The following is a 354,307-nucleotide window of genomic DNA, read 5'->3' as shown; positions in this document are numbered from 1 at the left end:
GGCTCCGGCCAGGTGAAAGTAGGTAATCGCCATCTTATTCAAATATCAAAGACTTATCGTGATAAGCAATACAAAAAGCCTCATAAATATATGGGGCTTTGTGTTTTTATAACTAACAAATTTAAATACTTATGTCACCTATATTAAACAGCAACTTTCATCTATAATCTCCTGACATTTATATTTATAACTTATGTACTATGATTCTGTCAAAAATATTTGAGCAACAAAGAATTCCTACTATGGAATTATCTAAAGAAATAAGAAAGAAAATTTGGTTAAATAAATTTATTAAATCATATTTAGTCGTATTTATAGGCTATCTTAGTATGTATATGATTCGTAAGAATTTTAATATAGCTCAGAATGATATGATTCAAGATTATGGTCTTTCTTTTACTGATTTAGGACTGATTGGTTTGGGTTTTTCAATTACTTATGGTCTTGGTAAGACTGTGACAACTTATTACTTTGATGGTAAAAATACTAAGCAAGTATTGCCTTTTATGCTTATATTATCTGCAATATGTATGATAGGCTTTGGCCTAAGCCTAGGCAGTAGTACATATAGTATATTTCTTATGATTGCCTTTTATGCTATGAGTGGTTTTTTTCAAAGTCCGGGAGGCTCTTGTAGTTATTCTACTATCACTAAATGGACGCCTAGAAATAGAAGAGGATTTTTTTTGGGACTGTGGAATATGTCTCATAATATTGGTGGAGCATTAGCTGCGGCTGTAGCACTTTTTGGGGCACATGTAGTCTTTGATGGTAATGTGGTTGGTATGTTTATATTTCCATCAGTTCTTTGCTTGATTATTGGTTTTATTGGATTGAGGGTTGGTAATGACTCTCCTGAATCATATGGTCTTGGACCTGTTGAAGAAATATTTGATGAACCTATTAGTGAAGAAGATGCTTATGTTAAAAAAGTACAAATTTCAAAGTGGGAAATTTTTAAGAAATATGTGGTTTTTAATAAGATAATCTGGGTTTTGTGTTTTGCAAATGTCTTTCTATATGTAGTTAGAATTGGTGTGGATCAATGGTCACCTGTTTACGCTCATGAAGTTTTGGGTTTTACAAAAGAAACTTCGGCATGGAGTTACGCATTATTTGAATCAGGAGCTTTAACTGGGACATTATTATGGGGATTACTATCAGATCTTATTAATGGTAGACGTGGATTGACAGCCATTATATGTCTTATAGCTACTATCATCTTAATTTTCTTATATCAGTCCGCTACTAATCAGTATGTATATTTAACGGTTATGTTTCTTTTAGGATTTTGTGTGTTTGGGCCACAGCTTCTTATAGGTGTAGCTGCTGTGGGATTTGTTCCAAAACAGGGGATTGCAGTAGCAGATGGTATAAAAGGTACTTTTGCTTACTTGCTAGGCGATAGTTTTGCTAAACTTGGCTTGGGTATGATTGCCGATAAAAAAATTAGTCTATTTGGATTTGATGGTTGGTATGGAACTTTTATAGCATTATATTTAGCTGCGATTGTATGTTTCGTGCTAATGATGTTTGTAGCTATTGCAGAAGAGAAAAAAATTAAAAGAAATAAAGAGTATTATTCTAAGGCATAACTAAATAGAGATCTAGAATATACCATTATTATTTTTAGCTTCTTTTGGAATAGGTTCCATAAGCTCCCAATGTTCGATAATCTTTCCATCTTTTACTCTAAATGTGTTAATTGCAGCTGTTCCTAAATCTTTTTTTGATGAGTAAAAAATATTTTCTAATATTACATAATCATTACAGGAAAATACTTTTCTTGTCTCAACCCGTGTAAATACTTTTTTATCACCAAGTCCTTTAAGATAGGTAATTAAACCATCTGGTCCATCCTCTGCTGAAGGGTAATGTTGAATATATGTTTTTCCTAAATATTTAGAGACCTCATCTACACTACCTTTATTAAATATTACATTTAATACAGCATTCTCAAAATCAATTACAGTGTTAACATTTTTTTCATTATATTTACATTTGATAATATTAGATTTAGGTATTATTTCTGGTACGGGATTATCTTGTTTATTTGCTAATAATATTGTAGGTATTAGAGTGGCTAATATTCCTAATGATATATACTTCCTCATACAACTCTCTATATTTATTAAAGGGTTAAACCTTTTATTTGTTGCTCAACTTGTTTTAAAGATTTTTCTCGTGTTTCAGCATTTAAATCAACTCCTTCAGCACAGATCACAGTTATATCATTTATACCAATAAAATTAAGAATTGTTTTTAAATAGTTTTCTTGAAAATCTAAAGGTTTTGCAGCTCCTTCACTATAGATATTTCCTTTACTAAGAACAAGGATAGCTTTTTTATTTTTTACTAAGCCTTCAGGTCCATTCTGTGTATATAAGAATGTTTTTCTTGCAATCATTATATTATCAATCCAAGATTTTAGTGTTGAAGGGATACTAAAGTTATACATAGGCGATTCAATAACAATAATATCATTTTCAAAAAGCTCTTCTATAAGCTTGTTTGAGGTAGCAAGTCTATCCTGATTATTATTTGCCATGGCATTAATAAAGTCTGGATTTATATGTTCTACAGAATTATCTACAAGATCTCTCTCTGAAACTTTCACCTTGTCACTGCTTTTCAAATGGCTAATTAAATCATCACCAATTTTTCTTGAAACTGAATTTTCTTCTTTAATACTTGATCTAATATGTAGTACTTTTTTCATTTTATTTCCATGCCTGAGGTTAAAAAAATATACACTTATAATTATCACTGTATTTACCAAATAAAACAAGAATGCACAACTATGATAGCTACTAACAAAAATGTAACTGAAGATGGATATTCTAAAGATTCTTGTAAACCTTTTAGAGAAATCTTAGGTTTAATAGGTGATAAATGGAGTATTATATTAATATCAATACTTGAAGATGGCACTAAAAGATATAGTCAGATTCAGAGAGACCTTAGAGAAATATCCCCAAGAATATTATCGCTAAAGCTTAGAGAACTAGAAAGATGTGGATTAGTATTTCGCGAGGTTGAACCTACCGTTCCACCTAGTGTCTTTTATTCTCTTACAGATCTTGGAAAATCTTTACTAATTCATACGAAAAACATAATACGTTGGGTAGAAGAAAATCAAAATAAGATTGAACAAGCTAATGTGGACTTTAACAAATTAAATTCAAAGTAATTGTAAGCAAGTAACTAATTTTTATAAAATTTTTATACCTTTGCTAAAGTTCATAATAGAATCTTTATATCACTTGAAATTATAATCTATCTCCTAAAAAATATATGTTTAAAGAGGTTGATATGATTATTGTTTCAGCAATTACAATGATAAGTTTGGCGATATATATGACAGCTACGCTTATATATCCAGAGAAATTTTAGCTTATAGGAGAGTATAGCTATGAGTTATAATTTTATTTTGTTTGTGGTTTTTATATTTACATTAGTGATTATTACTAAACCACTAGGAACTTATATATTTAAAGTATTTAATAATGAGAGAACATGGCTTGATTGGTTTGCAAAGCCTTTCCAAAGAGTATATCTATTAATACTTGGCGAGAGCTCAAAAAAAGAACAATCAGCGAAAAGTTATTTTTTTAGTTTACTAAGCTTTTCGATTATGGCGTTTATCTTTGTTTTTATGGTATTACTTTTGCAGGGTCTACTACCTTTTAATCCGCAAGGAATTAAGGGAATGGGATTTTCTCAAGCATTTAATACCGCTGTAAGTTGTGTTACGAACACTAATTGGCAAAGCTATAGTGGTGAGACAGGTGTTAGCTATTTCTCACAGATGCTTGCCCTTGCTGTCCAGAACTTTGTTTCAGCAGCAGTTGGGTTATGCGTTGCAATAGTCTTGATAAGGTCTGTAGCAAGGCATGAGGCTAATAAAGTTGGTAACTTTTGGAATGATTTGGGTAAAGCTATATTTTGGATTTTACTGCCAATATCTATCATAATCGCTATTGTATATATATTCCAAGGCGTGCCACAAAACATTATGGCATATTTACATGTACATACTTTAGCTGGTAGTGATCAAATCATTGCTCAGGGACCTATAGCATCACAAGAAGCTATTAAGTCTTTAGGTACAAATGGTGGAGGTTTCTTTAATGCAAACTCTGCTCATCCTTATGAGAATCCAACTATAATTACAAACTATATTCAGATGGTTTCAATATTTGCTATAGCTGCGGCATTAACTTATACCTTTGGTAAGTGGGTTGGCAACACCAAGCAAGGTTGGATGATATTTGCAGTAATGTTAGTACTATTTGTGATATCTCTAATGGTTATGACAATATCAGAGCTTCATGGCTTAGATTTTTTACATAGCAAAAATATCCAAGATATCTATGGTCAGGTTGGTCATTTATCAAATATGGAAGGTAAAGAGACTCGCTTTGGGATATTTAACTCAACTTTATATAACACTGTTTCAACATCTGCTTCAGATGGCGGTGTAAATAGTGTCATGGATAGTTACTCTGCTATAGGTGGCATGATGGCGATGCTGAATATGGCTATTGGAGAAGTTATCTTTGGTGGTATTGGTGCTGGATTTTATGGTTTCTTTATGTTCTTGATGTTAGCTGTATTTATCGGATCACTGATGATAGGTAGAGCACCAAGCTTTTTGGGTAAGCGTATCGAAGCTAATGATATGAAATGGACAATGTTTGCTCTACTTATATCACCATGTTGTGTATTAGTATTTACAGGTTTGGCAGCAGTTATTCCAAGTGTGCATCAGGCATTAACTAATAGTGGTGCGCATGGTTTTTCAGAGATACTTTATGCTTATATCTCAGTATCTAATAATAATGGTAGTGCTTTTGCAGGTTTAGCAGCAAATACTAGCTATCTGAATATTACAATAGCATTGAGTATGCTTATTGGACGTTTTGGGGTAATATTTGCTGTAATGATGCTAGCAGGATCATTAGTTAAGAAAAAACGTAGTTCACAAATGAGTGAAATAAGCTCACTTGATACAACTAGTTTTATTTTCTCGGTCTTAGTGTTTTTCACAATAGTGCTAATAGGTGGCCTAACTATATTCCCAGCTTTAAGCTTAGGACCAATATTAGATCAACTAAATTTAAATTTCTAATCGGTGATAGTTATGAGTACAAAAAAATCTCCTAATTTATTGTCAAAAGAACTTGTAGTTCCGGCTATAAAGAAGTCTTTTACAAAATGTGATCCTCGTCAGATGATCAAAAATCCAGTAATGTTCTGTGTCGAAGTTGTGACTATTTTGTGTACACTCTATCTAGTTTCAGAAATTGTGCATAAACAAGATATTGGCTTTACATTACAGGTTGTAATATGGTTATGGTTTACAATATTATTTGCAAACTTTGCTGAAGGTATTGCTGAAGGAAGAGGTAAAGCTCAGGCTGATACTCTAAAAGCTGCAAAATCTAAGCTTTTTGCATTAAGAGTTGAAAGTGATGGTAATGTCACAAAAGTAGATGCAGAGAGTTTAAAGATTGGTGATACTGTCATTGTTGAAGCAAATACTCTAATTCCTTGTGATGGTGATGTTATTGAAGGAATGGCAACAATTGATGAATCTGCTATTACTGGTGAATCTGAACCTGTTGTTAAAGAAGCCGGCTCTGATAATTCTGCTGTGACTACAGGCACAAAAGTTCTTTCAGATGCTATCAAAGTTAGAGTTACATCTAATCCAGGTGAGAGCTTCTTGGATAAAATGATAGAACTTGTTGAGGGAGCAAAGCGTCTTAAATCTCCAAATGAGATTGCCTTAACTATTTTATTGTCAGGATTAACACTAATCTTTATATTTGCTATTTGCTCTTTATATGGCATGGCAATGTATAGTAATACAGTTTTATCAGCTGTTGTTTTGATTGCACTTTTTGTGACATTGATACCAACTACAATAGCCGGCCTACTGTCAGCTATTGGTATATCTGGTATGGATAGACTTCTAAAGTTTAATGTTGTGGCATTATCTGGGCGAGCTGTTGAGTCTTCTGGGAATATTGATTTATTACTTTTGGATAAAACAGGTACGATAACTCTAGGCAATCGCTTTGCTACGGATTTTATTGCTTTAGGAGCAACATCTCCAGATGAGTTAGCGCATGCTGCTTGGTTAAGTTCACTTGTTGATGAAACACCAGAAGGTAAATCTATAGTTAAGTTAGCAGAACAGCGTTTTGGGTTTAAACAATCCTCTGTAGATATATCTGAAGCTGAAATCATACCTTTCTCAGCATATACAAGAATGAGTGGTATAAATTACCAAAGTCTTGAAGTAAGAAAAGGGGCGATTTCATCAATAGAAAATTATCTTAAAGATAAGCTTGATAAAGGCCTTCTAAAAATGTTTAGAAAAGTAACAGAGCAGATATCAGAGCAAGGAGGGACTCCTCTAGCAGTGGCTCATAAAGATAAGCTTTTGGGTGTAATTCATCTTAAAGATGTTATAAAGCCACATATTAAAGAGCGCTTCGAAGAGCTACGTAAAATGGGTGTGCAAACTGTTATGATAACAGGAGATAACCCACTAACAGCCGCTGCGATAGCTGCAGAGGCGGGTGTTGATGATTTCGTTGCTCAAGCATCTCCTCAGGATAAACTAGATTTTATAATCAAAGCACAAAAAGACGGCAAAACAGTTGCAATGTGTGGAGATGGTACCAATGATGCCCCAGCTCTTGCGCAGGCGGACGTTGGTATCGCTATGGCAACAGGGACGTCTGCAGCTAGAGAAGCTGGTAATATGGTTGATCTAGATTCAGATCCTAAGAAGATAATTGAAATAGTTAAAATTGGTAAACAAATACTTGTAACTAGAGGAGCATTGACAACATTTAGTATAACTAATGATATTGCTAAGTATTTTGTGGTGATTCCAGCACTATTTGTGACAGCATTTCCTAGTCTTGGTGCGCTTAATTTTATGGGGTTACATTCTTCAACAAGTGCAATACTTTCAGCAGTTATATTTAATGCTCTAATCATTATCTTTCTGATACCTATGGCATTGGTGGGCGTGAAGAATGTTGTAGCATCATCACAAACCTTATTACGAAGAAATCTTCTATATTATGGTTTAGGTGGTGTGATAGTACCTTTTATAGCTATTAAGCTGATAGATATGCTTATAACAGCTATGCATATAGTTTAAGCAAGGAGTTAATCTTATGAAAAACTTATTTAAATCTTTTATGGCGATGTTTTTCCTTACCATTGTGCTTGGTTTAGTTTATCCATTTTTTATAATGGCAATTGGATATGGTGTCGCACATAATCAAGCTACAGGATCACAAGTTTATTATAATGGTAATGTAGTCGGTTCAGAGCTGATTGGGCAAACTATGCCAGATAATTTGTTCCAGTCTAGACCATCAGCATCAGGATATAATCCGTTAGCTACGGGTGGTACTAATTATGCAGTTAATAATCAGACACAGTTACAAGATGTTAAAAATAGAATTAAAGACTTACAAGCTAAGTATGGTGTTAAGCCTATTCCAGAAGATTTAGTTTTTGCATCTGGTAGTGGAGTTGATCCAGAGATAAGTCTGCAAGCTGCGATATATCAATCAGCATATATAGCTCAAAAGAATAACCTTTCTATAGATCAGGTTAATAAACTTATCAAAGAGAATACTAAAGAGCATCTATTTAATGTGGCTACTGTAAATGTTTTACCATTAAATATAGCTCTTTTACAACTGATAGGTAAAAATTCTCAAGGTATATCTAGTCTGATATAATTATATTCTGTGAATATTCTCAACAACTTTAATAGCATTGCTTAAGGCCTCTATGGATAATCAGCAAAAAGTAGATGCACTACTAAATCTAGCAAATAAAAGCCAAGAATCTAAGAAAGGTAAGCTAAAGATTTTTTTAGGTTATGCCCCTGGTGTTGGTAAAAGCTATGCGATGCTTAATAATGCTAGAGCTCTACAAAAAGATAATAAAGATGTGGTAGTTGGGCTTCTTGTTAGTCATGGTAGAGCTGATACGCAAGCGCTATTAGAGGGATTAGAGGTAATGCCACTTAAAAAAGTGACATATAGGGGTAAGGTGTTTGAAGAGCTTGATATAGATGCAATAAAAGCAAGAAAGCCAGATATAGTAATAATCGATGAATTACCACATTCAAATTTGCCGATATCGCGAAATAAAAAAAGATATATTGATATTGAAGAGCTTCTTGACGAAGGCATTTCTGTTTATACTGCGATAAATATTCAGCATATTGCTAGCTTATCTTATGAAGTTACTCAATTAACACAGGCTAATGTGAATGAAATTGTTCCTAATGATTTTATGCAGTCTGCAGATGAGCTTGTTGTTGTAGATGTTAGCCCAGAAGAGCTTATCAAGAGATTAAAACAAGGTAAAGTTTATAAAAGTGATGCAATAAATAGAGCGTTAGAAAGATACTTTCAATATACGAACTTAACTATATTGAGAGACTATACATTTAGGATGGCAGCAAACCATGTTGGTCAAGATATTCAACAATATAGAAAGTTGTATCAAAATGGCAGTGCGATACCTACATCACCATATGTATTAGTTTGTTGTGGTTATGATGAAGCAACCCCTAGTTTACTGCGTAAAGGTAAACTTTTAGCTACAACATTAAATGCTCGATTAATAGCTATATTTGTCCAAAAACCAAATAAAGTTACAAAGACTAGATTAAATTTTGCTGTTATTAGACGCTATAAGATGTTAGCAAATAGTTTAGGTTATAATATTGAGCATATTCTTGGGGATAGGATTTCTGATACGATACTAGAATATGCAAAGTCTATAGGCGCTACTGATTTAGTTATAGCCAAGTCAATACGCCCTAAGTGGAAAGATAGGTTTTTTGGATCTCTTGTCTATGATGTTGTTCGTAATAACAATACGGGAATGCAAATCCATATTGTTTCAATAAACAAAAAAGAATGTAAGGCTGAAGAGCCACAGCCACATAATAAGGCAAACATAAAAGAGTTAGTTCTAGATACTATAAGGTCGGTCTCGATAACTGCAATATCGGGAATATTTATATTTTTTAGTTTGAATATGGCTGGACTAGTATCACAGACTCTCTGTTTCTTGTTAGTTCTTGCCGCTTCTGCATATAGGTATGGTTTGATACCATCTATATTATCCTCTCTAGTGGGACTGTTCTTATATATGTATTTATACCTGGAGCCTAACTTTGTATTTCATATATCTAGCTTAGCGGGAATAATTACATTTGCTTTGTTTATGGCTATCGTTATCTTTTCTAGTCATGTGATTCTACGTACAAAAAGAGCATTCAATCTTCTCCAAGAGCGAGAAAATAATATTTCTGTATTATATCGATTTACAAAGATATTTAATGAGAAAAGTTTAGATAAAGATTTACGTCCAATATTTTTAAATGCTTTGGAAGAATATTTTAAGTGTGATTTTGTATTTTTAAGTGTTTCAAATGGTGAATTAGAATCTTCAGCATTTCCACAACATCCAAATTTTAACCAAAAAGAGTTAGCAGCAGCAAAGTGGAGTTTTAAGTATAAAGATAGTTGCGGTAAAGGGACTAATACTTTTGCGGGATTGGACTGGGCGGTTGAGCCACTAGTTATAGAGAGTAGAGTTCTTGGCGTAATAGCTGTTTATCTAAGCTCAGAAGAAGCTGTAGAGAGGATAGTCACAGATAGTGTAATTCTAAGTAGCATGCTATCTCATATATCGCACTTACTACTTAAAAGAAATCTTGAAAGGCAAGAGAAAAAGTCTCTAGTTCTAGATGAGCAGCGAAGACTACAAAAATCGATGCTATCTTCTGTTTCTCATGACCTAAAGACTCCTCTAGCGTCTATAATGGGAGCCTTAAGTAGTGTTAAATCATTTAAAGAATCTTTTACTCAAGAGCAACAAGATGAAATGATTGACTTAGCTTTGACAGAGTCTAAAAGATTAGATAACTATATAGATAATATAATCCAGATGTTAAAAGTCGACTCAGGAAAACTCTCTTTGAGTATAAGAGATGTTGATAGTAATGATTTCCTTGTAGAAATTGAACAGGTTTGTAAAAGAGTTTATAGCAAGCAGAAATTCAAATTTATAGTCCCACGTGAATCATTTAAAATACAGTTGGATCCTATCCTATTCCAGCAGGTTATTCTTAATTTGGTTGATAATGCGGTTAAATTTACAGCTGATTTTGATAAAGAAGTAATGGTTTCTCTTGTAAGAAAGGGTAACGAAGCTTGTCTTTTTGAAGTAAAAGATCAAGGTATTGGCTTGAAAGAGACTGATATGGAGAAGATATTTACAATTTTTCATAGAATCGAAAAAAGAGACAGCTATACCCATGGTAACGGTTTAGGTTTGGCTATATGTAAAGGGATTGTTACTGCACATAATGGTAAAATACGTGTTTATAGTGATGGCGAGGGTAAAGGAAGTGTTTTTAAAGTTACATTGCCTTTGCAATCAAAATTAGACAATAAGAAAAGATAGATGCTTTAGAAATGATAAAAAAAATACTAATAGTAGAAGATGAACCTCAAATTAAGAAGCTTTTAGAAAAAACTTTTTTGGTACTAGGGTATGATGTTGAGAGTGCACCAACAGCTTCAATAGCGACTAGCTTGCTAGGACAATATCATCCTGATGTTGTAATTCTTGATCTTGGACTTCCTGATCAAGATGGTCAAGATTGGCTTGAGGCTGTAAGAGTTAGTAGTGACGTACCTATTATTGTAGTCTCAGCAAGAAATGATACAGAAGAGGTTGTCAAAGCTTTAGAAAATGGTGCGAATGATTACGTTAAAAAGCCTTTTGATATGCCTGAGCTGATTGCTCGAGTTAGAAGACAGTTGATTGCTATTATTAAAAAAGATCTTGAAATAGCTAATGTATATAGCTTTGATAATCTCATAGTCGACTTAAATGATCATAAGGTTATTTTGGATAATCAAGAAATTCACTTATCAAAAAAAGAATTTTCGATTTTGAGCTATTTAGTTAAACATTCAGGTAAGTTGGTAATGCAGAATACTCTTTTGCATGAGGTTTGGGGAGATTGCTATGGAGATGGTGCTCAGTATCTAAGAGTGTATATTGGACAGTTAAGAAAGAAGCTTTCTGCCTGTAAAAAGCAACCATTAATTATTACAGAGAATGCCATAGGTTATCGCTTTATACCAGCTGACTAGAAAGTATACTTATAGTTTATAAGCTCATCTTTTTTTGGTCCAGATATTTTCCATACTAGACTAATCTCACTCTCTAAATTGTAAAGTTGGGCTGAATATAAATCATCAACACATACATGAGCCTGCTCACTCTGCCATAAGTTATCATCTATATGTATTAAATCAAAAAGTTTGACAAGATTATTATAGCCAAATCGAGCATGAGATAAGCTTATACGCTGTGAATTTATCTTTTGCCAGATATATTCGTTAGAAATATTTATAGGTTTGTTTGAGCTATCAAGTATAAAATAACCTTCTTCTTTGAAATATATACAATTATCTTTTTGTTGAGTTATGACAGTACCATACCCATGTCCATTCCAGCCTGTTTGAGAGTTTTGGCCACTCTTGGATTCATACTTAAAGTGCCGCATATTAAGTAGCTTAGAGAATAGTTCCATAGTATTAGTAAATTTGGTTTTTGTGAATATAGATTATAATGAAAAAATGTTTGGATAAGTCAGCATTATTTGCTTAGTTGTTAAAATAGAGTTATTATTTTAGCGCTTAATAAGAAATTATAATAAACCTTATGAACTCCAGATCTATCGGCTCAGTTTTTTTGATAATAGGTACTACTATTGGAGCAGGAATGCTATCTTTGCCTTTGATAGTTGCTTCATGTGGCTTTACCATGGCTGTAATTCTCTTAATACTTTCCTGGAGTGTGATGTACACAACTGCTCTTAAGCTTTTGAGAGTTTGTGCCGAGTATCCGTTAGGGGTTAATTTCACAACAATGATGCAAGCTCGAGTGTCTAAGGGATATCTAATATTTTTTAGTATTATCTATTTGTTACTACTTTATTCACTTATGTCTGCATATACCACACAGGGCTCATCACTAGTTGCCACACTCGGAGGTGTTGGTGACTCTTCTAAGACATCAGTAGCAATAGCAGCTATTATTTTTACACTAATTTTTGGTGCATTAATGTTCAGCTACAGAGTCAGTGATTATGCTAATAGATTGTTTGTGATGCTTAAATTTCTGTTTTTTGCGGTTGCTATAGTGATTATGCTGTTTTATGTCAATACAAGTTATTTGGAGAGAGCACCTCTTAGCTTTTCAGCATTTATTTTTGCGTGGCCGACATTATTACCATCTTTTGGTTTTCATAATATAATTCCAGTTATTTATGAGTATCAAAAAGGAGATGTTAAAAGTTTAAAAAAAAGCATACTTATCGGTAGCTTATGTGTTTTAGTAATATATATAGTATGGATTCTTTTAGCTTTAGCCCTTATTCCTCAGCAAGGTTTACACAGCTATCAAATATTATTTAGCTCTGGTAATAATACACCTATGGGTCTTGCTTCAGAGATTAGACAAGTCTCAAAGTCTGCTTCCTTAGAGGTTGGATTAAATGTATTTATGCACATAGCAATTATTACGTCTTTTATTGGAGTAGGAATTTCTTTACTACATTATATTCGTGATTTATTCTCTCGTTATAATAAGCAGATTGGTAATATTGTATTAGGCTTAATCTGCTTTATACCGCCTTTAATATTTACAGTTTTTTATCCCAGAGGTTTTATACTCGCTTTACAGTATGCAGCAATATTTGCTGTGATAATATTCGTGTACACGCCTTCATTTTTAAGTAGAAGAGCAGACCTTAAAGTATATTATTCAAATATTTATGTGATTGCGATGGGAAGCATTGTAATACTTTTTCAAATTTTTAATTTGTGTTTTGATATTAATCCATTTACTGGTTTCTAAATAGTCGATGATAATTTAGGCTAGAACATATATAATGTATGATAAGCATTTTTGTAAGTATAAGATTATAGAGTTATGAGATTTGTAGATGAAGTCGTTATTAAGCTTCAAGCCGGTAAGGGTGGTAATGGTTGTGTGAGCTTCCGTAGAGAAAAATATGTCCCTCGTGGTGGACCAGATGGTGGTGATGGTGGTCATGGTGGCAGCATATATCTCAAGGCAGATGAGAATGTGAACACTCTGATTGATTATCGTTACAAAAGAGAATACTACGCTGAAAATGGACGTCCTGGCGAAGGCCGTAATTGCTATGGTAAAGCCGGAGAAGATTTATATCTTGTAGTGCCGGTTGGTACTAGCGTATTTGATGCTGAAACCAATAAAAAAATTGGCGAAGTTCTAAATAATGGTGAAATCTTCAAGCTAGTTTCTGGGGGTAAAAGAGGGATAGGTAATACGCACTTCAAGAGTAGTACAAATCAAGCTCCAAGAAAGTTCACCTTAGGAGAGGAAGGCGAATATAAAGAAGTTCGCCTAGAGTTAAATTTATTGGCAGATATTGCATTGCTAGGATTGCCAAATGCTGGAAAATCAACACTTATTCGTTCTGTATCTGAAGCTACGCCAAAAGTTGCAGACTATCCATTTACAACAATGTATCCACACTTAGGAGTAGTCAAGGTTGGTGTAGATAGTTTTGTGATGGCGGATATCCCAGGAGTTATTGAGGGTGCCGCTGAAGGCGCTGGACTTGGTCTTAGATTTTTGAAGCACTTAACTCGAGCAAGATGCGTGTTGCATGTTGTAGATATTTGTCCATTTAACGAGTCTGATCCTGTAGAAAACTATTTTGCAGTTGAGAAAGAGCTTAAAAAATATAGTGAAGAACTATATGATAAGCCTAGATTTTTAGTTATTAATAAGATTGATTTGCTTGCTGATGAGGTAGAAGAAAGGTGCCAAGAATTTGTCAAACAGATAGGTTATGAAGGTAATTATTACACGATATCAGCAGCTATGAAAAAAGGAACACAAGAGTTAGCGAAAAAGCTTAATGAGTTTTTACAAAAACAAGAATAGGCTGTAGATGAAAATAAAGAATCTTATATTTGGCTCACCAATTCCTAATGCAAAGCAACAGGATCAAAAAATTGGCTTATTTGCTGGGTTTGCAATATTATCATCAAATGCATTATCTTCAGTCTCTTATGCCACTGGAGAGGTATTTATAGTTTTAGCCACGGCAGGTGCTGCGGCTGTTTCACAGTACTCTATAGGAGTATCTGTGATGGTTATATTATTAATGTTACTGATGGGTTTTTCTTATGCTCAAGTCATAAAAGCTCATCCAGAGGGTGGTGGGTCTTACTCAATAGTAAAAGCACACTTTAGTGAAAAATTAGTTTTATTGACCTCAGCATCATTGATTATTGATTATATACTTACTGTAGCAGTATCAGTATCAACAGCTGCGGTAGCAATTAGTTCAGCATTCCCAGCCTTAGAAAATTATAGCACTAAGTTAGCATTATTTTTTTTGGTTTTTTTGATGATTATGAATCTAAGAGGGGTAAAGTCTACAGCTAAAATATTTGTATGGCCAACATATATGTTTATTGTCTCAATAATTGTGATGATAATAGTGGGTATATATCAATATAATCAAGGCACTTTAGAGACATTTGCTTACCAACAAGACTATCTTAATCAAATGCAAGCATCGATGGGTGTTTTAACAATAACTCTTGTTCTTCGAGCTTTTTCTTCAGGAAGTGCTGCTTTGACTGGTATAGAGTCCTATGCTAATGGAGTCGCTGCTTATAAGTCTCCAGGACTATCTAAGGCTATTATTGGCCTATTATTAATGGTTTTTTTGTCTATAGTGATGTTCGCAGGAGTTACTTTTATTGCTGCAAAAACTGAGATACTTCCTAACTTCTCTGAAAGCGTATTATCTCAAGTAGCTCATCAAGTATTAGGGAATGGCTTTTTTTATTATTTTTTACAAGCATCAACCTGCTTAATTTTGCTTATGGCTGCTAATACATGTTTCACAGGTTTTCCTATTCTTGCTGCAATCATGAGTAAAGATAATTATCTGCCTGAGCAGCTTCAGCGTTTAGGCGATAGATTTGCTTTTAGAAATGGTATTCTTATTTTGACAGTTCTGTCAGCTATTTTAGTTATTATTTTTGATGCTAAGGTTAGTAGGCTAATACCTTTGTATGCATTTGGCGTTTTTATCGCATTTACTCTTTGTCAAGCTGGCTTGGTTAAATATTGGTATAAGAATAAACGTACTTACAAGAGCTGGGGTATTAGAGCGTTCGTTAATGCTTTTGGTTGTGTGGCAACTTTTGTTGTCTTAATCACTATTATTGAAAGTAAGTTTTTCGAAGGTGTTTGGATAGTAATAATTGCTATATTGATAATAATGTATGGCTTATATTCAATCAAAATGCATTATATCAAGAGAGAGCATAGCTTAGCGCAGAGTGTTGATGAGGCCATAGTCAATGCTTGTATACATGAGAGCTTAAAGCCAAAGATAGTTATATTAGTATCTCGTATTCACCGGGGTACAATAGATGCGTTGACATTGGCGAGAAATATCTCTGATGATATAACACCAGTATTTGTTTCAGCAAATGAGAAGAAAATTGAAAAAATAAAAACAGAGTGGAAAAATCTTGCTTTTAAAGAAAAGCTCTTGGTTATGCGTCCAGTTTATAATTCGTTTATCACACCTGTACTGCAGATTTTACACAAGAATGATTTAAGAGACCCTGAGAAAGGATATTCTGTGGTAATAATTCCTGAGGTTGTAAATACAAAGTGGTGGCACTTTTTATTACATAACCAAAATTCGCGAATGGTTAAACTAGCTATTGCTGCAATGGATAAAAAAGATAATAAGACAGCTACCAGAGTGGTTATCTCTGTACCGTATAAGGCAGAGTAGCTGATGTTGAGATTTTTTGGAAATTTCTGGCATATATCTGATTTTTTCTGGAAAAGTAAGTACGGTAAAATAGCTCTAGCAATAGTAGCTTTGTTGCTGGTTCTTGAGGGCTTGGGGGTTGCTCTAAGTGTTTACTTAAACTCGTGGAATGTTGGGTTTTATAACTCAATTCAAGAATATAATAAGGCATTGCTGATACATCAATTAATTATCTTTATAGTCTTGATATCATTGATGATGTTTAACTTCTTTCTATCATATTTAGTTAAGCAGTTTTTTGTTATTTTTATCCGTAAACCAATGACTGATTTTTATACTAAAAATTGGCTGTACTCACGATCATACTATAGAAGTAAACAGGTTGATAATCCAGAAGAAAGGATTGATGAAGATGTTACAAGATTTATTACCGATTCACAGTCATTATTTTTGGGAATTACAAGAAGTATTTTTAGTTTTTTCTCATTTGCGGTAGTTTTGTGGGGATTATCAGGAGACTATACTTTCAATATTTTAGGTGTAGATATTACCATCTATGGCTATCTTTTTTGGGTGGCTTTTTTATTAGGTCTTTTGAATATAGTCGTAGTATTTTGGGTTGGTAAACCCTTGAAAAAACTGGTGTATCAAAAGCAGAAGTTACAAGCTAACTTCAGATATCACTTATCTACCATCAGAAATAATAGACTTTCAGTTAGAGACTATAACGCTGAAAGATATGAATATGCTCGTTCTAGAAGGAATTTCAAAGCAATTGTAACTAACTTCTATAGTTTAATGTTTCGTAATGCAAAAATAGATGTTGTAAATACGCTATTTAGTCAAGTCTATGCGATTATCGGTACAATTTTGTCATTGCCTAGATATTTTGCAAAACAGATAAGTTTTGGTCAGATGATGCAGGTAAACTCAGCAGTAATGCAAGTTATATTCCCTATGGTTTATCTTACATATGTGTATGAGACATTAGCTAGTCTAAGGGCTAGTATGTCACGGCTTACTGAGTTAAAGCATGAAATTTCATCAGAAAAACTGAGTGATGATGAAACAGATTTACTAAACTGTGAAGAAAGTATTTTAGAGGTAAATAGTTTTTCGTTACAGAAATCACAAGACTCGCCATTTTTGTTAGACAATATATGTTTCAGGCTAAAGAACCATGAAAGGTTGCTTATAAGCGGACATTCTGGGATTGGAAAAAGTACTTTGTTAAGAGCCATTGCTGGGGTAGGATGTGGTAGTCATGAGGGAGATATTATCTTTGCTAGGAAGTGTCTCAAGATTTGTTTACTACCTCAGAAGCCTTACTATCCTGAAGATGATTTTAAGAGAGCTGTTTTTTATCCAATACAAACAGGTTTACCATCAGATGATAGATTTATTGAGATACTAGAATTATTAAATGTTGGCTACCTGACCAAATATATAAATACAATAAATGATTGGCGAAATTTTCTATCGTCTGGTGAACAACAAAAGCTCAATTTCTGTAGGATTTTTGTTAAGGAGTATGATTTGTTGTTACTTGATGAGGCAACTTCAAACATTGATGTGAACTCTGAAAGAAAAATATATGAAATTCTACAAGAAAAGGGCTTTGCGTATATTTCAACAAGTTATAGTGAGAGAGTAAGAGAGTATCATAATAATTTTTTAGATTTTTCTAATGATTGATCAAAAGATGGACAATAATACTAGCAAAATATCCTAAGGCGATAACCCAAGTCCATTTGAGGTGTCCCATGAAGGTATATTTACCTTTGGATTTGCCCATAACAGCAACACCCGCTGCTGAACCTATAGCTAGTAAGCTACCACCAACTCCTGCAGTTAGAGTTATTAATAGCCACTGGGCATGCTCCATTGTTGGATTCATACTAAGTACTGCAAACATAACAGGTATGTTATCAATGATTGCTGAAAGTATACCAATGATGGTATTGGCTTGAGTGTGAGCAGAGAATATGCTTGGAGCAATTGACTGCATGTCTGTGTAAATATATTGAGAAGCAAGGCCAAGATAGCCTAAAGCGGCTAGCCCCTGTACAGAAACTAATATTCCATAGAAAAATAATAATGTATCCCATTCAGCTTCCTTGACCTTATCAAAGATATCAAAAGCATGGGGAGGCATTTTGTGTTTCTTTGGATTCCTATTTTCATAAGCAATTTTCAATCCATAGATATAGTTATATATCATTACATACCCAAAACCTGTCATCATTCCTAGAGATGGTGGTAAGTGAAGTAAATGTTCAAATGATACAGCTGTAGCGATCGTTAAGATAAATAGTAAAATAACGGGAATGGCACCTCGCTTTAGCTCTACCTTTTCTTCTATTATCGATTGAGATTCCATTTTTGGCACAAAGAAGCTCATGATAATGGCAGGTACAAGGAAGTTTACTAATGATGGAATAAAGATTGCGAAAAACTCAGTGAATTTAACAATGCCTGTTTGCCATACCATAAGTGTTGTAATATCACCAAATGGCGAGAATGCACCTCCAGCATTTGCTGCAACAACTACATTCACACATGCCATTGTTATAAATTTTTTATTGTCTTTGCCAATAGATATCACAACAGTGCTCATTACTAGTGCTGTTGTTAGGTTATCAGCAACTGCTGATAAGAAAAAAGATATAATACCTGTAAGCCAAAATGTAGCAAGATATCCGAAACCAGCTCTTAGTAGTGTGCTTTTTAGCTTGGCAAAGACATTGCGATCCTCCATTAGGTTAATATATGCCATTGCGACTAATAAGAATAATAAGAGCTCACCATATTCGGTCATAATATGGTCAAAGTTTGAGTGAACAATATTGTTCGCTCCAAGTGACTTTCCAACTATTGCAACAAGTATCCAAATAATACCTGCAGCGAGGATTACAGGTTTGGACTTATTGAGTTTTGTGAAATCTTCTGTCATAACGAATAAGTAAGCAATTACAAAAACCACAACTGCGGCTATAGCTAGTGGCTGATCAATAGCATGAACACTCACAGCACTCAGAGACTCTGTCCCTTGGGCAAATGACAAAATAGGTAAGATACTCATAAGTATTATGAGTGAGAGTTTTTTATACATCATATCTAAACAAAAATTATTGATGGCGCTATTATAACATTGTCAGCTAGAGAGTTAAGAATAAAACATACTTTTACTTTCAGTAGCACTACTATACTAAATGAGTAACATATTTATATTATTCTGATATAATAACCCGCTACTTACAAATAAAATACAAGGGGTGTTTCTATGTGGAAATATTCTCCAATAAAAACTATTCTTATTCTTGGTCCTATGGTCTTTGCTTTTGCATTGGCTATGGATGTCTATATGCCCGTTCTACCAGATATGCGCGAAGCGCTAAATACAACCCAGCAAATGGTACAAGTTACATTGTCTTTATTTTTGGTTGTTACAGGTATTGGTCAGCTTATTTTAGGTCCGCTATCTGATCAATTCGGTAGGTTCAAAGTTATATTAACTTCTTCAATTATATTTTTAGTTGGATCAGTTTTATGTGCGATTTCTCAAGATATTGAGTTTTTGATATTTTCGAGGGTTATCCAAGCGGTAGGCTGTTGTGGTTTATCTGTATGTGCTTTTGCAATTATTAGAGATGCATTTTTTGGTAAAACTAGTTCGATGATATATAGTTTTATTAATGCGATAATTTCAGTCTCGCCAATAATTGGGCCATTAATTGGTGTACAGTTGGCGATACATTTTCCATGGTATTCAGCTTTTATATTTCTAGCAATATTAGCTTTTGTGGCATTTTTGATAATAGTATTTTTTGTCAAAGAAAGCTTACCTGTAGAAAGACGCAAAAAGATGACTTGGAGTGTTTTTGCGAGATATTTACATGTGTTAAAGTCTCTGCAATTTTGGGCATACTCTTTAGCAGCGGTATCAGGAATGGTTTCATTTTTTATATTATTTTCAATGACACCATATATTATCAACTATTTAGGTTATCCAATCTCAGAGATATATATTGTATTTGGCTCAGCAGGGGTGGCATTTCTGATAGGTTCAATATTTGCTGGAGTTATTGTTAATGCACTTGGTGTCTATAACACCGCCTTTCTTGGTGTGGTGTGTGTATTTATTGCAGGTGTTTTGTCATTTAGTATATATGAAATATGGGGATTAAGTTTATGGGGCTTTTTTGCTCCGTGTTTCTTAGCGACATTTGGTTGTGCCCTTACCGCAGGTACTGGCGCTAGTGGTAGCATGGAGCCATTCTATGAAATGGCGGGTGTTGCAGCAGCATTATTTGGAACTATGGAGTTTGCTATTAGTGGAACTATAGGCAGCATAGCTATGTTATTCCCAGCAACTAGCTCTTTACCAATAGCAATTACAATGATTATTATTTCTATTATTGCGGCTTCATTGTTAATTCTAGTCAAAATTACACAAACAAAAGAATAGCTAATATTTATAAATCTTAGAAGTTATTTGTTAAAAACTATATTTAGTACAGTCAAGTCGATATGGAGCTCTTACTGGAATTGGTATATGGATTCGTGGAGAAAAATTGCTCCAATAAGATGCTTTGGTATTTTTCTTATGATATTGATAATAATATACGAAGTTTTCTTTAAAACATCAGCATAAATTAGCATATTAATCTTGATTTAGATTTCTTATCATTAATGCAAACTTCATATCATCAGGTGTGACATTATCAAATCTAACTTTAGCTTGATAGCCACTACCTTTTGCCTCCTCCATATGATTACCATCTTTGTCTAGCATATTGTCTAGTGTTATTTCACGACTACCAGATGGCAACATAAGTTCGATACTATCGCCGATTTTCATTTTGTTACGGACATTGATATCAGCATAGCCAGTATGCTCATCGAAGTTTGTTATTTCACCAACAAACTGCTGAGTAGAACTACGTGAGTCTGAGTTTTCATACTTTTGATACTCATCATGAACATGGCGACGATAGAACCCTTCGGTATAACCTCTGTGAGCGAGACCTTCAAGTTTATCCATAAGCGTCATGTCAAAAGGTTTGCCTGCAAGAACATCTTTGATAGCTTGATCATATAGCTGAGCAGATCTAGCAGCATAGAAAAATGATTTTGTGCGACCCTCTATCTTAAAGCAATCAACACCCATTTTCATCATTGCTTCTACATGCTGTATAGCTCTTAGGTCTTTTGAATTCATGATGTAAGTGCCATGTTCATCTTCAAACATTGGGTTATATTGTCCTGGCTCTTTGTCATTCTCTATAAGCACTACTTTATCTGAAGGTGTACCTATACCAAGAGTTGACTTGACTTCAACAGGTTCGAAATCTCCCCACTCGTTTTGTTTTGCTTCAGCAACTTTGTAGTTATTGCGACAAGCATTATTACATACACCTTGGTTAGGATCTCTATGACTGTAGTATCCTGATAGTAGACATCTACCTGAGTAAGCCATACATAATGAGCCATGAACAAATGTTTCAATTTCCATATCTGGAACATGCTCTTTGATCTCTGCGATTTCTTTTAGAGATAGTTCTCTTGATAATACAACGCGTGTAATACCAAATTTTTGCCAAAATCTAACAGTTTCATAGTTCACAGCATTGGCTTGAACTGATAAATGTATCTCTTGGTCTGGGAAGTTCTCTCTAACTAGCATAATCATGCCAGGGTCTGACATAATCATTGCATCAGGTTTAAGAGCAAGTACGGGAGCTATATCTTTGATGTAAGTTTTGATTTTAGCATTATGTGGAGCTATATTATTAGCTAGCATTATCTTTTTGCCTTGCGCATGGGCTTCAGTAATTGCTGTCTCAAGAGTTTCTAATTTTGAGAACTCATTATTTCTAGCCCTTAGGCTATAGCGAGGTTGTCCAATATATACTGCATCAGCCCCATAAGCGAAAGCATAGCGCATAGCTTTTAAGGTGCCAGCCGGTGACAATAGTTCAGGTCTTTTCATGTGTTTTTATCCTTTGATTTCTTAATACTAAGAAGCTAGTTGTTTGATTTATTTTAGCTAAATATCTACTTTGTATTTATCAATATAGAATTCTAGCCTCTTTTAAGTGAATTTCCAAATCTAAAATATGCTGTAGTTCACATTGATATACGATTATGATATTATCAGATAAGCTAAATTGTGATTACAATCGACTTCTTAAATTTTATAGGATTTAATGATATGAATTTTGAGCTTGCTAGAGAGAATATGGTAAAGCAACAAGTCCTCACTGAAGGTCTTTCTTTAGATGGTGTTGCAGAGATTATGGCGGATATCCCTAGAGAGATTTTTCTACCCAAGGAGTATCAATCTTTAGCATACTGTGATACTAATCTTGTAATAGATGATAGAGAGCTCAGAAGCCCTATGTTTACAGCTAGGTTAATAGAAGCTTTAGCTATGAAAAAAACTGATAATGTATTAAAGCTTGGTTTAGAAACTGGATATCCAGTAGCGTTGATAGCCAAATTGTGTAACAGTGTAGAGCTTGTTGATTATGATGAAGAAAGACTAGCTATTGCAAGACGTAATTTAGCAAAAGTAGATGTTTATAATGTCGAATTTAATAGCGCTGAGCATCTTACAAACATTATAAAGAATGCCAAGAAATATAATTGTATATATATATCAAATTTTGTAGAAGAAAATGAGGTAGATGAGTCTCTGCTAGATCTTCTTGAGGTTGGTGGTAGATTAGTTTTTGTTGTAAGAACTGATGTGTGTGACAAAGCTTACCTTATAACTAAAACAGTAAAAGAAACGCACCAAAAGAGTTTTCTTTTTAATGTTTATAATAGATAAAATATTATGAAGAAATTAACTCTATGCTTTATTGGTTTGTTTTCGATGTTTACGGCATTTGCCAACGAAGATACTCCTGTGCCAGAATATAAATATGCTGGAAGGCCTGTTGGTACAAATATAAGTCAAAACCCCTATAGTGTAGAAAAGCAATATGCGAAAGCTGATGAAATCAAGGTAGATAACAAGTTTTATGATCTTAAAAAGGCTGATGAAGTCGCAATGGTTCGTAATACTGAAGATAAGTTTTATAGTTTAGTTGATATTTATAAGTTGGCTGCTGAACATAATGCAGATTACCAAGCCGCTAGATCAACTTTTGCCGCTAATGTTGAAACAGTACCAGCTGCTTTGGGTGCATTGTTACCACAAATTGATTTTAACTATAACCTTAGACGAGATCTATATAATCAGTTTGGTGGTAGGGTTAATGATACTGCAAATAATCTTAATTTTAGTGGTTCACAGGTACTTTTTGATTGGAGTAAATGGAAGACATATACCCAGGCTACATATTTGCAAAAATCTTATGCAATGATTTACGCAAAAGCAGAGCAAACTCTTATTACAGACACGGTTACAGCATATTTTGAGCTTCTAAGAGCAGAGCAGGCGTTACAGTTCCAATTTGCGAACGAAGCATGGAACAAAAAGCTATATTTGACACAAAAGTATCAATATAATTCTGGTATGGTATCTTATGCGGATTTCAAGACCACAGATGCTCAGTATCGTCAAGCCGTGGCTGATAGAGTTAGTGCTCAGAGGAACTTCATTAATGCAAAAGCAGTAATGGCAAAACTTATAGGTAAACGTATTAGTTCGATTCTGTATATTTCAAAAGATACTGAATTTGGTAATCCTGTACCAGATGATATTAACTATTGGCTGAATACTGCAGAGAAGTACAATCTTGATATTGCACAGAAGAGATTTGAATATCAAGCAGCTCAAGAAGGTGTTGGCATAGAGTGGGGTAATTTCTTTCCTAAGGTTAACCTAACAGGTGGTATGTTGATGTCAAGAAATGCTCTTTCTGGAAATCAACAGCAGATAGAAAAAATCCCTACTAAATATGATGTTGCTAATATTGGTGGTGAGGCTAATTGGAACCTATTGAGAGGTGGCTCTGATTATGCGAAGCTTAAACAGGCAAGCTATAATAATCAAGCAGCTAATTACGCACTACTTCAAACACAAAGAGAGGTTTATGCAGGGACTGTTGAAGCATATCAAACAGTTGTTTTAGATGCTGTGAGAATAGATGCCTTCAGGAAATCAGTATATGCAGGTATCGCTTCTGTAAAAGCCATATTAGACGGTTTTGAGGCTGGTACACAGACTATTGTTGATTTGCTTAACCGACAGGCGATACTTGTACAGGCGCAGCTTTCATTCGCTGATGCTATATTTAATTATGTTGAGGATTATGTTAGGTTGAAACAGTTGCAAGGTGGTTTGACCTATAAGGATGTTGAGTATATAAATAATATCCTTGGTAAAACAGATATAATCTCGCAGATTGCTACGGAGTAATTATTGTAATGTCTCAAATTTCAGCTTTTATTTTAGACTTTGAAAAATATAAGGCTGAGACTCTTAAAAACTATCTTTCCTCTAAAAAAAATATCAACTTAGAAAAGCTAACTAATAAGCAAAAAATATTCTCACAGTTTATTCGTTACTTTGTGTTCGAAAGGTTTTATGGTATTGATAATCTAGAGTTTGCATATAAGCATGGTAAACCATATCTTGATGGCAGTAAATTTTTTTTTAATATAAGTCATACTCATAACAAGGCGATAATGGTTGTTGCCTGTAATGAGATTGGAATAGATGCTGAGATTGTATCAGCAAAGAGAAATGTTCTTTTGATAGCTGAGCGATATTTTACTCAGCAGGAGTATCAAAGTATAGAAAATAGTGAGGATGTTTATAGCGAGTTTTATAAATTATGGACTCTCAAAGAAGCACAGGTGAAAAGAAATGCTCTTGGAATTGCTAGAGGGCTTTCTGATGCGAAATTTACTAAGAAGAGTACTCAATGGGTAAGTAATAACTATCCTGAGGATTTTTTTTCATTTACCTATCAAGAGTTATTAATTTCTATTTGCTCACAAAATATTGTGAATCAAAAGATAGATTTATATGAAATACAGGATTTTAATTTTATAAGTAAGAGTTATTAGGGGGATAGTTATGGCGTTGCATGCTAAAAAGAGCACAAAAGACAAGTTGTATAAAGAATCATTACCAAAGTTTGAGATTCCAAAAAAATCAAATGATGCTTTTGAAGCATATCAAGAAATCAAAGATGAGTTGATGTTGGATGGTAACTCAAAGCAAAATTTGGCAACATTTTGTCAAACTCAAGTGGATGATTTTATCCACAAACTTATGGATGATTGTATTGATAAAAATATGATAGATAAGGATGAGTATCCACAAACTGCAGAGATAGAGTCAAGATGTGTCAATATACTGGCAAACTTATGGAACTCTTCAGCAGAAAATGCTATCGGTTGTTCAACTACTGGCTCATCTGAAGCGGCTATGCTTGGTGGTATGGCAATGAAGTGGCGCTGGCGAGATAAGATGAAGGCGCAAGGCAAAGATTACTCAAAGCCTAACCTTGTTACAGGACCTGTGCAAGTATGTTGGCATAAGTTTGCTAGATACTGGGATATCGAGCTTAGAGAAATCCCTATGTCCAAAGAGAGTCTAATAATGACACCAGAAACGATGCTTGAGTATTGTGATGAAAATACTATAGGTGTTGTGCCTACTTTGGGGGTTACATTTACAGGTCAGTATGAGCCTGTTGAGGCTATTTGCGAAGCTCTAGATGAATTTGAGAAAGAAACTGGTATAGACATTCCAGTGCATGTTGATGCTGCTTCAGGAGGGTTTCTGGCACCATTTATAGAGCCTAAGCTTAGATGGGATTTCAGGTTACCAAGAGTCAAGTCAATCAACTCATCAGGACATAAGTTTGGACTATCCCCTCTAGGGGTAGGTTGGGTTGTTTGGGTCGATAAGAAATATTTACCTCAAGATTTGATTTTCAATGTTAATTATCTTGGTGGAGATATGCCAACATTTGCTCTAAATTTCTCTCGTCCTGGAGGACAAATAGTTGCTCAGTACTATAATTTTGTCAAACTTGGATTCGAAGGTTATAAGAATATTCATAAGCTTAGTTATGATGTCTCAAAGTATATCTCTAAAGAAATCAAAAATATGGGTATCTTTGATATTATTCATGCTGGTAAAGGTGGTATACCAGCCGTGAGTTGGTCACTTAAAGCTAGCAAGAGTTATGATTTGTTTGATATCTCTGAAAAAATACGTGCCAAAGGTTGGCAAATAGCCGCATATTCGATGCCAAAGCATAGAGAGGATTTGGTTGTTATGAGAGTGCTAGTTAGAAGAGGTTTTAGCTTTGATTTGGCAGAGTTAATGATTCGCGACTTAAAAGATGTCGTTGATTCTTTAGAGAATAAATCTAAAGATATCGAAAGAGGTGGTTTTTCGCATTAGTAGTATTAGAAGATTTTGATTAATTTATCATAATAAATATTGCTATAATATGTTTGTTAATGAAAGTAAATTGTATTAAGAGTAGTTGGTAGTTTTATGTGTGGAGTTATAGGAGTCGCTGGACCAAATCAGGTTAGCTATGCATTATTTTATGGTTTAAGTCTTTTGCAGCATAGAGGGCAAGATGCTGCCGGTATCGCAACAATGGATGATGGTCATTTTTTCATGCGTAAAAATACAGGACTTGTAAGTGATGTATTTACAGATGAGAAGTTAGAAAAATCAAAAGGTAAAATGGGTATAGGACATGTGAGATATCCTACAGCTGGTAGCTTAGGAGCTGCAGATAGTCAGCCTTTTTACGTTAATAATCCTCATGGTATAGTTTTTGCACATAACGGAAATCTTACGAATGTTGATGAGCTTGCGCAGATGTTACATGATATCGAAAGACGCCATCTAAACACAACTTCCGATTCCGAATTGCTTCTGAATTTTTTTGCATGTGGTATGAATAAGTCCAAAGGTTGTCCAACGACAGAAGCTGTATATAAAGCATGTGAGTTTGTTTTTGAGCATGCTAAGGGTGGTTATGCTTGTACTGCGATGATAGCGAATTTTGGCTTAGTCGCTTTTAGGGATCCATATGGGATACGTCCTTTGATACTAGGTGTCAAGGAGTATGATAATGGTGAAAAAGCTTATATGGTTGCTAGTGAAAGCGTTTCTTTGGATATATCAGGGTTTAAGATACTAAGAGATGTTGAGCCAGGAGAGGTGATAATTATCACAGAAGATAGGCAGGTCCATTCTAAAATATGTGCAAAAAATCCAGTTTTAGCACCTTGTTTATTTGAGTATGTATACTTTGCACGTCCTGATAGTGTTATGAATGGCGTAAGCGTATATCAAGCTAGAGTTGATGCTGGTAAAGTTTTAAGCCAAAGAATCAAAGAAACTTGGAAAGATAAAGAGATTGATATTGTAATCCCGGTACCGGAGACAGGTAGAGCATCTGCTCAGGAGATTGCAACTGCATTAGGTGTTGAGTACCGTGAGGGGTTTGTCAAAAACCGTTATGTTGGTAGAACTTTTATCATGCCTGAAAATGTTGATAGAAAGAACTTCGTTAGAAGAAAGTTAAATCCAATACCAGCAGAATTTAAGGATAAGAATGTTTTGCTGGTTGATGACTCAATAGTTAGAGGTACAACATCTAAGCGAATTATTGAAATGGTTAGAGATTTAGGCGCAAAATCTGTATATCTTGCTTCTGTATCACCTGCTGTTTGTTATCCAAATGTCTATGGTATTGATATGCCTGTTAAGTCAGATTTAGTTGCTCATGGTAAGTCATTAGAGGAAATTCGCCAGTGGATTGGTGTTGATGGCCTTATATACTTGCCATTGACTGATCTTAAAGAGATTGTTCAAAAGCAAAATCCTGATATTACAGAATTTGAAGATAGTGTTTTCTCTGGTAATTATATTACAGGTGATGTCGATGAAGCATATTTGGATGAGCTAGAAAGACATAGAAAAGAGTTAAAAGAATTGGAAAAGAAATATAAAGGGTTTGATAGCTAATGATTAGGTTTTTTGAAGGGTTGAGTGCATTATCCCCGTTTAAAAGAGAGAAAATTTTAGCAGATGCTAAAAAGATATCTAATAAAGTTGAGTCTGTATCTACTCAATATATCCATGTAGTAGAACTTGAGTCAGAGTTAAGTAGTGAGCAAGAAAAAATAATTAAATCTTTACTTAACTACAATATAGAGTATGGTTCGACAGAGCCTAAGGGTCATACTTTTATTACGGCTCCAAGAGCAGGCACAATCTCTCCTTGGTCATCAAAGGCGACAGATATTATCCTTAATACGGGTATCAGTACCGTCAAGAGAGTAGAAAGAGCAGTTTTATTTGGTGTTGAGGGACAGGTTTCTGATAGTGAGCTAAGAGCTATAGAAAATTTAGTACATGATCGTATGGTTGAGGAAGTCTTTAGTTGTAGAGATGATTTACATAGATTATTTGGTGTTACTGCTCCAAAAGAACTTGAGTTTGTCAATGTCTTAGAGAATAGTGCCCAAGCTATCAAAGATGCCGATAAGAAACTTGGTTTAGCTCTAAGTGAGCAAGAGATTGACTATCTAGCAGATGAATATACAAAGCTTGATAGAAATCCTACAGATACTGAGCTATATATGTTTGCTCAAGCGAACTCGGAGCATTGTAGACATAAGATTTTTAATGCTAAGTGGACTATTGATAATCAAGAGCAAGACAAATCATTGTTTAAGATGATTCGAAACACTACTGAGAAATCTCCAAAAGGCGTGCTTTCAGCATATAAAGATAATGCTGCTGTGATAGAGGGCACAACGGCTCAGAGATTTTACTCAAATACTCAAACAGGTGTTTATAACTTCAATCAAGAAGAAGTTGATATCTTGATGAAGGTTGAGACTCATAACCACCCTACAGCAATTGCACCATTTAGTGGTTCGGCGACTGGTATTGGTGGTGAGATTCGTGATGAGGGAGCGACTGGTCTAGGAGCTAAACCAAAAGCTGGTTTGACTGGTTTTACAGTTTCAAATCTTAATATCCCAGGTTTTGAACAAGCTTGGGAGTCTACTAAGTACGGTAAACCTTATCATATTGTAACACCTTTACAAATCATGCTAGAGGCACCTATTGGTGGAGCTCATTACTCAAATGAGTTTGGTAGGCCTAATATAAACGGTTATTTCCGTACCTTTGAGCAAGAGGTAAATACTTCTGCTGGTAAAGAGATGTTTGGTTACCATAAGCCGATTATGATTGCCGGCGGTATGGGTAATATCAAGAGAATGCATGTTGAGAAAGGCGATATCAAAGTCGGTGCTAAGCTAATCTGTCTTGGCGGTCCTGCTATGCGTATTGGTCTTGGTGGTGGTGCTGCGTCATCTGTTGTATCTTCTGATACTAATTCAGAGCTAGATTTTGCATCTGTACAGCGTGATAATGCTGAGATGGAGCGTCGTTGCCAAGAGGTTATTGATAGATGTTGGCAAATGGGTGAGCATAATCCAATCACATTTATCCATGATGTTGGTGCCGGCGGTATTTCAAATGCGTTTCCTGAGCTTGTGAAAGATGGTAATGTCGGTGGTCATTTTGAGCTTAGAAAAGTGAATGTCGGCGAAGAAGGACTTTCTCCATTAGAAATATGGTCAAATGAGTCACAAGAAAGATATGTGCTATCTGTAGATCCGCAAAGCTTAGAGTTTTTTGAACAACTTTGTAATAGAGAGAGATGTCCATTTGCAGTAGTCGGTGAGGCAATCTCTGAAAAGCATATTACTCTAAATGATGAGTATTTCGATAATAAGCCAGTTGATTTACCAATGGGATTATTATTCGGTAATACTCCGCAAATGCATATTGATGTTAAAACTGTCAAAGTAGAACAAGATGCTTTTGATACAAGTTCTATCAAGCTTGATGATGCGATTGAAAGAGTGCTAAAAGTACCGGCTGTAGCTTCTAAATCTTTCTTAATCACAATTGGCGATAGAAGTATTACAGGTATGGTTGCACGCGATCAAATGGTTGGTCCATGGCAAGTGCCGGTTGCAGACTGTGCTGTGACAACTGCTACAGTCGATAGTCAAGCAGGTGAAGCAATGGCAATGGGTGAAAGAACTCCTGTTGCAGCTATTAATGCAGCTGCTTCTGGTAGATTGGGAATTGCTGAGACTGTAACAAATCTACTAGCTTCTGATATTGAGAAACTAAGTGATATTCGCCTATCTGCAAATTGGATGGTTGCTGCAAATCAGGGCGATGAAAATCAAAAGTTATATGAGACTGTAAAAGCTGTTGGTATGGAATTTGCACCAGAGTTAGGCATTGCAATACCAGTTGGTAAAGACTCAATGTCAATGAAAACTAAATGGTCAGATAATGGTCAAGCTAAATCTGTTACATCGCCTTTATCGTTAGTGATCTCAGGTTTCTCACCCGTGACAAATGCACGTAAGACTCTTACCCCCGTTTTAGTTGATGATAATGATACAACTCTTTTGCACATTGACCTATCTAATGGTGCTGGTAGACTTGGAGCTTCATGTTTAGCTCAAGCTTATAATCAAGTTGGCAATGTTGCACCAGATGTTGAAGCAAGTAAGTTAAAAGTGCTATTTGAAAATATCACAAAGCTAAAAGCTGAAAGTAAAATCTTAGCATATCATGATGTATCTGATGGCGGTGTATTTGCAACTTTAGCAGAGATGTCATTCGCTGGGCGTAAAGGTTTAGATATCAAGCTAGAGACTCAAGATACATTAGCAAAACTCTTTGCTGAAGAAGTTGGGGTTGTTATCCAAGTTAAAAATAATGATGTAGAATTAGTTGAAGGAATATTTAAAGATACTCAAATTCACCTGTGTGCAATAGCTAAACTAAACTCTAGTGATGAGTTAAACATCTATGCAAATAGTGAGAAAGTATACTCAAATACGCGTGTAAACTTACAAAGATGGTGGGCTGAGACTTCTTATCAAATCCAATCAATCCGTGATAATAGCGAGTGTGCTAAACAAGAGTTTGATAGTATCTTAAATACTAATGATAAAGGTATCCATGTTGAGGCAACATTTGATCTTGAAGAAGATATTACAGCTAAGTTTGTCAATGTTGAGAAGCCAAAAGTTGCAATCTTAAGAGAGCAAGGTGTCAACGGTCAAGTTGAGATGGCAGCAGCATTTACTACGGCTGGTTTTGAGGCTCATGATGTGCATATGTCAGATTTGCATGCTGGGCGTGTAACTTTAGCAGATTTCAAAGTATTGGTGGCTTGTGGTGGTTTCTCTTATGGTGATGTTTTAGGAGCTGGCGGTGGCTGGGCGAAGAATATCTTATTTACAGAGAAGCTAAGAGATGAGTTTAGCAGATTCTTTGGTCGTAATGATACTCTAGCACTAGGCGTGTGTAATGGTTGCCAAATGCTTGCTCAGCTTAAATCACTAATCAAAGGAGCTGAAAATTGGCCGATATTTATTAAGAATAAATCAGAGCAGTTTGAGGCAAGAGCTTCTATGGTAGAGATTCAAGAATCTGACTCTATTTGGTTTGCTGATATGGTAGGCACAAAAGCACCAATTGCTGTAGCTCATGGTGAGGGTCGTCCTTTATTTGAAAACGATAGTCAGCAACAAGCTATGTTAGCAAGTTCGCAAGTAGCTCTTAAATATATCGATGGGCAAGGTCAAGCAACAGAAATGTACCCATATAATCCAAATGGTGCAGTAAACGGTCTAACAGCTGTAACAGCTCTAAATGGTCGTGTACTTGCAATGATGCCACATCCAGAGCGTGTCTATAGAGCGATTACAAACTCGCATATCCCAGCAGAGTATGATGAGTATTCTGTTTGGATGAGAATGTTTAGAAATGCAAGGAAGTGGGTTGGTTGATGAAAGTAGTATCTTTTTTTTCAGGAGCTGGAGGACTTGACTTAGGGTTTGAGAGAGCTGGATTTGATATTATTTGGGCAAATGAATTTGATAAGGAGATATGGGAAACCTATGAGAAAAATCATCCAAATACAATTTTAGATAGAAGAAGTATAGTAAATATACATGAATCTGAAGTTCCTGATTGTGATGGTATAATAGGAGGACCACCTTGTCAGAGTTGGAGTGAAGCCGGCTCTTTAAGAGGTATAAAAGATAAAAGAGGTCAACTTTTTTTTGATTTCATAAGAGTACTAAAAGCTAAACAACCTAAGTTTTTTTTAGCTGAAAATGTAAGTGGAATGTTAGCACCAAGGCATACTGAGGCACTAACTAACATAAAGCAAATGTTTGAAGATGCTGGCTATAATCTTTCATTTAAATTATTGAACTCATCAGATTATAAGGTTCCTCAAGATAGACAGAGAGTTTTCTTTGTTGGTATCCGTAAAGATTTAGGATTTAACTTTAATTTTTCAACTGATACATATCCAAAGATTACCCTTAAGGATGCAATTTGGGATTTAAGAGAGAGTGTAATTCCCGCTTTGCCTCTTAATAACACTAACGGAGATGGATGTGAAGTAACAAATCATGAGTATATGACAGGTGGTTTCTCGTCTATTTATATGTCTAGAAATAGAGTAAGAAGCTGGGATGAACAGTCTTTTACAATTCAGGCTGGAGGTCGTCATGCACCTATACACCCACAAGCACCTAAAATGGAGTTTGTAGAGCAAAATCATAGGATTTTTGTTCCTGGTAAAGAGCATTTATATAGAAGATTAAGTGTTCGAGAGTGTGCAAGAATACAAACCTTCCCAGATGATTTTGTTTTTTATTATGATAAAGTTGCTGCAGGATATAAGATGATTGGTAATGCAGTGCCTGTTAAGTTAGCAGAATTTTTAGCAAAATGTATCAAATTGCAAATATGTAAGCAGAATGAGAGGAAAGTGATTTGACAAATATTTCAGAAGCAATTGTAAATATAGTTAAATATCGTGACTATAGTATAAAGCAAATGTATACAGGTAGAAATAGAGCAAATAGTGTAGGAGACGCATTAGAGAAGTATATAAAGGATGCTTTTGCAGGAACTCTTGGCTCTGAGCATTCAGAAGAAGATAAACTAAATATTTATAGTGAAAAATTTTCATGGCTAGGGTCTCAAAATAATCCTCCTGATATTATGATAAAAGGGGGTGATGCTATTGAGGTTAAAAAAACACAAAGTGCAAATAGTAGCCTAGCTCTTAATAGTAGTTACCCCAAGGCTGACTTAAGAAGTTCAAGCCCAATGATTACAAATGAGTGTAGAGCTTGTGAAGATTGGGATATTAAAAATTTGATATATTGTGTTGGTCATACAGATGATAGTGAATTAAAGTCTCTATGGATGGTTTATGGCTCTATATATGCAGCAAAACAAGAAACTTATGAGAGAATAAAGAATACTATATCAGATGGTATTAAAGAGGTTCCGGATGTTGTTTTTTCTGAGACTAAAGAGCTTGGTAGAGTAAATAAGGTTGACCCTTTAGGTATTACTAACTTAAGAATCAGAGGGATGTGGCAAATTGAGAATCCTAGAAAAGTTTTTGATTATTTACATATTCAAGGTAATAGTAAATTCGAGTTAGTTTGTATAATTCCAATAACTGATTATTATAAGTTATCTGATACTAGCAGAACTAGCCTTGAGAGCTTGAACATTGATGGTTTTACTATAGAGGATAAAAAGGTAAAAGACCCAAATAATCCTGCAAAGTTAATAGAATGCAAGCTAATAAAATTTTTTATCTAAAGAAATTTTTTGTTTACTTTTGCGGTAAAAGGGTAAGATTGTAGTTAAGAGAGTTCGTTATCAGCACTATCCCGTCAGTCTGCGACTGCCACCCCTTCATAAATGAAGGGGAATCTTTTAACTTTAGTTTACTAATCAACAATATGTTAAAATACTAATTGAGTATTTTAAATCTTTGATTTTCAATTGCTCGTTTTTTACTGAAGATATTGAAGTTAACCCTGAAGAGGGTATAGTTTGGTAAGTGGTATTTGCAGAAATAGGTTTTTAAAATCTATTTCTTAGATTCCGCGGTCAAACCTGACGGAATGACATACCACTTTTGATATAGTTACACCTCTTCACAAACAACGAAGGGGTATTGTTATGATTACAATCAAAAATGATAATTTATTAGTAGAGGTTAGTGAGCTAGGTGCCGAAGTTCGCGCTGTTATTAATACGGCAACAGAGCATGAGTATATGTGGTCTGGAGATGGTCGCATATGGGCTGGAGTATCTCCGGTACTATTTCCAGTAGTTGGGAAATCTCATGGTAATAAGATCAAATACCAAGGTAAAGAATACCCTATGGGTAATCATGGACTTGCTCGCCATACTGTATTTGATATTGTTTTACATAGTGAAAACAGTGTCATCTTAGCTATGGAGACTACCAAAGAAGATTATCCATTTAGACTAAGATTTGAAGTCACATACACCCTTGAAGCGAATAAACTTCTCACAGAGTACAATATTATAAACCTAGAGGATAGTGTTGCATCATGTGGCTTTGGAGCTCATCCAGCATTTGCTTGTCCTTTTGATAACAAGCATAAATTTAGTGATTATGAGATTACATTCTCTGAGCAAAAATTAGATTTTCATCCTATTACACCAGAGGCATTTTATACTAGTGAAACCAAGCATTTCAAACTATCTAAAATTGAACTAGATAATCATACTTTTGATAATGATGCTCTTGTGTATAGTGGTTTCACAGATAAACGAGTCAGATTAGCTGAGAAAGGTTCAGAGCGTTATATTGAAGTTACTTTTGATGGCTTTGAATATCTTGGTTTATGGTCAAAACCTAAGGCTAATGCACCCTACGTATGTATTGAGCCGTGGTGTGGTAGAAGTGATACACTAGGTATGGATGTTGATATTGAGTATCGTATAGGTAATATTGAGATAGAGTCTAAACAGGCTTTTTCTCGCTCATATACTATAGAGTTTGGTTACTAATTATATTTATTTACGATAATGTTGTAATGTTGAGGCTATTCTAGTATCTTTTTTAAAAATATCTAAGCGTTAGTTGGTAATTTGTTTGGATATTCATTTGAATTATTAACTTTTAAGCTAAAAATAAGGAGATAGTGTGTTAGCGAACACTCTAGGAGTTGGTGGAGATATCCTCGTGATAATCGCCTTCTTCCTATTACAAACAAATCGTGTCAAATCTAGTGATTTAAGTTACTTACTTTTAAATATAATAGGCTCTCTAGGAGTGCTATTCTCACTGATGTATTACTGGAATCTACCGTCATTTATTATTGAGACTTCATGGGTTGCTATTAGTTGTTGGAGTTTATACAACTATCTGAAAAAGAGAGCTGTAAGCTAGTCATTATTGAATATTAGCTAAAATTTAGCATTCAGAACATTTAGGCATGAAATATCTATGATAATAGTCGTAGTCAGGGTTTAAGTTTACATCTGCCGGACTGGTTTGATTGTAAGTAATATACTCCAGAGTGTCTAGATATCTACCTATAAGAATAAAACCTTCATCATCAGGTTTTAGACGTCTTTGTCCAAAGGGTTTGAGGAATCCTACTGGTGCCATATCTTTGCGGATACTTTTGGTCGCTGCAAATTTCACCACGCTATCATTTATTTCTTCAGCACTAGCATTAGCATATTTAGGTCTATATGACATTTGCATTTCTTTTTGGACTGAGCCAATACCTTTGCAAGTTATCTCATCAGTTACTAGCTTCAGATCTACAGTTTTAGTTGGAGCGGTTGTTTCAAACAGGATGTTTACACAGTTTTCATATTTATGATTACCTATATGTATTTCAGGTATGAGCTTATAAGCAAGTAATTTCTCCTGTGAAGCACCATTATTATTATCGTTATGTAAAATAATTTCTTGATCTAAATTAATTCTTGCAGGTAGGAGGAGGGTGTCATTAGGATATACATCATCTGTTAAATATACATTGCCAAAGAAGTCGACATAATATGTTTCATAGTATTTATCTATGATTTTGTTTTTGTCATTCTTAACAGTTACTAAATACTGGCATTCTGAGTTATTGCTGTTGCAATATTCAATATCGACATCAATAAAAATAGACTTATCTGCTTTTAGTGCAGTTCTTTTGTAGTGGTACTGAGTATCGGGTTGCATAGATATGTAATCACTACCGTTAATTATAGTTGTAGAACAGCCGGATAATAATATTATTGAAATTAAAGCAAAGGTTACTTTTTTCATAAGTTTTATTTTGTGATAGACATAAGAACATTCTTATAGATTATAGGAGCCTCTGAGTTAAGAGTTTCTTTCAAGTTTTCTTTGACAAGCCCAACTCCTTTACAATAGGTTTCTAAGCTTTGAGTTTTTTCAACTTGTTTTTTGTATGTGACAACTGAGTTAGCTTCTAATTCTATACAGTTCTCATAGTCTTTACCGTTAACAGTCAGTTTAGGAATTTCTTTTTTAAATTCATAAGTATTTGAGAACTGGCTATTGCCTATAGTTATATTTTCTTTTCTAAGCTTGTTGAACTTTATATTGGCTGGTAAAAGCAGAGTTTCTTTGTCAGTATTAGGATGCTGAATATAGACGTCACCATTGTTTTTTACGGTATAACTATACTCATATTTTGATTGAGTTATTTCTTTTCCAGAAGGATCTTTAATTTCGCTGACATATTTGCATGATGTTTTATCATTGTTACAGCTTTCTATTTTTGTTTGAACTAGAAAATTATCTTCATCATTGGCTTCAATACGTTGGAAATTATATGTTGTACCAACATCTGTTGAAATGTAGTCACTACCTTTTAGCTCTGAGCTATAGCCTGTAGATGCTAGAGTCATAATTGCGACTGATGATAATATAAGCTTTTTCATGCTATCTCCTTTTGCTAGGCAATCCATTTTGATTTGTATATTGAATACAATAGGTATTTTTAATCATAATCTTTAAGATAATATTATAGCAAATGAGTTGAAAAAAATTAGTAAAATCGTCGAAGAGTAATATTTATAAAAATGTTGACAATATAGTTCTATTTGAGAAAATTAAGATATATTTATGTTCAATCAAGTAAATCATTGTATACAGTGTCTTCTGAGTTTTAGTATTTAGTTTTGAGTCCGAGCTGATCAGAGTGCTTATACATGTTTGTCAAATAGGGTAGTAAAATGATAAAAAGGTATGATGTAGCAGAAATCTCAAAGATTTGGGCAGATGAAAATAAGTATGCAAAAATGCTTGAGGTTGAGTTGGCAATTCTTGAAGCTTTGGAAGACAAAATGGTGCCTAAAGGCACTGCAGCAGAGATTCGTGCTAAAGCAGAAATTAGACCTGACAGGGTTGATGAGATCGAGAAAGTTACTAAGCATGATATTATAGCTTTTTGTACTTCTATTGCTGAGCAGTTCACTGCTGAGACTGGTAAGTTTTTTCATTTTGGTGTTACATCTTCAGATATTATTGACTCAGCACTTAGCTTGCAGATTCGTGAGTCTATGGACTACGTTGTTAGAGATCTAGAAGCATTGTGTGATTCGTTACTAGCAAAGGCTCAAGAAACAAAAGAAATCATTACTATGGGTAGAAGTCATGGTATGTTTGCAGAGCCTATGAGCTTCGGTCAGAAGTTTTTAGGTGCTTATGTTGAGTTTAAACGTAGACTAAAAGACCTTAAAGACTTCCAAAAAGATGGTTTGACAGTGCAGTTCTCAGGTGCGGTAGGTAACTACTGTATTTTAACTACAGAAGATGAGAAAAAGGCTGCAGATATCTTAGGTCTACCAGTTGAAGAAGTTTCTACTCAAGTTATCCCAAGAGATAGAATCGCTAAATTAATTTCTATTCATGGGCTTATTGCTTCTGCTATTGAGAGATTGGCGGTTGAGATTAGACATTTACACAGAAGTGATGTTTTTGAAGTGTATGAAGGTTTCTCTAAAGGTCAAAAAGGCTCTTCAACTATGCCACATAAGAAGAACCCTATCTCTACAGAAAATCTAACGGGTATGGCAAGAATGTTAAGATCACATGTATCTGTTGCATTAGAGAACTGTGTATTATGGCATGAAAGAGATATCTCTCACTCTTCAGCTGAGCGTTTTTACTTACCAGATAACTTTGGTATTATGGTTTATGCTTTGCGTAGAATGAAAAACACTATTGATAACCTTGTGGTTCAAAAAGATATCATCGAGGATAGAGTTAGAAGCACAAGCGCATACTTATCAAGTTTCTATCTACACTTCCTAGTAGCAAACACACCATTTATGCGTGAAGATTGCTACAAGATTGTTCAACAGGTTGCTTTTGATCTTAAACAAGGAGAATCATTCTCTAAAAACTTGCAGAAAGTAATGCAAGATGAACACAACATTATCCTAAATGTTCCAGAAATGGACTTCGAGGGTATCAAAAAGACTTATCTAAAAGAAATTGATAGTGTATTTGAAAGATCAATCAAAAGTTAAGGATAATCTATAACACTTTTCTAATCGTCTCTTAACTATAAATATATCCAAGTAGTATCATTACATAAAATTAATATCCCAGTATAGACATTATTTAAAACAATATTATACTAAAGTAGTATATTCACCTTGATGTTGTACTCTACTTATTATGTTGTATAAACAAATTAAAACGGTTTTAAAAATTCCTAAGCATACTGTCTATATACTCATAATATATAGTTTATTACTAGGTTTTTTATCGCTGACAATACCTGTATCAGTTCAGACACTAGTTAATCTTGTTGGTGTCAGTTTGTCTATTAGACCTGTTATATCACTTATTACTATTTTATTTATTTTACTAACAGCAGCTTTTTTTGTGAGAATTTTACAGTTAAAACTTGTTGAAGATATCCAAAGAAAAGTCTTCGTAGATGTTGTCTTACGCGTGATGACAGCTATTTATAGAGTTGATTTTAACAAGTTAGATAAGATAAATGTTCGGGAAAAGATTAATAGAGCGTTTGAACTCAAGTTCTTGCAAAAATCCGTATCAGTTATATTTATAATACTTCTTGATATATTTCTGCAAACTCTTTTTTGTGTGATTGTTTTAGCATTTTATCATCCGCTATTTTTGGTATTTGATATTTTGCTTATTACCTGTATTGTATTATCCATTTTTGTTCCTATGAGGGCTGGCTATAATGCGGGAGTGAGAGAGTCTAGCAAAATATATAGTATAGTTGACTCTTTGGAAGAGAAGACGGCTGAGTTTCTGTCATTCAAGCAGCGTCCTTTAGAAAATTCTATAAACAAAGTAGATGCTAAGTTATGTGGCTATATCGAAGCTAGATCAAGTTTTTTTGGTGTGGTTCTTAGACAGCATATCTATATAGGCTTAACGTACATCTTCATAAATATATTGCTGTTGGGTATTGGTAGTTACCTAATCATAAACGGTCAGCTATCTATTGGTCAATTAATCGCTGCAGAAATATTGGTAAATATAGTTCTACTGGGGTTATTGAAATTTAGTCAATATCTCTATGATTGTTATGGCTTCATGGTAGCTGTACGTAAAATATTAGATCTACTTGAGATTTCTGAAGGACAAAAAGAGAGTATACAACACAAAGAAGCTAGTATAGTTAATACAATTTCATCGATTGATATCAGTGTCTCTGACGATCAAAGATATTATCTTGATTATGAAAAAGACAACTTTCACCAGCTATGTTTATCAGTAGGTGGTGCTCAAAAAATACTAGATTCATTCTTTGACGATGATTCTTTGGGAGTGATAAAGCTTAATAGTATTTGTTTGAATAACTATAGTAAAAAAGAAGTAGCTAAAAAAATTCATATAGCTAGCGGTATTGAAATTATTGCCGGTACAGTATTAGATAATCTCTGCGAAAGTGACTTTTCTCAAGAGAGACTGAGCTATCTAAGCGAACTTCTTGATGCTTTTGATGTGAAGTTTCTCGAGAAATATTTTGAAATGGAAATTGATTCTCAGACTATAAAATATAATCTAGAATTTAATACCTTAGTAGTATTGAAAATGAACTTGATAAGAGCCATTTTGAAGCAGCCTAAATTGTTGATATTGGTTGATTCGTATGGTTTAACAAATAGAAACGGTGATATGGCGATTACGAACATACTTCGTAAAATAGCGTTACCAACCTTAATTATATCTATTCAGTAGGTGACTTATTATGCAGTTAAAATCATCTGAAATGCTTAGGAAAGATCCTAGTTTTAAAAAGATTATATTTTTAGTTTTATTAAGTATCATAGCAGTTGGTGTTATCTTGGCTATTATTCCTTGGCAGCAAACTGTTGATGGTTATGGAGATGTGACAACCTTATCACCGTCTGAACGTCAACAAAATATTTCTGCTCCAATAGGTGGTAGGTTAGGCAAATGGTATGTGTTTGAGGGCGATGCTGTTAAAAAAGGAGATCCTATTGTTGAGGTACTAGATCTTGATCCTGAGGTTGTCTCACGCTTAGAAGAAGAAAAAGCAGCGATAGAGTTAGGTGTTAAATCTGTTAAGCTGGCTATTAAAAATACTCAAAACAATATCGAAAGACATAAGTATCTAATAGATAAAGGAGCGAGTACTCAGAGGATATATGAGCAAGCTCAGATGGAGATGGTTAATTACACACAAGAATTATCAAAGCTTAATGTGGATCTAGCAAAAGTTAAGGTCCAGATAGCTCGTCAACAAAGTCGATTAGTTAAAGCGCCTACTGATGGGGTAATAATGGATCGTATCCATGGTATGGGTGGAGTGATTGTAAAAGATACTGATGTGCTAGCGACAATTGTGCCAGAGAGTAAGTCTAGAATAGTTGAGTTGTGGATCAACAGTATGGATGTTCCTCTTGTCAAAGTTGGTGATAAGGTAATGCTACAATTTGAGGGGTGGCCAGCAGTTCAGTTTAGTGGTTGGCCACAAGTCGCTATAGGTACTTTTGAAGGAGAGGTTATATTCATTTCTCCTCAAAATAATGCTCAAGGACAGTTTAAAATATTTGTTAAGCAAAGCGGAAGTAGAGATTGGCCATCGCCAGATGTATTAAGGTTAGGTACCAAAGTACATGGTTGGGTATTGCTTAATGATGTTAGTCTGGGTTATGAGTTATGGCGTAGATATAATGGTTTCCCTATAAATCTAAACAGTAGTCAGCTACATATAGGTGTCAAAAAAAGTGAACCGGTGCTCAAGCCAGCAACGATAAAAGAACAAATTCAGAACCAACCATCTAATATAAAATAGTAGTCGTATATCTTTCTTTATCATTATGAGTATTCTATAATTTAGGAGTATTTGTTTCTAATGATTTATTTAGGTGTTTAAATGGATAAAAAACTAGTAAAACATATTGCTAAGCTATCTTGTTTTGATTTGAATGAGCAGCAGTTAGAGCAATATACTCAAGATCTTACCAATATTTGTGAGATTCTTGATGCCGTCAAGAATTTTGATGCTAATGGAGTTACGCCGATGGTTTCTCCAATTAGTGTTGATTTTAAATTTCGTGAAGATATTCCTCAAGATCAAGATAATCGAGCAAGTTTTGATAAATTTGCTTGTGAAGTAGTTGATGATTATTTTATGGTGCCACAGGTTGTTAAATAGGGTGAGCAATGTCATATATTAAAAAATTGAGAGCAAGGTTAGATAGTGGTGAAGTCACAACAGTTGAGCTGACTAAGCAATATCTAGCAAAAATAAAAGACCAAGATAAAACCATAAACTCTGTAATTACAATATGTGAAGCAGAGGCACTAAAAGAAGCAGAAAATGCTGATGCTATTATTTCTGCAGGTAAGCAAAGTTTGTTGACTGGTATACCTATTTTGCATAAAGATCTTTTTTGTACAAAAGGTATCAAAACAACAGCAGCTTCTAAGATGTTAGATAACTTCGTAGCTCCATATCATTCAACAGTTACAAAAAACTGTAAAGATCAAGGTATGGTAACTCTTGGTAAGTTAAATATGGATGAGTTCGCTATGGGCTCAACTAATGAGCATAGCTATTATGGAGCTGTTAGTAATCCTTGGGACTTGGAGAGAGTACCAGGTGGATCTTCAGGTGGTTCAGCAGCTGCGGTAGCTGCAGGATTTGTTCCTGTTAGTACAGGTTCAGATACTGGTGGATCTGTGAGACAGCCTGCGAGTTTTTGTGGTCTAACAGCTATGAAGCCAACTTATGGAAGTACTTCAAGATTTGGTATGGTAGCTTTTGCATCATCTTTTGATCAAGCAGGTATTTTTGGACATTATGCAGAAGATGTAGCTATTATGTTGGATACTATCTCTGGAGAGTGTCAGTATGATTCTACCTGTGTTGGTGTAAAAGAAAATCATTTTACACAAGATTTAGAGAAAGATATCGCAGGTAAAGTAATTGGTGTTGATGAAAGTTTGATCAAAGACCTGCCAGCACAAATACAAGAAGCTGTGTCAAAAACTCTTGATAATTTCAAAAAGCTAGGAGCCGAAATAAAGTCAGTTAAGATCCCTGACTTAAAAGAGGCTCTTTCAACTTACTATATCATAACACCAGCAGAAGCAGCTGCTAACCTAGCTAGATATGATGGTATTAGATATGGCTACCGTAATCCAGAAGCTAGAGACTTAGATGAATTATACAGAAAATCTCGTACTGATGGTTTTGGTGAAGAGGTTAAGCGTAGAATTATGATAGGTAACTATGTGTTAGCATCAAGTCAGTATGACTCTTATTATAATAAGGCTCAGCAGCTACGTAAGGTAATGACTGATCAAATTAATCAAATATTTGAGCAAGTTGATGTTATATTCATGCCTGCAGCTCCAAGTGAAGCTTTCAAAAAAGGCGATAAGTTAGATCCTGTTTCGGCATATCTATCAGATATTTATACTATACCAGCTAATATATCAGGTCTACCAGCAATAGCTTTTCCGATTGGTTTTGCTAATGATTTACCTGTTGGTGGTCAGTTCATGGCTAAAGCATTTAATGATAATGTTTTGACACAAATGGTCACACAATATCAAAATAGTTATGGTATTGAAGAATTTATTTTAGAACAAGCGAGGATTTAATAGTGAATTGGGAAATGGTGATAGGGCTAGAGGTCCATATTCAGTTAAGTACTAAATCTAAGCTGTTTTCGACTTCTGCAACAAAATATGGGCAGCATCAAAATACTCAGGCTGCATTTTTAGATTTAGGTTTGCCAGGAACTTTGCCTGTAGTAAATAAAGAAGCTATTCGTAAGGCTGTTATATTTGGTTTAGCTGTAGATGCTAAAATATCAAAGGATAGTTTCTTCGCACGTAAGAATTACTTTTATCCAGATTTACCAAAAGGCTACCAGATTAGTCAATCTCATAATCCAATAGTACAAGAGGGTAATCTAGAGATTGAAACTTCTAATGGAACCAAAACTATCAGAATTGAGCGAGCTCATCTAGAAGAAGATGCTGGGAAATCAGTTCATGGTTATGTAGCTGGCGAGACAGGATTAGATTATAACCGTGCAGGTACACCACTTTTAGAAATAGTTACATATCCTGATTTTAGGTCATCTGAAGAGGTGGTTTCTTATCTTAAGAAGCTTCATCAGCTAGTCAAACATTTGGGTATATGTGATGGTAATATGCAAGAAGGCTCGTTTAGATGTGATGTCAACTTGTCAATTAGGCCACAAGGCCAAGATAAGTTTGGTACTCGTGCAGAACTTAAAAACATAAACTCTTTTAGATTTATTGATAAAGCGATTGAGTATGAATATGCTCGTCAAATAGCTGTGCTAGAGTCTGGAGGAGAAGTTGTTCAAGAAACTCGTCTATATGATGCTGATGCAAATGAAACACGTTCAATGCGTGCAAAAGAGGATGCTTTTGATTATCGTTATTTCCCAGATCCAGATTTATTACCGTTGGTAATAACTGATGAATATATCGAAAGTATCAAAAAGCAGATGCCACTCAAGCCAGAAGAGCGTGAAGCAGCCTATCGTGAGCATTTAGCTGATCAAGAAGTTGAGTTTTTATTATCAAATCTTGAGATAGCAGATTACTATGATCAGGTAGCGACTGTGATAGGTTATAAGCCAGCGTATAACTGGATAACAGTTGATCTAATATCAACTCTTAATAGAGCGGAAAAAGAGTTTTCAGCAGATATAATCCCTGCTGAGATTCTATTAGAGATTATTGATAATGTCCAAAAAGATGTTATCTCACAAGCGAATGCTAAGAAAGTCATAGCAGAATATATTGAGTCAGCTACATCTGTTGCTAATATTATCGAGAAACTAGGTTTGAAACAAGTATCAGATGAGGGTGCAATAAGAGAGCTAGTTCAAGGTATAATTGCTGCGAACCCTCAACAAGCTGCTGACTTTAAAGCTGGTAAAACTAAGCTTATGGGCTTTTTCGTAGGTCAGGCTATGAAAGCTAGTAAAGGCAAGGCAAATCCTAAGCAAGTTAACCAAATAGTTCAAGAAGAGCTTAATAAATAAAATAGGAAAATCAAATGAATACAAATAAATTTTACTATCATCTTATGAAGCTAAATGTTTTGAGTAGTGACTATGTTGATGATAGTTATAAAGTTGCTTGGAAAGGAAATGTATACCCATTTTTTCATGATAGTAAGTATGAGTTTCATTATGAGGTTGCAAAATACTTTGACAGAGCTGATGAGAAAACTATAGATAAGCTTTGTTCTTTATTAGATGATTATATTGATGAGAAAACCGACTTTTCTAAGTTTGAAGAAAAGGTTGAAAAGGTAGTTGGTAAGGGAAATGTTTTTTATGTCCTTGATTATATTTTTAAGTCAGGCCAATACCAACAACTTTTGGAAAATGTTAAATTGAATAAAATGCACTTTAGCCAACATTTTATTGATCGTTTTGTCGCTGGTGGCTATTTCGATTAAGTCTTCTATCTATATATTTATTCCTAAATACTCGTTAGCGATATATTCAAATAGCGCTTTATGCACTTGATAGGTTGGATGGACACCATCCCAGAATATATATTCTTGAGGATTATCACATAATTTACCGGTTTCAGCAGCTAAAATTGCACTAGTAATATCTGGAGTCAGAGGAATTTTACTCATATCTAGCTCTCCTGATGAAATATTCTCAGATTCTTGAAGTAGAACAGGCTTGGAGTTGCTTCTTAATAGGTTTTCATAAAAATCTTTTGGATTTTGACCATCTGGATTATAAGAGAAATAACCACCACTCCAACAACTTTGGTTGGTTTTGTTTGGGTTTATCGAAGTGTGATATTTTTTGTTGAAATTATCAGTATCATTAACAAGCATCTCGAATATTGGATTCATATCTACAAACTCTATATTAGTCTGATTTTCAGCAAACTGTTTTAGAATTTGGTTATGTAGCGAAGATACTTCTTTTAAGAGGTTTTGGTTACCTATATTTTTTGACTCTGGTGTCAATCCCAGATTAGGCAGTCCAATAACTAGAGTTTTTTGTGCATTCACAGTTTTGATAGCTGCTATAATCTTGTCAGTAACCTCGGTAGCAATATTCTTGAGAGAGTTAGGGTCTTGATTGGCTGATATTGTTAGATAGTCATTTGCACCAATAAAAAATATTGCTAGATTTTTAGCGGTATCGTGAGCCCCGTCATCTAGAGAATATGCTTGAAGCTCAGTACCTATTGTATAGGGTAGGCCAAGATCTGTCCAAGATGGCTCAAAGACAGCGGTAGCTCCTCCAACAGCATAATTACTGATTGGGATTTTATTTTCTAGAGTTCCACTTAACATCGTTGTCCAAACTGAGCCATTAGAAAACATACCTCTATAATAAGGAGTTGATCTTGGGATAATTCCATTTGTATAACCATATAAGTTGCCTGTATCGCTTAGACTATCTCCAAATATAAGTATTCTTTCTATGTCTTTGAGTTTTGAATTTTGTGGACTTGTGAATTTTGGACATGCGGAAATTGTAAATATAGGTATACGATATTTTAGTGTTGTTGTGTAGCTATGCCAACTATAGTCAAAATCATTATTTTGATGCTCTATAGCTATATCACCATTCAAATTATCAAAATTTGCACTATTAATAGTCCAACCATTTTTTAGATTATATTGTATTGAACCATTATATTGTAAATTCTCAGAATGGAAATTTATATCTATAGCTGAGTTGTAATCTACAAATTTATCATTGGTATACTGTCCAACATTGATATACTGATTTGTATCTAATACTTGGTTATTTATGGCGTTTCCAGTGCTATTTCCTGGAGATATACTGAATGATATTGGGGCTGAACAGTTATTCTCTATAATAATTTGTGATCTTGCATCGGCATAACATAATTCAGTTAAGGAAGTGGTTAACGTCCAAAAAACCAGACTAAGTTTTCTCATGTCTACAAAAAATAAACTAAATAATAGTAATACTTTAGCTTAGTGTTAACTTAGTAACTACATGTATACAGCAATGTCTATAGTGAAAGTATTCATATGTTTATTGTTATATAACTTTTGATATGAATACTCTGGGCCTATTAAGACATTGTTGTCAAAATATGCACGTTGAGTTGATAAAATTAGCTGATTTTTGATTCCAGATGGAGATTGGCCAAATAACAGTGGAGATGCTGGTAATGACATCGGTATATTAGCAGAATTATATGTTTGCCCATATGATACGCCAAAGTTTGTGTTTCTACCGCCAAGTTGTAATGAATAGTTTGCTGCAGCATACCAACCTCCAGCTAAGACATTTTGATTACTACCGTTAAAGTCTTTTCTATTTGTAGTACTTGCCCAACCTGTTCCTAGGTTTAAAAAACCGCCGCCTATGGTGTAAGTAAGGTTACCATTAATGTTGAAGCTGCCAATATTATCTTTTGAAGAGTTTTGATTCTCCAGAAACTTGCTAAAAGAAGCATTACCAGCTCCAGCAATATTAAAGACATAACCTGTATTAAAGCCAACAGCTAGGCTCTCAGTCCAACGCTCAGCATAGAATAGTCCAGTTGAAAAATTTATACGATTATCATCAGATCCAAAGACTGCTATATTAGCATTTAGAATGTCATCTTTATAATTTAATGATATATTCGTTGTTCTACCCGGTGCCAGAAATCCTGTTATACCACCAGTCCATGGGCCACCACCTCCAAAAGCACCCACAGAAAGCCTACTTCTTCCAGCAGTTACAAATAGTGGCGATGTATCTAGGTTACCAAATATAACAAAAGCATTACCTAAACCAAAATTGTTAAGCTCACTGGTACTGATATCAAACTGAGCAGTAACGTAGTGTCCGACATTGGCTAAAAAATATAGTGTGGAGGATGTTAAAGAAATATTTTGACCATTGCCAGAGAGAGTGTAACCATTTGAGATTCCTTCACTACCAGACCATACTTGAGCATCGACTTCTATTTTTCCACCTAAAAATATAGCATAGTCATTAAATTTGTTGCGTTGTCCGATTACCGTAGATGAGAATAGACTGCCTGATATCATTCCTATAGGTATACTGTTATTACCTGAGTAGGCTCCTAAAAATGTTACTTGTCCTCTTGTTGTGATAGCAGGAGCATCTCCAACGTTGATAGCACCATTGTGACCAAAAATACCACCAACTGGACTATTTCTTAAATCGATGATTGAGTTATTTGAATTTATACTAGTGCTAATTTCGTAAGCATTTGCACTATCTCCAAATACCAAATTTATATCATTAGGATCTTGCTTCGTTATTCTTGATTCGTATGTCGTTAATTGGTTAGCATTTTGCGAGCTTTCTTCCATATCAATAATATCCGCTTGTAATTTACGTATCTGCTGCTGTAGTTCAATGATAGCTTCTTCATTTAAGCTAAGCTCTTGACCATTAGTGTTTGAGAAAGATGTGCTGTAAGATAATAAAATAAGTATATATATAACTATAGGAGCTGTAATTTTAGAATTCATGATAATGTTATTGCATTGGAAGTAACAAATTAGAACTTAGATAATATCACTATGATAATGATAATCAATATCATTTATGGCAAATGAATAAATTAGCTTATCTATTCAATATAATAGGCTTAGCACTCTCGCTAGGGAATAATTTTTGTAATAATAGTAATGCTATCAAATACCCTGGTATGGAAATAATACCACCTAGTGTGAAAAGCATTGAGTAACCAATATTCGCAGCTAAGAAACCACTAAGTGACATTCCTAGTATATAGATTAGAAGTTCAGCACATACCAAAACCGTAAAGTCAGTGCCTGCTTGATCTTTTGAGCTAAATTTCATGAATATAGTATATAGAACTATCATCTCCATAAGTCGAGAAGCCATATTTAATAATACAATTCCAAAGATAAATATTTGATTATCAATGCCATAAAAACTTATAAATCCTAGAGAGAAATAGCAAAAGCCTCTGATTACTGCCAATATTGTCAAAAGAATAGTTTCTTTATAAAAGTTGAAGAGATAACTAATAACAGCTGCACCACAAACACCTATTAATGCACTACCAGTTCCCATAACTATGCCTATCGTTGTTAGCGGAATGTGAGAATCTACCAAAAATGATGATTGCATTCCCATAACCAAACCTTCACAGGCTCTGTAGCTCAAACACATAAGTAACAATATTCTGGTTTCATTTCTACTAAAGAAAGACTTTAGAGATGGTATGTGGTGCCGGTATTCTTCGTTTTGATGATTTTCATTTATAAGAAACATATAGGCGCAAATGCATAAACTTATCAAAGTCATATATAGAGTAATTTGATGCCAGCCTAAAATTTTGTATAGCGCAATTAGAGATGCTCCACCAATCATGCTACCTAGAGTAGTGCCAATTACTCTACAAAAGTTGCTCCACTGTAAGCTTTTAGCTTTTGTTTGTTCTATTGAAAATCCATCAATTGCTATATCTTGAGTTGCTGCAATGGAGGACAATAAAAACGCAAATAAGAAAATATAGTTGGTATAGTCTTTTGGAGTGTAAATAGAGAATATTAAAAATAGACTTATGGTTAAAAATTGCATTACAATAAACCAGCTTTTTCTTCGGCCTATTTTCTTGATATATAACCTATCTACATAAGGAGCCCATAGGAATTTGATAACCCATGGTAATAGTAAGATACTAAAAAGGCCTATTTTTTCTAAAGAGACTCCTTCAGAGCGTAGAATCGTTGGTAATCCAAAAGTACAGAAATATAGTGATATAGCTTGTGCTAAATAAAGAATGGTTATATCAAGTTGTTTTTTCATATCAAGTTATCTTCAATTAGAATTTGTTGAGCTTTTTCCCATGCTGAGCATGTATTATCAACAGCAATACAGCTAAAAGGCATACCCTTAGCCATTGCTGGAGCATTAATCTTTTTGATCATAATAGGATCATTTGTGACACGAATCATACCTAGACACCATTTAGCAAGCTCAGGTTTAGACTCTTTAAACCATTTTGCTTGTTTTAATCGTGCTTTATGCTCAAACTGATACTGTTCAGAAAAAGTACTAATTACTAAGAATTTTTGTTGTTTCTTTAGTATTTGAGAGCATTTGTCTAACCAGCTAAGTACATCTTTGTAGCTTGGGGAGCTACCAAAATGCATTTTAACTATTGGCCATTTTGAAATATCACAGTCTATCATAATGTTTCACCCTCTATAAAAGAGCTCTTTGAACAACTAAATAGATATGCTTGTTTTTCAGGTAAGGCTATCTCACCAAGATTTGAATATCCGATTTTAGGAGCGATTTTTTGAAAAGGGATCACTCTGACATCAGGTTCAAAGATAACATTATTAGCACTAAGCATATCAAAGCAATATTTGCTAAGAGCTTCTACAAGTAATTTAGAATATCCTTTACCTATAGCTTCTTCAGGGCCAATTAGTAGGTGCCATCCATATTCATTATCATCAGCAGAGAAGTAATTAGCGATACGATCAGTCTGTGTGTTATAAATTTCAGCATAGGCGATTTCTGAGTTATCTATCGATAATATAAGTAATTTTTGGTTAGGCTTTGAAAGCATATTGCAAAAATGTTTTTTTAGCTCTGACTTTGATTTATTCAAGCTCCAGAATTTTGCTACGTGAGGTTTATTCATCCATGAGTGAATAGTATCTAAATCATGTTCTAAGTCAAATACTCTAAAAGATACTCTATTATGCTTGAATAAATATTTATCTACATTTTTAGTGCTTTGGGCAAGATAAAGAGGATTATCAAGTTGACCTGTAGATATTACCTTAGGTCTTGCTGAATAATCACTATATCCAACTTCAAAAATTCTTAGCCTATTCAGACATAGTTTTGTAAAAGTTGGTTTATATAGATCAAAACGTTCAAAACGAGATTTTAGCTCAGGATTGCTTGTCTGATATTTTTGTATACATTCATCTAATTTTTGATAGAAGTAAAGTTCGGGGTAGTTTAGTTTGTCTGCTAGTATCGAAGAGATATATCTATAGTGAACAACAAATAATCCTGTATGAATAAATTGCAGAAGATAATCATCTTCAACTTGAGGAATGGCGTCTTTTACCTGTTGTGGAAGCGATCTTAGTTCATCAACAGGATTTTTGCATATATTTATATCATCGACAAAATCTTTCATAGCCAGACCAACAGGGAGATTATTCGCTATGATTAATATGCTATTTTCTCCATGAGGAGAGAAAACCATGCCATATTTGTATAAGAAATGTAGTAGGGCAGGGACAGTATTTTCAAAAAACATTTCTAGCCATTTATCAATATCTAAAGATGATTCTTTGATCATTTCGCAAATGATACTTTTATCATTAGCATCAACATAAGTTAAAGCAGCCATTGTTATAGCCTGTTCACTACTTTTAAGTCTAGTGTGAATACTTTCTCTCCAGACTGCACCTAACTGCTCTGTAAAGTAGTATGGTACCTGAGGAACTTCTGACTGATAAGGATGATGGCAGTAGGCACTAGCTAACTCTCCTAGAAGTATGAAATTATATTTAGCTAAAAACTCATCTTTTTGGACTATATTCTTAACCCATTCTGTAAGCATTGGAGCATTAATTGTTTGATCTTTGGGTAGACCTCTATAAACCGCAGTATTTAGTATGTTTAGAGGTAGTTTTATACTATGTTTTTCAGGATGAGAAATATTAGACATAGTTCTTATTGATTGCATAGCTAGATGCTGATCAGTTGACTTACCAAGAAATATAATATCTTTATCAGCTATATATTTCGTGAATTGTTGCATTACAGCATTTTTCCACTGCCATGGATGAACAGGTAAAATATAAAAATCACTAGGGTCTTTGTTATTCATTTTTATGGTTTTATTGAAGCTAGCTAAAGTTTCTGAGTTGATTTCTTTATTGGTAATTTGTAGATAGTTAGTAGTTGTTACAGATGAAAACGTTACTAAATCTTTGCTTACGGCGATCCACACTAAATTGATGATTTTTTGCATCTCTGGGGCGTAGTTTGTATAGTCTGATGCATTAAAGCCAATACGACCTTTATTAATCACAAACCAGGGATGACCAGTCATGTTCCCTTCTATATAAGCGTATGGAAGTTTATAGATGTCTTTTGCTGAGATATTGTCTTTTTGTAAGATAGCGATATCTGCAAATATCGTATTATTTAGCTCTTTTATGAAGTGTGCCGTTGTGACAGAATCAATATTTGTTATAGGTAGTGTATCAATGATAAGTTTTATAGCATCATCAGCAGGCGCCATACTATTGCTCTCATGTCTTGTTACAGAGTCCTTTTCAATAATTAAGTTACCGTATATTCTTTGTACAGCCTTAAATTTGTAACATAGATCTGAGTTTATCTCTAAGGTATATACTTCTTGATCTATATCTTTTTGTAGTGGGCGAAAAATTCCTTCATAACTAAATTCTGAAATTATCTTTTCCAATAGTCTTGTGCTAGCTATCTTGTAGTAGTTTGTTTGATTTTTCATATAAATAGTCTCCTGTAATTTATGCGACTTTAATATTTGCTCTTTGTGTTAAGTATTTTCTTGGAACACCAAATGTTGAGAAAATCGTTCGAGAAGATACTTTATATATCTCTTCGTTGAGAAGGGTATTTATTATCACAGCATTTCTATAACCCCCTAATCCTAAATCAGGAGTACCTACACCATGAGAGTTGATCTCAGCATTTTGTACAAAAATGTTTAAAGACGTATTTTGCGTGATTATTTTATAATCACGAGATATTTTGAGATTATTGCTATCATCTCGTTGAATTAGTGCTTCTATATTTTTGAGGACATTATTTATATTTGCTTTATATCCGGTTGCTGCAATAACTCTATCTGTTGCGATTGAGAACTCTTGATTTTGCTGACTATGATAAAAAGAGCAGAGAAGTTTATCTTGTGAGTTATCAACATTTAGGCATTCACAGTTTGCAATCAATTCAGCATTGTTTTTATTTTCTATAGATTGTTCATAAAGGACATCATAGATATCTGATATTGTTTTAGCACTAATTCCTTTATAGAGTAAATCTTGTTCACTTAGAAGTTTAGGCTTTTCTAAATTAGGCAGGTTATAAAAATACTCAATATAATCAGGTGAGAAGTGTTCTAGACCAAGTTTAGAGTACTCCATTGGGAAAAAGCCTTTACTTCTAGTTAGCCAGCTAATTTTTGTAGAATCATCTTTTGACTTCATCAAATCTAAAAATATCTCTCCAGCACTTTGACCAGAACCTATCAGCGTTATGTGCTGATCTTTTAGAGCTAGATCTTTTATATTTAGATATTCACTACTATGGTGAATGTTCGCTTTATTCTGAAGTTTACTTGGCAAATATGCGGATGTGCCCAACCCAAGTACAATGTTCTTTGTTAAGTATTGTTGCTCTAGATTATCTTTATCTTTTACTGTAATGCACCAAGCCTCGTTCAGGGAATCTATTTGATGCTCTATATTTATAACTTCATAGCCAAATTTACAAGAATTACACTTTTGTGATACCCACAAGCAATAGTCGTTATACTCTTGTCTAGGTATAAAGAAATTTTCTTTGAAGTAAAATTTATACATACGGTTTTTTTGATGTAAGTAGTTTAGAAAAGTAAACTCACTAGTTGGATCAGTCATAGTTACTAAGTCAGCTAAGAATGGTACTTGTAATGTTGTCCAGTTCATCATCAACCCAGGGTGCCAAGAGAAATTATCTTTTTTATCAAAGAAAAGGCAGTTGATAGGTTTATCGTTTAATAATGCCGCTAGTCCAAGATTAAAAGGACCAATTCCTATGCCAATAATGTCATAGATTTTCATATAACCTCCTTAAAAGGATTATTTGTATTTACATAAATAGATTGATTAGTTAAAGGAGCCTGTAGTTCATCAAGCCCACTAAGTCTTGTGCGTAGATTAGCCTTTAGAGGTAATTGATCTATATTTAGAATCTTTTTGATAAATTTATCGCAGGTTTTATACTTTTCTAGGAAGCCCTCTAAGAAATCTATAGTTATTTTTATTAAATCTTGTTCGCTAATATAGCCAGTATTTGTAATGGCTTCTATTACAGAAAAAAGTTGATTCACAACGAAATAGTAGCAAAAATGATGATCTATAAACTCTTCAGATTCTTCACATAGACTACTGATATCTCCAAAACTAGCTTTTTTGAGTTCTGGATAGTCTTTTATATAATAATATCCTTGGCTATCACGATAGTAGCTTTCAACTGGTAGTCCATGCTCTAGTTTGACTAGCAAGTTTTGTTGATGAGCTTCTAGAGCGATACCATATTTTGAATACAGCCATAGTATAGGGGTAATAGCCACTGTTAAGTAAGTCTCAAACCAATAGATAGTAGCTTCATAAGTAGAGATATTATTGTGTACGCTGAAGTACTGAATTAATGAGCCAATACGCGTAGCTTCATTAAATGGATTGGGTTCAGTTAGACTTGCAATACATGCAATATCATCTTGAGGATTAAAGTTGGCATTGCGTATAATGCAGATACTTGGATCAAAAATTTTATTATTAACTTTTATTGCACAATAGGCTGGATCTGTAATTAGCTTAAAGAATGGGAATTCATTATTTAAGATAGTTTGTAAATGATTTGTATATAGTTTATGAACCGTCAAACTTCTGTTACATTCTTTGGCTAGATTCGTTCTTACTGAATTTGTTATGGCGATATTTAGCGAGAATTTCAGCATAATGTTGGCTTGTGGAGAGTACACAGTTCTAACAGAGGTTGTTGGATAAAACCAAGGACCTGTTATGCCGATATCTATTATCTTTTTTTGAGCTTTATACTTTTGAATTTCATCATGTTTTGCCAAATATTTTGCTTGCCAAGGATGTACAGCAAATAATTGGTAATCTTTATCAGATTTATAGTATATACTCTCATTTTTTAGGAAGTCTGAAAAAATCTTATCTGTATTTTTTTCAAGTAATGATTGTGATTCTAAAATATCTTTACTTATATACATATAATAAAGCTGAAACTTGCCATTTGTTTCTGGAGAATATTGTACGAACTCTTCCTTAGAGAAGCCTTCTCTACTCTTAGGATCTGGTTGTAATCTATGACCTCTTATTAAGTTTTGCTCATTTGTGATAAATGAGTTTTCATATCCAAAGGCATCATCAATTTTGTGTTTTCTGTAATGTAATATCTGAGCAATATTTGTTGCGGAGTTGGTTATCCTCTCTAATAACTCATCGAAGGCGATTACATTAGAGCTTTCTAACTCCTTGCTAATTAAAAATACAGCCTCAAGAGGATCGAGCTTTATTTTTTCATCTTGTTTTACTAAATAGCATGGTAACTCCCATATTGGTGATTTCAATATTGGAGAAATTTTTACATTAGTTTCAAAACTAGAATCTATAGATTTCAAAAAGATATTGAACCTATAACCACCATCATTGTTTCGGGATAATTCATAATTGTTAAATTCACGGTAGTAACAATTTAATAAATTTTTTAGAGTTATTCTATTTGCGTACTTATTCATTGTTGGCTTGCCTCTATTTGATTTTTGACTAAGTTGCCATAGTGTCTTATTTGCTTGAGACAGGCACTTATCAGCTCTGATGTTATCATTGGATTAACTAGGGTGATTTTTAAGTAAATATTCTTATTTATTTTTGTTTGAGCTATAGCAAATTTGCCACTATGAAATATAAGCTTATGAATCTCTCTATTAATCAAATTTAGAGTGTTAGAATTCAAATTTTTATCATAATACCTAAAAACAATTGTATTTAGATGATTGCTTAAGTGTTGTTGCTCTTCAAAGGCTAGTTGTAGGCTATTATCTTCTTCTATAGTTGTAATTGTTATATTTGTAATCTCAATAATATGATCAATCCATTTTGCAAATAATTCAGTACCACTATTTTGCAATGAGATAAATATTTTTAGAGCATCAAACCTACGAGTTGTTTGTATCGATTTATCTACTAAATTTATACTATCAAAGCCATCTTTATCAGGGTTTAAGTAGTCAGCATGGTAACTTAGAAGCTTGAATGCTTGTCTATCTTTACAGAAAAAAGCCCCACAACTTACAGGTTGGAAAAATAGCTTATGAAAATCAATAGTTACAGAATCAACAAGTTCAAGACCTACTAGTCGATCTTTGTGTTTATTTGAAAGAATTAGAGCTCCACCAACAGCGGCATCTGCATGAAGCCAGATGTTATGTTTATTTGCTATTTCTGCTATTGACTTGATATTATCAATACAGCCAAAGTCAGTATCTCCAATAGTTGTAACTATACATATCGGAATTAAGTCTTGTACTTTCAGAGAGTCTATTCTTGAGGCTAAATCTTTAACATCTAATTTAAGATTCTCATCTGTTTTTATTAGTTCGATTGAGTTTTTACCTAATCCCAATATCGATAGAGATTTGTGCACAGAGAAGTGCGTTTTTTCTGTGCATAAGATACGAAATTTATTAGCAATATTTGGCAAACCTAAATCTGCTATTTTATGATTTAGAACATTTTCACAATAATGATCTCTTGCTAAAAGTAGTCCCATTAGGTTTGACTGAGTTCCACCACTTGTAAATATACCATCTGAGCATGGATTATTTTTGTAAATTAAAGAGCTAAACCAGTTAATAACAGCTTGTTCAATATATGTGGCGATAGGGCTTTGATCCCATGAATCCATAGATTGATTTAGAGCTGAGATAAATATTTCAGCAACTAATGAGGGTAACATTACAGGACAATGTAAATGAGCCATGGAAGTTGGAGAATTAACATTCAGCGAATGTTTAAAAAACTCGCTAAGCTGATTCTGGATTATATTCTCTAACTTTTTAGGTTCTTTATCTATCTTATATTGAGTAGTTAGACCTTCTAATTGTCTTGCCTCTTGCCCACTAAAAATGTTAGAGCTCTTTAAGTTAGCTGTGATTATTTCTAACGTATCTTTTATACTTTGTTTATATGCATTAGTACTTTCTATAGAGCTGTTTAGAAAGTAATTATCAAGATTTAGACTCATATATTCTCCTTAATTGAGTCTTCTAATATTTGAACTACTTCATTGATTTGTTCAATAGTTATTGTTAAAGGAGGTAATAGTCTAATAGTTCCTCCAAAGCGACCCCCTAACTCAACTATCAATCCCATATCAAAACAAGTTTTTTTGATTGCTAGAGCTTTTTTTCCATCAGCAGGCAAGCTACCGATTGAGTCTGGCTTTGAAGATATATCAACTATTTCCATACCAATCATCAAGCCCGAACCACGAACATCACCAATAATGTTATATTTGTTTTTTAGGCTATGGAGTTTGTCGAGTAGATAATTACCTTTTTTACTTACTTGTTCTAGGAAAGCAGTATTATTTACTCTTTTTAGAACAACGCTTCCTGCAACCATTGCAAGCACGTTACCACGAAATGTTCCTGTATGAGCACCAGGCTTCCAAGTGTCTAAATAACTTTTGTATAGTATTACAGATATTGGCAACCCTCCACCAAGTGCTTTAGATAGAACAATTACATCTGGGTCAATACCGGCTTTTTCAAAAGCATATAAGTATCCCGTTCTGCCAATACCACACTGAACTTCATCAACAATTAGAGGTATATCTAGCTCTTTAGTTAGCTCTCTTATTGCCTTTAACCATTTTACAGGAGCTGGGATTACACCTCCTTCACCTTGGACGGGTTCCAGTATGATTGCGGCTGGTTTTTTTATACCACTTTCAGGATCTTTTAATAAGCGAGAGATCATTTGAATATTTATGTCTATGCTTTGTTCATCTTTTAGACCAAAAGGGCAACGATATGAATAAGGGTAAGGTAGGAAATGTACATAGGGAGTAAGTCCGGCAATATCTTGTTTGGGTTCTAAATTACCCATAAGAGAAAGTGTTCCATGAGTCATACCATGATAGGCACCATGAAAAGCAATTATATTCTCTCTACCTGTTGCTGTTTTGCACAGTTTGATTGCTGCTTCAACTGCATCAGAGCCACTTGGGCTACAAAATTGAACTTTTGTTTTGCCATGATAAGACTGGGGTAGAGTATTTAGTAGCTCTTCCATAAAGCTATGTTTTTCTTCTGTAAGCAAGTCTAATGTATGTATTGGAACTCCTTTATCCAGAGTTTGTGATATCGCATTTGTAATTTCAGGATCATTGTGTCCAAGAGCAATAGTGCCCGCACCTGCTAGGCAGTCTATGTAGTTCTTATTTTCAATATCTGTTAGATAAATACCTTGTGCTTTTTTTATAACTAAAGGATTTTTTCTTGGATAGTTTCTTGCGTTTGATTCCCAGATTGTTTGATTTTTTAACATGGCTTGTTGAGGTTGTAAATTCATATTTTAATCTCTGCTATTTAATATTGATAATGATTATCATTTACATTATATTGAAAAGCAACATTAATTAGCAAAAAAATATATGAAAAATCAAATCGGTGTGGCTAAGTTTGGTGGAACTAGTGTAGGAACGGTCGCATCAATATATAAATGTGTTGATATAGTCAAAAATAATCAAGATATAAAAGTTGTTGTTGTCAGTGCTCAAGCAGGAGTTACTAACTTATTAGAAAAGCTTATAAAAAGTGATGTTTATACTTACAAAAAAATATTTGCAGACTTGTATTGTATTGTAGACCCTATTGTTCAAAGTGTTATGCAAACAAGAAATGAGAAGATAGCATCATTGTTTAGAGAGCTTGAAAAACTTTGTCAGGAATTATACCTTGATAATAAATCAAAGTTTCGGTTACAATCACAAATTTTGTCTTTTGGTGAGAGGATTTCCGCTTATATTTTCGATCATGCTCTAAAACAACAGGGTATAAGCTCAGCACACATCGATGCTAGAGAAATTATAAAAGCAGACGGCAGTTATATTAAGGCTAGACCTTTGTTAAAAGATATAAAGTCTCAGGTAAAGAAATATTTTTCTGATTCACGAAAGCTATACGTTATGGGTGGCTTTATAGGTTCAAATTTAGATGGTGAAACCGTAGTGCTAGGTCGTGGAGGAAGTGATTATTCTGCTGCATTGGTTGCTGAGGCGGTCAGTGCAGATATGCTTTACATTTGGACTGATGTGGCGGGTATACATCAAGCTGATCCAAGATTGATACCTAAATCACAAGTAATAAAGCAGATAAATTTTGAAGAGGCTATAGAGCTTATAGGTTTTGGAGCAAAAGTTTTGCATCCTGATACACTTTGGCCGGTTATGCGAAGTGGTACTAAAGTATTTGTAGGGTCGACATTTGATCCAGCTAGTGGTGGTACTTATATTACAAACGATAATGAAGGCATTGTAACAAAGGGGGTAAGAGCTATTGCTGAGAGGCGAGGGCAGAGTCTAATCAAAGTTAATTTGGTGAGTCTAGATTTATCAGATATAGTTTATAAAGTTCTGGCTGTTTTAAGAAAGTATGACATCACACCTGATGTTATTAATCTCACAGATGTGGAATTAATTCTTGTAATTGATGATACTAATACTATTACATACCAGTCTATAAATAATGAGTTAATAGATTTGTGTGAAGATGAGTTTGAATTCGAGAAAAATCTTTCTTTGACTGCTTTGGTTGGCGATAAGTTGGACACGATACCACAATTCTTTAATGAACTATTAAATGGACTTGGTGATTTGGATGTTAAATACTCAGGATATAGCTCTAGGGGTAAAAGTTGGTGCTTGATAACAGCTGACTATGCATTTGAAAAAGTCTATAAGGCTTTATTTTAAGATTGTGATGGTTTGTTTTTATTTTTACAGTTTTTATAGCATTTGATATAGATGTTTAAACTGTGATCTACCATTTCTGCACCCATTGATTTCACAACTTCCTTTTGTAGCTTTTCTATTTTTTCATTATAAAATTCTTGTATCTCATTGCACTCAATACATATGATATGATCGTGGTGATCTCCTTGATTTAGTTCGTACATAACTTGATCAGAGTCGAGTTTGAGTTTGTTTATTATTCCTGCTGATTCAAACTGATTTAGTACTCTGTAAACTGTAGCTATTCCCGTACTACTTCCTTGAGATTTGAGCTTAGAAAAAACATCATCAGGACTAAGGTGTTTATCTTTATTTTCTTCAAAAAGTTTAAGTATTTCAACACGTGGTTGAGTAACTTTAAAACCAAACTCTTTCAGGTTGTAACTATTTCCCGACATTTTGTTCATAATCAATTTCCTACTTTACTTAGATTTTGACATAAGTATGGCTGTTATTGCAATTTATATATTGTCTATATCAATAAAACACTATCTTTTGTGTAAACGATATATCAAGAGTTAAGATGTTTATAAGTGTATTAATAGACAAAGTTTTAGAGAAATCTTTATCATCAGTCTATCTTGAGTCAACGTTATTTTTAAATGTGAAGATACGCCTTCAGGAGTTGATTTCTAATAATATTTATAATTATGATAATAGAAGTAGGTTTGAAGATTGTTATTTTTGTGGCTTTCATCCTTGTTTACTATGTATGTTTTAGGTTTTTGTAATTGATATGTAATTGTGATATCATTGTCAGACTGGTGATTTTAAATCAATCTTTCTTATGAATACTAATATTTACGCACAATTTGCACCTATACTTATATTCCTCATAATAGCTTTTGGTTTGGGTGTGGCATTTGCAATGATCGGTAAGATTTTGTCAATGATTGTTGGTGCTAACAACCCAAGTGCAACAAAAGGAGAAACATTTGAGTGTGGTTTTCCTACTTTTGGTGACGCTAGGGAAAAGCTAGATGTTCGTTTTTATCTAATTGCGGTACTATTTTTAGTGTTTGATTTAGAGTTAGCGTTCATTATTCCTTGGGGTATAAATTTGAGAGCTAGTGCTGGAATGCCAGCTATTTCAGATCACGCTTTCTTTGCGATGATTATATTTTTAGTGGTACTATTTTTAGGTTTAATATATGCCTGGAAGAGAGGAGCTCTGGAGTGGGAATAGGTAACGAAAATAAAGGTTTTATAACTGCAAGTGCTGACGCGCTTATAAATTGGGTGCGTACGGGCTCGTTGTGGCCTGTAACTACAGGGTTGGCTTGCTGTGCGGTTGAGATGATGCATGCTGGTGCTGCTAGGTATGATTTGGATAGGTTTGGTATTGTTTTTAGGCCTTCTCCTAGGCAGTCGGATGTTCTTATCGTTGCTGGTACACTTTGTAATAAGATGGCTCCGGCACTACGTCAAGTGTATGATCAGATGCCGGATCCTAAGTGGGTAATCTCTATGGGTTCGTGTGCAAATGGTGGGGGGTACTATCATTATTCCTACTCTGTGGTGAGAGGATGTGACAGGATTGTTCCTGTAGATATATATGTTCCTGGTTGTCCTCCAACTGCAGAAGCCTTAGTTTACGGGATTATACAGTTGCAGAATAAAATTATTAGAAAAGACACTATAGCGAGGAAGTGATCGTGAATGCTAAGTTACAAGATCATTTTAATAATGTAGAAAAGATATTAAACGGCTTTGGTGTTGAATGTCGTATTTCTTATGGAGAGATTAATGTCTCTATAAAGGATCGGCGTGATATACATCTTGTCCTAAAAAAGCTTAAGAAAGAGTATCATTTTAAGCAACTTACTGACATTACGGTAGTTGATTATTTAACTTATGGTCAGTCAGACTGGCAGGTAGGTAAGGTTGTCTCTCAAACAGGTTTTTCGAGAGGGCGCCAGCAAGACTTTAAGACCGCTGATGTTAATAACAGATTCGAGATTGTTTATCAGTTGCTAAGTATGGCTAATAATGTTCGAGTTCGTGTGAAATGTAAGCTGAGAGATGCTCAAATTATTATGGTTGATTCGGTTGAGGATCTGTGGCCTTCAGCTAATTGGGCTGAGAGAGAAGTTTATGATATGTTTGGGATTTATTTTAATAATCATCCAGACTTACGTAGGGTCCTTACTGATTATGGATTTGTAGGCCACCCTCTGAGAAAAGATTTTCCTCAGACAGGTTATGTGGAGATGCGTTATGATGAAAATCTTGGTAAGGTTGTTTATGAACCTGTAGAGATCGATGATAGGGTCAATGCGCCAAGAGTGATTCGCAATCAATAAAATTATGGGTTTGTAACAATGGCAGAGTATAAAAACTATACACTAAATTTTGGTCCAGTCCATCCTGCTGCGCATGGTGTTCTAAGACTTATTTTAGAGCTAGATGGAGAGACAGTCGTTAGAGCTGATCCGCATGTTGGCTTACTTCATAGAGGGACAGAGAAACTTGCTGAGTTTAAGCCATATAATCAGAGTATTGGTTATATGGATAGGCTAGATTATGTTTCGATGATGTGTAATGAGCATGCTTACGTAATGGCGATCGAGAAGCTTTTAGAACTTGAAGTTCCTGAAAGAGCTCAGTATATCCGTGTAATGTTCGCCGAGATGACAAGAATTCTTAACCATTTGCTTTGGGTTGCTGCGTGTGGTATCGACTTGGGTGCTATGACAGTATTTCTATATGCCTTTAGGGTTAGAGAAGACTTGTTTGACTGTTATGAAGCTGTTTCTGGTGCTCGTATGCATGCTGCGTATTTTAGACCAGGAGGTGTTGCTAGAGATTTACCAACACAAATGCCACAATATAAGCAAACTAGATTTACAAGCAAAAGAAAAACCAAAAAAATCAATGCTAACAGACAAGGTAGTATGTTGGACTTTTTAGATTCTTTTGTTGTTGATTTTGATAAATCTCTAGATGAGATAGACACGCTTTTAACAGATAACAGGCTTTGGAAACAAAGAACTGTTGATATTGGTGTTGTTACAGCAGAAAGAGCGGTTGAGCTTGGTTTCACTGGACCTATGTTGAGGGGGAGTGGTGTTGCTTGGGATCTTAGAAAATCTCAGCCTTATGAAGTATATGACAAGCTTGATTTTGATATTCCTGTTGGCGCTAATGGTGATTGTTATGATAGATATCTTGTTAGAATGGCAGAGATGCGTGAATCTAATAAGTTAATCAAACAATGTGTTGATTGGTTGCGAGCTAATCCAGGATCAGTTCTTTCAGATAACCACAAAGTTGCGCCTCCGAAAAGAAATGCAATGAAAAATAATATGGAAGAGCTTATTCATCATTTTAAGCTTTTTTCTGAAGGTTATTGTACTCCCGAGGGAGAGGTTTATGTTGGTACTGAGCATCCTAAAGGCGAGTTCGGTGTGTATATTAAGTCTGATGGAGCGAATAAGCCTTATAGGCTTAAGATGAAAGCGCCAGGATTTACTCACATAAGTGCTATGGATGAATTGTTGTCAGGGCATATGTTGGCAGATACTCCAGCGATTATCTCTACAATAGATGTTGTGTTTGGTGATGTAGATAGATAGAGGAAAAAGATGTCTTTAGTAGATTTGATATCGCCACAAGCGAAAGAAGATATAGATAGAGTTTTGAGTAAGTTCCCGGCAGATCAGCGTAGATCTGCAATTTTAGAAGGGTTGCATATTTTACAAGACCAAAATGGTGGTTATTTAACTGATGACTTGCAAACTGCTCTTGCTGAGTACTTGCAAGTTAGTAAAGTTGATGTTTATGAAGTCGCTACATTTTACTGTATGTATGAATTAAAGCCTGTGGGTAGACATAAATTGAATTTATGTACGAATGTTTCGTGCATGTTAAATGGTGCGTATGATATATTGGCGCATATTGAGAAAAAACTAGGAATCAAACCTGGAGAGACTACGAAAGATGGTCGCATAACTCTAAAAGAAGTTGAATGCCAGGGGGCTTGTTGTGGCTCGCCTATGCTTGAGGTTGATAAGATTTTTTATGAAAATCTAACTATAGAAAAAGTGAATCAAATAATTGATTCGTTGGAGTAGTTATATATGGCAAATGAAGTTTGTTTTCGTACCCTGCATCTAGATAAGCCGTACAGCTTAGAGTCTTACTTATCGGTGGGTGGGTATTCTTATTGGAATAAGATTTTGACAGAAAAGATCCCACCTGAGCAAATTATTGAAGAGCTCAAGATATCAGGTCTTAGAGGTCGTGGTGGTGCTGGTTTTCCTACTGGTCTTAAGTGGAGCTTTATGCCACGCAATACACCGGGGCAGAAATATGTTGTATGTAATTCTGATGAAGGTGAGCCTGGGACTTGCAAAGATAGGGAAATAATGCGCAATAATCCTCATCAGTTAATAGAGGGTATGGCAATTGCTGGATATGTAGTTGGCGCTACTGCAGGTTATAACTATACGCGAGGAGAATTTTACGAACCTATTGCAAGGTTTGAGGATGCCTTGATAGAGGCTTATCAAGCAGGGTTGCTAGGTTCAAATATTAAGTCTTCTGGTATTTCATTTGACTTATACTCAGCAGTTGGTGCTGGAGCTTATATATGTGGAGAAGAGACGGCGTTGCTTAATTCTTTAGAGGGCAAAAAAGGCCGTCCAAGATTTAAACCACCATTTCCTGCATTCAAAGGTCTTTATGGAAGACCTACGAATATAAACAACACAGAGACTTATGCGTCTGCACCAGCAATTTTACAGCATGGTGGAGAATGGTTCAAAAGTCTTGGGACTGAAAAAAGTGGTGGTACTAAACTTTTTTGTATTTCTGGTCATGTTAAGCATCAAAAAGTCATGGAAATAGGTCTAGGCACTCCATTCAGAGATGTCTTAGAAATGTGCGGTGGTGTTCGTAATGGACATAAGCTAAAGGCGGTGATACCAGGCGGAAGCTCTTCTAAAATTCTTACAGGTGAGGAGATGCTTAATGTTACTATGGATTATGAATCCATTGCTGAGGCTGGTTCGATGCTTGGATCCGGTGCAGTTGTTGTTTTGGATGAAACGACCTGTATGGTCAAGACATTGGCTAGGCTAGCAGATTTTTATTATGAAGAGTCATGTGGTCAGTGTACACCGTGTAGAGAAGGTACTGGCTGGTTGGCTCGTACGCTACACAGGATTGTTGCTGGTGAAGGAAAGCCTGAAGATATTGATACTTTAGTGAGAGTAGCAACAAACATAGAAGGTAACACTATTTGTGGTCTTGGAGATGCTGCAGCATGGCCAGTCCAAAGTTATATACATAAGTTTAGAGATGAGTTTGTGTATATGATTGAGAATGGTGGTAAGAGTATAGTGGATCAATAGTTGATTGAGGTATTTCAGTGTCAGACAATAAAGAATCCAAAAAAATAAATGTAGAGATTGATGGTAAAAACTACGAAGCTTTGCCAAATCAGTCAATAATAGAAGTAGCAGATGCTAATGGTATCTATATTCCTAGGTTTTGCTATCATAAAAAGCTATCTGTAGCTGCTAACTGTAGAATGTGTTTGGTCGATGTAGAGGGTGCTAGACGTGCATCCCCTGCATGTGCTACTCCAATTATGGATGGGATGAAGGTCAAGACTCGCTCTGAGAAAGCTTTACAGATGCAAAAAGATGTGATGGAATTTCTACTGATAAACCATCCGTTAGATTGCCCAATCTGCGATCAGGGTGGGGAGTGTGAACTTCAGGATATTGCTATGGGATACGGCAATACGACTTCTGAATATTTAGAATCAAAAAGAGCTGTTGAGGATCCTGAGTTGGGTCCTTTGGTCGCTACGGATATGACTAGATGTATTTTATGTACGCGCTGTGTTCGTTTTGGTGAAGAAGTAGCTGGAGTTAAAGAGTTGGGTGTGATGGGTAGAGGAGATCACTCTGCCATTAGCACATATATTTCAGGAGATATGGTCGATTCAGAAGTCTCTGGAAACGTGATTGATCTTTGTCCTGTTGGTGCGTTGACGTCTAAGCCATTTAGGTTTAAAGCTAGAGCATGGGAGCTAAAACAGCTCCCTACAGTATCTTCAGGAGATGCTTTAGTCACAGAGATTAACGCACATATCTATCAAAATCGAATTGTCAGAACTGTTCCTAGAGAGAATGAGATAACTGGAACGTGGATAGCAGATAGAGATAGATTTGAATTTACAGGATTATATAGCCCAGAAAGAATTGAAAAACCAATGATCAAGAAATCTGGTGGTTGGGTTGAAGTGTCTTGGGAAGAGGCGCTAGACTTTGTTAAAGTAGCTATTGAAAAAACTAAAGAAAAAGATGGTGTCGATGCAATATCGGCAATCGTGTCTGAGTCTGCTACTTCTGAAGAAATGTATCTGATGAAAAAGCTATTGGCAAGTGTTGGATCTACTAACATTGATGGTAGAGTAAGGCAGTATGCCGATATACCAGGAATTAGTGCTGGTAAAGGCTTTAATTGTTCGTTAGAAGATATTCGTGAAAGTGATTTTATCTTGGTTTTTGGGTCAAACATTAGAAAAGAGTATCCACTAGTTAATATTGCGGTTAAAGATGCTGTAGAAAAAAATAATGCCAAGGTAGTTGCTTGGAATGTTTGTGATTATGATTTTAACTATGATGTTAAACAAGTCAAACTAGCTGCTGATAACATTCAATATATTGCACTATCTCTATTAAAAGCTATTTTTGTAAGGGCAAACCTACCATACGGCGACTTGGATGTGATTCTAAGAAAGGTTGATCCAGCAGCGGAGGTTAGAGAGACCGCCGATAGAATTGTTGCAGCGGAAAATCCGAAAATTATAGTTGGCCAAGATATTGTTAACAGTAGCGGCTTTGAAACAGTATTCAGTATTTTGGAGATACTGGAAAAAGTTATTGGTGTAAAAGGTGGGGTGTTAGCTAGTGATGTTAATTCCGTCGCTGCTGAGAGAATATTTAGTTCTTCTAAGTCTAAATTTAGTACGTATAAGTGTCTAAATGGACAAACAAACACCAAGCTTTTATTTGCTGCTCATACTGAGCTATCGAAGGATAGCTTGTATGGTGAGCAAAAATTGAGAGAAGCATTTGAAGGTATTGATATAACTGTTAGTTTCTCAGCGTTTGCCGATAAGTTTACAAAAGATATTTCAGATATTATTTTGCCTGTGGCGACTCACTATGAAACAAGCGGAAGTTTTGTTGATTTATTTGGCAATACTAAAGAGTTCAAGCAAGTAGTAAAACCATATGCTGATAATAAAGAGCTATGGCGTGTCTTGAGAGTTATTGGTAATTTACTTGAGTTAGATGGTTTTGAATATAATTCTATATCAGAAGTGACTACTGATGCTTATGCTCATAGAGCTAGAGTTGGTGTTAATCATGTGGCTCAGATTCTTAATGCAAATTTAGATTATCAGAAAGAAATTGCACTTGTAGCATCAAATTCTATGTACGGTACGAGTAGCTTACTTAGAAGAGCAGAACCTTTACAAAAAACCTATGATGCCAAGCGTTTCGCTGGTGTTAGAATATCACAGGAACTAGCAGATGAAATAGGTTTAAATGCTAAGTTTGGTGTTGTAAAGGTTTATGATATTGATAATGAGATAACTCCAGAGGTTACGGTTGACTCTAGTTTACAAGCTAAAAATATCATGATACCAAGATCATTGTATAAGCCATTTTTATCAGGTGATAATGTAAGTATTAAGCTTGTGAAGGAGGGAAAGTAGTATGCTAGCATATATATTATGGACAGTGCTTTATGTATTGCTAATAGTTATTCCTCTTATACTTGTGGTTGCTTACTATACTTATGCTGAGCGTAAAGTTATAGGATATATGCAAGATAGATTGGGCCCAAATAGAGTAGGGTCATTTGGATTATTGCAACCGATATTTGATGCTTTGAAACTTTTTCTTAAAGAGATTGTTGTTCCGACTAATTCAAATAGATATTTGTTTTTTGTAGCACCGATTTTAGCATTTGCACCTGCTTATGCGGCATGGGCAGTTATTCCTTTTTCGAAAGGTGTAGTGTTGTCCGATATGAATCTTGGATTGTTATATATATTGGCAATGACATCTTTCTCAGTATATGGGATTGTAATAGCAGGGTGGGCATCCAATAGTAAATACTCTTTGTTTGGTGCCCTCAGAGCAGGTGCTCAAGTTGTGTCTTATGAATTAGCTATGGGATTTGCAATAGTTGGTGTTGTAATTGCGGCTGGCTCTATGGGCATAACAGGCATTATTGAGTCGCAAGCCGGAGGTCTGTGGCATTGGTACTTTATACCTTTGTTCCCATTATTCGTAGTGTACTTTATCGCAGGTATTGCTGAGACTAATAGGGCACCTTTCGATGTGGTTGAGGGTGAGTCGGAAATTATTGCTGGTCATCATATTGAGTATACAGGATCTAGATTTGCACTATTCTTTTTAGCAGAGTATGCAAATATGATTTTGATTAGTATTTTAACTTCAATCATGTTTCTGGGAGGTTGGTGTTCACCATTTGAGGCTACTCCTTTAGAAGCTATATTTAACTTTGTGCCAGGAGTTGTATGGTTGTTTGCTAAGACGGGTATATTTATGTTTATGTTCTTGTGGGTGCGTGCGACATTCCCTAGATATAGATACGACCAAATTATGCGCTTAGGCTGGAAGATATTTATACCTTTAACATTTGTTTGGGTTGTAGTAGTGGCTTGTATGGTTAGGTTTGGTGTAGGACCTTGGTGGTAAAAAGGATAATATTATGAGAAATATAACAAGTTTTTTTAAAACCTTTCTACTTTGGGAACTTCTAAAAGGGATGAAGGTCACAGGTAAGCACTTTTTTACACGTAAGGTTACTGTGCAATATCCTGATGAGAAAACTCCTATCTCTAATAGGTTTAGAGGGTTGCATGCCTTAAGACGTTATGAGAACGGTGAAGAAAGATGTATTGCTTGTAAGTTGTGTGAGGTTGTATGTCCAGCATTAGCAATTACAATCAACTCTACTGAGAGAGAGGATGGATCACGTAGAACATCTAGTTATGAAATAGATTTATTTAAGTGTATTTTTTGTGGTTATTGTGAAGAATCATGCCCTGTGGATTCTATTGTTGAGACTAATATTCTTGAGTATCACTTTGAAGAACGTGGTGAAAATATTATGACAAAGGCTAAGCTTTTAGCTATTGGTGATAAGTATGAAGCGCAGATAGCAGCTGATAGATTACAAGATAAGGATTTTAGGTAAAGAAATGGTAGTAACAGATATTTTATTTTACATATTTGCATCACTGGCTATTATTTCTGCTTTAGTGCTGGTTTTGGCAAATAATCCAGTAAACTCTGTAATAGCAATGATTTTCACATTCATCTTTACAGCAGCTGTATGGATAATTTTTCAGCAAGTATACTTGGCATTATTGTTGATAGTCGTATACGTAGGTGCGGTTCTAGTAATGTTTTTATTCGTGGTATTCATGTTGGATCTACACGTAGAGAAACAAGGTAGAGTAGGGAGATTCTTCTATGCTTTTGCAGCTATTATAGTTTGTGCAATATTTGCTACAGTGATTAGCTATGCCGCTACTAAAGTATTCGCAGGAGACTCTATGCAAGGTGGTGTTGGTGGACTTAAGGTTATAGGATTAACTATGTTTGATAATAGCAATCTATATGTATTTGAGTTGGTTGATTTTATTTTATTAGCAGCAATGACAGCAGCAATTACACTAACATTGAGATCTAAGCGTAAAGGTAACAAGTCTGTAAATCCTGCACAACAGGTCAAAGTTAGAGCAAAAGATCGTCTAACTATGGTTAAGATACCAAGTAATAGAGAGGGCGCTAGAGATGAATAGTATTTCAGTTTCGGTTACGAATGGTTTGATTTTTAGTACATTGCTATTCGTAATAAGTGTTGCGGGCATAATTATTAACAGAAGAAATATTCTTATACTTTTAATGTCTATAGAATTAATGCTTCTAGCAGTTAATACTAATTTTCTGATATTTGCTAATATGCACCATCAAGCGATGGGTGGCGTTTTTGTTTTCTTTATAATGGCTGTGGCAGCAGCTGAGACAGCAATTGGTTTGGCAATTGTTGTGGCAATATTTAGGAAACGTAAAACTATTGATTTAAGTAAACTCAATACACTAAGAGGTTAAGAGCAAGCTATGATAATAAATACTCAAGTAGCAGCTGTACTAATAGCAGTCATAGTGTTATCACCATTGCTTGGTGCTCTGATTGCTGGATTTGGTGGCAAGTCTGTAAAGAATGCAGGTGTTAACTTTTTTACAATTTCTTTATGTGGTCTTTCTTTTGTCCTTAGTGTAATTTTAGCCTATGGTGTTTTTGCTGGATCAGAAGTTTATTCTGTAAGTTATTATCAGTGGGCTCCGATTTCAGATAAGTTTACATTTGATGTTGGTTTTACTGTAAATAAAATAACTGTATACATGATGTTGATAGTAACTTTTGTATCAACATTAGTACATGTTTACTCTATTGGTTACATGAAAGGTGAAGAAGGCTATGCAAGATTTTTTGCATATATTTCAGGATTTACCTTTGCAATGCTCTGCCTAGTTATGGGCAATAACTTCTTATTGCTATTTTTTGGATGGGAAGGTGTTGGTTTATTTTCATACCTATTAATTGGCTTTTATTTTAATAGAGATAAGGCTAACGTTGCTAGCTTGAGAGCGTTCATCGTAAATAGGATTGGTGACTTAGGCTTTTTGTTAGGTATTGGGGCGGTTATTTTATATACTGGATCTGTTGACTATACAACGGTATTTGCAGCTTTATCAAATATTGATAATACTCAAACTATTCACTTCTTAGGTTTGAGCTTCAGCCCTGTTACATTGATGTGCTCGCTATTATTTATTGGTGCGATGGGTAAATCTGCACAATTTCCGCTACATTCATGGTTAGAAGGTTCAATGGAAGGTCCTACACCTATTTCGGCATTAATCCATGCTGCAACAATGGTTACAGCGGGTGTGTTTATGGTTGCTAGACTTTCTCCAATGTTTGTACTATCACCTGCTGCACTAAGTTTTGTGCTTATTATTGGTGCGATTACATGTTTGTTTATGGGCTTAATTGCGATAGTACAGACAGATATAAAAAGAGTAATTGCATATTGTACACTTTCTCAGCTTGGATATATGATGGTAGCTCAGGGCGCAGGAGCATTTTCTATTGGAATGTTCCATCTGATGACGCATGCTATGTTTAAAGCATTATTATTCTTGGCGGCTGGTTCTGTAATAGTTGCGATGCATCACGAGCAAGATATTCGTAGAATGGGTGGCTTAAGAAAGTATATGCCTGTTACATATTTATGTATGCTTATAGGTGCTTGGGCACTTGCAGCATTACCGCCATTCTCAGGTTTCTTTTCAAAGGATTTAATTATTGAAGCGGCGCAGTCTACGACTGTATACGGTCACCAGTTTGCGTACTACATGGTATTAGCATGTGCATTTGTGACATCTTTCTATATTTTTAGAATGTTTTTCTTGGTATTCCATGGTAAAGAGAGAATGTCAGAAGAAGAGAAGTCTCATATCAAAGAGTCGCCGTTTAGCATACTAATTCCACTGGTATTATTGGCTATACCTTCAGTATTCGTTGGAGAGTATTTCTTCACAAGTATTTTATCGCAAAATCATGGTTTATTTGGTGATACTATAACTTCATATATTCAGGCAGGACTAGGTGGAGAATCTGTTACAGCTCATCTTGCTAGTGAACCTGCTACAGCTAGTTCTATAGCATTTATAAAACATTCAATATCAACAGTACCATTCTGGTTAGCTTTTAGCGCTTTGGCTTTGGCTTATATTTTGTATATATGGTTGCCAGTTATACCAAGAGTGCTTGCAAATGCTAAGTCTGGGTTTGGTATTGTTTATCATATTTTAGTTAAGAAATACTTTATTGATACTCTTTATGATGTTGTATTTGTTAATATCTTCTTGGCTATTAGTACTTTCCTATGGAAAGCAGTAGATATCTTTATCATAGATAAAACAATTGTACATGGCACATCTAGTCTGATCTATCATACTGGTGATAGTTTTAGAAAAATTCAACGTGGATATCTGTTTGACTATGCTTTTGTAATGATGGTCGGTGTGTTGTTATTTATGATTTTGCTAATATCAGTATAGGTAGAGGGTAAACTAGTATTATGAATTTAGGTAATTACTTATTAAGTTTAATAATTTGGCTTCCAATAGTTGGTGGCTTTGTTGTATTAGCGACAAGAACAAAAGAGTTGCATGGTGATGCTGCACGTTGGGTAGCTTTGGTATTTAGCTGTTTAACTTTGGCTTTATGCATACCTTTGGTGGCATCTTTTGATTATAGTAGTTCTGCAATGCAGTTCCAAGAATCAGCAAAATGGTTCAAGGTATTTGGCATGCATGATATTTATTATGGTCTAGGTGTTGATGGGTTTTCAGTTTTATTTATTGTTTTAACAAGTTTTGCTACTTTAGTTATTGTTCTAGCAGCTTGGACTTCTATCAAAACAAAAGTTAGACAATACATGGCGATATTTTTGATTACTTGTGGTCTGACAAATGGTGTTTTCTGTGCAACAGACTCTATACTTTACTATGTTTTTTGGGAAGCGTTATTGATTCCAACTTGTTTAGGTATAGGTATTTGGGGTGGTAAGAACAAAGCATATGCAGCTGTTAAATATTTTATGTATACTTTCTTTGGTTCGGTATTTTTACTAGCTGCGATTTTATATATTCAAACAAGAGTAGCGGCATCTCCAGCTGACTTATTGGTAAGTGCAGACACCTATTCAATCCAAAACTTTATTGCATGGGCTGCTCAGTCAAATGGGTTGGCAGACTCTGTTAAGTTTACACTTACTGCTCAATGGTTAATATTTGGTGCTTTCTTCTTAGCCTTTGCTGTTAAAATTCCGATGTGGCCGTTCCATTCATGGTTACCAGATGCTCACTCAGAGGCTCCAGCTGGAGGTTCTGTTATACTTGCAGCACTTATGCTTAAGCTAGGTGCTTATGGTTTCTTAAGATTCGCAATACCAATGCTACCTGAAGTTACAGCATCATTAGAATACGTACTGATAATTATGTCTTTGATAGCTATTGTATATGTAGGTGTGGTTGCAGTTGCTCAGACTGATGTCAAAAGACTGATAGCATATTCATCAATTTCGCATATGGGTCTTGTTACATTAGGTTTGTTCTCTATTTTCATACTTAAGAGTGCCGATCCTGTACTTGGTACAACTAATGCGCAATTAGCACTACAGGGTGCTGTATTTCAGATGATTGCTCATGCGTTTTCTTCTGGTGGTATGTTTATTGGTATTGGTTATCTATACTTAAGAATGCATACAAGAGAAATATCAGATTTCTCAGGTGTGGCTAAGACCATGCCAATATTCGCAATGTTTTTCTTACTTTTCTGTATGGCTAATGTAGGTTTACCAGGCACTAGTGGCTTTGTCGGTGAGTTTATGATTTTGTTGGCTGTATTCCAGTACTCTCCATTAATAGCATTAATTGCTGGTTTAACTTTGGTTATAGCGCCAATTTATACTCTATGGATGTATAAGAGGGTGTTTTTTGGAGAAGTGGTATCTACGCAAGTAGCGAACCTGACTGATTTGAATAAGATGGAGCTATTTGTATTTATATTGTTAGCGGTACCAACTTTATTGTTTGGTTTTTATCCAGAGCCGATACTGCATCTTTCAGAAGCTGCTTCGGCTAATATTGTTGGTTTATCTCTATAGGGTGGTGTTTTGATTATGAGTTTATCAATTCTTTATATATTGCCAGAAATACTATTAGCACTAGGTGTGATAGTTGTAATGTTTTCTGGGCTTTTTTTACACGGTAAAATTAGGAATATTAACTACATATTCTTTCAAGTATTTACGCTACTTGCTCTTGTTGCTACTTTTGCTAAAGAGTACTTAATCCAAAATAGTAGCTCTGTTTTTGAGGGGCAAGTTGTATTCAGTGGTTTTGCTTATACGTTACAATTAGTGATACTTGTATTGGCAGTATTCGTGGCGCTATATTCAAGAGAGTATGTGAAAGATAGAAAAATATCAGATGGTGATTTTTATACACTTTTGATGCTGTGTGTCTTAGGTGCGATGGTTCTTACAGCTGCACATAGTTTGGTTACAATTTATATTGGTTTAGAGTTATTGTCATTACCAATGTATGCACTAATAGCAATTTATAGAGTTTCTAGTACAGGCCTTGAAGCTGCTATTAAATATTTCGTATTAGGGGCTATTGCTTCAGCTTTATTGTTATTTGGTATGTCATTTGTATATGGTATGACAGGTCAACTTGATATTACTGATATTGCAACTGCACTTTCACAAGGAAATTTCACAGGCTTAGAGCAGCAGTTCTTACTTGTATGTTTAGTTATGATGATAGCAACTTTCTTATTCAAGTTAGGAGCTTTCCCATTTCATATGTGGTTGCCGGATGTTTATCAGGGGGCGCCAAATGCCGTTGCCAATATTGTTGCGACTATTCCAAAAGTAGCAGCATTTGCTATGCTTGTTAATATTTTATTTGTAGGCTTTCCATCGCTTAAAGATTCTTGGATATACTTATTCAGAGTTATAGGTATATTGTCGATATTTTTTGGTAGTTTAGTGGCTTTATCGCAAACAAACGTTAAAAGACTTTTGGGTTATTCTACAGTATCACAAATAGGTTTTGTTTTATTAGCTACTACACTTAATCCACAGGGCTATGCTTTAACAGCAGCTAGCTTCTATGTAATAGTTTATGTTTTTACTACTCTAGCAGCATTTGGGGTGTTAACTACAATCTCTGTTGGCGGTTATGAAGTTCAAGATCTTAAAGATCTAAAAGGTTTCAATACAAAAGACTCTTGGTTAGCATTTATACTGCTGATAGTTTTGTTCTCTATGGCAGGGATTCCTCCATTCGGTGGTTTCATAGCAAAATTATTTGTTATTATGGGCTTAATTAATGATGGCAGTTATGTATTGGCATGTTTTGTGCTATTTATGGCTGTTGTGGCGTCATTCTATTATGTAAGAGTTATTAGAACTATGTATTTTGATGAGCCAGAGAATAATGAGACAGTTAAGCCTCCAATGACATCACTTATAGCACTAAGTATCAACGGTCTAGTTCTTTTATTCTTCGGTATTATGCCAATGCTTCTTCTTGGTGTTCTTACTCAAGTTACTAACGTTATTTAAGTTTCAATAGTTTATTGCCTATTCTTGTCATAACTTTTATACTTTTATATAAAGATAATTTAATACTATTTTTCTATGAAAGAAATTTTAGGTCCTATCAACGATGTAATCAAAAACTCGAAAGATAATGTTATTAATAAAAGTTTAAAAAAACTTGATGTGGTGAGTAGAGAAGAGTTTGAAATACAGAAAAAAATTCTTTTGAAAACACGTCAAAAATTAGAGCAGATCGAAGCTAAGTTGGATAAATTAATAGCTGAGAAAGAGTGAGATGTCTTTAGCAATTCTAAAAAGTCGCGCTCAATTGGGTATTGAAGCACCGCTTGTCTCGATAGAAGTTCATTTGTCAAATGGTCTGCCTGGCTTATCGATAGTAGGCTTACCAGAGGCAGCTGTCAAAGAGAGCAAAGATCGTGTTAGAAGTGCTATCATAAACTCGGGATTTAATTTTCCAAATAAACGTATCACAATTAATCTTGCCCCTGCCGATCTACCAAAGAGTAGTGGAAGGTTTGATTTGCCTATAGCATTAGGTATTTTATATGCATCAGGCCAAATAAATATTGTTAGAAATGTTGAAGATTTCGAGTTTGCTGGAGAGTTGTCTCTAGGTGGTGAGCTTAGGAAAATTTCTAGTGCGATACCGATGGCAATTAAGTGTGTTGCGAATAACAAAAAACTTGTGATACCTATTCATAATGAAAAAGAGATAGCTTTAGTTGAAGATGTTTGTGCTTATTCTTTTGAGACTCTAAAAGAAATCGTAGGTTTTTTATCTGGTGACGATAAAGCTTCGGTAGAACAATTACAAGAAATTGACTTTGAGAGACTGTATTCTGATTTAGAAGATGTAAAAGGACAACATCAGGCTAGACGCGCTTTGGAAATTGCAGCAGCAGGTGGTCATAATATTCTTTTAGTTGGTCCACCGGGAACTGGTAAGACTATGCTTGCTAGTAGGCTTAATTCTATTTTGCCACCATTAGATAAGAAAGAAGCCCTTTCATCAGCGATGATTGCTTCAATTAAAGGTGAATCAGGGATAGCAGAAAGTTTTTATAAAAGACCATTTCGTCATCCTCATCATACTTCTTCAGGTGTTTCTTTGGTTGGAGGTGGTAGCAACCCTATGCCCGGTGAAATATCTTTAGCTCATAATGGCGTGTTATTCCTTGATGAGTTACCAGAGTTTGACCGTAAGGTTCTAGAAGTTTTAAGAGAACCTCTTGAGACGGGAGTTGTAAATATTTCTAGAGCAAAGTGTCAGGTAGAGTATCCAGCTAACTTTCAATTGATAGCTGCTATGAATCCTTGTCCGTGTGGGTATTTAGGATCGCAGTATAAAGAGTGCTCAGATTCAATTCAATCAATTAAAAGGTATCAAAGTAAGCTTTCAGGACCTCTTTTAGACAGAATTGATTTACAAGTTGAGGTTCTTGAGCTAGCAAAAGAGGATCTAACAAATCAAGAATTAAGAGGTGAAAAAAGTAGTATAATTAGGGAGCGAGTTAAAAAAGCGAGAGATATCCAGATCACTAGGCAAGGTAAAATAAATTCAATGCTAACAAGTAAAGAGTTAGACGAGGTTTGTGACCTTGATGAAGAAAGTAAAAAAATGCTAACACTAGCTATAGAAAAGCTTGGACTATCTGCCAGAGGGTACTATAAAATACTCAAAGTTGCTCGAACAATAGCAGATTTAAGCGGATGCAAGAAAATTGAAAAACTAGCAATCCAAGAAGCTATAGGTTACAGAAAAATGGACAAGTTTTTTAAATAGTCCTTCACAATAAATTTAAAGGTACATTTTAAATATGAGAAAGTTGTTTTTGGATGCTTTTAAGCATGAGAAATTAGAAAAACCACCGATATGGATAATGCGTCAAGCTGGTAGATATTTACCAGAATATCGTGCAGTAAGATCAAAGTTTGAGAACTTTATGGATATGTGTCGCAATGCAGATGCTTGTTGTGAGGTGGCACTACACCCGCTAGAAAGATATGATCTTGATGCTGCAATTGTATTTTCAGATATTTTAACTATTCCTGAAGCAATGGGTATGGATCTGAAATTTATCAAGGGAGTTGGTCCTGTATTTTCTGATCCTATTGAGTCAGAAAAGGATTTAAATAGGTTAAAGTTAGCAGAAGATAGTGTTGGTGATTTGGAATATGTTTACAATGCTGTTAGAACTACGAAGGCTGCTATAAACGTACCTCTTATAGGTTTTACTGGAAGTCCATGGACACTTGCTGCATATATGGTTGAGGGCTCTGGCTCAAAACAGTTTAATAAACTAAGAAAAATGATGTATGCAAATCCTCAATTGATGCACGCACTTCTTCAAAGGTTAGCGGATATAACAGTGATTTACCTGCTTGAGCAAGTCAAAGCCGGTGCTAGTTCTTTAATGATTTTTGACACTTGGGGAGGAATTCTACCTTTAGAACAATATAAAGAATTTTCATTAAAGTATATGGAGTATATTGCTAAAAATGTGAAGCAGAAATCTAATGTTCCTGTAGTTTTCTTCACAAAAGGAGGGGCAAACTTTTTTGAGGAGTTTAAAGATAAGTCATGTAATGGGGTTGGCGTTGATTGGAGTGTAACTCTAGATCAAGCACGCCATAGGATAGGTGTAGGTAAAGTTCTGCAAGGCAATTTTGATCCGGCATTTTTGTATGGCACACCTGATAGTATCAGAAGTACGGTTAAGAAAAGTATGGAGTTTATTCAGTCAGATAAGCTGAATAATTATATCGTAAATTTGGGTCATGGAATATATCCTGATATTGACCCTGACAATGTAAAAGTTATGATAGATGCTATAAGAGAGTTTAGTATTTAAGAAAAGAGATTATTATAAGGCTTGACATCTACTGAAATGTTGTTATTATATATTCTCATAGACGCGGGGTGGAGCAGCTTGGTAGCTCGTCGGGCTCATAACCCGAAGGTCGTAGGTTCAAATCCTGCCCCCGCTACCAAAAGTTTTTATTTTATAAAGGCCCTTCAAGGGCCTTTTTGCTATCTAGAGGGTATGCAAAATCTAAGGGGTGAAAATGTTACTAGATGATTTGTATGAAATAGTAGAACCCATCACAGCTGATTTAGGCTATATTTTATGGGGAATAGAGGTTGTAGGTACTGGTAAGCTTACAATACGTATCTTTATTGATCATGAGAATGGTGTTTCAGTTGATGACTGTCAGGTTGTAAGTAAAGAGGTAAGTGCAATTTTTGATGTGGAAGATCCTATCTCAGATAAGTATGTTCTAGAAGTATCTTCTCCGGGTATGAATCGCCAAATTTTTAATATTATTCAAGCACAAGCTTTGATAGGATTTAATGTTAAGGCAGTTACCTTAACACCAGTTGGGTCTCAAACAAAATTTAAAGGTGTGCTTGAGAGAGTTGAAGGCAATGATGTTACTCTAAAGCTTGATGATGGTAAAGAAGTCAGTTTTGACTTTGATGAGCTTAAGAAGTTTAGAGTTTCGCCAGATTTTAGTTAGATAGAGGGATTAGGTATGAGCAAAGAATTATTGTTAGTATTAGAGACTGTAGCAAATGAAAAAGATATTTCAAAAGATCTTTTGTTCGAGGCTATGGAAGAAGCATTGGCTATTATAACTAAAAAAGAGCTTGATGAGCACATGAATATCGAAGTTGAAATCGATAGGGTTACAGGAGATTTTAAAGCAGATCGAGTTTGGCATATTGTCTCTGAAGATGAAGATTTGATTGATTATTCAAAAGAACTTTATGAAGACGTTGCACAAGAAAAGGGCTATGATGTTAAAGCTGGTGACGTAATACGTGAGTCTGTCGAGGTCAAAGAATATGGGCGTATTGCTGCTACTATGGCAAAACAGATTTTAATGAAAAAAATCAAAAATTTTGAAAGAGAGAAAACAGCTAAATTTTATCAAAGTAAAATTGGTGATATTGTTTACGGAGAGGTTAAAAGAGCAACCTATGAGATCCTTGTTATCGATCTTGGTAATAATGCTGAAGGTATACTACCTAAAAAAGACTTGATTTCGAGAGAAAGATTCCGTGTTGGTGATAAAATTAGAGCATGTGTTGAGAATGTCGAGGTTGATGAGTTTGGCAAACCAAGCACAGTTATGCTTAGTCGTGCTAGCAATATGATGCTTAAGGCGTTGTTTAAGCTTGAGGTTCCTGAAGTAGAAGAAGAGCTGATAAACGTAGTAAATGTTGTTCGTGAACCAGGTTTTAGATCAAAGGTAACAGTTAAAAGTAATGATCAGAGAATAGATCCATGTGGTGCTTGTGTTGGTGTTAGAGGATCTAGAATACACTCTATTATGAGTGAGCTAAATGGTGAAAAGGTAGATGTTATTCTATGGGATGAGGATATGGTTCAATATGCAATCAACTCTTTGTCACCAGTTGACTCTGAAGATATCTTGGAAGTAAATGTTGATGAAGAAACTAGCTCAATGGATATTGTAGTTAAGCAAGAAAGCCTATCAAAAGCTATTGGTAAGAATGGGGTTAATGTTAGATTGGCGAGTGCTCTTATTGGTTGGAAGATAAATGTTTTATCTGATACTGAGCAAGAAGAGAAACAAATGACGATAGTTGAAAAGTTTGTGGATGCATTGGATATTGATCATGACTTTGCACTAGTGTTAATCGAAGAAGGTATCGAAACATTGGAAGATTTAGCGTATCTTGATAGAGATGAGTTGCTAGAGATTGAAGGTTTTGATGAAGAGATAGTAGATGAACTTCAAGAGAGAGCAAAAGCTGTAATATTATCTCAGGCGTTGGGTGGTAAGAAGCCTGCTGAAGACTTGCTTAATATGCAAGGTATGGATTCGGAGCTGGCTAATAAGTTAGCTCAAAATAATGTAGTAACAATGGAAAATCTAGCAGAGCTATCTGTAGATGAGTTGCTTGATATTGTTGCTATTGATGAAAAACAAGCAACAGATTTGATAATGCAAGCAAGAGCCCCTTGGTTTGAATAGGAAGTACGAATCAAAATAGTACAAAGGAGAGGGAAATGGCAGAAATTACAGTTGGGCAGTTGGCACAACAAACAAATAAAGATGTAAGCACTTTGCTGAATCAGCTTAAATCTTTTGGTATTGAAAAGAATAGTGAAAAAGATACTTTAAGTCCAGAAGAGATGAAGACTCTTTTAGAGAAGATTAATAGTACAAAGAATTCAGTTGCTAGGAAGAAAGTGACTTCACTTAAGCTTGATGGTAAACATAAGATAAATGTATCAGTTAAGAAAAAGAGACGAGTTGCAAAGAAGGTAGAAGAACAACCTACTATAAAAGTAGAGAAGTCTAATACTGAAGAGTCTAAGCCAATAGTTGATAGTAAAGAAAATCAAGTAGCTGATAGTGTGAATGCTCAAGAGCAACATGTTAATGCTGAACAGCAAAAGCAGGAAAAACCTGTCTCAAAACCTGTTGTCAAAGATAGTGGCTTTAAAATCACATCAATGCCTGAAGTTAAGGTACAAGAAGCTAAGTCTCAAGACGATGAAAAGTCTGCCGCTGCTAAACAAGCTAAGAAAAAAGCTACAAAGAAAGTTTTCTCTGAACCTGCTAATAGTAATACTAAGTACAAGAGGGAAGAGGAAGAGAGAAAATCAAAGGCTAAAAAAGCTGGTGGTAAAGGCTTCAAAAAGGCTAATCCAAGACAACTGTCACAGCTTGCAGGTGATATGGATTCATTTGATGAGTTCGGCAGTAAAAAAGGTAAATTAAAAGCTCCTAAAGTTAAAAAACAAGAGTTTACAAAACCTGTTGAAAATACAGTGAAGACAGTTGAAATACATGAAGGTATTACAGTTAGTGATTTAGCTAATAAAATGGCTGTAAAAGGTGCTGAAATTGTTAAAGTATTGTTTAATATGGGTGTGATGGCTACGATTAATCAGTCATTAGATCAGGAGACAGCTGCTCTGATTGTTGAAGAAATGGGTCATAAGTATACATTACATAATGAAAATGCTCTTGAAGAAGCCGTTACTACAGTTGATAGAAGTTTGCATAAAAAGATTTCTCGTGCACCAGTTGTGACTATTATGGGTCATGTGGATCACGGTAAGACCTCATTGTTGGACTATATACGTAAAGCAAGGGTTGTAGCAGGAGAAGCAGGTGGTATAACACAGCATATTGGTGCATACTCTGTTGAAACGAGTAAAGGATCGATTACATTCTTAGATACTCCGGGACATGAGGCATTTACATCAATGCGTGCTCGTGGTGCTAAAAGTACAGATATTGTGATTCTAGTTGTTGCCGCAGATGATGGGGTTATGCCTCAAACTGAAGAGGCTATTCAGCATGCTAAAGCAGCAGGTGTTCCAATTGTTGTAGCTGTAAATAAGATTGATAAACCAGAAGCTGATCCAGATAGGGTTATTGGTGAGCTAGCTCAGCGTAATGTGATTCCAGAATCTTGGGGGGGAGATGTTATGTTTGCTAATGTTTCCGCTAAAACTGGTGAGGGTGTTGCTGAACTATTAGATGCTGTATTATTACAATCAGAAGTTCTGGAATTAGAGGCGTTTGCTGAGGGCTTGGCTGAAGGTGTTGTTATTGAATCTCGCTTAGAGAAAGGGCGTGGTCCAGTCGCGACTGTACTGGTTCAAAACGGTAGTCTTAAGCAAGGCGATAATATCTTGTGTGGTACTGAGTACGGTAGAGTCAGAGCTATGCATGATGATCTAGGTAAGAAGATTAAAACAGCAGGTCCAGCTACTCCTGTAGAAATACTTGGTCTGTCTGGTGTTCCAGCAGCTGGTGATGATGTAGTCGTTATTGATAATGAGAAGAAGGCTAAAGAGCTTGCGGCACAAAGATCTCAAAGACAGAAAGAAGCTAAAATAGCTCAAGAGCAAGCACTTAAGTTGTCCAATATGTTTAGCAATATGGGCAAAGAAGGTGAACAACAAACTCTTAAAATTATTCTTAAAGGTGATGTGCAGGGTTCAGTTGAAGCAATTAGAGAGTCTTTACTTAAACTTTCGACAGATGAGGTTAAGGTTGATATTATCGCAAGTGGAATTGGGGCTATTACTTCTTCTGATGTGACACTAGCAGTTGCGTCTATGGCTGTGATTGTTGGTTTCAATGTGCGTGCTGATGGTGCTGCGAAAAAGCTTGCTGAAACAGATGGTGTAGAGCTTCGTTATTATAATATTATCTATGATTTGATAGATGATGTTAAAAAAGCAATGACTGGTCTTCTATCTCCAGAAATGAAAGAACAAATTATTGGTATTGCGGAAGTTAGGGAGGTCTATAGATCTTCTAAATTTGGTTCAATTGCTGGTTGTATGGTAGTTGAAGGTACTGTTAAACGTACAAATCCTATTCGTGTCTTGAGAGATAACGTGGTTATTTATGAAGGTAGTCTTGAGTCACTTAAGAGATTTAAGGATGATGCTAATGAAGTTAAAAAAGGTATGGAGTGCGGTATCGGTGTCAAGAATTATAATGACGTCCGTGAAGGTGACCAGATAGAAGTATTTGAAGTTATTGAGGTTGCTAAGGAGTTATAGTTATGGCTGCAGAAGGTAGAGTGCAACGAGTGGCGAGTGAGTTACAAAAAGTAATATCTTTACTATTGCGTACAAAAATTAAAGATCCCAAGCTTGCTACTGCAACTATTACAGAGATAGAGCTTTCTAAGGATTTATCTTATGCAAAGGTATACTATACCTGTTTAGATACTCAGGAAGTTCAATATATATCTAAAGCTTTTGATAAGTCAAAGGGCTTTTTTAGATCATCTATAGCTAAATCACTAAATCTTAGAATAGTTCCAAATCTTAAGTTTATTTATGATAAATCTCTTGATTACGGAATGGAGATGGAAGGAAAAATCCAACAAGCATTAGATGCTGATTCAAAGATAATTAAGCAAGATGACGAGTCATTACAAGAAAACTATAAAGATAGTGTTACAGAAACTAAAGTTGAAAAATTAAGGTAGGTAGCTTATGAGCAAACTTACTATTATCCGTGGCTTTAATGATATTCTTCCTTCCGATAGCTTTAAGTGGCAATTTCTAGAGTCAAAAATAAAATCAATTCTTGGTAGATATAATTATGATGAAGTTAGACTACCTGTCTTAGAGAAAAGTGAGCTATTTCATAGAAGTGTCGGAGAAACTTCAGATATAGTTTCAAAAGAAACATATGATTTTGTAGATAGAAGTGGAGAAAGTCTAACGCTCAGACCTGAAGGTACGGCCGGTTGTGTGCGTATGGTAATTGAGAATAGTTTGGCTAATAGGGGGCAAACACAAAAGCTTTGGTATTCTGGGCCTATGTTTCGCTATGAGAGACCTCAAAAAGGTCGGTATAGACAATTTTATCAACTTGGTGTTGAAGCTTATGGTTATGATAATATTGCGATAGACTTAGAAATTCTTACTATTGGCTGGAACTTATTTAGAGAGCTGGGTATTTCTGGATGTGTAAAGTTGGAGTTAAATAGTCTGGGATCTAGTTCTGATAGACAAGAATATACTAAAGCACTGTTAGAGTATCTAAAACCATATCATGCTCAACTGGATGAAGATTCTATCAAGAGGTTGGATAAGAATCCTTTGAGAATACTCGACTCTAAGAATGAGCAAACTCAACAGATATTGCTGAATGCTCCTAAGCTTATTGATTTTATTGACGAAGACTCGTTGCTTAAGCTTAAACAAACATGTGAGTACCTTGATAATCTAGGGGTTGGATATAGAGTTAATCAGAAGCTAGTCAGAGGTCTAGATTATTATAGCGGATTGGTTTTTGAATGGACTACTGATCAGTTGGGTGCTCAAGCAGCAGTATGCGCTGGTGGTCGTTATGATAATTTAGTAGAAAATTTAGGCGGTCAAAAAACTGGTGCTATCGGCTTTGCTATTGGTTTAGAGCGATTAATACTTTTACTTGAAAGTGAAGGTAAGCTTCCTCTAAATAATGATGCTTGCGATGTTTTTTTCGTGCTAGATAGTAGTCAGTTGCATAGATCGTTACTGACGGTTGAGAGTATACGCCAAGAGTTACCTATGCTAAAGTTAGGTATGGATTTGAAATTCGGTAGCTTTAAGTCGCAATTTAAGAAGGCAGATAAGTCTGGTGCTAAAATTGCTGTGATAATTGGTCAGGATGAACTGTTGCAACAAGCTATTGGTGTGAAATATTTACAACAAGATAAGCCGCAAGAGCAAATTCATTTGAATGAATTAATAAATTTTCTAGAAAAAATAGTTATATGAAGTTACATAATATAAAAGGTTATGCTTGGATAGTTGTGGGTCTGAGCTCATTTTTACTGATTGATAAATACATAATGAATGTATCTCCTAGTCTTATAGCAAATGAGCTGATGACTAGTTTTTCGATAAATGCTACAGAAATGAGTGCTATGGTATCGCTATTTTTGTGGTCAGTAGTATTTTGTCAGTTTTTTGTAGCCGGCCCAATTATAGACAAGTTAGGGTTTAGAAAAGTCAGTTTTTTTTCACTGATTCTTTCTGCAATTGGACTAATATTATTTGTTCTTTCGGCAGATATTCATAGTTTTGCGCTTGGCTGTGTTTCTCGATTAATGATTGGAATAGGAGCATCTTTTGCTACTGTTGGTTATATTAAAGCAGCAGCAGTTTGGTTCGATCCACGCAAATTCGCCTTTGTTTGTAGTTTTTTGATGACTGCTGCAATGCTGGGAGCTTTGCTAGGACAAGTTCCACTTGTTTATCTTATTGAAATTACAGGGTCATGGCATAGGGCCTTAATTGGTTATGCATGCTTTAGTATAGTTATGGCTTTGCTATATCTTGCCTTGGTAAGAGACTATAACCCTGAAGCATCGTTTGCTAATGATACTAGAGGGAATACAGGAACTCTCGCTGGTATAAAAAAGGTACTTATGAACAAGAATAATTGGTACCTTACACTATATACGGGGTTAACATTTACAACGATAGATGTTTTTGGTGGTATTTGGGGTAATAACTACTTCAGGGAGTTATATGGAATTCCTGCTAAAGAAGCTTCATTTATTGTATCTATGATGTTTCTTGGACTTGCTATAGGCTCTCCTGTTATTGGTAAGCTTTCTGAGAAATTTGATAGTAGAGTTAAGATTATGGTCATTTTCCATATAATTGCAACAATTTGTTTGGCTTTGGTTTTACAATTTAAGCTCACTCCCGGAATTTCAGGAGCATTATTGTTTGTATTTGGATTTTGCCTGGGGGTATATATGCTAGCTTTTGCCATAGGTAATCGCATAAACCCAATAGTTGTGGCCGCTACTGTAGCTGCTTTAATTAATACAGGTGAGCCATTACTAGGTGCGTTATTCGATCCTCTTATAGGGCATCTACTTGATCTGACATGGACTGGTCAATATATAGATATTCATAATCAAATTACAAATGTTGCTACGGAAGGCGCTCATAGGTATTTTCATATAAGTGCTTACCATAATGCTTTTTTGATTTTGGTTTTTAGTATGTTTGTGTCTTTTTTCCTATTAGTTTTAGTTAAAGATAAAGAAGTCAAATAATGAAATTAGAGAACGCTTATCTCCAAAAAGTTCGAGAACTTAATCTAAAAGTGGATTCTTTGCAGCTTGAGGCTATAAAGAATTTGCAGGAAATAATGAATCAGATATCAGTAGATAAGAAAAAGAAGTTCGGTTTTCTCAAGAGGTCATTATATTCTCATATCAAAGGGCTTTATATGTGGGGAGGTGTAGGTAGAGGTAAAACCTTCATCATGGATATTTTTTTTGATAATTTACCTATTAAGCAAAAAAGAAGACAGCACTTCTCTCATTTTATGAAGGAGATTCATTCAGAATTAAGGAAATATCAAGGTTATAAGAATCCCATATCGAAGGTTGCATATGATATGGCTAAGGATATGCGAATTATTTGTTTTGATGAGTTCTTTGTAGAAGATATTGCTGATGCTATGATTTTGGGAAGTGTTTTTACAGAATTGTTTAAGCTTGGTGTAATACTTGTAGCCACCTCGAATATTGAGCCTGAAAATTTATATAAGAGAGGTTTGCAAAGAGAGCTATTTTTACCAGCTATAGATATTCTTATTAAAAATGTTAATGTTTTGAATTTAGATTCAGGTGTTGATTATAGATTTCGTTTGCCTACGGAATACTTAAATTACCTCTACCCATATAACGAGCAAAATCGTAAAAACTTTTTTGATAAGTTTTTCCTTAGAAATGAGCACTTTGATAAAGATCTAAGTATAGATGTTTTGGGTAGGAGAATTGCTGCGCTACTTATAAGCCATAAGGATATTTGTTTTGACTTTAAGGTTATTTGTGGTGATGGTAGAAGCTCTTATGATTATATTGATATTTGTAGTAAGTATGAACAAGTTTTTATTTATGATCTGACTGGTTTTGATCAGTATAATGAGGACATGGCGCGACGTTTTATTGCTCTTATTGATGAGTTTTATGATCAAAACAAAAAAGTTGTTATATTGGCTAATAGTGATTTTACTCAGCTTTATAAAGGTGAGCGTTTAAGATTCGAGTTTCAAAGAACGATAAGTAGACTGAATGATATGCAGAATAATAATTTTGGTATCTCAAATGAATAAGGTTCAGCTTATTAAAGTTGCTGAAGATATTGTAGAGCAAAGGATTGATAATTTTTTAATAGGTAGATATTCTCGCTTGCCAAAACCGCTTATTTACCGTTGGATTCGCAAGGGTGAATTACGTGTAAATAAAAAAAGAGTTAAGCAAACAACTCGTGTAAGTGCGGGGGATATCGTTAGGATACCGCCATTCAATTTAGATGAAAAAGTAGAAAATATAAAGGTTCCTAGGTCACATTTAGATTTTTTAGAACAACGAATTTTATATGAGACAGATGATTATATTATTGTAAATAAACCATCTGGTATGGCTGTTCATGGTGGGTCAGGTGTCAATTCTGGCTTAGTGGAAAGGTTGAGACAGTTGCGCCCCAAAGCAAGACGTTTAGATTTGGTGCATAGACTCGATAAAGAAACTTCTGGTTGTGTACTGTTAGCTAAAAAACATAGCTCACTAGTATATTTCTTTGATATCTTCAAAGAACGTAAAGTGAAAAAAATTTATTATGCTTTAGTTCATGGCAATTGGGATAAAAAGATTTTAATGATTGATCTACCTTTGAGTCGTAGAGAGACAAAAGATGGTCAAAGAATAGTCAAAGTTGATAAACGAGAAGGTAAAAAAGCTCTTACAAGAATATTATCGGTGCAAAAAGTTGGCGATTATAGTCTTTTAGAGATTAAGTTGGAAACCGGCCGTACTCATCAAATCAGGGTTCATACTAAAGCTATGGGACATCCTATTGTAGCTGACAAAAAATATGGCTACATAGATAAAGATAAAAAACTACTAGCAAGGGGTGTAGATAAATTGTTACTTCATGCTGGAAAGTTAGAGTTTTATGATGAGAAGCAACAGAAGCTTGTAACAGTCGAGGCTAAATTAGATTCAAGATTTGACATGTTGCTTAAGTAAGATACCTTTTAGTCTTTACTATCTTTTATTAATAATAGGACTATCAAGGATGCTGCCATACTTATCACAAGAGTTGTAAAAGCAAAATGGTATGAACTTAAATCAAAATATTTAATATCATCAGGACTTGTGTGTTGTGAAATAACCTCTCCTGCTTTGTTTAGGTATTTTCCAGTCCACGACCAGTCTAGGAAATAGCCAATTAAAGGGTCAAAGATAGCTCCTAATATTGGTTCCCCTGTATTGATGAATGCCGCTACTGTGGCTGTGATAACGATAGGGTTTATACGATTTCCTATTGCAAATGAGAGCATGTATATGCCTAGGCATAAGCCAAATACGAAAAGTAGTATTGCTGATAGCGTTGCACTAGTTTTGGTTAGTAGTACAAAGCTTAAGGCGATAGACCCTATAATGTGAAAGAAAATCATGACCCCTTTTCGGCTATCAAGAATTTCAGATAGCTTTCCTATGATTGGAGACCCTATTGCCATACCTATGAATATCATTGATATGATACTAGCAGCTTCTTCACGAGATATGTGGTAGGCTTCTCTAAAATAAGCATTGCCCCAAAATCCAGCAAATGCATCAACAGCTGTAAAGCTTAATCCTACATAAAAAGTTAAAAGCCAGTTATTTTTATTTTTGACAACTTCTTTTAGTGCATCTAATGTTTTTAATTGATTACTTGGTGAGCTAGCTTCAGGCTGCTTTGGGTTAAAGTCACGTACAACTATATAGTAAAGAACACCGATAAATAAACTAGCAACAGCGAATAGAAGCATAGCCATTTTCCAGTCGCCACATAGTGTTATTAGGTATGCTAGAGGTGCTTGTGCGCAGAGTGCGCCAATCATTGCTGCAGTTGCTAAAAAACTAGCAGCGAATGCAAATTTACGGGGCTCAAACCAAACGGAAACAGCTTTTAAGTAAGATATGGTGGCAAATGAAACTCCTAGCCCTGTAATAATTCTAGCAATATATGCCATGCTTAAGCTACCTAGATTTGAGGCTACAACAAAAAGTATGACCCCTATTGCAGAGATGGTTATTGATATTGGGCTTATTAGTCTAAATCCAAATTTGTCTATGATTGGGCCAGCAAGAAATAGCTGACAGATAATTATCGACCAAAAAAAAGCTGAGCCTAACGCCCCTGTTTGAGTGGCGTTGGTATGAAAGCTGGACATCATATCATCAGTAATTAGGCTTGGAAATACTTGCATAATATATTTGTCAAAGAGCAAGAAAGAACTAAGTACAATTATTATCCATGCATATCCGCGAATGTTGTGAATTTTTTGTTCCATACCGTGCCTATTTTAGGTAGTTTAAGGATATAATTTTAAGTTCCAGTAATATATAAATCAAGCCTAAAGCTTTTCTTTGTTAAATATATGCTTTTTTGATATCATAGCTTTAATATTTTTTATTAACAGTGATAGTTGAGTTGTGTTGTCAAATATTAGGATAAATGAGAAAAGATTTATTTTAATTCAGTTTTGTTTGGGTATCGTTGGATATCTTGTTATTTTGTCAATATATGGCTATGTATACGCTAATTCTTTTGCGTTTGGTGCTGCAACAATGTTTTTGGCCAATTTTGTTTTTTTCTTCAGATTGTTTGTTGAAAAGCAGTTCAGTCCAGGAGTTGAGATAGTCATTTTTTATATGAGCGAGCTTCTAAAATTGGGCATTGTAGCATTGATTACAATACTGTTGGCAGTTTATGTCAAACCCAAATTATTTTCTTACATTTTTGGATTACTTTTGTTACAATTGGTCGTATGTTTTGTGCCTATCTTGTTTAGAAGGGTAAGATAAGCACGTTTTAGGGTTGTTAAATACAAAAAATATTTAAAAATTATTGGTGGATATGTAATGGCAAATACAGAGGCAGGTTCTCAAGTAGCTACTGAGTACGTTCAGCATCACTTACATCATTGGCAAATAAGCCTTGGCGAAGGTTCTTTCTGGCAGTTAAATGTCGACTCTTTGCTAGTTAGTGGGGTTTTGGGGGTTGTATTCATCTTAGCTATGTTTATGGCGGCAAGAAAAGCTAATGCAGGAGTTCCCGGAAGGTTTCAAAATATGATTGAAGCAGTATGGGAATGGATGGATGGTATGGTTGCTGAAAACTATCATCACAAAAGAGATTTTGTTACGCCACTGGCCTTAACAATCTTTGTCTGGGTTGTTCTTATGAATTTGATGGATTTACTCCCTGTTGATCTTTTTGGTTGGATTATTAGCTTCTTCACAAGTAGTCATGATGTGTATTTTAGGGTGGTGCCTACAGCAGATCCTAACGTTACTTTTGCGATGTCTATCGCGGTATTTTTCTTGGTGGTTTTTTATAATCTTAAAGCTAAAGGATTTGGTTTGCTGAAAGAGATTTTAAGTTCTCCTTTCGGGATATGGTTATTCCCTTTAAATATATTCTTTAGACTTGTAGATGAGATAGTTAAGCCAGTTTCGCTGTCGCTACGTTTATTTGGTAATATTTTTGCAGGAGAGTTAATATTTATCTTGATTGCACTGTTACCGTGGTGGTTCCAGTGGACGCTTGGCGGAGTATGGGCTATTTTCCATATATTGATAGTTTTAATACAAGCATTTGTATTTATGATGCTAACTGTGGTTTACCTAAATATGGCGCAGGAAGCTCACTAAGTTTAAATCAACCTAAATAAAATTAAATAAAAACAGGAGAAATAAGAAATGGATATGTCTTTACAGGTTTTAGGTAACTTAAATGGTTTGACTGCTATAGCGGTTGCTTTACTAATCTCTTTACCAGCATTAGGTACTGCGATAGGTTTTGGTGTGTTGGGTGGTAAGTATCTAGAGGGCGTGGCTCGTCAGCCAGAGCTAGGTGGTATGCTACTTGGTCGTATGTTTATTGTTGCTGCTTTCGTAGATGCATTCGCTGCTATCTCAATCGCTATTGGTTTCTTAGTGTTGTATGCTAACCCATTAGCTATCCCTGGCTTAGCAGAAGCTGCTCAAAAAGTTGTTGGTGCATAGTAAAAAGAATATAAAATCATAAATTTGTTATCTAAAGGATAAGTAGATGGATATTAATATAACTCTAATTGGGCAGATGATAACATTTGCAATCTTCGTTGGCTTTACAATGAAGTTTGTATGGCCTCCACTGCGCAAGGCTTTAGATGAGCGTAGAGAAAAGATTGCTGAAGGTTTGGCATCTGCTGATAGAGCATCTAGAGAGTTAGAAGTTGCCAAAAGACAGTCTGCTGAAGTATTGCGTGAAGCTAAAGCAAAGGCTACTGAAATAGTTGAGAATGCTTATGTTAGAGCTCATAAAGTAGATGAACAAGCTAAAGAAGAGGCTATTGCAGCAGCTGATAAAATCAAAAGCATGGCTATGGCTGAAATCGAGCAAGAAAAAATCAAAGCTAAAGAAGAACTTAAACATGAAGTTGTTAGCTTGGCTATGGCGGCTGCTAGTAAGATTATATCAGCAAATGTTGATGAGCAATCTAGTAAAAAGATTCTGAAAGACTTCGTAGAGAAAGTATAACTTTTGGGTATAAAAGGTAGGTACATGACAAATCTAAGTGTAATTGCTAAACCATATGCAAAGGCTGCGTTTGAGTTTGCAAATGAGTATAATCTTCTGCAAGAATGGTCAAAGCATCTTCAGTCTTTTTCTGAATTAGTACAAGATGATTCTGTCGCAGCTATTATTGCTAATCCTGAAATTTCTCAGGATGAGATTATAAGCGCTGTAAAAGGCCAGTTAGATGTGAAGTTTTATAACTTTGTTGCACTAATAGCAGAAAATAAAAAGTTATCTATACTGCCTGAAATAGCATTCCAGTTTGAAACTATCAAAAACACACATAATAATATAAAAGTAGCAGATGTTACCTTGGCTTACAAAGCTGATAAGAGCACGCTTACTAAGCTAAAAGCTAAACTTGAAGAGAAGTTTAACTGCACTATTGAAATGAATGTGAGTGTTGACCCTCTTATAGTGGGTGGAACAGTAATTAAGGTTGGTGATACAGTAATAGATGATTCTGTATCAGGTCGTATAGAGACATTAAAAAGTATTTTGTTATCATAAATTATAGGAAGTGAGCTTATGCAATTAAGTCCATCAGAAATAAGTGGTTTAATAAAGAAAAGAATTGAAAAGTTTGACAATTCAGTTGAACTTAAATCAGAAGGTACTATTGTCAGTGTTGCTGATGGTATTGTTACTATTTATGGTTTGGATGATGTAACTGCTGGTGAGATGATTAAACTACCAGGAGACGTATATGGTTTAGCGCTAAACCTAAATACTGACTCAGTTGGGGCGGTTGTCTTAGGTGAGTATGAACATATTAGAGAAGGCGATAAAGCATATTGTACAGGTAGAATATTAGAGGTGCCTGTTGGAGAAGCTCTTTTAGGTAGAGTGGTTGACGCTTTGGGTAACCCTATCGATGGTAAGGGTGAGATTGAAACTGGTCATTCTTCACCAATTGAAAAAATTGCACCTGGTGTGATTTGGAGAAAATCAGTAGATCAGGCATTACAGACTGGCGTTAAGTCAATTGACTCGATGGTTCCAATCGGTAGAGGCCAAAGAGAGTTAATTATCGGTGATAGACAGATTGGTAAAACTGCCATTGCTATCGACGCGATTATCAACCAAAAAGGTACTGGTGTAAAGTGTATTTATGTGGCGATTGGCCAAAAAGCATCATCGATTGCGAATATTGTTAGACAGCTTGAGGAGCATGGGGCTATGGAGCATACAATTATTGTAGCTGCTACAGCTTCTGATTCTGCAGCATTGCAATATATTGCACCTTATGCTGGGTGTTCTATGGGTGAATACTTTAGAGATCGTGGTGAAGACGCTTTGGTTGTGTACGATGATTTGACTAAGCAGGCATGGGCATATAGACAGATTTCTTTGCTTCTAAGAAGACCGCCTGGACGTGAGGCATATCCTGGTGATGTATTCTATCTTCACTCAAGGCTTCTAGAAAGAGCAGCTAGGGTAAATGAAGAGTATGTGGAAAAATTCACAAACGGTGAAGTAAAAGGTAAAACTGGTTCTTTAACTGCATTACCTATTATTGAAACACAAGCTGGTGATATTTCTGCATTTGTACCTACGAACGTAATTTCAATTACAGACGGTCAGATATTTTTAGAGACAGACTTATTTAACTCTGGATTAAGACCAGCAATCAACCCAGGTAACTCGGTATCTCGTGTTGGTGGTGCTGCGCAAACAAAGATTATTAAAAAACTTGGTGGAGGTATCCGTTTAGCACTAGCTCAGTTTAGAGAATTAGAAGCATTCTCACAGTTTGCATCAGATCTTGATGAAGCAACTAGAGCACAGCTTAACAGAGGCCAAAGAGTTACAGAACTTCTAAAACAAAAGCAGTTCTCGACATTGTCAATTGCTTTGATGGCATTATCATTGTATGCGGCAGATAATGGCTATCTAGATAGTCTAGAAGTTTCTGAAGTGATTCCATTTGAATCTGCGCTACATGCTCTTGCAGAAAGTAATTATGCAGAAGTGGTTGCAGAAATTAATGAGACAGGCAAATATGATGCTGAGATAGCTGACAAGTTAAAAACAATTGTTGAAGATTGTAAAGCAAATCAAGCTTGGTAATAGGAGTATAGACTATGTCTAACGCTAGAGAAATAAAATCCAAGGTATCGAGTGTTAAAAATACACAAAAGATCACTGGTGCTATGGAATTAGTTGCGGCTAGTAAGATGAGAGGAGCTATTGTTAAGATGAACAATGTTCGCCCTTATGTTGAAAGTGCAAATACTATTATCAAAAATGTTACATCTGCAAGTATAGATTATCCGAACCCTTATCTATTTGATAGAGAAGTTAAGAGGGTTGGCTATATAGTTACATCTACTGATAGGGGCCTATGTGGTGGGCTTAATATTAACTTGTTTAAGCATGTTCTTAAAAATATCAAAAAGAATGTTGAAGATAGAGTTGAGATTGATGTCTGTGTAATTGGTTCAAAAGCAGCAAGCTTTTTTGCAAAGCTGAAAGATGTAAATGTAGTGGCTACAGCTCATTATAACGATAAAGATAAAGAAGGCAGTATTAGGGCTATTAGCGGAGCTGTTAAAGTGATGTTAGACAAGTTTACTGCTGGTGAAATAGATAGGCTATATATGAGTAGTAACGAGTTTGTTAGTACAATTAAGCAAAAGCCAAGATTGCAAACGCTATTGCCTATACAAGATATCTTCACAGAAGAAGAGCTAAAAGAAAACAAAAAAAATGCTTCTAAAGGTCATTGGGACTATATCTATGAGAGGGATATAGAAGAAGTATTAAATGCTCTGTGTATTAGGTATATCGAAGCTCAAGTTAGAGGCGCAATATTGGAAAATGCAGCATGTGAGCAAGCAGCTCGTATGATGGCTATGAAAAATGCAACTGATAATGCTAGTGATATTATTGATCAGTTAAAATTAGATTACAACAAGGTAAGACAAGCTATGATTACCCAAGAGCTTGCGGAAATTTGTTCAGGTGCGGCAGCAGTTTAGGAGAGGTAAATGAGTACAGGTAAAATTATTCAAGTAATTGGTGCTGTTATTGATGTAGAGTTTTCTCGAGATAACACTCCAAAAGTATATGATGCTTTAAATGTAAATGAAACAGGTTTAGTGCTAGAAGTACAACAACAGATTGGTGATGGCGTAGTACGTACTATCGCTATGGGTTCTAGTGATGGTTTAAGACGCGGAATGGTTGTGGAAAACACAAATGCTCCAATCTCTGTGCCAGTAGGTCAAGGTACTTTAGGTCGTATTATGAACGTATTAGGTGAGCCTATCGATGAGGCTGGGCCTGTTCAATACACAGAGACAAGATCTATTCACCAAGCTCCTCCTGCTTATGATGAGCTTGCACTAAGTACTGAAATATTAGAAACAGGTATCAAAGTAGTTGATCTTATTTGTCCATTTGCAAAAGGTGGTAAAGTAGGCCTCTTCGGTGGTGCTGGTGTTGGTAAGACAGTTACAATGATGGAGCTTATCAACAACATTGCTAAAGAGCATAGTGGATATTCTGTATTTGCTGGTGTTGGTGAAAGAACTCGTGAAGGTAACGACTTCTACTATGAAATGAAAGACTCTAATGTATTAGATAAAGTTGCCTTGGTATATGGTCAGATGAATGAGCCACCAGGAAACAGATTAAGAGTGGCTCTTAGTGGTCTAACAATTGCTGAAGGTTTCCGTGACGAGAAGCGCGATGTCTTGATGTTTATTGATAACATTTATAGATATACTCTTGCCGGCACAGAAGTATCAGCACTACTAGGACGTATGCCATCAGCAGTTGGTTACCAGCCAACACTTGCTGCTGAGATGGGTGCTTTACAAGAGCGTATTACATCTACTAAGACAGGTTCTATTACATCAGTTCAGGCTGTATATGTACCAGCAGATGACTTAACAGATCCATCACCAGCTACAACATTCTCACACTTAGATGCGACTATTGTATTATCGCGTCAAATTGCAGAGTTAGGTATTTATCCAGCTGTAGATCCACTAGACTCAACTTCTAGACAGTTAGATCCACTAGTAGTTGGACAGGAGCATTATGAAACTGCTCGTGCTGTACAGAAAGTACTTCAAAGGTATAAAGAGCTGAAAGATATCATTGCTATTCTTGGTATGGATGAATTATCTGACGAAGATAAGAAAACAGTTGATAGAGCTCGTAAGATTCAAAGATTCTTATCCCAGCCATTCCATGTTGCTGAAGTATTTACTGGTAACCCTGGTAAGTTTGTGTCACTTAAAGATACTGTAGCGAGTTTTAAAGCTATAGTTAATGGTGAGTATGATCACTTACCTGAGCAAGCTTTCTATATGGTTGGTTCAATTCAAGAAGCAATTGAGAAGGCAAAAACTCTATAATAGGGTGTAGATATGACAAAAAAATACCTAAAAGTTGATGTTGTTAGTCCTCAAGGTTCAGTATTTAAAGGTGAGGCTGATATTGTAAGTCTTCGTGGATCTGCTGGAGAGATGGGTATAGCGTATGGACATACTGAACTTTTATCTACTCTCCCTGCGGGTGTTGTAAATATAAGAAAAGATGAACATACTGATGTGCTATATGTTTCAGGTGGCATTGTTGAAGTTACTCCTAGTCGCGTTACAATTATGGTTGACGATATGGAAAGGGCTGAAAATTTAAATCAAGCAGAAGCAGAGAAAGCTAGGAAGCGAGCACAAGAAGCTCTTAAGAAGCCAGATGCTTCTAAGCTTGATATTGAAGCTGCGACAAAAAGGCTTCAAGAGGCTGATGCTCGTCTTAAGGCGCTTAATTCTTCTAAAGGATTATATTACTCAAAAGACGACTAAAAAGTTCTACTACTTATCTAATTTTCTTCTACATCTTGTTCCATTTTAGTCAAAGTATTAAATCAGTTATTTGATTTATATGATAATAGTGTAATTAAAAAATGACTATTGTTAACATATTTATATAGAATTATTTATAATTATGTAATTAGTATTTATATTTATATAGTAATGAAAAGATTTTTTACTCTGGTTGTATTTTGCTTTTTGACTATACCTTTTTATATAGCTGCAGAGTCTGTTGCAGGAACACAAAAAAATATTTCTAAAGCGAATCTGCTTCCAGATAGAATCATAGCAGGATTTTTGGATGTTAGAACACCTGGCTCTACCTCTAGAGTCGATATTCAGAAGGCAAAGAGTGATGGGTATAATGTTGTTGTTATTGCTTATGGTGAGGTATATGGTACTGACATAGGTCTTTATACTTCTAGTCCTACATCGATACAGACTATCATAGATAAAGTTAGACAAGCTAAAAATTCTGGAATGAAAGTGTTACTAGCAGTTGGAGGTGTTCCAAATACATTTCATCCTGGCGTAAGTAAAACAGATATTGAGCCAAAAGTTTTTGGTAAAAAAATGACAGAAGCTCAAATTAACACTTTAGCAAATAATATTGTTAATTTTTTACATAAAAATAATATTGATGGAATTGTTTATAGTTTTAGAAAGTTTACTTCAGCAGATTTTATTAATCAGCTTTCTCTTGATATCAAGAAACTGGATTCAAAAATTGTAATTGTTGCAGAGCCTCAAGTAAATGACTATAAGCTAGTGACAACGGGTAAGAGTAATGACTATGATAAAGTCATCCAGAATGGATATATAGATTATTTATTTATTCAAGAGTATGATACATATCCTGAATATGAACCTGGCTTTATAGCTGATAGCTATTCAAGAATTGTCAATAACCTGCATATCCCAATTCATACTAAAATTTTGATAGGTGAGCCAACAAATGCAGTTTCAGGAGGAACAAATACAGTATATCATCCTGAAGGAAATGCTACTTTGTCATTAACAACTGAGCAGGCTGTTAAACTCATGTTGCCCCAGTTTGAGAAGCTTAAGTTTAAACCAAGGTTCGCAGGGGTAACAGGCTGGTCTCTAAATACTGACTATGCCGCTGATTTATATGGAGATTCTGAGCATAGTTCAGGAGCATTTGCTAAGAGTCTTAGAGAGTGTATTTATAATAATGCTTGTGCACAAGTCGATAAAACAATAAAAGGTCCGGTTATCGCAGGAATTTTACCCTTATGGGCTAAAAGTAGTTCTTATGATACTGTTGGTAAGCAGATTAATACAACCCCTGTAGATATAGCTATGCCAAAAACTAAAGAGTATTGTGAGCAAAACCCCGAAGTATGTAAGTATAATGTGATAATAGCAGCATATGCAACATATATACACGGGAAAGGGTTTGAGCTTTCATTTGGTGAAAAAAATAGGGGCTCAGATAGATTGTATAGCCCAGAAGAGCTTAAAGAGTTTATTGGCTATATGGAGTCAAAAGGAAAGCATGTTATTGTTTCGATTGGCGGAGAATCTTCTCATATTGATTGGCAAGCTGTGAATTTTGATAATTTAGCTAGTGTTGTTAAAGAATATGGTTTTGATGGTGTAAACTTCAATTTACCACATTCAGCTATTCCAAAGAATGACAAAACAGTTGAAATTGCAGCTATGAAAATAAGTAGCTTAATATCAAGTCTTAGGAAAAATAATAAGCAGTTTTGGTTAACTTTCTCACCTGAGTGGGAATATATTGTTGCGCCATTAGCAAAAAATGGTGAAGATAACTTGTATAGAGAAAGTGGTTATGTTGAGTTATTAGATGCTATTGGTATGGATAAAATAAATTACCTGTTTGTAAGTACTTTCTCAGGGAAGCCATCTGAGGGAATTATAGGGTTTGATAAAAATGTTAATAATGATTATGTTAAGATTTCACCAATTGATGGTTATGATAAATTTATAGCTTCGCTTGCTTGGGCACTGACGACTCAAGATGGTTTTAAAGTAAATAAGCCTAAATATAGTAAGATAGATAAACCTATTGTTATATCTCCCGAAAAGCTTGTTTTTGTTATTCCTGCTACACAGGGTGCTGTTCATGGAGGAAGGATATATGTGTTATCAGAATCTAAAATAAATCGAGCAGTCACATTGATGAAAGAAAATAAGGCATCATTTGCAGGATTCGCTATTTGGAGTATGGACTTTGATGCAAGTAATATTAAATTAGAAGATTTGAGTGATGATTATAAACATAAGCCTTGGAGTACTACTAATATAATAGCTAGTATTAAATTGCCACCAGTACTTTCGAATATTTATATGGATAGTCAGGATGATAGTGTAAATAAACACTCTATACAGCCACAAAAGTATATTGGAGATACACATATTATTAGGTATCCATATAATATCGGAACTTATGATGCTGATACTATAGTAAGTTTTGCGGGTAAGATGTATAAATGTAAGTCTATGCTAGAAATTAAGCTTTGTAATGATGATGCTTATATTCCTAATGGTTTATATGGCGATCTTGCATGGCAAGAGCTTAAGTCGAATAATACTAAAAAGTCTTCAAAAAACAAGAAATATAAATTAAAAGCAGGTGAGGTAGCTAATTATCCAAAGGGAATGGGAAGTTATAAGGTTGGGCAAATAGTGCTAGCTGAAGGAAGAGAGTTTGAATGTCAGAAAGAAAGGTACTGTAATGACTTATCCTATAGTCCCATGAATAAGAAAGGATTTTTGGCATGGAGTAATATTACAAATGATATCACTCATGTTGCAGCAGATAGACAGGAGATTAAACCTAGTGGTGCTGAGTATATTTATCCATATAGTATTGAAGACTATAAGGGAGGCACCGTAGTCGCTGTAGGTAATGATTTATACAGATGTAATATCGGTCCTGAGTCAAGCTTGTGTACCATGAGTGCATATAAGCCAACAGGTAAATATGGCACAGATGCTTGGACAAAGATAAGTGATAGATGACTAGATTGATTCTATAAGCTCTTTTAATTCGCCAGATTCATTCATTTCCATGATTATGTCGCATCCACCCACTAATTCACCTTTTACCCATAGTTGAGGAAAGGTTGGCCAGTCTGCATATTTTGGTAGAATAGCTCTGATGTCAGGGTTTTCTAAGATATTGACAAAAGCGAATGGTTTTCCGCATGATCTAACAGCTGTGGCAGCATGAGCAGAGAAGCCACATTGAGGAAGGTTTGGAGAGCCTTTCATGTATAGTATAATGTCATTTTCTTTAAGTTGTTTTTCTATTCTATCAACAACTTTTTGCTCTTCAGGTGTATACATATTTATTTCCTTTTTATTTGATTAAACAACTAAGCTTAGAAATTTTATCTAAAAAATGATAGCATATTATACTAAACGGGTATAGTACTAAGATGCTATAATAATTAACTTCAATTAGTTCGAGGAGAATGATTAAATGAAATTTGAATTACCAAAACTACCTTATGCACTAGATGCACTAGAGCCTACTATTTCAAAAGAAACGATTGAGTATCACTACGGTAAGCATCATCAAACGTACGTGACAAACCTAAACAATTTGGTTGAAGGTACAGAACATGCTGGTAAAAATTTGGAAGAAATAGTAAAAACTTCTTCCGGTGGTATATTTAATAATGCTGCTCAAGTATATAATCACACATTTTACTGGAACTGTCTAACACCTAATAAGACTGAAGCATCTAGTCAATTGAAAGCAGCTATAATTGAGACTTTTGGGTCAATAGATGGTTTTAAAGAGCAGTTTTCAAAAGCTGCAGTGACTACATTTGGATCTGGTTGGGCATGGCTGGTTAAAAATACTGATGGTAAACTTGAAATTGTGACTACTAGTAATGCAGGTTGTCCTCTAACAGAGAGTAAAAAGCCATTACTAACATTTGATGTTTGGGAGCATGCATATTATATCGATTACCGCAATGCTAGACCTAAGTATGTTGAGTCTCTGTGGGATATTGTAAATTGGGAGTTTGTTTCTGAGCAGTTTGTAAAATAGGCTGTTATAGATGATTAAGAATAATCTACCACTTTTCTCTTTTATAGCAGGTGTGCTTTCTATAGTTCTTGTTTTGGTGGTAATTATATTATTCCCAAGTCTTCAGATAACTGCTATTACAAAAAATGTTGTGTTAGCGATTCTTTTGCTACCATGGATAGTTTTTATTATTTCTTTATTGTTTTTCAGAAAAGATAAGTGAGTTAACCTATTCAATATTTGCCATTAATTTGATTCTGTTTCTGAAGATATAAATGATTGTAGATATTAGTATGCCGATTATGAAACTAGCAATGAAGAGTCCTTCCCAGTTATAGTGGCTTTGAACATATCCGGCAAATGGTCCTACAAGAACTCTTCCTAGTGAGTCAATCGAACTAAGTACGGCAAATTGGGTTGCTGAAAACTTTATATTTACAAGGCTCATTATCATTGCAACAAGTATTGCTGTGCCCATTGCTCCACAAAAGTATTCGACAGCAACAGAGCCTACCATTAAGTAGTAGTTTTTACCAACGATTGCGAGTAGTACGTACATTAGATTTGCTGACGCCATAATAATGCTAAAGAAAAGAAAACTTTTAAAAATTCCTATCTTGTTAGCGATTAATCCACCGGTAATAAGTCCTATTAGTGTGGCTGCTAATGAGAAGGCTTTGTATGAAACAGCTATCGTGGTTTTATCAAAGCCTAAATCGGCGAAAAAGACCGTATTGAGTGAGAACGCAATCGCATCTGCAAGCTTATAACCAATTATTATTAACAGTATTATGATTGCTGTTTTAATTCCTTGTCGTTTAAAGAATTCGATAAAGGGTTCTATAAAGGCTTCTTTAAAATTTTTTGGAGCAATAGTTGATGCGGATTCTCTCAAGAATATGCAATATAGTGGGCAAATTATAAAAAATGCAAGTATTGTTACTAAAGCTAAGCTCCAGCCATTGGATATAAGGTTCTGAGTTGAAACTATATCAATATTGGTAAATAAGGTACTTGCACCGTAGTATTCGGTAAGTTTTGGGGTGCATATTTTTATAGGCTCGGCACCTCCACTATAGTAGTCAGCAAATATTAACACTAATGAGCCTGTAACAAGCATGGCGATGCGGTAACCCATCACTGCTATAGCGTTACCTAAAGCCTTCTCTCTTTCGTTTAGGACTTCTGTTTGATATGCGTTGATAGCAATATCTTGTGTCGCAGATGTAAAGCATATCATAAAGCCAATGAATGCAATCAAAAGAGGTTGATTTGCAGGGGATAATTGACTCATGAGCGCGATCAGTATTATTAGAGTTACTTGTGTTGTAAGTATCCATCCTTTGCGCCTACCTATGTTTAAGATATTGATTTTATCAAGAAATGGGGCCCATAAATATTTGAAAGTATATGGTATAGCTATTAGTGTTAGAAAGCTTATATTTTGAATGTTGATGCCGCTATCTCGATACCAAAGTAGTAAGGATGATGCTGTAAGCATCAAAGGCAATCCTGATGCATAGCCAAGGATTAGCATTGTAAGCATTTTAGGCTGTTTAAATGGTGCGACTAACTTTTCACCAAATGTTGGAGAGCTATTCATTATACATAAGGTAGAAATTTACTGATAAAGGAATCGTAGTTTAATTGGGTAGAAAAGTAAATAAAATAAGAATGTAGTTTTGATTAAATTAAAGATCTCTACTAGTTGCACCAGTGTATAGCTGTCTTGGACGCCCAATTTTTTGTGCAGGATCATTAACCATTTCGATCCATTGAGATATCCAGCCAGAAGTTCTTGCAAGAGCAAATATCGCTGTAAACATGCTTTCTGGGATACCCATAGCTTTTAAGATAATTCCTGAGTAGAAATCTACATTCGGGAAAAGTTTTCTATCGATAAAATAGCTATCTTGTAGGGCAATTTCTTCTAATTTTTTAGCTATGGCAAGAAGCGGGTTGTCACTGTTACCTAGCTTAGCTAGAATTTCTTCGCAGTTAGCTTTCATAGCTGTGGCTCTCGGATCAGTGTTTTTGTATACTCTATGCCCGAAGCCCATTAGTCTAAATGGATCATTTTTATCTTTCGCTTTCTCGATGAATTTGTCGATATTATCAACGCTACCAATTTCTGATAGCATCTTTAATACAGCTTCATTAGCACCGCCATGAGCAGGACCCCATAGAGCAGTAATACCAGCAATGATAGCAGCATAAGGAGAGTTACCAGTTGAACCAGAAAGTCTAACGGTTGATGTTGAAGCGTTTTGTTCATGATCAGCATGAAGCATGAAGATAGTATCCATAGCCTTAACATGTAGCTCGTCAGGTTTAAAGTTTTCATCTTCACCAAACATCATATAGATAAAGTTTTCTGCGTAGCCATACTCTTTCTTAGGTTCTAAGAACTTTTTGCCTTGGTTATGTCTGTAAGCCATTGCTGCAATAGTAGCAATTTTAGCAACAATATTTTTAGCAACATCGTCTTGAGCTTCTATTTGACCATTGTGTATATGCTCAGCAGCTAATACATTAACACCAGCAATTAACCCAGACATTGGGTGTGTATGCTGTGGCATAGACGATATAGCAGCTTTGACATGCTCACATACTGGCATTTTTGAAATGATTTCGCTTCTAAAATCGTTGATTTGAGTATCATTGCCAAGCTCTCCATATATTAAAGCATAGCAAAGACTTCTGTAGTTTGATTTTTGTGTCCATTCTTCTATTGGATAGCCCCTGTGAAGAAGAACACCTTTGCCACCGTCGATATATGTGATTGTAGACTCACACGCAGCAGTTGACATAAATCCAGGATCGTAAGTAAAGACACCATGCTTTACCAGAGATGATACATCGATGCAGTCATTACCAAGGCTAGGAGTGTAGACTGGTAATTCTATTTCAATATTTTTTTCTGCATACTTAAGAGTTGCATATTTACTCATTAATAGGCCTCCAAGTGAGTTGATCAAAAAATACAATGCAAGTGGTTTGCAATAAAAAGATACCTTTTAAAAATATGCTTATTAGGTATCGTTACAGGGGAATAATAAGCTAAAGATTTCTCTTTTGCAAATAAAAAAAATATAAGCCTAAAGTGTTCTCGCTATATGTGATAATGTTTTGTAGCTTGTGTTGTTGTAATTTAAACTAAATAAGGATTAAAAAACTGTTTAAGTATTTGAATTTGTTTTAGTAAAAATATATTATTTAAGGGTTGTGGTATGACATTGGTTTACATCCAATTTACTGATATACATATAAAAATTGCTTCGGAGGAATGTCGAGCATGAAAAGAATTACAAATGTTGATTTAATGTCAATTAAATCTTATAAGTTTCCTATCACCGCTATTAGTTCTATACTACACCGTATCTCTGGTGTGGTGTTGATTTTTGCAATCCCTTTGGCAGTGGTTGGTATGAACTATACTCTAGCGGGTCCTGATGGCTACCAGCAAACAGTTGCTATATTAACCAAAGGTTGGTGTAGCGTGTTTTTTTGGCTTTTTTTGTCATCTATTACATATCATGTTTACGCAGGTGTTAGACACATGATCATGGATTTGGGCTTTGGTGAAAGTATGAAGGTTGCTAAATTTACTTCGCTATTAGTTATTGTATTAGGTGTTTTATCGGCTATTTTATGGGGGTGTTACTTATGGCTGTAATTTCATTAACTTCATCGGGTATTAAAGACTTTTTTGTACAAAGAGTTACTGCAGTAATTATTGCAGCTTATTTTGGTTATCTTATCGTTGAGGCTTTATGTTTGTCCTACTCAGGAACTCTTAATTACGATAGCTGGAGAGGTTTGTTTACTGATGGTATGTTCTTCAGAGTTGCTACATTGATGGCTTATTTGGCAATGTTTTTTCATGCTTGGGTAGGTATTTGGATTATCTGTGGTGACTACATTAAGTGTGCTTGGGCATCAGCTCTTGTTATGCTGAGTTTTGTTTTAGTTTATGTATTCTGCTTTTTTTGGTTGTTTGCAGTTTTATTTTTTTACTAAGAGGTTATTTTTATGAGTATAGCTACGCAAGAATTTGACGCTATTGTAATAGGAGCAGGTGGTGCTGGTATGAGAGCATCTTTCCAGCTTTCGCAGTCAGGTTTTAAAACAGCTGTTGTTTCTAAAGTTTTCCCTACTAGATCGCACACGGTTGCGGCTCAGGGTGGTATCGCAGCAGCTTTGGGGAATATAGATTTTGATGATGATCTTCCTTCAGATGATTGGAAGTGGCACATGTATGATACTGTTAAGGGTTCTGATTATATTGGTGATCAGGACGCTATAGAGTATATGTGTGAGCATGCTCCACAATCAATTATTGAGCTAGAGCATATGGGTATGCCTTTCTCAAGACTCAAAAATGGCAAGATATATCAGCGAGCGTTTGGTGGTATGTCAAGAAACTATGACCCAGCTAATCAAGCTGAGAGAACCTGCGCGGCAGCCGATAGAACAGGTCATGCTCTTTTACATACTTTATACCAAGGTAATTTGGCTCATAAAACAGATTTTTATACAGAGTGGTTTGCTGTTGATTTAGTTAAAGCTGATGATGGAAGTGTCGCAGGTGTCATAGCTTTAAGTATCGAAACAGGAGAAACTGTGTTCTTAAAGGCTAAGATCACAATTTTGGCTACTGGTGGGGCTGGACGCATATATGAGTCTAGTACTAACGCTTACATTAATACTGGCGATGGTATGGGTCTGGCACTAAGAGCTGACCTTCCTCTTCAGGATATGGAGTTTTGGCAGTTTCATCCAACTGGTATTGCAGGAGCTGGGGTTCTTGTTACTGAAGGCTGCCGTGGCGAAGGTGGTGTGTTGCGTAATAAAGATGGTGAAAGATTCATGGAGAGATATGCTCCAAATGCTAAGGATCTTGCTTGTCGTGACGTTGTATCTCGTGCGTCGCAGCAAGAAATTATGGAAGGTCGAGGCGATACTTTCTCCGGTACAAGCTGTGTTTGGTTAGACTTAACACACTTGGGTGAAGATGTCATTGATGAAAGGCTTCCTACAGTTAGAGAATTGGGTAGAACTTTTGCTGGAATTGATCCTGTAGAAAAACCGATACCTGTTGTACCTACTTGTCATTATCAGATGGGAGGTATACCGACTAATAAGCATGGCCAAGTGATTACTCAAGTTGATGGTGAAGATAAAGTTATTGGCGGCTTATATGCTGTTGGAGAATGTGCTTCTGTATCAGTTCATGGTGCTAATAGGCTTGGTAGTAACTCATTGTTAGATTTGGTAGTATTTGGTAGAGCTGCTGGTATGCACGCTGAACAAAGCCTTAAAGAAGGTATGCCTATGAAGGAAGTTTCGCAAGAGAATATTGAGAAAGCAACTGCTAGAATCACAAAGTGGGATACTTCTGAGCAGAGAGGTTGTCAAGAAAAGATCGCAGTGCTTAGAAAAGAGTTGCAACAAACAATGCAGCAGTATTTTTCTGTGTTTAGACAGGAAAGCACAATGAAAGAAGGTCTCGATAAGCTATTTAAGATTAGAGAAAGGCTGGATAATGCAGTTCTTGAAGATAATTCTAGAATTTTCAATATGATGAGAATAGAAGCGCTAGAGCTAGATAACCTAGTATTAACTGCGATAGCAACTGCGAAGTTGGCTCTTGAAAGAAAAGAGTCTAGAGGGGCGCACTCAAGAGTAGACTATCCTGATAGAGATGATAAAAACTGGATGAAGCATACGCTATATTTCTTAGATGGTGATAAAACATCACAGCGTGATGTGAATATGTCACCTACTAAGGTTAAAGCTTTCCAACCAGCAGAACGTAAGTATTAATTACGAGGATTTAGTGTAATGGACGTAAGATTTAAAATTTATAGATATAATCCAGAAGTAGATAAAAAGCCATATTATGATGAATATACTATTACGGTAGAAAATGAGGGTGTTAAAGTTTTAACAGCTCTTGAGCTCATTAAGGAGCAAGACCCTACATTAGCTATGAGAAGATCTTGTAGAGAAGGTGTTTGTGGTTCTGATGGAATGAATATTAATGGTAAAAACCGCTTGGCTTGTATTACTTCAGTTGGCGAGTTGAAGCAGCCAATCAAGGTTAATCCTTTGCCGGGTTTACCTGTGGTTAGAGATTTGATTGTTGATATGAAGCAGTTTTATAAAAACTATGAAAAAGTAAAACCATATCTTATTAATGATGAAGAGCCACCAGTTAAGGAAAGATTACAATCTCCTGAAGATAGAGCTAAGCTTGATGGTCTTTATGAGTGTATTTTATGTGCATGTTGTACTACTTCATGCCCATCATTCTGGTGGAATCCAGATAAGTTTATAGGTCCGTCAGGCTTATTGCAGGCATATAGGTTTATCGCAGACTCAAGAGATACAGCTACAGAGCAGAGATTAGATGATTTGAAAGATCCTTTTAGTCTCTTTAGGTGTAGAACAATTATGAACTGTGTATCTGTGTGTCCTAAAGGTCTTAATCCTACAGAAGCAATTGGTAAGATTAGGTCAGCACTACTAAGTAAAAATGTGTAAAATTTAAAACCTGTTATTTAGGTATTTATATGAAAAAACAACAACCGGATTTTAGTCAATGGTTGGAAACAACCCAGCTCTTCGGAGGTAATCTAGAGTATCTTGAATCAATATATGATGACTATGTAATGGGCAACTATGAGGATATTGATCCAAAATGGTTGTCCTTTTTTGATTCTATAGCTAGCTCAACTGATACTGTACATCGTGATTTGGTAGATGAGTTTAAGTTCCTGGCTAAAAATAAAGCTACATCCACAGCTATCGTTAATGGCGAAGGAGATGTTGGGCTAAAGGCTAAGGCTCTTGTCAAAGCCTATCGTTCACATGGCTATAAATCAGCAAATATTGATCCATTAGGACTAATGAAATACCAGAGAGATTCTGATTTGGAATTGTCTGCTCATGGACTTTCTGAAAAAGACTTGTCTGAAAAGGTTAATCTTGGTGATTTTACTGATAATAAGGCTATTAGTCTTAAAGAAGTGGTAGAAAAAGCTAAATCAATTTATGAGTCTAGTGTCGGCTATGAGTATAGATACATAGGAAATAAAGAAGAAAAATTATGGCTTCAAGACAAGATTGAAAAAAACTTGTCTATCTCTCAATCAGATAAGAAATGGATTTTACAGCAGCTAGTTGCAGCTGAAGGGTTAGAAAAATATTTAGCTCTAAGGTATGTTGGTCAGAAGAGATTTGGCTTAGAGGGTGGAGAATCTCTAATCCCTTCACTTCAGCATGTTATTGAAAAAGCAGTTTCTAGACACTCAACAAGATTCATTCAGTTGGGTATGGCTCATAGAGGACGTTTAAATGTTCTTGTAAATGTGATGGGTAAAAATCCTAAGGATTTGTTTGAAGAGTTTGAAGGTAAGCAAAGTGAAAAAAGTTTATCTGGTGATGTTAAATACCATATGGGGTACTCGAATTATAGGTGTGTTGATGGTAAAGAGGCAAAAATTGCACTAGCATTTAACCCTTCACATCTTGAGACTGTTGATCCTGTGGTTGAAGGTGCAGCTAAAGCTATACAAGATAAGCTAGATGGTAATGTTCATAACAAGGTTTTACCGATATTGATACATGGTGATTCGGCTTTCTGTGGACAAGGTATTGTTATGGAAACTTTTGGTTTTTCACTCACAGAAGCATATGGAACTGGTGGTACGGTTCATCTTGTAGTTAACAACCAGGTTGGGTTTACAACTAGTAGTACATTTGGTGTAAATAGAAGTAGTAATTATTCTACTGATATTGCTAAGATGGTTGATGCACCAATATTTCATGTAAACTGTGATGATCCTGAAGCTGTTCTTAAGGTTGCTGATATAGCTCTTGAGTATCGTATGAAATTCAATAAGGATGTGGTTATTGATTTGGTTTGTTATCGTAGGAATGGACATAATGAAACTGATGAGCCATCAGGAACTCAGCCACAAATGTACGAGGTAATTAAGAAGCTTCCTACAACATTAAAGTTATATAGTGAAAAACTTATCAGCGAAGGTGCTATTGATGCAGGCCTTCTTGCGCAGTTGAATGCTAATTATCGTAGTAAGCTTGATAATGGTAAAGTTACGATAGATATTCTTGATAGAAAAACAGTGAAAGACAAACTTAATGTTTGTGATTGGCTTCCTTATATAGGTAAGCAAGAAACTAAATATAGCTATAACGCAATAGCTGAAGAAGGTCTTAAAGAGCTAGCATTAAGAATGAGTGAAGTGCCTGAAGAAGTTAAGGCGCAGATGCAAGTTAAAAAGGCATTAACAGATAGAGTGAAGATGGCAAACGGAGAGCTTCCTTTAAATTGGGGATTTGCAGAATCTCTTGCTTATGCAACACTACTTGATGAAGGTTATTCAGTAAGAATATCTGGAGAAGATAGTGGTAGGGGTACTTTCTCTCATCGACATGCTGTTGTTAAAAACATGAACACTAGTTCTCAGCTAAAAGAATATGTACCACTGAAGCATATTAATGAAAATGTTAGGTTTGATATTATTGATTCTACACTTTCAGAGTATGGAGTGTTAGGCTTTGAATATGGTTATAGTTGCTATAGTCCTGACTCTCTAGTGATTTGGGAGGCGCAGTTTGGTGACTTCGTAAATACTGCTCAGGTTGTAATAGATCAATTCTTAGTGGCAGCAGAAGAAAAATGGGGTATTTTGTCTGGCTTGACATTATTTTTGCCTCATGGTCAAGAAGGTGCTGGTGCTGAGCACTCTTCAGCGCGTTTAGAACGATTCTTGAGTTCATGTGCCAATAAAAATATGCAAGTGTGTACACCTACAACACCAGCACAAATTTATCATTTATTAAGACGTCAAGTGATTAGACCGCTTAGAAAGCCATTGATCGTAATGACACCTAAGAGTTTATTAAGAAATCCTATGGCTGTGTCTACACTAGAAGAGCTTTCAAAAGGTAAGTTTGAGCCTATTATAGATGATGTAAATGCTAGTGAAAATAAAGTCAAGAAATTAATACTTTGTAATGGTAAAGTTTATTATGATTTGATTGCTAAAAAGCAAGATACTCATAAGGATATTGCTGTAGTAAGACTCGAAGAGCTATATCCATTCCCACAAGAGGAATTAGCAAATATCTTTGCAAAATATAAGCAAGTTGACAAAGTTGTATGGTTGCAAGAAGAACCGCAGAACAAAGGAGCTTGGTATAATATTAGACACTTTATAGAGAAGCTTGTATCTAAAAACCAAGAGTTGCTATGTGTAGCAAGGGAAAGATCATCTACTCCTGCAGTCGGTTACCACGCTTTGTATGTTAAGCAGCAAGAAGAAATTATTAATAGAGCTTTAGAAATATAAAATTTGAATTATTACTAGGAGTAAGAAATGGTTGAATTAAAAGTACCTATGTTTCCGGAGTCCGTTGCAGATGGCACATTAGCTCAATGGAATAAGAATGAAGGCGACTTTGTTGAAGAAGGTGATATTATCGCTGAAATTGAAACTGATAAAGTAGTTATGGAAGTTCCAGCGACAGCGAGCGGAGTCCTTAAAGGCATTAAAAAGCATGAAGGAGATACTGTGCTTTCTGAAGAATCTTTAGCAAGTATTGATACAGATGCTGTGGCTGCAGACTCTGATCAAGAAGTGGTTGCTACTGAAGAAACAGCTCAGGCTACACAATCATCAGGTAAGGAAATCGATGTTAAAGCACCTGTTTTCCCAGAGTCTGTTGCAGATGGTACAGTTTCTGAGTGGCATAAGCAAGAAGGTGAAGCTGTTGCCGAAGGTGATATTTTAGCTGAGATAGAGACTGATAAAGTAGTTATGGAAGTTCCAGCGACATCAAATGGTGTATTGTCTAAAATATTGAAACCTGCTGGTGAAACAGTTCTTTCATCAGAATTAATTGCAAAAATTTCAGAAGGTGCGGCTGTTGCTACAGTAGCCAAAGAAGAAGTGAGATCTCAAGCTGATAGCACAGGTAATGATCCGCATCTAGTTCCTTCTGCGCGTAAGGCGTTTAATTCAAGTGGATTAGAATCTGCCGCTAGTATCGAAGGTACTGGTAAAAAGGGACGTATAACATCTGAAGATGTTAAAAAGGCAGCATCTAGTAGTAAACCACAACAGCCAACTGTAGTTGCTAATCAAGGTCCAAGATATGAAAAAAGAGTTAAAATGACTCGTCTGCGTCAAACAATTGCAAACAGGTTAGTTGAAGTTCAACATACTAATGCGATTTTGACTACTTTTAATGAAGTGGATATGACAGCAGTTATGGAGCTTAGAAAAAAATATAAAGACATGTTTGTCAAAGAGCATGATACTAAGCTTGGATTTATGTCATTCTTTATAAAAGCTGCGACTGAAGCTCTTAAGAAGTTTCCTGATGTTAATGCTTCAATTGATGGTGATGAAATTGTTTATCATAACTTCTTTGATATCGGTATTGCTGTTGGTACAGATAGAGGTTTAGTAGTACCAGTTTTAAGAGATACTGACAGTAAATCCTTAGCGGAGCTAGAAGCTGATGTGCTTGATAAAGCAATTAAAGGTCGTGATGGCAAGTTAAGCTTAGAAGATATGCAAGGCGGTACGTTCACTATCACTAATGGTGGTACCTATGGATCTATGCTATCTACACCAATCATTAACTCACCACAGAGTGCAATCTTAGGTATGCATAACATTGTCGAAAGACCTATGGTAGTAAATGGTGAGATCAAAATACGTCCAATCATGTACTTGGCATTATCTTATGATCATAGAATTATTGATGGTGGAACATCTGTAAGATTTTTAAAGATGATCAAAGAATTGCTTGAAGATCCTAATAGAATTCTTTTACAAGTTTAATTATTCTATTCAAACTTATTCTAAAGGTATTATATTTCCATGAGTTTAGATTTTATAAAAGATAGAATTGTAGCCGTGCCTGATTTTCCAAAGCCGGGTATAATTTTTAGAGATATTACTCCATTACTAGCAGATCCTGAAGGTCTGAAGATAACTGCTTTGGCTATGGCTAAAGAACTTAAAGCAAAGGGTATAAACCCAACAATTATTGCAGGTACTGAAAGTAGAGGTTTTATTTTTGGGGTTGCACTTGCGGAAGTCTTAGGTTTAGGATTTGTGCCTGTTAGAAAGCCAGGCAAACTTCCTAGAGAAACTTATAGTGTAAGCTATGAGCTAGAGTATGGTAGTGATAGTTTAGAAATTCATAAAGATGCTTTTAAGCCGTCAGATAGTGTGCTAGTTGTTGATGATTTGTTGGCAACTGGTGGTACGGCAAAAGCCACAGTACAGCTTATCGAGAAAACTCAAGCAAATGTTGCAGGCCTTATATTCGTTATAGAGCTTGATGGCTTAAATGGTAGAAAAGTTCTTGAAGGGTATAATGTTTCGTCGTTGGTAAAATACTAAAGGAAGATTATGGCTAAGTATTTTGGTACAGATGGTATTCGTGGAGAGGTTGGTAACTCTGTCATACAGGCAGAGTTTATGCAAAAACTTGGGAATGCGGTTGGTACATTCATAATTGATAAAGGTTATCCTAAAATTGCTATTGTTGGGCAAGATACGCGTAGCTCTGGAAAGTTCTTAAAATTTGCCTTAGTCTCAGGTTTAAATGCGGCAGGGATTGATGTTATTGATTTGGAAGTGGTTCCTACTCCTGTTGTAGCATTCATAACAGTAAAGCATAAAGCAGCTGCTGGGTTTGTAATTACTGCATCACATAATAAATTTACTGATAACGGAGTTAAGCTTTTTTCATCAGATGGTTTTAAGTTGGATGATGCGTTAGAAGAAGAGATTGAAGCCAAAATAGATTCAGACTTTATTTATCAACCAGAATATAGATTTGGTAGTTATAAAGTTGCTGATGGTTTTATGCGTGAATATATCGAAAACCTATTTGATAGATTTGGCTCTTTAGTTAAGTATAAAGGAAAGGTTGTTATCGATTGCGCACACGGAGCTGCCTCAAAGCATTTTGAAGTTTTGCTTGATAGATTTGGTATTGATTACATTTCTATAGCATCTAATCCTGATGGGTTAAACATAAATGTTGATTGTGGAGCGACTTGTATTTCTAATATTCAAAAAGCTGTAAAAGAGCATAATGCTGATTTAGGAATATCATTAGATGGAGATGCTGATAGAATTATTATCGTTGATGAAAATGCTCAAGAGATTGATGGTGACGGAATACTAAATATTATCGCGCAGTATAGTGATATTTGCGGAGGTACTGCTGGTATAGTAGGTACACAGATGACAAATATGAGTTATGAAAATCACTATAAGTCAAATAACATATCATTTATTCGTTCTAAAGTTGGTGATAGATATGTTTTAGAAGATTTAGTTAAGCATGGTTATAAGATAGGTGGTGAGTCATCAGGTCATGTTATCAATCTAAACTTTGGAACTACAGGTGATGGTTTGTCCACAGCTATACAGTTACTAGCTATTTTTTCACAAAATGATAAACCAGTATCGGCATTTAAGCTAGATGGTGAGTTGATGCAACAAACGATGATCAATGTCCCACTGAATTTTAAAGTAACATCTGATCACTTAGCTAAGCTAGCTAGTGATGTTGCAGAAGTTGAAGAGCGCTTGAGTAATCGTGGACGTGTATTGTTAAGGCCTTCAGGGACTGAGCCTGTCTTGAGAGTTATGGTCGAAGCAGACAATAAGAATTTAGCTACAAAAGAAGCAGAATATTTGGTTGAAAAAGTAAAACAAAAGTTGGTATAGATATGCAAAAATTAATAATGGGCAATTGGAAGATGAATGGTAACTCTGCAAGCATAGAAGAGCTTTGTAGAGGTATTTCACAAGCGGAGTACAATAGTGACAAAGTCGCTGTAGCTGTGTTTCCATCAAGTGTATATATCAAAGAGGTGCTTGCACAACTTCCTAAAGAAATTGGAGTAGGTCTACAAAATATTACTTTTTATGATAATGGAGCATATACTGGAGAGCTATCAGCTGATATGCTTCATGATATTGGATGTAATTATCTACTTATAGGACATTCTGAAAGAAGATCTTTGTTTGGTGAGACTGATCAAGATGTTTTCAAAAAACTTAATAAGATTATAGATACATCAGTTGTGCCAGTTGTTTGTATAGGTGAGTCGCTAGAAGATAGACAAGGTGGAAGGTTAGAAAAAGTATTAACAACACAATTAAGCCTAATACTAGAAAATTTGTCTATTGAGCAACTTGCTAGGGTTGTAATAGCGTATGAGCCAGTTTGGGCTATAGGTACAGGAGTTGTAGCATCATTAGAACAGGTGCAAGAAACACATCAGTTTATTCGTTCGCTAGTGACCAAAGTAGATGAAAATCTTGCTAAAAATATGAAAATAGTGTATGGTGGTAGCCTAAAAGCTGAAAATGCTAAAGATATATTAAGCCTACCAGATGTAGATGGTGGTTTGATTGGAGGAGCATCATTGAAAGCTTCTGAGTTTAACGAAATAATAAATCAAGCAAATAAAATATGTACGGAATAATTTTAACTATAGATATTATCGCTGCTATTGCTATTGTGGCACTTGTGTTGTTGCAACAAGGTAAAGGAGCTAATATGGGTGTTTCTTTCGGTGGTGGAGCGTCTAATACTGTTTTTGGTAGTAAAGGTGCAGCTTCATTTCTATTTAAAATGACAGTGTTTTTTACAGCGGTATTTTTTGTATGTTGCCTTACTTTAGGATACCTAGGAAAGTCGCACACTACAATGACTAGTGTAAGTACTGCGAACACTGATAGCTCAATAGCTAGTCAGTATGACCAATATCAAAAAGAGGTTGCAAAAACTTCTACGACTAAAGAAGCAGCATCTAAGTAAAGTTTAATTGCACCGGTGGTGGAATTGGTAGACACGCCATCTTGAGGGGGTGGTGTCCGAAGGACGTGCGAGTTCAAATCTCGCTCGGTGCACCAAATATCATTTCTAACAAGTATCGAAAAATCTTTAAAATCAATATTCTTAGCTAGCTTGATAGTTTTATATAGTCCCAAATCATATCAATGAAGTTCTTGATAAAGTTTTGCTTATAAAAACGGAATTAGAGCAGGCACATTATTAGATTTAATTATCCTTAAATTTCCAAATCTAATATAGTGACTTTGTTAGAAATAATTTTTAAAATACTTGTATTGAGGGCTGTTTAAGTAAATATATCGATAGCACCTATAAAATATTTTTTATTATTGATAACATAGCTATAGTGTATTAGGTATATCTAATTAAATTAGCTATCTATGAGTAGACAAGTCAAAGAAGTTGTAGACAAAAATATAATAGAAGGTACAAGGTATTTTATATCATTAGTAGAGCTGGGATCTTATGCAGCGGTAAAGAGTTATTATTCGGTCGAAGTTAATACTATTAGAAATAAGTTAGAGCTGTTGGAAAGTTATCTAGGAGTTAAATTAATTCAATCAGGTAGCAATAAAGTCGAAATAACAAAATATGGTAAAAAATACTATGCATCGTGTCATAAGCTATATATAGATTTAGAGAATAGTATTCTTTCCAGTAAATATAAAGGTGTTGATAAATTAAAATATATAAGAATTTTTGGCACTAGAACCTTTGTTAATTATATTTCGCCAGCTATCCATGAGGTAGACCCTAAGAATGAGTATACTTTTACATTTGATAGCTATCTTTTATCTCAAGCAAATAGTTATATTTATCAGTTGAATAACTATGATATAGCATTTATAGCGTTTAAAGATTTGGATAAAATAGATCAAGATCATTGGATGGTCTGTGCAACTATAGATTCAGTAAATTTGCCATCTAAGATTTATGTTAACCAAGAGCTATTAGATAAGTACGATTTAAAATCAAACCCTTTAAATGTTTTTGAACTTCCTTTCATTATGCGTAGAGATCAGCCTTCATTTAGCTTAAATATTACGGTAGATGGTAAATCTGTAAATCAACAGATTAAAAATATAAAGTATTTGGTTGAGGATGATGGCCATAAAGTATCTCTTATTGATAAAGGTTTAGGAGCAGGGGTTCTTTTGGATAACTATGCCAAAATATCAAATTCATCTATAATTAGTATAGACAGTATTACAACGGAAACTTTTTATGATATGCAGGCAGTAATAGTGTCAAAGCACCTTAGAAATAGAACAAGGATAATAGAGTTTCTTCGTAAACAAATGAATAATTATGTCAGTACTGTTTTAGGACAGTAGCTATTGCTTTATATGCCATTGATATTATAAGTTCGTAATGGTAATTTAAAGTCATCTTTCAAAAAAATAAGTTAAAAAATGAGAAAAGTTCTAATAGCTTCTAAGATGATTTTATTGATAGTAATATCTACGTCAGTTATGTACGCAGATGATATTCCACCAGCTAATTCTATACCTATGGATAAAGTTATTTCTAATATTTATGCCAAGGGATATGATGGAATTAACAAAATAGAATACGATGATGGAGCTTATAAGGCGAAAGTTATCAATAATGCCGGTAAAGAAGAATATATATACATAGACCCAAATACAGGTGAAGTTCCCTTGCCAAAAAAAGGCTCTAAAGAAATCAATATGAGCGAAGCTATAAGGGCGGTTCCTAGTGATAGGTGTAAAACTATTACTAGTATTGAAAGTAAGAATGGTGTATATGAGATTGAATGTGTAGATAATAGCCAGCAGGAAGTTAAGGCGTATGTTGATGCAATTAGTGGTAAGTTATCTCAGATTAGATATGATGATTAGATAAAAAGGTTAATACAATCATTTAGAAATAAATAACCTTTGTCTGTTGGCTCGATCTTGTTGTTAGAAAAACTTAGTAACCCTTTTTCTACCCCTTGCGATAATCTTTGGATAATTTCATTCTTAGATAAAAAAGTTTGTTGCTCAAAAGTGCTGATACCAAAGCCATTTTTTAATCTTAAAGCATTTAACATAAACTCATATATTAGTTCATTTTTACCAACAGTATTAAAATCTTTTATACAGTTATTTGCTTGTGAATATATTTTGGGATGTTTGTGTTTCCAGGTTCTTTTAATCTCTTTGGTTTGAAGGTTTGTAATCTTGCTATGAGCTCCAGCACCAATACCTATATAGTCGCCGAAATTCCAATAGTTTGAGTTATGGATAGATCTTAAATTATCTTTTGCATAAGCGGATATCTCATATTGATAGTACCCAGATTGTTGGAGTAGTTTTTTACCAGTTATTTCAATTTGCTCTAAAGTTTCTTCGTCTGGTAGTTTTGGAGGCTTTGCTGCAAAAAGAGTATTTGGTTCTATAGTTAGTTGGTACCAAGATATATGAGTTGGCTTCATTGTAATTGCTTGAGAAATGTCAAAAATACCATCCTCAAAGCTTTGATTGGGAAGCCCATGCATGATATCAATATTAAAATTCGAAATTGTTGAATTCTTAATCTCTTCAATAGTTGTATAAACATTTTCGCAATTATGGATTCTACCCAATGACCGCAGCTTTTCATTTTGAAAGCTTTGTACACCAACTGAGATACGGTTTATACCAATATTTGCATACTCTGAAATAGAACCACGTTCGACAGTACCAGGATTCATTTCTAGAGTTATTTCACAATTGGGATTAAGCTTTGAATTATCTTTTATGTGTTGTAAAACTTTACCAAGATAATCAGCTTTGAAAAGTGAAGGTGTGCCACCCCCTATAAAAATACTTATAACTTCTCTATCTTGTAGATCAGTTAGATGAGTATCAAAGTCGGCAATTAGTTTTTTGTAATAATCCTGTGAAAGATATGTATCATCTTTGATTGCATGAGAGTTAAAATCACAGTAAGGGCATTTACGGACACACCAAGGAAAGTGTATATATATTCCTATTTGCTTGTTTATATTAAACATCTTATGCCTTAAAGATGAGAAATTTACTAACGACAAAAGTATATACTGCGACTAATCCCATCGTTATAAATAGTGCAAGTAAATATTGTATATGTAGAAGATGAAGCAACACATAATATATGCCTTCATTAAGAGCTAAACCTATCATGACATTAATGAAAAATTGTGTAGCAGCCTTTTTATGTGATTGAGTTGTTGTTGAGAATGTCAAAAATCTATGTCCAAAATAGCTGACATTAAATGCAATAAGGAATGCAAAAAAATTTGCTACCATAGGCTTAAAGATATCAAGTTCAACCAAGAACCATACAATAACAAAGTTAGTTATTGATGCTAATATACCTATAATAATGAAATAAGATAGTTGTTTTTTTAACATTAGTTTGTGGAGTTTTATAGTAGTTGTTTATATTATAACTATTAAAGAGAATTTTATAAGGGAAAGTTAGATGGAAATAATTAAATATCAATTGGGAATTGCTGAGGGTTTACCATCATCTGCTTTATATATGATGTTTAGTATCAATAAAGATAATGATGTCAAGTTTGGATTGAAGGTATTACAAAAGTTTGTCGATGGTAAGAGTGTGGTTGCTGGATTTGGTAAAGATCTTTTGCAAATGTTTGATCTTCCTAGTGATGATAATTTCAAAAGAGCTAAATTCAATAATGAAAGAATGTCTGATAATGATGGTTATGACTTGGTACTTTGGTTAAGAGGTGATGATCGAGGAGAGCTATTTCATAACGCATTAAACATCAGAAAAGCATTGCAAGATTTCTTTACTGTAGAAAAAATAGTTTCTAGCTATACCTATCATGGAAAGTATGATTTATCAGGATTTGAAGATGGTATTGAGAATCCTAAGGGTGAAGAGGTTGTTCCAGCATCGGTAATACCAGAAGGCAAGTTAGAGGGGTCGAGCTTTTGGGTTCTTCAGCAATGGTTACATGACTTTGATTGGTTAAATAGTGCAAGCCAATCAGCGAAAGAAGAGTGTATTGGTAGATCTTTGGATGATTCTCATCAGTTTAAGGATTTGAAAGACTTCGCTCATGTTAAGAGATCTGCCAAAGAAAATTTTGATCCAGAAGCAGAGTTGCTAAGAAGATCAATGCCTTGGTCAGATGATAATCTAAATGGAGGCTTCATGTTCTCTGCGTTTGCATTATCATTTAGATCATTCAATTTACAGATGGGTAATATGCTTGGTTGTAGTGATGGTATTGTTGATGGAGTATTTAAATTTTCAAAAATTATTGAGACAAGCTACTTATGGTGTCCACCTTTCAAAAAAGGCAAGCTTGATATTTCACTATTAAAGTGATGCAAAATAGCTGAAAGATTATATTTTATATACAAATAGTCATTAACAGGTTAAAATATACGCGTGTTATGCAAAAATTAATTAGTATCTACGGAGGTTAAAGCATGTCTGATATTAAAAATATCACTAAGCTACAGATAGAGGAAAAAGGAAAGAAATACTCTCTATATAGCTTAAAGAAACTTTCTCAAGAGCTTGGTAAAGATGTAACTCGTCTTCCTTACTCTATCAGAGTATTACTTGAAAACCAACTAAGAAATATAGATGGCTACAAAGTAAAAGAAGATGATATGCATAAGGTTTTAGATTGGGACGCTAAAGCTAGCTCAAGACCTGAAATTCCACATATGCCAGCTAGAGTGGTGATGCAAGACTTTACAGGTGTACCAGCGGTTGTTGATTTAGCTGCTATGAGAAAGGCTATCAAAGACGCCGGTGGTGATGCTGATAAGATTAATCCTCTTGTAGATACAGCTATGGTAATTGACCACTCTGTACAAGTTGATTTCTATGGTACAAAAACAGCTCTAGCACAAAACGTGGCTAAAGAGTTTGAAAGAAATGGTGAAAGATATAGTCTACTTAAGTGGGCACAAAAGGCATTTGATGATTTCACTGTAGTACCACCTGGGATGGGTATTATTCACCAAGTTAACTTAGAGTACCTTGCAAAAGGAGCACTAGTTAAAAATATTGATGGTGAAGATGTAATTTATCCAGACACATTAGTAGGTACAGACTCTCATACTACTATGATCAATGGTGTTGGTGTAGTAGGTTGGGGTGTAGGTGGTATCGAAGCTGAGGCTGTAATGCTGGGTCAGCCGTACTACATGGTACTTCCAGATGTGGTTGGTGTTAAACTAACTGGTAAGTTAAAAACTGGTGTAACGGCAACTGACTTAGTACTTGAGATTACAGAAGCACTTAGAAAGCATGGTGTTGTAGGTAAGTTTGTTGAGTACTATGGAGAAGGCCTCGAGAGCTTATCTCTACCAGATAGAGCTACTATCGCTAACATGGCTCCAGAGTACGGTGCTACGATAGGTTTCTTCCCAGTTGATGAAGTAACATTAGACTTCTTTAACAATACAAACCGTAGTGAGCTTGTTGATGCAGCTCGTGATATGTATAAAGAGCAATTACTATTTAGAGAGAATCCATCAGAAGAGCCTGAATACTCTAGTGTTGTAGAGATAAACTTATCTGATATCGAGTCTAACCTTGCTGGTCCTAAGCGTCCACAAGATAGAGTTGCTTTCCATGATATGAAAAAAGCATTTGCAGAGGCTCTGGTTCATGAGCAGGGTCTACATGGTTTTGGCTTGACAGAAGAGCAACTTAAGAAATCTGCAGAAGTAAAAGGTTTAGGTGAGAAAATCACTCATGGTTCTCTTGCTATTGCTGCAATTACTTCATGTACAAATACATCAAACCCATCACTACTTTTAGGTGCTGGTTTATTAGCTAAAAAAGCTAATGAGAAAGGTCTTAAAGTTAAGCCTTTTGTTAAAACATCTTTAGCACCTGGATCTCAAGTAGTAACTCAATATCTTGAGAAAGCTAATTTGTTGCCAGAGCTAGAGAATTTAGGCTTCAACTTAGTAGGTTATGGTTGTACTACTTGTATTGGTAACTCAGGACCTTTAGATGAGCCTGTTGTTGATGCAATCAATGAGGCTGATCTTGTAGTATCTTCTGTAAGTTCAGGTAACCGTAACTTTGAAGGTCGTATTAACCCTCATGTTAAAGCAAACTATCTAGCATCTCCTATTCATGTGGTTGCTTATGCTTTAGCTGGTACTGTTGATTTTGATCCTGTTGAAGATGCAATTGGAACTGATGCGGAAGGTAATACTGTATACTTGGCAGATATTTGGCCTACTACAGAAGAAATTGCTGCAATCCAATCTGATGTAATCAATTCTGCAATGTTTGAAAAAGCATATGCTACAGTTCTTGATGGTACAGAAGATTGGAAGAAACTTGATGCTCCTGAAGGTAAGCTTTATGAGTTTGACAGTTCTTCTACTTATATCCAATGCCCAAGCTTCTTTGAGAAGTTTGCAGAGGGTAATGATGACCTAGATATCAAGGGTGCTAGAACTTTACTTATGTTGGGTGACTCTGTAACTACAGACCATATTTCACCTGCTGGAGCTATTCCAGAAGAGTATCCTGCTGGACAATATTTGAAGTCTCACGGTGTAGAGAAAAAAGATTTCAACTCTTATGGTTCTCGTCGTGGTAACCATGAAGTTATGATGAGAGGTACATTTGCTAATATCCGTATTCGTAACTTACTTCTTGATGGCGTAGAAGGAGGATATACTAAGTATCATCTTGATGGCTCTCAACAGTATGTATTTGACGCTGCTATGAAGTATAAAGAGAAAGATATTCCTCTAGTTATTTTGGCTGGTAAAGAATATGGTACTGGCTCATCACGTGACTGGGCTGCAAAAGGTACTTTCCTATTGGGTGTTAAAGCAGTTATAGCTGAGAGCTATGAGAGAATCCATAGATCTAATCTTGTGGGTATGGGTGTGTTACCTCTTCAATATCTTGATGGTCAAAGTGCTAAGACTCTTGGTCTAGATGGTACTGAAATGTTCAATATCAAAAACTTGAATAATATTCAGCCTCGTCAAACAGTTGTTGTTGAAGCTGTACATCCTAAGACTGCTCATACTACAACGTTTGAAGCATTAGCTCGTCTAGATGCAGATGTTGATGTTGATTATCTGAAGAACGGCGGTATCTTGCAAACAGTTCTTAAAGATATGATGGATCAAAAAAAAAAATCTAGTTCAGTAAAAACTGATAATAATTCTTGTTCTAAAGACTCTTCTTGTCCATTTGCAAGAATAGCTAATTTCTTCAAAAAATTATTCAAATAATTTATCTCTAAAAATAATTTAATTCTTTGTTTTTTTTGTTTCTTAATAGTGATAAAGTTTTACTATAACTATTAATTTTATTTTTTATATATGATAAGAAAATTATTAACTCTGTGTGTGCAAAAAAAAGCGTCAGACTTACATTTATCATCTGGTTGTAAAGCTAAGTATAGAATTGATGGGGACTTGATTGATATCGAAACATCTCCTGTATTAAATGATAAGATGATCTCTCAAATGCTCTTGGAGATTATGACAGATGATCAAAAGGATGAGCTTGTAGAGACTTATGAATGCGATTTTTCAATTGATGATAAAGATAATGATGCAAGATTTAGGGTTAATGCATTTTTTCATAATCGTGGGTATGGTGCTGTATTTCGTCGTTTAGAGAATACTATCCCCACTCTAGATCAGTTCGGGGCTCCTAAGATTCTGAAAACAGTTCAAGCTAAAAAGGGTGGTTTGATACTTGTTACCGGACCTACAGGTTCTGGTAAAAGTAGTACATTAGCAGCTTTAGTAAACGAGATAAACCAAAAAGAAGATTCCCATATCCTAACGATTGAAGACCCTGTTGAATTTGTACATACAAGCCAAAGAGCTTTAGTTAACCAGCGTGAGGTCAAAAGAGATACAAGAAGCTTTAATGCGGCTTTAAAATCAGCATTAAGGGAAGATCCAGATTGTATCCTTGTAGGGGAGATGCGTGACCTAGAGACTATACGTTTGGCTCTTGAAGCTGCTGAAACAGGCCACTTGGTACTAGGAACATTACATACAATGTCAGCAATCAAAACAGTGGATAGGGTAATATCGGTATTTCCACCAGCTGAGCAGGAGCTAGTCCGTAATATGTTAGCAGAATCTTTACAGATTGTAATATCTCAGCGTCTTCTTAAGCGTAAAGGTGGTGGTCGTGTTGCTGGATATGAGGTTCTTATTTCTAATACTGGTATCAGAAATATGATAAAAGAGAATAAGCTTTCTCAAATATACACGGCTCTTCAGACTGGTACGGCAAAAGGTATGGCAACTATGGAGCAAAGTATAGAAAACCTTCTTAAAGCCGGAACAATAACTCCTGAAGAGGCAGCTAAGTATATAATAATAAGATAGGGTATGTTTCGATAATATTTGATTCTGTTTTTGATATTATAATAAATTTTTAATCTGATTGGCCAATATTGAAGCACTTGTAAATGCAGACTCAACACGCCCCTTTATACACCAGTCACCACATGCGGATATATTTTGGTTTGTATCAATAAAGTAACCAGGTGTATTTTGTTTACCTATATTTGCATAACGCCAGGCATGTAGTCTTCTATAATCTGGCTGATTTAGATTTATAGCTAATATCTCTTTGACTCTTTCAAAAATTGTTTCTAGGATTTGTTCACGATCGTAATCAATATATTGATTAGCCCATTTATTTGCAGAGTGTATAATTAAGCAGCTAGGGGTATTACGATCTGGTTTTGAGCTGTTGAGAGATATCCAACTAATTATCTCGTCATGTACTAGAGCAGCATCAAAATTCAGATTAATCTCTTTATCATAACCAAGCATTAGTGAAAAGCAGCTATCCATTTTTATCGAGCTAATTTGGTTATAGAAAGAAGTGTTTTGAGGTAGTAAATCTTTAAGTTGGTCTGATGGGATTGCAAAAATAATCCAGTCAAAACATCCTAAAAATTGATTGTTATCATCCTTAACAATCCAAAGTCTATCTTTTTTGGTAATAGAGCTAACACGCGTGTTCAGAGATATATCTAGATCTTGAGCTAAGTATTGCGCTATGGCATTCATTTTAGGAGAGCCAACATAATGTTTATATTCATTACCCCAAGGTTTTTGACTTATTATCTCAGAGTTTTTGATTTCAACAAAATTTGCTTGCCAGTTTTTGATTATACCTTGATCTATCATTGGTTTAAGGAACTCTTTAAATTCAAGGGATTTAGCAGTGAAATATTGAGCTCCATGATCAAAGTAGTAAGGGTCAGCATATCTTGTTGACATTCTGCCACTAACTCCACGAGATTTCTCAAAAATAGTTATTTGTGCCAAATCTTTTAGAATGTTTGCAGCGGTTAATCCAGCAAGACCAGCACCTATTATTGCCACTTTCATACAAGACTCCAAGAAACTGATAGTGAAATAACAACGCATAGTGTTATTGGTAGTCTTATACATTTGAAATATTTTGAACTGATAAGGTTTAATTTATAGAAGTAGTAATCGACTTTGAGTAGTATTAAAAATTCTGCTATGAGTAATAATATAAAATCTTGTGGATCTAAGTTTAGATATCCAAGCCAAATTATTATGGCAATTAAATTACTAGCAACTTGTATCAATGTCTTTGTGAAGCTAGGCTCTAAATTAATTTGTCTGCCCCAATGGGTTCCAGCCATAAAACATGTAATAACTAATCCATATACGGATAGAGCTTTTACTATATTTTCAAATATTAGAAAGCTGTTGTGGCCTAGTAGTATACATGATGAAAAGAATATGAAAGGAACTAAACCTAGATAGGCAAGATATATGTCTAAGCTCTTGTAGCTTTTCAAATTATTTCTCCTAGTAACTTAATTTTTCTTTGGTTTTTCCTCTAAAGATATAGTAAGCATAGCTGGTGTATAGCAACAGTAATGGGATCATAATTACAGCTGGAATTAGCGTAAATAGTAGTGTGGTATCACTAGCTTGTGCTTGGGTGTATGTAATGTGATAAGGGATAATATATGGAAATATTAATGCCAGCATACTTGTATACGTAAAGACAAATATTGCTACAGCCGACCAATATGGTAAAGCATGATTTTTAGCATCTATCACTTTGATAAGGACTAAGAAACTTATAATGGTAAGTACAAAAAGTGCGCCAAGGACAGTCATCTTATAGAAGCTATCTAAAGGTAATTTAGTATATATAGGAGTAATTGCTCCAATAATTAACATTAATATCGCAAGTACTATACTACATGATTTAGCTAGTCTTTTAGCTTTATCATAAAGCTCTCCTTCAGTTTTAAGTATAAGACGAGTTGCGCCAAGTAAGCTATAACCAAATACTAGAGCTATACCCGTAAGTATGGAAAAGCCAGTACCATAAAAAGTACTATGTGGGAAACCTACTATCAATTCGCCAACTATGTAGCCTTGCAGAAAAGTTGCCGTTAATGAAGATATGAAGAAAAGCTTATCCCAGTTTTTGATACCTTTATGAGATTTTAGTCTAAACTCAAAGCAAATACCTCTGAAGAGTATCATAACTACTAAAAGTATCGCGGATAAGTAAATCTTAGGGAATATGTAGGCAAATGCGATAGGAAACATCCCATAAAAGCACGCTAAAGCAAAAACTAGCCATGTTTGGTTACCATCCCAAGTTGGTAGTAATATACTCACTGCAATATCTTTTTGATGATCATCAAAAAATGGAAATAGTGACCCCATGCCTAGAGCAAATCCATCTAATACAATATATAGTAGTAGAGCAAAAGCAATTATAAATAACCAAATTAATCCTAAGTCCATAACTATTCCTCCTCGCCTGTAGTCTTCTCAACTGATTGGAAGTATGAGTAAGGCATTCTTTCTTCTCCACCAGTACTTGGACCACCATTTATAATTCTAAATAAGTATCTGAAGTAGAAGAACCCAAATATAATGAAGTAAACAATGACTATTGCTGCTAATGAGCTAAACACTTGCCAGAAGTTAATACCACTGACAGAATACTCAGTCCTTAGTATGTTATATACAGTCCAAGGTTGTCTACCAAATTCTGCTGTGAACCATCCTGTGATGATAGCAACAAAACCAAGTGGTGTAGTTAGTGTACAGAGTCTTAGGAACCATTTTGAAGTTTGTAGTTTTTTTCTCGCTAAGAGTATAGTTCCTACAACACCCATAAGTATCATTAGCGTACCAATACCTACCATTATTCTAAAGCTATAGAATACGACAGCAACCACTGGTCTATCTTTTTCCGGAACAGATTTAAGACCTATTAATTCTCCGTTCAGCTCATGAGTGTTTATTAGAGAAGCAAGCTTAGGAATCTCTATAGCGAATAAGTTCTTTTCTTGTGATTCGCTTGGGTATGCAAATATTACAAAAGGAGCGCCTTTCTGAGTATCCCAAACACCTTCCATTGCCGCTGTTTTAAGTGGCTGATGTTCATGTACTTCTCTACCTACATCGTCACCCACACCAAGTTGACCTATACTTAAAATTAGAATGGAAACTATCGAAAATTTGATGCATGTTTTTGCAAAGGTGTGATGTTTATCCTTGATAATGTAATATGCACTAACACCTAGTATAACCATTAGAGTGCTCAAATATGCAGCCATAAGCATATGAATATACCTTGGAATCACAGAAGGGTTAAAGATTACATGATACCAACTATACACTTCAAACTTACCATTGATATAGTTCACACCATCAGGTGTTTGCATCCATGAGTTAGCTGATAATATCCAAAAGGCTGATAATGTCACACCAACAAATATTGTGAAGTTAGCCAAAAAATGAACATATTTGTTTATTTTACCCCAACCGAAAATCATAATACCTAATGCTCCAGCCTCTATGAAGAAGGCTGTAAGGACTTCATATGTGAACAGAGAGCCAAGTACAGGACCAACTTTTTCGGCAAAGCCTGCCCAATTAGCACCAAATTGGAACTCCATAACAATTCCAGACACAACGCCCATACCAAACGTAAGAGCAAATATCTTTGTCCAGAATTTTACTATAGCGAGGTATTTATCATTTTTGGTAATTAGCCATAAAGCCTCGAAGATCATCAAAAATGTTGATAACCCAATACTGAAGGCTGGAAACAAAATATGAAAACTTACCGTAAAGGCAAACTGTATTCTTGATAGTATTTCGACCCAGTACATAGAAAGAACCTCTATTTTTTGTTGTTATTAAAACTATCCTACTTATAGATTAGGCTAGTAACTTTTATTATGATTTTCAGCTGGGAGGCTACTATAAATAGAATCTCACAATAGTTTACTATTCTCAAGTAACCACAAACTAGATTAATAAATTGTAATGTTACTTAGTCAAACTTTACAAATATAATAGTAGTATAAGTTAAGATTTTAGGAGATCTTATGAAAATACTAGTAGCAGGCGGAGCAGGATTTGTAGGTAGGGAGTTATCAAAATATTTAAGTCCTAAGTATAGATTGACATTACTCACTAGATCGCAAAAATCTAAAATTGGATACTATGATGATTTATTAACTTGGTCTGAGCTTGATGAGGTTAAGATATCTGATTTTGATATTGTCATAAATTTATGTGGTTATAACATTGGTCAGAAGCGTTGGAGTAACTCTGTTAAGAATAAGATTATATCTAGTCGTATAGAACCAACTACTAGGTTGGTTGAACTAATAGGTAATAAAAATATTTGGCTAATTAATGCTAGTGCTATTGGCTATTATAATTTTTCTGATATTCCTCAGGATGAAGAAAAGCATGATAGAAAGTTTGATAACTTAACTTTTGGTCAGCAAGTTGTTGATAGTTGGGAGAAATGTTTAGTGGATTCTCCGCTAGCCAGGTACACAATCATGCGTTTTGGGGTTGTTATCGGTAACGGTGGTGTTCTTGAAAAAATGATTATGCCTGCTAAATTTGGCTTTTTGACAATGTTTGGTAATGGACATAATTATATGACTTGGATAAGTGTCTTTGACTTATCGAGAGCGGTTGAGTTTATTATAGACAACAAGTTGGACAAGAAAGAAGTATATAATCTGACATCGCCCGAAGCTAGCCAGCATAGGCACTTAATAGAGCTTTTGGGTAAATATCTAGCCAAAAAACGTATAATTAAGATTCCAAGTGCAATGATTAAGCTAATGTTTGGACAGATGGGGAAGGAGCTTTTGTTATCTAGCCAAAACATAAAACCAACTAAATTACAAAGAGAGGGTTTTGAGTTTGAGGATCCTGAGATTTCAAAGGCTCTAGAAAGATATATTTAGTCTTCTTGTTTATGCTCAATAGGAATTTTGACAGTAACAGTGATACCATTCCCATCAGTATTGTTTTGTGCAAATATCTTACCGTCATGGAGCCTTACGATTTCTGAAACTATTGCCAGTCCAAGTCCGCTTCCTTCTTCACCGGTGCCTGTCTCCCTATAGAATCTATCAAAAATACGTTCGATATTTTCAGGAGGGACACCTATACCATTATCTTTAATTTCAACAACGATATTATCATCCTTTTGGAAAGAGTGTATCTCAACGAGTCCACCATCTGGAGTATATTTTATAGCATTTGATATTAGGTTCTTAAACATTATTCCTAATAGGTATTCGTTACTATAGCAATATAAATTTTCTTGTGATGGATAGAATGCAATTTCTATATTTTTCTCGATAGCTTTAATAGCATTATCAGCAATGAATGTTTCAAGTACAGTATTGATCATAAGTTTTTTACCAAATGTGATTTGCTCATTCGGCTGGATTCTACTTAATGTTAATAACTGGTCAATAATATGAGAGTATCTATTGGTGGAGTTTTTGATTCGTTCGAGTTTTTGTTTAATCTCATTTATGTCATCAGATGCAAGCGCAATCTCAACCAAAGTTTTTACTCCTGCTATAGGAGTCTTAAGTTCGTGTGCAGCATCGCCTGAGAATCGCTTTTCCCTCTCTAATGTTGCATGAAACTTTTCTATTAATGAATTAATCTGTTCAACGATAGATTTTATCTCAAAGGGAATAATATCCTCATTAAGTTTCTCATTTCTACGAGGATTAATTTTTGCTACACGTTTATTTATTCTTTCTAGAGGATAAAGAGCAGTTTTTAGTATGTAATAAATAAATCCAATAAGGATTATATATATTGATGCTAAAAGTATTGCAAACTTAAAAATTATTTGTCGAGATAGCTTATCTTTATCAGAATTATTTACGAATACTGTTACTACATCTCCACCGTCTGTCTTTAGAGTATATGTATACCAGTGTTTATGAATACCATCAGTATCTGTATAAATCCATTCAAACCCTGTAGTAGATGTAATTCCATCATAATTCTTATGAAATGATGGCAAGTTTGATGTTTTTAATAGTAGCTTTTTGTGTTTTCTATCATATACGATAAAGCCAACGCTTTCATTATAATTCTTGATATTCAAAAAAGAAGAGGATATTTTGTTAACAATCATATCAGTAGTATTTTCATCATCTTCTAATGGGTATATTTTTAGAACAGTTTCAATAACTTGCGCTGCGGTTTTTAATTGATAGTTAAAAAGAGAGTTGTTTTGGTGCTTAACCTGATAAAAGCTAAAAATAGAGATAACAAGCATAAAAATAGCAAAAAAGCTTGCAAAAGAAACAACTAGAAAGCTTAAGATGGAACTTTCTTTTTTATTCTTAAAAAACATACCGATACAGGATTAAATATTTAGTAAAAATAATTATAATCAATTTTGAATTTTATTATTAGTTTTATAATTGCTATAATCGAATATTATCATAAATAATAATTATATAATTTTGTTAGATAGCATGAATAAAGTAGTTGAGCCTTTCTACGTAAAATACTATGAAGCGGCTACTCTATACTTCTATACTCAGGAAGATTTAAAGTTTGACTTAGTCATTACATGCCCTCATGCAGAATTAGGTAAAGATTTTGTTGAGTTTGATTTTCCTGCTATTGGACAGCTTGTCAAACTTAGTAAAGAAGAGTTTGATGATTTTTTATCAATAGAATATGATTTCGGTACACATTCGCTCTCTCATGCAATAGCTCAGAGGCTCTATTCAGAATATGGGTTATACACACTTATTGCAGAGCCTTCTTTCCCTCGCTCCATATTAGATGCGGGAAGATTATATCCAAACTGTATAAGAGATATCATCGACTATAATCAGCATATAGAACTTAAACAAGAGCTTATGAAGTTATTTGATAAGTATATGCAGAAATTATGTCATATTGTTGCTGTGGCCAAAACTTATAATGCAGTTGCCATAGATTTACATACTATGTCTACTTACTCTCCAAATGTTGTACAAGAAAGATATTCAGAAGCTATTATAGAAACTCCTGATACGTTGAGAAAATATATTGAGCTGTATAGAAATGCTCATAAAGAGGGTGAAAAAAGAGTTACTGAACTCTTTACGGGAGATGCTCGTAACGGGATATTTGCCTCCAAAGATTTGATTGAATCTCTATCTCATGAACTTAAACAGATTGATATTGATATAGAGTATGATAAACCGTATATCCTAGCGGAACATTTGGTGGCTCACTATCTTGTGTGCGAGCTTGAGGCAGTTTGTATTGATATACCGAAAGACTTGCTGTCTAAAACAACAACTGCGGATGAACATTATGATATAGCTAATTTAGAAGTTGATCCGGGTAAGTTAGCATCAATGGCTGACGCATTTGCTAAAGCTGTAGCGTATAAGCGGCAGAAACAACTAATAGGAGCTTAAAATATGGCAATAAAAAAGACAAATGCTGTCTCTGAAAGAATATGGGGTAAAAAAGCTATTCATGTGCCTAATACAACAGATATATATGGTGCAGATCTTGTTAGCTCTTTTGTAAATAAATATGTTACACGTACTTTGTGCTTACTTGCCAAAGATCATAAAATTATCCTGCCCAAAAAGACACAGAGTGAAGTTGAAGAAATTGTTAGTTATTTTAATAGGATTGGTCTTACGTATATAACCATGGATAACTTTATATTTTTAGACAAGCTGATGGAGCACTATAGGCTGTCTACAATAGTTATGAATTATGCTGATCAAATTCCTGAGTTTAGTAATCCTGAGTATACTCATATTGTGCCATTTACAGCTGCTACAGCAATTGAACTAATCGGAATCAAACACAATAAAAACTATGGGCTATCAGAAGCATTATCACAGTTTTTAAATGATAAATCATTCCTTAGGCAAATGTTGTATGATAGGGGTGTGTTAGTTCCGAGTGTTAATATTATATCGACAATTAGTGATGAAGATTATGTTAAAAAAGCTCTACAGATTTATCGTGACTATGAGAATAAAGGTATTTATGAGTGTGCTGTAATTATGCCTCGAGCTTGTTCTGGATACGGTATTCATAGGTTTGAGAGCGAAAAGGAATTAAGAGATATTCTAAAGCTTATGCATAGGGTTGAGGTATTTATGATTGACCCTTGGCTTGATAATTTAGGTTCACCTGCCTTTCAAGTAAGTATTGGTGATAAAAAAGAAGACGATGTCTGTCTTGGTTTAAGTGATCAAATGCTTGATGGTCAGACACACTTAGGCAATAAGTATAAGTCTAAATTTAGTGAAGAGCCTGCAGTAATAGAAATTTGTGATCAAATGACAGAAATTCTTCGTGACATGGGTGTTAGAGGTGTCGTGGGTGTTGATCTTCTTATCCGTGAGATTAATGGTAAGATTGTACCTTACGTACTTGAAGTTAATGCACGACAAACAGGCGCTATTTATGCAGGCTTTTTAGCGCACGAATTGCGCAAGGGTGAGCATAAGCCTTGGGTGGGCCATAATAATGTGTTAGTCCCTAAAGGATCAACTATAGATGACTATTATCAGTATCTTAAAGATAATGGAGTTGATTATACATATGGTGATACTGAGGGTGTAATTATAACATGTATAGGCAATCTTGATCTAAATAACAAAGTTATGATTTTAGTGCTTGCAGATACAGATGATCGACTTGAAGAGATTCTTAATATAGCTACTTCTTTTGAATAAATATCTTTATTATCTTGATATCTAATCTATAATTTAATTAATATTAGTTAAATTAGGTATAAGTTTTGAACAAAATACCAATAGGTGTCAGTAGTTGTCTAGTAGGAAATAATGTTCGATATAATGGCGGCAATTGCCATAAATCATACATAACTGGTACGTATGCTGAATATTTTGATTACAAAATAGTTTGTCCGGAAGTTGCTGCTGGTCTTGGAGTTCCTAGGCCTACTTTATTTCTAGTTGAAGATATTCAGACAAATGTTTTGTCAGTTAAAACCAATAAAACTCATGATGATGTAACAGATAAGATTCAGAAAGCTGTCGCTATGCTTATATCGAAACTTGATACTGTATATGGTTTTATATTAAAGGCGAAATCTCCAAGCTGTGGTGTTAATACAGCGAGAGTTTTTGATGAGAATCATGGCTATACAGGTGAAAAAGCAGATGGTTTGTTTGTAAGAGCATTAAAAGAATATGACCCTCTTTTGCCTATAGAAGATGATGGTAAGCTTACTGATAAAACATTACGTGATCATTTTCTGCGTAAAGTTTTTTGCTACCATAGTCTTAGAACAAAGTTTATGCGGTGTTCTAATATTACTGAAATGATGGAATATCACTCAAAGCATAAAATTTTATTACGAATGCACAACAATAAGACTAAGAAAATTCTTGGGAATATGTTGTCAGAAGCTGGTAATAAGGTAGATGTCGAAGCTATAAAGCATAAATACATCGAGCTTTTTATGCAAGCAATAGCTAAGCCTGCTAAGAGAGGGGCTCATTATATGGCACTTCAAAATGTTCTCAGAGAAATAAATAAAAAAGTTTCAAAAGCTCAGAGACAATATCTACAAGAACTACTTAATAAGTATCGTGATTGTAAAATATCTTGGGAAGTTCCTGTCAGTGTAATTAGAATGTATCTTATTGAGCTGGATTTGCCATATTTAGAGAAGCAGAGTTATTTAAATCCTTATCCAGAGAATTTAAATTATATATAAAACTAAAATATCTGATTAGTGATCAAGATCCGCATCTACTTCTTTGGGAATTATCATAGCGATAGGAAGGCAAATTAATAGAAATACTATTACCATATCAAGAGCATTTTGGTAACTAGAGATAGTATAGATGGTGGTTGAATTATCTATTAGTGAGCCAAAATGAGTAAGTATATACCCTACAAGTGGCAATAATATAATTGGAATAAAGTTGTTTATCATATTTACACCAGCTGTGGCAGAGCCCGTAGTTCCTTTAGGTGAGATTATCTTGGCTATACCAAAAGTGACAGCTTGAGGTCCAGCTGCGGCACCAAGCAAGAAGTATAGTAAGGTGAATAGCGATAAATTAACGGGAACATATAAAATAATAGCTAAAATTACAGCAAGTGATATTATGCTCAAAATTAACATACGACGATATCTGTTTGTTAATGAGGCAATAATTGCTGCAATTGTGAAGCCTACTGCAGCACCAATAAATAAAACACCATTTATATGTGATGCAGTTTCTTGGCTAAGGCCAAATTTAGCTTGGATTAAGCCAACCCCCCAAAGAGAGCCTAGGACATTAATAGGTATAAATAGTACTGCACCAATAATGCTTGCTGACCAAAATCTTATATTACAAAAGATTTTTAAAACTTTAATGATAGTTTCTTTGAAGTTGGCTTCACTTAGATGAGTGAACTTCTGAACATGTTTTGGATTATCACGAATAAATAAAACTATTAGTAGTAATATTCCGACACCAATATATGTAAATACAGCATTACCTTCTTTCCAACCTAATTCAGAAACTAAGCTAGATAGCATTGTGTCAGTAACTAGACCACCCAGTATTCCTACAACAGTTGCAAATCCTATAAATGTTGAAAAAAGTCTTTCAGGTAGCCACATAGCGGCCATTTTAGCGGCGCCAATAAATCCAAAAGCAGAGCCTATACCCATAAAGATTCTACCAATATAGGCGATTTCATAATTATCTGTAGCAGAAAATAAATAGTTACCAAGAACACAAAATGCTGTAGCAACACTGATTACTACTTTACGATTATATTTATCTAGTATTACACCAGCCGGAATTTGCATTATTGTATACGATATAAAATATGCCGAAGATAACATTCCAAGTTGAGTATGACTAATACCAAAGTCACGAATTAAATTATCTCCCATTACACCAGGAGCAGCCCTGATAAAGAAGTCGTAACTATAATTAAGAGTAGCGATTAAGCATATTACCCACGCTAAAGTCGCCAATAGCTTGGTCTGAGGAAGGTGAGAATTATTCATTCATTAAGATATATTAAATTAGAGTAATTTTCATTTTAGCAAAAAAAAAATAAATTTACTAATAACAAAAGGCTCTATAAGTACTTATTCTTCAAGATTATCGATGATTTTTTGTTGCTCTGAATCGGTTTTTACAGCACTTGATTTATCACTAGCAATATACATATATACCACAGGTAAAACAAATAGTGAGAAGATCGCTCCTATCACAAGTCCGCTAGATATGACCACACCTATACAGTTTCTACTAATAGCACCAGCTCCTGATGATGTTACCAGGGGTATGACACCAACTACCATTGCTGAAACTGTCATCAAAATAGGTCTTAGACGTTGTGATGATGATGTTACAATAGCATCATACTTATTCATTCCTTCATGTTTTTGTAAGTGATTAGCAAATTCAACAACCATGATACCTTGTTTGGATATTAGACCAATCAAGGTTACGAGACCTAGTTGAGTGTAGATGTTTAGTGATGCCCATCCAGCACCCATATATTGACCAACATATAACGGTATTAGTGCACCAGATATAGCCATTGGTATAGTAACTAAGATCACCAAAGAATCTCTAAAGCTCTCAAACTGAGCAGATAGTGCTAAGAAGATAAGTACAATTGCAAATGCAAAAGCTACCATCATAGTGCTACCGTTTTCAATATATTGACGAGCAGAGCCAGAGAAGTTAAATGAGAACCCTTCCGGCAACTCACTTCTAACTACACTTTTAACATAATCAATAGCTTGGCCTTGAGTTATTCCCGGAGCCATAACAGCAGAAATCGTTGATGAATTTAATTGCTGGAAAGTGTTTAAGGTAAGGGGTTGGCCCTCTGTTTTAAAGGATACTAATGCCGACAGAGGCAATTCTGAGTTGAACAAGTCACTAACTTCATCGGAACGAATGTATATGTTACCTAATTGCTCTTGAGTTAACATTTCATTACGAGCTAATTGGGGAATTACTTGGAAACTGTATCCTTTTAGGAAGAAATAGTTAATATATCCTCCTGCATAAGAGTAACCTAATGTTTTGGCAATATCTGACATGGTGATGCCTAATATACCAGCTTTTTCACGATCAATACTAATATCAACAACTGGGTTATCAAATTTAAGATCACTTTGAGCGAATACAAATAATCCGCTTTTCATCATTTTATCAATTACTTTATTAGTAATTTCATCAATAGCCTCATAATCATTAACACTCTGAATAACTAATGATAGTGGGGCACCTCTTGGTATTCCTGGTAGTGCAGGAGTTTGATATGTATATGTTTGTATTCCTGGTAGTTCTGTAACCTTTGCCTGAGCTATCTGAGCAGCTTTTTGTTGAGAGATTTCTCTCTTATCCCATGGTTGCATAATAAAGCCGCCAAAAATCACATTTGACCCCATTACTCCATTAAGAATAAAGGTGTCTTGTTTGCCAGGTACTTCATCTAGTGTACTAGCTAATTTTGTACCAAAAGTTTCTAGGTAATTAATATTTGCAGAAGATGGAGCTTGTCCCATAATTCCTAGGAAGCCCATATCCTCATTAGGAGCTAATTCAGATTTAATCCCTTTACCCATTATGAAACAGCTGGCTAGTACAATCAGTCCTACAACAGCTATTGCAGGTTTGATATCTAAGACAAACTCTAAGATCGCTTTATATTTCGCAGTTAATGCTGTAAAGAGTTTATCAATGAATTTAACAAGTTTTGTGCTCATCATTTCTCTATTTAAGATTTTTGAGCATAACATTGGTGAGAGCGTATACGCAACTATACCAGATATTACTACAGCTCCAGCAAGTGAATATGCAAACTCTGTGAATAGTTGTCCTGTGAAGCCTCCCATCATACCAATTGGAGCATATACTACGACTAGGGTTAGAGTCATCAATATAACAGGATTGGCTATTTCTCTAGCTCCTTTGATGGCGGCTGCAAAAGGTTCCATTCCTTCTTCGATATGCCTATAAATATTCTCTAGTACAACGATAGCGTCATCAACAACAAGACCGATTGCGAGAATCATGGCAAGAAGAGTCAGAAGGTTGATTGAGAAGCCCATAAGCGACATCAAAAAGAATGATCCAATAATTGAAAGAGGAATTGCAACAACTGGAACTATAATGGCTCTAAATGATCCTAAGAATAAAAACATAACTACAGATACAATTATCACGGCTTCAAATAATGTGTGAAGAACTTCTTCAATAGAAACTTCGATATATGTAGTACTATTGTATGCAATGTTAACATCTAGGCCATTCGGAAGGGCTGCTTTGATATTTGGTAGCTCTTCAACTAGTCTATCAACTACTTCAAGGGGGTTTTCTTCAGGGGATACTACAGCACCTGCTAGGACAGCATTTTTGCCATCAAAATACACAGATGAGTTGTAGTCTTGAGCACCAAGCTCAACTTTCGCAACATCCTTGAGTCGTACTACCTGTTTATCACTTTTTTTGACAATTAAGTTTCTATACTCTTGAGCTGTAGACATACTTGTTTCAGGATTAAGTGTATAGTTTAAGTATGGTCCTTGTATTTGACCACCTGCTGAAACTAAACTGTTCGAGCCAATTGCTGTGGCTAGTTCAGTTGGTGTGATACCATACTCTGCCATGCGCGTTTTATTTGGATATATACGCATTGCATAAGGCTTGTTGCCCCATACATCTATTGAAGATAATCCACCTTGAGCTAGTAGTTTAGGTGTAAGTTCAGAGTTAATATATGCTGATATCTCTGAAGTATTCATGGTCTTACTTGTAAACGCTAAGATTAAAGATGGGAAGTTATCTGCAGGATTTAGCTTAATAGCCGGAGAATAAGCATCTTGAGGGAGTTGGTTAAGTACAGAGTTAACATTTTGTACAACCTCAGATAAGACATCGTTAGTATTGTAGCCTAGTTTAACATAGACAGTAATTGTACTTGTACCTAGTGCGGATGATGATGTCATATAATCAATACCTTTGGAAGAGCCAACCGCAGCCTCTAAGGGTCTAGTTACAAAAGCTTGGATCGTAGCAGGGTTTGCACCTGGATATGCTGTTGTAACTGTAATAGTGGCACTATCTATGTATGGGTATTGTCTAACTTGTAATTGAAAAAATGAGCCAACTCCTACAACAATAATCATAAAGCTTATTGAAAGAGATAGAACAGGTCTTCGAATAAAGAGATCAATTAAACGCATTACTGGATTCCCTGATTATATATATTATTGTCAATCTTTACACTATTGTTCAGTATTGCATCCATTCCTTTATGCACTTTATTTTGTCCTGACGTAATAATCGTAGTGCCAGGCTCTAAGCCTTTAACAAGAGCTAAGTTATTTCTAGTTTCTAAGACTTCAATATTAGCTTGTCCCACCTTGTATAAAGTCTTGTCGGTATCAACAGTTTTCATTCCTCCATCAGCTGTGGATGTGTAAGACGCTGTGACAGGTTTGCCATCTTTCATTACAGGGTTGAGTGTAAATACTGATTGACCATAAAGGCTATATGAAACAGCATTTCTAGGAATCACAATAGAGTTTTTCTTAACTGGTAAGCTAACATGAACAGTTAAAAACATTCCTGGGACAATTTTATGATGTGGGTTTTGGTATGTTGCTTGAACAGTTATAGATCTATTTGAATCATTAATAAAAGAGTTTATTGCCGTAATTTTAGCCGTAAAAGTTTCACCAGGATATGAGTCAGAATAGAAGTTAATTTCTTGACCAACATCAATCATGCTCACTTTGTTTTGTGGCACTGGGAATGTAATAAATATAGGATCAATCTTTGTAAGTGTAGCAGCATTATCACCGTTGTTGAAATATTGTCCTAAACTTATGTTTCTGATACCTATCTTACCGTCAAATGGAGCTCTAATTTCTTTGAAGCCTATTTGTGACTCTATATTTTGAACTTGAGCTAATTTAGAAAGGTAATCAGCATTAGCTTTATCAGCAGATTCTTTTGAAGTTGCTCTTTGTTCAACAAGTTTGTTATAACGATCTTTTGTGATTTTGGCAAGTTTAAGGTTTGATAACGCCTCTTCTAAACTAGCTTTTAGTTGACTGGTGTCTAGTTTAAATAAAAGATCGCCTTCTTTAACTTCTTGTCCACTCTTAAAATTAATTTCACTTACAATACCACCAGATTGAGAAGATATCTCTGTGGATTGAATAGCTTGTGCTTCACCAATAGTGTTTATGACCTGTTTCCAGTCTGTTTTTTCTACAACTGAAGATGTTACAGCTACAGGCTGAGGCACGTATGAAGCCATACCTTTTTTAATCATACTTTGAATAAGTTCGGCAAATCCAAAAATACTTCCAAAGAGTATTAGTGTTGCTACTACAACAGCTATTGAGGCAGTACGCTTGTTTTTGAGGAGAGAAAGTTTTGTTTTTATATAGTTGATTTGGAAAATAAAGTAGACAATTGCTAGAGATATTCCAAGTTTGCCTAGTATGAGCCATGCTATGACAATGGTTGCTAGTACAAAAATCAGATAGTTTCTCTTACTAGAATTAATTTTTTCTTTAAGGTCTAAAAAAGTTTTTTTAAAATCCACTGTTATATCCCACTATTTTTTAAATATTCTTATAAATAAGCTAATACAATTTATGCCTAATAGGCAAATGAAAAATATCAAGCTATATACTGCCAAACTAACACCAGAGATCTCTTCGGAAATACTAGTACAGCTACTAACAGTTCCTGTTAAAGATTTTGTAGCATCAATTAACAATGGGTTACTAATAACACCACAGTCTGTTGGGTCATTGGATATTGTTGATGAGAAGTACTGTAAATAAGCTTGATCGGCAGCGATATAGCAACCAACAATAGTGATTAATACAATTACTATCAGTACTATTGAACTAAATCCTTTTGAGCTGTTTTTGATTAACCCTAGGATACTAAATATCATAATGCATATAACACATAGTTGTTGAATTAGGCACATTGGGCAGGGCTTCCAGTTTAAACCGAAAATGGTAATCATAACTACAGCCAATGCGATTAAGCAAACAAAAGTATTAAATAAAAAAATATTTCTAAATATGAATCTCATCATTAAATTTTTCTAAAAACAAAGAAATTTTTGTAATTGTATCATAGATTTAATTGCTTTTTTATATTATCAATATAAAGCGATTCTATAGCGTTTGAGAGATCTTCTTTTGGCACTGTTATGGTCAGGTCTTTAATATTGGAGGTATTTATGGCATGGAAAGTGTTTTTTAGCTGTTCAATAGTTCTGTTTGAAGTATTGGAATTATTTATTGTTAGATATTTTATGTAAGTATTTGTGCTAACTTGTTGTAGCTCTTTATTTCTTATTAAATTTGCTTTTTTTAATAGTCTAAGAACATCTCTGGCACTTATGTTTTTAAGTTCAAAAATTTTTCTTATAGTTATGACTGCATTTAAGAGTTTGTATTGTTTGTTTGATAGAAGTAATTCCAGCTTTATATGTTTAACAAACTCATCTTTAATGTCTAGAAGACATAGGCATATTTTCTCATCATTTGAAGATTTTAAGTAAATTTTGCTCTCAAAGAAACTTGTGTTTGGTATTGTGTCTAAAGATTTTTTTATATATGGGAATGTCACCTCCAATGCTTCAAGATTGTCTAATGTCTCAAAAAAAATCCTTGGGTTTTTAAGTGCTTTGATAAACTCTATATGCAATCGCTCCTTAGTTAGGTAGTTTAGCTCTCCTGACTTGATAACAGAATCGACTATATTTATAGTTTCGTCAGCAACTGAGAAGTTAAAAGCGCTAAGTTGGGCTTTGAAGCGAGCTAGTCTAACCACGCGTAAAGGATCTTCAATAAATGCTTCTGAAGTGTGTCGAAGTATTCTATTTTTAATATCATTTTGACCATTAAAAGGGTCAATTATATTATTGCTTTTATCTATTGCCATGGAGTTGATGGTCAAGTCTCTACGTTTTAAGTCTTCTTCTAATGTGATATTGCTTGAAAAATTAACTTCAAAACCATGATAGCCTTTAGCTATTTTTTTTTCTGATCTAGCTAAGGCATACTCTTCTTTAGTCTCTGGGTGTAAAAAGACTGGAAAACTAGATAGTATTTTTGTGAAGCCAGCTTTGATCATTTGAGCTTCTGTAGCACCAATCACCACCCAGTCTTTGTCTTTGGGGGTTATCCCGAGTAGCAAGTCTCTAACAGCACCACCAACTAAGTAAAACTCCATCGCTTAATAAACATCTTTCTGTTTGCTTTATGTTAACAGAAAAAAGTGTATAATTATTTGTTATTCGCGTTGGTTTTTTAACGGCTTTTTGTATTCTATGGCAAATTTGATTGATAAAATTGATCTTAAATCTCAGGGTTCGGGTAACCTAAGTGGTGAAATGACAAGTAAGCAAAGGGTGGGAACCCTTTATAAAAGGTTGTTGTCGCAGGTTAAACATTTGTGGCACTTTCTTGTTATTGCAGCTGTGGGTAGTGTGTTTTTCTCTGCTGCTGATGCTTCAATGATATATCTTATTAACCCTATATTGAATTATGGGTTTGGTCCTGGCGGCGATATTACTAAGCAAAGTGCTAGTATACTTATGCTTATGGGTGTTGGTATGGTAGGGCTTTTGACTTTGAGATCAGTAGGATCATTTTTGTCACAATATTTTATAGGGTCTTTAGGGCAGAAGGTTGTTTATAAATTTAGAAAAGATATTTATAAGAGATTTATGAATCTACCTGCTAGCTTTTTTGATAAGCATTCTTCAGGTCAGATTATATCGAGACTATTATATAATGTTGATCAAGTTACTGAGGCTACATCAACAGCTATTATCACAGTTGTGCAAGATGGTACTTTTGTTATAGGTCTTATAATAGTTATGGTGGTTTCAAGTTGGCAACTATCATTGTTTTTAATAATTATTGGGCCATTTCTGGGTTTGTTTATTTCTATAATAAATAAGAAATTCAGATCATTAAGTAGAAATACTCAGTCATCAATGGGTAATGTCACTCATACGGCAGAAGAAACGATAAGAAACTACAAAGAAATTAGAATCTTTGGTGCGCAACAGAAACAACAGAGTAAATTTTTTAAAAATCTTGATTATACTTACTCTCAGCAGATTAGAACAATTGTGTTAGATGCTCTTACATCACCTGTTATTCAGATTATTGCTTCACTAGTTCTTGCTTTTTCACTATTCACAATCGCAATCTTTGGGACTAATGAAGGAGGAGGTTCGTCTTGGTTAACAGCTGGTTCTTTTGCGTCATTCTTCGCTGCTGCTGCTGCCATTCTAAAACCAATTAAGAATCTTACCAAGGTTAATGTCGTTATTCAAAAAGCTGTAGCAGCTACAGAAGATATATTCTATATTTTAGACTATCCGGCAGAGAAAGAAACAGGTAATAAAGAGCTTGATAAGGTCTGTGGTAAAGTAACAATCAAAGATGTTAGTTTTGCATTTGGAGAGCAAAAAGTTCTTAATGGTGTAAGTACAGAGATTGAAGCAGGAGAAACCGTAGCTTTTGTTGGTAAATCAGGGAGTGGTAAGACAACGCTGACGAGCATTATTTCAAGATTTTATACCCAGCAGAAAGGTGAAATACTATTAGATAATGTTGATATACGAGATTTGACTTTAGAAAACTTAAGATCGCATCTATCTATGGTTTCACAAAATGTTCATTTATTTGATGATACTGTATTTAACAATATAGCATTTGGACTTTCTAGAGATGTTTCTGAAGAAGAAGTAGTTGATGCTCTTAAAAGAGCTAATGCTTATGAGTTTGTTCAAGAACTTTCAGATGGTATCCATACTAATATTGGTAATAATGGTTCTAAACTATCAGGTGGTCAACGTCAGAGATTATCTATTGCTAGAGCTCTATTGAAGAATGCTCCAGTATTGATATTTGATGAGGCAACTAGTGCACTTGATAATGAATCAGAAAGAGTGGTTCAACAAGCATTAGAAAGCTTGACTAAATCTTGTACTACTATAGTTATTGCACATAGGTTGAGTACGGTTGAAAATGCCGACAAAATTGTAGTGATGGATGACGGTAAAATGGTTGAAAGTGGTAAGCATGAAGAGCTTCTGGCGAAAGGTGGACTTTATACTAGGCTATATCAATCAGGACTTCAGTAATAATAATGATAGATAAGATTTGGTATAGACCAAAGCCGGGGATACTCAGTTATATTTTAAGTCCTATCGCTTTTATTTTCTTAAAGATTGCTCATAATCGTAAAATTAGGCTACAGGATAATCAATATAAGTCAAAAATTCCTGTAATTATAGTGGGTAATATCTCCGTTGGTGGAACTGGTAAAACTCCTGTAGTGAGGATGTTTGCTAATCAATACCTAAAGCAAGGTAAAAAGCCAGTTGTAATCAGTCGTGGCTATGGCGCTAAGGCAGAAAAATATCCTTTTGAAGTCGACTCAAAGACACCTGCAAGTGTATGTGGTGATGAACCGGCAATGTTATTTGATGCATTAGGTGGTAAGGTGCCAATAGTAATATCTCCACACAGAGTTGATTCTGTTAAATATATTGAAAAGAATTATCCTGATGCCGATGTTATTATATCCGATGATGGTTTACAGCATTATAAATTAGCTAGAACTAAAGAGGTGGTAGTAATCGATGCCAGTAGGATGTTCGGCAATGGATTATGTCTACCAGCTGGACCTCTCAGAGAACCGGTAGAAAGACTAAAATCAGTGGATCAAATAATCGCTATAGGTAATCTTGATGATCAAAACTATAGTGAGTTATTAAATTATAATTCTAATATTGTCAGAGCTAAAATCAAGGCGACAAAATTTGTAAATCTTGTAACAAAGCAAAGCATACATATAGATGGTTTCTATGGTAAATCAATAGATGCTGTTGCTGGTATTGGTAACCCTGATAAATTTTTTAGCTCGCTGGATGAGCTTGGAGTGAATATCTACCATGAGCATATCTTCAGAGATCATCATAAGTATACACCTAAGAATTTTGAACATTTTGATCCTGAACAAATAGTTATTATGACTTATAAGGATGCCATTAAGTGTAAAGATTTTGCCAAGAGTAATTGGTGGTATCTTGATATAGCCTTAGAGTCTTATTGATTATTCGGTTAAGCTGAAAATTTGCCACTAGAATGGAAGTCTAGAGTATAAATCAGTTTGATATACCAAAGCATATATATTACTATTAACCTGATAAAAAAGTAGCTACAAAATCTATGAAAAAAATTGTTTTAGTTGATGGATCATCGTATCTTTTTAGGGCATATCATGCTTTACCAAACCTTACTAATAGTCAAGGTGAGCCAACAGGGGCTATTATAGGTGTGATTAATATGCTTAAGAAACTGCCTGCTATTTATGATACCGAGTATGTCACAGTAGTCTTTGACCCTAAGGGTAAGAACTTTCGTCATGAGATGTATCCTGAATACAAAGCAAATCGTAAAGCGATGGATGATGAGCTTAGAGTGCAAATCCAACCATTACATCAAATTATCGAGAATATGGGATTTCCATTGATAATAAAAGATGGCGTTGAAGCAGATGATGTAATAGGAACATTGGCAAGAGATCTTGAGCAACAAGGTTATGATGTCATTATATCAACCGGTGATAAGGATATGGCACAGTTAGTCACGGATAATGTGACTCTTTATGATTCTATGAAAAATGTAACTACTGATGTGGCGGGAGTTATAGAAAAATATCAAATTAGACCAGATCAAATTATAGATTATTTAGCTTTGATGGGTGATTCTTCAGATAATATCCCAGGAGTACCAAAAGTAGGTCCTAAAACAGCAATTAAATGGCTACAAGAATATGATGATATTGATGGTGTTATTGCCAATCAAGATAATATCAAAGGTAAAGTTGGAGAAAATTTACGCAATAATATCGAGTTACTCAAATTATCCTATAAATTAGCAACTATAAAGTGCGATGTGGAGCTTAATCTATCTATAGAAGATTTAAAATGTAAAAATGCTAATAAAGAATACTTATATGAGGTGTTTACACGTTATGAATTTAAATCTTTACTTAAAGATTTAAGTATTCCATCTTCACTAAAGTTAACAAAACCGCAACCTGAAAATATAGAGGTTGACTATAAGATAGTTGCAACACTAGAGCAACTTAATGATTTGGTCAAAGAATTGGAAAGTAGCAGTAGTTTTGCATTTGATACGGAGACAGATTCTCTTAATACTTATGAAGCGAACCTTGTTGGTCTATCATTTTGTGCAAAAGAGGGTCGAGCTTATTATATTCCTTTGCAGCATAGATACCTTGGAGTTCCACAGCAATTAGAACTAGAGATTGTTTTAGATAGTTTAAAACCTATTTTCGTAGATTCTCAAAAGTCTAAAGTTGCCCATAATTTTAAATTTGATGAAAAAGTTTTGTCAAAATATGGAGTTAAGATAGTTAATCTAGTTAATGATACTATGATTATGGCATATGTGCTAAAAAGTAGTGGTAAACATGATATGGATAGCTTATCAAAAGAGCACTTAGGTATTGAGCCAATCGCATATACGACATTAGCAGGAACTGGTCGTAATCAGTTGACATTAGATCAAATAGATATAGAAAAAGTAGCTAAGTATGCTGCTGAAGATGCTGATATTACATTTAGACTTTATAATTATTTCTTGAAAATGCTAAAAGATGATGAAGTGTTATATAGTCTATATTCTAAGGTTGAAATGCCGTTGACTATTATCCTTAATAATATGGAAAAAACTGGCGTTAAAATAGATGCTGATAAACTTATAGAACAAAGTGCTAATCTTGAGGACTCTATAAAGGAGCTTGAAGTTAAGTGCTATGATCTTGCTGGTCAGGAGTTTAATTTAGCTTCACCTGTACAGCTAAGAGAGATTTTGTTTGAAAAGATGGGGCTTCCCCCAGTCAAAAAGACAGCAAAGGGTCAAGCTTCGACATCTGAAGAGGTTTTGGTGCAGCTAGCCGAAGAGTATGAAATAGCAGCATTAATAATGAAGTATCGCCACCTATCAAAGCTTAAAAATACTTATACAGATAAGTTGCCAAAAATGCTTGATATAAATGGTCGCGTTCATACTTCGTATAATCAGACAGGTACTGTGACTGGAAGACTTTCTTCATCAGATCCGAATTTACAAAATATTCCTATTAAGAGTCCTGAGGGGCGTAAAATTAGACAGGCATTTATTGCTGAAAATGATTTTTGTGTAGTTGCAGCGGATTACTCTCAGATTGAACTGAGAATTATGGCGCATTTGTCAAAAGATAAAAACCTTTTAAAAGCTTTTAATCAAGGCTTAGATATTCATAGTGCTACTGCGGCTGAGGTTTTAGGTATAGGTCTTGATGAGGTTACTAGTGAGCAACGAAGAAGGGCTAAAGCAATAAACTTTGGACTTATTTATGGTATGAGTGCTTTTGGATTGGCTAAACAGTTGGAAATACCAAGAGCAGAAGCTCAAGAATATATAGATGTGTATTTTAGTCGTTATCCAAGTGTAAAAGAGTATATGACTACAGCTAAAGAATTTGCAAAGCAAAATGGTTATGTTGAGACTATACTTGGAAGAAGATTGTACCTACCAGAAATTAGTGCTAAAAATGCAATCCAGAGAAATGCTGCTGAAAGAGCTGCTGTTAATGCTCCTATGCAAGGTACAGCAGCAGATATTATTAAAAAAGCTATGATAGATGTTAACACTGTTATTTTACAAGAGTATAATGATGACATTAAAATGGTCATGCAAGTGCATGATGAATTAGTATTTGAAGTTAGAAAGCTCAATCTTGATGAAGTAACTGCGAAAATAAAAAGTATAATGGAATCGTCTATTAAGTTAAGTGTTCCCCTAGAGGTAAATGTTGATTCTGGTGAGAGTTGGGATCAAGCACATTAAATTATAGTTATAGGATGTTTTATGTTATTAGTAATGGATGTGGGGAACTCTCATATACATATAGGTGTTTTTGAGGGAGAAAATATAGTTTCTCAAATAAGATATGCTACTTCATCAGTCGATTCCACATCGGATCAGATAGGTGTATTTCTAAGGCAGGCATTAAGAGAGAACTCAGTAGATTTAGCTCAGATAGAAGGTTGTGCTATATCATCAGTTGTTCCTCACTTAAATTATTCTTTAGGCTCTGCTGTCATAAAATACTTTGATATGAAGCCATTTTTTATTAGTATGGAGACTACTGATCTTGATATGTCTTCTGTTGAAGCTCATCAAGTAGGAGCAGACAGAATAGCTAGCTGCATTGGAGCTATAGCTGATTATCCTAATAAAAATTTACTAATTATTGATTTAGGTACAGCAACTACTTTTGATTTAGTAACTAAGGATAAAAAGTACTTAAGTGGCTCAATTATGCCGGGTGTTAAGCTTTCACTGAATGCTTTGTGTCAAGGAGCTTCGCAGTTGTCTTCAATAACTATTGTCAAACCAGAGGTTGCCATTGGTTATGATACTAAGACTAATATTCGTTCAGGGTTGTATTATGGTCATTTAGGAGCATTAAGAGAGCTTAAAGCCAGAAGTTTAGAAGAATTTGGAGCCCCTGTTTATACTATAGCAACAGGTGGATTTGCAGGATTGTTTAAAGATGAAGGAATCTTTGATGAGATATCTCCGGATTTGATTTTGCGGGGGATTAGAATTGCATTCCTAGAGAATAACAAAAAAGGTGTTTAGTGATTATGTTAAAGAATAAAAAAGCGGTCATTTTATTATTTGATTCATTTGGTATAGGACAAGCACCTGATGCTGCTGATTTTGGCGATGAAGGATCAGATACTTTAGGTCATATTGTTGACTATTTTACTAACAATGGCATGAGTATCAAACTCCCAAACTTAGCAACAAAAGGTTTGTTGAAGGCTGCTGAATACAATAGGTGTAAAGAATTTAGTCAACAAGTTAGTCATATAGATGTTATTGAAAATGCAAAGTATGGCTATTGTGCTGAGGTTAGCAAAGGTAAGGATACACCGAGTGGTCACTGGGAGCTGGCTGGCGTGCCTGTTATGTTTGATTGGTACTATTTTACCAATAAAGGTAATCAAGGTTATTTTGATAAAGAGTTTATTGATGAATGGGTTGAACGAGCTGGACTTACCGATGGTTTTATAGATGCTGGTCATGCATCAGGAACAGAAGTTCTAAAAGAGCATGGTTGCGAGAGTTGTGTCACTAAGAAACCAATTGTTTATACATCTGCAGATAGCGTTTTTCAGGTTGCTGCTCATGAAGATTATTATGGTTTAGATAAATTATTGAATATCTGCAAAATAGCTAGAGAAATTCTTGATGAGATGGGAATGAAAGTTGGTAGGGTTATTGCTCGTCCATTTATTGGGGAGTCTGCCGATGAATATACTCGTACTGGTAATCGTAAGGATTTTTCGATATTGCCACCGGCACCAACATTACTTGATAAGTTAACTAATCAAGGTGGTAAAGTTGTTTCAATAGGTAAAATTGCTGATATTTATGCTAATCAAGGTATATCCAAGAAAGTAAAAGCAACTGGGCTAGAAGAGTTATTCGATAATACGATTAGAGAGTATGAATCAGCAAAAGAAAATACATTAGTGTTTACAAACTTTGTTGACTTAGATTCAAGTTATGGTCATCGTAGAGATCCTAAAGGATATGGTAAAGCATTAGAGTATTTAGACTCAAGAATTCCAGACTTAGATGCTAAGCTAGATGAAGATACTATTGTTATACTGGCAGCAGACCATGGTTGTGATCCAACTGCACCAGGCTCAGATCATACAAGAGAATGTGTACCGTTTTTATTATGGGGCAGGAATATCGAAGCAGAGTTCATTGGGGCAAGGGATACATTTGCGGATATTGGTCAAACAATTGCTGATTATATGGGTGTAGAGCCTCTGAGATATGGTAAGTCAATCTTTGGAGCTAATAATGACAACTAGACAGAAGATAGTATCATTAATGGACTTGACTCAGCTAGGTGAGAGTGACACTGATGCTGATATCGTTAAGCTATGCGCAAAAGCTAAAAATTCTTTAGGTGAAGTTGCTGCAATATGCGTTTATAAACAACTCGTCCCTGTAGTTAAAAAAACTTTAGGTAGTGATTTTAAAGTTGCAACTGTGATTAATTTCCCTAAGGGGAATAGCTCAGTTGAAGATATTGTCTTAGAAGCTAAAGAAGCAGTATCATTGGGAGCAGATGAGATTGATTTAGTAATTGATTATAATGAATATATCCAAAAAGGTCATTCACAAAAATCATGTGATATGATCGAGAAAGTCAAAAATGTATGCCAAGATCGTGTCTTGAAAGTCATAATTGAATCAGGCGAGTTGAATGAAGATAACTTAATCAGTAAAGCAAGCCATGATGCGATAGTAAATGGAGCTGATTTTGTTAAAACATCTACAGGTAAAACACCAAATGGCGCAAGCTTAGGAGCCGCTAAAGTGATTTTAGAGACTATAAAAAACTCTGGATATGAGGTTGGTTTTAAAGCTTCTGGTGGTATTAGAGAAGAAGCTCAGGCCTTAGGATATATTAAACTAGCGGAAGAGATTATGTCAAAAAAATATGTAGTAGCAGATAGCTTTAGATTCGGAGTTAGTGGTTTACTCGATAACCTTTTAAATGGAGAAGTTAGTAGTGGCTACTAGGATATTGTTTTTTATACTCGGTATTGTTGTTGTTTTTGTTTTAGCTTATATATGGAGTAGTGATAGGAAAAAAATCAGGTACAAAAACCTAGTGGTTATTTTGGTTGTACAAATAGCTCTTGGCTTTTTCATGCTTGAGTCTGAAGTAGGTATAAAGGTTGTTGGTTTTATTGCCGAAGGTTTTGAGCATTTGCTTAACTATGCACATCAAGGATCAGCATTTATTTTTGGTGATCTTACTGATATGTCTAAAAATGGCTTCATTTTCTTTTTCAATGTGGGAATGCCTATTGTTCTAGTATCTTCACTGATTGGTATCTTACAGTATTTTAAAATACTACCTCTTGTCATTAAGGGCATAGGTTGGATTCTATCGAAAGTTACGGGTATGGGTAAGTTAGAATCATTTAATGCTGTTAGTTCACTTGCTGTCGGACAATCAGAAAACTTTATTAATTACAAAAAAATTATTGGCCATCTTCCTTCAAATGTATTGTATACAATGTCTGCAACGGCAATGTCTACAGTATCTTTAGCAGTTGCAGGTGCTTATATGTCATTATTAGATCCTAAGTATGTATGTGTTGCTCTAGTGATGAATATGTTTGGGACTTTCTTTGTATTAAATATTATTAATCCTTATGAAGCTTCCGAAGAGTTTAGTTATGATAAGTTACATGAAGAGTTTGAAGAAGAGAAGCAAGGCTTCTTTGAGATGCTTGCCGAGTACATACTAGATGGTTTTAAAGTTGCTGTTATTGTTTCTGCAATGCTTATTGGATTTATTGCTCTAATTGCAATGTTAAATGCGATATTTAGTAGTCTATTTGGTCTAAGTTTTCAGGATTTGTTGGGTTATCTATTTTATCCTATGGCTTGGATACTTAATATTAATGGCGATGAGTTGCACGCAGCAGGGCAGCTTATGGGTACTAAAATGGTAACTAATGAGTTTGTGGCGATGCAGATGATGAGTTCTCAATCACAGCAATTTACAGAGCACACTAAAGCGGTTATATCAGTATTTTTGGTTTCCTTTGCAAACTTTAGTTCAATTGGGATAATCATAGGAGCAATTCAGGCTTTGAGTAAAGAAGCATCTGTTAAAGTTTCGAAGTTTAGTTTGAAAATTCTTTATGGTGCGGTGTTGGTGAGTTTTTTATCAGCATGTGTAGTCGGATTAATAGTTTAAAGGTAAAGTTGTGATCTCAAGACTTTTGTTCTTTATTCTTGGAGTTGTAGTTGTTTTTTTATTAGCTTTTATTTGTAGCTCAGATAGAAAAGCTATCAAATACCGCTCTTTATTTATAATAATGACTGTGCAACTAGTGATGTGTGTGGTTCTACTAGAAACACGTTTTGGTGTTGTTATTATGAATGGTTTTGCAAGTGTTTTTGATTTTTTGATTGATAAGTCTCAAGTTGGCGTAAGATTTGTTTTTGGTAATATTGATACTAATGAAAATAATGGTTTTGTTTTATTTTTAAATGTTTTGATGCCAATAGTCTTTATTTCTGCACTCATTGGTATCCTACAGTACCTTAAGATTCTACCTTTAGTTATTAGAAGTGTTGGATTTTTATTATCTAAGGTTAGTGGTATGGGTAAGTTAGAATCATTTAATGCTGTAAGTTCAATATCACTTGGGCAAGCAGAGAATTTTTTAGCATATAAAAATATTATTGGACATTTATCTCCGAATGTTTTGTATACAATGGCGGCTACGGCAATGTCAACAGTATCTTTGTCGATATTAGGGTCATATATGACTATGATTGATGCAAAATATGTATGTGTGGCAATTATTATGAATATGCTAAGTACTTTTTTTGTACTACATATCATAAACCCCTATAATTATAAAAAAGAGTCTAGTTATGAAGAGTTAGAGGTTGATTATGATACGGACAGTAAAAGAGCTTTTTTTGTAGTATTAGGAGAATACATCCTCGATGGTTTTAAAATAGCTGTTGTAGTTGCGGCAATTTTAATTGGCTTTATGGCTCTAATAGCTACACTAAATTCAGTTTTTGAAAGTATATTAGGTATTTCATTTCAAAACTTATTAGGTTATCTGTTTTATCCATTTGCGTGGGTTCTACATATTCCTGCAAGTGAGCTTTTATTTGCTGGAAAAGTGATGGGTACAAAATTAGTATCAAATGAGTTTGTGGCGATGTTGATGGTTAAAGATAATATGGCTAATTTATCATTACATACTCAGGCGGTTATTTCTGTGTTTCTAGTGTCTTTTGCAAATTTTAGCTCAATTGGGATTGTGGTTGGTACAATATACTCGTTAAGTAAAAGGTCTGGGGAGATAGTGGGTGCTTTTGGTTTAAAAATGCTGTTTGGAGCCACCTTAGTTAGTTTTCTATCAGCAGTAATTGTAGGATTGTTTATATAAAAATTATGTCAAAATTTATAGTTATAGAAGGTCTTGATGGTGCTGGCAAAAGTACAGCTATTGGTTTTATTAAGAAATATTTAGACTCTAAATCTTTAGCTACAGTGTATACTCGTGAGCCAGGGGGTACTAAGGTCGCCGAAGAAATAAGAGCTCTAGCACTTAAGGATTGTGAAGAAGAGATGGTCGCTTCGGATACTGAGCTTTTATTGATGTATGCAAGTAGAGTGCAGCATGTTGAAGCTCTAATTAAGCCGGCACTTGAAAGCAATCTTCATGTAGTATCAGATAGGTTCTACTGGTCTAGCATGGCTTATCAAGGTGGTGGCCGAGAGCTTGGTTTTGATAAGTTAAATGCTCTAAATGAGACATTCTTAAAAGATTGTCAGCCTGATTTAACAATATATTTAGATATTGATCCTGCTGTTGGATTGGCTAGAGCAGGTAAAGTAGGTTCTCCTGATAGAATTGAGAAAGCAGGTTTAGCATTTTTTGATAGAACAAGAGCTGTTTTTAAGAGTTTAGTGACAAAAAATAATAATGCCTATGAAATTGATGCTTCTCAGTCTATAGATGCCATCGAAAAAGAAATCTGCACCATTTTGGATAAATATTTTTAGTTTTAAATAAAAATATTTCTAGTAAAATCTTTGTTAGTTGATTTATATAAGAAGATAAAAATTATGAGTGATATTTTAAAAGAAATTGCTAAAAGAAGAACTTTTGCAATTATTTCTCACCCTGATGCGGGTAAGACAACAATTACTGAGAAGATGCTTTTGTTTGGAAATGCTATTAAAACAGCAGGAACAGTAAAAGCTAAAAAAAGTGGTGTGCATGCGACATCTGATTGGATGGAAATGGAAAAAGAAAGAGGGATATCTATCACAACCTCTGTAATGCAGTTTCCTTATAATAATAAAATTGTAAATCTACTTGACACTCCAGGACATGAGGATTTTTCCGAGGATACTTATCGTACATTAACGGCAGTAGATTCAGCATTGATGGTTGTTGATGCTGTTAAGGGTGTAGAAGATCGTACAATTAAGCTTATGAATGTTTGTCGCCTTAGGGATACACCTATTTTGACTTTTATGAATAAATTTGACCGAGATACAAGAGATCCATTAGAGCTTCTGGACGAGGTTGAAGATATTATGAAAATCAAGTGTGCTCCTATGAATTGGCCAATAGGCATGGGTAAATTCTTCAAAGGAGTTTATGATTTGTATGAAGATGAAGTTACTCTTTTTGAAGGAGGGCATGGTCATGAAATTCATCCTTATAAAAAAATTAAAGGTTTAGCTAATGCTAAAAATGAAATTGGTACAGAGCTATTTGATGACTTAGAGATGGAAATAGAACTAGTACGTGGAGCTAGTCACGAGTTTGATCAAGAAGCATTCTTAAAAGGAGAGCTAACACCTGTATATTTTGGAACAGCGTTATCTAACTTTGGTGTAAAAGAAATGATGGATGGTTTTACAGCTTATGCACCTGATCCGCAGCCACGCGAGACAAATGAAAGGCTTGTAAATACAGATGAAGGTAAATTAACAGGCTTTGTGTTTAAGATACAGGCTAATATGGATGATAAGCATCGCGATAGAATTGCCTTTTTTAGGATATGTTCAGGTAAATATGAGAAAGGAATGAAAATTTATCATGAACGAACAGGCAAAATGATGCAAATATCAAAAGCTTTAACATTCATGGCAGGTGAGCGCGAGCAAGTTGAAGAGGGTTATGCTGGAGATATAATTGGTTTGCATAATCATGGTAGTATTCAGATAGGTGATAGTTTTACTCAAGGCGAGAAGCTTAAGTTTAAAGGTATTCCAAATTTTGCGCCAGAGATTTTTAAGAGAGTTAAGCTGAATGATCCACTCAAGATGAAGGCTTTACAAAAAGGATTGGTGCAACTATCAGAAGAGGGTGCAACTCAAGTCTTTAAGCCAGTGATTTCTAATGATCTTGTGCTTGGAGCTGTTGGTATACTTCAGTTTGATGTAGTTGCTCAACGTCTTGCCTCAGAGTATAACGTTAAGTGTTCTTATGAAGGGGTCAATGTATCATTAGCTCGCTGGATTTTTTGTGATGATGAGAAAAAGCTTAATGATTTTAAGAAAAAATATGAGGCTAATCTATCATATGATGGTGCTGGCTATCTTACATATCTTGCGCCAACAGGAGTAAACTTGCACTTAGCGCAGGATAAAAATCCTGATATTATATTTAGTGCTACAAGAGAGCATTAAAATCATATGCTTTTTAAGTAAAAAAATATGCTATACTTTTCAAGTATTTGTTTATAAATTTATATTAGGGTGCTAGATGTTTAAGGGTATCAATAAGATTCTTGCCGCTGGATGTGCGTTGGTTATGGTAGCGCCTGCATTCGCGATGGAGATATATACAGTTAAGTCGAATGACTATTTGTATAAAATAGCAAAAAGCCATTCAGTGAGTGGTGTAAGTACTTCTGAATTAACTGATGCAATAAAAGGCATAAATAAATCTGAGATTCCAGGAATCGTTGATAATAGAATCAAAATTGGTGATAAACTTGCTATTCCTACTACTAAAGGTGAAGTTGAAGATGGTCTAACCTTGACAAGAAATCGGATGATTCAAGGTTCGTATAATCAGCCTTCTTCTAGTAATGACTCATCAAGTACACCTAAGCTTGGCGATCAAACAATGGTTTCAACAGATTCTGAATCTGATAGTTTATCATCCCCCAATGTATTAAGTGAGGATAAGATTCCAACCTTAATACCTGGAGAAGAAAATGCTCACGAAGCATATAAAAGTAATCTAAATAGCCAAATAAGTTCAGCAAATATTCAAGAAAATGAATCATATGAAGAAAGCTCATTTTCATTTTTAGGCTCACTATTTAAGTTTATTGTTTATATCGTAGTTTTAGCCGTGGCTGTTATTGTTGGTAGGAGATTTTGGGAAACAAGAAACTCGAAGAAAGAACAGGAGTTAGAAATAATCTCAAGAAAGAAAAGAGATCACCTAATGTCACGTATTTCTCCTGTTGTTTCGGGAAATGAGTTTTATAGTTCTCGAAAGTCTAATAGTGGCCCTCAAGAAGAGTTTGATTTTTTTGATAATGCTAATAAAGTTAATTCTAATAGCCAAAACAAGGCTAGTTCAGAAGATTTTGAGCATGAGCTAAATCAAGATATTTCTGAGAACATTGAATCTGCTGAAATAACTAATAATATATACTCTGAGAGAGATAATGTTGTAGTTAAAACAGAACGAGGAGTTGTATTTGAAACTAATACTGATGAAGCACTTTTAAATGCTGATGATGAATCTAAAATTCAAGAGTTAGATTCTCAAGAGCAGGCCGAGCAGGAGCTTCAATATGTAAATGAGCTTGTTGAGCAATTTTTGGATAGTGAGAAGTATGTTGAAGCAAGTATTACTATTCAAGATTCATTAGAGAAGAATCCTAATAATATTGATTTACGTTATAAGCTTTTAGAAGTTTATGCTCAGGCAGGGGATGAAATTGCTTTTGAAGGAGAAGTTCACTTTATAAAGTCTAAAAACATTGTAAGCATGTTTGATCCTTTGCATCAAAAGATAGCAAAGCTTAGAGATAAATATTTTGAGTAGTCGATTTTTATAATAATTTTTCTAGAGTATAACTAAATGTTTTTTAAAAAGAAGAAAGAAGTTCAGTCATCATCTGAAATAGAAAGAGTTCACGAACAAGATAATAAAAAAGGACTATTTTCAAGGCTTCAGTCAGGTCTGTCAAAGACAGCTAGTAAGTTTGGAAGTGGCTTAAGCACCGTTCTTATGGGGCAAAAAGTAGTTGATGAAGAGCTGCTAGAAGATATTGAAATGCAACTTTTAACATCTGATGTTGGTGTTGAGGCTACTGACGAAATAGTTGAGTATTTACGTGGGAAAGTAGCAAGAAATGAGCTTCAGACGGCAGATAAGCTTAATGAAATTATTCAGGATAAACTGACAGAAATTATTTTGCCGTGTCAGCAACCATTACAGATTAATCATGAAAATACTCCTTATGTAATACTTATTGTCGGTGTAAATGGTGTAGGTAAAACAACAACTATAGGTAAGCTTACCAAAAAACTACAGTCTGAAGGTAAATCAGTAATATTAGCAGCTGGAGATACTTTCCGTGCAGCAGCTGTTGAGCAGCTTCGAGAATGGGGCGATAGAAATAATACGCAAGTTGTTTATCAAAAAGAAGGAGCTGATAGCGCGTCTGTTATTTATGATGCTATAAGCTCTGCAAAATCTAGAGGTATCGATGTAGTAATAGCAGATACTGCAGGACGTTTGCATAATAAAGATAATCTGATGCAAGAACTAAAAAAAGTTGTTAAGGTAATTAAAAAAGTCGATGATTCTGCACCTCATGAGACAATGCTTGTTGTAGATGCTACAACTGGTGGTAATGCTCTTAGTCAAGCTGAGGCATTTAATGAGATTGTTAACCTAACAGGTATAACAATCACTAAACTTGATGGTACTGCAAAAGGTGGAATAGTCTTCTCAATTGCTAAGAAAATGGGACTACCACTTAGATTCATCGGTGTTGGTGAGAAGATTGACGATCTGCAAGTATTTAATGCAAAAAACTTCACAAGCGCATTGTTTAGCTCTAATTCACAACAGTAATAAGTTTAGTTATTGAAACTTCACATTAGTAGAATATTTTTTGTTAAAATATTGTCTATCTAGTTATATAAAATATTGATTCTAATGTCTAATAAAGACTTTCTTTCAGGGTTAAATCCCCAACAAAAAAAAGCGACCTTGCTAGAGGATCGTAATTCTTTGATACTTGCTGGAGCGGGTAGTGGCAAAACAAAAGTTTTAACTTCTCGTATAGCGTATCTTTGTCGTGATAAAGGAGTATCTGTAGAAAATATTCTAGCTGTAACATTTACAAACAAAGCAGCTAAAGAAATCCAACACCGAGTTGAGAAAATGCTTGGCATTTCAACTTTTGGTATGTGGATAGGTACTTTTCACGGTATTGCTCATAGATTATTGCGTAAGCATGCTCATGAGTTGGGTCTAGATAAGAACTTTAGAATTCTTGATCAAGATGAGCAGGCTCAATTAATCAAAAAAGTAATTAAGAGTTTGGATCTTGATGATAAAAAATATCCACCAAAATTATTGCAAAATTTTATTAATAAGCAAAAAGATAAGGCTATTCGTAGTAACAAATTAACAAAACAGTATGATATTAATTATGCTCATATCTATACTGCTTATGAAGAGAGATTACAGTTAGATAATGCTTTAGATTTTGCCGACTTACTTTTGTATTTATATGAACTGTTCTCTCTTAATCAACAGCTTAGAGAATATTATCAGAGTTTATTTAGGTATATTTTGATAGACGAGTTTCAGGATACTAACCAAGTCCAATATATGTGGTTGAAGTTACTTGTTACAGATAATAACTACATGATGGCAGTTGGAGATGATGATCAGTCAATATATGGTTGGCGTGGTGCAGTCGTTGATAACATTCACAAATATGTCGCAGATCTAAACGATGTTGAAATCATAAAGTTAGAGCAAAACTATCGTTCAACAAAGAATATTCTTAAAGTAGCTAATTCTGTAATCAAAAATAACGATAATAGAATGTTAAAAGAGCTATGGTCTGCTGCTGAAGATGGCGAAAAAGTTGAAGTGTATTGTGCAGTTAATGAGCGTGATGAAGCGAAATATATTATAGATAAAATTCGCCAATTACATGATGAAGGAGTTGACTATTCTGATATGGCAATTTTATATCGCTCAAACTATTTGTCGCGTGTCCTTGAGGAGAGTTGTATTTATGCAAGTATACCTTATAGGATTTATGGAGGTTTTCGTTTCTTTGATCGAGCTGAAGTTAAGGATGCCTTAGCATATTTAAGATTAGCTGTTACAAGTAATGATAACTTAGCATTTGAGAGAATTATTAACACACCAACACGAGGAATTGGTAACAAAACTTTAGATACAATTCGTAATTTCTCACAGATTAATAATGTATCATATTGGCAAGCCACTATAGATATTATCCAGAAAGAAATTGTAACAAAAAGAGCCGCGTCTCTTCTGTTGAAGTTTATAGAAATTATAAATGCTATTTCATCACAAATAAAAGACTTAAGTCTAGATAAGCTTCTTGAAACTGTAATTAATGAAAGTGGTTTGTTGGCATCATATCAAGAAAAAGATACTGAAAAAGATCGTCAAAAAATTGATAACTTAAAAGAGTTAATAAGTGCAGCTAAAGATTTTGAACCGCAGATAGAGTTACTTGATGATAATATTGATATACTACAAGATTTTTTGTCTTTTGCAGTGCTAGAAGCTGGTGAGATGCAGGCTGATGAAAATGCAGATAGTGTTCAGTTAATGACAATACATGCGTCAAAAGGTTTAGAGTTTCGCTATGTCTTCTTGGTGGCTGCAGAAGAAGGAGTATTTCCTCCTAGCTCGATTATTAATGCTGAAGAGGCATATACTAGTGCAGAATCTAAAAAAATCCAAGAAAAGCTAGCTGAAGAGAGACGTCTATTTTATGTTGCTGTAACAAGAGCTATGAAGGCTCTAACCATTAGCTATGCTCAAGTACGTAATATCTTCGGTAGAAGTAGTTTCCAAGTCAAATCACGCTTTCTGATGGAAATAGACTCTGAACATATTAATGAGGGTAAACTAACTGTAGGATCTCAAAATAAACCAAAGTTAAAGCAAAAATCAAATTTTGGAGTATCTCCTTTTGACTTTCTTAAGTCAAATGATACAAAAGGAAATAAGTTCAAAAAAGGAGATAAGGTGTTTCATAAGATTTTTGGTAAGGGAGTCTTTGTCAAAGCACAATCTCAAGGTTCAAAAGAGTTTTATACTGTGGACTTTGGTACAGATGTTGGTCAGAAAATACTGTTAGCAGATATTGCAAATTTAGTTAAGCTTTAATATTTATTATCATGCTTCTCATGATAATAAATGCTAAAGCTAGAACAATACCAAAAGCAATTGTTATACTTGTATTTGCATTTATATTAAAGTGATCACCACCATCAATAGCTAGTCCAGCACTAAGTTGTCCAATCTCTATTACTAATGTTATAAACATATTTGTGATTGCAATCCCAACCGCAGCAAAGCTTGGAGGGCATATCTTATTAAAGTAATACCACACTAAGACTTGTGATGCTGAAAAAGTGCCGAATAAGAACGCAATACTAATAGCATAATTCTTAAATAAATGAGCATTTACTAGTACGGATATTAGAATAATTCCAACTATTGAAATGGTTATGATTTTTTTGCCACTGAATTTGTTACACATATGTGTCATTATTGGTGAAAAAATAATCCAACCAATGAAAATCGCAGTTATCATGGTTGTTGAATATATACTGTCAAAACCGTAAGACTGCTTGAAATACAGTACACCATATTGTGATGTTAAAATTACTGTTGGTGTATATAGAAGTCCTGCCCACATTGCGTTTTTCCAGATTAAACTATTTTTTATTAGCTGTTTACCTCGTTTTAGTATTTCACTAAATTTTGGCATAAGTGTCGAAGAATATCTTTCTTGTGGGATTATGATTTGAAAAAGCAGTGCTAGGGGCAGGGCTATAACCCCAGAATAGATAAAGATATTTATCCAAGAAGTATCATAGTGAGATATGATGACACTTATGTTTTGAGAAAATGCTGCAGCGAGTGTTCCGAGTGATATAACTAAACTTGTTATTATCGGGAAATATTTTGATTCAAAATTTTCTAAAGTAAGTTTTAGAACACCAATAAAAGCAAATGAAGATCCTAGTCCTACTAGTAATCTACCGAATAGTGCTAATTCGTAACCACCTGAGACAAAAATGATGTTACCAACTCCACAGAGTATAGTGGCACTAATAAGTACTTTCTTACTGCCGTATCTATCAAGTAGTATTCCAGCAGGTATTTGCATTAGGAGGTATGTAATATTGTAACTAGATACTAAAAAAGAGAATCCAATATGTGTTGAAAGATTAAAGTGTTCAACTATTTGTTCTTGATAAGCACCTGTCAGTATTCTCAAAAAAAACTCATAGCAATAAAAACTAATTCCTACTACTAATACTAACGATAGTTTAAATTTTTGCATTACCAAATACCTAAAATGAATATTTCTTTAATTTATCTTTTCATTAGCTAAAAGTCTAATTAACTTTTTTTAACATGATCTAATTAGTATTAAATTATGATAATATTGGTTTTAAATATGGAGGTGTCAATTATGAAGAATGTAGTAGCTTTTTCTGTGTTATTTTTATGTTCTTTTTTTGCTTATTCTGATAATAAGCTTGATCTAAAAACAGGTAAGTATTACATAACAGCAAATGATGCTTTTTATCGTCCAAGTACAGAGCGTGGAAATGAAGTGATAGATAGGGAAAATGCTTCCGATTTTTTGGTTAATGTTTCTGATAGTGCTTTTGATATTACTGATAGCCTTACTTTTGATGCATATACTAGCTCTACTAACCTAATAGCTGAAGGATCTATGGGAGATCTCAAAGATACAAAGTTTTATACCCAGGAAACAAAGTTAGTTAAAAAATTATGGAATGATAAGTTTGAGCTCTATGGTGGTACTGTGTTAGGAGCTAATCCATATCAGTTAAATAATGTTAATTCTGCATATGATACAGGGTCTCGCATAGCAGCGTTTGCTAGTGGAAGAACAGGTGCTAAATATAATCTATCAGATAACTTTGGGCTTCTCTTAGAAGGGCAGTATAACTTAACTGGTGAAATGGCAGATAATACAGATATGTTTACAGGATTCGATGGAGCACAATATAAAGGCTCAAGAATGTTGAAAACAGGATTTGAATGGAATTTCTAAATTAGTTTTTAATGCTATCTAGATAGAGTAGCTAGTTTGGGCTCAAGAGAGATTATTTTATTTACATGTAGATGGTTTTCTAGCATAATTTTTTAAATAATTAATCTCTATATTTCAAACTATGCAAAAAATTACCAGGGTTGGATTTACAATATGGTTTATATGTGCGTTTTTTTATGCACTTGAATTCATAATACGAGCTTCAGGAAATTCACTTTATAATGACTTTTCTACAGTACCATATAACCTAACGCCAGAGCAAATTAGTGTTTTAAGCTCAGCATTTTATTGGGCGTATGTTGCTTCACAACTTCCAGCAGGCATTTTATTAGATAAGTTTGGTGTCAAAAGAATTATGGCAGTCAGCACCTTGATATTTTCTGTAGGGGTTTTTATCGCAACTAGAGCGACATCTCCAGAATATCTTATTTTATATAGAATATTAGCAGGTATTGGTGGAGGATTTGCTTTCTTATCTGCACTGAAAGCGATAGCTATATGGCTTCCTAAAAGAACTTTCCCTTTATTCACGGGGGCGACTCAGATGCTCATGTATGGCGCGGGAACTCTGACTGGATTGCCACTAGTTATTTTGGCCAATAATTTTAGTATCCAAGTTATAATGTCTGGAATTCTTATTGTCTCAGTAGTGTTATTTTTAAGTGTATTGTTTTTTATACCGTTTAAGGAGCTACATAACCAGACAGATACAGATGAGTTGGCTGATACTCATACAAAGATTGAAGATATTCCAATAGTTTTTAAAATTAAACAAATATTATTAAATGGTTTTTTCTGTTTTACAATTTATGGAACTACAGCTATATTTGCTGATTTGTGGAGCTATAGGTTCTTAAGTTTAGATGGATATTCTGAGCATTACGCAGGGGCTGCATCATCTATGATATTTATTGGGATTGCAATTTTTAGTCCTTTATGGGGGGTTGTAGCAACGTTGTTAAACAAGCAAAAAGCCTTACTTACATGGGCTTCAATTTTTGGTTTGTTTATCGTTGTGGCTGTTGTATATCTACATGTTAATCCAATAATTATGTGTATATTGTGCGTGCTATGGGGTGGTATGCAGGCAGCTCATGTTCTTAATTTTACAATTTTGCGCCAACATATCAGTCCAATGTATATAGCTACTGGTATTGCTGCGGTTAATCTATTTATACCTTTAAGTGGTGCTGTGCTTCAGCCATTTGTTGGATATATGGTTTCATCTTTGGAGAATTATGGTTTTGCGCAACTAGAGGCGTTTAAATATTCATTATTCATTTTACCAGTATTAATGTTTTTATCTGTGTTGCTGTCTCTTTTTATTAAAGAGAAAAAAGCATAAAATATTTATTTAGAAATTTGTAGTTTTTTTTACTTATGGAGTTTTTTTATGTCAAAAGAATTTATATTAGCAGTTGACCAGGGCACCACTAGTTCTCGTGCTATTATCTTTGATAAGCAAGGTAATATTAAAAAGATAGCGCAAAAAGAATTTACTCAAACTTACCCAAAGAATGGTTGGGTAGAGCATGACCCTATGGAAATTTGGGCATCGCAAAGTAGTATTGTTAGAGAAGCTTTAGAGTATGCTAGAGTTTCTCCGCGAGATATAGCTGCAATAGGTATTACTAACCAAAGGGAAACCACAGTTGTTTGGGATAAGAATACAGGCCAGCCAGTTTATAATGCTATAGTTTGGCAGTGCCGAAGAACATCGCATATCTGTGATGAGATCAATAAAGATAAAGAATTTACTAATTATATTCGTAAAAATACAGGTCTTGTGGTCGACGCATATTTCTCTGGTACAAAAGTTAAGTGGATACTTGATAACGTAGATGGTGCTAGGGAGAAAGCAGAAAAAGGAGATTTACTTTTTGGAACAATCGATACTTGGTTAATCTGGAATTTAACTAAGGGTGAGGTTCACGCTACTGACTTTTCAAATGCTTCAAGAACAATGTTGTTCAATATCAATACACTTGAATGGGACAAAAAAATTCTAGAGTATTTAGATATTCCTGTATCAATGCTACCAGAGGTTAGATCTTCAAGTGGTGATTTTGGGCACACTCATCCAAGTACTTTGGGCGGCGCTAGAATTCCAATAGCTGGTGTGGCAGGTGACCAGCAGTCAGCTTTATTTGGTCATTGCTGTTTTGAGGAAGGTATGGCGAAAAACACTTATGGTACAGGGTGCTTTGCTTTAATGAATGTTGGTGATAAACCTGTGTTTTCTGATGCAGGGCTCCTTACGACTATTGCTTGGGCTGAGAATGGTAAGCCAACTTATGCTCTTGAAGGTAGTGTATTTATCGCGGGAGCAGTTGTTCAATGGATTCGTGATGGTCTAGGTCTTGTACGCTCTGCTGAAGATAGTGAGTACTATGCTACAAAAATTGATTCAACGGATGGTGTTTATTTGGTCCCAGCTTTTGTTGGTCTCGGTACGCCATACTGGGATATGTATGCTAGAGGTACTATTGTTGGTATTACTCGTGATACTAGGCGTGAGCATATCATAAGGGCAGCACTTGAGGCTATAGCATATCAGGCAAAAGATGTTTTGGATTGTATGAAAGAAGATACGGGTCTTGATTTAGCAGGGCTTCGAGTAGATGGTGGAGCAGTTCAAAATAATTTTCTAATGCAGTTCCAATCTGATATTTTACAATCAGAGATTTCTAAGCCGAAGATTAATGAAATTACTGGTTTAGGGGCAGTTTTCTTAGCAGGTCTATCTGTAGGTTTTTGGAAAGATAAAGAAGAATTGAAATCTATTCTCACAACAGAAAAGACTTTTGAGCCACAAAAAGACCCTCAAACAGTAGCCCATGATTATAAGGGTTGGAAAAAAGCAGTAGATAGAAGTAAGGCTTGGGCTGAGTAATATTAGCAAATTTTGTGGTTGCTCTGTAAGAGTGGCGATTTTTTAGATATAAAGATTTGAAAAAAAATAAATGAAAAACGAATACGACATAATAGTTATAGGTGGTGGTGCAACTGGGTTTGGTTGTGCTGTAGAGGCGGTTTCTAGAGGGTATAAAACTTTGCTTTTAGAAGCCTATGATTTTGGTAAAGGAACATCTTCAAAGTCGACTAAGCTGATACATGGTGGCTTGAGGTATCTTGAGAATTTTGATTTTGCTTTGGTGAAAGAGGGGCTTGAGGAAAGATATTCATTCTTACATAATGCGCCACACTTGACTCATAAGCAGTCTTATCTTATTCCAACTCGTAGTTATTTTGAGACTATTAAATATACAATTGGTGTAAAGCTATATGAGTTTTTGTCGGGTAAGTATAAAATTGGCAAAAGCTATAATCTAAATAAACAGCAAACATTGGTAGAGCTACCAAATATTGATGATTCGAAATTGCTGAAAAGTTTAGTTTATTATGATGGTCAGTTTGATGATACTAGATTACTGATCTCATTGATGAAGACTTTTGAGGCAAAAGGTGGTACAGCTCTTAATTATCATAAGGTTGAGAAGGTCTTTAGCTCTACAAATTCAAAATTAGATACTGTAAAAGTGGTTGATACCCTGTCAGGCGAGCAAAAAGAATTTACAGCTAAACATATAGTGAATGCTACAGGGACATTTACAGATAAAACTATTGATATCGCAAATCAGCAAGATTCTCATAAATATGTATCGGTTGCTCAAGGTACACATATAGTCTTTGATAGAGAGAAATTCCCAACAGAGCATGCAATTTTAATTCCAGAAACAGAAGATGGTCGAGTGTTATTTATATTGCCTTGGCATAATCATTTGATCGTTGGTACTACAGATATCAAAAAAGAAGCACCAAGCATTGAGCCAAGAGCTGAGAAGTCCGAGATTGATTTTATCCTAGAGACTTTTAACCAATATGCAAAAACAAAAGCTACAGTTGCAGATATTAAATCAGTATATTGTGGTCAGCGCCCTTTAGTTTCTCCCAAAAATGCTAAAAACACGGCTAAAATCTCGCGTAAGCATGAGGTTGTAGAGTCAAAAGATGGCTTAATCACAGTTGTTGGTGGTAAGTGGACAATCTTTAGAAGGATGGGGCAGGATGTTATAGATTTTATCGAGACTAAAAAAATTGCTCAAAAGACTTCCAAGACTTCTAATGAGTTACTTGTTGACGCTATTGAACCAAAAGATGCTTATCCACTAAAGGTTTATGGTAAAAATGCTGAAGATATTAAAGCAATCCAAACAGAGCTTGATAATTTTGAGTTGTTACATGGTGATTTACCATATTATCAGGCAGAGGTTGTTTATCATGTTAGAGCTGAGAAGGCTCAAACTGTTGAGGATGTTTTAGCTCGCCGAACTAGAGCAGCCTTTTTAGATATTAAGGCTAGTATCGATGCAGCTCCAGTTGTTGCTAAACTCATGGCAAAAGAGTTGGACAAAGATGAAGCTTGGCAAAATCAGCAAATTGATAGCTTTATGGAATTTTCTAAGAACTTTAATGTTGATGAGTTGTATAATTAAGGGTTATTTATGTTAGAAGCGTGCATAGCTGAATTTATTGGTACAATGATTTTGATACTGCTGGGAAATGGTGTGGTTGCCGGAGTTGTTTTAAAAGGTACTAAGTCAGAGAATGGTGGTTGGATTGTTATCACATTCGCTTGGGGTTTGGCAGTGTTTTTGGGCGTGTTGGTTGCTGGCCCTATTAGTGGAGCTCACTTAAATCCAGCTGTTACATTAGCACTTGCTATTGCCGGTAAGTTCTCATGGGGGTGGGTTGTACCATTTGTTATTTCACAGATATTAGGTGCTATGGTTGGTCAGCTTCTAGTGTGGACTATGTATTATCCACACTACTCAGCTACTGATAATACTGACTTGAAATTAGCTACTCATTGTACATCACCAGCTATTAAGCATTTACCCTCAAACTTTGCTAGTGAGGTTATCGGTACCTTTGTACTTATTTTTGCGATTTTAACAATGCATGGTGTGGTTGCTCATGCTGGTGAGGCTAGTGTGACTACGGCTTATCCGATAGATATGGGAGCTTTAGGGGGAATTCCAGTAGCCTTTGTGGTTATTGCAATTGGATTGTCGCTTGGTGGAACTACTGGTTATGCTATCAACCCTGCTAGGGATTTTGGACCTAGATTGTTTCATGCTATCATGCCAATACAGGGCAAAGGCTCTTCACAGTGGAGTTATGCGTGGGTACCAATAGTTGGCCCGGTGCTGGGAAGTGTTATTGCTACAGGTTTATATTTGTTTCTGAGAACAAAAGGAGTTTTCTAATAAAATGTGTGAGATGATTTATTTACCATTGTTAGCTGATGATATTTTGAGGCTATTTATTTCACTTATGCTATTTTTATGCTGTGCAATTTTAAGTTATATTTTTGCAAAGAAAAAGCCTTGGGATGCAGCCTTTTGGATTTGTTTTTCAATATCTTTGTTAGCTATGGGTGGTTTTGGATATGTTGCGCATCGTATATATTTAGAGAATACTTTTTCTTATGATGGATTTGTTTCTGGTGCTGCTTTTATTACGGTATGTGGACTCTTGTTTTCAAAAAAAAGATATCATGAGTTTAATGATAGTGTTTTTAGTAGAGATGCTCTAATATTGTTTGCAACATTTTTTGTTTTTGCACTTATATACATATCTACAATTAAATATAATTTTGAGTGTGTAGAAACATTCGAGTATTTCTTTATAGATGCTTTGCAGATAGTTATATATCCATTGTTGCTGTTGTTTGCAATATCAGCTTTTTTATATAGATTTTCTATATGTTTATCTGTTTTTGCTATAAGTATGGCATTATTTGTTGTGGAGAATGTGATTTTTATATTGAACACTTTGATGGGGAGAGTAAATCATCTCGAAGCTTTTGAGGAGGTTTTATTTGCCTCAATATCAATAGTCCTTAGTTGTGCTGCTATTCTTATGCTTGCCAGTGCTAAAAAAACATATATGGAGAATAAAAAGAAATGTTTGATCAGATAGGTGTTGGAGGATCATTTTGGATGAACCTAATTATTTCAGTTTTAATTTTAGGTATAGGTTTTTGGATATCTAAATATATAAAAAAAGTAGTTTACCACTTGCTTGAGGAGTATGATAAGACGGTATCACAATTTTTATCAAGCGTTGTGTATACCATTTTCTTAGTTTTAGTGGTGGTTATTGCACTAGCGAAGCTTGGAGTTCCTATATCGCCTGTTACAGGAGTTTTAACGGGGATCGTTTTTGGTATTTCTATGTCTCTTAAGACATCTTATAATATTGTAGCATCAGGGATTATGCTGGCGTTTAGTAAGCCTTTTGAGATAGGTGAGAAGGTGGATTTGGGTGGTGTAAAAGGCCAAGTTAGATCGATCGGTTTCCTGTATACAAAACTAAATGATGAAGCTGGTAATGAAATTGTTATGCCAAATAATCTAATTCTTTCTAGGGTTATTACGAGGTTTTCCGAGTTAGAAAATAAATAATGCAAAAAAACTTTCTCAATTCTGAAAATTATTTATATTTGCCGAATGGGCAGAAAATAATTCTTAATCAACAGCAAATAGAAGCTATTCGCCTTATAAAAGAATTTATTGCGAGTAGGGAGTCTTATTTTTTACTCTCAGGTTTTGCAGGTACAGGCAAGACTACTGTGGTCAAAAAGATTTTGGATGAATACCCCAAAAGAGCAATAGTTTCTGCACCGACTCGTAAGGCAAATGCTGTTATTTCACAATCAACTACTAGGCAGGGTTATACTATTCATTCTTTACTTGGTTTGCAGCCTGATATAAATCTTGCTGACTTCAATCCGAATGAACCTGTCTTTGGACAAATTAATAAGGCGAGTATCAAAAATTATGACTTAATAATAATTGATGAAGCTAGTATGATAAATAAATCACTATTTGAGCTTATTGATTCAGAAATTACTAAATCATTATCATCTAAGGTTATATTTTTGGGTGATAAAGCACAAATACCACCAGTTGGCGATCAGGTTAGTCCAATTTTTCAATTAGAGAATAGATGTGAACTTACTCAACTTATGCGACAAGCAGATAGCAACCCACTAGTAGAGTTAAGCCAGCAACTAAGAGACGTTAGTGAAGAGCTACCATGTTTTTTGAATAAAAAAGAAACTGTGTTGAATAAAGAGAATGAGGGTGTGCTCTTTGTTAAGTCAAATGATGAGTTTAGAGAGCAAATAAAAAAAGTTTTTGGATCATCTTATGCAAAGACTGATTTGAACTATGCTAAGTTAATAGCTTGGCGCAATAAGACAGTCATGTTGGCGAATAGGATAATCAGGGACTTGGTGTTTGGAGAAGGCGCTGACTTAATTGAGAAAGGTGATGTTTTAATTGGCTATCGAGCCATTAAAGCCAATTCTAAAGAATCTTTCTTGATAAATAATTGTGTTGATTATAAGGTGGTTGAGGTATCAAAAAAGCAAAAAAATATGAATGGCCTTATGGGATATAGTGTAAAGGTGCATGAAAAAGCAAAAATTTATAAGGGTTTTGATGAAAAAAGTATTTTCATAATAGATTCAGATGATATTTGTAATTTAAATCAGTATGCAGAGATACATGATAACTTACTAGAGATTGCTAGGAGCGATAGAACGTGGTCAACGTATTATGAGTTTCGTAAAAATAACTTATTAATGATTGATGTTGAAAGATATTCTGATGGTAGTTTAAGGCCCAAGAATAGTGTAATAAAAAAAGACTTGGATTATGGCTTTGCTGTTACGGCTCATAAAGCACAAGGGTCGACTTATAAAAAGGTATTTGTACTTCTAAAAGATATCTCATTAAATAAGAATTTTATAGAAAGAAATCAAATACTTTATGTGGCGATGACAAGAGCACAAAAAATGTGTGTGGTTTTATAAAAAACGATATAATAACTTTACATTTACACCTACGCATAGTAATATAACCTTAGTTTTTTGTTAGATGAGTTGTTGGCGTAAAGCAAAATACAAATTATCATAAAAAAGCTTGATTTTTAGTCAAATAAACTTTATAGTTATCTAAAAGTTTTAGGGGAGGGATTCCCGAGCGGCCAAAGGGATCAGACTGTAAATCTGACGGCTCAGCCTTCGCAGGTTCGAATCCTGCTCCCTCCACCATGCGGGTGTAGTTCAATGGTAGAACTTCGGCCTTCCAAGCCGATAGTGTGGGTTCGATTCCCATCACCCGCTCCACCTAAACCTAATTTATAATAAAATATTAATAAGCTCGCATGGCTCAGTTGGTAGAGCACTCCCTTGGTAAGGGAGAGGTCACCAGTTCAAGTCTGGTTGTGAGCACCATATTTAAACTATTGTTTTTTGTTGAAAAAAAATGGAGCATGAAAATGGCTAAAGAAAAATTTGAACGTTTGAAGCCGCACGTAAACGTAGGTACTATTGGTCACGTTGACCATGGTAAGACTACTCTTACTGCTGCGATCACTAAAGTTATGGCTGAGAAAAATGGTTCTGCAGCTAAGAACTTTGATGAAATTGATAACGCACCAGAAGAGAAAGCGCGTGGTATAACTATTAATACTTCTCACGTTGAGTATGAGTCTCCAAATAGACACTATGCTCACGTTGACTGTCCAGGACACGCGGACTACGTTAAGAATATGATTACTGGTGCTGCTCAGATGGACGGCGCTATCCTAGTATGTTCTGCAGCTGATGGTCCTATGCCACAGACTCGTGAGCACATTCTACTTTCACGTCAGGTTGGTGTACCAAAAATCGTTGTTTTCTTAAACAAGTGTGACATGGTAGATGACGAGGAATTGTTAGAACTAGTTGAAATGGAAGTTCGTGAGCTTCTAGATCAGTACGAGTTCCCTGGTGATGATACTCCAGTTGTTATGGGTTCTGCTCTTAAAGCTATCGAAGGTGAAGAACAGTACGTTGAGAAAATTGTTGAGCTTGTGCAGGCTATGGATGACTACATTCCTGCACCTGAGCGTGATACAGAGAAGCCGTTCATTCTTCCAATTGAAGATGTGTTCTCGATCTCAGGTCGTGGTACAGTTGTAACTGGCCGTGTTGAGCGTGGTGTTATTAACGTTGGTGATGAAGTTGAAGTTGTTGGTATTCGTCCAACTCAAAAGACTACAGTAACAGGTGTTGAAATGTTCCGTAAGCTTCTTGATAGAGGAGAAGCTGGTGATAACGTCGGTATCCTAGTTCGTGGTCTTAAGAGAGACGACGTTGAGCGTGGTCAAGTATTATGTAAGCCAGGTTCAATTAAGCCTCATACTAAGTTTGAAGCTGAAGTATATGTTCTTTCTAAAGAAGAAGGTGGTAGACATACTCCATTCTTCAAAGGATATAGACCACAGTTCTACTTCCGTACTACAGACATTACTGGTGCTGTTGAGTTACCAGAAGGTGTTGAAATGGTAATGCCTGGTGATAATGTTAAGATGACTATCACTTTAATCAACCCAATCGCTATGGACGAAGGTCTACGTTTTGCTATCCGTGAAGGTGGTAGAACAGTTGGTGCTGGTGTTGTTGCTAAAATTATCGAATAATAGGTAATTTAACAAAAATATAGGTCAGTAGTTCAATTGGTAGAGCAGCGGTCTCCAAAACCGCAAGTTGGGGGTTCGAGTCCCTCCTGGCCTGCCACATAATTAAGGCGGTGTTGTATAAATTGCAACTCCGCCTTTTTTATTTCTTGATATTGTCTGTTTGCTATGGTATTTTATTGCCTACGTTTATAATTTCTCTAATTAAAAATACTCTTTTTAAGAAAAAGGATGTCTTGTGAAAAAGAATCAAGGTTTTAATAATAAGGTTTGGATAAGTGGTGCCACGAAGACCACAGAAGTTAAGAAGATTTCTAAGTCTAGTAGTGCGTTATTGTGGTTGGTGGCTGTAGCAATAGTGGTTGCTGGTGTTGCTGTTACTATGTATTCTGATGTTTTAGGTTCAAGCTACAGTTCGTATAATACTTCTTTGGCTGTAGTGGTGGTTCTGGCTGCATTAGTGGTTGCAAGATTTACAAATCAGGGTCGTCGTTTCTGGGCTTTTTTTCAAGCATCTAAGCTTGAGTTAGCGAAAGTCGTATGGCCTACGCGAAAAGAAACTATGACAATATCTGCTATGGTTATAGTTGTAGTTATAATTTTTGCACTAATTATATCTTTATTTGGTGTTATATTTGAGAATTTTATTCAGTATTTTCTGGGTTAATAAAAGGATATTGGTATGCTTTGGTATGTTGCGCAGGTGCACTCAGGTTATGAAAAAAGAGTTAAAACTCAGCTAGAAGAAAATATAGAAATAGCAGGCTTGAAAGAGAATTTTGGTAGAATACTTGTGCCGACTGAAAATGTTGTTGAGATGAGAGGCGGGCAGAAACGTAAAAGTGAAAGAAAATATTTTCCCGGATATGTTTTGATTGAAGCTAATTTGACAACAGAAGCTTGGGATATTATTAAAGCAGTTCCTAGAGTTTTAACAGTTGTTGGTTCAAGAGGGAAGCCTATTCCTCTTAGTAAGCCTGAGGTTGAAAGAATACTAGGTTTTGTGGAAGGAAATGCTTCTGCAGTTGAGCCAAGATTGAGAAAAACGTACCATGTTGGTGAGGTTGTTAGGGTTTTAGAAGGACCGTTTAATGACTTTACGGGTGTTATTGAAGAAGTTAACTATGAAAAGTCAAGATTGAGGGTTGCGGTATCTATTTTGGGTAGATCTACTCCTGTTGAGCTTGAGTTTTCACAAGTTGAAAAAGAGTCTTAGTAGTATTTACTAAGATGATAGGGAGCTTATATTTTCATATAAGTGCTATTAACCTAAATTTGGAGAATAAAAATGGCTAAGAAAAAAATAGAAGCTATTATTAAGTTGCAAGTTGCAGCTGGCAAGGCAAACCCTAGTCCACCAATTGGTCCTGCGTTGGGTCAGCATGGTGTTAATATTATGGGTTTTTGTAAAGAGTTTAATGCTAAGACACAAGGTATGGAACCTGGTATGCCAATACCTGTAGAAATATCTGTATATGGTGATCGTAGCTTTACATTTGAGATGAAGACGCCACCAGCTTCTTATCTGATCAAGAAAGCTATTAAAGTTAAGTCTGGTTCATCAAACCCTTCAAAAGACTTTATTGGTACTATTACTCGTGAGCAGTTAGAAGAAATTGCTAAGGTTAAGGATCCTGATTTAACAGCTGCAGATGTTAATGCTGCTGTAAGAATTATTGCAGGTTCTGCACGTAGTATGGGTGTAAAAGTAGAAGGGGTTGAATAATGGCTAAAATTTCAAAAAGAATGAAAGAGATCTCGGCTAAAGTCGATGCTGAGAAAAAATATCCTGTATCAGAGGCTTTTGATATCTTAAGAGATGTTTCTTCTGTTAAGTTTGTTGAGTCAGTTGATGTTTCTGTGGCTTTAGGTGTAGATCCTCGTAAATCTGATCAGGTCGTCAGAGGTGCTTCAGTTCTTCCTAATGGTACTGGTAAAACTGTGAGAGTGGCGGTTTTTGCTAAAGGCCCTGCGGCAGATGCTGCGAAAGCTGCTGGCGCTGATATTGTTGGTATGGAAGATTTGGCTGATGAAGTGAAAAAAGGTAATATGGACTTTGATGTTGTTATCGCTTCTCCTGATTCCATGAGAGTTGTGGGTCAGTTAGGTCAAATACTTGGTCCAAAAGGACTTATGCCTAACCCTAAGGTTGGTACTGTAACTATGGATGTTGCCAAAGCTGTAACAGATGCTAAAGCAGGTCAGGTTAGATATAGAGTTGATAAAGCTGGTATAATTCATACTACGATTGGTAAAGTAAACTTTACTACTGATGCTTTAACACAAAACTTAGAGCAGCTTTTAGCTGATCTTAAAAAAGCAAAACCAGCAGTATCAAAAGGTATTTATCTGAAGAAAGTTTCTGTATCTAGTACAATGGGTCCAGGAATAAGTGTTGACTTTTCGGATTTAAATATATAATATACTGCTTTGCAATTTCTTTGGGTTGTATGAAAATACAACGATCAAAGACCGTAGGAGCTGAGCTTGCTTGGCTTAATAACTTATCCTACGCAGACGATGTTGACAACCTTTTTGGTCTAAATATCGTGTTAATTAAATAAAGTGTAGACAATAAAATAAGGAGTCGATATGGCACTTAGAATAGAAGACAAAAAAGCAATTGTCGCTGAAGTTGCTGAAAATGTCTCTACAGCATTGTCTGCAGCAGTTGCAGATTACCGTGGCTTGACGGTTAATGAAATGACTTCATTAAGAAAGCAAGCTCGTGAGTCTGGAGTTTATTTAAGAGTTGTGCGTAACAACTTAGCACGTTTAGCAATTAAAGGAACTGATTTTGAGTGTCTTGGTGATGCTCTTAAAGGTCCTCTTGTTCTTGCTCTTTCTAAGGATGAGCCAGGTGCAGCAGCTAAGCTATTCAAGAACTTCCAAAAAGAGCACAATGCTTTTGAAGTTAAGAATTTAGCTATGTCTGGTGAACTGTTTGGTCCTGAAAAGTTAGATGACTTTGCTAAGCTTCCTACTAGGGAAGAGGCACTTGCTACATTACTTAATGTTATGCAAGCACCAGTTACTAAGTTTGTTCGTACTCTTAATGAGATTCCGTCTCAAGCGGTACGAGTATTTGCTGCTGTTGGAGATAGTAAATAATTGCACTGGCTTATGAAAAAGCTGAAAAAGAATTAATTGTTAAATAAATAGGAGTTATAAAAATGTCTATAACAAAAGAAGATATCCTAAATGCTGTTGCTGAAATGAGTGTAATGGATGTATGTGATCTAGTTAAAATGATGGAAGAAAAATTTGGCGTATCTGCTGCTGCTGCTGTTGCTGTTGCTGGCCCTGCTGCTGGTGGCGAAGCTGCTGCTGCTGAAGAGAAAACTGAATTTGACGTTGTTTTAGTTGAAGCTGGTTCAAACAAAATCGCTGCTATTAAAGCAGTAAGAGGCGCAACTGGTCTTGGTCTTAAAGAAGCTAAAGAAGCTGTAGAAGGTACTCCTTTCACAGTTAAAGAAGCTGCATCTAAAGATGAAGCAGAAGCTCTTAAAAAGCAACTTGAAGAAGCTGGCGCTAAAGTTGAGCTTAAATAATAAAATTCTAAACTATAGTTTTTAGAAATTTACGACTAGTGGTCAGTTTTGGCCTCTAGTCTTTCTAGTATTGAAAGATACATAGATATTGGTGCAAATATAATCATATTTGCTTTTTATTTTGTGTAAACAAAATCTTAGGGATGTTTTTGATGTCTTACTCATACGCTGAGAAAAAAAGAATTCGCAAAGAGTTTGGGGTTCTCCCTCATATCTTAGATGTGCCATATTTACTTTCCGTTCAAACAGAGTCTTATAAGAAATTTTTAAATGCAGATGATGCAAAAGGTAGACTTCACTCTGGTCTTGAATTAGTGTTAAAGCAATCTTTTCCTGTCGAAAGTAAAAATGGTCAATATGAACTTCATTATGTTGATTATCAAATTGGGGAACCTACTTTTGATGAAACAGAGTGTCAAGTCCGCGGTGCTACATATGATGCGCCATTAAATGTAAAGTTAAGGTTGGTTGTATATAATAAAGAAGCTCTTCCTAACGAAAAGGTTGTAGAAGATATTAGAGAAGAATATGTCTACATGGGAGATATTCCTCTTATGACAATTAACGGTACTTTTATAATTAACGGTACTGAAAGAGTTGTTGTTTCACAATTACATAGATCTCCTGGTGTATTCTTTAGCAAGGATGATTCAGAAGATGGAGCGTTTTCGGCGCGCATTATCCCATACAGAGGTTCATGGCTTGATTTTGAGTTTGACTCCAAAGGTATTGTATGGGCTAGAATTGATAGAAAGAGAAAGTTTTGCGCTACAGTGATTTTAAAAGCTCTTGGATATACACAAGAGGAGATACTAAGTAATTTCTCTGATAGTAAGACAATTAGTTTTAATAATAAAGGTTTTGCACTTAAGCTTGATAATTTATCAGGAATGAAAGGTGAAGTGCTTAAATTTGATATTGTTGATGAAAATGATAAGACAATAGTCAAGAAAAATAAGAAATTAACATCTAGAGATATCAAGAAAATCAAAGACGCAGGCGTTGACTCTGTAGCAATTGATTTTGATTTGGTTAGTACTCTTAGAGTAGCAAAAGACATTGTTAATGAGGTAACAGGTGAAGTTATAGCTTACGCTAATGACGATGTTACAGAAAGTTTATTAGAAGCGTGTGTAGAAGTTGGCATGCTTGAATTAGAAGTTATTGATTTTATAACTACTGAAAGAGGTAGATATATATCAGATACTCTTAAATACGATCTTACTAAAAATACAGATGAAGCACTTGTAGAAATATATAAAGTTCTTAGACCAGGTGATCCTCCAGCAGCAGCTTCTGTGAAAGCTCTTTTTGAAGGACTGTTCTTTATCGAAAGTAGATATAGCTTATCTGATATCGGTAGGATGAAGCTGAATGCAAGATTAGGTTCTGATAAAGTATCCGGAGATATTTATACTCTGGAGAATAGTGATATTGTAGGGGTTATAGAAGAGCTTATTAATATTCGTGATGGTAAAGGAAAGGTTGACGACATTGATCACTTAGGGAATAGACGTGTGCGTTCTGTCGGTGAAATGGTTGAGAACCAATTTAGAATAGGTCTTTACCGTGTCGAGAAAGGTATTCGTGAAAGTATGTCGTTAGTTCATAAAGATAAGCTTATGCCTAAAGATATCGTGAATTCTAAGCCTATTACAGCAGCAATTAAAGAATTCTTTACATCAGGTGCTTTATCGCAGTTTATGGATCAGGATAACCCTCTATCTGAAGTAACTCACAAGAGAAGAATCTCAGCACTAGGTCCAGGTGGTTTATCCCGTGACAGAGCAGGCTTCGAAGTTCGTGACGTTCACGCAACTCACTATGGTAGATTATGTCCTATTGAGACTCCCGAAGGTCCAAATATTGGTCTTATTAACTCATTGGCAAGCTATGCAAGAGTTAATGATTATGGCTTCTTAGAAGCACCATATAGAAAAGTCGTAAATGGTAAAGTAACTAATGAAATTGAGTATTTGTCAGCTATAGATGAAGATCATTATGTAATTGCGCAGGCATCGACTAAGCTTGATAAAAATAACCACTTTGTAGAAGATCTTATTCAGTGTCGTTCTGGTGGTGAAGCTATATTTACTGAGTCAAGTAGGGTTCAGTATATGGATGTTTCTGCCAAGCAGATGGTTTCGGCGGCGGCGGCATTGATACCATTTTTGGAACATGATGATGCTAACAGGGTATTGATGGGTGCAAACATGCAACGCCAAGCTGTACCAACTCTAAAATCTGAAAAACCTTTAGTGGGTACAGGTATGGAGAAGATAGTCGCTAGAGATTCAGGTAACTGTATTGTTGCAAGAAATGCTGGAGAGATAGCTGAAGTAGATTCTAATAGAATAGTTATTAAAGTTGATACTGAAAAATCACAAACAAGTAAGTTAGTTGATATTTATAGCTTGACAAAGTTCAAACGCTCTAACAAAAATACTTGTATTAATCAGCGTCCAATAGTTAATGTTGGTGATAAAGTTGAAGCAGGAGATATTCTAGCGGATGGTTTTGCAACAGATTTTGGCGAGTTGTCGCTTGGTCATAATCTTATGGTTGCATTCATGCCGTGGAATGGTTATAACTTTGAGGATTCAATTTTACTTTCTGAAAGAATAGTAAAAGATGATAAGTATACTAGTATCCATATCGAAGAATTTACTTGTGTTGCTCGTGATACTAAATTAGGTCCAGAAGAAGTAACAGCAGATATTCCAAATGTGAGTGAGTCAAGTCTTGCTAAGCTTGATGAGTCAGGTATTGTTCATATTGGTGCTAATGTTGAGGCGGGTGATATCTTAGTTGCTAAGATTACACCTAAGGCTGAGCAACAATTAACTCCAGAAGAAAGACTTCTAAGAGCTATCTTTAATGAAAAAGCTTCAAATGTTGCTGATAGTTCATTAAGAATGCCAAGTGGTACTTCTGGTACTGTAATCAATGTTCAAGTCTTCGAAAATGATAAAGGCGGTAAAAGCAAAAGAGCCCTTAAGATTGAGAAAGAGTTAATTGACAAGGCGCGCAAGGATTTTGATGAGGAATTTGCTGTAATAGAATCTGTAGTTAAATCATCAATTGAAGCAGATGTTATAGGCGCTAAGATTCAAAAAGCAAAAGGTCTTAAGAAAGGTGCTGTTCTTACAAAAGAGTTCTTAGAAAAGCTACCTTTTGCTAAGTGGTTGGAAATATCTTTTGAAGATGAAAAGCTTGAGCAAAAAGTACAGAATGCTAGAGAATACTATGAAGAAGCTAAGATAGCTGTAGACGCTAGATTCGAAACTAAGAAGAAATCAATCACTCAAAGTAATGAGCTATCTCCTGGTGTGCTTAAGACTGTTAAAGTTTTTGTTGCTATTAAGAAGCGTATTCAGCCTGGTGATAAAATGGCAGGACGTCACGGTAACAAGGGTGTAGTTTCAAGAGTGCTTCCTATTGAAGATATGCCGTACATGGAAGATGGTACTCCGGTAGATGTTTGTTTGAATCCATTAGGTATACCGTCGCGTATGAATATAGGGCAGATTCTTGAAGCGCATTTAGGTCTAGCATCTTATGGTTTAGGTAAGAGGGTAGAGCAAACACTTGAAAAGACAAGAAAAGCAGCTGAGTTAAGAAAAACTTTAGAAGAAGTCTATAATAGTGTGGGCGATAAAAAAGTTAATCTTAAAACTTTAAGTGATGAAGAAGTACTTAATCTTTGTGAAAATCTAAAAGGAGGGGTGCCGATTGCAACTCCTGTATTCGATGGTGCAAAAGAGGAAGATATTAAATCATTACTAAAAATAGGTGGTTTTGCGGCAAATGGTCAGATGAAACTATTTGATGGTCGTACTGGTAAAGCATTTGATAGGCATGTAACAGTTGGATACATGTATATGCTCAAACTAGACCATTTGGTAGATGATAAAATGCATGCTAGATCAACTGGATCTTATAGCCTAGTTACGCAGCAACCACTAGGTGGTAAAGCGCAATTTGGTGGTCAAAGATTTGGTGAGATGGAAGTTTGGGCATTACAAGCATATGGTGCTGCTTATACATTAAGAGAAATGTTAACGGTTAAATCGGATGATATAGCTGGTAGATCTAAGATGTATAAGAACATAGTTGATGGTAAGTTAACTATGAATGTAGATGTTCCAGAGTCATTCAATGTTTTAAGAAATGAAGTTAGAGCGTTGGGTATAGACATGGATTTTGACTATTCATCTGAGGAAGAATAAGCATCTTAATTTAAAGCTACTTATTTTTTGTTATTTAAAATAAAAGTATAGGAGAATTACCTGTGAATAACGGTATCCTACATCAAAATTACAATAGTAAAAAGTTTGATATTATTAAAATATCTTTAGCATCTCCTGAGGTCATTCGTTCATGGTCTCATGGTGAAGTTAAAAAACCAGAAACTATAAATTATAGAACATTTAAGCCTGAAAGAGATGGATTATTCTGTGCAAAAATCTTCGGCCCAATTAAAGATTATGAGTGTCTATGCGGTAAGTATAAGAGACTTAAGCACCGAGGCGTAGTATGTGAGCGTTGTGGTGTTGAAGTAGAAAAAGCTTCTGTCCGTAGAGAAAGAATGGGACATATAGATTTGGTATGTCCTGTAGTACATATTTGGTATTTGAAATCTTTACCTTCTAGAATTGGCTTATTCCTTGATATGCCATTGAAGAATGTTGAGAAAGTTTTATATTTCGAGTCTTATATAGTTACAGATCCGGGTATGACTCCGTTAGAGAAGAAGCAGCTTCTTACGGATGATGAGTACGCAGAAGCTTTAGAGAACTATGGTTATGAGTTTGAAGCATCTATGGGTGCAGAGGCTATCAGAGATTTATTAGCAGATACGGATCTTGAAACTGAAATAGAGTCTTTACAAGCTGAGTATGAAGAAAGTAAGTCTACAGCCAAAAGAGAAAAAGCAATCAAGAGATTGAGACTTCTTGAAACTTTCCAAGCATCTGGAAATAAACCTGAGTGGATGGTAATGACTGTATTACCAGTTTTACCGCCAGATTTAAGACCATTAGTTCCAATTGAAGGTGGTAGATTTGCAACTTCTGATCTTAATGATTTGTATCGTAGGGTAATTAATAGAAACAATAGACTTAAAAAACTATTGGATTTAAATGCTCCAGATATTATTGTTAGAAATGAAAAGAGAATGTTACAGGAATCTGTAGATGCGCTACTAGATAACGGTAGACGTGGTAGGGCTGTAACAGGTTCAAATAAACGTCCACTTAAGTCTCTTGCTGATATGATAAAAGGTAAGCAAGGACGTTTCCGTCAGAACTTACTTGGTAAGCGTGTAGATTACTCTGGTCGTTCTGTGATTACAGTAGGCCCATCTTTAAGACTGCATGAGTGTGGTTTACCTAAGAAGATGGCATTAGAGCTATTCAAGCCTTTTGTATACTCTAAGTTAAGATTAGGTGGTTACGCAACAACTATTAAGCAAGCTAAGAGAATGGTTGAGCTTGAAGAAGCAGTTGTATGGGATATTTTAGAAGTTGTTATCAATGAGCATCCTGTATTACTAAACCGTGCTCCAACACTTCATAGACTTGGTATTCAGGCATTTGAACCTAAGCTAATCGAAGGTAAAGCGATACAGCTACATCCTTTGGTTTGTGCGGCATTTAACGCTGATTTCGATGGTGACCAAATGGCTGTACACGTACCATTAACTGTAGAGTCTCAATTAGAAGCTAGAGTGTTGATGATGTCTACAAACAACATCTTATCTCCAGCATCTGGTCAGCCAATTATTACTCCTACTCAAGATATTGTACTAGGTTTGTACTATATCACTAGAGAGAAAGAGGGTGCTCGAGGTGAAGGTAAATTATTCTCAAACTATGATGACGTTAGTAGAGCATATAACTCTGGCACTATAGATATCCATGCTAAAATCAAGCTTAGAATAGATAGACAAGTTTTTGATACTAAAGGTAATACTTATAACGAGAAAGGAGTTGTGAATACTACTGTTGGTAGAGCATTACTTCTTAATATATTGCCTGAAGGATTATCATTCTCGCTATTAAATAAAGTGCTTGTTAAGAAAGAAATTTCTAAAATCATTAACCAGGCATTTAGAGTGTTAGGTGGCAAAGCAACTGTAGTTTTAGCTGATAAACTAATGTATGCAGGTTTCAAATACTCAACATTATCAGGTGTTTCTGTAGGTGTTGATGATATGACAATACCTGAAACTAAAGAAGCTAAAGTAGAAGAAGCAGAAAAAGAAATTAAACATATTACAGAGCAATATCAGTCATCATTAATTACAGAAAATGAGAGATATAACAATATCATTAATATTTGGAGCAAAACTTCTGATGAGGTTGGTGCTTCAATGATGGATGCTATATCTAAAGATACTGTAATGGTGAATGGTGAGAATAAAGAAATTGAATCGTTTAACTCTGTATATATGATGGCAAAATCAGGCGCAAGGGGTTCTTATAACCAGATGAGACAGCTTGCAGGTATGCGTGGTCTAATGGCTAAGCCAGATGGAACGATGATTGAAACTGCTATTACGGCGAACTTTAGAGAAGGTTTGTCAGTATTACAGTACTTTACATCTACTCACGGTGCTCGTAAAGGTTTGGCCGATACAGCATTGAAGACAGCTAACGCTGGTTACTTAACTCGTAGACTTGTGGATGTTGCTCAAGATTTAGTTGTTATCGAAGAAGATTGTGGTACTGATGATGGTTTAATGTTTTCAGCTATCGTTGAAGATGGTGAAGTTAAAGTTCCTTTAGTAGAGAGAGCTTTAGGTAGAACATTAGCTGCTGATGTTGTGACTGAAAAAGGAGTAGTTCTATTAGAAGCTGGTACTCTACTTGATGAAAACCTTGTTGAGATACTTGATGATAATGGTATTGACATGATCAAGGTTAGATCTCCAATTACATGTAAAACTCGTAGAGGCTTATGTGCTAAATGTTATGGTCGTGACCTTGCTCGTGAGAGAAAGGTTAATGTTGGTGAATCTGTCGGTGTAATTGCTGCTCAGTCAATTGGTGAGCCAGGTACACAGCTTACGATGAGAACGTTCCATACTGGTGGTGCGGCATCATTGGGTATTACAGTATCTGATATCAAAGTTAAAACTGCTGGTAAGATCAAGTTCAAAAACATCAGAACAGTTACAAATAAAGATGGCCAAAATATAGTTATATCAAGAGCTGGTGAAATTATAGTTTCTGATACTATGGGTCGTGTTAGAGAGCAACATAAAATCCCTATGGGTGCGGTTGTTCCTTTAGCAAGTGGCAAGGGTGTTGAGATTGGCGATGTTATTGCTACTTGGGATCCGCATGCTCAACCATTGATTACAGATGTTGCTGGTAAAGTAGTTTTAGAGGATGTTATTGATGGTATCACATCAAAGCATACATATGATGATCTAACAGGTCAGCAAACTATTGAGATAACTTCAATATCTCAAAGAACAACATCTAAGAACTTAAAACCTGTAGTTAAGATTGTTGATGAAAAAGGTAATGAGCTTAAATCAATTTCATTAGCTGTAGGTGCTGTATTGAATGTTGCTGATGATTCGGTTCTAGAGGTTGGTGATGTGGTTGCTAAGATTCCTTTAGAAGGATCTAAGAACAAGGATATTACAGGTGGTCTTCCGCGTGTTGCTGAACTTTTCGAAGCTAGACGTCCAAAAGATGCTGCTATATTATCACCTTGTGATGGTGTGGTTAGATTGGGTAATAGAGATACTAAAGAGAAGCAAAGAATTGAAATCTTAGATAAGAATGGTCATATTACAGAAGAAATACTGTTACCTAAGTCTAGACATTTGGTTGTTTTTGATGGTGAACCAGTATCAAAAGGTGATGTTCTGGCGGATGGACCTACTGATCCACATGACCTTCTAAAGTATAAGGGGCTTGAGGCGTTTGCTGATTATATCTTAATTGAGGCTCAGTCTGTATATCGTATGCAAGGTGTTGTAATTAATGATAAACATATTGAGACTATTGTCAGACAAATGTTAAGAAAAGCGACAATACTTGAGGAAGGTGATAGTAAGTTTGTCAAAAATGAAAGTATTGAACTAGTAAGAATACTTGAAGAAAATGACAGATTATCTAAAGAGGATAAATCATTGGTTGAGTATGAACTTACTTTAATGGGTATTACTCGATCATCTTTATCTACAGAGTCGTTCTTGTCTGCTGCATCATTCCAAGAAACGACTAGAGTATTAACAGAGGCTTCAATACATTCTCAAGTCGATCAGTTAAGAGGACTTAAAGAAAATGTTCTTATTGGTAGGTTGATTCCGACGGGTACTGGCTTAGCAGTTAGAAAAGAGTCTAATAAGATTGAGAAGATGAGAGAAGAGCTTGGTGTCGAAGATAATACACTGTTTACAGATGCATCATCATTTGACACTGAAGAGTCTTCTTCGTTTGAGAATCAAATTGAAAAAGAAGACAAGGATATCAATGAAGATATTGAAGAGTCATTGAGAAACGCCTTGGAATCTTTAGACTTCTAATAATTTTCAATAAATCCATATCACATATCTTATATATGTGATATTAAATAGTTTTTCTAATTTATCTATCAAATTAAGTTTTATAATTTCAAAAAAATTAACTATAATATTGTCAATATATTTTATTTAAGAATGTAATTTATGTTTAGTACAGTTAAAAAGTTATTTTGGCAAATATTGTTTGGTTTGGCAATTATTGTAATTGTGTTTTTGTCTATATTAAATACTGATAACGTTAGCTTTGATTATATATTTGGTAGTACAACATTGCCCTTAATGGTACTTTTGTCTATAGCTTTTGTTATTGGCTTAGTTGTTGGTTCTTTTATAACCAAGTTTATTCAGATTACAAAAACTAATGGTGGTGCAGGGACTGCTAAGAAGTAATGCTTGTTCTCGGTATAGAAAGCTCTTGTGATGAAACTGGTGTATCTGTTTATGACTATAAGTCTAAGACTATTATTGCAGATACTTTATATAGTCAAATTGAATTGCACAAGAAGTATGGTGGTGTAGTTCCAGAACTTGCATCTCGAGAGCATATAGCTAAGCTAAATGTGTTGACTAAACAAGTCCTTGAAGAGGCTGATTTAAGCTTTGATCATATAGATTGCATTGCATATACAGCAATGCCCGGACTGGTCGGCGCTTTGATGGTGGGGGCAACTTTTGCTAAAACTTTAGGGATGATTCATAATATTGATACTGTTGCTGTGCATCATCTCGAGGGACACCTACTATCTCCTCTTCTAGATCAAAATAGTGTTATAGAGTATCCATTTGTAGCACTATTAGTGTCTGGAGGTCATACACAGTTATTTGAAGTCAGAGGTTTTGGTAAATATTCTCTGCTGGGTGAGTCTATTGATGATGCTGCCGGGGAGGCATTCGATAAAACTGCCAAACTTTTAGGAATGCCATACCCTGGTGGAGTCGAAGTGGCTAATCTTGCTGATAAAGCTGCAGATAAAAATAGGTATAATTTACCTCGCCCAATGAAAAATAAGCCTAACTTAGATTTTAGTTTTAGTGGTTTAAAGACTGCGGTGCTAAATACTTGGTATTCAGAAGAGGATAAATCTCAAGAAAATAAGGCAAATCTTTGTTATGCTTTTCAAGATGCAGCTGTAGATGTCTTAGTATCAAAATGTAGCAAGGCTTTGAAGCAAACAAAAAATAGAAGATTAGTGATTTCTGGTGGTGTTAGTGCAAATAAATTGCTACGTTCTAAGTTGGATATACTATCCAAGAATAAGGGTTATGAGATATTTTTCCCTCCAATGAAATATTGCACAGATAATGGTGCTATGATAGCCCTTGCTGGTGCCTATAGATATGCTAATGGCTATAAGGATTCTGACTTAAGTATTAACGTCAAAGCAAGAGCTCAAATTTAGGGCTACTATAAATAACTATCAAAAATACTAGTTTCATGATACTATAGTATCGTAAATAGTAAATTCCATACTCACATCATGTGGGTTAAATTCAAAAAAAGGTTAAAGGTTCTAAATGAATAATAATGAAATAATACATCAATCTATCGAAAAAGAAGGTAGTATCGTATGGAAGAGTGTCTTCGGATTATTACTTCTTCCATTGGTTACAATGATTGCTGTGCCGTGGTATGCAATGACTATCGGCTTTACTACAGCTGATTATGTGTGTCTTTTCGTTTTCTATGCTCTTACAGGTATAAGTATTACAATGGGATATCATAGGCTGTGGTCGCACAAGACATATAAGGCTAACAAAATAGTTAGTTACATTCTTTTGGTTTTTGGTACAGCAGCATTACAAAATAGTGTAATTCAATGGTCATCAGATCATAGAAAACACCATAAAGATGTTGACGATCCTGTCAAAGATCCTTACGCTGCGACAAGAGGATTCTGGTTTTCACACTTTGGTTGGTTGCTAAGACATAGTAGCCCAGATGTTCAAGAAATTAGAGGTATTAATGATTTATTGAAAGATAAGGCATTGGTGTATCAGCATAATAACTATACTGTGCTAGCTATTCTAGCATGTTTTGGTTTGCCTGCGTTGCTTGGATTTGTTTTTGGTTTCTTATCTGGTGGTACGTTAACTGCTGCTTGGCATAGTGCTTTAGGTTTTTTACTATTAGGTGGTTTTTTGAGAGCTGTACTAGTTCATCATGCGACTTTTTGTATTAACTCTTTAGCTCATACTATAGGAAGAAGACCATACTCTACAAAAAACACAGCTAGAGATAGTTGGATAACAGCTATTGTAACTGGTGGAGAAGGTTATCACAATTATCATCATGCATTTGCAGGAGATTACAGAAATGGTATCAGATGGTTTGATTTAGATCCTTCTAAATGGCTAATAGCAGGTTTTGCAAAAATGGGCTGGTGTTATGATCTTAAAACTACGCCTAAGCATTTGATTGAAATTGCAAAAGCAAAGGTTAAACTTGATGAGGCATTAACTAAAAAGAATAAAACATTCCACTTAGGTATTGAAGAAATGTACGCTAAGTTAGTTACAAATGTTAAAAATATGTATAGTGCTAAGCAAGAATACTTAAAAGCTAAGAAAGAGAATGTACTGTCTAAGGCTGATATAAGAGAAATTAAATCAAAATATAAAGATTTAAAAATTGAATTTATTCAAGCAAAGAAAAAATACAATAAAGCTAGTACGACAGCATAATCTAAATAAATATTTCTTGGAATTATTATTCCATCAACATTCTCTTATTGTCATTTTGAAAAATATAGTCTGGTAGAAATATCTTGTTAAGATATTGAGCAAGGTTTAATCACTAATGTTGCTTTTTTATTAAAGGTAATTAAAGAAGTTAAGATCTAATAATGAGATACTAATAATAGGCGCAGACTTCGTTGTTAAAAATGTTATTATGGGTTTGAAATGACTAGGTTAACTTATGGATCCACTAGTTATGAAGCTTGTTTAAAAAAGTTTGTTAGTGGAATTTTGAGATGTGGTCGTAACTGTGTGAAGAATTAAATTTTTGCAGCAGACTTAAGATTATCTGCCTTATCTATTTTTTCCCAAGAGAATTCTGGTAACTCACGACCAAAATGGCCATAGTTAGAGGTTTTACGATAAATTGGTCTAAGTAGATCAAGATTTTCGATAATCTTACCGACTCTAAGATCAAAAGCTTCTGAAACTAGTTGTTCAATTTTGCTATCAGCAATTTTGCCTGTACCAAATGTATTAATCATAAGTGATACTGGCTTTGCCACACCAATCGCGTATGCTACTTGAACCTCGCATTTATCTGCTAGGCCAGCTGCAACAACATTTTTAGCGATATATCTACCCATATATGCACCAGAACGATCTACCTTAGATGGATCTTTACCAGAGAATGCACCACCACCATGATGAGCTGCTCCACCGTAAGTATCAACAATGATTTTTCTACCCGTAAGACCGCAATCTCCTTGAGGACCACCTATTAAGAATACACCTGTTGGATTGATGTGATACTTCGTATCTTTTGTAATTAGCTCAGCAGGAATTACCTCTTTTACAATTTCTTCTATCACAGCATCATGAAGATCTTTTTGTGAGATTGATTCATTGTGCTGAGTGGAAAGTACGATTGTATCAATAAATTTAGGCTTATCATTTTCGTAAGCAAGTGTAACCTGAGCTTTTGCATCTGGTCTTAACCAAGCAAGTTTTCCTGATTTTCTTAACTCAGCTTGCTTTTTCATTAGTAGATGAGAGTAGTAAATAGCAGAAGGCATAAGAGTAGGAGTTTCATTTGTCGCAAAACCAAACATGAGCCCTTGATCTCCGGCACCAAGGTCTTCTAGTGATCCACGATCAACACCTTGGGCAATATCGCCTGATTGTTTACCAATAGCATTTATAACTGAGCAAGTTCTTCCATCGATACCTTTGTTTGCGTCATCGTAACCTGTTTCAACAATTACTTTTCTAACTAACTCTTCAATATCTATCCATGCAGAAGTTGTAATTTCACCAGCAACTAGAGCCATGCCTGTTTTTACAAGAGTTTCACACGCTACACGAGCATTTTTATCTTGTTTTAGGATTTCATCTAAGATGGCATCTGAAATTTGATCAGCTAGTTTGTCTGGATGTCCTTCTGAAACTGATTCAGATGTGAATAAATAATTTTTTGACATTTCGTTCTCCCTTTTAGTTTTGCTAAAAGGTTTCTAGAAAATCTTTTATAAAATTTAGTAGAAACGCTTTAGCTTATTATTTAGTGTCGCAAGCAAGTTGTTTGTTAAATTCAGCGACTTCGGGTATTATATATTATGTTTATGTAAAGTCAACTATTGACATTTTGGTTAAGAGACTTTAAAGTATTGCTATTAAATTTTTGCATAATTTTTGCTGAGTGGATGGCTGCTAAGCTTAGCTAAGAAAAGTTTGAAATATAAAAAGATAAAACCGGAGAATAATAAATGGTAGTAATTCGTATGGCTCGTGGTGGAGCTAAAAAGCGTCCTTTCTATAGAATCGTAGTTGCTGATAAAAGAAGCCCAAGAGATGGTAGATTTATCGAGAAGCTAGGTTTCTTTAATCCTTTAGCTAAAGGTGGTGAAGAAAGATTAAAGCTTGATGTAGCTAAAGCTGAAGCTTGGCTTGCTAAAGGTGCTCAGCCTTCAGATAGAGTAGCTAGCTTAATCAAAGAAGCAAAAAAAGTTGCTTAATAGCGTCATTTTCATAATAATTTTTCTTTTATGTCACAGGACTTCGTAGAAATAGCTAAGATTGGTGCTACATATAAGCTTGATGGTGAGCTTAATTTATATCCTTTGGCGAATTCAATTGAAACTCTTTTAAGCTATGGTGACTGGTATATTCAATTGCCAGCTAATAATATTTGGCAACCCCTCAAAGAAGAAAGTGTTTTTAGAAGAGGGGATAAGTTGTATATTAAACTTGCTAGTGTTGATAGTGCAGAAGTGGCTAAGAAATATGTAAATTCCTTAATTGGTGTACCAAAAGAAGCCTTACCTAAGGTTGAAGAAGATGAAGCTTATTTCAAGGATTTGATAGGTTGCTCAGTAGTTAATACAGCTAATGATTCATTTGGTAATGTCATTGATATTATTGAAACTGGAGCTAACGAGGTTCTTGTTTGTAAGAATGATTCTGGTGAATACTTAATTCCTTATGTTAAGCAATATATAGTTAGTCAGGATCTTGAGTCTAAAAAAATAGTTGTTGATTGGGAGTATGATTATTAGTCAATAATTTTTTCTTAACAATATGTCGCTACTTGCTGTGTAAGCATTAGCAACATATTCTTTTTATCTCGAAAAAAGTATGTGAAATCACTTAGCACTGCGTTATCGTATTTTATAAAATACTAATCGTCAATGTGCATTCATTGCTACAAAGTGTATTTTATCTCTCAAATATTTGTGTTTGTTTGTTCTAGGTAATACAATTAGGGAAGATTTAGAATAGGTGTTCAAAATGAAATTCGGAATAATATCTATATTTCCAGAGATGTTTAGGGCAATAAGTGATTTCGGGATTACTGCTAGAGCAGTTAAAGACTCTAAAATATCTATAAATTATTTTAACCCTCGTAGTTATGCAACAGATAAGCATGCTACTGTAGATGACACTAGTTTTGGTGGTGGCGCTGGTATGGTTATGAAATATGAACCTTTATCTGAAGCTATTAAAGAAGCAAAAAGTACTTTAGGTTATAATGCAAAAGTAGTATACTTGTCACCTCAGGGTGGTGTGTTTAATCATGAGAAGGCTCTTGAGCTTTTGCAAAATGATTCACTGATACTACTTTGTGGCAGATATGAAGGGGTTGATGAGCGCCTTGTACAAGATCATGTTGATGAGGAAATCTCTGTAGGTGATTTTGTATTAAGTGGTGGTGAGCTCCCTGCTATGCTAGTTATGGATAGTCTAATAAGACTATTGCCAGAGGTGTTGGGTAACAAGGATTCCATGATTGAGGATTCTTTTTATGATGGTCTTTTGGACTACCCACACTATACAAAGCCAGCTGTTTTGCCTGATGGTAACGCAGTACCTGGTGTTTTGTTATCTGGTAATCATAAGGAAATAGCGAAATGGAGGCGTAAACAGAAGTTGATAAGGACTTATGAGCGTCGTAAAGATTTAATCGAGTGCCTATGCCTATCTGAAGAAGATAAGCAAATTATAAATGATTATAAAATGGATATGGTAAGCACAAAAGGAGAAAACAATGAAAAATAAATTTGTTGAATTAGTAGAAAAATCACAAATCAGAACAGATCTTCCAGAATTTAATCCAGGTGACTCAATCACTGTTAATCTATGGATTAGAGAAGGCGATAAGCAAAGAATTCAGGCTTTTAAAGGTTTTGTTCTTAGAAAAAGAAACAGAGGTCTTCACTCTGCTTTCACAGTGAGAAAAATGTCTTCAGGTATGGGTGTAGAAAGAACTTTTCAAACGCATTCACCTTTGATTGATAGTATCACTGTTGAGAAGAGAGCAGATGTACGTAGAGCTAAGCTATACTACATGAGAGGTCTTACTGGTAAGGCTGCTAGAATTAAAGAAAAAGTATAATTCTAGGAAAATCAAAAAGTGTCTACAGCTGTTGATGCTTTTCTTGATAATCTTTGGCTTGAGCACGGTTTAAGCCAAAACACTATTTCATCTTATCGCACAGATCTAAAGTTCTTACAAAGTTATTTCTCACAAGTAGAATTGATTAATCTTGATTTTGAGCAGTTATATGCTTTTATATCTTATCGTTCTAAGAATGGTTATAGTAGTCGATCTAATGCGCGTATGATATCTACATTACGTAAGTTCTATAATTGGCTTATATCGACAGGACAAGCTACTACTAATCCTACTACAAAATTAACCTTGCCGAAGTTAGCTAAAAAGTTGCCTAAAGATATGACAGAGACTGATGTCGAAAGACTACTTCAAGCTCCTGATTTAACAGATGATATCGGTATTCGTGATAAGGCAATGCTAGAGCTTATGTATGCCACAGGTTTGAGAGTTAGTGAGTTGGTTGGGCTAAATACTCATGATATTGATTTGAATATCGGAGTAATACAAGTAATGGGCAAAGGCTCGAAAGAGCGAATTGTGCCGATAGGAGAGTATGCGCTTGAATATTTACACAAGTATTTTGAAGAGTCGCGTGAGTCGTTAGCAAAGAACTTTAAAGAAAAAGCTGTTTTTATTAGCAAACATTCAAAGAGAATAACTCGTCAGTCTTTTTGGCATCGTATTAAGAGCTATGCGCTTATTGCGGGTATAAACACAGATATATCACCACATACTCTAAGACATGCTTTTGCAACACATTTGCTCAATCATGGTGCCGATCTTAGATCGGTTCAGTTATTGTTAGGTCATAGTAATGTATCAACAACAACTATTTATACACATATATCTCAAAATCGCTTACAAGAAATATACCAAAAACATCATCCAAGAGGTTAAAATTATTAGAGCTAGCGTTATTTGCTTAGCTTAGAAGGTATGTTTAAAAGTGATACTGAAACTTAAAAGTATAGTAAAAGCTAAACCAGGAAAAAGGTTTTATTTATTGCATAGATATTCTCGTAAAAAATTATCTAATCCTCTAGTTTTATTAATCTTTTTAATAATTTCAATTGTGGCTTTGATACTTGGTCTAATTATGATATTTACTCCTGGACCAGGATTATTTTTTATAGGATTAGCTTTATTACCATTTATTGCAATAAGTAAAAAACTTGCAAGATCACTTGATAAGTTAGAGATATATTTGCGTAGAAAAATAAAGAAGAAGATATAGAAGTTTATTTAATTAAGTTTTCCTATCTAAGATATCATCAAGTTAATGAAACATAAAAGTATTATTGATATAATTAGAGTCAATCCTTGAATTGTTTCCCTCTAAAAAAATGGAGTAAAAATGAATATCCGTAGCGTTGATTACTATGCAGATAATGCAGCTGAAGAGTTTACGAAGTCTTTGAAAGAAACTGGTTTTGCGGTTTTAAAGACTCATCCTATTGACTGGAATCTTATCCAGACTGTTTATAATGAGTGGCAAGATTTCTTAAAGTCAGGTGATGCTGATAAATACTTATTTGATGTTGAAAATCAAGATGGATATTTTCCAAAAGATGTTTCTGAGGTTGCAAAGGGTGAAACAGTAAAAGACATTAAGCACTTCTATCATTTATATTTTCCTAATGGTCGATATCCTAAGGAGGTGAGTAGTGCAGCTAGAGAAATGTTTGAAAAAATGATGAAGCTTGGCGAGACACTTCTTGAATGGATAGATGAGCATATGGATCCAGCTGTTGCTAGTAAGCTACCACAACGATTAAGAGATACTGTTTCTTATGAAAGTACGTTGTTAAGAATATTACATTATCCTGCTATGAAAGGTGATGAAGAGCCAGGTGCAGTAAGAGCTGCAGCCCATGAAGATATCAACTTAATTACATTGTTGCCAATAGCTTCTTCACCAGGTTTACAAGTTTTATCGCCAGTAACTAATCAATGGCATGATGTGCCATGTGATAGTGAGTCTCTAGTTATAAATATCGGTGACATGCTTCAAGAAATGACTAATGGTGAGTATATTGCAACTAAGCATAGAGTTGTAAAGCCAGAAGGTGAAATAGAAAATCTTGATCGAGTTTCAACACCATGCTTTATACACCCTAAACCAGAAGTATATTTATCTGAAAAATATCCTCAAGCTGGAATATTTCTAGAAGAAAGATTGAAAGAATTAGGTCTAAAATAAACGTATATATGACACAAGAACAAGTTGTTTCTTATTATGAGAGTCAAGCTCATGAAGATGAGGTAAGTAGTATTCTTGAAAAAGCTAAGCAAATAATAGATGCTCAATCCTCATTAAAAAATCATGCCATAGTTCTTGATATTGATGAAACTTCATTGAATCATTATTATCCTTTTAAAGAAGTAGGCTTTCCTCAACAGGAGAATCATCAAATTTGGGATGAACTACTTGCAAAAACTAGTGCTTATCCAATCAAGGCTACTTTAGACTTCTATCTTTACTGTCTTGCTAAAGGACTTAAAATATTTTTCATAAGTGCGCGTATTGCTAAGCATCTAGAAGCGACAAAACAGGCATTGTCTAATGCTGGTTATGTAGGTTTTGAAGATGTATTTGTTTTTCCAAATAACTTGACAGAATATAATTCCAAGGGCTTTAAAAATTTTAAGGCAGAGAGAAGGGCTTATATTGAATCTCTAGGATATAAGATACTTATCTCGATAGGAGATCAATCATCTGATCTAGTCGGAGGTTATGCTCTTAATACCTTTCAGTTACCAAATTATTTATATGGAGAAAATTCAGTCTTTTAATAAACTGATTTCGATTTAAATATTAGATAATTGCCCATGAATATTAAAATTGCACAAGCTATAAGAAGTAGAATACTTATACTTTGATCGAATAATATAAATGCAAATAAAGGCCCCCAAATAATGTAAGTAATATTTAGTGACATTGCTAAAGTTACATTTGAGTACTTAAATGCTTGCATATATGCTAGATCTGCAATATAACCAATAACACCAATAGCAGCTATAAGTAATAGTACATAAATACTAACTGTATCGATTATAATCCAAGTGAATGGTAAAAATATGATAACTGTAGATATCTTGCGTAGAAAAAGTAATGTATTTGCCGAGACATCAGCATTCAACACCATTTTGTAAATAACTCCCTCTAGTCCCCAGAAAATAGCTGCTAAAATTGCAAAGCTAAGACCTATAATGCTATTTGCCTGATCAAATAATTCACTATAGGCTGTTAAGGTAATACCAATTAAAACAATTATAAATCCTAATATTTTCAGAGGGGTTAAGCTTTCCTTGAGAAAGATTCTCGCGCCTATCATTCCTACAGCAGGATAGCATGATGATATTATGATTGCCGTCCCAGTAGAGATATCTCTTGTCGAAAGCATATACATAGTCATCGCAAGTCCACCTAGAAGTGGGATACAGCATATACTTATAATTTGCCAAAGTTTTAGGTCTTTAACTCTTTTTACAGATGATTTTGATACGACACTAACAGTTGCTGCAACTCCCAAATCATGTATCGATGTAAGCCACATTGAAACTAAAAAAGTCATTGTGAGAAGTGTGTGAACTTGTCCTGCTAATGTATAGTCAAGACCCCAAAATATTCCAGATAGCGAGCCAAATAGAAAAGCTCGTTTTTTAAAATTCAAACTAAAAAACCTGAGAATAAGAACAATTTATCTATACATTAGCTAATTGAATGAAATATTACAAGTATAGATGTTTATATAGTTTGAAGTTATCCGCTGATAGGCTCTTTTTGAGGTTCTATTAGTATTTCGTTTATGGCAACATTTTTTGGTTGATTCATCGCAAAAATTATTGTCTCAGCTATTTGTTGTGGCTGTATGAAATTATCTGAATCATCGCTAGCATATTTTTTGACAGCCTCATTATCTGTAGACATGTTTTGCAATGGAGTAGCAACATTACCAGGCTGGATGTTGATAATTCTGACATTTTTATCAATTAACTCCAAACGAATTGCTCTAAGTGTATATTCCATAAAAGCTTTTGAACCTGAGTAAATTGCTAGACCTGGAAAGGCTTGCCTAGCAGCATCAGAAGTTATGTTGATTAGCATGCCTTTATTTTTAATTAGTGATGGTAGTACAGAGTATAAAAGATTAGCGAATCCTATGACATTAGTATTTATGGTAGTCATCCATTCTTGGTAATTTCTATTTTCTATACATTGATAATACATAACACCTGCACAGTTAATGACATAATCGAATTCACCAAAGTTATCTATACTTTGGTTTATAAAACTCTCTACTTGAGCTAAATTCTGGATATCTACTGATTGAAAAAATATATTATCACCTTGAATATCAATTTCACGACGCGAGCATAAAGATATTTTCATTTGCTTTTCTCGACATGCATTAGCAATAGCTTTACCCATACCACTAGAGGCACCGACTATTAATACATGTTTATTTGTAAGTAAGCTCATCTTTACCTCCTAGAAAAATATTATTTATATATTCAGCAGTTATTTTTGGATAATTGATATTGATTTCTTTCATGATTTTTTGGTAATTAGTTCTATCATAGTTACATATTGATGAGTCGATATTTAGGTTATCTTTTGCTAAGAATTTTGTTGAGCCATCTATAATAGCATCAAGCCAATTATTATATTCGATAGTTTCATAATTGAAACATTTAGCTAATATGTTTGCGTTAAGAAAATTTTTGTTAGTAATATTAAAGATGTTGTAGTCTGGTTCAGTCAATATAAGATGTTCTACAATCTTAGTTATATGATCTACTGGAGTCATTTCTAAGTTTATATTTTGAGGTATTTTATTCTGGGTAATTATTTCTTTTAGTAGTAACCAGTTCGTATCGGATTTGTTTATATAGCTAGGTGTTTGAGGTGAGATATTTCCTAGTCTTAAAACACTTGCATTAAGACCTTTTTCAATCATTTTATGAACGAGTTTTTCTGCTGCCCACTTTGTTTGTGAGTAGCCAGACTCTAGTGATTCAATCCAATCAATGGAGTTAGATTCATCAAAAACTTTATTCAGATGTAATGGGAATATTCCATTAGTGGATATGTATATTAAATGTTTACTTTTATTCGTAAGACAAAAATCAATACAATGTGCTGTTCCATCAAGATTGCTTGGTTTCAAAGCATTATAAGGTAATAGTAGGTTAACAGAAGCTGCTGTATGAATAACTGTATCTATATCTTTAGATAGTTCTAACCATTTTTTACTATCTAAACCAAAGTTTGTTTTAGTAATATCTCCATTTAAATAGACTATTTTTGAGTTTGTTTTAACGTTAAGTTTTTCAAGAGTTTTTTCGACTCTTTGTCTCGCTTGATTTTCATCTGTAGCTCTTACCAAGCAGTAAATTGTTTGTATTTCATCATTTGATATTAAGTGAGCTAGAAGGTGAGAACCTAAAAATCCTGTTGTGCCTGTCAATAAGATATTTCCAGTATTTGTAGAGGGTAAATCTTCGCAAATATTTGATTTTATTGTGGTTGTGAATTTATTAATGTCATCTAAGATCTCTTGGGTTATCTTTTGTTTTGTTGAGGATTGATTATTTGTTACTAGATTATAACTATCTTGCAAAGAACTTTTTTCAACAAAATTGCTGATACTAATATCAAAGCCAAACTCTTTTAGATTACTTATAAGTAACATTGCAGATAAGGATGATCCACCTAGCTCAAAAAAACAGCTTGTTAGAGATATATCATCTTCAGATATATTTAAGATATTTGACCATAATCTTTTATATTCTTGCAAATTATTGATTGCTTGAACTTCTTGAGTTTCAATGATTAAATCGTCATATTTGATACTATTTCTATCAAGCTTGTTTGAATATCTATTAAGAGGTATTTCATCGAGTAGAACAATATATTTAGGGAGCATGTAGTGAGCTAGATGAGGAGCAATTTTGTCTAGTAGTTTTTTAGAAGGCTTATTGTTATCTTTTAGATTCCATTGTTGGCGAAAAGTATCTTGATTCTCTTTGGGGATCTCTAAATATGCAATCAGTGATTCTGACATTCTTGTAGCACCAGTTTTATCGACTATACAGTGCATTATGTCGAGTTTATCTTTTATAACTGATTCAATAAATGGTAGTGAAAGGGTATAGCCTCTTAGTTTGATAATATAATCACATCGACCATATATTGTTATTAATTGTCCATCATCTGAGAGCTTACCAAAATCTCCAGTTTTATAAAGTCGCTTTTTGATAGGGCTATTTGCTGCAGAGATAAATCTTTCTGCATTCAGATCAGGCCTGTTAATATATTCATTAGCTAATCCTATAGAATGGATATATACTTCTCCTTTTTGACCATTCTTAACTATTTCTTTATTCTCATTAAGTACGACAGCATCAACCTTTGGTAGTACATGACCAACAGGTACAATGCCATCTTCTTCTAAATATTTATCATTTGGGTGTAATTTGTATACTGCAACATCGTGACATTCAGATATGGAATACAGATTATATATATTTGTGGAGCTCATGAATTTTTCTAGTTTGTATTGTAACCAGCTAGAAACTACTTCACCATTTAACCAGCATGTATCAATATCATGAAATATTTCTATAGCAGTATCTTCAGAGGTTGATAATAAAGTTTCAAGATACGAAGGTGTAAAAAGAATCTCATTAATCTTCTTGTTTTTGATATATTTTGCAAGAGCTTTAAAATCATAAAGAACTGTATCTGGAATTATATTAGTTCTTCCACCTTTTAATAAAGGTCTAAAAGCTTCCCAGAGATAGTAAATATTACAACCAATCGAACTACTATTATCATATGGTTTGATAGTTTCTCTAATCTTATATGATTCTAGGATTGCTCTATGAGATATTGAAATTCCTTTATTTTTACCTGTAGTACCCGATGAGTATACTAGCCAAAAATCTTTTTCTGGATCTATGTTTATATCAGTAGGTACTTGAATTTTAGAGTCATCACATTTTGAGATGATACTTATATAATTTATACATTTAACTGATTTAATATCTGGTATCTCATCACATAGGATTAGGTCTGAGTTTGTATCGTTAATAATATCTTTAAGCAAAGGTAAAGGAAATGATTTATCTAACTGTACGCAACTTGCTCCTATACTTGATACTGCCAAAAAGGCAATGATAATCTCATATCGTTTTGAACTATATATAGAGATTATACTATTATGATTATAGCCATTTTCTGACAAGTATCTCGCTAGATTTATAATTTGGTTAGCTGTTTGCTGATATGTAAGCTCAATGTTTTCATCAGTAATAGCTATATTATTAGGTGTTTGTTTAGCTTGTATAAAAAAGCAATTACTAAGAGTGTTCGGAATCACTATTTTAAGAGTGTTTATCTGAGTATTAATAACTATGTTAAATGATTTGACTGATGAAGATAAGTAAAGAATCAAAAAATGCTCATTTTATTAATATTTATGGAAGCTATTGTTATGAACTAAATATAATTATAAATTATCAAACTTACAAAAATTAGTTTACAATAAGGTTAGGAAGAAGATAGTTTTCTTTGAATAATGATAGATAAAAGTGGGTATCGAGCAAATGTAGCGATAGTTTTACTAAATAGACAAAATAGAGTGTTTTGGGGTCAAAGAAAGAGTAGAACTTCATGGCAATTTCCTCAAGGTGGAGTCGCAGTAGGTGAGACGCCTTTACAAGCGATGTATAGGGAATTGTATGAAGAGATAGGTTTACGTCCTCATGATGTTGAAGTAATTGCATCTACTAGAGACTGGTTTAAATATGACATTCCTGATTCGTTGGTAAGAAGTCGTGAGCCAGTATGTATAGGGCAGAAGCAAAAATGGTTTTTACTAAGGTTAAAAACTTCAGAAAATAATATTAACTTGGAGGCTAACGACTCGCCTGAGTTTGATAATTGGCGATGGGTAAGTTATTGGTATCCAATAAATCATGTGGTTTACTTTAAGCAAGAGGTTTATAGAAAAGCTTTGACCTATTTCAAAGAATATATAAATTGATTATTTGTTCAATCTTTTGTTTTCAACAAATGCTTTTGACCATAAGTAGGTAAAAATACCTATGTATCCAGCAAGAATTACGTCAGAAATGAAATGATCTAATATAATAATTCTACTAGTAGCAACAAAACAGCATATTACCAAAGCTATAACAGTGATAAATTTTTTATCAAAAAAGTTGGCTATCGCAAGTAAGCCTGCAAAAGTTAATGCTGTATGGCCAGATGGCATAGAGTTGTAAGCCTTTTTGAGAGAGAAAAAGTGAAATCCATATCTATTATCAAAAAGTAACATTTCTGGTCTGTATCTTGCTAGTATGATTTTTATTATGGTAGTAATTATAATAGTCATTATCAAAGTTAATGACATAATATAAAGCTTCTCTGAAGGGTTTTTGGTTATATGCTTATATATACAAATTAGTGTTACTATAACTGCAAGTATAGCCCAAACCTTAGGGGAGAATACTTTAGATGTCATAGCAGCTACTGTACTAATTTCAGTGCCAAAAAAGTCACTAGTATGTATAAAGTTTGCTACTTTTATATCTAAGAAGCTATAACTGAGTGATACAACAATTAATGTTACGATACCGTATAAAAAAGTTCTTTTTGCAAGCTTACAATCAAGACATTTCATAGCTAAATTTATTCAAAATTACCAAATTAGTTGATAAAGTATAATACTATTGTAAGTAATTTTAAATACTAAGATGTTTGATCAGGGCTGGTATAAAAAGGCTAAGTGTATAAAAAGCTCAAATTTCAATCAAAGACCTAATAGTAGTATCATCAGTCTAGTAGTTATACATTGTATAAGTTTACCGGAAGGTGAGTACAATAATACTAATGTTGAAAAACTTTTTACTAATAAACTTGATTGTAAGCAACATGAGAGCTTCTTGAGTTTGCAAGGTGTTGAGGTATCGGCACATTTTTATATTAGAAGAGATGGTGATGTAATACAGTTTGTATCCGTGGCTGATAGGGCTTGGCATGCTGGAGTAAGTCAATTCAATGGCCAAGAAGGATGTAATGATTTTTCGATAGGGATAGAGCTGCAAGGCACTGATAGTAGTTTGTATAGTCAACAGCAATATGAGTCGCTCAATATTTTATTAAAAGATTTACAACAAAGTTATCCAAGCTTGACTGATATCGCAGCTCATAGTGATATTGCTCCTGGTAGAAAAACAGATCCAGGTAGTTTTTTTGAATGGGAAAAAGTAGATTTTAAGTCTAAAGGAGGTCGCAGAGATGAGTAGAGAACAACAGTTAATAGATTTGTTGTACAAAGAAGTTGTGCCAGCAGAAGGCTGTACAGAGCCAGTTGCTTTGGCGTATTGTGCTGCAAAAACAAGAGATGTGTTAGGGCATATACCTGATAGGATAGATGTTTTTGCCTCTGGTAATATGATTAAGAATGTAAAAAGCGTAACTGTACCGAATAGTGGTGGAATGATTGGTATAGAAGCCTCTGTTGCAATGGGTACAATCGCAGGGAACGCGGCTAAAGAGCTTATGGTTATTTCTGGAGTGACTGATGCAGAGTTACCAAAAGTACAAAAATATTTAGATAAAGATTGCATTAAAGTGTTTAATGCATCTGTACCCGTAAAATTATATATACGCATAGAAGCATATCACAACGAAGATAAGGTTGTGGTTGAGTTTAAATATACACATACAAATATTACTCTAATCAAAAAGAATGATGAAGTTATTTATGAAGTTAATGATGAAGATAATAAGAGTAATCTTGTTGATGAAATAATTTCTAAATTTTCAATTAAAGAGATTTATGGAATCGCATTACAATTAGATACATCTAAAATTAGTGATATGTTAGATAAAATTGTTAAAGATAACTGTAATATATCTAATGAAGGCTTAGCTCATCAGTATGGTATCCAGACAGGTAGAAATATTCGTTCAGGAATTGATAACGGTTTCTATGGCGATGATATCCGTAATCGTGCGGCAGCTGCAGCATCGGCTGGAAGTGATGCTAGGATGGGTGGTTCGGCTTTGCCTGTGATGACAGCTGCAGGTAGTGGTAATATAGGTTTAACATTATCTTTACCATTGATCGAATTTGCTAAGTCAAGAGGTAAGTCTCAAGATAAGCTTTATCAAGCTTTATTTTTTGCAATTGTATCAACGGTTTATATAAAGTCACGTATCGGTAGACTATCTGCGTTATGTGGTCCTACGTGCGCATCAGCAGGAATTGCTGGTGGTCTTGCAATGATGCTAGAACTATCGGAAGAAAAAGTTGAGAAATCTATTATTAATGCTTTAGCAGGAATTATCGGTATTATGTGTGATGGTGCTAATTCATCATGCTCTATTAAGATAGCAAACTCCGTATATGCAGCGTTTGATGCTGTAAATGCTGCAATGCTTGGTAATACGGTAACTCCACATGACGGTATTGTTGGTGATGATGTAGAAGATACTATCAAAAATATTGCAATATTGGCTACGGGCAAAGGAATGAATGAAACAGATGATGCTATCTTAGGGGTGATGACAGGAAGATTAGCTGAAGTTTGCAAATAAATTGCAAAATTTATTCAATTTCAGCTTTATCACCATGATTTTCAAGCCAATCACGACGGTCTTTGGCTCTTTTTTTCGCCAAAAGCATATCTAAAATTTCAGCATCATCATAAGTATTAGAAACTGTAAGCTGTAAAAGTCTTCTCGATGAAACATCCATTGCAGATTCACGTAATTGGATAGGATTCATCTCGCCAAGACCTTTGAAACGCATGATATTTATTTTGCCAGTTAGTTTAGAATTTTCAGCTAAGATTTTTTCTTTTTCATTTTCATCAAGAGCATAAAAGGTATTCTTACCAATATCAACTCTAAATAGTGGTGGTTGGGCTATATAAATGTGTCCACATTCAATAAGTTTTCTAAAATGTTTAAGAAACATGGCACATAAAAGAGTGGCAATATGCAGACCGTCAGAGTCAGCATCGGCGAGTATACAGATTTTATTATATCTTAAACCCGAAATGTCATCGCTATCTGGGTCAACACCAATTGCTGTAGCGATGTTATGAACTTCTTGAGAGTTCATAATGGTATCTGCATCAAGCTCCCAGCTGTTTAGGATTTTACCTTTAAGAGGTAGGACGGCTTGAAAGTTTTTATCACGAGCTTGTTTAGCAGAGCCTCCAGCAGAGTCACCCTCTACTATAAAAAGTTCAGTAGAACTAACATCAGAGCTAATACAGTCTGTAAGCTTGCCGGGTAACCGAATTGAAGTATTCATAATACGCTTACGAGCTGTTTTTTTATCAGCGTTGATTCTTTTTTGAGCAACACTATTAATATTTTCAATAATTTGACGCGCTTCTTCAGGATTTTGGTTTAGCCATATTGTTAGCAAATCTTTGACAGCAGTGGCTACAAATGATGTTACATCCTTATTGGAAAGTTTCTCTTTTGTTTGTCCTGCAAATTGAGGATTTGTTATTTTTACTGATATTACGTAGTTTAATTTAGCAAAGGAATCATTAGCTGTAACTTTGATGTTCTTTGCTCCAAGAGAGTTTTTTTCAATATACGCCTTAATTGCATCATAAACTCCATTTTTCAGACCTGTAACATGTGTACCATCTTGCGGTGTTGGAATTAGATTAACATAACTATTTTTGATGCTTTCTAAAGGATCTTCACACCAGCAAAATACAGCATCTAAATAAGAATCACCATTTGAAAAATTATCTATCATAAAAGGCTCAAGAGGAAGTGTTTCAGCCTCTAATTTATGATCAAGATAACCTTTTAACCCTGTTTCAAAATGCCACGTGATTCTTTCTTTTTTTATTTCATTTAAATATTTAATTGTAAGTGCTTTACATAGTATGGCTTTAGCTTCCAAGAGATTTTTAAGAGCTTTAACGTTAACTTTGATATCATCAAAATATTTTTTGTTAGGCCAAAATCTAATTTTAGTACCAGTATTTTTTTTACCAACGCTATCAATGATCTCTAAATCTTTAGTTTTTAGACCATCTTCAAAAGTTATTTGATAAACATTACCATCACGTTTGATTTCTGCTTCAAGTTTGCTTGACAGAGCATTGACAACGGACACCCCAACTCCATGAAGGCCACCTGAGTGAGTATAGTTTTTGTTACTAAATTTACCACCTGAATGTAGTTTGGTCATAATAAGCTCAATCCCAGACATTTTATGCTCAGGATGAATATCTACAGGCATACCTCGACCATCGTCAGCAACTTCTATACTGTTATCATTATATAGAGTGATATTTATTTTACTGGCATGTCCCGCTAGAACCTCATCAACACTGTTATCAACAATCTCTTGTATAAGGTGATTCGGGTTTTCAGTATTTGTATACATACCAGGTCTTTTTTTTACAGGATCTAATCCTGTGAGGACCTCGATAGATTTAGCATTATAATTTTGCATTTATAAATTATTAAATATTTGAAATATATTACTTAGAGTAGATTCTATCATATAATTATTTTAATTCGTAAGCCTAAGACTATAAAGGCTTTGGATATTTACTTCTTAAGGAAGTAACAACTATAAGGGAAGAATATTATTAGTCCAATAAGTGGTAGCAATACAAAAGCAAAAGCTAAAGTAAATTCACTACCAAAATGAATTTGACTAATTACAGCAGTTGTGATTGAAGCGATGCCCATCTGCATAAACCCCATGACTGAAGATGCAGCACCAGCAGTAGTAGTAAAGTTTTCTAATGCTATTGGTGTTAATAAGGGTACACTGAATGATACACCTATGAATGTGAGAGAAAGAACACCGGTTAAAGCTATAGAAAGAGTTAGTCCTGTTAATTTTTGGAAGGCATAAATAAAGAGTATTCCTGATATCAAAGTACAAAGCATACCAAAATTAACTAGATGCTTGTATGCTATTACGCGACTTAATTTTGAGCAAATAATTGACCCTAATACTACTGCTGTAACCATAATTGTAAGTAAGTATAGGAAATTAGCTTTTTCAAGTTTCAATATATTTATAAATATATCTGGAGCTGTAACTAAACATGCATATATCACACTAATATTTATTCCTAATACAAAGGTTGCAAAGAAGAATTGATGATCTTTAAAAAGAGAGAAGTAGTTCTGAAAGAATGATTTGATAGTCAGTGCATCCATGTTTTTTTCCTTGACAGTTTCTGGGAAAAAAAGTGCTACTTTGATAAATAATAATGTAGCTGCGACTAGTAGGATCCAAAAAATTAAGTTAGGACTAAGAAATACTCCTAAAACTGCACCAAACGCTGGAGCTAAAGCAAAAGCGATATTCATAATAGCAAATATAGCACCCTGTTCATTAACTTTGAAAGCATCTTTAACAGCGACTGTTGCTATAACCCCTCCAGCTGCAGCACCAAACCCTTGTAGTAATCTTGCATAAATTAGAGTATCAATATTTGTACTAAGTAAACATATTATTGAGCTAATGATAAAAAAGCTTGAGCCTACTAGCATTACAGGCTTACGTCCAAATCTATCTGAAAATGGACCATATAGAAGTTGGCTAACTGAGTAACCAAGTAAATAAGAAGTAATGGTTAGTTGTACATGTGGATAATCAGTACCTAAAATAGTTTTGATCTCTGGTAAGGCAGGAGCATAAATAGTATCGCCGAAAGGTCCTAGTGAAACCATTAGTATTAGAATAAAAATTGATGGTCTTATACCTTTATACATTAGTCAGAGTCACCTTTACTAAAATCACCAATAATTATAGTAGCATTTTTACCTTTTGGTGTAGGTTGTACTTTGTTAGATGTAACAACTCCTTCAGCTATTGAAGAGTCAGTATTTTCATTTTTCTCAGCCTTTGTTGAGGTATTTGATACCGGGGTTGAGTTTATCATTTCTTGATTTGCTGGGTTTTGTATATCTTTAGTGCTTGTAGCAGTAGTAGCAGGCTTTGAGCCAGTATCATTTTTACTAGTTTTATTAGAGTCTACTTCTTTGTCTGGTAGAGCTTTTGGAGAGCTTTCAATAGAGCCTGATTTTGGTTGCTCTAGAGGATATATGACTTTGACATTTTTGCCTCTGTTGACTTTGTAGTCGCCAAGGATATTTTCATAAATAACTCTATCACTATGAGCATCGACTAAGTATGTTGTTCCACTGTCAGCTTCTATCAGTATACCTTTTTCAGTTGGAACCAGCTGTCCTGAAATTCCATAATCAAAAAAGTCACTTTTAGGTGTAAGTTTGTATCTACCTAAGTAATCTCCATTCAATGAGTTAAAGAAATGTAGGAAGCCTTGATAGTCAGCAACTACTATTAATCCTTTGTAATAAATGGGAGCAGTTATTTTACGCCATTCAAGTGTACTTTGGGTCCAGACAGTATCCCCTGTTTGGATATCATAAGCCTTGAGTTCGCTATTGGCTTGTGCTGTGAAAATTACACCGTTGTTGATAGCCATATTATTGATTATAGAGGCTTTCTTTGCCCAAAGCATTTTGCCAGTATCTTTGTCTAGAGCTACAATAGCACCTTGAAAAGCAGCGAAAATTAGGTAGTTACCGTACAGCATTGGATTAGCTGTAATATCAACCATTTTGTCAGCTGGGGACGAGCCATGTGCTATGGCAACAGGTAGGTTGATAGTTCTATCGCCACTGTCTAAAGTGAAGCCTAATACTGTACCAAAAGCAGATCCCACCATCACGGTGTCATTAAGTATGATGGGCGATGAGTCACTTGGTAGAGTTATCTCTGGTATGTTATTCGTTACATTCCATACTTTGGATCCATTTGTGGCATCAAAAGATGTTACGGAACCATCATGAGTATGAGTATATAAATGATTACTATATATTGTTGGTTGAGAAAAAATGCTACTTGGAGCATCAGTACGCCATAGTATTTTTCCATCTTTTTGATCAACAGCAGTTAATACACCTTTTACAGACCCAAAAATTACTGCATTTGCTATCGTGTTCGGTTGTGACGATAGTATGGTACCAGTATCATGTTTCCAAATTATTTTACCGTCTGTAATTGATAAACCATAGGCTACTCCGTTTTGGTTGGGGACAAATACTGTATTATTTGCATAAGTAGGGGATACATTATAAATTGGTAGTCCACCGTTGCCATTACCTGTTTTTCTACTCCATTTGACTTTTACTTTTGCTTCTTTAGGTGGTTTTTGAGCAAGCGGGGTTGGTGGAGGAACATTACTTGTAGAACAGCTAGTAGCTAATAATGATAGTAGCAATGGAACTATTACTAGAAATAATTTTTTCATGATTAATTGGCGTTATTTAGAAGTTGAGTAATTATTTGTTTGAATTCAGGTGAACTGTTAGGATCTTGTAGAGCTTTGTTCCAAGCTTCTGATGCTTTAGCTTTATCTTTTTTCTCACTATAAGCCTCGCCTAATAACATTAACGGGTATGCATTGCTATCTAGAGAGCTAATGCTTTGAAGCGTACTGATAGCTTTATCTGGGTCATTACTGGATATGTATAGCTTAGCAAGTCTAACTTTTGTAATATTAGTTAAGCTATCATCAGGGTTGCTTTGGACACTCTGTTGTAATACATCAATAGCTTTAGGAAGGTTGGATATATTAATATTGAAACTCTTAGTATCTAGATCTGTTGGAGCCATATATAAATCTGCTAATTGCCAACTAGCAAATATTCCAAAACTAGTATTTGGGTAGTTTTTTGTTACCTCTTCAAATTTTGATATCTTTATACTTGTTGGAGATTTGGGGTTTTCATTTGCAATCAGAGCTCTTTGGTACATATCAGATGCAGCAAACATCTTTTTTTCATTATTCGAGTTATAAAATTGTAAAATTATAGCGTAGATGATAGCTACAATTATTATGCCCGCTATAGTATAGAGAGCTTGACTTTGTTTTTTAGATAGATTTTTCATAATTAATTAGCGTCTACAAATTAAGTTTGTTTATAGTAAACTTACAACATCTTAACATAAAAGTTGCCAACGTTCTAAGTTTATTGATTAGATTGGAATGTAATGTTCGAGTCTTTTATGTTAGAATATTGATTTATTTTTCTAAGTTTAATTACTAGTTATTTACATTTAAAAATTATTTGAACATGGCATTAATATCTTTAGCAATTGATTATAAAAAATCCCCAATAGAAGTTCGTAGTGAGTTTGCACTTTCAGGGCTTGATGTATCGATGTTATATAAGTCAATATTAGCAATAGATAATGTCATCCATGCGGTTATTCTATCAACATGTAATCGTACTGAAGTATATCTTGAAATAATAGATCTAAGAGTCGTTGATGATGTCTTGGTTTGGTGGCAAGGATATGTTAGAAATCCAGATTTCAAAATAAGAGATTATTTTAAATTACGTCAAGGTACAGAAGTAATTATGCACTTGATGAAACTAGCTTGTGGCTTGGAATCTATGGTTTTAGGAGAGCCACAGATATTAGGACAAGTTAAGGATTCATATACTCTTAGTAAAAAAAATCATGCTATAGGTAAAGAATTAGATAGAGTTTTTCAGAAAGTTTTTGCAACTGCTAAAAAAGTTCGTAGTGAAACTAGAATAGGGCATTGTCCAGTATCTGTAGCATTCTCAGCAATTAGCTTAGCTAAAAAGCAATTGGATAATATTTCTGCTAAAAATGTGCTCATAATAGGTGCTGGTCAAACAGGAGAGCTTTTATTTCGACACGTAACAGCTCTTAATCCTAGGCATATTATGCTAGCTAATAGAACTATAGAGAAGGCCGAAAAAATTACATCTAATTTTAGTAATGCTAGTGCCTATTATTTATCAGATTTGTCTAAACTAATTAAAAAAGCGGATATTATAATTGCAGCAGTTAATGTTACTGAGTACATAGTTAAATGTGAAGATGTAGGAGAAAAGCCAAGAGTTTTTATTGATATTTCTATACCGCAGGCATTAGATCCTAAACTTGGAGATCTAGAGCAAAATGCGTATTACTGTGTCGATGATATTAATAGTGTTATAGAAGGTAATAAAGATAAAAGAAAGCATGAGAGCTCAAGAGCTCAAAAAATTATCGTAAAATCATTAGAAGATTATTTAGAAAAAGAAAAGGCAATTATTTCTAATAGTGCTATTAAGGAACTGTTTCAGAAAGCTGATGGTTTAGTGGATTTATCATTAGAAAAAAGCTTAGCAAAAATAAGAAATGGTAAAGATCCTGAAGAAGTACTAAAGAGATTTGCTTATGAAATTAAAAAGAAAGTATTACACTATCCTGTTGTTGGCATGAAAGAGGCTTCTAAGCAGGGTAGAAGTGACTGTCTAGTATGTATGAAACGAATGTTTGGTTTAAATGTGGAAAAGTAAATGAAAGATTCTATTAAAGTAAAACTACAGAGTTTGATAGAAAGACATGAAGAGGTTAGTGTTCTTTTGGGTGAGGCTGACGTTATTTCAGATCAGAATAAGTTTAGAGATTTATCGAAAGAGTATTCTCATCTTGAGCCTATTGTAAAGGCATTTAAGGAATATACGCAAGCTCTTGAAGATAAAGAAGCTGCTTATGAAATGTTAAATGAGAAAGATGCTGAACTTGTTGAAATGGCAAAAGAAGAGTTAAAGTCAGCTAATGAGGCTATCGAAAGACTTGAGGACGAATTGCAGATACTTCTTTTACCTCGTGATCCAAATGATGACGCTAATATATTCTTGGAAATTAGAGCTGGAACAGGTGGAGATGAAGCATCGATATTCTCTGGAGATTTGTTTAAGATGTATTCAAAATATGCTGAGCAAAGAGGTTGGAAAATAGAAGTTATTTCAGCTAGTGAAGGAGAGCATGGCGGCTATAAAGAAATTATCTCAAAGATAAATGGTGATGGTGTATATTCTCAATTGAAGTTTGAATCTGGTGCCCATAGAGTGCAAAGGGTTCCAGCTACAGAGTCTCAAGGTAGAATCCATACCTCAGCATGTACTGTTGCAGTTATGCCTGAAGCAGATGAGGTTGAGGGAATTGATATAAATCCTGCTGATATTAAAGTTGACACTTTTAGAGCATCTGGAGCAGGAGGACAGCACGTCAACAAGACTGATTCAGCAATTAGAATTACGCATATCCCAACAGGTGTAGTTGTCGAGTGTCAAGATCAAAGATCACAACATAAAAACCGTGCTGCTGCAATGTCTATGCTTAAGTCAAAACTTCTACAAGCAGAGATTGATAAGCAACAAAAAGAGCAGTCTGATGCGCGTAAAAGTTTAGTTGGTAGTGGTGATAGATCTGAGCGAATTAGAACATATAACTATCCTCAAGGTAGAGTTACTGACCATCGTATTAACTTGACTCTTTATAAACTTGATGAGGTTATGGAAGGAAGTCTAGATAGTATTATCCAGCCACTAATCTTAGAGCATCAAGCTGATCTTCTAGCAACTATGTCAGATGAGTAATATCTCAATATCTCAACTGTTAGCTTCAGCTGTAGCTAAATTTCCTCAAAGTGACTCATCAATAAAATATGATCTACAAATGATTATTAGTGATGTTTTAGGTGTTGATAAGACTTATCTTTATCTAAATCCCGATAAATGTCTAAATCAAGCGACGCTTGCAAAAATAAATGAGAAAACTTTATGTCTCTTGGCGGGTGAACCATTAGCTTATATTCTTGGTTATAAATATTTTTGGAATCAAAAATTATATGTGACCGAAGATACTCTCATACCCCGAGCAGATACTGAAGCTGTAGTTGCTGCAGTGCTAGATGATATACAAGATAAAAATGCTCAACTAAGAATACTAGATCTTGGTACGGGCTCTGGAGCAATTGCTTTAGCTTTGGCTGATGAGCTGCCTAAGAGTCAAGTTGTAGCTGTTGATTTATACTCTAAGACTCTAGATGTTGCTAAAAAAAATGCTCTAGCCAATAAGATTGTTAATGTTGAATTTATGCAAAGTAGTTGGTATGAAAATTTAGATGGGACTAAGTTTGACATCATTGTATCAAATCCACCATATATAGATGTTGACGATGCCAATATTGATGATAGTGTTAGAGAGCATGAACCATCAAAAGCTTTATTTGCAGCAGATAATGGCTTAGCAGATATTAGAATAATCATATCACAAGCAAGTGGTTTTCTAAAGCAAGGAGGATATTTGTATATAGAGCATGGCTTCACCCAAGCGAATGATATAGCAAATATATTTTCTCAGTATAGTTTTTGTGACATTCAGACTATTAAAGATTTAAATCATAAAGATAGGTGTACAAAAGCTAGGTTTTGTGGTTATTTATGATAAGGATGGCCTTCTAATATCGTATAAGCTCTATACAACTGTTCAGCAATAATGATACGTACTAGAGGATGAGGGAAAGTCATTTTTGATATGGATATTTTTTCTTTAGCAATATTTTTGATACTTTGATCTATACCATCTGGACCACCAATTAAAATCACAACATTCGGATTGTTAAATTTCCAATTTTGCATTTTGTCAGCTAATTCTTCCGTTGAAATTATTTTAGAGTTAACATCAAGAATTACCAAGTGATCAGAGTCACTAAGTTTAGTAAGGATAGTTTTTGCTTCTTGTTCCATCCAAAGTTTGGGATTACCAGTTTTAGTTCGTTTAGCTATTGGTAATTCAATCAGTTCAAGTGGGATTGATTTGCTTAGGCGTTTTTTGTATTCATCGTAACCGTCACTAACCCATTTGGGTGGTTTTTCTCCTAAAGAGAGTATTCTTATCTTCATAAACTATCTCGTAAAGCACATAAGATTTTCAGTTGAAAGTTCTGGACTATATTTATAGTTAGCTATATTGAAATTTTTAATATCACTGATATTTTCTATTCTATTTTCAAGAATGTACTTTGTCATTAAGCCACGTGCTTTTTTAGCATGAATCCCTATAGTCTTATATGTACCATTTTTATTCTCCTTAAAATCAATATTTAACCACTTTGCATCTAACGATTTTTTATCTATTGCTTGTGAGTATTCATTAGAAGCAAGGTTTATCAAAACTTTATTTTGTTGCTGGCTGAAGTATTCATTTAATTGAGCAGTAATCTTATCTTGCCAATACTTATATAGAATTTCTCCATCAATTTTAATTTTTGTACCCATTTCTAATCTATAAGCTTGCATTAAATCAAGAGGGCGTATCAGTCCATACAGTCCAGATAACATCAAAAGATGATTTTGAGCATATTCGATAGTCTCTTTATCTAGTGTATCTGCCTCAAGACCTTTATAAACGTCTCCACTAAATGTGAAAATAGCAGCTTTTGAATTTGATTCGTTATAATTCTTAGGGTTAAAGCTATTATGTTTAGTAAATACTTCTTCAGCTAGTTTGGGACTAATTTTCATTAGCTTTTCAATCTCATCAACCTCATAGTGTTTAAGGGTGTTTATAAGCTTAGTTATCTGATCTTTGAATATTGGCTGTGTAAATTGATATTTTGCCGTTGCAGTTTCAAAATTTTGACTTTTAGCAGGGGATATAACTATTATCATGATATTGATTAAATTTAACTATTTTTGATAATAATACCAATTTATCTTAGATAATGGAATTTGCTTTGTTAGCTTGTAATTCTTGGATATATCTAGTAATATACCTAACGCTGACTTGGTTTCCACGCAATGATAGATTGTGAACCCCGCCAGGTCCGGAAGGAAGCAACGGTAACTTTTGATTCATGTGCCGTGTCAAGGCTAAGTCAGCACTTTTTAGAAAAAGTCAGTATTTTTGATCATAAATTATATATAATGTTTTTACTGTATGAATTGTTTAAACTTTATAAATGCTTAGTACAAAATCAAATATAAAATATCAGGTATTTGTTTACCTTTTGATATTCACTTATTTTTTAATTATAAATCTGTGTCAACCTTTGATGATGGATGATCTTTGGCGTTCAAATGTAAATGCTCTTCATGATGGAACTGTATGGTTTCACATTAGAAGTGACTATTTCTATTGGACTGGTAGAGTTTCGGCACAATTACCAGTTTATATTCTTTTTAATAAAAGTTATCCATCTTTGATTTATGTTGTAGATATGCTAAATGCAGTTGCACTAACTGTGTTGGTTGTTTATTTATATAAATTAATATTTAGAGATCAAGTTAGCATTTTATCTAGAAAGTTCGTTATATACGCTTGTCTATTCATGGGTTACTTCATAGGAAATACTTTTTTAGGTAATGCAATGTGGAAAACTATAGGCATTCAGTATCTTTGGGGTATAAGTCTAATTGTCTGGGGTTTCTATTTTCTTTTTGCAGAAAATAATCACTCTAGAATATTAAGTATTATTTTGGGAATTTTTTTGGGCTTATATAATGAAGCATTTTTTATGGTGGTTTTTACCATTTGCTTTTATTATGTAATTCATCAGGCTATCAAGAAAGACAAACTAAATCAGAATACTTTATATTTTATTATACCATTTATAGTTGCTGGGATTGTGATGATGGCGGCGCCTGGGAATTTTGCTAGAACTAGTGGTATGCTTGCTGGGCAATCTCTTTTGGGGTATATATTTCATAATTTATTTGATATAACTCTGAAGTTTTTTTCAAAGTTTGAACTTTCACTACCATTCATTCTTTCTGTATTTATGGTTTTTGCTTTTGAAAAGGATATAAAAACTAAGGTTCTTACAATTCTATGCTTAATATCGGTTTCTCTGACAACGTTTCTTATTATGTTTGGCTTAGAAATACGAGTTGAGATGCTATATATGCTTATATATTTCTATATAATATGTAAATACTTATTTCGCTCAGGTTTCTCATATTTATTTGATAAATTATATTTATTTTTTGTTTTTGCTCTATTATTTTTTGTAGTTAAGTTTTTTTATGCTTATCTTCAATTAGGATATTATAACCATCTTAGAATGAACGAAGTGAGACACTATCAACAGTCTGGTAATAAAGATATTTTATTAACAAAACTACCATTAAGAGCTAATACTAAAATTATTTATATTGATTTAATTCCTAAATCAGATGATCCTGAATATATTAGAAAGTGGGGATGGAACAATGAGCAGTTTGCACAATATTATGGCTTTGATAGTGTTTTTGCAAAGTAGAGTGGCATCAAGAGCCATTAATTTAGATTTGTTATATTAATAGTATAGTTGTAGTGATAGTTGCGAATAGTTATTTTTTTATTATTATCACTATATTTTATTGTTAGAATTTTTTTGCCGTCTTTAGAAGTTAAAATCCTTTCATTTGCTTTTTCTGATACGCTAATATTTGTATTAGCAAACATCTCTTTGACAATATTTACAGGTGCCTGGCTTATAATAAACTCTGTGAGGCTTTGTTTAACACCAATATTTTGGTTTGGCATTGGCAGGCTACTACTTTGGATATCTTTGCCATTATAATCAAGCTTAAATAAAGATCCACCCCAAGCTGATAATGCTACCATTATGATATGTTTTGAGTTGGCTTCAATAATCATATTTGTTGTTAGATTTTTTTGTTTGCCATCTTTATCATAATAAGTAGCAGAGACTATTTGCGATATTGTTTTATCAATACCTAGTTGTTGTGGCTGGGGTAGTGTTACAGTTGTATCTGGTGTTATAGCTACCTTTACATCGATTTGCTGTTTTGTTTGCAACAATGAGCAACCGCTTAAAAAGATGAATATAAAAATAGTTGAAAGAATTTTACTTTTCATAACCTTGTACCTTAATTGCTATAGGAGCTAATAAAAATGCTACCGAAATACCTATTAGTACAGTTAGACCAAAATATTCAATAGCTGGAGTATTACTTAATGCTAAAAGCCCAAATGATAGTATAGTAGTAATAGCTGATAGTGCTAATGCTAGCATAGTACTACTGAATCTATTATGGCTCTCAGCTAAGAATAAAACATAATCCATACTTATTCCTAAAACAAGTATTATCGCAAGGATGCTAAATAATGTAAGAGGAATATTTAGTAATCCAAGAAATGCTATAGATATTAGACATGATAATAATGGTACTACAATATAAACTATAGATTTTCTAAAAGAATATCTAACAGTTAATCCCAAGCATAGCAAGACAAATACAATTGCCATTATGTAAGAAATCATATTACGATAATGACCAAAAATATCACTTATCTGACTTACCTTATCAACAATATAAACATTATCGATAGAGCTAAGCAAACTTTGTAGTTTAGCAATATCAATATCTTTTGAAAGTGCTATTGCCACAGCTTTATAATCATTTGGTTGGTCTCCTAACCACAAAAATCTCATCTGTGCTGAAACAGGTTTGTCTAACCATGCAGATAGTTCCAGAGGCTTAAATTTTGTATTTTTAATTTCATCTATTACTTTTACTTGTTGAGCCTCTGAGAAACCTATTTGTTTAAGGTACTCTTGTGGATATTTGGTATTAATAAAGTTTTGTATAAGATTATAGTTTTGTTGCTGCTGCTCTAAGCCTGGTACATAGTCACTTATGCTAATTAGTGGATTTTTAATATTAGCAAAGTTACTACGAATAATGCTTGTTACATGATTAGCTTTTGACAGAAGGGTATTATCATTTTTAGCTAATACGATAATATAGCTGAGACCTATATCACTGCCAATTATGTTTTTAAGCTGTTGTTCTTCATCCTTGAGCTCTTTAGGAGTTGATTGTAATATATGAATATCATCATTAGGTTTTATTTTATATATTCCCGCAATAATTATTATCACTAGAGCTAGTAAGATCAGAATAATTTTTTTTGTACTAATATTTTTCCACAGATTTAGATATTTATCCGTAAGCCTTAATAGAGGAATACTCTTATGGCTTTTTGATTTGATATTGATAATATATGGGAAAAAGCATATCACTGTTAGGTATGACACAGCTAAGCCAACGATACCAAAAACTGCTAGTTGATGTAGTCCAGGAAAAGGTGCAATTGCTATAACTAAAAAAGCTATAATAACATTTAAAAGTCCTAATGTTATGCCTTTGAAAATACGATTTAGTCCTGTTTTTGGAGTCCAATTAGCATCAGCCAAAAGCTTTTCAGAATAGTAAAAGAAAGCATAGTCGACAGATATACCAATCAAACTTGCACCGAAAACTAGCGTAAATAAGAAGACACTACCAAATATATAGTGTGTAACAACAAACGCAGCAATAAATCCACAAAGGATTGAAAATAGTGTAAAAAAAAGAGGAATAATTGATCTAAATGTTAGAATTATCAAAATCAAGACGCCTATCATAGAACCAATACCAATAGTATTTATCTCATGATGAGCATCTTCGGCTCCAGCATTTGCATAAAAGAGCATTCCAGTTTTTAGAATATTAATGTCATTTGATTTAATTTGTTTGATAGCATTATTAATGCTTTTGATAATTTCAGTTTGAGTTGTTAATGAAAAGCTCTGTCCTTTAATTTCAGCTTTAATGAGAACATAGTAAGTATTATTTTTTTCAGCTACTAGAAAGCCATTTCTAAGCTTAAGGTTGGAGCTTGGTTTCGGTAAATTAAAAAGATAGTTTTGATATGTAAAGAAAGGATCATTGTTAAGTAAGTTACGATTAACTACTCCTGTTGGGTTATATATATTTGCTAGAGCATTTTGGTATAGTCTTTCGTAGTTTTCATCAGCTAATAGTTGTTGGTCTTTATCGCTAAGTAATTGTTGTCTATATGGGAAATAAAATTTTGCCCAAGATAATTGCTGGTCTTGGTTTACTCCAGTATTTACCGTTGTGAAGTTATTACTTTGTTCAAGTAAATTGCTAAATTTTGCTGCAGCATTTATAGCTTTAGTCTGATCTTTAGAACTTATTAAAAATATAACATCATTACTTATACGGTTAGAAAACTTATTTGATGCTGAGGTAAGTTCAGGCGAGGTCTCTTGGTTTGGTAACAAAGCTAGAATGTTTGTATTTAAGTTTAGTCCTTTTGTAATGATGGCTATAAATAGGGTTATGCTACTTAGAATAATGACACTCCAAATAATAAGACGGATAAGATATTTATTAATCATAATATTTAGTTTGTTGTAATATCAAAAAGTCTTATTTTGATTATATTATCTTGGGTATCAGCGACGTCAATATTTGTAATATATCTATTACCTTTTAGAGTTATCTCTTTTATAGCTTTATTAAGAGGGCTAGATTTCGGTGTGAGGGTGATAGTCCAGTTTTGAGTATTACCCTCAAAATTAATATTAAAAAATTCTGATATGGTTTTTGTATCACCTTTAAATACAGACATAAAAACACTTGTGAATGTGAACACTACAGGTTGGTCTTCGCGTGTTAGAATCGTAGGAGGATTATCCATAATAGTTTGTGTAAGCTTATTTTTAGACATTTGCATTGTGGTTTTGATCGGTTGTAGCTGTTGCCATAGCAGAGATCCATCATTAGCTAGTTTAAATGTTCCTGAAGATTTTAAACTTGAGTTTAAACCTGCAATTTGTCTGATTTGTATAAATTTACCCGAGATATTAGTATCTTTGGTTAATTGCTTTTCAACCGCTTGAAAGTCAGAATCGTTAGAAAGGTCTGAAGCATACAAAGGAGCCACAATAGTTAAAAAAATGCTAATTAAAGTAAATAGTCTCTTCATCTTCTAATAATCTCTTTTATTTTTTGTTGCCATTGGTGAGGTGTTACGAAACAAGTTTCTTTCTTGTTAATATCAACAGCAAGCTGAGTAGTATAACCTTGACATAACTTTATTTTAGTTAAGCTATCTAAAATAGTATAGTTTATTTTTAATCGGTTCTCGAACTCTATTAGATCACAATAAATATCAATATCTTGTCCAAATCTTGCAGATTTAATAAATTTGGCTTTTATATCAACTATAGGCCAAGCGAAGCCATCTTTCTTCATAGCTATATAATCGTAACCAATTTCTTTGAGCATACTACATCTAGCCATTTCAAAGTACTTGATATAATTACCATGCCAAACAATTTCGAGCATATCAACATCAAAAAATGGGATACTCATTTTGTAAACATGTGTAAATAAACTATCTTTAAGCATTTACTTATTCTCCTTGATGCCAAAAATCAAAAAAATTAAACCATTGTTTTGGATACTTTTTACAATATGATTCAAGCATTTTGGCATATTTTTGTGCATACTTTTTTAAATCTTGTTGTTTTGTTTTTCTATTTAAAATAATGCTATTTTGATCAAACTCTTTGAAAATAAAATCAAAGTTATTACGATCTTTTTTTGGACATAGCATAAAGTATGTAGGGCATTTCAGAATGCTTGCTAATATAAATGCACCTTGCGGGAAAAATGCCATATCATCTAAAAATGATAGTCTAAGATTTCTCTCTGGTTTAGTTACAGAAGTTCTATCAGCAGGGATAACGATAAATTCACCATTAGCAATGCGTTCATATAACTCAATTGCCAAATCTGGAGTAACATCTTGTATACATATCATATTGATTGAGTATTTAGGATTAATCTTTGTCAAAAGTTTGTTAAATGTAGGAGCTTGCTTGCTAAATACTAGAGCATTTATCTTCATATTACTATCAAAGTCTGCTAGAGATCTTGCAACATCAAGATTACCAAGATGAGCTGTAAAAATAACACCACCTTTTTGTGATTTGATAGCTTGGTTCATGATTTTGCGATCTTGTAATGAGAAGTCTACATTATCTATAGTGATCTTATTACTCCAAACAGCTATTTTGTCTATAACCATCTCACCAAATGCTAAAAAATGTTTAAAACTATAAAACCATAATTTTGAAGTTTTAATATTCTTATCGAGGTGTTTAATATATTTAAAAGAATAGTTGCGTGCACTTTTGTACAATAAAAAATAATAGATCATAACCACTGACATGATTGAGTAGGTGAGTCTACGACCTAATAGACGAAATAAAATAAAAGTAGTTCTAAGCCCAAATAGACCACCGGCTTCTTTTATCTTAGTCCAATGTTTCACCTGATTTTTCTCCATAATAATATTGGTAATCTAATAATCATACCAGTAACTAATTTTGTATGAGTCCAAGATATTCTGACATTATCTCGAAACATTCTAAAATTGGAGTAACCATCTTGAGGATAAATTACTTTGGTATTTATATAGACGATAGGAAGACCTAGCCAGTACATTCTCACGATTACATCTATATCAAAATCCATCTTCACTGAGAAAGTTCTTTTGTGCATAAGCTTTGTATAAGCTTCCAGTGGATAGATACGAAAACCACACATTGATTCTTTGAGATCAAACGATAGAGTTTCTATTGCTACCCAAAAATTTGTAATTTTTCTACCATGAAGTCTACTTTTGGGAATACTATCATCATAGATAGGCATACCAGATATTAGTGCCTGAGGGTTTTGCTGCATTGCTTGTATAAATTTAGGGATATCATTCGAATCATGTTGACCGTCAGCATCTATTTGAAGCATATGTGTATAACCCATTTTAAAAGCTAAATTGGCACCATAACTTACAGCAACACCTTTACCTTGATTTTTATCAAGTGATTCTGCCAAAATAATATTATTAAATTTATCAGCAACTTCTCTCATGATTTGTTTAGTGTTATCTTGGCTACCATCATTTATAAGTATGATAGGTAAGTTATATCTAGCGATATTTTTGATGGTGTTACGTAGTTGTTTTCCATGGTTATAGATTGGTACTACAATACATAAATTACAATCACTACTACTCATATTTTATTTTACCCTGAGATGCTACTTGATTATTGACAGAAATTTCAAAAGTAATTGTATTGTTGTTATTTGTGATTTTTATTTCTATATCATCATTAGGTAATATAACTTTTTTGAATTTTACTTGTGGAATATTACCAAAAGAGAGTTTATTAATATCGAATATCTGGCTTGCCAAATTTATGACAAAATCAACTTGAGCAATACCCGGTAAAATTGCCTGCTCTTGAAAGTGACCTTTAAAAAAATCACACTCGTGGAGTACTTGCGCCGATACTAAAACACAGCAATCATCAATATTTTGTATATTATTTATCTTAAGATGTTTGTTCATAGTTTATTTCGCCATAAATTTCAAATAAAGTCTCCTTAATAAGCTTAAATCTTATCAAACTTATAAGCTCTAACCTATTTAATTATCATCTAATAATTCAACTAATAGTTCTAGAGCTCTTTTTCCTTGAGAGTTAGTCGGTATTTCAGTTACAAAGCGCCATTGTTTAGGTATAACTACATTTGAGTAATAGTTTAATAGATAGCTCTTTATTTGTTTAATTAAATTTTGTTTACCAAAATTTTGTAATAAGTCTTGTCCAGCTTGATTTAGACATATTATTGCTGCTATATATTCACGATAGCTTTGACGCTTGATACATACACAGTCTTTTATTAAGTCATGAGTGATTAATATATTTTGCATTTGTGATATTGATAAACGATTACCAGCAATTTTGACAATCTTATCGACCCTACCTCTGAGTTCAAATTTATCGTTGTATAATGTAACGATATCTGCCATTAGTTGTTTTTTTTGCTTAAAAAAAGGAGATCTAACAACTAGTTGATCAGACTCTGTAGTAATACAAACATTATCAAAAGGCTTCCATAGTTTATCAATTAACTGTTGTCTATACGCAATAACTCCAGTTTCACTACTGCCATAAGCTTCAAGAATAGGAATGTTGTAACTATTTTGAAATTTAATCGCGATATTGGCACTTAATGCACTAGCTGATGAAATGAGCAAAGAGTTAGTGATAGGACTGCTGAGACTACCATCAAGGTGAGAAATAATTACAGGAGTTGTTATCAAAATATTGTTATCTTGAAGTAGCTTTTTGTGGATAAGTTCGGGTACAAATAGCCTTTCTGTGTGAATGATTTTTTGGTATAGCAGTGGCCATACTATAGCCCAGCTAAAGCCATACAGGTGCTGATGTGATACTGTTGTAAGCACATTGATATTCTTAAGATTAAAGCTTTGTATGACACTGTTGATCGCGAAAGACTCTTGTTCAAGATTGTCTATGGTTTTGCTATAGCTTTTATATTCACCAGTAGATCCAGATGTGAAAAATATAGTTTCACAATCTTTTAATGTATATTCATTGATGATTTTTGCTGATAAATCAAGATCATTATCAGTTATTAAAGAGTCGTAATGTTTTGCAAGCTTGGCAATTGTGCCAGGTTTGTCATTTGGTATCATTATAGTAGTTTTACCTAAAAACTGACATGCTATCCATGTGCAACAAAATAAGTACATATCATCAACTGATAATGCAACTTTGTAACTATTGCTTAGAATGATATCAAGATGATTAGCTAAAGTTTTTATATCATTTAAAAACTCTTTTGCGATAATATTATTTGAATCTTTGATAAATATGATTTCAGAAGGATTTTGTGCATAAAACTCTAGTATTGATTTAAGTGTGCTTTTCAAAATATCTCCTAACAACAATTCTAATTATAATTTCACTAAGCATCATTAATCCTATAAGGACATAACTGATAAAACCGTTATAAAGTGTCCAAAATTGTATCGAACCTAATATAATAGTATATGTTGAAATACTGGCATTTATAGCAAAAAACACACACCAAGCTAATGTTACATACCATGTGTATTTTATTGCATAGTCTGGTAGAGGCTCTTTGCTCATACGAGTTGCAAGTTTGGTAATCAAGCTTTTGTCTTGGAATAATGAATAACAAAAAACACAGAAGAGGCTTATACTTACAAAGACAGGGTATAGTAGCATAACGGTGATATTATCTACAATGATGGCTATACCTGCAAGAAGTATCCCTACAATAGTAATAAGTTTCCAAGTGATGCTAGGATCTTTTTTTATAATTAGTAATCTTAGTATAAATATTAAGACGACAATTAAGCCAAGATACTTTATCGAGAGTGAATTTAAGCCAATATAGACTATAAATGGATATAGTATAATAATTATCAATATAAAGAATTTAAGTAGAGATTTCATTAAGTGTGTATTTAGTCTTGTGCTAGAGCTGCAACTATAGTATCAACAACATCCCCAACAGTACGAACAGATTTAAATTCCTCAGGTTTAAACTTGCGACCTGTGAAGCTTTGAAGCTGTACTATTAGATCAACGGCGTCGATGCTATCTAAATCAAGATCTTCGTATAGTGTTGAATCTAGAGTGACATCATCCTTATCTATTTCAAAAAGATTATTAAGAATATCCTGTAATTGTGCGAAAATTTGTTCTTTAGAAAAGCTCATCAGTATATCCTTAAGATTTATTTTCTTCTACAAATTTAGCCAAAGATGCCACAGATTCAAAGTGTTTTTTGACATCTTCATCAGCAACTTCAAGGCTTATATTATAGCGTTTTTTTAACGCAACCCCTATCTCTAAAGCATCTATTGAATCTAGTCCTAAACCATCTCCAAAAAGTGCTTCATTAGCATCTATTTCATCAGCTGTAATATCTTCAAGATTTAAGACCTCGATGATCATTTCTTTTATTTCTTGTTGCATGTTTTAAAGTACCTATTTTATAAAAAATCTAATTTAGTAGAGAGATTATACTGTAAAAATTTAGTTAGCCTACGAGCAGCTAGAGATGGTATCCCATCTGCCTCATCAATAAAATCTTGAGGATTAACCTTATCTCCAACAACTACTCTAAACAACGGCGTTGTTTCGGCAATGTTATACCATTTGGTATTTTTTGTCAAAGTAATAGGAGAGCATGAGATATGTATCATTCTTATAGGAGCATTTGTTCTAATTGCTAGTTGCGCGGCACCTCGTTTTAGTTTTGGTAACTGATTAGGAATAGTTCTGGTACCTTCTGGAAACATTAACAAATTTCTACCTTCTGCAAATATTTCATTTAAGCGTGAGAATGTTTGGTCAGGATTGATATTCGGGATATATCCAGCTGTTTCTATTACATGCTTGTAATATGGGTTTTCCCATAAGCTTTGTTTGACAATATTATCGCAAAGTTTGAGTCTAGACACTATTGCAACATAGTCGATTAAAGTAGGGTGATTAGCTATGAAAATACAACCTTGATCTTGATATAGTTTTTCGATACCTTCAAACTCAAATCGAATGATTCTAAAATGATGAATAATTCCAATAAAAATTTTAAAACCAATATTTATTGTGTGTTGAGCATGTATTGTGCGAGCACTTTTATCTTTTATAAATATTCTAACTAGAGGGAAGTATATATAGCCTAATATTGCTCCAAAAAAGCTAAATAAAAAGAAACATATTCCTGTAGCAATTCTGCGATAAAACCTATTTAAGTATTTATACATAATTACATCTTCTCTATAGATATACTCTTCAAAAATAATGGTTTAAATTCATTACAAGCATACCAGTTTGCGAAAATAATTGCAGATGGGAGTCGATTAAATTTTTGTAATAATGTTTTGTTGTTATTAATCTCTAATTTTAAGCCTATACTTGACTGTGATAGTGGTTCTCTTGATATGGCAAAACTAATTCCATAAGCAAGATTATCTGAGATATTCAGTTCATCGAAGATTTCTGGCACATTATCATCATAACAAGTAAACAAAACATTATCATAGTCTTGTAACTGTGTGATAGCGTCAATTAAACCCATTTCAAAAGTCTCGGTACCAGCAGCTATTGAGTTAAAAGGTATTTTTAGTTTTTGTTGGATTGATAGAAGTCCAGAAGGAGTGTTATGCACAGATTGAGAAAATGCGTTTGGTGAAAGGATTTCTTGACTAGAAATATCTTTAAATATAGATAATGTGTTTGCTAGTTCACCATGTTGAGATGCAAATACTACGGCATCTATTTCATATTTATGGATTTGAGGTATGGATACTGAAAGAGCGATTTTGCTAGATTTACTACACCTTCTTCTCATAGCCGCAGCTATGAGGCTAGTATCAATGTTGATGTCCTGTTTTATCATTTCAAGGTATGATATATCTTTAAAATTTGATATGTCGTTTTTTCCTTGAGCTATGGCTAAAACCGAATCTATATAAAATCTCATCCAATATGCTATTTTATTCTCTTTACTAGAATCTATCATATTGAAGTAAAAAAATGTATCTCTATAAGCTTTTTAAGTATTAAATACAGTTAATATACACTTAATTGTATTTAAACTAATTGTAATTGTATTTATACTTACAGGAAGTTATTCAAAATTATACAGAATATGAGTGGCAATGAAATTTATCTGAATTCACTAGGTATAATCAATTGTTTAGGTGATTCTAAACAAGCTGTTTTGCAATCATTGTTTAGTAATCAAACTGGACTGGTAACTGATAAGAATCTATTGTCAGGTCGCAAGACAGTTGTAGGGCAAATAAATGATAGGATACTCCCAGAAATTCCTACACGATTAAAAGAATTTGATTGTCGTAATAACCAAATGGCTCTTCATGCCTGTATGCAAATAAATCATGATATAAGTCGAGTTATAGATAAATATGGAGCTGATAGGGTGGCTGTGGTTTGCGGTACTAGTACATCAGGTATAGATAATGGTGAACGAGCTTTAACTAAAAAGTTTATATCAGGTCAATTCCCCAAAGAATTTAGCTACAAGCAAGAAGAAACCGCAGGTCTTAGTGAATTTTTGAGGGAGTATTATAATCTTGAAAATATTGCTTATACTATATCAACAGCTTGTTCATCAAGTGGTAAAGCATTTGCCTCAGCTGCTAGATTATTAAAACAGAATTTGTGTGACGCAGTTATTGTTGTAGGTTGCGATACTCTTTGTGAATTAACATTAAATGGCTTTGATTGTTTAGATGCGATATCTCAAAACTTATGTTCACCCTTTCATAATCAAAGAGATGGTATAAATATTGGTGAAGGCGCTGCAGCATTTATTATGTCTAGAGATTGCTCAGAAATAGTACTTTTAGGTGTTGGGGAATCATCAGATGGTTATCATATTACAGCACCAGATCCTAGTGGCGAAGGTGCTAAATTAGCTATGATACAGGCATTGAGCTCTGCAAGTCTAGCTCCTGATGATATTGGTTATTTAAATTTGCATGGTACAGCAACCATACTAAATGATAATATGGAAAGTAATGCAGTAAGGGATATATTTAAAGCACCTGTTGCGTGTAGCTCTACTAAATCATTGACAGGTCATACACTAGGTGCAGCGGCGGCTACAGAGGTGGGGATATGTTGGTTATTATTATCAGATAATTATAATCCTAACAAAAAACTACCAAAGCAATACGATTCAGATGAGGATATTATTTCTGATATTGGTATAATAACTAGTGATATCCGATACCACAAGCCAAATTTTATGAGTAATTCGTTTGCTTTTGGCGGTAATAACGTAAGTGTAATTATAGGAAAGAAATAGATGCATAATATTGGTGATTTGATACCCCATGAACCACCTATGAGACTTGTTGACGAGTTTATCGCTTTTGAAGACAATACAGTACACTGTAGAACTATTGTGACTGATGGCGATATATTCTTCGATAAGCAATTAGATGGTATACCACACTGGGTAGCGGTTGAAATCATGGCTCAAACGGCTGCTTCTTATGGTAGAGCTAGTAAGCTTGCTGCATCTAACGCTAGTACTAATGAACCTCCAGTAGCATTTTTACTGAGTGTGAGAGGTTATAAGACAGATGTTAAAAGATATGAAACTGGTAGTGTTTTAGATATATTTGCTGAATGTATTATTCTTGATAAAGGGACAGGGGTATTTAGTTGCAAAGTAGTGTTGGATAAGCAAGAAGTTGCATCACTTACGATCAATGCCTATCAGCCACAAAGTTTTGAAGATGTAAAAAAAGTTATTAGTAGAGAAATATAAAATATGAAAAGAATATTAGTCACAGGTGCGAGTAAAGGGATCGGTAAGGCGATAGCACTGAAACTGGCTGCTGAAAATAGGCATATAACTATACACTATAATACGGACAAAGTTGGTGCTGAAAACGTTCGTGATAGTATTCTCGATAAGGGTTTTCAAGCGGATATTATAAGTTTTGATATCTCTAATAATCAGCAGACAGAACAAGCTATTGGCGAGTATATCGAAAATCATGGTGCATTTTATGGAGTGATTAATAATGCCGGTCTTTGTAGGGATACTGCATTTCCAGCAATGACAAAAGATGATTGGTCAAGAGTTATAGATACTAATCTGGATGGTTTTTATAATGTTTTAAAGCCTTGTATTATGCCAATGATACAGCTTAGAAAAGGTGGCAGGATTATTACTATGGCTTCTGTATCTGGTATTGTGGGTAATAGAGGACAGGTCAACTATAGTGCTGCAAAAGCTGGTATTATTGGAGCTACAAAAGCTTTGGCTGTAGAGTTAGCAAAAAGAAAAATTACAGTTAATTGCATAGCACCAGGTTTGATAGATACAGAAATGACTGATGATATTGAGCATTATGATGAGATCATTAAGCATATACCAATGAAAAGGGCAGGTAGTGTGGATGAGGTAGCAAGCTTAGCAGAGTATCTAATGTCGGATGCTGCAGCTTATATAACAAGACAAGTAATTTCTATTAACGGAGGACTTGCTTAATGCATAGAGTTGTTGTTACTGGTATGTCAGGCGTTACAGCTCTTGGTAGTGATGCTGATACTATTTTTGAGTCACTATTAGCTGGAAAAGTTGCAACTAAGAGAATGCCTTGGGACGATATTCAAGGTCTTAACACTAAACTTGCTGCTCCTGTAACAGATTTTAAAATGCCAAATTATCCTCGTAAAAAAATACGTGGTATGGGTATGGTGTCAAAGTTAGCAACCGTAGCAACCTCGCAAGCATTAGCGGATGCTGGTTTACTTGATAAGACAGATATATTAACTAGTGGTAGAACAGGTGTTGCTTATGGATCATGCTCTGGCAGTCCACAACCATTAGCTGATCTTTTGATGATTCTTACTGACAAAAAAATTGGCAGTGTTAATGCAACAACTTATATCAAAGGTATGAGTCATACTTGTGCAGTTAATGTAGCTTTGTTTTTTGGGTTGACTGGTAGATTGATTCCGACATCTAGTGCATGTACCTCAAGTAGTCAAGCTATAGGATATGCTTATGAAGCTATTAAATATGGTATGCAGGATGTGATGGTTGCTGGTGGCGCAGAAGAGCTTTGTGTAAGTCAGGTTGCAATATTTGACACATTATTCGCGACAAGTCAGATGAATGATACGCCAAGTCTTGCACCTAAACCTTTTGATCGAGATAGAGATGGCTTAGTTATAGGAGAGGGAAGTGCTACTTTGATATTAGAGTCATTAGAGCATGCTCAACAGCGTGGAGCAAAAATTTATGCGGAGGTTGTAGGTTATGGCACAAATTGTGATGCTGAGCACGTTACACAACCAACAGCCGAAAAAATGCAGATTGCTCTTAAACTTGCTTTAGAAGATGCACAGATAACACCAGATATGATTGGCTATGTTAATGCTCATGGTACATCAACAGAGGTTGGAGATATAGCTGAGAGTATTGCTACGCGTGAAGTTTTTGGTAGGGATATTAGCATCAGTTCATTAAAGGGCTATTTTGGTCATACGTTAGGTGCTAGTGGCTCGCTTGAAGCATGGCTAACTATAGAGATGATGAATAGAGGTGTATTTATCCCAAATGTGAATTTACAAAATGTAGATCCAAGGTGTGATAGCTTAGACTATCTTGTAGATAAACAAAATATAGAGACTGAGTATGTGATGACTAATAACTTTGCTTTTGGTGGGGTTAATACATCTTTGATTTTTAAAAAATTTTAGAATAACGATTATACTTTAGTCACAAAATTGATATGATATTAAAAATGAATTTAACACATTTTTTTAGACTTATAGGAAGTAGAGTATGAAAAAAATATTGCTTACATTAGTTGCTGCAGGCTGTTTTGTTTTACCTTTATCTGTTTATGCTTCGGATGATATTCATGATGTGAGTATCAAGAATGCTATGGAAGTAATGCCTGAGAAAGTCAAAAATAAACTTGGAGATTTTAAGTTTTATTTTGGTAAAGATTCAAAGCCATTTGATTACTCAGCTGGAGGAACAGTATATACTAGCAAAAGGACTAATGGTGTCTTTAAAAACTATCAGAAGTCTTGTAATTGGGCTTTTTATTCAGCATTAATTGATCTAAAAGAGCAATCACAAGCTGCAGGTGGCAAAGGCGTTGCAGATATCGAATCTAACTGGAAAAATAATCCTACATCAAGCAAAGATACCTATGTTTGTGGTGATGGTCTCTTAATGTCTGGAGTTGCATTAAAAGGAGTTATTATAAAGTAATATCTCAACAACATAACCTTGATAACGCTCTAATTCCTTGTTTGGGGTTTCTCACAAATGGGTTATTTTTATCCCAAGCATATCCCGCTAAGATAGATACAATCTGCTCTTTTATATTTTGACTACTATTTTTATAAAATATTATATCCTGCAAGCTACCTTCATACCAGGCGCTAACAAACTCTCTAAAAGTATTGATACCTATATACAATTCATCAACAAATTCTTTTTGCCAATCTACATCTATCCCCCTTAGATGTCTATCAAGAGCATTTGCTGCTAAGGATGCTGATTTAACGGCAATGGTTATACCTGATGAAAATACAGGGTCTAAAAATTCAGCAGCATTACCAAGCAATGCAAATCTTTCGCCATAAAGTTTAGAAACATTTGATGAGTAACCTTTAATAGTTTGAACATCAGATCTAAGTATTGAGGCAGATGTTAAGTTTGCTAAATATGGCATTTGCTTTATAAAGCAATCTAGATTCTGCATATTGGTATTATTATCAATGAAATTCTCCGGCTCTCCAACCACGCCAATCGATGATGTTCCATCAGCAAAAGGTATTAGCCAGTACCAAATATCTCGATATTCTGGATGAACACTTATAAGAATTTTATTGCGATCGAAACTTTTATCAACAATATTATCCTCTATATGACAAAAATATGATTGTCGTATTGGAAAGTTAGAGGGTTTCTCAAGATTAAGTAATTTTGGTAGCACCCTTCCAAAACCACTAGCATCAAGTACAAAATCAGCTTCTAATTCATATTGTTTTTGAGTTTCAAGATTTCTGACAGTCAGAGTGATACTATCTCTTTCTTCAGCTACATGGGTAACTTCAGTATTATAAAATATTTTTGTACCTAGACCTTGAGCCTTATCAGCTAAAGCTTTGTCGAAGATCCCTCGCTTAACCTGAAAAGTATCACCATAACCTGCCGTGAATTTTTGATTAAAATTTATAGAAATAGAGTCAATATTATTATTAAAAGCAGCTCCATTTTTATGCTGAAATATTGCTTGTTGTTTAATTACATCAAGCATATCAGCTTCTTCAAAATACTGCATTGATTGAGGTAAGAGACTTTCACCTATTGAAAATCTTGGGAATATTTGTCTTTCAATGATAATTACATCATAACCTTTTCTGACTAGTATTGCTGCTGCAATCGAGCCGGATGGGCCAGCACCAATTATTGCAACAGTAGCCTTTAAATTATTATTGAGCATACAAGCCTTAAACTTAGATTTACATCTGAATTTTAGCACTATTAATTATTATTAGATACTTTCATCGCACATTTTAGTTATAGTTTGTGTACAAGATAAATACTGAGAAGGATGAGATATTTTTATTTTCTGACCTGACAACTTGAGCAGCCAGTTAAGTTTGCAACAAATTTGATTCTGGTTGATAAATATCTCATTATGGCAATTACAATACCTAACCCAACTATGGCAATTGCTGTATACATGATAGATTTAACTGGTGTATTAAGTATATTGCCTAGTTGATATACCACAACTGCAGAACTATATGCCATTGCCGAGCTCCATATAATAGATAAAATAGCCCATCCTCTGGTAGATTCTCTAACTGTGGCACCAATTACAGATATACAAGGTATATATAATAGTACGAATAGTAAGTATGAAAATGCAGCTAGACCAGAGCTAAATTTACTTGTCATATTACCCATAGCAGAGCTACTCATATTAGCATCTGCCTCGTTACTTGTGATTGGGTTAAGATCCATATTGAAAAGGTTATCCCAAGTACTATATATAGCGTCTTTAAAGTTATCTGTAATACTGTAACTATCTGGAATACCCTGACTATCATCTTGTGTATAAAGAGTGTTTAAAGTACCTACAACAACCTCTTTTGCAAGCACCCCAGTCATTAAACCAACAGTAGCTTGCCAGTTATCATTATTAACTCCCATAGGTGCAAATATTGGAGTTATCTCTTTACCTGCATAGCTAAGAGCAGATTCGTTTTTAGTTACATTGATGCTATTTAGGCTTCCGATGATAACTGCTATTGGTACTATAACTTTACCTGCTTTAAGTAGGAATGATTTTAAACGATTCCAGCTGTAGAGCATAATTGTACTAAAATGAGGTAAGTGATATTTTGGTATATCTAATACAAAAGGAGTTGCTTCATTTTTTAGGAATGTAAATTTAATAACATATCCTGTCAAAATTGCTGCAATAATTCCTAGTAAATAAAGTAAAAATATTACTGAAGCACCGTGGTCAGGAAAAAATGCTGTTGCAAATACTGAGAAGATAGCAAGCCTAGCGCCACATGACATAAATGGTGACATCATGATTGTCATTAAACGATCTTCTCGAGTTTCTAGAGTTCTTGAGGCCATAATTGAAGCAACATTGCATCCAAAGCCAACAATCATAGGTACAAAAGCTTTACCAGAAAGTCCTATAGATTGCATAAATCTATCAATGACAAAAGCAGCTCTTGACATATATCCAGAGTCTTCAAGTAGAGATAAGAATATAAATAGGAAGCCAATTTGAGGGATGAATGCAAGTACTGTGTTAATACCTGTACCAAAGCCTTGAGATAATATCATAGTCAATTGTTCAGGTAGACCAATCATATTCGAGTAATATGCAACACCATCAATAAATACTGAAGCTGTAAAATCATCAAACAAAGGCTGTACTGCAGAACCAAATGTTATTGAGAAAAAGAACATTAGGTACATCATCATTAGGAACACAGGTATCCCTAAAAAACGGTTCATACATACAGAGTCCAATACTTGTGTTATGCTTCTACTGGATTTTGAAGTTGTATAGCTAATCGTGTTTTTAAGGATATCATCTACTATGCCATAGCGAGTTTCTGGTATTTTGTGTCCAGATTTAGCTATTAATTCTGAGTGCTCTGAAAGTAGTGCTTCAATATCAATATCTTGATTATCCTGTTCAAGTTGGATAGTTCGACCCTCATAAAGCTCTCCAGCTAGCCATAAGTTTGCTGTATCTGATTGACGTAGTTCTTGAAGTTGATTATCTAATCTCAATATCTCTTTAGGATAGTGAGATTTTAAGTCATAGTGTGAGGCCGACTGTGGTTTAGTGAGAGCGTTTTTAAGTTCATTTATTCCAACACCTTTTGAACCAATTACTGGAAAAACATTTATTCCCAAGAGTTTAGATAATTTGTCAAAATCAATTATAGTTCCACTTTTATTAGCGACATCTACCATGTTTACAGCTAGTATTATTGGAACATTTAACTCTAGTAGTTGTATGGTTAGATACATACTTCTTTCAAGATTAGATGCATCTAAAACATTTATTATTGCATCCGGTTTCTCTTGTATAACATAGTTGAAAGCTATTTGTTCATCAATAGAGCTACTATCGGATGCTGATAGGCTGTATATACCGGGTATATCAACTATTTCAACTTGTTGATCATCAACTTTAAAATAACCAACTTTTTTATCTACTGTAACGCCAGACCAGTTACCTACCTTTTGATTAAGTCCTGTCAGTACATTGAAGATTGTTGTTTTACCACAGTTTGGATTACCAACTAAGGCATATCTCATGATTTGATCTCCTCTAGATCTAATAGGTCTAGTTCTTTTACACGTATGGAAATATCAGCATTTCTTACACTGACTTGACATGGACCACCAAAAATAGCTTTACGTTTTATTTCTAGAGTTTTACCAGGCAATAAACCTAAGGATAAAAGTCTGTTTTTATAGGCGACTGGACAGCTCTGGAGGTACCCTTTGATTAAATATTTAGTATTAGTCTTATATTTTGACATTTACCTATTCCATAAATGATAATTATTATCAGTATCGGTGAATTGTAATTCATATCCCATTTTTTTTCAATATTTTTTGATTATTACTTAGGTACCACTACTATTTCCATCTCAAAAGTTTTTATAAGAGTAGTAATTATTATTTGTGCTGAAATTTTAGTAGTAATATATGTTTTAAGTAGGATTGTGTAATATAACTCAAATTGTTGTCTTGGTTTGGCACACCCAGAGGGACTCGAACCCCCGCATCCGCCTCCGGAGGGCGACGCTCTATCCAGTTAAGCTATGGGTGCTATATCTAATTATGTATAATACCGAAGTAAATCTTATCGAAAATATAATTATACACAAAAGCATATACAAGATAAAAAATAACAAAGCCAATATCAACAATAACTGCTTCTATTAGCCCCATATCTAGCATATATGCAACAAGAGGGATAGTAACAATTAAAAGACCAGCTTCAAAGAGAATGGCATGCAACACTCTTATAATAACTCCTCTTTTTGAGCGACACCCGCCTGTTTTATTCTCGACGATGTCAAAAATATAGTTATATACAAGATTCCATAGCATGGCTATTATTGATACTATGATAGCTAGTCCTGCGATATGAAACATATCTTTGTGTAGGACAAACATGGCAAATGGGGTGAAAATCACTATTCCAAAAAATTCAAAGCCTATTGTGTGAACTAAACGGGCAGTGAAGCTCATATTTTTATTGTTCAAAGTTATACCTCATGTTTTGTTGTTAATACTATATATTTAATTATGCTAAGTTATTTATGATATTCGCTAATTTGAGAGATTGATCCCAATCAATAGCATGTCCAGATTTATCGAAATTTATAATATTTATAAAAGACTTATTCTTGATAAGAGCTATAGTCTTTTGCGTATCTTTAGGGTTAAGTATCTTATCATTTTTAGCTAAAAAAATAGTTGTTGGAATGTTCAGGTTTATAAAATTATCAAGGTTATTTTTATTTTTAACCCATTGGCTTATACTTTTCTTCTGTTTAGTATATATCTTGTTATTTGGAAAAAGGTTAGCAATATCTGGGTTTATGAATCGATTAACTTCACTCTCTAGGTTTTTAGGATTATAGTCGTAAAGATTATTGTCAAATACAAAGTTATATATTTGTCTTGAACTTTTAAGGGTTGGTGTTTTGCTGAGTTTTTGTGGTACGCCAGGATTATTGTCAAGAGGGACTGCTGGAGATATTAGGAAGGCTTGCTTAAAAGTGTTTGTATTATCAAATAAAGTTTGCTCAGTAACTGCTCCACCCATAGACCAACCAAGTATATAAAGGTTTTTGAGTCTGAGTTTTTTTATAAAGGCGTTAGTATCTTCAGATAAAGATTTTATTGAGTAATTTAAGTCATCACCATTTTGATCAGTATTAAGACTTCTATAATCAAGAATATATAAGTTATACTTTTGCGAGAGTATATCTATAAAATCTTTTGGCCAAAAGTTAGCAGTAGTACCAATACCAGTTAACATAATAAGATTTAAGTCGCTCTTGGAATTGTTAACTTGATAATAATGAACCTTATTTTTGTTTATCATTATTTCTTTACTTTGGATATCTAAAGCAAAAATACTTGTTGTAATAGTAATAAGGAATATGGTCAGTACTATTTTCTTCATCTTTTTGGTGTATTTGATTTTTATCAAGGAGATTCTAACAAAAAAAAATACAAAAAAATCTTGAAAATGACTTTTTTGGCTCAATATCTAGTCATGCAAGAACTTAGAATAGGAAAACTTCTAAGCTGCACAAAAATTAAAAAATTTTTGAAAACACAAAATAGCAATAAATTAACAAAGGAGTAAGATTGTTATGAACATTCGTCCATTACAAGACAGAGTATTAGTACGTCGTGCAGAAGAAGAAACAAAGTCTGCAGGTGGGATTATCTTAACTGGTAGTGCTCAAGAAAAGCCAAGTGAGGGTGAAGTTGTAGCTGTTGGGAATGGTAAGAAATTAGACAATGGTTCTACTCAACCTATGGATGTGAAAGTAGGCGATAAAGTACTATTTGGTAAATACTCAGGTAGTGAGGTAAAAGTAAATGATGAGACTCTTCTTATGATGAGAGAAGACGACATTATGGGTATTATCGGATAATTAAAAAGAATTTTAGAAATTTCAAAGGAGAAATAAAAATGGCTGCAAAAGAAGTTTTATTTTCAGATGACGCTCGTGCAAAAATGCTAGATGGTGTTAACACTTTAGCTAATGCTGTAAAAGTTACTTTAGGTCCTAAAGGTCGTAATGTCGTATTAGACAAATCATATGGTGCTCCAGCAATTACTAAAGATGGTGTATCTGTTGCTAAAGAAATCGAACTAGAAGATAAATTTGAGAATATGGGTGCTCAGATTGTTAAAGAAGTAGCATCTAAAACTGCTGATGTGGCGGGAGATGGTACGACTACTGCTACTGTATTAGCTCAAGCGCTACTTACAGAAGGTCTAAAAGCTGTTGCTGCAGGTATGAATCCTATGGATCTAAAAAGAGGTATTGATAAGGCTGCTGCAAAATTAGTAGAAGAGCTAAAAGTACTTTCTAAGCCGTGTTCTGACTCTAAATCAATCGAGCAAGTGGGCACAATCTCTGCTAACTCTGACTCTACTGTAGGCAAGCTTATCGCTGAAGCTATGGCAAAGGTTGGCAAAGAAGGTGTGATCACTGTAGAAGAAGGCAAAGGCTTTGAAGATGAGCTTGATGTGGTTGAAGGTATGCAATTTGATAGAGGTTATTTATCTCCATATTTTGCGACAAACCAAGAGAATATGACTACTGATCTAGAGAGCCCATATATATTACTAGTTGATAAGAAAATCTCTAATATTCGTGAATTACTTCCTGTATTAGAAGGTGTTTCTAAGTCAGGTAAAGCTCTATTGATCATCGCTGAAGATGTTGAGAGTGAAGCTTTAGCTACTTTAGTTGTTAACAATATGCGTGGTGTAGTTAAAGTATGTGCAGTTAAGGCTCCTGGCTTTGGCGATAGAAGAAAAGCTATGTTAGAAGACATTGCAATCTTAACAGGTGCTACAGTTATATCTGAAGAGCTTGGCATGAAGCTAGAAGAAGCTAATATGGAGCACTTAGGTACTGCAAATAGAGTACAAGTGACTAAAGATGATACTACAATCATTGATGGTGCTGGAGATAAAGATGCTATTGCAAATAGAGTTTCTCAAATCAAAGCAAATGTTGCAGAAGCTACTTCTGACTATGATAAAGAGAAGCTACAAGAAAGATTAGCTAAGCTATCTGGTGGTGTTGCTGTAATTAGAGTTGGTGCTATTACAGAAGCTGAGATGAAAGAGAAGAAAGACCGTGTTGATGATGCTCTACATGCTACTCGTGCAGCTGTAGAAGAAGGTATTGTTGCTGGCGGTGGTGTTGCACTTATTAGAGCGCAAAAAGCTCTTGATGGCTTGACTGGTGATAATGATGATCAAAACCATGGTATTGCTTTACTTAGAAAAGCAATCGAAGCTCCTCTAAGACAAATTGTACAAAATGCTGGTGGCGAAGCTTCTGTAGTTGTAAACGAAGTTAAAGCTAAAGAAGGAAGCCATGGCTACAATGCAGCTAATGATACTTATGGTGATATGGTTGAAATGGGTATCTTAGATCCTACTAAAGTTACTCGTTCAGCTTTACAACATGCTGCTTCAATTGCTGGTCTAATGATCACAACAGAAGCTATGGTTGGTGAGATCAAAGAAGATGCTCCAGCTATGCCTCCTATGGGTGGTGGCATGGGCGGTATGCCAGGCATGATGTAATAAAATCTTAATATCCAAAAGTATCTCTTGTTAGATATGTTTTGGATATCATCTAAAGACTACATTTCAAATTCTCATATATCTTTTATCTAAAAATTAAATTCATCATTAAAAAATAAGCTTCTAGAATATTTATTCTTAATTATGATGTATATAATCATTCTATGAATTATTAACGAATAATATATTTTATGGGTTCAATCTCAACAGATAATAAAGTTCTTGGATTAAAAGATGTCACTATAATGGCAGTCACTGCTAACTTTGGTATTCGTTGGATACCTGTTGCCGCAGGCTTGGGGGCATCTGCAATATTCTTTTGGATACTTGGAGCTTTAGTATTTTTTCTACCATTGGTTGTTATAGCTACACAGTTGTCACGTAAGTATCCTGATGAGGGCGGTATGTATGCTTGGACTACTAGAGCTTTGGGTGAAAAATCAGGCTTTATGGTTGCATAGCTTTATTGGATTAATACAATATTTTACTATCCAGCAGTTCTAATATTCTTGGCTACAAATTTTGCTTACTTCATTGGTAAGCCTGAGTTAGTCGAGAATCATTATTATATTACTGTGGTGGTATTAATCGCTTTTTGGTTGATTACGGTAATTAGCTTTTATGGTCTAAAGGCAAATAAATATCTAGTAGATATTGGAGGTATTTTAGGCTCATTTATACCTGCTATTGTGATAATCATTTTAGGGGTGGCAGCATATATAGCCGTAGGGCATAGTGCTACTGATTTTTCTATGGCTAATATAGCTCCTCATGGTAGCTCGTGGGACAATCTTTCTACTTTGACTATTATTATGTTTGCTATGGCTGGTATTGAGATAATTCCTACTTTTGCCAACTCTGTTAGAGATGCTAAGAAAAACCTCTATTATGGCTTGATTTTATCTGCTTTTATATTACTTGGACTATATATACTAGGTACCGTAGCTCTAAATCTGGTAGCATCTCCAGATGATATTGGTAAGGCATCTGGTTTGATGACTGCATTTGAGATTATAGGTCATCAATTTCATTGGGCATGGTTTCCTAAACTCATGGCATTTTTATTAACATTTGCTGAATTTGCCGCAGTTAGTATTTGGTTATTAGCACCTGTTATTATGTTTTTTAAATGTACTCCTAAAGGAATTTTGCCGGACTGGTTGCATAAAACTAACAAGCACGATTCTCCAAGAAATGCTTTGATATTTATGGGAGTGTTGGTCACCTTTATAGTCGTATTTACAAACTTGTTGCCATCAGTTGATGCGATGTATCAAATCTTGATTCTCATGGCAACTGTACTTTATTTTATCCCTTATTTATATCTTGTAATCGCTTATATCAAGCTTATGAATCATAAGATAAAATATCTGTTTGCAGTACTAGTTTTTGTATCGACATCATTAGGTATAATATTTAGCTTTCAACCTCCAAGCGATATGACTGATGCTTATGAGATTGCAATATATGAATCAGAACTAATTTTAGGGCCAATGATTTTTATATTTGTAGGATGGTTTTTGTATAAGTTTAGAAAATAATGGTTAATATTTTCCTACAACCTTGTCGAAAGCTTTTGTTGTCAGAAATCTTTTGAGAGTAGTCATAATCCAAGTTGCTTTTGTTATAAAGTATCTAGGTCTTGGTTTTTTTGCTACAAGAATTTTTTCAACAACTTTTGCTACTTCAATTGCTGGTAGGTTAAAAGGGATAGGTTTGTGATTACCAAGCATTATTCTATAGTATTCTTTATTATGAGGTGAATTTTCTACTTCAACATTATCGATAGTCTTTAGAGCATTCTCTCTAAATTTGCTTGTTACAGGTCCAGTATTTAATAGGCTAATGAAAATATTAGTATCCCTAAGCTCAAGTCGCATAGTATCAGTCATACCTTCTAGTGCATATTTACTAGCTACGTATGATCCGCGAAACCTCATACCAATAAGCCCTAATATTGAACTATGCTGTATTATTTTCCCATAACCTTGCTTACGCATGATTTTTATAGCTTTGTTAGTTAGATTGTGTACGGCAAATATATTGGTTTCAAACTGCTTTTTGATAAATTGCGTATCGATATCTTCTAATGCGCCAACTTGTCCAAATCCAGCATTATTAAATACAGCATCTAATTTGCCACCAGTTTTAGCTAAAATAGCCTCTAAGGCCTGATCAACCTGATGATAATTAGTGACATCTATCAGATAAGTATCAAAGCCTTCAGCTTTGAGCTTATCTACATCTTCTTTCTTTCTAGCAGAAGCAAAAACTTGATATCCTTTATCTCGAAGATAGATGGCTGTAGCGTAGCCAATACCGCCATGCGAACAACCTGTTATTAGAATATTTTTTTTGTTATCCATATTTATAAAATCTAAAGTATCCTACTAAGTTAGTTTATTTTAAGTCTATCGAATAGTCAAAATAAGGGAAAATTAAATTCTAAGCTGCTGTAAAAATATTTAAAAAGATTTGCTTTTATATAATGATATTGTAAACCATTAAAATAATCGATGGTTTACAATTTGTGAAATATACAACTTAAGGACAAACTATATGTTTAAAAAAATATTTTTAATAGGAGCTTCTTTGTATGCCTCAGCGTATGCAAACGATATTGAGTTAATCGTTAAGTATAAAGATAATCAAAATAAAATAGGGACTGTTAGTGCTAATTCTGTAACTACTATGAGTACAGTTCAAAACTATCAAGTCCTTGAAGACATAGATTCGAGAACAAAAGTTGTAAAAGTAAGTGATGGCCAGGCTTTACGGCCAACTACTACTAGTTTAAAAACTCAGTCAAGTAGTGCAGCCCAAAAGGTATCAAACAATAATGCTTATGCCGCTGCCAAAAATTTTATGGATAGTAATCCAAATGTTGAATATGCTATCCCAAAAAATTCAAAAATGTATGCTTATGATTTAAACAATACACAAACAACCAATACGACTAACTTTCAAAATAACATCATAAGCTGGGGACAACAGTGGGATATGCAGAGTCCGAAAGAGGTCACAGGTGGGATTGATGCTTATGGTGCATGGGACTTGGTTTTAGATAACCCAAAGAGAGTTGATGTCGCTGTAATTGATTCAGGATTAGCTTATGCTGCTCCTGAAGATATATCAAAAAAAATAGATAGAGATCATAGCCATTACTATTTTTTTATGAAGAATAGAGAGCTTAGAGTATCTAGCAATATCTATGATAATGGTAGTTTTCATGGTACACATGTAGCAGGGACAGTGGCTGCAAATGGTCCTAAAGTCAAAGGTGTTGCAGGGCCAATAGATAGTATTAAGATTTTGCCTATTAGGGCTTTAGGAGATGATGGTAGCGGTGATACTTATGCTATTTTAGAATCTGTCAAATGGGCAGCAGGAGCGCAGGTATATGCAAAAAATAGTAGTGGCCAATATTTAGAGGACAACAGCGCTCCAGTTAAAGTTATTAATCTTAGCCTTGGGATGTCTAGGATTGATCCATATACTGGACAGCCTATAGTTAGTCGAGATGAGTGGAGAGAAAACTATATGGGCACATTATGCCCAGCATGGAAAGAGGCCATTCAAGCTGCACATGAAAGAGGTGTGACAGTAGTTATTGCCGCAGGTAATGATGGTAAAAATTTATTTAATGACATACCATCAGGCTGTAGAGATATTAATGCTATAGTTGTTGAATCTACAGGGCCGGAAGGATTGTTAGCACCTTACTCGACATACTATGCACCTGATGGGATACTAAAGTGGGTAGTAAACAGTCTAGTTGTTAGAGCTCCAGGTGGAGATAGTTATAATTATGGCAAAACAGCCCAAATATACTCTACTCTAAATAACTATGAATATGGTTATATGCAAGGTACATCTATGGCTACTCCTCATGTTGCTGGTATCATTGCATTATTGTACGCCAATTTACAAGAGTCTCAGTCTTCAGGGCAAGATGTAAGTGTAGTAAGAAAAGCATTGCAAGATTCTAAAGATATTTATAGCCCTAATATTGTTAATGCGAAGAATTCATTGAATAATTTGAAGAGTACTACACAAGCGATAGCAGCATAGAGATGACTTTGAAGACAAAAATTATTTAAGATTTTTAAGGGCTTCTTTTATTTCTAGATTTCTAATATTAGCATCAAAAATACATTCTGTTTTCTCTAAAATAAATTTTTGGATTTTCTCAACATCATTAGTAAAGTGAGCAATTAACTCTTTTACAGTTTCTTCTGATATATGGTTTTTGTGTGCAAATTCTGCAACGTCTTCAATAATTTTTGTCATGTTATTTTCTTAAATTATCTTTTTTATTTTGCCAAAGACTTTGTTTAGAAAACCTTTTTTAGTTCGCGATTTATTGGCTCTCTTCAGTTCGTTAAGCTTATGCATTTGATCTACTGAGTTTTGAATAGATTCTATATTTTCTGAATCGTTACTTTGCAGACAGTCTTCATTAGGAGAAGTCTCTTCTTCAGTTTCAGTTAGTTGTATTTCTTCAGAATAAAAATTTGGGTCATTTAAATCAGTATATTTTAAATCAAGGCTAGCAGTTTTTGGGGCTTCGGGTTTCATAGAAAATTTATTCTCAGTTATAACATAAACATCATTTTCATTTTTTTTGATGAAACCCTGATCTCTGAGTGCCCTACGATATTTGTATATTAAACTTCTAGAAACTCCAAAACCATCTGCTAATTGGGCAACGCTATAGCCCTGTTCAATAGCTTTTAGAATAGCTTTTTTTATAGCAAATTCTTTCTCATTAGGTATTTTCATATTAAAATATTTGACCCGAAAAATATTTATTTAATTATAGCTTAGCGATTAGATTTATACAACTTGTCCCGAGGCCCAACCAGAAGCCCAAGCCCATTGAAAATTATATCCACCCAGCCATCCAGTTACATCAATAACTTCGCCAACAAAGTATAAACCTTTAACTTTATTTGCTTCAAGAGTTTTTGACGATATTTCATCACAACTAATACCACCCAAGGTAACTTCTGCAGTTCGGTAGCCCTCTGTTGTCTGAGGGTATATTACCCACTCATGGAGCTGTTGATGAATCTTATTTATTTGTTCAGCAGACAAATCACAAATTCTTTTTTCAAGTAGAAATGTCTCAAAAAATGTACTAATAAGATTTTTTGGTAGTAACTCCGATAGAGTATTTTTTAAAGTGACTTTTGAACCTTGTTCTTTTTTCGAAGTCAAAAAATCAGCAATATTTATATTTGGAGAAAGATTAATTTCAACACTTTCTCCTGAATGCCAATAAGATGATATTTGTAAAATTGCTGGACCACTTAATCCCTTATGTGTAAAAAGAATGTTTTCGTCGAAGCTTGCCCGATTGTTTGAAACTCTACAATAAGTTGATACTCCACGTAATTGTCCAAACTTTTGTTGATCTTCTGAGCTGAAAATAAAAGGCACAAGACCAGCTCTTTGAGGATTAACCTTTAATCCAAATTTTTTAGCGATTTTATAACCAAATCCAGTTGCACCCATAGTAGGTATAGATAAGCCACCGGTAGCAATCACCAGTGACTGGCATACATATTCGCCAGAATTAGATTTTAGATAAAATAAGTCTTCTTTTTTTATGGCGCTATCAATAGTTGTATGTAGTTGTATCTTAGCTTGATATTTTTGGCACTCATCTAGAAGCATATTAACGATATCTTTAGCTTTGTTATCACAAAAAAGCTGGCCTAGAGTCTTCTCATGATAAGGAATGTTGTATTCACTAACCAAGCTGATGAAATCCCATTGGGTATATCTTGATAGTGCGGATTTCATGAAGTGTTGATTATCTGCTAAGTATCTATCAGCGGCTATGTTATAATTTGTGAAATTACACCTTCCACCACCAGACATTAGAATCTTTTTGCCTACTTTATTGGCATGGTCTAATACTAGTACACTACGCCCTCTTTTAGCAGCTTCTATAGCACACATAAGTCCAGCAGCGCCTGCACCAATTATTATTACATCATAGCTTTTTATAGACATAAGACTTTAAAGATCCTTTAGTTTATACCAGTATAACCCAACAATTATAAACATTAAAACCAAGTAAATGCTTATAATATTTGTAATACTGTGAGCATGAACGTAGCTTTGTAAAAATGATGTTAGACTAGTCATTGAGATATTCACAAAATACATAATTGCTGCTGCAGTTCCAGGGATATGGCGAAACATTGATATACCTTTACCCATCGATAATGGAAAAATTGATCCACATGTGAAATAAACAGCCATAGTAGCAATAATGATCAAAGATATATTATTGCTTATTAAGCTAATTATAAAGAAAATACTAGTCAATACTATAAATAGATGTATAACTACAAAAAATATTTTACCAACAGAATAGTGATCTAATAATCTACGCCCAAGTATCGGTGCTGGTAGGAAAGCGCAGCCTAAAAATATAGCTAATTTACCAAAGTAAGCGGCTGAATATCCCATTACATCTTGAATTAAAAAAGGTCCCAAAGTATTGAAACTAATGATAAGTGAATAAGCTATCCCCATAGCTACACAGAGAGTCATGAATTCTCTATTAGTTACAACCTCTATTATATCTTGTTTGATTTTAGTTATGCTTAGTTTTGATTTTTTGCTAAGAGTTTCTGGGATATAGATAAAAACTAATATTGTCAGCAATGCTACTGCTATGCTAAAGAAGTAAAATCCAGATTTCCAACCAAAAGCATCTTGTAAGAAGCCACCGATTATAGGTCCTGCAATAGGTCCTAATCCCCATAAAAATCCCATTGTAGGCCCAAGTTTTAGTAGCTTCTCAGGTGGCAGAATATCTGAAAAAACTCCTCGAGTAACAACTCCCATTGAACCCATAATGAACCCTTGAGAAAATCTTGAACCTAGCAATACATATTCGTTTGGTATTAGAGTAGGTAGTAAGCTAACTATGACAAATAGTACGCATGATGATCTAAGTAGAACTTTGCGACCTATACCATCAGTAACGATACCTATTAGCAGATTACCAATAGCATATCCTATAAGATATATTGAGATCACCATCTTTGAAATAGATGCTGTAGTATTTAATGAAATACTTATACCTGGTAAAGATGGTGCAAATAAATCTATACTCATGCCCATCAATATGGGGAATGACAGTAATATAAGCATTCTTACCCTATGCTTATAGTTATTGGACGTAAAATTATTTTGTTTAATCAATTTGTTTTAAGAAAGAACCTTAAGAGAAAGTGATTTTAGCAGATTTTGCTAGTGATTGAATAGTCACTAGCAGTATATATGTAATATAAATTTTAGATACTAATATCTACCTTGTTGAATCATAGCTTCTGCAACTTTCTCAAAGCCGGCCAAGTTTGCACCAGCAACCAAGTTGTATCCTAGGTTGTATTTGCTACTAGCAAACTTACAAGCGTGGAATATGTTAGCCATAATTTGTTGTAACTTAGCTTCAACTTCTTCTGCTGTCCATGCTAATCTAGCAGAGTTTTGACTCATTTCTAAACCAGAAACCGCAACACCACCAGCATTGGCAGCTTTACCTGGAGCTAGGCATACGCCTTTTTTCATTAAGAATTCGATTGCTTCGTTAGTTGTAGGCATGTTAGATGCTTCAACAACATATTTAACACCAGCATCAATAAGCTTTTGAGCTTCTTCAACATCAATTTCATTTTGAGTAGCTGCAGGGATAGCGATATCTGCTTTGATTCCCCAAGGCTTCTCACCTGGATGCCAGCTAGCATTGAATTCTTTAGCATAGTCTTGCATAGAAGCTTTACCTTCGCGAATTTTAAGTAAGAATTCAATCTTCTCATCTGTTGTGATACCTTCAGGATCATGTACGAATCCTTTTGAGCCAGAAATAGTAACAACTTTACCACCAAGTTGTGCAACTTTTTTACATACACCCCAAGCAACGTTACCATAGCCAGATGTCACAATAGTTTTACCTTCCATAGTTTCACCATCATGCTTGAGCATTTCATCTAAGAAGAAAACAGCACCGTAACCAGTAGCTTCTGGACGAATCAAGCTTCCACCAGACTCTAACGACTTACCAGTTAATACACCATTTTCAAAAGAATTTCTTACTCTTCTGTATTGGCCATACATATAGCCAATTTCTCTACCACCAACACCAATATCTCCAGCAGGAACGTCTCTGTCTGGACCAATATGACGCTGTAATTCCATCATAAAACTTTGACAGAAGTTCATGATTTCTTGCTCTGTTTTGCCTTTAGGGTCAAAGTCAGCACCACCTTTACCACCACCCATTGGAAGTGTAGTTAAGCTATTTTTGAAAACTTGCTCAAAACCTAAGAATTTGATGATTCCAGAATATACGCTAGGATGGAATCTAATACCACCTTTGAAAGGACCGATAGCTCCGTTAAACTGGTATCTGAAACCTCTGTTAACTTGTACGTCACCATTTCTATCAACCCATGGTACTCTAAAAGAGATGCCTCTTTCAGGTTCAACAATACGTCCTAAGATATTTTCTTCGATATACTTAGGGTTTTGTTCTAGAGCTGGTTTAAGAGTAGAAAATACTTCTTTAACGGCTTGGATGAATTCCTTTTCATGTCCGTCTCTTTTTTCAACATCAGCAATTACGCTATCAATATATTTCTGAGCATTCATTTATGCATCTCCTTTGTGATTTGAAAATTTATTTAGAATATTTCTCATATACCAAGTAAACTCAGTCATGATCTTTCATGATGAATAAAATATAAGAGAATATCCTACATATACAAGTTTGCATTTTACCAAATCAGTTTACAACGAACTTGGTTTAATTAACATGATTTTATAATAATATTTTATTAATAAAAACCAAATAATCTAATTTAATATACAAAATATTTTACAACTTATTGATTATTGTTTAGTCTAATGAGATAAATGATATTTTTCGTTAAATTAAACCAAAAGGAATAGAGCATGAGTATGTCATTTGGTTATAACTTTATGAGTCGTATTTGGAACCTCTAACATTAGGAGAATAGTGTATGTGTATTTCAAACTTTTATTTCAAAATAAATTATTCATTAATACCCAAAAACCATAAAACATACACTAAGCGAAAACCTCTTATCCTTTAAATTTATTTTATTGATTGAAGTCTAGGAGGACAAAATGGTTAGTCAAAATCTAAGTATACAAAAAATATCAAAGGCTAAGCAATTAATTGTAGTAACCACATCAAATTGGCAGAGTGTATCGGGGAAGCTTTGGTTTTTTGAAAAAGACAATCAAAATAATTGGTTGGCTAAGAAATTAGCAACTGCTGTAGTAGTTGGTAAAAATGGCTTAGCTTGGGCAGATAGCATATATCAAAACCTAGCAGATGCTGACTTAAAAAAAGAAGGTGATAGTAATTCACCAGCAGGTATTTTCGATATTGGTAAAACTTTTGGATTTGCTAATATCTCAGCAGTTGAATATGTACAATTAAATACTGGAATCGAATGTGTAGATGATAGTAATTCAAAATACTATAACCAAATAGTTAATAGTAATCTTATTGATGATAAGGATTGGCTATCAGCTGAAAATATGTCAGAGATTGCTATCTATAAATATGGTGTAGAGATTTTGTACAATACTAATCCAGCGATAGCCAAAAAAGGCTCTTGTATTTTTATGCATATCTGGAAGTCTCCGACGACAGGTACAGAAGGATGTACTGCTATAGCAGAGGATGATATTAGAGATATTCAATCTTATTTGGATATGAATAAAAATCCTATATTGGTGCAATTAACTCAAGATATTTATAAACAAGTACAAGATGATTGGCAGTTGCCGATTTTATATTAAAAAGGATAATTAAATGAGTAACTATATAGTTTTTGATAGAGCTAGACTAGCTAATTATATAAAAGAGCATAAACTCACGACACCATGTTATATATACGATAGTACACTTTTGGAAGATACATTTGTTAGTGCAAAAAAAGCATTAGATAAAAATTTCAAAAACGCTGAGATTCATTATGCAATTAAGGCAAATCATCATCCAAAGATAGTAAATATTGCTAAGAAATATGGTATGGGGATTGATTGTGTAAGTGGCGGTGAGATTAGAAGGGTGCTTGAGCAGAATGTAGATCCTCAGTATATTGTTTTTGCAGGAGTTGGCAAAGCTGACTGGGAGATTGAGTTAGCTATTGATAATAATATTTTTGCTTTCAATAGTGAGTCTTTAGAAGAGGTAGAGGTTATTAGCCAAATAGCATCCTCGAAGAATAAACAGGTAAATATTTGTCTGAGAGTTAATCCAAATATAGATGCACAGACTCATCATTATATAAGTACGGGGCAGTTTGATGATAAGTTTGGTATTGCTTTTGATAATATTCTTAACTGGTTAAAAAATGATTTTCAAAACTTTGACAACATAAATATTATAGGATTGCATTATCATGTCGGTTCACAGATATTGAATTATCAAGTTTTTCAATCACTAGCTATAACGACAAATGAGCATATAAAACTTCTCAAGCAAAATGATATTAATATTGCGCATATTAATTTTGGTGGTGGTTTAGGGATTGATTACCAAAATCCACAGCATAATCCTATAGTAGACTTTGATAACTATTTTGCTAGATTTAGAGAGTTTTTTGAGTACTGTGATGATGTTAAGCTACATTTTGAGCTTGGTAGATCATTAGTAGGGCAGTCAGGTGTACTTGTATCACAGGTATTATTTAATAAAGTGACTCAAGATACTCATTTTGTAATTATAGATGCAGGTATGACAGAGCTTATTAGACCAGCATTGTATCAAGCACAACATAAGATTGAGGCTTTGGTTGATGAAAGTGTTGATGAAAAGCAACATTATCATATAGTTGGGCCTATCTGTGAATCCAGTGATGTATTTGCAAAATATTATCAGCTTCCTAAAATAAAGCGTGGTGATTTATTAGCTATATATTCAGCAGGAGCTTATGGTAAGGTTTTAGCTAGTGAATATAATCTAAGACCAACTGTTCAAGAGTATTTTATATAAGGTTTATTTAAATTATGCATATATCTAACAAAAAAATTTCGACACTATCGCTAACAATGCTAAATATCTCAGCGATAATTAGTTTAAGTTCGATAGCTTATATGGCAACAATTGGTTTACAAAGTGTTTTCTTTTATCTAATTGCTGCAGTTACATTTCTATTACCAACATCACTTATCTGTGCTGAGCTTAGTAGTATGATAACGCAAAATAATGGCGGTGTATTTAGCTGGGTTAAGGCAGGTCTTGGTGAAAAAGCCGGTGTACTTGCGATGTGGTTGGAGTGGTTTAATAATGTAGTAGGCTTCCCAAGTTCGGTGACAGCATTAATCGCGACATTTTCATATATTGGCTTTAGAGGTTTTGCTGAGAATACTCAAACAAGTATTACTTTTTGGTTAATAATGGTTGCTGTATTTATCGCTATAAGTTTATTTAACTTTTTACCAATGCGCAAAGTAGTACTATTGAATATAATTGGTGCAGTCTTTGGTATGATAATACCAGGAGTACTATTAGTTTCTGGTGCAGTATATTTCTTAGTTACTGGGCAAAGTAATTTAGAATATCATGGATTTAGTGATCTTTTACCAGTGTTTTCTGTAGGTACTTATGCTCTTTTAGTTAAGACTTTATCTTCATACTCAGGTATTCAGTCAGTAGCTTTCCATATGACAAATATCGAAAATCCTCAGAAAAATATTCCCAAATCAATACTTATAGCTACTTTGATAATAGTATCATTAACTATTTTAACAACGGTTGGTTTAAATATTATTATTCCTGTACAAGATGTTAATGTTTTAAATGGTTTGATACAGGGTATCTCACAAGTATTAAACATAATAGGTTTAGGTAATGTTAAGCCGGTAGTTGTGATAATGATAAGTTTGGGTATGTTAGCTGCTCTTAGTACATGGGTGTTAGGACCTGCTCGTGGTATGCAGACAGCAGCAGAACAGGAGCTTTTCCCAAGAATTATGGCAGGTAAAAATAGATTTGGCATGCCAGTAAATATGCTAGTTATTCAGATTTTGATAGTTTTGGTTTTATCTTCGGTATTCTTAGTAATGCCTTCAGTATATGCAGCATTTGCGTTATTGATTGCTATTACATCACAGTTCACTGTAGTTATGTGGATAATGGTTTTTGCTGCAGCGATTAGACTTAGGTTTACCCAACCAGATACTCATCGAGTATTTCATGTAGGTAGGAGAAATTCTAATTGGCTACTTGTAACCATGTCTTTAGTTGCAATATTTATGTGTATGTTAGGCTTTATACTTGGGTTATTTCCACCAAGCTTCTCGCATGTTAAGAATGTCTTACAATATACTATGATTTTGGTTGTAGCGGATATTATAATTATAGCAATTCCATTGATATGGATTTGGTTACATAGAAAAAGAATTTTATAATAAACCTTACATGCAAGAGTTGCTTCTAAGCGCTAATTAGCTTCTAAATTTAACAAAAACTCTTTTTTATATAATCCACCAGTATAGCCACCAAGTTTACCGTTGGAGTTGATTACTCGATGACAAGGAATAATTATGGGTAATAGGTTCTTACCGTTAGCATTAGCTACAGCTCTAAAAGCAGTTGGTTTACCAATATTTGTAGCTTCTTTACGATAGCTGATTGTTTCTCCATAAGGGATCTTTATCAGCTCATGCCAAACTTGTTTTTGAAACTCAGTGCCTGTTAGTTGTAAGGGGATAGAAAATGTTTTTAATTCTTTGTCAAAGTATTTATCAAGTTGATTTCTAGTTTGGTTGGTTATGTCATTTGTTTTGAATGATATTTTCGCATTATAAGTTTTTAATAATTTTTCTATAGCGCATATATTTGAATCATTAATAAAAAAGCAAGCATATAGGTGATTATCATCAGCAATAGCAATAAGATTACCAATAGGGGTTTTAATTTCTTCGGTATAAAATACTGTTTTATAATTTCCTTTGTTAATTGTGGCTAAATAAATTTGATGAGTTTCTTTGAGCATAAGTATATTATGTAATTTAGATACATTAGATAATAGCGAAGTAATGGCAAATAGTAAATTTTATAAATTTTTTCCAATAGCAGTACTAATCATTGGTATAATTTCTTTCTTTAGTTTTGGGGGGCAGCAGTATTTGTCTCTTGAAGCACTCAAAAATAATTATCAAACAATATTAGACTTTGCTAATCAGCATTTTTTAGCTTGTATGTTAGTGTTTTCGGTTGCATACATAGTTGTTGTAGCATTATCTATACCAGGGGCTACTATTATGACTTTGTTAGGTGGTTTACTATTTGGTTTGGTATTAGGTTCAATTATTGTTGTATTGGCTGCAACATTAGGAGCAAGTGTAGTTTTCATTGCTGTTAGAACAGCGTTGGGAGATTCACTAAGGAACAAGGCTAAAGGCAGTATCGAAAAAATGCGACGAGGTTTTGAAAAAGATGTCTTTAATTATTTATTAATACTTAGATTGATACCTATATTTCCATTTTTTATTATAAATATCGCAGCGGGTATGTTTGGTGTGAAATTCAGAGATTTTTTCTGGGCAACACTACTGGGGATAATTCCTGGTAGTGTTGTTTATGTATGGGTTGGTACAAGCTTTGCTTATGTAATTCAGCAAGGAGCAGATATTAACTTAGGCATCATATTAGAGCCTCAATTTATTTTGCCATTAATAGCCTTGGCAGTACTGTCAATTGTTCCAGTAATTATTAAAAAGAGAAAGTAGCTATGATTAAAACAGATATTTGTATTATTGGTGGTGGTTCAGGTGGACTTTCTGTAGCAGCTGGTGCAGTACAAATGGGTGCAAGTGTAGTTCTCTGTGAAGGTGGCAAGATGGGAGGTGATTGTCTTAATTATGGTTGTGTACCATCTAAGGCAATCATAGAAGCTTCAAGAGTTATTACAAAATTAAATAAGGCTAAAGACTTTGGTATAAATGTAGATAGCATAGATATTGATTACGCCAAGGTACAAGCACATATCAAAGCTACTATAGCAAAAATAGAGCCACATGACTCAGTCGAGCGTTTTGAGAAATTAGGGGTTAAAGTTATCCAAGAATATGCCGAGATAGTTGATCGCTATACAGTCAAAGCTGGTGATAAAATTATCAAGGCTAAATATATTGTTATAGCTACTGGTTCAAGAGCAAGTATTCCTAATATTAAGGGTTTAGATACGATTGACTATCTAACCAATGAAACAATTTTTGAGCTTAAAGAAAAGCCAGAACATTTGATGATTATCGGAGGTGGACCTATAGGTGTAGAGCTAGCACAGGCTTATGCTTTGTTGGGTAGCCAAGTTACAATTTTTGAAGCTTCCGATACTATCTTAGGTATGCTTGATAGTGAATGTCGCAAAGTTGTGATTAAGGAGTTTGATCGTTTAGGTATCAATATAATTACAAATGTAAATATCACAGAGATTGAACAGCAAAATCAACAGATAAATGTTTGTTGTGGCGATAAGTACTACGAAGGCTCGCATCTATTAGTTGCAGCTGGGAGACAGCCAAATTTAGCTAAGTTAAATCTAGATAATGTGGGTGTTAGATATACTTCTAGAGGTATAAATGTTGATAAGCGCTTGAGAACAAACTATAAAAATATCTATGCTATAGGCGATGTCACTGGAGGATATCAGTTCACTCATGTGGCAGGCTATCATGCTGGTATAGTGATCCAAAATATCTTATTCAAGTTACCAGCAAAAGTTGATTATAGTAGCTTGCCATGGTCTATATATACTAGTCCTGAAATCGCGCATGTTGGTCAAGATATCTCACAGGCTCAAGATCAGGGTGCAAAAGTTCTGAAATTGTCATATCAAAATAATGATAGAGCAGTCGCAAGTCTAGCAACTAATGGCTTAGTCAAAGTGGCTATTAGCCGAAAAGGATATATATTAGGGGTTACTATTGTTGGTGAAAGCGCTAGTGAGCTAATTGTACAGTGGACTTTAGCAGTCAAAAATAAATTAAAGATAAAAGATATAGCCTCTCATATTGTGGCGTATCCAACTTTGAGTGAGCTAAATAAAAGAATTGCTGGAAGTTATTTCACACCGAAGCTATATAGTAACAAAGTTAGACGCTTAGTTAGACTGTTAATGAAAGTATTTGGTAAAAGGCTATGATAGAACAAAAAATCAGACCAACTTTTCAGAAAATCTTTGTTGATAATGTCGCTAAGCTTGTAGCGCCTATAATAGAGCCTAACTTGATTACAATACTATCTTTAATCTGTGGTTTAGTTGCTGCAGTATCATTTTTTATAAACCAATACTTGTGTGTGTTTTTGCTACTGTTATCAGGATATCTAGATATTTTAGATGGCTCAGTTGCGCGTCTACAAAATAGCTCATCATCATTTGGAACTATGTTAGATATATTAAGTGATCGTTTTGTAGAGAGTTTTATTATTATCGTTATTTTTATCAATCAACTTGATATTGCATGGGTTGGTTTATTAATGATGATGTCTATTATTGTCTGTATTAGTAGTTTTTTGCTAGTAGGGATATTCAGTCAAAAAGAGTCTTCTAAAAGCTTTTACTATAGCCCAGGTTTAATTGAAAGAGCTGAAACATTTATCTTTTTTATAGTTATGATTTTATTACCGAGTACAGTATTTGTACTAGGCTTGATTTATACACTGTTAGTTTTATGGACTACGCTGTATCGTTGTTATGAATTTTATTGTCACGAAAAAATTAAGGAGCAATTATAATGAGAAATTTTTTAAATAAAACTTTTGTGGGCTTTATGGCAGGATTAATTAGTGCCTGTGTTTTATATTTTTTGTTTATTTTTATTCGTCAGCATGGAGTTGAGCTTAATGATGAATTTAAATATACGCTTTATCGCTTAATGGTGTGGGGTGGTGTTTGGGCTATATTATTTGCATTACCGATATCCAAAAATATTCTTATCAAAAGTATAGTTATTGGTTTAGCTGTTATATTGTTTAACTTTTTGGTTAAAATGCCATTAGCTGGTCAAGGTTTCTTTGCTATAAATGCTGGCACAGCAGTATTTGTTATGAATATTGTTTTTAATTCTTTATGGGCATTACTTGCTGGTGTTATTTATAGTATTGCGACAATTCAGCAATAAAATTAGATAATTTAACCATATCACTTGTTTTTCGCTGATTAATCCCTATATCTAATAGCAGGAAATTTTATAACATTAATTGTGTATCCATATTATCTATTTGTTGGATATGTTTGAAAGTATTTGGGAGTTTAAAATATGGCAGATTATTATTCTTTACTAGGAGTTAGTAGAGATGCTTCAGAAGCTGAGTTAAAAAAAGCATATAGAAGATTAGCAAAAAAATACCATCCAGATGTCAACAAAGAAAAAGGGGCTGAAGATAAGTTTAAAGAAATTCAAACAGCTTATGATGTCTTAGGTGATAAAGAAAAGAGAAAACTATATGATGCGTATGGAGAAAACTGGGACAAAGTTCAGCAAGGCGGTTTTGGTGGGGCTGGAGGCGGCTTTGGAGGTTTTTCTCAAGGTGGAGGAAGCTCTCAAAGTTTCAATTTCGAGGATTTAGGTGATATTTTTGGAGATCTTTTTGGTGGCGGTGGAGCTGGTGCAAGAGGCTTTGGTGGAGGTCAACCAAGAGCTAGAAAAGGTGAGGATATAAATATCTCTTTACGTTTGAATGTTGAAGATGCTATCAAAGGTGGCTCTAGAACAGTTTCGTATAGCTATCAAGAAGCAGGTGCTAACGGTATGCCAACTATGCAGCACAAAAGTGTAGATGTCAAAATACCACCCGCTATGGGTAATGGTAAAAAACTACGTGTCAAAGGTAAAGGTGGTGCAGGCATTGGAGCAAACGCTCCAGCTGGAGATTTATATATCAAAGTTGAAGTGGTCGATCATAAAAACTATAAGATTGATGGCAATGATATTTATGAGCATATTAATATAGCACCTTGGGAGGCGGCTCTTGGTACATCACTAGAAATAGCTACCCCATATGGTAAGAAGAAAATGAAAGTACCAGAAGGTAGTCAATCTGGTCGTAAAATGCGTATCAAAGGTAAAGGTCTTGGGGATGGAGATTTTTATATTGTCTATGATGTCAAATTACCAGCTGCTGATACTGATGAGAAAAAAGAGTTCTATAAACAAATGCAAGAAAAAATGAATTTTGATCCAAGAGCTTAGACTTGCCTTTTTCTATTTCCTATTTCAATTATAAAATAGCTCACAAGTATTAATGAGCCTCCAATAATCGTTGATAAATATATTTTTTCATCATTGATAAGCTTTCCAAAAATTGTCGCAAAAATAGGCTCAAAAGAGAAGATAACAGCAACTTGAGACATACTTAGGTGTTTTTGATAAGTGTTCTGTAAGTAGTAGCAAGTAATTGTTGAAATTGAGCAAAAAACTATAGCGATTACTAATATATAGTTAAAGTGAAGATACATAAACGATGATACATCTGTTATCAAAGGCATAGGTATACCAAAAGCTACTTGCAGTATTATTAGTAGACGCAAGTCTTTAAAAGCTTCGCTGCGATGATCTTTTCTGGTTTCATAGCTAAGATATACCACTGATACAGCATACATCAGAGCGCATAATACTGACCAAAGATAACCTATAGTAAAGTTATCAAAACTTGCGCCAGATAGTGCGTATATCCCTAATAATGAAACACCAGAAGCAACCATTCCATAAATTGTTAATCGATCTACCTTAAAAAGACTTCCTATGAAAGGAATCATAATTACACTCAAGGCTGTCAAAAATGCAGAAACACTTGATGAAACGGTGTATAGTCCTTGAGTCTGAAAATAAAAACTCATACCTTCAAGTGAGCCAAATATAGCCCCTACTTTTAGTAAGTAGAGCTTATTATGAAACTTAGCTCTTAAAATTAAAGGTAAGAATAATAAGCATGATAACCCTAGTCTAAAAGCTACAAAAAGCCCAGGTGAGACATACTCAAGAGAGATCTTAACTAGAGGAAATGTTGTTCCCCAAAGAATGGTGACTATAAAAAGGGCAAATACGGCCTTTCTTTGTATATTCATGATATTTTTTAAATATGATTTAGAAATTTAATTAGCAAGTTTGTCTTTATCTGCTATCAAAATCAACAAAGAAATTATGAAATTTAGGTTATCAGCTCAAGTTATGAATTAAATATAAATTTGAGCAAAAAGACAAAGTGTTATATGTAGATTAGATTTTTATTGGAGTAGTACTAATTATGATAATAAAGTTATTAATTACTATTCTTATATTTTATAGGCTAGTAACTTCTCATATTTCTACAACCCAAGTTATCACCAGTAGATGTTCCGATGATATCAGCTAAACGGGTGTAGAAGTTATTTCTATTACTAACTTGATAAGATTCGGTATTTCCACCTTTATTACACTCGATTCCCCCGTTTATAATATTTGCAGTCATGCCGAAACCCGGCACACGATTAGCATTTAAGTCATCATTACTTGGTCTCCAAATACCCAGTAAAGCATCATGAGCTGATGGTTTAGGAGGCTGTGGAGTCATCCAAAACCATAATGCAGAAGTCCATGCTATTTTGTAGTCCCTAAGTACTAAGCCTGGGTTAGCAAGTAGGTTGATAGGGTTGTTACCTGCAAATTTCTCATTATAGAAATCTTGGAATAGACCGTAGTTATAGTTCCACGATAGTTGGATCATACCTCTACCATGGTAAAATTGTCCTGGAACTCCCTTGTGGGCTGGGTTTCTAGGATTTTGGTCAGTATATTGTGAGCAATCACCGTTTTGACATCCGACCTCTTCTATAAAACATAGTCCCCAAGCATATTTACCGCCCGGGGCTGTAGCCCAGCCACCATTTGTTTCTTGCGATACATTTGCCAAAAATGCTGCAATTTCTCGTTTAGCTAGCTCTATTTTTTGTTGCTGGCTTTGGGCAACTCTATCAGGAATGGCTTCTGGGTTAGCAAAGCTAGGGAAGTTGGCAGCAGCAGCTATTAGACCATCATATAAACCTTTTAGGCCATTATTTTTGGCTGTACATGCTCCGTTTGTGGCATATGGAAATGCTTTTTCAAAATCACTGAAAGGCAATAGCTTTTCTAGTTCAGAATTAGTTACCTCTGAATGGTCTTCATCTGATGTATAATTCTCATATGCTAGGGTTATTTGAGCATCCTTAGTCACTGCTACAATTTCTCCATCAAGTTTTAGTAATTTACTACTTTCAGGAGATGCATCGATGATGCTGTAATTACCCACTGGTAGGTTTATTTCGTTAGTACCATCTTTAAATTCATAAGATTTTACGAGCGTGGAGTCTTGTATTGAGGTGAAGATTACAGTTTCTGTATTTTGTCCTAAACCAGTTACTATTACAGCAGCTTTTACAACATTGTTGGTATCTTCTGTATTATTGCTATTGTCATCATTATCTGGAGCAGGACCAATTTTTTTCCATACTTGAGCATTACCAGGAGTATCACCCTTTGTCCACCATTGATTTTCGTACAATATACCTTTATATTCTACAACATCGCCTTTTTGGGAATATGTTTTATTACTATCCCAACTTTGGTTATCGCTATTATTGATACTATCTTGAGTATTGTTATTATTTGTAGAGTCATCAGTATTGGGTGATTCAATTAGTTCCCATACATTTGCAGAGCCCGGAGTGTCACCTTTTGTCCACCACTTAGCCTTATATACTTTACCATTGTATGTAACCTGATCTCCACCAACAAAGACTTTATTGGTCTGCCAAGAACCACTAGTGTTAGAGCTGCTTGAGTTTCCAGGATTGTTGTTATTTGTGTTAGTGTTGGTATTATCTGTAGGAGTCTGGTTGTTATCTGATGTGTTGGCATTACTTATTTCTGTCCAAGCATCTTGCCAATGGCTACCACTACCAGGAGCATAATGTGACGCAGACATTCCACACCATCCACTAGCAGGGAATGGTTTACATTGATATTGATTGCCATCTGTACCTACTACAATTTGTCCAGCTGTATAGGATTTTCCTTGTTGATATGTCGTCGCTGAGTTTGCGGGTACTACATAACAGAATATTGCAGCCAAGATACTGCTTATTAATATTTTTTTCTTTGATCTCATAATTGATCTCCTTCTTCATAAAAATTAAAATAATTCTATTTCGTGAGTATTTTGTAAATACTCACACTTATACTTTAGCATATTTTTTATTAAATTAAGGTATCAAAAAATAATCTCTACAGTGTATTTTTGATGGTGATATTTGTTCTGACAAAGCAGTCTGGGTTGCCTTTTTTTAATTAAAATTGCTATAATTTAGTGTTTTGTAATTACCAAGTGAGAAGAAAGTCGGTGAAGGATGTTTCGAAGGTTAAACAGATAGGCGCAGTAGCTATCATAGCTGGTACAGCAATAGGTGCTGGCATGCTTGGTATTCCGTTTGCAGTAGCAGCTGTTGGGTTTAACTATGCGCTTATGGCGCTCTTTCTAGTTTGGATTATAATGTATGCAACAGCTTTATTGATTGTCGAAGCAAATGTTTCACAGCCATTAGGTACTGATATGGATTCAATTGCTCATAATATACTAGGTAAGTCTGGTAGAGTAATGAATTTATTGTTTTATTTGTTATTGCTCTATTCGTTGCTTACAGCTTATATCTTTATGGGGGGACAGCTTTTTAAGACATATATCACTAGTTGGTTTAATTTTGAAAGTGATAGTTTTGCAAAGCTTCTATTTACATTTATTTTTGGATTTTTCATTTATAAAGGAATCAAGGTTGTATTTAGAGTTAATGAGCTATTCTTGAGTCTTAAAGTTTTGGCTTTTGTATTGTTTATATCTTTTGTTGCTCCACAAATACGCCCAGCTATATTAGAGAGTAGAGCATTAGGTGTTGAATATGTTTGGTTTTCTATCCCAATACTTGTAACATCTTTTGGATTTCATATTGTGATTCCTGCGATTAGGAACTATTTTGAAAATGATATTGTATTTAAAAGAACGGTAGCTGTTGGGGCATTAGCTCCACTAGTTGTCTACTTGGTTTGGGTTATGGCAACTCTAGGGACTATAAATTTATATGGTGGCAATGGTTTTATTGATCTAAGTCATTCAGGTAAAACATTAGCAGAAGCCTATGTAAGTTTAGGGCAAAGGGCTCCATTAGTTTTTATTAGACTTTTTGAGAATTTTGCAATTATTACATCTTTTCTCGGTGTGGCATTAGCATTATTCTCATTTAATCAAGATTTGTATGCTCTAAATTCTAGAAAAAAGCTGATTACTTTGGTCGTTACGCTATTACCTCCATTATTCTTTGCGATATATTTTGTTAATAGTTTTATAGCAGCTCTGGGATATGCAAGTATTTTTGTGTCTGTGCTTTTGATTGTGCAACCTGCACTAATGGTTTGGGTTATAAGGTCTAAGCAGGGGCAAAATAGTATTATCAGTAAGTTTTATTTATCTTTGATATTATTCTGTGGTGTAGGTATTATTGCGTTGCAATTATTAGTAGCCTTTGGTAGATTACCTCATATATAATTTTATTAACTTTCAAATCTTTTATATTTCTATGAAAAAACCTACTTTTGATTACAAAAAAAGATCACATGTTAGTGGTAGTTATCAATTTGCAAATAACCATAATAACAGAAAACCTGATGTAACTGAGTTTAGTGTTCAAAAACTTCAGCAGTTTCCAGATGAACTAGTTGAAATATTTAATCTAATACAGGCTGTTCGCTGTGATAGGATAAGTCTACAAGAGGAATATAATAAATACAGACTAAAACTAAGTAACGATAGAATGAATCTTGAATCTGAAGTTATAAGAATAAAAAAGCAGTATAATGCTAAGATATCTGCTTTGCAGGAAGAATATAATTCGGTAAAATCTAATTACAACATTGAGTTAGCAAAAATTAGAGAAAGCTAATAATACAAAGTCAGTCGGACAGTCGCGCTTTTTATAAGTGAGGAAAGTCCGGGCTTTATAGAGCAAGATGCCAGATAACGTCTGGGGGGCGTGAGCCTACGGAAAGTGCAACAGAAAGTATACCGCCTTTGTTTAAAAGGTAAGGGTGAAAAGGTGCGGTAAGAGCGCACCGCATTGGTGGCAACACTCAATGGCATTGTAAACCCCATCTAAAGCAAGACCAAATAGCGCTACTAAGATGTTGCTCGCATTGTAGCAGGGTAGGTCGCTTGAGCTTGTTGGTAACAGCAAGTCTAGATAAATGACTGTCTATTACAGAACCCGGCTTATAGACTGACTTTGTATTTTTTTTAAAAAAGTGGGAAATTATGCAAGTTATTGACTCTAAACTTTTGGATAGTGATGGTCAGATAAAAGATGATCTTTTAATATCCGAGCTTAAAAGTTTTTATACTAGCGATAAGTTTGGAATTATAGCAGCGTCATTAGAGCTTCTGAAAAGCAAGAGTGCCAAATCAGTACGTCATCCAACCGGTATTAGTTCATTTTTATATGCTATCGAGATGGCATATATGCTTTTTAAAATCAAAGCAGATGAAGAATCAGTATCAGCAGGTATTTTATATGAACTATATAATTTTGGTGATATATCTGATGAAGATGTTGAGCAAGCTACTAATCAGACAGTAGTTAAAATTTTGCAAGGTACTCGCAAAATGTCAGCTATTAGAATGTATCGTTCAGATAATATTTCATTAGAGCAAATAGATACTTTTAGAAAAATGCTTTTGACAATCATAGAAGATGTCAGAATCGTTTTAATTAAGATAGTTGATAAATTATGTACTATAAGGCATCTAAAGTCATTAAATAGTAATACACAAAGAGTTATAGCTAGAGAAACTCTAGATATCTATGCACCATTAGCAAATAGGCTTGGATTAGGGGCTGTTAAGTGGGAGTTAGAAGATAGAGCTTTTTTCTTTTTGAAGCAAGAAGAATATAAAAAGATAGCTAAGAGTCTAGGTTTTACACGTAAAGAAAGAGAAGAGTTTCTTAATCATGTTATCGATGAGTTAAAGCAAATACTTAAGAAATATGGTTTGGATGCGGGCATTCAGGGTAGAGTTAAACATATATATAGTATATATAAAAAGTTCAAAAACAAAGGTTATCAAAATATCAATGAGCTGTACGACATTACAGCGGTTAGGGTTATAACAAATAATGTTGACGAGTGTTATAAGGTACTAGCTGAAGTTAACAATCTATACTCGCCTATTCCTGAAGAATTTAGTGACTATATCGCGAATCCTAAATCTAATGGTTATAAATCTATACATACTGTTGTCAAAGCAGGTCAGCAGAATATTGAGGTTCAAATTAGAACGCACAAAATGCATGAGGAGTCAGAACTTGGCTTTGCTGCGCATTGGCGTTATAAAGAGGGTGTTAAGTTTGATGCATCTTATGAAGCTAGAGTGGCATGGTTAAGATCTCTTCTAGAATGGGAAAAAGAAATCAACGAAGATGATAGTCAAATTACAAAAGAGCTTAATAAGAGGCTTTATGTATTCACACCTGCTAATGAGTTAATTGATTTGGCTGAAGACTCTACAGTTCTTGATTTTGCATATTCAGTACATACAATGGTTGGTCACCGTACTAAAGGTATTAAACTGAATGGTAAGATAGTTCCATTAACAACAAAGTTAAAAACTGGTGACAAAGTTGAGGTTCTGACAGGAAAGGAGCCAAATCCAAGTAAGGATTGGGCCTCAGAGAGTCTAGGATATTTATCTTCTGCTAGGAACAGATCTAGAGTAACTAAATGGTTTAATGAGCAAAACAAAGAAGATAATATAGTTCTGGGCAAAGATAGGCTACTTAAAGAGCTAAAAGGCTATGATCTTAAAGAAATTGATTTTGTAGAAGTAGCAAATAAGTTTAATATGAAAAGTGGCGATAGTTTATTTGTTGCTGTTGAGAGCGGTACTGTTAGAATCAATAGTATTGTTAATCATATAATTGATACGTATTCAGCAGAAGAAAAGCTTGTCAAGAAGCAAAATAGAGCAAATACAGCCAAAACTAAAATATCTAAAGTTCTAGTATCAGGATTTAACGGTATGAAGTATGAAATGGCAAAATGTTGTCAACCAATTTATCCAGATGAAATTGAGGGCTATATGAGTGTCTCAAAGGGAGTCGTTATACATACATCAAGCTGTCCTAACCTAAAACATTTAAAGGAAAAAAGTCCAGAGAAATTTATAGAAGTTAACTGGGATGAAGAGTAGTAATAAAAAAAGAATGAATTATTATTTTCCTCTGTAGTTTCCAGTGTTTTTTGCTTGTTGTAACCAACCATTTTTGATGTAGAAAGTTACTTCATTTGTTGATTTAATTTTGCTACCGTTAGCTGTTTGTCCAGCTATGCTAAGTCTGTTTTCTCCAGGTGTTGGTCTAGCAATTTTCCACTGGCCATCTTCGAATGTTGCTGGCATAACAGTTCCATTAATTATAAAAGTTGGCTTGTCATCAGCAGCTATGGCAGGATTTGTCGATATAGCTAGCTTATCTTCTTTGGTGAAAATATTAGCATCATTGGCTGGAGAAGTTATTTGTACGCTTAGATTCCCAGATTGTTGATTCTCTTCTAATACTTCCTTATTTTTTTCAGCTAAACTAGAATTATTCAGTTTAGATATATCATTTTGATTGATTTTTACAGGCTTGCTAGAATTGATATCTTTAGTGGCTTTGGTATCAACAACTGTAGGTTGGCCAACCTCAATAATTTTGTAATCAGTACCATCACTAGGCTTTTCTTCCGAAAATACGACAGTACCACTCTCAGAGCGCCATGAATAAATAGTAGTGTCGTCAGCGGCTTGTGCAAGAAATATAAAGCTAAATCCTGACATAAGAGCAGTTAAAATAATTTTATGAAAGTTAGACATTATTGAAATCTCAAATTTTTAGCTATCTTAAAGTATATATAAAATTGACAATAATCAAAAGCCTAGATAGATTAATTTATCGACCTAGAACTTGACGTCTGAAGAATTCCGAGTCATTGGAAGTAATGATTTTATGATCTTTAGTACTTCCTCTAACAGAGATTGTAACAGGCCCTGGGTTTGGTCTGTTGATTTTCCATACTCCATTTTCAAAGTGAGCTGGATAAGGTATGCCATTCACTACAAATATCGGATGATCTTCCGCAGTTAATGTTGGTTCTAAAACTATAGGTAATTTTTCATTATGCACAAATCTATTTTCGCCATTTGCAGGAGAAATTACTTTTACTTTTACAGCACCTGATTTATTTGTTTGGGCTTGGCTATCGGTTTGAGTATCATCAGAGTTTAAATATAAGTTGTTTTGTTTTAATGATGCAAGTTGTTGCTCTACGGGTGATTTTTGATGAATTTGGTTCTTGTGTGTTACTCCAACTTTTTCATATTCCTGATCAAAGACAGGAGTGGCTTGAGAGAATACTACTGTACCATTGGGCGCTTTCCATGTGTAGACGAAATCATCTTCATTTGCATATAGAATACTATTAGTGAGAGCTAATAATATTAGTGGATATAAGTATTTTAAATAAATCATAAAACAAATAAATTTTAAAACTTTATATTTACAATTATATATGTTTATACTACATCAATTAAGAAAAAGTTTTACTAATAGTATGATTACATTAAATTATGTTATTTATGACTGTATAGCTAATGCCTGTTTATTAGGATTGGCGATTTTGCTTTATAAGAAAAATAAATATGCTTGGATATTTATGCTTGCTAGTTTGATTATAAAGGTCTTTATTTATGGTAAATATGGGATTACAACCTCATTTATCTACTTATCAGCACAGATATTAACAACTGTGGTAGCTGGATATATTTGGCTCAAACAATCTAACTATACTAAACCGACTCAAAAAGTAAGATTGCTAGCGATAGTTGCTAGTTTGATTGTCCTATTATTATGGGTTGGTGTGATGTATAAATATGTTAATCCATATATACTCGATTACGAGTTATTATTTGGCTTTGATTATCTATGCTATATGCTAGTTGTAATAGGAGCTATATTTGTTGCACTTAGGTTAGCTATAGGGTTATTATTTTTTTCTGTAGTATTTATTAGCTATGCTGTTAATTATGCAAATTCTGCGATGGTTATTAGTAATGCGCCTCAAAATATAAGAGATTTTATTCCATATTACTGGGTATCAGCTGTACTTTTGTTCATTGCTGGAGTTACCATTGTAGCAGCATATACAAACGCTAAGAGAAATGTTTAATACAGTTATAGACTGTATACATCAAATCTATTTGTTTTACCTTTAAGTTGAGATGTTGGTTTTTCCCCAGATAAAAATTCAGCATTGATTGGTCTTTTGACAATAGCTTTTTTAGTTCTTTTTGCTTTAATAATATTTTCAAGTAACTCTGCATTTGAGCATTCTTCATTAAAAGCAATTTTATGTAAAATTTGCATAGCTTGTTTAACTTTAGCGCTTTTGCGACGGGTGGGAAACATAGGATCAACATATACACAATCAAATAAGATCTTGCTGGTTTGTAAGTAAATGTTACTATCGATATTTATTAAATCTATTCTAGCAGCAATTTCACTTAGCTGCTTAGATTCTTTAGCTCTATTTAGAGCATCAGCTAAGAGTAGGTAGATATAAGGATCTTTTTCTAACGAGGTTAAAGAGTGGCCTCTTGCTGCTAGTATAAAAGAGTCCATGCCTAAGCCAGCTGTGACATCTAAAATATTAAGTTTATTTTTGCTTCTTCCTTCAACAGCTTGTATAACATTACATTTTTTTGTCTTCGGATTGATACGATTGAGTAAATCTGGGCTTGAAAAATCAATATGTAATAGTTGATTATCAAGATTTAATTTGAGAATTTTATCTTCAATATAAAGATATTTACTGTTATCTAAGCCAATAGTATTTTCAAAACTATCATCTAGCTGGTCGATATATTTAGATGTTATAGAATCTTTTATTGAGAGTTTATTCATTTATTTAAGTTAGTATATATCTTTAAATATTTTATCATTAGTTAAGATATATATTTTATATTAGTATACAGAGTTTTTTAACTATTATTTAGAATACAGCCTTCACCACCAATTCCAAACTGGGTTAGTGTACATGCTTTACTTAAATTGCCAGCCGCTTGTAGATAGCTTTGATTGCTAGGGTTATAGCATAAGAGCTTTGGATAATTTGGGTCTTCTTGGATACATGCTTGCATGCTATTATAGGTTTCAGCACAGTTAATTTTTTGATTAAGTTTACCATGATTACCTAAATATGCTCCCCAGCCATGATATGGAGTATTATCGTTATTAATAATAAAACTACCAAGATTAGCTTGAGCTGGGCACAAGTACAGAGTTTCATTTGTTGGTGTTGGTGTTGGTGTTGGTGTTGGTGTTGGTGTTGGTGTTGGTGTTGGTGTTGGTGTTGGTGTTGGTGTCACACTATTATTAAGAATTTCAAGTAAGTATTTTGATAACTCTTTAGCGTGTTGGAGTGCAAAGGCGGTAGTTGGATGGCCACTTCCTGTGTTATCAATATTATTTGTATTGCCACGGGTATCAACAAAGCAGCTTATCTGTTTACCTGTGTAGTTGATATTACTAATATTAGCACTAACATAAGGACAGATATTTTGATAATTATTGCTATCACCATCACTAACTATTTCACTTATTGCTTGCCAGTAGTTGTTATAATCAAAACCATATGGTGTTGAAATAAAACCCCATAGATCTAAAACAATCTTTGCATCTGGGTTTAACTCTCTAATATCTTGAATAAAGTTAATTAGATTATCTTGATATTGTTTTGGTGAGTAATTCCATACTTTGTCATTTGTACCAAGATTAATAACAACTATATCAGCATTTTCTTCTCCTGGAGATAATTTACCAACATCACCAGCACCATAACCATAATTGATATGATTATAATAATTAAACATACTTGAATTCCACCAGCCATTATTTAACACACCAATACCTGATAAAGCAATAAAGCTTGGGTTAATACGATATTTTGAATTGAGCTCAAGTTGTTGGATTGTCTGAAAGGCATAAGTCATCTTAATATTTGCATAGCCATTATTGCCACTTTCTCCGCCATTATTATTAGCATCTTGTAAGCCAGCAGTTATAGAGTCTCCATAAAAGACAATTTTCCTAAGTGGTTTTGTTGAGTCAATAAGTGTGGCGTTATTTAGTTTGATCTTACTACTAATAGTTGTGGGGTTATAGTAAACAGCATATTTATTTGGAGCTTCATTAAGCTGTACGATTCTAACTTGATATTTTTGTCCAGTTATAAAGCCATTTTGATTTGTAAGATTTAATTTAAATGTCTGTAGAGGCTGAGTTTTTGTTAGATGTAGCACTGGATTATACTCAAGCTTAGTATTATTATGATAAAAAAATGCCTGAAACCAGTTATCTGTAGCACCACCTTTATTTTCTGATTTAAAGTCGATATCGACACTAGCATTATTACTAGTTGGTGTGAACTCAAATGCTATACCAGTTCCTGACCAATTAGTTACTGTATGTGATTGATTGGGCAGCACTCTACCAAGATAAGTTATTTTATTATTAAGCGTTTCACCTATAACTAGTTGAGTACTAAGAACTAATACCAAAGCTGCTATATAATAAGAACTAAATAGTTTGGATTTAAGATTTTTCATACAAGAAGACCCCCTTAACGTCCTATATCTTATATCTTATTCTGCTATATAATAAGAATTAAATAATTTAGATTTAAGGTTCTTCATGCAAGCCTTATTTAATGTACTATACTTAATAGCCTTACATAGTATTCAGATTTTAATAAAGATTATTTTTTTTTCGCTCTTGGATGTGCTTTATCAAAAACACTTGCTAACTGTTGGAAGTTTAAATGTGTGTATATCTGTGTACTAGAAATATCAGCATGACCAAGTAAATCTTTTACAGCAAGTAAGTCTTTGGATGAGTCTAAAACATGGGTAGCAAAAGAGTGGCGTAACATATGAGGATGTATATGTTTAGTTGCATATTTTTGTGCAAAGATCTCAATACGTTTTTGGATTGATCTATTTGTTAAATGCTCACCATTTTGTGAGATAAAGAGATAGTTACATTTTGGATTATAAGCATCTCTGATATTGAGCCATCTGTCTAAATTTGTTAATGTTTTGTTACCAAAGTATGCAATTCGTTCTTTATTGCCTTTACCAATTACACGTATACTTTTTTGATCTATATTGATGTCTTTTAACTCTATAGAAGCTAGCTCACTAAGTCTTATCCCACAACTATATAAAAGATCAAATGATGCAATATCTCGAGCTTCTATATTATTGGTTGGTTTGATATCTAGTAAATATGCTAACTCATCTGTATTTATAGCTTTTGGCAGTTTTTTGCTATTTTTAGGTGCTTTGATACCTGTTGTAGGATTGTTTTGTATAATTTCATTATTTACTAGGAAATTATAAAAGCTTCTAAGAGAACTTAGTTTGCGTTGCAAGGTTGAAGATGAGTTACCTTGAGCGTGAAGCTTCTTAATCCATGCTAGAATATCATTATTTTTTAATTGACTTATATCTTTGTTATTATCAATTGAGTCATTTAATTGTACCAAATCTCTGCGATAATTATCGATGGTTTGTTGTGAATAATTTTTTAGGTAAAGTAAATTGTCAAGAAAACTATTAATGTGTTCAATATTCGTCATTATTTAACTAGATAACTACACACAGTATTACTATTACACCAGAAAGTAAAGAAATTAGCCATAGGCTTTTATGAGTTGATATCTTATAGTTAAAGCTCTCTCCAAGGCTATTTATCTTAAACGCCATAAGAGCGGGCATAATCATCAACAAAACAGCTATTGATAGGCCAACGCAGGTCATAGCATAAATAAATATATCAGGATCCATTTGATTTATTATCAGTGGTATAGCAAAAGTCAAAATTGTTGCTATAGAATATCCAATGACCTTTTTTGTTTTATATAATTTATATGTGTCTAAGTTAAAGTGGAATAAAGATAGATTAACACTTAAAAAGGATGTCATAATAGCGACATAAGTGAAAATATGAAGTACTGCATCAGTTGTAGGGGTTTTTACTTTATCTCCTAAAGTTTTAAGGATGTCACCGATATTGGCTTTATCAACAGGTATATGGTTAAATATCGAGTCCATAAAGCTTACGGGACCATGTAAAGGTAAGACACCTAAGATAGTAAATACCCAAATTATATATAATATAAGAGGGATAATGCTACCAATTATAACTATGCGTTTCATATCTTTGGCATTTTTGCCAAGATAGTCAGAAAGCGCAGGGACTATAATGTGTGATGTAAAAGAGGTTGTAAAAACTGGAATTGCAATAATTAGAGAAACTCCCAAATCAACTGGAGCAACAAAAAGATTAGGGACTTCAATGTAACTATTAAATACTACACATAAAATAACTAGAACTAGTATTTTTAGTATTATAAAAAACCTATTGGCATAATCAACAAACCTTGTTCCTAAGACTACAATGCTTCCAAAAATAACTACAAAGATTAAGGATGATATCTTTTCATCAAGATTTGGAAATGATGATGATAATGATGAAGCAGCAGCTGATATATATGCCGTACTAATAAAATACATTAATACTAGGAAGGCTATACTAGCTACAATGCCTCCAGCTTTACCAAGGTATTTTTCAGCAATAGTTTTAAAGCTACTACCATAAGGCATTGAGCAAGAAATATCTGAGATAACGACAGCAGTATAAGTCATTATACTCCAGATAAGAATTATAAGAATAGATCCAATCACAAAACCAAGTTTAGCAGTTATAATAGGTAGTGCGAGTATTCCTCCTCCTATCATAGTACCTACTATGATCATTATTGATCCTAAAATTTTGATGAAACTATTCTCGGGGTTATTCATATACTACTCTTAACTTAGTGTGCTGGTTGTTGAGATTGATTTGCTTTTTTTTGCATGTATATAGCATCAAAGTTGATTGGTGCTAGATTAAGAGGTAAAAAACCACCTTTAATTATAGACGAATCAATAACTCTTTTCGCGTAAGGGAAAAGAGTATTGGCACAGTATGTATTAAGTACTGATTCAACCTGTTCCTCACCCATGCCAGTGATTGTGAATATGCCAGACTGAGTAACTTCAGCTATATAAGCGTTAGATTGCTTATTTTTGGTTGTTACTGTAATTGTTAGGTCAAGTTCAAAAGTCTCATCATTGATTTTCTTTGTGTTTATATCAATATTAAAATCTGAACTAGGATCCCACTGATCTTTAAAACAAGCTGGAGAATTAACTGTTTCTAGTGAAACATCTTTTGTGTACACTTTTTGAATTAAGAAAGAAGGTTGATTTTCATTGTCTTGCATAGTTTTTCCTAAGACTTTACAAATTTATATTTAAGAAATTATAGCAAATTGAAAAAGTTTATATAACTAAATTAGAGTTTTTTTAATTCAAAGAGAATATTTAATGCTTCTATAGGAGTTATAGTATTGATATCTATGTTTTTAAGCTTGGTTTTGAGTGTGTTTTCATCGTCTAATATTAGTTCAAGTTTGAGATTTTTCTGAGGTTGCTTCGGTGAGCTTGGTTTTGATTGGTTTTTTTCTAAGTCACGTAGATTTTTCTTTGCTGACTCTAAAACATCTGCTGAAATACCTGCTAGCTTAGCTACTTGGATTCCGTAAGATTTTTTAGCAGCACCGGCTATTGCCTTATGCATAAAAAAGATATCATCTTTATATTCTTTTGCTTCAAAGTGTATGTTTTTTATATTTTGATACTGGTTAACTAATTCTGTAAGTTCAAAATAGTGAGTGGCAAAAAGAGTGAGTGAGCTTATTTTTGCAAATTTTTCAGCACAAGCTTTCGCAAGAGATAAACCATCAAACGTACTTGTACCTCTACCAATCTCATCCATGATCACTAGTGATTTTTTAGTTGCGTTATTTAGGATATAGGCAGTCTCTGTCATCTCTACCATAAAAGTTGATCTACCACTAGAGATGTCATCTGAAGCACCAATTCTGGTATATATGGTATCTATGTCACAAATGTCCGCATAATTAGCTGGTACAAATGAACCGATATATGCCAGAAAAACAAGCTGAGCAACTTGGCGCATATATGTGGATTTGCCGCCCATGTTGGGTCCAGTTATTATTTCTAGTGTATGAGTGTCTGCAGTTAATAGCGTGTCATTAGGTATAAAAGGTTCATCGATATTTTGCTCAATTGCTAAATGACGAACTTCTTTTATGTCGAGTTTACCAAGTTTATTAAACTTAGGTTGATTTAAGTTTAGTTTGATAGCTCTTTCTGCAAAGTTTGTTAACACATCTATTTTTGCAATACTTACTGCAGTTTCTTGGATTTGACGGTAGTACTCTAGAACTTTATTTAATAGAGTATCGTAGATAAGTTTCTCTCTAGCCAAAGCCTTTTCTTTTGCTGAGAGAATTTTATCTTCAAATGTTTTAAGTTCATCAGTGATGTAGCGTTCACTTGCTTTAAGAGTCTGGCGTCTAATATACTCGGTTGGAACTCTATCTGCGTACTGTTTTGATAGCTCTATGTAATAACCATGCACACGGTTGTAGCCAACTTTTAAGGTGTTTATACCTGTTTTTTGTTTTTCTTGTGCTTCAAAGTTAAGTAAAAAACCGTAAGAATTATCTTTTAACCCTTTTAGTTCATCGAGCTCTTGATCAAAGCCTTGTTTGATAACACCTCCATCACGAATGGTCGCCGGAGGATTATCTATAATAGCTTTATCTAGTAAGTCTGTGAGTTCATCGATTTGATGAATATGATTATTTATATTTATAATTTCATCTGTATTTTTTTGATTAAGTAAATCTTTAAGTTTAGGTAGTTGTTCAAGGGATGTGTGAAGCGAGACTAAATCTTTGGGTTTTACTGTTCCTAGAGCAACACGTGAAATTATTCTTTCAATATCATTTATGTAAGAGAGGACTTCTTGGATTTTTAGGAAATAATGCTGTTCTTTAAAGGCTTTTATAATATTGTGACGAGAAGATATTTTATTTAGATCTCTAGTAGGATTTTTAAAGTATCTTCTTAAAAGTCGACTTCCTAGACTGGTTTTACATTTATCTATTATGTTTAAGAGGCTACTTTTTGAGTTGTTGTCTAATTCTAAGTTAGTTCTACTATTAGCATCTATTTTTAGTGTGTTTTGGTCTTCATCTAAGCAAATATCTGTTATATGTTTAGGTGTGTTTTTTAGTGTACTTGTCAAATAAGCAAGTATTGATCCGATTGCTATTAACTGCTCTTTTTTATAAAGACTTAAAATGTTGTTTGTAAAACTTTTATCAAAGGAATTAGTTATATGTTTTTTTGTTTCAAAATCACTAAAGTACCATTCTTCTAAAACTTTTGTTGGTTTGTCAAAAATATTTTGTTCAGCAAGACCTTGGGAATTGGTTACTATTTCTTGTGGCGAGAGTTTCAAAATTTGGCTTTTTAGTTCAGAGAGGTCTTTTATAGTATTTGTTAAGTATATTTTACCTTGAGTATAGCTTGTGTATGCTATGTGATATTTATCACTTTTTTTATAGATGCTTACTAAGATACTATCTTGATTACTATCTAAAAAAGCTTCTTCTGAAACTGTTGCTGGAGTTATTATTCGTGTTACTTGCCTGTCAACGGGACCTTTCGACGTGTTTGGATCACCTACCTGTTCACATATAGCGATCGAAAGTCCTTTTTTGACAATCTTAGCTATATAGTTTTCAGCAGCATGATAGGGAACTCCAGCCATAGGTATCGATTCACCATTAGACTTACCACGTGCTGTAAGAGTAATATCCAATAGATTTGCAGCCTTTTTCGCATCATCAAAAAAAAGTTCATAAAAGTCACCCATCCTATAAAATAGTAATATATCTGGATATTGAGATTTAATTTTTAGATATTGTTGTATCATAGGTGTGTGATTAGAAGTTTTTTGCATAGCTGTTAATATTCAGATTTCAAAATTTTATGTTTGAGATTATATTATAATTAACTACTATAACAAACCTTCAAAATGATTCGTTGTAGCTTTTTTATTTTGTTAAAATGCTTTAGAATATAATCTAGCTATTTTTACGAATTGATTTGTATTTAGAAAGGAGAAAGTAATGAATTATTTAGACTTTGAGTCAAAGATAAAGGAAATCGAAGATAAAATTACGTCATTATCTCATGTGTATGAAGATGATAAAACAGAAGCTGAAATTAAGAAGCTTGGTAAAAAAAGACTTGAGCTTATGGAGTCAACTTACTCTAAGCTTACAGACTGGCAGGTAGTTCAGCTATCTCGTCATCCAGATAGACCATATTTCAAAGATTTACTATCACTAGTTTTTACAGATTTTCAAGAACTACATGGCGATAGAGCATTTGGTGATGACTTAGCTGTGATTGGTGGTTTAGCAAAATTAAATAATAAGCCTGTCATGGTTATAGGCCAAGAGAAGGGCCGTGATACTAAAAGTAAGATTAAGCATAACTTTGGTATGATGCATCCGGAAGGTTATCGTAAAGCGCTAAGACTTATGAAATTAGCTGAGAAATTCAACATGCCAATCGTTACTTTTATTGATACTCCAGGTGCGTACCCAGGTATCAAAGCTGAAGAGCGTGGTCAGAGTGAAGCAATCGCAAGAAACTTATTAGAGATGAGTGCGCTTAAAGTTCCTGTGGTTTGTATCGTGATTGGCGAAGGTTGTTCTGGTGGGGCGTTAGGTATAGGTGTTGGTGATAGATTACTTATGCTTCAATATAGTTACTTCGCTACTATCTCTCCTGAAGGATGTGCGTCAATTCTACATAAGACAGCTGAAAAGGCGTCTGAAGTTACGCAAATGATGAATATAACTTCAGGTCGTCTTAAAGAGTTAGAAATAGTTGATGCAGTTATTCCAGAGCCGTTAGGTGGAGCGCATAGAGACTATGATACAACAGCCGCTAATATCAGAAAAGCAGTTGCTGCAGAGTTGAAAGTATTGTCAGAAATGACTGTAGAAGAAAGAAATGCTAAAAGATATGATAAATTAATGTCTTTTGGAAGATTCAAAGAAGCTTAATTTTCTCAATTTTAATCTAATTTATTTCAATGCTTCTGAAAAATATAAGATCGCAGGCAGGATTTGGTATTGTAGAATCAATGATTGCTGCTCTGATTTTATTATTTGTTTTATCATCAGGATTTATCTTATTAAATAGTATTCTTGTGAATATAACTCTTGAAAATAGGAAAGATGAGATAGCAACTCTTCTTGATGAAAGAGTTAGTATATATCGTCTTACAGGAGTATTTGATGATTCTAAGACAGATGATGGCATAGAGTTTATAAAAACTGTTGTTTTAGAGAAAGAAAATGATATAAGGCCGGAAGAAAAAAAACAGCCTGTGAATAGATTTAAATCACTAAGTGTATCTGATATCAAAAAAATGGCAGCAAAAGCTGATAAGAAAGCAAAAAAAGACGCTGCTAATAGTGTCGATATTGTATACAAGGTAGTAAATATTGCGGCAATAGATGATCAGATGGGAGTGGCTGATAGGGTCAAAATTATTGAGCGAGATATAAAGGCTGATGGTGTTGAAGAGAGTTAGAAAGTGTGCAGGCTTTAGTTTGCCAGAGCTAATGGTTGCAATGGTTATAGCTGCTATAGTGATGGGTATGGCTGTTGGAATATATATTGATATGAAAAAGCAATATATAAGGCTCAGTGATAAACATAGAATAAACTCTGATCAACTATTGATTAAGCAAATTTTCTATAATGCAATCGGACAAGCAGGCTTTACAACTAAATATGGAGACATATATCAACAGCTTGTGGATAACTCAGGGGATAACTTTGGAGATATCTTTGGGAAAATGGGTATAGTTACAATTGGTAAGTCACCTGCGCAAAGTTTTGAAAGCCTTCCTAAAGGATTAAGTATGCCTGTTGAGCTATGTAAGGAACGAATGCTAAATGATGAAGCTCTCAGAGATATGAATATTGACGAGGACATTCACTGTGTACAGCCTGAGAGTGATTTTTTAATGATTCAAAGAAGTAGCTTAGATTCCACTTTAAAGTCAAATTCATCAAATAATATTTTTAAAGTAAATGAATTTCAAAAGGATACATTGCCTGAAAAAGATCTTTCTATGAATGATTACTTGGTATTATGTAACTCATATGAATGTGATCTTGTTAAAGTTGGGGCTGTTACGTATGATTTTGTTTCTACGACTAAGCGTGTAGAAAGTAAATTTAAAATTGGTGATTACGTTGGTAAGTATATATTAGAGGTATTCTTTGTCGCATCTACTAATAAAAAAGACAAAGATGGTAATGAAATATACTCACTGTATGAATATGTGAAGCAAAATGCAGACGATTCACAAATATATGAATTAATAAGTGATGTGACTGATTTAAAGATTGAGTATGTTTTAAATTCAGATATTCAACAAGGAAATGCTAAGATAGACTGGAAGTCATTGAAAAAAGAGCTTGTGAATATAAAAAGTGACTCGACTGCTGCACTTAAAATCTCTTTTAAAGTGGCCGGTCAAGAAACAAGTAAAATTTATCTATTAGGCCAAGATTAGGTGGGTATATGAGAAATAGACTAAGCCCAAATATGAATGGTTCAGCATTGTTAATGGCCTTAATACTTTCGTTTGTGATTATGATAATGCTTGGAGGTCTTTTATACACATTCAAGATGGGAATGTTAACTACCAAGAGTATTATCAGAAATAGTAGTGATAAAGTTCTAGGAGAGACGTACCTTTCTAAAGCAAAGGATGATATTAATTTTACAAAATCTAGTGAGTTTGAAATTGGTAAGAGTAAATTTGAAATAACTGTCGATGACGATGATATATCATCATTCTATCCAGCTATGATAAATGCTGAATTATTTCAGTCACAGGAATACAATAGTTATGATGTTATATACAAAGCTTTTAATCAAGGAACAAAAGTAGATTTAACAGAGAGAATTATTTATAACGCGCTTGCAGCTAATACGTATCAAAACTTTGATGGTGATTATACCCCAATAAATGTTCCAATGATAAATCCAGATTCAGTGACTAATTATCAAGCAAGAAGCTATCGTCTAAAGAGTGATGGTAGTATTGAAAATTCACCAAAAGGGTTTATTGGATTTGTAGAAAAGCAAAATAAGCAATTGAATATCTTTACAGATAAGGCAAAAATAGGAGTGCCAATTCCAGATAGTATGGGGACTGACTATAAAGTTAGGATAGGTTGGAACCTTGAAAAAGGGAAATGGACTTTATATTTGTTGTTATATGATACTGATAAATTGTTTACATCAAATATAGAATTAGAAAAATTGCTTAGTGACGATGTGAAAGGGCTTGAGAAAGACAATAAAGCAATAGGTGAAGAAATTGGAAATTGGCAAGCAGTTTTGGTTGGTAATGGAAAGGGTCGATCCTCATCAGGAGCACAATTTGTAAAAGATAATATACTTGGAGTGGTTTGGTATTTTGACAATAATGATGGTGCTCCAGAAATAATGTTGGTAAGAAAAGATAGTCAGAAAAAAGGTAATAGACAGGTCTTAGAAGTTTATTATTCAGAATATTCTACAACAAATAAGAGTTATATACTTAAGTTAGCAGAGAAAATTAACTTTAAAGGCGATTTGGATGAGGATAATATAAAGCTTCTAGTACCTGATATGTCAAATAATTTAGAAGCTAATATGGTTTTAATATTTCATCCTAATAACCAAAGTAAAACTCTTATGGGAATAAGTGATTTTAATTTTAATGGAGATCATAGGGTCGGTAAAAGTCTAGATACATATATAGATGGTGAAAGCTTTGGCAAACCTGTTATAGTTTCTAAATCTGATGAGTCGATGTATATCATAACGTATGAGCCAAATAAACTTCATAGATATGAATATCAAAAAGGTTTTGGTAGTTTTGTTAGTTTAGATTTTGGTTCTAATGGTTTGGAAAAAGAGTTTAATTTTGAAGAAAATGATAATCTAAATGTTGTAGTAGGGCTTCCTAAGAAAAAGAAGAATAAGCCTAAAAGGCTTGGTGGAGACAAAAGTAAGAATACGGAAGATCAAGATGATAATGGTATCCAGCTAGTTATACCTAAGTTTGGTTATCTGTTTGTATTTACACCAGATAAAGTTATGCAACTTAATTATGATTTTGATGTACTTCAAGAGGTTGATTTAGGACCTCAATCTCCTCAGATTCTTGCTGATTTTGATGCTGTCAAAAATACTGTTAACAAAATATATATTCAATCAGAAGCTTTGGACTTTAAAGCACAAGAAATGAAAGATGAAATAGGTGATGAAGCACAACCTGAAGATAAGTCAGAAGTTAATGATAAGTCAAATAAATCTAGGAGTAGGTCAAAATCTATTTCTGAAAGAAAAAAAGAGCAAGCAAACAGAGGTAAGAAAGCTGAAGATGAGGTAGAACCTGCCGCTCCAGTTTATTTGGAGAGTAAATATCTTTATCCATTAGGAATTGTTAAGGAAGTTAAAATATGAGCATGCTAGAAAATATAAATACAGAAAAAAGGAATTCAAGGAGCTTTAATCTTGATTCGATGTCAGTCCAGGAATCTGTGAATTTAATGATAGATGAAGAGTATGGTGTGATTGAAGCATTAAAAGAGCAAAGTTTAAATATTGCTAGGATAGTTGAGGTTACATCACAAGCTTTGAAAAAAGGTGGTCGGATAATATATATAGGTGCCGGAACAAGTGGTCGATTAGGAATACTCGACGCTGTTGAGTGTCCACCAACATTTAGTGTTGATTATAACACTATTATTGGATTAATCGCAGGTGGCGAAAAAGCTTTTATTCAAGCTCAAGAGGGTGCAGAGGATAATCCTGATTTTGGTAAAGCAGATTTACTAAAAATAGATTTGACAGATAAAGATGTTGTAATAGGTATCGCAGCTAGTGGAAGAACACCTTATGTTATAGGGGCTCTTGAGTACGCAAATTCTATCGATGCTACTACTATTGCGATTAGCTGTACTAAGCAAGCTAAGATATCTAGTTATGCTGATTATAATGTCGAGGCAGTACCTGGTCCTGAGGTTTTGACTGGATCAACTAGGCTTAAGGCGGGAACAACACAAAAACTTATTTTAAACATAATATCAACGTTATCTATGGTATCGGTTGGCAAGGTGTATCAAAATTTGATGGTTGATGTTAAACCAACCAACGAAAAGTTAGTTGAGCGCTCTAAGAATATTATCTGTGAGGCAACAGGAGTTGATTATGTGACAGCCCAAGATTTTTATATGAAAGCTAATAAGTCTGTAAAAGTCGCGATTGCAATGATATTAAATGATTGTGATTATGAACAAGCTTTGGCAATATTAAAGAAGAATAATAACTTTATAAAGAGTTAATATGAGATTGTTTATATTATTTGTTTTAGCATTAGTAAGTTTAGATGGATACTCTGCCGTTTATGAGTTGCATAAAAATGGGGTGCCTGAGTTTACCAATACTCCATCAAAAGGAGCAATTAAATTAGACTTAGCTAATGACAATGTTACTGTGGTAAATGCAGACGACATTCCAAAGCAAATTGTGTGGCGTAATAATCAGCAACAGCAGGGTTATGCAAACTATTCACAACCTTATCAAGATACACTGCAGTCTGCTTTCCCTGAAGAGTTTACGGATAATTATTTTGATTTTTACGGCAGAGATTATCAATATCATAGTCTAATGGCATCAAATATGGGCCAAAGTATGTATTCTGAAAATGGAACTAATAATAGACGTTTGCGCAGTAGCTACTAAGTACCATAAAATTCTAAAGTTTAGATATTAAAAAAATTACTTTAATTGTTCCAGAGATGTATTTGCTGCTTGCTTAGTTGGATTGTGAGGATAAATCATATTTAAAACTATCTTCAGCGTTGAGCCCTGAGCTAATATTGATAATATCACGACAGTATAAGTCATACTGACTATAACATGGCCCTCATCAGGTAGTGATAATGCTAGAGCTAGGGATATTCCACCCCGGACTCCAGACCATGCAACAAGTATATTATCCCTAGCAGATGCTCTGGAGAGTTTTTTATCTATAACGGTTATAGGGATTGAAATGCTGATTAATCTAGCAAATGTAACTATAAATATACCAGCAGCACCCACCCAGAAAGCGCCATGATCAAAAGGTATGCTAGTCAGTTCAAGACCTATCAGTATGAATAGAAATGAGTTCAGCATATTGTCAATAATCATCCAAAACTTATCAATTTTTTCTACCTGGTTTGGGTGAGTTTTTTTGCGATCAGAAAGGCTGTTACCTATAACTAGGCCAGCAACAACCATAGCAATTGGTCCTGATACATGTAGGCTATGAGCTATTACATAGCCCATACTAGCTATTGCTAGTGTTACAAATATGGAAGTTTCTGAGTCATCATTTGTTTTTAGGAAGATTAAAGCTACTTTTGCAAATATATAACCAAGTAGTATTCCTCCACCTGCTTCAATACCAATCTGTTTGGTAATAACCCAAATATAGTTAACACCAGGGCTAGTTATTCCTTGACCGAAGTCTCCTCCACTACCAAAAAATACAATGTTTGAAAGTATTACAAATAATACAATACCAGTAGCATCATTAAATAATGATTCACCTACCACACGCGTTTTGAGATGTTTAGGAATTGACTTATTGCCGGCAAGGGTACTAATGACTGCTATTGGATCCGTAGGTGAAATAAGTGCGCCAAACACCAAACAGTATCCAAAGCTTATATCAAATCCAACTAACAAGCAGAATCCATAGATTAGAATGGCTGTTGTTAGAGCAGACAAAATTAAACCAATACTGGCAAGTCCAAATATAGCTTTCAGCTCTTTTTTTAGATCAATCATATTGAAATGCAAAGCATTTGCGAACAACAGGAAAGACAGCATTCCATCTAAGACTGTTTTTTTGAAGTCAAAACTAGATAGAGCAACTACTAAAAAGTTCGATGGACTAAGAAAAGATGCACATAGTGCCGAAAAGGTTATTGATAGTATAGTTAGTCCTATTGCTTTTGGTAGTTTCAGAAATTTTGTATTGATGTAACTCATCAATGCAGCTACAACAGTAAGTAAACTAAATAAAAAAAACTCACTCATATTATTCCCCTACAGTCCACAGCTATATTCCCAGCTACAGGCCTTTGATAATTCTTCTAGAATATTGCCATGAATAAAAGCATGGCGATCTAATTTGTCGAAAGGTACATTATTAAACATAAGGCTGTTTGTTTCATTTTCTAGTGCTGAAACTTTTTTTACATCAGCTTTTGTCATTTTTTCAAACTCTTGCTGTGTTAAGTGTATACAAGGTTGGCACTCAAGACTATGATAAAACGCTTTAAAAGGCAGGTTTTTAGTTAATTCTAAAATATCATCATGATTTAGATCCAATAAAGGGTATTCTAGTGATCTATAGTCATATTTTTCCTCTTCTTCTAAGTTTCTCAAAAACTGTGAAACCTTTGATAAGTCTTTTCGGTGACTCAGAAGTATAGTAGCTTCAGCATCAGGATCAATTTCATCAATTTTGTTTAACAATGTGATACCTTTTAGGAAGCCAGCACACCAACTGAACTGTTGTGAAGGAAACTGTTTACGTGCTTCGACTAGTTCTTGAAAAGTATTTTCTGATTTTAGGTGATAAAATTCTATAGCTTCATTTTTGAGCCATGTGAATACATTCTCTAAATATTTATCCCAATTCTCAGCAGCAAAACCAGTATCTACGGATAGTACACAAAAGTTATTGTGTAAATTTTTCTTTGCCCAATATATAAGAGCCAAAGAATGGACGCTATAGTTAGCTATAATTACATTATCTAACCTTTGCATTTTTACATTCCTATTAAATCTTTAATTTCTTTAAGTTTACTCATAGCTAAAGGACGCATTTTCTCTGCGCCTTGATTGAGAATATCATCTACAACTTTCGAGTTATTGATATAGTAATCATATTTCTCTCTAGCGTCTGTCAAATATTCATTTATTTTTTCAAAGAGTATTTGCTTGGCATCTCCCCAACCTAATCCACCAGCTAAATATTTTTCTTCTAGAGAGGAGACTTCAGCTGTGTTAGCGATACTTTTATATATTGCAAAGACAGTACAGTTTTTTGGATCCTTTCTTTCTTCAGGTGTTTGGGAGTTTGTGATGATTTTCATAACCTGTTTTCTAAGCTTTTTCTCTGTGGAGAATATAGGTATGGTATTATCATAACTCTTTGACATTTTGCGACCATCTAAACCAAGTATTGTTTGACTGTCTTCATTCGTTAGAGCCTGAGGTGCTTTTAATATTTGTTTTTTGTATATATGGTTAAATCTATTTGCAATATCACGGGCTATTTCTATATGTTGGATTTGATCTTTTCCTACTGGGACTAAATCTGCATCAAACATCATAATATCTGCAGCCATAAGTACAGGGTAGTTAAACAGCCCCATAGTTATGCCCTTATCAGGATCAACATTTTCTTCTTGAATATTTTGGTCTACTAATGCTTTGTATGCATGAGCACGATTCAATAAGCCTTTAGCGGTGGTTGTACTGATAATCCATGTTAGCTCCATTATTTCGGGTATGTCTGATTGACGATAAAAAGAAGCTTTTGTAGGATCAAGTCCTAGAGCTAACCATGAAGAAGCTATTTCATATATATATTGTTGGCGTAGCTTTTTATCCCAAAGCTTTATTAATGAGTGTTGATCAGCTATGAAATACATACAATTGTATTCATTACTTTGAGACATTTCTATTGCAGGCTTAATGGCGCCTATATAATTTCCTAGATGTGGTGTGCCAGAAGGAGTTATGCCTGTAAGAACTATTTTTTTAGACATTATAGGTATTTAATTACTTAGTATAATAGTCTGTTAATTTTATCATATAAGAAGTTTATTTACTCTATCGCTATAAAATAAAGTTAACTAAACTAAAGACATTAAATATTGATAAAATATGTTAGAAATAAATTTAAGAACAAACTTTTTAATTACCATACTCACAGTTAGCAACATAAGTTCCATTTTGCTCAACTACATATATTTCAGCACGAGTATATTTTGTTGTATCCATTTTTGTAGGACAAGTTACAGGAGCTTTACCTGACTCTTCATACCATGTTATTTTTGGTGATACAGTTATACTTGTTCCAATAGGAGCTTTAGCAGAAGTAGTGCCCGGCTGCTTATTAGTGGTTGGAGCTATATAGCCTTGTGTATATACGGTACCTTCAGGACCTGAGAAAGTTATGCCATCAAAACCTGTCGCTGGGCTGTTGTTGTGTACTAAAACAGTTGCTTCTTTAGGAAGTTCTCTTTCATCAGGAATCTTATCGCATTTATTACTATCTAAAGCACAAGGAGACATGTAATAGCCAAAGTCACCTATGCCGTGAGCCGGGTATTTGACCGAACCTGTATTATATGCTTCTGGGACATAATCAACATTTAAAGACCAGCCCATGAAACCAGCGAATTTTGTATCTTTAGGAATGTTTCCTAGGTTGTCATATACTGATTTCATAGCATCATAAGTTTGTAAAGCCGAAGAGTTTGGAGGAACATTACCATAGTTACCGTCAAACTGAGGGAAATATACTGTAGCAGCTCCACCACCTTGAGCAGCAGTAGGATAGCCTATAACTATTTTAGCTGTTTTTGCTCCAATATAATCTTTAGTAAGTGTGTATGCATCTTGAATAAAATCAGGATTTTGCTCAGGTACTGAATTATAGTTCTGTACATATATATAATCAACTAAGTTTAAGACCTTATTGGTTGCATTAAATAATGGCGCATAAAACTCATCGCTACCCGTTGAGACTAGTTTATTATCATTAATTTGAGGAGCTATTACTACTAGCTTTGAACTATCGATATTTTTTATGTTTGTAATTACATCTTTTAGGTATGTACCATTGTTTGTTGCTGTTTCCGGTATTTCAATATCAAAATCGATGCCATCTAGTCCATATTTATTTAAGAAGTTAACTATATTTTGAGCAAGTCCTTTGGCATCAGTACCATTAGGGTTGTAAGTATTAACATTACTTTGTCCGCCAACTGAAACTACAACTTTTAATCCGGCATTTTTTGCTTCTTGGATTTTTTTAGCTGCAAGAGCTTCATAGTCACTTTTAAACGATATATTATTATTTGCATCTATTGTTGCAAATGCTATAACAGCCTCGTTGTAACCATCTTTAGCAACTTGAGATAAATCTACACTATCAGCAGATCCCATAGCGGTAATATCTAAATACCCAGCCATTATTCTATCATTAGAGTTTGCGGAACTAGCAGCTGCAGGAGTAGAAGTACTAGCGAAAGCTATAGCTGATGATGCTATAAGTAAGCTTGTTATAAATGTTTTTTTTATCATTGTGATCTTTCCCTTTTGTTATGTATATTAAAAAAAGCTTTATACATCACAATTATAATTATGTTTGCTAGAGATTGATACCTTTGTTTCATAGTATTTAAAAAAATAAACATTAATACATAGTCAATATTGGAAAGAATTAGATAAAGCTTCTATAAAAAAAATATAACAAGTTGAAAGCCTGTAGAGAAAAAATGGAGCGGGAAACGAGGCTCGAACTCGCGACCCCAACCTTGGCAAGGTTGTGCTCTACCACTGAGCTATTCCCGCTTGAAACTATGGCACACCCAAAGGGATTCGAACCCCTAACCGCTCGGTTCGTAGCCGAGTACTCTATCCAGTTGAGCTATGGGTGCAAAAGTTGAAGCATATTATATGCAAAAAATATTAGTTAGTCAAGTTTGTGATGTTATTAATTGTTTCAATTAATTTATCTTCTAACTCTTGATCGCTCAGGTTAGTATTGTCTATTACGAAGTTGGCAATTTTTTCTCTTTCATTATCAGATATCTGTAGATTAATGAAAGCAACCGCTTGTTGTCTGCTTTTGCCATCACGCTCCATTAGTCTTCTGATTCTGGTTTCAAGATCGGCCTTAATTACAATTACATTTTTCAAGTAATCGTAGTGACGAAAATTATATGGACCAAGTAGGGGGATGTCGACAATAGTCATAACAGTATCGGATTCTTTTACTTGTTTCTTGATTTCTCTGTTAATAACAGGGTGAAGATAATCTTCAAGCCATTTTTTAGCTTCCTTGGATTCTGTAATAATTGCTCTGAGCATAGCTCTGTTTATTTGCTTATTCATTACAATATCATTGCCAAATTTTTCGGCTATTTTTTTAATTACAGAAGGTTTTTTGGTAATTTCTCTGCTTATTGTGTCTGCACATACAACATTTAAATTCATTTTTTCTTTTAAAATTTTTGTTGCTGTTGATTTGCCACTAGCTATACCACCAGTTATACCAATTGGATAAGTTTGTATCACGCTCATCTACGCCTTCATTATAAAAAAATTATTTGAGCACAGATTTTAATATTTTTTTCTGAGAAAGTCATACATTTTTTTGATTAAAATCCATTTTAAACTTAAAATAACTATATTTTTACTGAAAATAATTATGATTTTGTGTCTATTGAAAATATAATTCTAAAAAAAATAAAGTCTAGCAGCAATCCATTTTTATTTAGAGATTTTATGCAGCTGGCTTTATATTATCCTGAGCTTGGTTATTATTCGGGTTCGAAAGAAAAAATATCTTCATCTGGAGATTTTATCACTGCGACATCTCAAACATCTTTATTTGCGCGTACATTAGCAAGACAATTTGCATTAGTTCTGTCTGAATTGGGTAGTGATTGTAATATTATAGAGTTTGGTGCTGGTAATGGTAAATTTGCTACTGACTGTATGCGAGAGCTTAGTGATTTAGGAGTTCTGCCTCAAAAATATATAATAATTGAATTAAGTAATGACTTGAAGTCCAGACAGCAAGAGAGCATAAGGAAAAATATTCCAGAACTATATGACAGATTTGAGTGGTTTGCAGAGCTTCCTAAATATAAGCTTAAAGCTGTAATTTTTGCTAATGAGGTTTTAGATGCAATGCCAGTGGATATTTTTAGAGTCCAGGATAGTCAATTAATACAGCAAGGTGTGGATTTTGTTAATGGTAAATTTGAACTTGCTGATGTACCCGAAAATGATGCTCGGTTTAACTATGAACTAAATAAGATTAAAAGTGATGGAGTGATTTTTGAGGATGGTTATGTAAGTGAAATTAATACTTGGATACGTCCATGGGTCAAATCTTTGTGCGCTACTTTAGATAGAGGGATGGTGTTCTTATGTGATTATGGCTATCACAGAGATTTATACTATTCAAAAGAAAGAAGCATGGGGACCTTGGTCTGTTACTATCAGCATAAAGTTAATTTTGATCCATTTATAAATATAGGCCAACAAGATATTACTGCGCATGTTGACTTTACAACTGTTGCTGAGGCGGCTGTGGAGAGCGGTTTTCAACTTGATGGTTATATGACACAAGCAAACTTTTTAAAAAGAGCTAGGGTTGTTGATGTTTTTGAAGATGTCTTTAAGAATCTTAATTCCAAAGATCAATTAAGATATGCTAATGATATTAAAGAACTTCTACTCAATGACAAGCTTGCAGAAGTATTTAAGGTGATTGGCTTTTCTGTCAATTTTGATTATGTATTAGATTCGTTTGATAATGAGGATAATATCGACTTTCTGCTTTAAAATCGAAAGGTTTGAAGTAAATATTAGATGAGTTAAAAGGTTGACTACGAGTTTTTGGAGTTCTGTATCTGTAATGGGTAGCTATTAAACACCCAACTGTTCTGTTATATGGTTGATGTTATTTATAGATTAACTTATAATCGAGTGGTTAAGTTTTATTTTCGTTAATATTCGATTAATTCGGAGGATAAAGGATGTCGGATTTCACTAAAGATATTGATGTTTTAGAAACCCAAGAGTGGCTTGAGGCTTTTGAAGATGTCATTAAAAGAGAGGGTGCTGATAGAGCTAAGTTTTTATTTGAACAATTACTTAGTAAGGGTACTGAACTTGGTATAGAGAGTGCTTACTCAACAGCAAAAGTTAAGAGATATATAAACTCTATAGATGTTTCTGAGCAACCAAGTTATCCTGGTGATATGGAAATTGAGCAAAGAATCGAAGCTATCAATAGATGGAACTCTGCTGTAATAGTTGCATCCGCTAACAAGAGAGAGGGTTCTATTGGAGGTCATATTGGTACTGGTGCTGGTGCTATGACTTTATATGAAGTTGGTTTCAATCATTTTTGGAAAGCTCCAAATGAGAATCATGCTGGTGATTTGATTTTCTACCAAGGACACCTTTCTCCAATCGTATATGCTCGTTCGTATCTGGAAGGTAGAATTACTAAACAGCAACTAGAGAATTTTAGAAGACAAGCTTTTGATAAAGAGAATGCTGTTTCTTCTTATCCGCACCCATATTTACAGCCTACGTATTGGCAGTTCCCGACAGTATCAATGGGTCTAGGTCCACTGCAAGCTATTTATCAGGCTAGATTTATGAAGTATCTTGAGGCTAGAGGTTTGGCTGAAACTTCTGATCGTCGTGTTTGGGCATTCTGTGGCGATGGTGAGATGGATGAGCCGGAGTCAATTGGTTCTATCACTAGAGCAGGACGCGAAGGTTTAGATAACTTAATTTTTGTAGTTAACTGTAACTTACAAAGATTAGATGGTCTTGTGAACGGTAATGGTAATATTGTTGAAGAGTTGGCAGATGTATTTGCTGGCGCTGGCTGGAATGTTATCAAAGTATTGTGGAGTAGTGATTGGGATAGGTTACTACAAGATCAAAAAGGTGGCAAAAAGCTTGCTCAAAGGTTGAGTGAACTAAATGATGGTCAATTCCATACAATTAAGGCTCATGGTGGTGCTGAGTGTCGTCGAGTAGTATTTAGTGGTGACGAAGATCTTGAAGCCTTGGCTAAGGATATGACAGACGATGATATCCAGGCATTACGTCGAGGCGGACATGATCCTGTCAAGATATATGCAGCATATAAAAAAGCTGTTGAGCAATCAAATGGTAAACCAACACTTATCTTACCTATGACTGTTAAAGGTTATGGCTTAGGAGAGTGGGGTGAGTCTAAGAATATTGCTCATAATGTTAAAAAACTTGATACAGATGCTCTTGAGCATATCAAGAATAGATTTGACGTTCCTGCAACAAAAGATGATGTTGAAAATTACAAGCTTGTATCATTGCCTGAAGATTCTCCGGAGATGAAGTATCTTCACTCTAAGAGAAAAGATTTGGGTGGATATATTCCTAAGAGATTGGAAAATAATGAAGCGCTAGAAATTCCAAGTGTTCAAGACTTTGCTAAAAACTTACTAGATGATAGTGGCGATAGAGAGTTCTCTACTACTACTGCTTTCGTGAGAATATTATCTCATTTAGCAAAAGATAAAAAATTAGGTAAGCATATTGTACCGATTACTGTTGATGAGTCTCGTACTTTTGGTATGGAAGGCCTATTTAGACAATTAGGTATTTATAACCCTAAGGGTCAACAATATGTACCAGAAGACAAAAAACAAGTGATGTTCTACAAAGAGGCTGTAGATGGCCAAATACTTCAGGAAGGTATTAATGAGCAAGGTGGGTTCTGTTCATGGATAGCTGCTGCTACCTCATACAGTGTACACAAAGTTCCTATGATTCCTTTCATGATTTATTATTCTATGTTTGGTTTCCAAAGATTTGGAGATTTGGCATGGGCAGCTGGTGACTCTATGGCAAAAGGTTTTGTGATTGGTGGTACATCTGGTCGTACAACTCTAAATGGTGAAGGTCTGCAACACGAAGATGGTCATAGCCATATCCAAGCAGGTCTTATTCCTAACTGTATCTCTTATGACCCTACTTATGCTTATGAGTTAGCTGTGATTCTTGGCGAAGGGATGAATAGAATGTATGTTAGAGGTGAGCATGTTTACTACTATATCACTGTGATGAATGAGAATTATTCTCATAGAGCTATGCCAGAAGGTTGTGAAGAAGGTATTATTAAGGGCTTATATAAGCTTGAAGATACTAAGCCAGCTGGTAAGCATGTACAGTTGCTAGGCTCAGGTTCTATATTGAGAGAAGTTGAAGCAGCTGCTAAGATGCTGAAAGATGAGTATGGTATTACTTCAAATGTATGGAGTATGACTTCTGCTAATGAGCTTCATAGAGAAGCTAAAAAAGTAGCAAGAGAAAATATGCTTCATCCAGATGCTGAGAGAAAAGAAAGTTATATTGAGAAATGCTTGAAGAATGAGCAAGGTCCTGTGATCGCTTCTACTGATTATATCAAGCTATACACAGATCAGCTAAGAGAATTTATACCACAGACTTATGTTAACTTAGGTACTGATGGTTTTGGTAGATCTGATACTCGCGAAGCTCTAAGAAGCTTCTTTGAGGTTGATAGATATCACGTGGTTGTTGCATCTTTATATGCTTTATCACTTGATGGTAAAGTTAAAGCTAGTGAAGTTAAAGAAGCAATTAAAAAATACAATATAGACCCAGAGCGTGTAGCTCCATTATATAGCTAATTGAGGAGATATTAATGTCTATAGAGATAGTTAAAGTTCCTGATATTGGGGATTATGATAGTGTTGATGTGATCGAAGTTAATGTCGCAGAGGGTGATGTTATCGCCGAAGAAGATTCTTTGATTACATTAGAGACTGATAAGGCTAGTATGGAAGTTCCGTCTCCAGTAGCTGGAAAAATTGTTAAACTAACTGTCAAGGTTGGTGATAAGGTGGCTGAGGGTTCGGCAATTATGGAAGTCGAAGTTGAAGGTCAAGAGTCAGCAGAAAAGCCTAAGCAAGAAGCAGCTGCACCTGCAGCGCCTGTAAGCCAACAATCTTCACAAACTGTAGATGTCAAAGTCCCAGATATTGGTGACTATGATGCTGCTGAAATTATTGAGATAGCTGTTAAAGTTGGTGATGAGATTGCTGAAGAAGACTCTTTAATTACTTTAGAAACAGATAAAGCTAGTATGGAAGTACCATCATCTGCTGCTGGTAAGATTACTGAAATAGCAGTTAAAGTTGGCGATAAAGTCGGTGAGGGTGATCTAATACTTAAGGTTGCTAATGCATCTAATTCAGAACCTGCTCAAGAACAGGCTTCACAAGAAGCGCCTGCGTCAGCATCAGGACAGATTGTAGATGTTGAAGTTCCAGATATCGGTGATTATGATAGTGTTGATGTAATTGAAGTGGCTGTAGCTGTTGGTGATAAGGTGGAAGAGGAAGACTCTTTAATCACTTTAGAGACAGACAAAGCTAGTATGGAAGTTCCATCTCCTGTGGCTGGAGAAGTTACAGAAGTTATCACAAAAGTAGGTGATAAGGTTGCTCAAGGTACTCTAATTCTTAAAGTCAAAACACAAGGTTCAGCTCCTGCTGCAGCTCCTAGTCAAGCGGCTAAATCTGAAGCGCCTAAGCAAGAATCGGCAAAACCAGCTCCTGCACCAGTAGCGCAAAGTAGCGTAAATGAGTATGCGGTAGATAACTCTAATGCTCACGCTTCACCAGCGGTTAGAAAACTAGCTAGAATTTTGAATGTTGATTTAAGTAAGGTTAAAGCAACTGGTCGTAAGGGCCGTGTAACGAAAGAAGACTGTTATAATTATATCAAGCATGCTGTAACACAGGTCCAGACTGGTAAAGTTGCTGCAAGTGGTAGTGGTTTGGATCTTTTAGATGATCCAGTTGTTGATTTCTCTAAATTTGGTGAGATTGAAACTCAGCCTCTAACTCGCATCAATAAAATCAGTGCGAAAAACTTACATAGAAACTGGGTGAAAATCCCCCATGTAACTTTCTACGATGATGCGGATGTTACAGATCTTGAAGAGTTTAGAAAAGCTAAAAAAGGTTTTGCTGAGAAAATGGGTGTTAAGATTACTCCATTATCATTCTTGGTAAAAGCTGCTGCTGTGGCTCTACAAGAGTTCCCAAGAATGAACAGCTCATTATCAAATGATGGTGAGAATTTAATATTGAAGAAATACTACAATATTGGTTTTGCTGCAGATACTCCAGCTGGTCTTATGGTTCCAGTTATCAAGGATGCTGATAAGAAAGGTATTATAGAAATATCAAAAGATATTATGGAGCTAGCTGGTAAGGCTCGTGATGGTAAATTGGGATCTAAGGATATGTCTGGTGCTACATTTACTATTTCAAGTATCGGCGTGTTAGGTACTACAGCATTTACACCAATTATAAATATGCCTGAAGTTGCTATTATGGGTGTATCTAAGACAGCTGTTAAGCCAATTTGGAATGGTAAAGAATTTGAACCTAGAACTATGTTGCCACTATCTATGTCAGCAGATCATAGGGTTATTGATGGTGCACTAGCTGCTAAGTTCTTGACAAGATATAGTCAGATTTTATCTGATTTACGTGAAATCATAATGTAAATACGGAGTTTTAAAATGAGTGATATTAAAACACAATTAGTAGTGCTAGGTAGTGGTCCTGGTGGGTATAGTGCGGCATTTAGGGCTGCAGATTTAGGTCTAGAAGTGGTTTTGGTTGAGAGATATGCTGAAATTGGAGGTGTGTGTCTAAATGTTGGGTGTATCCCTTCAAAAGCTATGTTGCATATTGCTAAAGTTATCAATGAAGCTCGCCACTTAGAGTCTCTAGGTATAATCGAGATGGGTGGTCTTAATATTAATAGAGAAAATCTATTGAAATATAAAGATGGTGTGATCGGTAAGCTTACTGGTGGTCTAAAAGGCATGGCTCAGATGCGTAAAGTAAAAATCGTACAGGGTTATGGTAAATTTACTTCTGATAAAGAGCTGGCTGTAGAAGCTGCGGATGGTAAGGTTACTAAGATTGCCTTTGATAATTGTATTATTGCAGCAGGGTCAAGTGTAATTAATTTACCATTTGTACCTAAAGATGACAGAATCATTGACTCTACTGGTGCTCTTGAGATGAAAGAGATCCCTGAGACTATGCTTGTAGTGGGTGGTGGTATCATCGGTCTTGAGATGGCGCAAGTTTACTCTGAACTTGGTACAAAGATCACTGTAGTGGAATTTGCTGATCAACTTATGAATGGTGTGGATAAGGACTTGGTTAAAGCATACCAAAAAGTGAATAGTCAGTATGATGTTCGCTTGAAAACAGGTGTTACAGCTATGGAAGCTAAAAAAGATGGTATCTATGTAACTATGGAAGGTGATCATCCAGCAAAAGATGAGCGTTATGATAGGGTTCTTATGGCTATAGGTCGTAAGCCTAACGGTAAGCTTATCGATGCTGAGAAAGCTGGTGTAAATGTTGATGAAAGAGGCTTCATTGCAGTGGATAAACAGCTTCGTACAAATGTACCACATATCTACGCAATCGGAGACATTGTTGGTCAGCCTATGCTTGCTCATAAAGCAGTGCCGGAAGGGAGAACAGCTGCAGAAGTTATTTCTGGTCTGAACCATAGTTTTGATCCGTTAGTAATTCCTTCAGTTGCTTATACTGACCCTGAAGTTGCTTGGGTTGGTGAGACAGAGACTTCTGCAAAAGCAAAAGGTATCAAGTATGAGAAAGGTGTATTCCCTTGGGCTGCTAGTGGTAGATCCCTAAGTATCGATAGATCAGAGGGTATGACTAAGGTTCTATTTGATGAGAATCATAAGATTATCGGTGCTTCTATCGTTGGTACTAATGCGGGTGAGCTTATTTCTGAAGCTGCCCTTGCTATTGAAATGGGCTGTGATGCTGAAGATATCGCTCTTACAGTACATCCACATCCAACTCTATCTGAGAGCTTGATGATGGCTACGGAAGTGTTTGAAGGTACCGCAACAGATCTTCCTCCTCAAAAGAAGAAAAAATAAACCTCTCTAATTGAATATTAATCTTATATTTTTATTTTACTGTATTTTCATTTTGTTATAATTTTATAAGTTATAAGGATTTATAGAATATAAAAAGTGAATTGGTCAGATATCTTAGCAGAAGAAAAGCAGAAACCTTATTTTAAAAAAATATTAGAGTTTTTGGCTAGTGAAACATCTGTTGGTAAAATTCTTTTTCCTACAAAAGAAAATGTATTTAGTGCTTTTAAGTATACCGAGCTAGATGATTTAAAGGTCGTAATTTTGGGGCAAGATCCTTATCATAATTATAATCAAGCCCATGGACTTGCTTTTTCTGTGCAGAAAGGAATTGATGTTCCACCATCACTACGTAATATTTACAAAGAATTAGAGCGCAGTATCGCAGAATTTAAGATTCCTGAGCATGGTTGTCTGATAAATTGGGCAAAGCAAGGAGTATTTCTGCTAAACACGACACTTACGGTAGAAGCTCATAAGGCTAATTCACATAAAGATATTGGTTGGGAGATTTTTACAGATGCTGTAATTCAAAAGATATCTAACAATAAGCCAAATGTTGTGTTTATGCTGTGGGGCTCACATGCTCGTAAGAAAAAAAATCTTATTGATGATACTAAGCACTTAATTCTTGAATCATCACATCCATCGCCTCTATCTGTATATAGAGGATTTGAAGGTTGTAATCATTTTGTGAAAGCTAATCAATATTTGACTTCAAAAGGTCTCAATCCTGTAGATTGGAAATTATAAGGGGAAAATTAGTCGACTATTGCGGTTGTTGAAAGTGTGCTACCATCTTCTAAGATTAGCATTACAGGTATTTTTTGACCTTTTGTGATTTTTTGTTTAAGGCCTATTAGCATTACATGTAACTCTTGATATGACAGATCAACACTATTATGAGGATATATTTCAATTGTCTTGATTTGCTTCATTACACGTTTATTGCCGACTGTTACAAAATGGTGAAGTTGTGTTTGGGTGTCCACTGGCGAATATGCTGCGATAATATCAACAGTTTCATTACCGCTATTCTTAATGTGCATTTTTATAGCTGTATTATTGCCTTTGGTTTCTTTTACTTCTGCATGAGTTATGCTAAGTTCGCATGATTCGATTTTACATTTTTGTTTTACATCGTCGCAAAATCCGTATGATATTAGGATTATTATAGCTGTTAATGCTACTAGTATCTTTTTCATAAAAGTCATTTCCTTAGATTTAAGTTTATTTGCTAATAAGCTTTTTCAAAGTATATCATTTTAGTGCTGTGTGTTGCTAGTAATGAAGCTTATTTGGATGTTAAAGCGTTTGATATTTAAGAAATATTTTGAGTTTTAAAGTTACTGTTTTGTCCAAGGGCAACCGTACTCACAGTTATTATCTTCTGGATTTTTATTTTTATTCCAAAAATTAGATTTATAACTTATTCCATTCATTTTTGCAAAATCACCTTCAACATATGTTTTCTTAGGATCCCAGTCACCTTCTGGAACTGGAGGAGTTGGTTGAGGATTTAGGTTTTGCCATGCTGAGTCAGAGTAATCACCCACTGGAGAATATGTGGAATCGTTGCACCAGTTTGCAACTTTACACTGGTATGTGCTATCACCTGCGCTAACAACTGTACCAGCTACATATTCGCCAATGCCATCAGGATACTTATACTGTGGCTTTGGTGTTGGACCAGGTTGTGGCCCAGGACCAGGCTGCTTGTCATATACTGCTGTGAAATCTATGTTGTCATTTTTTGCTAAATTGGTAATGGCTTTGTTGATGATTTTATAGATTACTAGTCTCTGTTGATTTTTTGTCTTAGGGGTATTTGAGAAGCTTAGTTCAGTTTCTGTTATTTTTAGTTGCTTTATGGCTTGATCAAAAGCTGTATTAGCAGCTGAAATATTAATATATTGAAGTTCATTATTGCTATCTCTATAGGATAGTTTGTGTATTACCATTCCAAATACTGCTTTAAGCCTTTCGATTTTGAATATTACTTCATTGTTGACTTGAAGTTCAGTTTTTTCTAGCTTTGCATTGTTGTTATTAAATATCTGATTGATATAGAAAGATACTTGTCTAGGATAGCGATAGTATGTTGCTTCACCATCATTAGGCTTTTCAGCACCTACTTTAGTTTGATAAGTGATTGTGTCTAACATCCAGTTGTTCATATTTTTGTATTCTTTTGAATCTGTAGACCCGTTTGCACAAATATCTAGGTATGTTTTAAGTACTGGACTGTATGAACCAGCATTGTATACAACATTCATAACAAATGGGAAGTTTAAGCCACTAGCATCACTTTTTTGAGAGTTAGCTAAACAGTCTTTCCATTGTTGGTGATACACAAACCAGTCATTAGAAGCATTAACATTCATCCTGTTGATATCATTGAAATGATAGAATGTCGTAATCATTGGTCCTGCATATATATTGTCTAAAGCTTTAGGTCCTTGGCTGTCAGTTTGCTTACCACTATCCTGATCTTCGATAGAGTAGCCTAGAACCTTTGCAATAGAGTTGTAGTTTACTAGACCAAGTGATCCTTCTTGTCCTACTCCTGGTAACCTTTTTGAATAGTCATTGATTTGATAAGGACCACCTTGTCCTTTTGATAAAAGAATATTGGCATAAGTTTCATTCTGGATTAACTGATCAGGATCATTTGGTTTAAAATCTTTGTTAATCTGAGTTGTCATGTCTGACTCTTGCATTAGTTGCCCTATTAATGAACCATATAAGTAATCTTTGTTGAATTTAATGTCAGGATATTTTTGTTTAATTAAATATCCGTACATAACACCAGCAATGGTATTAGACATTATTACAGTATTTGCGTATTCAGTATTTGTAGTAAAAATATCGTAAGTTGCTGATTTACTGAAGGGGAATGTGTTGTGATAAGCGACTTCGCCTTCTTTGAGCGATGTGTTTGCTAGTGATGCTACTGGTAGTGCCAGTGATGCTAATATTGAGCTTATGATAATTTTTTTCATATCTGGTAATCTCCTCAAAAGAATGTAATATTTCATATTTGGAATTTTGTGGACATATTATATATTAAAATTAGAGTTGCTAATTTATCATATATTGATAGTCCTTATCAAAATTTGATAGATGTTGTTTGGATAATAATTGCTACGTAAGTGTTTGGTTCTTGCTTAGGCTTAGTGCGGTCTCTAAAGAGTGCTTTTTGCTATTGGATGTGTTAGAATATCGGCTATATGTTTTATCTTTGTAATAAGCGATAAGTAATGTCTATACCTACTAAAGAATCATCATCTATAAATATAGAGAAAGAACTTAAACAATCATATCTTGATTATGCAATGAGTGTGATCGTTGGTCGTGCCTTGCCAGATGTGAGAGATGGTTTGAAGCCAGTTCACCGCCGAGTGCTTTTTGCAATGAATGAGTTGTCTAATTATTACAATAGACCATATAAGAAGTCTGCTAGGGTTGTCGGTGATGTGATAGGTAAGTATCATCCACATGGTGATACTGCGGTATACGATACTATCGTTAGAATGGCTCAGCCATTTTCTCTACGTTATACGTTGGTAGATGGGCAAGGTAACTTTGGTTCTGTAGATGGCGATTCTCCTGCAGCTATGCGTTATACTGAGATTAGAATGCAGAAGCTGACGCATGAGCTTTTGATTGATATAGACAAAGAAACTGTAGATTTTTCTCCAAACTATGATAATACAGAATTGGTTCCTGATGTTTTACCGACTAGAGTTCCAAATCTTTTAGTCAATGGGTCATCAGGTATTGCTGTGGGTATGGCGACAAATATTCCTCCGCACAATATGACAGAGGTTATTAATGGTACTATAGCTTTGATTGATGACTCAAAATTAACTATAGAGGATTTGATTCAGTATATTCCTGCACCAGATTTTCCTACTGGGTCTTACATAAATGGTACTGATGGTATCTTGGAGGCGTATAAGACTGGTCGTGGGCGCGTTATTATGCGTGCCAAAGCTGATATTCATGAAGATGAGGCTTCTGGCAAGTCTCAGATTGTGGTTACAGAAATACCATATCAGGTTAACAAAGCCAAGCTAGTTGAAAAAATAGCGGAACTTGTAAAAGATAAGAAAGTAACAGGTATATCTGAATTAAGAGATGAATCGGATAAAGATGGTATTAGGGTTGTTATTGACCTTAAGAGAGATGAGTCTCCAGAAGTTGTTTTAAATACTTTATATGCTCAAACTCAGCTACAGTGTAGTTTTGGTATAAATATGGTGGCACTAAGCGACAATAGACCTAAGTTACTTAATCTTAAGGAAATATTAGAGCAGTTCATTAAACACAGAAAAGAAGTTGTTACAAGAAGAACAATTTTTGAGTTAAGAAAATCAAAGGAACGTGCGCATATATTAGAAGGCTTATTGCTTTCGTTGGCTAATATTGATGAAATGATTGAGCTTATTAAGGCTTCTCCAAGTCCTGCCGATGCAAAAGAGTCAATGCTTGCTAGATCATGGAATGGTTCTATGGTTAAGAGTATGCTTGAGGGTGTTGATGTCAAAATGTATCGTAAAGAAACATTAGCATCTCACTATGGCATTCAAATTGATAGCTCTTACAATCTTACAGAAGAGCAGGCTGAGGCAATACTTGCTTTAAGATTGCATAGATTAACAGGTTTAGAACAGGATAAAATTACTAACGAGTTTAAAGAACTTATTGAAAGAATTAAGTATCTAATAGGTATCTTGAGTGATGTGAATGAGCTGATTCGTGTTGTGAAAGAGGAGCTTGTTGAAATTAGAGATAACTACGGTGATACAAGGAAGTCTGAGATTATAGAATCAAGACTTGATCTTACAAGAGAAGATCTTATAGCAGAAGAAGACATGGTTGTGACTTTGTCAATGGATGGTTATGTTAAAACTCAACCGCTTAGTATGTATAATGCTCAAAAACGTGGTGGTGTTGGTAAGTCTGCAACTAAGACTAAAGAAGAAGATAGTATCTTTAAATTAATGCTTGCTTCAACTCATGACACAATGCTTTGTTTCTCTAGTTTGGGCCGAGTGTACTGGTCAAAAGTATATGATTTCCCTGTGGCAAGTAGAATTTCTAAAGGTCGACCTATTAATAATATTTTACCACTTGATAAGAATGAAAGAATAACCGCTTTAATGCCAATTTCTGAGTTTACAGAAGGCTGGTATGTGTTTATGTCAACTAAGCTTGGTAGGGTTAAAAAAGTTGATTTATCAGAGTTTGCGAGACCTCGTTCTACAGGTAAGATAGCGATTGGATTAAATGACGGTGATGAACTGTCATATGTAGCTCTTACAGATGGTTCTAAGGAAATTATGATGTTCTCAGATGCGGGTAAGGCAATTCGTTTTGGTGAGTCAGATGTTAGAGCTATGGGGCGCTCGGCTGCTGGTGTAACTGGTATGCGTTTACATGCTGATCAAAAAATAGTCTCTATGATCGTAACAAATCCTGATGAAGGCGTTGTCTTGGCAGCAACTGAGAATGGTTATGGTAAACGTACTGCAGTATCAGAATATCGTAGAACTAAAAGAGCTAGTCAAGGTGTAATAGCTATATCAACCTCCGATAGGAATGGTAAAGTTGTTGTTGCTGTTTTGGTTGGTAATGATGAAGATATAGTCATGATTACCGATAATGGAACTCTGGTTAGGACTTCATCTGATCAAGTTAGAGAATGTGGTCGTTCTGCTCAGGGTGTTAGACTTATTAATCTTAGGAATAATGAAAGGCTTATAAGTCTAAAAGTAGTCAAAAAAGATGATGAAGTTGATAGTGATGATGTAGAAATTTCTGAAGCAACAGAGCAGAGTGAATAAATTAATATGCTAAAGAAAAAGGTAACTATACTCGGTGCTACAGGTTCAATAGGTGATAGTACATTAGCTGTAATTAGAGAGAGTAATGACTTTGAAGTTTATGCGTTATCAGCTTTTAGTAATGTAAAAAAGCTGGCGAGATTGTGTAAAGAATTTTCACCGAAATTTGCTGTAGTTTCGGATTTACCTAAAAAGCAACAATTACAAGCCCTGATATCTGATGTTGCTATTTTGGTTGGTGAAAGTGCTTTAGAGGAAGTTTCAAGTGCAGCAGAAGTCGATTTGGTGATGTCTGCTATAGTCGGCATAGCAGGTCTTAAGCCTACCTTTGCTGCGGCTAGGGCAGGCAAGAAAATTTTGCTTGCAAATAAGGAGTCTCTTGTAACAGCTGGACATCTTTTAATTGAGGAAGTTGAGAAAAATAATGCTCAGCTTATACCTGTGGATAGTGAGCATAATGCTATATTTCAATGTATTGACAACTCAGATAAGAAATATACTAAAGAGATTAGTGAAATAGTTTTGACAGCATCTGGTGGGCCTTTTAGGGATAAAGAGTTATGCGATTTGATTGATATCACACCTGCGCAGGCTTGTGCTCATCCTAACTGGGAAATGGGGCAAAAAATATCAGTCGATTCATCTACTATGGTAAATAAAGCACTAGAAGTTATCGAGGCATATTGGCTTTTTTCTGTTTCAGCTGATAGAATAAGCGTTCTGATTCATCCTCAAAGTGTAATCCACTCTATGGTTAGATATGTGGATGGTAGTTATATAGCACAATTAGGTGTGCCAGATATGAGAACACCTATAGCAAACGCAATGTATTACCCAGTTAGAGGGTCGATTAATGTTGATAGATTGGATTTTACAAAATATGAGCTTACTTTTAGGGAAGCATGTTTTGACAGGTTCGAGGCTCTGAAAATAGTTTTTGATAATTTAAAGAGTGAAAATTATTCAGCAAATATTGTTTTTAACGCTGCAAATGAAGTTTTAGTGGCAGCGTTTTTAAACGAAAGAATTAAGTATTTAGATATAATAGAAGTAAATAAAAAAGTAACAAAAGAGTTGATTTTTGAGAATCCAACAAATATAGAAGAAGTTTTTGAAATAGATAGAAAGACTCGAGAATATGTGGATTCTGTTTTGGGGTAAATTGAGTGTTTTTTTTGAGAAAGAAGTTTGTATTAGCCTCTCTTCTTATGGGTATTGCATTAAATAGCTGGGCAGATAATGACAGTTTTATATTAGACAATGTTTCCATAAAAGGTTTGGAAGGTTTACAGAGTGATGTGATAAAGAGCCGAATTGGCTATAAGAAAGGTAGTTATATCACTCCAGAAGATACAAACCAAATTATTAATAATCTTTACGGTACAGGATTTTTTAATAGTGTTGATCTATATCGTAAGGGTAGTAACCTCTTTATTAATGTTAAAGAGAGACCAATTATTGCTGGTTTTAATTTCACAGGAAATAAAAAACTTAAAAAAGAAGATCTGGAAAAGGTCTTTACTGATGCGGGTATATATGTTGGTAATGTATATAACCCTAATACGATGTTTTTGCTTAAGCAGTCACTACTAAATCAATACTCTATGATGGGCCTATATGGTGCAGAGGTTGATGAAAATATTAGAAAACTCCCTAATAATAGGATTGATATAAACATTACCTTTAAAGAAGGGAAGCCTGCAACTATTGATTCTATAAATTTTGTAGGTAATAAAAACTTTGATGATTCAGAATTAGATAGTAGTATGGCCTTCGAAGTTCCATCTATATGGAACTTGTGGGGTTTTTTGTCGTCGTTTGATAGTTACTCTCCTGAAGGTATGAATCAATCTGTTCAAGGAGTAACTAATTATTATCTTGATAGAGGTTATCTTGATTTTAAAGTTACATCTAAGCAAGCATCAATGTCTAAGGATCGAGAGCATTCATATATCACTCTTGATGTTGCAGAAGGTGATGTATATAAGGTTGGTGACGTATCTTTGACCGGAAAATTTATTTTACCAAAGTCTGAGTTAGAATCTTTGATAAAAATAAAGCGAGGCGAGGTTTTTTCTAAAAGTAAGCTTGTTGATACGGTTGAGAGTATAAAAACCTTGTTGGGAAGTAAAGGTTATGCATTCGCTACAGTTAACCCTATTCCGTCCATTGATAAGAAGAAGCGTATAGTTTCTTTCAAGTTTGTTGTAGATGCAGGTAAAAAAGTATACGTAAATAGAGTTAATTTCTTTGGTAATAATGTTACTAATGATTATGTTTTTCGTAGACAGTTGCAGTACTATGAGCAAAGCCAGTATAATAAAGAAGCCATAGACAAGTCTCAAAGAAGGCTTGATCAGCTTCCATACGTCGCAGGTGCAGATATGGAGCTTGTGCCTGTAGAGGGCTCTGATGACTTGGTTGATGTCAACTATAATATCAAAGAGAGAAATGCGAACTCAGTTAGTGGAAGCTTAGGTTTCTCGGACTTATATGGTTTCATGATCGGTGGTAGGCTTAATATGCCTAACGTTTTTGGTACCGGCAATACCTTTAACCTTAATGCGCAGTTATCGATTCCATTCCAACAATTAGATATAAGTTATATTGATCCTTATTTTACTACTTCTGGAGTTAGTCAGAGTATTTCAGCTTATATTAATAGATCAAACTTTGCAAAAACTAATGCAGTTGCGGCATATCGATTAGATACTATCGGTGCAAGATTAATGTATGGTGTGCCAATATCAACATTTAGTAACGTTTCAGCGGGTATAACATTTGCAAATAATACTCTTAACCAATCTAATGGATTTACTTCATCAATTGTACAATGGTTTATACAGCAACAAGGTGGGAGAAATAGCTTTAATGAGCCTGCTTTAACTGCTGGTTGGAGTTTTGATAATTCTAATAAATATATGTTTGCTACAGATGGTGGCTCATTTGATATCAATGGCTCAGTTAATATACCAGTTATTAGTAATATTGAAGCTTATAAGATTGAAGTTGGAGGTAAGTATAATATAGCTATACCAAATACAGATATGTCTGCTCTAACTATTAGGGGTGGTGTGCAGTATGGTGGTGGATATGGTGGTACTGATAACTTACCTTTTTATGAGAACTTCTACGGAGGTGGTTGGGGAAGTGTTCGTGGTTTCCTACAAGGTTCCTTAGGTCCGCGTGATATAAATTTACAGAATGGTAAATATGGCAACTCAATTGGTGGTAACCTTAATATCTACAATAACTATGATTTACTTTTTCCAGTACCATTTATCAAAGATAGCTCAAAAATGCGAATAGGTGCATTTGTTGACATAGGTAACACTTATACTACTTATGATCTGAAAGGGGTTGTAGCACCTCAGCCAAAACAAGAGACTACTCCATCATTTACTAACCTTAAATATTCTGTGGGTGTTGAGTTTAGATGGGCTTCGCCAATGGGGCCTTTGGCAGTATCAATAGCGCAGCCATTTAATGTTCAGCCTGGAGATGTTACGCAAGTTTTCCAGTTCTCACTTGGTCAAAACTTCTAAAAAAAATAATTAATCTAGAAAATATTTATCGAAATCTAATACCAAAACGATTTAACAAGGTCTATAATATTGTGTTAGAATCTGTTATTAAATATATATAATAAAAATTAAGGGAGATCTTAAAATGAAAAAAATTGTGTTATCGTTGTGCGTTTTGGCTAGTGCTGTGACGGGAGTATATGCAGATACTAAGATAGCGGTAGTTAACCCTGTAGAGATCTTCAATGATTCTGATTTGGGATCAGTTAGCGTAAAGAAAATGGAAAATGACTTAAAGCCAGAAGCAGCAAAGCTTAAGCAAGAGCAAAATGATATTATGCAACAAATGAGAACGCTTCAAGAAAATTCAGCTACTATGACAAAAGCTGAGCTGGAGAAGAAGCAACAGCAGATTCAACAAGAGCAACAGAGCTTTGCTCAAAAAGCTCAAGTTCTTCAGCAAAAAGAGTATGCTGCAAAAGATAAGTTATCTAAGAAATTCCAAGCATCTTTTGATAGTGCGGTAGCAACAGTTGCTAAACAAAAGGGTTATAATATTGTTATGACAACTCAGGCGCTAGCTTATGTAAATAATGTTGATGATATATCAAACCAAGTAATTGAAATTATGAATAAGAACTCTTAATTGTTTGGGGAGTTTTGGAATGTATTCTTTAGATTTTTTGGCCTCGAAACTAGATGGTGAAGTTAAGGGTGACAAGAATATTGAAATAAATAGGATAGCTACTTTAGAGAAAGCAGGTGTCGGAGATATTTCTTTTTGCACGAATCCTAAGTATTTGAAGGCGCTATCAGAGACTAAAGCTTCTGCTGTGCTAATTACAGAGGAAGCCTTAGAGTTTTGTAATACAAATGCAGTTGTTTTATCAAACCCATATATGGCATTGGCTAAAGTTATGGAGTTGTTTGATAAGTCACCAAAGCCAGATGGTAAAATACATAGTAAAGCTGTAATAGCCTCAAGTGCTGTTATAGGTGAAAATGTTACTATTGGAGCAAACTCTGTTGTCGGTGAAAACGTTACTATTGGAGATAATACTTTTATTGGTGCATGCACCACTATTGATGAAGGTACTAAGATAGGTAGTGATACTTTTATAAAGAGTAATGTTTCTATTGCTCATGATGTTCAAATTGGTGCTAACTGTATAATACACCAAAATGCAGTGATTGGGTGTGATGGGTTTGGTAATGCCAGAGATGATGATGGCAGTTGGACTAAGATTCCTCAGTTAGGAAGAGTCGTAATAGAGGATGATGTTGAGATTGGCTCAGGGACTACGGTTGATAGGGGAGCTATCGACGATACCATTATTAAAAAAGGTGCTCGTATTGATAATTTGGTGCAGATAGCCCATAATGTAGTTATTGGTCGAAATACTGCCCTGGCAGGTGTCACAGCAGTAGCTGGGAGTACTACTATTGGTGATAATTGTTTGGTAGGTGGACAATCTGCGATAACAGGTCATATAAGTATATGTGACAATGCAATTATTGGCGGAGCATCTAACATAGGCAAATCGATTACTCAACCTGGGATGTATTATGCTGCATTTGAAGCTAAGCCAAGGATTCAATGGGGACGATTCGTAGCGAGATTATCTAAAATCGACAGTTTGATTAAAAAAGTAAAACAATTAGAAGATAAGTTAAATAAGTAAGGATTATTCATGAGCCAGTTTGATGAAAAAAATAAACAAATAGATGTAATGGGGATTAGAAAAATTTTACCTCATAGGTATCCTTTTGCTCTTTTAGATAAGATTGTTGATTGGAGTATTGAAGATAGAACTATTGTGGCCCATAAAAATGTAACGATAAATGAAGATTTTTTTAATGGTCACTTCCCGGAGTTTCCAGTCATGCCTGGTGTTTTAATTGTAGAAGCTATGGCTCAGGCAACTGCTATACTTGGTGAATTGATGGCTGAGACACTGTTTGCTCATGTTGTTGCTAAAGCTGGTGGTGGAAGAAGAACCTTTATGTTGGCGGGTATTGATAAGGTTAGAGTCAAAAGACCAGTCGTTCCTGGAGATGTTTTGGTTATCGAGTCACGTATGGTTAAGCAGAAAAATATTATCTGCACGGCGGAGTCTGTAGCTAAAGTTGATGGGCAAGTGGTTTGTTCAGCTGAGTTAATGGCAGCATATAAGGATTATTGATTGTGATACATAGTTTGGCAGTAGTACATGAAAGCGCCAAAATAGCCGAAAGTGCTATAATAGGACCATTCTGTGTTATTGGAGAGAATGCCGTTGTAGGTGAAGGTACAGAGCTTAAGAGTCATGTTACTGTTGGGGATAATACAGTAATAGGCAAGAATAACCGTATTTTCCAGTATGCATCAATAGGTGATGATCCTATTGATTATACTTATAAACAGGGTGACTTTTCTCAAGTTATCATTGGGGATAACAATACCATTAGAGAGTGTGTTACTATACATGGTGGCACATCAAAAGAGACAGGTATTACAACAGTTGGAAATAATAACCTTATTATGTGCTATGTTCATATAGGTCATGATTGCAAAGTTGGAAATAATATTAGTCTTGTAAATGGAGTTGGTCTTGCAGGTCATGTCCATGTCGATGATTTTGCTATTTTGAGCTCAAATGTTGGTATTCATCAGTTTTGCAGAGTTGGTAAACATGCGTTTATAGCTCATGCTGCTCTTGTTGGAAAAGATGTTCCACCGTACTTAATGGTAACAGCTGTAACAGCAGGTGCAACTCCTTGTGGAATCAATACAGAAGGTCTGAAACGAAGAGGGTTTACCCCAGAGCACTTAAAGAAAATAAAAGAAGTTTATAAAGTGCTGTATAGAAAAGGCTTGATGATCAAAGAGGCGTTTGAAGTCATTAAGGAAATGGCAGATGAAGAGCCTGTGCTAGAACCATTCGTCGATGTGATAAGTACTTCACGTAGAGGCATACTAAGGTAATGAGAATAGGTATTGTAGCAGGAGAGCTTTCAGGAGATCAGCTGGGAGCAACTCTTGTCGAAGCTCTCAGAAAAAAATATCCTGATGCTATAATAGAAGGTATTGGTGGCCCTAAAATGGAAAGTCAAGGGTTCAAGAGCTTATATCCTATGGATGCTCTGTCTCTAATCGGTTTTTTTGAGATTATTTCAAAAGGTCTTAATATATTAAGTATTCGTAAAAAGATAATTAATCACTTTAAACATAATAAGCCTGATATATTTATTGGTATAGATGCACCTGACTTTAATCTAACCGTAGAGAGAAAGCTAAGGTCTGCTGGTATTAAGACTATACACTACGTTAGCCCTAAAATATGGGTGTGGAGAGAGTATCGTATCAAAAAAATCAGAAAAGCTACTGATAAAATTTTGGCAATTTTGCCTTTTGAAGTGGAATACTACAAAAATAGACATGATTTTGAGGCTATATATGTAGGGCATCCGCTTGCTAAAAATATACCAATCAAGATTGATAGGTCTAAGTATAGAGAACATCTTGGTCTTGAAAATATACGGTTACCAATACTATCGGTATTACCAGGTAGTAGAACTACTGAAGTAACTAGGCTATTACCATTATTCTTGGAAGCATTGCAAAAGTTACAAGAATCTGGATATAAATTCAAAGCTATTATGCCATTAGCTAAACCGTCACTTAGATCAATATTTGCTGAGTATGATACACAAATTAGAGACTTGGAAATTGAGGTTTTTGAAACAAACTCTCACGAAGTATTAAAAGCTTCGGATTTGAGTCTATTGGCGTCTGGTACAGCAACCTTAGAGGCTATGTTGTGTAAGTTACCCATGGTAGTTGGTTATAAGTTGTCTAAACTTTCAGCATTTATCGGTAGAATTCTTATACGTGGGCATAGTTATTGGGCTTTTCCAAATATTTTGCATAAAAGTGAAATAATAAAAGAACTAATTCAAGAAGATTGTACTGCAGATAATCTTTTTTATGAATTGAAAAGACTGTTTGATGATAAGCAAAGAAATGATTATATAGTTCAAGAGTTTGAAAAAATTCATGAAGATATGATTGTCGACACCGAAGAAAAGATCATAGAAGTATTGGATACAATGATAGAAAAATCTTAATTTTTATAATCTTTAAATATATAATACATGAGTATGAAAACACCAAAGGTACTAAATAAATGACATTGATATTGGCTTTAGTTTTAATTTTAGTGGTCTTAATCATAATTGATTTATTCCGTAAAAGCTTGAGAGTTAGACAAAAAGATATTCTAGCAAATATTGAACATGCAAATAGTCAAGAGCTGATAAGTCAAGCTAAAAGTTCACCAAGCAATGCACGCGTCGAGGATGTTCAGCGTGAGTATCCTTTATTGAGAGATGGTTTTTTATTAATCTATTTTGAAGGAGCTCAATCTATACAGGTAAAAGATTTAGCAACATTCTTGAAGTATTATGGTATTAAATTTACAGAAGAGAAAGTCTTTCAAAAGATAAACTATAAAGATGTTATTTTTAGTGTTTTGCCTGATAATGAAGGTCAAGAATTTTTGGCTAGTAATGAAGGTGAGGTAAATGGGATAGTAGCAGTAATGAACTATAGAAAGCTTACCAGTATAGGATATGATGTTAAAACCTGCTATGAGCTTATGCTTGATATTTTGGAAGCTTTAGGTAAATCACTTAATGGTACACTAATGAATGAGCATAAAGTTAGACTTACAAAAAAAGATAAGCAAAGTTATTTGGCAGCTATATTGTAGATAGGCATATCTAATTTTAAAGAGTTTGTTCCATTTTATTACTTTCTTCTGTACTTTTGTCCTAAAAAATAGTCAACAAATAGAAAATTTGGTCTGCTAAAAGCAAAAAGTATTTCTAAAGATATGAGTTTTAGTTTTTATAATTTGTATGGGAACTATATCTGATAAATTGAATAGTTTGGTGGGCCCAGTAGGACTCGAACCTACGACCTACGGATTATGAGTCCGGCGCTCTAACCAACTGAGCTATAGGCCCAAAACTATAGTCAAGATTATATTTTAAATATGGTGTTTAGTCAATAGAAATTTTGCTTAAGTTTGTTGTTATTTATATATTTTTGATGATGTTCCTACAATGAGGGGGTCTGGTGCAATTGCTACCTCAGGATCTTTGTTATCATAATCAATACTATTTAGTATATATCTAATAGCATTTATTCTTGCTCTTTTCTTATCATCGGACTTCACAATTACCCAGGGAGCATAAGGCTTATCTGTATATATAAACATTCTTTCTTTAGCTTCTGTATAGTCATCCCATTTATCTAAGGATGCTTTATCAATAGGGCTAAGTTTCCATTGTTTAAGAGGATGATTTTCTCTAGCTGCAAATCTATCTTTTTGTTCTTGTTGGCTTACAGAGAACCAAAACTTAATAATTATGGTGCCGCTATCAACTAACATTTTTTCAAGTTGAGGAGCCTGCTCCAGAAATAAAAAATATTCTCTCTCGGTACAGAATCCCATAACTCGTTCAACACCAGCTCTATTATACCAAGATCTATCAAACAGTATTATATCGCCACCAGATGGTAGATGTTCGATATATCTTTGGAAATACCATTGATTTCTTTCTCTTTCAGAGGGTTTTTCTAAGGCTATTACTTTAGCTCCACGAGGATTTAAGTGTTCCATAACTCTTTTTATTGTTCCACCTTTACCGGCAGCATCTCGTCCCTCAAAAATTATTAGAACTTTTTTATTATTTTCTTTAACCCATTTTTGAAACTTTAATAATTCTATTTGTAAATGATGTTTTTGCTTTTCATATACTTTACGAGGGATTTTATGTTTGTATGGAAATATATTCTCGACAAAGAGCTTTTGACGCTCCTCTTGGCTTAATACTTTCATGTGTACATTAACTAATATTTACCATAGATAATATATTACCATAAGGGATAGCTATTCGCTAAAGAGATTAGTTTTTTACTGGTTTAATATTAAGTTTGAGGCTAAATAATATATAAAAAATAGAGAAAATTAGTATTATTGATATAAAAGGAGTTGGAGTTTTTATAGGATATATTAGCACTGCTAGGAATGTGGAAATTGATGCAAGCATTGTAAATATAAAAGTAAATGATTTGATAAGCTTATTTGTACTTATATGCTCAGTTCTTGATAGGTAAATATATTTTATTGGTACAAATGAAAATATCGAAAGAATGACTATTACAATCTCGTTAACCCAGTATGGAGATTGAAAACATAGCATGTACATGACTATTACATTCCAGTAGCTAGGAAAACCAACAAAAAAGTGGTCATCAGTTTTGGCATTAGTTTGACAGAACTGATATGAAGATGAAATCGTTATCATTACTACTACTGGAATTAACCATTCCTGAGAGACTATCCCTGAGACATATATCCAAATGCATGGGACTATGGAGTATGTTGTGAAATCTATAATATTATCAAGTAAAGCACCGTCTAGAGGGGCTAATTTTTTTATATCTACCAATCTGGCCAAGCTACCATCAATAGAATCAATAAAAATAGCCATGATTATGCTAAACATTGATAGCTTAATGTAATAGTGGTGAAGATCTACTTGGTTAATCACACTGGCTTTAGCAGCCTCTATGGAGAAAATGATAGCGAGTATGCCAAATACTGCACCTAATGAAGTGAATAGGTGTACTAGCCAAGCATAAATTTTTTGTATTATTTGCATTGTTGTTATTTTTTTAAATTTACTATGAAATAAATAATTACGGAATTGTAACAAAAATAGTTAATAGTTTCTATGAATAACTAGTTCAATAAGTTTTTCTAACTTTTGTGTAGAAAGTTGTTTTTCATTTAATTGAGTAAGTAGTTTTTTGATTTCACTCTTATTGTGACTTAAGTGATCACCTGCTTTATCAAGACCCATTAGAGATACGTAGGTGGATTTATTTGCGTTAATATCTTTCGCACTAGTTTTACCAAGTTCTTTTGTCGATTTTGTAACATCTAAAATATCATCTTTGATTTGAAAACATAAGCCAATTAAGTCAGAAAGTCTTGTCAAGATGATTTCTATCTCTTTACTATTATGCTCGGAAATGATGTAGGGTATTATTATGCTAGCTCTAAACATTTTTGCAGTTTTGTTTATATGCAGTTTTTGTAAATCTTTTAATTCTAGACTTTGGTTTTCGCCGTCTATATCTAATTGTTGGCCACCAACCATACCTTCTAGACCACAGCATTTTGCAAAAAATATATTTATTTTCTTTAGCTTGTCAATGTTCGATACCTCAATATTGTTTAGAATTTCAAAACCTAATGACTGTAGTGCATCTCCAGCTAATATCGCTGTTGCTTCATTGAATTGTATATGGCATGTGGGCTTGCCTCTTCGTAAAGTATCGTTATCCATTGCTGGAAGATCATCATGTATAAGTGAGTAAGTATGTATGCACTCTATAGCAAATGCAACTTTATGACAGTTCTGAAGACTTATATCCAATGCTTCACCTAGAGCATATACAAATTGTGCGCGTATTCTTTTACCACCGCTGAAAAAACTATATTTCATCGCTTCTTTGAGTCTTTCGGAAGGCGAGTTAATTCCGGAAAATATCTTTTCTGAAAAAAGATTGAAGCTTTCTAGTGTAGGGGTGGTACTCATAAGAACTTCACTATATTGTTATATTGCTTTTCTAGAACATCACTATGAGCTTCAAATGTTTTTAGAGAGCCCTGAGACATTTGTTGCGAATATTCTTTATTATCTAGTAACTTAACTATACTCTCAGCAAGTTCTGTATGGTTTTTTACTCGTATTAGTGCTCTATTGCGAATTAATTCTTTTGATATCTGACTAAAGTTGTAGAGACTTGTGCCACTTATAATTGGTTTTGCGAGGGCTGCAGGTTCTAATAGATTGTGTCCACCGTTGTCTATCAAAGAACCGCCTACAAAAGTGATGTTAGAAATGTAGTATAGATGAAGTAACTCTCCCATAGTATCACCTAAATATATCTGAGTATGGTTAAAGATCTCATTGGTAGATGACGATCTTTTTTGGTAAGAGAATCCTTTATTTGCAATGAGTTTCTCTACTTTCTGAAAACGTTCTTTGTGTCTTGGTACTATTATTAATAGGCAGTTTGGGTAAGTGATTAACACTTCCTTATGAGCGGCAAGTATTATCTCTTCTTCTCCTTGGTGAGTACTACCTGCAATCCATACTGGTCTACTATTTATGCTTTGTTTGATGCTAAGCATCTTATCTTCTAAATTTTCAGGGGTGATAAGATTATATTTTAAGTTGCCAGTTACTGTGATTTTTTCTTTATCAACACCTAATGAGCAAAATCTTTTTGCATCTTTTTCAGTCTGTGCGTTTATTTGACTTATGTTTTTAAATAGGAAATCTTTTCCAAATGGTATTTTGGTGTAGTTTCTAATCGATCTTCTTGATAGTCTTGCGTTTGTTATAACTACAGGAACATTTTCTGCAAAACATTTATTTAAAATATTTGGCCAAATTTCAGTTTCAATTATCAAGAAAGCTTTAGGGTTAACTTTCACAAAGAAGCTGTTTATGAATGGTATTGTGTCATATGGGATGTACATATTGTATACATTATCGTATTTGCTGTACAAATTTTTAACAACATCACTGCCTGTAGGTGTTGTAGTAGTAATAACAAAATTTTCGTTTGGAAAGTTTTTTAAGAGCTCTTTCACTAGAGGTTCTGCTGAAACAGTTTCGCCCACTGATACTGAATGAATCCAAATTGAACTCTTTAGTCGAAGTTTTGTTTGAGCAAATCTTTCTCCCCATCTTTGCCTATAGCTACTATTTTTGAGGCTTCTTTTGAGTTTTTTGAGATATATGAAAGGTACATATATGATGAATAGGCTAGAGTATATATGAGCAAGAGAAACGTATAATATTCTTTTTAAATGTTCCACACTTCGACCCAAAAGCTTACTTGTTTAGTAAAAATTATCAAACTAATAAGCTATTTTAGCATATATGATAAGAAATTATATCATCAAGGATGAAAAAACATTAAGACCTCATATTTTGCTAATAATTTTATCAAGCGCTATAGCTCTATGACTTATTTTGTTTTTCTCACTTTTTGATAGTTGTGCTAAAGTTTTTTGTAATTCAGGTAAAGAGAATACCGGATCATATCCAAAACCATGTTCACCTAAGCAAGTGTGTGCGATCTCGCCATCTAAGAAGCCATATTCTAGTACTGGGGTAGGATCTTTTTCATTTCTGACATAAGCCAAGGCGCATACAAACCGAGCTGTACGATTATCTTTATCTTTTAGATTAGTCAGTAACTTTTGTATATTAGCATCATCATTGCCATGCTCCCCAGCGTATCTTGCAGAGTAAATACCAGGGTCGCCTGCTAATGAAAATACTTCAAGCCCAGAATCATCTGCTATTGCAGGCAATCCAGTGTGTCTTGAACAGTGTCTTGCTTTAATGATTGCATTTTCTATAAAGCTAAGCCCTGTCTCTTCAGCATCACTAATATTGAATTCTGTTTGAGGGATTATTTGAATGTTTATTTTTTTAAAAATATCTGTAAATTCTTTAATCTTTCCTTTATTGCTTGATGCTAGAACTATTTCTCTCATTTTTGAATGTTTTTTAAGGTTTAAGTCTGTGTATATATTAGCAATAATTATCCGAAATGTTATAGTTATATAAATTAAAGAATGGAAAATATATAGAGTATATTTATGAAAGTTTGTTTTATTGGTGGTGGTAATATGGCCGCTGCAATGATTGCGGGAATGGTTAATCATGGCTATGATGGTCAGAATATTATCGTTTTTGATAGAAATGAAGATAAAAGAGAAAATTTAGTTAGTCGATATGGGATACTGTCTTCGGACTCTTTACTAGAGTCAATTGCTGTAGCTGATATTATTATTTTAGCTGTAAAGCCACAAGGTATGATTAGTCTAATCAGGGATATTAGAGATCATGCTAGAGATGATCAGACAATAGTTACGGTAGCAGCAGGCATCAAAGCTAATGATTATGAGAGAATGTTTGCTAAGAATATTTCTTTCGCAAGGACTATTCCCAATACGCCTAGTAGCTTAGGTTACGGTGCTACTGGAATATTTTTTAATAAAAATATTAGTGATCATAATAAGTCAGAAGTTATTAATATTATGAAGACAATGGGAGAGGTCGCTGTAGTTAAAAAAGAGGATGAGATTGATGTTATTGCAGCTATAGCAAGTTCTGGTCCAGCATATTATTTTCAATTTATGGAGCATATGGTCAATGCTGCTGCTAAAAGAGGGCTGGATAAACAACAAGCTGAGAAGCTTGTTGCTCAAACGTGTCTTGGTGCTGCGCAGATGGTCTTGAAAAGTGACGAGGATATGGCTACTTTAAGAAAAAATGTAACATCTAAAAAAGGTATAACTTTTGAAGCTTTATCTACTTTTGAAAGACTTGATCTTGGTGGAACTGTTGATAAGGCAATACAAGCAAATATCAATAGAGCAGAAGAACTTTCCCAAGAGTTTAGTTCACAAATTTCTTGAACACTCATATTAGTTTTAGGGTAATATTTCTCATAACTCATAAGTTTAAATAAATATTTATTTTATGTACCTTATGCTATATACTTTAGCTGATAAATGTTTTTTAGAATCTTATAACGAATAAAGGTGAATATATGAGGCTATTATTGGCTGAAGATGATCTTAACTTAGGTGAGGGCTTACTCGAAGCGCTGCAAAAAGAAGGTCTTATTGTTAATCTGGTTTCTGATGGCGAAGCTGCACAGACTTTCGTTGAATCAGGATTGTATGATATTGTGGTTCTTGATATAGGTATGCCAATTAAAACAGGTTTGGAAGTTCTTAGGAATGTTAGGAATAAAGGTATTAAAGTGCCAATTATTCTTTTAACAGCTAGAGATGGTCTGGAGGATAGAATCAAAGGCTTAGATTTAGGTGCTGATGATTATCTTACTAAACCTTTTGAGCTTAAAGAATTGGTAGCAAGAATTAAAGCTATTTCTCGTAGAATAGACACAAGATCTGGTAAAAGTACTAAAGAAGAAATCAGGTTTGGCGACTATAGCTTTAACCCTAGCTCTGAGACAGTAACTAAAGATGGTGTTATTATTCCAGTTTCAAAAAAAGAATTAGCGCTTTTGGCTATTTTGGTGCAAAATGCTGGCCGTGTTGTACCAAAAACTCAGCTTCTGGAAGAAGTGTATTCTACTGATAAAGAAATGGACACTAATACTCTAGAAGTACACATGCACAATCTAAGAAAGAAAATAAATATTCCAAACTTTATTCAAACTATTAGAGGCGTTGGTTATTTTGTTCAAAAGGATAAAGTAGTTAAGTGATTTCATGGAACTATTGAACTATATCCTAAGTCTAGGTTTTACTTTTTGGCTACTGTTTTTAACTATAGCAAGTGGTCTGATTTATTTGATGGACCTACTTTTTTTTCAAAGGCCAAGATTAAAGCCTTATGCCAAGGAATTAAAGGGTCTATCTAAGAAACAGAAGCGTCAGTTCTATAAGGACTTTGGCCTTAAGGCTCCTTTGATAGCAGATCAAGCAAGATCCTTGTTTAGTGTATTCTTGGTGGTTTTTTTGCTTAGAACATTTCTTATAGGGAACTTTCTTATCCCTACAGCATCTATGACACCAACACTACCTGTTGGAGATTTTATATTTGTTAATAAAGCTGCTTATGGTATTCGAGCACCTTTTACTAATGAAACTCTGATAAAAACAGGTGAGCCTAAAAGAGGCGACATTTTAGTGTTTCACTTTCCAGTTAATCCAAGTGTAGATTTTGTCAAAAGAGTCGTTGGTGTACCTGGAGATGTGATTTCTTACAAGAATAAGATGTTGACGATTAATGGTAAAAAACTTGAGTACACAAATTGTGATAAAGATGCTATTAATTATTACAATCAATCATTAGCTAATGGCAGTGGTGATACAATTTGTACTGAAAATCTTGATGGTGTTAAGCATCAAGTTGATTGGATTGAATCCGTAAAAGGTACTGATTTTGAAAATCTTAAAGTACCTGCTGGACATTACTTCGTAATGGGAGATAACAGAGATAATAGTGAAGATAGTCGTTATTGGGGTTTTGTTTCTGAGAAGGATCTTGTAGGTAAAGCAAAGATTGTATGGATGAGCTGGGATAAGGTTGATAAAAAAGTTCGTTGGAGTGAAATTGGTAAGGTCTTTTAAATAAATGATTCCTGAATATTCTCGATTATATAAAATTCTTGGTTATAACTTCAAAAATTATACTCTCTTGGTCAGAGCATTAACTCATCGTAGTAAAACAAAGAAAAACTATGAAAGATTAGAGTTTTTGGGAGATTCTATTTTGGGATTTGTAATTGCCGAAGCGTTGTATTTAGAGTTTCCAGATTTAGCAGAGGGCAAGCTCTCACAAATTAGGTCTAAGCTAGTTAAAGGAGTAACTTTAGCAAATTTAGCTCTAAATTTTAAGTTGGATGAATATGTTATCTTAGGTGCTAGTGAACAAGGTGGACATAAGCGAGAAAAAATATTAGAAGATGTATTTGAAGCTATTATTGGGGCAATTTATTTAGATAGTGATTTTGCTACTGTTAAAAAGGTTATACTAAACTGGTACAAGCCAGTTATATCAACTCTTAACTTGGATGATGTAAAAGTCAAAGATGGTAAGTCTAAGTTACAAGAAATCCTATTGCAAAATGGTTTAAGTCTTCCTGAGTATAGTATTGAAACTATCGACGGTAAAGACCATGAACAAGAGTTTACAGTGAAAGCATTGTCTAATGATTTAAATATTGAAGTTAGTGCAAAAGGCACATCGCGAAAAAAAGCTGAGCAGAAAGCTGCTGAGAAGATGATACAAATACTATCACAACAAGGCTTACATGAAAAAAAATAGATTAAATCTCAATGGTGTGATTGTCATAAATAAGACTCAAGGTCTTAGTTCAAATAAAGTTTTACAGCAATTAAAGTATATATTTAATGCTCAAAAAGCAGGTCATACAGGAACCTTAGATCCTATGGCAACAGGAGTTCTGCCTATATGCTTTGGTAGAGCCACTAAAATAGCACAATACCTTTTAGACTCTGATAAGGAATATATTGCAACTATTAAGCTAGGTGTTGAAACAGATAGTGGAGATGCTGAGGGTGAAATAGTGGCAAAAAATGCTAATATTCCAGAATTGTCGGCAGAGTACCTAGAAACAGTTTTGAGAGATTTTCGGGGGAACATAGTTCAAATCCCTCCAATGTATTCAGCTTTGAAGTATAATGGACAACCTCTCTATAAGCTAGCTAGAGAAGGCAAGACTATCGAGGTAAAGCCGCGTAATATCAATATATATGAATTAGAACTACTAGAGTTCAATACAGATTCATTAGAAATAAGAGTTAAATGTTCAAAGGGAACATATATTCGTAGCTTAGCAATAGATATTGGTAAAGTTTTAGGCTGTGGTGGACATTTGTCTGCTCTGCAAAGAACCCAAAGCGGACCTTTTGGAATTGAGGCTGCTCATGACTTAGATAACTTAAAAGATTTAAGTTTTGAACAAAAACTTGCTAGTATAACTAGTGTAGAGAGTGTATTTATTGACAAGCCAATATACTCTTTAGTAGAAGAAGAAAAAGATGATTTATACAAAAGAGGACTCTTCGCTGACAAACCTCATCTTGATGGAACGGTCAGGATATATGATGATGAGAAGTTTGTTGCTATAGCAGAGTTTGATAAAGGTAAGTTAATAAGTAAAAAATTTTTTGACCAGGATATATTCATAAGTGAGTAAATATAATATACATAATGATCCTAATAGGGATGTCGAAGCACAAAAGTACGAGAATCCAATTCCAAGTAGAGAAGTGATTCTAAAATATATAAAAGATACTAATATTCCTGTTAGTATAGAAAACATCGCAAATGCTTTAGAAATTTTTAAAAAAAATCTTTTTGATGGTCTTGTAAATCGTTTAGGTGCAATGGTTAGAGATGGACAGTTAGAAAAAGACAAATCATACTATAATCTACCAGAAATGACGCCAATATATATAACATCTAAAGTGACAGCTGATAGAGACTCCCGTTTAGAGTTATTTAGCCATACTTTAAATACTAAGGTTGGAATTGTATCTCATCAGACAAAAATGGTAATGGCTGGTGATGAAGTAACAGCTAAAGTTCTTGGACTTAATAAACGTGGTAGAATAGATGCAGAAATTAAAACAATAGTTTCAAGATCACAAAAAACCATCACTGGATACTACTATAAGAGTTTTGATTGTGATTTTATTAAGCCGATAAGTAAGAGTATGACAAGTGATATCGTGCTATTACCACCGAGGCATAAAATAGAACACAATTCTCTAATTGAGGCCGAGATTGTTGTTTATCCTAGTATAAATAGTGCAGCTGTAGCTAAGTTTAAGCAAGAGGTCGAAGCAGTATCTCCAGTTAAAGAAGCAATGATGATGGCAACACAGAAATATGACTTAATAGAACAGTGGAGCAAAAAGGCTTTGCGCTATTTAGATAATATTTCTGATGATGTGATTGTTGGTAATAGAGTTGATTTGCGTAATGAAAATTTTGTAACTATCGATGGTGAAGATGCCAAAGATTTTGATGATGCTGTTTATGCACACAAGACTAAAAGTGGTAGCTGGAAACTATATGTTGCGATTGCAGATGTGTCAAACTATGTTGAGAAAGATTCAGGCCTAGATTTGGATGCTAAGCGTCGCTCAACTTCTGTTTATTTTCCTGGATATGTTATTCCGATGTTACCAGAGAAGTTATCAAATGGATTATGTTCGTTAAAACCTAATGAGGATAGATATTCTCTAGTTTGTGAGATGAACATATCTAAAACTGGTAAGCTTTCTAGATACAAGTTCTATTCTGCAGTAATAAACTCAAAGGCGCGCTTAACTTATACAGAGGTTGCAAAACTTTTAGAGAAGAAACAAAACTCTATAGTTGATAAAACTCCTGAGTTGATACCAAATCTATTTGATTTATATGAGTTGTATAAAGTGCTACATGGAGCTAGGCAAGAGCGAGGTGCTATAGACTTTGATACCGTTGAAACACAAATAATATTAAATGAGCATAATCATATTGAGTCAATAGTACCAAGACATCGTAATGATGCGCATAGATTAATAGAAGAGTGTATGCTTGTGGCAAACGTTGCAGCAGCTAAATTCACCATTAAGCATAAAAAAACATCGCCATTTAGAGTTCATAGTGAGCCTAAAGAGGATAGGATGGAGACTCTTAAGAAGTATCTTGCTAAGCATGGTATACATCTTGCATATGGTAAAAATGGCAAAGTTACACCAAAGGCTTTGGCAGAAATGTTAGATAGCATAAAGGATCGACCTGATTATGATGATATTCAGATGATGACTTTGCGTAGCATGAATCAAGCGGTGTATAGTATAAATAATGATGGACACTTTGGATTAGCATATAGTGAATATACTCATTTTACATCGCCAATTCGAAGATATCCTGACTTAGTAGTACACAGAATAATTAAATCAATTATTGGCGAATATGAGCATGGTGGTGCTGATTATAAGTCTTCTGAATTAGCAAATATTTGTGAGAATGCCTCTAATCAAGAACGAAATGCAGATGGTGCATCAAAGCAAGTTGAGAGCTGGTTGAAATGCTATTTCATGCAAGACTATATTGGCCATGTTTTGGAGGCTCAAGTTAAGCATGTTAATGGCTTAGGTCTTTTTGCTGAGCTAAAAGATATGTATATAGAAGGCTTGATACACGTTTCTGCTATTCCAGGGGATTATTATATTTATGATGAAGCTAAAGATATATTGATTGGTAAGAGAACTCATAAAGTTTATAAGATTGGTCAAGATATTACTGTAAGAGTTGTCAGAGCAGATTTGGAAAGAATTTACATAGATTTTGAATTATATGATCCACGTAAGCCAAATTTAGATAAAAATAATGATAAGCCATATCCCAAGAAGTCAAAAAAACCTAATAGGGCTAAGAAAAAAAGAGCTAGACGTAGAAAAAAAGCAAAAACAAAAGCGGTTCAATAAATTTATTCTATAAATATTTAATCTAAACGGTTTTCTTTGGTTCTTTAAATCCCCATACTATTCTAAATTTTTTCAATACACAAAGAATTATGTATGTAATATCAATTTGCCATGCTTTGAGATTATTTCTAACAGAGTAAGCAAATTTATGGTGATTGTTGTGCCATCCTTCACCAAATGTAATTAATGCTATGAACCAATTATTACGACTATTATCTGAAGTTTCATAATCTTTTTTTCCAAAAATATGACAGATTGAATTAACACTAAATGTAGTGTGATATAACAATACTGTACTTAAGATACCGCCCCAGAATACAAATGCTAAACCGGATGTTTCGAGGCTGGGGAAGAAGTGGTTAACTAGGCTACCTACAACAAAGAGACCTACTAAATATAAAGCAAATGAAATATGGTCATACTTATCTAACCAAACTAATTCAGGATATTCTATCCAGTCTTTGGTAAACTTGGGATCAACATGATCACTTCTAGATTCAAAAACCCAGCCAACATGCGACTGGAAGATACCGTTTTTAGGTGAGTGTAGATCTGTGTCTTTATCAGAATGAATATGATGATATCTATGGTGACCTGACCACCAAAGAGGTCCTTTTTGAGATGCCCAAGTACCAACCAATGCTAAAATAAATTGAAACACTCTAGATGTTTGAAAAGCTTTGTGTGCAAAGTAGCGATGGTACCCAGCGGTCAAAGCAAATGTTCTAGCTGAAAATGTAACAAGAAATACAACTAAGGCAGTAATATTATAATTTACAAAAAATATTGCCAGGCAAGCAATATGCATAATAGCAAAAGCTATTATAGTAAGTTTATTAGATTGTGTTTCCATGGTTTCTCCAGTTCTAAATCATCTTTTTAGCAATTTTAAAGTAAAGTTTGTAAGGTAAAGTTGCAATAAGTTTTAGAATTATAGTGAATTTTTTTGTAAAGTGAACCTCAAATTTGTTTGACTCTAAACCTTTGATAATGCTAAGTGCAGCTTCTTCAGGTTGAAGTAGAGCTGGCATTTTAAAATTATTCTTGTCAGTAAGTTTAGTTTTAACAAAGCTTGGATTTATTAGACGGATATCAAGCTCAGTATTTTCTGCTTTTAGGCTCTCCACTAAATTTATAACACCAGCCTTAGTAGCAGCATAAGGTTGTGATCTAGGTAAACCGATATAGCCAGCTACACTGGCTGTAATAGCTAGCTGACATTTATGGTTTTTTTTGAGATATGGTAGCGTAAATCTTATTAGGTAAAAAACGGCAGTTAGGTTAGTTTGGATTGTTTTATTAAGATTTGAAATGGCAATGTCAGCAATTAATGAAGGCTCATAGAATGCTGGCAAATATATAATATAATCAGGATTATAGCTAAGAGCTATATCACTTCCTTTTTTGAAGCTCTCAAAATCTGCCACATCAAGATCAACAGTATGAGCAGTATTTTTTAGACTTGCAGATATACTTTGTAGTTTGTCTAGTGAACGAGCTGATATTATAAAATTAGCTTTTATTGAATTATCAAGTTTCTTAAGTAATGCATTGCCAATACCATCTGTTGCGCCAATTAACCATATAGTTTTACCTGCAAATTTTTGCATAGTTATTCTCCAGATTTTTCTTTATGCATAAATAGCGTTAATGAACCAACTGTTAGTCCAAATTTTTTGAATGTATTTTTGTTTATAAGTACACCATCGTTCATTAAGTACATCCAGTCATCGAAACTAATTTTGTATTTTTTGTCGCCAACTGGGATATTCATTTGATATTGCCAGTTCATAGCGTTGCCTTCAACATAGATTTTAGCAGTACCAATTACGTCGCCTGTTGTACCTTCGTAGTAGTTATCAGAAATTTTCTTGATTGTCCAAATACGGTGATCTTTTTGACCATCATAGTAGACCATGTGCTCATCAAATGTGCCGACATCACCATTCCAGCTAGCAGTTCCAGAGAAGTCAAACTGCTTAGTGACTTTTCCTTTATAGTCTTGAATTATCCCTGTGCCAACAATTTTACCTTGTAAATACTGTTGTAGGTCAAGCTTTGGACCGTCTCCTTTGTAACTTGATATATCAGCTGAGCATCCAAATAATCCTAATGCCATAATAATTACTCCTATTCTAGATATTAATTTTTTCATAAGCCCCTCAATTGTCTTGATAATTTTTGATATGATGAGTTATCGCTAAGCCATATTTCAAAAAAATATTTTGAAAGATCTTTGTCTGGTATTTGACCAATTAGACCACTGTCTGAATATATATATCCTTTACCATCTTCATCCATATAACCGTACAGGTTTGTACCATTTTGGACGTTGGGAATTAAATGATCAAAGGTATCTCTATATTCTTGATAATTTGCCTTAACTTGCTGTGGGTGTTGGTATGATATTTCTTTAACAGTATGTTTAGAGATAGTTTTCCCATCCATATTTCTAAGGTAATGAATTTTTAGTAAAAATGGTTTATCCCAATTAAAATTTCCATCTTGAGTGTAAAGTTCAGCATCATAAACATCAAAAAACCATTTAGAAAAATGAATTTTACCAACTTGTTGTACTTGTTGGGATTTTATTTGCTGTAAAGTTAATTCTTCAGCGTAAGTGAATAAAGGAAAACTAATAATGATAAATATTAGTAGTTTTTTAAGCATGGACAATCTCCAACTGTACAACATCAATACGCCCATGAGTAAATGCAGCACTACAAGAATTTAAGTAGAAACGCCACATTCTCTGAAAACGCTTGTCAAAACCTAGTTTTATTAACTCAGGCTCTACATTTACGAAATTTCTGTCCCATTCATCAAGTGTTTTAGCATAATCTTTTGCAAAAGATTCAGTACCTACACATTTAAGCCCAACCTTATCCAGTTCCAGATTAATTTGTCCCATAGATGGTAAGAAACCACCGGGAAAAATAAAGGTTCTAATCATATCAGTACCTTTAGCATAATCCGCAAAAAGCGCATCATTAATCACAATGGCTTGAATAACAATCTTACCATCTTCTTTAAGTAGCGATTTAAGCTTAGAAAAATATGTGTTCCAATATTCTCTACCCACTGCTTCGATCATCTCGATTGAAACAATATAGTCATATTTGCCAGTTTGGATACGGTAATCTTCAATAACTATATCAGCTTTTTTCCTAGCTAGTCGCTTCGTAGCATAGTCGTGTTGTTCTGTTGATAGGGTGATGCCTTTGAGTGTGTAGTCACCACTATTTAGGGCTGTTTCAGCAAATCCACCCCATCCACAGCCAACTTCAATGATTGAGCCATTTTTTTTACCAAATTTATCAATTATGTTTTTGTATTTATTGATTTGTGCTTGCTCTAATGTTTCATTTTGATTTTTGTACATCGCAGATGAATAAGTCATGGTTTTGTCTAACCACAAACTATAAAAGTCATTACCTAAGTCGTAATGATCGTAGATGTTTTTCTTACTCTGTTTGATGCTATTACGTTTAGTAAGGTAGCCAAGTTTTTGTAATAATTTAAAAAGAAAATTTGGCTTCATGTATTGACCAAATGCTTCTTCATTAACTAAACCTAGTAGAATCAGAGATTTAAGATCTGATGTTTCCCAGTAACCATCTCTATAATCAGCAGCAAATCCAATGTCTGATTTTAATTGTAAGTTTACTACTGTGCGCCAATCTTTTAGTTTTAGATCGGCTGTTGGACCTTGTTTTTCGCCTTTTGTATAAATAGTTTCGTTTTCAGGAGTTGTCAAATATAGCTCACCACATTCTAATTTGTTAAGTGATTCTAATAAATTTTTTCTAACGGTTTTTTCAAACATTTCAAAAGGCAAAGGTTAATTATTCTATACGTAAATATTAGCAAATAAATATTGAGGTAATATTGCTGGAATATTAAATTTTGTTAATAAATTTATAAGTAAGCTTTATATTTCTGATATGGGTAAAATATTGTCGGGAATCTAACTATTTGGACTTATAATATTAGCTACACTGACTCGAATATTTTTCTGCTCAGGTTTTGGAATATATTTTATGCGTTTAAATACGATTTTTAGAGCTTGCCAGTGAATTAGATAGATAACTTTGAAAGTTAGAAGTGGAGATCTAAAAAATTCTTTGATTAAGTTTGTACTTGATAAAGGTTTGATTTGACCATTAATTGCTGTGCCAAGTTGGAGCTGATTATTATCATAGTAATTGATGATAATTTGATTTTTTGCATTATTATCAAAATCAAGTGCGAAGTTGAATTTATAAAAGCCTTGTCTTGGGTAAAATGGCGATACATGAAATATTTTTTCTGCTTTGAACCATGTTTTATCTGTAATTTCGTTGCCATTGTCGTGGCAAATATAGCTATGAGTTTCTTTGAATGTGTTGTTGACTTCAGCTATTACAGCTATAAGTTTTTTTTCACTATAGCAAAGCCAAAAGCTAACGGGGTTAAATAGGTATCCTAGAACTCTAGGCATAGTCATCAATTTGATTTCATCATATTTAAGGTTGTGCTGGTCTAATAAATTAGTTGCCCATTTTAGACTACTTGAATCATCTTTTAGGCCGTGATCTTTATCATAGAAAGAATACAAATTAGGTTTATTGATACTAAAAAAACTAGTCTTACTTTGCTTAAGATTAAGCATATCCAAAATAATATAATATGATTTATATCTAAAAGAATTTTGCTTTGGATGATGTCTCTTATGAAAAATTTTTGAGCTTAAGATAAAGTTTTTTACCATGGAGTCTTGACTCCTAATTTATTCGCAACATTTACTGCACTAAGTATACCATCTTCATGGAAACCATAGCGTAGATAAGCTCCACAATAGTATGTGTTGTTAAGCCCTTGAATTTTATCAAAGTCTTTTTGAGCTTGAATGGCTTTTTTATCAAAAACAGGATGATCAAAAGTATGTTCGTTGATGATTTTTTGTGGATCAGGTTTTTGATCAGGGTTAACTGTAACAAAATAATCTATATTAGTATCTAAGGGTTGAAGATTATTCATCCAGTAGCTAAGTGAAACTACATCACGTTTGTCTTTAGTTTCAGCGCTTAGATAATTCCAACTTGACCACGCAGCTTTGCGTTTTGGCATAATACTAGCATCTGTATGTAATATTACTGAGTTCGGTTGATATTTTATAGCAGATATAAGTTTTTTTTCATCACTGTCGGCATCACCTAATAGTTCGAGAACTTCATTGGAATGGCATGCAAAAATAACCTTATCATATTCTATGGTGTTATTGTTGATATCAGTTATCAAAGTTTTAAGGGTTCTAGTTACATTGGTAGCTTGGGGTGCAAATTTAACATTAGCAGATTTTAGTTGAGTTATGATTTTGTCAACATATACCTTGCTACCGCCTTTGACTGTGTACCATTGGACTGGTTTGGTAGTTGTAAGTAGCCCATGATTATCAAAAAATCGAATAAAACTAAGGGCAGGGAAGTCATACATCTTCTCTAATGGAGTGCTCCAGATACAGGCTCCCATCGCTAGTAGATAATAATCTTTGAAGCAGTTATCAACATTTATAGATTCTAGATATTCAGCAAGGCTTATATTTTCATCAAGAGTATTGTTTTCAAGATGCTGTCTTGAGATCTTATTAAATTTTAGAATATCTTTTATCATTTTATAGTAACTTGGTCTGAAAATATTTGACCATTGAGCGAATAAACTTTTGATACTGCTAGATCCATACTCAAACTTACCGTTTTTGATAGATACACCAAAAGACATATTGCTGTCGGCGACGGGCACATTTAAATGCTTGAATAATCTCGATAAGTGATAATATGTGTGGTAGTTAAAGACAATAAAGCCAGTATCTACAGGAGTGCTATTAACTTCTAATGTACGAGCGTGACCACCGTAATAATTATTTTTTTCGTACAGAGTAATGTCATATTTTTCTTTGAGAAGATAACTGACGGCAAGTCCAGATATTCCACTTCCTATTACTGCTACTTTTTCCATATACTTAAATTGATTGTAAGAATTTTGGTTAATTATAAGGGTAATTTTTATACTTTTAAAAACATAGTTAAAATTTGTTAATGTAATGGTAGCGAGATTTCTATAATTAAACCGTGGGGTTTGTTGTTGGTGGCGGTGATATCACCATTATGAAGGTGTATAATTTTTCTTACAAGAGAAAGTCCCAGACCATTGCCTATTTGGCTACGACTTTTTTCTTCGCGAAAGAATCTCTCAAAGATTTTATCAATATTTTCTTCAGTCACACCAATTCCTTGGTCAGTAAAAGTGATAATATATTTTGAGTTTTGAATTTTTGTCGAAATCGTTATTCCAGTATTATCTTCTGAGTATTTATAGCTGTTATCTAAGATGTTTGTAATACTTTGGAAAATAAGATTTTTATCAATGTTTAAATTCTTTGGAATAATGGAAACATTTAGTTTGATGTTCTTTTGTTCAAACATCGGCTCATAGAGCTCAATAGCATCATCAAGAATTTTTTTTACATTTGAATTTTTTTTGAGTAAGTTTTCACGACCATGTTCAAGACGATTAAGTCTTAGGATACTATTAAAGATATTAAGCAATTGATTACACTCTGCCAATGCCTCAGATGTGTCATCATTTGGACAAGTTTGCTCAAGGCTTTCAAGCTTATTTTTTAAACGAGTTAGAGGAGTCTTTAGATCGTGAGCAATATTATTTGAAACGCTTTTGATATCTACCAAAAGCTCATCGATATTGGCTAGCAAGATATTGAGTATATTAGCTAAATTACTAAGATCATCCCAGCTTGTATCAGATTTGATTCTTTGGCTAAAGTCGCGAGTGTTAACAATAGAGGCAGCAGAGCTAGCTATAAAATTGATTTTCTTGACAACAAAAACACTGATCAAATAACTGATGATGACAACGCTTGCTGTACAGAAGATACCAATACTTAGGGGGATTATATGCTCAGTAACTCTATTACCAAGCGCGGAGAAAATTATATAAATCCAAGATGCTATACTTAAACCTAAAAGTATTGTAAAAAGCACTGCCATTTTAAAGCTTGAGCTAATTATATACCTACGTTGAATAGTGTCGTTGAATTTATTCTTGGATGACATATCCAAAGCCTCGTATAGTTTTTATAGGATCTGGTAGACCATTCTCAGTGAGCTTGTTGCGCAAGCGAGAGATATGTACTTCAACTACATTTGTCTGAGGGTCAAAGTCATAATCCCATACCTCTTTAAGTATCATCGTCTTGCTAACCACCTCATTTTTATGTTTAAGAAGTAGATGTAAAACTTTGTATTCTCTTTGTTGTAATAATATTAATTCATCATTGCGACGTACTTCATGAGCGAGTTCATCAAGAACTATATCTCCGCAGGTCAGTTTATGAGACTGTGCATCAGCAATTTGTTTAGTTCTTCTGTATAGAATATTAACACGAACCATTAGCTCATCTATTGAAAACGGCTTAGTTAAATAATCATCACTACCTGATGTAAGACCTTGAATTTTATTTTCAGTGCTATCAAGTGCACTTAGAATAATCACAGGAATTGTTACATTTTGTTTACGTAAAATTTTTAGCAAAGATATTCCGTCTAAATACGGCATCATCCAATCTATAACAACCACATCATAATTATTGGTATTGATTAGGAATAGTGCTTCTTTGCCATCGTGAGCTAATGTTGTTTCAATACCATTTTCTTCAAATTTGGTTTTTATAAACTGAGCAATTTTTTTATCATCGTCAGCAACTAAAACTTTTGGTTTATCAGTCATTGAGTCTATGTACATATTCAATTCACATACTATAATTATAGCTTATTAATAGTCATGTAACTTGAAAAAAATAGCTATAAAACTTATTTATAATTTTAGACTATTTGTGTATAAAATATTTACATCAAAAAGATGGAGGTTGAAATGAAGAAAATTCTAGCAACAATATTCGGTTTAATGGTTGTGTCGGGAGTATATGCTGAGAGTTATCAGATGTATGCAAAACCAGATGAAAAATCGAAAAAAATTATGACAGTTGATGATCAAAATCCTCAATTTAGAGCTATTTTTTCAAAGGGTAAATGGATTGAGATAGTTGATCAAAAAGATGGTGCTGTTGGTTGGGTAAAACAAAAACCTCAAAACAGTACGCAAGTACCTAATAATAAGCCTATAGAAAAGATGATGGCAGATTTTCAAAAGCAACAGCAGATGATAGATGAAAACTTCAACAGAACAATAGCAAACATTGATCAGAATATTGCCCAAATACAAGCTGAATCTAAAACATCAAAAGTTTCTAAAAAGCCAGATGTGTATAAAGAGTTTAGTTCTATAACGATTAACTCAGATGGTAAAACTGCTAAAATTGTCAAAAAAACAGAAGATAGCACTGGAAAAGTCGAAACAGTAGAGAAGGAAGTACCGGCTGATCAGCTAAATACTATTAAAATCTAGCGTTAGATTTAATTTTACTATTGATGATGTTTGCAAATAATAAATCCTTATTTAATATCTTTTGTTTCTAAAGTGTTTTCAATAAGTTAAAATTACTGTGTAAATGCCACACCAGTCGGGAGTACGTTATGTATGAAGAAGAGTTCTTATCAGAAAAATTACAGCATTTCACATTAGTAGACATTGCTCTTGTTAAAATAGTCTACTTCTTGGTGGGCTTGCTTGTAGCTACAAACTATCTAGTTCTAACTGAAGTGAGTTGGATTTTTTATTTATTAATGTTTTTAACGGCAGTATTTCCAATAGTGATTCATCTATTTTCATTTGAGGGATCATATATTGAGAAAGCTAGAATGTATCTAAAGACAAATAAGCCATCATACCAAGTTCTTCTGTTTTTTAGCCAGTTCTTCTTTGGATGTATGGTAGTTGTACTTGTTCCGGTATTAATATTAGTTCCTTGGTATGTTTATTGTATCTTGATAGTTATTCTTGCTATTAAGCCAATGCGTTCAAATATGTTTTGGTAGAGTGAGGTTAGCAAATTGAAAAAAAGCACACACGATGGCCAAAAGGTTTACTCAAAATTGGTTTTAAAGGTTTATAACTTTTGGGTTTTGTTTTTTAATAATACTTTTTTATGGAAATGTAAGACTTCCAAGTTGCTTAAATTATACAAAACCAATGTCTCTAAAAATCATTTAGACATAGGTGTGGGTTCTGGATACTATTTAAAAAGAGTTAATAACCAGCTCCAACAAGTAACACTTATGGATTTAAACCCAACATGTTTGGATTATGTAGCAAAGGCTTTGCCAGCTAAAAGTGTTTTGACTTATAAGGTAGATATTCTTGAAGCTATTCCTGAGAAATTTCATTCCGAATTTGACTCTATATCATTTAACTATCTAATTCATTGTTTACCTGATAATGGTAACAAACAAGTTGTTTTTGAGAATGTTGCAAAGATGCTTAAATCTGAAGGTGTAGCATTTGGATCAACTATCATTAATGACTATAGCTCAAATCTTGCGATTAAGGTGGCTAATAAATTTAATGACAAAGGAATATTCGATAATAAAAATGATACTTATGAATCGATAGAAAAATATATAAAGAATAATTTTGCTGAATATACTATAAAGCAAATAGGCTCAGTTTGTGTATATATTATGTCTAAACCTCTTAGATGATCTTTACTATTTATAATCAATAACATTCTTAATTATTTTTGTTATAATCGCTATATAGACAAATTATTCTGTTCACAAAAATAATGAAGAAAAACCTTTTATTTGTAACTTTATCGGCAAGCTTAATTTTGTTGGGCTCATGTAGTAAAACAACTGTTGCTTATGAGGATCCAAATGGTGTAGATACAACATCTATTAATTTTAGTTCTACTGATTTGCAAGCTATCACGAACAAGATGACCGAAGATATGCTGAATTCACGAGCGGTTAAGAGAATTACTGCTATGCATACACCAACATTATTCTTTAGTAATATTCGTAATGAAACAAGAGAGCATATCAATACGACAATGTTATCAAATACAGTACAGACACAGATTATCAAATCTGGATTATTCCAAGTTACTGATATGTCTCAAATCAAAAATGTACGTGAGCAGCTTGGATATCAGGCTAATAGTGGTATGGTTGATCAAACTACAGCTACTAAGATTGGTCAGCATATTGGTGCTAGATATATGGTTTATGGTTCTATTCAAGATATTGATAATACTAATGTTGATGGAGATAAGAGATCTAAATTCTTCTTGGCAACATTGAAGATGATGGATCTAAAAACAGGTCTTGTTGTATGGCAAGATGATAAGCAAATTCGTAAATCACAGACTAAATCAACATTTGGCTGGTAGTTAGATTTCAAAATGGTTATTTCAGAGTAGATCTGAAATTTCTTAAAACATAGGAGATAAAATACTATGAAAAAGAAAATATTAAGTTCATTAATTGTTTCATCATTATTAGTAAGTCCTTTAGTTGCTGCAGAAACAACTGTAGATACTAAATCTACAGCTGAGCAGTCGCAATCTGTTGATATGGGTTCAGATGTGTCTAATCTTAATAGTGCTATCTCATCAGATTCAAAAGCAGTTGCAACAACTGCAGAAGATAAGAGATCAGCAGAAGAAATATTAAGTGATGTAATGGAGAGTTATATCGATCAGAATAATCTTAGAGATAAATATGATTATGTTGGTTCTGCTATAGGTACAGCCTCTGTTAATCAAACAAATTCAAATTATGTCGATAGTGCTCAGTTAGCATTTGAGAAAGCTCTAATAAAAGCACAGGCAGAATATATATCGTTTATATCAGCTAATACAAAAGTTGATAAGAGTCTAAGCATAGATAGTACACAAGGTTCTAATGTAAATGACATTAATACAGATTCTGATAAGCCCAAAGAGGGTACTCAAGCTGCGATTGATGCTAAGCAACAAGCATTAGAAGAAGCAAAGCTAGATAAACAATTAAAAGATCAAGGTTTAAACCCAGATGATTTTGCAACACCAGATGAGAAGAGAAAAGCTCTTTTAAGCCAGCAAATGACAGTCAAAAGCTTGACTACAGGATTTGGTAATCTATCAGGTTTGCTGCCAATCAAGACTTTTGTGGTGGAAAAAAATGGTAATGCTGCTATTGGTGTAGTGGTTATTTACTCAGATAAAATTAAAGGAATGTTTGAGGATATCAAACATGGTAATGAACCTGTAATCGTTGGTAAAGGCGGACAATCTCCTTCTGACTTATATAAGGATAAGTCAGGAGAAGATATGATGGGTGATTATGGTATTCGTGTTGGTTTTGGAGAAGATAATAAACCATATATCTTATCATATGGTCAAGGCTCGTACACAGGTCCAAAGCTTCAAGGAGTTTCAGCTGGAGATTATGGTTATAAGCAAGCTGAGATTATGGCAAGAGCAAATTTAGTTACACTAATAGCTGGACAAATGTCAACTAAAGAAGCTTTGACTATGTCTGAGGATATATCTAGCACTCTTGCTAAAAATACTAAGACGCAGCAAACACGCAGAATAGATGCGACTGATATTGAAAAGACACTATCTACATATTACAAAACAAAAGCAAACCTAGATATTATTGGTCTTAAAACTGTTAAGAGATGGCGTTATAAGTTACCAAGTACAGAGAATACTGTATATGGTGTTGTATTAAAGTGGGATCCTAAGCAAGTAGCTACAGCAAATAAGATCAAAAACTTTAATTATGATGAATATCGTAAACAAAATGCTAAAAGTACAGAAAGTGGAGAAACTTCGTTAAATGGTAAAGTAATTATTAGACAAAGTGATGATAATAAATATTTAAACCAGTTCTAGGGTAATGTGATGCAAAAAATATTGATTTTTTTTTCTTTCTTACTGATTTCTATAGTTACTAATAATGCTTTTGCTGCAGATTCTGCTACAAATGTTGTGTCTGATAGCTCAGCTAATTTGTCAAATAACTCATCAGATACTAATTCTGGAAGTACGCTTAAATATAAAGGCGTAGATGAGCGTAATAATCTTAAAATGTTCACAGTTGCTATATTACCTTTTGATACGAAAGGAGCAACTAATGAAAGTATTTACAGTGAGAAAGAGCTTCAAAAAGGACTTAATCAGAATATCATAGCTCAAATAACTCAATCACGTAAGTTTAGAGTATCAAATAGAGATGCTAAAGATGAGAAAGCTTATGAAGAGGAAATTAGACGTATAATAAATTCCAATGATACCAGTGAGAAAACTAAGCTAAATCAAAGAATAGGCGCTGATTTTATATTAACTGGCGATATCCTGGGATTAAACATTAGTAAGAAAAAGAGTTCGTATTATGGAGAAGACTTTACAACATTGAATGTCTCAGCTAGTGTAGCTTATCGGATGATTGAGCTGGCTACGATGGAGGTTAAATGGTCGAATGTAGTTAGATTGCAAGTACCAGCAAATATCGCTAACGAGTATGCTAACTATGATAATGGTGATCACTCACAGATATTAAGCTATGTAGCTGAGCAAATCGGTCAAACAATATCTGAACAAATTGTTGGGGCTATATACCCTCTTCAAGTGTTAAAAGTAGATGATGGTGAAATTTACTTCAACCGTGGTGGTAATGGAGTCGTTAAGGCTAGTACTTATGAGATTCGCCAAGAAGGGGGTACTAGTGTTGATCCGGCAACAGGACAGCATATTGTCTTAGATAGTAAAGTTTTAGCAAAAGTACGAATTACAGATGTGATGCCTAAGTATTCTGTAGGTATTGTAATTGATGGTAGCTTATCTAAAGTACATCCAGGCTTACGTGCTTACCTATCCAAGTAGTATGAAAGTTAAAGTCTGTTTGTTATCTATTGTATGCTTAATAATTTCTAGCTGTGCGACATTCAGTGGTAGCCATCCTGATAAGGTAGAAACTGCCAAAGATGCTATTGAAACATGCAGATACAAGCCTATTGAAACTAAATTTGACAATGCTTTTAGTGGTGATGGTGTTAATGCTTCTATCGGTTTCTTAGAAACAGGACGTTTTGATCAGCTACTTGGTAAAACTGAACTATCACAAGCTAAATATACCAAGGCAACGGATTATGTTGCAAAGTCAGAAGCAGAAGCAAAAATAAGAGTTAGGAATATACTTAAAAATACTCAAGCTACTCTTTTAAGCGATAAAGAGAGATATTACTATATATCTGATTATGAAATTACTTTTTTATATGCTTATCAAGCACTAAACTACTTAAAACAGCATGACTTAGAAAATGCTGCTGTCAGTATTCGTAACTTATCATATGCGCAATATGCCACTTATGAAGCAAAAGATTTAGCTGCTCAGACAAATAAAACCAGGTATGAAGAATTTAATCATGTTAATTCTAGACAGGTTTCATCAAATATATCTAGTTCAAAACAATATAGACAGTTAGTGAGTATAGCTGATAGGGCAAAAAACTCTTATGAAAATGCTTTTGGATATTATCTAGAGGCTTTGATATATCAGTCATACGATACCGATCTAAATAATGCTAACTTATCAATGAGTAATGCTCTAAGGGTTGTTCCAAATAATCCATATGTTAGAGAAGACTATGACGAAATTAAGAACGCTTTTGACACTGGTCATAATATCTATCCACAAGGGCAAGGTAAACTTGTTGTAATATATGAGAGTGGTTGGGTAGAGCCTATTAAAAAATTTGATATACCAATCGTGATATTTTTCCAACAAGCTGGAGTTCAAAAAATTTCGTTACCATACTATGGCTCTTATAGGTTGGCATCTAATGCCGATGTACAAATCTTAAAAGATAATAAGATTATTGATAAAGGCAAAACTGCATTATTGGTTGATACAACTGCAATGGCAGCTAAGTCATTATCAGATCAATATCCTGCGATTGTAACTAGAGAGGTTTTGCGTCTGGTTACAAAAACAGCTATTTCTGTGGCGGCTATTAGATCATCGGGTGACTATGCAGCATTGGCAGCAATTGGAACTTCGGTGTATAATATGGCGACAACCCAAGCAGATCTCAGAAGTTGGAATCTTTTGCCCAAAAATGTTGATTTATTCTCTAAGAATTTAAGCCAAGGTGAATATACGCTCAAAATTAATAATAAAGATACAACTGTAACTATTATGCCTCAAAAAATAACTTTGGTATGGTTAACTAGTGAAGGTTGCTATCAAAGGATATTATTAAACGAAATTTTATAACATTGATTATAAATAAGTTTTGAAAATTAATCTTTTAAAAATGCTCAAAAGTATTTTTTAGTTGTAATAATACATTCTGTCGAGAAATAAATAATTGCATAAGTTTCTATTGATTAATCCTATTCTTGAGAATATATTTAAAAGGTTAAATTTTTTTAAAATAAAGCTATTTAATAGTAAATTGGAGAAGATATGAGAATCTTATCAGTTCAAGATATGGCAAAAATAGTGCAGAAGCACGGCTTTGATAATTTTATTAAAGACTTAGTTGAATATACAAAACAAGACTTTATAAGATGGCAAGAGTTTGATAAATCACCAAGATATGCAGCTCATGTTCCGGGAGGTGTTCTGGAACTTATGCCAACTGCTGATAATAAACTATTTACATATAAATGTGTAAATGGGCATCCTGCAAATCCGTTTGAAGGTAAGCAAACAGTTGTAGCTACAGGTCAATTAAATGAGATTAAACATGGTTATCCATTACTTATATCTGAAATGACTGTTCTTACTGCTCTAAGAACTGCTGCTGCGACTGTCTTGGCAACAGATTATTTAGCACGTAAAGATAGTAAGACTATGACGCTGATAGGTACAGGTGCTCAAAGTGAATTTCAAACTTTAGCTCATAAATTAATCAGACCTATTAAAACAGTAAGATATTTTGACACAGATCCAGAAGCGATGAAAAAATATGCTAACAATATGAAAGGTGTTGATCTTGAATTTATCGCTTGTGATAGTGCTAAAGAAGCTTGTGAGGGTGCAGACATCATCGTCGTATGTACGGCTTGTAAACTTCATGCAATTGTTATTGAAAATGATTGGGTTAAAGAAGGTGTACATATAAGTGGTTTAGGTGGAGATTGTCCTGGTAAGACTGAGCTTGATATGGATATTCTTTTTAGAGGTAAAGTAGTTGTTGAATACAAAGAACAATCAATGATTGAGGGAGAAATCCAGAATTTATCACCACAAGAAGTTGAACAGGTTTTACATGCTGAAGTATGGGAAATTTTAACTGGTAAGAAAAAAGGTCGTGAAAATGATAAAGAAATTACCATCTATGATTCAGTAGGTTTTGCTGTTGAGGATTTCTCAGCACTTCGTCTTACTTTAGATTTAGCTGAGAAGTATGATATCGGTAGCCAAATGGATATGGTACCGCCAATTAAAGATCCTAAAAATTTATTTTCAGTATTATAGTATTGGAGTAATAAGATGAAAAAAGTAGAAGCTGTAGGAATAGCTATTGGTAATGCTGGTAGAGAAATTGGTTGTGGAAGAGCACCATACGCTTTGTTGAATGAACTAAGAGATAGACGTATAGATGCCCAAATTATCAACTACATTGGTGGAAGAGCTGAAGTACCAACTATGGGTAAGTATTTTACTAAGGTTGCTCAGGCGGTATCTGAGATTCTTAAAGAAGGTAAGTTTCCTTTGGCTCTTGGAGGAGACCACTCATGTGCAATAGGTACATGGAGTGGGGTTTATGACTACCTTAAAGATCAGAAAAAAGAACTTGGTTTGATTTGGATTGATGCGCATATGGATAGCCATAGGCCAGAAACTTCTGAGACTGGTAATATACATGGTATGCCTGTAGCACATCTTTTAGGATATGGGCATGAGGAATTAACAAAAGTACTAAATGATAATCCAAAGTTAAAGCCTGAGAATATTGTTTTCTTTGGAATTCGTTCTTATGAAAAGCCAGAAAGAGACTTTTTGGAAAAATTAGGAGTTAAGGTTTATTATCAAAGTGATTTAACCGATAAAAACTTTGAAGAGTTATTTTCACAAGAATTTGAACGTCTTGAGAAGATTACAGAGGGTAATGTCGGGATTAGTTTTGATTTAGATGGTTTAGATCCTACTAATCTTGATGCTGTAGGAACTCCAGTTGAAAATGGTATTGACCCTCAGGTTTTTTACAAGACTATTGAAAAAATTAATTTTAATAGTTTGGTATGTTTTGAAGTGGCAGAATATAATCCCCTGATTGATAAAACAGAAATCTCTCTTAAATATATGTCAAAACTAATAAGATTAGTTGAAGGCAGTATAAAAAATCTAACTCAAAAATAGTTTATCTTTACAACATTTGATAACATTATCTTACAAGTTTCTCTTTATATATATCTGATGCATAGAAACAACCTTTTATTAATGACTGATAGTTATAAACATTCGCATCCTTATCAATATCCTAGTGATGCTAACTATCTTCATTTTTATTTAGAAAGTCGTGGTACTGTAGATAGTGATTTAGGGGCGCATACTAGATTTTTTGGTTTACAGTATTACATCAAGAAATACTTATCTCAGCCAATTACACCAGAAATGATAGATGAAGCTGAAGAAATTCTAAAAGCTCATGGTTTGGTATTTTATCGAGAAGGCTTTGAGAAAGTCCTAAAAAAATATAATGGTTATTTACCAGTTAGGATTCGTGCTGTTAGAGAAGGAAGTTTAGTACCTTTACATAATGTATTGATGACTATAGAAAGTACTGATCCAGAGTTATTTTGGTTGCCTGGATTACTAGAGACACTACTTTTAAAAGTGTGGTATCCAACAACAGTTGCAACAATCAGTTTTAATATCAAAAAACTAATCAAAGAGTATCTTCTAGAAACCGCAGATAATCTCGATAAGCTAGAATTTATGCTTCATGATTTTGGCTATAGAGGTGTTTCATCAGAAGAGTCAGCAGGGATTGGTGGAGCGGCACATCTGACTAATTTTCTAGGAACAGACACTTTGGCAGCATTACAAATTTGTAAAGAGTATTATCATGAAGATATGGCAGGTTATTCGATTCCTGCAAGTGAGCACTCAACAATGACTAGCTGGGGTATTGGTTCTGAGTGTGAGCGCCAAGCCTTTGAAAATATGGTTGAGCAATTTGGAGATAATAGTGTTTTCTATGCTTGTGTTTCTGATAGTTGGGATTTTAAACAAGCAATACAAACTTGGATTGATTTAAAAGATAAGGTCAAAGCTAAAAAAGCAAACTTGGTAATTAGACCAGATTCGGGAGATGCTATAGATAATATTTTATATGCGCTTACTGAATTAGAAAAAGCTTATGGTAGTAATGTAAATGCTAAGGGATATAAGGTTCTACAAAGGGTAGCTTTGATACAAGGTGATGGAGTGAGTCTTAGTTTAGCAAAGAGCATACTATCAGCGATGAAAACAAACGGGTTTTCTGCTGAGAATATAGCTTTTGGTATGGGTGGAGCATTGCTACAAGGAAATCATGAATCATCTATAAATAGAGATAGTTTCAAGTTTGCTATTAAATGCTCAGCAATCAAACGAGGGGATTCTTTAATTGGAGTTAAAAAAGAGCCTATCACAGATCCTACAAAGAAATCTAAACAAGGACGTCTAGATTTGATTAAAGATGCTAAAGGTAATTATCAAACAATAGTTCTAGATGATCAGTATGCTATAGGAGAATACCATAGCAACTCAATTCTTGAGACTTATTATGAGAATGGACAAATTAAATTTGAACAATCCTTGTCAGATGTGAGAAAATATACTTAAGTTAGGTATAAATGTAATTTATTTGTATCTATTGCTGTATCTGTATGCAGTTAATTTAATTAATCAATAAAGATAAGGAGTATCTACAATGTTAGAACATCATCCATTAGTTAAAGAATTCCCTGAGTTAAGAGATCAACTTCATAATATTAAAGAAGATCATCATATTAGTAATCAAATGAAAAAGTATGAAGATCTAGATAAGAAAATATATAACCTTGAAAGTTCTGGTATGTTTGAAGATATGCAATTAGAAGAGCTAAAAAAACAAAGACTAGAAATCAAAGATACTATCTACAAAGCCCTAAAAAGCTAATCATTGAATAATTTCTATATGAGATTTGATTCTTAAATAAATTACTTTTTTCTATAATTTCTTATAAAACTTTAGTTCTATTTAGTATATCTTTATAGTTATATGTTTATTGCTTAGTTGTTGAGTATTTATTATATATTTTATAAAGAGGGTCTAATGTTAGTAACTAAATACCAAAAAATCGTTATAACTTTGATAGTTTTGACAGGTGTATGCTCTGGCTTTGATATTGGAGTGATATCAGGGACATTACCTGTTATTAAAGAGGAGTTATCTCTTAACCTTACACAACTATCTGAGATAGCTGGTATTGTCTTTTTTGGAGCTTTGCTATCCAAACTAATATCAGGACCGTTAATGGATATCTTTAGTAGAAAAAATATTTTGGCTTTTGGGGCATTTCTATTTACAGTATCAATGATATTGATGATGATATCTAATACTTATACAACTTTGATGTTATCAAGGCTTCTACAGGGGGTGTCGATTGGGTTCTTGTTGACAGTAATTCCTGTTTATATTTCTGAAACTAGCGTAGCTAAGTTTAGAGGTAGGGCGATGGCTATATTTCAATTATCATTAGTTTCTGGAATTTTTTTGGCTAACTTTTTTGCAAGCTTATTTGTCGCAAGCTTTGGTTGGAGACTGATATTTGCTTGCGCTATCCCTTTTTCAATTTTACTTTTCATCATTAGCTTAATAGCACCATTTTCACCATCTTGGTTAATTTTAAAGGGTAGAAATGAACAGGCACTAACTATTAGTGAGCAATTAGCTCTCAAAGTTCAGCATTCATTAACCGAAAAAAATAAAACAGGTTTTGTTGAGTTTATTAAAATTGTTATCAAACAAAAATACTATTTATCTGTAATACTGATTAGTTTAATGGCGGTTTTAAATGGCTTTGTTGGTATTAATGTCTTTATAAGTTATGGTCCTACTATGTTTGGTCAACTCAGTAGTTGTAGTAATTGTGATGCTACTTATTATGGTACAGCAATGACATTAGTCAATCTTATAGCTACTGTATTTGGCTTATTCCTTGTCGATGTTATTGGTCGAAGAAAACTTATTATTAGTGGGTTATTAATTTCATTTGTATCTATATTTACAATGATCTTTTGTATAACAGCTGGTTATAATAATTTAGGTCTTCTGATGTTGATTATAGTTGTATTCGGAGGAGCTGTAGGTCCTGGAGTGTGTATATGGTTGGTATTATCAGAAGTTTTACCTGTACATATACGTGGTATAGGGATATCTGTAGCTCTTGTTTCAAAAGCATTAATAGAAAGTATGTTTATCTCGAGATTCTTGGATCTTACTCATAATTATGGTTATGCCCCTGTATTATATTTCATGGGAGCTTGTATTGTTGCATTTATATTTATTGTGTATAAGTTTTTGCCAGAAATGACAAATAAAGAGCTTATTTAAGATGTGCCACTAAATCATCAAGCTTATAGCTTGCGATATCTTTTTGTTTCGCATGATGCTCTTCTAAGAGTGCAAAGTCTGCATCAGCATAAGCACATAGATCGCCTTTTTCATTGAAAATATCAACTTTAATCCACACAGTAGTACGACCTTTACGAATTACGGTGGTTTTGAAAATATGTGCTACTTTACTATAGGTTGGTTTTAAGTATTTGATATTTAAGTTGCGGGTCATACAAAATGACTTACTAATACTTAAAACATGTTTGCCAAGAATATCATCACATATAAGTGCGATAATACCACCATGAATAACATTATCCCAACCGACATGATTTGGCAGACATTTGAACTTTGTATACATATTTTCACCGATATGATACAAAGGTAACCTCACACCAAGAGGATTCTTGGCTATGTCACTAAAACAAGTGAAATTCCATGGAAAATCAATTGGTTTATAATCATCTAAATTTATCATTTTAGTTTAACCTATTGGATATTTAGTTATTCTTATATTAATGTTTAGGATTATTAGCTGCTAACAAGCTTCAATAATACCAGCTGCACCCATACCAGTACCAATACACATCGTAATCATAGCATATTTCTTACCAGTACGTTGTAGTCCATGTAACGCTTTGACAGTTAGTACAGTACCAGTCGCACCAAGAGGATGTCCTAAGGCAATAGCTCCACCACAAGGATTAACTTTATTCTTATCAAGTTTCAAATCATTAATCACAGCTAGTGACTGAGCTGCAAAAGCTTCATTTAGCTCAATCCAGTCAATATTATTGATATCTAAACCAGTTTGCTTGAGCACTTTTGGTATAGCTTTGATTGGGCCAATACCCATAATGCGTGGATCAACACCAGCTACAGCAAACCCTAGAAACTTACCTAAAGGTTTTAGATTATGCTCTTTTAGGTATTTTTCACTAACTAAAATCACAGCTGCAGCACCATCTGATACCTGTGAGCTATTACCAGCAGTCACAGATCCACCGTTAGCAAAAGCAGGTTTTAGTTTAGCTAATGCCTCTAAAGAGGTATCTTTTCTAGCGCCTTCATCTTCAGTTATAGTTTGTTTGTGATTAATGATCTCACCAGTAGCTTCATCTGGCTTATTGTGATCAACATCTATAGGTAATATTTCATCTTTGAAATAACCGTTTTCAATAGCTTTGATTGCTTTTTGATGACTCCCAAGAGCAAAAGCATCTTGATCTTGTCGTGATACATTCCAATCTTTAGCAACCATCTCAGCAGTGATACCCATACCATAAGCTATGGCAACATTTTCATCTTTAGCAAAGATTTCTTTACTAAAAGACATTTTGTTACCACCAAAAGGAATCATACTCATACTTTCAACACCAGCACCGATAGCAACGTCGATATTACCTTGAGCAATCTCATTTGCTGCAATAGCAATTGACTGTAATCCAGAGCTACAATAGCGATTGATTGTAAAAGCAGGAACACTATTAGGTAGTCCTGCCAAAAGAGATGATATTCTTGCGACATTCAAGCCTTGTTCAGCTTCAGGCATCGCACAGCCGACAACTATATCTTCTATATCGTTAGGATTTATATTAGCTTCAGCGACAGTTCTTCTAAGTACATCCGCCAATAATTCATCAGGACGTTTTTTTGCAAAACCACCTTTTTTACCTTTTGTAACAGCAGAGCGTTTTGCAGCGACTATATATACGTTTTCACTCATGTCAATTACTCCTTAATTTCTTAGTGGTTTGCCAGTTTCTAGCATATATTTCATTCTAGCTTCTGTTTTCTCAGATATCGCAAGTTCTTTGAAGTTTATTAGCTCTCTTTCTAGTAACCAATCTTCCGAAACTTCAGTATCTTTTTCTATCTGACCACCACACATAGTATCTGCTAAATTTACTGCGATCTTATAATCATGTTCAGATATTTGATTACCATCACGCATATTTACCAATAAAGCTTTGATTGTAGCGATACCAGTTTCACCAAATACAGGGACTTTTTGTTTCAGAGGTGGTTGATAACCAGCTAGAGCCATAAGTTGAGCTTTTTTAATTGCTACAAGTAGGATTTCTTTAGTATTCATTACGATTATGTCATCATCGCGTAAAAAGCCCATTTCTTTAGCTTCATAGGCACTTTTAGCCACTTGTGCAAGAGCAAGGTTTTTATAACGACGCTCAAAGTCTTTCCAGTGATCTTGAGCTTGAGATGCTCTAATAGCCATTTCTTTTGAGCCGCCCCACCCAGGGATAATTCCTACAGCGGCTTCAACAAGACCAACATAGCTTTCATACGCAGCAACAGCAGCATCACTATGCAAGATAGTTTCACAACCACCACCAAAAGCAAAGCCCTTAACAGCTGCGACAACAGGTATCTTGCTATAGCGTAATTTTTTGCTGATAATTCTATGACCTTTACGGATTACCTCTTCGATAGCAGCTTCGCCATTCATTGCAAATTTGATACCAAATTCTTCTAAGTTGGCACCTACCGAAAATACATCTTGCTCTTGCCAAATAACAAGACCATCAAGATTTTCTTCAGCATAGTTGATAGACTCGGATATACCATCTAAAACATCATCGCCAATAGCACACATTTTGCTCTTAAATGAGAGTATTCCTATATTGTTATAGTCATTAATTTGCCATAGTTTGACACCATCATTTTCATACAGTGTTTGTGTTGCTAAAGTACTAGTATGTTCAACTATATTATCAGCGAATAGTTGACGCTTATAAACATCTAGGCTATCACGAGATATTAGGGTTTTATCCTTAAAGCTAAACTCTTTATTATTTTGATAAACACCGATATCAAGAGTATCAATCCAGCTAAATAGAGTATTTTTTGATAATGCCTTACCAGCTGAAATATCATCTTTTAGCCAACTAGCTACTTTGTGCCAACCAGCAAGTTGCCATATCTCGAAAATACCTTGTTTCCAACCAAACCCCCAACGAATTGCTAAATCCATATCTTTAGGGAAATTTGATATATCCCCAACTAGATGAGCAGCATACAAAAACATTTCTCTAAAAGTTGCCCACAAGAATTGAGCTTGGGGATTATCGCTATTACGCAGATCTTCCAGTTTTTTGCTCCAATCTCTCTCAGCTAGTATATCTAAGACTTCTTTATCAGCTTTTTTATCAGAAGGGCGATATTCTTTAGTATCTAAATCAAGTACTTTGATACCGTCAGACTCTTTGATATATAAGCCTTTTTTAGTTTTTTGACCAAGTGAACCTGAGTTAATTAGGTTTTGAATCCAGCTAGGTGTGTTGTATAGTTTTTGCCAACCATCTTCGAGATTATCTTTCATAGTTTCAACAACATGAGATAATACATCTAATCCAACCAAATCAGCAGTTCTATAAGTAGCACTTTTTGCTCGCCCTAGTTTTTTACCAGTTAGTTCATCCACAATTTCTAAAGGGATATTCATCTGCTCTGTATAGTAGCAAGTGACTAGCATTGAAAAGACACCTAATCTATTAGCGATAAAATTTGGTGTATCTTTTGCGCGAATTATACTTTTACCAAGTTTTTCAACTAAGAATGTTTCTAGTTTATCCAAGATTTCAGAATTAGTATCTGCATGAGAGATTAGCTCAACTAAAGGCATATAGCGCGGTGGGTTAAAAAAGTGTACACCACAGAAATTAACTTTGAGATTCTCTGGTAATACCTCAGCTAGTTTTGTGATACTCAAGCCAGAAGTATTTGATGCTAAAATTGCATTTTCTTTGATGTGAGCAGAGATTTTAGAGTAAAGACTCTCTTTGATATCTATACGTTCGGCTACTGCTTCTATGATTAAGTCACAATCTGTTAAAAGTTCAAGATTATCCTCATAATTTGCAGGAGTAATATATTTGATAGAATCTTTTGAACCAAAAGGTGCTGGGTTAAGTTTAGTAAGTTTTGCTAGTGAATCTTCAATAATAGCATTAGCGCTACCTTGTTGCGATTTTAAATCAAATAAAACAACAGGGAATCTAGCATTTGCAAAATGCGCGGCAATTTGAGCTCCCATAGTTCCAGCACCAAGAACTGCAATTTTATCAATAGCTTTACGCTGTGATTTATTTTCTACAGATTCTAACTTATTTGCTATAGTGATACTTGAACTATTGCTACTTTCTCCAGCTGGGAGATATTCCTCGCCAAAAACTTTAAGATAACCTCGCATAGCATCTTCTTTTGACATGCCTTTAATTGCATCCCAAGCCATCCACTTAGCGCGCTCAACCATTTTCAAAGCAGAAGGTTTTTTAGTATTATTATCTCCTTCTTTTACTTGTTTATAAAAAGCATAGAGCTTTAGCTTTTGGCTATTATCAGGTTTGAAATCAATAGTTGCATCACGAACAGCTATCAACATTTCTTCAAACTTTTTCTCTAACTCTGTCATATTTTCCTCCCGATGTTAGTTTATACATCGTTTTTAGATTCCGTTATTTAAACGAAATGACATTGGTACATATTATTTTTCGCTATTTTTTTGCCATTCTGGATGAGCATTTTTAGGTCCTAAAGCATAATCGTCAAACTCATCTGTTTGAATTATATTATTAACCTTTGTGAGCATCTCATTAGCAATATCCGCCTCTTGCTGAGAGATTATTTTATTTTCTAAAGCTATTTCAATAGAGTCTTGCCAGCTTGCTTTTGGTAGCTTAGCAGTTTTGATAGCATCAATAATTTTTTTCTTAATAGGTTGTGTAGTTAGTGATGCAAGATAAGCATTCTCAACTCTACCAATTGGATCATTATCATCATTTGGTATATGGCACTTATCTTTCATCCATTGTCTTGTATCGCTATTGCTGACTAATGATTTACAAATTTGTGCCTCAAGCTTGTCAGATGGTCTTCTGAATTTTTTACCGTAAGGAAAAACAAAAAGTTTCATCTTGGTAGCAAATATTCTATTTGGGAAATTTCTAAATAAGTCTAACATCGCTTGTTGAGCTTGGTATAGACAGTGCTGAATACTCCAATCAACATAGATATCATCACTTTGAGGTTCGCCTGTGTCCTTATAGTATTTCAAAACAGCTACAGCCATATACAGATAACTCATGATATCTCCCAAGCGAGCGGATAATCTTTCTTTACGTTTTAGGCCTGCACCTAATACTGTTATTGAAATATCATTGACATAAGAATAAGCAGTACTCATATGTGAGATATAGCGATAGTAACGCTTAAATTTAGAAGGATAGCTAGGAGCTGTAAAGCCTCCACTTAAACCATACCAAAGTGTACGTGAGCCATTTAGAGCCATGTATTTAAAATGACCTTTGAAATTGTCTGTAAATTGTTTTTCATCCTCATTCATTAGGCTTTCTATCTCGTTACGAATATATGGGTGACATTTCATCGCACCTTGACCAAAAATCATTAGATTTCGAGTCATAATGTTGGCACCTTCAACTGTTATGCCAATAGGTGTTGCCATATATGGAATAGCTAGATAGTTATTTGGACCCATAATGATTGCTCGACCACCGTGGATATCCATAGCATTGTTGATGGTTGTACGCCCCATCTCGGTTAGGTGATATTTTGCAATTGCAGATGATACAGATGGTCGCAAACCACTATCAACAGCAGAAACTGTGAATTGACGAGTAGCATTGGCAATATAGGCAAGCCCTGCAGTTTCAGCTAGTTTTTCTTGAACTCCTTCAAATTGAGCAATAGGAACTTTGAACTGTTCACGTACACTTGCATAAGCTGCTGTCATTACAGCTGACATTAATGTGTTGGCTGTACCACATGCTGGCAATGAAATAGCTCTACCTATAGATAAGCACTCAACTAGCATTCTCCAACCTTCACCAGCCATTTTTTGTCCGCCGATTATCCAGTCAATTGGGATAAAGACATCTTTAGCTTTGATATAGCCATTCATAAAAGCTTGCCCTAGAGGAAAACCACGCTTACCAATTTCTAAACCTTTGTGATTATACGGTAGTAGGGCACATGTTATACCTTCATTACCTGTTTCATCAAGTAAGCCATCAGGATCTTGTAGTTGAAAAGCTAAACCAACTAGAGTGGCAATAGGAGCTAATGTAATATAACGTTTGTTGATATTCTTTAGTTTGATACCTAAAGTTTTTTTGCCATTGAACTCTTCATGGCAGACAATACCATAATCAGGCAATGAAGTCGCATCAGATCCTGCTGTTGGTCCTGTTAAAGCAAAACATGGTATCTCTTGACCAGAGGCTAATCTAGGTAGATAGTGATCTTTTTGCTCATCTGTACCATAATGAACTAGAAGCTCACCAGGTCCAAGTGAATTAGGTACCATTACAGTGATTGCTGCAGTGACACTTTTGGTTGCTAGTTTCATAACCACTTCTGAGTGAGCTGCTGCGGAAAAGCCTTTACCGCCATATTGTTTGCTAATAACTAAACCTAAAAAGCCTTTTTCACGCATGTATTTCCAAGCTTCAACACTTAGATCTTTGTCTTGATAATTAATCTTCCAATCATCAATTAGCCTGCATAACTCGGTTGTTTCATTATCTAAAAATGATTTCTCTTCAGCTGTTAGTTCAAATTTCTTTAAACTATGTAACTTATTAAAATCAGGTTTCCCTTGAAATATATCTTGTTCAAACCAGTTATCGCCAGCATTTAGGGCAGTTTGTTCAGTTTGAGAAATACTAGGAGTAGCCTTTTTTGCAATATTATAAATTTTGTTGAACATCTTTAGCTCCTTAAGCAAAAAGCTCTTTAGTTATTTATTTTCATATTTTTCAGCATATTCTTTTTGTAATGTATTTACATCTATTTTTCCAACAGTATTTTTAGGTAACTCATCTATGAAAATTATTTTTCTAGGTAATTTATAATGAGCTAATTTAGTTTCACAGTATTTAAAAATTTCTTTTTCAGTAAGTTTTTTGTCATTTTTTAGTACAACAAAAGCAACTGGCATTTCACCTGTTTCGTTAGAGTGTCCTTTTATAACCGCTGCATCCTCAATCTCTTCTTTTTCAGTTAATACTAATTCAACTTCTTTAGGAAAAACATTAAAGCCTGAGACGATAATCATGTGTTTAATGCGTCCTGATATTACTAGACGACCTTGTTCGTCAAGATAGCCCATATCCCCAGTCTTAAGCCAACCATCATCAGTGAAGTGCTCTCTATTAATCTCTGGAAGACTCCAGAATCCCGGTGACTTTTGTGGGCCTGCCACCCATATCTCTCCTGTTTCACCTTGTGGTAACTCATTACCTTTATCATCATAAATTTTGATATCAGTATTTGGTAATGGAAATCCAACACTACCACTGAAATCTTCCTCAAGTAGAGAGTTTACAGTTACGACAGGCGACATTTCTGATAGACCATAACCCTCTTTAATATTTACACTTGTGATTTTTTTCCATTCTTTAGCTACAGCTTTAGCGGTCGGCATGCCGCCACTTATTGAGAGCTTGAAATTAGGGAACTTACTTTGTCTAAATTTTTTATTGTTTAATAGAGCAATATAAAGAGTATTTACAGCAAATATAGTTGAGAAATTACTTTTTCTCATTTCAGCAACTAAGCTTTTGATATCTTTAGGGTTAGGTATAAGTATTTGAAAGGCTCCAGAACAGTAAAAAAGAAATAGATTAGCAGTTAAGCTAAATATATGATAAATCGGTAGGGCAGTTAAGACAATTTGTTCACTGAGCTCGATATCAAACCCTTCTGTCCAAGCTTTTACTTGATAGATATTTGCAACAATATTTCTATGTAGAAGTATTGTGCCTTTAGGTGTACCTGTTGTACCACTAGAGTATTGAAGTGCGGCTACATCATCAGACTTTAATTCAATACTTGTATAGTCTGGAGTGTAGTCTGATTTTAGAGCATCTGTAAATGTATCAAACTTATCTTTTGAGTATTTATCTTTCATACCTTTGATATATTTTACTACAAAGGAGATTATTTGTTTTTTTGGAGTAGGATAAAGATCAGAAATATCTGTAACCATTTTATATTTTAGATCTTCACACTCATCAGCTATAGCTTCGACATTATGCGCAAGTCCGGATAATACAATTACGCCTTTAGCTTTTGAATCTTGTAGGATTCCTTTGACTTCTCTACTTGTATATAGTGGGTTTATATTTACAAAAGCACAACCAAGTTTTACCAAAGCGAAAATAACAATTGGGAACTGTAATAAATTAGGTAGCATAATGGCAATATGGTCACCTTTTTGTAATTTCCATTTGTTCTGTAAGAACCCTGCGAATTTGTCAGAGTAGCTGTTAATCTCGTCAAAAGTTAGTTTTTCACCGTGACAGCTAAGGGCATTTTTATCGTTGAAGCTTTTAGTAGCTTTTTCAAGCATATCTTTTAGAGTAATATTAGGGATATCTATATTCAGAGGAACCTTGTCGGGATAGTTTTTTGTCCATGGCTTAGTAATCATAAAGACCTCCTGATATCTTATAATTTGGTTGTTTTTATTATCTTTATACTATTCTTGCACTCCAGTTGCTTCTTATAAAATAATATAATTTATAGTTAAATATTATATGTTATTTAAGCGTATTTATATAATAATCATTCTTAATCGATTATTTTTATGATTTATACACCAATGTAATTTATAATAATGATAACGTTAATTGAATCACTATTTTTATGAAAATTTATCATAATCCAAAATGTTCAAAATCACGTCAAGCAAAGCAAGTTTTGGATCAAAACAGTATCAATTATGATACTCATTTATATTTAGATAATCCTTTGGCAGTAAAAGAGATCGAAGAGTTATTAGCAAAATTGAAACTTTCTGTAACAGATATTATTCGTACTAAAGAAGCTATTTGGAAAGAGAACTTTAAAGATGGTGAATTCACCAACGATGAGCTTATACAAATAGTAGCTAGCAATCCTAAGTTATTAGAGCGACCGATTATTGAACACAATGGCTTTGCTGTAGTGGCAAGGTCTGACGAGAAAATACAAGAAATATTAAATACGTACTAGTTTTGTGTTAGTATTTGAAAGATGAAATTCTATCAATAGGAGATTTTTTTATGCATAAAATATTTTATACATTCACAGATGAGGCGCCAGCTTTAGCGACAGGTTCATTTTTACCAATAGTTGAGAGCTTTACTAAAGTTGCTGATATCGAGTTAGAAACAAAAGATATATCTTTAGCAGCGCGTATATTAGCTAACTTCAATGATTGTCTTACAGACGAGCAAAAGTGCTCTGATAATCTAGCAATACTTGGGGAGCTAGCGAAAACTCCAGATGCTAACATTATCAAGCTTCCTAATATTAGTGCATCAATCCCTCAACTTACTGCAGCTATCAAAGAACTTCAGTCAAAAGGCTACAAAATTCCAGACTATCCATTTGAGCCAAAAGATGACAAAGAGCAAGAAATTAAAGCTCGTTATGCAAAAGTCTTAGGTAGTGCGGTAAACCCTGTCTTAAGAGAAGGTAACTCGGATCGTAGAGTTGCAGATGCAGTTAAAAAGTACGCTGAAAAACATCCACACTCTATGGGTGCATGGACAAAAGATTCTAAATCTCATGTCGCTAGTATGGCAGATAATGATTTTTATGCTAATGAGAAATCTTATATTGTACCAAAAGCAACTAAGGTTAAGATAGTTCATACAGATACTAAAGGTACTCAAATAGTACTTAAAGATAATCTTGCTTTAGAAGAAAAAGAAATTATTGATGCTACTAAGATTTCAATAAAAGCACTAAGAGAGTTCTACAAAACTGAAATCGCTAAAGCTAAAAAAGAAGGTACATTACTATCACTTCACCTAAAGGCTACAATGATGAAAGTTTCTGATCCAATATTATTCGGTCATGCAGTAGAGATTTTCTTTGAAGATGTTTTCAAAAAGTATGCTAAAGAATTTAAAGAGCTTGGTGTGAATCCTCGCAATGGTTGGGGTGATGCAGTAGAAAAAATTAAGCAACTACCTCAAGATCTTCAAGATAAAATCAATGCTGATATTGAAAAGGTATTTGCTAAGCAACCTGACATTGCGATGGTTAACTCTGACAAAGGTATTACAAACTTGAATGTCCCAAGTGATGTGATTATCGATGCTTCTATGCCTGCAGCTATTCGCTCATCTGGTCAAATGTGGAACAAAGACGGTAAACTTCAGGATATGAAAGCTATGATTCCTGATAGATGTTATGCAGGTGTATATGCCGCAACTATCGATTTCTGTAAAGAAAACGGTGCTTTTGATGTTGCTACTATGGGTGATGTTTCCAATGTGGGTCTGATGGCTAAAAAAGCAGAAGAATATGGCTCTCATGATAAGACATTTGAAATTCAAGCAGATGGTAAAGTAGAGGTTATTGATATTGAAGGTAATGTAATACTCGAGCATCAGGTTGAGAAAGGTGATATTTGGAGAGCTTGTCAGACTAAGGATATCGCAGTTAAAGATTGGGTTAAACTAGCTATTAATAGAGCTAGAATTACTCAAAATCCTGCGATTTTCTGGTTAGATTCAAAAAGAGCGCATGATAGAAATTTAATTGCTAAAGTTAATGAATATAAAGTGTTGCATGATACTACTGGTCTAGATATCCAAATTTTAGCGCCGATAGAAGCTACAAAATACTCTTTAAAGAGAATGAAAGAAGGCAAGAATACAATTTCAGTAACTGGTAACGTTTTGAGAGATTACTTGACAGATTTATTCCCTATCTTAGAGCTTGGTACTTCTGCTAAGATGCTTTCTATTGTGCCTCTTTTAGCTGGTGGTGGATTATTTGAAACTGGAGCTGGTGGTTCTGCACCTAAGCACGTTGAGCAACTTATCGAAGAAAATCATTTAAGATGGGATTCTTTAGGAGAGTTTTTGGCGTTAGGAGCTTCATTAGAAGATCTAGCAATTAAAACTAGAGATCCTAAAATCAAGGTATTAGCAGAAGCATTATCTCAAGCAAACCAAGACTTCTTGGATAATGATAAATCACCAAAACGTAAGGTAGGTGAGCTAGATACGAGAGGAAGTCATTTTTATTTGGCCTATTATTGGGTTAAAGCTTTAGCTGAGCAAACTGGTAATGCTGAAATTAAGGCTAGATTTGAACCAATTTATGCTGAGCTAAAAACTAATGAAGATAAAATTGTCAAAGAGCTTAACGACGCTCAAGGTAAAAAAGTAGATGTTGGTGGTTATTACTTTATGGATAGTGATAAGCTAGCAAAAGTAATGAGACCAAGCAAAACTTTAAACTCAATTTTAGCTAAGCTATAGTCCTTTATTAAGTCAATTATTTCTTATTCATGGTATAATTCTTTACTAAGAATATGCAATTTCGACCATAAAATTATGAAATTTAAAACGCTATTATCGTTATCAGAGCTTTTTTGGAATATTTTTAAAGATATATTAGTTTTATTATTTTTGGCTATTTTTGTACTTGTGAGTAGGGTCGTGATGATTTTTATGAGATTAATTAATAAGATTCTAAAAGTTACAAGTATCAAGAAACGTTTAATGCAGTAGCATGAATACGAATAAAACTTTATTTAATGATTATCTTAATCAGATACCAACTAAGCTTCGTGGTAAATTTATATCAGCTATAAAAAATAACAAGCTTCAAAGACAGCAAGTACTGAATGATTTGCAGCTTTTGGCTGAGCAAGCTAGCCAAAAGGTTTTGCCTAAGATAACTTATCCGGATCTTCCTGTTGCTGAAAAAGTAGATGATATAAAAAAGCTTATACAAGATAATCAAGTTATAGTTGTAGCAGGAGAGACAGGTTCTGGTAAGTCAACACAATTGCCTAAGGTATGTCTTGATTTGGGGCTAGGTAAACGCGGATTAATTGGACATACTCAACCGAGAAGACTTGCTGCAAGATCTATTGCTAGTAGGGTTGCTACTGAGATTGGTGATCAATCAAAAGTGTCTTTTAAAATACGTTTTTCAGATCAAACTTCTGAAAATACTTTAATCAAAGTGATGACAGATGGTGTGCTACTATCTGAAATCAAGAATGATAGGTTTTTATCACAGTATGAGGTTATTATTATTGATGAGGCTCATGAAAGAAGTTTAAATATTGACTTTCTACTTGGTTGTATAAAAAAGATATTACCATATAGACCCGATTTAAAAGTAATCATTACCTCAGCAACTATAGATCATCAGAAGTTTATAGATTATTTTCAGAATGCTAAAGATATTACAATTAGTGGTAGAACATACCCTGTTGAAATCCGTTATCAAAATGATGAGGATTTTGAAGAGTTTTCATTACAAGAGAGAGTATTGTATGCTCTTGATGAACTTGGCAGAGGAGACGTTTTAGTCTTTTTGCCTACAGAAAGAGATATTCATGAAACATTGGCATATTTAAATAAACAAGATCTTAGATTTACAGAAGTTTTACCTTTGTTTTCGAGATTATCAAATAAAGATCAAAACAAAATATTCAACCCAGAGGGTTCTGTACGTAGGGTTATCTTAGCAACCAATGTTGCTGAAACATCTCTGACAGTACCGCGTATCAAATATGTGATTGATTCAGGATTAGCGCGAATAAGTAGATACAGCTATCGCACCAAGGTACAGCGCCTACCGATAGAGAAAATATCTCAAGCAAGTGCTAATCAAAGAGCTGGTCGCTGTGGTAGATTATCAGCTGGTGTTTGCATACGTCTATATAGTGAGGAAGATTTTAATAATCGTAAAGAATATACCGATCCTGAGATTTTACGTACTAATTTAGCGGCTGTTATTTTGCAGATGTTGTTTTTAAAATTAGGAAGTATTCAAGATTTTCCATTTATAGATTCGCCTGATTCAAGATTTGTTAAAGATGGCTTTAAGCTCTTGTTTGAATTACGAGCTATCTCCGAGCTTAATTATTCAAAGCCTAAAATTACTGATGATGGTATTAAAATGGCAATTATGCCTTTAGATCCTAAGTTGGCAAAAATAATTATAGAAGGTTATAGACAAAATAGACTCAGAGAGGTTGTCTCAATTGTTAGCTTTTTAAGTGTACAGGACCCGCGTGAGAGACCTTTGAATTTTCAGCAAAAAGCTGATGAAAAACATGCTATTGATAAAGATAAATCTTCTGATTTTATAGCGATTTTAAATTTGGCAAATAGACTGAATTCTAATTTAAAGAGTTTATCTAATCGAGAAAAAAAAGAATATTTTAAAAAGAATTTTATTTCACCGGTTAGGTTTAATGAGTGGAATGATATTTATCGACAAATTGTTGAAGTTGTTCATCAGTTTAAATGGAAATTATCGTCAAATGAAAAGTTTAATTATGAAAACTTACACAAAGCTATAGCCAGCGGATTTTTGAGTAACGTTGGATTTAATTATGAAAATGCTGAGTATCTAGGAGCTAGAGGGCTTAAGTTTTTTATATTCCCTGGATCTTCTCAGTTTAAGGCAAAGCCAAAGTGGTTGCTTTCATCGGAAATAGTTGAAACTACCAAGACATACGCTCGGAATGTTGCAAAAATAGAGCCTGAATGGCTAGAGAATTTAGCAGAGCATCTTACTAAAAAACATTATGATGAGCCTGTTTGGAGCAAAAAGCGTAGAGCTGTTGTAGTCAATGAAAGAGTAACTCTTTATGGCTTAGAGATAGTTTCAAAAAGATCTGTACAATACTCTAAGATAAATCCTCAAGAGGCTAGGGAGATATTCATTCGAGAAGCTCTTGTAAATGGTGATTTTGATTCTAAAGCGTATTTTTATCAGCAAAATCTCAAGCTTATAAATCAAGTTGAAGAGCTCGAAAACAAATCACGCCGAAAAGATATTTTGGTTGATGAAGAGGTAATGTTTGCACATTATGATAGCTTTATCCCAGATGATGTTTGTAGTGGTGCAACATTTGACAAATGGTTAAAGTCGGTCACAAAAGAGCGGCAAAAAGGCTTTATCTTTGATATGGAAAGTCTAATGCAGCATGATGCTAAAGAAATTACGCAACAGAAGTTTCCAGATGTTTTGACTGTTGGAGATATGCATTTGCCATTAGAATATCACTTTGACCCATTGGATGAGAGGGATGGTGTAACAGTTACTGTACCAATAGTTTTTATCAATGATATAAACCCTACTGTTTTAGAGTGGGGAGTCTATGGTTTTTTGTATGACAAGATTGTCGCTTTGTTACGTGCTTTACCAAAAAATATTCGCAAAAATTGTGTGCCAGTGCCAACTTATGCTCAAGCTATATTTGAATCAATAGATTTTGATAAGGATAGGTACTCTCCTTTGAAGTCTGTTATTGCTAAACATATTACGCGAATAGTGGGTTTTGTGGTAGATGAGACAGTGTGGCAGGATGAGGAGTTGGAGAAACATCTCGTGCTGAATGTAAAAGTTGTTGATGAGCAAGGTAAAACACTAGCAGTTGGTAAGGATATTCATATATTAAAGCAAAAGCTTAAAAACCTTGTAGCTAAACCAAGCCAAGAAGTTGATGAGATGGTTTATTATGATTGGGATTTTGCAGATATCACAATGACTAGTCAAATCAAAGAGTACGGCATAACGGTCAAAGTCTATAATTGTTTGGAGGAGTATAAAGATGGCGTGAAGCTATCTTATAAGGCAACACTTGATGAGGCTAAGCTATGTATGCAAAAGTCTTTGAAAAGGTTAATTAAACTACGCTTACAGAATCAGTTATCAAAAAATATCAAAAGTAATGACCTAACAAGCTTATCAATGTCGTTAAAACTAAGTGACTCAAAAGATAAAGTGATTGATAAAGCTATAGATTTGAGTTTTTTTGATAATATTGAATTGCCATATACCAAAGCAGATTTTGAAAAATTCTATGCTTTAGGGATGCAGAACTTTGCTTTAAATAAAACCAAAGTTGAAGCATTGCTTTTAGAAATAACAAAGTTTAAGTCGCAGCTTGAAAAAAAGCTTAATGTTAAAAAAATACCACTTAATTTTATCGAACTTTTTACAGATGTTAGGAATGAGCTTACTGAGCTTTTTACGGATGATTATATCTCTCAACCCGTAGAGTTTTTACAGAGGTATAAATATTATCTTCAAGCCTTAGAAAATAGGCTAGAAAAAGCTAAATTAAATCTCCAAAGAGATCGAGGATATCAAATAGAAGTTAATGAGCTAAGATCGAAATTGGCTAAAAAAATAACAGCTAATCATATTGCTAAAAGTGAGTCTGTTGTTGTAAAAATTTATAATTTAATACAAGAGCTATGGATATCATGGTATTTGCAGAATGTTAAGACCATCGAATCAGTATCATATAAGAAAATTTTAGCTTACATAAATGAGATATAGTTAAGATACTTTGATATAATTAAATAACTGTAGGTGTTGTTTTTGCTTTATGAAATATTTGTACGATAAGAGGGTTCTTAATTTTGCAGTGATTATAGTTCTGACTATTGTGGCTGTTAACTGGACTTCTTATATTTTTAAGCAAGATGTTAATACATATCTTTTACTTACGCTTATTTTTTTGAGATGTTTGACATCTTTTTTACTTTTGCGTGATTATATGGCTAGTTGGCGTAAGTCGACACAGAAGACTTTTTTGCGTAAAGTTTTTATCAATGTTCCTGTGTTTTTTATCGTTGCTTTTGCCTTTTATGGTCAGGTTAGATTTGCACTTATTTTCTCTGAGTTTCTATCTTATGTGTTTTTAATCAATTTGAGTGTATATTTTTATTGGTATCTTACTAATAGAAGTCAAATAGAGAAAACAAAAACAGCTGTTATTTATGGAGCGGGTGCAGCAGGAACAAAAATAGCCCAAGAGTTATCGGCGACAGGTTATCGTATTAAGTTTTTTGTTGATGATGATAAGGCCCTACAAAAGAGAAGTATTGATGGCAAGAGAGTTTTATCAAGCTCGAAGTTGCGTAAAGAGCTACGTTCTTCAAGGTTTGACTTGTTAGTTGTTGCACTGCCTAAGAGTGCTAATCATATAGTTAAGAAAATTTATAAAAAACTAGAATCAAACTTTAATCAAATTAGAATCATGCCTCCTCTTGAAGATGTACTTCAAGATGAAAGTTTTATGTCACAGCTAAAGCCTGTTTCAGTATATGATCTTCTATCAAGGGACTCTAAGAGTCTTGATCAAAAATCTATCTCAAAATTTATTAAGGATAAAGTTATCCTAGTTACAGGTGCTGGCGGTAGTATAGGCTCTGAGATTGTTAGACAGTGTATTAAGTATGAGGCAAAACAGATAGTTTTACTTGATCATAGCGAGTTTAATTTATATAAGATTACAGAAGAATGTTATGGATATAATATTAAAAGTGTCCTATGCTCAGTATGTGATCGAGAGTCTTTTGTTAAAATTTTTAGTAAATATTCGCCAAATGTAGTTTTTCATGCAGCGGCATATAAACATGTCCCTTTGGTAGAGGAGAATATCTCTCGGGCTATCAGAAATAATATTCTAGGCACAAAAAATGCTATAGACTTAGCTATTAATTCAGGTGTTGACTCATTTATCTTGATATCTACAGATAAAGCTGTGCGCCCAACTAATGTTATGGGAGCTACTAAAAGGGTTTGCGAGTTATACTTACAAAATGTTGATTCAAAGAGTACCAAACTTGCTGCTGTTAGATTTGGCAATGTGTTAGGAAGTAGTGGTAGTGTTATACCAAAATTTGAAGAACAAATTCGAAACGGTGGTCCTGTTACAGTTACACATCCGGAGATTACAAGATATTTTATGCTTATACCGGAGGCTTGTGAATTGGTATTGCAAGCTGGTGCAATTGCCAAAAACTCAGAGGTTTTTGTGTTAGATATGGGTCAGCCTGTCAAGATATTAGATCTTGCTAAGCAGTTTATTAAACTATCAGGTAGAGATGATATTGGTATCGAGATAATAGGACTGCGTCCAGGTGAAAAGTTGTATGAAGAGCTACTTATTGATGAAAATGATATTAGTACTGAGTACAAAGATATTTTCATTGGTAGAAGAACATATTATGATATCAAAGTGTTAGAAAGTGATCTTCAAACGTTGTTTCAAGAGCGGCCAAATAAACAGCTCGTATTGCTAAAAACAATAGTTCCAGAGTTTGATCATAAGTTGAATGGGTAGATGGTTATGTTGTATAAGTTTCTAAAAAGATTTTTAGATATTGTTTTGTCTTTTGTTGGTCTGGTTCTTTTAAGTCCGGTGTTTTTGATTGTCATATTTATGATAAAAAAAGATTCAAAAGGTCCAATACTCTTTAAACAAAAGCGCTATGGTAAGGGTAAGAAATTCTTTTATATATATAAGTTTAGAACAATGTATGTAGATACACCCAAGGATATGCCGACACACTTATTACAAGACCCGTCTAAGTGTATTACAAAAGTTGGTGCTTTTTTGAGAAAGACCTCCCTAGATGAGTTACCTCAGATTATAAATATCCTAAAAGGTGAAATGAGTATCGTTGGACCAAGACCTGCATTATGGAATCAAGACGATTTGATCGCTGAGCGAGATAAGTATGGTGCCAATGATGTGCCTGTCGGATTGACTGGGTGGGCACAAATCAATGGTCGTGATGAGTTGCCGATTGCTCAAAAAGCCAAACTTGATGGTGATTATGTCAAATACAAAAGTACTTGGTTTGATATTAAATGCATATTTTTGACAGTCCTTTCAGTATTTGCTAGTAGTGGTGTAGTAGAGGGTGGTACTGGTTCACTAGATAACAAAAAAGATAATAAGTAATAATGAAAAAAGTTCTAATTACTGGTTTAAATAGTTATATTGGTAATTCTTTTGAGAAGAATGGCGGAGATGATTTTATAGTGGAAAAAATATCACTAAAAGATGAGTCATGGCAAACATTAGACTTTAGTAAATATGATGCTATATTACATGTTGCTGGTATTGCACATACTTCAAAAGATCCTTCTTTAAAAGATAAATACTATGCTGTAAATACTGAATTAACTTATGAGTTAGCCAAGATAGCTAAAAGCTCAGGTGTCAAACAGTTTGTATTTATGAGTAGTATAATTGTATATGGAGATAGTGCGCCAATTGGGCAGCAAAAAATCATCTCAAAAGATACTCAGCCGCGACCGGATGATTTTTATGGAGATAGTAAGCTTCAAGCAGAGCTTAAGCTAAAAACTTTAGTATCAGAAGATTTTGGTGTTGCAATAGTTAGACCACCAATGGTATATGGAGACGGCTCGAAAGGTAACTATCCTAAGCTTGTTAAGCTTGCTAAGTATGCTTTTATTTTCCCTAAGATAGCAAATCAGAGAAGTGTGATACATGTTGATAATCTTACTAGTCAATTGAAAGATATTATAAGTAATAATTATGTGGGAATATTTTTACCCCAAGATGATAAGTATTTTTGTACATCTGAATTTATCAAAAAGTATCGACAGAAATTAGGTAAAAAAACATATTTAACAGTCATTTTTAATCCACTAATCAAGTTAATGGCGACTAAAATAGGGTTTTTGAATAAAGTTTTTGGTAGTATGGTATACAAGAAATAGCATATTTAGACTGTTTGGGTTTGTAGAAAAATGCTTTTAAAAGTAATATAATTTCAGGATGTATGGTTTCGTTGTCTAAAGCGATGTTAGAGGAGTGGTAGTGATAAACCTAATACTTTGTGGTGGTAGTGGTACTAGGCTTTGGCCTATTAGTAGGAAATTACTACCAAAACAGTTTGTGAAGATGTTTAGTGATAAATCACTGTTTCAATTAACTGTTGAGAGAAATTCTAGTTTGTGTGATTCAACAATGGTTGTCTCAAATGAGGGGCAATTATTTTTAGCAAAAGATCAGTTGGATGAGCTAGGTATTCTAGATAAAAGTATCTTTCTAGAAGAACCTATCGGTAGAGATACTGCCCCTGCAATTGCCCTGGCATGTATGAAATTAGATCCACAAGAAATAGTATTTGTAACTCCATCAGATCATGTTATTAATATCGATGAAGAGTATAGAAGTATTTTAATTCAAGCTAAGAAATTAGCTAAAGATGGTTCTCTAGTGACATTTGGCATTACACCAACTTTTGCTAATACTGGCTTTGGATATATCAAGTCAGCTGGTAATTTTGATGTAGAGAGTTTCCATGAAAAGCCAAATGTTGCTACAGCAGAGAAATTTTTGGCAGATGGCTCATATTACTGGAATTCGGGGATGTTTATGTTTCAGGCAGGGGTCTTTTTAGAAGAGCTAAAGAAACACTCTCCAGAAATATATAAAGCATGTGTTGAAGCATATAATAATAGCGACCTAGATAATTCAGATGCTATTAAATATGATGATATGATGAGTATTCCAGCTAAATCTATAGATTATGCTGTGATGGAGAAATCCAACAAAATAAAGATGGTTGTTGCTGATATTGTGTGGAGTGATGTGGGTAGCTTTGACTCGCTATTTGATCAATTACCTAAAGATGACAACAATAACACGATAAATAGTAATCATATTAGTATTGATAGTAAGAATAACCTTATTCATAGTGAAAAAGGTCCTAAAAAGGTTGCTACTATTGGTGTTGAGGATCTGATAGTTGTCGATAGTGGTGATGCTCTTTTGATTGCTAAAAAAGGTAGCTCTCAACGAGTTAAAGAGATTGTTGAGCTTCTAAGTGACGATCTTAAAAACATCCACTTAACAGCACATAGACCTTGGGGTACGTATACTGTGCTAGAGGATACTCCTGGCTATAAAATCAAGAAGATAGAAGTTAAGCCTGGCAAAAGATTATCTCTACAGAAGCATTATCACCGTAGTGAACATTGGATAGTGGTTTCAGGTACTGCTACAGTGACTAAGGGAGATCAGGAGTTTATTGTTAGACCTAATGAATCTGTGTATATTCGCATGGGTGAAGTGCATAGGTTAGCAAATAATGGTAAGATTCCAGTGGTACTGATAGAGGCACAAGTCGGTGAGTACACTGGTGAAGATGATATCGTTAGATTAGAAGATGATTTTAATAGAATTTAATTTAATAAAGTAAATATAAGGATTGTAGATGAAAAAAGTAGCATTAATTACAGGTATTACTGGTCAAGATGGTTCATATTTGGCTGAGTTTTTATTAAAAAAAGGCTATATTGTTCATGGTATCAAAAGAAGAAGTTCGCTTTTTAATACAGATAGAATTGATCACTTATACCAAGATCCTCATGTTGAGAATAGAAATTTGATTCTACACTATGGTGATATGACTGATTCTATGAATCTAACGAGAATTATTGCTGATACTCAACCAGATGAAATCTATAACCTAGCTGCGATGAGTCATGTGCATGTATCTTTTGAAACTCCAGAATATGTTGCTAATGCTGATGGTACTGGTACTTTGAGAATTCTTGAGGCTGTTAGACTTCTTGGATTAGAGAAAAAGACTAAAATTTATCAAGCAAGTACTTCTGAGCTTTATGGTAAGGTTCAAGCAATTCCACAAAGTGAGACTACACCATTCTATCCAAGATCTCCTTATGCAGTAGCTAAGATGTATGCATTTTGGATTACAGTTAACTATAGAGAAGCTTATGATATGTTTGCTTGTAATGGTATTTTATTTAATCATGAGTCTCCAGTACGTGGTGAGACTTTTGTGACTAGAAAGATTACAAGAGCGGCATCTAAGATAGCGCTTAATCTTCAAGACAAGCTGTATCTAGGTAATCTAGATGCCAAGAGAGACTGGGGTCATGCAAAAGATTATGTAAGAATGATGTGGATGATTCTGCAGGCAGATCAACCAGAAGATTGGGTAATTGCTACCGGCCAGACTACTACCGTTAGAGATTTTGTCAAATTATCATTTGCTTATGCAGGCATTAACCTTAGATTTGAAAACGAGGGTGTTGATGAGATTGGAGTAGTTGATTCAGTAGATTTAGCTAGAGCTGAAAAAGCGGGTGTTGACTTATCTCATATATCAGAAGGTCAGGTAGTTGTTTGTGTAGATCCTAGATATTTCAGGCCTACAGAAGTAGATCTATTATTAGGTGATCCTACAAAAGCTGAACAAAAATTAGGTTGGAGTAGAGAATATGATCTTGAGCATCTTGTAAATGATATGATGGAAAGTGATTTAAAGCTGATGACGAAAGATGTTTACCTAAAAGATGGTGGCTATAAAATCATGAGTTATTTTGAGTAAGGAATTATTTAAAATGCATAAAGATAGCAAGATATATGTAGCTGGTCATAGAGGTTTAGTTGGCTCAGCTATTATTAAGAATCTTCAATCTAGAGGCTATACTAATCTAGTATTGAGAACTCATGCTGAGCTTGATTTAACTAATCAAAAAGCTGTTGAGGATTTTTTTAAAGTTGAAAGGCCTGAGTATGTGATTTTAGCGGCAGCTAAAGTTGGTGGGATTGTTGCGAACAATACTTATCGAGCAGAATTTATCTACGATAATATTCAGATTCAAAATAATGTTATCCATCAAAGTTATGTAAATGGTGTGAAGAAGCTCCTATTTTTGGGTAGTACATGTATATATCCTAAAGAAGCTCCGCAACCAATGCCTGAAGACTGTTTACTTACTAGTTCGTTAGAATATACTAATGAACCGTATGCTATTGCTAAGATAGCTGGTATCAAGATGTGTGAGAGCTATAATTTGCAGTATGGAACAAACTTTATATCTGTGATGCCAACAAATCTATATGGGCCTAATGATAATTTCGATCTTGAGAAATCTCATGTGTTACCAGCATTGATAAGAAAGATACATCTTGCGAAACTTCTAAATGAAGGGAAGATAGAACAAGTGTTGTCAGATTTGAAAGTAAACTCTATTGAAGAAGCTAGACAGTATTTATCCAAATTTGGTGTGAATGAAAGTTCTGTAGAAATATGGGGAACAGGTAAACCAAGAAGAGAATTTTTATACTCTGAAGATATGGCAGATGCATGTGTGTTTTTATTAGAAAATAGAGACTTTAAAGATACCTATTCTAAGAATGCTAAAGAGATAAGAAATACTCATATTAATATCGGTACTGGAGTTGATATTTCTATCAGAGAGTTAGCTGAGCTTATTAAGGGTGTAATTGGCTTCAAAGGTGAGCTTAAGTTTAATGCTGATAAGCCAGATGGTACTATGGTCAAGCTTACTGATCCATCTAAACTACATTCTCTTGGTTGGAAGCATGGAGTAGAGCTTGAAGATGGTATCAGAAGAATTTATGACTGGTATCTCTCAAAGTCTTAAATTTTAATTTAATATTCAAAGTCTTTTATTTCTCATAATATTTTCAACATACTTAGTTCTTCGATTGAAATTATGGCTAGCTATTCGTATACTATCATATAAGTATAAAGATTGTTTTATTAGGTGTTTTTATGAAAGGTATAATTTTAGCTGGCGGAAGTGGTACAAGATTGTACCCTATTACAAAGGGCGTGAGTAAACAACTTACACCGATATATGATAAGCCACTTATATACTACCCTCTTTCTGTGCTCATGTTGGCTGGTCTGAAAGATATACTTATAATTACAACAGAACAAGATCAGCCTAGTTTTAAGAATCTTTTAGGAGATGGGTCTGATCTTGGTATCAATCTTGAGTATATCATACAGCCTAGTCCAGATGGGCTTGCTCAAGCTTTTATATTAGCTGAGGAATTTTTGGCAGGTGATTCAGCTTGTCTTGTGCTTGGGGATAATATTTTCTACGGTCATGGTCTACCAGAAATGTTTGCTGAAAGTATCCAAAATGTAGAGAAAGAAAATTGTGCTAACATTTTTGGTTACTATGTTGATGATCCAGAGAGATACGGTGTTGCTGATTTTGATGCAGATGGAAATGTAATTAGTATCGAAGAAAAACCGAAGAAGCCAAAATCAAACTATGCGGTTGTGGGCTTATACTTCTATCCTAGTGATGTGGTTGCTAAGGCTAAGCAAGTACAACCATCCGAGAGAGGGGAGTTGGAAATATCTACACTTAATCAGATGTATCTCGATGAAGCACGCCTTAAAGTTAAGACTATGGGTAGGGGATATGCATGGCTTGATACTGGTACACATGAAAGTATGCTCGCAGCCAGCAACTTTATCCAAACTATAGAAGATAGGCAAGGTTTAAAAGTTGCTTGTCTAGAAGAAATAGCTTATGAGATGGGATATATCTCAAAAGATCAACTTCTTAAATTAGCACAACCACTCAAGAAAAATCAATATGGTCAGTATTTGATAAAAAGAGCAAAAGAGCGAGCAGTACCACGATGAAATTTACGCGTACACATATCAACGATATCATTATTTGTGAGCCTACTGTTCACGGTGATGATAGAGGTTATTTTGTAGAGACTTTTCGAGAAGATAAACTCTTTGATTTCTTAGGTTATAAGATTAGTTTCTGTCAAGATAATGAGTCGAAGAGCTCTTATGGTGTGCTTAGAGGCTTGCATTATCAGCTAGCTCCACATGCGCAGACTAAGCTTGTCAGAGTTATCCAAGGTAGAGTGTTAGATGTTGCTGTAGATATTCGTAAAGGTAGCTCTACTTTTGGTCAACATGTGGCAGTAGAATTAAGTGCTGAGAATAAAAAACAACTATTAATTCCTAGAGGGTTTGCTCATGGCTTTGTGGTTTTAGAAGACGATACTGTATTTGCATATAAGGTCGATAGTTATTACTCTCCGGAGTGTGATAGAGGTATCGCTTTTGATGATGAGAGTATCGCTATAGATTGGCAAGTACCTGCTGATAAGCTTAAGTTGTCAGCAAAAGATAGGGTTCAACCGAAACTGAATGATACCGTTGATTTATTTGAGTTTGGTGAAAGTTATTACTAATGCTGAATTTTGGATTATAAATTTTTAATTGGTAGTTGCTGAGTAATTGGTATAGCGCAAGATATTTAAATAAGAATTAAGAATTAAGAATTAAGAATTAAGAATTATGAATGTATTAATAACAGGTAGCAATGGTCAGTTAGGCTCTGAGTTAAAAGAGTTAGTGTCTAATTCAAAATTAGAAATTCAAAATCACACATTTATATTTGCAGATAGTAAGTTGTTAGATATTACAGATCATCAGGCTGTTAAAAAATTTATAGTTGATAATGATATAAAATTCATCATCAACTGCGCAGCATATACTGCTGTGGATAAAGCTGAAACTGATATTGAAATGGCAGATAAAATAAATCATCTTGCGGTTGCAAATATTGCTAAAATTGCAAAAGAGTATGATATAAAACTAGTACACGTATCTACAGATTATGTCTTTGATGGTCATAACTATAGACCATATCTTGAAGGAGATCAGACAAATCCACAAGGTGTTTATGGAGCTAGTAAGTTGGCAGGTGAGCAGGCAATTTTGGATATAAATCCCAAAGATTCAATAATTATCAGGACATCATGGGTTTATTCTTACTATGGTAATAATTTTGTCAAAACAATGCTTCGCCTAGGTAGAGAGAGAGACTCTTTAGGTGTGATATATGATCAAGTAGGTACTCCTACTTATGCTAAAGACTTAGCAAAAGCTATTTTGGATATACTTCCAAAAATTCAAAATTCAAAATTCAAAATTTATAATTATAGTAACGAGGGTGTGACTAGTTGGTATGATTTTGCTAAAGAAATCATGAGCATTGCAAAACTAGACTGTCAGATCAATCCTATAGAAACAGTCGACTATCCAACACCTGCGAAGCGTCCGCATTATAGTGTGCTTAATAAGAGTAAGATAAAGTTTGATTTCGATATAAAGATACTGTACTGGAAAGACTCACTGAAAGATTGTATAACTAGGATTCTGAGTGATAAGTAATCCATAGAGCTAGGGTCATGCTCTTTGTCGTTATAGCCGTTAAGACGATATCTCATAACTAGCGACATGTGATAAAGATTCCCAACTGCGTGAGAATGACATGGACATATTATTATCTTACTCAGTTGTAATGCATAACTTAAAATTTACTTATGAAATCAATTTACTATTAACTAATAATCAATAACAAGCTACAATTACTCATAAGGTTTTAAAATATCAAAATACTATTTAAACTATAAAGGAATATATAAATGGACTATAAACCTAGAAACATATTAGTAACAGGAGCAGCAGGCTTTATAGGTAGCAATTATGTGCGTATGATGTTATCAAGATATGATGATGTGAAAATAGTATCTTATGACAAGCTTACTTATGCAGGTAGTTTAGATAATCTAAAAGATCTAGAAAATGAACATAATC

At 34.3% G+C, this 354,307-nt stretch carries 312 protein-coding genes, 10 tRNA genes, 2 other RNA genes and 1 pseudogene; 215 read left to right on the top strand and 110 right to left on the bottom strand.

Annotated features, from left to right (window positions below):
- Positions 1-200: 200 nt before the first annotated feature.
- A complete protein-coding gene (gene uhpT, locus F3D59_RS06435) occupies positions 201-1,595 on the top strand; it encodes a hexose-6-phosphate:phosphate antiporter (protein WP_146420964.1) in 1,395 nt (464 codons plus the stop codon).
- A gap of 12 nt (positions 1,596-1,607) precedes the next feature.
- Here the strand turns inward: uhpT and F3D59_RS06430 are convergent, their stop codons facing one another.
- Together F3D59_RS06430 and F3D59_RS06425 are read right to left on the bottom strand one after the other, a co-directional pair.
- Complete coding sequence (locus F3D59_RS06430) at positions 1,608-2,114, bottom strand: nuclear transport factor 2 family protein (protein ID WP_150464228.1); 507 nt, start codon at positions 2,112-2,114, stop codon at positions 1,608-1,610.
- Between the two features lie 17 nt (positions 2,115-2,131).
- Entirely contained in the window at positions 2,132-2,719 is a 588-nt protein-coding gene (locus F3D59_RS06425; protein WP_150464227.1) for an FMN-dependent NADH-azoreductase, read from the bottom strand.
- 81 nt (positions 2,720-2,800) lie between these two features.
- On the opposite strand from F3D59_RS06425, the gene F3D59_RS06420 reads away from it, so the two are divergent.
- The 6 genes from F3D59_RS06420 (at position 2,801) to F3D59_RS06395 (ending at position 11,222) form a co-directional block, all read left to right on the top strand.
- On the top strand, positions 2,801-3,190 hold the full coding sequence (locus F3D59_RS06420) for a winged helix-turn-helix transcriptional regulator (RefSeq protein ID WP_146420961.1): 390 nt from the start codon (positions 2,801-2,803) through the stop codon (positions 3,188-3,190).
- 222 nt (positions 3,191-3,412) lie between these two features.
- A complete protein-coding gene (gene kdpA / locus F3D59_RS06415; protein ID WP_150464226.1) occupies positions 3,413-5,131 on the top strand; it encodes a potassium-transporting ATPase subunit KdpA in 1,719 nt (572 codons plus the stop codon).
- A 12-nt stretch (positions 5,132-5,143) separates the two neighbouring features.
- Entirely contained in the window at positions 5,144-7,183 is a 2,040-nt protein-coding gene (gene kdpB, locus F3D59_RS06410) for a potassium-transporting ATPase subunit KdpB (RefSeq protein ID WP_004286908.1), read from the top strand.
- Between the two features lie 16 nt (positions 7,184-7,199).
- On the top strand, positions 7,200-7,775 hold the full coding sequence (locus F3D59_RS06405) for a potassium-transporting ATPase subunit C (protein ID WP_150464225.1): 576 nt from the start codon (positions 7,200-7,202) through the stop codon (positions 7,773-7,775).
- A gap of 52 nt (positions 7,776-7,827) precedes the next feature.
- Complete coding sequence (locus F3D59_RS06400) at positions 7,828-10,524, top strand: ATP-binding protein (RefSeq protein ID WP_150464224.1); 2,697 nt, start codon at positions 7,828-7,830, stop codon at positions 10,522-10,524.
- Between the two features lie 11 nt (positions 10,525-10,535).
- Positions 10,536-11,222 carry a response regulator transcription factor gene (locus F3D59_RS06395; RefSeq protein WP_150464223.1) on the top strand — a complete coding sequence of 229 codons (687 nt, stop codon included), beginning with the start codon at positions 10,536-10,538 and terminating at the stop codon, positions 11,220-11,222.
- Here F3D59_RS06395 and F3D59_RS06390 read toward each other — a convergent pair.
- Entirely contained in the window at positions 11,219-11,665 is a 447-nt protein-coding gene (locus F3D59_RS06390) for a DUF6314 family protein (protein ID WP_150464222.1), read from the bottom strand. The genes F3D59_RS06395 and F3D59_RS06390 overlap by 4 nt on opposite strands.
- A gap of 131 nt (positions 11,666-11,796) precedes the next feature.
- On the opposite strand from F3D59_RS06390, the gene F3D59_RS06385 reads away from it, so the two are divergent.
- The 4 genes from F3D59_RS06385 to F3D59_RS06370 all read left to right on the top strand — a co-directional run bounded on the left by F3D59_RS06385 (position 11,797) and on the right by F3D59_RS06370 (position 17,629).
- Positions 11,797-12,993, top strand: coding sequence for an amino acid permease (locus F3D59_RS06385; protein WP_150464221.1), 1,197 nt, complete (start codon positions 11,797-11,799; stop codon positions 12,991-12,993).
- Between the two features lie 75 nt (positions 12,994-13,068).
- On the top strand, positions 13,069-14,073 hold the full coding sequence (cgtA, locus tag F3D59_RS06380; RefSeq protein ID WP_149368915.1) for an Obg family GTPase CgtA: 1,005 nt from the start codon (positions 13,069-13,071) through the stop codon (positions 14,071-14,073).
- A 7-nt stretch (positions 14,074-14,080) separates the two neighbouring features.
- Complete coding sequence (locus tag F3D59_RS06375) at positions 14,081-15,955, top strand: APC family permease (RefSeq protein ID WP_146420952.1); 1,875 nt, start codon at positions 14,081-14,083, stop codon at positions 15,953-15,955.
- Between the two features lie 3 nt (positions 15,956-15,958).
- Positions 15,959-17,629 carry an ABC transporter ATP-binding protein/permease gene (locus tag F3D59_RS06370; protein WP_150464220.1) on the top strand — a complete coding sequence of 557 codons (1,671 nt, stop codon included), beginning with the start codon at positions 15,959-15,961 and terminating at the stop codon, positions 17,627-17,629.
- Here the strand turns inward: F3D59_RS06370 and nhaD are convergent.
- On the bottom strand, positions 17,619-19,046 hold the full coding sequence (gene nhaD / locus F3D59_RS06365) for a sodium:proton antiporter NhaD (protein WP_013922270.1): 1,428 nt from the start codon (positions 19,044-19,046) through the stop codon (positions 17,619-17,621). The genes F3D59_RS06370 and nhaD overlap by 11 nt on opposite strands.
- Positions 19,047-19,217: 171 nt before the next feature.
- Between nhaD and F3D59_RS06360 the strand changes: the two genes are divergently transcribed.
- Entirely contained in the window at positions 19,218-20,402 is a 1,185-nt protein-coding gene (locus F3D59_RS06360) for a multidrug effflux MFS transporter (protein ID WP_150464219.1), read from the top strand.
- A 195-nt stretch (positions 20,403-20,597) separates the two neighbouring features.
- Here the strand turns inward: F3D59_RS06360 and yegQ are convergent, their stop codons facing one another.
- Positions 20,598-21,926 (bottom strand): tRNA 5-hydroxyuridine modification protein YegQ, encoded by a 1,329-nt coding sequence (yegQ, locus tag F3D59_RS06355; RefSeq protein WP_150464218.1) that lies wholly within the window; start codon positions 21,924-21,926, stop codon positions 20,598-20,600.
- Positions 21,927-22,148: 222 nt separating this feature from the next.
- Here yegQ and F3D59_RS06350 point away from each other — a divergent pair, with 222 nt between their 5' ends.
- The 10 genes from F3D59_RS06350 to F3D59_RS06305 all read left to right on the top strand — a co-directional run bounded on the left by F3D59_RS06350 (position 22,149) and on the right by F3D59_RS06305 (position 35,223).
- The gene (locus F3D59_RS06350; RefSeq protein ID WP_150464217.1) at positions 22,149-22,769 is read left to right on the top strand and encodes a protein-L-isoaspartate O-methyltransferase family protein; all 621 of its coding nucleotides are present in this window, start codon (positions 22,149-22,151) and stop codon (positions 22,767-22,769) included.
- 6 nt (positions 22,770-22,775) lie between these two features.
- Positions 22,776-24,305 carry a TolC family protein gene (locus F3D59_RS06345; protein WP_150464216.1) on the top strand — a complete coding sequence of 510 codons (1,530 nt, stop codon included), beginning with the start codon at positions 22,776-22,778 and terminating at the stop codon, positions 24,303-24,305.
- Between the two features lie 8 nt (positions 24,306-24,313).
- A complete protein-coding gene (locus F3D59_RS06340; protein ID WP_150464215.1) occupies positions 24,314-24,958 on the top strand; it encodes a 4'-phosphopantetheinyl transferase family protein in 645 nt (214 codons plus the stop codon).
- 10 nt (positions 24,959-24,968) lie between these two features.
- Positions 24,969-26,309, top strand: a complete 1,341-nt coding sequence (locus F3D59_RS06335; RefSeq protein WP_150464214.1) for a glutamate decarboxylase — start codon at positions 24,969-24,971, stop codon at positions 26,307-26,309.
- Positions 26,310-26,405: 96 nt separating this feature from the next.
- Positions 26,406-27,896 carry an amidophosphoribosyltransferase gene (gene purF, locus F3D59_RS06330; protein WP_146420943.1) on the top strand — a complete coding sequence of 497 codons (1,491 nt, stop codon included), beginning with the start codon at positions 26,406-26,408 and terminating at the stop codon, positions 27,894-27,896.
- The gene (gene purL / locus F3D59_RS06325) at positions 27,896-31,768 is read left to right on the top strand and encodes a phosphoribosylformylglycinamidine synthase (RefSeq protein ID WP_150464213.1); all 3,873 of its coding nucleotides are present in this window, start codon (positions 27,896-27,898) and stop codon (positions 31,766-31,768) included. The genes purF and purL overlap by 1 nt, the downstream gene beginning before the upstream one ends.
- A complete protein-coding gene (locus F3D59_RS06320) occupies positions 31,768-32,772 on the top strand; it encodes a DNA cytosine methyltransferase (protein ID WP_150464212.1) in 1,005 nt (334 codons plus the stop codon). The genes purL and F3D59_RS06320 overlap by 1 nt, the downstream gene beginning before the upstream one ends.
- A complete protein-coding gene (locus F3D59_RS06315; protein WP_150464211.1) occupies positions 32,769-33,614 on the top strand; it encodes an NgoPII family restriction endonuclease in 846 nt (281 codons plus the stop codon). The genes F3D59_RS06320 and F3D59_RS06315 overlap by 4 nt, the downstream gene beginning before the upstream one ends.
- Positions 33,615-33,980: 366 nt before the next feature.
- Positions 33,981-34,841 (top strand): aldose 1-epimerase family protein, encoded by an 861-nt coding sequence (locus tag F3D59_RS06310; RefSeq protein WP_150464210.1) that lies wholly within the window; start codon positions 33,981-33,983, stop codon positions 34,839-34,841.
- Between the two features lie 136 nt (positions 34,842-34,977).
- Positions 34,978-35,223, top strand: a complete 246-nt coding sequence (locus tag F3D59_RS06305) for a CBU_0592 family membrane protein (RefSeq protein ID WP_150464209.1) — start codon at positions 34,978-34,980, stop codon at positions 35,221-35,223.
- 24 nt (positions 35,224-35,247) lie between these two features.
- Here the strand turns inward: F3D59_RS06305 and F3D59_RS06300 are convergent, their stop codons facing one another.
- On the bottom strand, positions 35,248-36,102 hold the full coding sequence (locus F3D59_RS06300) for a hypothetical protein (protein WP_224721164.1): 855 nt from the start codon (positions 36,100-36,102) through the stop codon (positions 35,248-35,250).
- 5 nt (positions 36,103-36,107) lie between these two features.
- A complete protein-coding gene (locus F3D59_RS06295; protein ID WP_146420938.1) occupies positions 36,108-36,743 on the bottom strand; it encodes a hypothetical protein in 636 nt (211 codons plus the stop codon).
- A 294-nt stretch (positions 36,744-37,037) separates the two neighbouring features.
- Here F3D59_RS06295 and purB point away from each other — a divergent pair, with 294 nt between their 5' ends.
- From purB to F3D59_RS06260, 7 genes are all read left to right on the top strand, one after another.
- Complete coding sequence (purB, locus tag F3D59_RS06290; protein ID WP_150464208.1) at positions 37,038-38,336, top strand: adenylosuccinate lyase; 1,299 nt, start codon at positions 37,038-37,040, stop codon at positions 38,334-38,336.
- Positions 38,337-38,487: 151 nt separating this feature from the next.
- Entirely contained in the window at positions 38,488-40,032 is a 1,545-nt protein-coding gene (locus F3D59_RS06285; protein WP_150464207.1) for an ABC transporter ATP-binding protein, read from the top strand.
- A 10-nt stretch (positions 40,033-40,042) separates the two neighbouring features.
- Positions 40,043-41,113, top strand: coding sequence for an HlyD family secretion protein (locus F3D59_RS06280; protein WP_013922289.1), 1,071 nt, complete (start codon positions 40,043-40,045; stop codon positions 41,111-41,113).
- Between the two features lie 81 nt (positions 41,114-41,194).
- The gene (gene gatC, locus F3D59_RS06275; protein WP_013922290.1) at positions 41,195-41,476 is read left to right on the top strand and encodes an Asp-tRNA(Asn)/Glu-tRNA(Gln) amidotransferase subunit GatC; all 282 of its coding nucleotides are present in this window, start codon (positions 41,195-41,197) and stop codon (positions 41,474-41,476) included.
- 8 nt (positions 41,477-41,484) lie between these two features.
- Positions 41,485-42,930, top strand: a complete 1,446-nt coding sequence (gene gatA / locus F3D59_RS06270) for an Asp-tRNA(Asn)/Glu-tRNA(Gln) amidotransferase subunit GatA (protein ID WP_150464206.1) — start codon at positions 41,485-41,487, stop codon at positions 42,928-42,930.
- Positions 42,931-42,932: 2 nt separating this feature from the next.
- Entirely contained in the window at positions 42,933-44,354 is a 1,422-nt protein-coding gene (gatB, locus tag F3D59_RS06265; protein WP_150464205.1) for an Asp-tRNA(Asn)/Glu-tRNA(Gln) amidotransferase subunit GatB, read from the top strand.
- A 14-nt stretch (positions 44,355-44,368) separates the two neighbouring features.
- Complete coding sequence (locus F3D59_RS06260; RefSeq protein WP_013922293.1) at positions 44,369-44,776, top strand: hypothetical protein; 408 nt, start codon at positions 44,369-44,371, stop codon at positions 44,774-44,776.
- A 9-nt stretch (positions 44,777-44,785) separates the two neighbouring features.
- Here F3D59_RS06260 and F3D59_RS06255 read toward each other — a convergent pair whose 3' ends face one another.
- The 9 genes from F3D59_RS06255 to F3D59_RS06215 all read right to left on the bottom strand — a co-directional run bounded on the left by F3D59_RS06255 (position 44,786) and on the right by F3D59_RS06215 (position 57,709).
- Positions 44,786-46,255: an SGNH/GDSL hydrolase family protein gene (locus F3D59_RS06255; RefSeq protein WP_150464204.1), complete on the bottom strand. Its 1,470-nt coding sequence runs from the start codon at positions 46,253-46,255 to the stop codon at positions 44,786-44,788.
- 57 nt (positions 46,256-46,312) lie between these two features.
- Entirely contained in the window at positions 46,313-47,815 is a 1,503-nt protein-coding gene (gene fslE, locus F3D59_RS06250) for a rhizoferrin import outer membrane protein FslE (protein ID WP_150464203.1), read from the bottom strand.
- 97 nt (positions 47,816-47,912) lie between these two features.
- The gene (locus tag F3D59_RS06245; RefSeq protein ID WP_150464202.1) at positions 47,913-49,124 is read right to left on the bottom strand and encodes an MFS transporter; all 1,212 of its coding nucleotides are present in this window, start codon (positions 49,122-49,124) and stop codon (positions 47,913-47,915) included.
- Positions 49,121-49,510: a hypothetical protein gene (locus F3D59_RS06240; RefSeq protein ID WP_150464201.1), complete on the bottom strand. Its 390-nt coding sequence runs from the start codon at positions 49,508-49,510 to the stop codon at positions 49,121-49,123. The genes F3D59_RS06245 and F3D59_RS06240 overlap by 4 nt, the downstream gene beginning before the upstream one ends.
- Positions 49,507-51,828 (bottom strand): GNAT family N-acetyltransferase, encoded by a 2,322-nt coding sequence (locus tag F3D59_RS06235; RefSeq protein ID WP_150464200.1) that lies wholly within the window; start codon positions 51,826-51,828, stop codon positions 49,507-49,509. Before F3D59_RS06235 ends, F3D59_RS06240 begins: the two co-directional genes overlap by 4 nt.
- 19 nt (positions 51,829-51,847) lie before the next feature.
- Entirely contained in the window at positions 51,848-53,164 is a 1,317-nt protein-coding gene (locus tag F3D59_RS06230; RefSeq protein WP_150464199.1) for a lysine N(6)-hydroxylase/L-ornithine N(5)-oxygenase family protein, read from the bottom strand.
- Complete coding sequence (locus F3D59_RS06225; protein ID WP_150464198.1) at positions 53,161-54,870, bottom strand: IucA/IucC family protein; 1,710 nt, start codon at positions 54,868-54,870, stop codon at positions 53,161-53,163. The genes F3D59_RS06230 and F3D59_RS06225 overlap by 4 nt, the downstream gene beginning before the upstream one ends.
- Positions 54,867-56,378 carry a pyridoxal phosphate-dependent decarboxylase family protein gene (locus F3D59_RS06220; protein ID WP_150464197.1) on the bottom strand — a complete coding sequence of 504 codons (1,512 nt, stop codon included), beginning with the start codon at positions 56,376-56,378 and terminating at the stop codon, positions 54,867-54,869. The genes F3D59_RS06225 and F3D59_RS06220 overlap by 4 nt, the downstream gene beginning before the upstream one ends.
- Entirely contained in the window at positions 56,375-57,709 is a 1,335-nt protein-coding gene (locus F3D59_RS06215; protein WP_150464196.1) for a diaminobutyrate--2-oxoglutarate transaminase family protein, read from the bottom strand. Before F3D59_RS06215 ends, F3D59_RS06220 begins: the two co-directional genes overlap by 4 nt.
- A gap of 82 nt (positions 57,710-57,791) precedes the next feature.
- On the opposite strand from F3D59_RS06215, the gene F3D59_RS06210 reads away from it, so the two are divergent.
- Positions 57,792-59,111, top strand: a complete 1,320-nt coding sequence (locus tag F3D59_RS06210) for an aspartate kinase (RefSeq protein WP_150464195.1) — start codon at positions 57,792-57,794, stop codon at positions 59,109-59,111.
- Here the strand turns inward: F3D59_RS06210 and F3D59_RS06205 are convergent.
- On the bottom strand, positions 59,108-59,548 hold the full coding sequence (locus F3D59_RS06205) for a Fur family transcriptional regulator (RefSeq protein WP_150464232.1): 441 nt from the start codon (positions 59,546-59,548) through the stop codon (positions 59,108-59,110). The genes F3D59_RS06210 and F3D59_RS06205 overlap by 4 nt on opposite strands.
- 389 nt (positions 59,549-59,937) lie before the next feature.
- Between F3D59_RS06205 and ndhC the strand changes: the two genes are divergently transcribed.
- The 26 genes from ndhC (at position 59,938) to F3D59_RS06075 (ending at position 86,971) form a co-directional block, all read left to right on the top strand.
- On the top strand, positions 59,938-60,336 hold the full coding sequence (gene ndhC, locus F3D59_RS06200) for an NADH-quinone oxidoreductase subunit A (protein ID WP_013922306.1): 399 nt from the start codon (positions 59,938-59,940) through the stop codon (positions 60,334-60,336).
- Positions 60,327-60,803, top strand: coding sequence for a NuoB/complex I 20 kDa subunit family protein (locus tag F3D59_RS06195; RefSeq protein ID WP_003017394.1), 477 nt, complete (start codon positions 60,327-60,329; stop codon positions 60,801-60,803). Before ndhC ends, F3D59_RS06195 begins: the two co-directional genes overlap by 10 nt.
- A 2-nt stretch (positions 60,804-60,805) precedes the next feature.
- Positions 60,806-61,453, top strand: a complete 648-nt coding sequence (locus F3D59_RS06190) for an NADH-quinone oxidoreductase subunit C (protein ID WP_191092444.1) — start codon at positions 60,806-60,808, stop codon at positions 61,451-61,453.
- Positions 61,454-61,471: 18 nt separating this feature from the next.
- The gene (locus tag F3D59_RS06185) at positions 61,472-62,725 is read left to right on the top strand and encodes an NADH-quinone oxidoreductase subunit D (protein WP_013922308.1); all 1,254 of its coding nucleotides are present in this window, start codon (positions 61,472-61,474) and stop codon (positions 62,723-62,725) included.
- Positions 62,726-62,734: 9 nt separating this feature from the next.
- A complete protein-coding gene (gene nuoE, locus F3D59_RS06180) occupies positions 62,735-63,223 on the top strand; it encodes an NADH-quinone oxidoreductase subunit NuoE (protein WP_014550282.1) in 489 nt (162 codons plus the stop codon).
- Between the two features lie 6 nt (positions 63,224-63,229).
- Entirely contained in the window at positions 63,230-64,504 is a 1,275-nt protein-coding gene (nuoF, locus tag F3D59_RS06175) for an NADH-quinone oxidoreductase subunit NuoF (RefSeq protein WP_150464193.1), read from the top strand.
- Between the two features lie 17 nt (positions 64,505-64,521).
- Positions 64,522-66,888 (top strand): NADH-quinone oxidoreductase subunit NuoG, encoded by a 2,367-nt coding sequence (gene nuoG, locus F3D59_RS06170; protein ID WP_150464192.1) that lies wholly within the window; start codon positions 64,522-64,524, stop codon positions 66,886-66,888.
- A gap of 1 nt (position 66,889) precedes the next feature.
- Positions 66,890-67,900, top strand: coding sequence for an NADH-quinone oxidoreductase subunit NuoH (nuoH, locus tag F3D59_RS06165; protein ID WP_146420918.1), 1,011 nt, complete (start codon positions 66,890-66,892; stop codon positions 67,898-67,900).
- A 13-nt stretch (positions 67,901-67,913) separates the two neighbouring features.
- On the top strand, positions 67,914-68,402 hold the full coding sequence (nuoI, locus tag F3D59_RS06160; RefSeq protein WP_012280348.1) for an NADH-quinone oxidoreductase subunit NuoI: 489 nt from the start codon (positions 67,914-67,916) through the stop codon (positions 68,400-68,402).
- Between the two features lie 4 nt (positions 68,403-68,406).
- The gene (locus F3D59_RS06155) at positions 68,407-69,012 is read left to right on the top strand and encodes an NADH-quinone oxidoreductase subunit J (protein ID WP_013922313.1); all 606 of its coding nucleotides are present in this window, start codon (positions 68,407-68,409) and stop codon (positions 69,010-69,012) included.
- Positions 69,005-69,322: an NADH-quinone oxidoreductase subunit NuoK gene (nuoK, locus tag F3D59_RS06150; protein WP_004286961.1), complete on the top strand. Its 318-nt coding sequence runs from the start codon at positions 69,005-69,007 to the stop codon at positions 69,320-69,322. The genes F3D59_RS06155 and nuoK overlap by 8 nt, the downstream gene beginning before the upstream one ends.
- A 9-nt stretch (positions 69,323-69,331) precedes the next feature.
- Positions 69,332-71,341: an NADH-quinone oxidoreductase subunit L gene (nuoL, locus tag F3D59_RS06145; protein WP_149368889.1), complete on the top strand. Its 2,010-nt coding sequence runs from the start codon at positions 69,332-69,334 to the stop codon at positions 71,339-71,341.
- A 20-nt stretch (positions 71,342-71,361) separates the two neighbouring features.
- Positions 71,362-72,951 (top strand): NuoM family protein, encoded by a 1,590-nt coding sequence (locus F3D59_RS06140; RefSeq protein WP_004286963.1) that lies wholly within the window; start codon positions 71,362-71,364, stop codon positions 72,949-72,951.
- Positions 72,952-72,966: 15 nt separating this feature from the next.
- The gene (locus F3D59_RS06135) at positions 72,967-74,418 is read left to right on the top strand and encodes an NADH-quinone oxidoreductase subunit N (protein ID WP_150464191.1); all 1,452 of its coding nucleotides are present in this window, start codon (positions 72,967-72,969) and stop codon (positions 74,416-74,418) included.
- A 75-nt stretch (positions 74,419-74,493) separates the two neighbouring features.
- Entirely contained in the window at positions 74,494-74,688 is a 195-nt protein-coding gene (locus F3D59_RS06130; protein WP_150464190.1) for an accessory factor UbiK family protein, read from the top strand.
- Between the two features lies 1 nt (position 74,689).
- Positions 74,690-76,198 (top strand): YifB family Mg chelatase-like AAA ATPase, encoded by a 1,509-nt coding sequence (locus F3D59_RS06125; protein ID WP_150464189.1) that lies wholly within the window; start codon positions 74,690-74,692, stop codon positions 76,196-76,198.
- 34 nt (positions 76,199-76,232) lie between these two features.
- Positions 76,233-77,267: a uroporphyrinogen decarboxylase gene (gene hemE, locus F3D59_RS06120; protein ID WP_150464188.1), complete on the top strand. Its 1,035-nt coding sequence runs from the start codon at positions 76,233-76,235 to the stop codon at positions 77,265-77,267.
- A gap of 62 nt (positions 77,268-77,329) precedes the next feature.
- A tRNA-Met gene (locus F3D59_RS06115) sits at positions 77,330-77,406 on the top strand.
- Between the two features lie 75 nt (positions 77,407-77,481).
- Positions 77,482-77,934 carry a ribosome maturation factor RimP gene (gene rimP, locus F3D59_RS06110; protein WP_150464187.1) on the top strand — a complete coding sequence of 151 codons (453 nt, stop codon included), beginning with the start codon at positions 77,482-77,484 and terminating at the stop codon, positions 77,932-77,934.
- Between the two features lie 15 nt (positions 77,935-77,949).
- Positions 77,950-79,419: a transcription termination factor NusA gene (gene nusA, locus F3D59_RS06105; protein ID WP_150464186.1), complete on the top strand. Its 1,470-nt coding sequence runs from the start codon at positions 77,950-77,952 to the stop codon at positions 79,417-79,419.
- 35 nt (positions 79,420-79,454) lie between these two features.
- Complete coding sequence (gene infB / locus F3D59_RS06100; RefSeq protein WP_150464185.1) at positions 79,455-81,977, top strand: translation initiation factor IF-2; 2,523 nt, start codon at positions 79,455-79,457, stop codon at positions 81,975-81,977.
- A gap of 2 nt (positions 81,978-81,979) precedes the next feature.
- A complete protein-coding gene (gene rbfA, locus F3D59_RS06095; RefSeq protein ID WP_150464184.1) occupies positions 81,980-82,411 on the top strand; it encodes a 30S ribosome-binding factor RbfA in 432 nt (143 codons plus the stop codon).
- A gap of 7 nt (positions 82,412-82,418) precedes the next feature.
- Positions 82,419-83,693 (top strand): histidine--tRNA ligase, encoded by a 1,275-nt coding sequence (hisS, locus tag F3D59_RS06090; protein ID WP_150464183.1) that lies wholly within the window; start codon positions 82,419-82,421, stop codon positions 83,691-83,693.
- Entirely contained in the window at positions 83,690-84,988 is a 1,299-nt protein-coding gene (locus tag F3D59_RS06085; RefSeq protein ID WP_146420909.1) for an MFS transporter, read from the top strand. The genes hisS and F3D59_RS06085 overlap by 4 nt, the downstream gene beginning before the upstream one ends.
- Positions 84,988-86,055, top strand: coding sequence for a cell division protein ZapE (gene zapE / locus F3D59_RS06080; RefSeq protein ID WP_150464182.1), 1,068 nt, complete (start codon positions 84,988-84,990; stop codon positions 86,053-86,055). The genes F3D59_RS06085 and zapE overlap by 1 nt, the downstream gene beginning before the upstream one ends.
- Entirely contained in the window at positions 86,048-86,971 is a 924-nt protein-coding gene (locus F3D59_RS06075; protein ID WP_150464181.1) for an RluA family pseudouridine synthase, read from the top strand. Before zapE ends, F3D59_RS06075 begins: the two co-directional genes overlap by 8 nt.
- Before the next feature lie 8 nt (positions 86,972-86,979).
- Here F3D59_RS06075 and F3D59_RS06070 read toward each other — a convergent pair whose 3' ends face one another.
- On the bottom strand, positions 86,980-88,284 hold the full coding sequence (locus F3D59_RS06070; RefSeq protein ID WP_013922326.1) for an MFS transporter: 1,305 nt from the start codon (positions 88,282-88,284) through the stop codon (positions 86,980-86,982).
- Positions 88,285-88,426: 142 nt separating this feature from the next.
- Here F3D59_RS06070 and F3D59_RS06065 point away from each other — a divergent pair, with 142 nt between their 5' ends.
- The 10 genes from F3D59_RS06065 to F3D59_RS06020 all read left to right on the top strand — a co-directional run bounded on the left by F3D59_RS06065 (position 88,427) and on the right by F3D59_RS06020 (position 98,395).
- Positions 88,427-88,798, top strand: coding sequence for an ATP synthase subunit I (locus tag F3D59_RS06065; RefSeq protein WP_146420905.1), 372 nt, complete (start codon positions 88,427-88,429; stop codon positions 88,796-88,798).
- A gap of 57 nt (positions 88,799-88,855) precedes the next feature.
- The gene (gene atpB / locus F3D59_RS06060; protein WP_150464180.1) at positions 88,856-89,647 is read left to right on the top strand and encodes a F0F1 ATP synthase subunit A; all 792 of its coding nucleotides are present in this window, start codon (positions 88,856-88,858) and stop codon (positions 89,645-89,647) included.
- A gap of 48 nt (positions 89,648-89,695) precedes the next feature.
- Positions 89,696-90,001 carry a F0F1 ATP synthase subunit B gene (locus F3D59_RS06055; RefSeq protein WP_013922329.1) on the top strand — a complete coding sequence of 102 codons (306 nt, stop codon included), beginning with the start codon at positions 89,696-89,698 and terminating at the stop codon, positions 89,999-90,001.
- Between the two features lie 46 nt (positions 90,002-90,047).
- Positions 90,048-90,518, top strand: coding sequence for a F0F1 ATP synthase subunit B (locus F3D59_RS06050; protein ID WP_013922330.1), 471 nt, complete (start codon positions 90,048-90,050; stop codon positions 90,516-90,518).
- 24 nt (positions 90,519-90,542) lie between these two features.
- Positions 90,543-91,067, top strand: a complete 525-nt coding sequence (locus F3D59_RS06045) for a F0F1 ATP synthase subunit delta (RefSeq protein ID WP_150464179.1) — start codon at positions 90,543-90,545, stop codon at positions 91,065-91,067.
- An 18-nt stretch (positions 91,068-91,085) separates the two neighbouring features.
- Complete coding sequence (gene atpA, locus F3D59_RS06040) at positions 91,086-92,627, top strand: F0F1 ATP synthase subunit alpha (RefSeq protein ID WP_150464178.1); 1,542 nt, start codon at positions 91,086-91,088, stop codon at positions 92,625-92,627.
- Positions 92,628-92,641: 14 nt separating this feature from the next.
- Positions 92,642-93,538 carry a F0F1 ATP synthase subunit gamma gene (locus F3D59_RS06035; RefSeq protein WP_013922333.1) on the top strand — a complete coding sequence of 299 codons (897 nt, stop codon included), beginning with the start codon at positions 92,642-92,644 and terminating at the stop codon, positions 93,536-93,538.
- A 9-nt stretch (positions 93,539-93,547) separates the two neighbouring features.
- Positions 93,548-94,924 carry a F0F1 ATP synthase subunit beta gene (gene atpD / locus F3D59_RS06030; RefSeq protein WP_146420902.1) on the top strand — a complete coding sequence of 459 codons (1,377 nt, stop codon included), beginning with the start codon at positions 93,548-93,550 and terminating at the stop codon, positions 94,922-94,924.
- A 12-nt stretch (positions 94,925-94,936) separates the two neighbouring features.
- Positions 94,937-95,374, top strand: a complete 438-nt coding sequence (locus F3D59_RS06025; protein WP_150464177.1) for a F0F1 ATP synthase subunit epsilon — start codon at positions 94,937-94,939, stop codon at positions 95,372-95,374.
- A 171-nt stretch (positions 95,375-95,545) separates the two neighbouring features.
- Entirely contained in the window at positions 95,546-98,395 is a 2,850-nt protein-coding gene (locus F3D59_RS06020; RefSeq protein ID WP_150464176.1) for a glycosyl hydrolase family 18 protein, read from the top strand.
- Here the strand turns inward: F3D59_RS06020 and grxD are convergent, their stop codons facing one another.
- Entirely contained in the window at positions 98,396-98,722 is a 327-nt protein-coding gene (gene grxD, locus F3D59_RS06015; RefSeq protein ID WP_013922337.1) for a Grx4 family monothiol glutaredoxin, read from the bottom strand. It abuts the gene before it with no gap.
- A gap of 136 nt (positions 98,723-98,858) precedes the next feature.
- On the opposite strand from grxD, the gene F3D59_RS06010 reads away from it, so the two are divergent.
- On the top strand, positions 98,859-99,437 hold the full coding sequence (locus tag F3D59_RS06010; protein WP_150464175.1) for a superoxide dismutase: 579 nt from the start codon (positions 98,859-98,861) through the stop codon (positions 99,435-99,437).
- Between the two features lie 10 nt (positions 99,438-99,447).
- Complete coding sequence (locus F3D59_RS06005) at positions 99,448-99,639, top strand: hypothetical protein (protein WP_013922339.1); 192 nt, start codon at positions 99,448-99,450, stop codon at positions 99,637-99,639.
- Between the two features lie 6 nt (positions 99,640-99,645).
- On the opposite strand, the gene F3D59_RS06000 is transcribed toward F3D59_RS06005, so the two are convergent.
- Both F3D59_RS06000 and F3D59_RS05995 read right to left on the bottom strand, forming a co-directional pair.
- Complete coding sequence (locus F3D59_RS06000) at positions 99,646-101,019, bottom strand: AmpG family muropeptide MFS transporter (RefSeq protein ID WP_150464174.1); 1,374 nt, start codon at positions 101,017-101,019, stop codon at positions 99,646-99,648.
- Between the two features lie 88 nt (positions 101,020-101,107).
- Entirely contained in the window at positions 101,108-102,367 is a 1,260-nt protein-coding gene (locus F3D59_RS05995; protein WP_150464173.1) for a citrate synthase, read from the bottom strand.
- Between the two features lie 344 nt (positions 102,368-102,711).
- On the opposite strand from F3D59_RS05995, the gene sdhC reads away from it, so the two are divergent.
- The 13 genes from sdhC (at position 102,712) to F3D59_RS05930 (ending at position 115,201) form a co-directional block, all read left to right on the top strand.
- Positions 102,712-103,092 carry a succinate dehydrogenase, cytochrome b556 subunit gene (gene sdhC, locus F3D59_RS05990; RefSeq protein ID WP_146420898.1) on the top strand — a complete coding sequence of 127 codons (381 nt, stop codon included), beginning with the start codon at positions 102,712-102,714 and terminating at the stop codon, positions 103,090-103,092.
- Complete coding sequence (sdhD, locus tag F3D59_RS05985; protein WP_146420897.1) at positions 103,068-103,436, top strand: succinate dehydrogenase, hydrophobic membrane anchor protein; 369 nt, start codon at positions 103,068-103,070, stop codon at positions 103,434-103,436. The genes sdhC and sdhD overlap by 25 nt, the downstream gene beginning before the upstream one ends.
- A gap of 12 nt (positions 103,437-103,448) precedes the next feature.
- Complete coding sequence (sdhA, locus tag F3D59_RS05980) at positions 103,449-105,242, top strand: succinate dehydrogenase flavoprotein subunit (protein WP_146420896.1); 1,794 nt, start codon at positions 103,449-103,451, stop codon at positions 105,240-105,242.
- 18 nt (positions 105,243-105,260) lie between these two features.
- On the top strand, positions 105,261-105,962 hold the full coding sequence (locus F3D59_RS05975) for a succinate dehydrogenase iron-sulfur subunit (protein ID WP_013922345.1): 702 nt from the start codon (positions 105,261-105,263) through the stop codon (positions 105,960-105,962).
- A gap of 29 nt (positions 105,963-105,991) precedes the next feature.
- Positions 105,992-108,796, top strand: a complete 2,805-nt coding sequence (locus tag F3D59_RS05970; protein ID WP_150464172.1) for a 2-oxoglutarate dehydrogenase E1 component — start codon at positions 105,992-105,994, stop codon at positions 108,794-108,796.
- A gap of 27 nt (positions 108,797-108,823) precedes the next feature.
- Positions 108,824-110,296, top strand: coding sequence for a 2-oxoglutarate dehydrogenase complex dihydrolipoyllysine-residue succinyltransferase (gene odhB / locus F3D59_RS05965; protein ID WP_150464171.1), 1,473 nt, complete (start codon positions 108,824-108,826; stop codon positions 110,294-110,296).
- 39 nt (positions 110,297-110,335) lie between these two features.
- Complete coding sequence (locus F3D59_RS05960) at positions 110,336-110,863, top strand: adenine phosphoribosyltransferase (protein ID WP_150464170.1); 528 nt, start codon at positions 110,336-110,338, stop codon at positions 110,861-110,863.
- Between the two features lie 9 nt (positions 110,864-110,872).
- Positions 110,873-112,204 carry a phosphoglucosamine mutase gene (gene glmM, locus F3D59_RS05955; RefSeq protein ID WP_150464169.1) on the top strand — a complete coding sequence of 444 codons (1,332 nt, stop codon included), beginning with the start codon at positions 110,873-110,875 and terminating at the stop codon, positions 112,202-112,204.
- A 2-nt stretch (positions 112,205-112,206) separates the two neighbouring features.
- A complete protein-coding gene (gene tpiA / locus F3D59_RS05950) occupies positions 112,207-112,968 on the top strand; it encodes a triose-phosphate isomerase (RefSeq protein ID WP_150464168.1) in 762 nt (253 codons plus the stop codon).
- On the top strand, positions 112,956-113,303 hold the full coding sequence (secG, locus tag F3D59_RS05945) for a preprotein translocase subunit SecG (protein ID WP_149368856.1): 348 nt from the start codon (positions 112,956-112,958) through the stop codon (positions 113,301-113,303). Before tpiA ends, secG begins: the two co-directional genes overlap by 13 nt.
- Before the next feature lie 9 nt (positions 113,304-113,312).
- Positions 113,313-113,398 (top strand) — tRNA-Leu (locus F3D59_RS05940).
- A 321-nt stretch (positions 113,399-113,719) separates the two neighbouring features.
- On the top strand, positions 113,720-114,673 hold the full coding sequence (locus F3D59_RS05935) for a LysR family transcriptional regulator (protein WP_013922362.1): 954 nt from the start codon (positions 113,720-113,722) through the stop codon (positions 114,671-114,673).
- 78 nt (positions 114,674-114,751) lie between these two features.
- Positions 114,752-115,201, top strand: a complete 450-nt coding sequence (locus F3D59_RS05930; protein ID WP_150464167.1) for a PepSY domain-containing protein — start codon at positions 114,752-114,754, stop codon at positions 115,199-115,201.
- Here F3D59_RS05930 and hemW read toward each other — a convergent pair.
- Both hemW and F3D59_RS05920 read right to left on the bottom strand, forming a co-directional pair.
- Positions 115,198-116,340: a radical SAM family heme chaperone HemW gene (gene hemW, locus F3D59_RS05925; protein WP_150464166.1), complete on the bottom strand. Its 1,143-nt coding sequence runs from the start codon at positions 116,338-116,340 to the stop codon at positions 115,198-115,200. The genes F3D59_RS05930 and hemW overlap by 4 nt on opposite strands.
- A 1-nt stretch (position 116,341) precedes the next feature.
- Positions 116,342-116,719: a GtrA family protein gene (locus tag F3D59_RS05920; RefSeq protein ID WP_013922365.1), complete on the bottom strand. Its 378-nt coding sequence runs from the start codon at positions 116,717-116,719 to the stop codon at positions 116,342-116,344.
- Positions 116,720-116,789: 70 nt separating this feature from the next.
- On the opposite strand from F3D59_RS05920, the gene F3D59_RS05915 reads away from it, so the two are divergent.
- The 3 genes from F3D59_RS05915 to F3D59_RS05905 all read left to right on the top strand — a co-directional run bounded on the left by F3D59_RS05915 (position 116,790) and on the right by F3D59_RS05905 (position 121,687).
- Positions 116,790-117,668 (top strand): Dyp-type peroxidase, encoded by an 879-nt coding sequence (locus F3D59_RS05915; protein WP_150464165.1) that lies wholly within the window; start codon positions 116,790-116,792, stop codon positions 117,666-117,668.
- A 104-nt stretch (positions 117,669-117,772) separates the two neighbouring features.
- Positions 117,773-120,568, top strand: a complete 2,796-nt coding sequence (acnA, locus tag F3D59_RS05910) for an aconitate hydratase AcnA (protein WP_150464164.1) — start codon at positions 117,773-117,775, stop codon at positions 120,566-120,568.
- Between the two features lie 90 nt (positions 120,569-120,658).
- Positions 120,659-121,687, top strand: a complete 1,029-nt coding sequence (locus F3D59_RS05905) for a type IV pilus twitching motility protein PilT (RefSeq protein ID WP_146420883.1) — start codon at positions 120,659-120,661, stop codon at positions 121,685-121,687.
- A gap of 36 nt (positions 121,688-121,723) precedes the next feature.
- Here the strand turns inward: F3D59_RS05905 and F3D59_RS05900 are convergent, their stop codons facing one another.
- The 4 genes from F3D59_RS05900 to F3D59_RS05885 are packed head-to-tail and all read right to left on the bottom strand — an operon-like array spanning position 121,724 to position 125,496.
- Positions 121,724-122,704 carry an NAD(P)/FAD-dependent oxidoreductase gene (locus F3D59_RS05900; RefSeq protein ID WP_150464163.1) on the bottom strand — a complete coding sequence of 327 codons (981 nt, stop codon included), beginning with the start codon at positions 122,702-122,704 and terminating at the stop codon, positions 121,724-121,726.
- Positions 122,701-123,147 carry a DUF3429 domain-containing protein gene (locus F3D59_RS05895; RefSeq protein ID WP_150464162.1) on the bottom strand — a complete coding sequence of 149 codons (447 nt, stop codon included), beginning with the start codon at positions 123,145-123,147 and terminating at the stop codon, positions 122,701-122,703. Before F3D59_RS05895 ends, F3D59_RS05900 begins: the two co-directional genes overlap by 4 nt.
- Positions 123,148-123,157: 10 nt before the next feature.
- On the bottom strand, positions 123,158-124,117 hold the full coding sequence (locus F3D59_RS05890) for a cytochrome d ubiquinol oxidase subunit II (protein WP_150464161.1): 960 nt from the start codon (positions 124,115-124,117) through the stop codon (positions 123,158-123,160).
- A gap of 2 nt (positions 124,118-124,119) precedes the next feature.
- Positions 124,120-125,496 (bottom strand): cytochrome ubiquinol oxidase subunit I, encoded by a 1,377-nt coding sequence (locus F3D59_RS05885; protein ID WP_150464160.1) that lies wholly within the window; start codon positions 125,494-125,496, stop codon positions 124,120-124,122.
- Positions 125,497-125,715: 219 nt separating this feature from the next.
- Here F3D59_RS05885 and F3D59_RS05880 point away from each other — a divergent pair, with 219 nt between their 5' ends.
- Positions 125,716-126,597 carry a TIGR01777 family oxidoreductase gene (locus F3D59_RS05880; protein WP_150464159.1) on the top strand — a complete coding sequence of 294 codons (882 nt, stop codon included), beginning with the start codon at positions 125,716-125,718 and terminating at the stop codon, positions 126,595-126,597.
- On the opposite strand, the gene F3D59_RS05875 is transcribed toward F3D59_RS05880, so the two are convergent.
- Complete coding sequence (locus F3D59_RS05875) at positions 126,594-128,018, bottom strand: sensor histidine kinase (RefSeq protein WP_150464158.1); 1,425 nt, start codon at positions 128,016-128,018, stop codon at positions 126,594-126,596. The genes F3D59_RS05880 and F3D59_RS05875 overlap by 4 nt on opposite strands.
- Before the next feature lie 112 nt (positions 128,019-128,130).
- Between F3D59_RS05875 and F3D59_RS05870 the strand changes: the two genes are divergently transcribed.
- The 3 genes from F3D59_RS05870 (at position 128,131) to F3D59_RS05855 (ending at position 131,378) form a co-directional block, all read left to right on the top strand.
- Positions 128,131-129,084 carry a hypothetical protein gene (locus tag F3D59_RS05870; protein ID WP_150464157.1) on the top strand — a complete coding sequence of 318 codons (954 nt, stop codon included), beginning with the start codon at positions 128,131-128,133 and terminating at the stop codon, positions 129,082-129,084.
- 3 nt (positions 129,085-129,087) lie between these two features.
- Positions 129,088-130,368 carry an ATP-grasp domain-containing protein gene (locus tag F3D59_RS05860; RefSeq protein ID WP_191092443.1) on the top strand — a complete coding sequence of 427 codons (1,281 nt, stop codon included), beginning with the start codon at positions 129,088-129,090 and terminating at the stop codon, positions 130,366-130,368.
- A gap of 65 nt (positions 130,369-130,433) precedes the next feature.
- Positions 130,434-131,378 carry a YbgA family protein gene (locus F3D59_RS05855; protein WP_150464155.1) on the top strand — a complete coding sequence of 315 codons (945 nt, stop codon included), beginning with the start codon at positions 130,434-130,436 and terminating at the stop codon, positions 131,376-131,378.
- 15 nt (positions 131,379-131,393) lie between these two features.
- On the opposite strand, the gene F3D59_RS05850 is transcribed toward F3D59_RS05855, so the two are convergent.
- The 5 genes from F3D59_RS05850 to F3D59_RS05830 all read right to left on the bottom strand — a co-directional run bounded on the left by F3D59_RS05850 (position 131,394) and on the right by F3D59_RS05830 (position 138,900).
- Complete coding sequence (locus F3D59_RS05850) at positions 131,394-132,674, bottom strand: MFS transporter (RefSeq protein WP_150464154.1); 1,281 nt, start codon at positions 132,672-132,674, stop codon at positions 131,394-131,396.
- Between the two features lie 84 nt (positions 132,675-132,758).
- Positions 132,759-135,875, bottom strand: coding sequence for an efflux RND transporter permease subunit (locus F3D59_RS05845; protein WP_150464153.1), 3,117 nt, complete (start codon positions 135,873-135,875; stop codon positions 132,759-132,761).
- The gene (locus tag F3D59_RS05840) at positions 135,875-137,248 is read right to left on the bottom strand and encodes an efflux RND transporter periplasmic adaptor subunit (RefSeq protein WP_150464152.1); all 1,374 of its coding nucleotides are present in this window, start codon (positions 137,246-137,248) and stop codon (positions 135,875-135,877) included. Before F3D59_RS05840 ends, F3D59_RS05845 begins: the two co-directional genes overlap by 1 nt.
- A gap of 12 nt (positions 137,249-137,260) precedes the next feature.
- On the bottom strand, positions 137,261-137,752 hold the full coding sequence (locus tag F3D59_RS05835; protein WP_041263888.1) for a disulfide bond formation protein B: 492 nt from the start codon (positions 137,750-137,752) through the stop codon (positions 137,261-137,263).
- A gap of 41 nt (positions 137,753-137,793) precedes the next feature.
- Positions 137,794-138,900, bottom strand: a complete 1,107-nt coding sequence (locus F3D59_RS05830) for a CCA tRNA nucleotidyltransferase (protein WP_150464151.1) — start codon at positions 138,898-138,900, stop codon at positions 137,794-137,796.
- A gap of 97 nt (positions 138,901-138,997) precedes the next feature.
- Between F3D59_RS05830 and msbA the strand changes: the two genes are divergently transcribed.
- From msbA to F3D59_RS05765, 13 genes are all read left to right on the top strand, one after another.
- Positions 138,998-140,827, top strand: coding sequence for a lipid A export permease/ATP-binding protein MsbA (msbA, locus tag F3D59_RS05825; RefSeq protein WP_150464150.1), 1,830 nt, complete (start codon positions 138,998-139,000; stop codon positions 140,825-140,827).
- Positions 140,828-140,832: 5 nt separating this feature from the next.
- On the top strand, positions 140,833-141,801 hold the full coding sequence (gene lpxK / locus F3D59_RS05820) for a tetraacyldisaccharide 4'-kinase (protein ID WP_150464149.1): 969 nt from the start codon (positions 140,833-140,835) through the stop codon (positions 141,799-141,801).
- 116 nt (positions 141,802-141,917) lie between these two features.
- Positions 141,918-144,608 carry a DNA polymerase I gene (gene polA, locus F3D59_RS05815; RefSeq protein WP_150464148.1) on the top strand — a complete coding sequence of 897 codons (2,691 nt, stop codon included), beginning with the start codon at positions 141,918-141,920 and terminating at the stop codon, positions 144,606-144,608.
- A 21-nt stretch (positions 144,609-144,629) separates the two neighbouring features.
- Positions 144,630-145,406 carry a type III pantothenate kinase gene (locus F3D59_RS05810; protein ID WP_146420866.1) on the top strand — a complete coding sequence of 259 codons (777 nt, stop codon included), beginning with the start codon at positions 144,630-144,632 and terminating at the stop codon, positions 145,404-145,406.
- Between the two features lie 5 nt (positions 145,407-145,411).
- Positions 145,412-146,656, top strand: coding sequence for a phosphopentomutase (locus F3D59_RS05805; protein WP_150464147.1), 1,245 nt, complete (start codon positions 145,412-145,414; stop codon positions 146,654-146,656).
- Entirely contained in the window at positions 146,619-147,374 is a 756-nt protein-coding gene (gene deoC, locus F3D59_RS05800) for a deoxyribose-phosphate aldolase (protein WP_191092442.1), read from the top strand. The genes F3D59_RS05805 and deoC overlap by 38 nt, the downstream gene beginning before the upstream one ends.
- Positions 147,364-148,566 (top strand): nucleoside transporter C-terminal domain-containing protein, encoded by a 1,203-nt coding sequence (locus F3D59_RS05795; protein WP_150464231.1) that lies wholly within the window; start codon positions 147,364-147,366, stop codon positions 148,564-148,566. Before deoC ends, F3D59_RS05795 begins: the two co-directional genes overlap by 11 nt.
- A 10-nt stretch (positions 148,567-148,576) precedes the next feature.
- Positions 148,577-149,782, top strand: a complete 1,206-nt coding sequence (locus F3D59_RS05790; RefSeq protein ID WP_150464145.1) for a NupC/NupG family nucleoside CNT transporter — start codon at positions 148,577-148,579, stop codon at positions 149,780-149,782.
- A 2-nt stretch (positions 149,783-149,784) separates the two neighbouring features.
- Positions 149,785-150,402: a dTMP kinase gene (gene tmk / locus F3D59_RS05785; protein WP_191092447.1), complete on the top strand. Its 618-nt coding sequence runs from the start codon at positions 149,785-149,787 to the stop codon at positions 150,400-150,402.
- Between the two features lie 63 nt (positions 150,403-150,465).
- Positions 150,466-152,043 (top strand): peptide chain release factor 3, encoded by a 1,578-nt coding sequence (locus tag F3D59_RS05780; protein WP_013922393.1) that lies wholly within the window; start codon positions 150,466-150,468, stop codon positions 152,041-152,043.
- A gap of 76 nt (positions 152,044-152,119) precedes the next feature.
- On the top strand, positions 152,120-153,421 hold the full coding sequence (locus F3D59_RS05775) for a LysM peptidoglycan-binding domain-containing protein (protein ID WP_150464143.1): 1,302 nt from the start codon (positions 152,120-152,122) through the stop codon (positions 153,419-153,421).
- A gap of 36 nt (positions 153,422-153,457) precedes the next feature.
- Positions 153,458-154,459, top strand: coding sequence for a signal recognition particle-docking protein FtsY (gene ftsY, locus F3D59_RS05770; RefSeq protein ID WP_150464142.1), 1,002 nt, complete (start codon positions 153,458-153,460; stop codon positions 154,457-154,459).
- Between the two features lie 84 nt (positions 154,460-154,543).
- The gene (locus F3D59_RS05765; protein ID WP_150464141.1) at positions 154,544-156,772 is read left to right on the top strand and encodes a UvrD-helicase domain-containing protein; all 2,229 of its coding nucleotides are present in this window, start codon (positions 154,544-154,546) and stop codon (positions 156,770-156,772) included.
- On the opposite strand, the gene F3D59_RS05760 is transcribed toward F3D59_RS05765, so the two are convergent.
- The gene (locus F3D59_RS05760) at positions 156,762-157,958 is read right to left on the bottom strand and encodes an MFS transporter (RefSeq protein ID WP_150464140.1); all 1,197 of its coding nucleotides are present in this window, start codon (positions 157,956-157,958) and stop codon (positions 156,762-156,764) included. The two genes, F3D59_RS05765 and F3D59_RS05760, sit on opposite strands and share 11 nt — an antisense overlap.
- Positions 157,959-158,090: 132 nt before the next feature.
- Here F3D59_RS05760 and F3D59_RS05755 point away from each other — a divergent pair, with 132 nt between their 5' ends.
- The 24 genes from F3D59_RS05755 (at position 158,091) to F3D59_RS05640 (ending at position 183,011) form a co-directional block, all read left to right on the top strand.
- Positions 158,091-158,702, top strand: coding sequence for a hypothetical protein (locus F3D59_RS05755; protein WP_150464139.1), 612 nt, complete (start codon positions 158,091-158,093; stop codon positions 158,700-158,702).
- 121 nt (positions 158,703-158,823) lie between these two features.
- Positions 158,824-160,047 (top strand): MFS transporter, encoded by a 1,224-nt coding sequence (locus F3D59_RS05750; RefSeq protein ID WP_150464138.1) that lies wholly within the window; start codon positions 158,824-158,826, stop codon positions 160,045-160,047.
- Positions 160,048-160,095: 48 nt separating this feature from the next.
- Complete coding sequence (gene glpK, locus F3D59_RS05745) at positions 160,096-161,595, top strand: glycerol kinase GlpK (RefSeq protein WP_150464137.1); 1,500 nt, start codon at positions 160,096-160,098, stop codon at positions 161,593-161,595.
- A gap of 70 nt (positions 161,596-161,665) precedes the next feature.
- Entirely contained in the window at positions 161,666-163,198 is a 1,533-nt protein-coding gene (locus F3D59_RS05740) for a glycerol-3-phosphate dehydrogenase/oxidase (protein WP_150464136.1), read from the top strand.
- Positions 163,199-163,207: 9 nt separating this feature from the next.
- On the top strand, positions 163,208-163,972 hold the full coding sequence (locus tag F3D59_RS05735) for an MIP/aquaporin family protein (protein WP_146420854.1): 765 nt from the start codon (positions 163,208-163,210) through the stop codon (positions 163,970-163,972).
- Positions 163,973-163,976: 4 nt separating this feature from the next.
- The gene (locus F3D59_RS05730) at positions 163,977-164,687 is read left to right on the top strand and encodes a hypothetical protein (RefSeq protein ID WP_150464135.1); all 711 of its coding nucleotides are present in this window, start codon (positions 163,977-163,979) and stop codon (positions 164,685-164,687) included.
- Positions 164,672-165,172, top strand: a complete 501-nt coding sequence (locus F3D59_RS05725; RefSeq protein WP_150464134.1) for a mechanosensitive ion channel domain-containing protein — start codon at positions 164,672-164,674, stop codon at positions 165,170-165,172. Before F3D59_RS05730 ends, F3D59_RS05725 begins: the two co-directional genes overlap by 16 nt.
- Complete coding sequence (locus tag F3D59_RS05720) at positions 165,172-166,587, top strand: ATP-dependent RecD-like DNA helicase (protein WP_150464133.1); 1,416 nt, start codon at positions 165,172-165,174, stop codon at positions 166,585-166,587. Before F3D59_RS05725 ends, F3D59_RS05720 begins: the two co-directional genes overlap by 1 nt.
- 155 nt (positions 166,588-166,742) lie before the next feature.
- Positions 166,743-166,827: transfer RNA gene (locus F3D59_RS05715), tRNA-Tyr, on the top strand.
- Between the two features lies 1 nt (position 166,828).
- A tRNA-Gly gene (locus F3D59_RS05710) sits at positions 166,829-166,902 on the top strand.
- Positions 166,903-166,934: 32 nt separating this feature from the next.
- Positions 166,935-167,010 (top strand) — tRNA-Thr (locus tag F3D59_RS05705).
- Between the two features lie 44 nt (positions 167,011-167,054).
- Complete coding sequence (gene tuf, locus F3D59_RS05700) at positions 167,055-168,239, top strand: elongation factor Tu (RefSeq protein ID WP_013922406.1); 1,185 nt, start codon at positions 167,055-167,057, stop codon at positions 168,237-168,239.
- Between the two features lie 21 nt (positions 168,240-168,260).
- Positions 168,261-168,336 (top strand) — tRNA-Trp (locus tag F3D59_RS05695).
- A gap of 138 nt (positions 168,337-168,474) precedes the next feature.
- Positions 168,475-168,903, top strand: coding sequence for a preprotein translocase subunit SecE (gene secE, locus F3D59_RS05690; RefSeq protein WP_146420850.1), 429 nt, complete (start codon positions 168,475-168,477; stop codon positions 168,901-168,903).
- A 15-nt stretch (positions 168,904-168,918) separates the two neighbouring features.
- Entirely contained in the window at positions 168,919-169,452 is a 534-nt protein-coding gene (gene nusG, locus F3D59_RS05685) for a transcription termination/antitermination protein NusG (RefSeq protein WP_150464132.1), read from the top strand.
- A gap of 72 nt (positions 169,453-169,524) precedes the next feature.
- Positions 169,525-169,962, top strand: coding sequence for a 50S ribosomal protein L11 (gene rplK / locus F3D59_RS05680; RefSeq protein WP_150464131.1), 438 nt, complete (start codon positions 169,525-169,527; stop codon positions 169,960-169,962).
- Positions 169,962-170,657: a 50S ribosomal protein L1 gene (rplA, locus tag F3D59_RS05675; protein ID WP_013922410.1), complete on the top strand. Its 696-nt coding sequence runs from the start codon at positions 169,962-169,964 to the stop codon at positions 170,655-170,657. Before rplK ends, rplA begins: the two co-directional genes overlap by 1 nt.
- Before the next feature lie 171 nt (positions 170,658-170,828).
- Positions 170,829-171,347 carry a 50S ribosomal protein L10 gene (gene rplJ / locus F3D59_RS05670; protein WP_013922411.1) on the top strand — a complete coding sequence of 173 codons (519 nt, stop codon included), beginning with the start codon at positions 170,829-170,831 and terminating at the stop codon, positions 171,345-171,347.
- 62 nt (positions 171,348-171,409) lie between these two features.
- The gene (gene rplL / locus F3D59_RS05665) at positions 171,410-171,787 is read left to right on the top strand and encodes a 50S ribosomal protein L7/L12 (RefSeq protein WP_013922412.1); all 378 of its coding nucleotides are present in this window, start codon (positions 171,410-171,412) and stop codon (positions 171,785-171,787) included.
- A 152-nt stretch (positions 171,788-171,939) separates the two neighbouring features.
- Positions 171,940-176,016, top strand: a complete 4,077-nt coding sequence (gene rpoB, locus F3D59_RS05660; RefSeq protein WP_150464130.1) for a DNA-directed RNA polymerase subunit beta — start codon at positions 171,940-171,942, stop codon at positions 176,014-176,016.
- 62 nt (positions 176,017-176,078) lie between these two features.
- A complete protein-coding gene (gene rpoC, locus F3D59_RS05655) occupies positions 176,079-180,332 on the top strand; it encodes a DNA-directed RNA polymerase subunit beta' (protein ID WP_150464129.1) in 4,254 nt (1,417 codons plus the stop codon).
- Between the two features lie 141 nt (positions 180,333-180,473).
- A complete protein-coding gene (locus F3D59_RS05650) occupies positions 180,474-180,719 on the top strand; it encodes a lipopolysaccharide assembly protein LapA domain-containing protein (protein WP_013922415.1) in 246 nt (81 codons plus the stop codon).
- Positions 180,719-181,729 carry a tRNA (adenosine(37)-N6)-threonylcarbamoyltransferase complex transferase subunit TsaD gene (tsaD, locus tag F3D59_RS05645; RefSeq protein ID WP_150464128.1) on the top strand — a complete coding sequence of 337 codons (1,011 nt, stop codon included), beginning with the start codon at positions 180,719-180,721 and terminating at the stop codon, positions 181,727-181,729. The genes F3D59_RS05650 and tsaD overlap by 1 nt, the downstream gene beginning before the upstream one ends.
- 115 nt (positions 181,730-181,844) lie before the next feature.
- Positions 181,845-183,011 (top strand): acyl-CoA desaturase, encoded by a 1,167-nt coding sequence (locus F3D59_RS05640; protein ID WP_150464127.1) that lies wholly within the window; start codon positions 181,845-181,847, stop codon positions 183,009-183,011.
- Between the two features lie 314 nt (positions 183,012-183,325).
- On the opposite strand, the gene metK is transcribed toward F3D59_RS05640, so the two are convergent.
- Positions 183,326-184,486, bottom strand: coding sequence for a methionine adenosyltransferase (gene metK, locus F3D59_RS05635; RefSeq protein ID WP_150464126.1), 1,161 nt, complete (start codon positions 184,484-184,486; stop codon positions 183,326-183,328).
- A gap of 285 nt (positions 184,487-184,771) precedes the next feature.
- Between metK and rpsP the strand changes: the two genes are divergently transcribed.
- The 8 genes from rpsP to F3D59_RS05595 all read left to right on the top strand — a co-directional run bounded on the left by rpsP (position 184,772) and on the right by F3D59_RS05595 (position 189,690).
- Positions 184,772-185,020, top strand: a complete 249-nt coding sequence (gene rpsP, locus F3D59_RS05630; protein WP_004287066.1) for a 30S ribosomal protein S16 — start codon at positions 184,772-184,774, stop codon at positions 185,018-185,020.
- A 30-nt stretch (positions 185,021-185,050) separates the two neighbouring features.
- Positions 185,051-185,560 carry a ribosome maturation factor RimM gene (rimM, locus tag F3D59_RS05625; protein WP_149368821.1) on the top strand — a complete coding sequence of 170 codons (510 nt, stop codon included), beginning with the start codon at positions 185,051-185,053 and terminating at the stop codon, positions 185,558-185,560.
- 232 nt (positions 185,561-185,792) lie between these two features.
- A complete protein-coding gene (gene trmD / locus F3D59_RS05620; protein WP_150464125.1) occupies positions 185,793-186,560 on the top strand; it encodes a tRNA (guanosine(37)-N1)-methyltransferase TrmD in 768 nt (255 codons plus the stop codon).
- On the top strand, positions 186,550-186,897 hold the full coding sequence (gene rplS, locus F3D59_RS05615; RefSeq protein ID WP_013922421.1) for a 50S ribosomal protein L19: 348 nt from the start codon (positions 186,550-186,552) through the stop codon (positions 186,895-186,897). Before trmD ends, rplS begins: the two co-directional genes overlap by 11 nt.
- Positions 186,898-186,915: 18 nt before the next feature.
- Positions 186,916-187,794, top strand: a complete 879-nt coding sequence (gene xerD, locus F3D59_RS05610; RefSeq protein ID WP_150464124.1) for a site-specific tyrosine recombinase XerD — start codon at positions 186,916-186,918, stop codon at positions 187,792-187,794.
- A gap of 49 nt (positions 187,795-187,843) precedes the next feature.
- A complete protein-coding gene (locus tag F3D59_RS05605) occupies positions 187,844-188,131 on the top strand; it encodes a hypothetical protein (RefSeq protein ID WP_150464123.1) in 288 nt (95 codons plus the stop codon).
- Positions 188,132-188,251: 120 nt separating this feature from the next.
- Positions 188,252-189,097 (top strand): 2OG-Fe(II) oxygenase family protein, encoded by an 846-nt coding sequence (locus tag F3D59_RS05600; protein WP_150464122.1) that lies wholly within the window; start codon positions 188,252-188,254, stop codon positions 189,095-189,097.
- Positions 189,098-189,105: 8 nt separating this feature from the next.
- On the top strand, positions 189,106-189,690 hold the full coding sequence (locus tag F3D59_RS05595; protein ID WP_150464121.1) for an HAD family acid phosphatase: 585 nt from the start codon (positions 189,106-189,108) through the stop codon (positions 189,688-189,690).
- Here the strand turns inward: F3D59_RS05595 and F3D59_RS05590 are convergent.
- The 3 genes from F3D59_RS05590 to F3D59_RS05580 form a co-directional block, all read right to left on the bottom strand.
- Entirely contained in the window at positions 189,687-190,571 is an 885-nt protein-coding gene (locus F3D59_RS05590; RefSeq protein WP_150464120.1) for a DMT family transporter, read from the bottom strand. The genes F3D59_RS05595 and F3D59_RS05590 overlap by 4 nt on opposite strands.
- Before the next feature lie 89 nt (positions 190,572-190,660).
- Positions 190,661-191,380 carry an SDR family oxidoreductase gene (locus tag F3D59_RS05585; protein WP_150464119.1) on the bottom strand — a complete coding sequence of 240 codons (720 nt, stop codon included), beginning with the start codon at positions 191,378-191,380 and terminating at the stop codon, positions 190,661-190,663.
- Positions 191,361-194,282 carry a non-ribosomal peptide synthetase gene (locus F3D59_RS05580; RefSeq protein ID WP_224721163.1) on the bottom strand — a complete coding sequence of 974 codons (2,922 nt, stop codon included), beginning with the start codon at positions 194,280-194,282 and terminating at the stop codon, positions 191,361-191,363. Before F3D59_RS05580 ends, F3D59_RS05585 begins: the two co-directional genes overlap by 20 nt.
- Before the next feature lie 198 nt (positions 194,283-194,480).
- Between F3D59_RS05580 and F3D59_RS05575 the strand changes: the two genes are divergently transcribed.
- Positions 194,481-194,948: an RNA pyrophosphohydrolase gene (locus tag F3D59_RS05575; protein ID WP_013922429.1), complete on the top strand. Its 468-nt coding sequence runs from the start codon at positions 194,481-194,483 to the stop codon at positions 194,946-194,948.
- Here the strand turns inward: F3D59_RS05575 and F3D59_RS05570 are convergent, their stop codons facing one another.
- Entirely contained in the window at positions 194,949-195,587 is a 639-nt protein-coding gene (locus F3D59_RS05570; protein WP_150464117.1) for a phosphatase PAP2 family protein, read from the bottom strand. It abuts the gene before it with no gap.
- A 73-nt stretch (positions 195,588-195,660) separates the two neighbouring features.
- Here F3D59_RS05570 and ampD point away from each other — a divergent pair, with 73 nt between their 5' ends.
- Together ampD and F3D59_RS05560 are read left to right on the top strand one after the other, a co-directional pair.
- Positions 195,661-196,212 (top strand): 1,6-anhydro-N-acetylmuramyl-L-alanine amidase AmpD, encoded by a 552-nt coding sequence (gene ampD / locus F3D59_RS05565; protein ID WP_150464116.1) that lies wholly within the window; start codon positions 195,661-195,663, stop codon positions 196,210-196,212.
- Positions 196,205-197,509 carry a serine dehydratase subunit alpha family protein gene (locus tag F3D59_RS05560; RefSeq protein ID WP_150464115.1) on the top strand — a complete coding sequence of 435 codons (1,305 nt, stop codon included), beginning with the start codon at positions 196,205-196,207 and terminating at the stop codon, positions 197,507-197,509. Before ampD ends, F3D59_RS05560 begins: the two co-directional genes overlap by 8 nt.
- 10 nt (positions 197,510-197,519) lie before the next feature.
- Here F3D59_RS05560 and parE read toward each other — a convergent pair whose 3' ends face one another.
- The 4 genes from parE to F3D59_RS05540 all read right to left on the bottom strand — a co-directional run bounded on the left by parE (position 197,520) and on the right by F3D59_RS05540 (position 202,889).
- Entirely contained in the window at positions 197,520-199,403 is a 1,884-nt protein-coding gene (parE, locus tag F3D59_RS05555; RefSeq protein WP_150464114.1) for a DNA topoisomerase IV subunit B, read from the bottom strand.
- A gap of 98 nt (positions 199,404-199,501) precedes the next feature.
- A complete protein-coding gene (locus F3D59_RS05550; RefSeq protein ID WP_146420832.1) occupies positions 199,502-200,683 on the bottom strand; it encodes a multidrug effflux MFS transporter in 1,182 nt (393 codons plus the stop codon).
- Positions 200,683-202,248 carry a PQQ-binding-like beta-propeller repeat protein gene (locus F3D59_RS05545; RefSeq protein ID WP_150464113.1) on the bottom strand — a complete coding sequence of 522 codons (1,566 nt, stop codon included), beginning with the start codon at positions 202,246-202,248 and terminating at the stop codon, positions 200,683-200,685. The genes F3D59_RS05550 and F3D59_RS05545 overlap by 1 nt, the downstream gene beginning before the upstream one ends.
- 2 nt (positions 202,249-202,250) lie before the next feature.
- Entirely contained in the window at positions 202,251-202,889 is a 639-nt protein-coding gene (locus tag F3D59_RS05540; protein WP_150464112.1) for a YfgM family protein, read from the bottom strand.
- Between the two features lie 185 nt (positions 202,890-203,074).
- Here F3D59_RS05540 and F3D59_RS05535 point away from each other — a divergent pair, with 185 nt between their 5' ends.
- From F3D59_RS05535 to prmC, 3 genes are read left to right on the top strand one after another with little or no spacing between them, the layout of a single operon-like run.
- Positions 203,075-204,319 carry a glutamyl-tRNA reductase gene (locus F3D59_RS05535; RefSeq protein WP_150464111.1) on the top strand — a complete coding sequence of 415 codons (1,245 nt, stop codon included), beginning with the start codon at positions 203,075-203,077 and terminating at the stop codon, positions 204,317-204,319.
- The gene (gene prfA / locus F3D59_RS05530; RefSeq protein WP_146420828.1) at positions 204,320-205,405 is read left to right on the top strand and encodes a peptide chain release factor 1; all 1,086 of its coding nucleotides are present in this window, start codon (positions 204,320-204,322) and stop codon (positions 205,403-205,405) included.
- Complete coding sequence (prmC, locus tag F3D59_RS05525) at positions 205,398-206,255, top strand: peptide chain release factor N(5)-glutamine methyltransferase (RefSeq protein ID WP_150464110.1); 858 nt, start codon at positions 205,398-205,400, stop codon at positions 206,253-206,255. Before prfA ends, prmC begins: the two co-directional genes overlap by 8 nt.
- On the opposite strand, the gene rlmH is transcribed toward prmC, so the two are convergent.
- Positions 206,246-206,713, bottom strand: a complete 468-nt coding sequence (gene rlmH, locus F3D59_RS05520; protein ID WP_150464109.1) for a 23S rRNA (pseudouridine(1915)-N(3))-methyltransferase RlmH — start codon at positions 206,711-206,713, stop codon at positions 206,246-206,248. The genes prmC and rlmH overlap by 10 nt on opposite strands.
- 3 nt (positions 206,714-206,716) lie before the next feature.
- Entirely contained in the window at positions 206,717-207,481 is a 765-nt protein-coding gene (gene yaaA, locus F3D59_RS05515) for a peroxide stress protein YaaA (protein ID WP_150464108.1), read from the bottom strand.
- Positions 207,482-207,594: 113 nt separating this feature from the next.
- On the opposite strand from yaaA, the gene ffs reads away from it, so the two are divergent.
- Positions 207,595-207,691, top strand: an RNA gene (gene ffs / locus F3D59_RS05510) — signal recognition particle sRNA small type.
- Positions 207,692-207,771: 80 nt separating this feature from the next.
- Positions 207,772-209,070: a DUF6056 family protein gene (locus tag F3D59_RS05505; RefSeq protein ID WP_150464107.1), complete on the top strand. Its 1,299-nt coding sequence runs from the start codon at positions 207,772-207,774 to the stop codon at positions 209,068-209,070.
- Positions 209,071-209,087: 17 nt separating this feature from the next.
- Here F3D59_RS05505 and F3D59_RS05500 read toward each other — a convergent pair whose 3' ends face one another.
- The 13 genes from F3D59_RS05500 to F3D59_RS05440 form a co-directional block, all read right to left on the bottom strand.
- Positions 209,088-209,672 carry a DUF3261 domain-containing protein gene (locus F3D59_RS05500; protein WP_150464106.1) on the bottom strand — a complete coding sequence of 195 codons (585 nt, stop codon included), beginning with the start codon at positions 209,670-209,672 and terminating at the stop codon, positions 209,088-209,090.
- A complete protein-coding gene (locus F3D59_RS05495; RefSeq protein ID WP_150464105.1) occupies positions 209,662-212,004 on the bottom strand; it encodes an MMPL family transporter in 2,343 nt (780 codons plus the stop codon). Before F3D59_RS05495 ends, F3D59_RS05500 begins: the two co-directional genes overlap by 11 nt.
- A 5-nt stretch (positions 212,005-212,009) precedes the next feature.
- Positions 212,010-212,594 (bottom strand): LolA family protein, encoded by a 585-nt coding sequence (locus F3D59_RS05490; RefSeq protein WP_150464104.1) that lies wholly within the window; start codon positions 212,592-212,594, stop codon positions 212,010-212,012.
- A complete protein-coding gene (locus F3D59_RS05485) occupies positions 212,591-213,019 on the bottom strand; it encodes an acyl-CoA thioesterase (protein ID WP_150464103.1) in 429 nt (142 codons plus the stop codon). The genes F3D59_RS05490 and F3D59_RS05485 overlap by 4 nt, the downstream gene beginning before the upstream one ends.
- Before the next feature lie 4 nt (positions 213,020-213,023).
- Positions 213,024-213,947 carry an acyltransferase gene (locus tag F3D59_RS05480; RefSeq protein ID WP_224721162.1) on the bottom strand — a complete coding sequence of 308 codons (924 nt, stop codon included), beginning with the start codon at positions 213,945-213,947 and terminating at the stop codon, positions 213,024-213,026.
- Positions 213,944-214,693, bottom strand: coding sequence for a glycosyltransferase family 2 protein (locus F3D59_RS05475; protein ID WP_150464102.1), 750 nt, complete (start codon positions 214,691-214,693; stop codon positions 213,944-213,946). Before F3D59_RS05475 ends, F3D59_RS05480 begins: the two co-directional genes overlap by 4 nt.
- A complete protein-coding gene (locus F3D59_RS05470; RefSeq protein ID WP_013922449.1) occupies positions 214,686-215,027 on the bottom strand; it encodes a hydroxymyristoyl-ACP dehydratase in 342 nt (113 codons plus the stop codon). Before F3D59_RS05470 ends, F3D59_RS05475 begins: the two co-directional genes overlap by 8 nt.
- Positions 215,028-215,105: 78 nt before the next feature.
- On the bottom strand, positions 215,106-216,419 hold the full coding sequence (locus tag F3D59_RS05465) for an AMP-binding protein (RefSeq protein WP_150464101.1): 1,314 nt from the start codon (positions 216,417-216,419) through the stop codon (positions 215,106-215,108).
- Complete coding sequence (locus F3D59_RS05460) at positions 216,403-216,969, bottom strand: hypothetical protein (RefSeq protein ID WP_150464100.1); 567 nt, start codon at positions 216,967-216,969, stop codon at positions 216,403-216,405. Before F3D59_RS05460 ends, F3D59_RS05465 begins: the two co-directional genes overlap by 17 nt.
- An 11-nt stretch (positions 216,970-216,980) precedes the next feature.
- A complete protein-coding gene (locus F3D59_RS05455; RefSeq protein WP_150464099.1) occupies positions 216,981-217,235 on the bottom strand; it encodes an acyl carrier protein in 255 nt (84 codons plus the stop codon).
- A 10-nt stretch (positions 217,236-217,245) separates the two neighbouring features.
- Positions 217,246-217,494, bottom strand: coding sequence for a phosphopantetheine-binding protein (locus F3D59_RS05450; RefSeq protein ID WP_088821643.1), 249 nt, complete (start codon positions 217,492-217,494; stop codon positions 217,246-217,248).
- A 17-nt stretch (positions 217,495-217,511) separates the two neighbouring features.
- Positions 217,512-218,288 (bottom strand): lysophospholipid acyltransferase family protein, encoded by a 777-nt coding sequence (locus tag F3D59_RS05445; protein WP_150464098.1) that lies wholly within the window; start codon positions 218,286-218,288, stop codon positions 217,512-217,514.
- Positions 218,289-218,290: 2 nt separating this feature from the next.
- Positions 218,291-219,046, bottom strand: coding sequence for a beta-ketoacyl synthase chain length factor (locus F3D59_RS05440; RefSeq protein WP_191092440.1), 756 nt, complete (start codon positions 219,044-219,046; stop codon positions 218,291-218,293).
- Positions 219,047-219,175: 129 nt separating this feature from the next.
- On the opposite strand from F3D59_RS05440, the gene F3D59_RS05435 reads away from it, so the two are divergent.
- The 5 genes from F3D59_RS05435 (at position 219,176) to F3D59_RS05415 (ending at position 223,294) form a co-directional block, all read left to right on the top strand.
- The gene (locus tag F3D59_RS05435; protein ID WP_150464097.1) at positions 219,176-220,357 is read left to right on the top strand and encodes a beta-ketoacyl-ACP synthase; all 1,182 of its coding nucleotides are present in this window, start codon (positions 219,176-219,178) and stop codon (positions 220,355-220,357) included.
- Complete coding sequence (locus F3D59_RS05430; RefSeq protein WP_150464096.1) at positions 220,358-220,825, top strand: beta-alanine--pyruvate aminotransferase; 468 nt, start codon at positions 220,358-220,360, stop codon at positions 220,823-220,825.
- A 3-nt stretch (positions 220,826-220,828) separates the two neighbouring features.
- On the top strand, positions 220,829-221,554 hold the full coding sequence (gene fabG, locus F3D59_RS05425) for a 3-oxoacyl-ACP reductase FabG (protein ID WP_012280477.1): 726 nt from the start codon (positions 220,829-220,831) through the stop codon (positions 221,552-221,554).
- Positions 221,554-222,771 carry a beta-ketoacyl-ACP synthase gene (locus tag F3D59_RS05420; protein ID WP_150464095.1) on the top strand — a complete coding sequence of 406 codons (1,218 nt, stop codon included), beginning with the start codon at positions 221,554-221,556 and terminating at the stop codon, positions 222,769-222,771. The genes fabG and F3D59_RS05420 overlap by 1 nt, the downstream gene beginning before the upstream one ends.
- Before the next feature lie 85 nt (positions 222,772-222,856).
- Positions 222,857-223,294: an excinuclease gene (locus tag F3D59_RS05415; protein ID WP_150464094.1), complete on the top strand. Its 438-nt coding sequence runs from the start codon at positions 222,857-222,859 to the stop codon at positions 223,292-223,294.
- Positions 223,295-223,298: 4 nt separating this feature from the next.
- Here F3D59_RS05415 and F3D59_RS05410 read toward each other — a convergent pair whose 3' ends face one another.
- The 6 genes from F3D59_RS05410 to F3D59_RS05385 all read right to left on the bottom strand — a co-directional run bounded on the left by F3D59_RS05410 (position 223,299) and on the right by F3D59_RS05385 (position 228,782).
- Complete coding sequence (locus F3D59_RS05410) at positions 223,299-224,534, bottom strand: NAD(P)/FAD-dependent oxidoreductase (RefSeq protein ID WP_150464093.1); 1,236 nt, start codon at positions 224,532-224,534, stop codon at positions 223,299-223,301.
- A gap of 122 nt (positions 224,535-224,656) precedes the next feature.
- The gene (gene feoB / locus F3D59_RS05405; RefSeq protein WP_150464092.1) at positions 224,657-226,894 is read right to left on the bottom strand and encodes a Fe(2+) transporter permease subunit FeoB; all 2,238 of its coding nucleotides are present in this window, start codon (positions 226,892-226,894) and stop codon (positions 224,657-224,659) included.
- On the bottom strand, positions 226,891-227,121 hold the full coding sequence (locus F3D59_RS05400) for a FeoA domain-containing protein (protein WP_041263635.1): 231 nt from the start codon (positions 227,119-227,121) through the stop codon (positions 226,891-226,893). The genes feoB and F3D59_RS05400 overlap by 4 nt, the downstream gene beginning before the upstream one ends.
- A 217-nt stretch (positions 227,122-227,338) precedes the next feature.
- Positions 227,339-227,414 (bottom strand) — tRNA-Arg (locus tag F3D59_RS05395).
- Positions 227,415-227,419: 5 nt separating this feature from the next.
- Positions 227,420-227,854, bottom strand: coding sequence for a PACE efflux transporter (locus tag F3D59_RS05390; RefSeq protein ID WP_150464091.1), 435 nt, complete (start codon positions 227,852-227,854; stop codon positions 227,420-227,422).
- Positions 227,855-227,894: 40 nt separating this feature from the next.
- Positions 227,895-228,782, bottom strand: a complete 888-nt coding sequence (locus F3D59_RS05385; RefSeq protein ID WP_150464090.1) for an alpha/beta fold hydrolase — start codon at positions 228,780-228,782, stop codon at positions 227,895-227,897.
- A gap of 193 nt (positions 228,783-228,975) precedes the next feature.
- Here F3D59_RS05385 and F3D59_RS05380 point away from each other — a divergent pair, with 193 nt between their 5' ends.
- From F3D59_RS05380 to F3D59_RS05370, 3 genes and pseudogenes are all read left to right on the top strand, one after another.
- Positions 228,976-229,263, top strand: coding sequence for a co-chaperone GroES (locus tag F3D59_RS05380; RefSeq protein ID WP_013922465.1), 288 nt, complete (start codon positions 228,976-228,978; stop codon positions 229,261-229,263).
- A gap of 38 nt (positions 229,264-229,301) precedes the next feature.
- Complete coding sequence (groL, locus tag F3D59_RS05375; RefSeq protein WP_013922466.1) at positions 229,302-230,939, top strand: chaperonin GroEL; 1,638 nt, start codon at positions 229,302-229,304, stop codon at positions 230,937-230,939.
- Positions 230,940-231,130: 191 nt separating this feature from the next.
- Positions 231,131-232,480 (top strand): annotated as a pseudogene (locus F3D59_RS05370) (APC family permease).
- 3 nt (positions 232,481-232,483) lie between these two features.
- On the opposite strand, the gene F3D59_RS05365 reads toward F3D59_RS05370, so the two are convergent.
- The gene (locus F3D59_RS05365) at positions 232,484-233,305 is read right to left on the bottom strand and encodes an SDR family NAD(P)-dependent oxidoreductase (RefSeq protein ID WP_150464089.1); all 822 of its coding nucleotides are present in this window, start codon (positions 233,303-233,305) and stop codon (positions 232,484-232,486) included.
- 193 nt (positions 233,306-233,498) lie between these two features.
- On the opposite strand from F3D59_RS05365, the gene F3D59_RS05360 reads away from it, so the two are divergent.
- Entirely contained in the window at positions 233,499-235,010 is a 1,512-nt protein-coding gene (locus tag F3D59_RS05360; protein ID WP_150464088.1) for a S8 family serine peptidase, read from the top strand.
- Positions 235,011-235,031: 21 nt separating this feature from the next.
- Here the strand turns inward: F3D59_RS05360 and F3D59_RS05355 are convergent, their stop codons facing one another.
- From F3D59_RS05355 to gdhA, 5 genes are all read right to left on the bottom strand, one after another.
- Complete coding sequence (locus F3D59_RS05355; RefSeq protein ID WP_013922470.1) at positions 235,032-235,229, bottom strand: hypothetical protein; 198 nt, start codon at positions 235,227-235,229, stop codon at positions 235,032-235,034.
- A gap of 9 nt (positions 235,230-235,238) precedes the next feature.
- Positions 235,239-235,721, bottom strand: a complete 483-nt coding sequence (locus F3D59_RS05350) for a helix-turn-helix domain-containing protein (RefSeq protein WP_150464087.1) — start codon at positions 235,719-235,721, stop codon at positions 235,239-235,241.
- Positions 235,722-235,775: 54 nt separating this feature from the next.
- Positions 235,776-236,960: an NAD(P)/FAD-dependent oxidoreductase gene (locus F3D59_RS05345; protein ID WP_150464086.1), complete on the bottom strand. Its 1,185-nt coding sequence runs from the start codon at positions 236,958-236,960 to the stop codon at positions 235,776-235,778.
- A gap of 6 nt (positions 236,961-236,966) precedes the next feature.
- Positions 236,967-238,163: an MFS transporter gene (locus F3D59_RS05340; RefSeq protein ID WP_224721161.1), complete on the bottom strand. Its 1,197-nt coding sequence runs from the start codon at positions 238,161-238,163 to the stop codon at positions 236,967-236,969.
- 99 nt (positions 238,164-238,262) lie between these two features.
- A complete protein-coding gene (gene gdhA, locus F3D59_RS05335; RefSeq protein WP_150464084.1) occupies positions 238,263-239,612 on the bottom strand; it encodes an NADP-specific glutamate dehydrogenase in 1,350 nt (449 codons plus the stop codon).
- Positions 239,613-240,110: 498 nt separating this feature from the next.
- Between gdhA and F3D59_RS05330 the strand changes: the two genes are divergently transcribed.
- The 3 genes from F3D59_RS05330 to F3D59_RS05320 are packed head-to-tail and all read left to right on the top strand — an operon-like array spanning position 240,111 to position 243,410.
- Positions 240,111-240,794 (top strand): L,D-transpeptidase, encoded by a 684-nt coding sequence (locus F3D59_RS05330; RefSeq protein WP_150464083.1) that lies wholly within the window; start codon positions 240,111-240,113, stop codon positions 240,792-240,794.
- Between the two features lie 13 nt (positions 240,795-240,807).
- Positions 240,808-241,992, top strand: coding sequence for a diaminopimelate decarboxylase (lysA, locus tag F3D59_RS05325; RefSeq protein WP_150464082.1), 1,185 nt, complete (start codon positions 240,808-240,810; stop codon positions 241,990-241,992).
- 14 nt (positions 241,993-242,006) lie between these two features.
- Positions 242,007-243,410: an APC family permease gene (locus F3D59_RS05320; RefSeq protein WP_150464081.1), complete on the top strand. Its 1,404-nt coding sequence runs from the start codon at positions 242,007-242,009 to the stop codon at positions 243,408-243,410.
- 32 nt (positions 243,411-243,442) lie between these two features.
- On the opposite strand, the gene F3D59_RS05315 is transcribed toward F3D59_RS05320, so the two are convergent.
- Positions 243,443-243,997 carry a methylated-DNA--[protein]-cysteine S-methyltransferase gene (locus F3D59_RS05315; RefSeq protein ID WP_150464080.1) on the bottom strand — a complete coding sequence of 185 codons (555 nt, stop codon included), beginning with the start codon at positions 243,995-243,997 and terminating at the stop codon, positions 243,443-243,445.
- Between the two features lie 43 nt (positions 243,998-244,040).
- Between F3D59_RS05315 and F3D59_RS05310 the strand changes: the two genes are divergently transcribed.
- From F3D59_RS05310 to F3D59_RS05290, 5 genes are all read left to right on the top strand, one after another.
- Entirely contained in the window at positions 244,041-244,733 is a 693-nt protein-coding gene (locus tag F3D59_RS05310; protein ID WP_150464079.1) for a TVP38/TMEM64 family protein, read from the top strand.
- Positions 244,734-244,735: 2 nt separating this feature from the next.
- Complete coding sequence (locus tag F3D59_RS05305) at positions 244,736-246,148, top strand: dihydrolipoyl dehydrogenase family protein (RefSeq protein ID WP_150464078.1); 1,413 nt, start codon at positions 244,736-244,738, stop codon at positions 246,146-246,148.
- The gene (locus F3D59_RS05300; RefSeq protein ID WP_150464077.1) at positions 246,145-246,741 is read left to right on the top strand and encodes a CDP-alcohol phosphatidyltransferase family protein; all 597 of its coding nucleotides are present in this window, start codon (positions 246,145-246,147) and stop codon (positions 246,739-246,741) included. Before F3D59_RS05305 ends, F3D59_RS05300 begins: the two co-directional genes overlap by 4 nt.
- Positions 246,741-247,127 carry a hypothetical protein gene (locus F3D59_RS05295; protein WP_004287132.1) on the top strand — a complete coding sequence of 129 codons (387 nt, stop codon included), beginning with the start codon at positions 246,741-246,743 and terminating at the stop codon, positions 247,125-247,127. Before F3D59_RS05300 ends, F3D59_RS05295 begins: the two co-directional genes overlap by 1 nt.
- A gap of 138 nt (positions 247,128-247,265) precedes the next feature.
- Positions 247,266-248,198 carry a DnaJ C-terminal domain-containing protein gene (locus tag F3D59_RS05290; RefSeq protein WP_150464076.1) on the top strand — a complete coding sequence of 311 codons (933 nt, stop codon included), beginning with the start codon at positions 247,266-247,268 and terminating at the stop codon, positions 248,196-248,198.
- On the opposite strand, the gene F3D59_RS05285 is transcribed toward F3D59_RS05290, so the two are convergent.
- Both F3D59_RS05285 and F3D59_RS10200 read right to left on the bottom strand, forming a co-directional pair.
- Positions 248,195-249,073: a DMT family transporter gene (locus F3D59_RS05285; RefSeq protein WP_150464075.1), complete on the bottom strand. Its 879-nt coding sequence runs from the start codon at positions 249,071-249,073 to the stop codon at positions 248,195-248,197. The genes F3D59_RS05290 and F3D59_RS05285 overlap by 4 nt on opposite strands.
- Before the next feature lie 221 nt (positions 249,074-249,294).
- Positions 249,295-251,133: a glycoside hydrolase family 19 protein gene (locus F3D59_RS10200; RefSeq protein WP_150464074.1), complete on the bottom strand. Its 1,839-nt coding sequence runs from the start codon at positions 251,131-251,133 to the stop codon at positions 249,295-249,297.
- 231 nt (positions 251,134-251,364) lie between these two features.
- Here F3D59_RS10200 and F3D59_RS05275 point away from each other — a divergent pair, with 231 nt between their 5' ends.
- The 4 genes from F3D59_RS05275 (at position 251,365) to F3D59_RS05260 (ending at position 255,255) form a co-directional block, all read left to right on the top strand.
- The gene (locus tag F3D59_RS05275; RefSeq protein ID WP_146420971.1) at positions 251,365-252,561 is read left to right on the top strand and encodes an amino acid permease; all 1,197 of its coding nucleotides are present in this window, start codon (positions 251,365-251,367) and stop codon (positions 252,559-252,561) included.
- Positions 252,562-252,592: 31 nt separating this feature from the next.
- Positions 252,593-252,955, top strand: coding sequence for a hypothetical protein (locus tag F3D59_RS05270; protein ID WP_150464073.1), 363 nt, complete (start codon positions 252,593-252,595; stop codon positions 252,953-252,955).
- Positions 252,956-252,961: 6 nt separating this feature from the next.
- Positions 252,962-253,300, top strand: an RNA gene (gene rnpB / locus F3D59_RS05265) — RNase P RNA component class A.
- Positions 253,301-253,323: 23 nt separating this feature from the next.
- The gene (locus tag F3D59_RS05260) at positions 253,324-255,255 is read left to right on the top strand and encodes a RelA/SpoT family protein (RefSeq protein ID WP_146420787.1); all 1,932 of its coding nucleotides are present in this window, start codon (positions 253,324-253,326) and stop codon (positions 255,253-255,255) included.
- A 21-nt stretch (positions 255,256-255,276) separates the two neighbouring features.
- On the opposite strand, the gene F3D59_RS05255 is transcribed toward F3D59_RS05260, so the two are convergent.
- Together F3D59_RS05255 and F3D59_RS05250 are read right to left on the bottom strand one after the other, a co-directional pair.
- Positions 255,277-255,918 (bottom strand): DUF4124 domain-containing protein, encoded by a 642-nt coding sequence (locus F3D59_RS05255; RefSeq protein ID WP_150464072.1) that lies wholly within the window; start codon positions 255,916-255,918, stop codon positions 255,277-255,279.
- Positions 255,919-255,994: 76 nt separating this feature from the next.
- Entirely contained in the window at positions 255,995-256,573 is a 579-nt protein-coding gene (locus F3D59_RS05250) for a DUF4124 domain-containing protein (RefSeq protein WP_150464071.1), read from the bottom strand.
- 82 nt (positions 256,574-256,655) lie between these two features.
- Here F3D59_RS05250 and F3D59_RS05245 point away from each other — a divergent pair, with 82 nt between their 5' ends.
- Positions 256,656-257,270 (top strand): hypothetical protein, encoded by a 615-nt coding sequence (locus F3D59_RS05245; protein ID WP_150464070.1) that lies wholly within the window; start codon positions 256,656-256,658, stop codon positions 257,268-257,270.
- 5 nt (positions 257,271-257,275) lie between these two features.
- Here the strand turns inward: F3D59_RS05245 and F3D59_RS05240 are convergent, their stop codons facing one another.
- From F3D59_RS05240 to mutS, 6 genes are all read right to left on the bottom strand, one after another.
- The gene (locus F3D59_RS05240) at positions 257,276-258,004 is read right to left on the bottom strand and encodes a class I SAM-dependent methyltransferase (protein WP_150464069.1); all 729 of its coding nucleotides are present in this window, start codon (positions 258,002-258,004) and stop codon (positions 257,276-257,278) included.
- A gap of 77 nt (positions 258,005-258,081) precedes the next feature.
- Entirely contained in the window at positions 258,082-259,707 is a 1,626-nt protein-coding gene (locus F3D59_RS05235; protein WP_150464068.1) for a GDSL-type esterase/lipase family protein, read from the bottom strand.
- A 149-nt stretch (positions 259,708-259,856) separates the two neighbouring features.
- A complete protein-coding gene (gene xerA / locus F3D59_RS05230) occupies positions 259,857-260,738 on the bottom strand; it encodes a site-specific tyrosine recombinase/integron integrase (RefSeq protein WP_150464067.1) in 882 nt (293 codons plus the stop codon).
- A gap of 7 nt (positions 260,739-260,745) precedes the next feature.
- On the bottom strand, positions 260,746-261,963 hold the full coding sequence (locus F3D59_RS05225) for an amino acid permease (RefSeq protein ID WP_013922495.1): 1,218 nt from the start codon (positions 261,961-261,963) through the stop codon (positions 260,746-260,748).
- Positions 261,964-261,977: 14 nt separating this feature from the next.
- Positions 261,978-262,427: a protein-export chaperone SecB gene (gene secB, locus F3D59_RS05220; protein WP_013922496.1), complete on the bottom strand. Its 450-nt coding sequence runs from the start codon at positions 262,425-262,427 to the stop codon at positions 261,978-261,980.
- Positions 262,428-262,498: 71 nt separating this feature from the next.
- The gene (gene mutS / locus F3D59_RS05215; RefSeq protein ID WP_150464066.1) at positions 262,499-265,042 is read right to left on the bottom strand and encodes a DNA mismatch repair protein MutS; all 2,544 of its coding nucleotides are present in this window, start codon (positions 265,040-265,042) and stop codon (positions 262,499-262,501) included.
- A gap of 169 nt (positions 265,043-265,211) precedes the next feature.
- Here mutS and F3D59_RS05210 point away from each other — a divergent pair, with 169 nt between their 5' ends.
- Genes F3D59_RS05210 through F3D59_RS05185 form a run of 6 tightly spaced genes read left to right on the top strand, consistent with a single transcriptional unit; the run spans position 265,212 to position 270,913 of the window.
- Positions 265,212-266,159: an acetyl-CoA carboxylase carboxyltransferase subunit alpha gene (locus F3D59_RS05210; protein WP_013922498.1), complete on the top strand. Its 948-nt coding sequence runs from the start codon at positions 265,212-265,214 to the stop codon at positions 266,157-266,159.
- A 29-nt stretch (positions 266,160-266,188) separates the two neighbouring features.
- Positions 266,189-266,692 carry a pilus assembly protein gene (locus F3D59_RS05205; protein ID WP_146420780.1) on the top strand — a complete coding sequence of 168 codons (504 nt, stop codon included), beginning with the start codon at positions 266,189-266,191 and terminating at the stop codon, positions 266,690-266,692.
- Entirely contained in the window at positions 266,673-267,686 is a 1,014-nt protein-coding gene (locus F3D59_RS05200) for a PilW family protein (protein ID WP_146420779.1), read from the top strand. Before F3D59_RS05205 ends, F3D59_RS05200 begins: the two co-directional genes overlap by 20 nt.
- Before the next feature lie 8 nt (positions 267,687-267,694).
- Positions 267,695-269,632 (top strand): hypothetical protein, encoded by a 1,938-nt coding sequence (locus F3D59_RS05195; RefSeq protein WP_150464065.1) that lies wholly within the window; start codon positions 267,695-267,697, stop codon positions 269,630-269,632.
- Positions 269,629-270,513: an N-acetylmuramic acid 6-phosphate etherase gene (murQ, locus tag F3D59_RS05190; protein WP_150464064.1), complete on the top strand. Its 885-nt coding sequence runs from the start codon at positions 269,629-269,631 to the stop codon at positions 270,511-270,513. Before F3D59_RS05195 ends, murQ begins: the two co-directional genes overlap by 4 nt.
- A 1-nt stretch (position 270,514) precedes the next feature.
- Positions 270,515-270,913 carry a hypothetical protein gene (locus F3D59_RS05185; RefSeq protein ID WP_150464063.1) on the top strand — a complete coding sequence of 133 codons (399 nt, stop codon included), beginning with the start codon at positions 270,515-270,517 and terminating at the stop codon, positions 270,911-270,913.
- Between the two features lie 36 nt (positions 270,914-270,949).
- On the opposite strand, the gene F3D59_RS05180 is transcribed toward F3D59_RS05185, so the two are convergent.
- From F3D59_RS05180 to coaE, 7 genes are all read right to left on the bottom strand, one after another.
- Entirely contained in the window at positions 270,950-272,257 is a 1,308-nt protein-coding gene (locus tag F3D59_RS05180; RefSeq protein WP_013922504.1) for a cation:proton antiporter, read from the bottom strand.
- Positions 272,258-272,266: 9 nt separating this feature from the next.
- Positions 272,267-272,992, bottom strand: a complete 726-nt coding sequence (locus F3D59_RS05175; protein ID WP_150464062.1) for a hypothetical protein — start codon at positions 272,990-272,992, stop codon at positions 272,267-272,269.
- Positions 272,993-272,994: 2 nt separating this feature from the next.
- Positions 272,995-273,999, bottom strand: coding sequence for a tryptophan--tRNA ligase (trpS, locus tag F3D59_RS05170; RefSeq protein WP_150464061.1), 1,005 nt, complete (start codon positions 273,997-273,999; stop codon positions 272,995-272,997).
- A gap of 148 nt (positions 274,000-274,147) precedes the next feature.
- Positions 274,148-275,542 carry a glycoside hydrolase family 18 protein gene (locus F3D59_RS05165; RefSeq protein WP_224721160.1) on the bottom strand — a complete coding sequence of 465 codons (1,395 nt, stop codon included), beginning with the start codon at positions 275,540-275,542 and terminating at the stop codon, positions 274,148-274,150.
- A gap of 195 nt (positions 275,543-275,737) precedes the next feature.
- Positions 275,738-275,812 (bottom strand) — tRNA-Gly (locus F3D59_RS05160).
- A 9-nt stretch (positions 275,813-275,821) separates the two neighbouring features.
- Positions 275,822-275,898: transfer RNA gene (locus F3D59_RS05155), tRNA-Arg, on the bottom strand.
- Between the two features lie 31 nt (positions 275,899-275,929).
- Positions 275,930-276,544 (bottom strand): dephospho-CoA kinase, encoded by a 615-nt coding sequence (gene coaE / locus F3D59_RS05150; RefSeq protein ID WP_150464060.1) that lies wholly within the window; start codon positions 276,542-276,544, stop codon positions 275,930-275,932.
- 135 nt (positions 276,545-276,679) lie between these two features.
- On the opposite strand from coaE, the gene F3D59_RS05145 reads away from it, so the two are divergent.
- From F3D59_RS05145 to ung, 5 genes are all read left to right on the top strand, one after another.
- On the top strand, positions 276,680-277,816 hold the full coding sequence (locus F3D59_RS05145) for a class I SAM-dependent methyltransferase (protein ID WP_150464059.1): 1,137 nt from the start codon (positions 276,680-276,682) through the stop codon (positions 277,814-277,816).
- Between the two features lie 194 nt (positions 277,817-278,010).
- Positions 278,011-280,689 (top strand): pyruvate dehydrogenase (acetyl-transferring), homodimeric type, encoded by a 2,679-nt coding sequence (gene aceE, locus F3D59_RS05140; protein ID WP_150464058.1) that lies wholly within the window; start codon positions 278,011-278,013, stop codon positions 280,687-280,689.
- A 14-nt stretch (positions 280,690-280,703) separates the two neighbouring features.
- Positions 280,704-282,578, top strand: a complete 1,875-nt coding sequence (aceF, locus tag F3D59_RS05135) for a pyruvate dehydrogenase complex dihydrolipoyllysine-residue acetyltransferase (protein WP_150464057.1) — start codon at positions 280,704-280,706, stop codon at positions 282,576-282,578.
- Positions 282,579-282,593: 15 nt separating this feature from the next.
- Positions 282,594-284,006 carry a dihydrolipoyl dehydrogenase gene (lpdA, locus tag F3D59_RS05130; protein ID WP_149368685.1) on the top strand — a complete coding sequence of 471 codons (1,413 nt, stop codon included), beginning with the start codon at positions 282,594-282,596 and terminating at the stop codon, positions 284,004-284,006.
- Positions 284,007-284,102: 96 nt separating this feature from the next.
- Positions 284,103-284,759: a uracil-DNA glycosylase gene (gene ung, locus F3D59_RS05125; RefSeq protein ID WP_150464056.1), complete on the top strand. Its 657-nt coding sequence runs from the start codon at positions 284,103-284,105 to the stop codon at positions 284,757-284,759.
- Between the two features lie 8 nt (positions 284,760-284,767).
- On the opposite strand, the gene F3D59_RS05120 is transcribed toward ung, so the two are convergent.
- Positions 284,768-285,211, bottom strand: a complete 444-nt coding sequence (locus F3D59_RS05120; protein ID WP_150464055.1) for a copper chaperone PCu(A)C — start codon at positions 285,209-285,211, stop codon at positions 284,768-284,770.
- Between the two features lie 141 nt (positions 285,212-285,352).
- Entirely contained in the window at positions 285,353-287,008 is a 1,656-nt protein-coding gene (locus F3D59_RS05115; protein WP_150464054.1) for a chitin-binding protein, read from the bottom strand.
- Between the two features lie 258 nt (positions 287,009-287,266).
- Here F3D59_RS05115 and gyrA point away from each other — a divergent pair, with 258 nt between their 5' ends.
- From gyrA to F3D59_RS05070, 9 genes are all read left to right on the top strand, one after another.
- Entirely contained in the window at positions 287,267-289,855 is a 2,589-nt protein-coding gene (gyrA, locus tag F3D59_RS05110) for a DNA gyrase subunit A (protein ID WP_150464053.1), read from the top strand.
- 6 nt (positions 289,856-289,861) lie between these two features.
- Positions 289,862-291,016 (top strand): 1-deoxy-D-xylulose-5-phosphate reductoisomerase, encoded by a 1,155-nt coding sequence (gene dxr / locus F3D59_RS05105; RefSeq protein WP_150464052.1) that lies wholly within the window; start codon positions 289,862-289,864, stop codon positions 291,014-291,016.
- Positions 291,017-291,021: 5 nt separating this feature from the next.
- Positions 291,022-293,400, top strand: coding sequence for an outer membrane protein assembly factor BamA (bamA, locus tag F3D59_RS05100; RefSeq protein WP_150464051.1), 2,379 nt, complete (start codon positions 291,022-291,024; stop codon positions 293,398-293,400).
- Positions 293,401-293,524: 124 nt separating this feature from the next.
- Positions 293,525-294,025, top strand: a complete 501-nt coding sequence (locus F3D59_RS05095; RefSeq protein WP_146420764.1) for an OmpH family outer membrane protein — start codon at positions 293,525-293,527, stop codon at positions 294,023-294,025.
- A gap of 19 nt (positions 294,026-294,044) precedes the next feature.
- Positions 294,045-295,061: a UDP-3-O-(3-hydroxymyristoyl)glucosamine N-acyltransferase gene (gene lpxD / locus F3D59_RS05090; RefSeq protein ID WP_150464050.1), complete on the top strand. Its 1,017-nt coding sequence runs from the start codon at positions 294,045-294,047 to the stop codon at positions 295,059-295,061.
- A 9-nt stretch (positions 295,062-295,070) separates the two neighbouring features.
- A complete protein-coding gene (gene fabZ, locus F3D59_RS05085) occupies positions 295,071-295,562 on the top strand; it encodes a 3-hydroxyacyl-ACP dehydratase FabZ (RefSeq protein ID WP_013922562.1) in 492 nt (163 codons plus the stop codon).
- A 2-nt stretch (positions 295,563-295,564) separates the two neighbouring features.
- Positions 295,565-296,344, top strand: coding sequence for an acyl-ACP--UDP-N-acetylglucosamine O-acyltransferase (gene lpxA, locus F3D59_RS05080; protein ID WP_146420763.1), 780 nt, complete (start codon positions 295,565-295,567; stop codon positions 296,342-296,344).
- A complete protein-coding gene (lpxB, locus tag F3D59_RS05075) occupies positions 296,344-297,486 on the top strand; it encodes a lipid-A-disaccharide synthase (protein WP_150464049.1) in 1,143 nt (380 codons plus the stop codon). Before lpxA ends, lpxB begins: the two co-directional genes overlap by 1 nt.
- A 59-nt stretch (positions 297,487-297,545) precedes the next feature.
- Entirely contained in the window at positions 297,546-298,130 is a 585-nt protein-coding gene (locus tag F3D59_RS05070; protein ID WP_150464048.1) for a cell division protein ZipA C-terminal FtsZ-binding domain-containing protein, read from the top strand.
- Positions 298,131-298,309: 179 nt separating this feature from the next.
- On the opposite strand, the gene F3D59_RS05065 is transcribed toward F3D59_RS05070, so the two are convergent.
- The 6 genes from F3D59_RS05065 to rdgB all read right to left on the bottom strand — a co-directional run bounded on the left by F3D59_RS05065 (position 298,310) and on the right by rdgB (position 303,011).
- A tRNA-Ile gene (locus F3D59_RS05065) sits at positions 298,310-298,386 on the bottom strand.
- A gap of 68 nt (positions 298,387-298,454) precedes the next feature.
- Positions 298,455-299,264 (bottom strand): polyphosphate kinase 2, encoded by an 810-nt coding sequence (gene ppk2 / locus F3D59_RS05060; protein WP_004287226.1) that lies wholly within the window; start codon positions 299,262-299,264, stop codon positions 298,455-298,457.
- Between the two features lie 67 nt (positions 299,265-299,331).
- Positions 299,332-300,090 (bottom strand): CDP-alcohol phosphatidyltransferase family protein, encoded by a 759-nt coding sequence (locus tag F3D59_RS05055; protein WP_013922566.1) that lies wholly within the window; start codon positions 300,088-300,090, stop codon positions 299,332-299,334.
- Between the two features lie 60 nt (positions 300,091-300,150).
- Positions 300,151-301,032, bottom strand: coding sequence for a polyprenyl synthetase family protein (locus F3D59_RS05050; protein WP_150464047.1), 882 nt, complete (start codon positions 301,030-301,032; stop codon positions 300,151-300,153).
- The gene (gene waaA / locus F3D59_RS05045; protein ID WP_150464046.1) at positions 301,029-302,324 is read right to left on the bottom strand and encodes a lipid IV(A) 3-deoxy-D-manno-octulosonic acid transferase; all 1,296 of its coding nucleotides are present in this window, start codon (positions 302,322-302,324) and stop codon (positions 301,029-301,031) included. Before waaA ends, F3D59_RS05050 begins: the two co-directional genes overlap by 4 nt.
- A gap of 108 nt (positions 302,325-302,432) precedes the next feature.
- Positions 302,433-303,011 carry an RdgB/HAM1 family non-canonical purine NTP pyrophosphatase gene (gene rdgB, locus F3D59_RS05040; RefSeq protein ID WP_150464045.1) on the bottom strand — a complete coding sequence of 193 codons (579 nt, stop codon included), beginning with the start codon at positions 303,009-303,011 and terminating at the stop codon, positions 302,433-302,435.
- Positions 303,012-303,116: 105 nt separating this feature from the next.
- On the opposite strand from rdgB, the gene proC reads away from it, so the two are divergent.
- From proC to rnr, 6 genes are all read left to right on the top strand, one after another.
- Positions 303,117-303,938, top strand: a complete 822-nt coding sequence (proC, locus tag F3D59_RS05035; RefSeq protein ID WP_150464044.1) for a pyrroline-5-carboxylate reductase — start codon at positions 303,117-303,119, stop codon at positions 303,936-303,938.
- A 134-nt stretch (positions 303,939-304,072) separates the two neighbouring features.
- Positions 304,073-304,759: a response regulator QseB gene (gene qseB, locus F3D59_RS05030; protein ID WP_150464043.1), complete on the top strand. Its 687-nt coding sequence runs from the start codon at positions 304,073-304,075 to the stop codon at positions 304,757-304,759.
- A 4-nt stretch (positions 304,760-304,763) separates the two neighbouring features.
- A complete protein-coding gene (lepB, locus tag F3D59_RS05025) occupies positions 304,764-305,627 on the top strand; it encodes a signal peptidase I (RefSeq protein WP_150464042.1) in 864 nt (287 codons plus the stop codon).
- Between the two features lie 4 nt (positions 305,628-305,631).
- Positions 305,632-306,324, top strand: a complete 693-nt coding sequence (rnc, locus tag F3D59_RS05020) for a ribonuclease III (RefSeq protein WP_149368674.1) — start codon at positions 305,632-305,634, stop codon at positions 306,322-306,324.
- Positions 306,311-307,219 carry a tRNA pseudouridine(55) synthase TruB gene (truB, locus tag F3D59_RS05015; RefSeq protein ID WP_150464041.1) on the top strand — a complete coding sequence of 303 codons (909 nt, stop codon included), beginning with the start codon at positions 306,311-306,313 and terminating at the stop codon, positions 307,217-307,219. The genes rnc and truB overlap by 14 nt, the downstream gene beginning before the upstream one ends.
- Positions 307,212-309,503, top strand: coding sequence for a ribonuclease R (gene rnr / locus F3D59_RS05010; protein ID WP_150464040.1), 2,292 nt, complete (start codon positions 307,212-307,214; stop codon positions 309,501-309,503). Before truB ends, rnr begins: the two co-directional genes overlap by 8 nt.
- Positions 309,504-309,525: 22 nt before the next feature.
- Here rnr and F3D59_RS05005 read toward each other — a convergent pair whose 3' ends face one another.
- The 9 genes from F3D59_RS05005 to F3D59_RS04965 form a co-directional block, all read right to left on the bottom strand.
- Entirely contained in the window at positions 309,526-310,356 is an 831-nt protein-coding gene (locus F3D59_RS05005; RefSeq protein WP_150464039.1) for an acyl-CoA desaturase, read from the bottom strand.
- Between the two features lie 13 nt (positions 310,357-310,369).
- On the bottom strand, positions 310,370-311,113 hold the full coding sequence (locus F3D59_RS05000; RefSeq protein WP_150464038.1) for an SDR family NAD(P)-dependent oxidoreductase: 744 nt from the start codon (positions 311,111-311,113) through the stop codon (positions 310,370-310,372).
- Between the two features lie 2 nt (positions 311,114-311,115).
- Positions 311,116-311,658, bottom strand: a complete 543-nt coding sequence (locus tag F3D59_RS04995; RefSeq protein ID WP_041263665.1) for a DUF3833 domain-containing protein — start codon at positions 311,656-311,658, stop codon at positions 311,116-311,118.
- Positions 311,655-312,173, bottom strand: coding sequence for a chalcone isomerase family protein (locus F3D59_RS04990; RefSeq protein WP_150464037.1), 519 nt, complete (start codon positions 312,171-312,173; stop codon positions 311,655-311,657). The genes F3D59_RS04995 and F3D59_RS04990 overlap by 4 nt, the downstream gene beginning before the upstream one ends.
- Complete coding sequence (locus F3D59_RS04985) at positions 312,166-313,329, bottom strand: SAM-dependent methyltransferase (protein ID WP_150464036.1); 1,164 nt, start codon at positions 313,327-313,329, stop codon at positions 312,166-312,168. Before F3D59_RS04985 ends, F3D59_RS04990 begins: the two co-directional genes overlap by 8 nt.
- A gap of 141 nt (positions 313,330-313,470) precedes the next feature.
- Positions 313,471-314,253 (bottom strand): DUF1365 domain-containing protein, encoded by a 783-nt coding sequence (locus tag F3D59_RS04980; RefSeq protein ID WP_150464035.1) that lies wholly within the window; start codon positions 314,251-314,253, stop codon positions 313,471-313,473.
- Positions 314,247-315,500, bottom strand: a complete 1,254-nt coding sequence (locus tag F3D59_RS04975; RefSeq protein ID WP_150464034.1) for an NAD(P)/FAD-dependent oxidoreductase — start codon at positions 315,498-315,500, stop codon at positions 314,247-314,249. Before F3D59_RS04975 ends, F3D59_RS04980 begins: the two co-directional genes overlap by 7 nt.
- A gap of 77 nt (positions 315,501-315,577) precedes the next feature.
- Complete coding sequence (locus tag F3D59_RS04970; protein ID WP_150464033.1) at positions 315,578-316,615, bottom strand: sensor histidine kinase; 1,038 nt, start codon at positions 316,613-316,615, stop codon at positions 315,578-315,580.
- Entirely contained in the window at positions 316,599-317,288 is a 690-nt protein-coding gene (locus F3D59_RS04965) for a response regulator transcription factor (RefSeq protein ID WP_146420969.1), read from the bottom strand. Before F3D59_RS04965 ends, F3D59_RS04970 begins: the two co-directional genes overlap by 17 nt.
- A gap of 144 nt (positions 317,289-317,432) precedes the next feature.
- On the opposite strand from F3D59_RS04965, the gene F3D59_RS04960 reads away from it, so the two are divergent.
- The 12 genes from F3D59_RS04960 to F3D59_RS04905 all read left to right on the top strand — a co-directional run bounded on the left by F3D59_RS04960 (position 317,433) and on the right by F3D59_RS04905 (position 329,039).
- The gene (locus F3D59_RS04960) at positions 317,433-317,966 is read left to right on the top strand and encodes a hypothetical protein (RefSeq protein WP_150464032.1); all 534 of its coding nucleotides are present in this window, start codon (positions 317,433-317,435) and stop codon (positions 317,964-317,966) included.
- Positions 317,967-318,094: 128 nt separating this feature from the next.
- Entirely contained in the window at positions 318,095-318,496 is a 402-nt protein-coding gene (locus F3D59_RS04955) for a hypothetical protein (protein WP_013922586.1), read from the top strand.
- A 15-nt stretch (positions 318,497-318,511) separates the two neighbouring features.
- Complete coding sequence (locus tag F3D59_RS04950; RefSeq protein ID WP_150464031.1) at positions 318,512-319,159, top strand: class I SAM-dependent methyltransferase; 648 nt, start codon at positions 318,512-318,514, stop codon at positions 319,157-319,159.
- Between the two features lie 83 nt (positions 319,160-319,242).
- The gene (gene lpoB, locus F3D59_RS04945; protein WP_150464030.1) at positions 319,243-319,848 is read left to right on the top strand and encodes a penicillin-binding protein activator LpoB; all 606 of its coding nucleotides are present in this window, start codon (positions 319,243-319,245) and stop codon (positions 319,846-319,848) included.
- Positions 319,849-319,914: 66 nt separating this feature from the next.
- Positions 319,915-321,339, top strand: a complete 1,425-nt coding sequence (locus F3D59_RS04940; RefSeq protein WP_013922589.1) for a DUF6844 domain-containing protein — start codon at positions 319,915-319,917, stop codon at positions 321,337-321,339.
- A 9-nt stretch (positions 321,340-321,348) separates the two neighbouring features.
- Positions 321,349-322,329, top strand: coding sequence for a CsgG/HfaB family protein (locus F3D59_RS04935; protein WP_191092439.1), 981 nt, complete (start codon positions 321,349-321,351; stop codon positions 322,327-322,329).
- 1 nt (position 322,330) lies between these two features.
- Positions 322,331-323,722, top strand: a complete 1,392-nt coding sequence (locus F3D59_RS04930) for a COG3014 family protein (RefSeq protein ID WP_150464028.1) — start codon at positions 322,331-322,333, stop codon at positions 323,720-323,722.
- A gap of 192 nt (positions 323,723-323,914) precedes the next feature.
- Positions 323,915-324,931 carry an ornithine cyclodeaminase gene (locus F3D59_RS04925; protein WP_013922592.1) on the top strand — a complete coding sequence of 339 codons (1,017 nt, stop codon included), beginning with the start codon at positions 323,915-323,917 and terminating at the stop codon, positions 324,929-324,931.
- A gap of 15 nt (positions 324,932-324,946) precedes the next feature.
- Entirely contained in the window at positions 324,947-325,816 is an 870-nt protein-coding gene (locus tag F3D59_RS04920) for an arginase (RefSeq protein WP_150464027.1), read from the top strand.
- Positions 325,817-325,873: 57 nt separating this feature from the next.
- Positions 325,874-327,286 (top strand): nicotinate phosphoribosyltransferase, encoded by a 1,413-nt coding sequence (locus F3D59_RS04915; protein WP_150464026.1) that lies wholly within the window; start codon positions 325,874-325,876, stop codon positions 327,284-327,286.
- A gap of 88 nt (positions 327,287-327,374) precedes the next feature.
- Complete coding sequence (locus F3D59_RS04910) at positions 327,375-327,602, top strand: YdcH family protein (RefSeq protein WP_013922595.1); 228 nt, start codon at positions 327,375-327,377, stop codon at positions 327,600-327,602.
- A 156-nt stretch (positions 327,603-327,758) separates the two neighbouring features.
- Positions 327,759-329,039 (top strand): MFS transporter, encoded by a 1,281-nt coding sequence (locus tag F3D59_RS04905; RefSeq protein ID WP_150464025.1) that lies wholly within the window; start codon positions 327,759-327,761, stop codon positions 329,037-329,039.
- Here the strand turns inward: F3D59_RS04905 and F3D59_RS04900 are convergent.
- From F3D59_RS04900 to F3D59_RS04880, 5 genes are all read right to left on the bottom strand, one after another.
- Positions 329,032-329,520 carry a PaaI family thioesterase gene (locus F3D59_RS04900; protein WP_150464024.1) on the bottom strand — a complete coding sequence of 163 codons (489 nt, stop codon included), beginning with the start codon at positions 329,518-329,520 and terminating at the stop codon, positions 329,032-329,034. The genes F3D59_RS04905 and F3D59_RS04900 overlap by 8 nt on opposite strands.
- Positions 329,521-329,580: 60 nt before the next feature.
- A complete protein-coding gene (locus tag F3D59_RS04895; protein ID WP_150464023.1) occupies positions 329,581-330,768 on the bottom strand; it encodes an acetyl-CoA C-acyltransferase in 1,188 nt (395 codons plus the stop codon).
- A 12-nt stretch (positions 330,769-330,780) separates the two neighbouring features.
- Positions 330,781-333,474 (bottom strand): acyl-CoA-binding protein, encoded by a 2,694-nt coding sequence (locus F3D59_RS04890; RefSeq protein WP_150464022.1) that lies wholly within the window; start codon positions 333,472-333,474, stop codon positions 330,781-330,783.
- Between the two features lie 72 nt (positions 333,475-333,546).
- Positions 333,547-335,787, bottom strand: a complete 2,241-nt coding sequence (locus F3D59_RS04885) for an acyl-CoA dehydrogenase (protein WP_150464021.1) — start codon at positions 335,785-335,787, stop codon at positions 333,547-333,549.
- Between the two features lie 30 nt (positions 335,788-335,817).
- A complete protein-coding gene (locus F3D59_RS04880; protein WP_150464020.1) occupies positions 335,818-337,512 on the bottom strand; it encodes a long-chain-fatty-acid--CoA ligase in 1,695 nt (564 codons plus the stop codon).
- A gap of 215 nt (positions 337,513-337,727) precedes the next feature.
- Between F3D59_RS04880 and F3D59_RS04875 the strand changes: the two genes are divergently transcribed.
- The 14 genes from F3D59_RS04875 to F3D59_RS04815 all read left to right on the top strand — a co-directional run.
- A complete protein-coding gene (locus tag F3D59_RS04875; RefSeq protein ID WP_150464019.1) occupies positions 337,728-338,075 on the top strand; it encodes an arsenate reductase family protein in 348 nt (115 codons plus the stop codon).
- A 50-nt stretch (positions 338,076-338,125) separates the two neighbouring features.
- On the top strand, positions 338,126-340,342 hold the full coding sequence (locus F3D59_RS04870) for an NADP-dependent isocitrate dehydrogenase (protein WP_150464018.1): 2,217 nt from the start codon (positions 338,126-338,128) through the stop codon (positions 340,340-340,342).
- A 75-nt stretch (positions 340,343-340,417) separates the two neighbouring features.
- Positions 340,418-340,594, top strand: coding sequence for a hypothetical protein (locus tag F3D59_RS09965; protein WP_191092438.1), 177 nt, complete (start codon positions 340,418-340,420; stop codon positions 340,592-340,594).
- Between the two features lies 1 nt (position 340,595).
- Positions 340,596-344,396 carry an ATP-dependent RNA helicase HrpA gene (gene hrpA / locus F3D59_RS04865; RefSeq protein WP_150464017.1) on the top strand — a complete coding sequence of 1,267 codons (3,801 nt, stop codon included), beginning with the start codon at positions 340,596-340,598 and terminating at the stop codon, positions 344,394-344,396.
- A gap of 49 nt (positions 344,397-344,445) precedes the next feature.
- Positions 344,446-346,188: a polysaccharide biosynthesis protein gene (locus tag F3D59_RS04860; RefSeq protein WP_150464016.1), complete on the top strand. Its 1,743-nt coding sequence runs from the start codon at positions 344,446-344,448 to the stop codon at positions 346,186-346,188.
- Positions 346,189-346,194: 6 nt separating this feature from the next.
- Positions 346,195-346,812, top strand: a complete 618-nt coding sequence (locus tag F3D59_RS04855) for a sugar transferase (RefSeq protein ID WP_150464015.1) — start codon at positions 346,195-346,197, stop codon at positions 346,810-346,812.
- Positions 346,813-346,814: 2 nt separating this feature from the next.
- Positions 346,815-347,600, top strand: coding sequence for an NAD-dependent epimerase/dehydratase family protein (locus tag F3D59_RS04850; protein ID WP_150464014.1), 786 nt, complete (start codon positions 346,815-346,817; stop codon positions 347,598-347,600).
- Positions 347,601-347,700: 100 nt separating this feature from the next.
- Positions 347,701-349,074 (top strand): mannose-1-phosphate guanylyltransferase/mannose-6-phosphate isomerase, encoded by a 1,374-nt coding sequence (locus tag F3D59_RS04845; RefSeq protein WP_150464013.1) that lies wholly within the window; start codon positions 347,701-347,703, stop codon positions 349,072-349,074.
- A gap of 28 nt (positions 349,075-349,102) precedes the next feature.
- On the top strand, positions 349,103-350,242 hold the full coding sequence (gmd, locus tag F3D59_RS04840; protein ID WP_146420724.1) for a GDP-mannose 4,6-dehydratase: 1,140 nt from the start codon (positions 349,103-349,105) through the stop codon (positions 350,240-350,242).
- A 13-nt stretch (positions 350,243-350,255) separates the two neighbouring features.
- Positions 350,256-351,305 (top strand): GDP-L-fucose synthase family protein, encoded by a 1,050-nt coding sequence (locus F3D59_RS04835; RefSeq protein WP_150464012.1) that lies wholly within the window; start codon positions 350,256-350,258, stop codon positions 351,303-351,305.
- Positions 351,306-351,436: 131 nt separating this feature from the next.
- Complete coding sequence (gene rfbA / locus F3D59_RS04830; RefSeq protein WP_150464011.1) at positions 351,437-352,327, top strand: glucose-1-phosphate thymidylyltransferase RfbA; 891 nt, start codon at positions 351,437-351,439, stop codon at positions 352,325-352,327.
- Entirely contained in the window at positions 352,324-352,896 is a 573-nt protein-coding gene (rfbC, locus tag F3D59_RS04825) for a dTDP-4-dehydrorhamnose 3,5-epimerase (RefSeq protein ID WP_150464010.1), read from the top strand. The genes rfbA and rfbC overlap by 4 nt, the downstream gene beginning before the upstream one ends.
- A 106-nt stretch (positions 352,897-353,002) precedes the next feature.
- Entirely contained in the window at positions 353,003-353,881 is an 879-nt protein-coding gene (rfbD, locus tag F3D59_RS04820) for a dTDP-4-dehydrorhamnose reductase (protein ID WP_150464009.1), read from the top strand.
- A 254-nt stretch (positions 353,882-354,135) separates the two neighbouring features.
- Positions 354,136-354,307: GDP-mannose 4,6-dehydratase (locus tag F3D59_RS04815; protein WP_150464008.1), on the top strand; the 172-nt coding region annotated here is incomplete at its 3' end.

It is taken from the genome of Francisella sp. XLW-1 (assembly GCF_008711455.1).
GTDB classification, from domain to species: domain Bacteria; phylum Pseudomonadota; class Gammaproteobacteria; order Francisellales; family Francisellaceae; genus Francisella; species Francisella salimarina.
Note: the sequence above shows the minus strand (reverse complement) of the source record. Positions and strands in the feature narration are given on the sequence as shown.

Coding starts and splice junctions, on each gene's coding strand:
- yaaA (WP_150464108.1), bottom strand. CDS start 207,481: ATGATAATAGTTATATCCCCTGCTAAAAGTCAAAATTTTGAAACTGCA.
- gatA (WP_150464206.1), top strand. CDS start 41,485: ATGTCATATATTAAAAAATTGAGAGCAAGGTTAGATAGTGGTGAAGTC.
- rplA (WP_013922410.1), top strand. CDS start 169,962: ATGGCTAAAATTTCAAAAAGAATGAAAGAGATCTCGGCTAAAGTCGAT.
- uhpT (WP_146420964.1), top strand. CDS start 201: ATGATTCTGTCAAAAATATTTGAGCAACAAAGAATTCCTACTATGGAA.
- F3D59_RS05775 (WP_150464143.1), top strand. CDS start 152,120: ATGTTTAAGGGTATCAATAAGATTCTTGCCGCTGGATGTGCGTTGGTT.
- rpsP (WP_004287066.1), top strand. CDS start 184,772: ATGGTAGTAATTCGTATGGCTCGTGGTGGAGCTAAAAAGCGTCCTTTC.
- F3D59_RS05735 (WP_146420854.1), top strand. CDS start 163,208: ATGTTAGAAGCGTGCATAGCTGAATTTATTGGTACAATGATTTTGATA.
- F3D59_RS06310 (WP_150464210.1), top strand. CDS start 33,981: ATGATTACAATCAAAAATGATAATTTATTAGTAGAGGTTAGTGAGCTA.
- F3D59_RS05750 (WP_150464138.1), top strand. CDS start 158,824: ATGCAAAAAATTACCAGGGTTGGATTTACAATATGGTTTATATGTGCG.
- nusG (WP_150464132.1), top strand. CDS start 168,919: ATGCTTTGGTATGTTGCGCAGGTGCACTCAGGTTATGAAAAAAGAGTT.
- F3D59_RS05970 (WP_150464172.1), top strand. CDS start 105,992: ATGAAAAAACAACAACCGGATTTTAGTCAATGGTTGGAAACAACCCAG.
- F3D59_RS06205 (WP_150464232.1), bottom strand. CDS start 59,548: ATGTCGGGAAATAGTTACAACCTGAAAGAGTTTGGTTTTAAAGTTACT.
- proC (WP_150464044.1), top strand. CDS start 303,117: ATGAAAGTTTGTTTTATTGGTGGTGGTAATATGGCCGCTGCAATGATT.
- truB (WP_150464041.1), top strand. CDS start 306,311: ATGAAAAAAAATAGATTAAATCTCAATGGTGTGATTGTCATAAATAAG.
- F3D59_RS04985 (WP_150464036.1), bottom strand. CDS start 313,329: ATGTTTGAAAAAACCGTTAGAAAAAATTTATTAGAATCACTTAACAAA.
- F3D59_RS06185 (WP_013922308.1), top strand. CDS start 61,472: ATGGCAGAGTATAAAAACTATACACTAAATTTTGGTCCAGTCCATCCT.
- F3D59_RS04990 (WP_150464037.1), bottom strand. CDS start 312,173: ATGCTTAAAAAACTACTAATATTTATCATTATTAGTTTTCCTTTATTC.
- F3D59_RS06405 (WP_150464225.1), top strand. CDS start 7,200: ATGAAAAACTTATTTAAATCTTTTATGGCGATGTTTTTCCTTACCATT.
- gyrA (WP_150464053.1), top strand. CDS start 287,267: ATGTCTATACCTACTAAAGAATCATCATCTATAAATATAGAGAAAGAA.
- rpoB (WP_150464130.1), top strand. CDS start 171,940: ATGTCTTACTCATACGCTGAGAAAAAAAGAATTCGCAAAGAGTTTGGG.
- F3D59_RS05380 (WP_013922465.1), top strand. CDS start 228,976: ATGAACATTCGTCCATTACAAGACAGAGTATTAGTACGTCGTGCAGAA.
- rlmH (WP_150464109.1), bottom strand. CDS start 206,713: ATGAAGATAAGAATACTCTCTTTAGGAGAAAAACCACCCAAATGGGTT.
- F3D59_RS05765 (WP_150464141.1), top strand. CDS start 154,544: ATGTCTAATAAAGACTTTCTTTCAGGGTTAAATCCCCAACAAAAAAAA.
- F3D59_RS06225 (WP_150464198.1), bottom strand. CDS start 54,870: ATGAATAAGTACGCAAATAGAATAACTCTAAAAAATTTATTAAATTGT.
- nusA (WP_150464186.1), top strand. CDS start 77,950: ATGAGCAAAGAATTATTGTTAGTATTAGAGACTGTAGCAAATGAAAAA.
- F3D59_RS06135 (WP_150464191.1), top strand. CDS start 72,967: ATGAGTTTATCAATTCTTTATATATTGCCAGAAATACTATTAGCACTA.
- F3D59_RS05495 (WP_150464105.1), bottom strand. CDS start 212,004: ATGATTAATAAATATCTTATCCGTCTTATTATTTGGAGTGTCATTATT.
- F3D59_RS05545 (WP_150464113.1), bottom strand. CDS start 202,248: ATGAAAAAATTATTTCTAGTAATAGTTCCATTGCTACTATCATTATTA.
- rimM (WP_149368821.1), top strand. CDS start 185,051: ATGTCACAGGACTTCGTAGAAATAGCTAAGATTGGTGCTACATATAAG.
- hemE (WP_150464188.1), top strand. CDS start 76,233: ATGAGAAAGTTGTTTTTGGATGCTTTTAAGCATGAGAAATTAGAAAAA.
- nuoL (WP_149368889.1), top strand. CDS start 69,332: ATGATAATAAATACTCAAGTAGCAGCTGTACTAATAGCAGTCATAGTG.
- F3D59_RS06430 (WP_150464228.1), bottom strand. CDS start 2,114: ATGAGGAAGTATATATCATTAGGAATATTAGCCACTCTAATACCTACA.
- sdhC (WP_146420898.1), top strand. CDS start 102,712: ATGAAAAGAATTACAAATGTTGATTTAATGTCAATTAAATCTTATAAG.
- F3D59_RS06320 (WP_150464212.1), top strand. CDS start 31,768: ATGAAAGTAGTATCTTTTTTTTCAGGAGCTGGAGGACTTGACTTAGGG.
- atpD (WP_146420902.1), top strand. CDS start 93,548: ATGAGTACAGGTAAAATTATTCAAGTAATTGGTGCTGTTATTGATGTA.
- F3D59_RS06260 (WP_013922293.1), top strand. CDS start 44,369: ATGAATACAAATAAATTTTACTATCATCTTATGAAGCTAAATGTTTTG.
- mutS (WP_150464066.1), bottom strand. CDS start 265,042: ATGCAAAAAACTTCTAATCACACACCTATGATACAACAATATCTAAAA.
- F3D59_RS06385 (WP_150464221.1), top strand. CDS start 11,797: ATGAACTCCAGATCTATCGGCTCAGTTTTTTTGATAATAGGTACTACT.
- F3D59_RS05385 (WP_150464090.1), bottom strand. CDS start 228,782: ATGAAGAAAATAGTACTGACCATATTCCTTATTACTATTACAACAAGT.
- F3D59_RS05740 (WP_150464136.1), top strand. CDS start 161,666: ATGAAAAACGAATACGACATAATAGTTATAGGTGGTGGTGCAACTGGG.
- F3D59_RS04925 (WP_013922592.1), top strand. CDS start 323,915: ATGAGAATCTTATCAGTTCAAGATATGGCAAAAATAGTGCAGAAGCAC.
- F3D59_RS05760 (WP_150464140.1), bottom strand. CDS start 157,958: ATGCAAAAATTTAAACTATCGTTAGTATTAGTAGTAGGAATTAGTTTT.
- F3D59_RS05240 (WP_150464069.1), bottom strand. CDS start 258,004: ATGAATAAACTCTCAATAAAAGATTCTATAACATCTAAATATATCGAC.
- F3D59_RS05245 (WP_150464070.1), top strand. CDS start 256,656: ATGATTACATTAAATTATGTTATTTATGACTGTATAGCTAATGCCTGT.
- F3D59_RS05930 (WP_150464167.1), top strand. CDS start 114,752: ATGAGAAAAGTTCTAATAGCTTCTAAGATGATTTTATTGATAGTAATA.
- rnc (WP_149368674.1), top strand. CDS start 305,632: ATGATTCCTGAATATTCTCGATTATATAAAATTCTTGGTTATAACTTC.
- F3D59_RS05500 (WP_150464106.1), bottom strand. CDS start 209,672: ATGAAAAGTAAAATTCTTTCAACTATTTTTATATTCATCTTTTTAAGC.
- F3D59_RS05915 (WP_150464165.1), top strand. CDS start 116,790: ATGGAAATAATTAAATATCAATTGGGAATTGCTGAGGGTTTACCATCA.
- F3D59_RS05200 (WP_146420779.1), top strand. CDS start 266,673: ATGGTGTTGAAGAGAGTTAGAAAGTGTGCAGGCTTTAGTTTGCCAGAG.
- F3D59_RS05180 (WP_013922504.1), bottom strand. CDS start 272,257: ATGAGTGAGTTTTTTTTATTTAGTTTACTTACTGTTGTAGCTGCATTG.
- grxD (WP_013922337.1), bottom strand. CDS start 98,722: ATGTATACACCTGAAGAGCAAAAAGTTGTTGATAGAATAGAAAAACAA.
- gdhA (WP_150464084.1), bottom strand. CDS start 239,612: ATGAATGCTCAGAAATATATTGATAGCGTAATTGCTGATGTTGAAAAA.
- F3D59_RS05250 (WP_150464071.1), bottom strand. CDS start 256,573: ATGATTTATTTAAAATACTTATATCCACTAATATTATTAGCTCTCACT.
- F3D59_RS04960 (WP_150464032.1), top strand. CDS start 317,433: ATGAAGAAAATTCTAGCAACAATATTCGGTTTAATGGTTGTGTCGGGA.
- F3D59_RS05175 (WP_150464062.1), bottom strand. CDS start 272,992: ATGCAAAGGTTAGATAATGTAATTATAGCTAACTATAGCGTCCATTCT.
- F3D59_RS05255 (WP_150464072.1), bottom strand. CDS start 255,918: ATGTCTAACTTTCATAAAATTATTTTAACTGCTCTTATGTCAGGATTT.
- acnA (WP_150464164.1), top strand. CDS start 117,773: ATGTCTGATATTAAAAATATCACTAAGCTACAGATAGAGGAAAAAGGA.
- F3D59_RS04905 (WP_150464025.1), top strand. CDS start 327,759: ATGTTAGTAACTAAATACCAAAAAATCGTTATAACTTTGATAGTTTTG.
- F3D59_RS04920 (WP_150464027.1), top strand. CDS start 324,947: ATGAAAAAAGTAGAAGCTGTAGGAATAGCTATTGGTAATGCTGGTAGA.
- F3D59_RS05165 (WP_224721160.1), bottom strand. CDS start 275,542: ATGATAAAAAAAACATTTATAACAAGCTTACTTATAGCATCATCAGCT.
- F3D59_RS05095 (WP_146420764.1), top strand. CDS start 293,525: ATGAAAAAAATTGTGTTATCGTTGTGCGTTTTGGCTAGTGCTGTGACG.
- F3D59_RS06010 (WP_150464175.1), top strand. CDS start 98,859: ATGAAATTTGAATTACCAAAACTACCTTATGCACTAGATGCACTAGAG.
- F3D59_RS04965 (WP_146420969.1), bottom strand. CDS start 317,288: ATGACTGATAAACCAAAAGTTTTAGTTGCTGACGATGATAAAAAAATT.
- F3D59_RS06390 (WP_150464222.1), bottom strand. CDS start 11,665: ATGGAACTATTCTCTAAGCTACTTAATATGCGGCACTTTAAGTATGAA.
- F3D59_RS05430 (WP_150464096.1), top strand. CDS start 220,358: ATGCATAATATTGGTGATTTGATACCCCATGAACCACCTATGAGACTT.
- nuoI (WP_012280348.1), top strand. CDS start 67,914: ATGAGAAATATAACAAGTTTTTTTAAAACCTTTCTACTTTGGGAACTT.
- parE (WP_150464114.1), bottom strand. CDS start 199,403: ATGCAAAATTATAATGCTAAATCTATCGAGGTCCTCACAGGATTAGAT.
- F3D59_RS06155 (WP_013922313.1), top strand. CDS start 68,407: ATGGTAGTAACAGATATTTTATTTTACATATTTGCATCACTGGCTATT.
- purL (WP_150464213.1), top strand. CDS start 27,896: ATGATTAGGTTTTTTGAAGGGTTGAGTGCATTATCCCCGTTTAAAAGA.
- F3D59_RS04860 (WP_150464016.1), top strand. CDS start 344,446: ATGAAATATTTGTACGATAAGAGGGTTCTTAATTTTGCAGTGATTATA.
- F3D59_RS05935 (WP_013922362.1), top strand. CDS start 113,720: ATGAGTAGACAAGTCAAAGAAGTTGTAGACAAAAATATAATAGAAGGT.
- F3D59_RS06335 (WP_150464214.1), top strand. CDS start 24,969: ATGGCGTTGCATGCTAAAAAGAGCACAAAAGACAAGTTGTATAAAGAA.
- F3D59_RS06000 (WP_150464174.1), bottom strand. CDS start 101,019: ATGAATAGCTCTCCAACATTTGGTGAAAAGTTAGTCGCACCATTTAAA.
- kdpB (WP_004286908.1), top strand. CDS start 5,144: ATGAGTACAAAAAAATCTCCTAATTTATTGTCAAAAGAACTTGTAGTT.
- F3D59_RS05755 (WP_150464139.1), top strand. CDS start 158,091: ATGAAGAATGTAGTAGCTTTTTCTGTGTTATTTTTATGTTCTTTTTTT.
- F3D59_RS05720 (WP_150464133.1), top strand. CDS start 165,172: ATGCAAAAAAACTTTCTCAATTCTGAAAATTATTTATATTTGCCGAAT.
- F3D59_RS05860 (WP_191092443.1), top strand. CDS start 129,088: ATGGCAATAAAAAAGACAAATGCTGTCTCTGAAAGAATATGGGGTAAA.
- F3D59_RS05900 (WP_150464163.1), bottom strand. CDS start 122,704: ATGAAAGTGGCAATAATAGGTGCTGGTCTTGCTGGATTAACCGCTGCA.
- F3D59_RS06215 (WP_150464196.1), bottom strand. CDS start 57,709: ATGAATTTACAACCTCAACAAGCCATGTTAAAAAATCAAACAATCTGG.
- F3D59_RS05505 (WP_150464107.1), top strand. CDS start 207,772: ATGCTTAGTACAAAATCAAATATAAAATATCAGGTATTTGTTTACCTT.
- F3D59_RS06295 (WP_146420938.1), bottom strand. CDS start 36,743: ATGAAAAAGCTTATATTATCATCAGTCGCAATTATGACTCTAGCATCT.
- F3D59_RS05270 (WP_150464073.1), top strand. CDS start 252,593: ATGAAAAAACCTACTTTTGATTACAAAAAAAGATCACATGTTAGTGGT.
- glmM (WP_150464169.1), top strand. CDS start 110,873: ATGGCTAAGTATTTTGGTACAGATGGTATTCGTGGAGAGGTTGGTAAC.
- nhaD (WP_013922270.1), bottom strand. CDS start 19,046: ATGTATAAAAAACTCTCACTCATAATACTTATGAGTATCTTACCTATT.
- F3D59_RS05730 (WP_150464135.1), top strand. CDS start 163,977: ATGTGTGAGATGATTTATTTACCATTGTTAGCTGATGATATTTTGAGG.
- F3D59_RS05000 (WP_150464038.1), bottom strand. CDS start 311,113: ATGCAAAAATTTGCAGGTAAAACTATATGGTTAATTGGCGCAACAGAT.
- F3D59_RS06400 (WP_150464224.1), top strand. CDS start 7,828: ATGGATAATCAGCAAAAAGTAGATGCACTACTAAATCTAGCAAATAAA.
- F3D59_RS04835 (WP_150464012.1), top strand. CDS start 350,256: ATGCATAAAGATAGCAAGATATATGTAGCTGGTCATAGAGGTTTAGTT.
- murQ (WP_150464064.1), top strand. CDS start 269,629: ATGAGCATGCTAGAAAATATAAATACAGAAAAAAGGAATTCAAGGAGC.
- prfA (WP_146420828.1), top strand. CDS start 204,320: ATGAAAGATTCTATTAAAGTAAAACTACAGAGTTTGATAGAAAGACAT.
- xerA (WP_150464067.1), bottom strand. CDS start 260,738: ATGACGAATATTGAACACATTAATAGTTTTCTTGACAATTTACTTTAC.
- rfbC (WP_150464010.1), top strand. CDS start 352,324: ATGAAATTTACGCGTACACATATCAACGATATCATTATTTGTGAGCCT.
- lpxK (WP_150464149.1), top strand. CDS start 140,833: ATGATAGATAAGATTTGGTATAGACCAAAGCCGGGGATACTCAGTTAT.
- F3D59_RS05835 (WP_041263888.1), bottom strand. CDS start 137,752: ATGAGATTCATATTTAGAAATATTTTTTTATTTAATACTTTTGTTTGC.
- F3D59_RS06240 (WP_150464201.1), bottom strand. CDS start 49,510: ATGATAGACTGTGATATTTCAAAATGGCCAATAGTTAAAATGCATTTT.
- glpK (WP_150464137.1), top strand. CDS start 160,096: ATGTCAAAAGAATTTATATTAGCAGTTGACCAGGGCACCACTAGTTCT.
- coaE (WP_150464060.1), bottom strand. CDS start 276,544: ATGAGCGTGATACAAACTTATCCAATTGGTATAACTGGTGGTATAGCT.
- F3D59_RS06345 (WP_150464216.1), top strand. CDS start 22,776: ATGAAGAAATTAACTCTATGCTTTATTGGTTTGTTTTCGATGTTTACG.
- F3D59_RS05415 (WP_150464094.1), top strand. CDS start 222,857: ATGAAAAAAATATTGCTTACATTAGTTGCTGCAGGCTGTTTTGTTTTA.
- atpA (WP_150464178.1), top strand. CDS start 91,086: ATGCAATTAAGTCCATCAGAAATAAGTGGTTTAATAAAGAAAAGAATT.
- F3D59_RS05905 (WP_146420883.1), top strand. CDS start 120,659: ATGATAAGAAAATTATTAACTCTGTGTGTGCAAAAAAAAGCGTCAGAC.
- F3D59_RS05805 (WP_150464147.1), top strand. CDS start 145,412: ATGTTAAAGAATAAAAAAGCGGTCATTTTATTATTTGATTCATTTGGT.
- F3D59_RS05345 (WP_150464086.1), bottom strand. CDS start 236,960: ATGTCTATAAAAAGCTATGATGTAATAATAATTGGTGCAGGCGCTGCT.
- F3D59_RS04975 (WP_150464034.1), bottom strand. CDS start 315,500: ATGGAAAAAGTAGCAGTAATAGGAAGTGGAATATCTGGACTTGCCGTC.
- odhB (WP_150464171.1), top strand. CDS start 108,824: ATGGTTGAATTAAAAGTACCTATGTTTCCGGAGTCCGTTGCAGATGGC.
- fslE (WP_150464203.1), bottom strand. CDS start 47,815: ATGAATTCTAAAATTACAGCTCCTATAGTTATATATATACTTATTTTA.
- F3D59_RS05115 (WP_150464054.1), bottom strand. CDS start 287,008: ATGAAAAAAATTATCATAAGCTCAATATTAGCATCACTGGCACTACCA.
- F3D59_RS06070 (WP_013922326.1), bottom strand. CDS start 88,284: ATGGAACAAAAAATTCACAACATTCGCGGATATGCATGGATAATAATT.
- F3D59_RS04955 (WP_013922586.1), top strand. CDS start 318,095: ATGTATGAAGAAGAGTTCTTATCAGAAAAATTACAGCATTTCACATTA.
- rimP (WP_150464187.1), top strand. CDS start 77,482: ATGTTACTAGATGATTTGTATGAAATAGTAGAACCCATCACAGCTGAT.
- gmd (WP_146420724.1), top strand. CDS start 349,103: ATGAAAAAAGTAGCATTAATTACAGGTATTACTGGTCAAGATGGTTCA.
- F3D59_RS05640 (WP_150464127.1), top strand. CDS start 181,845: ATGAATAATAATGAAATAATACATCAATCTATCGAAAAAGAAGGTAGT.
- F3D59_RS04940 (WP_013922589.1), top strand. CDS start 319,915: ATGAAAAAGAAAATATTAAGTTCATTAATTGTTTCATCATTATTAGTA.
- F3D59_RS05875 (WP_150464158.1), bottom strand. CDS start 128,018: ATGTTTTTTAAGAATAAAAAAGAAAGTTCCATCTTAAGCTTTCTAGTT.
- F3D59_RS05725 (WP_150464134.1), top strand. CDS start 164,672: ATGTTTGATCAGATAGGTGTTGGAGGATCATTTTGGATGAACCTAATT.
- deoC (WP_191092442.1), top strand. CDS start 146,619: ATGGTAAGTCAATCTTTGGAGCTAATAATGACAACTAGACAGAAGATA.
- F3D59_RS06230 (WP_150464199.1), bottom strand. CDS start 53,164: ATGAAAATCTATGACATTATTGGCATAGGAATTGGTCCTTTTAATCTT.
- dxr (WP_150464052.1), top strand. CDS start 289,862: ATGCTAAAGAAAAAGGTAACTATACTCGGTGCTACAGGTTCAATAGGT.
- F3D59_RS04890 (WP_150464022.1), bottom strand. CDS start 333,474: ATGACAGAGTTAGAGAAAAAGTTTGAAGAAATGTTGATAGCTGTTCGT.
- F3D59_RS06340 (WP_150464215.1), top strand. CDS start 24,314: ATGTCTCAAATTTCAGCTTTTATTTTAGACTTTGAAAAATATAAGGCT.
- sdhD (WP_146420897.1), top strand. CDS start 103,068: ATGGGGGTGTTACTTATGGCTGTAATTTCATTAACTTCATCGGGTATT.
- F3D59_RS06075 (WP_150464181.1), top strand. CDS start 86,048: ATGAATAAGGTTCAGCTTATTAAAGTTGCTGAAGATATTGTAGAGCAA.
- rplL (WP_013922412.1), top strand. CDS start 171,410: ATGTCTATAACAAAAGAAGATATCCTAAATGCTGTTGCTGAAATGAGT.
- F3D59_RS06085 (WP_146420909.1), top strand. CDS start 83,690: ATGAAGTTACATAATATAAAAGGTTATGCTTGGATAGTTGTGGGTCTG.
- F3D59_RS05585 (WP_150464119.1), bottom strand. CDS start 191,380: ATGAGCTTACTTACAAATAAACATGTATTAATAGTCGGTGCCTCTAGT.
- fabG (WP_012280477.1), top strand. CDS start 220,829: ATGAAAAGAATATTAGTCACAGGTGCGAGTAAAGGGATCGGTAAGGCG.
- cgtA (WP_149368915.1), top strand. CDS start 13,069: ATGAGATTTGTAGATGAAGTCGTTATTAAGCTTCAAGCCGGTAAGGGT.
- F3D59_RS05355 (WP_013922470.1), bottom strand. CDS start 235,229: ATGACAAAAATTATTGAAGACGTTGCAGAATTTGCACACAAAAACCAT.
- gatC (WP_013922290.1), top strand. CDS start 41,195: ATGGATAAAAAACTAGTAAAACATATTGCTAAGCTATCTTGTTTTGAT.
- F3D59_RS05195 (WP_150464065.1), top strand. CDS start 267,695: ATGAGAAATAGACTAAGCCCAAATATGAATGGTTCAGCATTGTTAATG.
- F3D59_RS06425 (WP_150464227.1), bottom strand. CDS start 2,719: ATGAAAAAAGTACTACATATTAGATCAAGTATTAAAGAAGAAAATTCA.
- F3D59_RS04970 (WP_150464033.1), bottom strand. CDS start 316,615: ATGTCATCCAAGAATAAATTCAACGACACTATTCAACGTAGGTATATA.
- nuoF (WP_150464193.1), top strand. CDS start 63,230: ATGGCAAATGAAGTTTGTTTTCGTACCCTGCATCTAGATAAGCCGTAC.
- F3D59_RS05310 (WP_150464079.1), top strand. CDS start 244,041: ATGGCAAATAGTAAATTTTATAAATTTTTTCCAATAGCAGTACTAATC.
- nuoH (WP_146420918.1), top strand. CDS start 66,890: ATGCTAGCATATATATTATGGACAGTGCTTTATGTATTGCTAATAGTT.
- lepB (WP_150464042.1), top strand. CDS start 304,764: ATGGAACTATTGAACTATATCCTAAGTCTAGGTTTTACTTTTTGGCTA.
- secG (WP_149368856.1), top strand. CDS start 112,956: ATGTACGGAATAATTTTAACTATAGATATTATCGCTGCTATTGCTATT.
- F3D59_RS05235 (WP_150464068.1), bottom strand. CDS start 259,707: ATGAAAAATCTTAAATCCAAACTATTTAGTTCTTATTATATAGCAGCT.
- F3D59_RS05995 (WP_150464173.1), bottom strand. CDS start 102,367: ATGAGTAAATATGCAACTCTTAAGTATGCAGAAAAAAATATTGAAATA.
- qseB (WP_150464043.1), top strand. CDS start 304,073: ATGAGGCTATTATTGGCTGAAGATGATCTTAACTTAGGTGAGGGCTTA.
- lpdA (WP_149368685.1), top strand. CDS start 282,594: ATGAGTGATATTAAAACACAATTAGTAGTGCTAGGTAGTGGTCCTGGT.
- F3D59_RS05450 (WP_088821643.1), bottom strand. CDS start 217,494: ATGCAACAAGAAATAAAAGAAATGATCATCGAGGTCTTAAATCTTGAA.
- F3D59_RS06245 (WP_150464202.1), bottom strand. CDS start 49,124: ATGAAAAAACAACTTGATATAACCATTCTTTATTTAGCACAAGCTATA.
- tuf (WP_013922406.1), top strand. CDS start 167,055: ATGGCTAAAGAAAAATTTGAACGTTTGAAGCCGCACGTAAACGTAGGT.
- F3D59_RS05210 (WP_013922498.1), top strand. CDS start 265,212: ATGAATTATTTAGACTTTGAGTCAAAGATAAAGGAAATCGAAGATAAA.
- F3D59_RS05470 (WP_013922449.1), bottom strand. CDS start 215,027: ATGAACAAACATCTTAAGATAAATAATATACAAAATATTGATGATTGC.
- rplJ (WP_013922411.1), top strand. CDS start 170,829: ATGGCACTTAGAATAGAAGACAAAAAAGCAATTGTCGCTGAAGTTGCT.
- F3D59_RS05290 (WP_150464076.1), top strand. CDS start 247,266: ATGGCAGATTATTATTCTTTACTAGGAGTTAGTAGAGATGCTTCAGAA.
- F3D59_RS05920 (WP_013922365.1), bottom strand. CDS start 116,719: ATGTTAAAAAAACAACTATCTTATTTCATTATTATAGGTATATTAGCA.
- F3D59_RS05350 (WP_150464087.1), bottom strand. CDS start 235,721: ATGAAAATACCTAATGAGAAAGAATTTGCTATAAAAAAAGCTATTCTA.
- F3D59_RS05285 (WP_150464075.1), bottom strand. CDS start 249,073: ATGAATATACAAAGAAAGGCCGTATTTGCCCTTTTTATAGTCACCATT.
- F3D59_RS05575 (WP_013922429.1), top strand. CDS start 194,481: ATGATAGATAAAAGTGGGTATCGAGCAAATGTAGCGATAGTTTTACTA.
- F3D59_RS06130 (WP_150464190.1), top strand. CDS start 74,494: ATGAAAGAAATTTTAGGTCCTATCAACGATGTAATCAAAAACTCGAAA.
- F3D59_RS05890 (WP_150464161.1), bottom strand. CDS start 124,117: ATGGACTTAGGATTAATTTGGTTATTTATAATTGCTTTTGCTCTACTA.
- F3D59_RS05570 (WP_150464117.1), bottom strand. CDS start 195,587: ATGAAATGTCTTGATTGTAAGCTTGCAAAAAGAACTTTTTTATACGGT.
- F3D59_RS05560 (WP_150464115.1), top strand. CDS start 196,205: ATGAGTAGAGAACAACAGTTAATAGATTTGTTGTACAAAGAAGTTGTG.
- F3D59_RS05005 (WP_150464039.1), bottom strand. CDS start 310,356: ATGGAAACACAATCTAATAAACTTACTATAATAGCTTTTGCTATTATG.
- F3D59_RS04895 (WP_150464023.1), bottom strand. CDS start 330,768: ATGAGTGAAAACGTATATATAGTCGCTGCAAAACGCTCTGCTGTTACA.
- F3D59_RS04855 (WP_150464015.1), top strand. CDS start 346,195: ATGTTGTATAAGTTTCTAAAAAGATTTTTAGATATTGTTTTGTCTTTT.
- hemW (WP_150464166.1), bottom strand. CDS start 116,340: ATGTTTAATATAAACAAGCAAATAGGAATATATATACACTTTCCTTGG.
- F3D59_RS06005 (WP_013922339.1), top strand. CDS start 99,448: ATGATTAAGAATAATCTACCACTTTTCTCTTTTATAGCAGGTGTGCTT.
- F3D59_RS05365 (WP_150464089.1), bottom strand. CDS start 233,305: ATGGATAACAAAAAAAATATTCTAATAACAGGTTGTTCGCATGGCGGT.
- F3D59_RS04995 (WP_041263665.1), bottom strand. CDS start 311,658: ATGAAAAAATTAATATCTAGAATAGGAGTAATTATTATGGCATTAGGA.
- ftsY (WP_150464142.1), top strand. CDS start 153,458: ATGTTTTTTAAAAAGAAGAAAGAAGTTCAGTCATCATCTGAAATAGAA.
- rplK (WP_150464131.1), top strand. CDS start 169,525: ATGGCTAAGAAAAAAATAGAAGCTATTATTAAGTTGCAAGTTGCAGCT.
- F3D59_RS04900 (WP_150464024.1), bottom strand. CDS start 329,520: ATGATAAATTTAGATGATTATAAACCAATTGATTTTCCATGGAATTTC.
- F3D59_RS04910 (WP_013922595.1), top strand. CDS start 327,375: ATGTTAGAACATCATCCATTAGTTAAAGAATTCCCTGAGTTAAGAGAT.
- F3D59_RS05880 (WP_150464159.1), top strand. CDS start 125,716: ATGAAAATACTAGTAGCAGGCGGAGCAGGATTTGTAGGTAGGGAGTTA.
- F3D59_RS05305 (WP_150464078.1), top strand. CDS start 244,736: ATGATTAAAACAGATATTTGTATTATTGGTGGTGGTTCAGGTGGACTT.
- tsaD (WP_150464128.1), top strand. CDS start 180,719: ATGCTTGTTCTCGGTATAGAAAGCTCTTGTGATGAAACTGGTGTATCT.
- aceF (WP_150464057.1), top strand. CDS start 280,704: ATGTCTATAGAGATAGTTAAAGTTCCTGATATTGGGGATTATGATAGT.
- F3D59_RS05485 (WP_150464103.1), bottom strand. CDS start 213,019: ATGCTTAAAGATAGTTTATTTACACATGTTTACAAAATGAGTATCCCA.
- F3D59_RS05490 (WP_150464104.1), bottom strand. CDS start 212,594: ATGAAGAGACTATTTACTTTAATTAGCATTTTTTTAACTATTGTGGCT.
- F3D59_RS06375 (WP_146420952.1), top strand. CDS start 14,081: ATGAAAATAAAGAATCTTATATTTGGCTCACCAATTCCTAATGCAAAG.
- F3D59_RS06220 (WP_150464197.1), bottom strand. CDS start 56,378: ATGAGTCTAAATCTTGATAATTACTTTCTAAACAGCTCTATAGAAAGT.
- hrpA (WP_150464017.1), top strand. CDS start 340,596: ATGAATACGAATAAAACTTTATTTAATGATTATCTTAATCAGATACCA.
- infB (WP_150464185.1), top strand. CDS start 79,455: ATGGCAGAAATTACAGTTGGGCAGTTGGCACAACAAACAAATAAAGAT.
- F3D59_RS05050 (WP_150464047.1), bottom strand. CDS start 301,032: ATGAGTACCACCCCTACACTAGAAAGCTTCAATCTTTTTTCAGAAAAG.
- F3D59_RS05960 (WP_150464170.1), top strand. CDS start 110,336: ATGAGTTTAGATTTTATAAAAGATAGAATTGTAGCCGTGCCTGATTTT.
- F3D59_RS06395 (WP_150464223.1), top strand. CDS start 10,536: ATGATAAAAAAAATACTAATAGTAGAAGATGAACCTCAAATTAAGAAG.
- rdgB (WP_150464045.1), bottom strand. CDS start 303,011: ATGAGAGAAATAGTTCTAGCATCAAGCAATAAAGGAAAGATTAAAGAA.
- F3D59_RS05420 (WP_150464095.1), top strand. CDS start 221,554: ATGCATAGAGTTGTTGTTACTGGTATGTCAGGCGTTACAGCTCTTGGT.
- metK (WP_150464126.1), bottom strand. CDS start 184,486: ATGTCAAAAAATTATTTATTCACATCTGAATCAGTTTCAGAAGGACAT.
- ampD (WP_150464116.1), top strand. CDS start 195,661: ATGTTTGATCAGGGCTGGTATAAAAAGGCTAAGTGTATAAAAAGCTCA.
- purF (WP_146420943.1), top strand. CDS start 26,406: ATGTGTGGAGTTATAGGAGTCGCTGGACCAAATCAGGTTAGCTATGCA.
- F3D59_RS10200 (WP_150464074.1), bottom strand. CDS start 251,133: ATGAGATCAAAGAAAAAAATATTAATAAGCAGTATCTTGGCTGCAATA.
- F3D59_RS04930 (WP_150464028.1), top strand. CDS start 322,331: ATGAAAGTTAAAGTCTGTTTGTTATCTATTGTATGCTTAATAATTTCT.
- secB (WP_013922496.1), bottom strand. CDS start 262,427: ATGCAAGACAATGAAAATCAACCTTCTTTCTTAATTCAAAAAGTGTAC.
- nuoK (WP_004286961.1), top strand. CDS start 69,005: ATGAATAGTATTTCAGTTTCGGTTACGAATGGTTTGATTTTTAGTACA.
- F3D59_RS05810 (WP_146420866.1), top strand. CDS start 144,630: ATGTTATTAGTAATGGATGTGGGGAACTCTCATATACATATAGGTGTT.
- hisS (WP_150464183.1), top strand. CDS start 82,419: ATGAGCAAACTTACTATTATCCGTGGCTTTAATGATATTCTTCCTTCC.
- F3D59_RS06420 (WP_146420961.1), top strand. CDS start 2,801: ATGATAGCTACTAACAAAAATGTAACTGAAGATGGATATTCTAAAGAT.
- F3D59_RS06035 (WP_013922333.1), top strand. CDS start 92,642: ATGTCTAACGCTAGAGAAATAAAATCCAAGGTATCGAGTGTTAAAAAT.
- F3D59_RS05595 (WP_150464121.1), top strand. CDS start 189,106: ATGACACAAGAACAAGTTGTTTCTTATTATGAGAGTCAAGCTCATGAA.
- F3D59_RS05410 (WP_150464093.1), bottom strand. CDS start 224,534: ATGCTCAATAATAATTTAAAGGCTACTGTTGCAATAATTGGTGCTGGC.
- F3D59_RS05975 (WP_013922345.1), top strand. CDS start 105,261: ATGGACGTAAGATTTAAAATTTATAGATATAATCCAGAAGTAGATAAA.
- F3D59_RS05320 (WP_150464081.1), top strand. CDS start 242,007: ATGCATATATCTAACAAAAAAATTTCGACACTATCGCTAACAATGCTA.
- F3D59_RS06235 (WP_150464200.1), bottom strand. CDS start 51,828: ATGAAAAATCAAACAAACTACTACAAGATAGCTAGCACAAGACTATTG.
- F3D59_RS05535 (WP_150464111.1), top strand. CDS start 203,075: ATGGCATTAATATCTTTAGCAATTGATTATAAAAAATCCCCAATAGAA.
- F3D59_RS05315 (WP_150464080.1), bottom strand. CDS start 243,997: ATGCTCAAAGAAACTCATCAAATTTATTTAGCCACAATTAACAAAGGA.
- F3D59_RS06210 (WP_150464195.1), top strand. CDS start 57,792: ATGAAAAATCAAATCGGTGTGGCTAAGTTTGGTGGAACTAGTGTAGGA.
- F3D59_RS05850 (WP_150464154.1), bottom strand. CDS start 132,674: ATGAATAATTCTCACCTTCCTCAGACCAAGCTATTGGCGACTTTAGCG.
- lpxB (WP_150464049.1), top strand. CDS start 296,344: ATGAGAATAGGTATTGTAGCAGGAGAGCTTTCAGGAGATCAGCTGGGA.
- F3D59_RS04880 (WP_150464020.1), bottom strand. CDS start 337,512: ATGATTACTAAGCCATGGACAAAAAACTATCCCGACAAGGTTCCTCTG.
- F3D59_RS06360 (WP_150464219.1), top strand. CDS start 19,218: ATGTGGAAATATTCTCCAATAAAAACTATTCTTATTCTTGGTCCTATG.
- rbfA (WP_150464184.1), top strand. CDS start 81,980: ATGGCTGCAGAAGGTAGAGTGCAACGAGTGGCGAGTGAGTTACAAAAA.
- aceE (WP_150464058.1), top strand. CDS start 278,011: ATGTCGGATTTCACTAAAGATATTGATGTTTTAGAAACCCAAGAGTGG.
- F3D59_RS05600 (WP_150464122.1), top strand. CDS start 188,252: ATGAATATCCGTAGCGTTGATTACTATGCAGATAATGCAGCTGAAGAG.
- F3D59_RS05445 (WP_150464098.1), bottom strand. CDS start 218,288: ATGTATAAATACTTAAATAGGTTTTATCGCAGAATTGCTACAGGAATA.
- F3D59_RS05185 (WP_150464063.1), top strand. CDS start 270,515: ATGAGATTGTTTATATTATTTGTTTTAGCATTAGTAAGTTTAGATGGA.
- F3D59_RS05120 (WP_150464055.1), bottom strand. CDS start 285,211: ATGAAAAAGATACTAGTAGCATTAACAGCTATAATAATCCTAATATCA.
- nuoE (WP_014550282.1), top strand. CDS start 62,735: ATGTCTTTAGTAGATTTGATATCGCCACAAGCGAAAGAAGATATAGAT.
- F3D59_RS05055 (WP_013922566.1), bottom strand. CDS start 300,090: ATGCAAATAATACAAAAAATTTATGCTTGGCTAGTACACCTATTCACT.
- msbA (WP_150464150.1), top strand. CDS start 138,998: ATGGCAAATTTGATTGATAAAATTGATCTTAAATCTCAGGGTTCGGGT.
- F3D59_RS06045 (WP_150464179.1), top strand. CDS start 90,543: ATGACAAATCTAAGTGTAATTGCTAAACCATATGCAAAGGCTGCGTTT.
- F3D59_RS05225 (WP_013922495.1), bottom strand. CDS start 261,963: ATGAATAACCCCGAGAATAGTTTCATCAAAATTTTAGGATCAATAATG.
- F3D59_RS05475 (WP_150464102.1), bottom strand. CDS start 214,693: ATGAGTAGTAGTGATTGTAATTTATGTATTGTAGTACCAATCTATAAC.
- F3D59_RS05830 (WP_150464151.1), bottom strand. CDS start 138,900: ATGGAGTTTTACTTAGTTGGTGGTGCTGTTAGAGACTTGCTACTCGGG.
- F3D59_RS04980 (WP_150464035.1), bottom strand. CDS start 314,253: ATGGTAAAAAACTTTATCTTAAGCTCAAAAATTTTTCATAAGAGACAT.
- F3D59_RS06050 (WP_013922330.1), top strand. CDS start 90,048: ATGGATATTAATATAACTCTAATTGGGCAGATGATAACATTTGCAATC.
- rfbD (WP_150464009.1), top strand. CDS start 353,003: ATGAATGTATTAATAACAGGTAGCAATGGTCAGTTAGGCTCTGAGTTA.
- purB (WP_150464208.1), top strand. CDS start 37,038: ATGATAAAAAGGTATGATGTAGCAGAAATCTCAAAGATTTGGGCAGAT.
- F3D59_RS05070 (WP_150464048.1), top strand. CDS start 297,546: ATGACATTGATATTGGCTTTAGTTTTAATTTTAGTGGTCTTAATCATA.
- atpB (WP_150464180.1), top strand. CDS start 88,856: ATGGCAAATACAGAGGCAGGTTCTCAAGTAGCTACTGAGTACGTTCAG.
- F3D59_RS06025 (WP_150464177.1), top strand. CDS start 94,937: ATGACAAAAAAATACCTAAAAGTTGATGTTGTTAGTCCTCAAGGTTCA.
- feoB (WP_150464092.1), bottom strand. CDS start 226,894: ATGAGATATGCCTTAGTTGGTAATCCAAACTGTGGTAAAACAACAATC.
- F3D59_RS05540 (WP_150464112.1), bottom strand. CDS start 202,889: ATGAAAAATCTATCTAAAAAACAAAGTCAAGCTCTCTATACTATAGCG.
- F3D59_RS06300 (WP_224721164.1), bottom strand. CDS start 36,102: ATGAAAAAAGTAACCTTTGCTTTAATTTCAATAATATTATTATCCGGC.
- F3D59_RS04850 (WP_150464014.1), top strand. CDS start 346,815: ATGAAAAAAGTTCTAATTACTGGTTTAAATAGTTATATTGGTAATTCT.
- F3D59_RS06280 (WP_013922289.1), top strand. CDS start 40,043: ATGCAGTTAAAATCATCTGAAATGCTTAGGAAAGATCCTAGTTTTAAA.
- F3D59_RS05205 (WP_146420780.1), top strand. CDS start 266,189: ATGCTTCTGAAAAATATAAGATCGCAGGCAGGATTTGGTATTGTAGAA.
- F3D59_RS09965 (WP_191092438.1), top strand. CDS start 340,418: ATGAAATTTAAAACGCTATTATCGTTATCAGAGCTTTTTTGGAATATT.
- F3D59_RS04870 (WP_150464018.1), top strand. CDS start 338,126: ATGCATAAAATATTTTATACATTCACAGATGAGGCGCCAGCTTTAGCG.
- rplS (WP_013922421.1), top strand. CDS start 186,550: ATGAAAAATAAATTTGTTGAATTAGTAGAAAAATCACAAATCAGAACA.
- ndhC (WP_013922306.1), top strand. CDS start 59,938: ATGAATACTAATATTTACGCACAATTTGCACCTATACTTATATTCCTC.
- trmD (WP_150464125.1), top strand. CDS start 185,793: ATGAAATTCGGAATAATATCTATATTTCCAGAGATGTTTAGGGCAATA.
- F3D59_RS05845 (WP_150464153.1), bottom strand. CDS start 135,875: ATGCGTTTAATTGATCTCTTTATTCGAAGACCTGTTCTATCTCTTTCA.
- F3D59_RS04885 (WP_150464021.1), bottom strand. CDS start 335,787: ATGTTCAACAAAATTTATAATATTGCAAAAAAGGCTACTCCTAGTATT.
- F3D59_RS05885 (WP_150464160.1), bottom strand. CDS start 125,496: ATGTACTGGGTCGAAATACTATCAAGAATACAGTTTGCCTTTACGGTA.
- F3D59_RS05780 (WP_013922393.1), top strand. CDS start 150,466: ATGAGTGATATTTTAAAAGAAATTGCTAAAAGAAGAACTTTTGCAATT.
- F3D59_RS06350 (WP_150464217.1), top strand. CDS start 22,149: ATGAATTTTGAGCTTGCTAGAGAGAATATGGTAAAGCAACAAGTCCTC.
- tpiA (WP_150464168.1), top strand. CDS start 112,207: ATGCAAAAATTAATAATGGGCAATTGGAAGATGAATGGTAACTCTGCA.
- trpS (WP_150464061.1), bottom strand. CDS start 273,999: ATGTCTAAAAAAATAGTTCTTACAGGCATAACTCCTTCTGGCACACCA.
- F3D59_RS06140 (WP_004286963.1), top strand. CDS start 71,362: ATGAATTTAGGTAATTACTTATTAAGTTTAATAATTTGGCTTCCAATA.
- F3D59_RS06125 (WP_150464189.1), top strand. CDS start 74,690: ATGTCTTTAGCAATTCTAAAAAGTCGCGCTCAATTGGGTATTGAAGCA.
- F3D59_RS05460 (WP_150464100.1), bottom strand. CDS start 216,969: ATGAAATCTCTACTTAAATTCTTTATATTGATAATTATTATACTATAT.
- F3D59_RS06285 (WP_150464207.1), top strand. CDS start 38,488: ATGTTGTATAAACAAATTAAAACGGTTTTAAAAATTCCTAAGCATACT.
- prmC (WP_150464110.1), top strand. CDS start 205,398: ATGAGTAATATCTCAATATCTCAACTGTTAGCTTCAGCTGTAGCTAAA.
- F3D59_RS06370 (WP_150464220.1), top strand. CDS start 15,959: ATGTTGAGATTTTTTGGAAATTTCTGGCATATATCTGATTTTTTCTGG.
- groL (WP_013922466.1), top strand. CDS start 229,302: ATGGCTGCAAAAGAAGTTTTATTTTCAGATGACGCTCGTGCAAAAATG.
- F3D59_RS05440 (WP_191092440.1), bottom strand. CDS start 219,046: ATGATAGATTCTAGTAAAGAGAATAAAATAGCATATTGGATGAGATTT.
- F3D59_RS06255 (WP_150464204.1), bottom strand. CDS start 46,255: ATGAGAAAACTTAGTCTGGTTTTTTGGACGTTAACCACTTCCTTAACT.
- ppk2 (WP_004287226.1), bottom strand. CDS start 299,264: ATGAAAGTATTAAGCCAAGAGGAGCGTCAAAAGCTCTTTGTCGAGAAT.
- F3D59_RS05650 (WP_013922415.1), top strand. CDS start 180,474: ATGTTTAGTACAGTTAAAAAGTTATTTTGGCAAATATTGTTTGGTTTG.
- F3D59_RS04935 (WP_191092439.1), top strand. CDS start 321,349: ATGCAAAAAATATTGATTTTTTTTTCTTTCTTACTGATTTCTATAGTT.
- F3D59_RS05455 (WP_150464099.1), bottom strand. CDS start 217,235: ATGAGCTTTTCTAAAGAACAAATTTTCGCACAATTACAGGATATTCTT.
- F3D59_RS06020 (WP_150464176.1), top strand. CDS start 95,546: ATGAAAAGATTTTTTACTCTGGTTGTATTTTGCTTTTTGACTATACCT.
- F3D59_RS05295 (WP_004287132.1), top strand. CDS start 246,741: ATGAGAAATTTTTTAAATAAAACTTTTGTGGGCTTTATGGCAGGATTA.
- fabZ (WP_013922562.1), top strand. CDS start 295,071: ATGAGCCAGTTTGATGAAAAAAATAAACAAATAGATGTAATGGGGATT.
- zapE (WP_150464182.1), top strand. CDS start 84,988: ATGAAATTAGAGAACGCTTATCTCCAAAAAGTTCGAGAACTTAATCTA.
- kdpA (WP_150464226.1), top strand. CDS start 3,413: ATGAGTTATAATTTTATTTTGTTTGTGGTTTTTATATTTACATTAGTG.
- F3D59_RS05435 (WP_150464097.1), top strand. CDS start 219,176: ATGAGTGGCAATGAAATTTATCTGAATTCACTAGGTATAATCAATTGT.
- lpoB (WP_150464030.1), top strand. CDS start 319,243: ATGAAGAAAAACCTTTTATTTGTAACTTTATCGGCAAGCTTAATTTTG.
- lpxD (WP_150464050.1), top strand. CDS start 294,045: ATGTATTCTTTAGATTTTTTGGCCTCGAAACTAGATGGTGAAGTTAAG.
- F3D59_RS06055 (WP_013922329.1), top strand. CDS start 89,696: ATGGATATGTCTTTACAGGTTTTAGGTAACTTAAATGGTTTGACTGCT.
- F3D59_RS04915 (WP_150464026.1), top strand. CDS start 325,874: ATGCATAGAAACAACCTTTTATTAATGACTGATAGTTATAAACATTCG.
- F3D59_RS05360 (WP_150464088.1), top strand. CDS start 233,499: ATGTTTAAAAAAATATTTTTAATAGGAGCTTCTTTGTATGCCTCAGCG.
- F3D59_RS05330 (WP_150464083.1), top strand. CDS start 240,111: ATGGTTAGTCAAAATCTAAGTATACAAAAAATATCAAAGGCTAAGCAA.
- polA (WP_150464148.1), top strand. CDS start 141,918: ATGAAAAAAATTGTTTTAGTTGATGGATCATCGTATCTTTTTAGGGCA.
- F3D59_RS05400 (WP_041263635.1), bottom strand. CDS start 227,121: ATGTCAAAATATAAGACTAATACTAAATATTTAATCAAAGGGTACCTC.
- F3D59_RS04875 (WP_150464019.1), top strand. CDS start 337,728: ATGAAAATTTATCATAATCCAAAATGTTCAAAATCACGTCAAGCAAAG.
- lysA (WP_150464082.1), top strand. CDS start 240,808: ATGAGTAACTATATAGTTTTTGATAGAGCTAGACTAGCTAATTATATA.
- F3D59_RS05260 (WP_146420787.1), top strand. CDS start 253,324: ATGCAAGTTATTGACTCTAAACTTTTGGATAGTGATGGTCAGATAAAA.
- sdhA (WP_146420896.1), top strand. CDS start 103,449: ATGAGTATAGCTACGCAAGAATTTGACGCTATTGTAATAGGAGCAGGT.
- yegQ (WP_150464218.1), bottom strand. CDS start 21,926: ATGAAAAGACCTGAACTATTGTCACCGGCTGGCACCTTAAAAGCTATG.
- rfbA (WP_150464011.1), top strand. CDS start 351,437: ATGAAAGGTATAATTTTAGCTGGCGGAAGTGGTACAAGATTGTACCCT.
- F3D59_RS05550 (WP_146420832.1), bottom strand. CDS start 200,683: ATGTATAAAGGTATAAGACCATCAATTTTTATTCTAATACTAATGGTT.
- F3D59_RS05300 (WP_150464077.1), top strand. CDS start 246,145: ATGATAGAACAAAAAATCAGACCAACTTTTCAGAAAATCTTTGTTGAT.